This is a genomic window from Dermacoccus sp. 147Ba, assembly GCF_004151355.1.
GTDB lineage: Bacteria > Actinomycetota > Actinomycetes > Actinomycetales > Dermatophilaceae > Dermacoccus > Dermacoccus abyssi.
Genome location: NZ_SEHL01000002.1, coordinates 1 through 461373 on the forward strand (window position 1 = coordinate 1; position 461373 = coordinate 461373).

414 protein-coding genes, 9 tRNA genes, 3 pseudogenes and 7 riboswitches (1 of these 433 only partly in view) are annotated in these 461373 nt (G+C 68.4%); of the genes and pseudogenes, 235 read left to right on the forward strand and 191 right to left on the reverse strand.

Annotated elements, in window-relative coordinates; translation table 11 throughout:
- Nucleotides 1-248 precede the first annotated feature (248 nt).
- Nucleotides 249-818, reverse strand: a complete 570-nt coding sequence (locus EVU97_RS15090) for a hypothetical protein (protein WP_205744848.1) — start codon at nt 816-818, stop codon at nt 249-251.
- 399 nt (nt 819-1217) lie between these two features.
- On the opposite strand from EVU97_RS15090, the gene EVU97_RS15095 reads away from it, so the two are divergent.
- The 14 genes from EVU97_RS15095 (at nt 1218) to mnhG (ending at nt 15626) form a co-directional block, all read left to right on the forward strand.
- Nucleotides 1218-2135: a hypothetical protein gene (locus tag EVU97_RS15095; protein ID WP_205744849.1), complete on the forward strand. Its 918-nt coding sequence runs from the start codon at nt 1218-1220 to the stop codon at nt 2133-2135.
- Nucleotides 2128-3099, forward strand: a complete 972-nt coding sequence (locus tag EVU97_RS02360) for an HAD-IIA family hydrolase (RefSeq protein ID WP_240730102.1) — start codon at nt 2128-2130, stop codon at nt 3097-3099. Before EVU97_RS15095 ends, EVU97_RS02360 begins: the two co-directional genes overlap by 8 nt.
- On the forward strand, nt 3096-3317 hold the full coding sequence (locus EVU97_RS02365; RefSeq protein ID WP_047312662.1) for a hypothetical protein: 222 nt from the start codon (nt 3096-3098) through the stop codon (nt 3315-3317). Before EVU97_RS02360 ends, EVU97_RS02365 begins: the two co-directional genes overlap by 4 nt.
- Nucleotides 3314-4138: a TlyA family RNA methyltransferase gene (locus EVU97_RS02370; protein ID WP_047312663.1), complete on the forward strand. Its 825-nt coding sequence runs from the start codon at nt 3314-3316 to the stop codon at nt 4136-4138. Before EVU97_RS02365 ends, EVU97_RS02370 begins: the two co-directional genes overlap by 4 nt.
- Nucleotides 4135-5040 carry an NAD kinase gene (locus tag EVU97_RS02375; RefSeq protein WP_129663251.1) on the forward strand — a complete coding sequence of 302 codons (906 nt, stop codon included), beginning with the start codon at nt 4135-4137 and terminating at the stop codon, nt 5038-5040. The genes EVU97_RS02370 and EVU97_RS02375 overlap by 4 nt, the downstream gene beginning before the upstream one ends.
- Before the next feature lie 80 nt (nt 5041-5120).
- On the forward strand, nt 5121-6881 hold the full coding sequence (gene recN, locus EVU97_RS02380) for a DNA repair protein RecN (protein ID WP_129663253.1): 1761 nt from the start codon (nt 5121-5123) through the stop codon (nt 6879-6881).
- A gap of 19 nt (nt 6882-6900) precedes the next feature.
- A complete protein-coding gene (locus tag EVU97_RS02385; protein WP_129663821.1) occupies nt 6901-8538 on the forward strand; it encodes a CTP synthase in 1638 nt (545 codons plus the stop codon).
- Between the two features lie 76 nt (nt 8539-8614).
- Complete coding sequence (locus EVU97_RS02390; protein WP_118912543.1) at nt 8615-9280, forward strand: NUDIX hydrolase; 666 nt, start codon at nt 8615-8617, stop codon at nt 9278-9280.
- Between the two features lie 117 nt (nt 9281-9397).
- Nucleotides 9398-12268: a Na+/H+ antiporter subunit A gene (locus EVU97_RS02395; protein ID WP_129663255.1), complete on the forward strand. Its 2871-nt coding sequence runs from the start codon at nt 9398-9400 to the stop codon at nt 12266-12268.
- A complete protein-coding gene (locus EVU97_RS02400) occupies nt 12265-12702 on the forward strand; it encodes a Na(+)/H(+) antiporter subunit C (RefSeq protein WP_047312668.1) in 438 nt (145 codons plus the stop codon). The genes EVU97_RS02395 and EVU97_RS02400 overlap by 4 nt, the downstream gene beginning before the upstream one ends.
- The gene (locus EVU97_RS02405; protein WP_129663257.1) at nt 12699-14390 is read left to right on the forward strand and encodes a Na+/H+ antiporter subunit D; all 1692 of its coding nucleotides are present in this window, start codon (nt 12699-12701) and stop codon (nt 14388-14390) included. The genes EVU97_RS02400 and EVU97_RS02405 overlap by 4 nt, the downstream gene beginning before the upstream one ends.
- Complete coding sequence (locus EVU97_RS02410; RefSeq protein WP_129663259.1) at nt 14387-14974, forward strand: Na+/H+ antiporter subunit E; 588 nt, start codon at nt 14387-14389, stop codon at nt 14972-14974. The genes EVU97_RS02405 and EVU97_RS02410 overlap by 4 nt, the downstream gene beginning before the upstream one ends.
- Nucleotides 14971-15255: a monovalent cation/H+ antiporter complex subunit F gene (locus tag EVU97_RS02415; protein ID WP_047312671.1), complete on the forward strand. Its 285-nt coding sequence runs from the start codon at nt 14971-14973 to the stop codon at nt 15253-15255. Before EVU97_RS02410 ends, EVU97_RS02415 begins: the two co-directional genes overlap by 4 nt.
- On the forward strand, nt 15252-15626 hold the full coding sequence (mnhG, locus tag EVU97_RS02420) for a monovalent cation/H(+) antiporter subunit G (RefSeq protein ID WP_047312672.1): 375 nt from the start codon (nt 15252-15254) through the stop codon (nt 15624-15626). The genes EVU97_RS02415 and mnhG overlap by 4 nt, the downstream gene beginning before the upstream one ends.
- Here mnhG and EVU97_RS02425 read toward each other — a convergent pair.
- Entirely contained in the window at nt 15617-16609 is a 993-nt protein-coding gene (locus EVU97_RS02425) for an asparaginase (RefSeq protein ID WP_129663261.1), read from the reverse strand. The two genes, mnhG and EVU97_RS02425, sit on opposite strands and share 10 nt — an antisense overlap.
- A gap of 96 nt (nt 16610-16705) precedes the next feature.
- Here EVU97_RS02425 and EVU97_RS02430 point away from each other — a divergent pair, with 96 nt between their 5' ends.
- Entirely contained in the window at nt 16706-17107 is a 402-nt protein-coding gene (locus EVU97_RS02430; RefSeq protein ID WP_129663263.1) for a YchJ family protein, read from the forward strand.
- Here EVU97_RS02430 and EVU97_RS02435 read toward each other — a convergent pair.
- A complete protein-coding gene (locus EVU97_RS02435; RefSeq protein WP_129663265.1) occupies nt 17080-17889 on the reverse strand; it encodes a hypothetical protein in 810 nt (269 codons plus the stop codon). The two genes, EVU97_RS02430 and EVU97_RS02435, sit on opposite strands and share 28 nt — an antisense overlap.
- 301 nt (nt 17890-18190) lie before the next feature.
- Between EVU97_RS02435 and aspS the strand changes: the two genes are divergently transcribed.
- Together aspS and EVU97_RS02445 are read left to right on the forward strand one after the other, a co-directional pair.
- The gene (aspS, locus tag EVU97_RS02440) at nt 18191-20014 is read left to right on the forward strand and encodes an aspartate--tRNA ligase (protein WP_129663267.1); all 1824 of its coding nucleotides are present in this window, start codon (nt 18191-18193) and stop codon (nt 20012-20014) included.
- A 76-nt stretch (nt 20015-20090) separates the two neighbouring features.
- A complete protein-coding gene (locus EVU97_RS02445; RefSeq protein WP_129663269.1) occupies nt 20091-20690 on the forward strand; it encodes an HAD-IA family hydrolase in 600 nt (199 codons plus the stop codon).
- 60 nt (nt 20691-20750) lie between these two features.
- Here the strand turns inward: EVU97_RS02445 and EVU97_RS02450 are convergent, their stop codons facing one another.
- Together EVU97_RS02450 and EVU97_RS14900 are read right to left on the reverse strand one after the other, a co-directional pair.
- A complete protein-coding gene (locus EVU97_RS02450) occupies nt 20751-22928 on the reverse strand; it encodes an MMPL family transporter (protein WP_165357847.1) in 2178 nt (725 codons plus the stop codon).
- Nucleotides 22925-23497 carry a PH domain-containing protein gene (locus tag EVU97_RS14900; protein ID WP_165357848.1) on the reverse strand — a complete coding sequence of 191 codons (573 nt, stop codon included), beginning with the start codon at nt 23495-23497 and terminating at the stop codon, nt 22925-22927. Before EVU97_RS14900 ends, EVU97_RS02450 begins: the two co-directional genes overlap by 4 nt.
- Nucleotides 23498-23571: 74 nt before the next feature.
- On the opposite strand from EVU97_RS14900, the gene EVU97_RS02460 reads away from it, so the two are divergent.
- From EVU97_RS02460 to EVU97_RS02530, 15 genes are all read left to right on the forward strand, one after another.
- A complete protein-coding gene (locus EVU97_RS02460) occupies nt 23572-24933 on the forward strand; it encodes a replication-associated recombination protein A (RefSeq protein ID WP_047312679.1) in 1362 nt (453 codons plus the stop codon).
- A 254-nt stretch (nt 24934-25187) separates the two neighbouring features.
- Nucleotides 25188-26177: an ABC transporter permease gene (locus tag EVU97_RS02465; protein WP_047312680.1), complete on the forward strand. Its 990-nt coding sequence runs from the start codon at nt 25188-25190 to the stop codon at nt 26175-26177.
- Nucleotides 26178-26261: 84 nt separating this feature from the next.
- Nucleotides 26262-27977 (forward strand): ABC transporter substrate-binding protein, encoded by a 1716-nt coding sequence (locus EVU97_RS02470; RefSeq protein ID WP_225911158.1) that lies wholly within the window; start codon nt 26262-26264, stop codon nt 27975-27977.
- Nucleotides 27978-28102: 125 nt separating this feature from the next.
- Complete coding sequence (locus EVU97_RS02475) at nt 28103-29119, forward strand: ABC transporter permease (protein ID WP_047312682.1); 1017 nt, start codon at nt 28103-28105, stop codon at nt 29117-29119.
- An 11-nt stretch (nt 29120-29130) separates the two neighbouring features.
- Nucleotides 29131-30459 carry an ABC transporter ATP-binding protein gene (locus EVU97_RS02480; RefSeq protein ID WP_231579607.1) on the forward strand — a complete coding sequence of 443 codons (1329 nt, stop codon included), beginning with the start codon at nt 29131-29133 and terminating at the stop codon, nt 30457-30459.
- Nucleotides 30456-31502: an ABC transporter ATP-binding protein gene (locus EVU97_RS02485; RefSeq protein ID WP_047312683.1), complete on the forward strand. Its 1047-nt coding sequence runs from the start codon at nt 30456-30458 to the stop codon at nt 31500-31502. Before EVU97_RS02480 ends, EVU97_RS02485 begins: the two co-directional genes overlap by 4 nt.
- A gap of 153 nt (nt 31503-31655) precedes the next feature.
- Entirely contained in the window at nt 31656-32033 is a 378-nt protein-coding gene (locus EVU97_RS02490) for a DUF948 domain-containing protein (protein WP_047312684.1), read from the forward strand.
- A 106-nt stretch (nt 32034-32139) separates the two neighbouring features.
- Nucleotides 32140-34854, forward strand: a complete 2715-nt coding sequence (gene alaS, locus EVU97_RS02495; RefSeq protein WP_129663275.1) for an alanine--tRNA ligase — start codon at nt 32140-32142, stop codon at nt 34852-34854.
- Between the two features lie 16 nt (nt 34855-34870).
- A complete protein-coding gene (gene ruvX / locus EVU97_RS02500) occupies nt 34871-35383 on the forward strand; it encodes a Holliday junction resolvase RuvX (protein ID WP_047312686.1) in 513 nt (170 codons plus the stop codon).
- Nucleotides 35376-36644, forward strand: a complete 1269-nt coding sequence (mltG, locus tag EVU97_RS02505) for an endolytic transglycosylase MltG (RefSeq protein WP_129663277.1) — start codon at nt 35376-35378, stop codon at nt 36642-36644. The genes ruvX and mltG overlap by 8 nt, the downstream gene beginning before the upstream one ends.
- A complete protein-coding gene (locus tag EVU97_RS02510) occupies nt 36644-37483 on the forward strand; it encodes a shikimate dehydrogenase (protein WP_205744856.1) in 840 nt (279 codons plus the stop codon). Before mltG ends, EVU97_RS02510 begins: the two co-directional genes overlap by 1 nt.
- Before the next feature lie 8 nt (nt 37484-37491).
- Nucleotides 37492-38715 (forward strand): chorismate synthase, encoded by a 1224-nt coding sequence (gene aroC, locus EVU97_RS02515; RefSeq protein WP_129663281.1) that lies wholly within the window; start codon nt 37492-37494, stop codon nt 38713-38715.
- Entirely contained in the window at nt 38706-39353 is a 648-nt protein-coding gene (locus tag EVU97_RS02520) for a shikimate kinase (protein ID WP_129663283.1), read from the forward strand. Before aroC ends, EVU97_RS02520 begins: the two co-directional genes overlap by 10 nt.
- Nucleotides 39350-40414, forward strand: coding sequence for a 3-dehydroquinate synthase (aroB, locus tag EVU97_RS02525; RefSeq protein WP_129663285.1), 1065 nt, complete (start codon nt 39350-39352; stop codon nt 40412-40414). Before EVU97_RS02520 ends, aroB begins: the two co-directional genes overlap by 4 nt.
- Nucleotides 40415-40509: 95 nt before the next feature.
- On the forward strand, nt 40510-41265 hold the full coding sequence (locus EVU97_RS02530; protein WP_129663287.1) for a class I SAM-dependent methyltransferase: 756 nt from the start codon (nt 40510-40512) through the stop codon (nt 41263-41265).
- Between the two features lie 76 nt (nt 41266-41341).
- Here EVU97_RS02530 and EVU97_RS02535 read toward each other — a convergent pair whose 3' ends face one another.
- The gene (locus tag EVU97_RS02535) at nt 41342-42937 is read right to left on the reverse strand and encodes an FMN-binding glutamate synthase family protein (RefSeq protein ID WP_129663289.1); all 1596 of its coding nucleotides are present in this window, start codon (nt 42935-42937) and stop codon (nt 41342-41344) included.
- A 259-nt stretch (nt 42938-43196) separates the two neighbouring features.
- Here EVU97_RS02535 and efp point away from each other — a divergent pair, with 259 nt between their 5' ends.
- The 27 genes from efp to EVU97_RS02670 all read left to right on the forward strand — a co-directional run bounded on the left by efp (nt 43197) and on the right by EVU97_RS02670 (nt 70718).
- Complete coding sequence (efp, locus tag EVU97_RS02540) at nt 43197-43757, forward strand: elongation factor P (RefSeq protein ID WP_047312690.1); 561 nt, start codon at nt 43197-43199, stop codon at nt 43755-43757.
- A gap of 3 nt (nt 43758-43760) precedes the next feature.
- Nucleotides 43761-44177 (forward strand): transcription antitermination factor NusB, encoded by a 417-nt coding sequence (gene nusB / locus EVU97_RS02545; protein ID WP_047312691.1) that lies wholly within the window; start codon nt 43761-43763, stop codon nt 44175-44177.
- 241 nt (nt 44178-44418) lie between these two features.
- A complete protein-coding gene (gene pyrR, locus EVU97_RS02550) occupies nt 44419-45054 on the forward strand; it encodes a bifunctional pyr operon transcriptional regulator/uracil phosphoribosyltransferase PyrR (RefSeq protein WP_129663291.1) in 636 nt (211 codons plus the stop codon).
- Entirely contained in the window at nt 45051-45986 is a 936-nt protein-coding gene (locus tag EVU97_RS02555; protein ID WP_129663292.1) for an aspartate carbamoyltransferase catalytic subunit, read from the forward strand. The genes pyrR and EVU97_RS02555 overlap by 4 nt, the downstream gene beginning before the upstream one ends.
- Complete coding sequence (locus tag EVU97_RS02560; protein ID WP_129663294.1) at nt 45986-47290, forward strand: dihydroorotase; 1305 nt, start codon at nt 45986-45988, stop codon at nt 47288-47290. Before EVU97_RS02555 ends, EVU97_RS02560 begins: the two co-directional genes overlap by 1 nt.
- On the forward strand, nt 47287-48477 hold the full coding sequence (carA, locus tag EVU97_RS02565) for a glutamine-hydrolyzing carbamoyl-phosphate synthase small subunit (RefSeq protein ID WP_129663297.1): 1191 nt from the start codon (nt 47287-47289) through the stop codon (nt 48475-48477). The genes EVU97_RS02560 and carA overlap by 4 nt, the downstream gene beginning before the upstream one ends.
- A complete protein-coding gene (gene carB, locus EVU97_RS02570) occupies nt 48477-51782 on the forward strand; it encodes a carbamoyl-phosphate synthase large subunit (protein WP_129663299.1) in 3306 nt (1101 codons plus the stop codon). The genes carA and carB overlap by 1 nt, the downstream gene beginning before the upstream one ends.
- A 176-nt stretch (nt 51783-51958) precedes the next feature.
- The gene (locus EVU97_RS02575; RefSeq protein WP_240730103.1) at nt 51959-52672 is read left to right on the forward strand and encodes a hypothetical protein; all 714 of its coding nucleotides are present in this window, start codon (nt 51959-51961) and stop codon (nt 52670-52672) included.
- Complete coding sequence (locus EVU97_RS02580) at nt 52669-53658, forward strand: dihydroorotate dehydrogenase (protein WP_129663301.1); 990 nt, start codon at nt 52669-52671, stop codon at nt 53656-53658. The genes EVU97_RS02575 and EVU97_RS02580 overlap by 4 nt, the downstream gene beginning before the upstream one ends.
- Nucleotides 53659-53686: 28 nt before the next feature.
- Entirely contained in the window at nt 53687-54556 is an 870-nt protein-coding gene (pyrF, locus tag EVU97_RS02585) for an orotidine-5'-phosphate decarboxylase (protein WP_129663303.1), read from the forward strand.
- Nucleotides 54557-54664: 108 nt separating this feature from the next.
- Nucleotides 54665-55225, forward strand: a complete 561-nt coding sequence (gene gmk, locus EVU97_RS02590) for a guanylate kinase (RefSeq protein WP_129663305.1) — start codon at nt 54665-54667, stop codon at nt 55223-55225.
- A gap of 17 nt (nt 55226-55242) precedes the next feature.
- Entirely contained in the window at nt 55243-55506 is a 264-nt protein-coding gene (gene rpoZ, locus EVU97_RS02595) for a DNA-directed RNA polymerase subunit omega (protein ID WP_047312698.1), read from the forward strand.
- 10 nt (nt 55507-55516) lie between these two features.
- The gene (gene coaBC, locus EVU97_RS02600; RefSeq protein ID WP_129663307.1) at nt 55517-56791 is read left to right on the forward strand and encodes a bifunctional phosphopantothenoylcysteine decarboxylase/phosphopantothenate--cysteine ligase CoaBC; all 1275 of its coding nucleotides are present in this window, start codon (nt 55517-55519) and stop codon (nt 56789-56791) included.
- A 62-nt stretch (nt 56792-56853) separates the two neighbouring features.
- A complete protein-coding gene (metK, locus tag EVU97_RS02605; RefSeq protein ID WP_047312700.1) occupies nt 56854-58071 on the forward strand; it encodes a methionine adenosyltransferase in 1218 nt (405 codons plus the stop codon).
- A 116-nt stretch (nt 58072-58187) separates the two neighbouring features.
- Nucleotides 58188-60455: a primosome assembly protein PriA gene (locus tag EVU97_RS02610; protein ID WP_129663309.1), complete on the forward strand. Its 2268-nt coding sequence runs from the start codon at nt 58188-58190 to the stop codon at nt 60453-60455.
- 25 nt (nt 60456-60480) lie between these two features.
- On the forward strand, nt 60481-61215 hold the full coding sequence (locus tag EVU97_RS02615) for an HAD-IA family hydrolase (RefSeq protein ID WP_129663311.1): 735 nt from the start codon (nt 60481-60483) through the stop codon (nt 61213-61215).
- 79 nt (nt 61216-61294) lie between these two features.
- Nucleotides 61295-62233, forward strand: a complete 939-nt coding sequence (gene fmt, locus EVU97_RS02620; RefSeq protein WP_047312701.1) for a methionyl-tRNA formyltransferase — start codon at nt 61295-61297, stop codon at nt 62231-62233.
- Complete coding sequence (locus EVU97_RS02625) at nt 62226-63875, forward strand: RsmB/NOP family class I SAM-dependent RNA methyltransferase (protein ID WP_370448513.1); 1650 nt, start codon at nt 62226-62228, stop codon at nt 63873-63875. The genes fmt and EVU97_RS02625 overlap by 8 nt, the downstream gene beginning before the upstream one ends.
- Nucleotides 63876-63923: 48 nt before the next feature.
- Nucleotides 63924-64580, forward strand: a complete 657-nt coding sequence (gene rpe / locus EVU97_RS02630; protein WP_047312871.1) for a ribulose-phosphate 3-epimerase — start codon at nt 63924-63926, stop codon at nt 64578-64580.
- Nucleotides 64581-64637: 57 nt separating this feature from the next.
- Nucleotides 64638-64767: riboswitch (FMN riboswitch) on the forward strand.
- 138 nt (nt 64768-64905) lie between these two features.
- Nucleotides 64906-65973: a bifunctional diaminohydroxyphosphoribosylaminopyrimidine deaminase/5-amino-6-(5-phosphoribosylamino)uracil reductase RibD gene (gene ribD / locus EVU97_RS02635; RefSeq protein ID WP_129663313.1), complete on the forward strand. Its 1068-nt coding sequence runs from the start codon at nt 64906-64908 to the stop codon at nt 65971-65973.
- 5 nt (nt 65974-65978) lie between these two features.
- Entirely contained in the window at nt 65979-66611 is a 633-nt protein-coding gene (locus EVU97_RS02640) for a riboflavin synthase (protein WP_129663315.1), read from the forward strand.
- Nucleotides 66608-67300, forward strand: coding sequence for a nicotinamide riboside transporter PnuC (gene pnuC, locus EVU97_RS02645; RefSeq protein WP_129663317.1), 693 nt, complete (start codon nt 66608-66610; stop codon nt 67298-67300). Before EVU97_RS02640 ends, pnuC begins: the two co-directional genes overlap by 4 nt.
- Nucleotides 67300-68553 carry a 3,4-dihydroxy-2-butanone-4-phosphate synthase gene (gene ribB, locus EVU97_RS02650; protein ID WP_165357849.1) on the forward strand — a complete coding sequence of 418 codons (1254 nt, stop codon included), beginning with the start codon at nt 67300-67302 and terminating at the stop codon, nt 68551-68553. The genes pnuC and ribB overlap by 1 nt, the downstream gene beginning before the upstream one ends.
- The gene (gene ribH / locus EVU97_RS02655) at nt 68550-69026 is read left to right on the forward strand and encodes a 6,7-dimethyl-8-ribityllumazine synthase (protein WP_047312705.1); all 477 of its coding nucleotides are present in this window, start codon (nt 68550-68552) and stop codon (nt 69024-69026) included. Before ribB ends, ribH begins: the two co-directional genes overlap by 4 nt.
- Before the next feature lie 67 nt (nt 69027-69093).
- The gene (locus EVU97_RS02660) at nt 69094-69357 is read left to right on the forward strand and encodes a phosphoribosyl-ATP diphosphatase (protein ID WP_047312873.1); all 264 of its coding nucleotides are present in this window, start codon (nt 69094-69096) and stop codon (nt 69355-69357) included.
- A 14-nt stretch (nt 69358-69371) separates the two neighbouring features.
- Entirely contained in the window at nt 69372-70217 is an 846-nt protein-coding gene (hisG, locus tag EVU97_RS02665; protein ID WP_047312706.1) for an ATP phosphoribosyltransferase, read from the forward strand.
- Nucleotides 70218-70256: 39 nt separating this feature from the next.
- Nucleotides 70257-70718, forward strand: coding sequence for a PH domain-containing protein (locus tag EVU97_RS02670; protein WP_240730104.1), 462 nt, complete (start codon nt 70257-70259; stop codon nt 70716-70718).
- A gap of 34 nt (nt 70719-70752) precedes the next feature.
- Here EVU97_RS02670 and EVU97_RS02675 read toward each other — a convergent pair whose 3' ends face one another.
- A complete protein-coding gene (locus EVU97_RS02675) occupies nt 70753-71364 on the reverse strand; it encodes a hypothetical protein (protein ID WP_129663321.1) in 612 nt (203 codons plus the stop codon).
- Nucleotides 71365-71415: 51 nt separating this feature from the next.
- Here EVU97_RS02675 and hisF point away from each other — a divergent pair, with 51 nt between their 5' ends.
- Nucleotides 71416-72168, forward strand: coding sequence for an imidazole glycerol phosphate synthase subunit HisF (hisF, locus tag EVU97_RS02680; protein ID WP_129663323.1), 753 nt, complete (start codon nt 71416-71418; stop codon nt 72166-72168).
- A gap of 80 nt (nt 72169-72248) precedes the next feature.
- Here hisF and EVU97_RS02685 read toward each other — a convergent pair whose 3' ends face one another.
- Nucleotides 72249-72893 carry a TIGR03085 family metal-binding protein gene (locus tag EVU97_RS02685; RefSeq protein WP_129663327.1) on the reverse strand — a complete coding sequence of 215 codons (645 nt, stop codon included), beginning with the start codon at nt 72891-72893 and terminating at the stop codon, nt 72249-72251.
- 48 nt (nt 72894-72941) lie between these two features.
- On the opposite strand from EVU97_RS02685, the gene EVU97_RS02690 reads away from it, so the two are divergent.
- Together EVU97_RS02690 and EVU97_RS02695 are read left to right on the forward strand one after the other, a co-directional pair.
- Nucleotides 72942-74798: an ABC transporter ATP-binding protein gene (locus tag EVU97_RS02690; RefSeq protein WP_165357850.1), complete on the forward strand. Its 1857-nt coding sequence runs from the start codon at nt 72942-72944 to the stop codon at nt 74796-74798.
- Nucleotides 74795-76570: an ABC transporter ATP-binding protein gene (locus tag EVU97_RS02695; RefSeq protein WP_129663332.1), complete on the forward strand. Its 1776-nt coding sequence runs from the start codon at nt 74795-74797 to the stop codon at nt 76568-76570. Before EVU97_RS02690 ends, EVU97_RS02695 begins: the two co-directional genes overlap by 4 nt.
- A gap of 4 nt (nt 76571-76574) precedes the next feature.
- Here EVU97_RS02695 and EVU97_RS02700 read toward each other — a convergent pair whose 3' ends face one another.
- Complete coding sequence (locus EVU97_RS02700) at nt 76575-77186, reverse strand: CoA pyrophosphatase (RefSeq protein ID WP_129663334.1); 612 nt, start codon at nt 77184-77186, stop codon at nt 76575-76577.
- 405 nt (nt 77187-77591) lie between these two features.
- Here EVU97_RS02700 and EVU97_RS02705 point away from each other — a divergent pair, with 405 nt between their 5' ends.
- The 18 genes from EVU97_RS02705 (at nt 77592) to EVU97_RS02790 (ending at nt 96859) form a co-directional block, all read left to right on the forward strand.
- Nucleotides 77592-78491 (forward strand): HNH endonuclease signature motif containing protein, encoded by a 900-nt coding sequence (locus EVU97_RS02705; protein WP_129663336.1) that lies wholly within the window; start codon nt 77592-77594, stop codon nt 78489-78491.
- A 175-nt stretch (nt 78492-78666) separates the two neighbouring features.
- Entirely contained in the window at nt 78667-79131 is a 465-nt protein-coding gene (gene hisI, locus EVU97_RS02710; RefSeq protein WP_129663338.1) for a phosphoribosyl-AMP cyclohydrolase, read from the forward strand.
- Nucleotides 79128-80675 (forward strand): anthranilate synthase component I, encoded by a 1548-nt coding sequence (locus EVU97_RS02715; protein ID WP_129663340.1) that lies wholly within the window; start codon nt 79128-79130, stop codon nt 80673-80675. Before hisI ends, EVU97_RS02715 begins: the two co-directional genes overlap by 4 nt.
- On the forward strand, nt 80672-81247 hold the full coding sequence (locus EVU97_RS02720; RefSeq protein ID WP_047312716.1) for a Trp biosynthesis-associated membrane protein: 576 nt from the start codon (nt 80672-80674) through the stop codon (nt 81245-81247). Before EVU97_RS02715 ends, EVU97_RS02720 begins: the two co-directional genes overlap by 4 nt.
- Before the next feature lie 135 nt (nt 81248-81382).
- Complete coding sequence (locus EVU97_RS02725; protein ID WP_047312717.1) at nt 81383-81607, forward strand: HGxxPAAW family protein; 225 nt, start codon at nt 81383-81385, stop codon at nt 81605-81607.
- Nucleotides 81608-81662: 55 nt separating this feature from the next.
- Entirely contained in the window at nt 81663-82472 is an 810-nt protein-coding gene (gene trpC / locus EVU97_RS02730) for an indole-3-glycerol phosphate synthase TrpC (RefSeq protein WP_129663342.1), read from the forward strand.
- Nucleotides 82469-83740, forward strand: a complete 1272-nt coding sequence (gene trpB, locus EVU97_RS02735; RefSeq protein ID WP_047312719.1) for a tryptophan synthase subunit beta — start codon at nt 82469-82471, stop codon at nt 83738-83740. Before trpC ends, trpB begins: the two co-directional genes overlap by 4 nt.
- Nucleotides 83737-84528, forward strand: coding sequence for a tryptophan synthase subunit alpha (gene trpA, locus EVU97_RS02740; protein WP_129663344.1), 792 nt, complete (start codon nt 83737-83739; stop codon nt 84526-84528). The genes trpB and trpA overlap by 4 nt, the downstream gene beginning before the upstream one ends.
- A gap of 29 nt (nt 84529-84557) precedes the next feature.
- Complete coding sequence (locus tag EVU97_RS02745; RefSeq protein WP_231579609.1) at nt 84558-85004, forward strand: MauE/DoxX family redox-associated membrane protein; 447 nt, start codon at nt 84558-84560, stop codon at nt 85002-85004.
- Nucleotides 85005-85041: 37 nt separating this feature from the next.
- Entirely contained in the window at nt 85042-85800 is a 759-nt protein-coding gene (locus EVU97_RS02750; RefSeq protein ID WP_052947138.1) for a thioredoxin domain-containing protein, read from the forward strand.
- Nucleotides 85800-86753: a prolipoprotein diacylglyceryl transferase gene (gene lgt / locus EVU97_RS02755; protein WP_129663348.1), complete on the forward strand. Its 954-nt coding sequence runs from the start codon at nt 85800-85802 to the stop codon at nt 86751-86753. Before EVU97_RS02750 ends, lgt begins: the two co-directional genes overlap by 1 nt.
- 199 nt (nt 86754-86952) lie before the next feature.
- Nucleotides 86953-91497: a glutamate synthase large subunit gene (gltB, locus tag EVU97_RS02760; RefSeq protein ID WP_129663350.1), complete on the forward strand. Its 4545-nt coding sequence runs from the start codon at nt 86953-86955 to the stop codon at nt 91495-91497.
- Entirely contained in the window at nt 91490-92947 is a 1458-nt protein-coding gene (locus EVU97_RS02765; protein ID WP_129663352.1) for a glutamate synthase subunit beta, read from the forward strand. The genes gltB and EVU97_RS02765 overlap by 8 nt, the downstream gene beginning before the upstream one ends.
- Before the next feature lie 144 nt (nt 92948-93091).
- On the forward strand, nt 93092-94549 hold the full coding sequence (gene pyk, locus EVU97_RS02770) for a pyruvate kinase (protein ID WP_129663354.1): 1458 nt from the start codon (nt 93092-93094) through the stop codon (nt 94547-94549).
- Between the two features lie 135 nt (nt 94550-94684).
- Nucleotides 94685-94765, forward strand: a tRNA-Leu gene (locus EVU97_RS02775).
- 86 nt (nt 94766-94851) lie between these two features.
- On the forward strand, nt 94852-95364 hold the full coding sequence (locus EVU97_RS02780; protein ID WP_129663355.1) for a hypothetical protein: 513 nt from the start codon (nt 94852-94854) through the stop codon (nt 95362-95364).
- Nucleotides 95365-95395: 31 nt separating this feature from the next.
- Nucleotides 95396-96208, forward strand: a complete 813-nt coding sequence (locus EVU97_RS02785; protein WP_129663357.1) for a shikimate 5-dehydrogenase — start codon at nt 95396-95398, stop codon at nt 96206-96208.
- 48 nt (nt 96209-96256) lie between these two features.
- Nucleotides 96257-96859 (forward strand): ANTAR domain-containing response regulator, encoded by a 603-nt coding sequence (locus tag EVU97_RS02790; protein WP_370448514.1) that lies wholly within the window; start codon nt 96257-96259, stop codon nt 96857-96859.
- A gap of 13 nt (nt 96860-96872) precedes the next feature.
- Here EVU97_RS02790 and EVU97_RS02795 read toward each other — a convergent pair whose 3' ends face one another.
- A complete protein-coding gene (locus tag EVU97_RS02795; RefSeq protein WP_129663361.1) occupies nt 96873-97322 on the reverse strand; it encodes a PaaI family thioesterase in 450 nt (149 codons plus the stop codon).
- 47 nt (nt 97323-97369) lie between these two features.
- Here EVU97_RS02795 and polA point away from each other — a divergent pair, with 47 nt between their 5' ends.
- On the forward strand, nt 97370-100039 hold the full coding sequence (polA, locus tag EVU97_RS02800) for a DNA polymerase I (RefSeq protein WP_129663363.1): 2670 nt from the start codon (nt 97370-97372) through the stop codon (nt 100037-100039).
- 30 nt (nt 100040-100069) lie between these two features.
- On the opposite strand, the gene EVU97_RS02805 is transcribed toward polA, so the two are convergent.
- A complete protein-coding gene (locus EVU97_RS02805) occupies nt 100070-101044 on the reverse strand; it encodes an NDP-sugar synthase (protein WP_165357851.1) in 975 nt (324 codons plus the stop codon).
- Nucleotides 101041-102960 (reverse strand): acyltransferase, encoded by a 1920-nt coding sequence (locus EVU97_RS02810; protein WP_129663367.1) that lies wholly within the window; start codon nt 102958-102960, stop codon nt 101041-101043. The genes EVU97_RS02805 and EVU97_RS02810 overlap by 4 nt, the downstream gene beginning before the upstream one ends.
- A gap of 94 nt (nt 102961-103054) precedes the next feature.
- Here EVU97_RS02810 and EVU97_RS02815 point away from each other — a divergent pair, with 94 nt between their 5' ends.
- The 4 genes from EVU97_RS02815 to EVU97_RS02830 all read left to right on the forward strand — a co-directional run bounded on the left by EVU97_RS02815 (nt 103055) and on the right by EVU97_RS02830 (nt 108666).
- The gene (locus tag EVU97_RS02815; protein WP_129663369.1) at nt 103055-103639 is read left to right on the forward strand and encodes a hypothetical protein; all 585 of its coding nucleotides are present in this window, start codon (nt 103055-103057) and stop codon (nt 103637-103639) included.
- A 99-nt stretch (nt 103640-103738) separates the two neighbouring features.
- Complete coding sequence (locus EVU97_RS02820; protein ID WP_129663371.1) at nt 103739-105742, forward strand: acyltransferase family protein; 2004 nt, start codon at nt 103739-103741, stop codon at nt 105740-105742.
- Nucleotides 105739-107727, forward strand: a complete 1989-nt coding sequence (locus tag EVU97_RS02825; RefSeq protein ID WP_165357852.1) for an acyltransferase family protein — start codon at nt 105739-105741, stop codon at nt 107725-107727. The genes EVU97_RS02820 and EVU97_RS02825 overlap by 4 nt, the downstream gene beginning before the upstream one ends.
- A 93-nt stretch (nt 107728-107820) precedes the next feature.
- Entirely contained in the window at nt 107821-108666 is an 846-nt protein-coding gene (locus EVU97_RS02830; protein ID WP_129663375.1) for a class I SAM-dependent methyltransferase, read from the forward strand.
- Between the two features lie 55 nt (nt 108667-108721).
- Here the strand turns inward: EVU97_RS02830 and EVU97_RS02835 are convergent, their stop codons facing one another.
- Nucleotides 108722-110008 (reverse strand): lipopolysaccharide biosynthesis protein, encoded by a 1287-nt coding sequence (locus EVU97_RS02835; RefSeq protein ID WP_129663377.1) that lies wholly within the window; start codon nt 110006-110008, stop codon nt 108722-108724.
- 135 nt (nt 110009-110143) lie between these two features.
- Here EVU97_RS02835 and EVU97_RS02840 point away from each other — a divergent pair, with 135 nt between their 5' ends.
- The 5 genes from EVU97_RS02840 (at nt 110144) to EVU97_RS14905 (ending at nt 118465) form a co-directional block, all read left to right on the forward strand.
- On the forward strand, nt 110144-114430 hold the full coding sequence (locus EVU97_RS02840) for an alpha-(1->3)-arabinofuranosyltransferase family protein (RefSeq protein ID WP_129663379.1): 4287 nt from the start codon (nt 110144-110146) through the stop codon (nt 114428-114430).
- The gene (locus EVU97_RS02845; protein WP_129663381.1) at nt 114423-115310 is read left to right on the forward strand and encodes a glycosyltransferase family 2 protein; all 888 of its coding nucleotides are present in this window, start codon (nt 114423-114425) and stop codon (nt 115308-115310) included. The genes EVU97_RS02840 and EVU97_RS02845 overlap by 8 nt, the downstream gene beginning before the upstream one ends.
- Nucleotides 115307-116398, forward strand: coding sequence for a glycosyltransferase family 4 protein (locus EVU97_RS02850; protein ID WP_240730105.1), 1092 nt, complete (start codon nt 115307-115309; stop codon nt 116396-116398). The genes EVU97_RS02845 and EVU97_RS02850 overlap by 4 nt, the downstream gene beginning before the upstream one ends.
- 73 nt (nt 116399-116471) lie before the next feature.
- On the forward strand, nt 116472-118202 hold the full coding sequence (locus tag EVU97_RS02855; RefSeq protein ID WP_129663383.1) for a hypothetical protein: 1731 nt from the start codon (nt 116472-116474) through the stop codon (nt 118200-118202).
- A gap of 110 nt (nt 118203-118312) precedes the next feature.
- Complete coding sequence (locus EVU97_RS14905; RefSeq protein WP_165357853.1) at nt 118313-118465, forward strand: hypothetical protein; 153 nt, start codon at nt 118313-118315, stop codon at nt 118463-118465.
- Nucleotides 118466-118585: 120 nt separating this feature from the next.
- Here EVU97_RS14905 and EVU97_RS02860 read toward each other — a convergent pair whose 3' ends face one another.
- Nucleotides 118586-119833, reverse strand: a complete 1248-nt coding sequence (locus EVU97_RS02860) for a glycosyltransferase family 4 protein (RefSeq protein WP_240730106.1) — start codon at nt 119831-119833, stop codon at nt 118586-118588.
- Between the two features lie 121 nt (nt 119834-119954).
- Between EVU97_RS02860 and EVU97_RS02865 the strand changes: the two genes are divergently transcribed.
- Genes EVU97_RS02865 through EVU97_RS02875 form a run of 3 tightly spaced genes read left to right on the forward strand, consistent with a single transcriptional unit; the run spans nt 119955 to nt 125043 of the window.
- Entirely contained in the window at nt 119955-120776 is an 822-nt protein-coding gene (locus EVU97_RS02865; protein WP_129663385.1) for a class I SAM-dependent methyltransferase, read from the forward strand.
- On the forward strand, nt 120773-121489 hold the full coding sequence (locus tag EVU97_RS02870) for a class I SAM-dependent methyltransferase (protein WP_129663387.1): 717 nt from the start codon (nt 120773-120775) through the stop codon (nt 121487-121489). Before EVU97_RS02865 ends, EVU97_RS02870 begins: the two co-directional genes overlap by 4 nt.
- Nucleotides 121486-125043: an alpha-(1->3)-arabinofuranosyltransferase family protein gene (locus EVU97_RS02875; protein WP_165357854.1), complete on the forward strand. Its 3558-nt coding sequence runs from the start codon at nt 121486-121488 to the stop codon at nt 125041-125043. The genes EVU97_RS02870 and EVU97_RS02875 overlap by 4 nt, the downstream gene beginning before the upstream one ends.
- Here the strand turns inward: EVU97_RS02875 and EVU97_RS02880 are convergent.
- Nucleotides 124952-126031, reverse strand: a complete 1080-nt coding sequence (locus tag EVU97_RS02880) for an acyltransferase (protein ID WP_165357855.1) — start codon at nt 126029-126031, stop codon at nt 124952-124954. The two genes, EVU97_RS02875 and EVU97_RS02880, sit on opposite strands and share 92 nt — an antisense overlap.
- Nucleotides 126032-126104: 73 nt before the next feature.
- Between EVU97_RS02880 and EVU97_RS02885 the strand changes: the two genes are divergently transcribed.
- From EVU97_RS02885 to EVU97_RS02905, 5 genes are all read left to right on the forward strand, one after another.
- The gene (locus EVU97_RS02885; protein ID WP_205744850.1) at nt 126105-127208 is read left to right on the forward strand and encodes a GHMP kinase; all 1104 of its coding nucleotides are present in this window, start codon (nt 126105-126107) and stop codon (nt 127206-127208) included.
- A complete protein-coding gene (locus EVU97_RS02890; RefSeq protein ID WP_165357856.1) occupies nt 127208-127831 on the forward strand; it encodes an SIS domain-containing protein in 624 nt (207 codons plus the stop codon). Before EVU97_RS02885 ends, EVU97_RS02890 begins: the two co-directional genes overlap by 1 nt.
- Before the next feature lie 2 nt (nt 127832-127833).
- A complete protein-coding gene (locus EVU97_RS02895; RefSeq protein WP_165357857.1) occupies nt 127834-128412 on the forward strand; it encodes an HAD-IIIA family hydrolase in 579 nt (192 codons plus the stop codon).
- A gap of 70 nt (nt 128413-128482) precedes the next feature.
- A complete protein-coding gene (locus EVU97_RS02900; protein ID WP_129663397.1) occupies nt 128483-129538 on the forward strand; it encodes a DUF3068 domain-containing protein in 1056 nt (351 codons plus the stop codon).
- A gap of 2 nt (nt 129539-129540) precedes the next feature.
- Entirely contained in the window at nt 129541-130527 is a 987-nt protein-coding gene (locus EVU97_RS02905) for a UDP-glucuronic acid decarboxylase family protein (RefSeq protein WP_129663399.1), read from the forward strand.
- Between the two features lie 113 nt (nt 130528-130640).
- On the opposite strand, the gene EVU97_RS02910 is transcribed toward EVU97_RS02905, so the two are convergent.
- The gene (locus EVU97_RS02910) at nt 130641-131477 is read right to left on the reverse strand and encodes a class I SAM-dependent methyltransferase (protein WP_129663401.1); all 837 of its coding nucleotides are present in this window, start codon (nt 131475-131477) and stop codon (nt 130641-130643) included.
- A gap of 389 nt (nt 131478-131866) precedes the next feature.
- On the opposite strand from EVU97_RS02910, the gene rpsA reads away from it, so the two are divergent.
- Both rpsA and EVU97_RS02920 read left to right on the forward strand, forming a co-directional pair.
- A complete protein-coding gene (rpsA, locus tag EVU97_RS02915) occupies nt 131867-133366 on the forward strand; it encodes a 30S ribosomal protein S1 (RefSeq protein WP_047312744.1) in 1500 nt (499 codons plus the stop codon).
- Nucleotides 133367-133476: 110 nt separating this feature from the next.
- Nucleotides 133477-134220 (forward strand): cobalt-precorrin-6A reductase, encoded by a 744-nt coding sequence (locus tag EVU97_RS02920; protein ID WP_129663403.1) that lies wholly within the window; start codon nt 133477-133479, stop codon nt 134218-134220.
- Between the two features lie 19 nt (nt 134221-134239).
- On the opposite strand, the gene cbiB is transcribed toward EVU97_RS02920, so the two are convergent.
- The 7 genes from cbiB to EVU97_RS02955 are packed head-to-tail and all read right to left on the reverse strand — an operon-like array spanning nt 134240 to nt 142662.
- Complete coding sequence (cbiB, locus tag EVU97_RS02925; RefSeq protein ID WP_129663406.1) at nt 134240-135178, reverse strand: adenosylcobinamide-phosphate synthase CbiB; 939 nt, start codon at nt 135176-135178, stop codon at nt 134240-134242.
- Nucleotides 135175-135708 carry a bifunctional adenosylcobinamide kinase/adenosylcobinamide-phosphate guanylyltransferase gene (locus tag EVU97_RS02930; protein ID WP_129663837.1) on the reverse strand — a complete coding sequence of 178 codons (534 nt, stop codon included), beginning with the start codon at nt 135706-135708 and terminating at the stop codon, nt 135175-135177. Before EVU97_RS02930 ends, cbiB begins: the two co-directional genes overlap by 4 nt.
- Complete coding sequence (locus EVU97_RS02935; protein WP_240730107.1) at nt 135705-136469, reverse strand: adenosylcobinamide-GDP ribazoletransferase; 765 nt, start codon at nt 136467-136469, stop codon at nt 135705-135707. Before EVU97_RS02935 ends, EVU97_RS02930 begins: the two co-directional genes overlap by 4 nt.
- Nucleotides 136462-137451 carry a uroporphyrinogen-III C-methyltransferase gene (gene cobA / locus EVU97_RS02940; RefSeq protein ID WP_129663408.1) on the reverse strand — a complete coding sequence of 330 codons (990 nt, stop codon included), beginning with the start codon at nt 137449-137451 and terminating at the stop codon, nt 136462-136464. The genes EVU97_RS02935 and cobA overlap by 8 nt, the downstream gene beginning before the upstream one ends.
- The gene (locus EVU97_RS02945) at nt 137448-139910 is read right to left on the reverse strand and encodes a cobyrinate a,c-diamide synthase (protein WP_240730108.1); all 2463 of its coding nucleotides are present in this window, start codon (nt 139908-139910) and stop codon (nt 137448-137450) included. Before EVU97_RS02945 ends, cobA begins: the two co-directional genes overlap by 4 nt.
- Nucleotides 139911-139936: 26 nt before the next feature.
- Nucleotides 139937-140551 (reverse strand): cob(I)yrinic acid a,c-diamide adenosyltransferase, encoded by a 615-nt coding sequence (gene cobO / locus EVU97_RS02950; RefSeq protein ID WP_129663412.1) that lies wholly within the window; start codon nt 140549-140551, stop codon nt 139937-139939.
- Entirely contained in the window at nt 140551-142662 is a 2112-nt protein-coding gene (locus EVU97_RS02955) for a VWA domain-containing protein (protein WP_129663413.1), read from the reverse strand. Before EVU97_RS02955 ends, cobO begins: the two co-directional genes overlap by 1 nt.
- Before the next feature lie 55 nt (nt 142663-142717).
- Nucleotides 142718-142844: riboswitch (cobalamin riboswitch) on the reverse strand.
- A gap of 81 nt (nt 142845-142925) precedes the next feature.
- On the opposite strand from EVU97_RS02955, the gene cbiE reads away from it, so the two are divergent.
- Both cbiE and EVU97_RS02965 read left to right on the forward strand, forming a co-directional pair.
- Nucleotides 142926-144155 carry a precorrin-6y C5,15-methyltransferase (decarboxylating) subunit CbiE gene (cbiE, locus tag EVU97_RS02960; RefSeq protein ID WP_205744851.1) on the forward strand — a complete coding sequence of 410 codons (1230 nt, stop codon included), beginning with the start codon at nt 142926-142928 and terminating at the stop codon, nt 144153-144155.
- On the forward strand, nt 144152-144904 hold the full coding sequence (locus EVU97_RS02965) for a cobalt-precorrin-4/precorrin-4 C(11)-methyltransferase (RefSeq protein WP_129663417.1): 753 nt from the start codon (nt 144152-144154) through the stop codon (nt 144902-144904). The genes cbiE and EVU97_RS02965 overlap by 4 nt, the downstream gene beginning before the upstream one ends.
- A 25-nt stretch (nt 144905-144929) precedes the next feature.
- Here the strand turns inward: EVU97_RS02965 and cobJ are convergent, their stop codons facing one another.
- The 3 genes from cobJ to EVU97_RS02980 are packed head-to-tail and all read right to left on the reverse strand — an operon-like array spanning nt 144930 to nt 148227.
- Nucleotides 144930-146471, reverse strand: a complete 1542-nt coding sequence (gene cobJ, locus EVU97_RS02970; RefSeq protein WP_129663419.1) for a precorrin-3B C(17)-methyltransferase — start codon at nt 146469-146471, stop codon at nt 144930-144932.
- Entirely contained in the window at nt 146468-147130 is a 663-nt protein-coding gene (locus EVU97_RS02975) for a precorrin-8X methylmutase (protein ID WP_129663421.1), read from the reverse strand. The genes cobJ and EVU97_RS02975 overlap by 4 nt, the downstream gene beginning before the upstream one ends.
- Nucleotides 147127-148227: a cobalamin biosynthesis protein CobG gene (locus EVU97_RS02980; protein ID WP_240730109.1), complete on the reverse strand. Its 1101-nt coding sequence runs from the start codon at nt 148225-148227 to the stop codon at nt 147127-147129. Before EVU97_RS02980 ends, EVU97_RS02975 begins: the two co-directional genes overlap by 4 nt.
- Nucleotides 148228-148244: 17 nt before the next feature.
- A riboswitch (cobalamin riboswitch) is annotated at nt 148245-148363 on the forward strand.
- A gap of 56 nt (nt 148364-148419) precedes the next feature.
- Between EVU97_RS02980 and cobN the strand changes: the two genes are divergently transcribed.
- A complete protein-coding gene (gene cobN, locus EVU97_RS02985; RefSeq protein ID WP_129663425.1) occupies nt 148420-152073 on the forward strand; it encodes a cobaltochelatase subunit CobN in 3654 nt (1217 codons plus the stop codon).
- An 89-nt stretch (nt 152074-152162) separates the two neighbouring features.
- Complete coding sequence (gene bluB, locus EVU97_RS02990; RefSeq protein WP_129663427.1) at nt 152163-153821, forward strand: 5,6-dimethylbenzimidazole synthase; 1659 nt, start codon at nt 152163-152165, stop codon at nt 153819-153821.
- Nucleotides 153822-153827: 6 nt separating this feature from the next.
- On the opposite strand, the gene EVU97_RS02995 is transcribed toward bluB, so the two are convergent.
- On the reverse strand, nt 153828-154385 hold the full coding sequence (locus tag EVU97_RS02995) for a DUF664 domain-containing protein (protein ID WP_129663429.1): 558 nt from the start codon (nt 154383-154385) through the stop codon (nt 153828-153830).
- Between the two features lie 93 nt (nt 154386-154478).
- Between EVU97_RS02995 and EVU97_RS15185 the strand changes: the two are divergent.
- Nucleotides 154479-154652 (forward strand): annotated as a pseudogene (locus tag EVU97_RS15185) (HTH domain-containing protein); the annotation flags it as partial.
- A gap of 42 nt (nt 154653-154694) precedes the next feature.
- Nucleotides 154695-155525, forward strand: a complete 831-nt coding sequence (locus EVU97_RS03000) for a YafY family protein (protein WP_240730124.1) — start codon at nt 154695-154697, stop codon at nt 155523-155525.
- Here the strand turns inward: EVU97_RS03000 and cobF are convergent.
- Complete coding sequence (cobF, locus tag EVU97_RS03005; RefSeq protein ID WP_129663432.1) at nt 155480-156271, reverse strand: precorrin-6A synthase (deacetylating); 792 nt, start codon at nt 156269-156271, stop codon at nt 155480-155482. The two genes, EVU97_RS03000 and cobF, sit on opposite strands and share 46 nt — an antisense overlap.
- The gene (locus EVU97_RS03010) at nt 156268-157710 is read right to left on the reverse strand and encodes a cobyric acid synthase (RefSeq protein WP_129663434.1); all 1443 of its coding nucleotides are present in this window, start codon (nt 157708-157710) and stop codon (nt 156268-156270) included. The genes cobF and EVU97_RS03010 overlap by 4 nt, the downstream gene beginning before the upstream one ends.
- A 101-nt stretch (nt 157711-157811) precedes the next feature.
- On the opposite strand from EVU97_RS03010, the gene EVU97_RS03015 reads away from it, so the two are divergent.
- The 5 genes from EVU97_RS03015 to EVU97_RS03035 all read left to right on the forward strand — a co-directional run bounded on the left by EVU97_RS03015 (nt 157812) and on the right by EVU97_RS03035 (nt 164696).
- Nucleotides 157812-158987, forward strand: coding sequence for an aminotransferase class I/II-fold pyridoxal phosphate-dependent enzyme (locus EVU97_RS03015; RefSeq protein WP_129663436.1), 1176 nt, complete (start codon nt 157812-157814; stop codon nt 158985-158987).
- A 126-nt stretch (nt 158988-159113) separates the two neighbouring features.
- On the forward strand, nt 159114-161480 hold the full coding sequence (gene coaE, locus EVU97_RS03020) for a dephospho-CoA kinase (RefSeq protein WP_129663438.1): 2367 nt from the start codon (nt 159114-159116) through the stop codon (nt 161478-161480).
- A 16-nt stretch (nt 161481-161496) separates the two neighbouring features.
- Entirely contained in the window at nt 161497-162132 is a 636-nt protein-coding gene (coaE, locus tag EVU97_RS03025; RefSeq protein ID WP_129663440.1) for a dephospho-CoA kinase, read from the forward strand.
- Between the two features lie 95 nt (nt 162133-162227).
- Entirely contained in the window at nt 162228-164330 is a 2103-nt protein-coding gene (gene uvrB, locus EVU97_RS03030; protein ID WP_129663442.1) for an excinuclease ABC subunit UvrB, read from the forward strand.
- Between the two features lie 42 nt (nt 164331-164372).
- Nucleotides 164373-164696, forward strand: a complete 324-nt coding sequence (locus EVU97_RS03035; protein WP_165357858.1) for a DUF3817 domain-containing protein — start codon at nt 164373-164375, stop codon at nt 164694-164696.
- An 87-nt stretch (nt 164697-164783) separates the two neighbouring features.
- Here the strand turns inward: EVU97_RS03035 and EVU97_RS03040 are convergent, their stop codons facing one another.
- Both EVU97_RS03040 and EVU97_RS03045 read right to left on the reverse strand, forming a co-directional pair.
- Complete coding sequence (locus EVU97_RS03040) at nt 164784-165455, reverse strand: MBL fold metallo-hydrolase (protein WP_129663444.1); 672 nt, start codon at nt 165453-165455, stop codon at nt 164784-164786.
- Nucleotides 165452-167296: a glycoside hydrolase family 15 protein gene (locus tag EVU97_RS03045; protein ID WP_129663446.1), complete on the reverse strand. Its 1845-nt coding sequence runs from the start codon at nt 167294-167296 to the stop codon at nt 165452-165454. The genes EVU97_RS03040 and EVU97_RS03045 overlap by 4 nt, the downstream gene beginning before the upstream one ends.
- Nucleotides 167297-167430: 134 nt before the next feature.
- Here EVU97_RS03045 and uvrA point away from each other — a divergent pair, with 134 nt between their 5' ends.
- From uvrA to secG, 10 genes are all read left to right on the forward strand, one after another.
- Nucleotides 167431-170424, forward strand: a complete 2994-nt coding sequence (gene uvrA / locus EVU97_RS03050) for an excinuclease ABC subunit UvrA (RefSeq protein ID WP_370448520.1) — start codon at nt 167431-167433, stop codon at nt 170422-170424.
- Nucleotides 170421-170831: a Rieske (2Fe-2S) protein gene (locus EVU97_RS03055; RefSeq protein ID WP_047312769.1), complete on the forward strand. Its 411-nt coding sequence runs from the start codon at nt 170421-170423 to the stop codon at nt 170829-170831. Before uvrA ends, EVU97_RS03055 begins: the two co-directional genes overlap by 4 nt.
- A complete protein-coding gene (gene uvrC, locus EVU97_RS03060) occupies nt 170831-172834 on the forward strand; it encodes an excinuclease ABC subunit UvrC (RefSeq protein WP_129663448.1) in 2004 nt (667 codons plus the stop codon). The genes EVU97_RS03055 and uvrC overlap by 1 nt, the downstream gene beginning before the upstream one ends.
- A gap of 17 nt (nt 172835-172851) precedes the next feature.
- On the forward strand, nt 172852-173724 hold the full coding sequence (rapZ, locus tag EVU97_RS03065) for an RNase adapter RapZ (RefSeq protein WP_225910766.1): 873 nt from the start codon (nt 172852-172854) through the stop codon (nt 173722-173724).
- The gene (gene yvcK / locus EVU97_RS03070; protein ID WP_129663450.1) at nt 173721-174698 is read left to right on the forward strand and encodes a uridine diphosphate-N-acetylglucosamine-binding protein YvcK; all 978 of its coding nucleotides are present in this window, start codon (nt 173721-173723) and stop codon (nt 174696-174698) included. The genes rapZ and yvcK overlap by 4 nt, the downstream gene beginning before the upstream one ends.
- A 141-nt stretch (nt 174699-174839) precedes the next feature.
- Nucleotides 174840-175817: a DNA-binding protein WhiA gene (whiA, locus tag EVU97_RS03075; RefSeq protein WP_129663451.1), complete on the forward strand. Its 978-nt coding sequence runs from the start codon at nt 174840-174842 to the stop codon at nt 175815-175817.
- Between the two features lie 236 nt (nt 175818-176053).
- The gene (gene gap / locus EVU97_RS03080; protein ID WP_129663452.1) at nt 176054-177061 is read left to right on the forward strand and encodes a type I glyceraldehyde-3-phosphate dehydrogenase; all 1008 of its coding nucleotides are present in this window, start codon (nt 176054-176056) and stop codon (nt 177059-177061) included.
- 7 nt (nt 177062-177068) lie between these two features.
- Complete coding sequence (gene pgk, locus EVU97_RS03085) at nt 177069-178265, forward strand: phosphoglycerate kinase (RefSeq protein ID WP_129663453.1); 1197 nt, start codon at nt 177069-177071, stop codon at nt 178263-178265.
- A 102-nt stretch (nt 178266-178367) separates the two neighbouring features.
- Nucleotides 178368-179168 carry a triose-phosphate isomerase gene (gene tpiA, locus EVU97_RS03090; protein WP_129663454.1) on the forward strand — a complete coding sequence of 267 codons (801 nt, stop codon included), beginning with the start codon at nt 178368-178370 and terminating at the stop codon, nt 179166-179168.
- A gap of 149 nt (nt 179169-179317) precedes the next feature.
- Entirely contained in the window at nt 179318-179560 is a 243-nt protein-coding gene (gene secG / locus EVU97_RS03095; RefSeq protein WP_047312777.1) for a preprotein translocase subunit SecG, read from the forward strand.
- A 103-nt stretch (nt 179561-179663) separates the two neighbouring features.
- Here secG and pgl read toward each other — a convergent pair whose 3' ends face one another.
- Genes pgl through tkt form a run of 6 tightly spaced genes read right to left on the reverse strand, consistent with a single transcriptional unit; the run spans nt 179664 to nt 187781 of the window.
- A complete protein-coding gene (gene pgl / locus EVU97_RS03100) occupies nt 179664-180407 on the reverse strand; it encodes a 6-phosphogluconolactonase (protein WP_129663455.1) in 744 nt (247 codons plus the stop codon).
- Nucleotides 180400-181332 carry a glucose-6-phosphate dehydrogenase assembly protein OpcA gene (locus tag EVU97_RS03105; protein ID WP_129663457.1) on the reverse strand — a complete coding sequence of 311 codons (933 nt, stop codon included), beginning with the start codon at nt 181330-181332 and terminating at the stop codon, nt 180400-180402. The genes pgl and EVU97_RS03105 overlap by 8 nt, the downstream gene beginning before the upstream one ends.
- On the reverse strand, nt 181329-182876 hold the full coding sequence (gene zwf / locus EVU97_RS03110) for a glucose-6-phosphate dehydrogenase (RefSeq protein WP_129663459.1): 1548 nt from the start codon (nt 182874-182876) through the stop codon (nt 181329-181331). The genes EVU97_RS03105 and zwf overlap by 4 nt, the downstream gene beginning before the upstream one ends.
- Nucleotides 182873-184504 (reverse strand): glucose-6-phosphate isomerase, encoded by a 1632-nt coding sequence (locus tag EVU97_RS03115; RefSeq protein ID WP_129663461.1) that lies wholly within the window; start codon nt 184502-184504, stop codon nt 182873-182875. The genes zwf and EVU97_RS03115 overlap by 4 nt, the downstream gene beginning before the upstream one ends.
- Entirely contained in the window at nt 184501-185622 is a 1122-nt protein-coding gene (tal, locus tag EVU97_RS03120; RefSeq protein WP_129663463.1) for a transaldolase, read from the reverse strand. Before tal ends, EVU97_RS03115 begins: the two co-directional genes overlap by 4 nt.
- Nucleotides 185623-185630: 8 nt before the next feature.
- The gene (gene tkt, locus EVU97_RS03125; protein ID WP_129663465.1) at nt 185631-187781 is read right to left on the reverse strand and encodes a transketolase; all 2151 of its coding nucleotides are present in this window, start codon (nt 187779-187781) and stop codon (nt 185631-185633) included.
- Nucleotides 187782-187916: 135 nt separating this feature from the next.
- Here tkt and EVU97_RS03130 point away from each other — a divergent pair, with 135 nt between their 5' ends.
- Nucleotides 187917-188879 carry a heme o synthase gene (locus EVU97_RS03130; RefSeq protein ID WP_205744852.1) on the forward strand — a complete coding sequence of 321 codons (963 nt, stop codon included), beginning with the start codon at nt 187917-187919 and terminating at the stop codon, nt 188877-188879.
- A gap of 96 nt (nt 188880-188975) precedes the next feature.
- Here EVU97_RS03130 and EVU97_RS03135 read toward each other — a convergent pair whose 3' ends face one another.
- A complete protein-coding gene (locus tag EVU97_RS03135) occupies nt 188976-189920 on the reverse strand; it encodes a heme A synthase (RefSeq protein WP_240730110.1) in 945 nt (314 codons plus the stop codon).
- 60 nt (nt 189921-189980) lie between these two features.
- Between EVU97_RS03135 and EVU97_RS14910 the strand changes: the two genes are divergently transcribed.
- Together EVU97_RS14910 and EVU97_RS03140 are read left to right on the forward strand one after the other, a co-directional pair.
- Nucleotides 189981-190301, forward strand: coding sequence for a hypothetical protein (locus EVU97_RS14910; protein ID WP_165357860.1), 321 nt, complete (start codon nt 189981-189983; stop codon nt 190299-190301).
- 11 nt (nt 190302-190312) lie between these two features.
- Nucleotides 190313-191128: an FAD-dependent monooxygenase gene (locus tag EVU97_RS03140; RefSeq protein ID WP_165357861.1), complete on the forward strand. Its 816-nt coding sequence runs from the start codon at nt 190313-190315 to the stop codon at nt 191126-191128.
- Nucleotides 191129-191227: 99 nt separating this feature from the next.
- On the opposite strand, the gene EVU97_RS03145 is transcribed toward EVU97_RS03140, so the two are convergent.
- Both EVU97_RS03145 and EVU97_RS03150 read right to left on the reverse strand, forming a co-directional pair.
- Entirely contained in the window at nt 191228-191998 is a 771-nt protein-coding gene (locus tag EVU97_RS03145; protein ID WP_240730111.1) for an ABC transporter permease, read from the reverse strand.
- Nucleotides 191995-192747 (reverse strand): ABC transporter ATP-binding protein, encoded by a 753-nt coding sequence (locus EVU97_RS03150; protein ID WP_240730112.1) that lies wholly within the window; start codon nt 192745-192747, stop codon nt 191995-191997. Before EVU97_RS03150 ends, EVU97_RS03145 begins: the two co-directional genes overlap by 4 nt.
- Nucleotides 192748-192965: 218 nt before the next feature.
- Here EVU97_RS03150 and EVU97_RS03155 point away from each other — a divergent pair, with 218 nt between their 5' ends.
- Genes EVU97_RS03155 through EVU97_RS03190 form a run of 8 tightly spaced genes read left to right on the forward strand, consistent with a single transcriptional unit; the run spans nt 192966 to nt 199596 of the window.
- Nucleotides 192966-193652, forward strand: coding sequence for a metalloregulator ArsR/SmtB family transcription factor (locus EVU97_RS03155; RefSeq protein WP_240730113.1), 687 nt, complete (start codon nt 192966-192968; stop codon nt 193650-193652).
- Nucleotides 193649-195067, forward strand: a complete 1419-nt coding sequence (gene sufB / locus EVU97_RS03160) for a Fe-S cluster assembly protein SufB (RefSeq protein WP_118912418.1) — start codon at nt 193649-193651, stop codon at nt 195065-195067. The genes EVU97_RS03155 and sufB overlap by 4 nt, the downstream gene beginning before the upstream one ends.
- The gene (sufD, locus tag EVU97_RS03165) at nt 195067-196287 is read left to right on the forward strand and encodes a Fe-S cluster assembly protein SufD (protein WP_129663475.1); all 1221 of its coding nucleotides are present in this window, start codon (nt 195067-195069) and stop codon (nt 196285-196287) included. The genes sufB and sufD overlap by 1 nt, the downstream gene beginning before the upstream one ends.
- The gene (locus EVU97_RS03170; protein ID WP_129663477.1) at nt 196284-196613 is read left to right on the forward strand and encodes a non-heme iron oxygenase ferredoxin subunit; all 330 of its coding nucleotides are present in this window, start codon (nt 196284-196286) and stop codon (nt 196611-196613) included. Before sufD ends, EVU97_RS03170 begins: the two co-directional genes overlap by 4 nt.
- 38 nt (nt 196614-196651) lie before the next feature.
- Nucleotides 196652-197422, forward strand: a complete 771-nt coding sequence (gene sufC, locus EVU97_RS03175) for a Fe-S cluster assembly ATPase SufC (protein WP_047312788.1) — start codon at nt 196652-196654, stop codon at nt 197420-197422.
- Between the two features lie 2 nt (nt 197423-197424).
- Nucleotides 197425-198720, forward strand: coding sequence for a cysteine desulfurase (locus EVU97_RS03180; protein WP_129663479.1), 1296 nt, complete (start codon nt 197425-197427; stop codon nt 198718-198720).
- A 1-nt stretch (nt 198721) separates the two neighbouring features.
- Nucleotides 198722-199204, forward strand: a complete 483-nt coding sequence (sufU, locus tag EVU97_RS03185) for a Fe-S cluster assembly sulfur transfer protein SufU (RefSeq protein ID WP_047312790.1) — start codon at nt 198722-198724, stop codon at nt 199202-199204.
- Nucleotides 199201-199596 carry a metal-sulfur cluster assembly factor gene (locus tag EVU97_RS03190; RefSeq protein ID WP_225910765.1) on the forward strand — a complete coding sequence of 132 codons (396 nt, stop codon included), beginning with the start codon at nt 199201-199203 and terminating at the stop codon, nt 199594-199596. The genes sufU and EVU97_RS03190 overlap by 4 nt, the downstream gene beginning before the upstream one ends.
- A gap of 229 nt (nt 199597-199825) precedes the next feature.
- Here the strand turns inward: EVU97_RS03190 and EVU97_RS03195 are convergent, their stop codons facing one another.
- Both EVU97_RS03195 and EVU97_RS03200 read right to left on the reverse strand, forming a co-directional pair.
- Nucleotides 199826-200299, reverse strand: coding sequence for a C40 family peptidase (locus EVU97_RS03195; protein WP_052947149.1), 474 nt, complete (start codon nt 200297-200299; stop codon nt 199826-199828).
- Nucleotides 200300-200303: 4 nt separating this feature from the next.
- Nucleotides 200304-200491: riboswitch (cyclic di-AMP (ydaO/yuaA leader) on the reverse strand.
- A 113-nt stretch (nt 200492-200604) separates the two neighbouring features.
- Nucleotides 200605-201573 carry a neutral zinc metallopeptidase gene (locus tag EVU97_RS03200; RefSeq protein WP_129663481.1) on the reverse strand — a complete coding sequence of 323 codons (969 nt, stop codon included), beginning with the start codon at nt 201571-201573 and terminating at the stop codon, nt 200605-200607.
- Between the two features lie 164 nt (nt 201574-201737).
- On the opposite strand from EVU97_RS03200, the gene EVU97_RS03205 reads away from it, so the two are divergent.
- Together EVU97_RS03205 and EVU97_RS03210 are read left to right on the forward strand one after the other, a co-directional pair.
- A complete protein-coding gene (locus tag EVU97_RS03205) occupies nt 201738-203336 on the forward strand; it encodes an ABC-F family ATP-binding cassette domain-containing protein (RefSeq protein WP_047312792.1) in 1599 nt (532 codons plus the stop codon).
- A 51-nt stretch (nt 203337-203387) separates the two neighbouring features.
- Nucleotides 203388-205244 (forward strand): ABC transporter ATP-binding protein, encoded by a 1857-nt coding sequence (locus tag EVU97_RS03210; protein ID WP_129663847.1) that lies wholly within the window; start codon nt 203388-203390, stop codon nt 205242-205244.
- Nucleotides 205245-205393: 149 nt separating this feature from the next.
- On the opposite strand, the gene EVU97_RS03215 is transcribed toward EVU97_RS03210, so the two are convergent.
- From EVU97_RS03215 to EVU97_RS03230, 4 genes are all read right to left on the reverse strand, one after another.
- Complete coding sequence (locus EVU97_RS03215) at nt 205394-206164, reverse strand: SDR family oxidoreductase (RefSeq protein ID WP_129663483.1); 771 nt, start codon at nt 206162-206164, stop codon at nt 205394-205396.
- 12 nt (nt 206165-206176) lie between these two features.
- Nucleotides 206177-207025, reverse strand: coding sequence for an SURF1 family protein (locus tag EVU97_RS03220; protein WP_165357862.1), 849 nt, complete (start codon nt 207023-207025; stop codon nt 206177-206179).
- Nucleotides 207026-207098: 73 nt separating this feature from the next.
- A complete protein-coding gene (locus EVU97_RS03225; RefSeq protein WP_129663487.1) occupies nt 207099-207338 on the reverse strand; it encodes a hypothetical protein in 240 nt (79 codons plus the stop codon).
- The gene (locus tag EVU97_RS03230; protein WP_129663489.1) at nt 207310-207651 is read right to left on the reverse strand and encodes a DUF3099 domain-containing protein; all 342 of its coding nucleotides are present in this window, start codon (nt 207649-207651) and stop codon (nt 207310-207312) included. The genes EVU97_RS03225 and EVU97_RS03230 overlap by 29 nt, the downstream gene beginning before the upstream one ends.
- A 134-nt stretch (nt 207652-207785) precedes the next feature.
- On the opposite strand from EVU97_RS03230, the gene fabG reads away from it, so the two are divergent.
- The 3 genes from fabG to EVU97_RS03245 are packed head-to-tail and all read left to right on the forward strand — an operon-like array spanning nt 207786 to nt 211268.
- Nucleotides 207786-208496 carry a 3-oxoacyl-ACP reductase FabG gene (fabG, locus tag EVU97_RS03235; protein WP_129663491.1) on the forward strand — a complete coding sequence of 237 codons (711 nt, stop codon included), beginning with the start codon at nt 207786-207788 and terminating at the stop codon, nt 208494-208496.
- Nucleotides 208497-208552: 56 nt separating this feature from the next.
- Complete coding sequence (fabI, locus tag EVU97_RS03240) at nt 208553-209314, forward strand: enoyl-ACP reductase FabI (protein ID WP_129663493.1); 762 nt, start codon at nt 208553-208555, stop codon at nt 209312-209314.
- Between the two features lie 58 nt (nt 209315-209372).
- Nucleotides 209373-211268: a Mur ligase family protein gene (locus tag EVU97_RS03245; protein WP_240730114.1), complete on the forward strand. Its 1896-nt coding sequence runs from the start codon at nt 209373-209375 to the stop codon at nt 211266-211268.
- 84 nt (nt 211269-211352) lie between these two features.
- Here EVU97_RS03245 and cphA read toward each other — a convergent pair whose 3' ends face one another.
- Genes cphA through glgC form a run of 4 tightly spaced genes read right to left on the reverse strand, consistent with a single transcriptional unit; the run spans nt 211353 to nt 217654 of the window.
- Complete coding sequence (gene cphA, locus EVU97_RS03250) at nt 211353-214202, reverse strand: cyanophycin synthetase (RefSeq protein ID WP_129663495.1); 2850 nt, start codon at nt 214200-214202, stop codon at nt 211353-211355.
- Between the two features lie 30 nt (nt 214203-214232).
- Nucleotides 214233-215123: a cyanophycinase gene (locus EVU97_RS03255; RefSeq protein WP_047312799.1), complete on the reverse strand. Its 891-nt coding sequence runs from the start codon at nt 215121-215123 to the stop codon at nt 214233-214235.
- Between the two features lie 10 nt (nt 215124-215133).
- Nucleotides 215134-216369 (reverse strand): phosphoserine phosphatase SerB, encoded by a 1236-nt coding sequence (serB, locus tag EVU97_RS03260; RefSeq protein WP_047312800.1) that lies wholly within the window; start codon nt 216367-216369, stop codon nt 215134-215136.
- A gap of 31 nt (nt 216370-216400) precedes the next feature.
- Nucleotides 216401-217654, reverse strand: a complete 1254-nt coding sequence (glgC, locus tag EVU97_RS03265; RefSeq protein ID WP_129663499.1) for a glucose-1-phosphate adenylyltransferase — start codon at nt 217652-217654, stop codon at nt 216401-216403.
- 63 nt (nt 217655-217717) lie between these two features.
- Between glgC and glgA the strand changes: the two genes are divergently transcribed.
- Nucleotides 217718-218929, forward strand: a complete 1212-nt coding sequence (gene glgA / locus EVU97_RS03270; RefSeq protein WP_129663501.1) for a glycogen synthase — start codon at nt 217718-217720, stop codon at nt 218927-218929.
- 64 nt (nt 218930-218993) lie between these two features.
- On the opposite strand, the gene EVU97_RS03275 is transcribed toward glgA, so the two are convergent.
- The 3 genes from EVU97_RS03275 to EVU97_RS03285 are packed head-to-tail and all read right to left on the reverse strand — an operon-like array spanning nt 218994 to nt 221766.
- Nucleotides 218994-219755, reverse strand: coding sequence for a hypothetical protein (locus EVU97_RS03275; RefSeq protein ID WP_129663502.1), 762 nt, complete (start codon nt 219753-219755; stop codon nt 218994-218996).
- 25 nt (nt 219756-219780) lie between these two features.
- Nucleotides 219781-221067: an MFS transporter gene (locus EVU97_RS03280; RefSeq protein WP_205744853.1), complete on the reverse strand. Its 1287-nt coding sequence runs from the start codon at nt 221065-221067 to the stop codon at nt 219781-219783.
- Between the two features lie 57 nt (nt 221068-221124).
- Nucleotides 221125-221766: a GntR family transcriptional regulator gene (locus EVU97_RS03285; RefSeq protein WP_129663503.1), complete on the reverse strand. Its 642-nt coding sequence runs from the start codon at nt 221764-221766 to the stop codon at nt 221125-221127.
- 173 nt (nt 221767-221939) lie between these two features.
- On the opposite strand from EVU97_RS03285, the gene EVU97_RS03290 reads away from it, so the two are divergent.
- The 3 genes and pseudogenes from EVU97_RS03290 to EVU97_RS03300 all read left to right on the forward strand — a co-directional run.
- On the forward strand, nt 221940-222725 hold the full coding sequence (locus tag EVU97_RS03290; RefSeq protein ID WP_118912399.1) for an ABC transporter ATP-binding protein: 786 nt from the start codon (nt 221940-221942) through the stop codon (nt 222723-222725).
- 99 nt (nt 222726-222824) lie between these two features.
- Nucleotides 222825-223601 (forward strand): sulfite exporter TauE/SafE family protein, encoded by a 777-nt coding sequence (locus tag EVU97_RS03295; protein WP_129663504.1) that lies wholly within the window; start codon nt 222825-222827, stop codon nt 223599-223601.
- Nucleotides 223602-223624: 23 nt separating this feature from the next.
- Nucleotides 223625-224145 (forward strand): annotated as a pseudogene (locus EVU97_RS03300) (TrmH family RNA methyltransferase); the annotation flags it as partial.
- Between the two features lie 480 nt (nt 224146-224625).
- Here EVU97_RS03300 and EVU97_RS03315 read toward each other — a convergent pair.
- The 7 genes from EVU97_RS03315 to EVU97_RS03345 form a co-directional block, all read right to left on the reverse strand.
- Nucleotides 224626-225288, reverse strand: coding sequence for a CueP family metal-binding protein (locus EVU97_RS03315; protein ID WP_240730115.1), 663 nt, complete (start codon nt 225286-225288; stop codon nt 224626-224628).
- A 96-nt stretch (nt 225289-225384) separates the two neighbouring features.
- Complete coding sequence (locus EVU97_RS03320; protein WP_225910762.1) at nt 225385-225720, reverse strand: metal-sensitive transcriptional regulator; 336 nt, start codon at nt 225718-225720, stop codon at nt 225385-225387.
- Between the two features lie 11 nt (nt 225721-225731).
- Nucleotides 225732-227897 (reverse strand): heavy metal translocating P-type ATPase, encoded by a 2166-nt coding sequence (locus EVU97_RS03325; RefSeq protein WP_129663506.1) that lies wholly within the window; start codon nt 227895-227897, stop codon nt 225732-225734.
- Between the two features lie 90 nt (nt 227898-227987).
- Entirely contained in the window at nt 227988-228584 is a 597-nt protein-coding gene (locus tag EVU97_RS03330) for a YdhK family protein (RefSeq protein WP_047312809.1), read from the reverse strand.
- Nucleotides 228585-228732: 148 nt separating this feature from the next.
- Nucleotides 228733-229074 (reverse strand): hypothetical protein, encoded by a 342-nt coding sequence (locus EVU97_RS03335; protein WP_129663508.1) that lies wholly within the window; start codon nt 229072-229074, stop codon nt 228733-228735.
- 49 nt (nt 229075-229123) lie between these two features.
- Nucleotides 229124-231394 (reverse strand): cation-translocating P-type ATPase, encoded by a 2271-nt coding sequence (locus tag EVU97_RS03340; RefSeq protein WP_129663510.1) that lies wholly within the window; start codon nt 231392-231394, stop codon nt 229124-229126.
- A gap of 75 nt (nt 231395-231469) precedes the next feature.
- Nucleotides 231470-231679 (reverse strand): heavy-metal-associated domain-containing protein, encoded by a 210-nt coding sequence (locus tag EVU97_RS03345; protein WP_129663512.1) that lies wholly within the window; start codon nt 231677-231679, stop codon nt 231470-231472.
- A gap of 148 nt (nt 231680-231827) precedes the next feature.
- Between EVU97_RS03345 and EVU97_RS03350 the strand changes: the two genes are divergently transcribed.
- The 4 genes and pseudogenes from EVU97_RS03350 (at nt 231828) to EVU97_RS03365 (ending at nt 236158) form a co-directional block, all read left to right on the forward strand.
- Entirely contained in the window at nt 231828-232265 is a 438-nt protein-coding gene (locus tag EVU97_RS03350; protein ID WP_047312813.1) for a DUF6153 family protein, read from the forward strand.
- Between the two features lie 206 nt (nt 232266-232471).
- Complete coding sequence (locus tag EVU97_RS03355; protein WP_129663514.1) at nt 232472-233995, forward strand: multicopper oxidase family protein; 1524 nt, start codon at nt 232472-232474, stop codon at nt 233993-233995.
- Between the two features lie 211 nt (nt 233996-234206).
- A pseudogene (locus EVU97_RS03360) lies at nt 234207-234635 on the forward strand (TrmH family RNA methyltransferase); the annotation flags it as partial.
- A 476-nt stretch (nt 234636-235111) separates the two neighbouring features.
- Nucleotides 235112-236158, forward strand: a complete 1047-nt coding sequence (locus tag EVU97_RS03365) for an IS30 family transposase (RefSeq protein WP_225910816.1) — start codon at nt 235112-235114, stop codon at nt 236156-236158.
- A gap of 67 nt (nt 236159-236225) precedes the next feature.
- Here the strand turns inward: EVU97_RS03365 and EVU97_RS03370 are convergent, their stop codons facing one another.
- Genes EVU97_RS03370 through EVU97_RS03380 form a run of 3 tightly spaced genes read right to left on the reverse strand, consistent with a single transcriptional unit; the run spans nt 236226 to nt 237963 of the window.
- Entirely contained in the window at nt 236226-236765 is a 540-nt protein-coding gene (locus EVU97_RS03370) for a YbhB/YbcL family Raf kinase inhibitor-like protein (RefSeq protein WP_129663516.1), read from the reverse strand.
- A 32-nt stretch (nt 236766-236797) separates the two neighbouring features.
- The gene (locus EVU97_RS03375; protein ID WP_118912388.1) at nt 236798-237190 is read right to left on the reverse strand and encodes a DUF3037 domain-containing protein; all 393 of its coding nucleotides are present in this window, start codon (nt 237188-237190) and stop codon (nt 236798-236800) included.
- Nucleotides 237187-237963, reverse strand: coding sequence for a HipA family kinase (locus tag EVU97_RS03380; protein WP_129663518.1), 777 nt, complete (start codon nt 237961-237963; stop codon nt 237187-237189). The genes EVU97_RS03375 and EVU97_RS03380 overlap by 4 nt, the downstream gene beginning before the upstream one ends.
- A 34-nt stretch (nt 237964-237997) precedes the next feature.
- On the opposite strand from EVU97_RS03380, the gene EVU97_RS03385 reads away from it, so the two are divergent.
- The 4 genes from EVU97_RS03385 to EVU97_RS03400 all read left to right on the forward strand — a co-directional run bounded on the left by EVU97_RS03385 (nt 237998) and on the right by EVU97_RS03400 (nt 243418).
- Nucleotides 237998-238771: a 1-acyl-sn-glycerol-3-phosphate acyltransferase gene (locus tag EVU97_RS03385; protein ID WP_129663520.1), complete on the forward strand. Its 774-nt coding sequence runs from the start codon at nt 237998-238000 to the stop codon at nt 238769-238771.
- 77 nt (nt 238772-238848) lie between these two features.
- A complete protein-coding gene (locus EVU97_RS03390; protein ID WP_129663522.1) occupies nt 238849-240945 on the forward strand; it encodes an ATP-dependent DNA helicase RecQ in 2097 nt (698 codons plus the stop codon).
- A gap of 53 nt (nt 240946-240998) precedes the next feature.
- Entirely contained in the window at nt 240999-242045 is a 1047-nt protein-coding gene (locus EVU97_RS03395) for a glucose 1-dehydrogenase (protein ID WP_129663524.1), read from the forward strand.
- Nucleotides 242042-243418 carry a DNA polymerase IV gene (locus EVU97_RS03400; RefSeq protein WP_129663526.1) on the forward strand — a complete coding sequence of 459 codons (1377 nt, stop codon included), beginning with the start codon at nt 242042-242044 and terminating at the stop codon, nt 243416-243418. Before EVU97_RS03395 ends, EVU97_RS03400 begins: the two co-directional genes overlap by 4 nt.
- A gap of 43 nt (nt 243419-243461) precedes the next feature.
- Here EVU97_RS03400 and EVU97_RS03405 read toward each other — a convergent pair whose 3' ends face one another.
- Complete coding sequence (locus tag EVU97_RS03405) at nt 243462-243830, reverse strand: tetratricopeptide repeat protein (protein ID WP_129663528.1); 369 nt, start codon at nt 243828-243830, stop codon at nt 243462-243464.
- A 135-nt stretch (nt 243831-243965) separates the two neighbouring features.
- Here EVU97_RS03405 and EVU97_RS03410 point away from each other — a divergent pair, with 135 nt between their 5' ends.
- From EVU97_RS03410 to EVU97_RS03425, 4 genes are all read left to right on the forward strand, one after another.
- Nucleotides 243966-244418 carry an NfeD family protein gene (locus tag EVU97_RS03410; RefSeq protein WP_047312822.1) on the forward strand — a complete coding sequence of 151 codons (453 nt, stop codon included), beginning with the start codon at nt 243966-243968 and terminating at the stop codon, nt 244416-244418.
- A gap of 67 nt (nt 244419-244485) precedes the next feature.
- Nucleotides 244486-245739 (forward strand): SPFH domain-containing protein, encoded by a 1254-nt coding sequence (locus EVU97_RS03415; RefSeq protein WP_129663530.1) that lies wholly within the window; start codon nt 244486-244488, stop codon nt 245737-245739.
- Nucleotides 245740-245900: 161 nt separating this feature from the next.
- Nucleotides 245901-245985 (forward strand) — tRNA-Leu (locus tag EVU97_RS03420).
- A gap of 73 nt (nt 245986-246058) precedes the next feature.
- Complete coding sequence (locus tag EVU97_RS03425) at nt 246059-247381, forward strand: M20/M25/M40 family metallo-hydrolase (RefSeq protein WP_129663532.1); 1323 nt, start codon at nt 246059-246061, stop codon at nt 247379-247381.
- Nucleotides 247382-247413: 32 nt separating this feature from the next.
- On the opposite strand, the gene EVU97_RS03430 is transcribed toward EVU97_RS03425, so the two are convergent.
- On the reverse strand, nt 247414-247614 hold the full coding sequence (locus tag EVU97_RS03430) for a DUF5703 family protein (RefSeq protein WP_129663534.1): 201 nt from the start codon (nt 247612-247614) through the stop codon (nt 247414-247416).
- Between the two features lie 37 nt (nt 247615-247651).
- On the opposite strand from EVU97_RS03430, the gene EVU97_RS03435 reads away from it, so the two are divergent.
- Entirely contained in the window at nt 247652-247942 is a 291-nt protein-coding gene (locus tag EVU97_RS03435; RefSeq protein ID WP_118912380.1) for a primosomal protein, read from the forward strand.
- Nucleotides 247943-248034: 92 nt separating this feature from the next.
- On the opposite strand, the gene EVU97_RS03440 is transcribed toward EVU97_RS03435, so the two are convergent.
- Nucleotides 248035-249021 carry an aldo/keto reductase gene (locus tag EVU97_RS03440; RefSeq protein WP_165357864.1) on the reverse strand — a complete coding sequence of 329 codons (987 nt, stop codon included), beginning with the start codon at nt 249019-249021 and terminating at the stop codon, nt 248035-248037.
- Nucleotides 249018-250019, reverse strand: coding sequence for a magnesium and cobalt transport protein CorA (locus EVU97_RS03445; RefSeq protein WP_047312901.1), 1002 nt, complete (start codon nt 250017-250019; stop codon nt 249018-249020). The genes EVU97_RS03440 and EVU97_RS03445 overlap by 4 nt, the downstream gene beginning before the upstream one ends.
- 51 nt (nt 250020-250070) lie before the next feature.
- Here EVU97_RS03445 and EVU97_RS03450 point away from each other — a divergent pair, with 51 nt between their 5' ends.
- From EVU97_RS03450 to mshC, 4 genes are read left to right on the forward strand one after another with little or no spacing between them, the layout of a single operon-like run.
- Entirely contained in the window at nt 250071-250799 is a 729-nt protein-coding gene (locus EVU97_RS03450; protein WP_129663538.1) for an MSMEG_4193 family putative phosphomutase, read from the forward strand.
- A 9-nt stretch (nt 250800-250808) separates the two neighbouring features.
- Nucleotides 250809-251330 (forward strand): DUF3090 domain-containing protein, encoded by a 522-nt coding sequence (locus tag EVU97_RS03455; RefSeq protein ID WP_118912377.1) that lies wholly within the window; start codon nt 250809-250811, stop codon nt 251328-251330.
- Complete coding sequence (locus tag EVU97_RS03460; RefSeq protein WP_205744854.1) at nt 251327-252163, forward strand: SCO1664 family protein; 837 nt, start codon at nt 251327-251329, stop codon at nt 252161-252163. The genes EVU97_RS03455 and EVU97_RS03460 overlap by 4 nt, the downstream gene beginning before the upstream one ends.
- Before the next feature lie 19 nt (nt 252164-252182).
- A complete protein-coding gene (mshC, locus tag EVU97_RS03465; RefSeq protein ID WP_129663540.1) occupies nt 252183-253445 on the forward strand; it encodes a cysteine--1-D-myo-inosityl 2-amino-2-deoxy-alpha-D-glucopyranoside ligase in 1263 nt (420 codons plus the stop codon).
- Nucleotides 253446-253514: 69 nt separating this feature from the next.
- On the opposite strand, the gene EVU97_RS03470 is transcribed toward mshC, so the two are convergent.
- Entirely contained in the window at nt 253515-254393 is an 879-nt protein-coding gene (locus EVU97_RS03470) for a PAC2 family protein (RefSeq protein ID WP_225910760.1), read from the reverse strand.
- Between the two features lie 100 nt (nt 254394-254493).
- On the opposite strand from EVU97_RS03470, the gene metH reads away from it, so the two are divergent.
- Entirely contained in the window at nt 254494-258270 is a 3777-nt protein-coding gene (metH, locus tag EVU97_RS03475; protein WP_129663542.1) for a methionine synthase, read from the forward strand.
- A 2-nt stretch (nt 258271-258272) separates the two neighbouring features.
- The gene (locus tag EVU97_RS03480; RefSeq protein ID WP_370448517.1) at nt 258273-258992 is read left to right on the forward strand and encodes an HAD family hydrolase; all 720 of its coding nucleotides are present in this window, start codon (nt 258273-258275) and stop codon (nt 258990-258992) included.
- 171 nt (nt 258993-259163) lie between these two features.
- On the opposite strand, the gene thiC is transcribed toward EVU97_RS03480, so the two are convergent.
- From thiC to EVU97_RS03505, 5 genes are all read right to left on the reverse strand, one after another.
- Entirely contained in the window at nt 259164-261029 is a 1866-nt protein-coding gene (gene thiC, locus EVU97_RS03485; RefSeq protein ID WP_129663544.1) for a phosphomethylpyrimidine synthase ThiC, read from the reverse strand.
- Between the two features lie 89 nt (nt 261030-261118).
- Nucleotides 261119-261233, reverse strand: a riboswitch (TPP riboswitch).
- A 94-nt stretch (nt 261234-261327) separates the two neighbouring features.
- Nucleotides 261328-262038, reverse strand: coding sequence for a CE1759 family FMN reductase (locus tag EVU97_RS03490; RefSeq protein ID WP_129663546.1), 711 nt, complete (start codon nt 262036-262038; stop codon nt 261328-261330).
- Nucleotides 262039-262141: 103 nt separating this feature from the next.
- Complete coding sequence (locus tag EVU97_RS03495; protein WP_129663548.1) at nt 262142-263332, reverse strand: CE1758 family FMN-dependent luciferase-like monooxygenase; 1191 nt, start codon at nt 263330-263332, stop codon at nt 262142-262144.
- Between the two features lie 115 nt (nt 263333-263447).
- Complete coding sequence (locus EVU97_RS03500; RefSeq protein ID WP_129663550.1) at nt 263448-263912, reverse strand: hypothetical protein; 465 nt, start codon at nt 263910-263912, stop codon at nt 263448-263450.
- On the reverse strand, nt 263905-264750 hold the full coding sequence (locus tag EVU97_RS03505) for a PD-(D/E)XK nuclease family protein (RefSeq protein WP_129663552.1): 846 nt from the start codon (nt 264748-264750) through the stop codon (nt 263905-263907). The genes EVU97_RS03500 and EVU97_RS03505 overlap by 8 nt, the downstream gene beginning before the upstream one ends.
- 69 nt (nt 264751-264819) lie before the next feature.
- On the opposite strand from EVU97_RS03505, the gene EVU97_RS15100 reads away from it, so the two are divergent.
- From EVU97_RS15100 to arc, 3 genes are all read left to right on the forward strand, one after another.
- Nucleotides 264820-265983 (forward strand): site-2 protease family protein, encoded by a 1164-nt coding sequence (locus tag EVU97_RS15100; RefSeq protein ID WP_129663554.1) that lies wholly within the window; start codon nt 264820-264822, stop codon nt 265981-265983.
- 10 nt (nt 265984-265993) lie between these two features.
- Nucleotides 265994-267136 (forward strand): tRNA (adenine-N1)-methyltransferase, encoded by a 1143-nt coding sequence (locus EVU97_RS03515; protein ID WP_129663556.1) that lies wholly within the window; start codon nt 265994-265996, stop codon nt 267134-267136.
- A 158-nt stretch (nt 267137-267294) separates the two neighbouring features.
- Complete coding sequence (arc, locus tag EVU97_RS03520) at nt 267295-268899, forward strand: proteasome ATPase (protein WP_129663558.1); 1605 nt, start codon at nt 267295-267297, stop codon at nt 268897-268899.
- A 73-nt stretch (nt 268900-268972) separates the two neighbouring features.
- Here the strand turns inward: arc and EVU97_RS03525 are convergent, their stop codons facing one another.
- Nucleotides 268973-269344, reverse strand: a complete 372-nt coding sequence (locus EVU97_RS03525; protein WP_047312834.1) for a DUF3054 domain-containing protein — start codon at nt 269342-269344, stop codon at nt 268973-268975.
- Between the two features lie 141 nt (nt 269345-269485).
- Here EVU97_RS03525 and EVU97_RS03530 point away from each other — a divergent pair, with 141 nt between their 5' ends.
- The 12 genes from EVU97_RS03530 to EVU97_RS03585 all read left to right on the forward strand — a co-directional run bounded on the left by EVU97_RS03530 (nt 269486) and on the right by EVU97_RS03585 (nt 282967).
- Nucleotides 269486-271510 (forward strand): MFS transporter, encoded by a 2025-nt coding sequence (locus tag EVU97_RS03530; RefSeq protein WP_240730116.1) that lies wholly within the window; start codon nt 269486-269488, stop codon nt 271508-271510.
- A gap of 52 nt (nt 271511-271562) precedes the next feature.
- Nucleotides 271563-273080, forward strand: a complete 1518-nt coding sequence (gene dop, locus EVU97_RS03535; protein ID WP_129663562.1) for a depupylase/deamidase Dop — start codon at nt 271563-271565, stop codon at nt 273078-273080.
- 108 nt (nt 273081-273188) lie between these two features.
- On the forward strand, nt 273189-273386 hold the full coding sequence (locus EVU97_RS03540) for a ubiquitin-like protein Pup (RefSeq protein WP_129663564.1): 198 nt from the start codon (nt 273189-273191) through the stop codon (nt 273384-273386).
- Nucleotides 273387-273437: 51 nt separating this feature from the next.
- Nucleotides 273438-274811, forward strand: a complete 1374-nt coding sequence (gene pafA / locus EVU97_RS03545) for a Pup--protein ligase (RefSeq protein ID WP_118912368.1) — start codon at nt 273438-273440, stop codon at nt 274809-274811.
- Nucleotides 274812-274889: 78 nt separating this feature from the next.
- Nucleotides 274890-275936, forward strand: a complete 1047-nt coding sequence (locus EVU97_RS03550) for an FKBP-type peptidyl-prolyl cis-trans isomerase (protein ID WP_129663566.1) — start codon at nt 274890-274892, stop codon at nt 275934-275936.
- Between the two features lie 33 nt (nt 275937-275969).
- Nucleotides 275970-276389: an FKBP-type peptidyl-prolyl cis-trans isomerase gene (locus EVU97_RS03555; protein WP_047312839.1), complete on the forward strand. Its 420-nt coding sequence runs from the start codon at nt 275970-275972 to the stop codon at nt 276387-276389.
- Nucleotides 276390-276531: 142 nt separating this feature from the next.
- Nucleotides 276532-277569, forward strand: a complete 1038-nt coding sequence (locus EVU97_RS03560) for a YafY family protein (RefSeq protein ID WP_129663568.1) — start codon at nt 276532-276534, stop codon at nt 277567-277569.
- Nucleotides 277566-278576, forward strand: a complete 1011-nt coding sequence (locus EVU97_RS03565; RefSeq protein ID WP_225910759.1) for a YafY family protein — start codon at nt 277566-277568, stop codon at nt 278574-278576. Before EVU97_RS03560 ends, EVU97_RS03565 begins: the two co-directional genes overlap by 4 nt.
- Nucleotides 278573-278926, forward strand: a complete 354-nt coding sequence (locus EVU97_RS03570; protein ID WP_129663570.1) for a hypothetical protein — start codon at nt 278573-278575, stop codon at nt 278924-278926. Before EVU97_RS03565 ends, EVU97_RS03570 begins: the two co-directional genes overlap by 4 nt.
- Nucleotides 278927-278978: 52 nt before the next feature.
- The gene (tatA, locus tag EVU97_RS03575; protein ID WP_129663572.1) at nt 278979-279257 is read left to right on the forward strand and encodes a Sec-independent protein translocase subunit TatA; all 279 of its coding nucleotides are present in this window, start codon (nt 278979-278981) and stop codon (nt 279255-279257) included.
- Nucleotides 279258-279321: 64 nt separating this feature from the next.
- Nucleotides 279322-280104, forward strand: a complete 783-nt coding sequence (gene tatC, locus EVU97_RS03580) for a twin-arginine translocase subunit TatC (RefSeq protein ID WP_047312844.1) — start codon at nt 279322-279324, stop codon at nt 280102-280104.
- A 73-nt stretch (nt 280105-280177) separates the two neighbouring features.
- The gene (locus EVU97_RS03585; protein ID WP_129663574.1) at nt 280178-282967 is read left to right on the forward strand and encodes an RNA helicase; all 2790 of its coding nucleotides are present in this window, start codon (nt 280178-280180) and stop codon (nt 282965-282967) included.
- 21 nt (nt 282968-282988) lie between these two features.
- On the opposite strand, the gene EVU97_RS03590 is transcribed toward EVU97_RS03585, so the two are convergent.
- Nucleotides 282989-283915, reverse strand: a complete 927-nt coding sequence (locus EVU97_RS03590; RefSeq protein ID WP_047312911.1) for a 5'-3' exonuclease — start codon at nt 283913-283915, stop codon at nt 282989-282991.
- Between the two features lie 37 nt (nt 283916-283952).
- Nucleotides 283953-284450, reverse strand: coding sequence for a Cys-tRNA(Pro) deacylase (gene ybaK, locus EVU97_RS03595; protein WP_047312912.1), 498 nt, complete (start codon nt 284448-284450; stop codon nt 283953-283955).
- A 289-nt stretch (nt 284451-284739) separates the two neighbouring features.
- Here ybaK and lnt point away from each other — a divergent pair, with 289 nt between their 5' ends.
- Nucleotides 284740-286314 (forward strand): apolipoprotein N-acyltransferase, encoded by a 1575-nt coding sequence (lnt, locus tag EVU97_RS03600; protein ID WP_240730117.1) that lies wholly within the window; start codon nt 284740-284742, stop codon nt 286312-286314.
- A gap of 7 nt (nt 286315-286321) precedes the next feature.
- On the forward strand, nt 286322-286921 hold the full coding sequence (locus tag EVU97_RS03605) for an FxsA family protein (protein WP_240730118.1): 600 nt from the start codon (nt 286322-286324) through the stop codon (nt 286919-286921).
- 76 nt (nt 286922-286997) lie between these two features.
- On the opposite strand, the gene EVU97_RS03610 is transcribed toward EVU97_RS03605, so the two are convergent.
- From EVU97_RS03610 to EVU97_RS03645, 8 genes are all read right to left on the reverse strand, one after another.
- Nucleotides 286998-287354, reverse strand: coding sequence for an RNA polymerase-binding protein RbpA (locus tag EVU97_RS03610; RefSeq protein ID WP_047312847.1), 357 nt, complete (start codon nt 287352-287354; stop codon nt 286998-287000).
- Between the two features lie 140 nt (nt 287355-287494).
- Entirely contained in the window at nt 287495-288868 is a 1374-nt protein-coding gene (locus EVU97_RS03615; protein ID WP_129663576.1) for an MFS transporter, read from the reverse strand.
- A 122-nt stretch (nt 288869-288990) separates the two neighbouring features.
- Nucleotides 288991-289179 (reverse strand): antitoxin, encoded by a 189-nt coding sequence (locus tag EVU97_RS03620; RefSeq protein ID WP_118912359.1) that lies wholly within the window; start codon nt 289177-289179, stop codon nt 288991-288993.
- Nucleotides 289180-289189: 10 nt separating this feature from the next.
- A complete protein-coding gene (locus EVU97_RS03625) occupies nt 289190-289891 on the reverse strand; it encodes an HAD hydrolase-like protein (protein ID WP_129663578.1) in 702 nt (233 codons plus the stop codon).
- An 86-nt stretch (nt 289892-289977) separates the two neighbouring features.
- The gene (locus EVU97_RS03630) at nt 289978-290802 is read right to left on the reverse strand and encodes a DUF1206 domain-containing protein (RefSeq protein ID WP_129663580.1); all 825 of its coding nucleotides are present in this window, start codon (nt 290800-290802) and stop codon (nt 289978-289980) included.
- Nucleotides 290799-291341, reverse strand: a complete 543-nt coding sequence (locus EVU97_RS03635) for a YbaK/EbsC family protein (RefSeq protein WP_129663582.1) — start codon at nt 291339-291341, stop codon at nt 290799-290801. The genes EVU97_RS03630 and EVU97_RS03635 overlap by 4 nt, the downstream gene beginning before the upstream one ends.
- A 66-nt stretch (nt 291342-291407) precedes the next feature.
- Nucleotides 291408-292367: a pseudouridine synthase gene (locus EVU97_RS03640; RefSeq protein ID WP_129663584.1), complete on the reverse strand. Its 960-nt coding sequence runs from the start codon at nt 292365-292367 to the stop codon at nt 291408-291410.
- Between the two features lie 10 nt (nt 292368-292377).
- Nucleotides 292378-292839 (reverse strand): SRPBCC family protein, encoded by a 462-nt coding sequence (locus EVU97_RS03645; RefSeq protein ID WP_129663586.1) that lies wholly within the window; start codon nt 292837-292839, stop codon nt 292378-292380.
- A 68-nt stretch (nt 292840-292907) separates the two neighbouring features.
- Between EVU97_RS03645 and EVU97_RS03650 the strand changes: the two genes are divergently transcribed.
- Complete coding sequence (locus EVU97_RS03650) at nt 292908-293336, forward strand: PH domain-containing protein (protein ID WP_129663588.1); 429 nt, start codon at nt 292908-292910, stop codon at nt 293334-293336.
- Between the two features lie 16 nt (nt 293337-293352).
- Nucleotides 293353-294297, forward strand: a complete 945-nt coding sequence (locus EVU97_RS03655) for an aminoglycoside phosphotransferase family protein (protein ID WP_129663590.1) — start codon at nt 293353-293355, stop codon at nt 294295-294297.
- Here EVU97_RS03655 and EVU97_RS03660 read toward each other — a convergent pair.
- Nucleotides 294278-294685 (reverse strand): RidA family protein, encoded by a 408-nt coding sequence (locus EVU97_RS03660; protein ID WP_129663592.1) that lies wholly within the window; start codon nt 294683-294685, stop codon nt 294278-294280. The two genes, EVU97_RS03655 and EVU97_RS03660, sit on opposite strands and share 20 nt — an antisense overlap.
- 349 nt (nt 294686-295034) lie before the next feature.
- On the opposite strand from EVU97_RS03660, the gene EVU97_RS03665 reads away from it, so the two are divergent.
- From EVU97_RS03665 to EVU97_RS03700, 8 genes are all read left to right on the forward strand, one after another.
- Nucleotides 295035-295463: a PH domain-containing protein gene (locus tag EVU97_RS03665; protein ID WP_118912351.1), complete on the forward strand. Its 429-nt coding sequence runs from the start codon at nt 295035-295037 to the stop codon at nt 295461-295463.
- A gap of 148 nt (nt 295464-295611) precedes the next feature.
- A complete protein-coding gene (locus EVU97_RS03670) occupies nt 295612-296316 on the forward strand; it encodes a Pr6Pr family membrane protein (RefSeq protein WP_129663594.1) in 705 nt (234 codons plus the stop codon).
- Nucleotides 296317-296392: 76 nt separating this feature from the next.
- A complete protein-coding gene (locus EVU97_RS03675; protein ID WP_129663596.1) occupies nt 296393-296851 on the forward strand; it encodes a hypothetical protein in 459 nt (152 codons plus the stop codon).
- Nucleotides 296852-297112: 261 nt separating this feature from the next.
- Nucleotides 297113-297301, forward strand: a complete 189-nt coding sequence (locus EVU97_RS15105; RefSeq protein WP_205744855.1) for a hypothetical protein — start codon at nt 297113-297115, stop codon at nt 297299-297301.
- An 814-nt stretch (nt 297302-298115) separates the two neighbouring features.
- Entirely contained in the window at nt 298116-300278 is a 2163-nt protein-coding gene (locus tag EVU97_RS03685) for a site-specific DNA-methyltransferase (protein WP_129663598.1), read from the forward strand.
- Entirely contained in the window at nt 300278-302854 is a 2577-nt protein-coding gene (locus tag EVU97_RS03690) for a DEAD/DEAH box helicase (RefSeq protein ID WP_129663600.1), read from the forward strand. Before EVU97_RS03685 ends, EVU97_RS03690 begins: the two co-directional genes overlap by 1 nt.
- A 13-nt stretch (nt 302855-302867) precedes the next feature.
- Nucleotides 302868-303764, forward strand: coding sequence for a toll/interleukin-1 receptor domain-containing protein (locus EVU97_RS03695; RefSeq protein ID WP_129663602.1), 897 nt, complete (start codon nt 302868-302870; stop codon nt 303762-303764).
- A gap of 9 nt (nt 303765-303773) precedes the next feature.
- On the forward strand, nt 303774-305252 hold the full coding sequence (locus EVU97_RS03700) for a hypothetical protein (protein WP_129663604.1): 1479 nt from the start codon (nt 303774-303776) through the stop codon (nt 305250-305252).
- Here the strand turns inward: EVU97_RS03700 and EVU97_RS15425 are convergent.
- On the reverse strand, nt 305215-305748 hold the full coding sequence (locus tag EVU97_RS15425) for a DUF1643 domain-containing protein (protein WP_129663606.1): 534 nt from the start codon (nt 305746-305748) through the stop codon (nt 305215-305217). The two genes, EVU97_RS03700 and EVU97_RS15425, sit on opposite strands and share 38 nt — an antisense overlap.
- Before the next feature lie 103 nt (nt 305749-305851).
- On the opposite strand from EVU97_RS15425, the gene EVU97_RS03710 reads away from it, so the two are divergent.
- Nucleotides 305852-306040, forward strand: coding sequence for a hypothetical protein (locus EVU97_RS03710; protein WP_129663608.1), 189 nt, complete (start codon nt 305852-305854; stop codon nt 306038-306040).
- A gap of 17 nt (nt 306041-306057) precedes the next feature.
- On the opposite strand, the gene EVU97_RS14915 is transcribed toward EVU97_RS03710, so the two are convergent.
- A complete protein-coding gene (locus tag EVU97_RS14915; protein WP_165357865.1) occupies nt 306058-306219 on the reverse strand; it encodes a hypothetical protein in 162 nt (53 codons plus the stop codon).
- Between the two features lie 526 nt (nt 306220-306745).
- On the opposite strand from EVU97_RS14915, the gene EVU97_RS03715 reads away from it, so the two are divergent.
- From EVU97_RS03715 to EVU97_RS03755, 9 genes are all read left to right on the forward strand, one after another.
- Entirely contained in the window at nt 306746-307930 is a 1185-nt protein-coding gene (locus tag EVU97_RS03715; RefSeq protein ID WP_129663609.1) for a S1C family serine protease, read from the forward strand.
- A gap of 130 nt (nt 307931-308060) precedes the next feature.
- The gene (locus tag EVU97_RS03720) at nt 308061-309437 is read left to right on the forward strand and encodes a hemolysin family protein (protein WP_129663611.1); all 1377 of its coding nucleotides are present in this window, start codon (nt 308061-308063) and stop codon (nt 309435-309437) included.
- Entirely contained in the window at nt 309434-310480 is a 1047-nt protein-coding gene (locus EVU97_RS03725) for a hemolysin family protein (protein ID WP_129663613.1), read from the forward strand. The genes EVU97_RS03720 and EVU97_RS03725 overlap by 4 nt, the downstream gene beginning before the upstream one ends.
- A complete protein-coding gene (locus EVU97_RS03730; RefSeq protein ID WP_047311626.1) occupies nt 310477-310758 on the forward strand; it encodes an acylphosphatase in 282 nt (93 codons plus the stop codon). Before EVU97_RS03725 ends, EVU97_RS03730 begins: the two co-directional genes overlap by 4 nt.
- Before the next feature lie 11 nt (nt 310759-310769).
- Complete coding sequence (locus EVU97_RS03735; RefSeq protein WP_129663615.1) at nt 310770-311903, forward strand: methyltransferase domain-containing protein; 1134 nt, start codon at nt 310770-310772, stop codon at nt 311901-311903.
- A 123-nt stretch (nt 311904-312026) separates the two neighbouring features.
- Entirely contained in the window at nt 312027-313397 is a 1371-nt protein-coding gene (locus EVU97_RS03740) for a cation:dicarboxylate symporter family transporter (protein ID WP_129663618.1), read from the forward strand.
- A 170-nt stretch (nt 313398-313567) separates the two neighbouring features.
- Nucleotides 313568-315025: an amino acid permease gene (locus EVU97_RS03745; protein ID WP_118915104.1), complete on the forward strand. Its 1458-nt coding sequence runs from the start codon at nt 313568-313570 to the stop codon at nt 315023-315025.
- 164 nt (nt 315026-315189) lie between these two features.
- The gene (locus EVU97_RS03750) at nt 315190-315603 is read left to right on the forward strand and encodes a hypothetical protein (RefSeq protein ID WP_129663620.1); all 414 of its coding nucleotides are present in this window, start codon (nt 315190-315192) and stop codon (nt 315601-315603) included.
- 67 nt (nt 315604-315670) lie between these two features.
- Entirely contained in the window at nt 315671-317062 is a 1392-nt protein-coding gene (locus EVU97_RS03755; RefSeq protein ID WP_129663622.1) for a cystathionine beta-synthase, read from the forward strand.
- A 63-nt stretch (nt 317063-317125) separates the two neighbouring features.
- Here EVU97_RS03755 and fdhD read toward each other — a convergent pair whose 3' ends face one another.
- The gene (fdhD, locus tag EVU97_RS03760; RefSeq protein ID WP_129663865.1) at nt 317126-317899 is read right to left on the reverse strand and encodes a formate dehydrogenase accessory sulfurtransferase FdhD; all 774 of its coding nucleotides are present in this window, start codon (nt 317897-317899) and stop codon (nt 317126-317128) included.
- Between the two features lie 32 nt (nt 317900-317931).
- Here fdhD and EVU97_RS03765 point away from each other — a divergent pair, with 32 nt between their 5' ends.
- Together EVU97_RS03765 and EVU97_RS03770 are read left to right on the forward strand one after the other, a co-directional pair.
- Nucleotides 317932-318723, forward strand: coding sequence for a fructosamine kinase family protein (locus EVU97_RS03765; protein ID WP_129663624.1), 792 nt, complete (start codon nt 317932-317934; stop codon nt 318721-318723).
- Nucleotides 318724-318790: 67 nt separating this feature from the next.
- Nucleotides 318791-319792, forward strand: coding sequence for a M15 family metallopeptidase (locus tag EVU97_RS03770; protein ID WP_129663626.1), 1002 nt, complete (start codon nt 318791-318793; stop codon nt 319790-319792).
- A gap of 15 nt (nt 319793-319807) precedes the next feature.
- Here the strand turns inward: EVU97_RS03770 and EVU97_RS03775 are convergent, their stop codons facing one another.
- From EVU97_RS03775 to EVU97_RS03790, 4 genes are all read right to left on the reverse strand, one after another.
- Nucleotides 319808-320371 (reverse strand): nucleosidase, encoded by a 564-nt coding sequence (locus EVU97_RS03775; RefSeq protein ID WP_129663628.1) that lies wholly within the window; start codon nt 320369-320371, stop codon nt 319808-319810.
- Nucleotides 320368-320991, reverse strand: a complete 624-nt coding sequence (locus tag EVU97_RS03780) for an L-threonylcarbamoyladenylate synthase (RefSeq protein ID WP_047311617.1) — start codon at nt 320989-320991, stop codon at nt 320368-320370. The genes EVU97_RS03775 and EVU97_RS03780 overlap by 4 nt, the downstream gene beginning before the upstream one ends.
- A gap of 3 nt (nt 320992-320994) precedes the next feature.
- Nucleotides 320995-321471 (reverse strand): SRPBCC domain-containing protein, encoded by a 477-nt coding sequence (locus EVU97_RS03785; RefSeq protein WP_129663630.1) that lies wholly within the window; start codon nt 321469-321471, stop codon nt 320995-320997.
- Nucleotides 321472-321558: 87 nt separating this feature from the next.
- Nucleotides 321559-321987: an OsmC family protein gene (locus EVU97_RS03790; RefSeq protein WP_129663632.1), complete on the reverse strand. Its 429-nt coding sequence runs from the start codon at nt 321985-321987 to the stop codon at nt 321559-321561.
- Between the two features lie 28 nt (nt 321988-322015).
- Here EVU97_RS03790 and EVU97_RS03795 point away from each other — a divergent pair, with 28 nt between their 5' ends.
- The 4 genes from EVU97_RS03795 to EVU97_RS03810 are packed head-to-tail and all read left to right on the forward strand — an operon-like array spanning nt 322016 to nt 328402.
- On the forward strand, nt 322016-322651 hold the full coding sequence (locus tag EVU97_RS03795) for a histidine phosphatase family protein (RefSeq protein ID WP_047311614.1): 636 nt from the start codon (nt 322016-322018) through the stop codon (nt 322649-322651).
- Nucleotides 322652-322695: 44 nt separating this feature from the next.
- Nucleotides 322696-323886: an exonuclease SbcCD subunit D gene (locus EVU97_RS03800; RefSeq protein WP_129663634.1), complete on the forward strand. Its 1191-nt coding sequence runs from the start codon at nt 322696-322698 to the stop codon at nt 323884-323886.
- On the forward strand, nt 323883-327158 hold the full coding sequence (locus EVU97_RS03805) for an AAA family ATPase (protein WP_129663636.1): 3276 nt from the start codon (nt 323883-323885) through the stop codon (nt 327156-327158). The genes EVU97_RS03800 and EVU97_RS03805 overlap by 4 nt, the downstream gene beginning before the upstream one ends.
- Before the next feature lie 26 nt (nt 327159-327184).
- Nucleotides 327185-328402, forward strand: coding sequence for a pyridoxal phosphate-dependent aminotransferase (locus EVU97_RS03810; RefSeq protein WP_047311611.1), 1218 nt, complete (start codon nt 327185-327187; stop codon nt 328400-328402).
- A gap of 99 nt (nt 328403-328501) precedes the next feature.
- On the opposite strand, the gene gcvP is transcribed toward EVU97_RS03810, so the two are convergent.
- The 10 genes from gcvP to EVU97_RS03860 form a co-directional block, all read right to left on the reverse strand.
- Entirely contained in the window at nt 328502-331369 is a 2868-nt protein-coding gene (gene gcvP, locus EVU97_RS03815) for an aminomethyl-transferring glycine dehydrogenase (protein WP_129663638.1), read from the reverse strand.
- A gap of 90 nt (nt 331370-331459) precedes the next feature.
- Nucleotides 331460-331554: riboswitch (glycine riboswitch) on the reverse strand.
- Nucleotides 331555-331621: 67 nt separating this feature from the next.
- Nucleotides 331622-332203: a MerR family transcriptional regulator gene (locus EVU97_RS03820; protein WP_369798771.1), complete on the reverse strand. Its 582-nt coding sequence runs from the start codon at nt 332201-332203 to the stop codon at nt 331622-331624.
- 213 nt (nt 332204-332416) lie between these two features.
- Complete coding sequence (locus tag EVU97_RS03825) at nt 332417-332890, reverse strand: bifunctional nuclease family protein (protein WP_129663640.1); 474 nt, start codon at nt 332888-332890, stop codon at nt 332417-332419.
- 81 nt (nt 332891-332971) lie between these two features.
- Nucleotides 332972-333652, reverse strand: a complete 681-nt coding sequence (locus EVU97_RS03830) for a MerR family transcriptional regulator (protein ID WP_047311608.1) — start codon at nt 333650-333652, stop codon at nt 332972-332974.
- A gap of 14 nt (nt 333653-333666) precedes the next feature.
- Nucleotides 333667-334140: an FHA domain-containing protein gene (locus tag EVU97_RS03835; RefSeq protein WP_225910758.1), complete on the reverse strand. Its 474-nt coding sequence runs from the start codon at nt 334138-334140 to the stop codon at nt 333667-333669.
- Between the two features lie 132 nt (nt 334141-334272).
- On the reverse strand, nt 334273-334662 hold the full coding sequence (gene gcvH, locus EVU97_RS03840; protein ID WP_047311607.1) for a glycine cleavage system protein GcvH: 390 nt from the start codon (nt 334660-334662) through the stop codon (nt 334273-334275).
- 36 nt (nt 334663-334698) lie between these two features.
- On the reverse strand, nt 334699-335583 hold the full coding sequence (locus EVU97_RS03845; protein WP_129663642.1) for a DUF881 domain-containing protein: 885 nt from the start codon (nt 335581-335583) through the stop codon (nt 334699-334701).
- Nucleotides 335580-335912 (reverse strand): small basic family protein, encoded by a 333-nt coding sequence (locus EVU97_RS03850; protein ID WP_047311606.1) that lies wholly within the window; start codon nt 335910-335912, stop codon nt 335580-335582. Before EVU97_RS03850 ends, EVU97_RS03845 begins: the two co-directional genes overlap by 4 nt.
- Nucleotides 335913-335941: 29 nt before the next feature.
- Complete coding sequence (locus tag EVU97_RS03855) at nt 335942-336838, reverse strand: DUF881 domain-containing protein (protein WP_129663644.1); 897 nt, start codon at nt 336836-336838, stop codon at nt 335942-335944.
- Nucleotides 336838-337428 carry a CDP-alcohol phosphatidyltransferase family protein gene (locus EVU97_RS03860; protein WP_118913174.1) on the reverse strand — a complete coding sequence of 197 codons (591 nt, stop codon included), beginning with the start codon at nt 337426-337428 and terminating at the stop codon, nt 336838-336840. The genes EVU97_RS03855 and EVU97_RS03860 overlap by 1 nt, the downstream gene beginning before the upstream one ends.
- Before the next feature lie 63 nt (nt 337429-337491).
- Here EVU97_RS03860 and EVU97_RS03865 point away from each other — a divergent pair, with 63 nt between their 5' ends.
- Nucleotides 337492-338346, forward strand: a complete 855-nt coding sequence (locus EVU97_RS03865; protein ID WP_129663646.1) for a G1 family glutamic endopeptidase — start codon at nt 337492-337494, stop codon at nt 338344-338346.
- Nucleotides 338347-338356: 10 nt separating this feature from the next.
- On the opposite strand, the gene EVU97_RS03870 is transcribed toward EVU97_RS03865, so the two are convergent.
- A complete protein-coding gene (locus EVU97_RS03870; protein WP_129663648.1) occupies nt 338357-339811 on the reverse strand; it encodes a sialate:H+ symport family MFS transporter in 1455 nt (484 codons plus the stop codon).
- 117 nt (nt 339812-339928) lie between these two features.
- On the opposite strand from EVU97_RS03870, the gene EVU97_RS03875 reads away from it, so the two are divergent.
- Entirely contained in the window at nt 339929-340438 is a 510-nt protein-coding gene (locus tag EVU97_RS03875; RefSeq protein WP_129663650.1) for a DinB family protein, read from the forward strand.
- 260 nt (nt 340439-340698) lie between these two features.
- Nucleotides 340699-340935: a hypothetical protein gene (locus tag EVU97_RS15195; RefSeq protein WP_225910757.1), complete on the forward strand. Its 237-nt coding sequence runs from the start codon at nt 340699-340701 to the stop codon at nt 340933-340935.
- Between the two features lie 74 nt (nt 340936-341009).
- Here EVU97_RS15195 and EVU97_RS03885 read toward each other — a convergent pair.
- The 15 genes from EVU97_RS03885 to EVU97_RS03955 all read right to left on the reverse strand — a co-directional run bounded on the left by EVU97_RS03885 (nt 341010) and on the right by EVU97_RS03955 (nt 353454).
- A tRNA-Pro gene (locus tag EVU97_RS03885) sits at nt 341010-341083 on the reverse strand.
- 107 nt (nt 341084-341190) lie between these two features.
- Nucleotides 341191-342120, reverse strand: coding sequence for a DUF2207 domain-containing protein (locus EVU97_RS03890; RefSeq protein ID WP_129663652.1), 930 nt, complete (start codon nt 342118-342120; stop codon nt 341191-341193).
- A gap of 65 nt (nt 342121-342185) precedes the next feature.
- Nucleotides 342186-342401 carry a hypothetical protein gene (locus EVU97_RS03895; protein ID WP_129663654.1) on the reverse strand — a complete coding sequence of 72 codons (216 nt, stop codon included), beginning with the start codon at nt 342399-342401 and terminating at the stop codon, nt 342186-342188.
- A gap of 12 nt (nt 342402-342413) precedes the next feature.
- Nucleotides 342414-342623: a hypothetical protein gene (locus EVU97_RS03900; protein WP_129663656.1), complete on the reverse strand. Its 210-nt coding sequence runs from the start codon at nt 342621-342623 to the stop codon at nt 342414-342416.
- Nucleotides 342624-342880: 257 nt separating this feature from the next.
- On the reverse strand, nt 342881-344344 hold the full coding sequence (gene der / locus EVU97_RS03905) for a ribosome biogenesis GTPase Der (protein WP_047311586.1): 1464 nt from the start codon (nt 344342-344344) through the stop codon (nt 342881-342883).
- 127 nt (nt 344345-344471) lie between these two features.
- Nucleotides 344472-345023 (reverse strand): 1-acyl-sn-glycerol-3-phosphate acyltransferase, encoded by a 552-nt coding sequence (locus EVU97_RS03910; protein ID WP_240730119.1) that lies wholly within the window; start codon nt 345021-345023, stop codon nt 344472-344474.
- Nucleotides 345024-345159: 136 nt separating this feature from the next.
- Complete coding sequence (gene cmk / locus EVU97_RS03915; RefSeq protein WP_129663659.1) at nt 345160-345855, reverse strand: (d)CMP kinase; 696 nt, start codon at nt 345853-345855, stop codon at nt 345160-345162.
- Nucleotides 345856-345864: 9 nt separating this feature from the next.
- A complete protein-coding gene (locus tag EVU97_RS03920; RefSeq protein WP_129663661.1) occupies nt 345865-346992 on the reverse strand; it encodes a prephenate dehydrogenase in 1128 nt (375 codons plus the stop codon).
- Entirely contained in the window at nt 346989-347903 is a 915-nt protein-coding gene (locus EVU97_RS03925; protein WP_047311583.1) for a pseudouridine synthase, read from the reverse strand. The genes EVU97_RS03920 and EVU97_RS03925 overlap by 4 nt, the downstream gene beginning before the upstream one ends.
- A complete protein-coding gene (gene scpB, locus EVU97_RS03930) occupies nt 347900-348520 on the reverse strand; it encodes an SMC-Scp complex subunit ScpB (protein WP_129663869.1) in 621 nt (206 codons plus the stop codon). Before scpB ends, EVU97_RS03925 begins: the two co-directional genes overlap by 4 nt.
- A gap of 1 nt (nt 348521) precedes the next feature.
- The gene (locus EVU97_RS03935; protein ID WP_165357866.1) at nt 348522-349433 is read right to left on the reverse strand and encodes a ScpA family protein; all 912 of its coding nucleotides are present in this window, start codon (nt 349431-349433) and stop codon (nt 348522-348524) included.
- 11 nt (nt 349434-349444) lie between these two features.
- Nucleotides 349445-350308, reverse strand: a complete 864-nt coding sequence (locus tag EVU97_RS03940; RefSeq protein WP_240730120.1) for a ParA family protein — start codon at nt 350306-350308, stop codon at nt 349445-349447.
- A gap of 148 nt (nt 350309-350456) precedes the next feature.
- Nucleotides 350457-351386, reverse strand: coding sequence for a site-specific tyrosine recombinase XerD (gene xerD, locus EVU97_RS03945; protein ID WP_129663667.1), 930 nt, complete (start codon nt 351384-351386; stop codon nt 350457-350459).
- A 17-nt stretch (nt 351387-351403) separates the two neighbouring features.
- Nucleotides 351404-352750 (reverse strand): histidine--tRNA ligase, encoded by a 1347-nt coding sequence (hisS, locus tag EVU97_RS03950; protein WP_129663668.1) that lies wholly within the window; start codon nt 352748-352750, stop codon nt 351404-351406.
- Nucleotides 352747-353454: an MBL fold metallo-hydrolase gene (locus tag EVU97_RS03955; protein ID WP_047311577.1), complete on the reverse strand. Its 708-nt coding sequence runs from the start codon at nt 353452-353454 to the stop codon at nt 352747-352749. The genes hisS and EVU97_RS03955 overlap by 4 nt, the downstream gene beginning before the upstream one ends.
- A gap of 164 nt (nt 353455-353618) precedes the next feature.
- On the opposite strand from EVU97_RS03955, the gene EVU97_RS03960 reads away from it, so the two are divergent.
- From EVU97_RS03960 to EVU97_RS03970, 3 genes are all read left to right on the forward strand, one after another.
- Nucleotides 353619-355031 carry a DUF349 domain-containing protein gene (locus EVU97_RS03960; protein ID WP_225910756.1) on the forward strand — a complete coding sequence of 471 codons (1413 nt, stop codon included), beginning with the start codon at nt 353619-353621 and terminating at the stop codon, nt 355029-355031.
- Nucleotides 355032-355044: 13 nt separating this feature from the next.
- On the forward strand, nt 355045-356382 hold the full coding sequence (locus tag EVU97_RS03965) for a M18 family aminopeptidase (RefSeq protein WP_129663670.1): 1338 nt from the start codon (nt 355045-355047) through the stop codon (nt 356380-356382).
- Between the two features lie 139 nt (nt 356383-356521).
- A complete protein-coding gene (locus EVU97_RS03970) occupies nt 356522-357028 on the forward strand; it encodes a GNAT family N-acetyltransferase (protein ID WP_129663672.1) in 507 nt (168 codons plus the stop codon).
- 32 nt (nt 357029-357060) lie between these two features.
- Here the strand turns inward: EVU97_RS03970 and EVU97_RS03975 are convergent, their stop codons facing one another.
- The 9 genes from EVU97_RS03975 to EVU97_RS04015 all read right to left on the reverse strand — a co-directional run bounded on the left by EVU97_RS03975 (nt 357061) and on the right by EVU97_RS04015 (nt 366656).
- Complete coding sequence (locus EVU97_RS03975) at nt 357061-359409, reverse strand: bifunctional (p)ppGpp synthetase/guanosine-3',5'-bis(diphosphate) 3'-pyrophosphohydrolase (protein ID WP_129663674.1); 2349 nt, start codon at nt 359407-359409, stop codon at nt 357061-357063.
- A 26-nt stretch (nt 359410-359435) separates the two neighbouring features.
- On the reverse strand, nt 359436-359975 hold the full coding sequence (locus EVU97_RS03980) for an adenine phosphoribosyltransferase (protein WP_047311573.1): 540 nt from the start codon (nt 359973-359975) through the stop codon (nt 359436-359438).
- The gene (gene secF, locus EVU97_RS03985; protein WP_129663676.1) at nt 359975-361111 is read right to left on the reverse strand and encodes a protein translocase subunit SecF; all 1137 of its coding nucleotides are present in this window, start codon (nt 361109-361111) and stop codon (nt 359975-359977) included. The genes EVU97_RS03980 and secF overlap by 1 nt, the downstream gene beginning before the upstream one ends.
- Nucleotides 361111-362940, reverse strand: coding sequence for a protein translocase subunit SecD (secD, locus tag EVU97_RS03990; RefSeq protein WP_129663678.1), 1830 nt, complete (start codon nt 362938-362940; stop codon nt 361111-361113). Before secD ends, secF begins: the two co-directional genes overlap by 1 nt.
- On the reverse strand, nt 362937-363293 hold the full coding sequence (yajC, locus tag EVU97_RS03995) for a preprotein translocase subunit YajC (protein WP_129663680.1): 357 nt from the start codon (nt 363291-363293) through the stop codon (nt 362937-362939). Before yajC ends, secD begins: the two co-directional genes overlap by 4 nt.
- A gap of 75 nt (nt 363294-363368) precedes the next feature.
- Nucleotides 363369-364463: a Holliday junction branch migration DNA helicase RuvB gene (ruvB, locus tag EVU97_RS04000; RefSeq protein ID WP_225910755.1), complete on the reverse strand. Its 1095-nt coding sequence runs from the start codon at nt 364461-364463 to the stop codon at nt 363369-363371.
- Nucleotides 364460-365065, reverse strand: coding sequence for a Holliday junction branch migration protein RuvA (ruvA, locus tag EVU97_RS04005; RefSeq protein ID WP_129663682.1), 606 nt, complete (start codon nt 365063-365065; stop codon nt 364460-364462). Before ruvA ends, ruvB begins: the two co-directional genes overlap by 4 nt.
- The gene (ruvC, locus tag EVU97_RS04010; RefSeq protein ID WP_129663684.1) at nt 365062-365709 is read right to left on the reverse strand and encodes a crossover junction endodeoxyribonuclease RuvC; all 648 of its coding nucleotides are present in this window, start codon (nt 365707-365709) and stop codon (nt 365062-365064) included. The genes ruvA and ruvC overlap by 4 nt, the downstream gene beginning before the upstream one ends.
- Nucleotides 365710-365882: 173 nt before the next feature.
- Nucleotides 365883-366656 (reverse strand): YebC/PmpR family DNA-binding transcriptional regulator, encoded by a 774-nt coding sequence (locus EVU97_RS04015; protein WP_047311566.1) that lies wholly within the window; start codon nt 366654-366656, stop codon nt 365883-365885.
- Between the two features lie 207 nt (nt 366657-366863).
- On the opposite strand from EVU97_RS04015, the gene EVU97_RS04020 reads away from it, so the two are divergent.
- Nucleotides 366864-368801, forward strand: a complete 1938-nt coding sequence (locus tag EVU97_RS04020; RefSeq protein WP_129663686.1) for a potassium transporter Kup — start codon at nt 366864-366866, stop codon at nt 368799-368801.
- 217 nt (nt 368802-369018) lie between these two features.
- Here EVU97_RS04020 and EVU97_RS14920 read toward each other — a convergent pair whose 3' ends face one another.
- The 7 genes from EVU97_RS14920 to EVU97_RS04055 form a co-directional block, all read right to left on the reverse strand.
- Nucleotides 369019-369597 carry a hypothetical protein gene (locus tag EVU97_RS14920; protein ID WP_165357867.1) on the reverse strand — a complete coding sequence of 193 codons (579 nt, stop codon included), beginning with the start codon at nt 369595-369597 and terminating at the stop codon, nt 369019-369021.
- A gap of 2 nt (nt 369598-369599) precedes the next feature.
- Nucleotides 369600-370751 carry a glycosyltransferase family 4 protein gene (locus tag EVU97_RS04030; protein ID WP_129663688.1) on the reverse strand — a complete coding sequence of 384 codons (1152 nt, stop codon included), beginning with the start codon at nt 370749-370751 and terminating at the stop codon, nt 369600-369602.
- A 4-nt stretch (nt 370752-370755) separates the two neighbouring features.
- Nucleotides 370756-371712, reverse strand: a complete 957-nt coding sequence (locus EVU97_RS04035; protein ID WP_129663690.1) for a phosphatidylinositol mannoside acyltransferase — start codon at nt 371710-371712, stop codon at nt 370756-370758.
- Nucleotides 371712-372335, reverse strand: a complete 624-nt coding sequence (gene pgsA, locus EVU97_RS04040; protein WP_129663692.1) for a phosphatidylinositol phosphate synthase — start codon at nt 372333-372335, stop codon at nt 371712-371714. The genes EVU97_RS04035 and pgsA overlap by 1 nt, the downstream gene beginning before the upstream one ends.
- 110 nt (nt 372336-372445) lie before the next feature.
- The gene (locus EVU97_RS04045) at nt 372446-373015 is read right to left on the reverse strand and encodes an HIT domain-containing protein (protein ID WP_047311560.1); all 570 of its coding nucleotides are present in this window, start codon (nt 373013-373015) and stop codon (nt 372446-372448) included.
- Between the two features lie 32 nt (nt 373016-373047).
- Nucleotides 373048-373434 (reverse strand): hypothetical protein, encoded by a 387-nt coding sequence (locus EVU97_RS04050; protein WP_047311559.1) that lies wholly within the window; start codon nt 373432-373434, stop codon nt 373048-373050.
- Nucleotides 373431-373910 carry a GNAT family N-acetyltransferase gene (locus tag EVU97_RS04055; RefSeq protein ID WP_129663694.1) on the reverse strand — a complete coding sequence of 160 codons (480 nt, stop codon included), beginning with the start codon at nt 373908-373910 and terminating at the stop codon, nt 373431-373433. The genes EVU97_RS04050 and EVU97_RS04055 overlap by 4 nt, the downstream gene beginning before the upstream one ends.
- Before the next feature lie 113 nt (nt 373911-374023).
- A riboswitch (SAM riboswitch) is annotated at nt 374024-374139 on the forward strand.
- A 65-nt stretch (nt 374140-374204) separates the two neighbouring features.
- On the opposite strand from EVU97_RS04055, the gene EVU97_RS04060 reads away from it, so the two are divergent.
- Nucleotides 374205-375530 carry a bifunctional o-acetylhomoserine/o-acetylserine sulfhydrylase gene (locus EVU97_RS04060; RefSeq protein ID WP_129663696.1) on the forward strand — a complete coding sequence of 442 codons (1326 nt, stop codon included), beginning with the start codon at nt 374205-374207 and terminating at the stop codon, nt 375528-375530.
- 70 nt (nt 375531-375600) lie between these two features.
- Here EVU97_RS04060 and thrS read toward each other — a convergent pair whose 3' ends face one another.
- The 3 genes from thrS to argG all read right to left on the reverse strand — a co-directional run bounded on the left by thrS (nt 375601) and on the right by argG (nt 380294).
- A complete protein-coding gene (gene thrS / locus EVU97_RS04065; protein ID WP_129663698.1) occupies nt 375601-377616 on the reverse strand; it encodes a threonine--tRNA ligase in 2016 nt (671 codons plus the stop codon).
- Between the two features lie 100 nt (nt 377617-377716).
- A complete protein-coding gene (locus EVU97_RS04070) occupies nt 377717-378742 on the reverse strand; it encodes a serine/threonine-protein kinase (protein WP_052946975.1) in 1026 nt (341 codons plus the stop codon).
- A gap of 133 nt (nt 378743-378875) precedes the next feature.
- Nucleotides 378876-380294, reverse strand: a complete 1419-nt coding sequence (gene argG, locus EVU97_RS04075; RefSeq protein ID WP_129663699.1) for an argininosuccinate synthase — start codon at nt 380292-380294, stop codon at nt 378876-378878.
- Nucleotides 380295-380416: 122 nt separating this feature from the next.
- On the opposite strand from argG, the gene EVU97_RS04080 reads away from it, so the two are divergent.
- Together EVU97_RS04080 and EVU97_RS04085 are read left to right on the forward strand one after the other, a co-directional pair.
- Nucleotides 380417-381049 (forward strand): molybdenum cofactor guanylyltransferase, encoded by a 633-nt coding sequence (locus tag EVU97_RS04080; protein WP_129663702.1) that lies wholly within the window; start codon nt 380417-380419, stop codon nt 381047-381049.
- A 128-nt stretch (nt 381050-381177) separates the two neighbouring features.
- On the forward strand, nt 381178-381432 hold the full coding sequence (locus tag EVU97_RS04085; RefSeq protein ID WP_047311554.1) for a DUF6457 domain-containing protein: 255 nt from the start codon (nt 381178-381180) through the stop codon (nt 381430-381432).
- A gap of 18 nt (nt 381433-381450) precedes the next feature.
- On the opposite strand, the gene moaA is transcribed toward EVU97_RS04085, so the two are convergent.
- From moaA to EVU97_RS04150, 13 genes are all read right to left on the reverse strand, one after another.
- Nucleotides 381451-382449, reverse strand: coding sequence for a GTP 3',8-cyclase MoaA (gene moaA, locus EVU97_RS04090; RefSeq protein ID WP_129663704.1), 999 nt, complete (start codon nt 382447-382449; stop codon nt 381451-381453).
- On the reverse strand, nt 382446-382880 hold the full coding sequence (locus EVU97_RS04095; RefSeq protein WP_118913216.1) for a molybdenum cofactor biosynthesis protein MoaE: 435 nt from the start codon (nt 382878-382880) through the stop codon (nt 382446-382448). The genes moaA and EVU97_RS04095 overlap by 4 nt, the downstream gene beginning before the upstream one ends.
- 140 nt (nt 382881-383020) lie before the next feature.
- A tRNA-Val gene (locus tag EVU97_RS04100) sits at nt 383021-383097 on the reverse strand.
- Nucleotides 383098-383158: 61 nt separating this feature from the next.
- Nucleotides 383159-383605, reverse strand: a complete 447-nt coding sequence (locus EVU97_RS04105) for a TIGR02611 family protein (RefSeq protein ID WP_129663706.1) — start codon at nt 383603-383605, stop codon at nt 383159-383161.
- Between the two features lie 57 nt (nt 383606-383662).
- Nucleotides 383663-384505 (reverse strand): aminotransferase class IV, encoded by an 843-nt coding sequence (locus EVU97_RS04110; RefSeq protein WP_129663708.1) that lies wholly within the window; start codon nt 384503-384505, stop codon nt 383663-383665.
- Complete coding sequence (locus EVU97_RS04115; protein ID WP_129663873.1) at nt 384502-385632, reverse strand: chorismate-binding protein; 1131 nt, start codon at nt 385630-385632, stop codon at nt 384502-384504. The genes EVU97_RS04110 and EVU97_RS04115 overlap by 4 nt, the downstream gene beginning before the upstream one ends.
- A 61-nt stretch (nt 385633-385693) precedes the next feature.
- Nucleotides 385694-385768 (reverse strand) — tRNA-Val (locus tag EVU97_RS04120).
- 11 nt (nt 385769-385779) lie between these two features.
- A tRNA-Gly gene (locus EVU97_RS04125) sits at nt 385780-385855 on the reverse strand.
- A gap of 101 nt (nt 385856-385956) precedes the next feature.
- A complete protein-coding gene (locus EVU97_RS04130) occupies nt 385957-386343 on the reverse strand; it encodes a DUF5709 domain-containing protein (protein WP_129663710.1) in 387 nt (128 codons plus the stop codon).
- A 100-nt stretch (nt 386344-386443) separates the two neighbouring features.
- Nucleotides 386444-386518, reverse strand: a tRNA-Val gene (locus tag EVU97_RS04135).
- A gap of 1 nt (nt 386519) precedes the next feature.
- Nucleotides 386520-386590, reverse strand: a tRNA-Cys gene (locus tag EVU97_RS04140).
- A 38-nt stretch (nt 386591-386628) separates the two neighbouring features.
- A tRNA-Gly gene (locus EVU97_RS04145) sits at nt 386629-386701 on the reverse strand.
- A 156-nt stretch (nt 386702-386857) separates the two neighbouring features.
- A complete protein-coding gene (locus EVU97_RS04150; protein WP_118913221.1) occupies nt 386858-388012 on the reverse strand; it encodes a YihY/virulence factor BrkB family protein in 1155 nt (384 codons plus the stop codon).
- Nucleotides 388013-388121: 109 nt separating this feature from the next.
- On the opposite strand from EVU97_RS04150, the gene glgX reads away from it, so the two are divergent.
- Entirely contained in the window at nt 388122-390239 is a 2118-nt protein-coding gene (glgX, locus tag EVU97_RS04155; RefSeq protein ID WP_129663712.1) for a glycogen debranching protein GlgX, read from the forward strand.
- Between the two features lie 95 nt (nt 390240-390334).
- On the opposite strand, the gene EVU97_RS04160 is transcribed toward glgX, so the two are convergent.
- Both EVU97_RS04160 and EVU97_RS04165 read right to left on the reverse strand, forming a co-directional pair.
- Nucleotides 390335-391483 carry a PPK2 family polyphosphate kinase gene (locus EVU97_RS04160; RefSeq protein WP_129663714.1) on the reverse strand — a complete coding sequence of 383 codons (1149 nt, stop codon included), beginning with the start codon at nt 391481-391483 and terminating at the stop codon, nt 390335-390337.
- Nucleotides 391484-391623: 140 nt separating this feature from the next.
- Nucleotides 391624-392796: an alpha/beta hydrolase gene (locus EVU97_RS04165; protein WP_129663716.1), complete on the reverse strand. Its 1173-nt coding sequence runs from the start codon at nt 392794-392796 to the stop codon at nt 391624-391626.
- Nucleotides 392797-392833: 37 nt separating this feature from the next.
- Here EVU97_RS04165 and EVU97_RS04170 point away from each other — a divergent pair, with 37 nt between their 5' ends.
- Entirely contained in the window at nt 392834-393886 is a 1053-nt protein-coding gene (locus tag EVU97_RS04170; protein WP_129663718.1) for an ATP-dependent DNA ligase, read from the forward strand.
- 77 nt (nt 393887-393963) lie between these two features.
- Here EVU97_RS04170 and EVU97_RS04175 read toward each other — a convergent pair whose 3' ends face one another.
- Nucleotides 393964-394284, reverse strand: coding sequence for a hypothetical protein (locus tag EVU97_RS04175; RefSeq protein WP_129663720.1), 321 nt, complete (start codon nt 394282-394284; stop codon nt 393964-393966).
- 302 nt (nt 394285-394586) lie between these two features.
- On the opposite strand from EVU97_RS04175, the gene EVU97_RS04180 reads away from it, so the two are divergent.
- Complete coding sequence (locus EVU97_RS04180) at nt 394587-396431, forward strand: DUF4365 domain-containing protein (protein ID WP_129663722.1); 1845 nt, start codon at nt 394587-394589, stop codon at nt 396429-396431.
- Nucleotides 396432-396628: 197 nt separating this feature from the next.
- Here the strand turns inward: EVU97_RS04180 and ligD are convergent, their stop codons facing one another.
- Nucleotides 396629-397687: a non-homologous end-joining DNA ligase gene (gene ligD / locus EVU97_RS04185; protein ID WP_129663724.1), complete on the reverse strand. Its 1059-nt coding sequence runs from the start codon at nt 397685-397687 to the stop codon at nt 396629-396631.
- A 125-nt stretch (nt 397688-397812) separates the two neighbouring features.
- On the opposite strand from ligD, the gene msrB reads away from it, so the two are divergent.
- Entirely contained in the window at nt 397813-398235 is a 423-nt protein-coding gene (gene msrB, locus EVU97_RS04190; protein ID WP_047311545.1) for a peptide-methionine (R)-S-oxide reductase MsrB, read from the forward strand.
- A gap of 69 nt (nt 398236-398304) precedes the next feature.
- Here the strand turns inward: msrB and EVU97_RS04195 are convergent, their stop codons facing one another.
- The 3 genes from EVU97_RS04195 to EVU97_RS04205 all read right to left on the reverse strand — a co-directional run bounded on the left by EVU97_RS04195 (nt 398305) and on the right by EVU97_RS04205 (nt 402196).
- The gene (locus EVU97_RS04195; RefSeq protein WP_225910754.1) at nt 398305-399930 is read right to left on the reverse strand and encodes an AMP-binding protein; all 1626 of its coding nucleotides are present in this window, start codon (nt 399928-399930) and stop codon (nt 398305-398307) included.
- Between the two features lie 11 nt (nt 399931-399941).
- Entirely contained in the window at nt 399942-401516 is a 1575-nt protein-coding gene (locus EVU97_RS04200) for an acyl-CoA carboxylase subunit beta (RefSeq protein ID WP_240730121.1), read from the reverse strand.
- A gap of 113 nt (nt 401517-401629) precedes the next feature.
- A complete protein-coding gene (locus EVU97_RS04205) occupies nt 401630-402196 on the reverse strand; it encodes a TetR/AcrR family transcriptional regulator (RefSeq protein WP_129663726.1) in 567 nt (188 codons plus the stop codon).
- A gap of 74 nt (nt 402197-402270) precedes the next feature.
- Here EVU97_RS04205 and EVU97_RS04210 point away from each other — a divergent pair, with 74 nt between their 5' ends.
- From EVU97_RS04210 to betT, 3 genes are all read left to right on the forward strand, one after another.
- On the forward strand, nt 402271-403764 hold the full coding sequence (locus EVU97_RS04210) for an aldehyde dehydrogenase family protein (RefSeq protein ID WP_129663728.1): 1494 nt from the start codon (nt 402271-402273) through the stop codon (nt 403762-403764).
- Between the two features lie 156 nt (nt 403765-403920).
- Nucleotides 403921-405663 carry a choline dehydrogenase gene (gene betA, locus EVU97_RS04215; RefSeq protein ID WP_129663730.1) on the forward strand — a complete coding sequence of 581 codons (1743 nt, stop codon included), beginning with the start codon at nt 403921-403923 and terminating at the stop codon, nt 405661-405663.
- Nucleotides 405660-407696, forward strand: coding sequence for a choline BCCT transporter BetT (gene betT, locus EVU97_RS04220; protein ID WP_129663732.1), 2037 nt, complete (start codon nt 405660-405662; stop codon nt 407694-407696). The genes betA and betT overlap by 4 nt, the downstream gene beginning before the upstream one ends.
- An 83-nt stretch (nt 407697-407779) precedes the next feature.
- Here the strand turns inward: betT and hemQ are convergent, their stop codons facing one another.
- From hemQ to EVU97_RS04240, 4 genes are all read right to left on the reverse strand, one after another.
- Entirely contained in the window at nt 407780-408421 is a 642-nt protein-coding gene (hemQ, locus tag EVU97_RS04225; protein WP_129663879.1) for a hydrogen peroxide-dependent heme synthase, read from the reverse strand.
- 155 nt (nt 408422-408576) lie between these two features.
- On the reverse strand, nt 408577-410022 hold the full coding sequence (hemG, locus tag EVU97_RS04230; RefSeq protein WP_129663734.1) for a protoporphyrinogen oxidase: 1446 nt from the start codon (nt 410020-410022) through the stop codon (nt 408577-408579).
- 118 nt (nt 410023-410140) lie between these two features.
- Nucleotides 410141-410674 carry a DinB family protein gene (locus tag EVU97_RS04235; RefSeq protein WP_129663736.1) on the reverse strand — a complete coding sequence of 178 codons (534 nt, stop codon included), beginning with the start codon at nt 410672-410674 and terminating at the stop codon, nt 410141-410143.
- 54 nt (nt 410675-410728) lie between these two features.
- The gene (locus EVU97_RS04240) at nt 410729-412147 is read right to left on the reverse strand and encodes a PLP-dependent aminotransferase family protein (protein WP_165357868.1); all 1419 of its coding nucleotides are present in this window, start codon (nt 412145-412147) and stop codon (nt 410729-410731) included.
- Between the two features lie 61 nt (nt 412148-412208).
- Here EVU97_RS04240 and EVU97_RS04245 point away from each other — a divergent pair, with 61 nt between their 5' ends.
- Nucleotides 412209-412970, forward strand: a complete 762-nt coding sequence (locus EVU97_RS04245) for a YitT family protein (protein WP_370448519.1) — start codon at nt 412209-412211, stop codon at nt 412968-412970.
- A 25-nt stretch (nt 412971-412995) separates the two neighbouring features.
- Here EVU97_RS04245 and mptB read toward each other — a convergent pair whose 3' ends face one another.
- Nucleotides 412996-414429, reverse strand: a complete 1434-nt coding sequence (gene mptB, locus EVU97_RS04250) for a polyprenol phosphomannose-dependent alpha 1,6 mannosyltransferase MptB (RefSeq protein ID WP_129663740.1) — start codon at nt 414427-414429, stop codon at nt 412996-412998.
- A gap of 11 nt (nt 414430-414440) precedes the next feature.
- Entirely contained in the window at nt 414441-415571 is a 1131-nt protein-coding gene (gene hemE / locus EVU97_RS04255) for a uroporphyrinogen decarboxylase (protein ID WP_129663742.1), read from the reverse strand.
- On the opposite strand from hemE, the gene EVU97_RS04260 reads away from it, so the two are divergent.
- Nucleotides 415570-416118 carry a GNAT family N-acetyltransferase gene (locus EVU97_RS04260; RefSeq protein WP_129663744.1) on the forward strand — a complete coding sequence of 183 codons (549 nt, stop codon included), beginning with the start codon at nt 415570-415572 and terminating at the stop codon, nt 416116-416118. The two genes, hemE and EVU97_RS04260, sit on opposite strands and share 2 nt — an antisense overlap.
- A 4-nt stretch (nt 416119-416122) precedes the next feature.
- Here the strand turns inward: EVU97_RS04260 and EVU97_RS04265 are convergent, their stop codons facing one another.
- A complete protein-coding gene (locus tag EVU97_RS04265) occupies nt 416123-416974 on the reverse strand; it encodes a DMT family transporter (protein WP_165357869.1) in 852 nt (283 codons plus the stop codon).
- Nucleotides 416975-417041: 67 nt separating this feature from the next.
- Between EVU97_RS04265 and EVU97_RS04270 the strand changes: the two genes are divergently transcribed.
- The 6 genes from EVU97_RS04270 to EVU97_RS04295 all read left to right on the forward strand — a co-directional run bounded on the left by EVU97_RS04270 (nt 417042) and on the right by EVU97_RS04295 (nt 424999).
- The gene (locus EVU97_RS04270; protein WP_047311535.1) at nt 417042-417623 is read left to right on the forward strand and encodes a DUF3000 domain-containing protein; all 582 of its coding nucleotides are present in this window, start codon (nt 417042-417044) and stop codon (nt 417621-417623) included.
- On the forward strand, nt 417623-418942 hold the full coding sequence (locus EVU97_RS04275; protein WP_129663748.1) for an HRDC domain-containing protein: 1320 nt from the start codon (nt 417623-417625) through the stop codon (nt 418940-418942). The genes EVU97_RS04270 and EVU97_RS04275 overlap by 1 nt, the downstream gene beginning before the upstream one ends.
- Nucleotides 418943-419016: 74 nt before the next feature.
- Nucleotides 419017-420234, forward strand: coding sequence for a thiolase family protein (locus EVU97_RS04280; RefSeq protein WP_129663750.1), 1218 nt, complete (start codon nt 419017-419019; stop codon nt 420232-420234).
- Nucleotides 420234-422348 carry a 3-hydroxyacyl-CoA dehydrogenase NAD-binding domain-containing protein gene (locus EVU97_RS04285; RefSeq protein WP_129663752.1) on the forward strand — a complete coding sequence of 705 codons (2115 nt, stop codon included), beginning with the start codon at nt 420234-420236 and terminating at the stop codon, nt 422346-422348. Before EVU97_RS04280 ends, EVU97_RS04285 begins: the two co-directional genes overlap by 1 nt.
- A gap of 206 nt (nt 422349-422554) precedes the next feature.
- Nucleotides 422555-424099 carry a UDP-N-acetylglucosamine 1-carboxyvinyltransferase gene (locus tag EVU97_RS04290; protein WP_129663754.1) on the forward strand — a complete coding sequence of 515 codons (1545 nt, stop codon included), beginning with the start codon at nt 422555-422557 and terminating at the stop codon, nt 424097-424099.
- Between the two features lie 114 nt (nt 424100-424213).
- Nucleotides 424214-424999 carry a glycerophosphodiester phosphodiesterase family protein gene (locus EVU97_RS04295; protein ID WP_129663756.1) on the forward strand — a complete coding sequence of 262 codons (786 nt, stop codon included), beginning with the start codon at nt 424214-424216 and terminating at the stop codon, nt 424997-424999.
- A 137-nt stretch (nt 425000-425136) separates the two neighbouring features.
- Here EVU97_RS04295 and EVU97_RS04300 read toward each other — a convergent pair whose 3' ends face one another.
- From EVU97_RS04300 to EVU97_RS04315, 4 genes are all read right to left on the reverse strand, one after another.
- Nucleotides 425137-426147 carry an aminoglycoside phosphotransferase family protein gene (locus EVU97_RS04300; RefSeq protein ID WP_129663758.1) on the reverse strand — a complete coding sequence of 337 codons (1011 nt, stop codon included), beginning with the start codon at nt 426145-426147 and terminating at the stop codon, nt 425137-425139.
- Nucleotides 426148-428031: a 1-deoxy-D-xylulose-5-phosphate synthase gene (gene dxs / locus EVU97_RS04305; RefSeq protein WP_129663760.1), complete on the reverse strand. Its 1884-nt coding sequence runs from the start codon at nt 428029-428031 to the stop codon at nt 426148-426150.
- Between the two features lie 116 nt (nt 428032-428147).
- Complete coding sequence (locus EVU97_RS04310) at nt 428148-428525, reverse strand: hypothetical protein (protein WP_047311724.1); 378 nt, start codon at nt 428523-428525, stop codon at nt 428148-428150.
- Between the two features lie 34 nt (nt 428526-428559).
- Nucleotides 428560-429744 (reverse strand): benzoate/H(+) symporter BenE family transporter, encoded by a 1185-nt coding sequence (locus EVU97_RS04315; RefSeq protein ID WP_129663762.1) that lies wholly within the window; start codon nt 429742-429744, stop codon nt 428560-428562.
- A gap of 125 nt (nt 429745-429869) precedes the next feature.
- Here EVU97_RS04315 and EVU97_RS04320 point away from each other — a divergent pair, with 125 nt between their 5' ends.
- The 4 genes from EVU97_RS04320 (at nt 429870) to EVU97_RS04335 (ending at nt 433931) form a co-directional block, all read left to right on the forward strand.
- Complete coding sequence (locus EVU97_RS04320) at nt 429870-430538, forward strand: hypothetical protein (protein ID WP_129663764.1); 669 nt, start codon at nt 429870-429872, stop codon at nt 430536-430538.
- Between the two features lie 113 nt (nt 430539-430651).
- A complete protein-coding gene (locus EVU97_RS04325; RefSeq protein ID WP_129663766.1) occupies nt 430652-431359 on the forward strand; it encodes a B3/4 domain-containing protein in 708 nt (235 codons plus the stop codon).
- A 120-nt stretch (nt 431360-431479) separates the two neighbouring features.
- Nucleotides 431480-432982, forward strand: coding sequence for a long-chain fatty acid--CoA ligase (locus tag EVU97_RS04330; RefSeq protein WP_129663768.1), 1503 nt, complete (start codon nt 431480-431482; stop codon nt 432980-432982).
- Nucleotides 432975-433931 (forward strand): phosphotriesterase, encoded by a 957-nt coding sequence (locus tag EVU97_RS04335; protein WP_129663770.1) that lies wholly within the window; start codon nt 432975-432977, stop codon nt 433929-433931. Before EVU97_RS04330 ends, EVU97_RS04335 begins: the two co-directional genes overlap by 8 nt.
- 26 nt (nt 433932-433957) lie before the next feature.
- On the opposite strand, the gene EVU97_RS04340 is transcribed toward EVU97_RS04335, so the two are convergent.
- The 6 genes from EVU97_RS04340 to EVU97_RS04365 form a co-directional block, all read right to left on the reverse strand.
- Nucleotides 433958-434275 (reverse strand): hypothetical protein, encoded by a 318-nt coding sequence (locus tag EVU97_RS04340; protein ID WP_129663771.1) that lies wholly within the window; start codon nt 434273-434275, stop codon nt 433958-433960.
- A gap of 80 nt (nt 434276-434355) precedes the next feature.
- Nucleotides 434356-435882 carry a molybdopterin-dependent oxidoreductase gene (locus tag EVU97_RS04345; RefSeq protein WP_129663773.1) on the reverse strand — a complete coding sequence of 509 codons (1527 nt, stop codon included), beginning with the start codon at nt 435880-435882 and terminating at the stop codon, nt 434356-434358.
- Nucleotides 435879-436607, reverse strand: a complete 729-nt coding sequence (locus EVU97_RS04350) for an anti-sigma factor domain-containing protein (protein ID WP_129663775.1) — start codon at nt 436605-436607, stop codon at nt 435879-435881. Before EVU97_RS04350 ends, EVU97_RS04345 begins: the two co-directional genes overlap by 4 nt.
- The gene (sigK, locus tag EVU97_RS04355) at nt 436604-437146 is read right to left on the reverse strand and encodes an ECF RNA polymerase sigma factor SigK (RefSeq protein WP_129663777.1); all 543 of its coding nucleotides are present in this window, start codon (nt 437144-437146) and stop codon (nt 436604-436606) included. The genes EVU97_RS04350 and sigK overlap by 4 nt, the downstream gene beginning before the upstream one ends.
- A 271-nt stretch (nt 437147-437417) precedes the next feature.
- On the reverse strand, nt 437418-440228 hold the full coding sequence (acnA, locus tag EVU97_RS04360; protein WP_129663779.1) for an aconitate hydratase AcnA: 2811 nt from the start codon (nt 440226-440228) through the stop codon (nt 437418-437420).
- Nucleotides 440229-440448: 220 nt separating this feature from the next.
- Nucleotides 440449-441732 (reverse strand): class I SAM-dependent RNA methyltransferase, encoded by a 1284-nt coding sequence (locus EVU97_RS04365; RefSeq protein WP_129663781.1) that lies wholly within the window; start codon nt 441730-441732, stop codon nt 440449-440451.
- A 71-nt stretch (nt 441733-441803) separates the two neighbouring features.
- On the opposite strand from EVU97_RS04365, the gene EVU97_RS04370 reads away from it, so the two are divergent.
- Together EVU97_RS04370 and EVU97_RS04375 are read left to right on the forward strand one after the other, a co-directional pair.
- Nucleotides 441804-442493 (forward strand): TrkA family potassium uptake protein, encoded by a 690-nt coding sequence (locus EVU97_RS04370; RefSeq protein ID WP_240730123.1) that lies wholly within the window; start codon nt 441804-441806, stop codon nt 442491-442493.
- Nucleotides 442494-442503: 10 nt separating this feature from the next.
- Complete coding sequence (locus tag EVU97_RS04375) at nt 442504-443205, forward strand: TrkA family potassium uptake protein (RefSeq protein WP_047311519.1); 702 nt, start codon at nt 442504-442506, stop codon at nt 443203-443205.
- A gap of 28 nt (nt 443206-443233) precedes the next feature.
- Here EVU97_RS04375 and EVU97_RS04380 read toward each other — a convergent pair whose 3' ends face one another.
- The 8 genes from EVU97_RS04380 to EVU97_RS04415 form a co-directional block, all read right to left on the reverse strand.
- Nucleotides 443234-443959, reverse strand: coding sequence for a DUF3159 domain-containing protein (locus EVU97_RS04380; protein WP_129663783.1), 726 nt, complete (start codon nt 443957-443959; stop codon nt 443234-443236).
- Nucleotides 443956-444336 carry a hypothetical protein gene (locus EVU97_RS04385; RefSeq protein WP_047311517.1) on the reverse strand — a complete coding sequence of 127 codons (381 nt, stop codon included), beginning with the start codon at nt 444334-444336 and terminating at the stop codon, nt 443956-443958. The genes EVU97_RS04380 and EVU97_RS04385 overlap by 4 nt, the downstream gene beginning before the upstream one ends.
- Nucleotides 444336-445148, reverse strand: a complete 813-nt coding sequence (locus EVU97_RS04390; protein WP_047311516.1) for a DUF3710 domain-containing protein — start codon at nt 445146-445148, stop codon at nt 444336-444338. Before EVU97_RS04390 ends, EVU97_RS04385 begins: the two co-directional genes overlap by 1 nt.
- Before the next feature lie 2 nt (nt 445149-445150).
- A complete protein-coding gene (gene dut / locus EVU97_RS04395; protein WP_129663785.1) occupies nt 445151-445657 on the reverse strand; it encodes a dUTP diphosphatase in 507 nt (168 codons plus the stop codon).
- A 3-nt stretch (nt 445658-445660) separates the two neighbouring features.
- Nucleotides 445661-445957 carry a DUF4193 domain-containing protein gene (locus EVU97_RS04400; protein ID WP_129663787.1) on the reverse strand — a complete coding sequence of 99 codons (297 nt, stop codon included), beginning with the start codon at nt 445955-445957 and terminating at the stop codon, nt 445661-445663.
- Between the two features lie 98 nt (nt 445958-446055).
- Entirely contained in the window at nt 446056-446925 is an 870-nt protein-coding gene (locus EVU97_RS04405) for an inositol monophosphatase family protein (protein ID WP_129663789.1), read from the reverse strand.
- 40 nt (nt 446926-446965) lie between these two features.
- Nucleotides 446966-448075, reverse strand: a complete 1110-nt coding sequence (locus EVU97_RS04410) for a ferrochelatase (RefSeq protein ID WP_129663791.1) — start codon at nt 448073-448075, stop codon at nt 446966-446968.
- Complete coding sequence (locus EVU97_RS04415) at nt 448072-448710, reverse strand: trimeric intracellular cation channel family protein (protein ID WP_129663793.1); 639 nt, start codon at nt 448708-448710, stop codon at nt 448072-448074. The genes EVU97_RS04410 and EVU97_RS04415 overlap by 4 nt, the downstream gene beginning before the upstream one ends.
- Nucleotides 448711-448810: 100 nt before the next feature.
- Between EVU97_RS04415 and sepH the strand changes: the two genes are divergently transcribed.
- On the forward strand, nt 448811-450433 hold the full coding sequence (gene sepH, locus EVU97_RS04420; RefSeq protein WP_129663795.1) for a septation protein SepH: 1623 nt from the start codon (nt 448811-448813) through the stop codon (nt 450431-450433).
- 154 nt (nt 450434-450587) lie between these two features.
- Here the strand turns inward: sepH and EVU97_RS04425 are convergent, their stop codons facing one another.
- The 9 genes in view from EVU97_RS04425 to EVU97_RS04465 are tightly spaced (at most 47 nt apart) and all read right to left on the reverse strand, a layout consistent with a single transcriptional unit that may run on beyond the window.
- Nucleotides 450588-452399 (reverse strand): MFS transporter, encoded by a 1812-nt coding sequence (locus EVU97_RS04425; RefSeq protein WP_129663797.1) that lies wholly within the window; start codon nt 452397-452399, stop codon nt 450588-450590.
- Between the two features lie 8 nt (nt 452400-452407).
- Nucleotides 452408-453112: a thymidine kinase gene (locus EVU97_RS04430; RefSeq protein WP_129663799.1), complete on the reverse strand. Its 705-nt coding sequence runs from the start codon at nt 453110-453112 to the stop codon at nt 452408-452410.
- Nucleotides 453113-453123: 11 nt separating this feature from the next.
- Nucleotides 453124-454242 (reverse strand): alkaline phosphatase family protein, encoded by a 1119-nt coding sequence (locus tag EVU97_RS04435; RefSeq protein WP_129663801.1) that lies wholly within the window; start codon nt 454240-454242, stop codon nt 453124-453126.
- A gap of 13 nt (nt 454243-454255) precedes the next feature.
- Nucleotides 454256-454852 carry a DUF5998 family protein gene (locus EVU97_RS04440; protein WP_129663803.1) on the reverse strand — a complete coding sequence of 199 codons (597 nt, stop codon included), beginning with the start codon at nt 454850-454852 and terminating at the stop codon, nt 454256-454258.
- 44 nt (nt 454853-454896) lie between these two features.
- Entirely contained in the window at nt 454897-457572 is a 2676-nt protein-coding gene (locus tag EVU97_RS04445; protein WP_129663805.1) for a GNAT family N-acetyltransferase, read from the reverse strand.
- A gap of 8 nt (nt 457573-457580) precedes the next feature.
- Nucleotides 457581-458951, reverse strand: a complete 1371-nt coding sequence (locus EVU97_RS04450) for a hypothetical protein (protein WP_129663807.1) — start codon at nt 458949-458951, stop codon at nt 457581-457583.
- 47 nt (nt 458952-458998) lie between these two features.
- Entirely contained in the window at nt 458999-460123 is a 1125-nt protein-coding gene (locus EVU97_RS04455; RefSeq protein ID WP_129663809.1) for a glycerate kinase, read from the reverse strand.
- Nucleotides 460124-460139: 16 nt separating this feature from the next.
- Nucleotides 460140-460988, reverse strand: a complete 849-nt coding sequence (locus EVU97_RS04460; RefSeq protein ID WP_129663811.1) for a universal stress protein — start codon at nt 460986-460988, stop codon at nt 460140-460142.
- Nucleotides 460985-461373, reverse strand: the 3' portion of a protein-coding gene (locus EVU97_RS04465) for an APC family permease (protein ID WP_129663813.1). It continues 1300 nt past the right edge of the window; only the last 389 of its 1689 coding nucleotides appear in the window; its start codon lies beyond the right edge, outside the window; its stop codon occupies nt 460985-460987. Before EVU97_RS04465 ends, EVU97_RS04460 begins: the two co-directional genes overlap by 4 nt.

Consider the following 461373-nt stretch of genomic DNA (forward strand, 5'->3'; position numbering starts at 1 on the left):
GGGGTTCTCGAACGATCTGAACGTGTCACACGTGTGACGGCCTTGTAGCCCAACGGCTCGGCCCACACCGACAACGGTTCAGGTTCGAGAACCCCCTTTTCTCGCATACCCAAAAGTCTTTGCTTCGACGTGTTGGTACTCGGCTCCATAGCCTGCCGGGCCGCGGTTGTCGGAGGCCTGTGCGACGATGAAATCGTCGTACCAACCGAGAGGAAACCATGTCCGAAGAGCGCAACGACAACGCATCCTCAGAGGGCGCCGAGCGCCAGCGAAGCCAGCGTTGGTCCAGCGCTCGTTCGGATCGTCGTGACGCTCCGCGGCGCGACGGTTCTCGTGATCAGCGTCGGGGTGACGACACCTACCGTTCGGATCGCCGCGACGAATCGCGTGGTGAAGGTCAGCCACGCGGGGACGGCTTCCGTGAGTCGTCCCGTGGTGCCTCCCGAGGCGACGACCGCCGCGGGGGATATGGCGATCGTGGGGGCTACGGTCGCTTCGATGACCGTGGTCCCCGCGATGACGAGCGCCGCGGTGGTTTCGATCGACGTGAAGTCCGTGGCGGTGCGCGTCGCGGGGAGTCTCGGGAGGTTCGGGGTGGCTACCGCCGACAGGACTCGCGTGATGGTGAGCGTCGCTTCGAACGCCGCGATGGCGGTTTCTCGCGTGGGGCGCAGGGTGAGCGCGGAGGTTACGGCCGTCGCGAAGACCGTGAGTATCAGGGGCGTCGTGACGATCGGCCGCAGCGCGGAGGCTACGGCAACCGCGACGAGCCCAATGGTCGTGGCGGCTACGGTGGCCGTGATGATCGCGGCGGCCATGGCCGGCGCGATGAACGATCCGACCGGGGCGGCTATGGGCGTCGCGACGAGCGCTCTGAGCGCGGTGGCTTTCGCGGACGTGACGAGCGGGGCGGGGCCGGACGTGACGGAGAGCGCCGGGGCTTCGGAGACCGCGACGGCGCGCGCTCGGGTGGGCGCAGCGTTGGTTCCTCCGACCGCGGGCGTGGTTTCGATTCCCGCGACCGACGGGACGGCTTCGAGCGTGGGGGACGCGACGGCGGACGTGATCGCGGCCGCGGGTTCGAGCGTCGCGGCGGGTTCGACGGTCGCGGTGACCGCGGCGCCGGCTGGTCGGACGAGCAGAGCCAGATCCGCGGCCCGCGCAGCTGGGACGCGAAGGCGACCGGTGACGAGCGTCCCCGTCGTCGTCCCGAGCCGATGCTTCCGGAGGAGATCACGGGCTACGAGCTCGACAAGTCGGTGCGTCAGCAGTTGCGCACGCTGAGCAAGGACAACGCAGAAGGCGTGGCGCGTCACCTCGTGGCCGCAGCCGAACTGCTAGAGGAGAACCCGGAGAAGGCTCTGGACCACGCGCAGCACGCGGTGTCGCGTGCCGGCCGAGTTCCGGCGGCCCGCGAGGCCCTCGGTCTCGTGCTCTACCGCACGGGTGAGTACGCCGAGGCGTTGCGGGAGTTCCGCACGGCTCGCCGTCTGTCGGGTTCGGATCACCTGCTGCCGTACATGGTCGATTGTGAGCGCGGCCTCGGCCGCTACGAGCGTGCTCTCGAACTCGCCAACTCGACGGAGGCTCAGCGTCTGCCGGAGGCGGACAACATCGAACTGGCCATCGTCGTGTCGGGCGTCCGGCGCGACATGGGCCAGGCGCGTGCGGCGGTCGTGGGCCTGCGTCTTCCGGCGCTGCAGAAGGCCACGACCCAGCCGTGGGCAGCCCGTCTGTTCTACGCGTACGCCGATGCCCTCATGGACCTCGGCGAGTCGGACGAGGCGCGCGAGTGGTTCGTCAAGGCCGGCGAGGCCGACCGGGACGGTGAGACGGACGCGGGTGACCGCATCGACCAGATCGACGGCTTCGAGCTGACCGACCTCACGCCCGACGACGAGGACGAGCAGGACCCGCGCCTTGCCGAGATCGACCTGTCCGAGTACGGGGCGGTGCAGCCGCAGCGCCCGGAGGCCATATCTGCTGAGCCGACGACCGAGGCATACGCAGATGCTGCGGCCAACGAGCATGCGGTGAGCGACAACATCGTGGAGTCTGACGCCCCGGAGGCGGAGTCCTCCGGAGAGCGCAGCGTTCCTCGCGCGACGTTCGACGACGGCAGCTCTCGTGGCTGATGCGTTGATCGCTCGGTACGCGGCGATCGTCTGCGATCTCGACGGGGTCGTGTACGCCGGTCCCGAGCCGATCGAGCACGCTGTCGAGGCGTTGACGGCGGCATCAGACAACGGTGCCCACGTCGTCTATGCGACGAACAACGCGTCGCGTACCCCGGCCGAGGTCGCGGGGCACCTGCGTGAGTTCGGCCTCGTGGTTGACGACGCCGACGTCGTCAACTCCTCGGCAGCGGGTGCCTACCTCCTGGCGGGGTCGCTCACGGCGAAAGCTCGGGTGCTCGCCGTCGGGGGCGCCGGTGTGGGTGTCGCGCTCACCGAGGCGGGCTTGACGCCGGTGTCGCCCCAGGAGGCCCGGGACGGCACGCCGGTCGAGGCTGTGCTCCAGGGGTACGGCGCGGACGTGCGTGCGAGTGACCTCGCGGAGGCGGGTTTCGCCGTCGCCGGCGGGGCACGCTGGATGGCGACGAACACCGATCTCACCCTCCCCACCGACCGTGGAGTCGCGCCGGGCAACGGTTCGCTCGTGGGCGCGGTACGCAACGCCGTCGGCGTGGACCCGGAGGTGGCAGGCAAGCCGATGCCCACGATGTACGAGATGGCAGCGCGACGCAGCGGCATCGACGCGCACCAGGTACTGGCCATCGGCGACCGGCTTGAGACCGACATCGAGGGCGCCGTGCGTGCGGGTATGGATTCCGTGCTCGTCCTCACCGGCGTGCACGATCTTGCCGATGCGGCGGCTGCGGCCCCAGAGCGTCGGCCCACGTTCGTGGTCGAAGACCTGCGGTCCCTGGCGAAGCCCTACGACGAGGACCCTTCCGCCCCCGGCACCTCGCACGACGCCCTGACCTGGTCCCAGGCGCGCGCGCTGCTGCGCGCGACGTGGGCCGAGGTCGACGCCGGCGAGCTCGACGCGGACGGCGCCCGTCATCGGTTCACGGACCTCACGGTGCGCTCGGCATGACGGCCGTTCCTTCCCCGCGCGACCTCAATCGCGCAGGCGGTCCCGCGGGCGGTGGGGAAACGCAGCACGACGGGGCTGTCGATGCGGCGCTCGAGACGCTGTCGAAGTCCACCGAGGAGTTCGTCGACGGTGCGCGCGAGGACGCCGGCGGCGTCATCGAGGCCGCCGAGGCGGTGCACGAACAGTTGCAGCGTCGCCTGCAGGAGGCCGGATCGTGAGCGGCCAGACCCGGCTCGACGCGGCGCTCGTCGAGCGGGGTCTCGTGCGTTCGCGGGCCCAGGCCAAGGAGGCTCTCGCACGCGGCAGTGTCGCCGTCAACGGGCAGATCGAACGCAAGGCCTCCACCAAGGTCGCAGATGCGGACGTCGTCACGACGAGCGAGGAGCGTGACCCCTACGTCGGGCGCGCAGCGCGCAAGCTCCTTGCCGCGCTCGAGGCCTTCCCGGACTTCGCGGGCGCCGTTTCCGGTGCACGTGCCGTGGACGTCGGTGCCTCGACGGGTGGCTTCACCCAGGTGCTGCTCGAGCGTGGTGCGACGCATGTCGTGGCGCTCGACGTGGGCCACGGACAACTGGCCGAACCAGTCAAGAGCGACCCTCGCGTCACCGATCTCGAGGGCCTCAACATCCGCGACGTCGTCTCGCGCGACAAGGTGGACGGCTCTCCTTTCGATCTTGTCGTGAGTGACCTGTCCTTCATCTCGCTCACTTTGGCGCTACCGCACATGAACTTCCTCCTGGCGGAGGCCGGGCATCTCGTCGTGCTCGTCAAGCCGCAGTTCGAGGTCGGCCGCGAACGTCTGGGGCGCACCGGCGTCGTCACGTCGCGCGATCAGCGCCGTGAGAGTCTCGAACGCGTTCTCGCCACGGCCACCGGGCTTTCGCTCGTCGTCCATGGCATAGCGTGGAGCCCCATGGTGGGTACGCACGGCAACCACGAATACCTCGTGTGGTTGCGCCGTGAGAACCAAGGCAGCGGCCTCGACGACGAGACCCTGCGCGCCACCATCGACCAGCTCACCGGGAGGGACGACACATGAGCCGCCGCATCCTGCTCATCGGCCATTCGCGACGTCCTGAGGCCTTCGACGTGGCCGAGCGGCTCGTGTCCGCTCTCACCGAGCAGGGCATCACCGTCGTCGGATTCGCCGACGAATTGACGGCCTTTGGCATCCGAGAGCGTGACCACGTCGTCACGCTCGCCGAAGGTACGTTGCCGCAGGGATGCGAGTTGGCCGTCGTCCTCGGTGGCGACGGAACGATCCTTCGTGCAGCAGAGATCTGCCGTGACACCGGCATGCCGCTGCTCGGCATCAACCTCGGCCACGTCGGCTTTCTCGCAGAAGCCGAGATGGAGGACGTCGACCGCATCGCCGGCGGCATCATCGAACGCAGCTGGAGCGTGGAGGAGCGGGCGACGCTCGAGGTCGTCGCCTCGTCCGGCGGGAACGACCCCACCGAGCTGTACCGCGGCTGGGCTCTCAACGAAGCCAGTGTGGAGAAAGCCGAACGCGAGCGAATGCTCGAACTGACGGTCGAGATCGACGGCCGGCCGCTGTCGACATGGGGAGCGGACGGCGTCGTCATCGCGACCCCCACGGGCTCGACTGCCTATGCCTTCAGCGCCGGGGGGCCCGTTGTGTGGCCCGACACCGAGGCCATCCTGCTCGTGCCGATCTCCGCCCACGCGCTCTTCGCGCGCCCCCTCGTGCTCAGCCCGGCCGCTCGGCTCGCGGTCGAACTGGTGCCGGGGGCGCAGGGGAAGGCAGTGTTGTGGTGTGACGGGCGACGTTCGTTCGATCTGCCCGACGGTGCGCGGATCGACGTCGTGGCGAGTGCCAAGCCGGTACGCCTGGCGCGTCTCAGCTCCGCTCCGTTCACGGATCGTCTCGTGCGCAAGTTCGACCTCTCGGTCTCGGGGTGGCGCGGCTCGCGCGCCTGAGATCGTTCGCCAGGAGCGAAATCTCCAATCGAATGCGTGTTCGAACGACGATCGGTCGGTCGGCTCCCTAGAGTGGTCTCGTGCTCAAGGAGATCCGCATTCGCAACATGGGTGTCATCGCCGACGCCACGTTGGAGCTGAGCCCGGGCCTCAACGTCGTCACCGGTGAGACCGGCGCAGGCAAGACGATGGTCGTCTCCGGCCTGGGGTTGCTCCTCGGCGAGCGCGCCGACGCCGATCGTGTACGCACGGGGGAGAAGCGTGCCGTGGTCGAGGGCTTCCTCGACCTGCCTGACGACCACGCTGCCCTCGCGACGCTGCGCGACGAGTTCGAGTTCGACGGCGACGAGGAACTCATCCTCTCGCGCACGGTGGCTGCGGGAGGCCGGTCCAGAGCTCATGTCGCCGGGCGCAGCGTGCCGGCGTCGGTGTTGGCCCAGGTCGGCCACGACCTCGTTGCCGTGCACGGTCAGGCCGATCAGTGGCGTCTCAAGCGTCCCGAGGAACACCGTGAGGTGCTCGACTCGTTCGCGGGTGCCGAGTTGGCCGCTCTCGCCGAGCAGTACCGCGAAGGCTTCGTCCGGTTGAAGGCTCTTCGGGCCGAACGGCGTGAACTGACGCAGAAGGCTCAAGAGCGCGCGCAGCGTCTCACGATGCTCGAGGCCGGCATCGCACGGATCGACGAGCTCGAGCCCGTGGAGGGGGAAGACGTCGAACTCGCCGCGGAGAGCGAGCGGCTCACCCACGCCGAGGATCTCCTCGCGGCGGGCACGGGGGCCGCCGGCGCACTTGCCGGTGACGAGACGGACCCTGACCAGCCCAACGCTCTTGCGCTGCTCGCGCACGCACGAAGTGTGCTCGACTCGGCGGTGTCGCTGGACGCCTCACTGGGCGAGTACGTCACCCGGCTCAAGGAGATCCAGACGTTGACCGCCGACCTCGCGGCCGACGTCTCGGGGTACGCCTCCGGTATTGACATGGATCCGGCGCGGCTTGCCGACGTGCACCAGCGTCGCGCGGCCCTCACGGCCCTCATGAAGGCGTTCGGTCCCGAGCTCTCCGATGTCGTCGCCTGGCGCACGGCAGCGGGAGTCGAGGCCGAGGAGTTGGCAGGCTCCGACGACCGTGTCTCGGCCATCGACGCCGAGATCGCCTCGCTCACGCCGAAGGTGGCCGACCTCGCGCTTCGTCTGCACGATGCGCGCGTTGAGGCCGCTACCAAGCTCGGCCAAGATGTCACCGCCGAGCTTGCCCACCTTGCCATGGGCTCCGCGCGCCTCGAAGTCGCCGTCACGCTCAACGCGGCCGAAGCCGGCCTCGAGCTGGGGGACGGGCGCATCGTGAAGCCCACCGAACACGGCATCGACGACGTCGCGCTCCTGCTCGCGGCGAACAAGGGCATGGCTCCGAAGCCGGTGACGAAGGCTGCCTCCGGTGGTGAGCTCTCCCGCGTCATGCTCGCGCTCGAGGTCGTGAGCAGCACGGGCGAGGTGCCGACGTTCGTCTTCGACGAGGTCGATGCCGGTGTCGGCGGTGAGGCGGCGGTCGACATCGGCGCGCGTCTGGCCAAACTGTCCGAACAGGCACAGGTCATCGTCGTCACGCACCTCGCCCAGGTCGCGGCGTTCGCCGACAACCACCTCGTCGTGCACAAGTCGCACGACGGCGCCGTGACGGAAAGTGGTGTCACGAGCGTCACAGGTGAGGCCCGGCACGAAGAGCTGGCGCGAATGCTGGGCGGCGATGCCTCCAGCGCGGTTGCGGTGGAGCACGCGAAGCAACTCCTTGCCTCCTCCGACGCGATTCGTCGCGAGGCGATGTCGCCCGCCCCCGTTCGATGACGTAGGCTGGCATTCCGTGGTGGATCAGACGACGAAGCAGATTTTTGTCACCGGAGGCGTTGCCTCTTCCCTCGGAAAAGGCCTGACGGCATCGAGCCTCGGCCGACTCCTTCGCGCACGTGGCCTCAGCGTCACGATGCAGAAGCTCGACCCGTACCTCAACGTCGACCCGGGAACGATGAACCCGTTCCAGCACGGTGAGGTGTTCGTCACCGAAGACGGTGCGGAGACCGACCTCGACATCGGGCACTACGAGCGGTTCCTCGACGTCAACCTGCACGGTCGCGCCAATGTGACGACCGGCCAGGTGTACTCCGACGTCATCGCCAAGGAGCGTCGCGGCGAGTACCTCGGCGACACCGTGCAGGTGATCCCGCACATCACGAACGAGATCATGGACCGCATGCGCGCCGAGGCCAACGGCCCCGACGCTCCGGACATCATCATCACCGAGATCGGCGGCACCGTCGGCGACATCGAGTCGCTGCCGTTCCTCGAGGCCGCTCGCCAGGTCCGCCACGCCGTGGGCCGCGACAACGTCTTCTTCCTCCACGTCTCCCTCGTGCCCTACATCGGACCGAGCGGCGAGCTCAAGACGAAGCCCACGCAGCACTCCGTCGCGGCACTGCGTCAGGTCGGTATCCAGCCCGACGGCCTCGTGCTGCGCGCGGACCGCGAGATTCCCGAGGGCATCAAGCGCAAGATCTCCCTCATGTGCGACGTCGACTCCGAGGCAGTCGCCGCTGCCGTCGACGCGCCGAGCATCTACGACATCCCGAAGGTCGTGCACGCCGAGGGCCTCGACGCCTACGTCATCCGCCGTCTCGGCCTGCCGTTCCGTGATGTCGACTGGGCCCAGTGGGACACGCTGCTCGGCCACGTTCACTCGCCGGCCCACGAGGTGGAGCTCGCGCTCGTCGGCAAGTACATCGACCTGCCCGACGCCTACCTGTCGGTGACCGAGGCCATGCGTGCCGGTGGCTTCCACCACGACACCAAGGTGAAGATCCGCTGGGTCGCCTCCGACACCTGCCAGACCGAGGCCGGCGCGCAGAAGGCGCTCGGGGGAGTGGACGGCATCCTCGTCCCCGGCGGCTTCGGCGTGCGCGGCATCGAGGGCAAGCTCGGCGCTCTGCGCTGGGCACGTGAGAACAAGGTGCCCACCCTGGGCATCTGCCTCGGTTTGCAGTGCATGGTCATCGAGTACGCCCGCAACGTCGCCGGTATCGCGGACGCCTCGTCGTCGGAGTTCGACCCGAACACGAGCCACCCCGTCATCGCGACGATGGAGGAGCAGAAGTCCTACGTCCAGGGCGAGGGCGACCTCGGCGGCACGATGCGTCTCGGTGCCTACCCCGCGAAGCTCGCGGAGGGTTCTATCGTAGCGACGGCCTATGGCGCCACGGACGTCAGCGAGCGTCACCGTCACCGTTTCGAGGTCAACAACGACTACCGCGACGACATCGCGCAGGCGGGTCTCGTCTTCTCCGGCACCTCGCCCGAGGGCACCCTCGTCGAGTTCGTGGAGCTGCCGAAGGACGTCCACCCGTACTACGTGTCGACGCAGGCGCACCCCGAGTTCAAGTCGCGCCCGCACCGGGCGCACCCGCTTTTCGCCGGTCTCGTGGAGGCGGCGCTCGAGCGCAAGAAGGGCTGAGCCGCAAGCGAACCGGTCGGTGCCTGCCCCTGGACACATGGGGCGGGCACCGACCGTTCTGTGAGAAAATCCCCTCATGACGAGCGAGCACGGACGGATGACCCGCGACGACCTCGTCGACGAGTACGCCAAGGCGCCCGTCACGCATAGCGAGTGCGTCTACGAAGGCCGGGTCTGGAACGTCCTGTCCGAGGAGGCCGACCTCGGCGACGCCGGTCGCGTCACCCGCGACTTCGTCGACCACCCTGGCGCCGTCGCTGTTCTCGCCCTGCGTGGTGAAGCCGGCGCCGAAGAGGTGCTCGTCATTCAGCAGTACCGCCACCCGATCGGTGCCCGCGAGTGGGAGATTCCTGCGGGTCTGCTCGACGTCGACGGCGAACCTCCGCACGAAGCGGCACTGCGCGAACTCTACGAAGAGGCCGACCTGCGAGCCGGGCGCCTCGACCTGCTCATCGACTACGCCTCCTCGCCGGGCGGTCTGTCGGAGCAGTTGCGTATCTACCTCGCCCGGGACGTGAGCGAGGTCGCTGCCGACGACCGTTTCGAGCGCGAGGACGAAGAGCTCGACATGCCGACGGCCTGGGTGTCGCTCGACGATGTCGTCGCCGCGGCCATGGCGGGCCGCATCCACAATCCGACCCTCCTCATGGGAGCGTTCGCCGCGAATGTCGCACGCGCGAACGGGTGGAACGACCTGCGACCCGCCGACTCACCGTGGGAGGTCCACCCGAAGGTCTCCTGACGCCGCGGGTGCCTGAGTGCGGCCCGCATGGCCGCGGTTCCTCGCATCCCGACCCAAGAAGTCCCTTCCGCTCCACCCACCCGCCGGCCCTCCCGAACGTCGTCTCGAGGTTCTCGCGTGATCCTTCTCATCTCCGTTTATCTCCTGGCTGCGCTCGCCGCGCCGGCGATGGCGCGCGCCCTCGGGCGCAAGGTTTTCATGGCCCTTGCGATCGTGCCGCTCGCCACCTTCGTCTGGGCCGTGCTCAATGCGCCGGGCGCCGCCCCCGTCACCCAGACCGTCTCGTGGATTCCCTCACTCGGAACCGATCTGGCGTTCCGGATGGGTGCCCTGCAGTGGCTGCTGACCCTCGTTGTGGCCGGCGTGGGTGCCCTCGTCCTCTTCTACTGCGCCTCCTACTTCCATGACGACGACCGTGTCGGCTCGTTCGCGGCCACCTTCATCGCGTTCGCCGGTTCGATGCTCGGCCTCGTCCTGGCCGACGACCTGCTCATGGTCTACGTCTTCTGGGAGATGACGACGGTCTTCTCCTACCTGCTCATCGGTTACGACATGACCAAGCGCTCGGCGCGCCTGGCAGCCATGCAAGCGCTGATCGTCACGACGTTCGGCGGGCTCGCGATGCTCGTCGGCATGCTCATGCTCGGTCACCTCGCCGGCACGATGCGTATCTCCGAGATCCTCGCCGACCCGCCGGCTGCCAGCGGCCTGCTGACGGCGGCCGTGATGCTCGTGCTCGTCGGCGCTCTGAGCAAGTCGGCCATCGTGCCGTTCCACTTCTGGTTGCCCGGTGCCATGTCGGCCCCGACCCCGGTGAGTGCCTACCTGCACGCCGCCTCGATGGTGAAGGCGGGCGTCTACCTCGTGGCCCTGCTCGCCCCGACGTTCGCGGGTGTGCCCGGCTGGCGCGCCGGCATCCTCACCCTCGGTGTGCTCACCATGCTCGTCGGCGGCTGGCGTTCACTCGTGCAGTGCGACGTCAAGCTGATCCTCGCCTACGGCACCGTGAGCCAGTTGGGGTTCCTCCTCGTCGTCCTCAGTGTCGGCACCCGCGCGGCGGCTCTGGCCGGTGTGGCGTTGCTCCTGGCCCACGCGCTGTTCAAGTCCTGCTTGTTCCTCGTCGTCGGCATCATCGACCACAACGCTGGAAACCGTGACCTGCGCACCCTCTCGGGCCTCGGGCGCCGTTCGCCGGTGCTGTTCGCCGCGGCCGCGATCGCCGGCGCATCGATGGTCGGCTTCCCGCCCCTGCTGGGCTTCGTGGCCAAGGAGAGCGTTCTCACCGCCCTCGTCGACGTGACGGCCGGTGGCGACGGAACCGGCCTCGGACCGGTGGCGGCCTGGACCGTGCTCGCCGGAGTCGTCCTGGGCTCGATCATCACCACGGCCTACACGTTGCGATTCCTCTGGGGCGCTTTCGCCGACAAGCCTGGCGTCGAGGCCACGGACTTCAAGACTCCCAGCCCCGCTTTCCTCGCCTCACCCGTCGTCCTCGCCGTCCTCAGCCTCGGTGTCGCGTTCTTCGGCGGGCCGCTGACAAAGTCGCTCGAGGGGTACACCCACCAGTTCCCGCCGGGGGCCCACGAGGCGAAGCTGGCTCTCTGGCACGGGCTCGGCCTTCCGCTCGCACTGTCGGTCCTCGCCCTGGTCGGTGGTGCGCTCATGTTCGTCGCGCGCCGCCCCATCGCTCATGCGCAGGCGAAGGTCGCCCAGCCGTGGAGTGCGCAGCGCGCCTACCTCTCGCTCATGCACGGCGTCGACCGCCTCTCCGTCGAGGTCACCGGTTTCATGCAGCGTGGTTCGGTGAGCGCCTACCTCGCGGTGACGCTGGTCGTCCTTCTCGCGTTCCCCGGTGTCGCCATGCTCATGGCGTGGACGCCGGACGTCCAGGTCCACGTGTGGGACACGCCGGCCCAGGCGGCGGCCGGACTCGTCGTCGTCCTCGCGGCCATCATGACCGCCCGCGCGCGTCGGCGCCTTCGCGCTGCGCTGCTCGTCGGTGTGACGGGGTACGGCTGCGCCGTCCTCTTCGTCCTGCAGGGCGCACCCGACCTCGCCCTCACCCAAGTGCTCGTCGAGACGGCCAGCGTCATCGCCTTCGTGCTCGTCCTGCGCCGTCTGCCCACCTACTTCACCGATCGGCCGCTGTCGGCGCAGCGTTACGTGCGCGCCCTGCTCGGCCTCGCCGTCGGTGCCGCGGTCGCAGGCATCATGATCGTCGCGACGAACGCCCGCACCGCGCAGCCCGTCTCCGTCGGCTTCCCCGAGGCGAGCGTCGACTTCGGCGGCGGCAAGAACATCGTCAGCGTCACCCTCGTCGACATCCGTGCGTGGGACACGATGGGGGAGATCTCCGTGCTCGTGGCAGCGGCCACCGGTGTGGCGAGCCTGCTCTTCATCGGAACGCGCCGCTCAACGATTCGCCGCGTCGGGGACCTGCCCCAGCACCACGCGGCGGAACCGAAGACGAGCGGCTCGTGGCTCTCCGGGCCGAGCACACTCGCGCCGGAGAAGCGTTCCATCATCTTCGAGGTCGTCACGCGTCTCGTGTTCCCAGCCATGGTCATGGTCGGTGTGTACCTGCTGTTCGCAGGCCACAACTTCACCGGTGGCGGGTTCGCCGGCGGCATCGTCACGGGGCTCGCCCTCGTCGTGCGCTACCTCGCGGGCGGCCGGTACGAGCTCGACGAGGCTGCGCCGATCGACGCGGGCACACTCCTGGGCGTCGGTCTCGTCATCGCGGCGGGCTCGGGCCTCGCGCCGCTGGCGTTCGGCGGCGCTGTGCTGGAGAGCTACCAGTACGACGTCCACCTGCCGCTCCTCGGTGACCACCACCTCGTGACGTCGCTGTTCTTCGACATCGGTGTCTACCTCGTCGTCGTCGGGCTCATCCTCGATCTGCTGCGCACGTTCGGTTCGCGGATCGACCGTCAGATCATCTCCGAGGAACGCGACAACGACGCGGCGAACGCGGAGGTGGCTCGATGAGCGCGAACCTGACCCTCATCATCACGGCGGCGAGCCTCATCGGCGTCAGTGTCTACCTGCTGCTCGAGCGCAGCCTGACGCGCGTCCTCGTCGGGCTGCTCATGCTCGGCAACGGGGTGAACCTTCTGTTCATGGTCGCTGCGGGGCCCTCGGGGCATCCGCCGGTCGCCGGCAAGGTGTCGGCCGAGGACATGACCGACCCGCTTCCGCAGGCACTCGTCCTCACCGCCATCGTCATCGCTCTCGGTACGACGGCGTTCGCCCTGGCCATGGCCTACCGCAGTTGGCAGCTCAACGGGCACGACGACGTCCAGGACGACGTCGAGGACGCCGCGATCCGTCGTCGCGCCCTGCGTGACGAGGCCTCCGACAGCTACGACCTCACGACCGGTGGTCCGGACGACGACGACTCCGCACCCGAGGAGAAGGCATGAATTACGTCGTCCCCCTTCCCGTTCTGCTGCCGCTGTTCGGCTGCGGCGCCGCACTGATGTTCTCGCGTCGCCCCCGGGTACAGCGCGCCATTACGGTGAGCGTCCTCGTCGCCGTCGTGGCCATCGCCTCGATGCTCCTCGTCGCCGCCGACCGGCACGGACCGCAGGTCGCGTGGCTCGGTTCGTGGCCGCGGCCCCTCGGCCTGGCACTCGTGGCCGACCGCGTGTCGGCGCTCATGCTGCTCGTGTCGGCCATCGTCACCCTCGCGGTCCTCGTGTACTCGTTGGCCCAGGGCGGCGCGAGCGAGGACGACGAGAGCACTCCGGTCTCGATCTATCACCCGACGTTCATGGTGCTCGTCGCCGGCGTCTCGAACGCCTTCCTCGCGGGTGACCTGTTCAACCTGTTCGTCAGCTTCGAGATGCTGCTCTTCGCGAGCTATGTCCTGCTCACCCTCGGTGGTACCGAGAGCCGGATCCGGGCGGGCACGATCTACGTCGTCATCAACATGGTGTCGTCGGCGTTGTTCCTCATCGCCATCGCAGCGGTTTACGCCGCGACGGGGTCGCTCAACTTCGCGCAGCTCTCCGAGCGCCTCGGCGACCTGCCGGACGGCGTGGCCCTCACGTTGCAACTGCTGCTGCTCACGGTATTCGCCATCAAGGCCGCTGTGTTCCCGCTGTCGTTCTGGCTCCCGGACAGCTACCCGACGGCGCCCGCGCCGGTGACGGCCGTCTTCGCCGGCTTGCTGACGAAGGTGGGTGTCTACGCCATCCTGCGCACCCAGACACTGCTGTTCCCCGACAGCCCGCTGTCGAACCTGCTGCTGTGGACGGCGTTCGCCACGATGCTCGTCGGCATCCTCGGCGCGGTCGCGCAGTCGGACGTCAAGCGAATGCTCTCGTTCACGCTCGTCAGTCACATCGGCTACATGATCCTGGGCATCGCTCTCGGTTCGGCCGAGGGCCTCGCGGGGGCCACGTTCTACGTCGTGCACCACATCACGATCCAGACCGTGCTGTTCCTCGTCGTGGGGCTCATCGAATACCGCACGGGAACAACGAGCCTGCTGCGCCTCGGCGGCTTGGCGAAGACCGCGCCGTTCATCGCGATCCTCTTCTTCATTCCGGCGATGAACCTCGCGGGCATCCCGCCGCTGTCGGGCTACCTCGGCAAGATCGGACTCCTGCAGGCGGCCGTCGCAGACGGCTCGGCCACGGCCTACGTCCTCGTCGGCGGCGCCGTCGTGACGAGCCTTCTCACGCTCTACGCTATGGCGAAGGCGTGGGCGCTCGCCTTCTGGCGCAGTGAGGAACAGGCGCGCGAAATGTCCAAGGCGCTCAACGAGGCAGCGGCCGAACACGACGAGCCGTCCCTTCGACACATCACGAAGCGGGCCGTCGAGAAGAACGCCAGTGAGGCGGACCGGGTCATGCCGACGGACGTCGCGCTCGCTGCCGGCGCGACGGAGGAGGACGAAGAGGTGGACGACCTCTACGACAAACCGCTCCACGCCCGTGAAGGCGCGACTCCGCGCACGCTCATGTGGCCGACGACGGCGCTCGTCGCCTTCTCGATCGCGCTCACCGTCGTGGCTGGACCGCTTTTCGGCCTCACCGAACGTGCCTCTGTCGACATGAAGGCGCGTACGCCGTACGTCAACGCGGTGTTGGGAGACGACCGATGAGTGATCGACAGTCGCCGTCCGGGCGTCGTCGCCGAGTGCGCTCGGTCTGGCCCTCCATGGTGCCGCTGGCCGTCGTGTGGTGTCTGCTCTGGGGCGAGTTCAGCCTGTTCAACATCCTCGCGGGCGCGCTCGTAGGTGCCGTCGTCGTCATCGCTTTCCCGATGCCGCCATTGCACCTGCATCTGCGGCCGCGCCCCGTGGCTCTGGCCGTGCTCGTCGGAAAGTTCGTCGTCGACGTCGTCGTCTCGAGCGTGCGGGTCGCGTGGACGGCCCTTCGCCCCGGGGCGTCCTCGCTGACGAACGCCATCGTGCGGGTGGAACTCGCGACGCCGTCGGACTTCGTCCTCACGGTGGTCGCGCAGATGACCTCGCTCATCCCCGGAAGCATCGTCGTCGACGTCCACCGCGCGCGGCACACGCTCTACCTGCACGTCCTCGACGTGAACAGCGCCGAGGAAGCGGACGAGTTCCGTCAGCGGGTGCTCGAGCAGGAAGAGCGCGTGGTCGCGGCCATCGGTGGGTACGCCCACGACATCGACGAACGGAGCGACCGACCGGTCCGTGAGGGAGGAACCGAGCGATGAACGCCGTCTACCTGGTGTGCGTGGTCGTCCTCACGGCTGCAGCCGTGCTCACGCTCGCCCGCGTCACGATGGGCCCGACGATGCTCGACCGCAGCGTCGCGCTCGACGTGCTCATCTCGATCGTCATCTGTGGCCTCGCGGTTGAAGCCGCCTGGAACCAGCACCTGTTCACCCTGCCAACCCTCCTCGTGCTCGCGCTGCTCGGTTTCACCGGTTCGGTTTCCGTGGCGCGCTACATCCGAGGGTTCGACGACATCGAGGACGAGGAGGACGGAGCATGACCACGTTCTTCGACGTCGTTGCCGCCATCTGCATGATCACGGGCTCGCTGCTGGCGCTCGTGGCCGCGATCGGGCAGGTCCGGATGCCGGATCTGCTCAGCCGCACTCACCCCGCGACGAAGCCTCAGGTGCTGGGGCTCGGCCTCGTCCTGCTCGGCGTCGCGCTGCGGCTGCGTGAGCCGGAAGCTTTCGGGCTGCTCGCCCTCGTCATCATCTTCCAGCTCGTCACCTCACCGGTCGCGAGCCACATGATCGGGCGTGCCGCGGTGCGTACCGACAACCGCGGGGAAGAACGCCTCGTCGTGGACGAGCTGTCCGAGGACCGCCCGCAGGGGCGAGCCGACGAAGGGGACGTTCCGGATCAGCGGTAGCCGCCCTGCCGACGCACGGCCGCTTCGATCTGCTCACGGTCTGTGCCCGCGGCCAGTAGCACGCTGACGAGCAGGCGCGCCTTGAGTGCATCGAGATAGCCGCCCATGACGACGCCGCGCTGCTGGAGATCGACCTCCGCCCCGACGGCGCCGTACGTCTCGACGAGGGCCGGGCCGGAGTGCGTACGGCTCGTCATGATGACGGGCATGCGCTCGGCGATGGCGCCGACCGCCTCGGCCCACCACCCCGGAACGTGGCCCGCGCCGAAGCCGGCCAGGACGAGGGCATCGGCACCGTCAGCGACGGCCTCCAGCGTGCGGACCGACTGCCCGAAGCCGGTGACGAGGACGGGTACCTCGACGTCCATCGTCGTCACGTTCGACACGTCGGCGCCGAGCGCAGAGCGCGCGCCCGGCGGAGAGAAGAAGTGGACGTGCCCCTCGAGCACGCGACCGGCGGGGCCGGTGTTGGGGGAGCGGAAGGTAGAGATGGACGCGGTGTCCGATTTGGTGACGTGGCGCGCCGCGTGGATCTCGTCGGCGAAGACGACGAAGGCGCCCCTTTCGCGCGCCTCGGGGGAAGCTGCGACACGCACGGCCGCGAGGAGGTTCGCTGCGCCGTCGGCGCCGGCCATCGTCGGGTTTCGCATGGCGCCTGTGGCGACGAAGGGTCGCGGGTCGTCCCAGAGAAGATCAAGCAGGTAGGCCGACTCTTCGAGGGTGTCGGTTCCCTGAACGAGAACGAATCCGCCAGCATCGCTCGATCGGGCGCGCTCGAAAACCGTGAGCAGGTGAGTGTAGGTGAGTGAGCCGCTTTGTTCGCGAGCGACCTGCTCGGCCGTGACCTCGGCGTCCACCTGATCGAGGCCTGGAACGGCGGCGAGCAGGTCGTCTCCGCTCAGCGTCGGCCGTACCGAGTGACCGTCCGCGGAGGACATGCTGATCGTGCCGCCGAGAAAGTACATCGTCACCCGTGCCGTCATGGGCGTCAGGCTACCGGCCCGTGTCGCGGCCCATCGATGGGGCCGGGTCAGCCGGCCCGAACAACACGACCGGGCAGGACAACTAGGCTCGAACGCATGAATGCCGAGGAGCTATGCCCCTGCGGTGGCTTCGCCGCCGAGACCTCCTACGCGCGTTGCTGCGCACCCTTCGTCGACGACGGCGAGCCCGCCCCGACGTGCGAGCAGCTCATGCGATCGCGGTACACGGCGTTCGCCCGTCGGAATGCCGACCACCTGTGGCGGACATGGCACCCGCGTACCCGGCCGGAGCAGGTGGCCGACCTCGACGGCGTGACGTGGTTGGGTCTCGAGGTGCTGGGCACCGAAGCAGGAGGGCCTGACGACAGCGAAGGCACCGTCGACTTCGCCGCCCACTTCCGTACGGACGCGGGGGAGCGAGGCGCCGTTCGCGAACACTCAGGCTTCGCTCGCCGCGGCGGGCGCTGGTTCTACGTCGACGGCGACGAACTCGGCTGACTCGCGAGAGCGACAACTCGCTCCCGGCCGAGGTCGACGAACCCGACCCGCGTGAGGATCGGGGCGCTCGTCGTCACCCGCCCCTTGACGACGGCATGTGCATACCCGAGTTCGTGTGCGCGCCGAAGACGGGCGAGAAGGTTCGCGCGGTAGGCCCCGCGCCCGCGCGCCGCCTTCGTCGACGATCCTCCCCACAGGAGAACGAGGCGATCGTCGGGGTAGAACGTCATGCCGCCGGAGGCAGCCGGTCGGCCGTCGAGCACCGTGACGAAGACGCCGCCGCGCCCCTGGTCGTACTCCTCCTGGCACGCCCGAGCCCTCACGTCGGGGTCCTCGTCGTTCGGGGTCTCGTTCTCGAACGCCTCATCGCTCACGGCATCCCAGGCCTTCACGAGGTCGGGTGTGGTGACGGGCTCGGTGGACACGTCGTCCGGCACCGGTACGTCCGGCACGCCCTCGCTCAGATCGAGTGCGAGCACGGACAACGTCTCGGCCACATGCCCGCCCCGCTCGAGGAGCCTGGGCTCGAGTGAAGGGTTCGGGGTGGCGCTGCTCAGGCCGCAGAACCACACCGTGTCGCGGCTCCAGGACCGCGCCTGCGCCAACGCGGCGTCGATGACGTCGTCAGCGGGGGAGCGCGAGGTGAGGCGGTGGGCCTGGCAGTGCTGCTGCAGCCACATCGGGTACTTCACCAGGGTGAAGGCGTCGGTGCGAACCACCTCCGCGAAGTCGGGCTCCCACACGATGGCCGCAGCGGCCCGGCGCACTACGTCGACGTCCATGACGCCAGACTAGGCCGGGCGGAATCACGGGTGCGGCCATCGCCGCGCGTCACCTAGAATGAGAAGCGTTGTTCGTGGTGGCGTGACGACCCACCGGAGCCTCTTCGAAGACTCGGCGAACAGCACGCGCGTCCGGCGACACCGACGAGAGGCCGAAGTTCTTTCGGCGAAGGTGTGGTGGCACCGCGACCTGGCCCCCGCCCACACCTCCCGGGCTGCCCCCACGTGGGCGCACCCGGTCGCAGGTATCGCAAGCATCTTTCCGGGTGAACCCGTCGTGGACCGACCCGAAAGGAACATCATGCTTCGTACCCATGAAGCCGGAACCCTGCGCCAGTCGAACGTCGGTGACACCGTCACCCTCACCGGCTGGGTGGCCAAGCGACGCGACCACGGTGGCGTGGCCTTCGTCGACCTGCGTGACGCCTCGGGCGTCGTCCAGGTCGTCGCGCGCGACGAGGTGCTCACCGGCGCCGCGCACGGCCTGCGCTCCGAGTACTGCATCAAGGTGACCGGCAAGGTCACCGCGCGCGAGGCGAAGGACGTCAACCCGAACCTGCCGACCGGTGAGGTCGACGTCGTTGCCGACGAGATCGAGGTTCTCTCCGAGGCTGCTGCCTTGCCGTTCCAGATCGACGAGCGCATCACCGTCGGCGAAGAGGCCCGCCTCAAGTACCGCTACCTCGACCTGCGCCGTCAGGCTCCTGGCGACGCGCTCCGTCTGCGCTCGAAGGTGTCGCAGGCCGCGCGTTCCGTGCTCGGCGAGCGCGACTTCGTCGAGATCGAGACCCCGACGCTCACCCGTTCCACGCCCGAGGGCGCTCGCGACTTCCTCGTGCCCGCACGTCTCGCGCCGGGCAGCTGGTACGCCCTGCCGCAGAGCCCGCAGCTGTTCAAGCAGCTGCTCATGGTGGCCGGCATGGAGCGCTACTACCAGATCGCGCGTTGTTACCGCGACGAGGACTTCCGCGCCGACCGTCAGCCCGAGTTCACGCAGCTCGACATCGAGATGAGCTTCGTCGAGCAGGACGACGTCATCGAGCTCGGTGAGTCGATCGCCAAGGCGGTGTGGAAGACGATCGGTGTCGACCTGCCGACGCCGTTCCCGCGCATGACGTACGCCGACGCCATGGCGAAGTACGGCTCGGACAAGCCTGACCTGCGCTTCGCCAACGAGCTCACCGACTGCACCGAGTTCTTCTCCGACACGACGTTCCGTGTGTTCCAGGCAGAGTACGTCGGCGCCGTCGTCATGCCGGGCGGCGCGAGCCAGCCGCGTCGACAGCTCGACGCGTGGCAGGAATGGGCCAAGCAGCGCGGCGCCAAGGGTCTCGCGTACGTCCTCGTCGCCGAGGACGGTTCGCTCACCGGGCCCGTGGCGAAGAACCTCTCCGAGACCGAGACGTCCGGCTTGGCCGAGCACGTCGGCGCGAAGCCGGGCGACTGCATCTTCTTCGCCGCCGGCGCCACGAAGGCCTCGCGGGCTCTGCTCGGTGCGGCGCGCCTCGAGATCGGCAAGCGTTGCGAGCTCATCGACGAGAACGCGTGGAGCTTCCTGTGGGTCGTCGACGCACCGCTGTTCGAGCCGGCCGCTGACGCTGTCGCCTCGGGCGACGTGGCCGTCGGTGCGGGTAAGTGGACCGCCGTGCACCACGCCTTCACCATGCCGAAGGCCGAGTACCTCGACACGTTCGACACGAACCCGGGCGAGGCGCTCGCCTACGCCTACGACATGGTGTGCAACGGCAACGAGATCGGCGGCGGGTCGATCCGTATCCACCGCCGCGACATCCAGGAGCGCGTGTTCAAGGTCATGGGCCTGTCGCAGGAGGACGCACAGGAGAAGTTCGGCTTCCTCCTCGAGGCCTTCAGCTTCGGCGCCCCGCCGCACGGCGGTATCGCGTTCGGCTGGGACCGCATCGTGTCGCTGCTCGCGGGTGTCGACTCGATCCGTGAGGTCATCGCCTTCCCGAAGAGCGGTGGCGGTTACGACCCGTTGACGGCTGCGCCCGCCCCGATTACTGCGCAGCAGCGCAAGGAGGCCGGCATCGACGCGAAGCCCGAGCCGAAGAAGGAAGCAGCTTCCCCGGCTGCACCGGACGAGGTTTCGCCCACGCAGTCCTGATCGACGGCCGCTCGTGCCCCGTCATCCCCTGTGGGTGGCGGGGCACGCCCCTTTTCCGGGCGATAGTTTGGGTCGCATGACTTCATCCCCGCGAGCTGTCCTTCTCGACGCCGACGGCGTGCTGCAGCACCCGTCCCACGACTGGGAGGCCGCCCTGGCCGACGTCGGGGGAGCGGCCTTCCCCGCGGCCGTCTTCGAGCACGAGCGGCCCGCCATGCGCGGGGAGATGACGATGCGTGAGGCGCTCCTCGCCGCGGCGCAGGCGGTCGGCAGCGACATCGATGTCGACGACACCCTGACGCTGTGGGGACGCTTCGACCTCGACGAGGAGGCTCTGTCCGTGGTCGACGAGCTACGCGCGCTCGGGTACCGGTGCTACCTCACGACCAACCAGCAGGACGTCCGGGTTGCGGCAATGCGTGAACGCTACGCGAACCGCCTCGACGGCTACTTCTTCTCCTGCGAGGTGGGAGAAGCCAAACCGGCGGGGCAGTACTTCGTCCGCGTCCTCGAGACCCTCGGCCTGCAGCCGGGTGACTGCGTCTTCGTCGACGACTCACCGGCCAACGTCCGCTCCGCGTCCGGCGTGGGTCTGCGCTCGCACCTCGTGGACGCGAGTGACAACGTCGCGAGCCTTCGAGCTGCGCTGCGCAATGAAGGGCTCCTGCCCGACTGATTTTCGCCAACGCACCACCCGATGAGTCCGCATCGCGACTCATCTGGTGGTTTCCGTCGGTCAGTGAGTGAAGCCGAACCTGGCGTGCCAGCGCTTGAGGAACGCCGGCGCCCACCAGTTCCACCGGCCCATGAGCGTCATCGTCGCGGGGACGAGGATCATGCGCACGAGCGTCGCATCGAGCGCGATCGACAGCGCGAGTCCGACGCCGAGCTGCTTGACGACGATCATCTTGGCCGCGGCGAAGCCGAGCATGACGATGATCATGAGCAGAGCGGCGCTCGTCACGATCCGGCCGCATCGCTGGATGCCGACGGCCACGGCTCGCGCGTCGTCGTCGCCCTGTTCGTGCGCCTCGACGATGCGTGACAGGAGAAAGACCTCGTAGTCCATGGCGAGGCCGAACCCGAACGCCAAGAGAATGACGGGCACGGTGGATTCGACGGCGTCGTTGCTCGTGTAGCCGAGCAGGGTTTCGAAGTGCCCGTTCTGGAAGATCCACGTCATGGCGCCGAGGCTCGCTGCCAGTGACAGCGCGTTGAAGATCAACGCCTTGAGCGGGAGCACGAGCGAACCGGTCATGAGGAAGAGCAGGACGAGCGTCGCGAGTGCGACGACGAGTGCTACGAGAGGAGCGCGGGCGGTGATGGCCTTGCTGTAGTCGTCGAGTTTCGCCTGTTGACCCGTCACCCAGGTGTCGAACTCAGGGCGGTCTGAGCGCAGGGCATCGACGACTTGGCCGGTTCGCCCGTTGGACGGCGTCGCACCGGCGACGCGAACACCGACTGCGACATAGCCGTCGCCGAGATCGCGCGTCGGGTTGATCCCGCTCACGTGCTCAACCTTCGCAACGTCCCGTGTGGCCCAGGCGCTCGCGGTCGCGACGTCGGTCTTCGCGACGACGGTGACCGCGGGCTCGGCGAGTGCGGGAAAGTCCTGGCGCAGATCGGCGAGGAGCACCCGCTGCGTGTCCTCCTTGGGCAGCATGGCGCCGGTGGAACTGACCTGACGCAGGCCGGCGAGGGGAGTGGCGAGCAGCACGAGCACGGCCACGACAGCGGCGATGGAGACCCAGATGTGACGTTGCACCCCGTGGGCGAGCGAGGCGAAACGACCCGTGTCCGCGTCCGGCGCGACACGCTTGCGAGCGAGTCGGCGTGCCGCGAGGCGGGCGCATGCGGGGACGAGAGTGAGGGAAGCAAAGCACGCGACGACAACGACGGACAGGCCTGCGAGACCGACCGCCTTCGTCACCGAGGCCGGGAAGAGGAGCAGACCCGACACGGAGATGGCGACTGTCAGGCCACTGAACAGGACGGTACGTCCCGCTGTGGAGAGCGTGCGAGCCGTCGCGAGATCGAGCTCCGCGTCGCTCAGGTCCCGAGCCTCACGCTCGTCACCACCCACGCGTGACAGTTCCTCGCGGAATCGCCCGACGATGAGCAGGCCGTAGTCGATGGACAGGCCGAGGCCCAGGATCGTCACGATGTTGACGACGGTGGCGTCGAGTTCGGTGAACTGGGCGAATCCGAAGAGGGCGAGCAGACCGCCACCGATGGAGGAGATCGCACCCGCGAGAGGCAGGCCCGCTGCGATGAAGCCGCCGAAGACAATGACCATGACGACGAGGGTCAGCGGGAAGGCGATTCCCTCCCCGGTGCGCAGATCCTCCTGGACCTGGTCGGTGATGCGCTTGAGCACCTCGACCGAACCACCGGTGCGGACGGTGCCGGCATCGCCGACGACGGCCTTCGCGCGGCGAGTGACCTCGCTGGAGGCCCTCTCCTGATCGGCCTTGGCCAAACCCGGCTCGAGGTTCGCGACGAAAACGACCGATTGTGGGGCGGACTTCGAGGTGTACACCGCGGCCACTCGCGGATCCCGAGCCGCGGGGGTGAAGGCCGACTCGACGGACCTCGTGCGCGGGGCAGCGTCGATCTCCTTCTGCAGGGGCGGGCCGAGGGAGCGTTGCTCGGATCGGTCGAGACCGTCGATGCGCACGAGGACGCTGCCGCCGGCCCTGTCACCGGTGAGGAGCTTGTCGTTGCCGAAGTGGGACTCACCGGGGACGTACGGCTCCTTCTGCTGCAGTTGCCCGAAGAGTCCGCCCCCGCCGAAGGCTCCGCTCGTGCCGGCGAAAGCGAGCACGACGCCGACTAGCCACGCGAGTGCGATCCACTTCGCGCGACGGGCGACGAAGTGTCCGTAGCGCCCGCCCTGGGGGGTTCGGGTGGTCACGCAAGAATCCCGACGACGACGCAGACAACGGCAAGAACCATGAGTGCGGTCGGGAGCGGGAGGAAACGCACGGACTTGCCCGACGGGGTGCCGGTGGGGTTGTCGACGGTCTCTGCATTGAGGGCCTCGCGCAACGCACGTGACGATGTCGGCAATTCCACCAGGGATCCGGGTTCGGGGCGCCACGAGCCCGCGGCGCCGGAGGTCTGCATGTCACGGTCACTGCGTGCCTTCTGGGAGCCGATTGCCCAGACGGTCGTGCGGCCACCGTCGTTGTCGTGGATGACGAGGCTTCCCCGCGAATCCGTGTGGGAGATGCCCTCCCACGGAAGAGTGACCTCACGCACGACGTTGCTCACGATCACGGCGTCCGCGGTGAAGCGCAGGCTCGGACGCGCCATGACGCAGAACGAGAGCGCGGCGAACGCGGCGCCGAAGTACAGCATCGGGCGTCCGCTGTGGGAGAAGGCCCCGGCCACGGCAAGGAGCGCTCCGATGACGACCCCGATCCAGCCGATGTAGACGTTGAAGCGCTGCCTGGTCGCATTGACCCCGCTCGGTTGGGACATGGTGCATCTCCGCTCTCGTTCTGGCGGCCCAACTCTAGCGGGGTGCTGCCGGGTCCACCTGATTGACTGGGCGCATGAGCGATGACCTGTTCTCGAACCAACTCGACGGTGAACGTCGCGACGGTACGGCAGCCAGCGGGGCCATGGCGCCCTTGGCCGTTCGAATGCGTCCGCGGACGCTCGAGGAAGTGCGTGGGCAGGGTGACGTCCTCAAGCCCGGTTCGCCGCTCCGTCGACTCATCGAAGGTCAATCGGGGGCTGCCGGTCCGATGAGCGCGATCCTCTGGGGTCCTCCGGGAACAGGGAAAACGACGCTGGCGCACCTGGCCGCGGGCAGCGCCGACCGACGCTTCGTCGAGCTCTCCGCGATTACCGCCGGCGTGAAGGACGTGAGGCAGGCGATGGAGGAGGCTGGCCGTCACCTCGCGATGTACGGACGCTCGACCGTGCTGTTCCTCGACGAGATCCACCGCTTCTCCAAGGCACAGCAGGACGCGCTCCTGCCGGGAGTGGAGAACCGCACCGTCATCCTCGTCGCGGCCACGACGGAGAACCCCAGCTTTAGCGTCATCGCGCCCCTGTTGTCACGCTCCGTCCTCGTGACGCTCAAGTCGCTAGACGACGAGCAGGTTGCCGCCGTCATCGCCAGTGCCCTCGCCGACGAGCGGGGTTTCGCAGGCGCGTTCACGCTCGCGGACGACGCGCGCGACCATCTCGTGCGCATGGCCGGGGGTGACGCCCGGCGAGCTCTGACGGCACTCGAAGCTGCCGCCGGCGTCACCACGGACGCAGGGGGGAGCGAGATCTCGTTGGCCTCGGTGGAACAGGCCATGGCTGCGGCCGCTGTTCGTTACGACCGTGCCGGCGACCAGCACTACGACGTCTCGTCGGCCCTCATCAAGTCGATGCGCGGTTCGGACGTCGATGCCGCACTTCACTACCTCGCGCGCATGCTCGAGGCGGGGGAGGACCCGCGCTTCATCGCACGCCGCATCGTCATCGCGGCCAGTGAAGACATTGGCATGGCAGATCCGACGGCTTTGCAGACCGCAGTGGCCGCCATGCACGCCGTGGCGCAGATCGGCATGCCCGAGGCTCGGATCATCCTCGGCCAGGCCGTCGTCCACAACTGTCTCGCTCCGAAGTCGAACGCCGCCTACTCGGCGATCAACGCCGCCATCGCCGATGTCCGTGCCGGGCGCGGAGGCGCCGTGCCACCTCATCTGCGCGGTACCGGCTACGCCGGGGCGACGCAGCTCGGCCACGGGGCCGGATATCGATACACGCACGACGAACCGTCCGGTGTCGGGCCGCAACAGTTCCTACCGGACGATCTGGTGGCGGACGCGGACTACTACGCGCCGACGGCACGCGGCTGGGAGGAACGGCTGGGCGAGCGGTGGCGCTCGCTGCGCGCGACAATTCGCGGCCGTTGAGCGTGCAAGGCGATGCACCGCGCTGAGAAACGTTGCGAGAGTTTCCGCCCCTGGCCGTGTTTTGTTAACCCCTCGTCTCATGGGCTGAGAAAAGTAACGATCTGGTGACCGTGCCTCGATAAGGCTTGCATCACACCTTCGCTGAGGCATGATCTGTGGGTGCGCACAGCGGGACACCTTCCCGCAACAGGTTTTTCGCGCGCGGACCGAAGCGCCCCACAGGGCGTCGCTACCGAAAGGGCAGAGCCTTGACGATGGTCACCGGCGATCCGAACGTCGAGAACTTCTCTCCCGACGGCGCGGAGTCCGAGAGCCCCAAGAAGATCGAAGGACGTTCGCTTCGGCAGATCGCCCTCGGTCGCCTGAAGAAGGACAAGGGCACCCTCGCCGCCATGATGATCGCGGCTCTGTTCATCCTGTGCGCGATCGCCTCGCCGATCCTCGACAAGATGGGCGTCATCGACCCCTTCACGAACCACCGCGAGTTGATCGACTCCTCGGGTAACCCGAAGGTCGGCATCAGTGGAAGCCACCTGCTGGGGGTTGTTCCCGGTAGCGGCACAGATCTGCTCAGCCGCCTCATGCTGGGTGTGACGTTCTCCGTCATCGTCGGTCTGTGCGCCACGATCGTGGCGATCAGCATCGGTCTCGTGATCGGTCTCATCGCGGGCTTCTCCGGCGGCAAGGTCGACTTCCTGTGCAGCCGTTTGATCGACCTCGTCTTGTGTTTCCCGCAGACGCTCATGTTGCTCGCTCTTTCGGGAACACTGGTCGCGCGCCTCGAAGACATCGGAGTTCCGAAGGGCAATGTCGCGATGGGCCTTTACGTCATTCTCGTCCTGGGCCTGTTCGGATGGCCGACCTTCGCGCGAATCATCCGTGGTCAGGTCATGACCCTGCGCAACCGCGAGTTCGTCGAAGCCGCTCGAAGCCTCGGCGCCTCGAACAAGCGCCTGTACTTCACCGAGCTGCTGCCCAACCTGTGGGCCCCGCTGCTCGTGTACTCCACGCTGCTGTTCCCGGTCTTCGTCTCGGCCGAGGCGGCCCTCGGGTTCCTCGGGGTCGGCATCAAGGCGCCCACCCCGACGCTGGGAAACATCATCAACGACTCGGTTGCCTACGCGCAGACCAACGCTCTCTACTTCTTCGCCCCGACCCTGTCTGTTGCTCTGCTGGTGCTGAGCTTCAACCTTGTCGGTGACGGCCTCCGCGACGCCTTGGACCCCAAGGCCGACCGCCACTGACACGTGGCACCCCGTACTCCTGACCAGCAACGGTCAGGCCAGTTGGATCGCCTCGGCGGATCCTGCTTCATCAAGGAGATGACGATGAACAAGAAGTCGTATTCCATCCTCGCCGTGGCGGTGGCTGGTTCGATGGGCCTCGCTGCATGTGGCGGCGGCTCGAGTGACAACAAGTCCGGGGGTTCGGGCGCCGAGGGGTCGGGTGGCACGCTCTACTACCTGACAAAGCGCCCCGCGGAGCACCTCGACCCGCAGCGCATGTACATCGGTCGTGACCTGTCCAACCTGGGTCGCCTGACGTACCGCTCGCTCGTGCAGTTCCCGGTCACGGAGGACAAGGCCAAGGCCGACAAGCCCGTCGCCGACCTCGCCACCGACACGGGCAAGATGTCGGACGGCGGCAAGACGTGGAAGTTCACGATCAAGGACGGCGTCAAGTGGGAGGACGGCAAGGACATCACCTGCGCCGACTTCAAGTACGGCCTGAGCCGCACGTTCGCCACCGACGTCATCACGGGTGGCCCGAACTACGCGATCGGCTTCCTCGACATCCCGAAGAAGGGTGACGCCCCCGCGTACAACGGCCCCTACAAGAAGGAAGGCCAGGCGGAGTTCGACAAGGCCGTCACGTGTGAGGGCAAGACGATCACGTACAAGTTCAACAAGGCGTGGCCGGACTTCAACCTGGCCGTCGCGTCGCTGCGTGCGTTCGACCCGTACCGCAAGGACAAGGACAAGGGCGACAAGAGCAACTACGCCATCTTCTCCAACGGCCCGTACAAGCTGCAGGGCACCTGGAAGAAGGGCACGGGCGGTACGTTCGTGCGCAACGAGCACTACGACGCCAAGACGGACGGCGTCCGCAAGGCCCTCCCGGACAAGATCGAGTTCAAGGAAGGTCTGACGAACGAGATCATCAACCAGCGTCTGATCGCCGACGGTGGCAAGGACAAGTCCGCCATCACGGACCGCGCGATCCCGCCGTCGATGTACGGCCAGATCAAGGGTGACTCGCAGAAGCGCTCGGTCAACGTCGAGTCGCCGTACGTCGACTACCTCGTCCCGAACTTCAACAAGATGAAGAACCTGAAGGTCCGTCAGGCCCTCCTCGCGGCGACGAACCAGGACGCCTGGATCACCGCTGGCGGTGGCGACAAGGCCTACGCACCCTCGTACTCGATCATCAACCCCGCGCTGACCACCGCCTACGCCAAGAACCCGGCGTTCACGGACGTTCCGAAGGGCAACATCGAGAAGGCGAAGAAGCTCCTCGAGGGCGTTCCGGCGTCCGAGAAGAACATCAAGTTCACCTACTCCGGTGGTACGCCGACCGCCGACAAGCAGGCCGGCGCCATGAAGGACAACTGGGAGAAGGCCGGCTTCAAGGTCACGCTCAACGGTCTGACCGACACGTACTACGACGTCATCCAGAACCCGAAGGCCGACGGCGACGTGTTCTGGGGCGGCTGGGGTTCGGACTGGCCGTCGGCCAGCACCGTCATCCCGGCACTCTTCGACAGCCGCCTCAACCTGACCGAGAAGTCGAACGGCCAGGACTACGGCAACTACAAGTCGGACGAGGTCAACAAGATGATCGACGAGGCGGCCAAGAAGACGTCCGTCGACGAGGCCGGTGAGGTCTACAAGCAGATCGACAAGAAGCTCGGTGAGGACGTTGCCTACATCCCGCTCGAGATCCAGAAGTTCTACTACCTGCGTGGCTCGAAGGTGACGAACTACATCAACAACCCGGCGACCTCGATGTACCCCGACCTGGGTGCCATCGGCGTCTCCAAGTGATCGCCTGATCACCACCTGACCGGCGGGGCATCCACCGATGCCCCGCCGGTTCGCCGGTCGCAGACCGGCATTCGAACTCATCCTGTTCCCCGTTCGAGAGGACAGCCCGCGAGGGCCGGAAGCTCATGGTTGCCTACGTCATCCGCCGAATCTTCTCGGGTCTGATCATGCTCCTCATGGTCACGCTCGTGACGTTCGTGCTCTTCTTCGCCGCCGGCAAGGACCCGGCCCGTCAGACCTGCGGCAAGAACTGCACGCCGCAGCTCATCGAGCAGAACCGCAAGGCCCTCGGGTACGACAAGCCGGTTCTCGTTCAGTGGGGTGACTTCGTCAAGGGCACAGTCGCCGGGCGCGAGTTCCCCGACGACCCCGAACTGAAGGCGAAGGCGCCGGAGACGATCGCCGAGTGCGAGGCTCCTTGCCTCGGGTACTCCCCGTTGGCAAGTCAGAGCGTGACGGACGCGGTGAAGGAAGCGTTCCCCATCTCGTTCTCCATCGCCATCGTCGCGTTCACTTTGGTGATAGTCCTGGGGGTCGGACTCGGCATCGTCGCGGCTTTGACGAACGGGACGTTCGTCGACAAATCCGTCGTCGGTACCGCTCTGTTCTTCTACTCCTTCCCGACCTTCGCGATGGGGCTTCTGCTCTACCAGTTCGTCGCACTCAAGTGGGGCCTGGTCGAAGTGCCCGAGTACGTAACGATCGAAGAAGGCGGGCTCTTGGGCTGGTTCAAGGGTTTGCTGCTCCCGGCGCTCACCCTGGCGCTGTTCACGGCCGCCGGATATGTCCGTATGACGCGTGCCTATGTACTCGAGACCATGAGCGAGGACTACTTGCGTACGGCCAAGGCCAAGGGTCTGGCCAAGGGCAAGATCCTGTGGAAGCACACGATGCGTGCTGCCGTCACCCCGATCATGACGATGGCCGGTATCGACTTCGCCGTCCTGGTCGGCGGTGCACCGATCACGGAATCGGTCTTCAACTACGACGGTCTGGGCAAGCTGGTCGTCAACTCGACGCTCGTTCCGGACCTGCCCATGAACGTCGGTATTGTCGTCGTCCTGTCGGCGCTCGTCATCGTGATGAACATCGTCGTCGACGTGCTCTACGCGGTCGTGGACCCGCGCGTGAAGCTGGGATGAGGGAGAACCGCATGTTTGACAAGCTCAAGAAGAACTCCGGCGGTTCGACGCCCAACTCGAACGCCCGTCACCTCGGCAGTGACTCACGGAGCGTCACCGACAAGGTCGGGGACGCGGCCGAGGCCGCAGTGTCGAAGGCCGGGGACGCTGTCGCCACCGCCGCTGCCAAGGTGGGCGCCGGTGACGCCAAGCACGCACAGGAGCGCTTCACCGCTTCGGCTGAGAAGCCCGGTAAGAAGGTCGTCGACAAGTCCGGCCGTCCGCTGCTGTCGGTGCGCGACCTCAAGGTCCACTGGCCGACCGACGACGGTGTCGTCAAGTCGGTCGACGGTGTGAGCTTCGACCTCTACGAGGGCCAGACCCTTGGCATCGTCGGTGAGTCCGGTTCGGGCAAGTCGGTCACGAGTACGACAATCCTCGGTCTGAACCGCGGAACCAACGCGCAGATCAGTGGCCAGATCGACTTCGACGGTGACGACCTGCTCACCATCAAGGAAGACCGCCTTCGCGAACTGCGCGGCCAGAAGATGTCGATGATCTTCCAGGACCCGCTCTCGGCGCTGCACCCGTACTACACGGTCGGCGCGCAGATCATCGAGGCCTACAAGGTTCACCACCCGAAGGCCTCGAAGAAGGAAGCTCGCGAGCACACCATCGAGATGCTCGCCCGTGTCGGCATCCCGTCCCCGCAGAAGCGCGTCGACCAGTACCCGCACGAGTTCTCCGGCGGTATGCGTCAGCGCGCGATGACGGCCATGGCGCTCGTCAACGACCCCAAGCTGCTCATCGCGGACGAGCCCACCACGGCGCTCGACGTGACGGTCCAGGCGCAGATTCTGGACCTCATGCTGGACCTCCAGCAGGAGTTCAAGTCGGCGATCATCATCATCACGCACGACCTCGGCGTCGTTGCCGACGTCGCCGACGACCTGCTCGTCATGTACGCGGGCCGCCCGGTCGAGCGCGGAGATGTCTACGACACCTTCGCTAAGCCGCAGCACCCCTACACCGTTGGGCTGCTCAACTCGATGCCGCGCCTCGACGAGGCCCGCCGCGAGAAGCTCGACCCGATCCCCGGAAACCCGCCGTCGCTCATCAGCCTGCCCAAGGGATGCTCGTTCGCTCCCCGCTGCGCGTTCAGGCACCTGGTGCCGGGCAGCCGGTGCGACACCGAGATGCCGGATCTCTACACGTTCGGTGATCAGCAGGCCCGCTGCTTCCTCACCGAGGAGCAGAAGGCCGAGCACATGAAGCCGGCGCAGGCCCGCACCATGGACACCCCCGCCGCCGCTGGACCCGTCGAGGCCCACGGCTCCACCAAGCTGGGAGACGACGCATGACCACCCCCGCACAGGAGAACACCGTCGAGGGCGCCAAGCAGGTCGCCGTCGGTGAAGAGGTGCTGCGTGTCCGCGGCCTTCAGAAGCACTTCCCGCAGAAGAAAGCGGGCCTCATCCGTCGCCCCGACAACCCCGTCAAGGCTGTCGACGGCATCGACCTCGTCCTCCGCCGCGGCGAGACGGTCGGGCTGGTGGGGGAGTCGGGTTGTGGCAAGTCGACCGCCGGGCGCACGATGCTCAAGCTCCTCGAACCCACGGGCGGCACCATCGAGTTCGCCGGTGAGGACATCACCAACTTCAAGGGCGGCGACCTGCGTCGCATCCGTCGTGAGTTGCAGATGGTCTTCCAGGACCCGCACGGCTCACTCAACCCGCGTCACACGGTCGGCAAGATCATCGCGGCGCCGTTCGACATCCAGGGCGTCAAGCCCGAGGGGGGTGTGAAGAACGCGGTTCAGGAACTCATGGAGCGCGTCGGCCTCAACCCCGAGCACTACAACCGTTACCCGCACGAGTTCTCGGGTGGTCAGCGTCAGCGCATCGGTGTGGCCCGAGCCATCGCGCTCAAGCCGCAGGTCATCGTCTGTGACGAGCCGGTGTCGGCGCTAGACGTGTCGATCCAGGCTCAGGTCGTCAACCTGCTGGAGGAGATCCAGGAGAGCGACAAGATGGCGTACGTCTTCGTCGCACACGACCTGTCCGTCGTGCGTCACATCTCCGACCGCGTCATCGTCATGTACCTGGGCAAGGTGATGGAGGACGCGGATCGCGACACGCTCTACGAGCGGCCGCAGCACCCGTACACGCACGCGTTGCTCTCGGCTGTGCCGATTCCGGACCCGACGCTCAAGGGCAAGCGTGAGCGCATCCTGCTCAAGGGCGACCTGCCCAGCCCGCAGAACCCGCCGTCGGGTTGCGTGTTCCGCACGCGTTGCCCCAAGGCTCAGGACCTGTGCGCCCAGGTCGAGCCCGAGGCCACCGAGGTGGCGCCGGGCCACCGCGTCGCCTGCCACTTCCCGGAGGTTCGCACCGACGTCGTGTGACGTGGGGTCGATCGGTCAGTGCCGCGCGGCCACATCGGTGGCCGACTCAGCTCACTAGGTTTGCGCACTGTGCGCGTCCAGCCCTCCCGCTCCCGCGCGGGAGGGCTGTGACGTGTGCGGTCATAATGGGCGCGGAAGAAGGGGTGTGACGAGATGAGCGTTTCCGTGGGTGAGATCGCCGGTTTCATTGCGGCGGTGGCGTTCGCCGTACTCGTGTGGCGCCTCGGCGGCGTCATCAACAAGGCCGGCGCCGTTCTCGACGAGGCCAGCGCCGCTGTGCGGAAGGTGAGCGACGAGACCCTGCCGCTCATCACCGAGATGACGAACACCGTTTCCGCGACGAACGGCCAGATCGAACGACTCGACGCCATCACCGCCAACCTTGCGACCATGTCCAACAACCTCAACGCGCTGACCTCGCTCACCGTGGCAACCGTCGGTCGGCCGATGCTCAAGGTCGCTTCGGTGGGCTACGGCATCAAGCAGGCGATGAGCGGGAAGACCTCAGGGAGCGTGACGAGGCAGCGTTGACCCGCTGCGCCTCGCGACCCGCGCCGGTGGGGGCACTCGAACTCCCGTCGCGCATGGGATGATGGCGGACGCACACCCGTACGACACCTACCAGTGAGGGCGATTGATGGAAACCGCCGAGATCCGGCGCCGTTGGCTGCAGTTCTTCGAGAGCAAGGGCCACACGGTCGTGCCGAGCGCCCCGCTCATCCACGACGATCCGAACCTGTTGTTCGTCAACGCGGGCATGGTGCCCTTCAAGCCGTACTTCCTCGGCCAGCAGACGCCCACGTTCACGCGTGCCACGAGCGTCCAGAAGTGTGTTCGCACCGGTGACATCGAAGAGGTCGGCAAGACGAGCCGTCACGGCACGTTCTTCCAGATGAACGGCAACTTCAGTTTCGGCGACTACTTCAAGGAAGACGCCGTCAAGTTCGCCTGGGAACTGCTGACGACCGACCAGGGCGCCGGCGGCTACGGACTTGATGCCGACCGCCTGTGGCCGACGGTGTACGAGACCGACGACGAGGCCTTCGAGATCTGGAAGAACGTCGTGGGCGTCGACGAGAAGCGCATCACGCGTCGTGACGCCAACGACAACTACTGGAGCATGGGCGTGCCCGGGCCCGGTGGCCCCTGCTCGGAGATCTTCTTCGACCGCGGCGCCGAGTACGGCACCGAGGGCGGCCCGGCGGTCGACGAGGACCGCTACATGGAGATCTGGAACCTCGTCTTCATGCAGTACGAACTGTCGCAAGTGCGCAGCAAGGCTGACTTCGACGTCGCCGGGGAACTGCCGAAGCGCAACATCGACACGGGCATGGGTCTGGAGCGCATGGCGTCGCTGCTGCAGGGCGTCGACAACCTCTACGAGATTGACGAGGTCTACCCCGTCCTCGACATGGCGGCCGAGATGACCGGCAAGCGCTACGGCGCGCACTCGGGCCAGTCGTCGGCCAGCAGCCACCCCGACGACGTGCACCTGCGGGTGGTCGCCGACCACGTGCGCAGTTCGCTCATGCTCATCGGTGACGGCGTCACGCCCGGCAACGAAGGGCGCGGCTACGTGCTGCGCCGCATGCTGCGCCGCGCCGTGCGCGCGATGCGCCTGCTCGGCTACGCCGACCCGGCCCTGCCGCACCTGTTCCCGATCTCGATGGAGCGCATGTCGCAGTCGTACCCGGAACTGAAGACGGACTTCGCGCGCATCTCACAGATCGCCTACGCCGAGGAAGAGGCGTTCCGCCGCACGCTCGTACAGGGCACGACGATCCTCGACACCGCGGTGAACAAGGCCAAGCAGGCGACGTCGAGCGAAGGCTCCGGTGCTGCGCCGGTGCTGTCGGGGGAGAAGGCCTTCAGCCTCCACGACACGTACGGCTTCCCGATCGACCTCACGCTCGAGATGGCGGCCGAACAGGGCGTCAGCGTCGACGAGCAGGGCTTCCGTCGCCTCATGACCGAGCAGCGCGAGCGTGCCAAGGCCGATGCCAAGGCGAAGAAGACCGGTCACGGTGACGTCGCCGTGTGGACGCAGCTGCGCGAGCAGGGCGCCACGGAGTTCCTCGCCTACCACGGCCTCGAGGCCGAGGCGACCGTGCGCGGTCTCGTCTCCGGCGGTACGGCTGTCGAGGAGCTCGAGCCGGGCCAGAACGGTCAGATCGTGCTCGACCGCACGTCGTTCTACGCCGAGTCCGGTGGTCAGATCGCCGACGAGGGCATCATCGTCACACCCGGTGGCCGACTCAAGGTCATCGACGTGCAGCGCCCGGTCAAGGGCCTCATCGCGCACACCGTCGAGGTGCTCGACGGCCCCGTGCGCGTCGGCGAGGGTGTGCAGACGAAGGTCGACCCCGAGTGGCGAATCTCCGCGTGCCAGGCGCACTCGGGCACGCACGTCGTGCACGCTGCCCTGCGCGAGGTGCTCGGCCCGTCCGCGCTCCAGAGCGGCTCGTACAACAAGCCCGGCTACCTGCGTCTGGACTTCGCGTGGAACTCGGCGCTCTCGCCCGAGACCCGCAGCGAGATCGAAGAGGTGGCGAACCTCGCGGTGCGCCGCGACCTGCCGGTTTCCGCGCAGTACATGACGCTGCCCGAGGCCAAGAAGCGGGGCGCGCTGGCCCTCTTCGGCGAGACCTACGACGAGCAGGTGCGCGTCGTCGAGATCGGCGGCCCCTGGTCGCGTGAACTCTGCGGTGGTACGCACGTCGCGCACAGCTCGCAGGTGGGTGCACTGTCCCTCACGGGCGAGTCGTCGGTCGGTTCCGGAGTGCGGCGCCTCGAGGCCTTCGTCGGCATCGACGCCCTGCGTTACCTCGCCAAGGAGCGCGCCCTCGTCGCCGACCTCACGTCGATGACGAAGGCGCAGCCAGGTGAGCTCAAGGAGAAGATCTCCGAGATGCTCACCCGCATCAAGGACGCCGAGCGCGAGATCAGCCGCCTCAAGCAGCAGCAGATGGCCGCCGCGGCCGGTTCGCTCGTCGAGAACGCGAAGGACGTCTTCGGCGTCCGTTTCGTCTCGCATCACGACGAGTCGCTCGACGGTGACTCGGCTCGCACCCTCGCCATGGACCTGCGCTCGAAGCTCGGTGACTCGTCGCCGGCCGTCGTCGCCGTCGGTGGTGTGAGCAAGGGCCGTCCGGTCGTCGTCGTGGCGACGAACGCCCCTGCACGCGAGTGGCGCGTCAAGGCCGGTGACCTCGTCAAGGTCGCGGCCGGTGTCCTCGGCGGCGGTGGCGGCGGCAAGCCGGACCTCGCCCAGGGCGGTGGTCAGGATGCCTCCAAGCTCGGCGAGGCGCTCGCCGAGGTCGAGCACACCGTCGGCCGCACGGTCACGAACTGATACGGGCGGGGTGGCCATGAGAACCGGAGTGCGACTGGGCGTCGACGTCGGCACGGTACGTGTCGGCCTGGCGGCCAGTGACCCCTCCGGCATCATGGCCACCCCGATCCGCACGCTCGCTCGAGCGGAGTCGACGAACAAGGACGTCGTCGCCGTCGCGGAAGCGGCCGACGAGGCTCAGGCGCTCGAGGTCGTCGTCGGGCTGCCCCTCAACATGAAGGGCGAGGACACTGCGTCCACGGCGGCGGCCCGGGCGTGGGCCAACACGCTGAAGGGCCTTCGGCCGCAGCTTCGCGTGGTTCTCGTCGACGAACGTCTAACATCGGTGACCGCACACCGTGCCCTGCACGAGAGCGGGGTGGCGGGACGTAAGCACCGCACGCACGTCGACCAACAGGCGGCGGTGCTCATCCTGCAAGCTGCGCTCGACACCGAGCGCGGAACCGGCCGGCCCCCCGGGGCCGAGGTCGGTGGGCGCAAACCCCGCGCCCGGCGCACGACGAAAGAAGGTGGCTCGCACCATGGGTAGTTCGCCCCGAGATCGACTCTTCGGCCGCGCCGAGGACGAGGTCGACCCGAGCCAGGCCGTGCGTCGTGAGGGTGAGCGTGGAGCGCAGACTCGCGCCGCGTTGCCCAAGGCCCGCAAGAATCCGGCCATGACGCGTCGTGAGCGACGCGACCGCGACGAGGCACTGCGCGAAGCGGAGCGTCGTCGTGAGGCGGGGGAGACGTCGGTCGACTACAACCCGAACCGTCGCCGCGGCATGGTGCCGCTCGTTCTCGCCCTTGTCCTCGTCCTGGTCGGCGGAACGTTCGCCTGGCGGACTCTCGGCCTCGGCCTGCCCTCGTTCCAGAGCCAGGGTGGCGACTACGACGGCGCCGGTGAGGACGAGACCGTCGAGGTGAAGATCAACAAGGGCGACGCCGGCAGCACGATCGGTTCCTCCCTGGTCGAGGCCGGCGTCACGAAGTCGACGTCCGCGTTCGTCGAGGCCATGGCTGCCAACCCGAAGGTCAACCTCACCCCGGGTACCTACAAGCTGCGCAAGAAGCAGAGCGCCGAGTCCGCCTTGACGGCCCTGCAGGACCCGAAGAACCGCGTCGGCGGCGGCATCGTCATTCAGGAAGGTCTGTGGCAGAGCGAGATCTTCGCCAAGCTCTCCAAGGGCAGCGGTCGTCCGGTGAGTGAGTACGAGAAGGTCACCGCCAACCAGCTCGGCCTGCCCAAGTCGATGAACGGCAAGCTCGAGGGCTGGCTGTTCCCCTCGACCTACGACTTCGACAAGTCGATGACGGCCAAGGAGCAACTGCAGGCCATGGTGAAGAACACCAAGGACCAGCTCAACTCGCTCGACGTTCGCGCCGACCAGCTCCAGGAAGTGCTGACCAAGGCCAGCATCGTGCAGGCCGAGTCGCCGGCCGGCGCTGACGACGGCAAGGTCGCCCGCGTCATCGAGAACCGCCTCGACGAGGACATGCCCCTGCAGATGGACTCGAGCGTGCACTACATCATTCACAAGCGCGGCACGGTGACGACGAGTAACGAAGACCGTCAGAGCGACAGCCCGTACAACACGTACAAGCACAAGGGTCTGCCGCCGACGCCGTACAACAGCCCCGGTGCCGCGGCGATCAAGGCGGCAGCCAACCCGACGCCCGGCCCGTGGAAGTACTTCGTCACGGTCAACCAGGAGACGGGCGAGACGCTCTTCTCGGAGACCTACGACCAGCAGCTCGAGAACGAGAAGAAGTTCCGCGAGTGGTGCCAGAAGAACCCTGGTAAGTGCTGATGCCTCGGGCGCTCGTCATCGGTTCGCCGATCGGTCACTCGCGCTCGCCTGTCATCCACGAGGCGGGCTACCAGGCGGCCGGTCTCACCGACTGGTCGTACGACCGCGCCGAGGTGACGGCTGACGAGGTGCCCGAGTTCCTCGCCGGACTCGACGCCGATGTCCACGGCCTCTCGGTGACGATGCCGTGCAAGGAGGCCGCCCTGGCGGCCGCCGCGACGGCCACGCCGCTCGCCAGGGGCGTCGGCGCGGCGAACACGCTCGTGCGTACGGACGACGGCTGGCATGCCGACAACACGGACGTCGCCGGAGTCGTCGGTGCCCTGCGCGGTGCGGGGTGCGAGGGCACCCAGCACGCGGTCGTTCTCGGCTCGGGCGCCACGTCTCGCGCCGTCATCGCGGCTCTGGCCGAGCTCGGTGTCAGCGACGTGACGTTCGTCGTGCGGACCACGGCACGTCCCGAAACCCTGGCCCTCGCCGACAAGCTCGGGATCGACGCACAGGTCGTCCGCCAGGACGCGGACGAGGTGCCGGCCCTCGTCGGTCGCTGTCTGCTCGTCGTCTCCACGCTTCCGCAGGGCGGGGCCGACGTCGTCGCCGACCGCCTCGTCGACGCGCCTTCGCTGCGCATCGGGCCGGCGGCCGGGCCCTACGTGCTCGATGTCGTGTACGCCGACTGGACGACGCGCCTCGCGCAGGTCATGCAGGAGCGCGGTGCCACGGTCGTCAACGGACTCGACATGCTCGTCCATCAGGCCGCCGTACAGTTCGAACTCTTCACGGCAACGCCCGCCCCCATTGCGGACATGATGCAGGCGGCCTCCGACGCCGTGAAATGATGACCGGCATGCTTCGTTGGTTGACCGCAGGTGAGTCGCACGGCCCGTCCCTCATGGGCATCATCGAGGGCCTTCCGGCCGGTGTCGAGGTCACGAGCCAGAACATCGCCGACGCCCTTGCCCGCCGCCGCCTCGGCTACGGGCGCGGCGCGCGCATGAAGTTCGAGCAGGACGTCGTGACGTTCATCGGCGGCCTGCGCCACGGGGTGTCGCTGGGTTCTCCGCTCGCCCTGCAGATCGGCAACAGCGAATGGCCCAAGTGGGAGACCGTCATGGCTCCCGACCCCGTCGAGGCCGAGGCCTACGCGGCGTCCAACGATGTCAACGCCGAGAAGGAGATCGCCCGCAACCGGCCGCTCACGCGTCCGCGCCCCGGGCACGCGGACCTCGTCGGCATGCAGAAGTACGGCTTCGACGACGCCCGCCCAGTGCTCGAGCGCGCCTCGGCGCGTGAGACGGCGGCCCGCGTCGCCCTCGGCGAGATCGCAGCGCGTTTCCTCGAGCAGGCCTACGGCATTCGCCTCGTGAGCCACACCGTTGCGGTCGGCACGGCGGCCGTCAGCGATGACGCTGCGTTGCCCGGCCCCGATGACGTGGCCCGCCTCGACGCCGACCCGGTGCGCACCCTCGACGAGGACGGTTCCGCGGCGATGGTCGCGGAGATCGACTCGGCGAAGAAGTCGGGCGACACCCTCGGCGGCGTCGTCGAGGTCTGCGCGTACAACCTCCCGCCCGGCCTCGGTTCGCACGTTCACTGGGACCGCCGCCTCGACTCGCGTCTCGCGGGTGCCCTCATGGGCATCCAGGCCATCAAGGGAGTCGAGGTCGGTGACGGCTTCACCACCGCGCGCCGTCGTGGTTCCGAGGCCCACGACGAGATGGAGCGCACCGACGGCGTCATCCGCCGTCGCACGAACCGTGCCGGTGGCACCGAGGGTGGCATGTCCACCGGTGACGTGCTGCGGGTTCGTGCCGCGATGAAGCCCATCTCGACGGTGCCGCGCGCCCTGGCCACGGTCGATCTCGCCACCGGTGAGGCCGCAACGGCCATCCACCAGCGCTCCGACGTGTGCGCGGTGCCCGCTGCCGGCGTTGTGGCCGAGGCCATGGTCGCCCTCGTCCTGGCCGAGGCCTGCGTCGAGAAGTTCGGTGGCGACAGCGTCGCCGAGACGCGCCGCAACTACGAGAGCTACCTGGCGAACATCCCTGAGCTCCTCACGACGTGGGAGTGACGGACGTGACGCCGCCGCGCCGTCGACCGCGGGCTGTGCTCGTCGGGCCGATGGCGTCCGGCAAGACGTCCGTCGGTCGCAGTCTCGCCGCCCGGTGGGGCGTGGAACTGCGCGACAGCGATCACGTCATCGTCGAGCGCGCGGGACGACCCATCTCGGATATCTTCGCGTCCGACGGTGAGCAGGCCTTCCGTGACCTCGAGCGTGAGGTGATCCTCGGCGAACTCGAGTCGTTCGACGGAGTTCTGGCCCTCGGCGGCGGGGCGGTGCTCGACCCCTTGACACGAGAGGCGCTGGCCGATCACGTCGTCGTCTCCCTGACGGTGGACGAGCGAAACGCCGGATTCCGCATCCGCGGGGACACGTCGCGTCCCGTGTTGGCGGGCGGTGGTCTGGAGACCTGGCGCCGCATCTACGCCGAGCGCCGCCACCTGTATGCCGAAGTCGGTACCGTCGAGGTCGACACCTCACGTGGCACGACCGGCGCGTCCGCCACCCGCATCATCGAAGCCCTCATCGAGGCAGGGTACGAACGGGCCACATCGACCGGCGGAAAGCGGCCGCTGCCGTCGTCGGTGCCCGTTCGCGCCGCGCCGAGCGACGCCTCCGACCGCACCACGTCAGGGAGCCCCACATGAGCGTCATCTCCGTTGCCGGTCGTTACGACGTGACGATCGGACGCGGCGTCCTCGAGCGCGCCGCGGCTGCGGTGCCGGACACCGCCGCCCGCGTGCTCGTCATCGAACAGGCCGCCGTGGCCGCGGTGGCCGAGCGCGTCGCCGCTGATCTCACCGCGCGCGGGATCGAGGTGCTGCGTGAGGCCGTGCCCGACGGCGAGGCCGCAAAGACCGTCGAGGTCAGCGCGCACCTGTGGGGCGTCATGGCTCGGGCCGGATTCACGCGGACCGACGTGGTCGTCGGTGTCGGCGGGGGAGCGGTGACCGACCTCGCGGGCTGGGTGGCTGCGTCCTGGCTAAGGGGTGTCGGCGTCGTTCAGGTGCCGACGACGGTGCTCGCCATGGTCGACGCCGCGGTCGGCGGCAAGACCGGCATCAACATCGCGGAGGGCAAGAATCTCGTGGGCGCCTTCCACGAGCCGCTCGCCGTCGTCGCTGACCTCGAGACCGTCGAGACACTGCCGGCGCGCGACGTCGCCGCCGGCCTCGCGGAGGTCGTCAAGTGCGGGTTCATCCGCGACGAGCGCATCCTCGAGATCGTCGAGGCGTCTCCCGAAGCGGCACTCGACGTGCGTGGCGCGGCGCTGACCGAGCTCGTCGAGCGAGCAGTGCAGGTCAAGGCCGATGTCGTCGCATCCGACCTCAAGGAGTCGAGCCTGCGCGAGATCCTCAACTACGGCCACACGTTCGCCCACGCCATCGAGCAGCGCGAGAACTACACCTGGCGCCACGGCGACGCCGTCGCGGTGGGGTGCCTGTTCGCGGCCGAACTGGCTCGCGCTGCGGGCGTTCTCGATGACGCTTCGGTGGCGCGCCAGCGCGCCATTGTCACAGCACTGGGACTGCCGACCACGTACAGCGGGGGCGACTTCGACGAGATGCTCACCGTGATGGGGCGCGACAAGAAGACCCGAGGAAACCTGCTGCGCTTCGTCGTGCTGCACGCCATCGGCGACACGCATCGCCTCGAAGGGCCCAGCCGCGACGAGCTGCGCGCGGCCTACGACGCCGTCACCGCCTGAGCCCGCCGCGAGCCGACGCCGTGACGAGCGCTTGCACCTGGTCGAACGTCAGTGAGGGCTACCGCAGATCCTTTGCGACGCTCTGCGCCGGGCCCGTGCCCACACTGCTCGACCACGTCGCCCCGGCCATGGAGCGGCGTTCGGCGGTTCTGCTCGATGTCGGCTCCGGCACGGGAACGGTGGCTCGAGCCGCCGTTGGGCGCAGTTGGCTGGTTATCGCTCTCGATCCCGAAGCGGACATGGCGTCGATGACAGGCGACGCCATGGACGCTCCGGCCGAGGCGGCCCGGGTGGTGCGCGCGGCGTTGCCGAACCTGCCGTTAACCTCCGCCGGTGTCGACGCCGTCGTGGCGAACTTCGTCGTCAACCACGTCGCCGATCCACGCGCGGCGTTGGCAGAGGCTGCCCGGGTGTTACGGCCCGGCGGACGGCTGGCGGTGACGATCTGGACGCGCGCCGGCGCCGGATGGGCCGACCTCGTCGGCGCTGCCTTCGAGGCCGCCGACGCGACATCGCCGCCGTCTGCCCAGCTGCCCGAGCATCTCGACTTCGAGCGGAGCCCGGAAGGTCTGGCGGACATCACGCGCGCGGCCGGTCTGTCCGTCGTGGTGAAGGACCGGACGACGTGGCGGTGGCGCGTGAGCCCCGACGATCTGTGGGCCAGGATCTCGTCGGGCGTGGCGGCCGCCGGCGCACGCTACCTCGCTCAGAGGCCGGACGTGCGGCGTGCGGTGCAGGAGCACTTCGTCCGTCTCGCGGCGACTGAGGCACACGACGGGCTGCTGAACTTCGCCAGTGAGGCCGCACTCGTCGTCGCGACGAAGCCGTCCGCACCCCTGACGAGCACCTGACGGCCGACACGACGAAGGCCGGAGGCCCACCGAGCGGTGAGGGCCCCGGCCCTTGTCGGCGTTCGTGGGAGAGCCGTCAGCGCGTGGGCTGCTCCGTGGCAGCAGTCTCCCGGTTGTCCTCGTTCTCACCGCCGAGGTGCACGAAGTCGCCCTCGACCATGATGCGCTCGATCTCGGCTGCGAGGTCGAGCCCGAGGCGTCCGTAACCCTCCGGGTAGCCGAAGATCTCGTCGAGCGCTACGCCGCGGCGCACACCGTCCATGAGTTCGAGGTCCTCCGGGCCGATGAGGGCCGGATGTGCCACACCGATCGCGTCGCTGATCTTGAGCAGGTCCTTGCGCAGGGCCAGGACGTAGTTCGCCATGCGGTGCTTCTTCTGCTGCGGGTCGAGGCCGTGAGCGAGCCACTTGTTCTGCGTGGCCACACCGGTGGGGCATGTGTCCTCGTGGCACTTCTGCGTCTGCAGACACCCGATGGCGAGCATCGCTTCACGGGCCACGTTGATCATGTCGGCGCCCATGGCGAAGGCCTGCGTCGCCGTCAACGGGAGGCCGAGCTTGCCGGAGGCGATGAACACGATGTCATCGCTCAGCCCGGCCTCGTAGAAGGTCTTGTAGACGCGCGAGAACCCGACGGCCCAGGGGAGAGCGACGGAGTCGGAGAAGACGATGGGCGCGGCACCCGTGCCGCCTTCACCGCCGTCGATCGTGATGAAGTCGACCCCCCGGCGGGGACCGTCGGTGCTCGACATGAGGTCCGCGAGACGGTGCCAGAACGCCATCTCGCCGACAGCGGACTTGATGCCGACCGGCAGACCCGTCCTCGTCGCGATGCGCTCGACGAAGTCGAGCATCGAGTCCTCGTCGTGGAACGCGGTGTGACGGCTGGGGGAGACAACCGTCTTGCCCTCGACGACACCACGGATCTCCGCGATCTCCTTCGTCACCTTCGTTCCGGGCAGGACGCCACCGAGGCCGGGCTTGGCGCCTTGGGAGAGCTTGATCTCGATCGCCTTGACCGGCGCCGACTCGACGACGGCCACGAGACGCTCGAGGTCGAACTCGCCGTTCTCGTCACGGCACCCGAAGTAGCCGGTGCCGATCTGGAGAATGAGCTCGCCGCCCTGACGGTGATAGGTGGACAGGCCGCCCTCGCCCGTGTTGTGCATCGCGCCCGCAAGGTGCACGCCGGCGTTGATGGCCATGATGGCGTTGCCCGACAGCGAGCCGAAACTCATCGCCGAGACGTTGACGACGGAGCGGGGGCGGAACGCCTTGGCGCGCCCGCGGGCGCCGCCCAGGACCTTCGCGCAAGGGATGGCGTGATCCTCCGTCTCGGCCGCCATCGACCGCGGGAAGGTGCGGTGCTTGATGATCGGGTAACCCTGCAGCGTCTCCATGTCGTTGTCGGTGCCGAAGCCGACGTAGTTGTTGACGCCCTTTGCGGAGCGGTAGATCCAGGCGCGCTGATCGCGGCTGAACGGACGCTCCTCGTCGTTGCTCGCGACGATGTACTGGCGCAACTCCGGGCCGATCAACTCCAGGCCGTAGCGGGCGTGACCCAGGACGGGGAAGTTGCGCAGGAGCGAATGGTCCTTCTGCGTGAGGTCACGCGCGGCCACACCGGCCGTTGCGACGAAAGGGAGGGACGCGGCGATTCGAGACCACTTCATGGCCCCCATCTGAGCACACCGACGCGTGAAACGCATCACCCCGGCCGTGCCTGATCCGGGGTTGCGCGCGTACGCGATTCGGGCCGGTGCGCCGCGCCCCCTAGACTGACGGGGATGCCCGTGCGTCTCGTGCGGGTGACAACGACAGAATCAGCAACGACAAGCGCTGTTCGCCGCCTCCTGGTCGGCATCACAGCGACGACGTGACGTGGCAGACCGGGCCAGGCCCGTGCCGCGCGAGCAACGAAGGCGGAAATCCGTGGCGAGCACGAACGACCTCAAGAACGGCATGGTTCTCAAGATCGACAACGGGCTGTGGTCCGTCGTCGAGTTCCAGCACGTGAAGCCGGGCAAGGGCCCCGCCTTCGTCCGCACGAAGCTCAAGAACGTCCTCTCGGGCAAGATCGTCGACAAGACCTTCAACGCAGGCGTCAAGGTCGAGACCGCCAACGTCGACCGCTCCGACATGCAGTACCTGTACCAGGACGGCGGCGACTACGTCTTCATGGACACGAAGACGTACGACCAGATCAACATCCCCGCGGAGACCGTCGGTGACGCGGCGAACTTCCTCCTCGAGAACCAGGAAGCGATCGTCGCGACGAACGAGGGCACCGTCCTCTACGTCGAGCTGCCGGCCTCCGTCGTCCTCGAGATCACGCACACCGAGCCGGGCCTGCAGGGCGACCGCTCCACCGGTGGCACGAAGCCTGCAACGCTGGAGACCGGCGCCGAGATCCAGGTCCCGCTGTTCCTCGAGCAGGGCACCAAGGTCAAGGTCGACACGCGTGACGGTTCCTACCTGGGCCGCGTCAACTGATTCATGGGCGCTCGCACCAAGGCGCGCAAGCGCGCCCTCGACCTGCTCTTCGAAGCCGAACAGCGCGGCGTCAACGCCCGTGACCTGCTCGACGAGCGCGTCCTCGCCCCCGTGACCCCGGCGCCGCTGCCGGAGTACACCGCCGTGCTCGTGCGTGGTGTCGTCGACAACTGGCGATCCATCAACGAGGCGCTCGAGACCTACGCCAAGGGCTGGTCGCTCGAGCGCATGCCGGCTGTCGACCGCGCCCTGCTGCGCGTCTCGGCGTACGAGGTGCTCTACGTCGAGGACGTTCCGGACGGCGTCGCCGTCTCCGAGGCGAAGAACCTCGCCACCGAGCTGTCGACCGACAACTCGCCGCAGTTCATCGGCGGCCTGTTGACGAAGCTCTCCGAGGTCAAGTCCTCGCTCGTCGACTGACACTCGCCGACCGCAGTTCCGCCGAAGCGCCCGCACCCCATGGAGGGGTTGCGGGCGCTTCGACGTCCGATCAGCTCGCGACCTGCTGGAGGAGGCGAGCGCCGCTGCGTTCGAGCCTGCGGGCTGGGGTGTCGCTCGGGTCGGTCACGGGCGTCATCCTGCCAGAGGAAGGGCATGTAAACTCGGGCGCGGAATCATCCTTTAACGATCCGTCCCGCGAGGCGGCGAAGGAGGCCTGCGCATGACGCGCGACGACATGGGCGTACCCGGGAACGGGCACCCCGCCGACACCGAATCGGGCCGCGAGGCGGCCGGTTCACCGCCCGATGTGGGGAGGGTGGTGCTGTCGGCTCCCGAGATCGCGCGAGCTCTGCGCCGCATCTCCCACGAGATCCTCGAACGCAACAAGGGCGCCGACGATCTCGTCCTCCTCGGCATCCCGACGCGCGGAGCGCACCTCGCCCGCCGCCTCGGTGACGCCCTCAAGGCCGTCGAAGGCGTCGACATCCCCGTCGGCAGGCTCGACGTCACGATGTACCGCGACGATCTGCGCAAGAACCCGGCTCGCGTAGCCCACCACAGCGACATCCCCGCCAGTGGCATCGACGAGCGCACCGTCGTCCTCGTCGACGACGTGCTCTTCTCCGGACGCACGGTCCGCGCCGCTCTCGACGCCCTCGGCGATCTCGGCCGTCCGAAGGCCGTGCGCCTCGCCGTCCTCGTCGACCGCGGGCACCGCGAACTTCCGATCCGTGCCGACCACGTGGGCAAGAACCTGCCGACCGCCACGAGCGAGCACGTGCGGGTTTCCATCACCGAGATCGACGGCGCCGACGAGGTTCGCATCTCGGGTTCCGCCGCAAGGAGCGACGCATGAAGCACCTTCTCTCGGCAGCCGACCTGAGCCGTGACATGGCCGGGCAGATCCTCGAGACCGCAGGTGCGATGCACGACGTGCAGAACCGCGAGGTCAAGAAGCTGCCCGCCCTGCGCGGACGCACCGTCGTCAATCTCTTCTTCGAGGACTCGACCCGCACCCGCAGTTCCTTCGAGATCGCGGGCAAGTGGCTCTCGGCCGACGTCATCAACGTCAGCGCCAAAGGCTCGAGCGTGAGCAAGGGCGAGTCGCTGCGCGACACCGTGCTCACGGTCGCCGCCATGGGCGTCGACGGTCTCGTCATCCGCCACATGCGCTCCGGCGCTCCGCTGCAGGTGAGCCAGTGGGTCGACTGCATGGTGGTCAACGCCGGTGACGGTACCCACGAGCACCCCACACAAGCCTTGCTCGACGCCTACACGATGCAGGCGCAGCTCGGCACGCTCGAGGGCAAGCACGTCGTCATCGTCGGCGATCTGACGCACAGCCGCGTCGTGCGTTCGAACCTCATCCTGCTCAAGACGCTCGGCGCGCACGTCACGCTCGTCGCGCCGCCGACTCTCATGCCCAGCGGTATCGCCGCGTGGGCTGGGGCCGACGGATTCGAGACGAGCTACGACCTCGACGCCGTGCTCCCGCACGCCGACGCCGTCATGATGCTGCGCGTGCAGCGTGAGCGGATGTCGGGCGGTTACTTCCCGACGCCCCGCGAGTACACGGTCGGGTACGGACTCACGCGCGACCGCCTCGGCCTCCTGCCGGCGCACGCCGTCATCTGCCATCCGGGGCCCATGAACCGCGGCCTCGAGATCAGCCCCGACGCCGCCGACGAAGCGCGTTCCAAGGTGCTCGACCAGGTCAGCGCCGGTGTCGCCGTGCGCATGAGCGTTCTCTACCACCTGCTCGCCTCGAACGAAGGAGCCGGCGCCTGATGGCCAGCACGACCGACTACCTCATCACCGGCGCCGACGTCGTCGGCAGCGGGGCCGCCGACATCCTCGTGCGCGACGGGCGTATCGCCGAAATCGGTACGGGGCTCGATGTTCCGTCCGGCATCGAGCGCGTCGACGCCGACGGCCTCGTCGCTCTTCCCGGCCTCGTCGACCTGCACACGCACCTGCGGGAGCCGGGCCGTGAGGACGCCGAGACGATCCGCACCGGATCGGCCGCCGCCGCAGCCGGTGGCTTCACGGCCGTCTTCGCGATGGCCAACACGAACCCCGTCACCGACACCGCGGAGGCCGCCGAGCGGATCGCCGAACTGGGGGAGCGCGTCGGTCTCGTCGACGTCCACCCCGTCGGTGCCGTGACGAAGAGCCTCGCCGGTGAGGAGCTCGCCGAGCTCGGTCTCATGGCGCGCAGCCGCGCCCAGGTGCGCGTGTTCTCCGACGACGGCAAGTGCGTCCACGACGCCCGCCTCATGCGCCGCGCCCTCGAGTACGTCAAGGCGTTCGACGGCGTCGTCAGCCAGCACGCCCAGGATCCGTTGCTCGCCGACGGCTCCGCGTGCTGCCACGAGGGCGAGGTCTCCGGGCGCCTCGGGTTGCCCGGCTGGCCGGGTGTCGCCGAGGAAGTCATCGTCGCGCGCGACGTGATGCTGGCCCGTCACACGGGCAGCCGCGTGCACATCGCGCACGCCTCCACCGCGGGCACCGTCGAGGTGCTGCGCTGGGCCAAGTCGCTCGGCATCGACGTCACCGCGGAGGTCACGCCGCACCACCTCATGCTCGAGACCGACCTGCTCGCCGGGTACGACCCGGTGTTCAAGGTCAACCCGCCGCTGCGTCCCGCGGAGGACATCGAGGCCGTGCGCGAGGCGCTCGCCGACGGCACGATCGACGCCGTCGCCACCGACCACGCCCCGCACGCCCGCCACGACAAGGAGCACGCCTTCGCCGACGCCGCGTTCGGCATGCTCGGGCTCGAGCAGGCGCTCTCGGTGCTCCACACGACGATGGTCGAACCGGGCCGCATGACGTGGGCGCAGGTTGCCGAGGCCACCTCAGCGCGGCCGGCGCGCATCGCCCGCCTGACGTCGCAGGGCGGCGGCCTCGTGGCCGGTGCCCCCGCGAACATCACCCTCTTCGATCCCGCGGTGACGAACGTCGTCGACCGCGAGGAATCGAAGTCGCTTTCCCGCAACAACCCCTGGCACGGACGCACGCTCAAGGGCGCCGTCGCCGCGACGTTCCTGCGCGGACGCCGCACCTTCGCCAACGGAGAGGTTCACCAGTGAACACGAACGATCAGACCGGCGTTCTCGCCCGGCGTTCCGACGCCGTGCTCGTCCTCGAGGACGGGCGCGTCTTCCGCGGTCGCAGCTACGGCGCCGAGGGTACGACGTTCGGTGAGGCCGTCTTCTCCACCGGGATGTCCGGCTACCAGGAGACGCTGACCGACCCGAGCTATCACAAGCAGGTCGTCGTCATGACGGCGCCGCACGTCGGCAACACCGGCATGAACGACGAGGACGAGGAGTCGCGCCGCATCTGGGTGGCCGGTTACGTCGTGCGCGACCCCGCCATCCGCCCGTCGAACTGGCGCAGCGTGCGCACGCTCGAGGACGACCTCGTCGAGCAGGGCATCGTCGGGATCTGCGAGATCGACACGCGCGCCCTCACGCGTCACCTGCGCGAGCGCGGCGCCATGCGTGTTGGCGTCTTCTCCGGCGCGGACGCGGACAAGCTGGACTCCGAACTCCTCGCGGCCGTGAAGAACGCGCCGACGATGGAGGGCAGCGAGCTCGCCTCCGAGGTCGCGACGAAGGAGACCTACGTCGTCCCGGCCCAGGGCGAGAAGAAGTTCACCGTGGCCGCGGTCGACCTCGGCATCAAGTCGAACACCCCGCGCATGATGAGCGAGCGCGGCATCGAGGTGCACGTCATGCCGGCCACGGCGACGCTCGAGGAGGTGCAGGCGATCAACCCCGACGGTGTCTTCTTCTCGAACGGCCCGGGCGACCCGGCCACCGCGCCTCAGGTCGGCCTCCTGCGTGACGTACTCGGCGCCGGCATTCCGTACTTCGGCATCTGCTTCGGCAACCAGCTGCTCGGACGCGCCCTCGGCTTCGGCACGTACAAGCTGAAGTACGGCCACCGCGGCATCAACGTGCCCGTGCTCGACAAGGAGAGCGGCACCGTCGAGATCACCGCCCAGAACCACGGCTTCGCCGTCGACGCACCCATCGAGGGGCACACCAACGCCCCTGCGGACGCCGAGCACGGCACGAACTTCGGGCGCGTCGAGGTCTCGCACGTGTGCCTCAACGACGACGTCGTCGAGGGGCTTCGCTGCCTCGACATCCCCGCCTTCTCGGTGCAATACCACCCGGAGGCCGCAGCCGGGCCGCACGACGCGGCCTACCTGTTCGACCGCTTCGTCGCCATGATGAGCGACCACATCGACGCGAAGGTGAGCGCCTGATGCCCAAGAACACCGACATCAAGAGCGTCCTCGTCATCGGCTCCGGCCCGATCGTCATCGGCCAGGCCGCGGAGTTCGACTACTCGGGTACGCAGGCCTGCCGCGTGCTGCGAGAGGAGGGCCTTCGCGTCATCCTTGTCAACTCCAACCCGGCGACGATCATGACCGACCCGGAGACCGCAGACGTCACCTACGTCGAGCCGATCACGCCCGAGATCGTCGCCTCCATCATCGAGAAGGAGCGCCCGGACGCCGTCCTCGCCACCCTCGGTGGTCAGACGGCGCTCAACACGGCCATCGCCCTGCACAAGGACGGCGTGCTCGAGAAGTACGGCTGCCCGCTCATCGGCGCCAAAGTCGAAGCCATCGAGCTCGGCGAGGACCGCGAGAAGTTCAAGGGCGTCGTCGAGCGCTGTGGCGCCGAGTCGGCCCGTTCCTACATCTGCCACTCCATGGACGACGTGCTCGCCGGCGCCGAGGAGCTCGGCTACCCGGTCGTCGTGCGTCCCTCGTTCACCATGGGCGGCCTCGGCTCCGGCTTCGCTTACGACGAGACCGACCTGCGCCGCATGGCCGGCGCGGGCCTGCAGGCCAGCCCGACCACCGAGGTGCTCCTCGAGGAGTCGATCCTCGGGTGGAAGGAGTACGAGCTCGAGGTGATGAGGGACAACGTCGACAATGTCGTTGTTGTCTGTTCCATCGAGAACTTCGACCCCATGGGTGTTCACACCGGTGACTCCATCACCGTGGCCCCGTCGCTGACGCTCACCGACCGCGAGTATCAGCGCATGCGTGACGTCGGCATCGCCGTCATCCGCGAGGTCGGCGTCGACACCGGCGGCTGCAACATCCAGTTCGCCATCAACCCGGCCGACGGCCGCATGATCGTCATCGAGATGAACCCGCGCGTCTCGCGTTCGTCGGCGCTCGCGTCGAAGGCCACCGGCTTCCCGATCGCCAAGATCGCGGCGAAGATGGCCATCGGCTACACCCTCGACGAGGTGCCGAACGACATCACGGCCGAGACGCCGGCGAGCTTCGAGCCGACGCTCGACTACATCGTCGTCAAGGTGCCGCGCTTCGCGTTCGAGAAGTTCCCGGCCGCCGACCCGACCCTGACGACGACCATGAAGTCCGTCGGCGAGGCCATGGCGCTGGGCCGCAACTTCACCGAGGCGCTGCAGAAGGCGCTGCGTTCCATCGAGCGCAAGGAGGCGCAGTTCCACTGGCGCGCCGACGACCTGCCGACGCCCGAGATGGCGCGCGAGCTGCTCGAGCAGGCCAAGCGCCCGACCGACGGCCGCATCCTGCTCGTCCAGCAGGCGCTGCGTGGCGGCCTCAGCGTCGAAGAGGTGCACGAGGCCACGAAGATCGACCCGTGGTTCCTCGACCAGCTGCAGCTCATCAACGAGGTGGCCGAGGAGATCTCGCGCGCACCCCAGCTGACGCCGGAACTGCTGCGCCTGGCGAAGAAGCACGGCTTCTCCGACGCCCAGCTCGCACAGCTGACGGGCATGAAGGAGGACGTCGTGCGCGGCGTCCGCCACGCGCTCGGTGTGCGCCCGGTCTACAAGACGGTCGACACCTGTGCAGCCGAGTTCGCTGCGCAGACGCCGTACTACTACTCCTCCTACGACGAGGAGAGCGAGGTGCTGCCGCGCGAGAAGCCCGCCGTCATCATCCTCGGCTCGGGCCCCAACCGCATCGGTCAGGGCATCGAGTTCGACTACTCGTGCGTGCACGCCTCGTTCGCGCTGCGTGACGCCGGCTTCGACACCGTCATGGTCAACTGCAACCCCGAGACGGTCTCCACCGACTACGACACGAGCTCGCGCCTCTACTTCGAGCCGCTGACGCTCGAGGACGTGCTCGAGGTCGTCCACGCCGAGCGTGAGGCCGGTCCGCTCGCGGGCGTCATCGTCCAGCTCGGCGGCCAGACGCCGCTCGGCCTGGCGCGCGCCCTCAAGGCCGAGGGCGTGCCGATCGTCGGCACGTCTCCCGAGGCCATCGACCTGGCCGAGGACCGCGGAGCGTTCGGCCGCGTGCTCGCCGAGGCGAACCTGCCCGCGCCGCGCCACGGCATCGCCTACTCGGCCGACGAGGCCGTCGAGGTGGCCCGTGAGATCGGCTTCCCGGTGCTCGTGCGCCCGAGCTACGTGCTCGGTGGCCGCGGCATGGAGATCGTCTACGACGACGACACGCTGCGTGGGTACGTCACGCGTGCGACGACGGCGTCGCCCGAGCACCCCGTGCTCGTCGACCGCTTCCTCGACGAAGCCATCGAGATCGACGTCGACTGCCTCTACGACGGCAAGGAGATGTACCTCGGCGGCATCATGGAGCACGTCGAGGAGGCCGGCATCCACTCCGGTGACTCGGCCTGCGTCCTGCCGCCGGCAACGCTCGGCACCGAGGAGCTCGACCGCGTTCGCGCCTCGACGCTCGCTCTCGCCGAGGGCATCGGTGTGCGCGGCCTCATGAACGTGCAGTTCGCGCTCGCTCAGGACGTGCTCTACGTTCTCGAGGCCAACCCGCGCGCCAGCCGTACGGTGCCGTTCGTCGCCAAGGCAACGTCCGTGCCGCTCGCCAAGGCCGCCGCCCGCGTCATGCTCGGCTCCTCGATTGCCGACCTGCGCGCCGAAGGCATGCTGCCGCCCACCGGGGACGGTTCGCACCTGCCCCTCGACGCTCCGGTCTCGGTCAAGGAAGCCGTGCTGCCGTTCCAGCGCTTCCGCACCGCCGAGGGAGAGGTCGTCGACTCACTCCTCGGCCCGGAGATGCGCTCCACCGGTGAGGTCATGGGCATCGACGCCGACTTCGCCACCTCGTTCGCCAAGGCGATGCTCGGTTCGGGCCAGGGGCTGCCGCGCTCGGGCAACATCTTCGTTTCGTGCGCCAACCGCGACAAGCGCGCCATGTTGTTCCCCGTCAAGCGCCTCGTCGACCTCGGCTTCACGGTGCTCGCGACGAGCGGAACGTCGGACGTGCTGCGCCGCAACGGCATCGCCTCGACCACGGTGCGCAAGCACTCGCAGGGCCAGGGCGAGGACGGCGAGAAGACAATCGTTCAGCGCATCCTCGACGGCGAGGTCGGCATGATCGTCAACACGCCGTCCGGCCAGGATGCGCGCGCCGACGGTTACGCGATCCGCGCGGCGGGAACGTCGATGAACGCGCCCGTCATCACGACGGTTCAGGAGCTCGCCGCAGCCGTGCAGGCCATCGAGGCCGGCATGCAGGGCGAGTTCTCGGTGAAGTCGCTGCAGGAGCACGCGGCCGACCTCAACCTGTTCGCGGCGCGCTGAGGCCCGCCCTGAACGCACGCACGACACCGGACGCGCAGGCGTCGCCGTCGAACGCCGACGGCGTCGTCTCCGTCACGGGTGAGCTCATCGCGACGCGACGCGTCGGTGCCTTCGTCGCGCACACCTTCGTCGCGCCCGGCATCGCCGAGGCGGCGCGGCCGGGACAGCTCGTTTCGGTGGCGATCGGTGACGAGGCGTCGGCGATCATCACCCGACGCGCGCTGCCGCTGCGGGCCGTCACTCCCACGGGAACGTTCGGCGGCACCGTCGAGGTCGTCATCGACCCCGACGCCGACGAGGCCAGTGCCTGGCTCGCCGGGCGACGCCTCCACGACGAGGTGAGCATCCTCGGCCCGCTCGGGCGTGGCTTCCCGCTGCCGTCGCAGCCGGTGCGTGCGGTCGTCGCGGGCGTCGGTGCCAGCGCGGCGTCGCTCGTGTGGCTCATCACCGAACTGCGTCGAGCGGGGAGCCAGGTGCCGCGCGTCGTCATCGGCGGTCGCGACGACCGTCACCTGCTCGGTGTCATCGAAGCACGCCGTCTCGTGGGTGACGTCGTCACCGTGGTGCCGGAAGCGGGGGGCGTGACGTCGCTCGAATACCTCGTGCAGGTCGCGCTCGATGCCGCGCTCCGAGTAAGTGACGCACCGGTGGTGTACGCCGCCGGCGACGTGTCGGCTCTTGCGGCGATGACGGCGGCCTCCCAGGGTCGAGGGGCCGTGCTGCAGGGTGCGTTCGACATGCCCATGCCGTGCGGCACCGGCCTGTGCGGTGCGTGCATCGTGCCGGTCGCCGGGGCGTCCGGCGACGTTCGCAGTGTTCGATGCTGCAGCGAGGGCCCGGTGCTGCCCGGTGACCGCGTCGTCTGGCACGACCTGTTGGAGCAGCGATGAGTCCGCAGACGCCGAAGGGCGCTGAGCCGCAGACGAACACGCCTCCCGAAGACATCGACGTGTCGGTCACGCTCGGCAACCACCGCCTCGCCTCGCCGCTTCTCGCGGCGTCCGGCTGTGGCGGGTTCGGGCACGAACTCGTGCGCTGGGGTGGACTCGGCGGGTTCGGGGCCCTCGTCACGCCGACGCTGACGAGTGAAGCCCGGGAGAGCAGCGAACGCCGCGTCCTCGTCGAGACGCCCTCGGGGGTGGTGCACCCGCACGACGTGCCGAACATCGGCGCCAACGCCTTGAGCGCCACGCGGCTGCCGTGGGAGATCTGCGGCGAGACGCCGGTCGTCGCGTCGATCGCGGGGGACACGAGCGGCGACTTCGCCGAGGCTGCTGCGGCCGTGCGTCGTCGCACCGCAGCGCGCGGTCTGCTCGGTGTCGAGATGAACCTGTCCGTGCCGAACGAGGCGAACAGCGGGCGCCCCTTCGCGCGTGACGAGTACGCCGTGACGAAGGTCGTCGCCCGTGTGCGCGAACACCTCCCACGCAACCTGCTCCTCTTCGCCAAGCTCACGTTGGGCACGGATGTCGTCGAGTTGGCCCGCGCCGCACTGAAGTCGGGTGTCGACGTCATCGTCGTCGGTCACCCGCCGGCAGCGACGAGCATCGACCCGACGACGCTGAGACCCCGCACGCGCGGCGCGGCGACGATGGCCGGGCCGGCACTGCTGCCCATGACGCTCGGCGCCGTCTTCGAACTCAAGGCCGCGATGATCGCCGGCCGACTCCCGAGCGCGCCGATCGTGGCCGGGGGCGGCATCGCGCGGGCTGAGGACGTCGTCGCAGCCCTCGCAGCGGGAGCGAGCGCGGTGCAGATGGGAACCGCGCTCATCCGCGACCCACGCGCCGGCGTCACGACCCTCGACGCACTGCGCCGCCACTGCTCAGAGCTCTCCATGCCCCCGTCTGCCATGACCGCCGTCGCGCACCGCTGACGCCGACCGTTCGACCAGGAGAACCGCCATGACCACCACGTCACCCGAAGCCGGTTTCGGTGCTCGACTGAAGGCCGCGCACGAGCGCTTCGGCCCGGCCTGTGTCGGCATCGACCCCCACCGTGGCCTCGTCGAGGGGTGGGGGCTGCCCTACAGCTACGAGGGTGTCGAGCGGTTCGCGCTGACGTGCGTCGAGGCGTTCGGCGGACGCGTCGCCTCCGTCAAGCCGCAGTCAGCCTTCTTCGAGGTGTTCGGCTCGCGCGGTGTGGCACTGCTCGAGCGCGTGACGAAGGAACTGCGCGAAGCAGGCACGCTTGTCGTGCTCGACGTGAAGCGCGGCGACATCGGCACGACGATGACGGCCTACGGGGAGGCGTTTCTCGGCAAGGACGCGCCCGAGCCGGCCGACGCGGTCACGCTCAGCCCGTACCTCGGGTACGAGTCGCTGCGCCCGGCGCTCGACCTCGCGCGGGACACCGGACGCGGCGTGTTCGTGCTCGCGCTCACCTCGAACGCGGAGGGCGCAGGCGTCCAGCACGCGAGTACGCCCGGCGGCAGCGTCGCGGGCGACATCGTCGCTGCGGCAACCCGCGACAACGCCGAGGCTGCCGGCCGGGGGGAGTGGGGCCACGTCGGCTTCGTCATGGGCGCCACGATCGGCTCGGCGCTCGACGACCTCGGCCTGCGCGACGCGCTCGCTGCGTCGAACGCGCCGGTCCTCGCGCCGGGCTTCGGCGCGCAGGGCGGCACGGTCGAGACGATCAAGGAAGTCTTCGGCGCCTCCGTCGAGCGCGTCATCCCGACGACGTCGCGCGACGTGCTCAAGGCCGGCCCGGACGTCAGCTCGCTCATCGAGGCTGTGGAGCGCACGCGCGAGAGTGTGGCTCGCTTGGCGTGAGTCGCTCGGCCTGAACAGGGGCCGGGCGGCCAACTGTCGGCCTGTGAAAGGATGAGCGACACGCCCTCGCGGGCGTCTCGCACCAGTTCGCCGTGGAAGGAATCCTCGATGAGTGGACGCCTCGTCGTCCTGGCCGGCCCCACCGCGGTCGGCAAGGGCACCGTCGCCGCCTACATCCGCGAGCACTACCCGGAGGTGTGGCTCTCGGTCTCCGCGACGACGCGCCCGCCACGCCCGGGTGAGATCGACGGAGTCCACTACCGCTTCCTCAGCGACGAGGAGTTCACCCGGACGGCGCGCGAGGACGGCTTCCTCGAACACGCCATCGTCCACGGTCGTGCCTCGTACGGCACGCCGAAGGCCCCCGTCGAGGAGGCGATGGCCGAGGGCAAGCTGCCGCTGCTCGAGATCGACCTCCAGGGTGCGCGCCAGGTCAAGCAGAACGCGCCCGACGCGTTCTTCGTCTTCCTCGAGCCGCCGAGCTGGGACGAGCTGGTGCGCCGGCTCGTCGGGCGCGGCACCGAGACCGAGGAGGAGCGCGAGCGACGCCTCCAGACCGCGAAGGTCGAACTGGCCGCGAAATCCGAGTTCGACCACGTCATCGTCAACGACGACGTTCGGCGTGCGGCCGAAGAACTCGTATCATTGATGAGAACCCCCGAAAACTGACGACGAAACGAGTGATTGTGTCCGGCACCAAGGCCGAGCCCATCGGCATCACGAACCCGCCCATCGACGACCTCCTCGAGATCGCGGACAGCAAGTACGCGCTCGTGACGTACGCCTCGAAGCGCGCGCGTCAGATCAACGGCTACTACAGCCAGCTCGCTGACGGCCTGCTCGACAACGTCGGTCCGCTCGTCGAGGCCCAGCCCAACGACAAGCCGCTGTCCATCGCGCTGCGCGAGATGAACGAGGGTCTGCTCTCGATCGAGAAGCTCGAAGCCTGAGTCTCGCCAGATGCGCATCGTTCTCGGTGTGACGGGGGGCATCGCCGGCTACAAAGCGGCGTTGCTCCTTCGTCTTTTCACGGAGAGTGGGCACGACGTCACGGTCGTGCCCACTTCTGCTGCACTCGAATTCGTCGGCGCTCCCACGTGGGAGGCGCTCTCGGGCAAGCCGGTGCAGACGGGTGTCTTCGAGAACGTGCACGCGGTGCCGCACGTCAAGCTCGGCCAGAGCGCCGATCTCGTCGTCGTGGCACCGGCAACGGCAGACCTGCTCGCCAAGGCCGCGTGTGGCATGGCGAACGACCTGCTGACGAACACGCTGCTCACGGCGCGCTGCCCGGTCGTCATGGCTCCGGCCATGCACACCGAGATGTGGCTTCACCCGGCCACGCAGGACAACGTCGCCACGCTGCGTGAGCGCGGCGTGACGATCGTCGAGCCCGCGTCGGGTCGACTCACGGGCGCCGACACCGGCCCCGGCCGCCTGCCCGACCCCGACGTCATCTACGAAGCCGCTTTGGCTGCGGCCGCGAGCGGTACACGCCGTGACGGTGCCGAGAAGGTTCCTGTCGCCCGCGAACAGGGGCCCTTGGCCGGGCGCACCGTGCTGGTCACCGCCGGCGGCACGCGTGAGGCCATCGACCCCGTGCGCTACCTCGGTAACCGCAGCAGCGGGAAGATGGGCTTCGCCATCGCAGCAGCTGCCGCCGACCTGGGCGCCAAGGTCACCCTCGTCACGACGGTCACGCCGCCCGCTGACGTTGCGTCCCGCGTCGACGTCGTCATGGTCGAGAGTGCCCGGGCCATGCGCGAGAAGGTGCTCGAGGCCGAGCCCGACCTGCTCGTCATGGCGGCCGCCGTGGCCGATTTCCGCCCGAGTGAGGTGGCCACGTCGAAGATCAAGAAGACGCACGGCGCGGGCGACGACTCGGCGCCCGTCATCACACTCGTGCGCAACCCCGACATCCTCGCCGAAGCCGTCGCGCAGCGTGACGCGAAGGCCGACTCGGAGGCGCGTCGTCGCGTCATCGTCGGGTTCGCCGCCGAGACGGGCGACGCCGACGGCGACGTCCTGTTCCACGCCCGCGCCAAGCTCGCTCGCAAGGGGTGCGACGTTCTCGTGGCCAACGAGGTCGGCGACGGCGTCACGTTCGGTCAGGACGAGTCGACCGCCCACCTGCTGCGTGCCGACTCCGACGAGGTCGTCACCGTCGGGCCCGCCCCGAAGTCTCACATCGCGGCAGCGGTCGTCGACCTCGCCGCGTCTATCTTCACTACTCAGTAACATGCTGTGACGGGGTGGTTCGCGCCCCAGTCAGCAGCCGCTGCCCACGTCAGGAGTCCGCTTTGACCCGTCTGTTCACCTCCGAGTCCGTCACCGAAGGTCACCCCGACAAGATCTGTGACCAGATCAGTGACGCGATCCTCGACGACATGCTCAAGAAGGACCCGAAGTCGCGCGTCGCGGTCGAGACGATGGTGACGACGGGCCTCGTGCACGTGGCCGGCGAGGTGCGCACCGAGGGCTACACCGACATCGCGACGCTCGTGCGCAACGTCATCACCGAGGTCGGCTACGACTCCTCGCTCAAGGGCTTCGACGGGCACAGCTGCGGCATTTCCGTCTCGATCGGCCAGCAGTCGGTCGACATCGCGCAGGGCGTCGACCAGGCGCACGAGCACCGCGTCGACGGTGGTGTCGACCCCCTCGACCTGCAGGGCGCCGGCGACCAGGGGCTCATGTTCGGTTACGCCTGCGACGACACTCCCGAACTCATGCCGCTGCCGATCTTCCTCGCGCACCGCCTTTCCGAGCGCCTCACCCGCGTGCGCAAGGACGGCACGCTCGAGTACCTGCGCCCGGACGGCAAGACGCAGGTCACCATCGCCTACGACGGTGACAAGGCGGTCGGCCTCGAGACGGTCGTGCTCTCGACGCAGCACGACGAAGGCATCGACCTGGGCGGGCAGCTGGCGCCCGACATCGAACGTCACGTCATCGACCCGGTCATCGCCGAACTCGCGGCCAGCGGCGTCGCGCTCGACACCACGAACGTGCGCCAGCTCATCAACCCGACGGGCAAGTTCGTCATCGGCGGCCCCATGGGTGACGCCGGCCTCACCGGTCGCAAGATCATCGTCGACACCTACGGCGGCATGGCCCGCCACGGCGGCGGCGCCTTCTCCGGAAAGGACCCGTCGAAGGTCGACCGCTCGGCCGCCTACGCCATGCGCTGGGTGGCCAAGAACGTCGTCGCCGCAGGCCTCGCGAAGCGCTGCGAGGTGCAGGTCGCCTACGCCATCGGCAAGGCTCAGCCGGTCGGCCTCTACGTCGAGTGCTTCGGCACCGAGACCAAGCCGCTCGACGTCATCCAGAAGGCCATCGACACGACGTTCGACCTGCGCCCCGCCGCGCTCGTCGAGCAGCTCGACCTCCTGCGCCCGATCTACCAGCCCACCGCGGCCTACGGCCACTTCGGTCGCACCGAGGCACCCGGCCTGGAGAACGGGTTCACGTGGGAGCGCACCAACCGCGTCGAGGAACTGCAGCGCGCTGCCGGCTGATCACCGACCTCACAGAGCGAAGGGCGCCGCCTGTCCACACCGGACGGGGCGGCGCCCTTCGGCGTCCACGCGGGGACGTTCGACGGTTGTCGGAGGTGTGCCGTATACATGGGGCCATGAGCGAGCCGCACGCACCGACCAGCGAACAGCTGGCCCTGCTGCGTGAGGCCGCGCGTCCCCAACGCAAGGAGCCGGGAGACGCCAGCACGGACGTCGCCGACGCAGCGCCCGCGTCGTCCGGGTCGAAACCCGACCTGGTCGCCGTCGTCTGGCCCATGCTCGAAGTGCCTCACCTCGACCGCGAGTTCGAGTACACGGTGCCCGAGGAGATGTGTGACGACATCGCAGTCGGTGTCGCCGTCAAGGTGAGGTTCAAGGCGCAACAGATCACCGGCTACGTCGTGGCTCTGCGCGAGCAGGCCGAGTTCTCGGGCACCCTGCGGCCCATCCAACGCGTCATCTCGTCCCAAGTCGTGCTCACGCCGCACGTGTGGGAGCTGGCTCGCGCCGTGGCCGCTCGTGACGCGGGGAACGTCAGCGACGTCCTGCGCCTGGCCATCCCGCCCCGGCACGCCCGCGCCGAGGCGGCGCTCGACGCTCGGGACGAGAAGGCCGCGGCGTCAGAAAGGGCGGATGTCGACGCCGTCGGGGAGACCGCTGACGCATCGGACACGACGGCGGCGGACGGATCGCCGGGTGCGCCGAGCGACGATGAGCGGGCCGAGAGCGAGCCGACCGAGCCTGCCGGGGCAGCGGTCGACGAAGCATCGAGCGCCTGGCGCTTCTACGGCGGCGGGTTGTCGCTCCTCAAGCACATCGCCGACGGCGAAGGGCCACGTGCGTCGTGGAACGTGGCACCCGGGCTGTTCGGTGACGACGCCTGGCCGGCGGCAGTCGCAGAGCTCGCCGACGCGGCTCGACGTTCGAAGCGGGGGAGCCTCGTCGTCGTGCCGGACGCGCGCGACGTCGAGCGCGTGCTCGAGGCGTGCACCGCACTGCTCGGGCGAGACAAAGTCGTGCGCCTCAGTGCCGATCAAGGGCCGCAGGCGCGCTACACCTCGTTCCTCAAGACGGTGCGCGGTGAGGCCGACGTCGTTGTCGGCACGAGGGCCGCGATGTTCGCCCCAGTGAAGGACCTGGGGCTCGTCGTGTGGTGGGACGACACGGACTCGCTGCACGCCGAGCCCCACGCTCCCTACCCGCACGTGCGCGACGTCCTGCGCGAGCGAGCCCGCCTCAGTGGTGCGTCGCTCGTCTCAGCCGGACCCACGCGATCGGCGGCGGTCGAGGCCTGGGTGGAGAGCGGGGATCTCGTCGCCGTCGATGCCGTGGCTCGTACCGGGCCGGCCGTCGTCGTGACGGGGGATGACCGGGCGGTCGAACGTCACGGCCCGGCCGCCCGGGCACGCATTCCCGCCCAGGCCTGGCGCGGAGCCACGGACGCACTCGCACACGGCCCCGTCCTCGTTCAGGTGCCGCGGCGTGGCTACGTTCCGGCTCTCGCCTGTGCGCGCTGCCGCACGAAGGCCGCGTGCCCCGTTTGCCACGGGCCGCTGGGGTTGGCCGACGAAGGGGCCACGCCCGCGTGTCGCTGGTGCGGCCACGTCGCCCACGTCATCACCTGCCCGGAGTGCGGTGCGCACGACCTGAGGTCACTCGTCGTCGGTGCCGGTCGCACCGCGGAGGAACTGGGGCGTGCCTTCCCCGGCGTGCCGGTGCGCCGATCGGGTGCACCGGACGTTCTGGCCACGGTGCCCGACACCCCCGCGCTCGTCATCGCAACGCCCGGTGCAGAGCCGGTCGCCGAAAACGGCTACAGCGCAGCCATCCTGCTCGACGCGTGGGCACTGCTCGATCGCGCCGGGCTCGACTCGTCCGAGCGGGCGCTCACGCATTGGTCGACCGCCGCGGGCCTCGTGCGGGGCGCCGCTGACGGGGGAGCGGTCTACCTGTGCGGCGTGCCGCGCCACGTGCCGTTCCCGAGCGTGGAGGCGCTCGTGCGTGCGGCGCCGCGGTGGTTCGCCGAGCGCGAGCTGGCCGAACGCGCCGAGGTCGGTCTACCCCCGGTCGTCCGGATGGCCGCGCTCGAGGGGCCGAGACGTGCGGCGCAGGACGTGGCCGACGAGGTCTCGCGCCGCGCGAACGGCGACGGCGTGCCGCTCGACGTGCTCGGACCACTGCCGTTGGGACGACGCCACATGTTCGATCGCGCGACGGGCCGCTCGAACGACGACGACCCGAAGGTGCGCTACCTCGTGCGCTGGAACGACCCCGGTGCGCCCGAGCCCCCGAAGCTGCTGCGTGGCGTGCAGGCCGCCCGCTCGGCGGCACGCGAACCGGTCGTCACGCTGCGGCTCGACCCGATGCTCGACGGCCTGGCATGAGAACCATTCCGTTACGGTGGGCGCCATGACTTCGACGCCTGACCTGAGCAGACTCGACGACATCGACGGCCCCGATCTCGAGGAACTCGGGGGCTTCACGGACGACACGGCCCCCAACCCGGTCGACTTCGTCGTCTTCGACATCGGCAACGTGCTCATCCGCTGGGAGCCGTTGCTCGCCCTCGAACCCGTCGTCGGGCGCGAGCGCGCCGATGCCTTTCTCACCGAGGCCGCCATCGACTTCCACGGGCGCAACTTGCGCGCGGACGGGGGCACGCCGTGGTCCGAGATCGTCGCCGAACTCACCGAACACGACGCAGCCGTCGGAGAGGTGGGCCAGGCCTACGTCGACCACTACGCCGACGCCATCCGCGAGCCCATCGACGGCACCGTCGCCATCCTGCGAGAACTACACGAAGCGCAGGTGCCGCTGTTCGCCGTGACGAACTTCTCGGCCGAGCTCTTCCCGATCGCCCGAGAACTGCACGACTTCCTCGAGCTGTTCGAGGAGATCATCGTCTCCGGCGAGGAGGGCGTGACGAAGCCCGATCCGGAGATGTGGGAGATCCTCGAGGAGGTGACCCGTCACATCGGGGGCCTCGAGGACGCGGTGTTCATCGACGACTCGAGCGCCAACGTCATGAGCGCCGAGCAGGCGGGGCTCGACGCGTTGCTGTTCACCGACCCGGACACGCTGCGCGACGAACTGCTCCTGAGGGGTCTGCCGTTGGCGCCGATCGTGCGTGACTGTCGGCGCTAGCGCGCCCACTAGACTTGGCCGGACGTCGGCCGAGGCCGATACCCCGACCCCGCTCCACTCGACGAAGGGACGTGCTCCCATGCGCGTTGTGTTCGCCGGCACTCCCGAGGCCGCGGTTCCCTCGCTGAGCGCACTGCTCGACTCGGCCCACGACGTCGTGGGTGTCATCACCCGCCCCGACGCCCGCTCTGGGCGCGGTCGCAAGACGTCCGCTTCGCCGGTGCGTCGCGTCGCCGAGGACGCCGGCGTCGAGGTACTCACGCCGACCAAGCCGTCCGACCCCGAGTTCGTCGCACGTCTGCGCGAACTGGCACCCGATGCCTGCCCCGTCGTCGCCTATGGCGCGCTCATCCCACGTGACGTCCTCGACGTGCCTCGTCTGGGCTGGATCAATCTGCACTTCTCGCTCCTGCCCGCGTGGCGTGGCGCTGCGCCCGTGCAGCACGCCCTCATGGCCGGCGACGATGTCACGGGTGCCTCGACCTTCCTCCTCGAGGAGGGCCTCGACACCGGGCCAGTCTTCGGCACGATGACAGAGGCCGTCCGCGCCACGGACACGGCCGGCGACCTGCTGGGACGCCTCGCCGAGGGCGGAGCGTCGTTGCTCGTCAAGACCCTCGATGCCCTTGAAGCGGGAGAGGTCACGCCCGTCGCCCAGTCGGCCGACGGTGTCTCCCTCGCGCCGAAGATCCTCGTCGAGGACGTGCAGATCGACTGGAAGTCGCCCGCCTTCGCTGTCGACCGCCGCATTCGCGGCGCGTCCCCGGCGCCAGGGGCCTGGACGACGTTCCGGGCTGAGCGCCTCAAGGTGCTGCGCAGCACCCTCGCGGTGACCGACGAGGCGAACCCGCCCCTGGCGGCCGGTGCGCTGCGCGCGACGAAGAAGCAGGTTTTCGTGGGCGCCGTCGGAGGCACCCTGGAATTGCTCGAGGTGCAGCCTCAGGGCAAGAAGAGCATGGTCGCGGCCGATTGGGCACGCGGCGTACGAATCGACGAAGGAGAACGCCTCGGTGGCTGACGCGCGCGAAGGATCGGGTGGCTGGGGCCGCGGCTCGAACCCCCGACGGGACGACCGCGGTGACGGTCGCGGCTCTCGCGGTGGCCACGACGCCTCGCGTCGTGACGCCAAGGGCCGAGAGCGATCGGATGCCCGGCTGCGCAGTGCGGGCCACCGCAGCGCGGCCGCCCCGTCCGAGCGACGCCGCAGCGGCGACCCGGCGCGTACCGCGGCTCTTGCCGTTCTGCGCGCGGTAGACGACGGCGCGTACGCCAACCTCGAGATGCCCAAGGTGTTGCGTCGCCACGACCTCAGCGGTCGCGACGCGGCCTTCGCCACCGAACTGGCCCTCGGCACCATCCGGCGTCAGGGCCTCTACGACCGGGTCATCGAGGTCGGAGCAGGCCGCGCGCCAGCCGACATCGACCCGATCGTGCTCGACATCCTGCGCCTCGGAGTTCACCAACTGCTCTCGATGCGCGTGCCCACGCATGCGGCGACGTCCGAGACCGTCGCGCTCGCTCGTGAGCATGCGGGCGCCGGTGCGTCCGGCTTCGTCAACGCCGTTCTGCGCCGCGCTGGGGAACGTGACCGCGACACCTGGATCGCCGCCCTCACCCGTGGCGTCGAGGACGCCGACGACGTGCGCGCCATCGCGACGTCGCACCCGGCCTGGGTCGTCTCGGCCCTGCGTCAGGCACTGCGCGGTCACGAAGCGGCCGGCGGTGAAGGTCAGCCGAGCCTCGACGACGCGCTCGACGCGTTGCTCACCGCGGACAACGAGGCACCCCGCGTCGCGCTCGTGGCACGTCCGGGCCTCGCGGACGTCGACGAACTCGTCGAGGCCGGTGCCGAACTCAGCGATCTGTCGCCCATCGCGGCTACCCTGCCGTTCGGCGACCCGGCGAACATCCCGGCCGTCCGCGAGACGCGCGCTGCTGTGCAGGACGAAGGCTCTCAGTTGCTCGCCATCGCCCTGGCCGAAGCGCCCGTCGAGCCTGCGAAGCCGATCGAGGCCGACAACGAGATGGCCGAGGCCTCGGCCCGCCCCACGACCGGCGAGCAGTGGCTCGACATGTGCGCCGGCCCGGGTGGCAAGGCGGCGGTACTCGGTTCCATCGCGCACCTGCGCGGACACGTCCTGTTCTGCAACGAGTCGAGCGAGCACCGCACCGAGCTCGTTCGCCGCACGCTGCGCGCTCTGCTCGACGACGGCGCCGAGATCTACGTCGGCACCGGTGACGGCCGTGAGCTCGGCGCCGAGGAACCCGCGACGTACGACCGCGTCCTGCTCGACGCTCCCTGCACCGGCCTCGGTGCGATGCGTCGCCGACCCGAGTCGCGCTGGCGCCGGCGTCCCTTCGACGTCGCAGAGCTCGCCGCCCTGCAGGTGGAACTGCTCAACTCCGCGCTCGACGCCACGCGTCCGGGCGGCATCGTCGGCTACGCGACGTGCTCGCCGCACCCGGCCGAGACGCTCGCTGTCGTCGGTGAGGTGCTCGGTGCGCGCGACGACCTCGTGCAGGAGGACGCTTGGCCGTACTTCCTCGACGCCTACGACGAGCCGCTCGAGCGCATCGGCACCCTGCCGTCGGTCCAGCTGTGGCCGCACCTTCACGGCACCGACGCCATGTTCTTCGCCCTCCTGCGCAAGACGCGCTGACCACCGGAAAGGCCCGAGATGACCGACACCACCCGCGTCGAACCCACCATGCGCATCGCGCCGAGCATCCTCTCGGCCGACTTCGCCAACCTGCAGAGCGAACTCGACGCGATCAAGAATGCCGACTGGGCACACGTGGACGTCATGGACAACCACTTCGTGCCCAACCTGACACTCGGGCTTCCCGTCGTAGAGTCGCTGCTCAAGGTGGCACCCATGCCGCTCGATGCGCACCTCATGATCGACGACCCCGACCGCTGGGCCCCGCAGTACGCGGAAGCGGGCTGCAAGAGCGTCACCTTCCACGTCGAGGCCGCCGCCGACCCGAAGAAGATCGCGCGTGACATCCGCGCTGCCGGTGCCCGCGCGTCGATGGCCATCAAGCCCGGCACCCCGTGGGAGCCGTACGAGGAACTGCTGCCCGAACTCGACATGGTGCTCGTCATGACGGTCGAGCCCGGATTCGGTGGGCAGTCCTTCATGGCCGAGCAGATGCCGAAGGTGCGCGCTGTGCGCGAGAGCGTGAAGAAGCACGGCGGTGACATCTGGATCCAGGTGGACGGCGGCGTCTCCGCGAAGACGATCGAGCAGTGCGCCGAAGCCGGTGCGGACACGTTCGTCGCCGGTTCCGCCGTGTACGGCGCGGCCTCGGCGGCCGACGCCGTCGAGGATCTGCGACGTCTCGCAGCCGGCCACGCTCACTGACGTTCCGATCGTTGACACCCGGGGTCGCAGGCGCGCACCCCGGGTGTAGCATGAGCGGCGTGCTCCGGGGTAGGTGAAATTCCTAGCCGGCGGTTAAAGTCCGCGACCCGGCCCGCTTCGTCAGGGGTCGGTTGACTCGGTGAGATTCCGAGACCGACGGTTAAAGTCCGGATGGGAGGCAGCATGAGGGCGGTCGCGTGAGCGAGCGCCGGTGTTCGGCATCGCCCAAGATGCCGTGCACTGCTCGTCGTGTGACGAGCCTGCATTTCGTGCGATCTCGCACCACCCCGGTGAACGGTGACGTTCCGAACCGGAGGTGACAACGATGAAGCTCGACCGCTCAGGCGCCGTGCGTCGTGCCGTCGCGCTCGCGGCTCTTTCGCCGCTTCCGGACGCGAACCCGCGCGTCGGCTGCGTCATCGTCTCGACCGACGGCTCGGTGCTCGCCGAGGGCTACCACCGAGGCGCCGGAACGCCGCACGCCGAAGCGGCGGCCATCGCCCAGGCGAACGCCGATGGCGTGGACCTGCGTGGAGCCACCGCTTACGTCACCCTCGAACCCTGTGCCCACCAGGGCCGTACGCCGTCCTGCGCCCGCGCGCTCGTCGCAGCCGGTGTGGGCCGCGTGGTCTACGGCCAGAGCGACCCGAACGGCGCAGCCGCCGGGGGAGCAGGCGTCCTCTCGGACGCGGGCATCGCCGTCGACCAGGACGCCGAGCTTGCACGCCAGGGGGCCGCGCTCAACGAGGACTGGACGTTCTCCGTCACCCACGCTCGGCCCGTCGTCCGCTGGAAGTTCGCCGCCACCCTCGACGGCTTCAGCGCTGCCGCCGACGGCACCTCCCGATGGATCACCGGTTCCACGGCCCGCGCAGATGTCCACCGGCTCCGCGCGGAGCACGGCGCCGTCGTCGTCGGCACGGGAACGGCGCTCGCCGACGACCCGCAGCTCACCGTCCGCGACACCGACGGCACGAACCTCCCGACGCAGCCCCTGCGCGTCGTCGTCGGTGACCGCGACCTGCCCGCCGACGCTCGCGTCCTCGACGACGCCGCCGAGACCCTCCAGCTGCGCACCCACGACGTCGACGCCGTTCTCGAGGTGCTGCACGAGCGCGGCATCCACGCGGTGTGGCTCGAGGGCGGGCCGACGCTCGCCGCCGCCTTCCTCGCGGCCGAGCGCGTCGACGAGGTACTCGCCTACGTCGCCCCCGCGATGCTCGGCGCCGGCAGGCCCGCAGCGGCAGACTTCGGCGCCGCGTCCATGACCGACCTGCGGCGTTTCGACCTCGTCGACGTGACGAGCCTCGTCACGCCCGCTGATGCCACCACCCCAGCGCAGACCGACCTGCGCCTGACCCTGCGCCCGCTTGCGACGCGTGAGGAGAGCTGAACACCGTGTTCACCGGAATCGTCGAAGCCAAAGGCCGGGTTGCCTCGATCGAGCACACCGCCGACGCCGTCGTCCTGGCCGTCGAAGGGGCCGAGGTGCTCACGGACGCGCACCACGGCGACAGCATCGCGGTCAACGGCGTCTGCCTCACGGTGACGACGTTCGACACCCTCACCTTCACGCTCGACGTCATGAAGGAAACCCTCGACCGCACGAGCCTCGGTGCTCTGCAGCCCGGATCGCCGGTCAACCTGGAACGCGCCATGCGGGCGGACGCCCGGTTCGGCGGCCACGTCGTGCAGGGTCACGTCGATGGCACGACGCGCATCGTCGCCATCGAGCCGGGGGAGCGCTGGAGCGTCGTGCGCTTCGACCTGCCGGTCGAGCTCGCGCCCTACGTCGTGGAGAAGGGTTCGATCACGCTCAACGGCGTCTCGCTCACGGTGGCCTCACGCGAGGCCGACACCTTCACCGTCAGCCTCATTCCGACGACGCTCGACCTCACGACGTTCGGTGACGCGAGCGTCGGCGACGTCGTCAACGTCGAGGTCGATGTGCTTGCCAAGTACGTCGAGCACCTCGTCGGCCCGCGCCTTGCGGCCCTCGAGGAACGCCTGGCGAAGGCGGAGCGCGCATGAGCGTCTGGGAGCAGATCTACACGGCGCACCTCACGATCGGCGGCTCGCAGATCACGTGGCGCGAGATCATCGGCAACGGCTTCGGCATGGCCTCGGCGATCGGCGGCATGCGCCGCAAGGTGTGGGCATGGCCTGTCGGCATCGTCGGTAACGTGCTGCTCTTCACCGTGTTCGCGGGCCTCGTCTTCGGCATGGACGACCGGGCGCCGATGCTCGGGCAGGCCGGGCGTCAGATCTTCTTCATCGTTACCTCGCTCTACGGCTGGTACGTGTGGCGCGAGAGCAAGAACAAGGGCAGCACCGGCGAGGCCGTCATCCCGCACTGGGCGAGCGCGAAACAGCGTCTCGGCTACGTCATCGCCTGGGGCGCGGGCGTCGTCGTCATGCACTGGGTGTTCGAGATCATCGGTGCCGGGTGGCCCGCCCCTTGGTGGTACTTCTGGTGCGACGCCTGGATCTTCGTCGGCTCGCTACTCGCGACGTACGCCATGGCCCGGGGCTGGAACGACTTCTGGCTCATGTGGCTGGCGGTCGACCTCGTCGGCGTGCCTGAACTCATCTATTCCAAGTACTACCCGAGTGCTGCGCTCTATGCGCTGTACGCCCTGCTCGTCGCCTACGGCTTCACCCAGTGGCTGCGTGCCTCACGCAGCCGGGACGTGGCGGCCCGTGAGATGGAGGCATCGTGATGACCACCCCGAACGCATCCGAGGAGGCACTGCGGCTGTCGAGCGTCGAGGACGCCCTCGAGCAGCTGCGTGCCGGACGCCCCGTGCTCGTTGCCGACGACGAGAACCGCGAGAACGAGGCCGACATCGTCATGGCCGGCGAGACGATGACCGCCGAATGGATGGCGTGGGCGATCCGTCACAGCTCGGGGGTCATCTGCGCACCGATGCCGGACGACGTGGCCGACCGGCTCCTCCTTCCGCCGATGGTCTCGCGCAACGAAGACCCGAAGGGCACCGCGTACACGATCTCCGTTGATGCGAAGGGCGGCGTGCACACCGGCATCTCGGCCGCCGACCGCGCACTGACGCTGCGTCTGCTTGCCGACCCGACCACGCCTCCTGACGCACTGACGCGCCCCGGTCACGTCTTCCCGCTGCGCGCCCGACCGGGCGGCGTGCTCGAGCGTGACGGCCACACCGAGGCGTCGGTCGACCTGTGCCGCCTCGCGGGCCTCTCGCCGGTCGCGATGATCGTCGAACTCGTCCACGACGACGGCGCGATGATGCGCCTGCCGGGTGCCGTGGAGCTCGCCGAGGCCGAGGGGCTCGCCGTCATCACGATCGAGCAGCTCATCGAGTGGCGCCGGCGCCACGACCGCGTCGAGCACATCGCCTCCGCCAACCTGCCGACGGAGTACGGCACGTTCACGGCGTGGGGCTTCGAGGACCGCGAGAGCGGCGCTGAGCACCTGGCCCTCGTGAGCGAGCGCGAGCCGGGGGAGGTACCGCTCGTGCGCCTGCACTCCGAGTGCCTCACCGGTGACGCCCTCGGTTCGTTGCGCTGCGACTGCGGCCCGCAGCTGCGGGAAGCGCAGCGCCTCGTCTCGCGCGAGGGCGGCGTCGTGCTGTACCTGCGCGGCCAGGAGGGGCGCGGCGTCGGGCTGCTCAACAAGATGCGCGCGTACGGCCTGCAGGACGCGGGCTTCGACACCGTCGACGCTCAGGTCGAGCTCGGGCTGCCCATCGACGGACGCGAGTACGGTGCGGCGGCCGCCATGTTGCGCGCGCTCGGTCACACCCGCGTGCGGCTGCTGACGAACAACCCCGACAAGGCAGCGCAGCTCGCGCGCTTCGGCATCGAGGTCGTCGAGCGGGTTCCGCTCGTGGCCGGTATGGGCCCGGACAATGCGACGTACGTGCGCACCAAGATCGAACGTCTCGGTCACACCTTCGACCGTGGCGACGAACCTCAGGTAGGAGAAGCATCATGAGTGGACACGGTTCCCCCGATCTCAACGTCGACGGCTCGGGTCTGCGCGTCGCGATCGTCGCGGCCAGCTGGCACGACGTCGTGATGAACGGCCTCATCGACGGCGCTCGCCGCGGCCTGGCCGACGCCGGCGTCGCCGAGTCCGACGTCACGCTCGTGCGCGTGCCCGGCACCTTCGAACTGACAGCGGCCTGCGCGCGTCTTGCGCAGAAGTTCGACGTCCTCGTCGCGCTCGGCGTCGTCATCCGTGGCGGAACGCCGCACTTCGACTACGTCTGCAGCGCTGCCACGGACGGCCTCACCCAGATCGGCGTCACGACGGGCAAGGCCATCGGCTTCGGTGTGCTCACGTGCGACAACGACGAGCAGGCGCTCGACCGTGCAGGCCTGGAGAACTCCTCGGAGGACAAGGGCCACGAGGCCGCGACCGCGGCCGTCGCCACCGAGGTGACGCTGCGCGCGCTCGGTGCATGAACGTCGTCCGGCTTCCATGCCGGACGGCGCGCGGGCCGAGGGCGTGCGACCGGTAACCTTGCACCCTGTGAAGACGTTCGAAGAGCTGTGGGCCGAACTCAATGAGAAGGCGCAGACGCGCCCAGAGGGTTCCGGCACCGTCGCCGAACTCGACCGGGGCGTGCACTTCATCGGCAAGAAGATCGTCGAGGAGGCCGCCGAGGTGTGGATGGCCGCCGAGCACGAGGGCAACGCCGCCGCGGCCGAGGAGATCAGTCAACTCCTGTACCACCTGCAGGTGCTCATGATCGAGCGCGGTATCACGCTCGACGACGTCTACTCCCACCTCTGAGCCGGAAGGACACCATGCTGCGCGTCGCAGTCCCCAACAAGGGCGCCCTTTCCGAATCCGCCGCCTCGATGCTCAAGGAGGCCGGCTACCGCGGGCGCCGCGACTCCAAGGAACTCGTCGTCGTGGACGCCGACAACGAGGTCGAGTTCTTCTTCCTGCGCCCCAAGGACATCGCCGTCTACGTCGGCTCGGGAACCCTCGACCTGGGTATCACCGGGCGCGACCTCATGCTCGACTCCGGTTCGAAGGCCGTCGAGCACCTGCAGCTCGGCTTCGGGGCGTCCACGTTCCGCTACGCCGGGCGTCCGGGCGTCGCGTCGAGCGTTGCCGACCTCGAAGGTCGACGCATCGCGACGTCGTTCGCCGGCCTCGTCAGGGCCGACCTCGAGAAGAACGGTGTGAACGCTGAGGTCGTTCGCCTCGACGGTGCGGTCGAGACGGCTGTGACGCTCGGCGTCGCCGACGTCATCGCCGACGTCGTCGAGACCGGTACGACCCTGCGCAACGCCGGACTCGAGGTCTTCGGTGACCCGATCCTCACGAGCGAGGCCCTGCTCATCCGTCCCTCCGACCGCGAGCTGTCCGGTCAGGCTGCGACTCTCGTGCGCCGTCTCGAGGGCGTTCTCACCGCGCGCCACTACGTCATGATGGATTACGACATCGACGCCGCACTCGTCGAGGAGGCCGCCGCGCTGACGCCCGGCAGCGAGTCGCCCACCGTGTCGCCGCTTCACGACCCGAACCAGGTCGCCGTGCGCGTCATGGTGCACCGCCGTTCGCTCAACCGCGTCATGGACGAGTTGTACGACCTCGGAGCGCGCGCCATCCTCGTCACCGACATCGCCGCCTGCCGGCTCTGATCCACGCGTCGCGCCCGAGCACCCGAGAGGAGTCATCACATGGCCAAGAACGAGGACGCCTATCGTCCGTTCATTCCGCGTCGCGGCCGAGCGGTGGCCTTCGCAGCCGCCGTGGCGATGGTCGTGACCTTCGGTGTCGTCGCCTTCGTCGTCCTGCCCACCGGCGGGGCTACCGGTTGGACGATGCTCGACAAGTGGGCCGTGTTCTTCTTCGGCTGTTTCCTCGGCTGGGGTCTGAGCCGGTGGGGTCTCGTCAAGGCCGAGCCGTCGCCCGAGGGCATCACGGTGCGCAACCTGCTGACGAGGCGCTTCGTGCCGTGGGCCGAGATCGTCGGCGTCCAGTTCGGCGGCGGGCGCCCGTGGTGCCTGCTCGACCTGGCCGACACCGAGCAGCTCGCCGTCATGGCGATCCAGCGCGCGGACGGCCCGTCCGCCGAGGCGGAGGCCTCACGGCTGGCCGCTCTCGTCCACGTCAATCAGGGCGAGATCCCGAACGACTGAACGGTCACGTTCTGTTTGAGGCAGGTCGGCGGCCTCAGTGCGCAGCGGAGCGTTCTTCGTCCGTGAGGTCGCTCGCGTCGACGACGACGTCCGCCCGGGGCGGATGCGCGGTGAACCAGGACCGTTCCTGCGCCTCCCAGCTCACCCAGTACGGCGCGAACATCTCGCCGTCGCGACGCAGTGCACGGATGCGCCGCTGCTCGCGCGAGGCCTCCAGCCACGCCGAGCCCTCCGCGATGTTCTGTCCCACCCATCCGGCGCCGACGCCCTCGACGATGAGGGAGCGGGTGGCGTGGATGGGCTCACGCTCGCGCGGTGGCATACCGGCCCACTGCGTCGGCTTGTAGCTCGGAGAGCGGCCGGCGCGCCAGTGTTCGACGAGCTGGCGGGCACGCAACACGCCGCTGGGCAGGCTGTCCCAATCGCGGTAGAGGTCGTCGAGGTGAAGCACCTGGGCGCGAGGGTAGTGCTGAGCGAGGCGGTCCGAGAGCTGGGTCTTACCTGCCCCGGAGCGCCCGTCGAGGGTGAACAGCCAGCGCTCGTTCAGGGACGCGCGGGTGTCGAACCACGCGAGCACGGCGTCCGGTGACAACGTCGGCGCCGCGGCGAGACCGGGCGATCGGACGGCGATGGGCGGCGTGTTCACGGAGCAAACGTACCGGCCGGGCGCGCGGCCTGAGGGCTTAGGCTCGGTGCCATGACGGTTGCGGTACGTGTCATTCCCTGTCTCGACGTCGACGCAGGACGCGTCGTTAAGGGCGTCAACTTCGAGAATCTTCGTGACGCGGGCGACCCCGTCGAACTCGCGGCACGCTACGAGCGTCAGGGCGCTGACGAACTCACCTTCCTCGACGTCACCGCGAGCTCGGCGGACCGATCGACGACGTACGACCTCGTCGCGCGCACGGCCGAGCAGGTCTTCATTCCCCTCACCGTCGGGGGAGGCGTGCGCACTGTCGGCGACGTCGACCGTCTGTTGCGTTCGGGCGCGGACAAGGTGGGTATCAACACCGGTGCCATCGCCCGCCCCGAGGTCATCGCCGAGATCGCCGACCGCTTCGGCGCCCAGGTTCTCGTGCTGTCCGCGGACGTGCGGCGCATCGACGGGCGCTACGAGGTGACGACGCACGGTGGCCGCACGAGCTCCGGCCTGGAGGCCGTCGAGTGGTGTGCGCGCGCGGAGGAGTTGGGGGCAGGGGAGATCCTGCTCAACTCGATGGACGCCGACGGCACGAAGCGCGGATTCGACCTCGAACTCATCGAGGCAGTGCGCCGCGAGGTCACCGTGCCTCTCATCGCGAGTGGTGGCGCGGGCGCCGTCGAGCACTTCCCGGACGCGGTCGAAGCCGGCGCCGACGCCGTGCTCGCAGCCTCCGTCTTCCACTACGGCGAGATGACGATCGGCGACGTCAAGCAGGCCCTGGCAGCCACCGGTGCGCCGGTGCGCTGACCGCGCCACTCGATTTCGGGCCTCACCTTCAACTCGAAGGTGGGGCCCGAATTCGTTGAACTAGCAAGGAAGGACGCTGGTCAGATGCCCTTCGGCGCCGACGCGAAGCGGTTGATGTCGTCCGGCTCGCCCGCGAACTGAACGAAGCTCATGCGGCCCGCCAGGTGGAGGAGAACCTCGCTGGGCAGGCCCTCGATGACCACTTCACCGAGCGGCTCGTCGGGGCTGGTGAGGGCAACCGGCGTGCGTCCCGGGCAGAGGGCGGCAACGCGCATCCGCGAGTGGCGCAGCATCATCGTGCCGGCGGCCGGCAGGGCGGCGTAAAGCGAGTTCTGCAGGCGCTCACCGACGGTGCGCACCTGCGATTCGTCGGCGTAAGGCAGCTGCGCGCGCAGGATGTCCTCGTGGTGGATGAAGTACTCCTGCAGGTTCGCGCGCGCGTCGACCGCGGGGATGCGGAAGGGCGAGAACTCGTGCGGGCCTCGGCGCACCATGTCGACGAGGTCCTCGAAGGGACGCAGCGCGTAGCGCGCGCGGGTACGCTCGGCGAGGTCGCGTGCCTGGGGCAGAAGGATGCCGACGGCCTCCGGGCGACGCTCACGCATCGCGAGGTGGGCCAGGAGGTCCTTCACGGTCCAGCCGTCGCAGAGCGTCGGAGCGTCCGGTCCGATCCGTAGGGCGGTGTCGCAGAGAGCCTGTCGTTCGGCTTGGGCATAGTTCGGCATGGCGCAATGTTGTCACCCCCGCGACCGAGCGAGCAAAGGAACCCCCGCGTGAGTGCAGCCGACCTGGTCCCCGACGCGTCACCCGTTCGCGTCACCCTGGCAGGGTGCCGTGAGGAGTGGCGCTGGTTCGTCTTCTCCGTCCTCGGGGCGACCGGTTACGGCGTGCTCACCGTGCTCACCGCGTCCGTGATCGGCGGGCTCGTGGCGGACGTCGTCACGCCTGCCGTGCGCGAGGGCGAACTCACCGGCGCGATGGCCTGGCAGGTGGCCTGGCAACTCGGCGGCGTCGTGTTCCTCAACGTCATCGCCGTCATCGTGCGACGTATCGCCGCCGGCATCACGTACAACAACCTCATCGCCTCGACGCGGCGTCGGGTGACGCGCGCCTACCAGGACCTGCCGATGCGTTGGCACCAGGTACATCCCTCGGGACGTCTGCTCTCGCACGCGAACTCGGACGTCGAGACGATCTGGAACATCTTCCAGCCACTGCCCATGGCGCTCGGCGTCGCCATCATGCTGCTCTTCGGCTTCGTCTCGATCTTCCTCGTCGACGTCGTCCTGGGCTTCGTCGCGCTCGTCGTGTTCCCGCTGCTCATCGTCATCAACTACTGGTTCCAGATCGTCATGCGCCGTCGTGTCGAGGCATCGCAGGCGGCCCGCGCGCAGGTGAGCACCGTGGCCGACGAGAGCTTCGACGGCGCGCTCGTCGTCAAGGCGCTCGGTCGCGCCGACTCGGAGACCGCGCGCCTCACGCGCTCGGCCGAGGAACTGCGTGATGCCAACATCCGTCTCGGACGGACCGAGGGCATCTTCGACCCGATGACGAATGCGCTGCCGACGCTCGGGTCGCTCGCCGTCGTCGTGGTCGGTGCCGAACGTGTGGCCTCGGGCTCGATCACGGCCGCTGACGTCGTTCAGGTCGCCTACCTCTTCAGCCTGCTCGCATGGCCGGTGCGCGCCTTCGGTTGGATCCTGTTCAGCCTCCCGCAGGTGGCCATCGGGTGGAAGCGCGTCAAGCCGATCCTCGACGACGCAGCCGATCTGCCGCCGCGCCGCCGGGAGGCGTCCCTGCCCGAAGGGCCGTTGGAGCTGCGGGCGCACGGTGTCTCGTTCACGTACGAGGACGCCGACGCTCCCGCGCTCACCGGCGTCGACCTCGAGGTTCCCGCCGGCGGCTCGCTCGCCGTCGTCGGTGCGACGGGCTCGGGCAAGAGCACGCTCGCTCAGGTGCTCGTCGGGCTCACCCCGCCGACGGCCGGCGTCGTCGAGGTGGGTGGTCACGACATCGGTGGCGTGGCGAACCGTGAGGAGCGGGTGGCGCTCGCGACGCAGGACGCGTTCGTGTTCAACGAGTCGAGCGAGGAGAACGTGGCGCTGGGGCGCTCGGATCTCGGTCGCGGCGAGGTGGATCACGCACTCGACGTCGCGCACGCGGCGACGTTCGTCGAGGCCCTGCCGCACGGTCGGGACGAGGCGCTCGGTGAGCGTGGTTCGCGCCTGTCGGGCGGTCAGCGTCAGCGCATCGCGCTCGCACGAGTGATCGCCGGTAAGCCCGGTCTCGTCGTGCTCGACGACTCGACGAGCGCGATCGACCCCGCCGTCGAAGGCGACATCCTCACGTCGCTGCGTTCTGCGACCGAGGGCAGCACCACCGTCATCGTCGCGCACCGCCGCTCGAGCATCCTGCTCGCGGACCGCGTCGTGTACCTCGAGAACGGACGGGTGGCCGCCAGCGGCCGTCACGACGAACTCATGGCCGGCCACCCCGGGTACGCGGCGCTGCTCAGCGCGTACGAGGTGGAGGAAGCCGAGGGTGCTGCCCCTGATGCCGCGGACGTCAATGACGGTGACGGGGACGATGCCGACGCATCCCACGCCGAGGCTGAAGGGGGCCGGGCATGAGCGCCGGCGCAACCAAGGTGACGAGCGACCGCGGCACCCTGCGGCGCGGGCTCTCGCTCGCTCCGGAGATGACGAAGGGCTTCGGCTGGACGCTGTTGCTCGCGCTCGTGGCCACGTCGAGCCAGGTCATCGTGCCGTTGACGCTCCAGCGCGCCATCGACCACAGCATCCTCGCGCCGGGCGGGGTCGATCTCGGCGTCGTGCGGTGGACGTGTGCCCTCGCGGCCCTCGGCGTCGTCGTGGCGGGTGTCTGCTCCTACGTCATGAACGTCAGGCTCTTCCGCGCGTCCGAGCGGGGGTTGGCGACGTTGCGCCGCAAGGCGTTCGCCCACGTGCACGCCCTGTCGACGCTGACGCTCAACGCGTCCCGCCGCGGTTCGATGGTTTCGCGCGTGACGAGCGACGTCGACCAGATCTCGATGTTCGTCCAGCGCGGCGGCATGATGCTCATCGTCTCCATCGGGCAACTGCTCGTCGCGACGATCCTCATGCTCTGGTACTCGTGGCCGCTCGCCATCTTCGTGTGGATCTGCTTCCTGCCGCTGTTCTTCCTCCTGCGCTACTTCCAGCGGCTCGTCGGGCGCGCGTACGCCGTCGTCCGCGAGCGGGTGGCCGACATGCTGAGCACGATCTCGGAGTCCGTGGCCGGGGCAGCGACCGTCCGCCTGTTCGGTATTCAGCCGCGCACCCAGGAGCGCATGGACGATGCGATCGAGGCGCAGCGCAAGGCCGCCATCGGGGCGCAGATCCGTGCCGTGGGTGCGTTCGTGTCGGGCCAGGGCGTCTCCGGCGCCGCGCTCATCCTCGTCATCATCGCGGGTGCGTGGATGGGCGCCAACGGACACATGACGATCGGTGAGATCACCGCCTTCGTGTTCCTCACCAACCTCTTCACGCAGCCCGTTCAGACGGCCACCGAGGTCCTCAACGACCTGCAGAACGCTCTCGCCGGCTGGCGACGCGTCATCGAGTTGCTCGACACGCCCCTCGAGGTCGTGCCGCCGGCGCAACCGCAGACGTTGAACGCGGGCGCCAAGTCGGTGCAGCTCGACCACGTCGACTTCGCCTACTCGCCCGACGCCGACCTCGTGCTGCGCGACGTCGACGCGACGATCGCGCCGGGTACGAGTGTCGCCGTCGTCGGTGAGACCGGTTCGGGCAAGAGCACGCTCGCAAAACTGCTGACCCGCCTGGTCGACCCCACGTCGGGTGTCGTGCGCGTCGGTGGACTCGACTTGCGCGACGTCGATGATGCGTCGCTGCGCGAGGCCGTGGCGTACCTGCCGCAGGAGGGTTTCCTCTTCACCGGCACGATCGCCGACAACGTGCGCTTCGCGCGCCCGGACCTCGACGACGCGGGCGTCGAGCGCGCCTTCGTCGGGATCGGGTGCGAGGACTGGCTCGTCCGTCAGCCCGAGGGCGTGCGCACCGAGGTGGGCGCTCGCGGATCGCGGCTCAGCGCGGGGGAGCGGCAGATCGTCGCGCTCGCGCGCACGTATGTGACGGACCCGGACGTGCTCATCCTCGACGAGGCCACCTCAAGTGTCGACCCGTCGACCGATGTTGCCGTCGGCCAGGCACTCGACGAGCTGATGCGCGGCCGGACGAGCGTCATCATCGCGCACCGCCTCGCGACGGCCGAGAAGGCCGACGAGATCTGGGTCATGGACGCCGGACGACTCGTCCAGCGCGGCTCGCACGTTGAACTCGTCGGCGCTGACGGACCCTACCGGCGGCTGCACGAAGGCTGGGTGGCCTCCCACGCGGAGTAGCGCGCTACTTCCAGGCGAACTTGGGCTGCTCGAAGTGGGCCACGCGCGTGCTGCGGCCGTGGAGAACGACTTCCCGGAACTGATGGAGGATCGCCGCCGTCGGCGCGTGGATCCAGTAGTCCTCGAAGGGCCACTGGAACACCGGCTCGCCCAGCCCACGCTGCTCGACGAACCGCGGTTCCGCGTCCAGTTGGGGGAGCGTGATCTCGTGGAGCACCGCAACCTCGGCCGGATTGAGCACCACCTCGTCGAGCACATCGCCGGCCCAGACGACGAACGGGCGGATGAGATAGCCCGAGCGGGTCGCGAAGTCGTCGAGCCTGCCCAAGACTGCGTCGGCCGAAGCCGCGATGCCGAGTTCCTCGTGCAGTTCGCGGAGGGCAGCTTCCTGGGGCGTTTCGCCCGCGTCGATCCGGCCGCCCGGTAGCGCGAACTGACCGGCGTGGGCGCGGAGGCTGGGTGCTCGCTTCTCCATGAGAACAACCGGCTCGTCCGCCCTGTGGGCGATGACGACGCAAACCGCGGCCTCGCGCAGGGGGTTACCGGTGGCTTCACGAGGCTCGAAGTAGGAGAGCTGCTGCGCAATGTGCTGACGCGGGTCGTCGTCACGGGGCATGCGGGCGGCTCCTCTTCGGGTGACTCTGCTGGGTTCGGGCAGAACCCATCGTGGCGCATCGGGCGCTGGTTCGGGGCGCGCCATCGCCAGTGCGTCAGACACGCGCTTGGCCACTCCGGGAAACCGTTCACTCGTCCGCGGAACAGCGAGGCTCTGCGGCTAAAGGATGGGCGCTTGCGGGCGATGATCCTGTAGTCAGCGGCACGTGGGTCAGGGCATTGGGTGCGCACGGACCTGACATGATTCGAACAAGTGTGCGATAATAGAGCATGGATCTGAGGTCGGTGACCGGTCGAGCGCGCTTCGCGACGGCCACGGTCATCTCGGACGAACTCGACCACATCGTCGAACCGGAAGCCCTGGCCCGCGTCACTGACCTGGTGGGAGAAGTCCGGTGCGCGCCGCATGGGCGGCAGTGCCGCGCGGCGGGACGTGCGGAAGCTCCTGCGTGCCCTGGGGCTCGCTCGGGAGGCTGACGAAGTGCTGGCCGACCGCGAGAAGGGTGTGTGGTTCGAACCGCACCTCGACATCGACTCACTCACCGAGATGCGTGTCGTCCTCGACACGGGCGACGCGCTGGCGCTGCACGCCGTCATCGAGGACCGCGCCGAACACCTGCACGCCGGCTGGGGCGGAGGAGGGCTGCCGCCGTCGCGGGGTCGCTGTCGTGTCGATGCGCTGGTCGACCTGATGGTCGAGAACCGTTCGGTGCATGCTGCTTTCACGCTGCAAGTGCCGTTGGCCGCTGACTCGCCGCCCACTCAGTCCCTCCGGCGCGAGCAGTATTCCACCATGCGTTTCGTCAGAGCGCTGCGTTCCTCACCAGGGGAGAGCTCTGCCTTCGCTGACGTCGACGTGCCAGGAATGGGTGTCGTGACAGATGAGGCGCTCGCTCGGCTAGCCGCATCGATCGGAACGACGTTCGCGGTTCGCCTCACCCGCGATCTGGCTAACGGTCGCGTCGTGACAACCGGCACGCTGTCGCAGACGTACCGACCGCACGCCACAATGGCGGCCCTCGTCACCGATCGCGACGAGGTGTGCCGCTTCCCGTACTGCACGCGGCCCGGGACATCTGCAGACCTCGACCACGTCATCCCGTTCGCCGAGGGCGGCGCAACGAGCGGGTCGAACCTCCAGAGTCTGTGCCGTCATCACCACCGCGCCAAGACGTTCGGCGGATACGCGGTGAGCATGGATGCCGAAGCCACATGCGAGTGGGAGTCGCCCACCGGCCGCCGCTGGCTGACCCGCCCCGGCGGAGCCACGGTGCCGCTGGAACCGCGCGCGGGCCGCGTCGCCTGAGCGTCGCTGTGGCGCAGCTGACGCAGTTCGGTTCACCTGACGCGTTTTGCGCCTGCTCAGACTGCGTCACGTGAACTGAATCGCATCATCTGCCCGCGTCGGCGCGGCGCCCTCACGCCCGCCCGGTGCCGCCAAGCACAGACGGGTTCTCGCTCCGGCACGTGCGGTTGGCACAATGGCACCCATGACTTCGACGCCCCTGCCCACCGAGATCGCCAAGCGGCTCAAGCGCGACGACTCGGGTCTCGTGGCCGCCATCGTCCAGGATGAGGCGAGTGGCGAGGTGCTCATGCTGGGCTGGATGGACGACGAGGCGCTGCGGCGCACGCTGAACGACGGGCGCGTCACCTTCTGGTCGCGCAGCCGTGGTGAGTACTGGCGCAAGGGCGACACGTCGGGGCATGCGCAGTACGTGAAGTCCGTCGCGCTCGACTGCGACGGTGACGCACTCCTCGTCCGCGTGGAGCAGATCGGTGCCGCCTGCCACACCGGCGCGCGCACCTGCTTCTTCACCGATCTGGACGCCACCGTCGGAGCTCCGACACACGCCACTGGCCCCGCCGCGGGCGCGATGTCGGAGATCGACCAGCACGACCTCAAGCCGACCCACGAGCAGCACCCCACGGAGGATCCCGCATGACGACGACGCCCAGCCTGGCCGCCGACCTCACCTGGGGCGCCACGTGGCCGAGCGCCGACGTCTTCACTCACCTCGCAACGGAACGCCGCGTCATTCCCGTCGTCCGACGCCTGCTCGCCGACGCCGAAACCCCGATCGGCGTCTACCGCAAGCTCGCGCGCGACGAGCCCGGCACGTTCCTCCTCGAATCCGCCGAGCACGGCGGCGTGTGGTCACGCTACTCGTTCATCGGCGCCGCGAGCCGCGCCACGCTCACCGAGCGTGACGGCGAGGTCGTCTGGCTCGGCGATGTGCCTACCGGCCTTCCGACGAGCGGCCTCGCCGTCGACGCCCTGCGCGAGAGCCTCGAACTACTCCACACCGAACGCATCCCCGGCCTGCCGCCCCTGACGAGTGGCCTCGTGGGCGCCATCGGCTACGACGCCGTGCGCCGCTGGGAGAAAATCGGCGACGATGCCGAGGACGCGCTGGGCATCCCCGAGGTGACGATGCTGCTCGCCACCGACCTGGCCGTCATGGACCACCAGGACGGCTCGCTCCTGCTCATCGCCAACGCGGTCAACTTCGACGGCCTCGACACCGGCGTCGAGGGCGCCTACGCGGACGCCGTTGCGCGCCTCGACGCCATGCAGCAGCGCCTCGGCGGCTCGGCACCCTCCACGGTCGCCGTGCCGCACACGCCCGAGAAGGACGTGCGCAGCACGCACACGCGCGAGCAGTTCCACGACATGGTCGAGGCCTGCAAGGAGGACATCCGCGCCGGCGAGGCGTTCCAGATCGTCGTCTCCCAGCGCTTCAGCGTCGACACCGACGCCGACGCGCTCGACGTCTACCGCGCCCTGCGTGCGAGCAACCCCAGCCCATACATGTACCTGCTGCGCCTGCCCCTGCCCGACGGCGGCGTCTACGACGTCGTCGGCTCGTCGCCCGAGGCTCTCGTCAAGGTGACTGGCGAGCGGGTCATCACCCACCCCATCGCCGGCTCGCGCCCGCGCGGCAAGACGCCGGAACACGACCGGGAGCTGGGCGACGACCTGCTGAACGACCCGAAGGAACGCAGCGAGCACCTCATGCTCGTCGACCTCTCGCGCAACGACCTGCAACGCGTCTGCGGCGCCGGAACCGTGGAGACGGTCGAGTTCATGAACATCCGCAACTACAGCCACGTCATCCACCTCGAGTCCACCGTCGTCGGCACGAAGCGCGAGGACGCCAGCGCGTACGACGTGCTCGAGGCCACCTTCCCGGCCGGGACGCTCTCGGGTGCCCCGAAGCCGCGCGCCATGCAGATCATCGAGTCGCGCGAAGGCTCACGCCGCGGCGTGTACGGGGGAGTGATCGGCTACTTCGACTTCGCCGGTGACGCGGACGCGGCCATCGCCATCCGCACGGCGGTGCTCAAGGACGGCGTGGCCCACGTTCAGGCGGGAGCCGGCGTCGTGGCCGACTCGGTGCCCGAGAGCGAATACCAAGAGACGATCAACAAGGCGGCGGCCGCCCTGCGAGCAGTTGCGACCGCCACCGGGATGGAGCCCATCCGATGAGGGACATCTCCTCGAAGCGCAGCGTCATCCTCCTGTCGCTCATCGCGGGCGTCCTCGCGCTCATCGCCTCCGGACGCGCGTGGATCAACGGCACCCTCAACGACGGGGTCCTCTCGACGAACGCGGTCGACGTGACGGGCAACCAGGCGATCCCGGGGTACTTCGGAATCGCCCTCGTCGCGTGCGCGGGCCTGCTGGCCGCCGCGACCGCCGGTCGCATTGCGCGCTGGCCCGCCGGCGTCATCTCCTTGCTCGGTTCGATTGCCATGGTCGCTTTGACGCTGCGGACACTGCTCGACCCTGCCTCGGCCGTGAAGAGCCGCATGTCCTCCGTCACCGGCCACACCGGTGAAGCGGTGGCCCGCGGCGAATTCACCGTCTGGTTCTGGGTGGCCGTGTTCGCGGCGCTCCTCGCGCTGTTGTCCTCGGTGCTCGGCCTGCTCGGTCTGCGCCGCTGGCACGGTCTGTCGAGTCGTTACGAGGCGCCCGTCGACGGTGAGGCGCCCAAGCGCTCCGAGGAGAGCGACTGGGATCTCATGTCGCGCGGCGTCGACCCGACCGATCGCACCTGAGCGACACGCGCCACACCCCGGGCTCGCACGAGCCGTGTGAGCCTGACAGAATGACCTGGAACACCTCGCCGCGCCCGTCGGATCCGGTACGAATCGGAACGAATGTGCGCGCCCTCATCAAGGAGAAGCCTGACGATGTCCGGAGACAGCCCCTACCTCGACCACGGTCACAGCGTCGCCGCGTGGACGGGCGTCACCATCTGCCTGATCGCCTCGCTCATCATCGCGGCCGGCGTCTTTTTCGGTAACGACATGCTTGCCATCGTCGGTGGCATCGTCTTCATCGCCGGCGGCCTCGTCGGCTGGGCCATGGGCAAGGCGAACAAGGGCAAGAAGAAGGGCCAGGCGAGCCACGCCTGACCCGTCCCGTGGACAACCCGTGAGGCCGTGGGCCTCACGATGATTGGATAAGACAGTGACCACTGTTCTCGACTCGATCATCGCCGGGGTCCGCGAAGATCTCGCTGAGCGCGTCCGCGTCAGGTCCCTCGCCAGCGTCGAAGCCGACGCTCGTGCGCAGGCCCCGGCACGTGACGCGCTCGCGGCTTTTCGCGCCTCCAGCGAGCAAGGCCGCATCGGCGTCATCTCCGAGGTGAAGCGCTCCAGCCCGAGCAAGGGCGCGCTCGCCGAGATCCCGGACCCGGCGCACCTCGCGAACGCGTACGCCGACGGTGGCGCGACGGCCATCTCCGTTCTCACCGAGCAGCGGCGCTTCGGTGGGAGCCTCGCCGACCTCGACGCCGTTCGCGCGGCGGTCGACATCCCGGTTCTGCGCAAGGACTTCATGGTCGAGCCGTACCAGTTCTTCGAGGCCCGGGCGCACGGTGCCGACCTCGTCCTGCTCATCGTCGCCGCGCTCGACGACGCCCAGCTGCGCGACTTCCACGACATCACGCGCGAGCTCGGCATGACCGCCCTCGTCGAGGTCCACGACGCCGATGAGGCCGAGCGGGCTCTCGCGCTCGACGCGAAGCTCATCGGCGTCAACGCGCGCAACCTCAAGACGCTGGAGGTCCACCCCGAGGTCTTCGGCCCCATCGCGAAGACGCTGCCGTCGGACGTCGTCAAGGTCGCCGAATCCGGCATCTCCGGCCCGGACGACGCCCGTCGCTACGCCGAGGAGGGCGCCCAGGCGCTCCTCATCGGCGAGGCGCTCGTCAAGAACGGCACCCCGCGTGAGGGGCTGGCCGACATCATCCGCGCCTGCGAAGGAGCCCTGGCATGAGCGAGAAGCAGGTTCGCCCCTCCGGTGAAGGGCTGGTCCCGGCGGGCCTCGGCCGTTTCGGCGCCTACGGCGGCCGCTACGTTCCCGAAGCGCTCGTCGCGGCGCTCGAGGAACTCGACGAGCACCGCCTCGCCGCGATGGAGGACGAGGCGTTCACCGCCGAACTCGCCGAACTGCAGCGCAGCTACACGGGCCGTCCCAGCATCCTCACCGAGGTGCCGCGGTTCGCCGAGCACTGTGGCGGTGCGCGGATCTTCCTCAAGCGTGAGGACCTCAACCACACGGGCTCGCACAAGATCAACAACGTCCTCGGCCAGACGCTGCTCGCCAAGCGCATGGGCAAGACGCGCGTCATCGCCGAGACGGGGGCGGGCCAGCACGGCGTCGCGACGGCCACGGCCGCGGCTCTCATGGGGCTCGAGTGCGTCGTCTACATGGGCAAGGTCGACACGGAGCGCCAGGCGCTCAACGTCGCGCGCATGCAGTTGCTCGGCGCCAAGGTCGTGCCTGTCGAACACGGCAGTCAGACGCTCAAGGACGCCGTCAACGAGGCGTTCCGCGACTGGGTGGCGAACGTCGAGCACACCCACTACGTGCTCGGTACGGTGACGGGCCCGTACCCGTTCCCCGAGATGGTGCGTGACTTCCACAAGGTCATCGGCGAGGAAGCCCGTGAGCAGATCCTCGCGGAGACCGGACGCCTGCCCGACGCCATCTGCGCGTGCGTCGGCGGCGGCTCGAACGCCATGGGCATCTTCCACCGCTTCATCGGCGACGAGGACGTGCGCCTCATCGGCCTCGAGGGCGGCGGCGAGGGCGTCGAGACGGGCAAGCACGCCTCGCGTTTCACCGGCGAGGGGTCGCCCGGCGTGCTCCACGGCGCCTACACCTACGTCATCCAGGACGACGAGGGTCAGACCATCGAGACGCACTCGGTCTCGGCCGGTCTCGACTACCCGAGCGTCGGCCCGGAGCACAGCTACCTCAAGGATTCCGGCCGGGCGGAGTACCACCCCATCACCGACGCCGAGGCGATGGAGGCCTTCAAGCTCCTGTCGCAGACCGAGGGCATCCTCCCGGCCATCGAGTCGGCGCACGCCCTCGCCGGCGCGATGAAGGTCGGTCGCGAACTCGGCCCGGACGGGCTCGTGCTCGTCAGCCTGTCCGGGCGCGGTGACAAGGACGTCCACACCGCCGGACGCTGGTTCGGCCTCATCGACGAGGACGAGGTCGTCGTCGCGGGCGACGAAGAGGAGACGCAGGTATGACGAAGCTGGACGAGGTTCTCGCGGCGACGCGCAGCGAGGGCCGTGCGGCCCTCGTGGGGTACCTGCCCGCCGGATTCCCGTCGCGCGAGGGCTGCCTGCGGGCCGTGCGCACGATGGTCGAGGCGGGCTGCGACATCGTCGAGGTCGGCCTTCCCTACACCGACCCGCTCATGGACGGTCCGGTCATCCAGACGGCTGCCACGCAAGCGCTCGAGCAGGGCGTGCACGTGCCCGACGTCTTCGCCGCGGTGCGCGAGGTCTCGGACGCCGGGGGAGCGGCCGTCGTCATGACGTACTGGAACCCCGTGCTGCGTCACGGCGTGCGCGAGTTCGCCCAGGACCTCGCCGCCGCAGGCGGTAGCGGTCTCATCACGCCCGACCTCGTGCCCGACGAGGGCGCCGACTGGATCGAGGTCGCCGACGAACTCGGCCTGGCCAAGATCTTCCTCGTGGCGCCGAGTTCGACGCCCGCTCGCATCGCAGCGACGACGAACGTCACCTCCGGCTTCGTGTACGCCGCGTCCGTCATGGGTGTGACAGGTGCTCGCACGTCGGTGGGCGAGGCCGCCAAGGGCCTCGTCGAGAAGGTGCGCGCCACCACCGATCTGCCCGTGTGCGTCGGCCTCGGTGTCTCCAGCGGCGAGCAGGCCCGCGAGATCGGCCAGTACGCGGACGGCGTCATCGTCGGCTCGGCCCTCGTCAAGTGCCTGCTCGACGTCGACCTCGACGAAGGTCTCGAGCGACTTGCGGAGAAAACGCGCGAACTCGCGGCGGGCGTCCGCGGATGACGGACAGGGCGCATCTCGAGGGCACCCGCATGCCGTGGGTGTCGCTCGTGCTCCGCCTCGCACTGGCCGCGGTGTTCCTCTTCGCCGGTGTGCCGAAGCTGACGAACTTCCCCGCATCGCGCCGTTCGGTGCGCGCCTACGAACTGTTCTCCTACGACGTGTCGAACCTCATCGGCACGTTGTTGCCCATGGTCGAGGTCGCCCTCGGCGTGCTCCTGCTCGTGGGGCTCTTCACCCGCTTCTCGGCGCTTTGCGCAGCGCTTCTTCTCGTCGTGTTCATCGCCGGAATCGCCTCGGCGTGGGCCCGGGGGCTCTCCATCGACTGCGGCTGCTTCAGCGAAGGTGGAGCAGTCTCCGAGAACGCCACGAAGTATCCGCTCGAGATCGCCCGCGACCTCGTTTTCCTCGTCATGGCGGGGGCACTCAGCCTGCGCCCACGCAGCCGGTTTAGTGTGGATCAGGCCCTCTGGGGCTGAACGACACACTCAGGTCTTCTTCGAAAGGTTCGTGCGCATGCGTCCCGACGCTTCCGACAAGTTGGCCTCCGTCGGCCCCAGGAAGGGGCCGAGCAAGGCCGTCATCGCGTCGGTGGTGGGGCTCGTGGCCGTCCTCGCGATCGGCCTCGTCGCCTTCATGAGCCTTCGCAAGGACGAGACGCCCCAGGCGACAAGTGCCAAGTCGCTGCCACAGGGCGCCATGGCGGGCGGCAAGGGCATGCCGGTCTTCGCCGACAAGGCCAAGGACAGCGCGAAGACCGTGGACGTCTACCTCGACTTCCAGTGCCCGTTCTGCGGGAAGTTCGAAAAGGCGCAGGGGGAGAAGCTCACCGAACTGGCCAAGTCCGGTGACATCAAGCTGAACTACCACGTCAAGACGTTCCTCGACGAGAACATCCCGGGTGACAACTCGGCCCGCGCCGCCAACGCCGCGTTCTGCTCGGCCAACGCCGGCAAGTTCGCCGAGTTCACGCGCGAGACGTTCGAGAACCAGCCGGAGGAGGGCAAGGGCTACACGCAGGACGACCTGCTCGAGTTCGGCAAGAACGTGGGCATCAGCGACGGTGCCGAGTCCGCCTTCGCCTCCTGCGTGAAGAACAACACGTACGGCTCCTACGTCGAGCAGACCGAGGAGCAGACGAACAAGGACGGCGTGAACTCCACCCCTGTCGTCAAGATCAACGGCAAGGACGTCGAGAACGCCGACATGGCCGGAATGATGAACATCGAGGGTTCCACCCCGACGACGATCGACAAGGTTCTGGCGAAGTCCTGATGCTCGCAACGATCCCTTCGCCCACCGAGGGCGTCCTGTGGCTGGGGCCGATCCCGCTGCGCGGTTACGCCCTGTGCATCCTCGCGGGCGTCGTTGTGGCCACGATCATCGCCGGTCGTCGCCTCGAGACCCGCGGGTACGCGCGTGACGCCGCCGTAGGCGTCGTGCTGTGGATCGTTCCGTTCGGCATCGTCGGCGGCAGGCTGTATCACGTCATCACGACACCGCAGCCGTACTTCGGCGAGAACGGCAACCCCGTAGACGCACTCAAGGTGTGGCAGGGCGGCCTCGGTATTTGGGGCGCGGTCGCCCTCGGTGCTCTGGGCGCCTGGATCGGCGCACGCCGTGAGGGCGTGCCCTTCGCCGTTCTGGCCGATGCCATCGCCCCCGGCCTGCCGCTCGCCCAGGCCATCGGCCGCTTCGGCAATTACTTCAACAACGAGCTCTACGGCCGCCGCACCGACGTGCCGTGGGCCCTGGAGATCCACCAGTGGGACAGTGGAGCCGGCAAGGCCGTCGTCGACTCCACGGGTCAGCCGGTCGTGCTCGGCACGTTCCACCCGACGTTCCTCTACGAGGCGCTGTGGTGCCTGCTCATCGCGTTCGTCATCTGGCGTATCTCGGACAGCGGACGTCTGCGTCGCGGACAGGCCTTCGGCCTCTACGTCATGCTCTACCCGATGGGCCGCATCATCGTGGAGCTCATGCGAAGCGACTTCGCCAACCGCATCCTCGGGCTGCGGGTGAACGTGTGGGTCTCGATCCTCGTCTTCCTCCTGGGCCTGGGAATCTTCCTGGCGCGCAGGAAAGCCGATCCGGATGTCCGGCTGGCACGGGCTGGCGACGACAGCGACCGGGGCGCCGACGACGGCGTGTCCACTGCGTCGTCGGACACGTCCGAGACCGCCACCTCCGACGAGGCGACCTCCACGACGAAGGACTCCACGGACTGAGACGCCGTTCGCACGATGACGCCCTCATTTCATTCAGTGAGATGAGGGTGTCCGCTTTCTGAGCGAAAACGCCCTACAGGCGATAGTCTTCTCGGGCCCGCAGGCCAACGCCGTCCCGCGGTTTGTTCCGAACACTGCTCGACGCACGTGCCGTCTCACGACGATGCGTGCGTCCCGACGACGAACAGGACGGTGAGCCATGTCAGCGCATGCTTTCTCCGCCCAACCATCCGCCCAGGGGCTGTACGACCCCACCTTCGAGCACGACGCCTGCGGTGTCGCTCTCGTCGCGACGATGCGCGGCCACGGCGGCCACGACATCGTCGATGCGGCCCTTCTGGCCCTGACGAACCTCGATCACCGCGGCGCCACCGGCGCCGACCCGCTCGTCGGTGACGGCGCCGGCATCCTCACCCAGATTCCCGACGAGTTCCTGCGCGCCGTCGTCGACTTCGACCTGCCGGCCAAGGGCGAGTACGCCGTCGGTATCGCGTTCCTGCCGCAGGATGCGGACGGTCAGTGGGCCGTCGGCGAGAAGTTCGACGCCATCGCCGAAGAGGAGGGCCTCACGGTTCTCGGCTGGCGCGACGTTCCGGTCGACCCGAGCGTCGTCGGTGAGTCGGCCCGCGAGACGATGCCCGTCTTCCGCCAGGTCTTCCTCGCGGCTGCCGACGGGAGCGTCAGCGGCCTCGAACTCGATCGTCGTGCCTTCTGCGCCCGCAAGCGTGCCGAGCACGACCTCGACGTGTACTTCGCGTCCCTGTCGGCGCGCACCGTGGTCTACAAGGGCATGCTCACCACCGCGCAGCTGGAGCAGTTCTACCCGGACCTGTCCGACGAGCGTTTCGCGACGGCCCTCGCCCTCGTGCACAGCCGCTTCTCGACGAACACATTCCCGAGCTGGCCGCTGGCGCACCCGTTCCGCTTCATCGCGCACAACGGTGAGATCAACACCGTCCGCGGTAACCGCAACTGGATGAGCGCGCGTGAGTCGCAGCTCGAGAGCGACGTCCTGCCGGGCGACATCTCGCGTCTGCTGCCGATCTGCACGCCGGACGCCTCCGACTCGGCCACGTTCGACGAGACGCTCGAACTGCTCCACCTGTCGGGCCGCAGCCTGCCGCACGCCGTGCTCATGATGATCCCCGAGGCGTGGGAGAACCACGCCGAGATGGACGCCGCTCGCCGCGCGTTCTACGAGTACCACGCAGCGTTCATGGAGCCGTGGGACGGCCCTGCGTGCGTCACGTTCACCGACGGCAGCCTCATCGGTGCCGTTCTCGACCGCAACGGCCTTCGCCCCGGCCGCTACTCGGTGACCAAGGACGGCCTCGTCGTCCTCGCCTCCGAGGCCGGCGTGCTCGACCTGCCGCCCGAGGACGTCGTCGAACGCGGCCGCTTGCAGCCGGGCCGCATGTTCCTCATCGACACCGAGGCCGGGCGCATCGTTCCCGACGACGAGATCAAGTCCCAGCTCGCCGCGGAGCGCCCGTACCAGCAGTGGCTCGACGAGGGCATCGTCAAGCTGGAGAACCTGCCGGACCGCGAGCACGTCATGTACTCGCAGAGCTCGGTCGAGCGCCGCCAGCAGACGTTCGGCTACACGCACGAGGAACTCAAGATCCTCCTGTCGCCCATGGCTCAGACGGGCGCCGAGGCACTCGGCTCGATGGGCACCGACACGCCCGTGGCCGTGCTCAGCTCCCGGCCGCGGCTCCTGTTCGACTACTTCACGCAGCTCTTCGCGCAGGTCACCAACCCGCCGCTCGACGCCATCCGTGAGGAGCTCGTCACGAGCCTCGGCACGACGATGGGTCCGGAGTCGAACCTTCTCGGCGACGGTCCGGAGCACGCGCGTCAGGTCGAGCTGGGCTTCCCGGTCATCGACAACGACGAGCTCGCCAAGATCGTCCACATCAACGCCGACGGCGACCAGGAGGGCTTCGCGGCCTACGTCATCCGCGGCACCTACCGGGTCGACGGGGGAGCGAGCGCCCTCAAGGCACGCCTCCAGGGCATCTTCGCGGAGGTGAGCCAGGCGATTGCCGACGGCCACCGCTTCGTCGTGCTCTCGGACCGTGACAGCAACGCCGAGTTCGCCCCGATCCCGTCGCTCCTGCTCACGGCAGCCGTGCACCACCACCTCATCCGCGAGAAGACGCGCATGCAGGTCGGCCTCATCGTCGAGGCCGGCGACGTGCGCGAGGTCCACCACGTGGCCCTGCTCGTCGGCTACGGCGCGGCCCTCGTCAACCCCTACCTCGCGATGGAGTCCGTCGAGCAGCTCGCCCGTGACGGCGCGCTCGGTGACATCACGCCCGAGCAGGCCGTGAAGAACCTCATTAAGGCGCTCGGCAAGGGTCTGCTCAAGGTGATGTCGAAGATGGGCATCTCCACGGTGGCCTCCTACCGCGGTGCGCAGGTCTTCGAGGCGCTGGGCCTCAGCCAGGAACTCGTCGACGCGTACTTCACGGCCACGACCTCCCGCCTCGGCGGTGTCGGTCTCGACGTCGTCGCGGCCGAGGTCGCGGCGCGTCACGCGAAGGCGTACCCGAGCGACGGCCAGGGACCGAGCCACCGCACGCTCGAGGTCGGCGGCGAGTACAAGTGGCGTCGCGAGGGCGCACCGCACCTGTTCAACCCGACGACGGTGTTCCGCCTCCAGCACTCGACGCGCTCGCGCCGCTACGACATCTTCAAGCAGTACACACAGGCCGTCGACGACCAGTCGGCGGAGCTCATGACGCTCCGTGGCCTGTTCAAGTTCGCCTCCGACCGCCCGTCGATCTCGATCGACGAGGTCGAGCCGGTGAGCGAGATCGTCAAGCGCTTCTCGACGGGTGCCATGTCGTACGGCTCCATCTCGCGTGAGGCCCACGAGACGCTCGCCGTGGCGATGAACCGCCTCGGCGGCAAGTCGAACACCGGTGAGGGCGGTGAGGACGTCGAGCGCCTGCTCGACCCGACGCGCCGCAGCGCCATCAAGCAGGTGGCCTCCGGCCGCTTCGGCGTGACGTCGCTCTACCTCACCGAGGCCGACGACATCCAGATCAAGATGGCCCAGGGCGCCAAGCCCGGTGAGGGTGGTCAGCTGCCCGGCCCGAAGGTCTACCCGTGGGTGGCGCGCACGCGTCACGCGACGCCGGGCGTCGGCCTCATCTCGCCGCCGCCGCACCACGACATCTACTCGATCGAGGACCTGGCCCAGCTGATCCACGACCTCAAGAACGCCAACCCGAGCGCGCGCATCCACGTGAAGCTCGTCTCCGAGGTCGGCGTCGGCACGGTCGCCGCGGGTGTCTCCAAGGCCCACGCGGACGTCGTGCTCATCTCCGGTCACGACGGCGGTACGGGCGCTTCGCCGCTCACGTCGCTCAAGCACGCCGGTGGCCCGTGGGAGCTCGGCCTCGCCGAGGCCCAGCAGACGCTGCTGCTCAACGGCCTGCGCGACCGCATCGTCGTCCAGACGGACGGCCAGCTCAAGACCGGCCGTGACGTCGTCATCGCGGCCCTGCTCGGTGCCGAGGAGTTCGGTTTCGCCACGGCTCCGCTCGTCGTCTCCGGCTGCATCATGATGCGCGTGTGTCATCTCGACACCTGCCCCGTCGGCATCGCGACGCAGAACCCGGAGCTGCGCGAGCGCTACTCCGGCAAACCCGAGTTCGTCGAGACGTTCTTCGAGTACATCGCCGAAGAGGTGCGCGAATTGCTCGCCGAGCTCGGTTTCCGTTCGATCGCCGAGGCCGTGGGACACGTCGAGGCCCTCGACACCGACGAGGCCGTCGAGCACTGGAAGGCCAGCGGCATGGATCTGTCGCCGATCTTCGCCAAGGCGGAGATGCCCTTCGGTGGCGACCTGTACAACTCCCAGGGCCAGGACCACCACCTCGACGTTGCACTCGACAACGAGCTCATCGAAAAGGCCAAGGCCGCGATCGAGAACAAGGAAGCAGTCGCGTTCGAGACGAAGGTGTCCAACGTCAACCGCACCGTCGGTACGATGCTCGGCCACACGCTGACGAAGCGCTACCGCGACGAGCAACTGCCCGACAACCTCGTCGACATCACCCTGCGCGGTGCTGCGGGGCAGAGCTTCGGCGCCTTCGTGCCGAAGGGGCTCACGCTGCGCCTCGTCGGTGAGGGCAACGACTACGTCGGCAAGGGCCTGTCGGGTGGACGCATCATCGTGCGCCCCGACACCGGGACGGCCCTCGTCGCGGAGGAGAACGCCATCGCCGGCAACGTCATCGCCTACGGTGCGACGAGCGGCGAACTGTTCCTGCGCGGCAAGGTCGGCGAACGCTTCTGCGTGCGTAACTCCGGTGCCACCGCCGTTGTCGAAGGCGTCGGTGACCACGGGTGCGAGTACATGACGGGCGGTCGCGTCCTCATCCTCGGCCCGACGGGACGCAACTTCGCGGCCGGCATGTCCGGCGGCGAGGCCTACGTCCTCGACCTGCGCGAGGAACTCGTCAACGCCGAACTCGTCGACATCACCGGCCTGCGGGAGAGCGACGAGGAGATCGTCAAGGAACTGCTCACCCAGCACGCCGAGGAGACCGGTTCAGCCGTCGCCACGTCACTGCTCGAGGACTGGCCCGCCAGCCTCGTGCGCTTCTCGCTCGTCACGCCGCGTGAGTACCAGCGCGTGCTGAGCATCCGAAAGGACGCCGAAGGCATGGGCGTCGACCCCGACAGTGCCCAGGTGTGGGACCAGATCATGGAGGTGTCGTCTCGTGGCTGACCCCCGCGGATTCCTCAAGACCCGTGAGCGCGAGCTCCCGGCCCGTCGCCCCGTTCCCGTTCGTATCCGTGACTGGAAGGAGGTGTACGAGGAGCAGCAGCTCGGCACCCTGCAGCGTCAGGCCGGCCGATGCATGGACTGCGGCATCCCGTTCTGTCACTCGGGCTGCCCCCTCGGAAACCTCATTCCGGAGTGGAACGACCTCGCGTGGAAGGGGGAGTGGGAGGAGGCCATCGAGCGCCTTCACGCCACGAACAACTTCCCCGAGTTCACCGGGCGCCTGTGCCCGGCGCCGTGCGAGACGGCGTGCGTGCTCGGCATCAGCCAGCCCGCGGTGACGATCAAGCAGATCGAGAAGACCACCGTGGACGAGGCGTTCGAGCGTGGCCACGTCGCGCCGCAGGTGCCCACGCGCCTGACGGGTAAGACGGTCGCCGTCGTCGGCTCCGGCCCTGCCGGTCTCGCAGCGGCCCAGCAGCTCACGCGCGCCGGTCACACCGTGGCCGTCTACGAGCGTGACGACGCGCCCGGTGGCCTCATGCGCTACGGCATTCCCGAGTTCAAGATGGAGAAGGCCGTCCTCGACCGCCGCATCGACCAGATGAAGGCCGAGGGCACCCGGTTCCGCTGCAACAGCGAGATCGGCGTGACGATGACGGCGGAGTCGCTGCGTGCGCGCTACGACGCGGTCGTCCTCGCCATGGGCGCCACCGTGCGTCGCGACCTGCCGGTCGAGGGTCGCGAGTACAAGGGCACCTACCAGGCCATGGAGTACCTGCCCCAGGCCAACCGTGTCTCGCTCGGCGGCGAGGTGGAGGACCAGATCCTCGCCACCGGTAAGGACGTCGTCGTCATCGGTGGCGGTGACACCGGCGCCGACTGCATCGGCACCGCGCTGCGTCAGGGCGCGAAGTCGGTGACGAGCCTCGAGATCATGGCGCGTCCGGGTGAGGACCGCCCGACGAACCAGCCCTGGCCGACCTACCCGATGATCTTCCGTGTCGCCTCGGCGCACGAGGAGGGCGGCGAGCGTGTCTACTCGGCGTCGACGAAGGAGATCATGGGCGACGCCGACGGCAACGTCACGGGCCTCAAAATCGTCGAGGTGACGTTCGAGAACGGAAAGTTCAACGAGGTCGAGGGCAGCGAGCGGGTCATCCCTGCGCAGCTGGTACTCCTCGCCATGGGCTTCCTCGGCCCGCAGGGCGAAGGTCTGCTCGAGCAGCTCGGCGTCGAGAAGGACGAGCGCAGCAACGTCAGCCGTGACGCGAACTTCATGTCGAGCGTGCCCGGCGTGTTCGTTGCAGGTGACTGCGGCCGAGGTCAGTCGCTCATTGTGTGGGCCATCGCCGAGGGCCGTTCGGCGGCCCACGGCGTGGACACCTGGCTCATGGGCGACTCGACGCTCCCGGCGCCGATCGCGCCCACGGATCGTCCGCTGACGGTCTGATCGCAGCCTCGAAGGCCCTCGTTCGCAGCACGCGGACGGGGGCCTTCGGCGTCCCCGAGCAGGTACTCACCAGTAGGGCAATTCCGGGGTCTCAGCGCGCGATACCGCGTGATGTGTGCCTTCGACGGGGGCTAGGGTTGAGGCATGCGTCGCGCAAAGATCGTAGGAACTCTAGGTCCCGCATCCGAAACCCCCGAACGTATCCGTGAACTCGTCGAGGCCGGCCTCGACGTGGCCCGCTTCAACCTTTCGCACGGCTCGTACGACGAGCACCAGACGCGACTCGACAACGTCCGCGCTGCCGCCGAGGCAACCGGTCGCGCTGTCGGCGTCCTGGCCGACCTGCAGGGCCCGAAGATCCGCACGGCTCGTTTCTCGGGTGGCCCGGTCGAACTCGCCAAGGGCGACCGCTTCACCATCACGATCGAGGACGTCGACGGCAACGCCGAGCGCGTCGGTACGACGTACAAGGGCCTGCCGGGTGACGTGAAGGTCGGCGACGACCTGCTCGTCGACGACGGCAAGGTCGCCCTGCGTGCCGTCGAGGTGACCGACACCGACGTCATCACCGAGGTCGTCGTGCCAGGCACTGTGTCGAACAACAAGGGCATCAACCTGCCCGGCGTTGCAGTCAGCGTGCCGGCCCTGTCCGAGAAGGACGAGGCCGACCTGCGCTGGGCGCTCAAGGCCGGTGCGGACCTCATCGCCCTGTCGTTCGTTCGTGACGCCGCCGACATCGTGCGTTGCCACGAGATCATGGACGAGGAGGGCATTCGTCGTCCCGTCATCGCCAAGGTCGAGAAGCCGCAGGCCGTCGACAACCTCGAGGAGATCGTCGAGGCGTTCGACGGCATCATGGTGGCCCGCGGTGACCTCGGTGTGGAGCTCCCGCTCGAAGACGTCCCGCTCGTGCAGAAGCGGGCCGTCGAGCTCGCCCGGCGTGCGGCGAAACCCGTCATCGTCGCCACGCAGGTGCTCGAGTCGATGATCGAGAACCCGCGCCCGACGCGCGCCGAGGCCTCCGACTGCGCCAACGCGGTGCTCGACGGCGCCGACGCCGTCATGCTCTCCGGGGAGACCTCGGTCGGCGCGTGGCCGGTCGAGACGATCCGCACGATGGCGCGCATCATCGCCTCCACCGAGGATCACGGTCTCGACCGCGTTCCGGTGCTCGGCACGAAGCCGAACACCAAGGGCGGCGTCGTGACGAAGGCAGCCGTCGTCGTGGCCACCGAGCTCGACTGCAAGTACCTCATCAACTTCACGACCACCGGTGACTCCGCGCAGCGCATGTCGCGTCTGCGCCCGAGCACGCCGATCGTCGCGTTCACGCCCGACCCGGTCGTGCGCGCCCAGTTGGCGCTCGTGTGGGGCATCGAGACGATCTGCCGCCCGAAGGTGCGTCACACCGACGAGATGGCGCAGCAGGTCGACGAGATCTTCCTCGGCGACGGTCGCGTGTCCGAGGGCGACCTCGTCGTCATCGTGGCCGGCTCTCCGCCCGGAATCCCCGGCTCGACGAATGCGCTCCGCGTCCACAAGATGGGTGACGCGAAGAACCGGGTGGCTCCTGCGTACAACGCGGTGGGCACCGAGGCCTGATCGGCCGACCGGTCTCGAAACACCCCTGACAAGCCCACGTTTCCGTGCGCTGTCGGGGGTGTTTCGCGTCTGTGGCCATGGGCTGTCCCGATGACGGCGACGGGCCCGGCGTCGGCTAGCATGTCCGGGTCACGCGCCGACGTGGTGGAACGGCAGACACGGAGCACTCAAAATGCTTTGCCTTCGGGCGTGGGGGTTCGAATCCCCCCGTCGGCACACAGGAGGTCCGTCAGGAATGGCGGGCCCGCAAGGCCCTCGTCCGGCACCGGACGAGGGCCTTCGTCCTCTCACTGGAGAAATGAATGACCGAACTCGACTCGCACCTCGGTTTCCAGGACGTACCGCGCGAGTTGGAGGCGATCGCGTTCGCTCTCGGCTCCTCCGGGTGGACGGACTGCTCCCTCACGGCGAGCGACGGTTTCACGCTGACGGTTCGGGCGAGCTACGTCTCGGACGTGCTGGCCGACTTCCTCGATGCTGCCTGGACCCTGGCGACGGAGTCGTCGCGCGCTGCGAGCTTCGTTCTTCACCGCGAACCTGACGCGACGATCGTCGGATGCCTCGCTACCGAGAACCACATCCTGCTGTTGATCACCTCGAGCGACGACCGTCGTGCGTATCGCTTCACGTCGACGTCCGAGCGTTTGGCGCGGTTGATCTATGACGGCGTCGCAGCCGTCGATCGGGGCGCGTACCTCGACACCTGGTCGACGCATCCGTTCCCCGAAGAGCGCCTCAGCAACCTCGGTGAGCTCTTGGGCGCTCAGCAGGGTGTGTCGCCCAGTGGGCCGCGTACCCGTAGAGCGCCGGGGTGAAGCCCTCGCCGCGCCTCAGTAGGGTTGGGCCATGCTCTCGAAGGACACCCAGCTGTGCATCTCGATGTCGGGCAACCCGAGCAACATCGGCACGCGCTTCCACAACCGCCTCTACGACGAACTCGGGCTCGACTACGTCTACAAGGCGTTCTCGCCCACCGACCTCGAGCAGGCCGTGGCGGGCATCAGGGGGCTGCCGATCCGCGGCGCCGCGGTGAGCATGCCGTTCAAGGAGCAGGTCATTCCCATGCTCGACCGGCTCGACGAGTCGGCGAAGGCCATCGATTCGGTCAACACGATCGTCAATGACGACGGAGTCCTCACCGGGTACAACACCGACTACTCGGCCGTCGCCTCACTCCTGGCGAGCCACGGCGTGCCGACCGACCTGACGATCGCCGTGCGGGGGAGCGGCGGCATGGGCAAGGCCGTCGTCGCAGCCTGTCGGGACACGGGATTCACCCACGGAACCGTCGTCGCGCGCAACGTGGACACGGGCCGTGCCCTCGCCGAACAGTACGGCTGGGAGCACTCGCGCGAGGTGCCGGAGGGAACTCGCGTCCTCGTCAACGTCACGCCGCTCGGCATGGCCGGGGGCGAAGGGGAGGGCCAACTCAGCTTCACCGAAGCGGAGATCGACGCTGCGGACTGGATCGTGGACGTCGTCGCCAAGCCGAGCGAGACCCCACTCATCGCGGCGGCGCGTGAGCGCGGCAAGAGCGTCATCACCGGGGCCGAGGTCATCGCACTCCAAGCCGCCGAGCAGTTCGTCCTCTACACGGGCGTGCGTCCCACCGACGAGCAGATTCGCGCGGCGTCGGAGTTCTCCCGCTCCAAAGCATGATTGGCTGCGTGATCGAGTCGTGTTCGACGCGGGCTTAGGATGCTCCGGGTGACGACGAACAGCGCTGAACCGACGAACACCCTTCCCCGCGTCGTGGTGGCCGAGGACGAGGCCCTCATCCGCCTCGACCTCGTCGAGATGCTCGAGGCGGGCGGCTACGACGTCGTCGCGGCGGTTTCCGACGGCGAGGCAGCACTCGCCGCCGTTCGCGAGCATCGCCCCGACCTGGCCGTGTTCGACGTCAAGATGCCGGCCAAGGACGGCATCAGCGCCGCAGAGGAGATCGGCCGCGAGCACCTCGCGCCCGTCGTGCTGCTCACCGCGTTCAGCGACAAGCACCTCGTCGACCGTGCCGGCGACGCGGGCGTCATGGGCTACGTCGTCAAGCCGTTCACCTGGAACGACCTCGGCCCGGCGCTCACCGTCGCGCTGCGTCGCTGGAGAGACACCCGGTCGCTCAGCGACGAACTCGAGGAGATGAAGACGCGCTTCGAGGCGCGCAAGTCGCTCGACCGTGCCAAGGGGCTGCTCACGACGAAGCTCGGCCTCGACGAGCAGGCCGCCTTCCGGTGGATCCAGAAGACGGCCATGGATCGGCGCCTGTCGATGCAGCAGGTCTGCGACGGTGTCATCGCCGAGTTCGGCGACTGACTCTGCGCTCAGTTCACTGGTCGCGCAGCATGCACGTGATGCGTGCCGTGCAGGTGCGTCGCCCTTGGTCGTCGGTGATGACGACGTCGTAGGCCGCGAGCGTGCGACCGAGCGACAAGGCGGTCGCCGTCGCCGTCACGATGCCCGAACGCGCCGAGCGGTGGTGCGTGGCGTTGATGTCGAGGCCGACCGCGTAGCGGCCCGGGCCCGCGGCTATTGCCGCACCGATCGAACCCACGCTTTCGGCGATGACGACGTTCGCGCCGCCGTGGAGGAGACCGTAGGGCTGGGTGTTTCCCTCCACCGGCATCGTCGCGACGACGCGCTCGGCGCTGGCCTCGACGATCTCGATGCCCATGCGCTCGTCGAGCGTTCCCCTGCTCATCTCGCGCAGCATCGCGAGTTCCTCGTCGGTGGCGGGGCGGTTCTCCGCGGCGGAGGAGGGGCGGGAAGCGTCGGTCATGTCGGTCGCCTTTCGGGTTGTCAGTGTCGGGACATAGGCTGCCATGTGTGAAGCGCTTGTTGTTGCTGGACGGTCATTCCCTCGCCTACCGGGCGTTCTTCGCGCTGCCCGCGGAGAACTTCTCCACCTCCACGGGGCAGCACACGAACGCCGTGTACGGCTTCACCTCGATGCTCATCAACGTCCTGCGCGACACCGAACCCACCCACCTCGGTGTGGCCTTCGACGTGTCGCGTCAGACGTTCCGCACCGAGGAGTACGCCGAGTACAAGGCGGGGCGCGCCACGACGCCGAACGAGTTCAAGGGGCAGGTCAGCCTCGTCAAGGAGGTGCTCGACGCCATGGGCGTCGCGCACATCGAACTCGACGGCTACGAGGCCGACGACATCCTCGCCACCCTGACCACGCAGGCCGTCGATCAGGGCTTCGACGAGGTGCTCCTGTGCTCCGGTGACCGAGACGCCCTGCAGCTCGTGGGGGACAAGGTCACCGTCCTGTACCCGGTCAAGGGCGTCTCCGAGCTCACGCGCATGACGCCGGCCGCCGTCGAGGAGAAGTACGGCGTTCCGCCCGAGCGCTACAGCGACCTCGCGGCCCTCGTCGGTGAGAAGTCCGACAACCTGCCCGGCGTGCCCGGCGTCGGCCCGAAGACGGCCGCCAAGTGGCTCACGACCTACGGCGACCTCACCGGTCTCGTCGCCTCCATCGACCAGATCAAGGGCAAGGCCGGCGAGTCCGTGCGTGCTCATCTCGACGGTGTGCTGCGCAACCGCCGCCTCAACCAGCTGCTCACCGACGTCCCGCTCGAGCTCGGACCGGACGACCTCGTGCGAGCGGACTGGAACCGTGACGAGGTGCACCGCGTCTTCGACGGTCTCGAGTTCAAGGTGCTGCGCGACCGCCTCTTCGCCACGCTCGGTACGAGCGAGCCGGAGGCCGAGGGCAACGTCGACGTCGACGGCGAGGTCGTTGCCGAGGGCGGCGCCGAGAAGGCCCTGGCCTCACTCACCGGACGCACCGGCGTCCACGTCCTCGGCACCTGGGCTCGCGGCACCGGTGACGCTGCCGGCATCGGTCTCGCAGGTGACGACGGTCGCGCGCTCTACATCGACCTCACCGCGCTCACACCGGACGACGAGAAGGCCCTCGCCGCCTGGCTCGCCGACGAGTCCAAGCCGAAGGCGCTGCACGACGCCAAGGGCCCGATGCACGCCCTCGACGCGCGCGGCCTCACGCTGCGCGGCCTGACGAGCGACACCGCGATCGCCGCCTACATCGTGCGACCCGACCAGCGCTCGTACGGCTTCGACGACCTCCTGTTGCGCTACTGCCACATCGAGCTCCCGCAGGCGGGTGACGCTGCCACCGGTCAGGGCATGCTCGACCTCGGCGGCACCGACACGGCCGAGACCGACGACGTCATGGCACGCGCAGCGGCCGTCGCCAAGCTCGCCACGGCGCTCGACGAGGCCGTCGCCGAGGTCGGGGGCACCGAGCTCATGGCCGACCTCGAAATGCCCGTCGTCGACGTCCTCGCCGGCATGGAGAAGGCGGGTATCGCCGTCGACCTCGACAAGCTGCAGAACCTCGAGAGCGACTACGACGCTCTCGTCGTCCAGGCTCAGCACGACGCGTGGGACGCGATCGGCGGCGAGCAGGTCAACCTCGGTTCGCCCAAGCAGCTGCAGACAGTGCTCTTCGAGACGCTCGGTATGCCGAAGACGAAGAAGACGAAGACCGGCTACACGACGGACGCCGAGGCTCTCGCCGACCTCTACGAGAAGGAGCCGCACCCCTTCCTCGAAGCGCTCCTGCGCCACCGCGATTCGTCGAAGCTGCGCTCGACCGTGGCAGGTCTCATCAAGTCGGTCGCGGACGACGGCCGGATCCACACCACGTACCAGCAGACGATCGCGGCCACGGGGCGACTGAGCTCCACCGACCCGAACCTGCAGAACATCCCGATCCGCACCGAGTCGGGCCGGCGCATCCGCCGCGTGTTCGTCGTGGGTGAGGGCTACGAGTGCCTCATGTCGGCCGACTACTCGCAGATCGAGATGCGCGTCATGGCGCACCTGTCCGGCGACGAGGGCCTCATCCACGCGTTCAACGAGGGCGAAGACCTGCACCGCTTCGTCGGCTCCCGCGTTTTCGGCGTCGAGCCCGACGGCGTCACGCCCGAGATGCGCGCCAAGGTCAAGGCCATGTCGTACGGCCTGGCCTACGGCCTCTCGGCCTTCGGCCTGAGCAAGCAGCTACGCATCTCCACCGCCGAGGCCCAGCGCCTCATGGACGGCTACTTCGAGCGCTTCGGCGGGGTGCGTGACTACCTGCGTCATGTCGTCGACGACGCGCGCGCCGTCGGTTACACCGAGACGATGATGGGCCGCCGCCGTTACCTGCCCGACCTCGCGAGCGACAACCGTCAGCGCCGCGACATGGCCGAGCGCATGGCGCTCAACGCGCCCATCCAGGGCAGCGCGGCCGACATCATGAAGAAGGCGATGCTCGGCGTCGACGAGGCATTGCGCGACGGCGAGTACGCCTCGCGCGTCCTGCTCCAGGTGCACGACGAACTCATCCTCGAGATCGCCGAGGGTGAACGCGAGGCCGTCGAGAACCTCGTGCGTGAACAGATGGGATCGGCCGCCGATCTCGACGTTCCGCTCGACGTCAACGTCGGCACCGGCGCGAGCTGGCAGGACGCCGAGCACTGATATCGGGTCGCCCGGCTGAGTGAGACTCGTTCAGCGGCGCTCGTCGACCTCCAGTACGGCGTCGGCGAGTCGCAGCCCGGGGCTCACCCGAGCCCCGTCGCCCAGAACACAACCCTCGAGGTGCGTGCCGTCACCGATGACGCAGCCCGGCCCGAGCACGCTGTCGGTGAGCACCGCATCGGCGCCGATCTGGGCACCCGGCATGACGAGGCAGCGCTCGACGCGAGCCGTGGGGGCGACCTGGGCGCCGAGCAGAACACTCGTGGCGTTCGGGCGGTCGCTCGGGACGTGATCCCGGGCCCACGCCAGGTTTGCCGCGAGCAGCGCGGCGGGTGTTCCGATGTCGGCGAAGCGCGCGTCTTCGCGGTAGACCCGCACACCCTCGTCGAGCGCCACAGCTCGGGGGAACACGTCCCGCTCGAGCGAGACCACCTCGCCGGCCGGGATGAGATCGAGCAATGACGGGCTGACGACGTACGTGCCGGCGTTGACGAAACCGGCAGGTGCGCCGGCGGGCTTCTCTTCGAACCGGGTGATGCGGTCACCGTCGAGATGGAGCAGGCCGAAGGCACTCGCGTCATCGACCGGTCGCGCGTGGATCGTCGCCAGGGGTGCGCCGGCGTGGACATGCGCGCGCACGTGCGCGGCGAGGTCGTGGTCGCTCACGAGGTCGCCGTTGATGACGACGAGCGCGTCGTCCGGGTGAAGCGTGAGCCCGGCGCACGCGTGTTTCAGCGCGCCACCGGTGCCCCGCGGCTCGGGCTCACGGGTGTAGCGCAGGTGGAGCCCGACGCGCTCACCGTGGCCGAGCGCCGGCAGGAAGGCCTCGGCGTGGTGGGCGGTCGCCAACGTCACGGAGTCCACTCCCGCGGCGGCGAGGCGACGAAGCTGGTGAGCGATGACGGGCTCGTCACCGATCGGGAGAAGATGCTTCGGCGTGCGTGTCGTCAGCGGCAGCATCCGTGAGCCGTAGCCGCCCGCGAGGATGACGGCGTGAAGGCTCACTTCGCGGTGTCCTTGCGGATCTGCGGTGCGATCCACGACCACATGATGGGTCCGGAGACGGATGTGTAGTGCAGGGCGTCCTCGTAGAGCTCCTGGCCGTTGAGTTTGCCGTGGTACGTGCCGCCGGGGCACAGCCGGTCGAACTGCGACAGGAACTGCACCTTGTTCTGCGCAGCCCACTGCTTGGCGACCCCGTTGAGGTGACGCACCTTCGCGGTGTCGTTGAGGGACGGCGGATTCTGGCCGAACGTCGGCATCTCGTGGCAGGCGAGGTCGAGCAGCACCGGGCGCTTCACCCGGGATTCCTTGGCCTTGGCGAGCATCGAGTCGAGCGAGGAACGGATGAAGGCGTCATGCTCGGCGCTGCCCGCCTTCAGCCGTCGGCCGTCGACTTCGTAGTCGTCGAGCAGGTTCTGCGGCAGGAAGTACAGCATCGTGTCTGCCTCGAAGAGACCGAGGTGCCAGTTCTTCCAGAACGTGCGGCAGGCCGCGGGAATGGCGGCCGGTTTGCCGTTGAGGATCTGCTGACCGGGGAAGGTGGTGCAGCCGAAGCTCGTCGACTCCGAGACGTCGAGGTCGGTGAACCGCGTGGACGGGAAGTTCACCATGAGGCTGTGCGGAATCGAGTTACCCACGACGACGACACGCTGCGAGGCGCCCGGCTGGTACGACGGCACCGCATACGTGAGTTCGCCGCCTCCCGCGCCGGTCTCCTCGGTCGGGATACCGCTGGTGACCCTCGGGAGCGCAACCGTACCCACGGCGACGGCAGCACAGGCCGTCACCGCGACCAGGCGGGAGATCCTGGGCGAGCGGGGCACCAGACCGCGCAGTCCACCCGCCCGGATCGGCGCCTCGAGGTAGCGGTAGGTCAGCGTCGCGAAGACGATCGACAGCACGGCCTGCACGAGCGCGGCGGCAGCGGTGCTCATGCCCAGACGCTCAGGCGAGAGGAAGACGTGTACGGGCCAGTGCCACAGGTACAACGCGTAACTGATGAGGCCGATCTGCCGCAGCGGCTCGAACGAGAACGCCCGCTGAAAGGCGTTCGCGTGCGGTGACGCCGCGGCGAGGATCGCGGGCAGCGTCAGAAGACAGACGACGACGAGGCCGCCGCGGAAGACGAGCGGCGAATCCTCGGAGAGGGCGACGAACGCAACGAGCAGCGCCGCGAGGCTCGGCCAGGCGAGCTTCGAGATGGTCTCGACCCAGCGCGACGGGCGTTCGTGCCCCCATTGGCTCGGACCGACCCACGCGCCGATCGCAGCGCCGATGAGCAGTTCGAAGGCGCGGGTGTCGGTGCCGTAGTAGACGCGCGTCGGGTCGACGTCCGGCACGAAAAGGTAGGCCATCCAGGCAGCACTGGCGGCGGCAGCGACGGCGAAGACGAGCGCGAGCGTCCAGCGGCGGTGGACATACCGCGCGAGGAAGAGGAACAGCAGCGGGAAGAGGAGGTAGTACTGCTCCTCGATGGCCAGCGACCAGGCGTGGCGCAGCGGAGAGGGAACGCCGTTGGCGTCGAAGTAGGCCTCGTTGCTCGCGAGGAGGCGCCAGTTCTGGACGTAGAAGAGCGTCGCGAGAGTGTCGAGCGCCACCGAGCTGCGTCGTCCCGGGGGTGTCCAGAAAGCTGCCGCCGCCAGCACCGCGATGAGCACGGTGATGAGGCTGGGCAGCAGGCGTCGGGCGCGGGCAGTCCAGAAGCGGCGCAGGTCGATGCGGCCCGAACGGGCGTACTCGCGCACGAGCAGACTCGTGATGAGGTAACCCGACAGGACGAAGAAGAGGTCGACACCGAGCCAGCCGCCCTGAACCCCCGCCGGCCAGAGGTGAAAAACGAGAACGGCGAGGACGGCGACGCCACGAAGTCCGTCGAGCGCCGGGCGGTAACCCGACGAAGTGGGTGCGCGACGTGGCACGGGGTGGGCCTCTCGACGGGAACAGGACAACGGGCGCGAGTCTATTTGCCCAATGGCCGGGCCGCAGGCGGTTCCACTTCGCTAGCATGCGGGCATGTCGAACCAGTCAGACACTCGTACAGTGACGTCGCTGCGCCCCGGAACGAAGGTCGCGCTCATCGTCGCCACCGGATTCCTCGCGGTGGCCGCGTACTTCTTCCTCACGCCGACCAGCTTCATGGGCAAGGACGGCGGCCTCTTCCGTTGCGGTAGCCCGATGTCACCTAACACGAACGGTCTGGCCAAGGGCCAGTGCGGCATCATCGAGGACGTCGCACGCAACCAGAGCCTCCTCTTCCTCGCCCTCGCCATCATCACCGCCGCCCTCGGCTTCCTCCTCTTCGGCTCGGAGTCGGCAGCGCAGACGCGCGGCGCCCGCACCCGCCTCGAGGACGAGGCCGTGGAGGACGACGACGTCGACGACGCCGATCGCCGCCCGGGCCTCCTCGCCGGTCGCACGGAGCGCCAGAGCGAGCGCACCACGGAGCCGCGCCGTCGTTCCCGTTTGGGAGACGAGGACGACGCCCCTCGCAAGGTCCGCCGCACGCGCCTGGTCGACGACGAGGACGACGACGATGTGCGTCCGGCCCGCCGTCGCACGCGCTTCGACGACGACGAGCCCGACACGGTTCGCGACTGACTGCCGCTGACGGCAACGGGCTCACCCGCTCCGATTCGTCGGTGGGTGAGCCCGTCGCCGTGAGCGGACGCTCGCACGCGTTTGATCGGAGAGGAACTCATGGCCGCACGGCTCTTCGCCCACCGTCCTGGCCTGGACGGCATCCGCGGCTACGGCATGGTCGTCTTCATGCTGTGGCACGTGGGGGCACTCACGGTTCTGCCGGGGCTGTGGGTGTTCATGAACGTCTTCTTCATCCTCTCCGCCTTCCTCATCACGCGTCTGCTCCTCGCCGAGCGGCGTAGCTACGGCGACATCAGCGTTCGCGATTTCTACGTCCGACGGGTGCGGCGCCTCGGCCCGGCACTGCTCGTCATGCTCGGCGCGGTGACGCTCGATGGGCTGTTCTTGGCCCCCGATGAGGAGAAGGCGTACCTCAAGGGCGACATCCTCGCCACCCTCACCTACGTCATGAACTGGCGTCTCGTGGCCCGTGACGATCAGTACTTCGAGGCTTTCAGCCACCCGAGCATCACGCGGCACGCGTGGAGTCTGTCAGTCGAGGAGCAGTTCTATCTCGTCGTGCCGTGGCTCGTCGTGGCCGTACTGGCCCTGGGGCGTACGCGCCTGGCGAGGACCCTTCCGTTCGTGCTGCTCGCCGGACTCAGTGCCCTGTGGGCCACGCGGTTGGACCTCGTCGGGCTGGGTGGTCAGTCACACGCCTACTACGGCACGGACATCCGCGTTCAGGCCTTGGCGCTCGGCGTCGCGGCGGGCGTGTGGAGTGGGCACCGGTGGAGCGGCGGGGCGCTGCTCAAACCTCGCGACCCGCGTGATCCCCTCGACGGCGGCCGCCCGTGGATCGAGATCGTCGGGTGGCTCGGGCTGGCGACCACGCTCGTCGCGTTCGTCACGATCGAGCCGCTCGCACCGTGGATGTTCTCGCGCGGCGGGATGCTGCTGACCTCCATCGCGGCGACGGCGTGGATCATCGGCTGTGCGCAGAGGCGCGCCACACCCCTCGTTCGCGTGTTCTCCCTGCCACCCGCGGTCTACACGGGCAAGATCTCGTACGGCCTCTACCTGTACCACTGGCCGATCTTCATCTGGCTCTCGCGCTACCTCACCGGCGTCAACGTCTGGGTTCTCGCGGTGCTGACGCTCGCCCTGTCCTACGCGGCGGCCGCCGTGAGCTACCGCTTCCTCGAACAGCCGATCATGAAGCACGGACTCGGCGCGTTCGGTCGCCGTCGGACGGGGGCCGCAGGCTTCGCAGGGCTGGCCGCGGTCGTCGTCGGCGCGCTCTTCGTCTCGGGAGGTACGGCGCAGGCCACCGCACCCGTGCGCGACGAGAGCGTCCCGCAGAAGGTGGCGAACATCCCCCAGCTCGTCGAGGGGCAGCCGACGTTCACGGCGCCGAAGCCGCCGACGAAGGTCGCGCTGTTCGGTGACTCGGTGCCGTTCCACCTCGTCTCCCGTTTCCCCAGCGGCAACTTCCCGGGCCTTGAGGTCGTCAACCTCGGCACACCCGGTTGCGACATCGTCGACGCCCCTGTGCAGTGGACACCGACGGTGGCGCTCGGCGCCGACGCCGCGTGCCGGCAGAACAAGGCGACCTACGAGGAGAAGGTGCGTACCTCGGGCGCCGAGACGTTTGTCATCATGCCCAGTCTCCAGCTCGCGCTGCGCCACCAACTCAGAGGGCGCACGGTGTGGCTCGACGACCCGGCGTACGTTGCTGCCGTGCGCTCGAAGCTCTCCGAACTCACGACGAAAGCCGAGGCGGCCGGGGCTCGTTCGGTGCAGATCACCACCGTTCCGTGCCGACGGATGAGCGAACTCAACCTTCCGCCCCAGTACCGTACGGAGCTGAGCCGCTCCCCCGAACTCGTGGCCGAGGCCCAGAACCCCAAGCGCCTCAACGCCCTCATCAGTACCTGGGCGAAGGAGGAGAACGTGCCTGTCGTCGACCTCGCCTCCGCCGTGTGCGGTGACGGTTACCAGCCGACGCTGCACGGCAAGAAGGTCTACGAGGACGGCATTCACTTCTCGCCCGAGGCAACCCCGATGATATGGGGCTGGCTCGCCCCGCAGGTTCTGCGCAAGGCAGGTGGACGTCCGTGACGGGCAGCACGCGCGCACAGCGACGCAACGGCAAGGGCGTGCGCACGCCGTCGCGCTATGCGGCGCTCGACGGTTACCGCGGCCTGTTCGTCGTTCTCGTCATCGCCTACCACTTCGGCGTGACGGCGCTCGTCGGCGGCTGGGTCGGCATCAACCACTTCTTCGTCTTCTCCGGCTTCCTCATCACGCGTCTGCTCCTCAAGGAGCGCCAGAAGACGGGGCGCATCGACGTCCGCCGCTTCTACGTCCGCCGGGCCCGCCGCGTTCTCCCCGCGATGTTCGTGCTCGTCGCCGCGGTGCTCGTTCACACGGCCTTCTTCGCCGACGCGGAGCAGCGCAAGGAGTACGCCGGCGACGCTTTCGCGACGCTCGGGTTCTTCCTCAACTGGCGCCTCATCAGCCGTGGCGACGCCTACTTCGACCAGTTCGTCGACCCGTCGCCGCTGCGTCACGCGTGGACGCTCTCGGTCGAGGAACAGTTCTACGTCATCGTCCCGTTCCTCGTGCTCGCCCTCGTCGCCCTCGCCCGTCGCCGGGGCGCGAAGGCCGGCATCGCTCTCGCTCTTGCGGCGGTGAGCGCCTGCTGGACGGCGCAGCTCGGCTTCGAGACGCCGCAGGACCAGACGCGCCTCTACTACGGCACCGACACCCGCGTGCAGGCTCTGCTCGTCGGTGTCGCGCTGGGCTGTCTGCTTGGACTCGGCAACGACAAACGGGGCCCAGTGCTCCCTCCACGCGCCGTGACGCAGGCGCTCGGCGTCATCGGCTTCGGCGTCTCGGTCTCGGCGGTCTTCCTCCTCGACCCGAGCACCACGTGGGTCTACGACCGCGGTGGCATCCTGCTCTTCGCCGTCGGCGCCGCCCTCATGGGGTGGTCGAGCGTCGACCCGCGCAACCTGCTCATTAACCGCATCTTCGGGTGGGAGCCCCTGGCGTTCCTGGGCCGCATCTCGTACGGGCTCTACCTCTACCACTGGCCCATCAACCTGTGGGTCGACGTGCCGGGCCTCCCCGACATCGCCGAGGCCGTGCTCAAGGGTGCGCTCACGTTCGCCGCTGCGTACCTCAGCTTCCGCTACATCGAAGTGCCCGTCCTGCAGAACGGCGTCAAGGGTCTGCTGCCGAAATCCACTTCCGGCACGCGGCAGTTCGTCGCCGTCGGTTCGGCACTGGCCCTCGTCCTCGGTTCAGGCCTCATGTGGACGATGACCCGAGTCAGCGGCCCGCCGCAGTACGTGGCGAACGTTCCCGACCTCGTGCCGGGGCAGAAGGCCTACCCCATGACCTCGAGCCGGACCACGGTGGCCATGGTGGGCGACTCGGTGCCCCTCAAGCTCGTCGAGAACTACCCGTCGCTCAACTTCCCGGGGCTCCACCCCGTGGCCCTGGCTGTGCCGGGCTGCGACATGCTCGACATCCCGATCGTCGATTCCAAGAGCAAGATCGTGCCCAACCCGAAGGACTGTGCCTCCCTCAAGCGCGACCTGACGTCGAAGGTTCGCGGCTCGGGTGCGGAGGCCGCCGTCCTCATGCCCGGCGTGCACCTCGCCTCGCGGCACATGCTCGACGGCCGAAAGGTGTGGATCGACGACGCCGCCTACCGCGACCTCGCGAAGAAGCGTCTCACCGAGACCGTCGGGAAGATCCGCGCCGGGGGAGCGCAGCGTGTCTACGTGACGACGGTGCCGTGCCGTCAGGCCGATCTGTCCGTCCTCCCGCCCGAGGACGCCGCCGCGATGCGCGCCGACGGCCCTGCGCTCGCCGAGTCGCAGCGACCCGACCAGGTCAACGCCCTGATCCGGGAGTGGGCGTCCGAGGAGCACGTGCCGCTGCTCGACCTCGCGAGGACGGTGTGCAGCAATCCCTTCCAGCCCGAGGTGAGCGGTAAGCGGCTGTACACCGACAGCGTCCACTTCTCCGAGGAGGCCACACCGATGATCTGGAAGTGGCTGGCGCCCCAGGTTCTGGCGACTGCCCAGCGCTGAGGCGCATGAGGTGGCATTCTTGTGCCGCCCGAGTTCGCCGACACCGTCCGTGGTCCGCCGTGTGCGTTCGGGCCTCACCCACGTAAGGAACCCATGAAAACGTCTGCCTTCTTCGAAGCCCTTCCGGCGCTGTTCACCCCCGACGTCCAAAGTGGCGACCCGGTCGACGGCTCGTGGAAGGGCCTCGCGTCCCAGGTGGCCGGCTACACGGCGGTCAACGAACTCGCGGTGCTCAACGAGGCCGCGCGTCACCTGCCCGAGGGCGAGGCCTACCTCGAGGTCGGCACGTTCAAGGGCCGCTCGATCTGCGCTGCGGTGCGGGGCAACGCCGGCAAGAAGTTCGTCGTCATGGAGAACTTCATGGAGTTCGGCATGGCCGGCGAGATGGCGCGCAAGGAGCTCATGACGAACCTCGCCCAGCACGCGAGTGACGCCGACGTCGAACTGCTCGAGGGCGACTGCTTCAAGCTCATGGTCGAGCCAGGCGCGCTCGATCGGCCGGTCGGCGTCTACTTCTACGACGGCGAGCACACGCTGCTGTCGCACTACCTCGCCCTGGCTGTCGTCGAGCCGTTGCTCGCGGACGAGGCGCTCGTGCTCATCGACGACGCGTCGTGGCCGGTCGTGCAGAAGGCCCACAAGCTCTTCCTCCAGCGGCACAAGGGCTGGGAGATCGTCGAGACGTGGGACGCTGCGCACGCCGACGACCCGCGCTGGGCCAACGGCCTGCACGCCCTCACATTCCGCCGTGTGCCCGGTACAACCCGCAAACTCTCGGGCACGGACGAGGCCCTGCGCCGCTACCAGGTGACGGTGCAGGACCGCGTCAACGCCGTGATGTGGAAGGCCGTGGGCGTCGTGCCCGGCCCGATCACCGCGGTCGCGAAGGTGCTGCTCGGACGCTCGCGCAAGATCGGTGACGACGACAGCGCGAAGTGACCCACCGTTGCCTCGGGCCGAGCTGACCACGTGTGTCGGCTCGGCCCGATGCGTGTCACGTGCGGTCGGTGACGAGGAGGTCCTCCTCGGACTCGAGCTGCGTCACGGCGTGACGGCGGGTGCGCACCACGCCGACGAGGACGACGAGCGCCGCGCAGCCGGCGGCGAGGCCGATGATCTGCTCGGCGCTGTCGTGCCACCACAGCCACCCGACGACGAGCTCGACGGCAACGGCCAGCCAAGCCACCTTGCCGAGAGTCGTGTCGTCGTCGGCCATCTGGGAGAAGAGCCACAGCTGCGCCAGGGCCCACAGCGTGCCGAGCGCGATGCAGGCCAGGACGAGCGTTCCGAAACCGTCGAAGGCCGTGCCGCCGATGAGCCGCACGAGAGCGTCGGCGTCAATCGCGACAACCGCGGCCGCGATCGCGCCGATTCCGACGACGAGCGCCGCCGCCCGCCAGATCATCGACGACCCCTGACGCGACAGGCGCGGCACGACGAGCAGCGCGATGAACTGGGTGCCCCAGCACATCGCCCGCCCGAAGGTCGACGCGAGCCCGTAGCCGCCGGAGGTGTGTTCGTCGAGGAAGTGGCGCACGAGGAGCACGTCGACGTTCGTCAGGGCGGTGAAGGCCGCGAGCGTCGAGTTGGATCGCGCCATCTCGGCCAGGAGCGAGGGGGAGTGGCGCCGCGTGGTGGCGGCCAGATCGCGACAGGCCCACCAGCCGTACGCCGCGGTGAGCCAGGCCGCGATCGCCATGGCGACGAAGACCTGCGTGACGTTCGCATCGATCGCGAGGCACACGAACGCGCCGAGCAGACGGGTGGCCGCGGTGAGGACGTAGAGCGTCGACAGGCGCCCGAGGCGTTCGGCCCCCAGCAACATGCCCTGAAACGCTCCCGTGAGCGTCATCGGAAGGAGCATGAGCGACATCGCGACGGTCGCGGCCACACCGTCGAGGTGGAAGATATCGCCGATCGGTGCGGCGAGCAGGCACGTGAGCCCGGTGAGAGCGATGCCCGTCCCGGCCGCGGCGACGAGCCCGGACGTGCGTGCTTCCTCGTCCGCCCAGCGCCGCGCGATGATGACCTGGAAGGCGCCGGCCGGGATGACGAGCACGATGCCGAGCGTGATGAGCGCCGAGTAGGCGCCGAACCCCGCGGTACCGAGGGCGCGCGTCAGCACGAGAACGAAGACGTAGCTCAGGGCGTTGCCGACGCCCATGGCGACTCCGAGGAGGGCGCCCGAACCGATGCCCGCCGTGCGCTCGGTCCGGTTGCCAGGAGCCTCGGACGGTTCGTCGGCGGAGTCAGTGGAGACGTCGGTGCTTCCAGCGTTCAACGTCTCCACCTTCTCGGGTTGGTCCTCTCGGGGGTTACTTCCCAGTTATATTAGGCAGTCACCGCCGGGGCGCCGACGGGAAGCGCGCTCGGCGCGCGGTGCAGTGACGAAGTCGACGATCCGGAGGCCAACGACGTGAGACGCTTCGCCGCGCGGGTCAGCCCGTACGCGCTCACGACCGGCGGGCTCGTTCTCTTTCTCGCGATCATCGTCTTCGGCAACTCGCTCGGTCACTTCCACACCGACATCAAGCCAGAGGTCTACCTCGCGCCGTGGACGATGGTCGAGCGCTACCTCTCGTCGTGGACGAGCTCTCCCTACCTCGGGTCGGCCAACTTCAACGTCGGCCTCGTCCCCGTGCTGCTTCTGCTGTCGGCGCTGCGCGGGCTCGGTCTGTCACCGGAGTGGACCTTCAAGGTCTTCCACTTCGCTCTCTGGCTCGTCGCTGCATGGGGAGCGAACCGTCTCGTGCGGGCAGCCACCGTCCGCGCGACGAAGTGGGTCGGCCTGTTCGCGGGGGTCTTCTACCTCGCCAACCCCTACACGATCGCCGCCGGAAACACGCTCGCAATCGCCCTGCCGATGGCGTTGTTGCCCTGGATGCTCCTGGCCTACTTGAGGGGTCTGCAGCAGCCTCGCAGCTGGGTCTGGCCGGCCGCGTTCGGCCTTGCGTTCTTCGCGATGAGCGGCATGAACGTGGCCGTCGTGCCGCTGTACCAGCTGCTCGCGCTCGTGCCGATCGCCGCCGTCGCGCTGTGGCACCGCCGCGCTACGTGGCGTCAGGTGCTCGCCGTGACGGCCAAGTGCGGCCTCTTCGTCGTCGCCGTCTCGGTCTACTGGCTCGTGCCCGCCACCGCAGCGCTTGGCACAGGCGCGCAGATCGTCGACATGTCCGAGACGCTCACCGGTATTCACAAGGTGTCGTCCTTCACCGAGGTGCTGCGCGGCCTCGGTCTGTGGCCGCTCTACGGCCACAGTGACACGGGGCCGTGGGTGCCTCAGAACGCCACCTACATCACGAGCCCGGTCGTCATCGTCCTCACCGCGCTGTGGCCGACGCTTGCGCTCGTCTCCCTCGCCTTTGCGCGAACTGCTCTTCGCCGCACTCTCGTGTTGCTCGCCGCCCTGGCTGCCGTCGTCATGGTCGGGCTGTTCCCGGGTGAGGGACGCGCCCAGAGCCCCGTCGGGTGGGTGCTGGAGAAGGTGCTCGGCCTCGGCCCGCTCGCCGCGTTCCGCACGACGAACAAGATCGGAGCGCTTCTCGCGCTGGCCTTCGCGCTGGCGCTGGCTTTCGGCGCGGTGCAACTCGTGCGCCTCGTCCAACGACGCAGCGCGCTCGCCCCCGTGGCCGGTTCGTTGGCCACGGTTCTCGTGGCCGGTTGGATCCTGCCGGCCCTGTCCAACGGGCTCTACATCTCCGAGATGGACGTGCCGAACTACTGGCGCGAGGCGGCCAAGACGGCCGACGGGGGAGACCCGAACGCGCGTACTCTCATGCTTCCCGGCCAGACCAGGCCGACCTATCGCTGGACCGTTCAACGGCCGGACGACCTCACGAACTCGCTTCTCAAGCGCGAGGCCGTGCTGCCCGAGACGACGCCGAACGCGAGTGCACCCGGCGCCAACCTCCTCGCGGCCATGGACGACACGGTGCAGTCGGATCGCTCGAACGGCGACATCGCCTCGACGTTCGCGCGTTACCTCGGGGCCGACAACGTGCTCGTGCGTCACGACACCGTCTGGGAGAACGACGGCGGTGCGCGGCCAGCTGCCATGTCGCGCCTCATCGACGGCGACAGTGGTCTGTACGGCGTCGCGAACTTCGGCCGTCCCGGTCAGAACGTCCTGTCGCCCACGAACCAGCCCGAGAGCATGGACGAGGCCCTGCTCACGCCGGTGCAGCTCTACGGGGTCAAGGACTCCCGACGTGCGGTCCGGGCCCAGAGCCTCGCGGGTCAGATGATCGTCGCCGGCGACGGCTGGGCGTTCCCCCAGCTCGCCGCCGCCGGCCTGCTTCGCTCGAGCCCCACCGTGCGCTACGCGCAGGACCTCGACGAGACGAGCCTCAAAGCCGCGCTCAAGGACGGCGCACGACTCGCGCAAACCGACACGAACGCCCGTCGCAACACCATCCCTCAGCGCCTCACCGCCGGCCAGGGCTCGCTCCTTGCCGCGAACGAGGCACTGAAGAACAGCCGCACACTGGGCACCGATCCGAAGAACCAGACCGTCCTGGAACGTTCCGGGGCGCACGTCACCGCGAGCTCGGCCGGTGGAACGTTCTTCGACCTGCCCTTCGCCGCCGCCGAGAACGCTTTCGACGGTGACGATGCGACGTCGTGGCGGTTCGGTGACTTCCAGCGAGCCGCAGGCCAGAGCCTGAACGTGAAGCTCGACAAGCCCGCCCGCCTCGGTGACGTGTCGGTCGCTCAGGCCGATCTCGGTCCCGTCAAGATCGATCGCGCCACCCTCATCGCAGGCGGCAAGTCTGTCTCCGTGCGCGTGCCAGACACCGGCCGTGCCACGTTCCGCATGGGCGGCGTGAACGCCGAGTCCGTCCGCCTGCGGATCGACTCGACCCGCGGCGACGGCTACAACCTCGTCGGTGTTTCCGAAGTGGGGCTACCCGGGGCGAAGGCAGAGCGTGCGGCGCGCACGCCGTCGACTCTGAAGGACCTGTACGACAGCCTCGACGCCGAGGGCCGCACGGCCTTCGAGAAGGCACCGCTCGACATCCTCTTCCAGCGCGTGCAGAACTCGTCCTCCCCGAACGACGACTCCGAGACCTCGCTCAACCGCATCTTCACGATGCCCGACGCCCGTCGCTACGACGCCTCCGCCACGGTGCGCCTCGCGAAGGCCGACCAGGAGCGCTTCTACGACCGCAGCGCGGGCTACAGCGATGCCGTCACGGCGTCGTCGTCGGAGTTCTGGTTCGACCGCCCCGAATACCGTGCGTCCCAGGCCGCCGACGACAACGACAAGACGGCCTGGGTTCCCGGTGGCGCAAGCCCGCAGGGTGCCTGGTGGCAGATGCGCGGGCCCGAGCGCGAGATCAGCTCTGTCTCCGTCACCCAGGCCCCCGGTGAGGGCGGTGCATCACGCACCCAGTGGGCGACGCGGGCCACGGTCAGCGTCGACGGCCGCGTCGTCGGCTCCGGAGTTCTCAAGCCGAACGGCACGGCGTCGATCGACATCGCGGCGACGCGGGGCAAGGTCGTGCGGGTGCAGCTCGACGCCTCGAGCGGGCCGCGTAACGGCGCCCCGGCGAAGTTCACGTCGATCGATACGAAACAAGTGCTGCGCAAGGCTCCTCTCGGTGCGTTCGACGAGCCTGGTAAGAACCGGTGCTTCGCCGTCTCGACGATCAACGGTACGGCGCTGCCGATGCGTCTGTCGGGCGACCGTGTGGCCGGGCCCAAGGACGCCGGCACCCGCTGGACGGCGTGCAACCCGGTTGTCCTCAAGGCCCGCGAACAGCACCTCGAGCCGGTGCGCGACTTCGTCGTCGACTCGCTCGTGCTGCGCGACACCGTGTCGGAGAAGGCGGGGGCCGGCGTCTCGCCTGCCCCGGTCGACTTCGCCGTGACGAAGAACTCGCCGAGCGTGAAGTCCGTGCGCGTGGCGAAGAGCTCCACGCCGAAGGCCGTCGTGCTGGGTCAGAGCTATGACGAGCGCTGGAGCGCCACGCTGGGCGACAAGGATCTGGGACGCCCCGTCCTGCTCGACGGCTACTCCTCCGGGTGGGTTCTGCCGGCCGGCGCCGAGGGCACCGTCGAGATGCGCTTCACGCCTCAGCGTTACGCCAACTGGGCCATCCTCCTCTCGCTTGCGGCACTGTTGCTCGCGGCAGCGCTCGTGGTGCGTGCGTGGCTGACGGGTGCGCTTGTCGGTGGTCGAGACGAGAGCGCCGACGAGGACCTGCCGGCTCATCGCGCGCACCGGTCCGCGACACAGGAGCGGATGACCGGTGGCGGCGGGTCCCCGGGTCGCTCGGGTCGTCAGGTCCTGCTCCAAGCCGGCTTCGTCGCGGCCGCCGCGCTCGCTGTGGGGCTTCCGGGACTCGTGGCGGGTCTCGCCGTCGTGGCGGGCCTGCGCTGGGGACGCGTGACATCACGGGCACTCGTCGTCACCGGCTCTGCCCTGGTGTTCGTGGCGATTCTCCTGTTCCTCGTCCTCAGCCCCGACCTCGGCGAGGTGAGCGCGGATGCGATCTCGGCGAGCCTGTGGCCGCATCGCGTTGCCGGCGCCGGTTTCGTCGTCGCCATCGCAGGCCTCCTGCGCCGTGAAGGCCTGGCCGGGGGATCCCGCGGTGCCGCAACGGCCGAGCCGGCCGCTGACGCCACCGACTCCGCCGACCGCACCGAGGACGAGGGACGCACGCGCGACAGCGACAGCGACGGAGGATCCGAGGATGAGTGACAGCCACGTGAGCGCAGGGACGCCTGCCGGGCGCGATGTGGAGGGCGGTGTTGCGCGCGCGGTGAGCGTCATCGTGCCGACGCGCAACAACGAGCGCACGATCGAGGCGACGCTCGCGTCCGTCGTTGCGCAGACCGAGCCGAACGTGACGCTCATCGTCGTCGACAACGCGAGTAACGACGCGACGCCCGAGATCGCCCAGCGGTATGCCGACGTCTACCTCGAGGCAGGCCCCGAGCGTTCCGCCCAGCGCAACCGCGGCATTCAGGCTGCCGAGACGCCGTGGATCGTGTGGCTCGACAGCGACATGATCCTGCCGCCGCGTGCTCTCGAAGTCGCCCTCGACACCGCCGAGCAAACAGGCGCGGCCGGCGTCGCCCTGCCCGAGCGCACGATCGGCACGGGGTTCTGGACAGCCTGCCGGGCCCTCGAGCGTGAGTGCTACCTCGACCAGCCGTGGCTGCACAACCCACGCCTGCTGCGCCGTGAGTTCATGGTCGGCGACGGCGAGTTCCACCTCGCGATGTCCGGACCGGAGGACGCCGACCTTCGCATGAAAATGCGCCGTGCGGGACACCGCATCGAACTCGCTCCCATCGTCATCGACCACGACGAGGGTCACCTCACCCTGCGCGACGTCTTCGACAAACGGCGCTACTACGGCCGAAGCATCCCGGCCCTCGAAGCCGAGCACGACGGTGCCGTCAGCGACCAAGGGCGGGCGGTGCTCGGCGCGTACTGGAGCCACCGCGGCGACCTGGCCCGACGCCCCGTGCACGCCGCCGGCATGATCGCGATGCGTGCCATGGAGGCGGTCGGCTACGGCTACGGCGCCTGGAGCGCGCGCCGTGAGGCGGCCTCCGGAGGAAAGACGTCGTGACCCACGGTGACGCGTCGCGCCGGCGTGAGCTCCTGTGGCTCTCCCTGCCCGATCAGCGTCCCCGCCGTGAGCTCTACTGGATGTCGCGCATGCCCAACACCCACGTCACAGCGCTGGCCGCCGACGAGCCGGTGGGGGAGATGAGCTGGGTCCCGACGACCTACCGCCGCCCGGTGAAGCGCTTCATCGAGGCCGGCGCTTTCGCTTGGGCCGAGAACCTCGACGACGAACTCGCGCGCGTTCGCCCCGACTGGGCGGTCAGCCTCGAGCTGTGTTCGCTCGTCACCGGGCAACTTTCCAGGCGCCGCCGATCCGGAGGCTTCAGGCAGGCCGTCGTGACGTGGGAGAACATGCCGCGTCAGCCCCTGTACGCCCTGCCGCCGTACCGCCAGGCCGTCGAATCCGCACGCAGCGCCGACCTCGTGCTCTGCATGGTCGACGCCGCCCTCGATCACCTTGACCTCAACGGCTTCGACCTCGTGCGGGCGCGCGTCGTCAAGCCCGGTGTCGACACGGAACTGTTCTCCCCGGCAGCCGAACTCACCGACCGCCCGCGCGTTGTCTTCACTTCGCCGCTGGCGCCGAACAAGGGCATCGACACCGTGCTCGACGCGATGGCTCACGTGCGCCGACACCTGCCGGAGGCGCAGCTCGTCGTGGCCGGACGCGGCCCGTTGCTTCCGCTCGTCGAGGAAGCCGCCCGTCGCATGCCGGATTCGGTCGTCCTCGCGGGCTCGCTCGATGCGTCGGGGGTGGCCGATCTCCTGCGCTCGGCTCGGGTGTTCACGACGGCACCCCGCCCGACGTGGAAGTGGACCGAGCAACTCGGTCTCGCCTACCTCGAGGCGCAGGCGTGCGGCCTTCCCGTCGTCACGACCGCCTGCGGGACGAACGACGAGGCCGTGCGCCCACCGAACCTCGTCGTCGAGGACGACGCCGCAGCACTGGCCGACGGGCTCCTGCACTTTCTCGAGAACGACGCGGCAGCCCGCGAGACGGGCCGAGCCAACCGCGAGCGGATGGTCGCGGAGCACGACATCGTCACGCAGACCCGTCGCCTCGGCGAGGCTTTCGCCGAGTTCGAGTGAGGCCCGCGTGAGCGTCAGGGGCGAGGGGGAGCGGTCGAGCGCTGTCTCATGGCCCACACGGCATGCAGGCCTGTTGACGGCGACTGCCGTCGCGCTCGTCGTGCTGTCCCCGGCGCTGTGGCGTCCCGGCTTCCTGCTCCACTACGACATGGTGTTCGTGCCCGACCTCCCGCTTTCGGCGGGCACGCTCGGGATGGACGGCGGGGTTCCCCGCGCCGTGCCGAACGACACCGTCGTCGCACTGCTCGACCTCGTGCTGCCCGGCTGGATCACGCAACGGCTCGTCCTCGTCGGGGCGTTCTTCGCCATCGGCGCCGGTCTCGACCGCTGGCGACGCGGCGTCGTCACCACCGTTGTCGCAACCGTCGCCGCGACGTGGAGCCCGTGGATGGCCGAGCGTCTCGCCATCGGTCACTGGGGCTACCTCTGGGGGTACGCAGCGCTCGTGTGGGCCGTCGTCGGTGCACTCGAACTGCGCGCAGCGCGGAGCGACGGCGATGACACGCGCCATCACCGGGCCGTGACGAGCACCGCGGTGGGCCTGGGCATGAGCGCTCTGTCGGGCTCGACGGGCGCCGTGCTCGTCGCCATCGCGTTGGTCGTCATCCTCCTTGCGCCCGGCGCGGGTCGGCCCCGCGCGGGAAGCATCGCCGTCGGAGCAGCCGCGTGGCTCCTGCTCAACGCCGCGTGGTGGTTCCCTTTCCTCACGAGCTCGTCATCGTCCGCGGCCGACGCCACCGGCGTTCGGGCCTTTGCCGCCGGAGCCGACACGCCGCTGGGCGTTCTCGGGTCACTCCTCGGGGGCGGCGGAATCTGGCACGAGCCGTCGTGGTTCCCCGAGCGCCACGCCGTGGTCTTCGCTTTTCTCGCCGCTGCGCTCGTCGTCGTCGGCTTCGTGACGCTCCTGAGGCATCTGCCGGCGCTGCGCTGGGGGATCGGGGCGCTCGGAATCCTCGCGCTCGTCCTTTCGAGCCTCGGAAGCCTCGCCGTCACGGCGCCACTGCTTGTGTGGTTCGTCGAGACCGTTCCCGGCGGCGGGCTGCTGCGCGACGGACAGAAGTTCGTCGCGTTGCTCGTCGTGCCCGCAGCGCTCGGGTGGGGCGTGCTCGCGGCACGTGTCGTGTCACGCGCCCGAGGAACCGCGCTCGCCCCTGTCGCGCTCGTCACGGCCGCCGTGCTACCGGTCGTTCTTCTGCCGGGGCTTGCGTTCGCCCGCGGTGGCCAATGGATCTCGTCGAGCTATCCGAACGAGTACGGAGCCGTCGCGCAGCGGTTGTCTGCGTCGTCGGACGCGGCCGCCGTCCTGCCGTGGCGCCTGTACCGGCAGTACGGCTGGAACGGCGACATCACCGTGCTCGACCCGTGGCAGCGCCTGTCGTCCTCTCCGGTGCTCGTCAACGACGACCTGCCACTGCGTGACAGCACGGTACGAGGTGAGAGTGCGGCCGCCGACCGGGTGTCGAGGGCCCTCGCGAGCGGGGACGCGGCGCAGGTCAAGGCTGCGCTGAGCAGGGCCGGCGTGCGCTACGTCGTCGTCGAGAAGTCCCAACCCGGGGCCGACGACGACATTCGGACGCTCACCCCGATCGGCTCCGTCGTGCACTCGGGACGAGACCTGACGCTCTACGACATCGGCCGTCCCAGCGGCCACGACGGCCCGCAGAGCCTGGGGAACACGCCCTGGTGGGGCGCGACGGGCCTGGCTCTCGCGGGGGTCACCCTGGCTGCGGGTACGGCGTGGCTCGTGCGGCGCAGGCAGTTCGAACGCGGCGCGGAACGACACGCTTCGGGTACCAGTCAGTAGTTCGCCTGCGCAGAACGTCACATTCGGGCTACACTCGATGAAAATGCGTCGTACGGGCGACGCGTCTCACCCGCGAAGTGAGAGCTGGACACAGCGAAAGGCGGTTCACCATGAGCGCGTCCACGAACAAGGCGGCGTACAACGTCGGCGGTGCCATCGTCGGCATCCTTCTCGCCCTTCTGGCGATCTTCGGTCTCATCCAGACCCAGGGCAACCAGGAGCAGTCGCAGAAGTACCAGTCCAAGATCAGCTACGACGGCTGATCCGTTCGGCCGCACGGCCGAACATGCGCGAGGGCGAGGCATCGAAATGCCTCGCCCTCGCGCTGTTGTGTGTGGGCCGCACCGGCTGCCGTCGACGACCGGGGCACCGTGTGCCTGAGATCAGGAGACGCTGACGACGTGCGGCCGCTCGTCCAAAGCGAACGCGTCGCGCTCGACGAGGGCACGCAGGCGCTCGACGTGCAGGGGAGTGTCCGGCGGCTGGGGCGCACGCGTCGCGCGCCCCAGGACGTTCTCGAGCGTGTGGTGCAAGTTCCGGCCGGCGCTGCTCCAGCTGAACGAGCGGGCGTAGCGGCGCGCATTGCGTCCGAGTTCCTCCCGGACATCCGCTCGTTCGAGGAGGACGCGCACGTCGTCGATGAGTTCCTCGGTCGTCGAGGCCAGAGCGCCGGTGCTCGCGTGCTGGATGGACTCACTGGGGCCACCGGCCTGGATGAACGCCAGCGAGGGGGTGCCGTGCAGCCCGGCCTCCACGATCGTCAAGCCCCAGCCCTCCTTGTACGAGGGCATCATGACGAGCCACGACGAGGCGAGCAGCGTGTGCTTGGTCTTCTCGTCGACGAATCCGTGGAAACGGACGGCGTCCTCTACTCCGAGATCGCGGGCGTGCTGGGCGATGTTCTCCTGCCAGTACCCGGAACCGACGACGTTGAGCACGAGCCCGGGGAACTGGGGGCGCAGTCGTGCCACGGTGTCCACAGCGATCTCCACCTGCTTGTGCGGCACGAGGCGGCCCAGCACGGTGATGGACGGCTCGGACGTGCGAGGCACGTCCGCGTAGGAGTCGAGATCGCGCGGGTGGTCGTTGCCGCTGTAGACGAGGTCGATGCGTTCGGCGTCGACGCCGAGTTCCACGAGTTCGGCCCGCGTTGCCTTCGAGACGGTGACGTAGCGGCTCTTGCGGTAGACGAACGGCGCGGCCTTCGACTCGAGGAACCAGCCGAACCTCGCGAGGCGCTCACCGAAGATGCTCGACCACTGGTCGCGGTGCACGTGGTGGACGACGGCGACGACGGGGACGCGGGAGACGATGGGTGACCAGAACGGCACACCGTTCTGCACGTCGATGACGACGTCGTAATCGCGGGAGTGGCGCAGCAGGTGCCACAGCCCCGCCGCGTAGCAGGTGAAGCGGTTGCCGGCGCGCAGGACGCGGACGTCGCCGTGCATCGTGCGTCGGGCTGCGCCCGGGAAGCGGGCGGTGTGGATCGTCACCTCGTCCCCGAGAGCGCTCATCACCTCGCTCGTGCGCTCGACGAACACCTCGGAGCCGCCGGCTTCGGGGTTCTCGCGGTCGCGCCACGACAGGTACAGCACCCGCATCGGGGCACCTGCGCGCTCGCCGTTCATCCCTGCTCGTCTCCTCGTGCCATTCGTCCGCGACCGTTTCGGGTCGCCCGTTAGAGTAACCGGGAGCCGAACAGGAGGTGTCCCGATTCCCAGGTCTCGATGCGAGGCGTGCGGCCATGCCGTGCAGCCTTGGACGCTCGGCTCATCCGTGCTCGGGCGGTGCACTCACTGCGGGCACCTCGTGCGCTCCCTCCACGACGCGCCCGCGCGTCACCGTGAGCACGCTTACGGCGGTGACCCGACGCTCGACTCGGCGCGTCTCGCCCTGACCTACCGCACGCTCGTCGCGGACGGCGTACCCGAGTCGGTGTTCGAGATCGGCTTCGGCACCGGTGCTCTGCTGCGTCGCTTCCTCGACGGCGGAGCCAGTGTCGCGGGAGCCGATCCCGACCAGCTCGAACTCGCCGTCGATGACCGTGTGGCCCGCGAGGGATCGCTGCACGCCTGCGGCATCGAGGACGTCACGCCCGACGCTCTGCCCGCCGGCGCCGTCGACATGGCCTACGGCATCCACGTGCTCGAGCACGTCGTCGATCCAGCCCTGACGCTGCAGCGCACCCGCGACCTGTTGCGCCCCGGCGGCAGCGCGCACTTCCTCACGCCGGCCGGTGACTGGGCGGGTCTCGGCCTCGTCAAGGACGGCTGGTGGATGCTCGAGGATCCGACACACATCCGCTTCTTCACGGCGAAGTCTCTGAGCACGATGGCGCGGGACGCCGGCTTCGACTCGGTGGAGATCCGCCGCCCCGTCCTCGACTCGCTCGTCCACGGCGCCGCGAGCACGGTTCGCGCCGTGCGCCCGACCGATCGCCCGCGTGGCGTGCTCGCGCAACGCTCGACGATGGCGCTGGCCGCACTCGGTCTGCCCGGGACACTTGCAGCGCGCGCCGCTGTGCCGCGCCTGCGTCCCACGCTCCACCTCGTGGCCAGGGTTGCCTCATGAGCCGCGACCTTCGCCGCAGCGTTCACCTGTTCCGCGCCTTCCTCGTGGAACAGAGCGACCCGGCGCACTTCTACGGTGAGCTGGCTCGAGACTCCGTCGCAGGCATCGCCGAGCACCTCGACCTGGACGGGGCTCACGTCCTCGACGTCGGCGCCGGACCGGCGGAGTTCGCCGAGGCCTTCCGCGAGTTCGGTGCCACCTACGTTCCCCTCGATGCCGACCCCGACGTCGACTCGGTTCGCCACGGTGGCGTCGTCGGGGACGCGGGGCACCTGCCGTTCGCGGACGGCTCGTTCGACGTCGTCTTCAGCTCGAACCTGTGGGAACACGTGCGCACACCGGAGGCCGTCGCCGACGAGATGCTGCGCGTCGTCGCACCCGGCGGGTTGCTCTACATCGCATACACGAACTGGCTCAGCCCGTGGGGAGGCCACGAGACGTCGCCCTGGCACTGGCTCGGCGGAGAACGTGCCGCTCGGCGGTACGAGCGCAAGCACGGACACCGGCCGAAGAACCTCATCGACGACAGCCTGTTCCGGGTGAGCGTCCGGCAGGGACTCGACTGGGCCGAGGCCGCCCGTGAATCCCGCCGGGCCGATGTTCTCGCCCTGCGTCCGCGCTACTGGCCCGATTGGGCCCGCCCGATCCTGCGGGTGCCGGGCCTTCGGGAGATCGTGACGTGGAACCTGCTCGTCCTCGTGCGCAAGCGGTGAGCGACTCCGCCGTCACGCCCGCCCGGGGAGGACGCCTGCGCCGTTTCCTCGCCGACCCGCTGACGAGCGTCATCGCGGCACTCGGAGTGTTGCCGTGGTTGGTGCAGCCCGGCGTCATCCAACCGGACACGAAGATCGACCTCGTTGCCGCACCGGCCCGCTACCTCGCCCGCTCGCTCGACGCCTGGTCCGGGCATTCGGGGTTCGGCGAACTCCAGAACCAGGCGTACGGCTACCTGTTTCCCATGGGGGCGTTCTTCGCCCTCCCGGACGCGGTGAGCCTGCCCGGGTGGGCTGCGCAACGAGCCTGGTGGACGCTCATGCTCATCGTCGGTGCCTCCGGGGCCGCCCTCTTCGCGCGTCGCGTGCTGGGTGTCGGGACGGCGGCTGCGGCGCTCGCGGGAGTGCTGTACGCGCTGAGTCCGCGGGTACTCAGTCTGCTCGCTCAACTGTCCGTCGAGACGTGGCCCGGGATGGTGATGCCTTGGCTGCTGCTTGCCGTTCACGCCCGCCGTCGTCCGGGCGGACTCTCGTGGCGCCGCTACGTCGGTGTCGTCGGCATGCTGTCCGCCGCCCTCGGCGGGGTCAACGCGACGGCGTCGCTCGTCGCCGTGCTCGGCGCGTTCGTGTTCGCCCTGGTCGTCGGTGGGGAGCGGTTGCGTGAGGATCGGAGCGTCGGTCGTCGCGATCTCGTCGGCGGACTCGCCCTGGGCGCCTTTCTCGGCTGCACCTGGTGGCTCGGCCCGCTCGTCGTGCTCGGCCGCTACGCCTATCCGTTCCTCGATTACATCGAGACCTCTCGCATCACGACGGCCGTGACGTCCGTGCCGGGCATCCTGCGCGGCGCTTCGGACTGGGTGGCCTACATCATCGACGCCGAAGGCCACCCGGTCTGGCAGAGCGGCTGGGTCGTGGCGCAGGGCACCGCGTCGATCGTCGCGGGCTGCCTGCTCGCCGGGGTCGGCCTTGCAGGGTTGCTCACGGCACGCACCGGAGCGGGTACTCACCGACCGGTCGTGCCCCGAGGTCTCGGTGCCATGGTGCTCGTCGGTGTCTTCGGTATGGGGGTTGCCTACGTCGGCGCCGTGCACGGCCCGTTCGCGTCCACGGCGCGCGACCTCCTCGACGGTCCACTCGCCGCTGCACGCAACGTGCACAAGCTCGACCCTCTCGTGCGACTGCCGCTCGTCATGGGCATCGCCGTCGTGGCCGAGCGGCTGCTCGCGCGCCTGCGGGACCGGGGGGCCTCCGTCACCGACAGTGTCGGGGGAGCCGCGCTGCCGACGCCCGCGGTTCGTTGGGGCGCCACAGCCCTCGCGGTGGCCGTGCTCGCCTCGATGGCACCGTTCTGGCAGGGACGTCTCGGGCACGAACCCGGCGTCACGGCATGGCCGGCCTCGCTGCGCGCCGCGGCGAAGGACATCGACGCCGCGGCCGCGCGCGACGGCGGGTCGACGCTCGTCCTGCCGAGCGCGCGCGCCGCGACCTACGCGTGGGGCACGAGTTCCGACGAACCGCTCGTCGCATTCGCTCAGAGCCCGGTGGCTGTGCGTGCCTCCGCACCGCTCGTTCACCCCGGTGCCCAACGGCTCATGGACGCCGTCGATGCTCGTGTGGCGTCGGGCGACACGGCCGGCGTCGCGAAGGCCCTGCGGCGTGCTGGCGTTGCGCGGATCGTCGTGCGCCACGGCGTCACGCCGGCGCAGCAAACAACCTCGGCGGCCCGATACGTCACGGCCCTGCAGGGATCGCCGGACTTCACCGGCCACCGGGTTCACGGATCGGGGGAAACTCGCTTCGATGTGTTCGACATCGACGCGTCAACCTCGAGCGAGCGGGGCACAAAGGCCATCTCCGTCCTCGGTGGCCCCGAGTCGACTCTCTCGTTGGCCGCCGCGGGTGTCCTGCCCTCGTCGCCGCTCGTGACGGGACGCGGGGGTGGGTGGATCACCGACGACGTCCGCAAGCGCGTTTACAACAACGGTCGCCCGCCGGCGCTCGCCTTCGGGCCGACGTTGACGGCCGGCTCGACGAGAGACGCGCGTCTCGGCAGCAGAGACCTCGACTTCGAGGGGCGAACGGCTTCCCTCACGACGTTGGCTCTCGACGGCGTCACCGCGGTCGCGTCCGAAGGTGACGCCTCCGACCCGTTCGGCGACGTGTACCTCGGCCCGGGCGCAGGGCCCGCATCAGCACTCGATGCCTCGGACGCCACGGCATGGCTCACGCCCGCCCACGAAGCGACACCGCTCGTTCTGCGGTGGGCGCGCGGCACCTCCGGTGGCACCGTCACCGTGCACGGCACGAGTACCGGCAAGGCCACACTGCGCGGCTTCGAGGTCGTTGCGAATGGCCGCGCCGTCCAAGCTCGGGCGGCGGGCGAACGGGCCTGGAACGTCACCGTGCCGCGCGGCACGACACAACTCGAACTGCGCCCGAAGGCGTCGGCGCGCGACGCGTCATCGACCGTCGGCATCAGTTCGATCGATTCCGGAGGAGCAGGGTGGCGGGCCGTCCAGGCTCTGCCGGGGCAGGTCGACACGGAGCGCAACGGCGTCCTTCTCACACGTACCCAGCCCTTCGCCGAAGGCAGAGCTCTGCGCTCCGAAGATGACGGCCAGTGGACCCGTCGGCTCACCGTGGCACGTGCTGGAACCATGGGGGTCAACCTGACCTTGAGTGATGGCGGCCATCGCGACGCCGGGAATGTCCTCTCCGTGCGTCAGCGCGACGGCAGTTGGAAGGCCGCCTCGCTCAACGGTTCGTCGGGCTCATTAGCCCTGCCGAAGGGGAAGGTCGACCTCAAGCTTTCACCTGACGTCGAGAGTCTGCGCCTGACGCCCACCGGCGGCGACGCGCGCGCGGCGCTCGGGCTGAGGGACACCGGCGGCAGCAGCACGACTCCGCCCGCGACGACGCACGAGTCCTCCGTGGTGACTCTCGCCTCGACCCAGGGCGCGAACGCGGGATGGAGCTGCGTGGGCGAGGGGGCGAGCCCCGTGACCCTCGACGGCTGGCGTCAGGGGTGTGCGGTGTCGTCGACGCCCTCCGCTGCGCAGGCGCCCGAGCTCGCGTTCGCCCCTCAGATGTGGCACCGCGGTGCCCTCCTCGTCGGAGGTTTGGGTGTCCTGATTGCGGCCGTGCTCGCCGGCTGGCCGCGCCGCAACCGTCCCGCTCCTGAGAACACCGAACCGGACCCCGTTGCGATGACCACCGCGGCGGCAGGCCGTACCCGCCTCGGCGTTGCGGCCGGTTGTCTCGTCGTCGGAGCGCTCGCCGTGGCTCTCGCGGGTTGGTGGGCCGTGCCCGCTCTCCTTCTGGCCTTCGGTCTGCCCCGCAGGTGGCGGCCGACGACCGTCGTGGTCGCGCTCGCGTTGACAGGGCCGGTCATGGCGACCCTCGGCGTCGTCGACCGCGCGTCGTCCGGAGCGCTCGTCGGTCAGGTGCTCGGTGTGACAGCGCTCAGCGTGTTCGCCGCGGAGCTCCTCGGTGCCCCCAGCGGATGGCGGGCCGTTCGACGAAGCGGCGACTCGCGTCAGCAAGGAACCACGTGACGACGAGCGTCACCGTGAGGACGAGGACGAACGGGGCGTGGAAGATCCGCAGGCCCAGCGAGGCGAAGAGCGCCTGGAGCACGACGAGGTGCCAGAGGAAGACGCCGTAGCTCGTCTCGCCGGACGCGAGTGCGAGGCCGGTTGACGAGCGGCGCTGCACCTCGCGAGGCGCGTTCGTGGCCGCCACGAGCAAGGCGCCGGCGACAATCCCGTACAGAATCTCCTTGGCCGCCGCCGCGAGAACCGTCGGTGTCTCCAGCCCGATCGGCCCACCGAGCGGGGTGGCGGCCAACACGTAGGCCAGCACGGCGACGAGCACCGCGTGGCCTGCGGTGAGGCGCGACGCAATCCCTGGTCGCTGTTCGAGCATCCAAGCCCACCCGATGCCGACGCAGAACCACGCAGCGTGGCCGAGGGCGCTCGTGCCGAGCCACCCCCACGTCGGTGTGCCCTGCGAACTGGCGAACGCCTGGACGAGAACCCCGAAGGCCGCCAAGAGCACCAACACGACAGGGACGGTGCGCCCTGCAGCGCGACGAGGCAGGAGCCACGCGCCGATCACCGGAACGAGGACGTAGAAGGTCACCTCGGTCGTCAGGCTCCACGTCTGGGTGAACGCGCGGTAGCTTTCATGGGTGAAACCCTGCAGCAGGAACACGTGCGTGAGCACCTGACGAAGCGAGCCGACCGTGCCGTCGATGACGACGGCAGCGCCGAGAACGGCCACCAGGGCGAGCCAGTACGCGGGCATGATGCGCGCGACGCGGCGCCGGGCGTAGTCCGGGGGAGTCGCACGTCCGGCGCAGTAACCGCGGGTGAGCAGGTAGGCGGAGATCGCGAAGAACACGGCGACGCCGCTGTCGCCTCGCGCCAGCAGGCGCCCAGCACCGTCCACGTTCGCCGCGCCGGTCCAGAAGGCGACGTGGGAGAGCAGGACGAGCAGCGCCGCGACGGCCCGCAGTGGGCCGATGGCGGGAATGCGGCGCATGTCGATCTCCCTCGCACTTACCATCGGGTAACGTGCGGCGCGCACGCATCGGTCGAATGGAGGCTAGCCGCAGATGAAGGCTCATGAGGGGGCAACCCCCACAGGCGACGCCGCACCGGCCGGTCGTGACTGTCTCGATTACCGCAAACCCGTTCTGCGGGCGCGTGCTCCGCTGCGGGTGAGTTTCGCCGGCGGCGGCACGGACGTCGCGCCGTTCCCCCAGCGTGAGGGCGGCTGCGTCCTGTCGGGCACCATCAGCCAGTTCGCCTATTCGACGCTGCGCCCGCGCACCGACGGCCGGATCACTGTCCAGTCGCTCGACTTCGGGTATTCGATCGGATTCGGCGTCGACGACCCCGTGGAGTACAACGGTCAGCTCGACCTGCCCAAGGCCGCCATCGCGCGCATCCGGACGATTCCGGGCGCCCACGCCGTCACGGGCTTCGACCTGTTCCTCCACACCGCAGCGCCGCCCGGGTCGGGTCTCGGCAGCTCGAGCGCCGTCATGGTCTCCGTCATCGGTCTCGTCGCGCAGCACTGCGGCCTCGACCTCACCGAGTACGAGATCGCCGAACTCGCCTACCGCCTCGAGCGTGAGGACCTCGGCATCCCCGGTGGTTCGCAGGACCAGTACGCCGCAGCGTTCGGCGGCTTCAACTTCATCGAGTTCACCGGCGACCAGGTCGTCGTCAATCCGTTGCGCGTGCGCGAATCGACGGTGCACGAGCTCGAGCACAACATGCTGCTCGCCTTCACGGGTCAGACGCGCGTGAGCGACCACATCATCGAGGACCAGCGCAGCCGGTACGAGACGGGCAACGCGACCGCGCTCGAAGGCCTGCGGGCTCAGAAGGAGCTCGCGGCGCAGATGAAGATCGCGCTCGTGCGCGGTGAGGTCGACACGATCGGCCACCTCCTCGGCGAAGCGTGGCGTGAGAAGCAGAAGATGTCGGAGCGCATCACGACGCCGCTCATCGACGAGGCGATGAAGCGTGCCCTCGCGAGCGGTTCCCTCGGAGGCAAGGTCACCGGCGCCGGCGGAGGCGGCCACATGGTCTTCGTCTGCGAGTTCGAGCGTCGCCACCTCGTCGCCCAGGAACTCATCGACCTCGGCCTCACCGTCTCCGAGCCGATCTTCAGCCGCGACGGCGTCACGACCTGGAGAGGACAGAACTGATGGCTCACCCGATCGAGGACGTCGCGCCCGACGCCATTGGCGCCGCGACGACCGCGCAGCTCGACGCCGGCATCGACGCCTGGCTGCACCTCGCCGAGGCGCTGCGGGAGCCCGACCTCTCGGCCCAAGTGCGCGCCGCCGGCGAGGCCCTCGTCAGTTCGCTCGCCGCAGGCGGCAAGGTGCTCGTCGCCGGCAACGGAGGGTCTGCAGCGATCGCGTCCCACGTCGCGGCCGAGTTCATCGGCAAGTGCATCCACGACCGGGCGCCGCTTCCGGCGGTCAACCTGGCCGAAAGCCTGTCGTCGATCACTGCCATCGGCAACGACTACGGCTACGAGCACGTCTTCGACCGCGGTGTTCGCGCGCTCGCGCGCCCCGGTGACGTCTACCTCGCAATGTCGACGAGCGGTCGCAGCGCCAACATCGTGCAGTCCGTCGCGACGGCGCGGGAGATGGGCGTGACGACGATCGCGATGACCGGGCTCGGCGGTGAGCACCTGCGCGACGCCGTCGACCACCTCCTCGTCGTGCCGAGCGTGGAGACGCCCCGCATCCAGGAGGTCCACATGCTGTGGGCCCACGCCTGGTGCGAGGCCGTTGACGTCCTCAGCCAGCGCACCTGACCGTGACGCCGACGCGGGAGTGGCTCTGCGGCCTGGCCCACGAGCCGTTGCCTCGACCGACCACCGCGGGTGGCCTCGACGCCGTCCTGCTCGACCGTGACGGCACGCTCAACATCCTCAAGCCCGGCTATCGCACACTCGGCGACTTCGAGTTGCTCCCCGGCGCTGCCGAGTCCGTGGCACGGCTCAACGCCCTCGGGGTGCCGGTGGTCCTCGTGACGAACCAGCGCGGGATATCGACAGGCGCGCTCACCTGGGACGCCCTGGCAACCGTCCACGCGCACCTCGTCGAGCAGTTGGCAGCCGAGGGCGCTCACCTCGACGACATCCGCCTGTGCCCGCATGCCTCAGGGGAGTGCACCTGCCGTAAGCCGTCACCCGGCCTCATCGACGCCGTGGTGGCCGAGAACGGCTGGATCGGGCGGAAGCGAACCCTCTTCGTCGGCGATGCGGAGTCCGACGAAGAGGCTGCGAAAGCCGCCGGTGTCCACTTTCTCGGCGTGGCGAGTGACGTGGGTCTCATCGACGTGGTGGACTCTGTTCTGACGCTGTGGGAACGTCCGAGGTCATCTACTTCGTGAATCGGGTCACACGAGGGGCTCCGAAGGTGTTACCGTCGCGTAAGTTTTCTCGTTCCCCTAGGAGGATCCAGTGCGCAAGGCTGCTGTGATGATCGGATTCGGGGCGTTCTTCCTCACGATGGCGCTCCTCATGCGGTTCTACGCCTACCCCAAACTCGCGGTCGTTCCGCTCAACCAGAACACGCAGCAGACCGTGGCTGACGACAACGCGAAGTACTTCGACGCCGACAAGGTGAAGGCCGGCAGCGGCAAGATCCTCACCAAGGCAACCGTCGTGGCCGACAAGGCCGCGAGCGAGAAGGTTTCGAAGGAGCTCGGTCGCGACGTCGTCGTCATCGACCAGTGGCAGTCCACCGACAACTTCGACGACAAGGGCCAGATGAAGGCCCCGCCGATGAGTGCCACGACGCAGCGGGTCGCCATCGACCGCTCCACGGGCGAAGCCGTCAAGTGGGACGGTAACGAGCTCAACGGCAAGCCGGTCGACATCAAGGGCCAGACGATCAAGTTCCCCTTCCAGGTCGACAAGGACGCCAAGTACGAGTACTGGGACACGACGCTTGCCAAGGCCATCCCCGTGAAGTTCGCGGGCGAGGACAAGATCAACGGCATGAAGACGTACAAGTTCACGCAGTCGGTCCCGAAGACGACGTTCACCAAGATGGACGTCCCCGGCGAGATCTTCGGTCTCGAAAAGGGCAAGCAGACGGCCGACCGCACGTACGCCAACGAGCGCACCATCTGGGTCGACCCGGTGACCGGCGTCATGATGAAGCTTCAGGAGAAGCAGAAGCAGACGCTTGAGGTGGAGGGCCAGGAGCCCGTCAACGCGATGGACACGACCTCCACGATGACGCCGGAGACGGTGGCCAAGAACGTCGACGAGTACAAGTCGAAGGGCAGCCAGCTCAACATTCTGCGTAACTGGGCGCCGCTCGTGCTCGGCCTGCTGGGTCTGCTCGCGCTGGTCCTGGGTCTCATCGTGTCGATGCGTGCGCGCCGCTCGGTCGGTGCCCACGCCGAGGAGCGTCGCGACGACTACCGCGACGACTACCGTGACGGCAACGGGAACGACAACGCCAACATGGTGTTCGGTGACCGCCGCGACGACGGGGTTCAGTACTGACCATGCGCGTCGTCATCACCGGCGGGGCAGGGTTTCTCGGCTCACACCTGGGCGAGACCCTGCTCCGCCGGGGTCATTCAGTGGTGGCCGTCGACAACTTCGTCACCGGCCGCGCCACCAACGTCGCCCACCTCGTGGGTGATCGCTTCGCTCTTGTCGAGCACGACGTGACGGAACCGTTCGACATCGACGGCGACGTCGACGGCGTCCTGCACTTCGCCTCGCCCGCCTCTCCGGTCGACTATCTCAAGATGCCGATCGAGACGCTGCGCGTCGGGTCGATGGGTACGCAGAACGCGCTCGAGCTGGCTCAACGCAAGGGCGCGAGGCTCGTTCTCGCGTCGACGTCCGAGGTCTACGGTGACCCGCAGGTTCACCCGCAGCCCGAGACGTACTGGGGGCACGTCAACCCGGTGGGTCCGCGCGGCGTCTACGACGAGGCCAAGCGGTACGCCGAGGCTCTCGTTCTCGCTTACCGCGACAACCGTGGGGTCGATGCGTCGATCGTTCGCATCTTCAACACGTTCGGTCCGCGGATGCGCCCCAACGACGGTCGAGCCATCCCGAACTTCGTGCGTCAGGCGCTGGCCGGTGAACCGGTGACGGTGAGCGGCGACGGTAGCCAGACCCGTTCGATCTGCTACGTGGACGACCTCGTCGACGGCATCCTTGCGATGCTGCTCGAGACGCACGACCCGGGCCCGGTCAACATCGGCAACCCGCACGAGATCTCGATGCGTGACCTCGCGCAGTGGATCATCGACCTCACGGGTACCTCGTCCGAGATTCAGTACATCGCCCGCCCGACGGACGACCCGACGGTGCGCCGTCCGGACACGACGAAGGCGCAGGCGCTCCTCGGCTGGTCGCCGAAGGTGAGCGTCGAGACGGGCCTGGAGCGCACCATCGCCTGGTTCCGCGAGCACCCCGAGGCCGACGAAGGGCACGTCCTCACGGCGGGGGAGACCGAGCACATCCTCAACCGCTGAGAACACGAACGAGAGGGCCGATCACGTGAGCACGTGGTCGGCCCTCTCGTTATCCGTCGGCCTTGCGGACGTCTCCAGGGGCCTGTGGCCGCCCTTGTTCGAGGCGAGCATCTTCAGGTGCGGGGCTTTCGCCCGGTGAGGACGAGCGTGCCGGGCACGAGATTTCCTCGGAGGGGGCTCCAGCCGCCCCACGTCTGGTTGTTCGCCTCCTTCCACGGCAACTCGCGCAGCTGTTCGAGGACGAGCCCGGCGCCGAGCAGCTCCGCCACGCGGGCTTCGAGGGTGCGGTGGTGCTCGGCGTACAGCACTCGCTCGCCGCGCGCCTCGGCGTAGGGCGTCGTGTCGAAGTAGGAGTACGTGACCAGAAGGCCGCTCTCGTCGGGCACGTCGGGAAGCGTCCAGCGAAGAGGGTGCGTCGTGGAGAAGGCGACGAGGCCGCCGGGCTTCGTCACGCGGGCGAGTTCGCGCATGAGGGCAGCCGTGTCGGCGATGAACGGAACGGCGCCGAAGGCGGAGAACACGACGTCGAACGCGTTGTCGGCGAAGGGCAGGCACGACGCGTCACACTGCGCGAGAGCCGGCCCGGCGTGCTTCGGCACGGACGCCGATTGCCGGGCGTCATCGATGTGTGCGCCCTGGCGCAGCATGCCCAGGGACAGGTCGGTGGCGACGACCCGCGCTCCCTGGCCCGCGCACCAGCGCCCGGCCTGTGCTGCGCCCGAGCCGAACTCGAGCACGTCCCGCCCGTCGAGGGAGCCCTCCGGTCCCAGAATGCGCAGCTCCGCCTCGGTCCACCCCTCCGGACCCCAGACGAGCTCGGCGTCACCGAGGAAGGCGCCGTGCTCGGCCATGTACTCGTCGGCCTCGCCGTCCCACCAGGCGCGATTGGCCCGGGTGCTCTCTGGCCCCGATACGGTGAAGCGACCGGCGCGGTCGGGCGTCTCGTTCATGGCCCCGACGCTACGGGAGGGGGAGGCCGTCCGTCGTCGCGGCCCCGCGGAATGACGCGGCGACGAGCGTCCAGCGCGTTCCCAGGCCCGGTTTGGGTGACGGTGCGCCGTTCGATAGGATGAAGGCGCGTATCGCTGTGGTTTCGTGCCCGATCACTTCGGATCCGACCCGTTCTGCGCTCACAAGGCTGTCACAGGCCGAGGGGGCACGCAGTGGGAACGACCAGGTGACCGAAGGCGAGACGCTCGAGAATCACAACGCGCGGGTGCATTCTGCAGCCGTGCACCGTGAATTCGAGTGCGATACCTAGCTTGTCCTGTCCGCTCAGGGCGTGCGCCTCCCGGCTGTGCGTCCTCCCGAATTGCCCACCGAAAGTTACTTCTTACACATGACTTCCACTACGACCTCCCAGATCGCTGTCAACGACATCGGTTCGGAGGAAGAGCTGCTCGCCGCCATCGACGCGACGATCAAGCACTTCAACGACGGTGACATCGTCGAAGGTGTCATCGTCAAGGTTGACCGCGACGAGGTTCTCCTCGACATCGGTTACAAGACCGAGGGTGTCATCCCCTCGCGCGAGCTCTCGATCAAGCACGACGTCGACCCCGGTGAGGTCGTCAACGTCGGTGACGAGGTCGAAGCCCTCGTTCTCCAGAAGGAGGACAAGGAAGGCCGCCTCATCCTGTCCAAGAAGCGTGCGCAGTACGAGCGCGCCTGGGGCACGATCGAGAAGATCAAGGAAGACGACGGCGTCGTCACCGGTACGGTCATTGAGGTCGTCAAGGGTGGTCTCATCCTCGACATCGGCCTGCGCGGCTTCCTCCCGGCTTCGCTCGTGGAGATGCGTCGCGTCCGCGACCTCCAGCCGTACGTCGGCAAGGAGATCGAGGCCAAGATCATCGAGCTCGACAAGAACCGCAACAACGTCGTTCTGTCGCGTCGCGCGTGGCTCGAGCAGACCCAGTCCGAGGTCCGCACCACGTTCCTCAAGGAGCTGCAGAAGGGCCAGGTGCGCTCCGGCGTCGTCTCGTCCATCGTCAACTTCGGTGCGTTCGTCGACCTCGGTGGCGTCGACGGTCTCGTTCACGTCTCCGAGCTGTCCTGGAAGCACATTGACCACCCGTCCGAGGTCGTCGAGGTCGGTCAGGAAGTCACCGTCGAGGTTCTCGACGTCGACATGGACCGCGAGCGCGTCTCCCTCTCGCTCAAGGCGACGCAGGAAGACCCGTGGCAGCACTTCGCTCGCACGCACGCCATCGGCCAGGTCGTGCCGGGCAAGGTCACGAAGCTCGTTCCGTTCGGCGCGTTCGTTCGCGTCGAGGACGGCATCGAGGGCCTCGTCCACATCTCCGAGCTCGCTGAGCGTCACGTGGAGCTGCCGGAGCAGGTCGTTACGGTCGGTTCCGACATCTTCGTCAAGGTGATCGACATCGACCTCGAGCGTCGTCGCATCTCGCTGTCCCTCAAGCAGGCCAACGAGGACGGCGCCGCGGCTGCCGAGTTCGACCCGACGCTGTACGGCATGGCTGCCGAGTACGACGAGCAGGGTAACTACAAGTACCCCGAGGGCTTCGACCCGGAGACCAACGAGTGGCTCGAGGGCTACGAGGCTCAGCGCGAGAAGTGGGAGAAGCAGTACGCGGACGCCCACGCTCGCTGGGAGGCTCACCAGGCTCAGATCGAGCAGGCGCGCAAGGACGACGCCGAGGCTGCTGCCTCCGGCGAGACGGCCCCGACGTCCTACAGCTCCAGCGCTTCCTCCTCGTCCTCGACGTCTTCGTCGTCCTCCTCGTCCAGCTCGTCCTCGAGCTCGACGCCGGCCGAGGGCACGCTGGCTTCCGACGAGGCTCTCGCCGCTCTGCGCGAGAAGCTCACGGGCAACTGATCCCACCGGTGACGCGCAGTCGCGTCACCACGGATCATCCGAGAAGGCCCCGTTCGACCTCACGGTCGGGCGGGGCCTTCCGCATGCCCGTGGGGTCGTAGGGTTGCGGGGTGAACGAACCGAAGGTGCTCGTGCTCGGGGGCACGGCCGAAGCGCGCGACCTGGCGTCCTCGCTCACCGAGGCAGGTGTGGGCGTGCTCTCCTCGCTTGCGGGCCGGGTGTCACGGCCACGGTTGCCCGTGGGCCCGGTGCGGATCGGCGGTTTCGGCGGAGCTGACGGGCTGGCGGCCTTCCTGCGCGACGGCGGGTTCACCCACCTGGTCGTGGCCACACATCCGTTCGCAACACGGATGGCGGAGAACGCTCGCGAGGCTGCCGCTCCGGTCGCGGTGCCCGTTGTCAGGTTCGCCCGACCGGGGTGGGAGGGGCACCCTGATGCCGGAACGTGGACGTGGGCGGACGGCTACGCCGCCGCCCGCACCGCGGCAGAAGGCTTGGGCGAACGTCCGTTCCTCACGACGGGGCGTCAGACGCTCACTCACTTCGCGCCATGGGCGGATCGCGACGTCCTCGTGCGGGTCGTCGAACCGCTCGCAGCGCCCCCGCCCCGGTGGACGGTCGTGCTCGACCGTGGGCCGTACGACGTCGAGGGCGAACGCGCCCTCATGCGCGAGCACGGCATCGACGTCCTGTTGACCAAGGATTCTGGCGGCCGGTACACCGAGGCCAAGCTGACGGCCGCGCGGGAGCTGGGCGTTCGGGTCGTCGTCGTCAGGCGACCCCCATCACCGGCCGGAATGCGCGAACTCGACGACGCAGCAGCGGTCGTGCGGTGGGTGAACGACCAGGGCTAGCTTGCTCGTGCCCGAGGGTCTACCGGCGTCGAAGCCGTCCACCCATGGCGGTCGCGGTCACTGCGGCCCCGAGGACGACGAGGCCGACCTGTCGCGTCAGCGTTGCCGCGCGCCGGATATCACGGACGGACACGGGACGGCCGTCGCCCAGCTGACCGCGGTCTTCCACGCGGTCGCCATAGGTGGTGAGCCCCCCGAGCTGCACACCGAGGGCGTACCCCGCAGCCGCTTCCACGGGGCCGGCGTTGGGGCTGGGGTGCCGTGCGCCGTCGCGGGAGGCGCCGGTGAGCACGCGCCGCGCCGCACTCGTGCCGTCGGTCGCACCTACGACGGCAGCCGTTGCGAGCAAGCTGACCCGCGCCGGCGTCCAGTTGAGGACGTCGTCGAGGCGGGCGGCGGCCCAGCCGAAGTCCGCGTAGCGCTCGGACCGGTGTCCGACCATCGCGTCGAGGGTGTTGACGCAGCGGTGGAGCACGATCCCAGGAGCGCCCGCGAGAGCACCCCAGACGAGCGTGGCTGCCACGGCGTCGGACTGGTTCTCGGCGAGCGATTCGACGACGGCGCGGGCGACGTCGGGGGCCTCCAGCGCGCTCCTGTCCCGGCCCACGAGTGACCGGATCCGCTGGCGGGCGCCTTCGAGTTCGCCCTCGAAGAGCAACTCGTGCACCGCGAGTGCCTCGCGCTCGAGACTGCGGCCTCCGAGGGCGGCCCATGTGACCGCGGCGGTGACGAGCGTGCGCGAGGCGGGGCCGTGCGTCGCGAGCACCGCCAGCCCCACCCACGGGGCCGTCGTCACGACGACGAAGCAGGTGCCGCGCGTCCGGCTGGGTGCGTAGAGCTGCCGCTCACACGCCAGAGCCCACGTCCCGAAGCCCGCCACAGGGTGGCCACGCTGTGGGTCGCCGAGCAGGCGGTCGGCACCGTAACCGAGGAGAAGTCCGAGCGCGCGTGCGTTCATCGGTGTGCGTCCTTGATGACGAGGGGGCAGCCCGCGACCACGAGGACGACCTCGTCACAGGCAGTGGCGATGCGTTGGTTGAGCCGGCCGAGTTCGTCGGTGAACAGTCGGCCGGAGGCGTACGGAGAGACGAGGCCGAAGCCGACTTCGCTCGTCACGATGACGAGGTCGTCCTCGTAGTTCGCGATGGCGCCGACGAGAGACTCACTCGCGTCGCGGTACGCCGTCTGCCATCCGCGCCGCGGGTTCTCGTCGTTCCAGGCTTCGAGGGCGTCGAGCGTGCGCGAGAGCCAGTTGCCGACGTCATCGAGCAAGATCGGGCCGGTTGTCGCGGTGAGGGCTGCCGCAACGTCGAGGGTTTCGAGCGTCCGCCACGAAGCCGGCCGCCGCTCCTGGTGGAGCCGTACCCGCTCCTGCCAGTCGGCGTCGTCGCGGGGTGCGCCGGTGGCCACGTACGTTGCGTCGGCGAGGAGGCCCTCGGCGTAGGTCGACTTGCCCGAGCGAACGCCTCCCGTGACGAGGGTCTTCATCGCCACGCTCCGGAAGCGAGCACGACGAGGAGGGCCGCGGTGGCGAGTTCGACGGCGGCGCCGAACACGTCGCCGGTGATACCACCGAAGCTGCGACGACACACGAGGACCAGAGCGCACACCACGACGACGGCGACGGCGGCCGCGACGCACGCTCCGATCGGCTGCAGGCCGGACAGAGCCGCGACCCCAGCCAGAGCGAGGCCGACGAGCGCGACGACAAGCGCGGCGATCGTGGGGGAGACGGTGCGCGTCATGAGGGCGCCCATTCCTCCGGTTGTCGCGGGGGATGGGCCGGCTGCCAGGGCGGGACAGGCGGCCCGGCCGGCGCACCACGCGGCTGAGACGAGGAGGGGGTGATCGACGAGGGCCGCCACCCCGGCCGCTTCCAGACCCAGCACCACGACGAGGGCGACCGCGCCCATGGGGCCGATGTCGCCTCGCTTCATGACGGCGAGCGCCCGCTCGCGATTCCATCCGGCGCCGAGACCGTCGGCAGTGTCGGCGAGTCCGTCGAGGTGCATGCAGCGGGTGAGCAAAGCGGAGACAGCCACAGCGAGGAACCCGACGACGAGCGGACTGAGTTGCGCGAGATCGGCGGCCCACACCGTGAGGCCGACGCCCACCGCCACCGGGAGAGCCGCCACCGGTGCGAGCGTCATGGCGACGCGTGCTGTGGAACGGGAGGTGTCGACCTCCCCGACCGGAACGACGCTCAGGGTGCCCATGGCCAGTCGCAAACCCGCGAGGAGGCTAGCCATCAGCGCCTCCCAAAGCCGTGACAACATCGCCGATCACCGTGATGGCCGGCGGCTCGAGCCCGCCTCGCGCCACGGCGTCGGCAAGGTCGGCGAGCGGTGTGACGACGTGTCGTTGCGTCGGTGTCGCACCGTCGGCGATGCAGGCCGCCGGCGTGGTTGGTGCCAGGCCGTGGCGTTGGAGCTCGCCGGCGATCGCTCGCAGGTTGGCCACGCCCATGAGCACGACGATCGTCAGCCCGCCGGTGGCGAGTGAGCGCCAGTCGACGGTGCAGCGCGGGTCGCCGGGCGGCACGTGGCCGCTGACGACGCTGAAGCCCTGCGTGAGGCTGCGATGGGTGAGCGGGATGCCTGCGAGCGCCGGAACCGCGACCGCGGAGGTCACGCCGGGGACGAGCGTCACCGGGACGCCGGCGTCGGCGCAGGCGAGCCACTCCTCGCCGCCGCGGCCGAAGACGAAGTTGTCGCCGCCCTTGAGGCGGACGACGTGCTTGCCTTCGCGGGCGCGCTCGACGAGGAGGGCGTTGATCGTCTCCTGCGGCGTGAATTCCCCGCGCGGGATCTTGCCGACGTTGACGAGTTCGGCGTCCGGCCGCGCTTGCGCGAGTGAGGCCAAGGGCGCGAGCCGGTCGTAGACGACGACGTCGGCCTGCTTGACGGCCTCGAGCCCAGCCACGGTGAGCAGCCCGGGGTCGCCTGGGCCGCCTCCGACGAGGACCACCGCCCCCGTTGCCTTCCGCGCGGAACTGCCCGAACTTCGGGCGTCGGGCGCAACACCCTTCAGGTGCGCGGACGCGTCGACGACCAGGGCATACGCGAAGGGGTCCGGCTCCTCGACATGGGTGAGCTGGCCCCGCGCAGCCAGATCCTCCGTGACGGCGGACCGTTCCTGCGCGGGAACGTCGACCCGAAAGCCCCGTTCTGCGAGGTCGGCGACGACAACCCCGACGCGCTCGTCGGTGCGATGGACAAGAGCTTGCTTCATGACCTGGGCTCCCTCGGGTCCGCCTCGCCGGTTCGCTGGAGGACTCGCCCGAGGGCGGCGAGGAGGGCGTCCGTCGTCAGCGGGTCACGCACAGCGAGTCGGATCCATTCGGGCCCGAGGCCGGGAAAGGTCTCGCAACGCCGTGTGGCGAAGCCCTCCTCTCGCAGTCGTGCGTGGACGCCCGTTCCCACCTCGACCGTGACGAACGGTGCGCGGGACGGCAAGGGGTCCAGACCGAGCGCGCGTAGTCGGTCGACGAGGTGTTCGCGCCACTGCTCGGTCTCGACAGCCCACTCAGCCACCTGGCGCAGGGCGCTTGGTGAGGTCGTGAAGATCGCGGCCTCGGCCGCGAGCGTGTTGACCGACCAGTGCGGTTGGGCGTGAGAACACAGGGCGACGAGCTCGGTGTCGCCGACGAGGTAGCCGGCGCGCAGGCCGGCGATCGACCAGGTCTTCGTCAGCGAGCGGACGACAAGCAGGCCCTCGACGTCGTCGACGGGTCCGTTGACGAGCGAGGCGTGCTCGCCGGGCACGAGGTCCATGAACGCCTCGTCGACGACGAGGATCCGGCCCGGTCGGCGCAGGGCGAGAAGCTCGGCCCGGGAGTGAAGCGCACCCGTGGGGTTCGTCGGGTTCCCGACGACGACGAGGTCGGCGTCATCCGGAACGCTGTCGAGGCTCTCGCCGAGCCACGTTCGCACGATGTGAGGTCTCGGCCGATGGCCTGCGCGCTTCAGGGCGGCGTCGGGCTCGCTGAACTGGGGGTGAACCACGAGGGGCGTGTCGAACTCGAGACCGCGCGAGATGAGGGTGAAGGCCTCCGCCGCACCGTTCGTCAGCAGCACCTGATGCGGCGCGACCCCGTGACGCGCTGCGACGGCGTCCCGGGCGGCATCGGCACGGGGGTACGCCGCGAGGCCGGAGAGATTGGAGGCGAGGTGCCGCGTGAGGTCGGCGGGTGGCTGCGCGGCGCGGACGTTGACGGCGAAGTCGATCAGTGCCTCGTCCAGCTCGTCGTCGCCGTGGAAGAGCGTGGGGTTGCCGACCGGCGTTTCCCCGGAGAAGAAGCTTCGTCCGTGGGCGCCGGGCGCAGACGGAGCCTGCGGGCCGGCGTGAACGGCGTCCGCGAACGTGACGGCCCGCTCCGGCGCTCCGGCCCAGTGCGTGTGGAGGTAGGACGCGTGAACGGTGGGGTGCCCGGCGCCCGCGGGGTCGAGCGCGAATCCCTCGGCAGCACCGTCGAACTCCCAGGCGGGCTGCCCGCCCGTACGGGGCTCGGTGACGGTGCGGTGGAACTCGTGGCCGCGCACGGGCGGGTTGTCCGGGAAGGCTGGGTCGATCGCCTCGCGGTAGCCGAGGGTGAGGCGCGGGCTCATCGTCGCGCGCGCGTCGATGACGTCGGCGAAGCGGTGTCCGTCGACCTCGGCGAGGAGGTAGAGCATGCCCGCGCACTCAGCGACGGTCGGTACCCCCGCGCGGACAGCCGCGGCAACGTGATTGAGCAGCGATCGGTTCTTCGCGAGCGCCGCAGCGTGTACCTCCGGGAAGCCGCCGCCGAGGTAGAGGCCACGCGTGCCCTCGGGCAGAGCCTCGTCCGTCACGGGATCGAAGACGACGGGTTCGAGGCCCTGGGCGCGCAGCAGCTCGTCGGTCTCGGCGTAGCGGAATGTGAAGGCGCGGCCGCCGGCGACGGCCACCCTGGGTCGTTCGTCACCGGGCGCGAGCTGACGCGCGGGTGGCGTCCACGGTGTCGCCTCAAGCGGCGCCGCGGCGCGGGCCACCTCGAGCAGCGCATCGAGGTCAATGTGCTCTGCGGTGGCACGCGCGAGGTGGTCGAGCGTGGCGCGGGCGTCCGCGCTCTCCTCGGCGGGCACGAGTCCGAGATGGCGGGACGGAACGCTGACGCCTGCGTCGCGCGGCATGGAACCGAGCACACGGATGTCGGCCTCGGCGCAGGCCCGGCGCACTTCGTCGGCGTGCCGCGGCGACCCGGCCTTGTTGAGGATGACGCCCGCGACGTCGAGGCGCGGGTCGAACGAGCGCAGCCCGTGAACGACAGCCGCAACGCTCCGGCTCGCCGAGGAGATGTCGACGACGAGGACGACAGGCGACTGTGTGAGCCGAGCGACGTGAGCCGTCGAGGCGAAACCGTCCGTGCCGAGTCGACCGTCGAAAAGGCCCATGACACCTTCGATGACGGCAACGTCCGCAGGGTCCGGCTGGTGGGCCCCGGCGAGCAGAAGCGGCGCGATGCGTTCCTCACCCTGCATCCACGGATCGAGGTTGCGCCCGACGCGCCCCGTGGCGAGCGCGTGGTAGCCGGGGTCGATGAAGTCCGGGCCGACCTTGGCCGGCGCCACATTCAACCCGCGCGCGGCCAGCGCGGCCATGACACCGACGCTGACCGTCGTCTTGCCCTGCCCCGACGAGGGCGCAGCGAGGACGACGCGAGGGAGCACGTGTGAGTCGCGCGCCCCTGATCCACTCACCATTCGATGCCCCGCTGGCCCTTCTGGCCGGAATCGAACGGGTGCTTCACCTTCGTCATCTCCGTCACGAGATCGGCGACCTCGATGAGCGCGGGGTGCGGGTCACGTCCGGTGATGACGACGTGCTGGTGGCCGGGGCGCGAGGACAGGGTCTCGGCCACCTCGTGCGGGTCGATCCAACCCCACTTGATGGGGTAGGTGAATTCGTCGAGGACGTAGAAGCCGTGTGTATCGGCGGCCAGTCGTCGCTGGATCTCGCGCCACCCCTCGAGCGCATCGGCAGCGTGGTCCTCCTCGGAGCCGGCGCGGCGCGACCACGACCAGCCGGAGCCCATCTTGTGCCACTCGACCGGGCCACCCTGGCCCGTGCTCGTGTGGACTTCACCGAGCGCTTCGAGCGCGGCCTGCTCACCGATGCGCCACTTGGCGGACTTCACGAATTGGAAGACGCCGATCGACCAGCCCTGGTTCCAGGCGCGCAGCGCGAGCCCGAAGGCGGCCGTCGACTTGCCCTTGCCCGCGCCGTGGTGGACGACGACGAGGGGGCGGTTGCGGCGCTGACGGGTCGTGAGGCCGTCGTCCGGAGTGCTGGGGGTCTGTCCCTGGGGCATCAGGCTGCCTTCCCGTTCGAGGTGCGCGGCGTCGCCGCGGGAGCGATGGCGTCGATGAGGCCGGTGGCCGAGACCTGCTCGAGGGGTACGTGACGGGCCAGCATCCGCTGGGCGAGCTGCCCCGCGAGGCCGAGTCGGAAGCGTCCCGATTCGCAGTCGACGACGATCGTCTCGACGTCGAGGGAGTGCCACCTATCGGCCACGTCGAAGGCTCGCTCGAGGGCGCGCTCGCCGCTCGTCGCGCGGCCGTCGGTGACGAGCACGAGCAGGGGACGTCGGTTCGGGTCGCGCAGCCGCTCGATGCGCAGCACGTCCGCCGCTTCGAGCAGGCCCTCCGCGACAGGGGTGCGCCCGCCGTGCGGAACGTCGGCGAGCAGGGTCGCGGCTCGGTCGACGGAGGAGGTCGGCGGCAGGACGAGGCGGGCACCGTCGCCGGCGAACGTCACGAGGCCAACCTTGTCGCGACGCTCGTAGGCGTCGAGCAAGAGCGAGAGCACGGCGGTCTTGACCTCGCTCATCCGCTTGCGTGCGGCCATCGAGCCCGAGGCATCCACGCAGAAGAGGACGAGGTTGGATTCACGGCCCATGATCCGCGCATGGCGCAGGTCCGCCGGTTCGACGAGGAGCCCCGAGCCGGGCTCGGCCTTCCGTGCTACTTGCCGCACGGCCGCTTCGCGGACCGTCGCGAGGAGGTGGACCTTGCCCTCACGATCGGGGCGTACACCGACGACGCGGCCCGTCGTCGTTTCGGCGCGGCTGCGTCGTCCGGCCTCACCTCGACCGATGCTCGACAGTTCGAAGCGCTGTGGGCGGTAGGGGGCGCCGACCGATGCCGTCGCGACGGGTGCGGCCGCGTTCTGCGGTTCGTCCTGTGTATCGGCAGGGCTCTGATCCGCCTCTGTCTCGGCGTGCGTGTCGTGCGAGGACGTGGGTGACTGCTCGTCACGCGGGCTGTCGTCCTGGGCAGGCGGCGATTGAGGAGAATCGGCGCTTGGCCCGTCAGTCGCTTCGCTCCCGTCGGCGGCCTCGGAGTTGGACGGCTCCTCGTCGTCGGGCTCCTGCGGCTCGTCGCCGGGATCGTCGCCGCCCTCGGGCGGCGGGGGCGGTTCCTCGTCGAGCAGCCGATCGAGAAGGTCTTCGTCCAGGCCGGGCGGGTCGAAGGGGCCGCGGCGTCGGCGGTGTGCGAGCGCAAGGACGGCCGCTGCGCGGATGTCCTCACGCTCGACGGCGTCGGCGCCACGCCACGCGGCGTGCGCACTGGCCGTTCGCGCGATGACGATATCGGCACGCATCCCGTCGACGTCGAAGCCGGCACACACGCGGGCGATGGTGCGCAGCGCCCACGGGGAAAGGACAACCCCTCCGACACGCTCCTGGGCCGCGGCGATGCGCTCTCGCAGGCGAGCCTGATGGCCCGCGAATCGTTCGAGGAACGCATCGGGGTTCGCGTCGAAGGCGAGGCGACGCGTGACGACTTCGGCGCGGACCTCGGGGTCACGCGAGGCTGCGACGTCGACGGAGAGGCCGAAGCGGTCGAGCAGCTGGGGGCGGAGTTCGCCCTCCTCGGGGTTCATCGTGCCGACGAGGACGAAACGGGCTGCGTGCGTCACCGACATGCCGTCACGCTCGACGGTGTTGCTGCCCATCGCGGACGCGTCGAGCAGGAGGTCGACGAGGTGGTCGTGCAGGAGGTTGACCTCGTCGACGTAGAGCAACCCACGGTTGGCCTCGGCGAGCAGGCCGGGGCGGAACTCGGCGCTGCCGGCGCCCAAGGCCCGGGCCAGATCGAGCGAGCCACTGACTCGGTCGTCGCCGGCGCCGACGGGAAGTTCGACAAGACGGACCGGGCGACTCGTGGCGTCACCGTCGGCGTCGTGAGGGCCGTCGGGGCAGTTCGGCTCCGGGGTCCGCGGGTCGCAGCTGTAGCGGCATCCGGCGACGACGTCGATCCGGGGGAGCACGTCGACGAGCCCGCGCACGATGGTCGACTTGGCCGTGCCCTTCTCGCCGCGAACGAGCACACCACCGATGGCCGGTGAGATTGTCGTCAGCACGAGAGCCAGTTCGAGGTCGTCTGCGCCGACGACGGCCGTGAAGGGGTAACGGGACATCACGAATCCTCCTGGCAAGTGACCACGCTTGCCGTACGAGATGCCACGGCTCGTGCACGTGGCAGGTGATGACGACGTCCTGGCTCGCTTCGAAGGGAAGCTCACAGTGGCGGGACCGCTCCGGATTCTCACCGGTATTCCTCGTCATGCAACCGGGAGACATCATGGCAGACGCGCGCGCCGTGGTGGTGTCCGGGCCGATCCGAGGTTTCGCGTCCCTCAGGGCCGCCGTCGGTGCTCAGCGTTGTCGTAGGGTGTCGGCCATGATCGAGGTCGTGGGCATCGGGGACGACGGGTGGAGTGGTCTCTCTGAAGCCTCACGACACCTCGTGGAACGGGCTGACACCGTCATCGGAAGCCCACGTCAGCTCGACCTGCTGCCGTCGATGGGACAGCAGGAACGGCGACCCCTGCCGTCGCCGCTGCGCGACAACCTGCAGTCGCTTGTCGGCGAATCAGGCAGGCACACAGTTGTTCTCGCATCCGGAGACCCGTTTTTGTCGGGCATCGGAACGACGCTGATCAAGGCAGTTGGTCGGGAGGCGGTGCGTGTCCACCCGGCGCTCTCGTCGGAGGCGCTGGCCCGCGCTCGGATGGGGTGGTCGGCGGAGTCCGTCGACGTCGTCACCCTCGTCGGCCGCTCCACGGACCGTTTCCTTCCGTTCGTCACCCCTGGTGCCCGTCTCGTCCTGCTCTGTTCGGACGGTGACAGCCCCGCGGAGGTTGCACGCCTCGCCGTGGAGGCAGGCGCCGGAACTGCACAGCTCACCGCGTGGTGGCACCTCGGTGGCCAGAACGAGGGCTCGCACAGCACCACCTGCGCTGCGTGGGGTGACGAACGCACCCCTGACCTCGTCGTCGTGTGCCTCGAGGTCGGTGTTCTCGACGCCGAGCCACAAGCCCTCGGGCCCGCCCCCGGTCGTGCCGACGACGCTTTCGAGCACGACGGACTCATCACGAAGCGAGACGTGCGTGCCACCGCCCTCGCCCGGCTGCGCCCGTGGCCCGGTCAGGTCCTGTGGGACCTCGGCGCCGGCTCGGGGGCCGTGGGGATCGAGTGGTGCCTCGCTGCCCCGCGGGCCCGCACGGTCGCCATCGAGCGCGATCCCGACCGTGCCGATCGGGTGACGCAGAACGCCGCCCGCTTCGGCGTCTCCTCCCGCGTGGACGTCCACGTCACCAGCACGAGCGCCGCCGTGCGCGACGACGACCTGCCTCGACCGGATGCCGTCTTCCTCGGCGGTGGACTGGATCGTGACGTCCTGGACGCCGCGATTGCAGCGTTGCGGCCCGGTGGTCGTCTCGTCGCCCACGCCGTGACGAGAGAGAGCGAAGCGCTGCTTCACGAGGTACACCGCACGCACGGCGGCTCACTCACCCGCCTTGCCGTCGAACATCTCGAGCCTCTCGGGCGCTTCAACGGCTGGAAGCCTGCCCGTAGCGTCGTTCAGTGGTGCCTGACGCGGCCCCCCAGGTCGAAGGAGTCCGCATGACCGTCCACTTCATCGGTGCCGGTCCGGGAGCGGCCGATCTCCTCACGCTGCGCGCCGTGAACCTGCTCGAGCGCTCGTCGGTGTGCCTGTTCGCCGGCACCTACCTCGACGCGGCCGTGCTCGCTCACCTGCCCGCCGACGCCGAACGTATCGACACGCAACGTCTCGACCTCGACGACATCACGCGCCTCATGGCCGAGGCTCACGCCCGCGGAGCGGACGTCGCGCGGCTGTGCTCGGGCGACCCGTCGATCTACTCGGCTCTCGCCGAGCAGACCCGACGACTCGACGCTCTCGGGGTGCCGTGGGAGGTCTGCCCGGGCGTGCCCGCCTACGCGGCCACAGCCGCCGTCATCGGACGAGAGCTCACGGCCCCTGAGGTGACGCAGTCGCTCGTCCTCACCCGCGCCCAGCGCGATTCGACGAAGATGCCGCCGGGGGAGGAGCTTGCGAACTTCGCCCGCACGGGTGCGACCCTCGCGCTGCACCTGGCAATCCGTCACACGGACCGGTTGTGCGTCGAACTCGCGGAGCACTACGGCCCGGAATGCCCTGTTGTCGTCGGGTACCGCGTGAGTACGCCCGAGCAGCTCGTCCTGCGCGGAACGCTGACCTCGATGCCTGCCCTGGTGGCAGATGCCGCGCTGCGTCAGGCCGCTGTCATCCTCGTCGGCCCTGCCCTCGCGAACGACAACTTCGTCGAGTCGCACCTCTACAGCGCGTGTCGCGAGCGTCCGACCGGCGACTGACGCTCGGCGCCCATCAGGCGGTACCTCAGCTGACGAAGCGCGGCGTCCAGACGCGGCCGTCCTCGGTCATCCGCGTCGAACTCGCGCCGACGATGACGAGGCACCCCATGTCGATCGTCTCCGGATCCAACTCGCCGAGCGTCGTCGTGCGCAGTTCCTCGGCGTCGCGACCGACGTGGCGAGCCACGGCCACCACCCGGTCGTGGGGCAGCTCCTCGCGCAGGACGGTGAGCGCGTCGCCGAACTGGTGCGGCCGGCTCGCCGATCGGGGGTTGTAGAAGGCCATGGCCAGATCGGCTTGGGCGCAGGCTCGCAGTCGCGCGTCGATGACATCCCACGGCTTGAGGCGGTCCGACAGCGAGATGAGCGCGTGATCGGCACCGAGGGCCGCGCCCGCGAGGGCCGACGCGGCATGAGCTGCCGTGATGCCAGGAACGACGTGCACGGTGACGTGGCGCAGACCGGCGTCGGCGTTCGCGCGCGCCTCGAACACCGCTGACGCCATGCCGAACACGCCCGCGTCGCCACCCGAGACCACTGCGACGTCCTCGCCGTCGGCGGCAAGGCGCAGCGCGAGGGCCCCTCGGTCGACTTCGACGGTGTTGCCGCTCGCGTGACGCGTCAGCCCGGGGCGCTGCGGCACGCGCTCGACGTACGGCGCGTACCCGATGACGTGGGCGACTCGACCCAGGACCTCGGTCGCTTCGGGGCTCAGCCAGCGGTCGGGACCGGGCCCGAGGCCGACGACGTGAACCGTCCCTACCGCGCCCGACGGGCTGGTTGACGGAGCCGGTGCGGATCCCTCCGCGCGGCCGGCAGCGTCAGCCCGCCTGTCGAGGCCGGGAACGACGACGAGCGCCATGTACGGCACGGTCTCGGGATCGACGTCGGCGACCGGCAGCACCCGTTCGCCGTCGCGGCTGGCCCGCTCGACGTACACGGCACGCTCGAGCAGGTTCGCCTGACGCAGTGCCTCATGCACATTGGCGAACGTGCGCCCGAGCTTCATGATGACGGCGGCGTCGGTGTCGGCGAGGCGACGCGCGAGTTCCGGCACGGGCAAGGTGCCCGGCAGAACCGTGAGCACGTCCTCGTGACGGCACAACCCTGAACCGATGGCCGCCGTCGCGCCGGAGACGGACGTGACGCCGGGAACCCGATGCGTCTCGAACTCCTCGGCGAGCAGGTCGTGGACGTACATCGACGAGCCGTAGAAGAAGGGGTCACCCTCCGCGAGGAGGACGACGGTGCGTCCCGCGCGCAGGTGCGCACCAAGCCGGGCGGCGCAGTCCAGGTAGAAGTCCGCCAGAGCGCCGTGATATCCGCGCGGATGGGCAGCCTCCCCGGTCGTCACGGGGTAGACGAGTTCCTCCTCGACGGCGGGCACCGCACGTTCGGCGAGGAGTTCGGCAACGATGGAACGCGCGATGCTCGATCGCTTCGGGCCCCGGTGGTAGGCGACGACATCCGCCGACTCCACGAGGCGGGCCGCTTTGAGGGTGAGGAGGTCGGGATCACCCGGCCCGAGCCCCACGACGTGCAGAGCTGCTGGTGCCGGTGCGCTCATGCCAGTTCGTCCCGCGTCGCGAGAGCGTTGATCGTGGCAGCAGCCATGGCCGAGCCGCCCCGACGTCCGTGCACCGTGAGCCACGGCACCGGCCCGCCCTCGGGTGCGAAGGTGCTCAACGCGATCTTGGATTCGGCTGACCCGACGAAACCGACCGGCATGCCGATGATCGCCGCGGGGCGCGGGCCGCCGTCGGCGATGACCTCGAGGAGGTGGAACAGCGCCGTCGGAGCATTGCCGATCGCGACCACTGCGCCGTCGAGCCATGGCTCCCAGAGCGAGACAGCCGCCGCGGAGCGCGTCGTACGCCACTGGCGCGCGAGGTCGGGCACCGCCGGGTCACGCAAGGTGCAGCGCACCTCGTTGTCGGCCGGAAGGCGTCGGCGCGTCACGCCGTTCGCGAGCATGAACGAGTCGGTGAGAATGCTCGCGCCTGCGCTGAGGGCGTCATGGACGGCGTCGGCTACGTCGGGGCTTCCCTCGATCTCCCTGACGATGTCGACGTCTCCTGCCGCGTGGATGATGCGTACGGCCGCCGTGTGCAGCGATGCAGGCAGGGCCGACAGGTCAGCCTCGCGGCGGATCGTCGCGAACGACTCTCGGTAGATCGCCTGCCCGTCCCGTTCGTAAGGGTAGCGGCGGGTGGGGAGCCTCGTCATCGGTCACCTCGTGCGTCGGCCACGTCGTCGGCGCTGCGCGGCGCCACGACGAGGGTGTGGGTGGAAGTCGGTCGGCCGCAGGCTCGTTCGCAGCCCACGATGTGAAGGCGTCCGTCGGCCTCGGGGGCGGGGGTTGTGCGGGCGATTTCGACGGTGGGGGAGTCGGTGCGGCGGCAGAAGGGCGCGCCGATGCAGGCCGTCACGCGGCGTCGCGGATCCGTCGCGCAGTGGAATCCGGCCCCGATCAGTTCGTCGATCGCCTCGGGCGACGTGTCGGCGGGTAGGACGAGGCTCCGGTGCGGCGTCACGACGATCCGTGCCGACGAGCCGAGGGTCGCGACCAGTGCTGCGACGAGGGTGGGCGTGAGGAAGCCCAGCGGTACGCCGAGTTCCGTCAGCTCCACGACGTTCGCGCCGATCGGCCCCGATCCGGCAGCGCGCCGAGACACGGTCGGGGCACTGTCGAAGGTCTCGAAGCCGACGAACAACGGTGAGTCGGAAGGCAGGTCACGCACGTTCCACACGGCGTCCGAGTCACGGAGGGTGAGGAAGCGGTTCGCCACGCCGAGCAGAGCGCTCACGGCCTCGGCGGGGGAGCAGGGGCGCGACTGTCGCCCGGCGAGGAGGCGACCGGATGTGGGCGAGAACTGTTGGAACGCCACGTCGTACGGCGCGTCCAGCGAAGGGCCCGTCTCGTCGGAGAGTGCGAAGAGCCACCGTCCCGGAAGCGTGGCGAGGGCGTCGTCCCGCTGCAGTCGGTCATCGAGTTCGCTGACCAGCCAGTCTAGTTCGGGCGACGGGTCGGCAACAATGTTGCGAACGCGCTCGTGGGTGGCCGAGGGGAGCAACCCCAGTCGCTCCACCGTCCGGACGAAGGGCTCCGGCAGCGGCTCGGGCAAGCCGCGGAGTTGAAGGTTGCCGCGTGACGTCAGCTGGACGAAGGGTGCCCCGAACTCCTCGGCGAGAGCGGAGATGTCGACCAATTCCGTTGTGTCGGTGCGTCCCCCAGGAAGTCGCAGCCGGACGATGGCGCCGTCGTCGGCTGCGAACGGTCGCAGCACTCCGGGGCAGCGATCGTGAATCTGGCGGGACGGCACGGCGCCAAGCATAGGCGTAAGCCAGGTAGGGTCGGGGCTGGTCGTGAGCTGCGGAACCCGGTGTGAATCCGGGACGGTCCCGCCACTGTGAGCCCTCGTGCAAGTCAGGAACGCCGCCGCGACCGGCTCGCCGGGAACCCGGGAGAGTCCACGACGTCGACGTGAGCGCGGATACTCACGAAGGAGCGCCTGATGGCTCGTATTGCCCTGATCTCAACCTCCGACACGGACCTGCGCAGCGCGCGCTCCAGCGGTGCGGACTACGCCATCGCCAACCCGGCCCGGCCGCGCCCGATCGGCGAGGTCACCGACGGAGCTGACATCGTCGTCGTGCGCCTTCTCGGCGGACCACAGGACCTCTTCGACGGCTTCGACGCCCTCGCTGCGTCAGGTGTCCCGGTCGTCGTCCTCGGCGGCGAGCAGGAGCCGAATGCGGCGCTCATCGAGTGCTCGACCACCCCGCCCGGCGTTGCCCGCCAGGCCCACGACTACCTCGCTCAGGGTGGCGCGACGAACCTCGCGTCACTGCACGCCTTTCTCAGCGACACCCTTCTGCTCACCGGTGAGGGCTTCGACCCGCCGGTCACGACCCCGTCGTGGGGTGTCCTCGAGCGCCCGGAAGCTCCCACGCCTGAGGGGCCCCGGGTCGGAGTGCTCTTCTACCGAGCCCAGTACGTCGCGGACAACGTCGCCTACGTCCACGCCCTGGCCGACGCTCTCGATGCCGCGGGTGGTGTCGGCGAACCGGTTTTCGTGTCGTCGCTGCGCGACCCCGAAGCCGAGTTGCTCGAGCACCTGCGTCGCTACGACGCCCTCGTCACCACGGTGCTCGCCGCGGGCGGCACGCGTCCGGCAAGTGCCGGCGCCGGTGAGGACGACGAGAGTTGGGACGTTCAGGCGTTGGCCGCGCTCGACGTGCCGATCGTCCAGGGGCTGTGCCTCACCTGGGGGCGTGAGGACTGGCTCGACTCCGACGACGGCATGACGCCGCTCGACGTGGCGACCCAGGTCGCCGTGCCCGAGTTCGACGGGCGCATCATCTCGGTGCCGTTCTCGTTCAAGGAGTTCGACGAGGACGGTCTCGCCACCTACGTGGCCGACCCCGAACGTTGTGCACGTGTCGCCGGCATCGTGCTCGGCCACGCCCGCCTGCGTCGGCTCGCGCCGTCCGAGCGCCGCATCGCCGTCGTGCTGTCGGCGTACCCGACGAAGCACTCCCGCATCGGTAACGCCGTGGGCCTCGACACGCCTGTCTCGACCATTCGGTTGCTGCGCGCCATGCGTGACGCGGGCTACGACCTCGGCGAGCCCGGTGCCATTCCCGGGCTCGACGGTGTCGGCGGGGAGCACGGCGTCGCACCCGTCGACGACGAGCACCCGGACACCACAGCAGGCAACGCGCTCATCCACGCCCTCATCGCCGCTGGCGGGCAGGATCCGGACTGGCTGACGGATGCTCAGCTCGGCGACGCCCACGTCCGTATCCCTGCCGCGACCTACCGCCGTTGGTTCGACGCGCTACCGAGCGACCTCACCGACGCGATGCGCGAGCACTGGGGTGAAGCGCCCGGTGAACTCTTCGTCGACCGCCAGGAGAACCCCGACGGTGACATCGTCGCGGCGGCCATGCGCAGCGGCAACCTCGTCATCCTCGTCCAGCCGCCGCGCGGGTTCGGCGAGAACCCAATCGCCATCTACCACGACCCCGACCTTCCGCCCACCCACCACTACCTCGCCACGTACCGCTGGCTCGAGGAGGAGTTCGGCGCGCACGCCGTCGTCCACATGGGCAAGCACGGCAACCTCGAATGGATGCCGGGCAAGAGCCTCGGGATGTCGGCCTCCTGCGGCACGGACGCGGCCCTCGGCAGCCTGCCGCTCATCTACCCGTTCCTCGTCAACGATCCGGGTGAGGGCACCGAGGCCAAGCGCCGAGCGCACGCGACGATCGTCGATCACCTCGTGCCGCCGATGGCCCGCGCCGAGGGGTACGGCGACATCGCGCGCCTCGAGCAGCTGCTCGACGAGTACGGGAACGTCTCGGTCATGGACCCGGCGAAGGCGCCCGCGCTTCGCGGTGAGATCTGGACCCTCATTCGGGCAGCGGAGCTGCACCACGACCTCGGTCTCGACGAGCAGCCGGACGAGGACGACTTCGACGAGTTCGTCATGCACGTCGACGGGTGGCTGTGTGAGATCAAGGACGTCCAGATCCGTGACGGTCTGCACGTTCTCGGGCGCGCGCCGGAGGGCGACGAACTCGTCAACCTCGTCGTGGCGATGCTCCAGTCCCGCCAGCTGTTCGGCGGCGGTGGTGACGGTGTTCCCGGCTTGCGGACCTCCCTCGGACTCGAGGTGACGAGCACCGATCGCACCGCGACGGACGCCGCGCAGGAGCGGGCACACGCCCTCGTCAGTGCCTTGGCGCAGGCGGGATGGTCAGCCGACGCGGTGTCCTCCATCGTCGCGGAGCAACTCGACGGTCTGGCCGACGTCGACCGCTCGGGCGTCGAGGCCTCGCTGACGTTCGCTGCAACCCAGGTCGTGCCCCGCCTCGCCCAGACGCCTGACGAGCTGACGGCCGTCCTCCATGCCCTCGACGGTGGGTACACGCCGGCCGGCCCCAGCGGCTCGCCGCTGCGCGGCCTCGTCAACGTGTTGCCGACGGGCCGCAACTTCTACTCGGTCGACCCCAAGGCCATTCCGAGCCGTCTCGCGTACGAGACGGGCACGGCCATGGCCGACTCGCTGCTCGCGAAGTACCGCGACGAGCACGGCGAGTGGCCCGAGTCCGTGGGCTTGTCCGCGTGGGGCACCTCGGCGATGCGGACGAGCGGCGACGACATCGGCGAGATCCTCGCCCTGCTGGGCGTCACGCCGACCTGGGACGAGCAGTCCCGCCGCGTCGTCGGCCTCGAGCCGATCCCGCTCGACGACCTCGGCCGGCCCCGCATCGACGTCACGGTGCGCATCTCGGGCTTCTTCCGTGACGCGTTCCCGCACGTCATCGCGATGCTGGACGACGCCGTCCGCCTCGTCGTCGACCTCGACGAACCCGACGACATGAACTTCGTGCGCGCCCACGCCCGCGCCGACGTCGTGGCCCACGGCGACGAGCGCCGTGCTCGCACGCGCGTGTTCGGTTCGAAGCCGGGCTCCTACGGGGCCGGTCTGCTGCAGGTCATGGACTCGGGCAACTGGCGCAGCGACGCCGACCTCGCCGAGGTGTACACGACCTGGGGCGGCTACGCGTACGGCCGCGACCTCGACGGCGCTCCGGCCCGCGACGACATGGAGCGCAACTACCGCCGCATCAAGGTGGCGGCGAAGAACGTCGACAACCGCGAGTCGGACATCCTCGATTCGGACGACTACTTCCAGTACCACGGCGGCATGGTGGCCACGGTCAAGGCACTCACGGGCGAGGAGCCGGAGGCGTACGTCGGCGACTCGACGACGCCCGACGCCATCAGGACCCGCACGCTCACGGAGGAGACCTCGCGCATCTTCCGTGCGCGCGTCGTCAACCCGCGCTGGATCGCCGCGATGCGACGTCACGGATACAAGGGTGCCTTCGAACTGGCCGCCACCGTCGACTACCTCTTCGGCTTCGACGCGACGAGCCACGTCGTGCCCGACTGGATGTACGAGCAGATCGCCCAGTCTTACGTGCTCGACGAGCAGACGCAGGAGTTCATGCGCCACGCGAACCCGTGGGCGTTGCACGGCATCGTCGAGAAGCTCGGGGAGGCCGCCGACCGTGGCCTGTGGGAGAACCCGAACCCGGAGACGATGGCCGCGATGCAGCAGGTCTACCTCGACGTCGAAGGGGAGCTGGAGCAGTGACGCCGTCGGGCGCGCCCCAACGACCGCGACCGACGGTCGGGGACGCCTCCTCCGCACGGGAACGCCGGGAGGATCCGCGCGGCTGGGCCATGGGTGAGCAGGTCACCGAGGCGCTCGGGCGGGTCATCGCCGGGCGACGTGACATCCGGCGGTACCGGCCGGATGCGATCGAGCCCGAGTTGCTCGAGCGGGTGCTCGAGGCGGGTCACAGCGCGCCGTCGGTTGGCCACAGCCAGCCGTGGCGGTTCGTCGTCGTTCGTTCACCCGAGACGCGCGAGCGCGCGGCGCACCTCGCGGACACGGCGCGGCTGCGTCAGGCACGCGACCTGCTGCCGGAGCGCGCGGCACGCCTCCTCGACCTCAAGCTCGAGGGCCTGCGCGAAGCGCCCATCGGCATCGTCGTGGCCTGCGATCGGCGGACGCCGGCGAACGGAGTTCTCGGTCGGGCCACGTTCACCGAGACCGACGTCTGGTCGTGCGCGTGCGCCATTCAGAACATGTGGCTCACGGCGCGCTCGCTCGGTCTGGGGATGGGGTGGGTGACGCTCTTCGAGCCGTCCGACCTGGCCGGCCTCATCGGGGCGCCCGAGGGAGTCGAGACGCTGGGGTGGATGTGCCTGGGCTGGCCGGACGAGCGCCCGCCGGGGCCCGGCCTGCAGCGCGCGTCCTGGTCGACGAAGCTGCCGCTCGAGGACGTCGTGCTCGAGGAGCGGTGGCCCGAGGGCGACGGGGCGCCGGCGCAACCGCTGTCGCACCTGCGCGCGCCCGACGGCGACGCACTCGTCGAGGCAGGGGACGGTGCGGACACGCTCCTCGCACCGCCGGAGTCACTGGGCATCCTCGACCGGGCCCTCAACCGTGTCGTGGCGACGTCCGGTCCGCAGACCGCCGGAGGGCGCCTGATCCTGGCGGGTGCCGACCACCCCGTCGTCGAGCTCGGCGTCAGCGCCTACGAGCCGCACGTGACGGCCGACGTTCTCGGCCATGCCCTGGCCGACCCGAGCTCGCTCGGAGCAGCACACGCTCGTGCGGCAGGTCTTGCCGTGGACGTCGTGGACGCCGGCGTGAGTGAGCTCGTCACCGGGGCGATCGATGCCCGACCCGGTGGAAACCGAGGCAACCTTCGGGACGCCGACGCCCTCACCGACGACGATCTGGAGCGCTGCGTCACCGTCGGTGAGAACGTCGGGCGGCGGGCCGCCGCCGACGGACTGGTCGTCCTCGGCGAGGTGGGTGTCGGCAACACGACCGTGGCGGCCGCACTGACGTGCGCGCTGCTCGGCGTCGACGCCGACGACGTCGTCGGGCTCGGTTCGGGAGCCGATGCTGCGATGTCGAAGCGCAAGCTCGAGGTCGTCAGCGCCGCCTTGGAGCGTTCGAAAACCTTCGGCTCGGACGCCGACGCCGCCCGGCGAGCCCTGCGTTGTCTCGGAGGACCCGAGATCGCCGTTCTCACGGGAGTCTGCCTCGCAGCGGCGGACGCCGGCACGACGATCGTGCTCGACGGACTCGCGACCTCCGTGGCCGCGCTCGTCGCGTGCCGACTCGAGCCGGCGGTGCAGGGTTACCTCGTCGCTGGCCAGCGTAGCAGGGAGAAGGGGCACGCACTCGTCCTCACGGAACTCGGACTTGAGCCCTTGCTCGATCTGCGTCTGCGTGCCGGTGAAGGTGTCGGCGGAGTGCTCGCCGCCGGGATGCTCCTGCGCGGGCTCGAAGCGCGCCGCACGAGCGTCAGGACGACCGACTGAGGCGTGTCACGACCGCCAGGGCGTGATGTAGTCGTTCGCCGGCCAGCCCTCCACAGCTGCCAGCAGCTCACCGGCCGTTGCACCGTCCAACTCCTCACGGATGATGTCCGCGTGGCCCGCGTGCCGAGCGAACTCCTCGACGTGGTGGACGTAGAGGTAGCGCAGCTTCGCCGGGCGCGCCTCGTCCATCCCGAACCACGGCATGGGCCCCACGGGCAGTTCTGCTTCCACATCACCCTCTCGACACATCTGCGTGTACTCGGTGCGAACGTCGTCGAAGACACCGAGAAGCACGTCGAGCGTCTCTTCGGGGGTGGGCGTGAAGCTCGCGGCGAACGCCTCGAACGGCTGGTCGTGTTCGTGGTGTCCGGCGCCGGACAAGGACTGCTTCATGCAGTAGACGATGTGCTTGACGATGCCGCTGATGCTGAGCGCACTGCGCAGCGGCGTCCGCCGGGCCTGCTCGTCGTCGAGGCCGTACGCGCTCGCACGGATCGCGTCGAGTTGGACGTCGAGGTAGTTGCACAACGTGGTGCGTTCGTCGTCGATCTGGGGTAGGTACATGGCGGTTCCCTTTCGTCATTGGCTTGTGCCGTACACCCATCAGAGCGCAACTTCCGGACAGGTTCGGTCCGCTGTGTCGGGCAGGATGAGCACATGGCGGAAACGACACACCGCGTCCTGCGCCTGCTCGGCCTCCTGGAATCGCGCACGTCCTGGCAGGGGCCGGAACTCGCGGAACGCCTCGGGGTGACCGAGCGCACGGTACGACGCGACGTGGTGCGTCTTCGTGAGCTCGGGTACCCGGTCGAGGGCGAACGTGGACTTGACGGCGGATACCGCCTCGGGGCTGGTCGCGGTTTACCGCCGCTCGTGCTCGACGACGACGAGGCCGTGGCGATGGTCGCGTGTCTACGAATGGCGGCGCTTTCGGGCACCGATGAGATCGGTGAGGCGGCCCTTCGCGCGCTGACGAAACTGGATCAAGTCCTCCCTCCGAGGCTGCGCGCTGTCGCCTCGGCTCTGGACGATGCCACGCGCGCACTGCCACGAACGCGGCCCGCGGTAGATCTGCGCGTGCTGCAACAGTTGGCCACGGCACAGCGCGACCGGACGCTGGTGCGGTTCAGCTACCGCAAGGCCGACGGCGAGACGTCCTCGCGTGAAGTGGAACCTGGGCGACTCATCACCCAGGGAGAGCGCTGGTATCTCCAGGCGTATGACCGAGGGCGTCAGGATTGGCGCGTGTTCCGACTCGATCGGATGGACGAGCTTCGCGTGACGTCCTGGTCGTTCGAGCCGAGGAAGGTGCCGCCGCATGATCATCACCGTGATCTGGAGGAGAGATTCGAGTGCGTCCTGCGCTTCGAGATGGCCGTCGACGTTTCGCGGGTGGCTCGCAGGATCCCCGCGGCCTTCCGCGAAGGACTCGAGGCCACGGCCACAGGCTGCCGCTTTCGGGTGGGCGCGCTCAGTTGGAATGTTCTCGCGTGGGAGATGCTGGGCGTCGCCCGGGATCTCGAGAGTCCGGTTCGGGTTCCCGCGCAACCACACGCCGGGGCCTTCCGCTCGGCCTGTGACCGCATCAGCCGCCAGATGCAGACGCTGGTGGTGGCGGGGGATTCGTCGGCGCCGCCGGTTGCCGTGGACGTGAGGCGTCAGGCTTCGGCAGCCGAGGCCGACGACACGGCACCGAGGGCGTAGACGTCCATGATCCATCCGTGCTCGGCGCGCAGCCGCGCGCGCAGGTCGACGAGGTCGTCGATGACCTCGTCGAGCGGCCCGGAGCGCAACTCCTGTTGAGGTAGCCCGAGGTAGGCACCCCAGTGGAGGACGAGGTCGGGTGCCCGCTCCCGCAGGGCCGCACAGTGCAGCGAGCCGTCGAGCATGACGACGAACGCAGCGTCCGGGCTCCAGTCGGCTTCGAGTCGACGTCCGGTCGTGATGTGGATCGGCTTGCCGATCTCGTGCAGGACGATGCCGTGCTCGGCCGCGAGGGCCTGGAACGCCGATATGCCGGGTAGGACGTGGACGTCGAAGTCGCGGGTAGCGCGCATCCGCTCGACGACGCGGATCGTCGAGTCGTAGAACGCCGGGTCACCCCAGACGAGGAAGCCAACGCTCACCTCGGGATCGAGGGCGTCGATCGTTTCGCCCCACAGCTGCGCGCGCGCCTCGTGCCAGTCGTCGACGCCTCGGCGGTACTGGCCGCCGTCGCGCTGCGCGTCCGGCCCGCGCTCGGGGTCGGGCAGCGTGACGAAGCGGTAGCTGCCCGGCTCGAGGTGGCGCCGGCACAGCTCTTCACGGACGGCCACGAGTTGGGCCCTGTCCTCGCCCTTGCCCGCGACGAGGAAGACGTCGACCTCGCGCATCGCGGCGATCGCGCCGAGCGTGAGGTGATGGGGCGCGCCGGCACCGATGCCGATGACGTTGACTCTTCTGCCGGTCACGGTGCCTCCTGGGCGAGTTCGAGAAGGTGATCGAGGTCGAGCGACGCCTCACACGCGTCAGCGAGGGCGTCGATCATCGCGCTGCGTCGCGCGCGGAAGCCTGGCGCCGTGAGGTCGGGCGTCCACGCGGAGCCGACCGCCGCTGCGACCTCGGCGAGCCAGGCGCGTCGGAAGCCGTCGTTCTCGAAGGTGCCGTGCCAGATCGTGCCCCACACCGAGCCCGAGGCCGAGCCGCCGGGGAACGTCGGTTCCGCGTCGACGACGCCGTGATGGATCTCGTACCCGTCGACGTCGTGGCCCTTCCACCGTTCATTCGGGCGGGCGAGCACCTTCTCGTCGTGGAACGTCACGCGGCCGGCGAGCACGCTCAACCCCGTGACGATGCCTGCGGACGATTCGACGGCGTCCTCGATCGTCTCGACGAGCATTTCGTACCCACCGCAGATGCCGAGCACCGGCCGACCCGCTGCTGCACGCTCGGTGACGACGGCGTCGAGGCCCTGGCCACGCAGCCATGCCAGGTCGTCGACGGTGGCACGGCTGCCGGGCAGGACGAGGAGGTCGGCTTCTCGGCAGCGATCGAGGTCGGTCGTGATGTGGACGTCGATGCCCGGTTCGGCGGCCAGCGCGTCGACGTCCGTCGCGTTCGACGTGCGCGGAAACCGCACGACAGCAACCGAAAGGCGCTCGGACATCGCGTCGTCGTCGGGTCGCCAGCGGCCGATCGACAGGGCGTCCTCCGAGTCGAGCCAGACGTCCGTGAGCCAGGGGAGCACCCCCGCGCACGAGAGGCCGGTTCGTCGACGGATCTCGTCGAGGCCAGGCGTGAGCACTGACGCGTCACCGCGGAACTTGTTGATGACGAACGTGCGAAGGAGCGCACGGTCCTCGTCGTCGAGCAACGCCCAGGTGCCGTAAAGCGCTGCGAGCACGCCGCCCCGGTCGATGTCGCCCACGAGGGCCACAGGTAGGCCGAAGCGCCTGGCCAGACCCATGTTGACGTAGTCACCCGCCCGAAGATTGATCTCCGCCGGGGAGCCTGCACCCTCGGTGACGACGAGGTCGACGCTCGCCCGGAGTTCCTCGTACGCGGCGAAGGCTGCTTCGGCCAGGTGGGTGCGGCCCGTCGCGTACTCACCGGCCTCGAGCCGCCCGGCGGGCTTGCCGCGCACGACGACGAACGCCTGCCGGTCGCTGCCCGGCTTGAGGAGCACAGGGTTGTGCACCCCGCTCGCCTCGACACCGGCCGCCTCGCACTGCAGGTACTGAGCGCGCCCGATCTCCGCGCCGTCGGCGCACACCATCGAGTTGTTCGACATGTTCTGCGCCTTGAACGGCGCGACGCGGACCCCCTGGCGCGCCCACGCGCGGCACAGGCCCGTGACGACGAGCGACTTGCCTGCGTCCGAGGACGTACCGGTCACGAGAAGGCCACTCACGAGCGTCCACCCTAACGGTCACGACGGCGTCTTCGGGGGCATGATGGTGCCGCCCGCGCCTGATCGGTGCGGCTCGTTGCGCGATAAGGGGCTCTCGAACGATGGCACGTTTCATTTCCTCCCGATACCAGGGCGATTCGTTGACGCAGATGTCGGTCATCGCCGACCGCGCCCGCGAGTTCGACGACGTCATCAACTTCAGCCTCGGTGACCCCGACCTCACCACCAACGAGGGCGTCATCGACGCTGCCGCAGCCGACGCGAAGGCCGGGCACACGCACTACACCTCCAGCCTCGGCGACCCCGAACTGCGTGAGGCGATCGTCGAGATGTACCGCACCGATCACGCCCTCGAGCGCCCCGTCGACGACGTCATGGTGACGACGTCCGGTTGCCACGCGATGTGGCTCGTCATGGAGACGCTGCTCGACGACGGCGACGAGGTGCTCGTCATCGAGCCGTACTTCACGCCGTACCCGCACCAGGTCCGTCTCGCCCGCGGCGTGCCCGTCTTCGTGCCCACGCGCAAGGAGAACGGCTTCCAGGTGACCCGTGAGGATCTCGAGGCCGCCGTCACGCCGCGCACGCGGGCCCTCATCGTCAACACGCCCTGCAACCCGACGGGCGTCTCGTGGTCGCGCGCCGCGCTCGAGACCGTGGCCGAGGTGGCGAAGGAACACGACCTCGTCGTCATCGCCGATGACATCTACACGTCGTTCACGTACACCGAGCCCTTCGTGCCCTTTACCTCGCTGCCGGGCATGGGGGAGCGCACCATCACCGTGGGCTCCTTCAGCAAGGACTTCATGATGACGGGGTGGCGCGTCGGCTGGATCATGGCCCCGGCCGAGTTCGTCTCCACCGCGCGCGACGTCAACGAGAACAACGTCTTCACCGCGCCGTCGGTGAGCCAGCGTGCGGCTCTGCACGCCCTGGAGCGCCGTCACGAGTTGCAGCCCCCGGTCAAGGAGCTCTACCGCCGCCGTCTCGAGCGGGCGTACGAGCGCGTCCGGGCCCTTGCGAACATGGATGCCCTCGCGCCGGAGGGGGCGATCTATCTGTGGGCGGACATCCGCGCGACGGGCCTCACGTCCGTCGAGTGCGCCGCGCGCATCGTCGAGGAGGCGCACATCCTCACCATTCCGGGAACGGCTTTCGGTGAGTCCGGTGAGGGCTTCCTACGGCTCGCTGTGACGGTTGGGGAGCAGCGCATCGACGAGGCCTTCGACCGGCTCGCCCGGATGAGCATATTCACCGATTCCGCTGCCGGAGAGTGACGTACCGCCAGCGCTGAGACGGGGGATTGACTACCATGGCGGATCGTGCCGTCCGGGCACAGGTTCGCCGAGGCTCCGGGGTCGTTGGGAGTTCGGCGAATTTCGACCAACCCCTCTGAGACTCTCGTGAACTCGATCTCCACACGTGCCCACGACCGCCTCGGTCTGCGTACGTCGCCCATCATCTTTTTCGGCTCGGCCTTCCTCATCGTCCTGTTCAGCGCAGGGATGGGGCTGTTTCCAGGGCCGGTTCAGACGTTCTTCGGTTCCATCGCGCACTGGTTGCGCTACGACATCGGCTGGTTCTACACGGCCGGCGCCACGCTCCTCGTCGTCTTCTCCGTCGGGCTCGCCATGAGCCGCTACGGCCGCATCAAGATCGGTGCGGACGACGCCGAACCCGAGTACTCGGGGCTCGCGTGGTTCGGCATGATGTTCGCCGCCGGCGTCGGCGCCGTCCTCATGTTCTGGGGCATCGCCGAGCCGATGAACCACTACGCGAACCCGCCGATGGGCGACAAGGCGTTCACCGACGCCGCCGCCTGGCAGGCCATCAACATCGCCAACTTCCACTTCGGCATCCACATGTGGGCCGTGCTCATCGTGCCCGGCCTGTCGTTCGGCTACTTCACCTACAAGCGCAACCTGCCGCCACGTGTCTCCTCGGCGTTCCACCCGGTCCTGGGTGACCGCATCCACGGCCCGATCGGACGCACGATCGACATCATCTCGATCGTCGCCACCGTCTTCGGTCTTGCCGTGTCGACGGGTCTCGGTGCGCTGCAGATCAACTCCGGTATGAAGTACGTCTTCGGCGTGCCGATCTCCGGCATGGTGCAGGCTGCGATCCTCGCGGTGATCACCGCTGCAGCGCTGACGTCCGTGCTCGCGGGTATGGACAAGGGCGTCAAGCGCCTGTCGTACGCGAACATCATCCTCGCGATCGCGCTCATGCTCTTCATCCTCATGAACGCGGCGTCGACGTCCGACCTCATGCGCAGCATCATCGAGGCGTCCGGTCGCTACCTCAGTGCCCTGCCGGTGCTCAGCACCTTCAACGACAGCTTCGGTCACGGCCAGTGGTCGGGTGACTGGACCGTCTTCTACTGGGCCTGGACGGTGACCTGGGCGCCCTTCGTCGGCATGTTCGTCGCGAAGATCTCCCGCGGCCGGAGCATCCGTGCCTTCGTGGCCGCGTCCCTCGGCCTGCCGACCGCGTTTGTCGTCGTCTGGATGTCGATCTACGGCTTCTCGGCCATCACCTCCGATCGCGCGAGCGCGGACAAGCCGGGTACCGGTGGCGAGCTGACGAAGACGATCGTCGATGACGGCCGCGTGCAGGACGCCCTGTTCCAGTTCCTCAAGGACATGCCGCTCTACGGCGTCACGGCGACCCTGGCACTCATCGTCATCGTCGTCTTCTTCGTCACCTCGATCGACTCGGGTGCCCTCGTGCTCGACGCCATGGCGAACGGCCACGAGGACATGGGGACGCGCCGTCAGCGCGTGTTCTGGTCGTTGTCGGTCGGAGCCGTCTGTGCGGCGATCATCCTCACCGCCGGCGACAACGGCCTCAACGCGCTGCAGGAGGTCATCATCGTCATCGGCTTCCCGGTCATGATCCTGACGATCCTTCAGGCGTTCCTCCTGCTGCAGGCGCTGCGCGAGGACGCGGGCGCGGCGAAGCCGATCCGCACACGACAGTGGAAGAAGGTTCTCCCGCAGGAGGAGTACGAGCGCCGCGCGGCCGAGAACAGCGAGGACATGGACGAGTACGTCGTCCTGCCCGAGTTCGAGATCGGCACCGAGCCCGAGTACGAGACGCACACCCCGACGACGTCGCACACGCAGGCTCTCGCGGCCAGTCGCGCGGCCGTGTCGATCGGTCTCACGGGCGCCGTGGCCTCCGGAAAGTCCGTCGTCGCCGACGAGTTCGAGCGTCGTGGCGCAGTGGTCGTCGAGTTCGACGAGCTCATGCGCGAGGTGCTCACACCGGGTCACGAGACGCTCGAGGACCTGCGCGCGGTCTTCTCCGAGGAGATCGTCCACCCCGACGGCACGATCGACTGGGAAACGCTCGACGGCCTGACGACGGAGAGCCACTCCGCCCGTCGGCGCCTGTACGACGTGGTCGGGCCTGCCGTCCGCGAGGTGGCCGACGCTCGGGCCAAGGCGGTCGGCGAGGATTCCGTTCTCGTACTCGACCTCGCGCTGCTCACCGAGTCGACGCCGCGCGACTTCGACCAGGTCGTCGTCGTGTCGGCTCCGGTCGAGCTGCGCGTGGGGCGCCTCATGGAGGAGCGCGGTCTCACCCGCGAGCAGGCATGGGCGGAGATCGACGCCGACACCCAGCAGAGCGAGCGCGAGGACGCTGCGGACTTCGTCATGGAGAATGCAGGAACACGCGACGAACTGCGTGAGCTCGTCGACGCCCACTGGGACGAGCACGTGCAGCCGGTGCTCGACGAGACGAGCGCTCACGCGGGTAGCTGACGATCGAGGAGAGACGATGAGTGGCACCGAGCAGTACGCGTTCGAGCGAGGCCTGCGGGTCGGACTGACCGGCGGTATCGGCTCCGGAAAGTCCACCGTGGCGCGCACGTTCGCGCAGCTCGGTGCCCTCGTCGTCGATTCGGACGCGATCCAGCGCCTCGTCGTGGCGCCCGGCTCCGACGGCCTCCGCGCGATCGTCGAGGAGTTCGGGGAAGCGATGCTGACCGCCGGCGGTGAGTTGAACCGCCCTGCGATGGCGGAGCTCGTCTTCGCCGACGAGACGGCCCGGCGGCGACTCGAAGGCATCACGCACCCCCTCATTGCGCAGGAGACGGCGCGACAGATGGGCAAGGCCGCGTCGGGGCAGGTCGTGGTCCACGACATTCCGTTGCTCGTCGAGTTGGGGTACGCGGACAAGTACGACCTCGTCGTCATCGTCGATGCGCCGGAAGAGGTGCGCCTCGAGCGCCTCGTCGCCGACCGGGGCATGACGAAGGAAGCGGCGCTCTCACGCATCCGCTCACAGGCCACAACGGAGCAGCGCCGCGCCGTGGCCGACGTGTGGATCGACAACACGGGCACCCCCGAGGAGCTGCGCGAGCAGGCATCGGAGGTCTGGACGACGCACGTCGAGCCGTCGGTTCATCACTGACCCACGGATGGCGCCCCCAGCCGTGCGGGTGGCCTCGAGTGGCATCAGGACCCCGTGATTCCGGGGTTGTCGGTGCCCGGACGTAGGGTTTGACCATGCGTCCAGTGACTGACATCCAGCGCCGCGTTGCGCCGTTCAAGGTCGAGTCGGAGTATCAGCCCGCCGGCGACCAGCCGAAGGCCATCGCCGAGCTCTCCCAGCGCGTCAACGCGGGGGAGAAGGACATCGTCCTCCTGGGCGCCACCGGTACCGGTAAGTCCGCGACGACGGCCTGGCTCATCGAGCAGGTGCAACGCCCGACCCTCGTGCTCGCGCCGAACAAGACACTGGCCGCGCAGCTTGCCAACGAGTTCCGCGAGCTGCTGCCGCACAACGCCGTCGAGTACTTCGTCAGTTACTACGACTACTACCAGCCAGAGGCGTACGTACCGCAGACGGACACGTACATCGAGAAGGACTCCTCGATCAACGAGGAGGTCGAGCGACTGCGTCACTCGGCCACGAACTCGCTGCTCACCCGCCGTGACGTCGTCGTCGTCGCGTCGGTGTCGTGCATCTACGGTCTCGGTACCCCGCAGGAGTACGTCGACCGAATGGCCCGGCTGAAGGTCGGCCAGGAGATCAACCGTGACGAGTTGCTGCGCCGCTTCGTCACCATGCAGTACACGCGCAACGACATGGCCTTCACGCGCGGCACGTTCCGGGTGCGCGGCGACACGGTGGAGATCATCCCCGTGTACGAGGAACTGGCCATTCGCATCGAGTTCTTCGGCGACGAGATCGACCGGCTCTACACCCTCCACCCGTTGACGGGCGAGATCGTCAACGACGAGGAGGAGATGTACGTTTTCCCGGCCACGCACTACGTGGCCGGCCCCGAGCGCATGGAACGCGCCATCAAGGGCATCGAGGTCGAACTCGGTGACCAACTCCAGCGGTTCGAGACCGAGGGCAAGATGCTCGAGGCGCAGCGCCTGCGGATGCGCACGACGTACGACATCGAGATGATGCGTCAGGTCGGCTCGTGTGCGGGCATCGAGAACTACAGCCGCCACATGGACGGCCGTGAGTCGGGCTCGGCCCCGAACACACTGCTCGACTACTTCCCCGAGGACTTCCTGCTCGTCATCGACGAGTCGCACCAGACGGTGCCGCAGATCGGCGCGATGTACGAGGGCGACATGTCGCGCAAGCGCACCCTCGTCGACCACGGTTTCCGCCTGCCGAGCGCGATGGACAACCGTCCCCTCAAGTGGGAGGAGTTCCTCGAGCGCATCGGCCAGATCGTCTACCTGTCGGCCACGCCGGGCGACTACGAGATGGCCAAGAGCGACGGTTACGTCGAGCAGGTCATTCGCCCCACCGGCCTCGTCGACCCGGAGATCGTCCTCAAGCCGACGAAGGGCCAGATCGACGACCTGCTCGGCGAGATCCGCACGCGTACCGAGAAGAACGAACGCGTCCTCGTCACCACCCTGACGAAGAAGATGGCCGAGGACCTCACCGACTATCTCCTCGACAAGGGCGTTCGAGTTCGGTACCTGCACTCCGAGGTCGACACCCTGCGCCGCGTCGAACTCCTGCGCGAACTGCGCATGGGTGAGTACGACGTGCTCGTCGGCATCAACCTGCTCCGCGAGGGCCTCGACCTGCCCGAGGTCTCGCTCGTGTCGATCCTCGACGCCGACAAGGAGGGCTTCCTGCGTTCGGCGAGAAGCCTCATCCAGACCGTCGGCCGTGCCGCCCGAAACGTCTCGGGTCAGGTGCACATGTACGCCGACAAGATCACCCCGTCGATGCAGGAGGCGATCGACGAGACCACGCGTCGTCGCGAGAAGCAGGTCGCATACAACACCGAGCACGGGGTCGACCCGCAGCCGCTGCGCAAGAAGATCGCCGACATCACCGACATGCTGCAGCGTGAGGACGCCGACACGGACGCCCTGCTCGGTTCCGGCCGTTCGATGAGCCGCGGCAAGGGCCGCGGTGGCACAGGAGCCGCCACGGCCGACGCCGACGTCGCCACGGGCGGTCGCAAGGGCTCGAGCAGCGCCGACCTGGCGGGGCTCATCCAGGAACTCACGGCACAGATGCACGAGGCCGCAGCGGAGCTTCAGTTCGAACTCGCAGCTCGCCTGCGCGACGAGTTGCGTGACCTCAAGAAGGAGCTGCGCCAGATGACGGAGGGCCAGAAGTAGGCGCCCACGCTGCGCTCAGGGGGCATCGGTATTATTGAACGCATGACGATCACGCGTTTGTTCAAGGGTTTCGCGCTGGCCGAAGCCATCTCCTGGGGTCTGCTGCTCATCGGCATGTTCTTCAAGTGGATCCTGAAGACCACCGAGATGGGTGTGCAGATCGCCGGCCCCATCCACGGCGTCATGTTCATCGGCTACGTGCTGTGTGCGCTCAAGCTGTGGCAGGAGAAGAGCTGGCCGGGCAAGACGATCGGGCTCGCCCTCGTCAGCGCCGTCATCCCGTTCATGACGATCTGGTTCGAGAAGCGCGCCGAGCGTGCCGGCGAACTGGACACCCCGGCCGCCGGCCCGCGCGTCACGGCCTGACGCCCCCGCCGCCGACGAGACAGCGCCCGGTCCAGGCAGCCTTGAGCTGCCGGACCGGGCGCTTCGTCGTTCTCGCCGGTCGTCCGTTCACCAGCCTCGTTCGCGCCATTCGTCGAGGTGCGGACGTTCGGTGGCGAGGCTCGTGTCGTCACCGTGGCCGGGGTGGACGACGGCGTCGTCGAAACGGCCGAAGATCCGATCCCTGACAGAGGCGAACAGTTCGTCGAAGGACTGCTCGTCGCTGTGGTTCGTGGCACCCACGCCGCCGGGAAACAGGGTGTCTCCGGTCCAGACGTGCGGCGTCGAACCGTCCTCGGACGACCAGCTGAGGACGACGCTGCCCGGCGTGTGTCCGGGCACGTGGTGCGCCGTGAGCGTCTGTTCGCCGAGCGTGACGGTGTCCCCATCGGCGAGCGTGCGGCTCGGCTCGACGGGCAGTTCCGGTCCGTCGAGTTCGCCGGCCATCGTCTCGCGGGCCAGAAGTGCGATCTCCGGCAGGGCCCGGTGGTGATCCCAGTGCTTGTGTGTCGTCACGACGCCGACGAGGGCTTCGTCCTCGACCTGCGCCTCGGCGAGCAGCTCACGGATAGCCGCGGCGTCGTCGGCGGCGTCCACGAGCAACGCCTCACCGGTGGCGGCGTCCTTGAGCAGGTAGACGTTGTTGTGCATGTCCGAGACCGACAGCTTCCACATCGTGAGGCCGGGAAGGTCGAGGCGCGACGGCGCCTGGCCGGGCTGGACGTCTGAAACGTAGCTCATGCGATCTCCTCGTCGGGGTAGTCGTTCGAGGCGATACGCGCCTCGTGGAGGTCGTAGGCCGCACCAATGAGCGTGAGGTGGCTGAACGCCTGCGGGAAGTTGCCCACCTGGCGCATCTCCTCGGGGTCGTACTCCTCGGCGAGCAGGCCGACGTCGTTCGGCAGGTCGCACAGGCGGTCGAACAGCTCGCAGGCCTTGTCGAGCTCGCCGATCTTCGCGTAGGCCGAGACGAGCCAGAACGAGCACGCGAGGAACGGGTGCTCGTCGCCCGCGAGGCCGTCGACGCCGGACTGGGTGCGGTAGCGCAGGAGGAACCCGCCGCGCATGAGGTCGTTCTCGATGGCGCGCAGGGTGCCGATGACGCGGGGGTCGTCACCGGGCAGGAACCCGATGAGGGGGATGAGCAGCAGGGAGGCGTCTACCTCGTCGGTGTTGTAGTGCTGCGTGAAGGTGTTCTTGTCCGTGTTGAAGCCCTTCGCCAGCACCTCCTCACGCACGAGGTCGCGGATCTCGCGCCAGCGCTCGACGTCACCGGGCAGGTCGTGCTCCTCGACGGCCTGGATCGCGCGGTCGAAGGCCGCCCACACCATGACGCGCGAGTGCGTGAAGTGCTGCAGGGGCCCGCGGATCTCCCACAGGCCGTTGTCCGGCTCGTCCCAGTGATCCGCGAGCCGGTTGACGAGCGCAGCCTGGATCGCCCAACTCTGCTGGCTCTCCTGCCCGCCGAGGTCGCGAGCGGACTCGAAGGCGATCATGACCTCGCCGAGGACATCCGTCTGCTTCTGGTCGAAGGCGCCGTTGCCCACGCGGACCGGTCGGCTGTTCGCGTACCCGGGCAGGTGGTCGAGTTCGCGTTCGGCGAGTTCACGCCCGCCGTCGATCGTGTACATGATCTGCATGTCCTCGGGGTCACCGGCGAGGGCGCGCACGAGCCACTCACGCCACTTCAGCGTGGCCTCGATGTAGCCGGCACGGAGCAGGGACTCGAGGCCCAGCGAGGCGTCGCGCAGCCAGCAGTAGCGGTAGTCCCAGTTCCGTTCGCCGCCGATGTGCTCGGGAAGCGACGTCGTGGGAGCTGCGACGATGCCGCCGCGCCGGCTGTCGGTGAGCAGGTCGAGCACGAGCAGGCTGCGCTTGACGACCTCGGCGTGCGGGCCGTTGTACGTGCAGTGGCTCATCCAGTTCTCCCAGCGATCGAGGGAGGCTGCGATGCGACGGTCGGTGTCGAGGGGAACGGGGATCGGCTTGTAGCTGGGCACCCAGGTGACGCTGAAGTCGTAGCGTTCACCGGCCTTGACCTCGAAGTGGTCACGGTGACGGCCCTCATCACCGACGGGCAGTCGGTCGCCGCGGAAGATGAGCATGTCGGGTCCGGCGATCGCGACGAGCACCTCCTCGTCCTCGCTGTGGCCGGGGTGGTGGCTGACCCACGGCTTCACCTTGCCGTAGCCGAAGCGGACGATGAGCTCCTGCTCCATCGCCACGGTGCCCTCGAGACCCTCGACGCGGCGTAGCACGTCGGCGCGGCCGTCGCTCACGGGCATGAGGTCGGTGACGCGCACCTTGCCGGTCGGCGTCTCGTGGATGGTCTCGAGGACGAAGCTGTTGCCCCGGTAGCTGCGCGTGGTCGTTGCCTCGTCGGAAGGACCCAGCAGCCAACGGCCGTGGTCGGGGGTACCGAGAAGGGCGGTGAAGCAACTCGAGGAGTCGAACCGGGGGAGGCACAACCAGTCGACGGAGCCCCGGAGGCTGATGAGGGCCGCTGTCTCGGTGTCGCCGATGATCGCGTAGTCCTCGATCGGGGTGTGGTTTGCCTCGGAAAGGGTGGTGTCGGCAGGCATGAGGGCCAGCCTAGTCCGCGGTTGTCGGTGGTCGCACCTAGCATGGAGCCGTGCCGAATTCTCAGAACTCCCAGGCCGCCGAGCGACGTTCGAGCGCTTCCGCCGTCGCGCGTCGCGGCCACGATCACCTGCTCGTGCGTGGTGCACGTGAGCACAACCTCAAGAACGTCTCGATCGAGATCCCGCGTGACGCGCTCGTCGTCTTCACGGGCCTGTCCGGTTCGGGCAAGTCGTCGCTCGCGTTCGACACGATTTTCGCCGAGGGCCAGCGTCGCTACGTCGAGTCGCTGTCGGCGTACGCGCGTCAGTTCCTCGGGCAGATGGACAAGCCCGACGTCGACTTCATCGAAGGTCTGAGCCCGGCCGTCTCGATCGACCAGAAGAGCACGAACCGCAACCCGCGCTCCACCGTGGGCACCATCACGGAGGTCTACGACTACTTCCGTCTGCTCTTCGCGCGCGCCGGTCGTCCGCACTGCCCCGTCTGTGGCGAGCCAGTCGGCAGCCAGACCCCTCAGCAGATCGTCGACAGCATCCAGGAGTTGCCCGAGCGCACCCGCTACCAGGTGCTCGCCCCCGTGGTCCGGGCACGCAAGGGTGAGTACGTCGACCTGTTCGCCGAACTGCAGACGAAGGGCTTCTCGCGCGCCCGCGTCGACGGCGAGATCGTGTCGCTCAGCGAACCGCCGGTGCTCGAGAAGCAGAAGAAGCACACCATCGACGTCGTGGTCGACCGCCTCGTCGCGAAGGGCCCCGACGACACGAGCGGACGCCAGCGCCTCACCGACTCCGTCGAGACAGCTCTCGGCCTTGCCGACGGACTCGTCGTCGTCGAAAAGGTCGTGCGTGAGGGCGAGGAGGTCGAGGGGCCGCTTGAGCGCCGCTACTCGGAGAAGCTCGCGTGCCCCAACGACCACCCGCTGTCGATGGACGCCATCGAGCCTCGCTCGTTCTCCTTCAACAGCCCGTTCGGTGCCTGCCCCGAATGCACCGGCCTCGGTACGGAACTCCAGGTCGACCCCGACCTCGTCGTGCCCGACGAGGAGAAGACGCTGCGAGACGGGGCCATCCTCCCGTGGGCGCAGGGCTCGGGTGCGGCCGACTACTTCATCCGCGTGATGAAGGCGCTCGGCGACGAGCAGGGCTTCGACCTCGACACACCCTGGCGTGCCCTGCCCACCCGCGCCCGCACCATGCTGCTCGAGGGCAAGAACCACAAGGTTCACGTGCGCTACCGCAACCGCTACGGGCGTGAGCGCTCGTACTCGACGGGCTTCGAGGGCGTCATCCCGTTCGTCAAGCGTCGCCACTCCGAGACGGAGTCCGAGTGGAGTCGTGAGCGCTACGAGGGCTACATGCGCGAGGTCCCGTGCCCGGTGTGCAAGGGTGCCCGACTCAAGCCGGAGTCGCTCGCCGTCACCATCGGTGGCAAGTCGATCGCCGAGGTCTGTGCCCTGCCCATCTCGGAGTCCGCGTACTTCCTCGACGGGGTCGACTTCGACTCGCGTGAGCGTCAGATCGCTGAGCGCGTCATCAAGGAGATCGGCGCTCGCCTGGGCTTTCTGCTCGACGTCGGCCTCGACTACCTCTCGCTCGACCGTCCGGCCGGCACCCTCTCGGGTGGCGAGGCTCAGCGCATCCGCCTGGCCACGCAGATCGGTTCCGGCCTCGTGGGTGTGCTCTACGTGCTCGACGAGCCCTCCATCGGTCTCCACCAGCGCGACAACCACCGCCTCATCGAGACGCTGACCCGTCTGCGCGACCTCGGCAACACCCTCATCGTCGTCGAGCACGACGAGGACACCATCGAGACGGCCGACTGGATCGTCGACATCGGTCCCGGTGCCGGCGAGCACGGGGGTGAGGTCGTCTACTCCGGACCTGTCGAGGGCCTCGTCAAGGAGGAGCGCTCGATCACGGGTGGCTACCTCTCCGGCCGCCTGTCGATTCCCGTTCCCCCGACGCGTCGCGGACAGGACGGGCGGCAGGTCGTCGTCGAGGGGGCTCGCGAGCACACGCTGAAGAACGTCGACGTTGCCTTCCCGCTGGGCAACCTCGTTGTCGTCACCGGGGTCTCCGGCTCCGGAAAGTCGACGCTCGTCAACGACATCCTCTACACCTCGCTCGCCAACGAGCTCAACGGCGCCCGGCAGGTCGCGGGGCGTCACAAGCGCGTCACCGGCATGCAGCAACTCGACAAGGTTGTCCACGTCGATCAGAGCCCCATCGGGCGTACCCCGCGAAGCAACCCGGCCACGTACACGGGTGTGTTCGACAACATCCGCAAGCTCTTCGCCGAGACGCAGGAGGCGAAGGTGCGCGGTTACCAGCCGGGCCGTTTCTCCTTCAACGTCAAGGGCGGTCGCTGCGAGGCCTGCTCGGGTGACGGCACGCTCAAGATCGAGATGAACTTCCTGCCCGACGTGTACGTGCCCTGCGAGGTATGCCACGGTGCGCGCTACAACCGTGAGACGCTCGAGGTGCACTTCAAGGGCAAGACGATCGCCGAGGTCCTCGACATGCCGATCGAGGAGGCCGCCGACTTCTTCGAAGCGGTTCCGGCCATCGCGCGTCACATGCGCACCCTCGTCGACGTGGGGCTCGGCTACGTCCGCCTCGGTCAGCCCGCGCCGACGCTCTCGGGTGGTGAGGCCCAGCGCGTCAAGCTCGCGAGCGAGTTGCAGAAGCGATCCGCCGGACGCACCATCTACGTGCTCGACGAGCCGACCACGGGCCTGCACTTCGAGGACATCCGTAAGCTGCTCGACGTCATCCAGGGTCTGGCCGACAAGGGCAACACGGTCGTCGTCATCGAACACAACCTCGACGTCATCAAGTGCGCCGACTGGGTCATCGACATGGGTCCCGAGGGCGGCTTCCGCGGTGGCACGGTCGTTGCCGAGGGAACTCCTGAGCAGATCGCGCAGGTTGCCGAGAGCCACACCGGTCGCTTCCTCGCGCCGGTGCTCGAGAAGGCGGGCGTGACGCCGCAGATCGTGCCGCAGAAGGCGGTAGAGCCGATTGCGCGCGGTCCGCGGGCCGCCAAGAATGCGGCGGAGAAGAAGACCACCACCAAGAGGACGGCGAAGAAGGCGGCACCCGCCGCCGGGAAGGCGAAGAAGTCATGACGTCACTGAGCAACGAGATCTCCCGCCGCAGCGCGCTCACTGCCACGACGGCCGTCGTGGGCACGGGCCTTCTCGCAGCCTGCGGCGGTGGTGACGACGCTCCGGCGGCCAAGAAGGTCGACATCAGCGTTGATGCATCGAACGTTCCGGTCGGTGGCGGCTTCATCGACCGCACCAACAGCGTCGTCGTCACCCAGCCGACCAAGGGCTCCTACAAGGCGTTCTCGTCGGTCTGCCCCCACCAGGGTTGCCAGGTCGGCCAGGTCACCGAAGAAGCCATCGTCTGCACCTGCCACGGCAGCCGTTTCGACCCCAAGACGGGTGACGTCACCGCCGGCCCGGCGGAGAAGGGGCTTCCCGCCAAGCAGGTCGCCGTGCAGGGCGCGAAGCTGCACGTCACCGGCTGATGGCCGATCCCCGCACCTACCGCCCGAAGACGGGCGACATCCCCACGGACGCCGGCGTCTACCGCTTCCGCGACCGTGACGGACGTGTCATCTACGTCGGCAAGGCGAAGTCCCTGCGTTCGCGCCTCACGAGCTACTTTCAGGACCTGCGTCTGCTTCACCCGCGGACGCGCACGATGGTGACCACGGCAGCATCCGTCGAGTGGACGGTCGTGCGCAACGAGGTCGAGGCACTTCAGCTCGAGTACGCGTGGATCAAGGAGTACGACCCGCGCTTCAACGTGAAGTACCGCGACGACAAGTCGTACCCGTACCTCGCGGTGACGATGTCCGACGAGGTGCCGCGGGCGCAGGTCATGCGCGGACGCAAGAAGCCGGGCACCCGCTACTTCGGACCGTTCACCCACGCGTGGGCCATCCGCGACACCCTCGACCAGCTCATGCGCGTGTTTCCCATGCGCACGTGCAGCGCGGGCGTCTACCGCCGCGCCGAGGTCTCCGGACGCCCATGCCTGCTCGGCTACATCGACAAGTGCAGTGCTCCGTGTGTCGGCAACGTGACGCACGAGGAGCACCGCGCCATCGCCGAGGACTTCTGCGCGTTCATGGCGGGGGATTCGGCGCGGTTCACGCGCGACATCGAGCGTCGCATGAAGGCGGCGTCGGCCGAACTCGACTTCGAGCAGGCCGCGCGCTTGCGTGACGATCTCGGTGCCCTCGAGAAGGTGCTGCAGAAGTCGGCCATCGTCTTCGACGACGCCACGGACGCCGACGTCTTCGGTCTCGTCGAGGACGAGCTCGAGGCCGCAGTCCAGGTCTTCCACGTCCGAGGTGGGCGCATTCGAGGACAGCGCGGCTGGGTCACCGACAAGGCCAGCGAGGCGGGCGTCGGAACCCCGGAACTCATCGAGCGGATCCTGCTCGAGGTGTACGGAGAACGCGAGGGCAAGGACGACGTTCCCCGCGAAGTGCTCGTGCCCGTCCTACCGGGCGAACCCGACGACGTGCGTGACTGGCTGCGCCAGCGTCGCGGCGGCGTGGTCGACCTGCGCGTCCCGCAGCGTGGTGACAAGCGAAAACTCGCCGCCACCGTGACGAAGAACGCCGAGCAGGCCCTCGCCCGACACAAGGTCAGCCGGGCCGGCGATCTCACTGCTCGCTCGCAGGCCCTCGAGGAGTTGCAGGAGAACCTCGGACTGCCCGAGGCGCCGCTACGCATCGAGTGTTTCGACATCTCGCACGTGCAGGGCACGAACGTCGTGGGCTCGATGGTCGTCTTCGAGGACGGCCTGCCGCGCAAGTCCGAGTACCGCCGCTTCATCGTGGCCGGCACCGAGGATGCGGACGGCACCCTGCGCAACGACGACGTGGCCGCCATGCACGAGGTGCTCACGCGCCGCTTCGCCCGTCTGGCCCGTGAGACCGCGAACGGCGACGAAACCACCCCGGTCAGTGGCGAGGTGGACGCCGACGACAGGGCCGGTTCCCTCCGTGACGAGGACGGGCGTCTCAAGAAGTTCGCCTACCGTCCGCAGCTTCTCGTCGTCGACGGTGGACGCCCGCAGGTGGACGCTGCGGCGCGTGCTCTGGCCGAGGTCGGGTTCGCCGACATCCCGGTCGTCGGGCTCGCCAAACGCCTCGAGGAGGTGTGGCTCGCGGACGACGACTTCCCCGTCATCCTGCCGCGCACGAGCGAGGCGCTCTACCTGCTGCAGCGGGTGCGTGACGAGGCCCACCGCTTCGCCATCACGTTCCACCGGGAACGGCGCTCGAAAGCCATGACGGTCTCCGCCCTCGACGGGATCGCGGGCCTCGGGCCGGCCAAGCAGAAGGCGTTGCTCCAGCACTTCGGAACGGTCAAGGCCATCCGTGCGGCCGACGCCGAAGCGCTCCAGGAGGTCAAGGGTGTCGGCCCGGCCCTGGCCGAGTCCGTCGTCCGGGCGCTCTCGTCGAACGAGGGATCGCCAGCGGTTAACGTGATGACCGGAGAAGTACTGGAATGAGAGAACGAGAGGCCACGATGACCGACTCTGCGCACTCGGAGATGATGATCGTCACGGGTATGAGCGGGGCGGGTCGCACCACTGCGGCCAACGTTCTCGAGGACCAGGGCTGGTACGTCGTCGACAACCTGCCGCCGCAGTTACTCACGCAGCTGGCTGACCTCGTCGACAAGAGCGGCGAGTCCGACGTTCGCGTCGCCGCCGTCGTCGACGTGCGCAGCCGTGCCTTCTTCACCGACTTCCGCGCAGGCCTCGAGCAGCTGCGCGACAACGGCTGGCGTCCCTCCGTCGTCTTCGTCGACGCCACGGACGAATCGCTCGTGCGCCGTTTCGAATCCGTGCGTCGCCCTCACCCGCTGCAGGGGGAGGGGCGCATGCTCGACGGCATCACGCGCGAGCGTGAGCTGCTACGTGATCTTCGCTCGAACGCGGACATCCTCATCGACACGAGTGGCCTCAACGTCCACCAGCTCTCGGCCAAGGTGCAGGAGCTCGTCGGTGACAAGGGAGGCCCGGATCTTCGGATCGCCGTCATGAGTTTCGGCTTCAAGTACGGCATCCCGCTGGACGCCGACCTCGTTTTCGACATGCGCTTCCTGCCCAACCCTTTCTGGAATCCGGAGTTGCGTCCGTTCAGCGGTAAGGACGAGGTCGTGAGCGACTTCGTGCTCGGCCAGCCGGGTGCGAAGGAGTTCCTCGACGGCGTCCTGTCACTCCTCAAACCGATGACCGAGGGCTACCTGCGTGAGGGCCGCAGCTACGTGACGCTGGCCGTCGGGTGCACGGGGGGCAAGCACCGGAGCGTCGCCATGGCCGAGGCCCTTGCGAAGCAGCTTCGTTCCGAACGTCTCGGCACACTCGTGGTGCACCGCGACCTGGGGCGCGAGTGAAGAGGCCCGCTGTCGCGGCACTCGGGGGAGGGCACGGTCTCTTCGCCTCCCTCGAAGCCCTGCGGCTCGTCACCGACCAGATCACGGCCATCGTCACGGTCGCCGATGACGGGGGATCGTCGGGACGCCTCCGGGAGGAGTACGACATCCTTCCGCCTGGTGACCTGCGCATGGCCCTGGCGGCGTTGTGTGACAACTCCGAGTGGGGCATCGCCTGGCGTGACGCCCTGCAGCACCGGTTCCCCGGTGAGGGTCCGATGGGCGGCCACGCGCTCGGCAATCTCATCATCGCGGGTTTGTGGGATTCGCTCGGCGACCCGATCAAGGGTCTCGACATGGTGGGGCGCCTGCTGAGCGCGCGCGGTCGCGTCCTGCCGATGTCGATGCAACCGTTGCGCATCGACGCCACGGTGCGCGGCGCCGACCCCGAGAAGCCGGAGGAAGTGCAGGAGGTATCCGGTCAGGTCGCCGTCGCGCAGACGCCCGGGCAGGTGCTCAACCTGCGCCTGTTCCCGGACCCTCCTCAGCCGTGCAAGGAGGCCGTCGACGCCGTTCTCGACGCCGACTGGGTCATTCTCGGACCGGGCTCGTGGTTCACGTCCGTCATGCCACACCTTCTCGTGCCCGATCTGCTGGACGCCCTCGTCATGACCAAGGCGAAGCGCATGCTCGCCCTCAACGTGCAGATGGACACGGGCGAAACCGCTGGCTTCTCGGCAAGCGACCACTTGGAGGTGTTGCGCGCCCACGCGCCTGCACTGCATCTCGATGCGGTCCTCGCGGACCCCGGTGTCATCGGTGACGACGAGCGGGCCCTCCACGCACTCGAGACGTCCGCTGCCGCCCTCGGCGCGGAGGTCGTCTACAAGCACGTGGCCGACCCGGACACGGCCGGGGTGCACGACACGTTGCGCCTCGCCACGGCCTATCGAGACGTCATGGAGCGTTCCTCCCGTGGTCCGCGGCATCAATGAGTCAGGGGGCGTACGCACGCCTGCAGGTCACTATTTCGCACCAACAGCGTTTGGGTTCTCGCGTTGGAGCAGGCAAAATGAGAACCCCGCTTCACTGCAGCCAAGCCTTGGAGCGGTCGTTTCTGGAGAGGACATGGCGCCATGGCGATGACCGCAACGGTCAAGGACGAGCTCAGCCGGGTCGTCGTCACGACGAACGCGACGCGCAAGGCCGAGGTGGCTGCGATGCTGCGTTTCGCAGGGGGATTGCACCTCGTCGGCGGCCGCGTGAGCGTCGAGGCGGAGCTCGACACGGGGGTTGCCGCGCGACGCCTGCGCACCGCCATCACCGAGCTTTACGGCCACTCGAGCGAACTCGTCGTCATGCGCCCGGGTGGCATTCGTCGCTCCACGTCCTACGTCGTGCGTGTTCCGAAGGCCGAGCTCGCCGTTCAGGCGGGTCTCGTCGACGCCAAGGGACGTCCTGTACGCGGGCTTCCCCCGAAGATCGTCAACGGCACGGTCGACGACGCCGCCGCCGCGTGGCGCGGAGCCTTCATCGTTCACGGATCGCTCACCGAACCCGGACGTTCGTCGTCGATGGAGATCACGTGCCCCGGTTCCGAGGTGGCTCTCGCCCTCGTCGGAGCGGCCCGCCGCCTCGGCATCGCCGCGAAGGCACGTGAGGTGCGTGGGGTCGACCGCGTCGTCATCCGTGACGGGGAGGCCATCGGGGCCATGCTCACGCACATGGGCGCCACGGACGCGCGCCTCGTGTGGGAGGAGCGCCGTATGCGCCGAGAGGTGCGTGCCACCGCCAACCGCCTCGCGAACTTCGACGATGCCAACCTGCGCCGTTCGGCCCGCGCGGCCGTCGCGGCCGGTTCGCGCGTTGCTCGCGCCATGGAAATCCTCGGCGACGAGGTGCCCGGTCACCTGCGTCAGGCCGGTGAACTGCGCATCGAGCACAAGCAGGCCAGCCTCGAGGAGCTGGGCGCTCTCGCCGACCCGCCGATGACGAAGGACGCGGTTGCCGGGCGCATCCGTCGTCTGCTCGCCATGGCGGACAAGCGTGCGGCGGAACTCGGCATTCCTGGCACGGAGGCCAACCTCACGCCGGACATGCTCGAGGACGACTGACCCTCGCCACACTTCGCCGACGCCCACCGCACCCCCGCGGTGGGCGTCGATCTGTGCTCGACGAAGGCGCCACACAGGCCCACCGTGCGGCTCTGCGGGTCTCATGCACTGGCCGGTAACCTCCCACCGCTTCGCCACGCGTGGGGCCCCTTGTCATAGGGTGGACGTGTGAAAGACCGCGTGCCCGCCAGCGGGTACGCGAGCACTCGATTCCTAGGGAAGGGCAGGGTCCAAAAGTGACCGTCCGCGTTGGTATCAATGGCTTTGGCCGCATCGGCCGCAACTTCTTCCGCGCCGTCAAGGCGTCGGGCGCAGATGTCGAGATCGTGGCGGTGAACGACCTCACCGACAACAAGACGCTGGCCCACCTGCTCAAGTACGACTCGATCCTCGGCCGCTTCGACGGCGACGTCACCTTCGACGACACCTCCATCACGGTCGACGGCGCGAAGATCGCCGCCTTCGCCGAGAAGAACCCGGCCAAGCTCGACTGGGCCTCCGTCGGCGCCGACATCGTCGTCGAGTCCACCGGCTTCTTCACCGAGGCCGAGGCTGCCAAGGCCCACCTGGCCGGCGGGGCGAAGAAGGTCATCATCTCCGCCCCGGCGAAGAACGAGGACATCACCATCGTCATGGGCGTCAACGACGACCTGTACGACCCGGAGAAGCACACGATCATCTCCAACGCGTCGTGCACGACGAACTGCCTCGCCCCGATGGCCAAGGCCCTCAACGACGGCCTCGGCATCGAGAAGGGCCTCATGACGACGGTTCACGCCTACACGGGTGACCAGCGCCTTCACGACGCCCCGCACAAGGACGCACGCCGCGCCCGCGCCGCCGCCATCAACATCGTTCCCACGTCGACGGGTGCGGCCAAGGCCGTCTCTCTCGTCCTGCCGGAGCTCAAGGGCAAGCTCGACGGTTACGCGCTGCGCGTGCCTGTTCCCACGGGTTCGGCCACGGACCTGACGTTCACCGCCTCCCGCGAAACGACCGTCGAAGAGGTCAACGAGATCGTCAAGAAGGCCGCTTCCGAGGGCCCGCTCAAGGACGTCCTCAACTACTCCGAGGCCGACCTCGTCTCCACCGACATCGTCACCGACCCGGCGTCCTGCATCTTCGACTCCGGCCTGACGAAGGTCATCGGCAACCAGGTCAAGGTCGTTGGCTGGTACGACAACGAGTGGGGTTACTCCAACCGCCTCGTCGACCTCACCGCCCTCGTCGGCTCCAAGCTCTGAGGCGTCGATGAAATCGATCTCCGACCTCGGTGATCTGAGGGGCAAGAAGGTTCTGCTGCGCAGTGACCTCAACGTGCCGCTCGATGGTTCCAGGATCACGGACGACGGCCGTGTGCGCGCGTCCGTCCCCACGATCCAGGAGCTGACGAAGGCAGGCGCCCGCGTCGTTGTCGTGGCCCACCTCGGCCGTCCCAAGGGTGAGCCGGAGGCGAAGTACTCGCTCGAGCCGGTCGTCTCCCGTCTGTCGGAGTTGCTCGGTCAGGACGTGAAGTTCGCCTCCGACACCGTCGGCGACTCGGCCCGTGAGGTCGTGGAGTCCCTCGGTGACGGCGACGTCGCCCTGCTCGAGAACCTGCGCTTCAACGCGGGGGAGACGAGCAAGGACGACGCCGAGCGCCGCGAGTTCGCCCAGCAGCTGGCCGATCTCGCCGACGTCTTCGTCTCCGACGGCTTCGGTGTCGTGCACCGCAAGCAGGCGTCCGTGTACGACGTCGCCGAACTCCTGCCGTCGGCCATGGGTGGTCTCGTGCAGGCCGAGGTCGACGTGTTGCAGCGCCTCACGGACGAGCCGCAGCGTCCCTACGCCGTCGTGCTCGGCGGCGCCAAGGTCGCTGACAAGCTCGCCGTCATCGAGAACCTCATGAAGACCGCGGACCGTCTCCTCATCGGTGGCGGCATGGTCTTCACCTTCCTCAAGGCCGAAGGCCACGAGGTCGGCAAGAGCCTTCTCGACGACGAGCAGCTCGAGACCGTCAAGGGCTACATCGCCAAGGCCAAGGAGGCCGGCGTCGAGATCGTCCTGCCGGTCGATGTCGTCGTGGCGCCCGAGTTCGCTGCCGACAAGGGCAGCGAGGTCGTCGCGGTCGACGCCATCCCGGCCGACCAGATGGGTCTCGACATCGGTCCCGAGTCCGCGAAGCTCTACGCGTCGAAGCTCACCGACTGCAAGACGGTGTTCTGGAACGGCCCGATGGGCGCGTTCGAGAGGGAGCCGTTCGCCGCGGGCACGAAGGCCGTCGCCCAGGCGCTCGTCGAAGCCACCGAGAACGGTGCTCTCACCGTGGTCGGTGGCGGCGACTCGGCTGCCGCAGTGCGTCAGCTGGGTTTCGCCGACGAGCAGTTCGGTCACATCTCCACCGGCGGAGGCGCCAGCCTCGAGTACCTCGAGGGCAAGAACCTGCCCGGCATCGAGGTGCTCGGCTGAGGCCGACGTCCCGCACGTCACGAGCCCCGCTTCCGTCGTCCGGCGGGAGCGGGGCTCGTTCTCGTTCCACCACCTCGAACCTTCAAGGGAAAGGGGAGCCTCATGGCTTCGACCACCACCCGCACGCCGCTCATGGCGGGCAACTGGAAGATGAATCTCGACCACCTGCAGGGCACGCACCTCGTGCAGAAGCTCACGTGGACCCTCGAGGACAAGCGCCACGACTTCGCCGACGTGGAGGTGGCCGTGCTGCCGCCGTTCACCGACCTGCGTTCGGTGCAGACGCTCGTCGACGGCGACAAGCTGAAGCTCGTCTACGGCGCCCAGGACCTCTCGCAGCACGACGAGGGCGCCTACACCGGTGAGGTCTCAGGTGCCTTCCTCGCAAAGCTCGGCTGCACGTACGTGTGCGTCGGCCACAGCGAGCGTCGCGAGTACCACCACGAGACGGACGAGATCGTGCGCGCCAAGGTCGAGGCGGCCTATCGCCACGGCATGACGCCGATCTTGTGCGTTGGCGAGCCGCTCGAGGTCCGCAAGGCCGCTCAGCACGTCGAGCACACGGTCGCTCAGCTCGAGGCGGCCGTCGCCGGTCTCTCGCGGGAGCAGGCGGAGACCCTCGTCGTGGCGTACGAGCCCGTGTGGGCCATCGGTACGGGTGAGGTCGCCACGCCGGCGGACGCGCAGGAGGTCTGCGGCGCGCTGCGCGAGGCCCTCGCCCGCGTGTTCGACGGCGATGTCGCCGCGAAGGTCCGCGTTCTCTACGGCGGTTCGGTCAAGCCGGGCAACGTCGCGGAAATCATGGCCGGTGACGACGTCGACGGCGCCCTTGTCGGTGGTGCGTCGCTCGTCGTCGACGACTTCGCCGGCATTTGCCGTTACAAGGAGCACGCCGGGCAGTGATCCTGCGCGTCGCACGCCGGACCCACCGGCCACCGAGGTCGTGCCGCTCGGCGCGCGTCGGGGGCTGACATGGGCACGGTGTCCGACGCGATAGGCTTGGGCGAATTGTGCGGGCGTCAGCTCGCGTCGTCGTGAGGTGAGATTTCTACGTGGACATTCTGAAGATCGCTCTGCAGGTTCTGCTCGTGCTGAGCAGTCTGTTCCTGACCATGCTCATCCTCATGCACAAGGGCAGTGGCGGCGGACTCTCCGACATGTTCGGTGGTGGCTCCGGAGCCACGATGGGTGGCTCCTCGATGGCCGAACGCAACCTCAACCGCATCACGGTCGGCGCGGCTGGCCTCTGGTTCGCGGCCATCATCGGACTCGGTCTCGTCGAGCGGTTCAACTGACACCTCGTCGCGAGCCGAACACAGGCTTCGACATTGAAAGAGCCCCTCACCGGTAGCGGTGAGGGGCTCTTTCGTCGTTCCAGGGAAGGGCTTCGGGGTTCGCTCAGCCGGCGGCGGCCTCGTCGAGCCACCACACCGTGGCGACCTGCCCGTGGACTCCACAAGCCGGATGAGCCACCCGGTCGTCGGAGCCGGACGCTGCACGTACGGCATCCCGTTTGTCCTCGCCTGCGACCATGAGCCAGACCTCACGGGCGCTGTTCAAGGTGGGGAACGTCATCGTGATGCGCTCGGGCGGCGGCTTGGGGGAGTTCGTCACCGCGGCGACGCTCACGGCGTCGGCGCGCGTCTGCTCGTGACCGGGGAACAACGACGCGACGTGCGTGTCGGGCCCCATGCCGAGCATGACGACGTCGAACGCGGGAACCTCGCCCTGAACGAGAGCGTCACCGAACGCTTCGCTGAGTTCGGCGGCATAGGCAGAGGCACCCGCGGCAACGTCCCCGGCGGCTGCCCCGTCGGAGGCCGCCATGACGTGGATCCCGGCAGGGGCCACGGCGAGGTTGTCGAGAAGGGCATCGCGCGCCTGTGTGACGTTCCGCTCGCCGTCGCCCTCGGGCAGGAATCGCTCGTCACCCCACCACAGGTGGAGCGAGGCCCACGGCACCTCGTTCGGCGAGCGTCCGAGCGCTTCGAGAAACGCCGTGCCCATCGACCCGCCGGTGAGGACGACGTGCGCCACACCGCGCTTCTCGACGGCCTCGGTGACGACGGCGAGGAAGCGCTCGGCGACGGCGTCGGCGAGTGTCGCCTTGTCGGGGCGTACCCGACGCTCGACGTCACTCATCGTGTTCGTCGTCCGCGACGATCTTGGGCAGCCCTCGCACGAGTGCGTCCCGGTAGATCTCGTCCCTGTCGAGACGACGCAGTTCCTCCGCCAACGACGCGACGGCGTCGGGACGGGGCAGCGCCATCTGACGATCCGGCTGATCGGGCTGACGAAGGATCGCCTGCTCGCCGTCCCGGAGCAGCGAGATGACGCCGCTCTCGCGGTGGAGCTCGACGGCCACGAGGCCGAGCCCGGGTTCGGTCAGCTCGCGCTGCACCGGGCACCCCAACTCGACCGACAGCCAGCCACCGAGGAGGTCGGTGGACGCGGAGTCGGACGCGCCCTTGACGACGATGCGCTGCACCGGCTCGTACGGCGGCAGGTCGAGCGCGCCGGCGAGCAGCCCGCGCCAGCGCGTCGTGCGTGCCCACGCCATGTCGGTGTCACCGGCCGTGTAGTACATCGCCCGGCGCAGGATCTCGCCGCGCGGGTCGTCGGACAGGGAGACGTCCGTGATCCGACGCTGCGCCATCCGGCCGATCTGCGTCTCGCCGATGTTCTCGTCGGCCTGCATCGGCCACCACGCGACCACGGGGGAGTCCGGCAGGAGCAGCGGAGTGATCGCCGCCGCACCGTGCTCGGCCAACTCACCGCGCAGCCCGAGAACGATGATCTCGCTCGCGCCCGCATCCCCGCCGAGGCGGATCTGGGCGTTGAGGTCGTCGTCGCCGGCATCGGGTTCGTCGACGACGGCGATGATGCGGCTCGGGTGCAGACGCGTGGCCTCCGAGGCCACCCGCAGCGACTCGTCCACGTGCTCACGCGGGCTGACGACAACGAGGGTCATCACGCGACCCAACGTCATCGAACCGACCTCGTTGCGAAGCTGCACGAGCTTCTTCGAGATGTCGGCGCTCGAGGTCTTCTCCAGGTCGACGATCACGGCATTCTCCAGACTCGTCCGTCGCGGGCCATCATGTCGTCCGAGGTACGCGGACCCCACGTGCCCGACTCGTACTGCTCGGGCTGGCACTCCTGCTCGGCCCAGAACTGCTCGATCGGGTCGAGGATGCGCCAGGACAGCTCGACCTCCTCGTGCCGGGGGAAGAGCGGCGGATCGCCGAGAAGCACATCGAGGATGAGACGTTCGTAGGCCTCAGGGCTCGAATCGGTGAAGGCCGACCCGTAACCGAAGTCCATCGTCACGTCGCGCACCTCGAAGGAGTTCGAACCCGGGACCTTAGAGCCGAAGCGCATCGTCACGCCCTCGTCCGGCTGAACACGGATGACGACGGCGTTGCGGCCGAGCTCCTCGGTCTGGTTGGCGTCGAAGGGCGTCGCAGCGTTCTTGAACACCACGGCGATCTCCGTGACGCGCTTGCCGAGACGCTTGCCCGTACGCAGGTAGAACGGCACCCCGGCCCAGCGACGGGTGTTGATACCGAGCTTCACGGCCGCGTACGTCTCCGTCTGCGACTGCGGGTCGATGCCCTCCTCGGCGAGGAAGCCGGGCACCTTCTCCGCGCCCTGCCAACCCTCGGCGTACTGTCCACGAGCCGTCGCCGCGGCGAGGTCGCCCGGCAGCTTCACCGCGGCGAGCACCTTCTCCTTCTCCGCCCGCAGATCCTTCGCGTCGAAGGAGAGCGGCTGCTCCATCGCCGTGAGGGCGAGAAGCTGCAGGAGGTGGTTCTGGATGACGTCGCGTGCTGCGCCGATGCCGTCGTAGTACCCCGCGCGACCACCGATGCCGATATCCTCGGCCATGGTGATCTGCACGTGGTCGACGTGGTTGGCGTTCCAGATCGGCTCGAACATCTCGTTGGCGAAACGGAACGCCAGGATGTTCTGCACCGTCTCTTTGCCGAGGTAGTGATCGATGCGGAAGATCGAGTCGGCCGGGAAGACGCCCTCGACGATGTCGTTGAGTTCGCGTGCGCTCTCGAGGTCGTGCCCGAACGGCTTCTCGATGACGACGCGACGCCAGGCGTCACCCTTCGGCTCGGTCAGGCCGGCGGCTTCCAGCTGCTCGCACACCTGAGCGAACGAGCCCGGTGGGATCGACAGGTAGAAGGCCGCGTTGCCCTCGGTGCCGCGCGTCTCCTCGAGCTCCTTTAGCGTCGTCGCCAGAAGTTCGAACGCCTTGGGGTCGTCGAAGGTGCCGGGCACGAACCGAATGCCGTCGGCGAGGTTGGTCCAGACCTTCTCGTCGAACCCGGTGCGAGCACGCTCGCGCACGGCGTCCTTGACGATCTGCATGAAGTCCTGGTCCTCCCAGTCGCGTCGGGCGAACCCGACGAGCGAGAAGCCGGGCGGCAGCAGACCGCGGTGGAACAGGTCGTAGATCGCCGGCATGAGCTTCTTGCGCGCGAGGTCACCGGTGACGCCGAACAGTACGACGCTGGACGGTCCGGCGATGCGCGGAAGACGCTTGTCCAGGGGCGAACGCAGGGGGTTGTGGTCCTTGGTGATGTCGACCGGTGGCGTCACCGAGCGTCGCCTCCTGCAAGCTTGTCGAGGGCCGACGTGACCTGGGCCAAGCCGGCATCGTGCTCACGCAGGTGCAGGCGCAGGACCGGACGGTCGTGGTCGGCGAGGACGGCGGCGTCACCGCCGGCCTGAGCCGCGCAGAATTGGCCGAAGGTAAAGTCACGACCCGGCACGGCCAGATCTTCCTTCGCCTCGGTCGTGATCTGCAGGTAGACACCGATCGCGGGCCCACCCTTGTGGTACTGGCCGGTCGAGTGGAGGAAACGGGGCCCCCAGCCGAAGGTGACCGGACGCTCAAGCGTGCGCTCCAGCGGAGCACGGACGTCGGCGAGCGACGCATCGCGCAACCGGTCGAGGTAGGCCATGACCGCCAGGTAGCCCTGCGGACCGAGCTGGTCGACGAGGGCCCTCAGCGCGTCGTCGAGCGTCGAGGCGTCACCGAGGAAGTCGGGACCCTCGGCACGGACCTCGACGGAGCCGTCGGTGAAGGCCGGAGCCGCACTGGCGTCCATGCCCTTGTCGAGCAGGTCACGAGCGGCCGACTTCGCCGACTCGACATCCGGCTGGTCGAACGGGTTGATGCCGATCAGACGGCCGGCGACGGCGGTCGCGACCTCCCACAGGAGCATCTGAGCCCCGAGCGAACCGGAGACCGTCGAGACGGCTTCACCCTCGGGGGCACGCTCGTCGTCCTCGGCCGTGAGGAGGACGAGGTTCTCGTCAGGGGCGAGTTCGTCGGGCTCGGAGTCACCGACGACGACCGGGAGCAGACCCTTGCCGTCCTTACCGGTGGACTCGGCGATGAGCTGCTCGGCCCAGTCGCCGAAGCCCTTGATCTGCGTACCGGCATCGGCGAGCAGGATCTTGTCGCGCAGCGGCTGCGTGCCACCGAGCACCGCGCCGAGACGCAGGCCGGGGTTGGCCTCGTCGTCCGCAGCGAGCAGATCCGTGACCGACTCGGCCTCGTCGAGGAGCGCCTCGATATCGGCGCCGGCCAGGCCGGACGGCACGAGACCGAACGCCGTGAGCGCCGAGTAGCGTCCGCCGACGTTGGGGTCGGCGTTGACGACCGTGAAGCCGCCCTCGCGCGAACTCTTGTCGAGCGGGGAACCCGGGTCGGTGACGATGACGATGCGCTCACGTGGGTCGATACCGGCGTCCTCGAACGCCTTCTCGTAGGCGCGGCGCTGGCTGTCGGTCTCCACGGTCGAACCCGACTTGGAGGAGACGACGACGACCGTGTGCTCGAGGTCCTCCGCGAGGGCGTCGCGCACCATGTCGGGCTGCGAGGAGTCGAGCACGACGAGCGGAACGCCCGCCGTCGCGCAGATGACCTCCGGCGCGAGCGATGAACCGCCCATGCCGCACAGGACGACACGGTTGAGGCCGGCCTCGGCGAACTTCTCACGCAGAGCGGAGACCTCGCCGACGAGCGGGCGCGACGAACGCGCCAGCGTCACCCAGGACAGGCGCTTGGCGGATTCGGGCTCGGCCGCGGTGCCCCACAGCGTCGGGTCCTGGTCGAAGAGACGGCTTGCGAACTTCTCGGCAACGAGCGCCGGGACGGCAGTGTCGATCGCTGCCGTCCCGGCACCCACGGTGCCGAGGCTGACACCGGAGGAGGTCACTTGTTGTCGCCCGCCTTCTCCAGCTCGGAGCGGACGGAGCCGAGGAGCTCTTCCCAGGAGGCCTCGAACTTCTCGAGACCCTCGGTCTCGAGCTGCTCGACGACGTCGGCGTACGAGACGCCGACCTGCTCGAGGGCATCCATCGTGGCCTTGGCCTCGCCGTATGAGCCGCTCACGCGGTCACCCGCGATCTCGCCGTGGTCGGCGAGCGCGTCGAGCGTCTTCGGCGGCATGGTGTTGACCGTGTTCGGCGCAGCGAGCTCGACGACGTACAGCGTGTCAGACAGGTTCGGGTCCTTGACGCCCGTGGAGGCCCAGAGCGGACGCTGCACGTGGGCGCCGTCGTCCGCGAGGGTCTGCCAACGCGGCGTGCCGAAGACCTCTTCGAACGCCTGGTAGGCGAGGCGGGCGTTCGCGATGCCCGCCTTGCTCTTGAGCTCCTTCGCGGCGTCGGAGCCGATTGCGTCGAGGCGCTTGTCGAACTCGGTGTCGACGCGGCTGACGAAGAACGAGGCGACCGAACGGATGGTCGACAGGTCCTTGCCGTTCTCGCGGGCCTGCTCGAGGCCCGTGAGGAAGGCGTTCATGACGCCGCGGTAGCGGTCGAGCGAGAAGATCAGCGTGACGTTGACGCTGATGCCCTCGGCGAGCGTGGCGCTGATCGCGGGCAGGCCCTCGACCGTGGCCGGGATCTTGATCATGCAGTTGGGGCGGTCGATCGTCTCCCACAGCTGCTTGGCCATCTTGATCGTGCCGTCGGTGTCGCGCGCCATGCGCGGGTCGACCTCGATCGAGACGCGGCCGTCCTCGCCGTTCGTGGCGTCGTACACCGGGCGCAGGATGTCGCACGCGGAGATGACGTCCGCGGTGGTGATGGTGAAGACGGCCTCGTCGACGCCCTTGCCGGAGGCGGCGAGCTCGGCGACCTGCTCGTTGTAGGCCGAGCCGTTCGACAGCGCCGAGGCGAAGATCGTCGGGTTCGAGGTCACACCGACGACGTTCTTCGTCTCGACGAGCGTCTTGAGCTCGTCACCGGTGACCATCGGACGGTTGAGGTCGTCGAGCCAGATCGAGACGCCGACGTCGGAGAGGGCCTGGGTGTTCGTGTTCTGAGTCATGGAAGTACTCACTTTCCTTCGACTGCTGCGATGGAGGCTTCAGCGGCTTCGACAACCTTCTCGGGCGTGAAGCCGAACTCCTTGAAGAGGGTCTTGGCGTCGGCCGAGGCACCGTAGTGGTCGATACCGACGACACGACCGTGCGTGCCGACGATGTCGTACCAGCTCATCGGGTGCCCCGCCTCGACGGCGACGCGGGCCGTGACGTTCTTCGGCAGGACGCTCTCCTTGTAGGCGTCGTCCTGCTCGTCGAACCACTCACGGCACGGCATCGAGACCACACGGGTGGCAACACCCTTGGCCTCGAGTTCCTTCCGGGCCGCGACGGCGAGGCCGAGCTCGGAGCCGGTGGCCACGAGGATGACCTTGGGCTCGCCCTCGGAGTCGGCGAGGACGTAACCGCCCTTGGCTACGCCGTCGGCCGAGGCGTACTCGGAGCGGTCCAGCGTCGGCATCTCCTGACGGCTCAGGATGAGGCCGGTCGGGCGGTCGGTGGTCTCGAGAATCTTCTTCCACGCCTGCGCCGTCTCGTTCGCGTCGCCCGGACGGACGACGGCGAGGTTCGGGATGGCGCGCAGCGCGGTGAGGTGCTCGATCGGCTGGTGCGTCGGGCCGTCCTCGCCGACACCGACGGAGTCGTGCGTCCACACGAAGATCGACGGGAGCTGCTGGATGGCTGCGAGACGCACCGCGGGGCGCATGTAGTCGGAGAACACGAGGAACGTGCCGCCGTAGGCGCGCGTGAGGCCCTCGAGCTCGATGCCGTTGAGGATCATGCCCATGGCGTTCTCACGGATGCCGAAGTGCAGCGTGCGGCCGTAGGGGTTACCCGTCCACGTGTCCGTCGAGCGGTCCGAGGGGATGAACGACGGCTGGTTGTCCATCGTCGTGTTGTTCGATCCGGCGAGGTCGGCGCTTCCGCCCCACAGCTCGGGCACGACATCGGCGAGGGCATTGAGCACCTTGCCGGAGGCAGCGCGGGTGGCGATGCCCTTCTCGTCGGCGTCGAACACCGGCAGGGACTCGGCGAGGTTGTCCGGAAGCTTCTTCGCGACGACGCGCTCGAGCAGCGCTGCGGCGTCGGCGTTGGCCGACTTCCACGCGTCGAACTTCTCCTGCCAGGCGGCGTGCGCCCTCTGGCCACGCTCGACGGCCTTGCGGGTGTGCGCGATGACCTCGTCGTCGACCTGGAAGGTCTGTTCCGGGTCGAAGCCGAGCAGCTTCTTCGTCGCGGCGATCTCCTCGTCACCGAGGGCCGAACCGTGGGCCTTGCCGGAGTTCTGCTTCGTCGGAGCCGGGTAGGCGATGATCGTGCGCAGCACGACGATGGACGGCTTGTCCGTCACCTTCTTGCCGGCCTCGATCGCCTCGAAGAGGGCGTCGACGTCCTCGGTGTAGGGGCCGTTATTGGCCGAGCCACGCCAGTCGACGATGCGCACGTCCCAGCCGTAGGCCCCGTAGCGCTTCGCGACGTCCTCGGAGAAGGAGACGTTCGTGTCGTCCTCGATCGAGATGTAGTTCTCGTCGTAGATGAGGGTGAGGTTGCCGAGCTCCTGGTGGCCGGCAAGCGAACTGGCCTCGGAGGCGACGCCCTCCATGATGTCGCCGTCGGAGGCGATGACGTAGACGTGGTGGTCGAAGGGCGACTCGCCGGCCGGCGCCTTCGGGTCGTACAGGCCCCGCTGACGACGCTGTGCCATGGCCATACCGACGGCGGAGGACAGGCCGGAACCGAGCGGGCCGGTGGTGATGTCGACACCCTTGGTGTGGTGGACCTCCGGGTGACCCGGCGTCTTCGAGCCCCAGGTGCGAAGCGCCTTGAGGTCGTCGAGCTCGAGGCCGGAGCCCGAGAGGAAGAGCTGCGTGTACTGCGTCAGCGAGGAGTGGCCGCACGAGAGGACGAAACGGTCACGACCCATCCACTCGGTGTCGGACGGGTCGTAGGTCATGACGTTCTGGTAGAGCAGGTATGCGACGGGCGCGAGGCTCATGGCCGTACCCGGGTGGCCGTTGCCGACCTTCTGAACGGCCTCGGCTGCCAGCAGGCGCGCGGTGTCGACCGCTCGCTGGTCGACGTCGGACCAGCCGACCTTGTCGGCCTTGGGGGACGCGAGCGACTCGTCGCGCTGCCACGTGGTGGTGGGCTGTTCCGTCGTCACGGGGAATGCTCCTTAGCATCGGATTCGTTCTCGACCCCGACACTAGTCCTCTTCGAGGGGCGCAGTCACGCTGAGTAGACTGGCCCTAAGACGGGGTCTTGCCCGTCACCCCCGAGAGCATTCGTGAAGGACGTCGTGACAGCGCTCGAACCAGACACCGACACCTCGCGCCCTGATGGCGCCGCTGGTGGAAAGCGTCCCCGCAAGACGGTCATCGGTGACTACGTCTCGCTCACCAAGCCGCGCATCATCGAGCTTTTGCTCATCACGACCTTCCCGGTCATGTTTCTCGCGGAGCGCGGCATTCCGAACGCGTGGCTCATCATCGCCACCTTGATCGGTGGCACGCTTTCGGCGTCGTCGGCGAACGTGCTCAACTGCTACCTCGACCGTGACATCGACAAGCTCATGCACCGCACCGAGGGTCGCCCCCTCGTGACGGGTGCCATCTCGCCGCGCAACGCCTTGATCTTCGGCATCGTGCTCGGTGTGGCCGCAACGCTGTGGCTCGGTCTGCTCGTCAATTGGCTCAGCTCGCTGCTGTCTCTCGCGGCGATCGCCCTGTACGTGGGCTTCTACACGGTCCTGCTCAAGCGCCGCACGTCGCAGAACATCGTCTGGGGCGGTGTCGCCGGCTGCATGCCCGTCTTCATCGGCTGGGCCGCCGTGACGGACTCGCTGTCCTGGGCCGCCGTCGTCCTGTTCCTCGTCGTCTTCTTCTGGACGCCGCCGCACTACTGGCCGCTGTCGATGCGCTTCAAGGACGACTACGCCAACGCCGGCGTGCCGATGCTGCCGGTCGTCGCCGAGGACCTCGCCGTCGGCAAGCAGATCGTCGCCTACTCGTGGGTGACCGTCCTGACGTCGTTCGCCCTCATCCCGATCGCACCGATGGGTTGGATCTACACGGCCATCGCCGTCATCTCGGGTGGCGTCTTCCTCTTCGAGGCTCACATGCTGCTCAAGCGTGCCAAGGAGGGTGCGCCGTACTCGGTGCTCAAGCCGATGCGCCTGTTCCACTACTCGATCAGCTACCTCACGCTGCTGTTCATCGGTGTGGCCCTCGACCCGCTGTGGTACTTCGCGGTGACCGGCTGAGTCGCTGTCCGCTTCGGCGGACAACGACGAAACGCCCGCCCTGCTTCGTGCAGGGCGGGCGTTCGCGTTTGTGTTTGTGTTTGTGTTTGCGAAGCGTCAGATGCGCTCGCGCAGTGAGCACATCGCCCACGTCATGTAGGTGACGAGCAGTGCCGCGCCGAACATGTGGACGAGCACGATGACCCAGGGCAGCCCGGTGAAGTACTGGACGTATCCGATAGCGCCTTGCGCGAGCGTGACGACGAGGAGGCCCGTCCACATCTTCACGGACTGCTGCGATGCCTTGGTCACCTTCTGCGCGAGGAGAACGGCGATGACGAGGCCGACGAAGAGCATGACGGCGTCCGCGTGCAGCCAGGAGACCGAACGCGGGTCGAATCCAGTGCGGGCCGGCGCGACGGCGTCACCCGAGTGCGGGCCCGAACCCGTGACGATCGTGCCCAGCACGAGAACGACGAAGGCCACGGCCGTCGTCAGCCACGCGGTGATCTCGATGGGCCGCACGACGAGGAGGCGACGCTCGCCGTCGCCCTCGCGGCCGCGCCAGATGAGCCAGGCCGAAGCGGAGACGAGCAGCATCGAGATGAGGAAGTGCAGCGCCACGATGAAGGGGTTGAGCTCCATGTGCACCGTGATGCCACCGACGATCGCTTGCAGGGCGATGCCACCGAGCACACCCGCGACAGGGGCGCGCAGCCCCTTGCGCTGAGGCGCCCACTTGATGATGCCGATGAGGAGAGCGAGTGCGACCACCGAGACGAGACCGGTCAGCGTGCGGTTCCCGAACTCGATGTACTTGTGGTAGCTCTGCTCCTGGTGCTCGACGGGCGTGAACGAGCCGGGCACGCACTGCGGCCAGGTGGGGCAGCCCAACCCGGAGCCTGTGAGGCGGACGAGACCACCCGTGATGACGATGCCGATCTCGACCGCGAGGTTGAGCCAGAACAGACGGCGCAGCCACGGGTGAACCGGTGCCTTGTCGGCTCGGACACCCTCGCGAGGCTCGGCCGGAGGTGGGACGAAAGCGGGGGAGGTGGTCACCTCTCCAGGGTAGTAGGACGCCGTCACGCCCCCGCCACCGGTCGGACGCCAGTGCGTCATATGCGCAGCGGCAATGTGAACGAACGTTCAACGGTTGTCGCGGATAGCGACGCTATGGAACTGCGGGCGTCACCCGTACTTTCCGAACGTGCCCGACGGAAAGGATCGAAGTGTCCACTTCACCCGAAACCACCTCCGACGTCGTCGGCGCGCTACCTTGCCCGCGAGGGAGCGCTGCTCGCCGAGCGCACCTTATCGCCGGAAGAGCAGCAGATCGCTGTGCACCGCGGCGAACTGCAGAACATGCTGCTCGACACCGTTCTGGAGCGCCTCGGATCCGACGCGGTGCGCACCGGTCAGCGCGTCGATGGTTCGAGCTGAGCGACGGTGTCGTGAACGTCACAGTGACCGACCGCGACTCGGAACAGGCGGAGAAGGTCACAGCGCGCGTCCTCCTCGCCGCCGACGGTGTCCACACATCAGTGCGTCAGCAACTGCACCCCGACATGTCCTTCCACTGGGAGGGCACGCGCATGTTCCGCGGCACCGCAGTGCGGGAGCCATTCCTCGACGGCGCGACCATGACGCTCATCGACGGCGAGGAGGAGAAGCGTTTCCTCGCCTACCCGATCTCCCGCGACGTGGAGAACGAGGGTGAGGAACTCATCAACTGGGTGGCCATGGTGCCCGAGGCTGACTCCCGGACGATCTCGGGCGACGACACGAAGAACGAGCCGACCGACCCGAAGGACGTCGTCCCGACGTTCCGGGGCTGGGGATTCGACTGGCTCGACATCGAAGGTCTCGTCGCCGAGTCGACCGACGTGTTGCGCTACCCGATGACGGATCGTGAGCCGCTGCATTCGTGGGGCGAAGGCGGCGTGACGTTCATGGGCGACGCCGGCCACCCGATGCACCGCATCGGTGCGAACGGGGGCTCACAGGCCATTCTCGACGGCCAGGCGATCGCCGAGCACCTCACCGGCGTCGACCTCAGGGACGGTGCGGCCGTGGACACCGCGCTGCGGGCCTACGAGGACGAGCGACGCCCCGTCACCAACGACGTGGTGATGGCCAACCGCAAGCTCAACAAGACCGAGCGCAGCATCGCGAACAAGACCCAGGACGAGCTCAAGGAGTTCGCCGAGTCGGGGGAGTTCGAAGAGATGCAGACGAAGTACGCGAAGGGCGAGTTGGACGAGCTCTGAGGCTCGGGGGGCCGACCCACACGCGTCGGGCGCCTCACCCTTGTGGTGGGGGGCCAGACCCGTGTCCAGGCCAGAGAGGGCTCACCCTCACGGTGAGGTTCAGTCGCTCCAGCGGAAGGCCTTCGCGGCCACGAACGTCAGGAGGGCGCCCCAGACCACGAGGACGAGCATCGGCACCACGGTGTTTCCCTGGCTGGTCAACGCGCCGCGCAGACCGTCACCCAGCGCGCCCGTCGGCAGGTACTTCACGACAGCTGCCCAGGCGTCGGGGTAGCGCGAGGTGGGCATGAGCAGGCCGCCGCCGACGGCGAACAGCACCCACAGAAGGTTGGCGGCGACGAGAACGCCCTCGGCGCGAATCCGACCGGCCACCGTGAGGGCGAGGGCCACGAACACCCAGCACCCGAGAGCCAACAAGAGGACGGCCGGAAGAACACCGTCGATGCGCGGCTGCCAGCCCAGGGCGAAGCCGAGGCCACCGAGCACGATGGTCTGCACGAGAACAACACCGGCCACGGCGACAGCCTTGGCGATCATCAGACCGCGGCTGCCCAAGGGCGTCACGCCCAGCAGGCGCAGAACCCCGTAGCGACGATCGAAGCCCGTCGCGATCGCCTGGCCGGTGAATGCCGTAGAGACCACCGCGAGGGCCAGCACGCCGGGAACCGCGAGGTTGATGCGTCGTCCCGGCCCGAGGTCCGGCGTGGAGCTGAAGTGCAGCCCGAGCAACGCCATCGCCGGAAGCAGGACGGAGACCATGAGCTGCTCGCCGTGGGAGAGCAGCGTGCGCCCCTCGAAGAGTGCCTGTGCGCGAACCCGAGCCGGGGCGGGTGCGGCCGGATTCGCGTTTCGTTCCACGGCAGCGTTCACAGCGTTCCCCTCCCGGTGAGGTCGAAGTAGACGTCCTCGAGCGAACGGCCGTCCGTGACGTCCGCGAGGGAACCCTGCGCGACACACCGGCCCTCGTTCATGACGACGACGTGGGCGGCGAGGCGCTCCGCCTCCTCGAACGAGTGGGTCGTGACGACAACACTCGCGCCGCGCTCCCGCTCGGCTTCGACGAGATCCCAGACGTCGCGGCGAGCGTGCGGATCGAGGCCGGCACTCGGTTCGTCGAGGAAGAGCACCTCGGGTCGTCCGATCATGGCGGCCGCGAGAGCCACGCGCTGGCGCTGACCGCCCGAGAGGCGCCGCACGGAGGTGCGGTTGAACGTGGGGATGTCGAGCGCACCGGCGAGTTCGTCAATGTCACGGGGCTTGGCGTAGAACGACGCGAGATGGCGAAGGAGCGCGAGGGGCTTCGTCCCCATTGGCAGGCCGCCGTCCTGCAGCATGACGCCCACACGCGCACGGTGGGCGGCGTCCGCGTTCCACGGCTCGGCTCCCAACACGCGGATGGAGCCGGAGTCCGGTCGGCGAAGTCCCTCGGCCATCTCGACGACGCTCGTCTTGCCCGCGCCGTTGCGCCCGAGAAGCGCCGTGATGGCTCCGGCCGGCGCGTGCCACGACAGGTCGCACAATGCCTCCACACCGCCGTAAGCGTGCGACACACCGTCGACGACAACGGCGTGTTCGGCCGGTTCGGGTCGTTTCACTGCGGGCGACGGGGGATGAGGCACCGAAACAGCGTACTCGGGGGCCACACGGCCTCTCCCGGCGGTCGAAGTGAGGTGAACCTCAGTTTCGCGAGGGAATCGAATTACGCAACATGGGTGTTGTTAATTTCGATGGAAAGTCGACGTGGCCACGTCGACGAAGCGATCGAAGGAGGTGCGAGGCGATGACGCCGGAGCCTGTGAACCCAGGAGCCGCTGCGAGTCCTGCTGCACCCCAGAGAGTGCCGACGCGCGAACGCGTCCGGCTCGCCGTTTCCGAACACGGCCCTGTCACCGCCGCCGAACTCGGCGACCGCATGGGCCTCACTCCGGCCGCCATGCGCCGTCACCTCGACGCACTCGTCGCGGACGGTCTCATCGCCGAGCGGGAGGCCCCGTCGTCGGGAGCCAAGCGCCGCGGCCGGCCGGCACGCGCCTACGTCCTCACGGACGCCGGCCACGCCGCCATGACGGCCGGGTACGACACGCTCGCCAACCAGGTTCTCGGGCACCTCGTGCGCGTCGGGGGAGACGAGGCCGTCGAGGCTGTCGCTCGTGAGCGCGCCCGTGAGATCGCCCACTTGGTCAAGCCCCTCGTGGACGCCGCCGGTGACGACCCGAACGCCCGCGCCCGCGCCCTGGCAGGCGCGTTGAGCAGCCAGGGCTTCGCAGCGTCGACACGCCCGGTGGCGCAGGGCACGCCGCTCGCGGGCGTCCAGTTGTGCCAGGGTCACTGCCCGGTACAGCATGTGGCGGCCAACCACCCCCAGTTCTGCGAAGCGGAAGCCGAGGTGTTCTCCGAGGTTCTCGGCGTCCACGTCCAGCGGCTCGCGTCGCTCGCGCACGGCGACCACGTGTGCACCACGTTCATCCCCACCATCACCACCGACCGAAACAATGCCGCCCCACACGAGGAGGAGCAGCGATGAGCACGATCGAGGAGCTCAACCCAGGTCTCGCCGACCTCGGCCGCTACGAGTACGGATGGGCGGACTCCGACACCGCCGGCGCATCCGCCAAGCGCGGCCTGTCGCCGGATGTCGTCACCGACATCTCGGACCGCAAGAGCGAGCCGGAGTGGATGAAGAAGCTTCGACTGAAGTCGCTCAACCTCTTCGAGAAGAAGCCCATGCCGAACTGGGGCAGCGACCTCACGGGCATCGACTTCCAGAACATCAAGTACTTCGTGAAGTCCACGGAGAAGCAGGCCACCACGTGGGACGAGCTTCCCGAGGACATCAAGGCCACCTACGACAAGCTCGGCATCCCGGAGGCCGAGAAGCAGCGCCTCATCGCTGGTGTCGCCGCGCAGTACGAGTCGGAGGTCGTCTACCACCAGATCCGCGAGGACCTGGAGGAGAAGGGTGTCATCTTCGTCGACACCGACTCCGGTCTGCGTGAGCACGAGGACCTGTTCAAGGAGTACTTCGGCTCCGTCATCCCCGCCGGTGACAACAAGTTCGCCGCGCTCAACACGGCCGTGTGGTCGGGTGGCTCCTTCATCTACGTGCCGCCGGGCGTCCACGTCGACATCCCGCTGCAGGCCTACTTCCGTATCAACACGGAGAACATGGGCCAGTTCGAGCGCACGCTGATCATCGCCGACGAGGGCAGCTACGTTCACTACGTCGAGGGCTGCACCGCCCCCATCTACAAGACCGACTCCCTGCACTCGGCCGTCGTCGAGATCGTCGTCAAGAAGAACGCCCGCGTTCGCTACACGACGATCCAGAACTGGTCGAACAACGTCTACAACCTCGTGACGAAGCGCGCCACCTGCGAAGAGGGCGCCACGATGGAGTGGATCGACGGCAACATCGGCTCCAAGGTGACGATGAAGTACCCGGCCGTCTTCCTCATGGGCGAGCACGCCAAGGGCGAGACGCTGTCGATCGCGTTCGCGGGCGAGGGCCAGCACCAGGACGCCGGCGCCAAGATGGTCCACGCCGCGCCGAACACGAGCTCGACCATCGTGTCGAAGTCCGTGGCCCGTGGCGGCGGCCGTACCTCCTACCGCGGTCTCGTGCAGGTGCTCGAGGGCGCCGAGCACTCGAAGAGCTCTGTCGTCTGTGACGCCCTGCTCGTCGACCAGATCTCGCGTTCGGACACCTACCCCTACGTCGACGTCCGCGAGGACGACGTGCAGATGGGTCACGAGGCCACCGTCTCCAAGGTCTCCGAGGACCAACTGTTCTACCTGCGCAGCCGCGGCCTGAGCGAAGAGGAGGCCATGGCGATGATCGTGCGTGGCTTCGTCGAGCCCATCGCGCGTGAGCTGCCGATGGAGTACGCACTCGAACTCAACCGCCTCATCGAACTCCAGATGGAAGGAGCCGTCGGCTGATGACCGCCGTCACGCCAGAAATGGGCAAGGCAGACAAGGCCACTCTCGCGGGTGACCACAGCCACGGGGCCACGATCCCGGACCAGTCGCGCGCCGAGCGCCGCAAGTCCTTCGACCTGGGTGCCTTCGGTGTCCCGAGCGGCCGCGAGGAGGAGTGGCGTTTCACGCCCGTCGACCGCCTCTCGCCGCTGTTCGCCGAGAAGCAGACCGACCCCGAGGCCGTCACGGTCACCGTGACGGGCGAGGGCTTCGAGTCCGGCACGCTCGCCGAGGGTGAGGCTCCGCGCGGCACCGTACTCGTGCCGAGCGACCGCGGTTCGGTTCTCGCGTCGTCCCTGACGCCGAACGCCGACCACGTCGTCATCCCGGCCGAGGCCGAGCTCGCCACGCCGGTGCGCATCGCGGTCGACGGCAAGGGTGGCGACAAGCGGGCCAACGCTCACCTCGTCATCGAGGCCAAGCAGCACAGCAAGGCGCTCGTCATCCTCGAGCACACCGGCTCGGCCCAGGTCACGGCCAACGTCGAGATCGTCACCGGCGACGGCGCCGACCTCACAGTCGTCACCGAGCAGCGCTGGGAGGACGACGCTCTCCACCTCGCCGAGCACGACGCACTCGTCGGCCGTGACGCGCGCTACCGCCACATCGCGGTGACGCTCGGCGGCGGCATCGTGCGCATGAACTCGAACGTCCGCTACGCCGGGCCCGGGGGAGAGGCGACGCTCCTCGGCGTGTACTTCGCCGACTCCGGTCAGCACCTCGAGCACCGCTCGTTCATCGACCACAACGCGCCGAATTGCACCTCCCTCGTCACCTACAAGGGTGCGCTGCAGGGTGAGACGGCCCGCACCGTCTGGGTGGGCGACGTGCTCATCCGCGCCGAGGCCGAGGGCATCGAGACCTACGAGCTCAACCGCAACCTCGTGCTCACCGACGGGGCCCGTGCCGACTCCGTGCCGAACCTCGAGATCGAGACCGGCGAGATCGAGGGTGCGGGTCACGCCTCCTCGACCGGCCGCTTCGACGACGAGCAGCTGTTCTACCTGCAGGCTCGTGGCATCCCCGAGGACGAGGCACGTCGTCTCGTTGTGCGCGGCTTCTTCGCCGACATCGTGAACAAGATCGGTGTCGCCGAGGTCGTCGAGCCCCTCATGGAGGCCATCGACGAGGAACTCGCCGCCACGGCCAAGCTCGTGGAGAGCGCAGGAGCCGAGGCATGAGCGACGCGAACGTCGAGTGGGTCAAGCTGGCGCAGCTGAGCGACATCGGTACGCCGGGTGCGATCAAGGTCGACATCGACGACCTGCAGATCTGCATCGCGCGCGACTCCGCCGGTGACGTTCACGCGCTCGACGACACGTGCTCGCACGCCGCAGTCTCCCTCTCCGAGGGCGAGGTGGAGGACGACGGCATCGAGTGCTGGCTGCACGGCTCGAAGTTCGCCTACGCCACCGGCGAGCCGATGAGCCTGCCGGCCACGCAGCCGGTCAACGTCTATCCGACCAAGCTCGAGGGCGACAACATCCTCGTCGGCATCCCCGCCTGAGCACCCCCGAAACTTTCCTGACAGAAGGACGAACAAGCATGTCAACGCTGGAAATCCGCGATCTTCACGTGACCGTCGAGACGGAGAACGGCACGAAGGAGATCCTCAAGGGCGTCAACCTGACGATCAACTCGGGCGAGACGCACGCCATCATGGGCCCCAACGGCTCCGGCAAGTCGACGCTGGCCTACTCCATCGCCGGCCACCCCAAGTACACGGTCACGTCGGGCACCGTCACGCTGGACGGTGAGGACGTCCTCGCGATGGAGGTCGACGAGCGCGCCCGTGCGGGCCTCTTCCTCGCCATGCAGTACCCCGTCGAGGTTCCGGGCGTCACCGTCTCGAACTTCCTGCGCACGGCCAAGACGGCCATCGACGGCGAAGCACCGAAGGTGCGCACGTGGGTCAAGGATGTCAAGGGCGCCATGGGCAACCTCAAGATGGACCCGGCCTTCGCCGAGCGCAACGTCAACGAGGGCTTCTCCGGCGGCGAGAAGAAGCGCCACGAGATCCTGCAGATGGAGCTTCTCAAGCCGAAGATGGCGATCCTCGACGAGACCGACTCCGGCCTCGACGTCGACGCGCTGCGCATCGTCTCCGAGGGCGTCAACCGCGCCAAGGACGAGACGAACTGCGGCGTCCTGCTCATCACGCACTACACGCGCATCCTGCGCTACATCAAGCCCGACCACGTCCACGTGTTCGTCAACGGCAAGGTGGCCGAGGAGGGTGGCCCCGAGCTGGCCGACCGCCTCGAGGCCGAGGGCTACGACCGCTACGTCAACGCCGCTGCGGAGGCGAAGGCCTGATCATGGCTCACGCATCCTTCGACGCGGCGCGCGTGCGGGAGGACTTCCCGCTGCTCGCGCGCCGCGTCCGCGACGACAAGCCGCTGGTCTACCTCGACTCCGGTGCGACGTCGCAGAGCCCCGAGTCGGTCATCACCGCCGAGGGCGACTTCTACCGCACCGTGAACGCTGCGGTGCACCGAGGAGCCCACCAGCTCTCCGAGGAAGCCACCGACGCCTACGAAGGCGCGCGCGAGACCATCGCCCGTTTCATCGGTGGGCGAGCCGACGACATCGTGTTCACCAAGAACGCCACCGAGGCTCTCAACCTCGTTGCGTACGCCTTCAGCAATGCCGGCGCGCCCGGCGCGATGGACGGCGTCGATGAGGCGATCGCCTCGAAGTTTGCGCTGGGCCCCGGTGACGAGATCGTCGTCACGGCGATGGAGCACCACGCTAACCTCGTGCCGTGGCAGGAACTCGCACGTCGTACCGGCGCCACGTTCCGTTGGATCGAGATCACCGACGACGGTTTCGTCGACCTCGATTCGGCGCGTGAGGTCATCACCGAGCGGGCCAAGGTCGTCGCCTTCACCCACGTCTCCAACGTGCTGGGCACGATCAACCCCGTCAATGACCTCGCAACGATCGCTCGCGAGGCCGGGGCACTCGTCGTTCTCGACGCGTGCCAGTCGGTGCCGCACATGCCCGTCGACGTGGCACAGCTCGATGTCGACTTCCTCGCCTTCTCCGGCCACAAGATGCTCGGTCCCACCGGCATCGGTGTGCTGTGGGGCAAACACGAACTCCTCGAGGCGATGCCTCCGTTCCTCACCGGCGGATCGATGATCGAGATCGTGAAGCTCGAAGGCACGACGTTCGCGCCCCCGCCCCAGCGCTTCGAGGCGGGCACGCCGAACGCCGCCCAGGCCGTCGGTCTCGCCGCCGCGTGCGACTACCTCGAGGCGCTCGGCATGGACAACGTGCTGCGTCACGAGCAGGATCTGATCCAACTCACGCTCGACGGCCTCGACGAGCGTCCCTGGGTCAGCGTGCTCGGCCCCCAGGACGCAGGTGCCCGGCTCGGTGCGGTCGCGTTCGTCGTCGACGGGGTGCACCCGCACGACGTCGGGCAGATTCTCGACGACGCCGGTGTTGCCATTCGTACCGGTCACCACTGCGCGTGGCCGTTGCACCGACGTCTTCGCGCCGTGGCGAGCAGCCGTGTCAGTTTCAACGTCTACTCCACGGCCGACGACGTCGAGGCGTTCCTCACGGCGCTCGACCGGGTGCCGAACATCTTCGGTCTGGAGGTCTGAGATGGATCTGTACCAGGAGCTCATTCTCGAGCACTCCAAGCGCCCGCAGCACGCGGGCCTGCGCGAGCCGTTCGGCGCCGAGAGCCACCACGTCAACACCTCCTGCGGTGACGAGATCACCCTGCGTGTCGACGTCGAAGGCGAGGGCGACGACGCCGTCATCAAGGACGTCAGCTACGACTCGATCGGTTGCTCGATCTCCGTGGCGTCGGCGTCAATGCTTGCCGAGAACCTCATCGGGCTCACGCTGCGTGAAGCCCAGGAGGTCTTCGGTGCCACCCGCACGATGCTCACGAGCAAGGGCCAGGCTGCCGGTGACGAGGAAGTCATCGGCGACGCCATCGCCCTCGCCGGAGTCTCGAAGTACCCCGCGCGCGTCAAGTGCGCCCTGCTGTCGTGGTCCGCACTGCAGGACTCGCTCGGCAAACTCGGTCTCGACCTGACCGGGGGCGCCGCATCCACCACGGAGGAGACCAAGGCATGACCGACAACGAGATCACGGCCGACGTGACCGCCAACGAGGCCGAGGCGCCCGAGCGCGCCCAGGCGCAGGGAGTCAGCGACTCCGGCGTCGAGGTCGAGGAGGTCAAGGAGGCCCTGCGTGACGTCGTCGACCCCGAGCTCGGCATCAACGTCGTCGACCTGGGCCTCGTCTACGGCATCACCGTCGACGAGAGCAAGCACGCCGTCATCGACATGACGCTGACGTCTGCGGCCTGCCCGCTCACGGACGTCATCGAGGAGCAGGTCGCCACGTCCCTGCTCGACGTCGTCACGGGCCACACCCTCAACTGGGTGTGGATGCCGCCGTGGGGCCCGGACAAGATCACCGACGACGGTCGCGAGCAGCTTCGCGCGCTCGGCTTCAACGTCTGACAAGAGGTGGGCGAAAGCGGCTCCGGTCCTCCTGAGTCGCGTCGACCCTGACGACGAAGGCACTCACCACTGTGGTGAGGGCCTTCGTCGTGTCGTTATCTCGCGTGACGTCCGCGAGAAAACGCAACCCGTGTGGAAGCCGGTCGATTGCCCACAGTGGAGAGACGCGAAACGGCCCCTCGTCCCGGAGGACGAGGGGCCGTTTCGAAACGTCGCAGAGGCTCGCGGATCAGACGCGACCGAAGCGGTAGCTGGCACCGGCGCGCGAGAGCGACACGCGCGTACCCGGACGCATAGCGTGCCACACCATGCCGTTACCGGCGTAGATACCCGTGTGGTAGGCGTAACCACCAGAGGTGAGGAACGCCAGGTCGCCCGGACGGGCGTACGCGCGGGAAACGCGGTAGGAGGAGCGGTACTGCTGGTTGGCCGTACGCGGCAGGTAGCGGCCGACCTGGCGGTAGGACCAGCTCGTCAGACCCGAGCAGTCGAAGCGCCACGGGCCGGAAGCGCCGTACACGTAGGGCGCACCACGACGGCTCGAAGCCTTGGCCACGGCGCGGCGCGCGGACGCGGCCGTGACGGCGCTGGCGTTCGAGGCGCTGGCAACCGAGACGGCGCCGAGAGCGGAGGAGGCCAGAGCCGTGCCGACGGCAACCTTGGAGGTGTTGGCCATGAAGGAGCGGCGGGACATGTTCTTCATGTCGATTCATTTCCAGGAGCGCTTACGAGGCATGACCTGTCGGGTTCGAGATCCTAGATTCTCGGCCCACCGAAGTGAGCTTTACCCCAAGAACCACCGAAGTGGCCCGGATGCTGGGTGCACCGTTCCCGTCGCTCCGCATCATGCGAAGTGATACCTGGCCTTCGTGACGGGACTCAGCGACGAAGCAGGGCCGCACCGTTTCGGTGCGACCCTGCAAGGTTACAGACTGATCACGAGCGATACAAATCGAGCGTGCACCAAGTTGTCAGGTAACCCACATGTTCGTGAATCCGCCGCGATTCTCAGCCCAGATCCTGGGCGTTGAAGGTGTCACAGGAGTTCAACTGGCCGCTCTGGAAACCGGTCAGGAACCACTTCTGGCGCTGCTCGGACGAGCCATGCGTCCACGACTCCGGAGTCACCCGACCCTGGGCCTTCTGCTGGATGCGGTCGTCGCCCACAGCCGAGGCGGCCGACAGCGCCGACTTGATGTCGGCCTCGGTGACCGGCTGGAGCAGCGTGGTGCCGTTCTTGTCCTTGGCCTCCGTGGCGTGGTTGACCCAGATGCCCGCGTAGCAGTCGGCCTGCAGCTCGAGGCGGACCGATCCGGACTCGGGCCCCTTCGGGTCCTGCTGGGCGCGACCCAGGGCGCCGAGAAGGTCCTGGATGTGGTGGCCGTACTCGTGCGCGACGACGTACATCTGAGCGAGGTTGCCGCCGTCGGCGCCGTAGGTGCTCGACAGCTCCTGGAAGAAGCTCGTGTCGATGTAGACCTTCCGGTCGTTCGGGCAGTAGAACGGCCCCATCTGCGAGCTCGCGGTGCCGCAACCGGAGGACGTCTGGCCGCTGTAGAGCTTGGTGGGCGCGTACTCGTACTCGGTGCGACCGCCGGTGAAGTCCGGGAGCGCCTGGTCCCAGTAGGCCTGAACGGCATTGACCGTTCCGATCACGCGGCAGGTGTCGTCCTCGTTGGCGTCAGCACCCGTCTTGCAGGCCTGGATCTGCTGGGAGACCCGGTCGTTCGAGCCGGAGACGTCCTGCGTGTCCTGGCTGTACTGGTTGAGGCCGCTCGCGCCGCCGGGGTAGCTGCTCCCGCCACCGCTGCCGGTGATGTCGATGCCGAAGAACGCGAAGATGAGCATGAGGATGAGACCGCCGATACCGCCGACGGCCGTACCTCCGCCCATCCCGCCGCGGCCACCGCCGAAGCCTCCGGAACCACCGGATTCGACCTGCGACGTGTCCAGCTGCGCGTTGTCGTTGAACGTCAAGAGAACCTCCGTTGTGAAGGCGGACGGCGTCGTCCACCCCGATTCATCTCTCGTAGACTACTGGGGCTTCACGCGCCTCGCCGTATGTAACGCGAGCCGAGCGCTCCCGTCCGGCGTGTCGGAGCCGTACACCCCTTCACCGTTCTTTCGAGGAGCCCTGCCCTGTGATCACCGCCGAAGGCATCGAACTGCGCGCCGGCTCGCGCATCCTGCTCGAGAGCGCCACGTTCCGGGTGGCCGCCGGTGACCGTGTCGGACTCGTCGGGCGCAACGGTGCCGGTAAGACCACCCTGACGAAGGTGCTCGCCGGTGAGGGTCTGCCCGCTGCCGGCAAGGTGGTCAGCTCCGGGGCAGTGGGATACCTGCCGCAGGATCCCCGCACCGGTGACCTCGATGTCCTCGCGCGCGACCGTATCCTGTCGGCGCGCGGCCTCGACGCCATCGTCGCCGATCTGCGCAAGGCCGAGGCGTCGATGGCCAGCGACGATGACAACGTGCGCGAGCGCGCGATGCGTCGCTACAGCCGTCTCGATGCCGAGTTCGACGCCCAGGGCGGGTACGCCGCCGAGTCCGAGGCGTCGTCGATCGCCTCCAGTCTCGGGCTCGAGCAGCGCATCCTCGAGCAACCGCTGCGCACCCTGTCCGGTGGTCAGCGCCGACGCATCGAGTTGGCACGCATCCTCTTCTCGGGTGCTCAGACCCTGCTTCTCGACGAGCCGACCAACCACCTCGACGCCGACTCGATCATCTGGTTGCGCGACTACCTCAAGACCTACCGCGGCGGGCTCATCGTCATCAGCCACGACGTGGAACTGCTCGACGCCGTCGTGACGAAGGTCTTCCACCTCGACGCCAACCGCAGCGAGATCGACCAGTACAACGTCGGTTGGAAGGCCTATCTGCAGGCGCGCGAACTCGACGAGAAGCGCCGCAAGCGCGAGCGGTTGAACGCCGAGAAGAAGGCCGGGGTGCTGCTCGCCCAGGCCGACAAGATGCGTGCCAAGGCGACGAAGGCCGTCGCGGCCCAGAACATGGCCCGCCGCGCCGAGAAGATGCTCGCCGGCATCGAGGGCGAGCGCGTACAGGACAAGGTCGCCAAGCTGCGCTTCCCGAAGCCTGCGCCCTGTGGCAAGACACCGCTCATGGCCGAGGGGCTCTCGCGCTCGTACGGCTCGCTCGAGATCTTCACCGACGTCGATCTCGCCATCGATCGTGGCTCGAAGGTCGTCGTCCTCGGCCTCAACGGCGCGGGCAAGACGACGCTGCTGCGGATGCTCGCGGGCGTCGACGCCCCGGACACCGGGCGCATCCTGCCGGGCCACGGCCTCAAGATCGGCTACTACGCTCAGGAGCACGAGAACCTCGACGTCGACCGCAGCGTGCTGGACAACATGAAGTCCGCGGCGCCCGAGCTGGGCGAGACCGAGGTGCGCAAGGTGCTCGGTTCGTTCCTGTTCTCCGGTGACGACGTCGACAAGCCGGCCGGGGTGCTCTCCGGCGGGGAGAAGACCCGCCTTTCCCTGGCACTGCTCGTCGTCTCGAGCGCCAACGTGCTGCTGCTCGACGAACCGACGAACAACCTCGACCCGGCCAGCCGTGAGGAGATCCTCGGCGCACTCAACAACTACGAGGGTGCCGTCGTGCTCGTCAGCCACGACGACGGCGCCGTGGAGGCCCTCAACCCCGAACGCATCCTGCTCCTGCCGGACGGTGTCGAGGACCTGTGGGGTCCGGACTACGCCGACCTCGTCTCCCTCGCCTGATCGACGTGAGACCGTTCGCATGCTGAGGTCAGGAGCCGCGCCGTGTCGATGATGGGCCCGGGCTGGCAGATGATGCGCTCGATGTCGAAGGACGCCACGGTCAAGGACCAGCGCCTGGCTCCGGGCACGGTGCGTCGCGTCGGCGGATACGCCACGCGATACACCTCGACCATCGCGGTCTTCCTCGTTCTCGTCGTCGTCGACGCGGTGATGATCGTCGCGACGCCACTGCTGCTCAAGCACATCGTCGACGACGGTGTCGTGCCGCGCGATCGGCAGGTCGTCGTCATCCTCTCGCTCGCCGTGGCGGCCGTCGCAGTCCTCGGCGCGGGAGTGACCGTCGTGCAGCGATGGTTGTCCGCGCGCCTGGGCGAAGGACTCATCTTCGACCTGCGCGCCGACGTCTTCCGGCACGTGCTCGCCCAGCCCATCGCCTTCTTCACGCGCGCCCAGACGGGTGCGCTCGTCACGCGCATCAACAGTGACGTCGTGGGCGCTCAGCAGGCGTTCACGACGACGCTGTCGACGGTCGTGAGCAACGTCGTCAGCCTCGCCGTGCTCCTCGTCGCCATGACGTCCCTGTCGTGGCAGCTCACGGTGGCGGCGCTCGTGCTCGTGCCGCTGTTCCTCCTCCCGACGCGCCTGTTGGGCCGTCGTCTCGCCGGTCTGACCCGCGAACAGATGACTCTCAACGCCGAACTGGGCGCACGGATGACGGAGCGCTTCAACGTCGCCGGCGCCCTGCTCGTCAAGCTCTTCGGCCGGCGCAGCGACGAATCGGCGCAGTACGACGCCCGCGCCGCCCGCGTGCGCGACATCGGCGTGTCCATCGCGACGCAGCGCAGCATGTTCCTCGTCGCCCTCACGCTCATGGCGTCGCTCGCCACCGCACTCGTCTACGGCGTCGGCGGTCTGCTCGCTGTGGACGGCACCATGACGGTCGGCACGCTGCTCGCCATGGCCGCCCTGCTCGGACGGCTGTACGGCCCGCTCACCGCTCTGTCGAACGTGCGCGTCGACGTCATGGCGGCCATGGTCTCCTTCGAGCGGATCTTCGAGGTGCTCGACCTGCCTCCGCTCGTCCGTGAGGCGGATGACGCGGTCGCCCTCGGGCCGGGCCCGCTCGGCGTCCGCTTCGACGGTGTCTCGTTCGGTTACCCCAGCGCCGATGACGTGTCGCTCGCATCGCTCGAGACGACCTCGAGCGGTGATCGCGACGCCGGTGAGCTCGTGCTGCGCGACATCGACCTCGACGTCGCACCGGGCAGCGTCGTGGCGCTCGTGGGTCGCAGCGGTGCCGGAAAGACGACGCTCACCTCGCTCGTACCCCGGCTGTACGACCCGACGAAGGGGCGCGTCCTGGTCGGGGACCTCGACCTCACCGGGGTGAGCCTCGAGTCGGTCGCCCAGCGCATCGGCGTCGTGACTCAGGAAGCGCACATGTTCCACGACACCGTGCGGGCCAACCTCCTGTACGCACGCCCCGACGCCACCGACCGCGATCTCGAGCAAGCCCTTCGCGCGGCGCACGTCTGGGCCCTCGTCGAACGTCTGCCGCACGGTCTCGACACCGTCGTCGGCGATCGCGGACACCGGCTGTCCGGGGGAGAGAAGCAGCGGTTCGCCATCGCCCGGCTGCTGCTCAAGGCCCCCGACGTGGTCGTGCTCGACGAGGCGACGGCCCACCTCGACAGCGAGTCCGAGCGCGCGGTGCAGGCGGCGCTGGCGAACGCGCTCGTGGGGCGCACGGCGCTCGTCATCGCCCACCGCCTCTCCACCATTCGCCGCGCCGACAGCATCGTCGTGCTCGACGGCGGGCGCATCGTGCAGCAGGGAACGCACGCCGAACTGCTCGCCGCGGGCGGCCTGTACGCCGACCTGCACGCCACGCAGTTCAGCGACGACTGAACGCCGGTCGCCGACGCCCGGGCATCTTGCCGCGTACGCGTTCACCCGGTGGTGACGGGGCCGTCATGACCACCGCCCATGAGCAACGAGGGTTCGCGGCTCGCCAACGACCCGCCATGGGGGCGCCGGCCCCAGGCGGGGAAGCGCCGTCAGAGGGTGCGCAGAGATCCGCCGTCCACCGGTAGGGCGATGCCGGACAGGTACGACGCCGCCGGGCTGGTGACGAAGGCGGCGACGCGTCCGAACTCCTCCGGCGTGCCGTAGCGCCCCAGCGGGATACCGGCCTCGGCCTGCTTCTTCGACGCCTCCGCGTCGCCCGTTCCGGCGTCGAGCGAGCGCACCCGGTCGGTGTCGATACGCCCCGGGAGCAGGACGTTGACGCGGCCACCGCGCGGGCCGTATTCGTCAGCCAGCGTCTTCGCAGCCATGGCGAGGCCGGGACGCAGACCGTTGGAGATGGCGAGCCCCGGAATCGGCGACTTCACCGAGGACGACAGCACCATCGTCACGGCCATCTGAGCCTCCGGCTCGAAGGGTTCGTCCAGCACCGCGCGTGCCATGCGCAGACCGCCGAGGAACACGCTGTCGAAGGCTGCGCGCCACTGCTCCTCGGTCGTGTCACCGAGCTTGCCCGCGGGCGGTCCACCCACGGAGACGACGGCGCCGTCGAGGCGGCCGAAGCTCTCCTTGGCGACGGCGATGAGGCGAGCGGCGGTCTGCGGGTCGGCGAGGTCAGCCGCGACCGCGCGCACGTTCGCGCCGGTCGGGAGCTGCTCGGCCGCCGCGTCGATCCGCTCCTGATCGCGTGAGGCGATGACGAGGTCAGCGCCGTCCGCCGCGAGCACCTTCGCCGTCGCGAGGCCCAGGCCACCGGAGGCGCCGGTGACGATGTACGTCCGTCCGTTCAGTCCACAGTCCATGGCTTCATCCTGTCACTCGTCCTCTTCGTCCCAGATCCGCTGCTTGCGCTTCTTCTCGCGCTTCGGACGCGCGGCAGTCGCGCCCTCCTGTGCCTGCACCTCGTCGGCGGACGCGGGATTGGCCGTCTCGAGGCCGTCGAGGTACTCACGCCGGGCGCGCATCAGGACGAAGGCGTATCCGGCGACGATGCCTAGCCACCACTGGATGGCGTAGCTCAGATTGATGCCGGCCGCCATGCCCTGCGACGGCCGCTCCAGGGCCTGCGGTCGCGGGGGAGTTGTCCCGTCGGGCATCGACTCGGTGCGCATGCGGACGTAGCCGTCGACGAGTTGCTCACCCGTGGCCTTCTCGGCGTCGGCCGTCGAGATCGAGGAGAGCTGGCCTTCGACCGGCGGCCGGCCGAGGCTCTTCTCGCTCGGCCGCACCCAACCGGTCACCGTCACCTGGCCACGCGGCGACGCGGGAACAGAACTCGGCTTCGCCGCGCTCGAGCCGTTGGTCACCCACCCGCGGTCGACGAGCACCTTGATGCCGTCGACGGCGAAGACGTCCACGGTCTCGTAGCCGAAATCGCCGCCGGGGCCGGGCCTGTTGCGCACCATGCGGACATCACCGAGATAGGAGCCGGTTCCGCGAACCTGCTTCCACTCGTCATCCTTGGCGGGGGCCCGGCCATCCTCGAGAACGTCACCGAACGGGACGGGTCGGGCGTCGTAGTTCGTGTCGATCCGCTCCTGGATCGTCGACTTCTCCTGCCAGCGATTCCACTGCCAGCGCCCTGCGACGAGGCAGATCGTGGCCCACAGTGTCGCGACGAGCAACCACGTGAGCCAGCGTTTGGTGGAGAGCAGTCGAAGCACCCCACCAGCATAGTAGGGCTGTTCGCCGCCCTGACGCCGGGCATCAGGGACGAGCAGGTTCCCGCGAGGCGCCTCAGCCGTCGTGCGGATCCAGGGCGTCGGGCCGGACGCTGTCCCGGTAGAAGCCGCGCAGAGACAGGAAGTCGCGCAGCGTCACCTCGTGCTCGTCGCACGCGAGCCAGACCTTGCGTCGTTGCGCGTCGTGCAGCTTCGGGTTGTTCCACCGCAGAGCCCACGTCGCGTGGCGTCGGCACCCCTTCGCGCTGCAGATCAGCTCGGCGGGGTCATCGCGAAGAGCGGTCCGCAGATCCATGGATCTCCTTGGGAGGCACCGGAGGGGGAGTGACGGCACCCATGCGGTCGATGCGCCGCTTGCCCGTCGCGTTGGCGTACACGACGGCCGCGTAGGGCAGTACGGCAGCGAGAGCGAAGCACACGACACTGAGCGGGCGGCTGACCTGCCAGGTGGCGACGGCCGCGATGAAGCAGACCGTCCGGATGGCCATCGAGATGAGGTAGCCACGCATTCGGCGGTTCTGGTCGTCCTCGGCCGACTCGGGCAGGCTCGTCGCCGAGGGGCGGGGCTGTTCACCCTTGCCCGTCCGCGAGGAAGCTGCTCGTGCCATGGCTCCAGCTTACGACTCACCACGATTCGTCCCAATTGGAGTACCCGGGGGTAGTGGATACGTTGCTGAGCGAGGTTGATTCCGGCGCGCCCGCGCCCGACCACACGACATGCTGCGAACGAAGGACAGGGTGAATGGCGAGCCGCAACGTACTGGTGACCGGAGGCAACCGAGGTATCGGTCTGGCCATCGCCGAGAGGTTCCGTGACCAGGGGGACGCCGTCGTCATCCTTTCGCGCGCCGGTGAGGACGTCGCGGGCATGCCCGCGGTTGCGGGCGACGTCAGCGACTCCGACTCGGTGAAGAAGGCGTTCAAGGAGGCCGAGGAGAAGCTCGGCGGCCCCATGGACGTCGTCGTCGCGAACGCCGGAATCACCGACGACGGTTTGCTCATGCGCATGAGCGACGAGTCGTTCGACCGTGTCATCGACACCAACCTCGCCGGCGCGTTCCGCTGCGCCCGCGCCGCGACGACCGGCATGATCCGCCGCAAGGGCGGGCGCCTCATCTTCGTCTCGAGCGTCGTCGGACTCTACGGGTCTCCGGGCCAGGCCAACTATGCGGCGAGCAAGGCCGGTCTCGTCGGTCTCGCCCGCTCCGTTGCCCGCGAACTCGGGGGCCGTGGCATCACGGCCAACGTCGTCGCGCCCGGCTTCATCGAGACCGAAATGACGTCCTCGCTGCCGGAGGACCGGCAGAAGGCCTACAAGGACGCCATCCCCACCGGGCGCTTCGCCCGCCCCGAAGAGGTGGCAGCCGCCGTCACGTTCCTCGCCTCGCCGGAGGCCGCCTACATCAACGGTGCTGTCGTACCCGTCGACGGCGGCCTCGGCATGGGCCACTGACCACTGACCCAGCCCGCATCCTCCACTCCGCTCCGCCCCGCACGAAAGGCACCACCATGGGTCTGCTCGAAGGTAAGAAGCTCCTCGTCACCGGCGTCCTCATGGACTCCTCGATCGCCTTTCACGTGGCGCGCCTGGCCCAGGAGGAGGGCGCCGAGGTCGTTCTCACGAGCTTCGGCCGCACGATGAAGATCACGCAGACGATCAGCCGTCGGCTGCCCGAGCCCGTCGAGGTGGTCGAACTGGACGTGACGAACACCGAGCACCTCGAGACCCTCGCCGAGCGCCTCGAGCCGATCATCGGTTCGCTCGACGGCGTCGTGCACTCGATCGGCTTCGCACCGCAGGGCGCGTTCACCTTCATGGACGCCACGTGGGAGGACGTCTCGACGGCACTGCACGCCTCGGCGTATTCCCTCAAAGCCCTCGCGAAGGCTGCCGAGCCCCTCATGAAGGACGGCGGCGCCGTGGTCGGGCTGACGTTCGACGCGAAGTTCGCCTGGCCCGTCTACGACTGGATGGGCGTGGCCAAGGCTGCGTTCGAATCGACGAACCGCTACCTCGCACGTGACCTCGGCCCGCAGGGGATCCGCTGCAACCTCGTCGCCGCCGGCCCGATCCGCACCACGGCGGCCAAGTCGATCCCGGGCTTCGAGCAGTTCGAGGAGACCTGGAACAACCGTGCTCCGCTGGGTTGGGACGTCTCCGACGCGGTGCCCGCCGCGCGCGCATGCGCGGCATTGCTGTCCGACTGGTTCCCGGCGACGACGGGCGAGATCGTCCACGTCGACGGCGGCGTCCACGCGATGGGTCAGTAGGCGTCCAGCTCGTGTCGGGCGGATGCAGGTGAAGCACACCCGTTCTAGGGTGAACCTCATGACTGCAGACGGCACGCAGGCCGCAGGTGTCCGCCTGCTCGGCAACCGCGTTCTCGAGGGCCCGAACCTCTACTTCCCGCGCCCCGCGATCAAGACGACGATCGACGTCTCTGGGTGGCTGAGCAGTGAACCGGAACAGCTGAGCGAAGCGTTCGCCCTGCTTCGCGCGCGCCGCCCGCGACTCGGCGACGAGGGTTCTGCCGTCCGCGACCGCGCCGTCATGCGCCTCGTCGAGGTCGTCACGCGTCGTGTTGCCGCTGCGAGCGGCACGGGTCAGCTCGGTGTCCGGGTTCGCCACGGCGAGGAACCCTCGGAGTACGTCGTGGCCTTCCCGTGGAAGCACCTCGAACGCGGCCGCGCGTTGGGCCGCGCCGTGGCTGCGGCTCTCACGGATCTGCTCGACCCGGTGTCCTCCTCCGACGCCGTTCGACGTGCCGCCGACGCGGTTCTCGCCTCCGAACCGGGCCCCGCCGGAACCATGTCCAAGCCGAAGGTTCCGGTCATCTCGATCACCGGAACGAACGGCAAGACGACGACCACGCGCCTCGTCTCGCACATCTCGATGACCGCGGGGCGAAAGACGGCGTGGAGCTCCACCGACGGTGTGCTCGTCATGGGCGAACACGTCGAGAGGGGTGACTACTCGGGACCCTCGGGTGCTCGCACCGTGCTCGCCACCCCCGGCCTCGAGGTCGCCGTCCTCGAAACCGCGCGAGGCGGCTTGCTCAACCGCGGAATGGGTGTGCCGTACAACGACGTCAGCGTCGTGACGAACGTGTCGCCCGACCACCTCGGTACGGGCGGCATCGACACCGTCGACCAGCTCGCCGAGGTCAAGGCCATCATCACCAAGGTCACCCGACCGAGCGGTTGGTGCGTGCTCAACGGTGACGACCCCCGTGTCTGGGCGATGCGGGTCGGTACGCCCGCGCAGATCATCACCTTCACACTCGACCCGGAAGCGCCCTGCATCCGTGAGGCACGGGCCGCACACGGCAAGGCGTTCACCGTCATCGACAACGACATCGTGTGTATCGACGACTCGGGCGTGGACTCACTCGTCTCCCTCGACGACGTGCCCATGACGATGGCCGGGCTTTCCGCCCACAACATCGCGAACGCTCTCGCGGGGGCGGCCGGTGCCCTGGCGCTCGGACTTCCGCGCAGCGCCGTCGTCGAGGGGCTACGCACGTTCGCCCCGGACGCGAACCTCAACCCGGGCCGCATGAACGTCTACACCGTGCCCAAGCCGAGCAGCCCCGACGAGTCGATCACCGTCATCATCGACATGGCCCACAACGAGGGGGGCTTGGAGGCTCTCCTCGCCGTCGGTCGTGGTCTCGTCGCGCCCGGGGGGCGACTCCTGCTCGGCCTCGGAACCGGCGGGGACCGTAGCGACGAGATCCTCGCCAACCTCGGCGAGCTCGCGGGCCGTGGCGCAGATCTCGTCCACGTGGTGCACAAGGAGCACTACCTTCGCGGTCGCTCGATGGAGAACCTCGAAAGCCACTTCCGTGACGGTCTCGCGCGCGTCGGGGTGAGCCCGGAGGTGAGCCACCGCACCGAACTCGACGGCGTGCAGGGCCTCCTCGACGCGGCACACGGGGGCGACGTCGTGGCGGTCATGACCCACAGCCACCAGGCGGAGATCCACTCCTGGTTGACCGAGACGGGCGCGTCGATGGACGACGCGCGAACCATCGCCCGCAAGGCACGCACCGCTCGCGGTGTACCGAACGAGGAGATCGAGAGCACCGGCTTGCCCGACGACGTTCAGGGCCACATCGGTGACGCCGTCGCGTCATTGCGTCGGGTGACCGCCTCCGGCCACGCACCCGCAGCACTAGTCGACGCTCTCGACCTGCTCACCTCACTGCCGCACCGCGAGTCCTGACACGCTCGCCGATCCGGCCTCGTCCCGACGACCAGTTGGCCCCTTCCCACCGCAGCGGTAGGAAGGGGCCAACACGTTCGTTCCTCAGCCCTGAGTGTCGGCCGGGTTCGGCGTGACGGCCTCGGCCGCGGCGTCGTCCTCCTCGGCGCTGGCGAACCGCTCGTCCGGGCTGAAGTCGGGGTCGCCCGGCTGTTCCTCGTGGGTGTGCGCGCCCGGCGTCGCGAGGTGGGTGCGCTCCTCGACCGTGGCCATGACCCGGGCGTGCTTGTCGGCGCAGATGACGATGACGTCGTTGGGCCGCGCCCGATCGAGTGCCTTCGTCGTCGCCTCGAGCTCGTCGAGGACGGTGACGATCTTCGTCGCGCGGCCGCCGTCGGCAGCCACGGCTCGCGCACCCTCCTCGATGATCCTGGCCGCCTCGCCGACCTCGCGGCGGCGCAGGTTCTCGTCCTCACGGATGATGACGGTGTCGAACCACTTGGCCGCCAGTTCACCCATCTCACGGATGTCCTGGTCACGACGGTCGCCGGCAGCTCCGACGACGACGGTACGGCGCACCCTCTGGGCACGGTTCTTTCCCGCCACATATCGGTCGACGAACTCGCCGAGCAGGTCGAGCCCCGCCGGGTTGTGACAGTAATCGACGAACACCTCGGCGTGGTCGACCTCGATGCGGTTGAGGCGACCGGGGGAGAGGTAGTAGCTCGTCGTGAAGGTGCGCAGGCCCTGACGGATGTCGTGCAGCGGCACACCGGCGGCGAAGGCCGCTCCCGCCGCGGCGAGCGAGTTGGCGACGTTCATGCGTGCGGCGCCGTTGAACGTGCTCGGCAGCAGGTGGGTCCAGGCGAGCTGCATCGAACGGCGGCCCTGCTTGAGGACGATCATCTCGCCCTTCTCCGTCGGCTCGAGGACGACGGCGCGGTCACCGCGAACGCAGCGCTCGTCGATGAACTGCCTGACGCGGCTGTCCGGGGCGTCCATCGAGAACCACACGATGGTTCCACGGCACACGTGGCGCATACGGCGCACGTACGGGTCGTCGGCGTTGAGGACGGCGAAACCGTCACGCGGCACGGCCTCGACGACGACCTGCTTGACGTCCGCGAGGTCCTTGAGGGACTTCACACCGCGCATGCCGAGGTGGTCGTTCTGGATGTTCGTGACGATCGCGATGTCGTTGCGGTCGTAGCCCAGGCCCTCGCGCAGGATGCCGCCGCGGGCGACTTCGAGGATCGCGAAGTCGACTCGCGGGTTCTGCAGCACCATCTTGGCTGACTTGGGGCCTGACGCGTCACGGGTGATGAGCAGACGCTCGTCGACGATGATGCCGTCGGTCGAGGTCATGCCGACCTTCTTGCCGAGGCCCTTCATGACGTGCGCGAGCATGCGCGACGTCGTCGTCTTGCCGTTGGTACCCGTCACCGCGACGATCGGCACACGCGACGGCGTGCCGGGCGGGAAGAGCAGGTCGACGACCGGCTTGGCGATGAACTGCGGTTCCCCGACCGTCGGGTGGGTGTGCATGCGGAACCCGGGAGCGGCATTGACCTCGCAGATCGCGCCACCGGACTCACGCACCGGCACCGTGATGTCGGGGCAGATGAAGTCGATACCGGCGACGTCGAGTCCGATGAGGCGCGCGGCCTCCTCAGCGATCTCGACGTTGTCCGGGTGGGCATCCATGGTGCGGTCGATGGAGATACCACCGGTCGACATGTTGCCGGTGAGGGCAAGCTTCACCATGACGCCAGCCTCAGGCACGGCGTCCATCGCGTAGCCCTGTTCCTCGACGAGTTCGCGGGCGGCATCGTCGACCTTGATGCGCGTGAGCACCTTCTCGTGACCGTATCCACGACGCGGGTCAGCGTTCGTGATGTCGACGAGTTCGGCCACCGTGTGCTCACCGTCGCCCATGACGTGGGCGGGCACACGCTCGGCGATGGCCGCCATCCGGCCGTCGATGATGAGGCAGCGGTAGTCCTTGCCCGTGACGAAGGACTCGACCTGCAGCACGCCGCGGCGCGACTGGGCCAGAGCGATCGGGTAGGCCTCGCGGACGTCCTCCTCGTTCTGCAGGTTGAGGCAGACACCACGGCCGTGATTGCCGTCGAGCGGCTTGACGACGACCGGGAAGCCGATCTCCTTGGCCGCCTCGACGGTGCCCTCCATCGTGCGCACGACGTCGGACTTCGGCACCGGCAGACCGGCCGACCCGAGCAGCTTCACCGTGAGGTTCTTGTCGCCCGCGATGTCCACCGCGAGCGCGGGGGTGCGCGACGTCATCGTGGCGCGGATGCGCTGGGCGTGGACGCCCTGACCGAGTTGGACGAGCGAGGCGCCGTTGAGACGGGTCCACGGGATGTCGCGCGAGACGGCCTCTTCGATGATGGCCTGCGTCGACGGGCCGAAGGCCTTGCGCTGCACGAGGTTGTGGAACCGCTCGAGCTCTGCCTCGACGTCGAACTCGGGGTTGTTCTGCACGAGGTGATTGACGATGTTGACCGCCAGTTCACCGGCTGCGAGACCGACGCTCTCGTCGAGGAAGGCGAAGATGACGTTGTACCAGCCCTCGCGGTCCTCGACACCACGCGTCTTGCCTCGACGGACGTCGTGGCCGGCCTCCTGCTGCAGCTGCAGCGCGAGGTGCTCGGCCACGTGACCGAGCCAGGTGCCCTCGTGGAGGCGCTCGATGAAGCCACCCTCACGCCCGCGCGAACACGAGTGACGCTGCAGACCGGGGAAGAGCTCGACGAGAGCCTCGGTGAAACCGGGCAGCGCGTGCGTCGGGTAGTACTCGAGCACGCCCAGATCGAGCACGAGGTGAATCGCCGGCTCGTAGGACCACACGTTGGGGCCGCGGTAGACACGCGTGCTTCGGATGCGCAGGCTCGGCTCGATGGGCCCGGGAGCTTGCGGGATCTCGACGACGGTCATGGAGTTCTCCCTCGTGGAAGGCACAGCGTCTCAGTGACGCAGTGCGGCTGCCGCCGTGGCGGTGTCGTGCTGATCCTTCGCGGCCGTGACGGCCACGTCGGCGTTCTGCTCGACGAAATCCGTCAAGGTCGCTGTGGTCAGGTCGAACGTCGCTCCGTACGGGAGCGAGTGAACGACCGCTCCCGTGACGAGCAAGGGCGCGTCACGGCGGGCTTCATGGGCGTCGGTCTGCGCCCGTCGGGCATCGACGATGAAGACGGCACCGGATCCGACGATCGTCATCTCGTGCCCGTTCGTGATCTCGGCGGCCGTGTCCTCGTCGATGCCCATTCCGAGCAGGCTGGGAGAACCGGCGACGAGCGAGAGCAGTCGGCCGTAGCGCGAGCGCTGGTCGAAGTGCTGGTCGATGATGACGCCCGGCACGAGGCCGAGACCCTGCGTGAGCTGGCTGGAACGCTGGCGAGGGGTGACGCCTTCCTCGCCCATGGAGATCATGAACTGGCTCATGATCGAGGCGCCCGCACTCGTGCCGGCGATGACGGCGCCACGCTCGTAGGCGCGCAGCATGGCGTCGCCGAGCGGGGTGCCGACGATGAGCTGGCTCAGCTTGAGCTGGTTACCGCCCGAGATGAAGACACCCGTGGCGTTGTCGATGCGCTCGACGAGCTCCGGCGACGACGACTCGAGCCGCGTCTGCGGGTCGACGCTCGAGACCTCGGGGCACCCCAAGCGCGAGAACACGGTGGAGTACACCTCGATGACCTCGGACGCCAGCGACGATGCCGTCGGGATGACGACGATGTTCGACTTGCGGCCCCCGGCCAGACGCACGAAGCGGCGCAGGATGGTCACGCGGCCGATCTTGTCCTCGGCCCCACCGATGATGAGCAGGGATCGACGGGGCTCGCTGTTCTCAGGCATGGGGGCTATGTTAGGCGCCCGTTCCGCTCATCGCAGCAGAGTCCACGTCGAGATTGTCGGCCTCTTCGATGTCCTCGCGGCTGATACCGAGCAGGAACAGCACACTGTCCAGGTAGGGCACGTTCACGGCGGCATCGGCCTGAGCCCGCACAACGGGCTTGGCGTTGAACGCAACGCCGAGACCGGCGAGCGCGAGCATGTCGAGGTCGTTGGCTCCGTCACCGATCGCGACCGTGCGTTCCAGGGGGAGACCTTCGTTCTGCGCGAAGTGCGCGAGAGCGCGTGCCTTGCCCTCACGATCGACTACCTCGCCGAGCACCCGCCCGGTGAGCTTGCCGTCCGCCACCTCGAGTGTGTTGGCCTGGGCATACGTGATGCCGAGGTCGTCGGCCAGGGGGCGCACGACCTCGATGAAGCCACCCGAGACGACGCCGACGGTGAAACCGAGACGCTTGAGGGTGCGCACCAGCGTGCGCGCGCCGGGCGTCAGGCGAATCGCGGCGCGGACGTCATCGAGCACCTCGACCGGAAGCCCTTCGAGAGCGGCGACACGTGCGTGCAGGGACTCGGCGAAGTCGAGTTCGCCGCGCATGGCCCGCTCGGTCACCTCGGCGACCTCGGCCTCACGGCCTGCGTGGGCCGCGAGCATCTCGATGACCTCGTCCTGGATGAGTGTCGAGTCGACGTCCATGACGACGAGACGTCGCCCTCGCCGCGCCAAACCGGCAGCGGCGACACTCGCGTCACAGCCGCTCTCCGCCGAGACCTCGGCCACGCGGCGTCGCAACTCGACGACCTCGACACCGGACACATCGAGCTCGATGGCCGTCACGGGGGTACGGGCGAGACGACGCACCCGGTCGATGTTTCCGCCGTGGTGCACGACTTCGGCGGAGATCTCGGCCAGTGCCTCGGCCGGCACGGTGTCCGCCAGCAGCGTGACGACGGCGCGCCCGGGCAGGCGGTGCACGTCATCCGCCATGCCGGGCGTCAGCGTGAGCGAGAGGCCACGCAGTTCGGCGAGGCGGCGCATCTCGACCTCGAAGTCCTCCGGATGCTGGGAGGAGACGAGGAAGGACAGCGTGATGCTCCCGCCGAGCACGGCCTGCCCGACGTCGATGATCTCGACGCCGAACCGGGTCATCGCATCGGCCAGTTCGTGGAAGAGCCCCGGGAAGTCGGTGCCCTGGAACGTCAGGCCGATGAGGTCGGTACGCGGGTTGTCGTTCGTCACAACCCCATTCATAGCGTGAACCACTCTCGCGTGCATCCGCCGCTCACGACGTGATGACCGTGCCCTTGCCGACGACGACAATGCCCGACTCCGTGACGGTGAACCCGCGAGCGCGGTCCTGCTCGTGGTCGAGGCCGATGTGCGTGCCCTCGGGCAGGTGCACGCCCTTGTCGATGATGGCGCGTCGGATGATGCACGAGCGGCCCACGTCGACGCCGTCGAGGAGGATGGACGAATCCACGTCGCTGAACGAGTGAACGCGCACGTTCGGCGAGAGCACCGACCGACTCACCGTGGCGCCGGAGATGATGCACCCGGGGGAGATGAGCGAGTTCACGCCCGTACCCGTGCGTCCGTGCTCGCCGTGGACGAACTTCACCGGCGGGAGGCTCATGCCCGACGTCGTGTGGATGGGCCAGTCGTCGTTGTAGAGGTTGAAGATCGGGTGGACCGACACGAGGTCCATGTGCGCGTCGTAATAGGAGTCGATGGTGCCGACGTCGCGCCAGTAGCCGCGGTCACGGTCCTCTGCGCCGGGGATCGTGTTGTCCTTGAAGTCGTAGACGTAGGCCTCGCCCCGGTCGACGAAGGCGGGAACGATGTCGCCGCCCATGTCGTGCTTGCTGCCCTCGAGGTCCGCGTCGCGGGTGACGGCATCGATCAGTGCGTCCGCCGTGAAGACGTAGTTGCCCATCGAGGCGAGCACCTCGTCGCGGCTGTCCGGCAGGCCCTGGGGGTCGGTGGGCTTCTCGAGGAAGGCCCGGATGCGCGACGGGTCCTCGGGGTCGACGTCGATGACGCCGAACTGGTCGGCCAGGGAAATGGGCTGACGGATCGCGGCGACGCTCGCCTTGGCGCCGGAGGCGATGTGCGCCTCGACCATGTCGGCGAAGTCCATGCGATAGACGTGGTCGGCGCCCACGACGACGACGTAGTCGGGCTTCTCGTCGTAGATGAGGTTGAGGCTCTGGTAGATCGCGTCGGCTGAACCGAGGTACCAGTTCTTGCCCACGCGCTGCTGTGCCGGGACGGGCGTGACGTAGTTGCCGAGCAAGGAACTCATCCGCCACGTCGTCGTGATGTGGCGGTCGAGGCTGTGCGACTTGTACTGGGTCAGCACGACGATCTGGAGGTAGTCGCTGTTGACGAGGTTGCTCAACGCGAAGTCGATGAGTCGGTAGATTCCACCGAACGGCACGGCGGGCTTGGCCCGGTCCGCGGTCAGGGGCATGAGGCGTTTGCCCTCGCCGCCGGCGAGAACGATGGCTAGGACCTTGGGGCCTCCACGATTTGGCATGCGACTGACAATAGGCGGATCGTGTCTTTCATCACACCCCCGGAGGGACTACCGTCTTGTCCCGTGAGAGTCGACATCCTGACGAAGGAATACCCGCCCAACATCTACGGCGGCGCCGGGGTCCACGTCGCCGAACTCGTCAAGGCCTTGCGAGTGACAGGCACGCAGACCAAGGTGCGGGCGTTCGGCGAACCGGTGGGGGAGGCCGACACCGACGGATTTCCCGATCTGCCGCAGTTGGCCGAGGCCAACGGCGCGCTGAAGACACTCGGGGTGGACCTCACGATGGTGCCGGCCACCCAAGGTGCCGACATCGTCCACTCGCACACCTGGTACGCCAACTTCGCCGGGCACCTCACCTCGATGCTCCACGGCGTCCCGCACGTCGTGACGGCGCACAGCCTCGAGCCCATGCGCCCGTGGAAGGCGGAGCAACTCGGTGGCGGCTACGCACTCAGCTCGTTCATCGAGCGCACCGCCTACGAGGGTGCCGCCGCCGTCATCGCGGTCTCCGACGGCATGCGACGCGACGTGCTGCGCAGCTACCCCCAGCTCGACGAGAGCAAGGTCCACGTCGTCCACAACGGCATCGACGCAGACGCCTGGGCGCCGGATCACTCCGAGAAGGCGCTGGAGATCGTGTGCGGCCACGGCGTTGACACCGGCCGCCCGAGCATTGTGTTCGTCGGTCGCATCACCCGGCAGAAGGGCCTGCCGTTCCTCCTGCGCGCCATGCGTGACGTTCCCGCCGACGTGCAGCTCGTGCTGTGTGCCGGCGCCCCGGACACCCCCGAGATCCTCGCCGAGGTCGAGGGCCTCATCGACCAGCTGCGCGCCGAGCGCGACGGCGTCGTGTGGATTCCCGACATGCTGCCGCGCGAGGAGGTCGTCGCGCTGCTGTCGCAGGCCACGACGTTCGTCTGCCCGTCGGTGTACGAACCCCTCGGCATCGTGAACCTCGAGGCGATGGCGTGCGAAGCGGCCGTCGTCGCGACCGCGACGGGCGGAATCCCCGAGGTCGTCGTGGACGGCGAGACCGGTTGGCTCGTGTCGATCGAGCAGGTGAACGACGGAACGGGTACGCCCGTCGACCCCGATACGTTCGTCGCCGATCTGGCCCGCGCCCTCACCGAGGCGACCTCCGACGTCGAAGAGGCCCGCCGACGGGGTCGAGCCGGGCGTCAGCGCGCCGTCGAGCACTTCGGGTGGGACGCGATCGCCGAGCGCACCCAGCAGGTCTACGCGACGGTCCTCGAAGGCTCCCCTACGGCCTGATACGTCATTGCCGGAGACACTCCGCTCTGAGCACACCGCAACGCGCGATCAACGTTGCCCGTCCTCATCGAGGGCGGGCAGCGTCGTGTGCGAGGCCGATGGCAGCCGCCGTCGCGGCCTGTGCGAGAGCGAGTTCGGCCTCGTCGAGCAGGGAGCGCAGCGTGCGCTCGCGCGCTGCGACGCTACCCGCGTCGAGGCCGCCGCTCGTCGTCAGTGCCTCGTCGAGGGCGGCGACGACGAGGCCGGCCGTCGTGATGATGCGCATCGCCCGCGGGTGCAGGCCCGGTGGCAACGCCCAGCGCGCGCCGCCGAGGCGTTCGTCGACGCGCTCGCGGGCCGAGGAGCCGAGGAACGGTGCGATGTGCAGGGATTCGAGCACCCCGACGTGCGCCAGCAACGCCTCGCGGAAGCGTCGGTCGATATCGGCCAGTGCAAGTGCCTCGAGGCGGTGGATCGGCACCGGGTCGCTGTCGTGCGGTTCGAGCGTGAGCTTGAGGCCCTCGTCGCCGGCCGGCCCGTAATACTCCAGCCGCGGCACGAGCACCCCGCCGAGCGACGGCCCGAACAGGCATTCTCCGGCTTCGATCGCAGCCTGAGTCGCGGGTCCGCCGGGCGGCAGCAACCCGCCGTGGACCCCCGGGCGGGGCAGGTCAACGCAGACGATGCGTTCGCCGAGGTCACGCCACAGTTCGAGGCGCGGCAGGCCACCCTCGACGGCGTCGACGTCGGGCAGCGCGGCGCCGATCGCCTCGCTGAGCGGGCGATCGGCGGCGATGGCGTGCGTGGCCCACAGGGCCAGGCGCACGGAGGCAGGCAGTTCGTACACGATCGCCCAGCCTAGTGGCGACGGGTCAGTGCGCCAGAGCCGTCGGAAGGTGCTTGCGCGAGAACATCAGGACGACGCCGAGGCTCAGCGCGGCGAGCACGACGCCACCGACGAACATCACGGGGTAGCTCAGCCAGTGGCTGACGACGGCGAGCGCGGCGGGCACGAAGAAGCCGAGGTAGGTGATCGAATAGTAGACAGCCGTCAGTCCCGCGAGGTCCTCGGGACCGGCGATGCGCTGCACCTCCTGCAGGCCGGAGACGAGCAGCATGCCGTAGGCGAGACCGAGGACGGCGGCCGCGACGAGCGCGAGCCACGGGCTGACGAGGCGCGCTGCAAGTGCGGCGATGCCGAGGCCGGGCAGCGTCATCGTCAGGGCGATGATGATGGCGCGCGCGGAGCTGACGTCGTCGAAGCGCTTGCCGACCTGCTGGATGAACAGCCCACAGCCGAGCGCGACGAGGCACAGCAGGCCCGAGAAGGCGATGCCGAACGAGCCGGTGCGATCACCCATGACGGCGGGCAGCACGGCATAGGCGCATCCCGCGCAGCCGAACACCCACGGCGCCATCGGCAGGACGACGAACAGGAAGCGACGGTGGCCCGCAGCGGGCACGCGCAGGTCGTCGAGGAAGCGTCCCGGCATCTCTTGCGCGGCATGCGTCTCGGGGGCGCGCGTCAGGAGCACATAGCTCGCCGCCGTGATGACGAGGTGGACGAGGTAGCACAACTCCGCGGGCAGCGGCGCGAACTGCGCGAGCGCCGCTGCGGTGGCGGCGCCGAGCGCGAATCCGGCCGTCAGGCTGATGGAGGCGCGACGCGCGCCCGCGGCGGCGTCGGCCTCGGCGTCGAACGGGGGGCTCGACAGTTCTTTGATCCACGAGCCGCCGACAACCATGGCGAGCCCGAGCGCCAGGCCGGAGAAGATGCGGCCGACGAAGAGCACGGCCGGCGAGCCGGAGCCGACGGCGAGCAGCACCGACGCGATGATCGCGAGGATCGGCGCGGGCAGCATGAGCGGGCGACGGCCCCAGCGGTCCGAGGCGGGCCCGCCGAGCAGCAGCGCGGGCATGATGCCGAGGACGTACGCACCGAGCAGCAGGTCGACGGCGCCCGTCGAGAGCGCGTCGATGTCACGGTAGAGCCCGAGCAGCGGCGTGAACTGGTTGCCACCCCACGCGACGGTGAACATCGCCGCCCCGACCGGCAGCCAGGCGGCCCGCGCGCCCCCGGCGCCGGCGCGCTCGGGGCTGTCGACGCTCGTCGTGATGCGTTCGTGGCTGGCGGTGCGGGTCGGGGTGTCGAGTGACACGCGGGGGCCTTTCGTCGGGTGTGGGTGAGTGGTGCGAAACTCGTGTGGTCGGAGGGCTCAGGGGAGCAGTCCGTCGTAGGAGTAGTGCAGGTGCGCCGTCAGCTCCTGCTCGAAACCAGTCGCGTCTCCCGCGGCGACGAGGTCGACGAGACGGGCGTGGGCGGTGAGGACGTCGCGGCAGCGGCGGTCGTCCTTCCACAGGATGCGCGCGGCCATTCGGCGCTGACGTTCCCCGAGACGCTCGTAGAACTCGGTGAGGATGGCGTTGCCACCGGCGGCGACGAGGTGGGTGTGGAACACGCAGTCGGTCTCGGTGAAGTCGTCGTGGTCGCCGGTTTCGAGGCTCTGGCGCTGACGGCGCAGGATCTCGCCGAGATCGATGGCGACGTCGCGGTGCTCCTGCGCCTCGACGACGCTGCGCGCCGCACGCGACTCCACCGCGATGCGCGCCTCGACGACGTCACGCACCTCGCGCGGTTCAACGGCGCGCACGAGCGCGCCGCGCTTGGGGTACAGCGTCATCCACCCCTCGGCCTGCAGCCGGACGAACGCCTCGCGCACGGGGGTGCGGGAGACGTCGAGCAGCTCCGAGATCTCACCCTCGCTGATGAGGGCGCCGCCGGCGATCGAGCCGTCGAGGATGCAGCCCTTCACCTCGCGGTAGACCGCGTCGGCCGCGGAGATCTTCGGCTCGCTCATGCTCGCTCCTCGTTCAGGTGGTCGATGTGCTGCCCACGCTTGCAGGCGTTCGACGCAACATAGATACAAGTTGTAGCTTACACCCGTGTCGGCTGGGCGTCAGGCGCGTCCACGACGTCATCGGTGCCGTGTCGCGTGGCATTCGACCCCGTCGAGTCAGTAGGGTCACGGGTATGAGCGATGTGTTGTCCTTCTCCGGGGTCGGTGTCACGCGCGGCGCGCAGAAGCTGCTCGACGACATCAACTGGGACGTCGAGGAGGGCGAGCGTTGGGTCGTCGTCGGCCCCAACGGCGCCGGTAAGTCGACGCTACTGTCCATCGCGTCCGGGCGGATGCACCCGAGTGCCGGTGTGGCCGGCATCCTCGGCGAGGTGCTCGGCGCCGTGGACGTGTTCGAACTGCGTCCGCGTATCGGCCTGTCGGCCGCCACGATCGCCGACCGTATTCCGAACGCTGAGAAGGTTTCCGACGTCGTCGTCACGGCCAGCTACGGCATGGTCGGACGCTGGCGCGAGAAGTACGACGAGTTCGACCACGGCCGTGCTGCGGAACTGCTCGAGGAGATGGGTGTCTCGCACCTCGCCGAGCGTCGCTTCGGGACGTTGAGCGAAGGTGAACGCAAGCGCGTTCTCATCGCCCGCGCTCTCATGACCGACCCGGAGCTCATGCTCCTCGACGAACCCGCCGCAGGGCTCGACCTCGGCGCCCGTGAAGATCTCGTCGGTCGCCTCAGCACACTCGCCGAGGACCTCGACGCTCCGGCGCTCGTCCTCGTCACGCACCACGTCGAAGAAATCCCGCCGGGCTTCACCGACATCCTCATGCTGCGCGAGGGCCGTGTCGTGGCGGCCGGCCCGATCGAGTCGACCCTCACGGCGGAGAACCTGTCGGAGACCTTCGGCATGCCGCTCGAACTCGAGCAGCACGGCGAACGCTGGAGCGCCCGAGCCGCTCGCTGATTTCTTGGTGCGAAGGCCGCACGCCTTCGTCCGTGTGCGGCACCCACGGCCCCACCGTGCCCACGCGCCCCTCCTCGTGGCCGTGAGAAGGATGTCGACATGGGTCTGTGGGAAGCGCTCGCCATCATCGCGGCGGGTATGGCTGCTGGCATGATCAACGCGGTTGTCGGTTCCGGCACCCTCGTCACCTTCCCTACTCTTCTCGCCCTCGGGTACCCGGCCGTCACGGCCAATATGAGCAACACGATCGGACTCGTGGCCGGCGGCATCACGAGCACTCTGGGTTACCGCGAGGAACTGCGCGGCAAGGCCGCCCGCCTCAAGCGGATCGTTCCGTTCTCCTTCTTCGGTGCCGTGGTCGGCGCGCTGCTCCTGCTCGTGCTTCCCGAGTCGGCCTTCGACGCGATCGTCCCGGTGCTCATCGCGCTGGGCGTGCTCCTCGTGCTCGCCGGACCGTGGCTCAACAAGAAGGCCGCGAAAGCACACGAGGACGCCGACCCCACGCGTCCGCTCGCGGGGCCCCGCCTCGTCGCGCTGGCCGTCGGAATCTTCGTGGCCGGTATGTACGGCGGCTACTTCGGCGCGGCCCAAGGCATCATCCTCATGGGCCTCATGAGCGTTCTCCTGCCTGATCCGCTGCAGGAGATCAACGGCATCAAGAACGTTCTCGGCACGGTGGTCAACGGCGTCGCAGCCCTGACGTTCATCGTCGTCGCGACCGACCAGATCGACTGGGCCGTGGCGGCCTTCGTCGGCATCGGCGCTCTCGTCGGCGGCTTCGTGGGAGCGCGCGTCGGGCGCAAGCTCAACCCGTGGGTCCTGCGCGTCCTCATCACCTTCATCGGCATCATCGCGATCGTCAACATCCTGCGCTGATCCCGCCCGCGTACCCTTGTGCGGTGCCGATCGAGATCACGAGCCCCGACGACGAACGCGTCGCCGACTACTTCCGCCTCACCGACGTCGCGCTGCGCAAGAAGCTCGAGACCGAGCGTGGCCTCTACATCGCCGAGAGCGAGAAGGTCATCCGCCGGGCACTTTCCCGGGGTGACGTTCCCCGCAGCTTCCTCATGGGCGAGCGCTGGCTCACCGACCTGGCAGACGTCGTCGCCGACGCCGAGGCCCAAGGCGTTCCGGTCTACGTGGGGGAGGCCGACGTCATCGAGTCGATGACCGGCTTCCACCTCCACCGCGGTGCGCTTGCGTCGATGAATCGTCCGGCCCTCGCCGACCCCGCGGAGTTGCTCCGTGGGGCCCGCCGCGTCGTGGTGCTCGAGGACATCGTCGATCACACGAAGGTCGGTGCTCTAATTCGTAATGCCGCCGCGCGACTGGCGTCGAAGCGTTCCTCGTGACTCCACGTTGCGACGACCCGTTGTGCCGACGAGCAATCCGAGCCTCGATGGGGACCGTCTTCCAGTTCTTGCGGCCTCGTCTCCTCGAGCCGGCCTCGCTGGCGAGCTCGGTGCGGAGCTGGCTGACCGATTGCCAGTCAACCGCCATGACCAGTTCGCCTCGGCTGCCGCATTTGCTGAGGGTGACGACCCAGCGCGGTGGGCGCGCCGGGCGAGCAGCCTGTTCGACCTGATCAAGAATCCAGGCCGGGTACTGGCGGAGCTCGGCAAGGCTCAGCACCGACAAGTCTGAGCTTGAGGACATGGCCAGAGAAAATCCCCCAAGTGCGCATCGTGGAGAGGCGTGGGGGATGAAGTGCTCTCAAGTTAGCACAGGCTGGTCCTGGTCGACGCGGCATCAGCCCGATGTGCTCGCGCCTTCCGACGACCCTGAAGCTAGCTCTCTGGTGGAGCCTCAGGTCGGCAAGACTCTCGGGGAAGACCGAGGATTGGACCGTCCAGACGCCTGATCTGTCGACGAGGCCGAGGAGCACGAGGTCCGGACCTCAAGTCAGCTGGAGGGCGGTTAGGCAGGTGGGGTCGTCGAGGCGGGTCGAAATGTCCTGCTTCGCGGTGCGGTCTTCGGTGCTGACCGTGAGCGTCGCGTGAATGCCGCGGGGCAGCCAGAGTCCGATGAATCCGTTGTCGTAAGTCGTGAGTGTTGCGTCGAGGATGGTCTTGCCGGATGCCGCGTTGACCACTGTGACGTCGACGTCAGTGTTGGCGAGCTCGCCGAGGCAGGTAGTGAGGCTGTGGAAGTAGCACTCGTGGGTCTGCTCGGTATATGGGGCGACTGAGACGTAGAAGTCTTCCTTTGGCATCGGCAGCGTGGTTTGGTTGTTCTGATTGTCGGTGAGGACGAGTTCGTCGGTTTTGATCGAGGCCATGAGTTCGGTTGAGCGGTCTGTGACCGGCATCGTGTCAAGGCGCTTGATGATTTCCCGGGCGTCCAGGCCATCGAGGCCGTGCTCGGTCAGCAGGGACTGATCGGATCCTGCGGAAGAAGAGGGACCGGGGTCAGCACCGGCGCAGCCGCTGAGTAGGAGGACGGCGCTGGCTGCCATCGCGGTTATGGTCGCGCCGAGTCCCTGCCGGCTTCTGGGAGGCCGGTTCGGTGCGGAAAGTGAAGGGAACATGTCGAGCTCTTCTCTCGGGTAGATCGTGTTCATGACGTCAGGCCCGATCTCCGCCTTCGCGATCGCGCCCAGGGGCCGAGGGCAAGGCGAAGCGCAGCTCACTACTGCGCGAGGCTGAATCCGATGGCGTCAGGAGCGGACGAGCCGGTTGATAGCATCGGTGGCTTCTTGGATCTTGGCGATGGCCGCGTCCTCATCACCTTGTTTTGCGGCGTCGAGCACGCAGTGCTTGAGGTGGTCATCGAGCAGGCCGGTCGCCACCCCCTGAAGGGCCCGGGTGAGGGCAGAGACCTGGGTGAGGATGTCGATGCAGTACTTCTCGTCGTCGATCATCTTCGTAATGCCGCGGGCCTGGCCCTCGATGCGCTTCATGCGGTTGCGGTAGCGGTCCTTGTCGCTGATGTAACCGTGCTGGTGGGCCCCGGTGTCGGTGCCGGTCTCATCGGTTGCAGTGTCGTTGGTCATGGGCGTGGCCTTCACTTCTGGCGCTCCAGGACAGAGCGGGTGCTGGCTTCGGGGGTGAGGTCAATGCGGCGCAGCAGCTGGGCGTTGAGCGCGACGACGACGGTGGAGATCGACATCAGTATCGCGCCGACCGACATCGGCAAGACAAAGCCGATAGGTGCGAGCACGCCGGCCGCGATCGGTACAGAGAACAGGTTGTACCCGGCAGCCCACCACAGATTCTGCTTCATTTTACGGTATGCGGCACGGGAGAGCTGGATAACTGAGAGCACGCTGCGCGGGTCGGAGCTGGCGAGGATGACGCCCGCCGAGGCGATGGCGACGTCGGTGCCCGCGCCGATGGCGATGCCGACGTCGGCCTGCGCCAGCGCCGGGGCGTCGTTGACGCCGTCGCCGACCATGGCGACTTTCTTGCCTTCGTCCTGAAGCGCGGCGACCTTTGCGGACTTGTCTTCGGGGCGGACGCCGGCAAAGACACGGTCGATGCCGAGTTCGCGGCCCACCTCGTTCGCCACGGCCTCGGCATCGCCGGTGATCATGACGACCTCAACGCCGAGCTCATGGAGGGCGTCGACGGCGTCGCGGGACTCGGGCCGGACCTCGTCGGCGAGCTTGAGGCCGCCGATCACTTGGCCGTCGCGGAGGACGTGCAGGATGATCGCGCCCTCGGCCCGCCACGCGTCGGCCGCGTCGATCTCGTCCTGCCCGGTCTCCTCAAGCAGACGAGGTCCGCCGACGCGGATCTCCTGGCCGGCCACAGTCGCGGTGACGCCGACCGCCGGGGAGGAGGTGAATCCACTGGCCGCCTCGATAGCGAGGCTCTTCTCCTTGGCGGCAGCGACGATGGCCTGGGCGAGCGGGTGCTCGCTGTCGGCCTCGGCCGCGGCGGCCAGGGCGAGGACCTGGTCGGCATCCAGCGCACCGGTCGGCTCGACGCCGGTGACGGTGGGCTCGCCCTTGGTCAGAGTGCCGGTCTTGTCGAAGAGCACCGCGTCGACCTGACGCATCGACTCCAGGGAGAGGCGGTCCTTGACCAGGACGCCGCCACGGGCGGCGCGCTCGGTGGCGATGGACACGACCAGCGGGATCGCCAGACCCAGCGCGTGGGGGCACGCGATGACGAGCACGGTGATGGTGCGAATGACCGCGTCGTCGGGCAGCCCGAACAGCGTCCAAACGACTGCGGTGATCAGGGCCGCACCGAGGGCGAACCAGAACAGCAGGGCGGCAGCGCGGTCGGCAATGCGCTGGGCGCGGGAGGAGGAGCCCTGCGCCTCGGCCACGAGCCGGTTGATGCCGGCCAGGGCGGTGTCGTCGCCGGTGGCGCTGATCTCCACGCGCAGGCCGGAGTCGGTGGCCACGGTGCCAGCAGTGACGTTCTCGCCTTCGCCGCGGGCGACGGGGCGTGATTCGCCGGTGATCATGGACTCGTCCATATCGGCGCGGCCGTCGACGATGGTGCCGTCGGCGGGGACGCTGCCGCCGGGGCGGACGATGACGAGGTCACCGACGCGGAGGTCGGCGGGGTCGACCTTGACCACGTCGTCGCCCTCGACGCGCTCGGCCTCGTCAGGCAGCAGCGCGGCCAGGGAGTCCAGCGCCGAGGTCGTCTGGGCCAGGGAACGCATCTCGATCCAGTGGCCTAGCAGCATGATGACGATCAGCAGCGCCAGCTCCCACCAGAACTCGAGCTCGTGGTGGACGAGCCCGAGAGTGGCGGCCCAGGAGGCGAGGAACGCTACGGTGATGCCGAGCGCGATGAGCAGCATCATCCCCGGCTGGCGGCTCTTCAGCTCGCTGATCGCACCGGTGAGGAACGGGGTGCCGCCCCAGGCGTACATGACGGTGCCGAGGACTGCGGCGACCCAGCCCGCCCAACCGGGCACCGAGTAGCCCAGGAGCATGGCAAACATCGGGGAGAACGCGACCACCGGGACGGCGATGACGAGGTTGATCCAGAACAGTCGACGGAACTGGCCCACGTGGTCACCGTGGCCGGCATGACCGCCGTGGCCGCCGTGCGCTGCGTGGTCGTCGTGCTGGCCGTGGCCCTCGTGCTCGCCGTGGCCCTCGTGCTCGCCGTGGCCCTCGTGCTCGCCGTGCGCGCCGTCCCCGTGGCCGAGCTCGGTGGTCGCGACGGCGTCGTGGTGATGTTGGTGCGCGTTCGGGTCCGTCATTGCTCTTCGCTTCCCCTCGTTCTTCCCCGGTCTTTCCTTCGATCGGGTCGTGTCTCGCCGCGGACCTTGAATGGGCCCGGGGCGACCGGCTCAGGAGGCCGGCTTGATCTCGCTCTCGACGACCCACTTGTGGTTGGTCATCGTCATGCCGTCGGACTCGTAGTCGACCATGTAGACGGTCTCGTCGGTGGAGGAGGCGATGGTCGCCTTCGCGCCCTTCATGCCCTCCATGTGCTCGGCCTCCAGGGTGACTTCGGTGCCGTCGGCGATTCGCTGGTCGCCGGCGTCCTCGATCTCCTCCTGCACGACCCACTTGTGATCCTTGACCGGATCCCCGCCGGTGGTGGGCGTGAAGTTCACCGCGTAGGTATACGTGTCAAAAGCGCCGGCGATGGTGGCCGGTGCGCCGTCCATTCCCTCCATGTGGTCGGCGGTGAGCGTCACCTCGGTGCCGACCGGGTACTTCGGCGACGCAGCCTTCTCGATGCCCTCGGGGGCGGGGCCGCCGTCCATCGGATGCTCCATCCCGCCGCTGTCAGAACTGCCGCCACTGCTCCCGTGGCCCTCGTGCTGACTGGTCGACGAGGGGGTCGCTTGGTCCTGATCCCCTCCGGTGCTGCAGCCGGAGAGCACGAGTGCTCCGCCGAGCACTCCCGCGGCGACGGTGGTCATGAGGCGCTTACGCATAAAATCTCCTATTCATTCTGGCCCGATCAACATTATACCCCTCTGGGGTATGGGTCAAATGTCGATCGGTGGGCGTGGAATCGCTCAGCTATGCTTTAGTCGCCCCGGGGCGGCAGCAGTGATGCTGCAGCCCCGGGGCGTCGAAGGATCAGGCCATGTTGGCGGCGTACTTGGCTGGGTCGGAGTCGAAGGTCGGTCCGCAGCCTGGGCAGCAGAGCCAGTAGCGTTGCCCGTCGAAGTCGCGGAAGAGGTCCTTTTCTTCGGCGTCCTGTTTGTTGACCGGATTGCCGACCATGACGGGGCAGGTGGTCACGTCGTCGCTTCCTTCGACGAGGAGGTTTTCGCGATGGCCGGAATCGGCGGCGTGGTTCTCTGCGCCGGTCGTGCCGCAGCAGCTGGAACCGTCGCTGACAGGTTCCTCGGCTGCGGATGTCTCGGTTGCAGGGGAGGTGCTGCAGCAGCTGCTGAATGCCTGGTCTTCGTTGCTCATTCTCGGTGAATGCCTTTCGTGTATTCGGATGATGGTCGATTCTGCGGCGTCACTGCCTGGCAACGCTGCGGAACCCGCGCAGGCGGAGGCTGTTGCCGACGACGAAGACGGACGAGAACGCCATCGCCGCGCCTGCGAGCATGGGGTTGAGCATGCCCAGCGCCGCGACCGGAATGGCCGCGACGTTGTAGGCAAACGCCCAGAACAGGTTGGTCTTGATCGTGCCGAGGGTCTTGCGGGAGAGTCGGATCGCGTCGACCGCGGCCCGCAGGTCCCCGCGCACGAGGGTGATGTCGGAGGCTTCGATGGCGACGTCAGTGCCGGTGCCCATCGCCAGGCCCAGGTCGGCCTGGGCCAGCGCCGGGGCGTCGTTGACGCCGTCGCCGACCATCGCGACGACCTTGCCCTCGTCCTGGAGTCCGGTGACGACGTCGACCTTGTCCTTGGGCAGGACCTCGGCGATGACCTTCTCGATGCCGACCTCGGCGGCGATCCGGCGAGCCACGGCCTCGTTGTCGCCAGTGAGCAAGACCGGGGTGAGGCCCATGTCCTTCAGGCCCTGGATCGCCTCGGGGCTGGTGGCCTTGACGGCGTCGGCGACAACGAAAATCCCGCGGGCCTGTCCGTCCCAGCCGACGGCGACGACGGTCTTGCCCTCGTCCTCGGCTGCGGCCTTAGTAGCAGCGACGTCGCCGGAGAGGTGCTGGGACCAGTCGGCCAGCAGGGACTCCCGGCCGACGAGCACGCCGCGGCCGTCGACGACGCCCTGGACGCCCTTGCCCTCGATGTTGGCGAAGTCCTCCGGGGAGGGCAGCTGGCCGATCTCCCCGACCGCGCCCTTGGCGATGGCCTGGGCGATCGGGTGCTCGGAGGCGTTCTCCAAAGCGCCGGCCAGGCGAAGCAGCTCGGTGCGGTCAGTGCCCGGCTCGGTGATTGCGTCGACCAGGGTCATCTTGCCGGTGGTGACGGTGCCGGTCTTGTCGAGGACGACGGTGTCGACCTTGCGTGTGGATTCGAGGACTTCGGGGCCCTTGATGAGGACGCCCATCTGCGCGCCGCGGCCTGTCCCGACCAGCAGTGCTGTCGGGGTGGCCAGGCCGAGGGCGCAGGGGCAGGCGATGACGAGGACCGCGACCGCTGCGGTAAAGGCGGCGGAGACGCCGGGTCCGAAGATCAGCCACGCGCCGAGCGTGCCGAGGGCGATGACGATGACGATCGGCACGAAGATGCCCGAGATCCGGTCGGCCAGGCGCTGGACGGCGGCCTTGCCGGACTGGGCGTCCTCCACCAGTTTGGCCATCTGCGCCAGCTGGGTGTCCGAACCGACCCGTGTCGCCCGGACAACAAGACGCCCGCCAGCGTTGACCGTGGCCCCAGTCACCGCGTCGCCTGCGACGACCTCGACGGGAACGGACTCGCCGGTGAGCATGGAGGCGTCCACGGCCGAGGTGCCGGAGACGACGGTACCGTCGGTGGCGATCTTCTCGCCGGGACGGACGGCGAACTCGTCGCCGACGGCCAACTCTCCGGTCGGGATCTTGGTCTCGACGCCGTCACGCAGGACGGCGACCTCTTTCGCCCCGAGGTCGAGCAGGGCGCGCAGCGCGGCACCGGCCTGTCGCTTGGAGCGCTTCTCGAAGTAGCGTCCGGCGAGGATGAACATCGTCACACCCGCGGCAGCCTCGAGGTAGATGTTGCCCGCGCCGTCAGACGGCGCGATGGTGAACTCGAAGGGATGCGTCATCCCCGGCATGCCGGCATGGCCGAGGAACAATGCATAGAGCGACCACAGGAACGCCGCGCTCGTGCCCATCGAGACGAGCGTGTCCATCGTGGCTGTGCCGTGCTTGAGGTTGGTCCATGCGGCCTTGTGGAACGGCCAGCCCGCCCAGACGATTACCGGCGCGGCCAGAGCCAGCGAGGCCCACTGCCAGTAGGTGAACTGCAGGACCGGAATCATGGCCATCGCGATTACCGGCACGGTGAGCACGATCGACCCGATCAGCCTCTGCTTGAGCGAGGTCAGTTCGGGGTCATCGGCTGGGTCCTGATCGTTGCCTTCGGAGTCCGTCGTCGCGGCTTCGGGCCGGGGCAATGCCGCGGTGTAGCCGGTCTTCTCGACCTCGGCGACCAGAAGAGCCGGGTCATAGCCGGCGGGCACGGTGACCTTGGCCTTTTCGGTGGCGTAGTTGACGCTCGCGGTGACGCCGTCAAGCTTGTTCAGCTTGCGCTCGATCCTGTTCGCGCAGGAGGCGCAGGTCATCCCTCCGACTTCCAGCTCGATGCCCGAGTCCGCGCTCAGTGGCGCTGGTGCGCTCATGCTGTTTCCTTCTCTCTGCTCTGCCGCGGCCGTGCAGTGCAGTGCAGTGGGCCGCGAGGCTGGCCGGGGCCTTCATCAGGCGCGCACGGCCGAATAGCCGGCCTCTTCGACGGCGGCCAGGACCTGTGCGTCGTCGATCTCGCCGGAGGTGGTGATCACGAGCCTTCCCGTCTGGGCGCTGACCTCGATGGCGGTGACACCGGCGATCTCGCCGACCTCCTCGCGGACTGACGCCTCGCAGTGCCCGCAGGTCATGCCCGTCACTTGGTACTCGCTTGCAGTCATCGGATAGCCTCCTCTACTTGGATACCCCCGGTGGGTACTCTTTTGAGAACCTTATACCCGCACAGGGTATTCCCGCAAGGTCGGCCGGGATCGCTTCTGAACGGACCCGTCGTTTCGAAGTGATACGCCACCGGGGTATGCTGTGGCTGTGAAGTGCGCGACTCCTGAACCCTGCCGCGGCCGGCAATGGCTGCAGCTGGTCGTTCTTACGGTGCTGCTGATCACGGGTCTTCTCGGCATGCACGCGCTGGTCGGCGGCCCGGCAGCGGCGACGGCCTCGATGGCGTCGCCGGCTCACGCATCCCCGTCCTCGCCCGGCATGACGGGCATGTCGCCTACCGCCTCCATGTCGGCCGCGGCCGGAGCGCAGGGCCTGGTGCACGGCTCCGGCGGCTGCGCAGACGCCATGAACAGCGGCGACTCTACCTGTGTCTCCGCGCCCACGGCCGAGAGTATTCCGGCCCTTCCCGTTCCGTCCGTCGCGGATGTCCTCACGCCCGTCTCTGCGCCCCTGCCGACGCCGCTATCGGAGACGCCTCGCAGGTTTGCGCTGACGCATCTGGAACTGTCGATCTACCGAACGTGAGCAGACGGGAGCGCCGATGCTGCGCTCCTCAGTCAGCCACCTCGGCGGGTCCACTACCCTGCCGTGCCTGCCACGACACCGTGTCCCACAACGATGGCCCCCCTTCTGGGCTCATGCTGACCTGCGCCTCCGACCATCCGTGATCGTCGAGCGCGCAAGCGCGATGCCGTGGCTCCGCTCACTACCGACACACAAGGACATCACCCATGCATTCCACCCTGAACCGTCGACAGTTCCTGTCCGTCGGCGCACTGACCCTCACCGCCGCCGGCCTCGCCGGATGCAGCACCACTGCCACCAAAACAACCTCATTCGTGAGACCCAGCAGCACCGCGGTCACCGCCGCGGAGGCGAAGCGCCGCAGCACCGGTGCTGTCGTGCACCGCGCGCTGACCGCCGAGCCGGTCACCCTCGACCTCGGCGGGAAGACCGCGAAGACCTGGGCCTACCGGGGAGCCTCGGCGACCCAGCCGCTGCGCGGCAACGTCGGCGACACCCTGAAGGTCGCCTTCACCAACGATCTCCCTGATCCAACCAGCGTCCACTGGCACGGGCTGGCGCTGCGCAACGACATGGACGGCGTGCCGAGTCTCACCCAGGATGCCGTGAAGCCCGGCGGGTCGTTTGATTACGAGTTCACACTGCCCGAATCAGGCACATTCTGGTTCCATCCCCACGTCGGCACGCAGCAAGACCGTGGTCTGTACGCGCCGCTGATCATCGATGACCCGAACGAGAAGGGCGACTACGACAAGGAATGGGTCATCGTCGTCGACGACTGGCTCGACGGCATCACCGCAACACCGGACGAGGTGATGAAGGAGCTCGGCCAGGGAATGATGGACCACGATAGTGGGGGACACGGTGACATGGACATGGGCCCGATGCGAATGGGCAACACCCTCATGGGCGCGACCTCGCCTCTGCTCGGCGGCGACGCAGGCGACGTCTACTACCCCCTCTACTTGATCAACGGCAAGCCCGCCAACGACCCGCAAACCTTTGCCGCCAAGCCTGGAGAGCGGATCAGGCTGAGGATCATCAATGCTGGCGGCGACACCGCCTTCCGCTTCGGCGTCACCGAGCACGAGATGACGATCACGCACTCCGACGGATTCCCCGTCAAACCCCTCAAGGCAGAGAGCCTCGTTCTTGGAATGGGGGAGCGCTACGACGCAGTCGTCACTGCCGGCGACGGCGCATTCGCAGTCATCGCCGAAGCCCTTGGGAAGCAGAACCAGGCCCTTGCTATTCTGCGCACTGGGTCGGGAAGCGCGCCCGCGATGGACGTGAAGCTGCCCCAGCAGAAGACCCCCGCCACCGCGGACAGCCTCAAAGCAACCAGTTCAGTCGCTCTGCCGAACCGCGCTGTCGACCGCACCCTCTCACTTGAGCTGACCGGTGGCATGGAGAAGTATGACTGGGCGATCAATGGCAAGCGCATGAACATGGACAAGCCGATGCGCGACGCCCTCGGTATCGTCGAAGGGGAGCGGGTCGCCCTCGAGTTCAAGAACTCGACTAAGATGTGGCACCCGATGCATCTGCACGGACACACCTACCAGCATTCCGGGGGAGGGCCGCGCAAGGACACCTCGATCGTTGTTCCCGGCACAACGTTGCGGGTCGAGTTCGATGCCGACAATCCCGGACGGTGGCTCTCGCACTGCCACAACGTCTACCACGGGGAAGCCGGTATGATGACGACGATCGCCTACCAGGTGAACTGAAGCATCGGGGCCGCGCGCCTTACCGGCGCGGCGCAGGTCATCGCTGCTCCTCCCGGCCTGGGCAGAGAAGATCTCCGAAGTGCGCTTCGAGGTTGGTTCGGGAGCGAGCAGCCTGCGACGATAGTGGTATGCAAGGTGAACAAGTCGTCAAAATTCGCACGTCATATCGGTCCCTCCGAATAGCGAGCCCTCCTCCGTCGGCAGAGCGCGTATTTTAGAACACCCGACCAATGTCGGTGCCATCTTCCGTTCCGCTGCGGCACTCGGCGTCGATGCCGTGCTAGTGACGCCCCGGTGCGCCGACCCGCTCTACCGGCGCTCGATCCGCGTCTCAATGGGCACGGTGTTCCAGGTGCCGTGGACCCGCATCGAACCGTGGCCGGGCGGCATGGACGCGTTGCGCGAGCAGGGTTGGGCCTTCGCCGCGATGGCTCTCGGCGACGACTCGGTAACGCTCGACGAGTTGGCGGCCCGCGCGCCGGAGCGGCTGGCCCTCGTCATGGGTACGGAGGGCGACGGCCTCGGCAAACGAACGGTGGCCGGCTGCGACCTCACGGTGCGGATTCCCATGGCCGGCGGCGTCGACTCGCTCAACGTCGCCGCGGCGTCCGCCGTCGCCATGTACACGTTGCGCGCCTGACGTCGAACCCGCGCCGCACCACGGCCCCCCGGCCCAGCACTTCACTGGACAGCATCGACGACGCCCCACTCGAGCTTGGCGGGTTCTAGCAGTCCTCGCAACACCCAGACTTTGTGGGAGTTGCGAGGACTGTGTCGGTTGACGGGGTGAAGGCAGCGTTCTTGGCTGCGATGGATGCCCATGATGGGAACGTGTCGGCTGCTGCTCGCGCGGTCGGTGCGAATCGGAACTCGGCGTACGCGTGGGCGCGCCAAGCGGGCCTTCGCGGGCGTGGGAAAACCGGGGCCGGTCCGCACCCGCGCCGTGGTGAGTACGACTTGTTACGTGCTCGTGGAGTCTCGCGCCGGGAGGCTGCCGCCCTGGTCGGCGTGCATGCGCGCACAGCTCATGACTGGGATCGGGGGATTCGTCAGATCGGTCATAGCCGCCTGCACTCCGATGGGCGCCTGGTCGACTATCGCACTGGTACGACGACGATGGTCGGCATGGACACCTTGACGCCGACGTTGGCGGCGTTATCACGGCCCCTACACCCGCGATACGTGACGCTCGAAGAGCGGGAGAAGATCGCGGACATGCGCCGGGAGGGAGCATCATTGCGCACGATCGGGCGCGCACTGGGACGGCCTGCGTCCACGATCAAACGTGAGATCGACACCTACACCGATGAGGCGGGCCGCTATCGCCCGTATGCCGCGCACCGGGCGTGGACGCAGTCGCGGGCCCGTGCGAAGGAAGCGAAACTCGCCCAGCCGGGCCGGCTGCGTGACTACGTGATCGCGAAGTTGGGTGTGAAGTGGTCGCCCGAGCAGATCCACAATGTCTTGATCAAGGAATTTCCTGACGATGAGGACATGCGGGTGAGCACCGAGACGATCTACCAAGCGATCTACGTGCAAGCCCGCGGCGGATTGAAGCGTGAAGTCACAGCGGCGTTGCGCACGGGCCGCGCCCGCCGCCGCCCGCACCGCAGCCCGGATCAGCGCGCGAGCCGGTTCGTTGATCCGATGGTCATGATCAGCGACCGGCCACCCGAGGTCGCTGATCGTGCGGTGCCCGGGCATTGGGAGGGCGACTTGATCATCGGAAAGGATGGCGCGTCAGCGATCGCGACACTGGTGGAGCGTCACACCCGGTATGTGATGCTCGCTCATTTACCTGGTGGCGCGCATGACGCGTTGACCGTCAGGGACGCGCTCATCGCGACGATCGGTGGGTTGCCACAGCATTTGCGGGCGTCGTTGACGTGGGATCAGGGCGCGGAGATGGCGTTGCACAAGCAGTTCAGCATCGCGACCGGCACCAACGTGTACTTCTGTGACCCGCATTCACCGTGGCAACGCGGCAGCAACGAGAACACGAACGGATTGCTGCGTCAGTACTTCCCAAAGGGCACTGACCTGAGCGTGCACGGGCCCGCCGAACTGGAACTCGTCGCTGCCGAGCTCAACGGGCGCCCACGCAAAACGCTCAACTGGGACAACCCAGCCGAGCGCCTGCGTGATCTACTTCAAACCACGTGATCAATCAGGTGTTGCGAGGACCACGAGAATCAGCCCAAGCTCGAGTGGGGCGTCGTTGTGAGCCGGATCAGTGACCGTAGGTGGCCGTGATCGTTGCGCGCGCCGCGGTCTGGAAGACCGCGTTGAAGCTGAGGACCGCGGGGGTGACGCTGTCGTCGATGGCGAGCGGGTCGCCCTCGATGGCGTGCACCGCGAAGATGTAGCGGTGGGGACGATCGCCCTCGGGCGGAGCGGCGCCGGCGTAGCCGCGCGAACCCGTGTCGTTCGTCAGCTGGAAAGCACCTTCGGGCAGGTTCGTGCCGTCACCGGCGCCTTCGGGCAGTTCAGTGACGTCGGCGGGGATACCGGCCACGGCCCAGTGCCAGAAGCCGGACGGTGTGGGGGCGTCGGGGTCGAAGCACGTGACGACGTAGGAGGTCGTCGACTCCGGAGCGCCGCTCCAGCTCAGCTGAGGGGAGCGGTTGCCACCGGTGAAGCCCCAGTCGTCGAAGACGTGCGCGTCGGCGAGCGTGTCGCCGTCGGCGAAGTTCTCGCTCGTCACGGTGAACGACGGAACCTCGGGCAGGAGGGAGTAGGGGTCGGGTGCGACGGGTCGTTCGAGAGTCATGTTTCGACCCTATGCCGCGACCTCGGGCGTTGTCAGCCGCCCGACGGGGTGACGAGGCGCGACACAAGCCGATCGAGGGTGAGTGCCGGATCGTCGGTGACGCCGCCGTGCAGGGGGCCGGGCTGAAGGATCGTCGAACGAGGGGCGGTGATCCATCCGAAACGCTGCCCCAACTTCGGCATCGCCGGTCGGCCGGCGCAGGCCTCGCCACGCACAGCGGCACACATACCCTCGAGCGCGGCTTCGACATCAGCCGGGTCGAGGTGCGGTGCGAAAGCTTCGAGGCGCTGCGGCGCGAGATCGAAGCGGGCGTCGAGGAAATCGGCCATCTGCGCATAGACGACGACGCCGACGTTGAGGAACTCCTCGCGCTCGATCGACGGCACGAGACGCAGGAGGACGTACTGGTAGCCAATGCCGCTCATCGCGCACCCTCCGCGTGGGCGGGCGACCAGGCCTGCGGTGAGGCCAGCCGCGCGAGAAGGTTCTCGACGTAGGCCCCGCGGACGTCGGTCGGCGTCGGCATGGCATCGGTGGCTTCGAGCCACTCGTCCGGTACGAGGCCGAGGATGCGCTCGAGGAGCTGTGCATCGACCTGGGCGCTGAGCCGTTCGTGCGTCGCGGCGGCTTCGGTGGCCACGCCCCACATGATGTGCGAGGTGGCCTCGAAGCGTTGCGCGGCGAACCGCTCCGGGTTGGAGCCCTTCGACGGCCACGAGTAGTGGAAGTAGAGCGCTGCGCCGTGATCGATGCACCACGTGTTGCCGTGCCAGCGCACGAGATTCGGGTTGTGCGGCGTGCGGTCGATGTTCGCCGTGAACGCATCGAGCCAGAGGATGGTGGCGGCTTCGTCGGCGGGCGGCGGCTGCGAACCGTCGTAGGCGAACGCGCCGGGCAGCAGGTCCACCCCGAGGTTGAGCCCGAGGCTTGCCGTGAGCAGGTCCTGTACCTCCTCGTCCGCCTCGTACTTCGCGATGGGTTCGGGGAGCTCGACGAGCTTCAGCGCAGGAACCCGCAGGCCGAGGGTTCGTGCGAGTTCACCGACGACCACCTCGGCGACGAGAACCTTGAGCCCCTGACCGGCTCCGCGCAACTTGACGACCCACGTGCCGTCGTCACTTCCCTCGACGACGCCGGGCAGCGAACCGCCCTCCTTGAGGGGGACGACGTACCGCGTCGCGGTGATGGTCTCGAGCACCGCAACAGGGTAGCCGGGCCACTAGGCTGACTGCATGGAACCGGTCTACACCTCCGTCATCGGCCTGGCCCGCACTCTCTTCGCCGGCCAGGGCCTGAAGTTCACCCTCCTCGGCGAGGACAACGTGCCGCGCACCGGCGGCGCCGTCGTCATGATGAACCACCTGTCGTACATGGACTTCACATACGCCGGCTTCCCCGCGCGCAAGCACAAGCGCCTCATCCGCTTCATGGCGAAGAAGGAGGTCTTCGACAACAAGATCTCCGGTCCGCTCATGCGCGCCATGAAGCACATCGCCGTCGAGCGCGGCAACGGAGCGGCGAGCTACCGTGCAGCGGTCGACGCTCTCAAGGCGGGAGAGATCGTCGGCATCTTCCCCGAGGAGACGATCTCGCGCTCCTTCGAACTGAAGTCCTTCAAGTCCGGTGGCGTCCGCATGGCCAAGGAGGCCGGCGTTCCGATCCTTCCCATGATCATCTGGGGCTCTCAGCGCGTGTGGACCAAGGGCAAGCCCAAGCGCATGGGCCGCACGAACACGCCCATCACGGTCGCCGTCGGTGAGCCGATGCACTACGACGAGGCGCTCAGCCCCGAGGAGAACACCGAGCGTGTCAAGGGCGTCATGAAGACCATGCTCGACGAGATCCGCGCCGCCTACCCGAAGCTCAGCGGCAGCGACCTCGAGTTCCTACCGGCCTCCATGGGCGGAACCGCCCCGACGCTCGAGGAGGCCGAGGCCGAGGACGCCCGCGTCGCCGCCGAGCGTCGCCGCAAGTTCGTCGAGAAGCAGCGCGAGAAGCGCGACTGATCTCGGGCAGGTGCCGAGCGAGGCGCTGGCAGCCCCGGATTTCCGGGGTTGTCAGCGCCTCGCCCTAGGGTGAGGACATGTCGATCGACCACGTCGCCACTCGCGTCCTCGAAGCGCTCGCCGGCCCAGGTGCCACCCTCCGCGACGATCAGCGCACCGCCGTCGAAGCGCTGTCCCGTCCGGGTGCCCGCGTCGTCGTCGTGCAGGCCACAGGCTGGGGCAAGTCCGCCGTCTACTGGGTCGCCACGGCAGCCTCCCGCGAACGAGGTGACGGTCCCACCCTCGTCGTCTCGCCGCTGCTCAGCCTCATGCGCGACCAGGTCGCCGCCGCCTCCCGTGCGGGCCTGCGCGCCGCGGCCATCCACTCGGGCAACCTCGACTCGTGGAGCGAGATCGAGGCAGCCGTGGCCGCCGACGAACTCGACGTTCTCCTCGTCTCACCCGAACGCCTCGCGAACCCGACCTTCGGCAAGCGCGTCATGAGCGGCCTCGCCGGGCGCCTCGGTCTCCTCGTCATCGACGAAGCCCACGCAGTCTCCGACTGGGGCCACGACTTCCGGCCCGACTACCGCCGCGTCGCCGACGTCCTGCGCGAACTGAACCCCCGCACGCCCGTGCTCGCCACCACGGCCACCGCCAACGAGCGCGTCACCGAGGACCTGGCCGCCCAGCTTGGGGAGTCGTCCCTCGTGCTGCGCGGTCCGCTCGCCCGATCGTCCCTCCACCCCGCGGTGCTCCCGGAGATGACGGCGCTCCAGCGCTACGCGTGGGTCGTCGATCACCTCGCGTCACTGCCGGGCAGCGGCATCGTCTACACCCTCACCGTCGCGGACGCCGAGCGCCTGACGGCCGCCATCAAGGCGGCCCACGGCGATTCCCTTCCCGTCGAGGCCTACACAGGTCAGCTGGAAGCCGGTCAACGCGAGCACCTCGAGGACGCTCTGCGGCGCAACGAGGTCAAGGCCCTCGTGGCCACGTCGGCCCTCGGGATGGGCTATGACAAGCCCGACCTCGGCTTCGTCGTCCACCTCGGCGCACCGGCGTCGCCGGTCTCCTACTACCAGCACATCGGGCGAGCCGGGCGAGCCATCGAGCACGCCGTCGTCGCGCTGTTGCCAGCGGCCGGTGACGAACACATCTGGGATTACTTCGCCACGGCCACCATCCCGCGCAAGGACCAGGTCGAGTCCCTCCTCACCGCACTGCGTGCCTCCGACGGGCCGATGAGCGTTCCGGCCCTCGACGCCGAAACAGGCATTCGCCGTACCCGCGTCGAACTGCTGCTCAAACAACTCGCTGTCGACGGTGTGGTCGAGCGCAGGGCCGACGGATGGAGCGCCACCGGCGCCCCGTGGACGTTCGACGAGCAGCACTACAAGGGCGTCATCGCCACCCGTGAACGCGAGGCCGACATCATGCGCAGCTACATCGCAGGCCGCGAATGCCTCATGAAGCTGCTGCGCACGGCCCTCGACGACCCGCAGGCCGAGAACTGCGGCCGCTGCTCCGTCTGCCTCGGACATCTGCCCGAACCGCTGAGCGCCGACGTCGACGCCGCCACGGTCGAGCGCATCGCCGCCGTGCTGCGCGCGGAGACCATCACGCTCGAACCGCGCAAGATGTGGCCAGGCGGTCCCTTCGGGGCGCGCGGGCGCATCCCGGCGGAGCTGGGAGCAGATCCGGGGCGGGTCATCATTCACGCCGACGCTGCCGAGTGGGAGGACGAACGCCGCGAGGATGCCCGCGCCGGTGGAAGCGAGCCACCCTCGCAGGCGCTCCGAGACTCGGCGGTGCGTGTCCTCGCGGCCTGGGCGTCCACCTGGCGCCGCCGCCCGAGCTGCGTCATCGCGCTTCCCACACGCACCGCATCGGCCGCCGTCGCCACGGCGCGCGTCGAGGGCCTCGCCGAGCACCTGGGCGAGGTAGGCAAGCTGCCCGTGGCGACGTGGAACGGCGTCCCGCCGGACACCCAGGGTCTCTCCGGAGCACAGGTCGCTGCGGCGTGGCGCGACGCCTTGGCCACGACGGGTTTCCCCGACGTGGCCGGCGCGAGCGTTCTCCTCGTCGTCGACACGACAAACACGATGTGGGAGCCCACCGTCGCCGCGGCGAGCCTGCGCGAAGCCGATGCCGATGTCGTCCTTCCGCTAGTCATCCACCGCGCGGTCGGCTGACGTGGCGTGCGTCGAATCGCCGGTCGCCCGGCCTCGGTTCTAAGGTGACGTTCATGCGTGCACTCACCGTCGTACCCCTGAAGGCCGACTCCCTCGCCGTCACCGACATGCCCGACCCGAGCCGTGGTGACGACGAGCTCCTCGTCGAGGGCCTCGCGCTCGGCGTGTGCGGCACCGATCACGAAATCTCCGAAGGCGCCTACGGCTGGGCCCCCGACGGTGCCGAGCGCCTCATCCTCGGCCACGAGTCCCTCGGACGCGTCCTCGAGGCTCCCCAGGGCAGCGAGTTCGCACCGGGTGACCTCGTCGTCGGCATCGTGCGTATGCCCGACCCCCAGCCCTGCGTCGCGTGCGCCCACGACGAGTGGGACATGTGCCGCAACGGCGAGTACACCGAGCACGGCATCAAGCAGATCCACGGCTTCGGTTCGAGGCGCTGGAGCATTCCCGCCGAACACGCCGTGAAGCTCGCACCCAACCTCGAGAAGGTCGGTGTCCTTCTCGAACCGACCACCGTGGTCGCCAAGGCGTGGGAGCAGGTCGAGCGCATCGGCTCGCGCGCCTACTTCGACCCCAAGAGGGTTCTCGTCACCGGCGCCGGCCCCATCGGTCTCCTCGGCGCCCTCATCGGCGTTCAGAAGGGCCTCGAGGTCTACGTCCTCGACCGCGCCACCGAGGGCATCAAACCCGAACTCGTCGAAGCGCTCGGCGCGCACTACGTCACGGGCGATGCCGTCGAGCAGATGACCACCATCGCCCCCGACGTCGTCATCGAAGCCACCGGTGCCGTGCCCGTCATCTCGGCCGTGCTGGCCAACAACGTGCCCTACGGCATCGTCTGCCTCACCGGAATCTCGGCTCCGCACGAGTCCGAGGTCGACCTCGGGTTCATCAACCGTGACCTCGTGCTCGACAACGGCGTCGTCGTCGGCTCCGTCAACGCCAACCGCCGCCACTACGAAGAGGCCGCCGCAGTGCTCGACCGTGCGGACAACGCGTGGCTCGAGCGTCTGATCACGCGCCGGGTGCCGCTGGAGGACTTCGCGCAGGCCTTCGAGCGTCAGGACGGCGACGTCAAGGTGGTTCTCGACCTCACGTGAGAAGCGACCCCAGCATTCTGCACGTCGACCTCGACGCCTTCTTCGCGTCGGTCGAACAGCGGGACAAGCCCAGTCTGCGTGGGCGACCTGTCGTCGTCGGGGGCACGGGGATGCGTGGGGTCGTCTCGACGGCGTCGTACGAGGCCCGGGTCTACGGTGCCCGCAGTGCGATGAGCACGGCGGAAGCTCGGGCGATCTGCCCCGCCGGAACGGCGTTCCTCTCGCCGCGCTTCGAGGCATACCGCAAGTCGTCCCTCGTCGTCATGGATCTGCTGCGTGAGCTGTCGCCGCTCGTGGAGCAGGTCTCCATCGACGAGGCGTACGTCGATCTGCGGGGCGCCGACCTGGAGGATCTGGAGGTCGACACCGTCCGGAAGCGACTCGAGCGCCTCGACGCCGACATCCGGGAGGCAACCGGCGGCCTCACGGCCAGTGCCGGTGCGGCCACCTCGAAGATGCTCGCGAAGATCGGCTCGGACCTCGACAAACCGAACGGCATCACGATCGTCGCGCCGGGGGAGGAGGAGAGCGTCCTCGAACCGATGAGTGTGCGGGCGATCAGCGGCGTGGGGCCGGCCACGGCGGCCCGGCTGCGGACGTTCGGGGTCGAGACGGTCGGCGACCTGCGGCGCATGACCGACACCGACCTCGTCAGCGTGTTCGGCGAACGGCACGGGCGCTCCCTCTTCTCGCTGGCGCGGGCCCGGGACGACCGCGAGCTCACGCTCTCGCGCGAGGCCAAGAGCATCTCGAACGAGGAAACCTTCGAACGTGACGTGCACGAGCGTCACGTCCTGCACCGCGAGATCGAGCGCATCGCCGAATCGGTCGGGGCGCGCGCCGAGAAGGCCGGTGTCTTCGGCCGAACCGTCCACCTCAAGGTGAGGCTTCCCGACTTCACGGCCCTGACGCGCAGCTTCACGACCACCTCACCGACACGGGACGCCGACGTCATCGCGCGAACCGCCACACGCTTGCTCGACGGGCTCGATCTGCCTCAGGGTGTGCGCCTGCTCGGCGTCGGTCTCAGCGGGTTCGTAGCGCACGCCCAGACGGGACTGTTCGATCTCGAGACCTCGGCCGACGACGAGACCGAGTACCCGGAGGTCTTCGCACCGTCACCGCAGGACGAACCCGCCCCCGGCAGTGACGCCATCGATCTCTCGACACGCTTCAGCCCGTCGCCAGAGCGCCGCTGGCGTACCGGAATGGACGTCCACCACCCCGATCACGGCAACGGCTGGGTCTGGGGCTCCGGGCGCTCGCGCGTCACGGTTCGCTTCGAGGGGCCGACCACCCCGCCGGGACCGGTGCACACCTTCGCCGTGGACGACGAGGCCCTCTCACCAGCAGAAGCGCCGAGCTGGACGTAGATCACGTCTCAGCTGGGCGCTTCGCCGGTTGTTCTTCGGACTGTCAGTCGGCAGTCACGCCCAGGGCCGCCGCCAAAGCGGCCGGAGCCTTCGCCTCCTCCGCGCGCCCCTGCCGCTGCAGCGTTCGCGCGAGAAGCATGGCGGCGTAGCCGTTCGTCGGCTGATCGCTCATGACGGCACGAGCGGTGCTCTCGGCGAGATCCAGCCGGGCCGAGTGGTAGTAGGCGCGGGCGAGCAGTTCACGCACGTCACCGAGCCCGTGGCGGTGGTCGACCGGCTGGCCCAGGATCCATTCGAGCCGCTCGGCGGCATCGACGTAACGGCGGCGTTCGAAGTCACGCAGGGCACCCTTGTACTCGACGCGGGCGTCGGTGCGCACGGGGGTTAAGTCGCTCCACGGGTAATTCGTCATCGAAGGCCTCCTGACCGATCGGTCGATGTTCTGAGATGTAAGACAATCGTTAGGGTTTCGCATTCCCGACCCCAGTCGGACCACGTACGGTGGGCCGCAAGCGCATTGACGGCCAACCCTTGGGAGCGGAACACGATGAACGGCAGTGCATGGCTGATGTGGCTCGGCGTCGCGCTCGCGATGGCGGCCGTGGAGGCCGTCACGGTGGACTTCGTGTTCATCATGCTCGCGATCGGCGCTCTCGCCGGCGCCCTGGCCTCCTTCCTCGGCGCAGGGTTCGTCCTCAGCGCGGTCGTCGCGGTCGCTGTCGCAGTGGGCCTCCTGTTCACGCTGCGCCCGGCCCTGCGCAAGCGTCTGCGCCCCAAGCGTGACAACAGGGACATCGGTCCGACGTCCGTCGTCGGCCTCACCGGCTACGTCGTCGAGCCCGTGTCCGACACGGCCGGCCTGGTCAAGGTCCACGGTGACCTGTGGACCGCGCGTACCGACGTTCGCACGACGCTGCCGCTGGGCTCGTCCGTTCAGGTCGTCGAACTGCAGGGCGCCACCCTGCTCGTCGACCCGGCCAGCCCCGGCGCCCACTACTGATCGCGCGCCACCACAGTCCGAAGCACACACACTGCCGGGCACCCGAACCGGCGGGGGAGGGAACACCATGTCACCAGGACTCATCGCCGTCCTGCTGCTCGTCCTGTTCGTCGTCGTCGTCCTCATGCGGACGGTGCGCATCGTGCCGCAGCAGACGGCGCAGATCATCGAGCGCCTCGGTTCGTACAACCGCACCCTGACCGACGGTCTGCACATCCTCGTGCCGTTCATCGACCGCGTCCGCGCGAACATCGACCTGCGCGAGCAGGTCGTCACCTTCCCGCCGCAGCCGGTCATCACGAGCGACAACCTCGTCGTGAGCATCGACACCGTCATCTACTACTCGGTGACCGACCCGAAGTCGGCCGTGTACGAGATTGAGAACTTCATTCAGGGCATCGAGCAGCTCACGGTCACGACGCTGCGTAACGTCATCGGTTCGCTCGACCTCGAGCAGACGCTGACCTCGCGCGACCAGATCAACGGCCAGCTGCGCGGCGTGCTCGACGAGGCGACCGGGCGCTGGGGCATCCGCGTCAACCGCGTGGAGCTCAAGGCCATCGACCCGCCGGCTTCGGTGCAGGACTCCATGGAGAAGCAGATGCGCGCCGAGCGTGACCGCCGCGCCGCCATCCTCAACGCCGAGGGTTTCAAGCAGTCGCAGATCCTCACGGCCGAGGGTGAGAAGCAGTCCTCGATCCTCAAGGCCGAGGGCGAGGCCCAGGCGGCCATCCTCAAGGCACAGGGTGAGGCCCGCGCCATCCAGCAGGTGTTCGACGCCATCCACCGGGGCAAGCCGACGCAGCGTCTCCTCGCTTACCAGTACCTGCAGACACTGCCGCAGCTCGCTCAGGGCGACTCGAACAAGATGTGGGTCATCCCTTCCGAGGTCACGGACGCTCTGCGCGGCATCTCGAGCGCCCTCGGCGGCGACGCCGGTCGCCCGGGAGACAACGACGACGAGGAATGGGTCGACCCCGGCACGAACGACACCAACGCGTTCGCCGACACCACCCTCGAGGACCCGGAGGTCGCTCTGGCGAACGCCCGCGGTGAGGCCAACCAGGCCACGACCGAGGCAGAGCGCAACACGCAGACGGCCGCTCGCCCCGTGCGAGCTGCTGCTCCGTCAGCCGCCGAAGATGCCCCGAGCGAAGTCGAGCGCCCGCAGATCGCGCCCTCGCCGCACGTGGCTGCTCCCACGTTCGACGAGGCTGCTGGCTCGCCGGAGCCGGCACCGCAGGAGGTGCGCGAGGAGCGTCCCGTGCGCGCGCCGCTGCAAGGTGTGAACCGCGACGAGCAGGGGAATCCCAACGCCTGACGTATGACGTTTCGACGTCGTCGGCACGCGAACGGCCCGCCGACATCACCGTGTCGGCGGGCCGTGGCGCACCCCCAGGATCTCGATGTGCATTCGCCGGAATCGCCTGGTAGTGTTTTCCCTCGTTGGAAGGACGCGGAAGCGGCCGGAAAACACCACCTGTCCGGGTGGCGGAATGGCAGACGCGCTAGCTTGAGGTGCTAGTGTCCTTTATCGGACGTGGGGGTTCAAGTCCCCCCTCGGACACACCGCGAAGCGGCTCGATGAGAGATCATCGGGCCGCTTTTTCGTGCCCGGAAACGGGTGGCAGAGTAGGAGCATGACTTCTGCAGCCGCCGAAAGCGACGTCCTTCGTATCTGCCGTGACCTCATTCGCATCGACACGAGCAACTACGGCCCCGGGGTCGAGGGGCCGGGGGAGCGCGAGGCGGCCGAGTACGTCGTCGGTCAGCTGCAGGAGGTCGGCCTCGAGCCCGAGTTGTTCGAGAGCGAGAAGGGCCGCGCTAACGTCGTCGTCCGCATCCCCGGTGAGGACTCCGAGCGCGGGGCTCTCGTCGTCCACGGGCACCTCGACGTCGTTCCGGCGGAAGCGGCCGACTGGACCCACGACCCCTTCGCGGCAGACCTGGCCGACGGGTGCGTCTGGGGTCGCGGCGCCATCGACATGAAGGACATGGACGCCATGATCCTCGCGACGGTGCGTGACTTCGCCCGCCGCGGCGTCAAGCCGTCGCGTGACCTCGTCGTCGCCTTCTTCGCCGACGAGGAAGCCGGGGGAGTGCTCGGCTCACACTGGGCCGTCGACAACCGCCCCGAGCTGTTCGACGGCGCCACCGAAGCTATCAGCGAGGTGGGCGGCTACTCCGTCACCGTGCCGGCAGCCTCCGGTGGTGACCAGCGGGCCTACCTGCTCCAGACCGCGGAAAAGGGCATCCGGTGGCTGCGCCTCACCGCCCACGGACGCGCCGGACACGGCAGCGTGCCGAACGATGAGAACGCCATCGTTCGACTCGCGCAGGCCATCACGCGCATCGACGCCCACGTGTGGCCGCGCCAGTACATCGCGAGTGTGCGCGCCCTCCTCGACGGTCTGTCGACCACCACGGGCATCACGTACGCCGACGACGACAACACCGCCCTGCTGTCCACGATCGGCGGGGCTCGCGGCTTCGTCGAAGGCACCCTGGCGAACACGTCGAACGTGACGATGCTTGCGGCGGGGTACAAGCAGAACGTCATTCCTCAGACGGCATCGGTCAACGTCGACTGTCGCTTCCTGCCCGGCCACGAGGACGAGCTCATGGCGGTCATCGAGGAACTCGCCGGCGAGCACGTGACGGTCGAGACGTTGCATCGGGACATCGCGCTCGACGCACCGTTCGAGACGGACCTCGTCGATCGGATGAAGTCGGCTCTGCGCGCCGAGGACCCGGGATGTGAGGTGCTGCCCTACTGCCTCTCGGGCGGCACGGACAACAAGGCGCTCAAGGAACTCGGCATCACCGGCTACGGGTTCGCACCCCTGCGTCTGCCGGCCAACCTCGACTTCGCCCCGATGTTCCACGGCATCGACGAGCGCGTGCCGGTCGAGAGCCTGGAATTCGGTCAGCGCGTCCTGGCGCGCTTCCTCACCGACTGCTGAGCGGCTCGCGGCTCCGCCCGACACGACAGGAGTCAGAGCAGGCCGCCGGGGGACTCGCGGCGCATGCGAATGATGCGCCGGCGCAGCCAGACCCGACGCGTTCCGCCGAGGTAGAGGCGCGTGCGCGCGAGTTCCCAGTGCCCGTACTCCGCCTCATCGGTGAGGGCCTGTCGGATGTCTCCGCGGCTGGTGCCGCGCTCGAAGGTGAGCGTGCGGTATTCGTACTCGGGCATCTGCACATTCTGCCGCGTTCGCGGTAGCGTTTTCCACATGACCGCAGACCCGCGCGCAGCTCTGGAAACACTCACGAGCGCCTTCGAACGTCACCTCGAAGCATGTTCCGGACGACGGGGAGAGAACGACCCCGCGGTCGTCGCCGCCTACCAGGCGTTGGCCGATGCCTTCGAGGACTACGACGACGCCCTCATGGACGCCTTCAACGAAGTCACACCGCTCGAGGTGTACTCGGAGGAGGACTTCGACGAGGAAGACGACGAAGATGACGACGACGAGTACGACGAGGAAGACCTCGACGACGAAGACGAGGACGACGAGCACTGAGCGGCGCGCGTCATAGTGCAATGACGCTCCGAACATGAGCAAGGCCCGCCGGCAACGGCGGGCCTTCCTCATGTCTAGTGTTGCGAGGCGACTCAGCGGGTGCGCGAGACCTCGTCGAGGACGGCAAGGATCTCGTCGGGGACGACGAGTTGGCCCGCACGCAGGAGCACGCGCATCTGCGCTGGTGTTCGCGCACCGACCATGAGGGCGTCGAGTCCCTCCTGCCGCAACTGCCAGGCGAGGGCCAGTTCGCTCGGGTGCACGCCCAGCCCCTCGGCGGCGGTGGCGAGCGACTCGACGACGGAACGCGCCGAGGCACCGAAGTGACGGGGCTGGAGCGGGACGACACCGGCGGCCCTGCGCGAGTCCGCCGGGGTTCCGTGGCGGTACTTGCCGGTCAAGGCCCCTCCCGCGAGAGCGCTTCCGCCGAGCACACCGTGGCCCCGAGTCCGAGCTGCGTCGACCACGTCGGTGTCCGCAGAACGCTCGAGCAGGCTGTACTCGGTGGCGTGCGCCGCGAGACGGATGCGCCGCGTGGCCAGTTCGTGGCTGAGATCGACTGCGCGCCAGGCCGGTACATCACCGACACCGACGTAGGTGGCGCGCCCTGAGGTCAACGCCCACTCCATCGTCTCGGCCACCTCGGCGCTCGGCGTCACGCCGTCGAAGCCGTCGACCAGCCACAGGTCGAGGTGCTCAGTGCCGAGGCGGGCCAGCGACGCGTCGAGGCCCGCCATGAGCGCCCGACGCGACGTGTCGCCGCTACTACCGGGCACCGGCACACTGTGCGAGCCGCGCCCGGAACGTCCGATGAGAAACACTTCGTCACGCGCATGGCGGCCGCCGACGATCTCACCGAGAAGTTCCTCGGCCACGCCGCCGTCCGTGTCACCGACCTCGAGGGTGAAGCCACCGGCGTCACGGTAGGTGTCGACGACCTCGGCGCCCCGTTCGGCGTCGACGCTGCCGCCCCACCCGGAGACACCGAGGACGACACGACTCACCCGGGCGCCGCTCGCGCCGAGGGTCGCGACGTCCACGTGCGGTCGGTCGTCGTGCAGGTGCGTCAGTGAGCTCACAGCCATCCTGTTCTCTTGAAGGTGCGCCACAGGAGCACACACGCGGTGACGAGGACGGCGAGCACGACGTAGTAGCCGTAGTAGAACTCGCTGCCGCCGACATTCACCGATGCTTCCAGCTCCGGCATCGAGTGGAAGTTCATGCCGTAGATGCCCGCCAACATCGTCGGGACGGACGCGATCGCGACCCAGGCCGAGATCTTGCGCATGTCGTCGTTCTGGCGAACCGAGACCTGCGCGAGGTGGGCCGACAGGACATCCGACAGGAGCCGGTCGTAGGTCTCGATGTGCTCGTGGACGATGAGGAGGTGATCTTGGATGTCACGGAAGAAGGGCGAGAACTCGTCGGGCACGAAGCGTGCCGCGAGCAACCGCCGAGCGGGCTCGATGAGGGGCTGCACGGCCCAGCGCGCTTCGAGCAGTTCGCGCTTGAGCGCGTAGATCTCACCGACGTCCGTCGTCAGGCCGGGGGTGAACACGCGGTGCTCGATGGCGACGACGTCGTCACTCAACTCCTCGTCGATGGTGCGGTAGCGGTCGACCACCGCGTCCATGACGCTGTAGAGCACAGCCATCGGCCCCTTCTCGAGCATCGTGGGGTCGTGTTCGAGCGCAGATCGCACCTGCTCGAGGGGCGCGGGTTCACCCCGTCGCACCGTGACGACGAAGTGGGGGCCGACGAACGCCATGAGTTCACCGGTTTCGACGTCGGAACTCTCGTCGATGTAGCGCAGGGTGCGCATGACGACGAACGCCATGTGGCCGTAGATCTCGAACTTGGGTCGTTGGCCGCCCTTGAGGGCATCCTCGACAGCGAGGGGGTGCAGCTCGAGTTCACGGGCGAAGTGTTCGAACTCGTCGGCCGTCGGATCCTTGAGGCCGATCCACAGGAAGCTGGACTCGTCGTCCCCTCGGGCCTGGAGTTCAGCGAGTTCGTCGCTGATGTCACCGCAGGGCAGGCGTTCGCCCCGGCGGTAGACGGCCTGGTCGATGATCACGGGCTCATTGTCCTCGACCATCCGGCCCGGCGCTGTCATTAGGCTGGCGGCGTGGCGACCCTCATCCTGCTCCGACACGGACGTACGACGGCCAACGCTTCAGGTGTTCTGGCCGGCTGGACGCCCGAAACCCACCTCGACGACACCGGCCGAACGCAAGCCTCCGCCATCGCCGAGTCGATCTCCGCGGCAACGACTCCCGTACGCCTCGTGACGTCGCCGCTCGTGCGCTGTCGCGAGACGGCAGCCCCGCTCGCGGAGCGCACCGGCTTGGTGCCCGAGGAACACGACGGCATCGGCGAGTGCCACTACGGAGCGTGGACGGGGCGCCCACTCGTCGAGTTGGCGAAGGAACCGCTGTGGAAGGACGTCCAGGAGGCCCCCTCCGGCGTCACCTTTCCGCCCAGCGACGCGTTCGAGCACGAGTCGATGCGCGACATGCAGCGTAGGGCCGTCGAGACCGTCCGTGGGATCGACACCGGGGTCGAGCAGTCCCACGGCGCGAGTGCCACGTGGGTTGCCGTGAGCCACGGCGACGTCATCAAGGCGGTGCTCGCCGACGCTCTGGGCACACCGCTCGACGACTTCCAGCGGATCGTCGCCTCGCCCTCCTCGGTCAGCATCGTGCGCTACACGTCGTCGCGGCCGTTCGTCCTCCTCATGAACCACACCCACGGCGGGCTGCGTGACGTGCTCACCCACCAGGCGACGAGCGGCTCGGACGCCACCGTCGGCGGATCGAGGGGCGTCACGGACACCGCGTCTGGACAGCGCAATTAGGCTGGAGCCATGCCAGTGCTCGAGTTCGTTCATCCTCAGCGCTTCGTCGCCGGTACGGTCGGCGAGCCGGGGGCCCGTGAGTTCTACCTTCAGGTGCGCGACCCGCGCCGCGTCGAGGGCGTCGCCATCGAGAAGCAGCAGGTGGAACTCCTCGCCGAGCGTGTTGCCGAACTGCTCGACGAGGTGGGAGCCGACCGGGACGTTCCTGCTGCGCCGCAGGACAACGACCCCCTCGAGCTGCCTGTCGACCCGATCTTCCGGGTCGGCAGTATGAGCGCCGCGTGGAATCCGACGACGCAGTTGCTGAGCATCGAGTGCCACGACCTCGAGCACGAGGTGGGCGCCAGTGACGAGACCGACGGCGAGCAGACGACTCTGCGCGTCGTCATGACCCCCAGCGTGGCGCGAGAGTTCTCCCGCCGCTCGATCGCCCTCGTCGCGCAGGGCCGACGTCCGTGCCCGCTGTGCAACGAGCCGCTCGATCCCAGCGGTCATGTCTGCCCTCGAGCCAACGGGTACCGCCGCCGTTGAGCGAACCCAAGGAATCGGGAGGTTCGCTCCCTGAGCACGCTCGGTGGACGCTCGAAGGCCGTCTCGTCGAGGCGTCCAACGTCGTCCTGCGCATGGCCGACGTGAGTTCACTCGCCGAGGTGCCGGACGACCCGAGCGAGCTCCCGGACCACGCGGCCCGCGCCGTGTTCAAGCCCGTGGCGGGCGAGCGTCCGCTGGCCGACTTCCCCCGAGGCACCCTCGCGCACCGGGAGGTTGCGGCGTCCCTCGTGTGCGCCGCGCTCGGCTGGGATCACGTTCCCGAGACCCGGTGGTTCGAAGACGACCTGGGCGAAGGCTCACTGCAGCGCTGGGTGGGTCCCCTCGTCCCGACGGAGCAGGCACACGTCGCGCTGCTCGACGAGGAGGAGTTCGTCTCCCAGCAGGGGTCGGTCCACCCGATCGCCGCGTTCGAGGGTGAGGAGGGACCACTCGTCCTCGTCCACACCGACACGCCCGCCCTGCGGCGAATCGCCGTGTTCGACGTCGTGACGAACAACGCAGACCGCAAGGGCTCCCACCTCATCGAGACACCCGAGGCACTGTTCGCCATCGACAACGGCCTCACCTTCCACACCGACGACAAGCTGCGCACCGTCCTGTGGGGCTTCGCCGGTGACCCACTGGAGGAGCCGATCGAGACGGCGCTTCGGCGCCTCGTCTCGGCGCGAGGGGAACTCACACAGGGGTTGGCCCCGCTCCTCACACCGGCCGAGATCGAGGCGCTGCACGCGCGCACCGACGCACTGCTCGAAGCCGGCACCTTCCCGGACCCACCCGAGGAGCGCTACGGCCTGCCCTGGCCGCCGCTGTGAGCGCGTTAGGCTGGGCGGCGTGAAATCGTGGTCCGCGCCCTCCCTGCCCGCCGTCTCGACCACCGCAGGAGCGGACACGCCGTTCGCCCTCTTCGACACGGCCGCCGGGAAACCCCTTCCGATCGAGCCCGCCGAAGCAGCCGGCATGTACGTCTGCGGCATCACTCCGTACGACGCGACGCACCTCGGTCACGCGGCCACCTACGTCACCTTCGACCTGGCCCACCGCGTCATGCGGGACATGGGCATGAAGGTCACCTACGTCCAGAACGTCACGGATGTCGACGACCCACTGCTCGAACGTGCCACCCGTGACGGTGTCGACTGGCGCGACCTCGCCACGAGCGAGATCGAGCTCTTCCACGGCGACATGGAAGCCCTTGCCGTTCTGCCGCCGCAGCACTACATCGGCGTCGTCGAGTCCATGGGCTCACACGCCGCCAATGTGACGAAGCTCGTCGAGTCCGGCGCGGCCTACGCCTCGCCGGTGCCCGAGGGTGAGGACGTCGCCGACGGCGCGGCGGACATCTACCTCGACCTCGCGCAGCAGCCCACGTTCGGCGACCTGTCGCACTGGAGTCGCGAGGAGATGCTCGACGTCTACGCCGACCGTGGCGGTGACCCCGAGCGCCCTGGTAAACGCGACGCGCTCGACCCGCTCCTGTGGCGCGCCGAGCGCGCGGGGGAGCCCGCCTGGAACGGCGGTTCGGTCATCGGACGCGGTCGCCCCGGATGGCACATCGAGTGCACCTCGATCGCGCTCGAGCACCTCGGTTCCGGTTTCACTCTGCAGGGCGGCGGCACCGACCTCGTCTTCCCGCACCACGAGATGAGCGCGGTCCAGGCCGTCGCGCTCACCGGCCAGGTGCCCTTCGCCCGTCACTATGCCCACCAGGGCATGGTCGGGTACGAGGGCGAGAAGATGAGCAAGAGCAAGGGCAACCTCGTCAAGGTCTCCGTGTTGCGCCGTGAGGGCGTCGACCCGATGGCCATTCGTCTCGTCATGCTCGCGCAGCACTACCGCAGCGACTGGGAGTACACCGACGCCATGCTCGAGGCGGCCAAGGAGCGACTGGCACGCTGGCGTGCCGCCACGTCCAACGATCGTGGGGACGCCGAGGCCGTCGTCGCGGATCTGCGCCGGGCCCTGCGCAACGACCTCGACACCGCATCGGCGCTCGCCGCCGTGGACGCTTGGTGTGAGACCGCGGAGAACGAGGCCATCGGTTCCGGTGGCCAGGTCCGCGAAGCGGTCGAGGCCCTGCTCGGCGTCCGCCTCTGAGTCACACTCCGACTCTCGCGAGGATCGGCCCGTCCCCACGTGGGGGCGGGCCGGTCCTTGTTCGTGCGCTCAGAGCTGGTCGTCGTCGCGGCGGCGCAGGAACTGCTCGAACTCCTGCGCGATGGCGTCTCCCGACGCCTCGGGCAGTTCGGTGACGTCGACGGTGTTCTCGAGCGTGTCGACGTAGGACGCCATCTCACCGTCCTCCGCCACGAGGTCGCTCACACCCCGTTCCCACGCGCGCGCCTGCTCCTCGAGATCGGCCAGGGGGAGCGGCGTCTCGAGAAGGCGTTCCAGCGCGCTGACGACGGTCAGGGAGACCTTCGGCTGGGGCCCACCGAGCGCGTATCGAGGAACGGTCACCCACATCGAGAGCGTCTCGTACGCAGTGCGACCGAGGGCATCGACGAGCACCCCGACGATGCCCGTCGGTCCGATGTAGGTGGGTGTCCGTGCGTCGTGGGCCGCCCGGGTCACCGGCTGAGGGGACGTGAAGGCGACGGGGAACGGACGCGTGTGGGCCACTTCGCCGTCGAGCACGCCGCACAGGACCACGCGACGGGGGTTCACGTCGTCGAGCATCGTGAGCAGTTCGTCGAGGAACGCCTTCCAGCGGAACGACGGTTCGATGCCCTTGACGAGCAGCACATCGCCCACCCCGGCCATCACCGCGTGGTGGACCTCGGTCGTGCGCCAGATGATGCGACGCTCGCCGTCGACGACGTCGACGCGCGGCTGGTTGACCTGGAAGTCGTAGTAGTCCTGAGGATCGATGTCGGCCCACAGCCGAGCCTTCGTCTGGGTGACGAGGTGGTCGACGGCGTCCAGGGCCGCACCGGACACGTCGTTCCACCCCTGGAACGCGACGATGACGGTGGGCGCGGTCTCGGTGACGAGTTCGAAGTGACGACGCACTGCGGGCACCCCTTCGGGTCGAAAGATCGGCAAGCGTTCCAGTATGCGGCCACGAGGCTGCGCGCACCAAGGCCGGTACCTCGCTCCCGCTTAGCATGTGGCGTTCAGACCATCTTCGGTGAAGGGACGTCACGTGAGCAGCCGCTCCAAGACAACGACCGACCAGGACGAGTTCGTCACGACCAGCACGGATCGCACGGACGAACTCAGGCGCCTCCTGAGCGATCGCCTCCTCATCATGGACGGCGCCATGGGAACGATGATCCAGCGCGCCGGGCTCACCGAAGCCGACTACCGCGGCGAGCGTTTCGCCGACTACCCGAGCGACCTGCGGGGCAACAACGACCTGCTCTCGCTCACCGCGCCCGACGTCATCGAGGGAATCCACCGCGAGTACCTCGAAGCCGGCGCCGACATCGTCGAGACGAACACCTTCAACGCCCAGCGCATCTCGCTCGCCGACTACGACATGAGCGACCTCGCGTACGAGCTCAACGTCGCCTCGGCGAAACTCGCGCGCAACGCCGCCGATGCCGTCGCCACCGACGAGCGTCCCCGCTTCGTGGCCGGCGCCATCGGCCCGACGAACCGCACCGCGTCCATCTCGCCGGACGTCAACGACCCGGGCAAGCGCAACATCTCCTTCGACGAGCTCGTCTCGGCCTATCTCGAGCAGGCCGAAGGCCTGGCCGACGGCGGCGTCGACATCATGCTCGTCGAGACGATCTTCGACACCCTCAACGCCAAGGCGGCTCTGTTCGCACTCGACGTCCTGTTCGAGCAGCGCGGCCGCCGTTGGCCCATCGTCATCTCGGGCACGATCACCGACGCCTCGGGACGTACGCTGTCGGGCCAGACGAGCGAGGCGTTCTGGAACTCGGTGCGCCACAGCAAGCCGCTGGCCGTCGGCCTCAACTGTGCACTCGGCGCGGACGAGATGCGACCGTACGTCGCCGAGATCTCCCGCATCGCAGACTGTTTCGTTTCCTGCTACCCGAACGCGGGGCTGCCGAACGCCTTCGGTGAGTACGACGAGACGCCCGACGCGATGGCGGGGGTCGTCACGACGTTCGCCACCGACCGACTCGTCAACATCGTCGGTGGATGCTGCGGCACGACCCCGGACCACATCGCGGCCATCGCGGAAATGATCGAGAAGCTGCCGCCACGTCCGGTGCCCGAGATCGGTTCCGCTCTAAGGCTTTCCGGCCTCGAGCCCTTCACCGTCGACGACGACTCGCTCTTCGTCAACGTCGGTGAGCGCACGAACATCACCGGTTCGGCTCGCTTCCGCAAGCTCATCAAGGACGGCGATTACCCCACCGCCTTGTCTGTGGCTCGTCAGCAGGTCGAGAACGGCGCTCAGATCATCGACATCAACATGGACGAGGGGATGATCGACGGCATCGAGGCGATGGACCGCTTCTGCAAGCTCATCGCGTCCGAACCCGACATCAGCCGCGTTCCGGTCATGGTCGACTCCTCGAAGTGGGACGTCATCGAAGCCGGACTCAAGTGCATCCAGGGCAAGTCGATCGTCAACTCCATCTCGATGAAGGAGGGCGTCGAGCCGTTCGTCGAGCAGGCGCGGCTCGTCAAGCGCTACGGCGCTGCGGCCGTCGTCATGGCCTTCGACGAGGACGGCCAGGCCGACACTCTCGAGCGGCGCAAGGACATCTGCCGACGCGCCTACGACATCCTCACCGGCCCCGAGGTGGGCCTGCCGGCCGAGGACATCATCTTCGACCCCAACATCTTCGCCATCGGTACGGGTATCGAGGAGCACGCCAACTACGGCGTGGACTTCATCGAGGCCACCCGCTGGATCAAGGAGAACCTGCCGGGTGCCCTTGTCTCCGGCGGCGTCTCCAACGTGTCGTTCAGCTTCCGCGGCAACAACCCCGTGCGCGAGGCCATCCACGCGGTCTTCCTCTTCCACGCCGTCGCCGCGGGGATGGACATGGGCATCGTCAACGCGGGCGCCCTCGTCGTGTACGACGAGATCGACCCCGAACTGCGCGACCTCGTCGAGGACGTCGTGCTCAACCGTCGACCCGACGCCACGGAGCGCCTCCTCGAGGCCGCCGAGCGCTTCAACACCGGCGAAGCCGTCGCCGAGACGAAGTCCGAGAGGTGGCGCGAGGAGCCGGTGCGCGACCGCATCACGCACGCCCTCGTCAAGGGCATCGACGACTTCATCGAGGACGACACCGAGGAAATGCGCGCGGAGCTCGAGGCCGAGGGAAAGCGCCCGCTCGAGGTGATCGAGGGCCCGCTCATGGATGGCATGGGCGTCGTCGGCGACCTCTTCGGTGCCGGCAAGATGTTCCTGCCCCAGGTCGTGAAGTCGGCCCGGGTCATGAAGAAGGCCGTCGCGTACCTCATCCCCTTCATCGAGGCGGAGAAGGTGAAGAGCGGCACGACGGGCAAGCAGACGAACGGCACGGTCGTGCTCGCGACGGTCAAGGGCGACGTCCACGACATCGGCAAGAACATCGTCGGCGTGGTGTTGCAGTGCAACAACTACGAGGTCATCGACCTCGGCGTCATGGTGGCCGGGCAGAAGATCCTCGACGCTGCCCGTGAGCACGAGGCCGACATCATCGGCCTGTCGGGCCTCATCACGCCCTCGCTCGAGGAGATGGTGAACGTCGCGGGGGAGATGCAGCGGCAGGGCTTCGACCTGCCCCTGCTCGTCGGGGGCGCCACGACGTCGCGCGCACACACCGCCGTCAAGATCGATCAGCGCTACGACCAGCCCGTCGTGTGGGTCAAGGACGCCTCGCGCTCCGTACCGGTCGTTGCCGCGCTCCTGTCGAAGGGCGCCCGTCGCGAGGCGCTCCTCGCGGACGTGACGGCCGACTACGACTCTCTGCGTGCGCGCCACGCGGCCAAGCGTGACGACCGCCCGCTGCTCAGTCTCGATGCGGCTCGGGAGAACCGCCCGATGCTCGACCTCGGTGCTGTGCCCGCAGCGCCGGCACTCGCCGCGGACGGGGCGCCGGTGACACGCACGTTCACCGACTACCCCGTGAGCGAGCTGCGCGAGTACATCGACTGGCAGCCCTTCTTCGCCGCGTGGGAGATGAAGGGTCGCTTCCCGGACATTCTGAGCAACCCCGCCCAGGGTGAGGCAGCACGCAAGCTCTACGACGATGCGCAGGAGATGCTCGACCGCGTCGAGGCCGAGGGCTGGCTCCACCCGGCCGCCGTCATCGGCTTCTGGCCCGCCGCGGGCGACGGCGACGACACCGTCCTGTTCACCGACGCCGAGCGTTCCGACGAGCGTGCTCGTCTGCATCACCTGCGCCAGCAGGGTCAGCACCGCGAGGGCGTGCCGAACCGTTCCCTGGCCGACTTCGTCGCGCCGCAGGGCTCCGGCGTGGACGACTGGGTCGGCGCCTTCGCCGTGACCGCCGGTACCGAGCTTCCGGCTCGGATCGCCGCGTTCAAGGAGGAACTCGACGACTACTCCGCGATCCTGCTCGAGGCCCTGGCCGACCGATTGGCCGAGGCGCTCGCCGAGCGCATGCACGAGCGCGTTCGCACCGAGTTCTGGGGTCACGAGGCAGGGGAGAACCTCTCCAACGAGGACCTCATCGCCGAGCGCTACACCGGCATTCGCCCCGCGCCGGGCTACCCGGCGTGCCCCGAGCACACGGAGAAGGACACCCTCTTCGAGTTGCTCGATGTCACGCGTGAGATCGGTGTCGAACTCACCGAGTCGCGTGCGATGTGGCCGGGAGCGTCGGTGTCCGGGTGGTACTTCGCCCACCCCGAATCGCGCTACTTCGTCGTCGGACGGATCGGGCGCGATCAGGTGGATGACTACGCTGGGCGAAAGGGCTGGTCGGTGAAGGACGCGGAGCGTCATCTCGCCCCCAACCTCAGCTACGACCCGGAAGACTGACCGTGGACCCGACGCCCCACCTCACGCGCCTCGAGCAGCGTGTCACGCACGCCCCGACGAGGCCTCACGGCGTGCTGTGGGACATGGACGGAACACTCATCGACACCGAGCCGTACTGGATGGAGGCCGAGAACGACCTCATCGAGTCGCACGGCGGCACGTGGAGCGACGCCCAGGCGTTCCAACTGGTCGGCAACGCGCTCATCGTCTCGGGGCGCATCATCAAGGAACAGACCGGCATTCCCCTCACGCCGGAGGAGATTGTCGACGCCCTGCTCGAACGTGTCGTCGTCAAGCTGCGTGAGCACGTGCCGTGGCGACCGGGGGCTCGCGAGCTCCTGCTCGCGGCGCGCGACGCGGGTCTACCGTGCGCCCTCGTCACGATGTCGTACGAGTCGTTCGCCCGGGTTCTCGTCGATTCCCTGCCTGCGGGGACGTTCGAAGTCGTCGTCACCGGCGACATGGTCGAACACGGCAAGCCGCACCCGGAGCCGTACCTGCGGGCCGCACACAACCTCGCGCTCGCGCCCGAGCAGTGCGTCGCGATCGAGGATTCGGCGACGGGCGTGCGCTCGGCCGTCGCGGCCGGCGTCCCCACGCTCGCCGTGCCGCATCTCGTCGAGATTCCGCAGCTCGACGGCCTCGTCGTCGTCCCCGACCTCGCCGCCGTCAGCCTCGACGACCTGCCGCGTCTGGCAGAGCGGGCTCGGGCGACGCGCTGACGCTCGAGCCGGCCCGGCAGGCCGTGGCACAGACGAATGTGACCGGAAATCGCAGATGGGTACGCCGTTCGCGCATGTGGACGTAGATCGCAGATGGGGTGGGCACGGACGGAGACAAGAGTCGGTGAGGGGCGGAGTCGCGTTGCTCCACCCCTCACCGTTGCGAACCCGTCAGTCCTGGGGCGTCGGGGTCGCCAGGGCGTGGGCGGTGTCGGGTTCGACGTAGACGCTGCGCCCGAGCTCGACGAACGTCTTCGCCATCTGCTGCATGCCCTCACGGGCCTCGCTCTCGCTGACGACGCGCCGCTGGGCGCCGGCGTCACCGAAGCGGTCGCGCACGTCCTGGCTGATGCGCATCGAGCAGAACTTCGGCCCGCACATCGAACAGAAGTGTGCCGTCTTCGCCGCCTCGGCAGGCAGCGATTCGTCATGGAACTCGCGCGCGGTGTCGGGGTCGAGCGACAGGTTGAACTGGTCGTTCCAACGGAACTCGAAGCGCGCCTTGCTCAACGCGTCGTCCCACGCTCGCGCGCCGGGGTGGCGCTTCGCGACGTCGGCGGCGTGCGCCGCGAGCTTGTACGTGATGACGCCGGTCTTGACGTCATCACGGTTCGGCAGCCCGAGGTGCTCCTTCGGCGTGACGTAGCACAGCATCGCGGTGCCACCCATCGCGATCGTCGTCGCGCCGATGGCGGAAGTGATGTGGTCGTAGCCGGGTGCGACGTCGGTGACGAGCGGGCCGAGCGTGTAGAACGGCGCGCCGTCACACCACTCCTGCTGCAGGCGCACGTTCTCCTCGACGAGGTCGAGCGGCACGTGCCCGGGGCCCTCCACCATGACCTGGACGTCGAACTGCCATGCCCGCTTCGTCAGCTCGGCGAGGGTGCGCAGCTCGGAAAGCTGCGCCTCGTCGTTGGCGTCGGCAGTGCAGCCAGGGCGCAGGCCGTCACCGAGGGAGAAGGCGACGTCGTAGCGGGCGAAGATCTCGCACAGCTCGTCGAAGTGGGTGTAGAGGAAGTTCTCCTCGTGGTGTGCGAGACACCAGCCGGCCATGATCGAGCCGCCGCGGCTGACGATGCCCGTGATGCGCTCGGCCGTCATCGGCACATAGCGCAGCAGTACGCCGGCGTGGATCGTCATGTAGTCGACGCCCTGCTCGCACTGCTCGATGACGGTGTCGCGAAAGATCTCCCACGTCAGCTTGTCGGCCTCACCGTTGACCTTCTCGAGGGCCTGGTAGATCGGCACAGTGCCGATCGGGACGGGGGAGTTGCGGATGATCCACTCACGCGTCGTGTGGATGTCGTCACCGGTCGACAGGTCCATGACGGTGTCGGCGCCCCACGTCGTCGCCCACGTCAGCTTGTCGACCTCCTCGGCGATCGACGACGTCACGGCCGAGTTGCCTATGTTCGCGTTCACCTTGACGAGGAAGCGGCGCCCGATGATCATCGGCTCGCTCTCCGGGTGATTGACGTTGGCCGGGATGATCGCGCGCCCGGCGGCGACCTCGTTGCGCACCAGTTCGACGGCGCAGTTCTCGCGGGCGGCGACGAATCGCATCTCGGGGGTGATCAATCCCCTGCGGGCGTAGTGCATCTGGGTGACGACGGCACCGCCCTTGGAGCGCAGCGGTGCGCGACGTTCGCCGCGCCACTCGCGGCTCGCCTCACCGCGTCGGACGGCCGAGCGGCCGTCGTCGAGCAGGGTGCGTTCCCGACCGGCGTAGGTCTCGACGTCGTCGCGCTCGGCGATCCACTCGGCGCGCAGCGGCGGCAGCCCGACCTCGGGGTCACTGCCCGGGCCGGAGGTGTCGTACAGCTCGACGGGAGCGTTGGCCGCGCCGGTGCCGGGGGAGTTGTCGAGGATGACCTCGGTGTAGGGCACGCGCAGGCCGTCCGCGTCGCGGTACTGCTTCCGGCGAGCGTCCGATCCGTCAGCGGGGGTGGTTGCGCGCGTCTGAACGGGGGCCGACGTCGGCGACGTGGCTGCTCGGTCGGTGGTGGCCGCGAGCTCGCGGGAGTTGAACGTCGTCATGATGGTGCCTCCTTCGGATCGGGCGAAGGCACGGCAAGACCCCACGCAACAGATGTCGACGAACGTCGGCACCGAACGGAGGATGAGCGACCACGAGGTCTCCTTGGCTGCCTGCGCCGGCATGATCCGGGTCAGGTCGGGTAGCGGTCGGAGCAGTATCAGCTCCCTCTCAGCCCTGTTCTCAGGACTCCCACGAAGGACGCTTCCGACTATGGCACATCCCGGCAGACGAACGTGACGAAGGGGTCCGTCAGGTTCATGACGAACCTGACGGACCCCTTCCGGTCACGAGTCGTGCTCAGCCGCGCAACATCTCTTCCATCGTCGGCACCGCGACGAACGGATCGCGCGCCCGATTGCGCGTATCGGCAAGCGTACGAAACGATTTCGACGATGTTCTCGGCGCTTCTTCAACCTTGGACGAGCGCGCCTCAGAACTGCCGTTCACCGCCACGTCCGCTCCGCCGAGCCCGCGCTCTAGCTGCTGCGTCAACTCATCGGCAGCCTCGCTCGCACGCGCTTCCAGGCCTCGCCCGGCCCAGTCGTCGGGCGAGGCGTAGACGGCCGTCGGCATGACGAGCGCCTTCATGTACGCGAACAGCGGTCGCAGGGCCGTGTCCGTCACAAGCGAGTGTCGGGTGGAACCGCCCGTCGCGCCGACGATGACGGGCACGCCGCTCAGCACGCCGTCTGCAGTCGCGTCCCAGAACGACTTGAACAAGCCCGTGAAGCTCGCCTTGTACGTCGGCGTCACCGCGACCACGGCGTCGGCCGCGCCCAGCACCTCGTACGCGTCCGCGAGCGCCGGGGGAGCGAACCGCGTCAACGACGCCGTCGTGATGTCGTGCGCCAGCGCCCGCAGGTCGATCCGCTGAACGACGACCTCGCCGCCCTGCTCCCGCGCACTCTCGACAACCGCGTCGCACAGCAGCTGGGCGAGACGATGCGTCGACGATTCCTCACTCAGCCCGCCGCTGATCACGGCGAGGCGTGCCGTCCAGTTCGTCATCGTGTTCTCCTTCGTCTCGTTGCTCTGAGTCTGGGCCGAACGTCGCCGCCGGCGTCGCCCGCCGGGCCCGGTTAGCCGAGTTGTCGGCGAACCGGGCTGATGCTCAACGGTCTTCGGCGCGCGTTCCCGTCACATCGTCGACCTTCGGAGCGCGCGGCGCGCCTGTCTCGACGCTGCCCATCTGACCGGCGTCAGCCGAGGGCGTGTCGGTCGCCTGGGCAGCGCGCGCAGCCAGCAGGCTGGCATGCGTCGGGGCGTCAGGTACGCCGGCGGCGCGTCGGACGTCCATCTCGGCGCGCAGCTGCGGCACGACCTTCGTGCCGAGCAGCTCGATCTGGTGCATGACCTCGGCGTGCGGCAACCCGGCGTGGTCGACGAGGAACAGCTGGCGCTGGTAGTCGCCGACGTACTCGCGGAAGCCGAGCGTGCGCTCGATGACCTCGTCGGGGGTACCCACCGTCAGCGGCGTCTGCGTCGTGAAGTCCTCGAGGGAGGCGGCGCCGCCGTAGACCGGGGCGTTGTTGAAGTACGGACGGTAGGTCTCCATCGCCTTCGACTTCGAGTCAGCCATGAACACCTGACCACCTAGACCGACGATGGCGTCCTCCGCGCGACCGTGACCGTAGTGCTCGAAGCGCTCACGGTAGAAGCGCACCATCTGAGCCGCATGCTCCGGCGGCCAGAAGATGTGGTTGTGGAAGAAGCCGTCACCGTAGTAGGCGGCCTGCTCGGCGATCTCGGGGCTGCGGATCGAACCGTGCCAGACGAACGGCGCGACGCCGTCCATCGGACGCGGGGTCGAGGTGAAGCCCTGCAGCGGCGTGCGGAACTTGCCCTCCCACGTCACGTTCTCCTCGCTCCACAGCTTGCGCAGCAGGGCGTAGTTCTCGATGGCCAGCGGGATGCCCTCACGGATGTCCTTGCCGAACCAGGGGTAGACCGGTCCGGTGTTGCCGCGTCCGAGCATGAGGTCGACGCGCCCGTCGGCGAGGTGCTGCGCGTAGGCGTAGTCCTCGGCGATGTGCACCGGGTCCGTCGTCGTGATGAGCGTCGTCGCGGTCGACAGGATGATGTTCTTCGTCACCGCGGCGAGGTTGCCCATGAGGACGGGCGGGCTGGCGGGGGCCACGAAGGGCGGGTTGTGGTGCTGACCGGTGGCGAAGACGTCGAGACCGACCTCGTCGGCGACCTTGGCCATCTCGACGGTGTTCTTAATGCGCCGGTGCTCGCTGACCGTGTGACCCGTCGTCGGGTCCGTCGTGACGTCACCGACCGTGAAGATTCCGAACTGCATGACCCCTCGGGGAAGTAGTTGAAATTGAAACTACCTGTTGAACCGTAACCCTCGGCCGGGTATTCCACGAGGTTTTGTGAAGGGGATCACGAGCACGGCGAAGGAGTCGCGCGGCTCAAGCACTGACCTCGAACTGCGTGCCGCGCCCGGTCATCTTCGGCCCGAACCACCGGGGGTCAGCGAGGAAGCGGCCACCGAACTGGGGGTGGACCTGCGGCCAGAACACGTCGAGCCGGCCGTCGCGCGAATCGGGCGCCACGAGGTGGGTACACGCGAACTGCTCGGGTGCCGTGACGGAGACGAGCCAGACCGCGCCGCCGTTGTGCGTCAGCGTGTCCACGTCGAGACCGGAAACGATCTCGCCCGGGACGCCGTGGGCTGCCGCCACCTCGACGAGGGCGCGGTGGCGCCATCCGAGCGCGTCGTCGTAGCCATCGGCCGCGAGCGCCGCGCGCAACACCTCGTTGAGGTTGACGTCCACGTCGGCTTGGGTGAGGACGTGATGGAGTGCTTCGACACCACAACCGACGGTGCGCCAGGCCTCCCAGTCCGCACCTTGAACCTGATCAGGTTCAGTCACCGTCGACATCCCCCAGGTCGGCAGTCGAGTGCGGGTCGAGGGCGAGCACGCCGGCATTGTCGGGAAGCGGCGGGGGAGTGCCGCCCCAGGCGGGACACAGCGCCTTGTGGTCGCACCAGCCGCAGAGGAACGACTTGCGTGGACGCCAGTCACCCGTCTGCGCGGCGCGCTCGATGGCTTGCCACAGAGCCGTGATTTTGCGCTCGAGAGCCCGCAGGTCGTCCTCGTCGGGCTGGTAGCGCACGAATTGGCTGTTGCCGAGGTAGACGAGCTGGAGCATGAGCGGCATGACGCCTCGAGTTCGCCAGATGACGAGCGCGTAGAACTTCATCTGGAACAGGGCCTTGCCCTCGAAGAGCTCCGACGGTGAGCGCCCCGTCTTGTAGTCGACGACGCGGATTTGCCCGCCGGGTGCTACGTCGAGCCGGTCGATGTACCCACGCAGGGTGAGGCCGTCGAGGTCGGCTTCGACGTAGCGCTCGCGTTCGGCGGGTTCGAGGTGCTGCGGGTTCTCCAGGTCGAACCACTTCTCGACGAGCTTCTCGGCGTCGCGCAACCACGTCGCGAGGTCGTGGGGCGTGCCGCCCGCGAGTTTGGCGAGTTCGGGTTCTTCGGCGAGCATGTCCTCCCACGCGTGCGGGACGAGGGAGAGCGCGTGCTCGAGTGTTCGCTGCGGCGCCTCGACGTCGAAGATGCGCTCGAGCACCGAATGGACGAGCGTGCCGCGCGCCGCGGCCGGGCTCGGCGGCTCGGGTAGCTTGTCGATGACGCGGAAGCGGTAGAGCAGCGGGCACTGCATGAAATCGGACGCTCGTGAGGGGGACAGCGCGGCGACCATTCGGCGAGCCTATCGCGCGTAACTCACACCGCCCGAGCGACGCCGAGCCACGCCGCTTAGGCTTTCCTCATGCCGTCGACGTCCCCGGGTCTCAAGATCGCCACGCTCCGCGGCGTGCCCGTCTACATCGGCCGATCCTGGCCGATCATCGCCCTCGTCATCGTCGCGCTCTTCGGCCCGCAGGTCGCCCGACTGCACCCCGAATGGGGAGCCGGCGCCTACCTGCTCGCGGCCGCGTACGCCGTGCTCCTGCTCGTCAGCGTGCTCGCGCACGAGGCTGCTCACGCCGTCGTCGGCCAGGCCTGTGGTTACCGCGTCAACCGCATCGTCGCCGACCTGTGGGGCGGCCACACGGCCTACGACTCACCCGACGCGACACCCGGGCACTCGGCGCTCGTCGCCGTCGTCGGGCCCCTGACGAACCTCGTCCTCGCCGGCGCCGGATGGTTCGCCCTCACCCAGTCGAGCGGTGACGGCGCGGGCCATCTGCTGCTGCTCGCGTTCACCTTCAGCAACGGCTTCGTCGGGTTGTTCAACCTCCTGCCCGGGCTGCCTCTCGACGGCGGGTTCATCGTCGACGCCCTCGTGTGGAAGGTCACCGGTAGCCGGGCCAAGGGCATGAAGGCCGCGGGCTGGTGCGGCCGAATCGTCGCTGTCGCCGTCGTGCTCTGGGCCCTCGTGCCGGTGCTTCGCGGCGAGGGCTCGACGTGGAACCTCATGTGGTTCGCGCTCATCGCCATGTTCCTGTGGCGAGGTGCCAGCACCGCCGTCACCGTGGGCACGAACCGGGAATTCCTCTCCGGCATCCGAGTGGCCCAGGTGATGCGCCCCGCAGTGTCAGCCGCCGCCGACACGCCCGTCTCGGCGCTCCCCAAGGGGCCGGACCCCGTCGTCCTGCTCGGAGCTTCCAACGAACCCGTCGCCGTCGTCCCGCCCGGCGCTCACGTGCGGGTTCCGCTGGAACAGCGTGACCGGGTGCCGGCCAGTGCGATCGCCGAAGCCATCGTTTCCGGCGCCACCGCCATCGTCGCCGACACCCAGGCTGACATCACCGCCGTCCTGCCGGGTTTCGAGGGCGACACGACGCCGCAGCTCGTCGTCGTCACGCAGCCCGCGCCGGCCGCCGCGCCGCCGCACGGCGAGCAGGTCATCGGCGTCGTCCTGCTCAGCGATCTCGAGCGCGCCCTGCAGGCGCACGCGGGAGCGCAAGGCCGCGACCTGCGTACCACCTAAACTTCTCGGCATGACCGACGCCGATCGCCCGTCCGACCTTCCCGCCGCACCCACGGGAGCCGAGTACCGCCGCGGCCCCTTCCGCGAGGGTGAGCGCATCCAGCTCACCGACCCCAAGGGCCGCATGCACACGATCACGCTGACGCCGGGCAAGCAGTTCCACACCCACCGCGGCTTCGTGCGCCACGACGACCTCATCGGCTCGCCCGACGGCGTCACCATCACGAACACCGCCGGCGTCGAGTACCTCGCCCTGCGTCCTCTGCTGTCCGACTACGTCATGTCGATGCCGCGCGGCGCCGCCGTCGTCTACCCCAAGGACGCCGGCCAGATCGTCACCATGGCCGATGTCTTCCCCGGCGCTCGCGTGGTCGAGGCCGGTGTCGGTTCGGGCGCCCTGTCGATGTCGCTGCTACGTTCGGTCGGCGAGCACGGCCGTGTCTACTCGTTCGAGCGTCGTGAGGACTTCGCCGCCATCGCCGCCGGCAACGCGCGCGAGTTCTTCGGCACCGACCACCCGGCGTGGAGCATCACGATCGGTGACCTCGTCGACATGCTCCCGCAGACCGTGGAGGCCGGCACGATCGACCGCGTCGTGCTCGACATGCTCGCGCCGTGGGAGTGCCTCGAGGTGGCCTACGACGCGCTCGCCCCCGGCGGCGTCCTCATCTGTTACGTGGCCACGGCGACCCAGTTGTCGCGCGTCGCGGAGGCCACCCGCGAGCACGGTGGCTTCACCGAACCGCAGGCATGGGAGAGCCTCGTGCGCGGCTGGCACCTCGAAGGTCTCGCGGTGCGCCCCGAACACCGTATGCACGCCCACACCGGCTTCCTCATCTCCACGCGCCGTCTCGCGGACGGCGTCGAGGCCCCGCTGCGCAAGCGTCGCCCGGCCAAGGGCGCCTACGGCGGGGGCTCTGCCGGAGGCGGCGCCACGGACAACGGCAACCCGCCGCAGACGCCGGACGACGCGTGGACCCCGGACGCCGTCGGCGAGCGCCCCGTCTCCGACAAGAAGATGCGCAAGCTCGTGCGCTCCTTCGAGAACACCCCGACCGCGCAGGCGCTCGCAGCCGAGTCGGGCGCGTCCATCGACGACGAGCCGCGTGACGAGGCCGACGCGACGGACGGCGTCGTCACCGACCAGGACTGACGCGTCCCCGCCGAGGTTCGTCGGCTGACCTCAGCGAAACCCCCGGATGCCGCACGTCGGCGCCGGGGGTTCGCTCTACCCGGCGAGCCCTGCTCGATAGGGTGGGCGAAAAGGCGCGCTCGACGCGCCACCCCGGCTTCGAAGGAGGACGAGCGGCGATGAGCGTCCCGCAGTTCGACCCGAGCGACACGTCAAAGCCCACCGACGCCGACGTGCGTCAGTTGCGCTCCAACCTGTCGACCATCTCTGCGCAGAACGAGCGCCTCGTGCGCACGCTCAAGGACGCCCGCGAGCAGATCTCCTCGATGAAGAGCGAGATCGACCGGCTCGCGCAGCCGCCGAACAACTACGCGACGGTCATCGCCGCCCACGGGGACGGCAGCGCCGACATCTTCTACATGGGCCGCAAGATGCTCGTCTCGTACTCGCCGACCCTCAAGGCCGAGGACCTTCGCCCCGGCCAGGAAGTCATGGTCAACGAGGCCATGAACATCGTGAAGGTGCTCGGATTCGAGAAGGCCGGCGAGATCGTCACGCTCAAGGAGACGCTCGAGGACGGGCGTCTACTCATCGCCACGTCGAACGACGAGGAGCGCGTCGTGCGCACCGCCGGCCCGCTGGCCGAGCTCACGGTGCGCCCCGGCGATGCCCTTCTGTTCGAACCGAAGAGCGGTTTCGTGCTCGAACGCGTGACGAAGGCCGAGGTGGCCGACCTCGCACTCGAAGAGGTGCCGGACATCGACTACACCGACATCGGTGGCCTCGCGGGACAGATCGAGACGATCCGCGACTCCGTCGAGCTGCCGTTCCTGCACTCCGACCTCTACACCGAACACCACCTGCGCCCGCCCAAGGGCGTCCTGCTCTACGGCCCGCCCGGATGCGGCAAGACGCTCATCGCGAAGGCCGTGGCCGCGTCCCTGGCCAAGCAGGTGGCGCAGCGCCAGGGCACGAGCGACCAGGCGAGCTACTTCCTCAACATCAAGGGCCCGGAGCTGCTCAACAAGTACGTCGGTGAGACCGAGCGTCACATCCGCGTGCTGTTCCAGCGCGCCCGCGAGGTGGCGAGCTCGGGTACTCCGGTCGTCGTCTTCTTCGACGAGATGGAGTCGCTGTTCCGCATCCGCGGCGCAGGCGTGAGTTCCGACGTCGAGACGACGATCGTGCCGCAGTTGCTCGCGGAGATCGACGGTGTGGAGAGCTTGGAGAACGTCATCGTCATCGGTGCGAGCAACCGTGAGGACATGATCGACCCGGCCATCCTACGCCCGGGCCGTCTCGACGTGAAGATCCGCATCGAGCGTCCCGACGCCGATGCGGGCCGCGACATCTTCGGCAAGTACCTCACGGCCGCGTTGCCGTTCCACGAGAGCGAACTCGCCAAGCACGACGGTGACGCGGGCGCGACGGCCGAGGCGCTCATCGACGCCGCGGTGGGGGAGTTGTACGCCCGCGACGACGCCCACGCCTATCTCGAGGCCACGTACGCCGACGGCAGCCGCGAGACGCTCTACTTCGCGGACTTCGCCAGCGGCGCGATGATCCAAAACATCGTCGACCGCGCGAAGAAGTTCGCCATCAAGGCGCTCATCACGAACGGCGAGCGCGGCATCACGCGCGAGTTCGTCCTCGCCGCGTGCCATGACGAGTTCCGAGAGAACGAGGACCTGCCGGGCACGAGCAACCCCGACGACTGGGCGCGCATCTCCGGCCGTCGCGGCGAGCGGATCGTCGACATCCGCACCCTCGCCGACAAGAACTGACCGGCGCCTTCCCGGAACGCAGTGAACCTCCCCGACCGTCCGTGGTCGGGGAGGTTCACTGTTGTCGAGCGGCTCAGGCGTGGGCGCGGCGACGCTCGAGGAAAGCGACGGGGGCACGCCAGCCGAGCATGAAGAACCCGTTGAAGACGAGCGAGACGATGACGAACGAGATCGCGGTGCCCTGGTCGCTGAGCTGACGCAGCAGCATGCCGACGACGATCGTCGAGAGCCACACGACGACGCCGCCCGTCAGGGCCTTGCCCGCGAGCAACGAACGTCGGGCGACGAGCACGATGGCCCACCCCACGCAGGCGCCCACGAGGAAGGGCCATGCTGTCGTCAGTACGCCCTCGAGCGCACCCGTTTCGCCGTGGTTACGTCGGCCGGTGGCCGAGAAGACGAGAACGATGACGAGGTCGAGAACCGGAGCGAGGGCGGCAGGCATGGCCTCACGCTATCGCGACCGCTCGTGCCGCCTTCGGCCTGTCCGAGCGTGAGCTGAGCCTCGTTCCGTCCCGCCGAGATGACACGGGCTCCCCACCCTTTTATATTGATTATCAATACGCCACCACCGATGAGGAGCCCTGTGACCGCCCGCCACGCCGCAACGGCGAGATCCACCCGCCAAAGTCTCGTCGTCGCCGTGTTGTGTGTGGCCGGCACGGTCGTGGCGCTCCAGCAGACGCTCGTCGTACCGCTCATCCCGGAGTGGCCGACGTTGCTCGACACGAGCGCGGAGAACGCGGCCTGGCTCGTCACCGCAACGCTGCTCGCAGGAGCCGTGGCAACGCCGATCCTCGCGCGCCTGGCCGACATGGTCGGCAAGCGGCGCATCATGCTCGTCTCGCTCGGGTTCGTCATCGCCGGATCGCTTCTCGGCGCCCTGGGTGACGGTCTCGCCGCCCTCATCACAGCTCGCGCCCTCCAGGGTGTGGGCGCCGCGATGATTCCCATCGGCATCAGCATCCTACGCGACGAACTGCCCCGCGAACGCGTCGGGGGAGCGGTCGCCACGATGAGCGCCACCCTCGGCATCGGCTCCGCCATCGGTCTGCCGCTGGCCGGCGTCCTCGTCGAGCACTTCAGCTGGCACATGGTTTTCTGGGTCTCCGGTGCGTCGGCCGCCCTCATGTTCCTCGGCGTCGTGCTCGTCGTGCCCGAATCCAAGGTGAAGTCATCGGGCTCGTTCGACCTCGTCGGTGCGCTGCTCCTGTCGGCTGCGTTGCTGTGCCTCCTCGTGCCCATCACGAAGGGCGGACACTGGGGATGGACGAGCGAGAAGGTGATCCTCGGGCTCGCCGCAAGCGTCGCCATCCTCGCGGCGTGGGCGCCCTTGGAGCTGCGTCACCGCTCACCGATGGTCGACCTTCGCACCTCGGCCCGACGCCCCGTACTCCTGACCAACGCGGCGTCCCTGCTCATCGGCTTCGCCATGTACGCCAACATGATGACGACGACGCAGCAGTTGCAGATGCCGGAAGCCACCGGTTACGGCTTCGGCCTCTCACTCATCGCCGCGGGCATCGCGATGCTGCCGGGCGGTCTCGCCATGGTCTTCCTGTCGCCCGTGAGCGCCGGCATCACGAAGCGCTTCGGGGCCCGGACGACGCTCATCGTCGGTGCCACGACGCTGGCGCTCGCCTACGGCATGCGCGTGTTCCTCACCGGCTCCGTGTGGCAGGTCGTGCTCGGTGCGACGCTGTGCAGCGCCGCCACCGCCATCGCCTATGCGGCGATGCCGACGCTCATCATGCGCTCGGTGCCGATCACCGAGACGGCCGCCGCGAACGGTCTCAACACGCTGCTGCGCTCGATCGGCACCTCGACGTCGTCGGCCGCCGTTGCCGCGGTGCTCACGAGCATGTCGTTCTCGCTGGCCGGCCACGAGGTGCCGAAACTCGACGGCTTCAAGACGGTCTTCGTCATGGCTGCACTCGCCTCGCTGGCGTCGGCGCTCGTGGCCGGCTTCGTGCCCAAGGCAGCTGTTGCGCCGCGGGCCGTGCCCGCGCGCGAGGAGGGGGCCGGGAGCGCTGAGGCGCCCACGCGCGCCACGAGCAGCGATGTCCGTGCGGGCGACAACCGCGACGTCGTCGCCTCCGGCGTGCTCACCGACCTGGGCGGGTGTCCCCTGCGTCGCGGCGTCGTCACAGCCCTCGCCCCCGACGGCGCCCACCTCGACTGGGGCCGCGTCGACGAGGACGGCCGCTACCGACTCGCCCTCCCGGGGGCCGGTCACTACGTCCTCGTGGCGTCGGCCGACGGGTGGGCCACGCGCTCGCAGTTCGTCGACGTCACGGGACCGGAGCTGCCGCAGTTCACGCTGTCGCGGCCACTGCTGCTCACGGGCACCGTCGTCTCCAGCGGCGGGCCGACCGCCGACCTGCCCGTGACGCTGCTCAAGCACTCGGGCGAGTATCAGGCGGCCACGCGCACTGACGCCGAAGGCCGTTTCGAGATGTCGCTGCCGCCGAGCGGTCGCTACGTCGTCACCGCGCTCTGCGAGGAGCGAGGGGAGTCGGCGGCGCGTGGCCTCACCGTCCTGACACAGCCTCAGGACATCGAACTCGAGCTCGCGAGCAGCCACCGTCTGCACGTCAACGCGACTGCGTGACGTTTCGCGCCGGCCCCCGCCGCGAGATGGGGCCGGCACTAGGGTTGATCCCATGACCGTTCAGCGCATCATGGGCATCGAAACCGAGTACGGCGTCCTGCGTCCGGGGGACACGCGCACGACGCCGATGGTGCTGTCCGGGCAGGTCGTGCGTGCCTACGCCGACGCCGTCGGGCTCAACGCCGCGCAGAGCCGCTGGGACTACAGCGACGAGTCGCCGCTGCGCGACCAGCGCGGCTACGACATCGCCCGCGAGGTGGCGCACGAGAGCCAGCTGACCGACGAGGCCGACCCCAGCTTCGCCAACGTCGTGCTCGCCAACGGCGCCCGGCTCTACGTCGACCACGCGCACCCCGAGTACAGCTCGCCGGAGGTCTCGAACCCGCGTGACGCCGTGCGCTACGACCGAGCGGGCGAACTCGTCATGCGTCGCGCGGCCGAACTCCTCGCGGAGCACCCGGACGGCGCAACGCAGCTCTACAAGAACAACGTCGACGGCCAAGGCGCCTCGTACGGCACCCACGAGAACTACCTCCTGCGCCGCGAGGTGCCGTGGGCGCGCGTCGTCGCCGGCATGACGCCGTTCTTCATTGCCCGGCAGGTGATCACCGGAAGCGGTCGTGTCGGTATCGGCCAGGAGTCGGAGCGTGCCGGTTTCCAGTTGACGCAGCGCGCCGACTACTTCGAGACCGAGGTCGCCCTCGAGACCACGCTGCGCCGCCCGATCGTCAACTCGCGCGACGAACCGCACGCCGACCACACGAAGTACCGGCGCCTGCACGTCATCGTCGGCGACGCCAACCACGCCGACGTCGCGAACCTGCTCAAGATGGGCATGACGAGCCTCGTCATCGGCGCCCTCGAGGACGAGGCGCTGCCGGGCGTCATCGTCAAACAGCCGGTGGCGACCCTGCGCGCCGTCAGCCACGACGTGTCGCTCGCGCAGGAGTACGAACTCGTCGACGGGCGCACGGTCACGGCCCTCGACCTGCTCGAGATGTACCGCGACGCAACCCACGCATGGTGGACCCGCCGCGGCAACGACCCGATCGCCGACGCCACGAGCGAGGTCTTCGAGCACTGGACGCGCGTGCACGACGCCCTGCGCGCCGACCCGATGACGCTCACGAAGGATCTCGACTGGGTCGCCAAGAGGAGCGTCATGGAGGGCTTCATCGCGCGCCACGGCACAGGCTGGGACGATCCGCGCCTGCGCGCTCTCGACATCCAGTGGTCCGACGTTCGCGCCGACAAGGGCGTGTTCCACACCCTCGAACGCGGCGGGCGTTTCACCCGCCTGTTCTCCGACGACGAACTCGCCCAGGCCGTCGTCGAACCGCCCCGCGACACGCGAGCGTGGTTGCGCGGCAAGAGCATCGAGGCCTTTGGTGACGACGTGGCGTCGGCGTCCTGGGACGCGATGGTCTACCGCACCGCGCAGCCGTCGAGCTACACCCGCGTCACGATGCCCGAGCCCTTCGCCGGTGACGCGGGCTCGACCGACGGTTGGTTCGACGGGGGCGTCGCCGAGCTGCTCGAGCGGGTCGGCGACGACAAGGTGGTGCGCTGAGGGTTACCCCTGCCCGCGCCCCTGCGGCGAACTAGGGTGGTGGCGAAGCGACCACAGGCGCGCCACGGCCACACGGCGTGAGCGCGGCCGGCGACGAAGGAGTACACGATGAGCGACCAGCAGCAGTTCGGCAAGCGCGGCGGCAGCGGCGACGACTTCGACGGCGCCGACGAGGCCGGTCAGGCCCAGGTGACACGGGAGTCGAACACGAGCGACATCGACTCGATGCTCGACGAGATCGACGGCGTCCTCGAGTCGAACGCGAGCGAGTTCGTCTCCGGCTTCGTCCAGAAGGGCGGCGAGTGACGGCTCGCTGAGCCCCCTCACCTCCACCTCGCACGCACCCCGGGAGCACCCATGGAACGCCGCATCTACGGCCTCGAGACCGAGTTCGGGGTCACCGCGACCACGAACGGCCAGCGTCGGCTCACCCCTGACGAAGTGAGCCGCGCCCTGTTCCGCAAGGTCGTGGCCTGGGGGCGTTCGAGCAACGTCTTCCTCGACAACGGCTCACGCCTCTACCTCGATGTCGGTGCCCACCCCGAGTACGCGACGGCCGAGTGCGACACGCTGCTCGACCTCGTCGCCCACGACCGCGCGGGTGAGCGCATCCTCGACGACATGACGAGTGAGGCGCAGGAGCGCCTCGCCGAGGACGGCGTCGAGGGCTCGATCTACGTCTTCAAGAACAACACCGACTCCGCGGGCAACTCCTACGGCTGCCACGAGAACCTCCTGCTCGAGCGCAGCACCGACATGAACCGCATCTCGGAGGTGCTCGTCGCGTTCCTCGTCTCGCGCCAGCTCATCACCGGCGCGGGCAAGCTCCTGCAGCGCGACGGACGCACCGTCTTCAACCTCACCCAACGCGCCGAACACATCTGGGACGGCTTCTCGAGCGCCACGACCCGATCACGGCCCATCATCAACAGCCGCGACGAACCGCACGCCGACTCGGCACGCTTCCGCCGCCTCCACGTCATCGTCGGCGACTCGACGATGAGCGAGACGACGACGCTGCTCAAGGTCGGCGCCGCGCACCTCGTCCTGCGCCTCATCGAGGCAGGGGAGTCGTTCCCGCGCATGCACCTGGCCAACCAGGTCAAGGCCATCCGTGACGTCTCGGCCGACCCGACCGGCCAGGCCGTCATCGACCTCCAAGGCGGCACCTCGATGACGGCGCTCGCGATGCAGCGGCTGTTCCTCGAACGCTCCAAGGCGTTCGTCGAGCGCGAAGGCGACCCTGACCCGTCCGTCGAGCTCGTGCTCGACCTGTGGGAGCGCGCTCTCGACGCCGTTGAGAGCCAGGACTTCTCGAGCGTAGAGACCGAGATCGAGTGGGTCATCAAGCGTCGGCTGCTCACCGACTACGCCACGCGCCACGGCCTCGAACTCGACGACCCGCGCATGGCACAACTCGACCTCACCTTCCACGACATCCGTCGGGGCCGCGGCCTGTTCGGCATGCTCGAGAAGGCCGGGCGCGCGCGTCGCCTCGTCGATGACGAGCGCATCGCCGCCGCCGTGACGACGCCGCCCCAGACGACGCGCGCCAAGCTGCGCGGCGACTTCGTGCGCGAGGCCCGTGCGGCCGGGCGCGACTTCACCGTCGACTGGGTGCACCTCAAGCTCAACGACCAGGCCGGGCGCACCATCATGTGCAAGGACCCGTTCCTCGCCGAGGACGCCCGCGTCGAGCGCCTCATCGACAGCCTCTCCACGCCTCTGTGACGGCCCACGCACAGGTCGTCGCGAGGTCCACGCGTTATCGTGGGCCGGACTCACTTCCCACTGCTAGGACTTTTCTGCGTGTCTTCCCCCAAGCGTCTGTTCGCCCTCGCCGTCCTCCCGGTCGTCTTCCTCGCAGGTTGCGGCGACGACTCGTCCAAGGCTTCCTCGTCGGGTTCGGGCTCCGGTAGCTCGTCGGCATCGTCGTCGCCCTCGTCCTCCTCGTCGTCCGGCCTCGCCTCGCCCGCGACGAAGGGCAACGTCTCCGACGTCAAGGTCGACACGAAGAACGCCAAGAAGCCCACCGTCTCCATTGCGAAGGACAAGCTGCCCTTCGGCACGAAGTCCGCGACGACCAAGGTGCTCTCCGAGGGCAAGGGCAAGGCCATCGGAGACAAGGACTTCGTCAAGGCCGACTTCGTCATGGTCAACGGCACCACCGGCAAGACGCTCGGTTCGACGTTCGGGGAGACGGTGCCGAGCTTCAACATGGCCGACAACAACAACCTCCCGGGCCTCCTCACCCAGCTGAAGGGGAAGAAGGAAGGCTCGAAGGTCGTCATCTCCCTGCCGTCCGGGCAGGCGTTCGGCAAGGCCGGTAACCAGAACCTCGGCATCGGTTCCAACGACAACCTCGTGCTCTACATGGACATCAAGGGTGTCGACACGCCCCTGACCGAGGCCAAGGGCACGAGCAAGCCCGCAGAATCCGGGATGCCGACCGTCAAGGTTCCCGCCGGTGCGGGCAAGCAGGCGGCCATCACGATGCCGAAGGGCGCCAAGGCACCCACGTCACTCAAGACCTCGACGCTTGTCGAAGGTGAGGGTGACACCGTCAAGTCGGGCGACTCCATCGCGGTCACCTACACGGGCCAGATCTGGGGCAAGAACACCGTCTTCGACGCCACGGCCAAGCACCCCGACGCGCCCAACCCGTCGGTCTTCGTCATCGGCAAGAAGCAGGTCATCACGGGCTGGGACAAGGCCCTGGTCGGCAAGAAGGTCGGCAGCCGAGTGCTCGTGGTCGTGCCGCCGGCCGACGGCTACGGCGCTCAGGGCAACCCGCAGGCGGGCATCCAGCCCACCGACACCCTCGTCTTCGTCGTCGACATCCTCGCGGCCAACTGACGCATCATCACGAACGGACTCAAGGAGATTCACATGGGCTTCGACCCGAACACCGAAAAGCCGGAGATCGACTTCCCGGGTGACAACCCGCCGAGCGAGCTCGTCCTCGAGGACATCTGGGAGGGCGACGGCGCCACCGCAGAGCCCGGCAACATCATCAAGGCGCACTACGTCGGCGTCTCGTGGTCCACGGGCGAGGAGTTCGACGCCTCGTGGAACCGCGGTGAGCCGCTCGAGTTCCAGGTCGGCGTCGGCCAGGTCATCCAGGGCTGGGACCAGGGCCTGCTCGGCATGAAGGTCGGCGGTCGCCGCAAGATCACGATCCCGCCGCACCTCGGTTACGGCGAGCGCGGCGCGGGCGCCGCGATCAAGCCCAACGAGACGCTCATCTTCGTCGTCGACCTCGTCTCGACGAACAAGCCGGGCGCCGGTCGCTCGTTCGGCATTCGCTGAGCGAAGCACTCATGACGAGGCCCCGTTTCCGCCACGCGCGGAAACGGGGCCTCGTCGCACATGTGTGCGAAAGAACGAGTATCCTCACTCGGTGTGACGCGCCTGCAGCCGTCACGAGACCTCGGCAGAAAGGTGGCACGCGGTGGCCTCACGCTCGACGCCCGAAGCCAAGACCGAACGCCTGCTCAACCTCGTCATCGCGTTGCTCTACACGCGCCGCGCGCTGACGAAATCGGCCATCCGGCAGGCGGTGCGTCAGTACGCCGACGCGCCCAACGACGAGGCCTTCGACCGCATGTTCGAGCGCGACAAGGACGAGTTGCGCGATCTCGGCATCCCGCTGCGCACCGAGCACATCGACACGTTCTTCGAGGACGAGACGGGCTACCGCATCGATCGGCGCGAGTACGAACTGCCCGACCTGCACTTCGACGCCGACGAGCTCGCCGTCCTCGGTCTCGCCTCACGCGCGTGGCAGCAGGCGAGCCTCGCCGGCCCCGCCGCGGCGGCCCTGCGCAAGCTCGAAGCGCTCGACATCGAGCACGACGCCGCTTCCGTGGTCGGGCTGGAGCCGCGCATCCGCACGGCCGAGCCCGCCTTCGAGGCCGTCAAGGACGCCGTCATGGAGCGGTGCGCCATCACCTTCGACTACCGCAAGGGTGGGGGAGAGTCGACGCGCCGCTCGCTGCAGCCCTGGACCGTCACCAACCGCAGGGGCCACTGGTACGTCACGGGTTTCGACACCGACCGTGACGCACCCCGCGTCTTCCGGCTCTCCCGGATCGACGGCGCCGTGCGCAAGGTCGGCAAGCCCGGTAGCTACGAGGTGCCCGCCGATCACGACGCGCACTCGATGATCGCCGGCACCGAGCGCGTGGCCGACTGGGCGCCCGCCGTGCTGCGGGTGCGCATCGAACGCGGTCACTCGCTCGTGCGTCGCGCCCGCACCGTCGGCGTCGTCGACGACGAGTGGCAGCTCGTCGACATCGAGTACGCCGACCTCGGTGTGCTGGCCGACGAGGTGGCTTCCTTCGGCGCTGACGTGCTCGTCGAGCAGCCACTCGAGCTGCGCGACGCCGTGATCCGCCGCCTGACGGGCGCGCTGCAGGCGATGACGAGCGACGCGACGTCGAGCGAGGCAACATTCGCCGCTGCGGATCACCAGGAGGAGCGGGTATGAGCGAGTCCACCACCCCCATGCCGATCTCCGGCGAGGCCGCAACCACCCGTCTCGCGCGCCTGCTGACCATGGTGCCGTGGCTCATGGGCCGTCAGGGCATCGACATCGAGCAGGCGGCACGCACCCTCGGCGTGAGCCGCAAGCAGATCGAGGCCGACCTCGCCCTCCTCTTCGTGTGCGGCACACCGGGCCACATGCCCGACGACCTCATCGAGGCCGAATGGGAGGAGGGCTACGTCTACGTGCGCAACGCCGACACGATCGCCAAACCGCTGCGCTTCACGCGCGACGAGGCACTCGCTCTCACCGTCGGTCTGCGCACGTTGCTCGATGTTCCCGGCCTCACCGAACGCGACGCCGTGGACCGTGCACTCGCCAAACTCGTCGAGGCGACGGGGGAGAGCGGCGATCCGAGCAACCGGGTGCGCGTCAGCCTCGAACGCGACGGCGACGAGGTGCTGCGCCTGCTGCGCGAGGCGCTCGACGCCTCCCGACGCGTGCACCTGCGCTACGTCGTACCGTCCCGTGACGAGATGACCGAGCGCGACGTCGACCCGATGCGGCTGCTCAACACCGAGGGTCATTGGTACCTCGAGGGCTGGTGCCACCGCGCGCAGGACGTGCGCATGTTCCGTCTCGACCGGGTGGAGTCGGTCCAGGTGCTCGACGCTGCCGCAACGGTGCCCACCGACGCCGCCACGACGGACCTCTCGCGTGGATTCTTCGCCCCCAACGACTCCGACCCGAGCGCTCGCATCAGGCTCGCGCCCGAAGCGGCCTGGGTGGCCGACTACTACCCGTGCCACGACGTCGAGCGCTCCGGCGAGTATCTCGACGTCACGCTGTACGTGGGTGACGGCCGATGGCTGCGCCGCCTGCTGCTGCAGCTCGGCGGTGCCGCCCGCGTGCTGCGTCCCGCCTCGCTCACGGACGACGTCGCCGACGAGGCTCGCCGCGCGCTCGAGGCCTACGGTGTCGACCCGTCCCAGACGGCGCGGGCGCTGTGACGTGGTGGTCGTGGATCATCTTCTGGGTGATCTTCTGGGCCGTGGCCTTCGCCTACCTCGCGAGACGCGTGTGGAAGGTGTGGCCCCACGCACGTGACTTCGGTCGCACCGTGAGTGACGCGCTGGATCGCACCCAAACCGCCCGCGACGAGGCGGACAAGGCTCGCGCCGCGGTGGCCACACGGGGGAGCGGTGAGCTCGTGGTTCGTTCCGGGGCCGACGAATTGGCGTGGGACAAGCCCGCCTCCCATTGGCGCGACCAACTGCGCAGAGCCCGTGAGCGGCACAAGGACGAGCGCCTCGACGACCACACGCAGGTGTGGGCCAGTTGGCGTCGTCCTCTAGACTGACCATCAGACCGGGTGGCCCCGCGCCGCTGTGGCACTCTTCGTAAGGACGCTCATGTTTCGCTCTCTCTTCGACAACCCCGTGATCCTGCTCGTACTCATCGTGCTGATCGTCGTGCTGCTCGGCTGGAAGCGTCTGCCCGACATGGCACGGAGCCTCGGCCGTAGCTCCCGCATCCTCAAGAGCGAGATCGACGAGATGAAGACCGAGAAGCAGTCGAAGGCCTCCTCGGAGACCGTCGAGGGCGAGGCCACGCGTCGCGACGCCGCAGCTCCGCGCGACAACGCTCCGCACGACGGCGCCACCCGCGCCGACGAGCGCCGCGACTACTGAGCACGGGCACCGCACGCACATCGTGGCTCGATTCGGTCGACGCAAAGACAATCCCGAAGCGCGGATGTCCCTCGGGGGGCACCTGCGTGAGTTTCGCAACCGCGCGATCGTCTCCGTCATCGCGATCCTCGTCGGCTGCGTGGTCGGTTGGATCGTCTACCAGGACGTCTACGACTTCCTGAAGCAGCCGATCACCGACATCGCCGCTCTTCACCCCGGTTCGAACATCGACGTCAACTTCAACGGCGTCACGGCCCCCTTCAACCTCAAGTTGAAGGTGTCGATGTGGATCGGCTTCATCGTGGCCAGCCCCGTCTGGCTCTGGCAGATCTGGGCGTTCCTCGTGCCCGGCCTCACGAAGAAGGAAAAGCGCCTGGGGCGCATCTTCATCGGTGCCGCCCTCGTCCTGTTCGCCGGCGGTGTCTACATGGGCACTCAGACGTTCACGAACGCGGTCGAGTTGCTGCTGGGAGCCACACCGGACAACGCCTCGAACCTGCCCAGCGCGACCGAGTACTTCTCGTTCGTCACGCGCTTCATTCTCGCGTTCGGGCTGTCGTTCATGCTGCCGATCCTCCTCATGGCACTCAACGTGCTCGGCATCCTCTCGGGCCGCATGATGCTCAAGGGTTGGCGCTTCGCCATCATCGTCATCGCCACCTTTGCGGCCATCATGACGCCCACCCCGGACGTCTGGACGATGTTCCTGCTGTCGGCACCGCTGCTCGTCCTCTTCTACGGCTCTGCCGGACTCGCCCTCGTCCTCGACAAGATTCGAGGCCGACGGGAGGCGAAGTCCCGTCCGGAGTGGATGGAGATCAGCGACGACAAGGCCTCCGCACTCTGATCGGGCGCGGCACGAACACTCGACACAGGCGGGCTACCGAGCGGTGGCCCGCCTGTGTCATAGCCTGGTGACCATGTCGTCTCCCGCCGAGAAGTTCGCCCAGGCCGCGTCACGCCGGAAGTTCGACTCGAGTCACCTCGGCCACTTCATCGAGCAGCTGCCCTACCCGCTGGACGAGTTCCAGCGAGCGGCTGCACAGTCGGTCCAGGAGGGGCACAGCGTCCTCGTCGCGGCCCCCACGGGTGCGGGCAAGAGCGTCGTCGGAGAGTTCGCCTGCTACCTCGCCGTCCACACCGGGCGCAAGGCGTTCTACACGACGCCGATCAAGGCCCTGAGCAACCAGAAGTACGCCGACCTCGTCGAACAGCACGGCGAGAAGAACGTCGGCCTGCTCACCGGTGACACCTCGCACAACGGTGAGGCACCCATCGTCGTCATGACGACCGAGGTGCTGCGCAACATGCTGTACGCCGGCTCCTCGACGCTCGCCGGTCTCGGCTTCGTCGTCATGGACGAGGTGCACTACCTCGCCGACCGTTTCCGCGGCGCCGTCTGGGAGGAAGTGCTCATTCACCTGCCCGAGTCGGTGCAGGTCGTCGCCCTGTCGGCCACGGTGAGCAACGCCGAGGAGTTCGGCGACTGGATGCAGCAGGTGCGCGGCGACACCGACGTCGTCATCACCGAGCACCGGCCGGTGCCGCTCTACCAACACATGATGGTCGGGCACTCGATGTACGACCTGCTCGTCCAGGACGACGAGAAGCGCCTCAAGGTGAACCCGCGGCTCCTGGAACGCATCAGTCTCATCACACGCGGACCGCGCGGTGGACGCCGCTTCGACGCGGGGGCTCCGTCCGGTCGCCGCGGGCGCGGTCGGCGTCCGGCACCGCAGAGCAAGCCGGGGGAGTCATTCCGCCCCGCGCACCGCGCCGACGTCATCGACTCCCTCGATCGCGCCGGGTTGCTCCCGGCCATCACGTTCATCTTCAGCCGCAACGGCTGCGAGGCGGCCGTCGCCCAACTCCTCGGGTACGGCACGCAGCTCGTCTCACCCGAGGAGGGGGAGTCGATCCGCGCGTACGTCGCCGAGCGCGTCGCGAACATCCCGACGCAGGATCTCGCCGTCATCGGCTACCACGACTTCGTCGAGGGCCTCACACGCGGCTTCGCAGCCCATCACGCCGGCATGCTGCCGACGTTCCGCGAGATCGTCGAGGAGCTGTTCGTCACGGGTCGGATCAAGGCCGTCTTCGCGACGGAGACGCTGGCCCTCGGCATCAACATGCCGGCGCGCAGCGTCGTGCTCGAACGCCTCGTCAAGTACAACGGCGAGTCGCACGTCGACATCACGCCGGCCGAGTTCACGCAGCTCACCGGACGTGCGGGCCGTCGCGGCATCGACGTGGAGGGCCACGCCGTCGTGCTCTACAACCGCGGTGTCGAAGCAGAGGCCGTAGCCGGGCTCGCGTCACGGCGCACCTACCCGCTGCGCTCCAGTTTCCGCCCGACGTTCAACATGGCCGTCAACCTCGTCCACACCGTCGGGCGCGAACGTGCCCGCGAAGTGCTGGAGTCGTCGTTCGCGCAGTTCCAGGCGGACCGCAGCGTCGTGGGACTGTCGCGCAAGCTGCGTCAGAACGAGGAGGGCCTCGAGGGCTACGCGGAGGCCATGCAGTGCCACCTCGGTGACTTCACCGAGTACGCGGGCATGCGCCGGCGTATCAGCGAGCTGGAGAAGAACGCCGCGAAGAAGCGCGCTGCCGCCGTTCGGGCGGCAGCTGATCGGTCCCTCGGCGAACTCGCCCCCGGCGACGTCGTGCGCATCCCGAGCGGCCGGCGTGAGGGCCTCGCCATCGTCGTCAAGGCCAACCGTGGCGGTAAACGCGAGGGCCCGTCACCGAGCGTCATCACGGCCGACGGACAGCTGCGCCAGGTGACGTCGAGCGACATCGACGCTCCGCTCGACCCGCTCACGCGACTGCAGATCCCCAAGGGCTTCACGACGCGCTCGCCCAAGTCGCGCCGCGACCTCGCCGCAACGCTGCGGGCCAAGGTGCCACACGACCCGCCGAAGCCGATCCGTCGCACGAGCATCGAGCCCGACCGTGCGATCACGGCCGAGATCGAGGAGTTGCAGCGCCGCCTGCGGGCGCACCCGTGCCACACGTGCGAGTACCGCGAGGACCACGCGCGCTGGGCCGAGCGCTGGTGGAAACTGCGCCGCGAGACCGACACGCTCGTCTCCAAGATCAACAACCGCACGCACACCGTCGCCAAGCAGTTCGACCGCATCTGCGACGTGCTCGTCGAGTTCGACTACCTCGAGCCGAACGACACCAAGCACGGCGGGCTCGCGCTCACCGAGCGCGGAACGTCGCTCATGCGCCTGTACTCGGACAAGGATCTGCTCACGGCCGAGTGCCTGCGCGCCGGCATCTGGGAGAAGCTCGACGCCCCCTCGTTGGCTGCCGCCGTCTCGGCGCTCGTGCACGAGTCGCGGCGCGACGTCGTGGGGGAGGCGCCACGCATGCCCAACCGGGACGTGGCGGACGCACTCGAGGAGACGCACAACCTGTGGTCGGTCATCGACGACGCGCTCGTGCAGCACCGCCTCACCGAAATGGCGGCTCCGGACGCGGGCCTCGCGTGGGCGGTTCACCGCTGGACGGCGGGCCAGGGGCTCGAGGCCGTTCTGCGCGACGAGGAACTCACCGCGGGTGACTTCGTGCGACGCTGCCGTCAGCTCGTCGACCTGCTCGATCAGATCGCGGGTGCCACCCACCACGAGGGCTTGACGAAGACGGCCAAGGCTGCCATCGCCGGCATTCAACGCGGCGTCGTGGCGGCCGACCGTCTCGACTGAACCCGTCAGGTGGAGCGTGCGTCAGCGCGTGAGCGCGGCGGAGAGTCGCTCCGCGCTGCCACCGAGGTCGTAGCGGGCTGCGAAGTCGGCGAACCTGTCAGGCTGTGCAACGCCGTCGGGCAGGGCCGTGACGAGGTCGCCGGGCACCTCGACGTCCAGCGCCACATCGACGACCTTCGGCGCCACATCGAGATAGTCATGAGCGGCTTCCAGCCGCGTTCGGCGCGCTCCCTTGATGCGGGGATCGCCGTTCGCCACGGCCCCACGGATCGCGGCGAGCGTGCCGAACTCGGCGAGCAGCCCGGCCGCGGTCTTCTCGCCGATGCCCGCGACACCAGGCAGTCCGTCACTCGTGTCGCCGCGCATGACGGCAAGATCGGCGTACGCGCGCCCGCCTGGCACGCCGTACTTCGTCATGAGGAAGCTCTCGTCGACGAGGTCGGGGGCACGCACGCCGCCCTTGGCCGTGTAGAGCACGCGAACGCTCATGGCGTCGTCGACGAGTTGGAAGAGGTCACGATCGCCGGTGACCACGTCGACCGGGCCCTGGCCGGTGAAGCGGTGTGTCAGCGTGCCGATGACGTCGTCCGCCTCGTAGCCGTCGACGCCGAGGCGGGTGATGCCGACGAGCTCGAGCATCTCGCGGATGAGCGGCACCTGCGGCGTGAGTTTCTCCGGTGACTCCTCGGAGCCGTCGGTGCCCTCGAGCACGCGGTGCGACTTGTACGACGGGATGGCCTCGACGCGGAACGCGGGGCGCCAGTCGTTGTCCCAACACGCCACGAGGTCGGTGGGCTCGTAGGTGCTGACGAGCGTCGCGATCATGTCGGTGAAGCCGCGCAGCGCGTTGTTGGGGGTGCCGTCCGGTGCCTCCCGCTCGGGCACACCGTAGAAGGCCCGGAAGTACAGGCTCGCGGAATCCAGCAGCATGAGTCGACGCGGCGTCATGAGCGTCATCGTGCCACAGCGCTCGAAGCGTCGAGCCTCAGCGCGCGATCGGGGCGAAGCGTCCGTGAACGTTCTCAACGAGGTCGGCCGGCGCCAACCCGATGTCGAATCCGCGCCGCCCACCCGAGACGTACACCGTCGCCAGGGCTTCCGCGCTCGCGTCGACAACCGTGGCGAGGGCGGTGCGCGTGCCGACGGGGGAGACGCCTCCGAGCACGTACCCGGTGAGACGTTCCACGTCACGCGGTTCGGCGAGGCGACACTTCTTGGCGCCGAGCCCTGCGGCCACGGCCTTGAGGTCGGCCGTCGTCGAGACCGGGACGACGGCGACGCCGAAGGATCCCGAATCCAGCGACACGACAAGGGTTTTGAACACGTGGCTGGGGTCGAGACCGAGAGCTTGCGCGGCTTCGTCACCGTAGGAGGTCACCGACGGATCGTGCTCGTACGGCAGCCCTTCGTACGAGACACCTGCCGCGTCGAGCGCGCGCGTCGCGGGGGTGGTCGGGCCGGTGTTCACGTTTCGAGACGCCATGATCACTGTCTATAGCGCAGTTCGAAGTCGCCCCGAAAGACGACACGCCGCACCTCTCGGGAGTTTCTGCGGCAGGGCCGAAACGCCGACCCAAGGGGCCCGAATCCGATCCTGACGATCACGTTGAAGGCCCGCCCGTGCGTGGCTATCTTTGCTTGAAGCACGTGACGCGATCGCGTGCGACTACGGACGGGTCTCACACCTAGTAGAAAACTTCCGGCTCCGGCTGGTCGGCCCCAACGGTGTGAGCCCGTCCGTCACACTTTCCCCGCTGACTTATGCTTGTGCGGTGCTCCCTCGTCGCTTCCTTCGCCTGGCCGCCGCAATGGTGGCCGGCCTCGCGCTGTGGCTCGCATTTCCCGATCACGGGCTGTGGTGGACGGTCCCGATCGCCCTGGCACTCTTCGCCGTCAGCGTCCTGCACGTCCGTGCCCGCTGGGGAGCTCTGCTCGGTTTCGTCTTCGGCATGGCGTTCTTCGCGCCGGTGCTCTCGTGGTCGGGTGTGTACGTCGGCACGTTCCCGTGGATGGCGCTCGCCGTCCTGCAGTCGTTGTACTTCGCCGGCATGGGCGCGCTCATCGCGCCCTTTCAGCGTCGACGCCTCGCGCCTGTGCTGGGCGCGGCAGCGTGGGTGACACAGGAGTGGTTGCGCGGCACCACGCCGTTCGGCGGCTTCCCCTGGGCCCGCCTCGCCTTCTCGCAGGCCGACGCCCCGTGGGCGCCCCTCGTCGCGTGGGTGAGCTCACCAGGCCTGACGTTCGTGCTCGCCCTCGCCGGTGGCGCACTCGCCGGGCTGGGCGTGTGGGCGTTCACCTCATGGCGGGGCGTCTCCTCCCGCGAGACGACACAGGCCGATGCGGGTAGCCGCTTTTCCAGCGCTTCCGCCGTCGGCGCAGTGGCTGTCGCCGCCGTGGCCCTTCTCGCGGGCTCCGTCATCACACCCCCGACGGAGGGGCGCACCATCGACATCGCCGGCATCCAGGGCAACGTGCCGACCGCGGGTCTCGACTTCAACGCTCAGCGCCGCGCCGTGCTCGACAACCACGTGCGAGCCAGCGAGAAGCTCGCCGACGCCGTCGCGGCCGGCGCCACACCCAAACCTGACATCGTCGTGTGGCCCGAGAACGCCTCCGACATCGACCCCAAGCGCAACGCCGACACCCGTGACGAGATCGCGGGCGCGCTGCGCCGACTGGACGCGCCGCTCGTCGTCGGAGCGGTCCTGTCCGAGCCGATGCCGAAGGTCTCGAACGCCTCGATGCTCTACCTTCCGGGCAAGGGCCTGAGCGACACCTACGTCAAACAGCACCCGGTGCCGTTCGGCGAGTACATCCCGTACCGCTCGTTCTTCCGCACGTTCTCCAAGCAGGTCGATCTCGTGCGCGCGGACTTCACCCAGGGACAGAAGGTCGGGGTGTTCTCCGTGCCCACGAAGTCCGGCGCAGTGAAGGCGGCACCGATCATCTGCTTCGAGGTGGCCTACGACGACCTCCTGCGCAAGCCGGCGAACCGTGGCGCGCAGCTCTTCCTCGTTCAGACGAACAACGCGACGTTCGGCTACACCGCCGAGTCGACGCAGCAACTCGCCATCTCGCGCCTGCGCGCGCTCGAGTACGGCCGCTCGATCGCGCACGTCTCCACCGTCGGTGTGAGCGCGCTCATCACCCCGGACGGCGTGACGCACGAACGCACGTCGCTGTTCACCCAGGCGGTGCTGACGGGGGAGTTGCCGCTGCGCTCGCAAGCCACGCTCGCTCAGCGTCTCGGCCGCGCGCCCGAGATCGTGGCGACGGCGGCCTGCGTCATCGCGTTCGCGCTGAATCTGCGCCGCGGGCGGAAATCTTCGCGCGCCGTCGTTCGTTGAACCTGATGTGACTACCTACTCGAGTCGTCCTCGCCGCAAGGGCTGGGCGCGTTGGCTGATGCTGGCGCTGCTCGTCGTCCCCGTCATCGAGGTGTTCATCATCATCAAGATGGGGCAGACGATCGGCGGATGGCCGACGTTCGGCCTCCTCGTCCTGTGGTCCGCGCTGGGTGCGTGGATCGTCAAGCGTGAGTCGGGTCGTGCCTTCGGGGCGCTGCGCCAGGCGTTCGGTTCCGGACGGATGCCTGCGCGAGAACTCTCGGACGCTGCCCTCATCCTCGTCGGCGGCACGCTGCTGCTCGCACCGGGTTTCTTCACCGACTTCCTCGGCCTGTTCTTCCTCCTGCCGTTCACGCGTCCGTTCACGCGCAAGCTGCTCGAGAAGGTCGTGGCCGCCAAGCTCCTCGGCTCGGTCCAGGTGGCGAGCTTCGGCCCCGGCGGCTTCTCTGCCACCCGCGGGTTCGGCGGGCCGGATCCGCTGAGCCGGCCGTACCCGACCTCGGACAGCTTCGGCGGTTACGGGTCGACTTCCTCGACGCACACCTCGTCGCGTCGGCGGACTCGATCTGCGTCCGACGACGTCGTCGAGGGCGAGATCATCGACTGACGCGCTCACGCGCCACACACGAAGGCCGGTCACCCTCTCGGGGTGACCGGCCTTCGTGGTGGACGAGCGCGGCTCGTCAGGACTTCTTCTTGCGCGGCTTCTCGCCACGCGACTCGCGCAGGAGCGTCAGACGCTCGTCGAGCAGTTCCTCCAGCTCGGGAACGGAACGACGCTCGAGGAGCATGTCCCAGTGCGTACGGGCCGGCTTGACGGGCTTGCGCTCCGGCTCGGGGCCGTCGATGAGCTTGGCCTCGAGGCCGCAACGGCACTCCCAGAGCGCCGGCACGTCGGCCTCGACGGAGAAGGGCAGTTCGACGACGTGCCCCTGCTCGCAACGGTAGCTGACCATCTGACGCTCGCTGAAGGCGATGCCCTCGTCCGTCTCGAGAGAGAGGGTGCTGAGGTTGGTACCTCGCAGAGAACGTTCGGCCATGGATGTCTCCCAACTTCACACGTACAGCGCGTCTGTTTGGTGAGAGCGCTCACCGCGCTGCTTCACGCAGAACAACGCCATAGACGTGACAAATGTTCCATCTGTCATCGTATGGCCTCAAGCGGCCCGCGACCAAAGCGTCAGCCCTGGCCAGCGCGCGCCATGCCGCGCTCGACGTCGACGCGGGAGAGCAGGTAGGCGCCGAGAGCGAAGAACATGACGAGCGCGACGATCGACAGACGGTAGGAACCGGTGAGCTGGTGGACGAGGCCGAACGTCAGGGTGCCGAACCAACTCGTGCCGCGTTCCATGGCCTGGTAGAGGCTGAAGTACTCCGACTCTCGCCCGAGCGGTACGAGCTTGCTGTAGACCGAACGGCTGAGCGCCTGCGAACCACCGAGCACGATGCCGATGCCGACGCCGAGGCACAGCCACAGCGCGAACTGCTTCTCGGGCAGGAAGAACGCGACGGCGATGACGAGGGTCCACAGGCCGAGCGAGAGCAGGATGGCCTTCTTGGCGCCCATCACGGCCGCGAGGCGGCCGAACAACAGGGCGCCGAGGAACGCCACGAACTGCACGAGCAGGATCGTCACGATGAGCTGGCTGTCGCCGAAGCCGAGCTCCTCCTTGCCGTACAGGCTGGCCGAGACGATGACCGTCTGGATGCCGTCGTTGAAGAAGAGGTAGGCGAGGAGGAAGACGAGAGTGTCGGGGTAGTGCTTGAGTTCACGGAACGTGCTCGTGAGCTGACGCAGGCTGCCGCGCACGGTTCCGGCGTCACTCGCCGCCGCGGGGCGTTCGGGGTGGCGCACGTCCTTGAGCCCGAGCACGGGGATGAGCGTGAAGATCGCCCACCACAGGCCCGCGCTGAGGAGGCTCACGCGGACGGCTTCGCCCGTGCTGAGGCCGATCTTGTCGTGCAGCGTGACAACGGCCAGGTTGGCCGCGAGGAGCAAGCCACCGCCCAGGTAGCCCAGAGCCCAACCGCGCGAACTGACACGGTCACGTTCCGACTCGTCGCTGATCCGCACGAGCAGGCCGTCGTAGACGACGAGGGAGGCACCGAGGCACTGGTTGGCGATGATGAGGAGCACCACGCCGAGCTGCCAGTTCGTACCGGTGACGAAGAACATCGCCGACGCCGCGGCTGCGCCCACCCAGGCGAACGCACCGAGCAGGCGCGAGGGGCGCTGTACCCGGTCGGCGATGGCGCCGACGAGAAGCAGGAGGACGGCGCTCAGGATCGTCGAGACGGTGATCGTGTACGGCGCGAGCGAGCCGGGGGAGACCGGGATGCCGAGCACCGAGAGATTCGCGTGACATGCGACGTCCGTGGGCTGATCAGGGCAGGCCGCCGCTTTGGCGACGGACGTGAGATAGGGCGAGAACAGCACCGTCGACGTCGTCGTGACGAAGGCCGAGTTGGCCCAGTCGTACCAGTACCAGCTGCGTTGGCGACGGGCGCGCGTGGCGGCGTCGGGCGCGAGAGGCGAGGCGGCTGCGGTGTTCACGGGTGAAGCGTGTCACATCCGCGGCTCGTGCGGACGTGACTGTCCCCAACCCGCATTGACGGTGGGGAAAGCGACCGCCCCGGGGCACCGTTCGGCGTCTCGGGGCGGAGCGTGTCAGCTGCTCAGCGCTGCTTGTCGATGAAGCGGTCAGCGGCGCCGGTGGCCTTGTCGATCTTGGCCGTGTGCTTGCGGCCCGTCTTGGAGTCGACGAACGAACCGGCGCGCTGCGTCGCCTGACGCACCTTCTCCGGGTTCTGTCGCACGTACTTGCGGCCCTGGGCGATCGCCTGGGTCAGGAGGTTGATCTTCATGGCCTGAATCCTAATCGAGGGGTCTCGACGCGCCCGGGAGCAGAAGGGCCGCAAGGTCGTCGGCCGAATCGACGACGGCGGCGGCGCCCGCGTCACGCAGTTCGTCGGGTGCGGCGTAACCCCACGAGACGCCGATCGTCGCGATGCCGTGCTTCGCGGCGCCCTCGACGTCGTGCAGGCGGTCACCGACCATGACGACGTCCGCATCCGGTTCGCGCTGCAGGTGGGCCAGGGCTCGAGCGATGACGCCGGCCTTGGTGTCGCGGGGGTTCGTCACGTCGGCGCCGAAGACGCCCTCGAGGCCGCCTGCAAGGTGCGGCGCGAGGCCGAAGTGCTCGACGATTCGTCGCGCCGTCGCCTGTGGTTTCGAGGTGGCCACGGCCACGGTCGTCCCGGCGTCCGCGAGCCCGGCGAGCACGTCACGGATGCCGGGGTAGAGCTCGTTGTCGAACAGCCGGCCTGCCTCGTAGTCGCTGCGGTAGGTGGTGACGACCTCGTCCACGCGTTCGGGTGGCAGACCGATTCCTTCGAGCGAGACGCGAAACGGCGGCCCGACGAAGGAGTTGAGGACGTCGTCGCTCGGCACCTCGAGGCCGTGGTGCGTCAGGGCGGTCCGCATCGAGGAGGTGATGCCCGGCGCCGAGTCGGACAGTGTGCCGTCCAGGTCGAACAGCACGAGGCTCACTCGGGTTCCGGGGCTCCAGCGCGTCATGCGCCCATCCTCACAAACAGGCTCCGTGCACGACGAAACGGCCGCCTCACCCGAGGATGCGACGGCCGTTTCGTGCGAGCAGAGGGTCAGACGCGCGCGTACTTCGACCGTGCCGCCGAGTACACGGCGAAGGCCACGAACCCGATGCCGATGACGGCCACCATGACGGAGCCGAGCGGCTTGTCGAGCAGCGACTTCAGCGCCGTGTCGAGGCCGCCCGTGTCCTTCGGGTCGTGCGTGATGGCGCCGTTGACGAAGAACACGCCCGTGAGGACGAGGGCCAGGCCCTTGAGCGAGTACCCGATGACGCCCGACCACTCGGCCCACTTGCCCGGGTTCTTCTGCAGGTCCTCGAAGAACTTCTTCTTGACGCCCTTGACGACGTGGTAGATGCCGACTGCGACGATCACCGCGCCGGCCAGGCCCACGAGGATGACTCCGGCGGTGTTCTCCATGAGCTTGCCGGTCATCGAGGCGTTCTGCTGCTTGCTCGAACTGCTCTGGCCGCGCGCGAGCGTCATGATGCACATGCCCGAGAGCACGGCGTACGTGCCCGCTTTGGCCGCGGCCTTGAGGCGCGTCTTCGCCTCGTGGAAGGAGAGGCACGCCTCGCCGATCTGCCAGAACGCGAGCGCCGCCCAGCCGAACGCGCCGATGCCGAGCAGGACCTTGCCCCAGGTGTTCTCGGTCAACATCCCCAGCGCGCCGCCCTGGTCCGCGGAGCCACCTCCGCCCGTGGCCAGACGGACGGCGACGATGCCGATGAGCAGATGCATGACGGCGTTGGCCGCGTAGCCGATACGTGCCGCGCGCTCCACCCACGGGTGGTTGGCGGCGTCGTTAATCGCCTCCTGCGCGTCATCGGCGATGTCGGGCTTCCTCTCGCCCACGCGCTGAGCTGAAGTGTTCACGACGTCTCCTCGGTCATGGCCAGGGTGAGCACCTCGGCCTGGGGCAGCCCGGCGAGCTCCGCAGCGTCCACGATGATCTTGGCGCCGCGCACGCCGCCGCCGACGAGCACCTCGCCGCGTTCGACGACCCGCTCGTCGATGAGGAGCTTCCAGTCACTCGGCAGGCCGACGGGCGTGATGCCGCCGCGCACCATGCCGCTTTCGACCTCCGTCTCGCTTTGGTCGGCGAACGAGATCTTGCGCGCCCCGAGGTGGCGACGCACGACGCCGTTGATGTCGGCCTTGTCGGTGGCCAACACGAGGACGGCGGCCGTCGTCTTCGTCTCCCCGCGCCGGCCCGTCACGACGACACAGTTGGCGCTCGCGGCAGGGTCGACGTCGTAGGCGTCACAGAACGCAGCGGTGTCGGCCAGGTGCGGGTCGATGATCGCGACGCGCGCGCTCGGCACCGTGTTCACCGCGTCGGCAACGGGTTTCGCTACGTCGTCGAGGCGCTCGGCGATGGGCGCCCACGAGAGGTTTCCTTCGAGTGATGGCATGTGCGGATGCTACGACGGATGCGGCCTCCTGGGGTCGAGGTCAGCTGCGGCGCGCACGCATGCGCGTCAGGTCGCGTCCCCAAGGGTGAGTTCTCGGCGCGAGGTGAACACGCGAGTGCGCCCGTCGAGGGGATCGACGAACTCGAGGCGTCGCGCCAACAGCTGCAGGGGAGTGGAGTAGTCGTCGATGTCGACGGCGACCTCGCGTGGATAGAGCGGGTCGCCGCAGATCGGTACGCCGAGTCCGCTCATGTGGACGCGCAGTTGGTGGGTCCGACCGGTGCTCGGCTCGAGCCGGTAAAGGCCGACCTGGCGAGCGCGAGCGTCGTCATCGTCGCCCGCCGTGACAACGCGCCGCTCCTCGAGGTGGACGTCGGTGACGGCGTTGATCGCTGCGCCCTCCACCTCGTACGCCTGCGCGGTGCCGTGGTCCTTGCGGATGTGCGATTCCACGCGACGCGGAAGTTCCAGGTCGTCACGCAGGGGAGCGAGCGCCTCGTACGTCTTCACCGGGACGCGGGCTTCGAACATGCGCTGGTAGGGAGCTCGCCAACGCTGTTCGGTGGTGAGGACGAGTACCCCCGCCGTCAGCCGGTCGAGGCGGTGGGCCGGCCCGAGTTCAGGCAGGCCGAGCATCTCGCGCGCCTTGACGACGACCGATTGCGTGACGTGGCGACCACGGGGGATCGAGGCCATGAAGTGCGGCTTGTCGACCACGACGATCCGCTCGTCGACATGCAGGACGTCGAGCTCGAACGGAAGCTCCGGCTCGGGCCGCAGGTCACGGTGGAAGTGCACGAACGTGTGGGGACGGTAGATCTCGTCACCGTTCCAGGGGCGTCCGTCGTCGTCGACGAAACGCCCGTCGGTAAGCATCGCGTCGACGTCGACCTCTGCGGGCAGCTTGTGGCGCAGGAAGTCACGCATCGATGCCCACGGCATCGGGTTCGCGGGGTCGCGATCCGGCGTGCGCACCCACGCGGCCCGCAGCCCGTGACGCATGGGCAGCGGGGAGTGCGTTGGCATGTCGGGTGACTCAGCTCCGCTCTGCGGCAGCGGCGAGTGCGGCCAGGCCCTTGTCGAAGTCCTTCTCCACCCTCTTGTTCATGCGGAACACCGTGAAGAAGATCTTCTGCCCGACGCTCTGCGGACCGGTCATCGTCCAGCTGACGTCCGTGCCGCCGCCGGCGCTCGGACGAAGGTCGAAGACGGTCGTGTTGTCCGACGAGAACGGCTCGGTGAACGTCAGCGCGACGGTGATGCGCTCCGGCGTCGACTCGGTGATCTTCATGTGCCCGGAGCCGGCCTTCTTGTTGCCCTTCCAGGCGTAGCGGCTGCCGACCCCGTGCTCGGGGCCCTCGTATGTACGGGTCATGGTGTCGTCGAGTCCCTCCCACGGCGACCACTGCGGCCAGTTGCGGAAGTCGTCGATGAGAGCGTGGATCTGCGACGGTGCGGCGCTCGTGTGACGCGCGCGGCTCACCTTGAATTCACCCATGCGCACAGGGTAAGCGGATGCGGAGCAGAACCCGCCACGGCGCAGTCCGCCGGACTACCGTGTCGAGCATGGCTCTCATCAACGCACTCACCGGCAACGCCTCGCTCATGAAGGAGGAGAAGGCGCGCGAGCAGTACGGGCCGTGGCTGCTCGAGAACGAGCGCCTCGAGGGCGCTTTCGAACTCGTTCTCGACTCGTTCTGCCTGACGAATCTGCGCCTCATCGCCCTCGACCGGGAGGGGCCGGTCAACCCGAAGGTCGACGCCCGTTCCATCCCGCTCGCGTCGATCGTCGACGTGACTGCTCGGACGGCAGGCATCGGCATCGACGACTCGGATCTCACGGTCACCTACATCACGTCGCCCCGGCTGCGAGCACACACGGTGGAGTACAGCACCATGACCTTCACCTTCAACAAGAGCTTCGACATTGCGGGGCTGTACCGCCACCTCATGACGATCGCGCAGCGCAACTACGCGTCGCTCAACGACGCCTGACGCCTACGCTGGGCCGATGCCCGCACGAGCCGATCTCATTCCTGACGCCTTCCGCGCTCGCGTCGCGGGACGCCCGGCCGACGCCGACGGGGGAATCGACGGCGACACGTGGCTCGCGTCACTGCCGCGTCTGCTCGACGAGTGCCTGTCGACGTGGAAGGCACAGCCCGAGGGCCCCACCGCGTTCGGTGAGTGTGCACTCGTCGTCCCGGTCAGGGTCGGCAAGGAGCGCGCGTCGTTGAAGGTGACGTGGCCCTACGCGGAGGCTCGTCACGAGCACCTCGCACTGCGCGCGTGGCGCGGTACGGGCGCCGTCCGCATGAGAGCGGCCGATCCCGCGCGGTGGGCCTTGCTTCTCGAGCGCTGCGAGCCTGCCGTGCGCCTTCACGAGATGTCGGCTCTCGACGCCTGCGAGACGATCGGACTCATCCACGCCCGGCTCACCCACCCGGCATTGCCACAGCTCGACACAGCGAGCGCGTGGTGCGCCCGCATCCGGGAGCGCCTCGAGTCGTCACCGCCGCCGATGCCGCGGCGGTTCGTGCAGCAGGGCATCGCTCTCGCCCGCGACCTGCCGCAGGCTGATCGAATCGACGCCACCCTCGTGCACTCCGACCTCCACGACGACAACGTCATGCAGACCCGGCGGGCGGGCACGGTGGACGGGTTCGTCGCCATCGACCCCAAACCCCTCGCGGGAGAGCCGGCGCTCGCCGTCGCACCGCTGCTGTGGAACCGCTGGGACGAAGCTGCCGGGGCGTACAACCTGCGCAACCACCTGCGTTTTCGCGTCGACTACGCCTGCGACCCCATGGGCGTCGCACCCGAACGTGCGCGCGCCTGGAGCATCCTGCGGCTCCTCGACAACGCGTGGTGGGATGCCCACGCAGCGCTTCGGCCCGGAGCTGCGGCTCCTGACCTGACGAAGGCCGTGTCGATCATCAAGGCGATGCAGGGCTGACGGCGTTCTCCACCTCCGCGGTCGGTACATGGGCCACGGCTTCAGTCTCGGGAAGGCTGTACCAGTGCAGAGCGGGAACGGGCACGACGCACCGGGCCGGACGATGGTCGCCGAGCCACGCGCGGTACACGGCGTCAACGCGTGGCCACAGTTCGACGTCGGTGACGTAGACGCGCACCTGCGCCAAGGCGTCGCGTGGTGCACCTGCCGCCGCGGGCACCCGGTCGAGGTTGGTGAAGACAAGTTCGGCTTGCCCCTCAAGGTCCAGGTCAGTGCGCGGGGTGCCTGCCTCGTCGAGGGGGAGTTGACCCGACAGGAAGAGCAGGTCGCCGACGCGGGCGGCATGGGAGTAGTGCCCCTTCGGCGTCGGCAGATCGACGCCGCTCATCCGCCGAGCACCTCCACCATCCGGGCGGCGGACTTGTGACCCGAACCGAAGAGGGACGTCGTAGGGGCCGACGTTCTGACCGGGTCCGCCGAACCACGTCATCGTGTCCGCAACGCATCCCTTCGCGGCGAAGAGGCGCGCACGGGCGTCATCGAGACGGCCGCTCGAGCCGGCGACCGTGAGCACACCCACGCCATTGGGCACGTGCGGCCGAATCCGAAAGCCGGTGCCGTCCGAGAAGGGTTCACGCGTCGGTCGGTGGCCCATGGTTCGACGGTAACCGAGGGCACCGCCCGGACTTTCCTGATTTTGTCATCACGACCCGGCTCGCTTCTCTACCTTCGTGCCTATGGGAATCTTCCAAGGCCTCGCAGGCAACATGCAGCAGATGGACCCGCAGCAAGCACAGGCGGAGTACGCGCCGTGGCTGTTGCCGGGTGAGCAGATCCACAACGCGTTCAGGATGCTGCGTGACGGTTTCTGCATCACGAATCTCCGCATCATCACGCTCGACCACCAGGGTGCGACGGGCAAGAAGACGCGAGTGAAGTCGATCGCCCTCAACACGATCGTCGACGTGACCGCGGAGACCGCCGGCGGCGGGATGGACGACTCGGAGATCACGATCACCTTCGTCACGACACCGAGGCTTCGTTCCCACAACCTTGCCTACGACTCCTACCGGTTCGAGTTCCCCAAGAACTTCGACCTCCCCGGGCTGTACCGCTACCTCATGGGAGTGGCACAGGAGAACGTCCGCTTCATCAACCAGGACTGAGCCGGCCTCCGCGGCACGTCGTCGCGGGAAGAAGGTTCGCCATCAAGTCGGGACCGGAGTGCGGAAGTGACTGCGGCGCCGGGCAACTGAGGATTAGTGTCGGGGTTCCTGTCGTCACGCCCGTGCGGCGGGGGAGAGGTAGCAGCACATGAGCTCGGCTCGACGCGTGTGGGGGTTCGTGGCTGCACTGGCCTGGTTCGGAGTGGCACTCGACGTGACGTTGTCCGCAACCGACAACTACTCGCACGCGGAAATCGCAGCACACGCGTACGGGAACAACCCGACGGGCGCGGCCGGCGCGCTGCCGCGCGTGATCGACACCTTGAGCTACTTCACGGCGTGGTCGAACGTCGTCGTGGCGCTCGCGTTCACCCTCCTCGCGTTGCAGGCAAGGCGAGCCGCCGCGACGTCGGGGGAGAGGCCGACCGGGGACCGCTTCTCGCGCCTGGCTCGCGTGCTTCTGCTCGACGCGCTCGTGATGATCACCGTGACGGCGATCGTCTACCAGGTCGTTCTCGCGCCGGACGCGAACCCGACGGGCGTCGCTGTCGTCACGAACTTGGTCGAGCATCAGGCGGTTCCGGTGCTGTCGGTACTCGCGTGGCTCGTCGTCGGGCCCCGGCGCGCCTTCGATCGCCGGACGTTCAGCCTGTTCCTCGTCGTGCCGGTCGTGTGGGTGGTCTACATGCTCGTTCGCGGCGCGTTCATCGACGCGTACCCCTATCCCTTCGTCAACGTGTCGACGAACGGATACGCCTCGGTGGCGGTGGCGTTGTGTGCGATTCTGGCGTTCGGCCTCGCTCTGGCAGCGCTCTACACCGGGCTGGACAAGGTGCTCAGCCGGCGGCGCTGACCGTCGACAACTATCTCGATCGTCTATGCAATTTTAGGGGAGTCACGCCGCCCGGGTCGGGGCGTAGGTTGACTCCATGAGCACTCAGGACATCGACAAGGAAACGCTGAAGGCGGATCTCGTCAAGCACCTCAAGGAACAGGCGGACGCGAACAGCGAAGCCGTCGCGTTGGAGAGCCACGAGGCGCAGGCCACGGGGACCGACGAGGTCGACGTCGACGATATCTCGCACGAGGACGAAGCCGGCGACCTGCACGCGATGTACCAGGAGACCGACGACCGCCAGCAGGAGCTGATCACGACGGCCGAGAACCTCGACGTGTCCGCAAAGGAGACTGTCGAGCCAGGCGCCGTGGTGAGCTTCGGCGACGAGGTCTACCTGGTGGGCGTCGCCGTGAGCGAATTCGAATCACAAGGCCGTAGCTTCTCGGGCATCTCGACGGACGCACCGATCTACAACGGCATCAGCGGCAAGCGCGCAGGCGACACGTTCGATCTGAACGACGCGACGCAGACGATCACGTCGGTGCAGTAGCGCCACACAGAAAGGGGCTGACGAAGCAGGTGCGTGAGCACGCGTCGTCAGCCCCTTTCGACGCTCCAGTCAGTTGCCGATAATCTACATTATGTAAAGTAGAGTCAATCAGCCACTCCTCGCGAGACGCTGCGTGTGCCCCTCTCGCTCCAGTTGAGACCTCTCGCACCAGATCGGACACTGCTATAGCAAGCGCCATTTAGTCGCAGTTGATCCGATACACATGGTCAACTGTCCAACGCGAGAAGACCTGGAGGCTCCGTGAGTCGAGCGCTGCACTCCTTGCCGAGCAACGTCACGGAAACCGTGCGCGTGCTGGCGCGCCTCGATGGTCGGTTGCTCAATGTCGAGGCCAGCCGGTCGCTCACGGCAGAGCCCTTCGAGAATGCCCTCCCCATCCGCGAGTTCTTCGCCTGGCCGGGCAAGCGCAACTACGAGGGACTGTGGTGATCCTCCACGATGAAGCGGCACACCGGGTTCGAGAGCCTGCTGGAGCGGCAGTACCTACTGAGCGCAGACCATGACCCCGATGTCGTGGGCGTCTCCTCCCAGCCGCTGGCGATCCTGTGGCCCAAGGGCACGCAGGATGCAGAGGGCCGACGACTCCGCGATCACGTCCCCGACTTCTTCGTCCGGCTGAGCAACGGCGACGGACGGCTTGTGGACGTGCGTCACTCGGACAAAGCCGAGGCCCACCGGTTCGCGTTGACGGAAGCTCGGCGCTCCCGGCCAGAGTCGCGACCTCAACCTCTTCCCCCGGAAGCCCCGAGGTGGCCCGCCCCGTTCTGGGTGCCTACTGCGAGGCGATGGCGGAAGCCGGGACCCCTGTGGTCAAGGCTGAGGCTCTCCTGCCGGGCATTCGGGCAGCCCTTCGAGCGGGCTACTCCCCACGCTCGGTCCTCATCGGCCTGGGCATGTGGGACTCCGAGGGCTTTCTCAGTCCCCGGCAGATCGAGGAATGGGTCCAGAAGGCCGCGAGACACGGGCCAGAGCCCTCGCACCCGATGAGCGTCGCTGTGACCTGCTGACCGAGGGCCGGGAGCGCTACACGCGCTTCCTCGGACGCAAGGCCGTAGCCACCCCGTCCAAGGCCGACGTGCGTCGCCAGCGGTCGCTCGCGGCAATCGGGTTGTTCACGGAGGGAGCGAGGTGAGTGAACGGAACGCCGCCCCTCGGCCACGCCTGCCGGCTTCTGTCGGTGCCGCTGCCTACGATGACAAAGAGCGAGTTCGAGCACTCGCATACCTTGAAGGAGACGTAGCGGGTGTCGCGACTGACTGAACTACTGAGGCAGGCACGGAAGGCCGACAAGCAACTCGGTGACGACCTGGAGAAGGAGTTCGCAGCGCTGATGAAGCGGCGGACGTTCGGCCTGGTCTTTGAGCAGCACCAGCCCGAGGCCGTGGAGTTGCCCGGGCGCGAGGTGCGTCGGGGCGACAAGGTGCGGGTGCTCCCGCCCCGAGGTGAGGTCAAGCAGGGCGACCAGCGGCTCTGGCGGGTGGAGCGGATCGAGCGCGTCGACGGGGGTCGAGTCGCGCACCTGCTGCAACTCGATGCCGAGGAGCCAGAGACCCAGGTCGCCATCACAGACGACCTGGTGGTGGTCGCGGAGTTCAACGACCGCATCTACCCGGGTCTCGTGGAGACGGGGCGAGTGGAGCGCGGTGGGGACAGGCCCTTCCACACCGTCATCAACGCGGAGAACTACCACGCTCTGGAGATGCTCACCTACACCCATCGGGGCAAGGTCGATGCCATCTACATCGACCCGCCGTACAACACGGGTGCGAAGGACTGGAAGTACAACAACAACTACGTGGCATCAGATGACGACTACCGGCACAGCAAGTGGCTGGCGTTCATGCAGCGACGGCTGGAGGTGGCTCGGGAACTACTGAACCCAGAGGACTCCGTTCTCATCGTCACGATTGACGAGAAGGAGTATCTGAGGCTCGGGATGTTGCTGGAGCAGACCTTCCCAGAGGCGCAGACCCAGATGATCTCCACAGTCATCAACCCGAAGGGCACCGGTCGAACCGCGGGTTTTCGGCGCGTGGATGAATACATCTTCATCGTCCGGTTTGGTTCTCAGACAATCACCCCAAGCACGGACGTGAACCTGGGAAGCAAGCCTTCGGATCATTCCCCCAAGGAAGATGATGGAGCCCGCGTCGGTCTGGATTGGCAAACGTTTCGGCGTCGAGACCTTGCTTCTGCACGGGGCACCAAGAAGGGCGGGCCTAATCAGTTCTACCCCATCTACGTCAACGAGAAGACTGGGCGGATCGAAGAGATCGGGACACCGCTTCCACACCACGTCGACAGAAGTGCGGCCCCGCAAAGGCCGGGGTGTGTCGCCGTTTTCCCGATCAGGGACGACGGTATGGAGATGAACTGGGGTGCAATCGGCTCGACCTTCCGCGCCCGATTGGAGGCCGGACACGCCCGCGCCGGGGCTGCCCAGCCAGACAAGCCACAACGGTATGTGATCCAATATCTGAAGACGGGCGTTATCAAGGACATCGAAGCGGGTCGAGCCGTCGTAGAAGGGTTCGCGCAGGACGGGTCAGTGATCGCTTACTACGAAGACGCTGCGGCGAAGGTTCCTCCGACCCAGTGGAACGTGCGCTCTCACAGTGCCGAACACGGGGGGACCGGAGTCTTGAAGGCTCTCCTTCCTGGGAGGACCTTTCCCTTCCCCAAGTCCCTGTTTGCAGTCGAGGATGTGCTGCGCCTGGTCGTCGGCCACAAGAAAGAGGCCATCGTCCTCGACTTCTTCGCAGGTTCGGGCACCACCGCGCACGCCGTGATGCGGCTGAACGAGCAAGATGGCGGCGCGCGCCAGTGCATCTCGGTCACGAACAACGAGGTCAGCGCTGAAGAGCAGCGTGGCCTGCGAGTGCAGGGTCTACGTCCTAGTGATCCCGACTGGGAAGCGCTCGGCATCTGCGACTACATCACCAAACCGCGCCTGACTGCCGCGATCACCGGGCAGACGCCGGACGGGGAGCCGATCATGGGTGAATACAAGTTCACGCACGAGTTTCCGATGCGTGACGGGCTTGAGGAGAACGTCGCCTTCTTGACGTTGACCTACGAAGCCCCGTTATCTGTCCGTCACAACCGCGCCTTTGAGCGGATCGCTCCGATGCTGTGGATGAGAGCAGGGTCGCAGGGTCGGATCATCACTGATCTGGGTGAGGACGGCTGGGACGTGGCCGAGACGTACGGGGTGCTGGAGAACCTGGATCAGGCTGGAGACTTCGTGGTCCGGGTGGCTGAGGAGGAGTTGGTGAGCACGGCGTTCATCATCACGGACGACGACTCGGCGTTCCAGATGGTGTGCCGCGACTTGCCCAGTGCGGTGCTTCCGGTGCGGCTGTACGAGTCGTACTTGCAGAACTTCATGCTGAGGGGTGGTCGCTGATGCGCTTCACGTTGAAGGACTACCAGGGCGAGGCTGTCCGGGACGTGCTGCGGAACTTGGACCAGGCTCGGGACATGTACCACCGCTTCGGGTCGCTGTCACAGTTCTCTTTGACGGCGACGACCGGCGCGGGCAAGACCGTGATGGCTGCTGCGGTGATCGAGGCGCTCTTCTTTGGCAACGACGAGTTCGACTTTGAGGCCGACGCTGGAGCGGTCGTGCTGTGGTTCTCCGATGACCCATCGCTGAACGAACAGAGCCGGGCGCGGTTGCAGGAGGCAGCGAGCGAGTTGGACTCGCGACTGCGGGTCATCGAGGCGACGTTCTCCGAGCCCTCGTTGCGTCCGGGTCACGTGTACTTCCTGAACACGCAGAAGTTGTCGAAGAACTCGCGCCTGGTGCGAGGCGAGCCGACCCCACTGCCCGGGCAGGAGCGGCTGTTCCAGCCGCGTCCGGATGAGATGCAGTCCTCGATCTACGACGTGATCACCAACACGGTCGAGAACAAGGACCTCACGCTGTACTTCGTGCTGGACGAAGCCCACCGTGGGATGGGGACGACGAGTAAGGACCGCTCCACCATCGTGCAGCGGCTGATCAACGGCCACGGCGCGGTGCCGCCCATGCCGGTGGTGTTCGGCATCTCGGCCACGGTGGAGCGGTTCGAGTCCGCGATGAAGGACGCGAAGGGTCGGACTGCGCTGCCTTCGGTGGAGGTGGACTCCGCTCTGGTGCAGGCGTCGGGGCTGTTGAAGGACGACATCGTTCTGAGCATCCCGACCGAGCAGGGGGTCTTCGACACGGTGCTCCTGCGTCGGGCAGTGGAGAAGGTCCGGGCCTCGACGGCGGCGTGGCTGGCGTATGCCGATGAGCAGGAGGAGGCCGATCCGGTCATCCCGCTGCTGGTGGTGCAGGTGGGTGACAAGCCCACCCACGAGACGCTCGTGCGGACGCTGGACACGATCTACGACGCCTGGCCCGAACTCGGCCCCGACGCCGTGGCCAACGTCTTCGGTGAGCACCAGGACCTGCTGGTCGGCCAGCAGGGTGTGCCCTACATCGAGCCGCAGCAGGTGCAGGACGCAAAGCACGTGCGGGTGCTGCTGGCGAAGTCTGCGATCTCCACGGGCTGGGACTGCCCGCGCGCTGAGGTGCTGGTCTCGATGCGTCCTGCGAAGGACCGGACCCACATCACCCAGTTGCTGGGGCGGATGATCCGCACCCCGCTGGCACGACGTATCCCGGGCAATGAGTTGCTGAACTCGGTGGACTGCCTGCTGCCGTTCTTTGACCGCAAGACCGCCACGGGCGTGGCCGAGATGCTGATGAAGGGAGCGACCTCCAAGGACGAGGAGGACAGCGACACCGGAGGTGGCGAGGGTCGCCGCGTGCTGTTCGACCCGGTGGACCTGCACCCCAACCCGAAGGTGCCTGCGGAGGTCTGGGAGACCTTCGCCGCCCTTCCCTCGGTGACGATCCCCAAGAAGGGCGTCAAGCCGATCCGCAGGCTCACCGCGCTGGCCACGGCGCTGTCCAAGGACAGCCTGGTCGAGGAGGCGGTGGAGAAGGCCCACAAGCACCTCCACGCTGTGCTGGACGGTCGGGCGGTGCAGCACAAGGAGAAGGTCGCTCAGGCCCGGCAGGACGTGCTCACGATGAGCGGTGAGGAGGCCCGGGGCCGGATCGGCGGCGGGTTCTCCTACAAGTCGTTCCAGGAGTCGGCGGACCCGCGTGCCATCGAGGACTCCTACCGGGCCGCTGCGCGCGTCCTGAGCCCCGCCCTGTGCTCGTCCTACGTCGACCACCTGGTCGGCCCGGACGGTGATGATGACGACCTCCTGGAGGCCAACATCACTGTCGCTTCGCTCGGGCGGGTGGCTGAGATCGCAGAGGCTGTGGAGTCCGAGGCCGACGATCTCGCGCGGACCTGGCTCAACCAGACCCGTGTGGCCCGCAAGGGTCTTTCGGACGAGCGGCAGGCGGAGTACGACCGACTGGAGGGCATGTCCACCCAACCTGAACGCATCTCCCTGACCGTGCCCAAGGCAGCCCAGGCCGAGACGATGGTGCGTGATAAGGACGGGACCGAGAGCCCGTTGGAGACCCGCCTCATGCACCTCATGGCGGCTGAGGACGGCTCCTACCCGATCACCCTCAACGAGTGGGAGCGCAAGGTCCTGGATTCCGAGGCCAAGCAGCCCGGCTTCAAGGGCTGGTACCGCAACCCCGCCCGTGCCACCAAGGAGTCGCTCGCCATCGCCTACCGCGAGGACTCTGGCACCTGGAAGGCAGTCCGTCCCGACTTCATCTTCTTCGGCACCGACCACACCGGCCAGGTCGTCGCGGACCTCGTGGACCCCCACGGCCATCACCTCTCCGACGCCCTGCCCAAACTGCGCGGCCTGGCGGCGTTCGCGGAGAAGTACCACGGCGAGTTCCGCAGGATCGAGTCCGTGGCCGAGACCGCAGGAACCATGCGCGTCCTCGACCTGACCAAGCACCACGTCCGGCAGGCCATCCGGGACGCCAAGACGGCCAAGGGGCTCTACGAGTCCGGCGTGGCGAGCGACTACTGAGAGGAGTGGGCACGTGACTTCCGCCTTCATCAGTTACTCCCACCAGGACCAAGAGTTGGTTCGGTCGGTGGCAGAGCATCTTCAAGCCGATGGGTTCCACGTCTGGTTGGACGAGTGGGACCTGAAGGTCGGGGACTCTCTGATCGAGCGCATCTCGGAGGCCATCGACCAGGTGGATTTCGTGGTGGCGTTCATCTCCAACGCGAGCCGAGACAGCCAGTGGTGCCGAAAGGAGGTCTCGCTGGCCATGACGGGCGAACTCGCGGCGAAGGGCGTCAAGGTGCTCCCCGTGCGCATTGAGGGGGCTCAGATGCCACCGACGTTGGTGGACAAGTTCTTCCTCGATGCAACCGGGCTCGATGCTATGGGGATCAAGGAGAGACTGGCCCGGGACATGGCGGCGCACATCTCCCCGTCCCGCATCATCCCGACGCGCCGGACAAAGCCCCAGCCCGCCGTCCCCTCGAAGGCTGAGGACGGCCCCATCCGGATCGTGGGCATCGACGCGCAGGGGATCACTGCACCACGTAACGACGGCACTCCTGGCTCAGCGCTCTACAGGGTGCCGGTGCTGCTCTCGCGCCGCACGGACAGCACGTGGGGCCAACTCATGGTTCAGAACTGGGACCGCCCGCCTCAGTTCTCGACCATGCACCGACCCGGGATCGGCTCAGTCTCCGGCAACGCCTTCGTCTTGAATGGGACGACGCTCGAAGAGGTGGAGAGGTACCACCTCGACACTCTCCAACTAGCCGTAGAAGAGACGAACAAGCAGTACGACGAGATCATGCGCCGCCATAAGGCACGGGCCGATGCCGAGGCAGAGGCTAGGCGCAAGCATGAGATGAGCGTGGCTTCAGCGCTCGACAGGCTGGCGACCCGGTTCGATTCCTCATCATCGGACTCGTAGGACGCAGAGATGGAGACTGACTTCGCCCCGATTGGAGAGGCACGACTGCGCCAGATTCTGGACGCAGTTGTGGCCGAGGGGGACGCGGCTGAGTATCTCGGGCTGGAGGCCAAGAGCGACATCGACCCGAGCAAGAAGGGCTCCGGGGTAGCCAAGATCGCCAAGTTCATCCTCGGCGTGGCCAATCGAATGCCCGCTGTGGCGGCAGGTTACTTCAAGGGCTACGGGGTCATGGTCGTTGGAGCAGAGAAGGGTCAGGCTCCGGGCATCCCGAAGGGCGTCGAAGCGCACGAACTGGCGGACAGGCTGAAGCCCTACCTCGGACCCAATGGGCCGCGCTGGGACTTGGCTCGGCTCCCGACCTCGGATACGCACGAAGTGCTCTTCGTGTTGGTGGAGCCACCATCGGACGGCCAGCCGCTCTTCCCCTGCCATAAGGACTTCCAGCCCGCCGAAAAGGCGGACGCAAAGTTCGCACTCGCTAACGGCGACATCTATGTCCGGGACAAGTCTCGGACCCGCAAGGCGTTGGCCAGCGAGGTACAGGCCCTCCTGAGGCGAGGCGCTCCCCTCACACCGGAGGTGGCCATCGACTTCGACGTGCTGGGACGCGCACTCCTGGTGGTCGATACAGACTCGGGTCTGCGGGACATCATTGCTGCGAAATCGGAGCGCACGAGGCAGAAGGCCGAAGAGGAGAAGCGAGAGGCGGAGGAGAGCGCCAGGAAGAAGGCCGAGGAGGCGCGTAAGAAGTGGGCGGCTGAAAGACCAGTGGGGGACCCGACGCGCTTCCTGAGCGAGTCGGCGGTGGAGTCGATCATGAAGACCATGACTTCGCTGGCCCCCCAATGGCGGATGCCGGGCAGTCTGTTCGGCTCGCCGGAGCCCGAAGTTTCTCGTGACACCGAGGAGATCATCAAGGAGCGGGAAGAGCGCTGGTGGAATCGCTGGCCTGAGTGCCGGGAGAACCTCTGTTCTGCGACTGCCGAGCGTATTAGGTTCGCCGTCGAGAACCGGGCCGCCAGTTACCTATCCAAGCCCCAAATGGTTGTAACGATCGACGGGGCTCGTGCCATCGAGCCCCAGGACGCGGACGACCTGAAGGCCCACAAGGTGCTCCCGTTCGTGGACAAGCCAGGACCACCCACCGGCCCGTACGGGATGGCCCTGCCCGACTTATTGGACTATCAAGCGTTCCGGCCTTCGATTGCGAACCCCGAGGTCGACTGGACCAACAATGCGGACGGCTCGGTGATGGTCGTGCTGACGCCTTCTGCCCTGCGTCCCTCCACGCTCTGGACTAGTGGCGACGACGAACTCGTCCTGGTTGTTCTGGACCCGGCATCGACGGAGTTGACAGCAACTTGGTCGTTGACCGCAGAGGGGATCGGGAAGCGCTTCGACGGTCAGTTCACGATCCCCATTCAGAGGGTCGATGATGCGGTGGAACTCATGCGTGCCTACGTCGCAAGCACTCGCCGTTATTAGTTAGTTCCCCTGGGTCGGCAAGAGCGTGGTGCTCACGGGACACGAGGGTCTTGCGCAACGCCTCTGGAAAGGGCGTTCCCCCGAACGCCCTCCAGGTGTGCCGCTGCCACCGGGACGGGTGGCGCGGAGCGCCGCCAACCCACCAAGTCGGAACGGAGCGCTCCTCGATCTGCTCGTCCAGCCAGCGAACCTGTTCCCGGTGATGGACCCGAGCCTCACCGCTGGGCTCCTGGGTGCCGTACGCCAGCAGCACCCCGTCGCAGTCATCGAGGCAAGAGACAAGAACGGAGCGGGCGTCCAACCAGCCGTCTGGGGTCCTTCCGAGATCAGCGATGCCGCCACTGCGGTAGGTCGGAAGCGCGAAGAGGTTGGCGAGGACGGCTTGCTCGAAGCCAAGGATCGTCGCTGCCTGCTGGACGCGGGCCAGAGTGCGTTGACCGCTGGTCCGGGCGGGCGGATTGCTCCCCACCACCAGCAGTGTCCCGCGCTCAGCCATCAGGTCAGCCTAGCCGTGCTGCTCGCCGTTCCTGGATCGGACACCTGTGTGCCTACGCTCAATAGCGCCTCAGCCACGCAAGCCCACCTCAGGAGGGATTGTCATGACCCAACAGCACCCCAACGACTCCCTCCAGGCCGATCTGGAGGCGCTTGCCGAGGTCTTCGAGGCCGAGGACCGAGAAGACCGCCGCGCCGAGGCTCAGCGCCGTCGTGACAGCCTTCCCGAGCCCAAGCGGGACATCCGGACGTTCCCCGGCTTCGCGGACGGTGGGGCGACTCCTCGCGCCTGAGCGCCTGCTCTTGGCCGCTACCTTTGCGCGACCCACGCCTCCTCCAGCAGCACGCTTGCAACGGCGTACTCAGCGCGGTCACGGTCGAGATCGGGCACGAGTTGGGTGAGGTCGTTTTTGGCGCGCTCGGCTGCCTCGAAGACGGCGGAGATCAGGGTCTGCTGATTGGTCGCTCTCATGCGCCTGGAATGTAGCCAGGTGGACCGACATTCGACAGGAGTTCGTAGTCGGTCGGGCTGGTGCTCGGCGTACTGTGGGTGCTGGACTAGCAGTAGCGGCCCGTCACGTGGGGGTTGGATGCGCTACGGAAGTCTCATCTAGAGTGCGAGGCAACCAATCCGACTTGCGCAGTCATTCTGAGATAACCCCTAGTTACGTGTCTCATGTCAACTGCGGAAGGTCACTCCCCACCTGCACCGCCACACCCACACATGAGCGTGAGGCGCGCGTCAGAACGCGCGCCTCACGCTCATGCTGTTGAGCTCGGGCCGTCAGCATTCGGCGTCAAAACCGAGCAACCCGGGCGCTAGCTGTCACGGGTGGGCGCCCCTCACGACCGATTCCCACGGTGGTGAGGGGCGCTCACGTGTTCTATTGCGCATGCGGGCGCGAACATAGCTGAGGCACAGGAACGAGCCAGGTACGCCATGGCTACCCCCGGTTGTCTGGTCACCATCACCCCAGGCACGTTCCGAGGAGCACCCCATGCGCACCACCACGATCGTCGGCATCACCGTACTCACCACGGCAGCGCTTGCCGCCCCGGCCGCCGTCGTGGCGCACGACAACCTCGGTGATCTCCTGCCGGTGACGCGCATCGCGGGCTCGTCGGGAACGAGCTTCCTTCCCGACAGCTCCAGCGCTGGCAACGGCTGGAACGGCGACGACGGAGCGTCCGGTACGAGCGCCAGCTCGACGAGCGGCACGTCCACGACCGCTACCGAGGCCCAGCAGCGAGGCGTCGTCATGATCGACACCGTGACGACGAACGGCGAAGGCGCCGGCAGCGGCATGGTGCTGCGCTCTGACGGCACCGTCCTGACGAACTACCACGTCGTCGAGGGCTCCACCCAGATCCGCGTCACGGTGCCCGGCGGGCAGAAGTACACAGCCGAGGTGGTCGGACATGACGCGTCACACGACATCGCCGTGCTCAAGCTCAAGGGCGCAAGCAACCTGGCCACCGTGCGCCTCGACACCGACGGCGTGAAGGTCTCCGAGAAGGTACTGGCCGTCGGCCAGGGCGGTGGCGAGGGCGTGCTGTACGCCGCGAGCGGACTCGTCACCGCCACCGACCGCTCGATCACGGCGAGCGATTCGACGGCGCTCGACTCCTCCGAGGAACTGACCGGTCTCATCCAGACGAGCGCGCCCATCGTGGGTGGCTACTCGGGTGGCCCGCTCTTCGACGCGGACGGCGAAGTCATTGGCATCGACACCGCCGCAGCCTCCAGCAACTCCCTCACCGCCTACGGCAACGCGGACGCGCGCAGCGCGGAGGGCTACGCGATTCCGATCACCCAGGCGAAGTCGCTGGCCGACACCATCCTGGCCGGAACGAAGACATCGACGAACCACATCGGTCACCGTGCCGCTCTGGGTATCGCCGTCGTGCCGAGCGGCTCGAGCCGCGGCGGGATGACGCCCTACGGCGGGTCGAGCGGGGTCACGGTGCAGAACGTCCAGAGTGGGTCGGCCACGGCATCCACGGGCCTGGCGGCCGGCGACGTCATCACCGCCTTGGACGGCACAACCATCTCCGACACGGGTGATCTGGCCGATGTCATGGACGGCCACTACCCCGGCGACTCCATGAAGGTGACGTGGACCGACACCTCCGGCGTGACCCGCACGGCAACCGTCACGTTGCAGAAGGCGACGACGAACTGAGGGCCCGGGAGAAGCGGGCGGGCCGTTTCGACGGTGACCGCGCGCTCAGCAGCGAGGCATGGGAACCCCCGTCGATCCAGTACCGTTGTGCCATCGACCGTTCCCCCACCGTGAGGCATTCTCGATCATCATGGGCCCAGCCCTTTCCCTTCTCGCCGGCATCGTGATCGTTCTGGTCATCACCGCGTTCACCGGCTGGTTCGTCGCCCAGGAATTCGCGTTCATGGCCGTCGACCGTTCCCGCACCGCAGCACGAGCCAAGGGCGGCGACGACAGAGCCGCCAAGACGCTCCAGGTGACCCGCAGCACCTCGTTCATGTTGAGCGGCGCTCAGCTCGGCATCACCGTCACCGGTCTGGTCGTCGGTTACGTCGCCGAACCACTCATCGGTGGCGCGATCCGCGACATGGGCTCTGCAGCCGGCATATCGAAGGCGTTCGCCGCCGTCGTCGGTGCCGTCGTCGCGCTCCTGCTGTCGACCATCATCCAGATGGTGCTCGGCGAGTTGTTCCCCAAGAACTACGCCATCGCACGCCCGGAGCAGGTCTCCGACCGCCTCGCCGGTTCGACGCTCGCGTACCTGCGCGTCTTCAAGCCGCTCATCTGGCTCTTCGATCGTGCCTCCGAGGCTCTGCTCAAGCTCCTGCGCATCGAGCCCGTGCACGACGTCGAGCACTCGGCGACCCTGCGCGACCTCAAGCACATCGTCGGCGAGTCCCGCGGCTCCGAGCTGCCCGAGGAACTGTCCGACATGATCGACCGCGCCCTCGAGTTCCCCCAGCGCCCCGCCGGTCACGCAATGATCCCGCGTGCCCGCGTCGACGTCGTCCAGGCCGACACCCCCGTCCGCGAGATCCGACAGCTCATGGAGGGCGGCCACACGCGCTACCCCGTGCTCGACAACGACGACGTCGTCGGAGTCGTCGAACTCCTCGACGTGCTCACGCTCCCGTCGGACGACGAGCGCGAGGTCAGCGAGATCATGCGACCCGCGTTCCTCATCTCATCGTTCACCGTGCTCCCCGAGGCGCTCGCGGCCATGCGAGCCGAGCGCCGCACCCTCGCCATCGTCGTCGACGAGTTCGGTGGCTTCGCCGGCGTGCTGTCGACCGAGGACCTCGCCGAGGAAATCGTCGGCGAGATCGAGGACGAGCACGACCCCGACGACCTCACGGCCATCGTCGAGGACGAGACCGGTGACGACGACGCGTGGATCTGCCCCGGCGGCACGCCCACCGACGAGGTCGAGCGTTCGCTCGACATCCTCATGCCGCCCGGCGACTTCGAAACCGTCGGCGGCGTGGCCATGGCCTACAACGGCGGCTTCGTCGAGGACGGCGTCACCGTCGAGGTTCCGCTGCCCGTTGACCCGGGCGAGTACGCCTCCGACGACGCGCCGCCTGAGCGTTTCCTCGTCATCCAGGTCATCGACACCGAGAACCGCGTGCCGCACACGGTGCGCCTCACCCTCGATGCACGCCACGAGACGGAAGGTGACGCCGCATGAGCACCCCCGCCCTCATCCTCATCAGCGTCGCGATCGTGGCGCTCAGCGCCTTCTTCGTGGCCGTCGAGTTCTCGCTCATCGCAGCGAAGCGCCACCGCTTCGAAGAACTCGCCGCCACCTCCCGCAGCGCCCGCGCCGCTCTTCGCAGTTCGGGTGACCTGACGCTGTTGCTCGCCGGCTCCCAGCTCGGCATCACCCTGTGCACCCTGGCACTCGGTGCCCTGTCGAAGCCGGCCGTGCACCACGCACTGACGCCGCTCCTCGCTGACCTCGGCCTGCCCAGCACTGTGGCCGACGTCCTCGCGTTCGTGCTTGCCCTGTTCATCGTGACGTTCATCCACCTCGTCGTCGGCGAAATGATGCCGAAGTCATGGGCCATTGCTCACCCGGAGCGTTCCGCGATGCTGCTCGCGCTGCCCATGCGCGGCTTCATGCTCTTCACGCGTCCGCTGCTCGTCGTCCTCAACGGCGCCGCCAACTGGCTTCTGCGCCGCATGGGCGTCGAGCCGGCCGACGAGGTCGCCGCGGCCCAGGACCCGGAGGGCCTGGAGCAACTGGTCGAGCACTCGACGGAGACCGGCACGCTCGACCCGGTCTCGAGCAGCCACATCCGGGGTGCTCTGTCGCTGCGGGAGATGACGCTTTCCGATCTCGTACGACCCGACCACGCCATTACCGCGGTCTCGAAGGACGCCACCGCGGCGGACGTCTGGCACACCGCCCAGAAGGCGGGACACCTGCGTGTCCTCATCGGTTCGAACGGTCATTACGAAGGTGCGGTTCACGTCCGAGACACCGTCTCGCGCGAACCGTCGGCACCGATCGCCGACCTCGTCCACCCCACGGCAACGTTCGACGAGAGCACGCCGGTGACGAAGGCGATGCATGCAATGCGCGAAGGCCGCCAGCACCTCGCCCAAGTCACCCGCGAAGGCTCCTTCGTGGGCGTCGTCACGCTCTCCGACACCTTGCGCGGTCTGTTCCCCGCGGAGGTGGGCACCCGCGCTGAGCCTGCGACCAGCGACGTACCGTTGGACGCATGAACGCCTCCCCTCGCGCTGTCGACCTCACGATCACCGGCCACGTCCAAGGCGTCTCGTTCCGCGCCTACACGGCCGACCGAGCCCGCGAACTGGGCCTCGTCGGCTGGGTGGAGAACCTCGACGACGGCTCGGTGCACGTGCGTGCCCAAGGTGATCCCGACGCCGTCGAGAGCCTCGTCGACTGGTGCCACGACGGTCCGTCCGCCGCACGTGTCGACGACGTCGAGGTGCGCGATGTGGCGCCCGAGTCCGTCGACGACTTCTCCGTGCGGCGCTGATCGCCCCCTCGATGGAGTGCGTCTACTTCGACCGGCATCGCTGCCGCTCGTGCACCCTGCTCGAAACTCCCTACGCGGAGCAGCTTCGCAATAAGCAGGCTCGGGTCGCCGAGACGCTGGCCACGCGGGTCGCCGACGGTGTCTGGCGACCCGCGCGGGCATCGGCCGAGACGCGGTTCCGATCCAAGGCGAAGCTCGCCGTCGGCGGCACCCTGCAAGCGCCGACACTCGGCATCACGGACGCAGATGGAACCGGGGTCGACCTGCGTGAGTGCGGTATTCAGGACGAAGCCATCTGGGACGTCGTGCCCGATCTTGCAGGCTTCGTCACGTATGCCGGGCTGCGCCCCTACGACGTCACACGTCGCGAGGGTGCCCTCAAGTTCGTTCTCGTCACCGCGAACACCGACGGCGAACTCATGGTGCGCTTCGTCCTGCGTAGCGAGGACGACGTACCGCGTCTACGCGAGGCGTTGCCCGCTCTCCTCGAGCGCCTCCCCCAGGTGCGCGCCGTCTCGGCGAACATCCATCCCGAGCACAAGGCCGTGGTCGAGGGCGACCTCGAGATCCCACTGACGCCGGAGCAGACCCTGCGTCTGCCGGTGGGCGACGTCACGCTGCACCTGCGTCATCGCAGCTTCCTCCAGACGAACACCGACGTCGCCGGCGACCTGTACCGACAGGCCGCCGCCTGGGCCGACGCGGTGCACGCGCGCAACGTCCTCGACCTGTACTGCGGGGTCGGCGGGTTCGCACTCCACCTCGCCGGCGAGCACCGGAGGGTGCACGGCGTCGAGATCGAACCCACCGCGGTGGAGAGCGCGCGCCTGGCTGCGTCGGAGCGAAGCACCGCAGGGGATGTCACGTTCGAGGTCGGTGATGCGAGCGTGCTCGACGTGCCTGCGGAAGACTCCGCCGACCTCGTCGTCGTCAACCCACCGCGACGGGGTATCGGCGAGCACCTGGCTCGTACGCTCGACGGCAGCGGCGCGCACACCGTCATCTATTCGAGCTGCAACCCGACGACGCTCGCGGCCGATCTGGAACACCTCGCCTCCTTCGATGTCACCGCCGCGCGCCTGTTCGACATGTTCCCGCACACCCACCACGCCGAGGTGGCCGTGCTCCTGCGCCGTCGCCTCTGAATGCGGTCGACCGCATAACCATTCGGATACAAAGCTCCTGCGCCCCGAACCGCTGCGCCGATTCAGGGATCGCCAAGAATAGATTGAGGGGTCTTTCACCCACGTCACACCTGGGAGCCCTGAGTGCCCGAGAACTTGCCCGCTGACGCCCGCGACGCGTCAGCACCCTCCGCGCCTTCGACCTCGACGCCGAAGAAGGATCGCAGCCACTGGCTGTACATCGCCGTCATCATCGCCGTGATCGGCGGCATCATCTTTGGTCTCGTCGCTCCCGACGCGGCCAAGGAGTGGAAGCCTGTCGGCGAGATGTTCGTCGATCTCATCAAGATGATGATTTCGCCGGTCATCTTCTGCACCATCGTCCTGGGTATCGGCTCGGTGCGGAAGGCTGCCACCGTCGGTAAGGCCGGCGGTCTGGCCCTCGCGTACTTCCTCACGATGTCGACCTTCGCACTGGCCATCGGCCTCGTCGTCGGCAACATCATCCAGCCGGGACACGGGCTCAAGATCACCCCCGGTTCGGCTGACAAGTACGTCGAAAAGGCGTCGGAGTCCGACCACGGCCTCCTCGGGTTCATCGCCGACATCATCCCAACAACTCTGTTCTCCCCTCTCACCGGCGACAGCGTCCTGCAGACCCTGTTCGTCGCCCTGCTCGTCGGCTTCGCCATCCAGAAGATGGGCGCCGACGCCGAGCCGGTGCTGCGCGGTATCACCTACCTGCAGAAGATCGTCTTCCGCGTGCTGACGATGGTTCTGTGGCTCGCCCCGATCGGTGCATTCGGCGCCATGGCTGCGGTCGTCGGAGAATCCGGAGCCAAGGCCGTCGGTGAAATGCTCAAGCTGATGTTCGGGTTCTACGTCACCTGTGCTCTCTTCATCTTCGTCATCCTCGGCGCACTGCTGTGGCTCGTCGCTCGCGTCAACATCTTCAAGCTGCTCAAGTACCTCGCCCGCGAGTTCCTCCTCATTGTCGCGACGTCGTCGTCCGAGTCGGCCCTGCCGAACCTCATGGCGAAGATGGAGCACGCCGGCGTCGACCGCTCCACGGTGGGCATCGTCGTACCGACCGGCTACTCGTTCAACCTCGACGGCACGGCCATCTACCTCACGATGGCGTCACTCTTCATTGCCGACGCCATGAACATGCCGATGTCGATGGGTGAGCAGATCGGTCTGCTCCTGTTCATGATCGTGGCGTCCAAGGGGGCCGCAGGTGTTACCGGTGCGGGCCTCGCGACCCTTGCCGGCGGCCTGCACGCGCACAAGCCCGAACTCGTTGACGGCGTCGGCGTCATCGTCGGTATCGACCGCTTCATGTCCGAGGCTCGCGCGCTGACGAACTTCGCGGGCAACTCCGTCGCCACGGTTCTCGTCGGCACGTGGACCAAGTCCATCGACCGCGAGCGCCTCAACATCGTCCTGGACGGCAAGGAGCCGTTCGACTACTCGACGATGGAGGATCACGGCAGCGAGGCTTCAGCGCGTCACTGATCGGTTCTCCCCGGTTTCGATGCGATCCCGTCACCCGCGAAGGGTGGCGGGATCGCATCGTTATGGAACCTATATGCGCACCGCGGGTGTCGACGACGTGGGCCACGCCACACCGCCCGTAGGGTCGCGGGATACCCCTACTCCCCCGACGACGTCCGAAAGGCGGCCACGTGTCGAGCCCAGTCGCACCACAGAACGAGGAGGTGGCGGGCGAACAGCTCTCCCGCGGCCTCAGCAATCGCCACATCCAACTGATCGCCATCGGCGGAACGATCGGCACCGGCCTCTTCATGGGCTCCGGCCGCACGATCAGTGCCGCCGGCCCGTCGGTCATCCTCGTCTACGGGATCATCGGCTTCTTCCTGTACTTCGTCCTGCGCGCCATGGGCGAACTGTTGCTGAGCAACCTCGAGTACAAGTCGTTCGCGGACTTCGCCGGTGACATCCTCGGCCCGTGGGCCGCGTACTTCACGGGGTGGACGTACTGGTTCTGCTGGATCGCCACCGCGATCGCCGATGTCGTCGCCATCGCAAGTTACGTCGCGTTCTGGTGGCCTGATCTCCCCCTGTGGATTCCCGGCCTGGCGCTTATCTTCCTTCTCCTGGCGCTGAACCTGCCCTCGGTGAAGTCCTTCGGTGAGCTCGAGTTCTGGTTCGCCCTCATCAAGATCGTCGCCATCGTGGCGCTCATCATCATCGGCCTGTACATGGTGTTCACCGGCTTCTCCTCCGGCGGTTCCAAGGCCGCGTTCTCGAACCTGTGGGACCACGGCGGCTTCTTCCCCAAGGGCTTCATGGGCTTCGCGGCCGGCTTCCAGATCGCCGTGTTCGCGTTCGTCGGTGTCGAGCTCGTCGGCACGGCAGCCGCCGAGACGAAGGACCCGCACCGCAACCTCCCCCGCGCGGTGAACTCGGTGCCGATCCGCATGCTGCTGTTCTACATCGGCGCCCTCTTCGTGCTGATGTCGGTTCGTCCCTGGACGGAGTTCAAGGCGGGCGAGTCGCCCTTCGTCAAGATGTTCGCGCTCGCCGGTCTCGCGGCAGCCGCGGGTGTCGTGAACTTCGTCGTCCTCACCTCGGCGGCGTCCTCGGCCAACTCGGGCATCTACTCGACGTCGCGCATGATCTACGGCCTCAGCCGTCAGGGGGACGCACCCCGGGCGTTCTCGAGCCTGTCACGCAACAAGGTTCCGGTCGCGGCGCTCCTGTTCAGCTGTGTGTTCCTGCTCATCGGCATTCCGCTGCTCTACGCCGGTGGCGGTGTTGCCGAGGCCTTCGACATGATCACCACCGTGTCGGCGATCTGCTTCATGTTCGTCTGGACGATCATCCTGCTCAGCTACATCACCTACCGCCGCCGTCGTCCTCACCTGCACAAGGAGAGCACCTTCAAGATGCCCGGCGGCATCGGCATGTGTGTGGCCACGATGGTGTTCTTCGTCTTCGTCCTGTGGACCCTGACGACGCAGGAGAGCACCCTCACGGCGCTGCTGTGGACGCCCCTGTGGTTCGTCCTCATCGGGATCGGTTACCTCTTCGTGCGCAACACGCCGGAACACCGCGTCCTGCGTGGCCAACACGCCGACAAGGTCGTGGCCGAGAAGCGGGCAGCAGCAGCACACCGCTGACCCCTTGCTCCGTTCGACGACGGCCGTCCGCTCACTTCGGTGGCGGGCGGCCGTCGCCCTGTCGGGGGCGCTGAATCGCTGCCCTTCGTACACAGGTGTGACGGCCGTTCGGGGCTGTGGACGGCCCCCGGCACGCTCGGTGCGTTTTGGCGCACGCTGAAGGCATGACGATCAATCCAGCCCACGCCCCCATCACCTCCCGATCGACGCTCACGGCGTTCTGGCGGAACGTGCTCGGTGCCAGCCGGCCACAGGGGCGCAGCCTCTGGCTCGCCTTCCACGACGAGAACGGCCGCGTCCACAAGGCACTCACCCAGATCGACGGCCTCGCCCTACGTCCCGACGCGGACGCCGTCGCCAACCTCGCGCTCGTCGTCAGTTCGATCGCTGAGGAGTCGCCGGACATCACCGGAGCGCTCGTCCTGCTCGAACGCGGCGGAACGAGCGGAGCCTCCCCGTTCGAGGAATCGTGGGCGGACGCCCTCACCGCTGCCCTGGAGGGGTACCTGCGGTGGCCGGTCATGGTAGCGGCACCCGACAAGCTGGCGGAGGTGCCGCTCTGGACGAGCGCGGCGTGATTCCTGCTTCCCTGTGATCCTGTCGGCACGCACGCCAGGCGTGTCCACGGCGTGAAACGATGGCCTCATGAAATTCGCAGAGAACGTCGCCGACCTTGTGGGCAACACCCCGCTCGTCAAGCTCGGCCCGGTAGCACGTGAGGCGGGCGTCGAATGCACCGTCCTCGCGAAGGTCGAGTACTTCAACCCCGGAGGCTCGGTCAAGGACCGCATCGCCCTCAAGATGATCGAGGCCGCAGAGGCCTCGGGCGAGCTCAAGCCCGGTGGCACCATCGTCGAGCCGACGTCCGGCAACACCGGTGTCGGCCTCGCGCTCGTCGCTCAGCGCAAGGGCTACCGCTGCATCTTCGTCTGCCCCGACAAGGTGGCCAAGGACAAGATGGACGTTCTGCGTGCGTACGGCGCCGAGGTGGTCGTGACGCCCACGTCGGTGGCTCCCGATCACCCGGATTCGTACTACTCGGTCTCCGACCGCATCGTCGAGGAGACGCCGGGCGCGTGGAAGCCGAACCAGTTCTTCAACGAGTTCGGCCCGCAGTCGCACTACGAGAGCACGGGCCCGGAGATCTGGCGTGACACCGAGGGCAAGGTGACGCACTTCGTCGCCGGCGCGGGTACCGGCGGCACGATCACCGGCACGGGTCGCTACCTCAAGGAGATCAGCGCCGACCGTCCGGAGAGCGAAGGTGGGCGCGTCCGCATCATCGGTGCCGACCCCGAGGGATCGATTTACTCGGGCGGCAGCGGACGCCCGTACCTCGTCGAAGGTGTCGGCGAGGACATGTGGCCGGGCGCGTACGACCCGTCGGTTCCCGACGACGTCATCGCCATCAACGACCAGGACGCCTTCACGATGACGCGAGCTCTCGCCGAGAAGGAAGGTCTTCTCGTCGGTGGCTCGAGCGGCATGGCCGTCGTCGGTGCTCTGCGTGTGGCGAAGGACCTGCCGGCCGACGCCGTCGTCGTCGTCCTGCTGCCCGACTCGGGCCGCGGTTACATGTCGAAGATCTTCAGCGACGAGTGGATGAACTCGTACGGCTTCGTCACCGGCGGCGACGATAAGACCGTGGGCGAGGTGCTGCGCCAGAAGTCGGGCGACCTCCCCGACCTTGTGCACACGCACCCCACCGAGACGATCCGCGACGCGATCGACATCATGCGCGAGTACGGCGTGAGCCAGCTGCCCGTCGTGGCTGCCGAGCCGCCGCTCATGCTCGGCGAGGTCCGCGGCGCCGTCAGCGAGCGCACGCTCATGGATCTGCTCTTCGCCGGTAAGGCGCAGTTGGCCGACTCCGTCGCCGATCACCTCAGCGAAGGTCTGCCCCTCGTGGGCCGGGGCGAACCGCTCTCGGCCGCCCGTGAGGCACTGCAGGAGGAGGACGCTCTCCTAGTCGTCGAAGGTGGCCGTCCCGTCGGCGTCCTGACGCGCTTCGACCTGCTCGAGGCCCTCGCCAAGTAGGTCCCTGCGATGTGACGAAGGCCCCGCAGTCGACGCTGCGGGGCCTTCATCATGTCGGGCGCTTCAGGCGCGCACGCGATCGGCACCGGCGTACACGTTGAAGTGGTCGCGGCGCATCATGCCGACGAGCACGAGCCCGTACTCCTCGCAGAGATCAACGGCCATCGACGACGGCGCCGACACCGCGACGATGCCGCTCACGCCCGCGGCAACGGCCTTCTGCACGATCTCGAAGGACACACGTCCCGACACGACGAGCAGACGGTCGCGCGCAGGGAGAAGCCCGTCCATAAGGGCTCGGCCGAGCACCTTGTCGACGGCGTTATGACGGCCGACGTCCTCGCGCACGACGTCGATCCGCCCGTCGTAGGTGGCGAGCCCGGCGGCGTGGAGACCTCCCGTGCGTTCGAACGCCCTTTGCTGTTCGCGGAGGGTGTCGGGCAGGTCGCGTGCGACGTCGACGTCGAGCACCTGAGCCGAGCGCGGCCCGACGGCGCCGAGCGTCAATTGGTCGGCACTACAGACGCCGCAGGCCGCGCCGGTGACGAAGGATCGGGGGCGCGGTGGTGTCGTGTGCGGCGCGAGCGCGATCTCGATGACATCGACGTCGTTCTTCCAGCACCCGCGCAGCTGCGTGACGTCGGCCGGAGCTTCGACGCCGGATTCGACGAGAAGCCAGCCGGCGGCAAGTTCCGTGTCGTGCCCCGGGGTTCGCATGAGCACGGCGAGTGTCGTGTCACCGAGGTGGAGTTCGAGGGGCGCCTCGACGACGAGGTCGTCGGCGCGTCCGGTCATGCCACCGGCGTTGACGCGGTGGACGCGGCGACGGGCTGTCATCTGCGACACCCGGGAAGCGTACAGTCGCGAACATGGCTGACGCGAGAACCCATGTGAAGGAACGCACTTCGGCGCCTGAGGGCTTTTTCGAAACGGAGGCCGCCGGGTTGCGGTGGCTCGGTGAGGCAACGGCGAGTGGCGGAGCGGACGTCGTCGAGGTGCTCCACGTCGATTCGCGCTCGCTCACCTTGGCTCATGTCGAGTCGGCCTCCCCAAACGCCGAAGCGGCTCACGCCTTCGGCAAGGCGCTTGCCGCGACGCACGCCGCCGGAGCCCCCGGCTTCGGCGCCCTTCCGCCGGGCGCGGGTCACTACTATTTCGGTCCGCTCGATCAGCCGATCTCGCTACCCGCGGACGTGTACGACGACTTCGGCACCTTCTACTCACGTGCCCGCCTGCACCCCCTGGCGGAGCGCGTCGACCTTCCCGGGCGGGACACTCGCCTCCTCGACGATCTCTGCAGGGCACTGGAGAACGGCGCAGCCGAGTTCGGCCGTTCCGCCGTCACGCCGGCACGGGTGCACGGCGACCTGTGGAGCGGCAACGTCATGTGGTCACCGAACGGCGTGGTACTCATCGACCCGGCAGCGTGCGGCCACCACCCGTTGGCGGACCTCGCGATGCTCATGATGTTCGGCGCTCCGCACGTCGAGGAGATTGTCGCGGGCTACGAGGCGGCGCGGCCGCTGCGCAGCGGTTGGCGTCAGGAGATCCCCCTGCACCAGCTCTTCGGCTACCTCGTGCACCTTGATCTCTTCGGTGGCGCCTACCTCTCCCCCACGACTGATGCGCTACGGGCAAGTGCCGAACTCTGCGGCGTCTGAGACGGAACCGATGTGACTGCGCTCACGTCGTAGTGCTGGCATATCAACCACGGGGCAGGGGAACAGCATGTGCGAGCACGACGCCTTCACTCACACGCCAGGATCGGGCCACGGCACGACGCGACGAACGTTACTCACTGGCGCACTCGCCGCGCCGCTCGTGGCGGGTGTCTCCGCCGGATCGGCCACGGCAACCACCACGGTGACGCGCTGGGTGAAGCCGCCGTACACCGACGCCTACCCGGCGATGCAGGTCAAGAACGCCGTGGGCCGTCTCGGTGAGGCGGTGCCGGTCACCGGCTACTTCGTCAACACGACGTGGTTCAAGATCACCACCGGCAAAATGGCGGGTACGTACGTCTCCGGTTCGGGGCTGACCACGACGAACCCGGCCACCCAGACCTTCGCCTACCCCTCACCCGACCCGTTCTCGCTCCCCCCGGTTGGCTCCCGCCTCACGCGTTACGTCATCAGCCGCGACTTCTATGTCAGCACCCGCGCGTCCGCGTCCTTCTCCGCCGCGCGCAGAACATCGATCGCGCCCCGCACGAAGGTCACCGGCAAGCTCGTCTCGAGCGACTGGGTGAGGCTGGACGACGGCCGCTACATCACGACCGCGCTGCTCGCCACCACACCGGTCGTCCGTGCCTTCAACGGCCGCGTGCCGAGCGGAAGGCTCCGCGCGTTGCCCGCCTACCTACGAGCACCGTCGGCCGCCGCATCGTCCCTCGAGCGCGTTGCGGCCATGCAGTTCATCCGGATGGACACGGCGTTCGCGAAGGTCTTCGGCTACCACATCACCGTCGAAGAGGGCTACCGCTCGCTGTACTGGCAGAAGCACTGGTACGCCCAGTACGGCGCGCCTCGCGCTGCCTATCCGGGTACGTCGAACCACGGCATGGGGCTGGCCGTCGACATCCGAAGCGGTGCCGGATCGCCCTTCACCTTCGGTACATCTGCTGACAAGTGGCTGACCGCGAACGGCGCAGGTTTCGGCTTCGACCGCTCGTGGTGGCTCGACCAGGGCCGCCCGAACGCCGAGTTCTGGCACTACAACTTCATCGGCTGACAGAGACGGCGAGCCTCAGGCGAGGTTCGCCGTCCACCACTGCGCGAGGTCGCGGGCCGAGGTGTCGACGGCCGTCGCCCAGTCGAGCGCCGACTCGTCGGCGTCGTCGGAGACGTGCTTGACCACGCGCACCGGCACCCCAAAGGTCTGGCACGCCATGACGACCGCGTACCCCTCCATGTCGACGAGCGACGCGCGCTCGGCGAGCACGTCACGCACCGCAGGGTCGCTGACGAACAGGTCACCGGTGGCCAGGACGAGCTTGGGGTCGCCGAAACCCGTCGTCAGTCGCTCACGTGGGTCGTAGCCGAGCGCACGGATGGCGTCTGCACTCATGTCGTGATTCAGCACGACGCCCGGCTCGAAGGCGCCGCGAAGACCGGGCCGGAGCGCCCCGCAGCTGCCGAGGTTGACCACGGTGAGCCCCTCGCGACCGGCTTCCCCGCGCTCCGCGAGAGCACGCGTCGTGGCGATCGCCGCCGCCGTCTTCCCGAGCCCGGTGATGACGACCTCGACATCGTCGGGCAGATAGCGCGTCTCGCTGCGGGCAGCGGCAATGACGAGGAAACGCTCGCTCATGCCTCGAAGCGCTCCGTGTCACCGGAACCCACACGAACGACCTCCGGGTAACCCTCGGTGAAGTCGACCACCGTCGTCGGACGAGGCTCCACCGACTCCGCGTCGATGACGATGTCGACGAGGTGATCGAGTTCCTCCTTCACCGCCCAGCCGTACGTGAACGGCTCTTCCTGATCGGGCAGGATGAGCGACGTCGACAGCAACGGCTCCCCCAACGCCTCGACGATGGCACGCGCCACCGGGTGAGTGTCGAGACGCACGCCGACGGTCTTCTTCTTGGGGTGGACAAGCTTGCGCGGCACCTCGCCCGTCGCCGGCAGGATGAACGTGTACGGCCCGGGCGTTGCCGCCTTCACCGCGCGGAACGCTGCGTTGCTCAACTGCACGAGCTGCCCCATCTCCGCGAAGTCACGGCACACGAGAGTGAAGTCGTGCTTCGCGTCGAGCTTGCGGATCCGAATTATCCGCTCCTTCGCTTCGGCATTGCCGAGCGTGGCACCGAGCGCGTAACCCGACGACGTCGGGTAGGCGATGAGCGCGCCGTCACGCAACGCGTCCACGACCTGCGCGATGAGACGCGGCTGCGGGTTCTCGGGGTGGATGTCGAGGAAAGTTGCCATGCCTCACGCTACGCCGCGCTGCTGCTCCCCGTCGATGCGTGGATCCTGGTCGAAACCCCGCCGTCGGGTGTGCAGAACGTACGCCGCCATGATCAGGGGCCACTGCTCGTACGCCGCGCGGAACGCCGCGTTCGCCTCGCGCCATCCGTCGTGCTCGAAGTGCACCCGACTCCCCCAGTCGTTCTCCGAGAAGCGCACGGACACGTGGCTCGGCGCATCCTGTTCGCCCTGCCACCAGCACCACCACGTGACCTGCTCGCCGGGTTGGAGCACCTCGATTCGTCCCCACACGTCCACCCCGCCATCGGACGACGTCCACGTGACATCGGCGCCTGCGACACCGCCCAGTGAGGCGCTTTCGAACGCCAGGGGGTCACGGCTGAACTCACGCGGCCACCATCGGGAGAACTCGTCGACGAAGAGAGCAAAGGCGAGCGACTGCGTCACCGGGACGTCGTACGTCAGCCGGATGGGATCCACGAAACGTCGCCCCCTTCTCACTCAACGGTCGCTCCATCTGACCACAGCGGCTCCGTGTGTCGGGGGTTTGGGCGCACCCGTTCGTCGTCAGGATTCGACGTGCATCCGAACCTCGGTCGGAAGGAGCACCGTACGGCTCACGGTGCACAGGCGTTCGTGCGAGAGCTCCACCGTCTCCGGGTACACCTTGCGAGCAGCGTCGCCCGCTTCACCCTCCGGGAAGCGCACGGTGAAGGTGACGTCGATCGGGCCCATGTGGTTGCCTTGCTCGTCACGCAGCTTGTCGCCCTCGGCGACGACGTCGAACTGCTCGGGCTCGCTGCGGCGCGAGGTGAAGATGTCGACGTCGATCGCGCTGCACCCGGCGATGGCCGTGAGCAGGAGCTCGACGGGCGTGAACTGCTCGTCCTCGCCCGAACCGAAGTCGAGCGTGCCGCCGCGCGCGTTCGTCGCGGTGAAGCGACCGGCGCTCGTACGGGTGAGGGAAACACTGCGGTGGGCATCGGTAGAAGTCATGGGGCCATGGTGCCACTAGGCTCTTCGGGTGCCCCTCGTCACCGCTCCTCAAGGTCCCCCGCCCGGCAAGGGCCAGCTCGTCCTCGTCCGTCACGGCGAAACCGAATGGTCGCGCGACGGGCGTCACACCGGCACCACCGACCTCCCACTGCTTCCGGCCGGCGAAGCCGTTGCACGCGCGGCGGGGCAGGCGCTCGCCGGTCGTCACTTCGTCGCCGAGTTCGTCTCACCGCTGACCCGGGCGCTGCGCACCGCCGAACTCATCGGCCTGAAGAACCTCGAGATCGACGAGGACCTGCGCGAGTGGGATTACGGCGGCTACGAAGGCAAGTCCACGCCGCAGATCCGTGACGAGGTCGGCTACGACTGGGAGATCTTCAGCCACGGCGTCGTGCCGGGTGAGACCCCGGGTGAGACGGTCGAGGACGTCGCGGCCCGCGCCTCGCACGTCCTGAACCGCGTCATGCCGTTGCTGGAGAGGGGCGATGTCATCCTCGTGGCCCACGGCCACCTCCTGCGCATCCTCGCAGCCGTCTACCTTCGGCAGGAGCCCCGCTTCGCCGCCCAGCTCATGCTCGACGCCGGCGCGGTATGCGCCCTCGATCACCACCACGACGTGCCCGGGATCCTCAGCTGGAACACGACGCACCTGCCGTCGGCATGACCTGCGGGATCGGGTTGTCGGTGGTCGCTCCTAGGGTGTGAGCCATGCGCATCCTCCACACCTCCGACTGGCATCTCGGCCGGTCCTTCCACGGTGAAGGCCTCGGCGATGCGCACGCGCGCTACCTCGACCACCTCGTCGAACTGACCCGCGCGGAGAAGGTCGACGCCGTCGTCGTTTCCGGTGACATCTACGACCGGGCACTGCCGAACCCGCGCACCGTCGAACTGCTCGACGACGCCCTCGTGCGACTGCTCGACACCGGGAGCCGCGTCGTCGTGACCTCCGGCAACCACGACTCGGCCACGCGCCTCGGGTTCGGATCCCGCGTCATGGAGCACTCCGGGCTCCACATCCGCGCCGCCTACGAAGGCATCGCGCGCCCCATCGCGATACCGCGGTTGGGCAGCCAGGACACGGCAGGACATGTTGTGGCGCTTCCCTACCTCGAGCCGTCCGTTGCGGCGGGGAGGTTCGACACAGAGTCGACGCACCGGGCCGTGCTCACCGAGGCGGTGACGCGCGGTCGCACCGCGCTACCTGACGACGGGCTGCCGGTCGTCGGCATGGCACACGCCTTCTTCGCAGGCGCCACGACGAGTGAGTCCGAACGCGACATCTGCGTCGGCGGTCTCGGCGTCGCGCCCCGCTCCGTCGTCGACGCCTTCGACTACGCGGCACTCGGGCACCTCCACGGCGCGCAAACCCTCAGCGAGTCGGTGCGCTACAGCGGCAGTCCGGTCGCCATGTCGTTCAGCGAAGCGGCCCACACCAAGGGCACGTGGCTCGTCGACGTCGCCCGCGGCAGGGTCTCCGCCGAGTTCATCGAGGCACCGATCCACCGTTCGCTCGCCATCCTGCGCGGCGAACTCGACAACCTGCTCGCCGATCCCAAGCTCGAACACGCCGAATCGGCCTGGTGCCAGGTCACGCTCACCGACGAGATCCGGCCTGCGGCGGCCATGGAGCGCGTGCGAGCGCGTTTCCCCCACACCCTGCGCCTGATCTTCGACACGCCTCGCACCGAGGCCCAGCCGATCACCTACGCCGAGCGACTCAAGGGCCGTGACGACGTGGAGCTGTGCTGCGACTTCCTCGCCCACGTACGTGGCGGGCGCGGCCCCAACGCCACCGAGCGCACCGCTATCGGCAAGGCCGTCAGCGCGGCTCTGCGACGCGGTGACGAACCGATGGCAGACGACGGCTCGATGTTCTCCCTCGAGGATCTGCGATGAGACTTCACACCCTGCGCCTGGAGGCGTTCGGGCCCTTCCCTGACCGTGTGGACGTCGACTTCGATGAACTCGACCAGGGCATCCTGCTCGTCAACGGCCCCACCGGCTCGGGCAAGAGCTCGCTCCTCGATGCCGTCGCGTTCGCGCTGTTCGGCGACGTTCCGGGCAGTCGACGCAGCCTGCGCAACGCTCTGCGGAGCCACCACGCCGCGCCAGAGACGGCGCCCTGGGTCGAACTCGAGTTCAGCGTCGGCCCCGAGCGCTGGCGCGTACGCCGGGCACCCGCGTGGGACGCACCGAAGCGCCGCGGTTCGGGAACCACCACGCGCCCCGCATCGGTGAGGCTCGAGCAGTGGCGGGAGGGCCAATGGCACCTTGTCTCGTCCCGTATCGACGAGGCGGCCGACATGGTCACCGACACGCTGGGCATGGGTCTCGAGCAGTTCGCCCAGGTCGTCCTGCTCCCCCAGGGCGAGTTCGCCCAGTTCCTGCGCGCCAAGCCCGAAGACCGCCGGGCCCTGCTCGAGCGGCTCTTCGACGTCGCCCGCTTCGACGCCGTGGAGCGATGGTTCGCTGAGACGAAGAACGAACGCCTCCGTGCGAGTGAGGCCTCGCTCGAACACATCCGGGGTCACATGACGGTCGTCACCGACACGCTCACGCGTCTTGACGACGACGAGTTGCCACCGGCCGTCTGGTCCGACGAGAACGTTGCCGACCTTCCCGAGGTGTTGCGGACCCTCCTCGCCGCCCTGCGCGGGCGCCGTGACGACGCGGGCACGCGGGCGGCCGAGGCCGCGGCCGCAGCCAATCAGGCCGAACGCGCCGTCGAACGCGCCGGCGCGTTGCTGGCCCTGCGTGAGGCCCACGAGCGGGCGCGCACCGACCTCGACTCCTGGCCCGCCGAAACCGTCACCCAGATGAAGAATGACGCGGACGCCGCCGATCACGTGGCGGGCGTGCTTCGCCTCGCGCAACGCAGTGGACGCGCCGACAAACAACTCGAGCAGGCACGTGCCCGGCGCATCGAGACCGCCGGAGCACTCGCGGAGATCACCGGGCTCGAGGCGCCTGGCGAACGTCACGATGCCGACGCCGTTCTCCCGGCCGAGGCGCTGAAGGCTCGGTCACAAGCGCTTCAGGCGCTGCAGTTGCACCTGCCGCGAGCCCTGCGCGCCCTCGACGACGTCGCCGCCGCTCGGCGCCATGCGTCAGCGGCCGAGCAGAAGGCCGTCGCCACGAGGGAGACGGTGGGGACGGCGAAGGAGGAGGGCGAACGTGCCGACGAAGCTGTCGTCGTCGCGGAGGAGACGCTCAGCTCGCTGCCTGACGTGCGAGGCGCCCTCAACGCCGTTCACGCTGCGCGTCGGATTCTTCAGGAAGTCCCTGCACACAGCAGGGCCGTGACCACAGCAACCGAAGCGCGCGACGCAGCAGTGGCCACCTTCACCGAACGTGAGCACGACGCGGTGGCCCTGCGTCTGGCGCGGCTGGCCGGTATCTCCGCCGAGATCGCCACCGATCTCACGCCCGGCAACCCGTGCCCCGTGTGTGGCTCGTGCGAACACCCGAACCCTGCGACTGCGTCACCGCAGGCACCCGGCCCGCAGGCGATCGAGGCGGCGGAACGGGCTGCCCGGGATGCTGACGAGAAGCGTCGCCGTGCCGAAGCCACACTCGCCGGCGCCGAGCAGGCCTGGGCGAGCCACCTCGCGCACCTGCAAGCCCGCCTCGACGACGTCGTGGCCGCTGTGCCGGACGGGGAGACATCCCCTGCGGGGAGCGATGACCCAGCCGAAGCCCTCGTTGCCGCCGACCTCGTCGATGACGACAGCGCGCTGCGTCAGACCGAGCGCGACCTGAACGATCGGGCCCAGCGTCGGGAAGAAGCGGCCGCGACGCTGGAGAAGGCCCGATCGGCGCAGACGCGAGCCCACCGAGGCATAGCAACCGCGGAGAAGGACGCTGCCGCCGCCGTTGCACGCCGCGATGGCGCGAAAGAAGCACTGGCGGCTGCCCTCCAGCACCTCGCGGAAGCCGAGTCGTCCACCCTGCAGTTCGTTTCGGACTACACCGACTCCAACAACTCCCCCGTGCTGCGCGGCACCACGCTGCCCGAAGGTGCCACCGACGGCACGAGCGTGGTTGCCACGGCCACCGGCGACGATGACGCTGCGCAGAACCTCGCGGACGAGGAGCACGAGGAGGCCGTGCGCACCCGCGTCCAGCAGCTCGCTCGGTCGGTCGACGACGCGCGTCGACAGCTGACTGCGATCGACCGCGCGCGTGACGCCTTCGCCCGCGCGGACGCGACCTTCCGTACCGCAGCCACGCAGAGCGAGAGCGCCCACGCCGAACTGTCCGACGAACTCGTCGCCAAGGGTTACGACGACGTCGAGGCGGCCTCCGCCGTCGCCCTCGACGAGGACGAGCTGACGAGTCTGCGCGCCACGTGGCAACACGCCATCGAGGTCCGCGCTGCCGCGGGCGCCACCTTGGCCGACGACACCGTGGTGTCTGCGGCGCACTCCCCCGCTCCCGATCCCGCGCGGCTGCGGCGGAGGGCCGACATCTACGCACGCCGCGCGAACGAATCCTCCACCGAGGCGTCCCGATGGGCGCGGGCCTACGAGATCCTCGACTCGATGCGTGACCGCATCGCCGACGCCGTGCGCGAGCACCTCCCTGTCGCTCAGGCAGCCCGGGAGATGAGCGACCTCGCGAGCACGTTCTCCGGTATCGGCGAGAACACTCACCGCATGAGGCTCACGAGCTACGTGCTCGCCGCCCATCTCGAGACCGTCACGGCGATGGCGAACGAGCGCCTGCACCACATGACCGACGGGCGCTACCAGCTGAAGTACACCGACGAGCGGGCCAAGGGCACCGCCCGCAGCGGACTCGGTCTGGTCGTTGTCGATGCCTGGACCGGCCGCAGCCGCGACACCGCCACGCTCTCCGGCGGCGAGGCCTTCATGGCCTCCCTCGCCCTCGCGCTCGGGCTCGGTGACGCCGTGCGTGCCGACTCCGGCGGCATGGAACTGCACACCCTCTTCGTCGACGAAGGGTTCGGCTCGCTCGACCAGGACACGCTCGAGCAGGTGATGGAGGTACTGGACGGGCTGCGCGAAGGTGGGCGTCTCGTCGGCGTCGTCAGCCACGTCACCGAACTGCGCGCCCGAATCCCCTCTCAGATCGAAGTTCGCAAGACCTCCGAGGGTTCCACGGTTCACCCGATCGTGTCCGGATTCGCCGTGTCAGGCGCGGTCTGAGCGCCGCCCTGTGAAACGCTGGGCGCATGCGTGCGATCCGTCAGTCCAAGAAGCTTCAGAACGTGCGTTACGACGTGCGCGGCCCGATCCTCGAAGAGGCCCAGCGCCTCGAGGCCGAGGGCCACAAGATCCTCAAGCTGAACATCGGCAACACCGCCCCGTTCGGCTTCGAGGCACCTGAGGCAATCCTGGCCGACATGAAGCACCACCTGCACCACGCGCAGGGCTACAGCGACAGCCGCGGCATCTACTCGGCGCGCACCGCCGTCGCGCAGTACTACCAGAGCCGCGGCCTGCGCGAGACGCTCGTCGATGACGTCTTCATCGGCAACGGCGTCTCGGAGCTCATCAGCATGGTGCTGCAGGCCTTCGTCGACGACGGTAACGAGATCCTCGTTCCTGCCCCCGACTATCCCCTGTGGACGGGTGCCGTGACGCTCACCGGCGGCAAGGCCGTGCACTACCTGTGCGACGAGGAGAACGGGTGGAACCCGGACCTTGCGGACATCGAGAGCAAGATCACCGAGAACACGCACGCCATCGTCATCATCAACCCGAACAACCCCACGGGCGCCGTGTACTCCGAGGACGTCGTCAAGGGCCTCGTCGACATCGCACGCCGCCACAACCTCGTCGTCATGGCCGACGAGATCTACGAGAAGATCCTCTTCGAGGACGCGGTGCACCACCACGCCGCCACCTACGCAGGTGACGACGTGCTGTGCCTGACCTTCAGCGGCCTGTCCAAGGCCTACCGGGTGTGCGGTTACCGTGCCGGCTGGGTCATGATCTCCGGCCCAAAGCACCTCGCGGCCGATTTCCTCGAGGGGCTCACCCTCCTCGCCAACATGCGCATGTGCGCCAACGTCCCTGCCCAGCACGCCATCCAGACTGCCCTCGGCGGCTACCAGTCGATTCAGGAGCTCATCGGTCCGGAAGGTCGCTTCTACGAGCAGTCGATGCTGGCGTGGCGCATGCTCAACGACATCCCGGGTGTCAGCTGCGTCAAACCGATGGGCTCGCTCTACACGTTCCCGAAGCTCGACCCAGAGGTCTACCCCATCGAGAACGACCAGGACTTCGTCATCGACCTGTTGCGCGCGAAGAAGATCCTCGTGACGCACGGAACCGGGTTCAACTGGGTCAAGCCAGACCACTTCCGGCTCGTCACGCTGCCCGACGTCGACATGCTCGAAGAGGCCATCGGACGTATCGGGGACTTCCTTGAGGACTACCGCTCCTGATGCCCCGGTGCCGGTCGAACCTCGGCCCCGGAGCATGAACGAAGCCCCATCGCCTTCTCGGCAATGGGGCTTCGTTCGTTCTCCGTCACACGGTGAGGATCAGTCCTCGAACGCCTCGGGCGGCGGGCACGAGCACACGAGGTTACGGTCACCGTACGCACCGTCGATACGACGAACCGGCGCCCAGTACTTAGCGCGCGGGTCGGTGCTGCCCGGGTAGACGGCCTCGCGACGTTCGTAGGGGTGGTCCCATTCGCTCGTCAGGGACAGCGCGGTGTGCGGTGCGTGACGCAGGGCCGAGTCCTCGGCCGCGACCTTGCCGTCGATGACGTCCTGGATCTCGGCGCGGATGGCGAGCATCGCCTCGACGAAGCGGTCGAGTTCCTCGAGCGACTCCGACTCCGTCGGCTCGACCATGAGTGTGCCCGCGACGGGGAAGCTCATCGTCGGGGCGTGGAAGCCGTAGTCGATGAGGCGCTTCGCGACGTCGTCGACCGTGACGCCGGATTCCTTCGTCAGGGCGCGCAGGTCGAGAATGCACTCGTGCGCGACGAGACCGTCGGTGCCCGCGTAGAGCACCGGGTAGGCCTCACGCAGACGTGCGGCGACGTAGTTGGCGTTGACGACGGCGAACTGCGTCGCGCGCGTCAGACCCGCGCCACCCATGAGGCGAACGTATGCCCACGAGATCGGCAGGATGCTCGCCGAACCGAACGGCGCCGCTGAGATCGGACCGACGCCCGTCGCCGGGCCAGCCTCCGCGAACAGCGGGTGGTTCGGCAGGTGCGGAGCGAGGTGCTCGCGCACCGCGACCGGGCCGACGCCGGGGCCACCGCCCCCGTGCGGGATGCAGAACGTCTTGTGCAGGTTGAGGTGCGAGACGTCGCCACCGAACTGCCCCGGCTGGGCGAGGCCGACCATCGCGTTGAGGTTGGCGCCGTCGACGTAGACCTGGCCGCCCGCCTCGTGCACGAGCGAGCAGATCTCGCTGATCGTGTCCTCGAAGACCCCGTGCGTCGAGGGGTAGGTCACCATGATCGCGGCGAGGTTCTCGCCGTGCTCCTTGAGCTCGCCCTTGAAGTCCTCGAGGTCGACCTCACCCGAGGCCGCCGTCTTGACGACGACCACCTTGAGGCCGGCCATGACGGCGGACGCCGCGTTGGTGCCGTGCGCCGAGGCGGGGATGAGGCAGATGTTGCGGTGCCCCTCGCCGTTGGCCTGGTGGTAGGCGTGGATGGCGAGAAGGCCGGCGAGCTCACCCTGGGAGCCGGCGTTCGGCTGCAGCGAGATGTCGTCGTAGCCGGTGATGTCGCACAGCCACTGCTCGAGGTCGGTGATGAGCTCGCGGATGCCCTCGTTCTGGTTGGCCGGAGCGAACGGGTGGAGGTTTGCGAACTCGGGCCACGTGATGGATTCCATCTCCGTCGTGGCGTTGAGCTTCATCGTGCACGAGCCGAGCGGAATCATGCCGCGGTCGAGCGCGTAGTCGCGATCGGCCAGACGACGCAGGTAACGCAGCATGGCCGTCTCGCTGTGGTGGCTGTTGAAGACGGGGTGGGTGAGGTACTCGTCCTCACGCACGAGCGCCTTCGGCAGAGCCGACGCCTCGCCCGCCTCGCGGGTGCGGAAGCCCCACGCGGCGCCGAGAGCGTCGATCTCGCCCTGCGTCGTCGTCTCGTCGAGGCTGATCAGGACGGTGTCCTCGTCGGCCTTCCAGACGTTGACGTCGTGCTCGAGCGCGGAGTCGACGAGCGCCTGCGCGCGTCCCTCGCTGCGGACGGCGAGCGTGTCGAAGAAGGTGTCGTGGACGACCTCCAGGCCGGCCTTCGGCAGCGCAGCGGCGACGAGACGCGCCTTCGCGTGAACGTCCTCGGCGATCTTCGCGAGCCCCTGCGGGCCGTGATAGACGGCGTACATCGACGCCATGACGGCGAGCAGCACCTGCGCGGTGCAGATGTTCGACGTCGCCTTCTCACGGCGGATGTGCTGCTCACGCGTCTGCAACGCGAGGCGGTAGGCCTGGTGGCCGTCGGCGTCGAGCGAGACACCGACGAGGCGCCCCGGCATGTTGCGCTCGAGACCGGCGCGCACCGACATGTAACCGGCGTGCGGGCCGCCGAAGCCCATCGGAACACCGAAACGCTGCGAGGTACCCACTGCGACGTCCGCACCCCACGAGCCGGGCGACGCGATGAGCGTCAGGGCGAGCAGGTCAGCGGCAGCCGTGACGAGCGCACCGTGCTCGTGGGCGGCCTCGGTGAGCGCCTTCCAGTCGACGATCTGACCGTCGGCGCTCGGGTACTGCACGATGACACCGAAGACGGACTTGCCACCCGCAGCTTCGACGAGCGCGTCCGCGTCCTTGACGTCGCGCAGGTCGGCGACGACGACCTCGATGCCGAGCGGCGTGGCACGCGTCTGCGTCACGGCGATGCTCTGCGGCATGACCTGCTCGTCGACGACGAGCACGGCGTCCTTGGCCGACTTGCTCGCACGGCGCATGAGCGTCATGGCCTCGGCGACGGCGGTGGCCTCGTCGAGCAGCGACGAACCGGCCGTCGTGAGACCCGTGAGGTCGGTGACGACGGTCTGGAAGTTGAGCAGCGCCTCGAGGCGACCCTGGGAGATCTCCGGCTGGTAGGGCGTGTAGGCCGTGTACCAGGCCGGGTTCTCGAGAATGTTGCGGCGAATGACGCCCGGCGTGTGCGTGCCGTAGTAGCCGAGGCCGATCATCGACGTCAGGACGCGGTTGCGGGAAGCCTTCTCACGCAACTCGGCGAGCACCTCGGCCTCTGAACCGGCGGCCTCGAGGGCGAGCGGCTCCTTCTGGGCGATGGCCTGAGGAACGGCGCGGGCCACGAGGTCGGCGACGTCGCTCGCGCCGATCGTGGAGAGCATGTGCTCGAGGTCGGAGTCGCCCGGGCCGATGTGGCGGGCGACGAAGGGGGCGAACGAATCGCTTGTCATGGGTGACTCCCTGACGCGTGTCGGTGGGCGACGGCCGACGGTCTGGTCGGCTGCTCCCCCTCTGTCACGCACGACGGCGCTTCAGAGTTGCTTCACCCGATGGTCCACTTCGCCTGAGAGGTTGCGGGGAGGCTTGCCCCTTCGGCGCCCCGGCTCGCGGCCGGAGTCTCTCCCACCGGATTCGACAGCGAGCACAACAGTACCCGACACCGCCGTTGCGGTGTCGGGTACGAGAAGGCTGGTGGAAGCGGTTCAGCCGGCGCGCTTCGCGGCGCGGCGCTTGCGCAGTTCGTCGCCCGGGTGCACGGCGATCTCGGTGGCGTCGGGACGCTCACCGGGGAGTTCGGCAAGGGTGCCTTCGACCTCGGCCCAGACGCTTCCGAGTGCGATACCGAACACGCCCTGGCCGCCGCGCAGAAGGTCGATGACCTGGTCGTCGCTCGTGCACTCGTAGACCGACGCCCCGTCGGACATGAGCGTGATGCCCGCGAGCTCCTTGACGCCGTGGTCGCGCAGTGCTGCCACCGCGACGCGGATCTGCTGGAGCGAGACACCGGCGTCGAGCAGGCGCTTGATGACCTTGAGGACGAGGACGTCGCGGAAGGAGTACAGGCGCTGGTGGCCGGAACCGCTGACGTTGCGCACCGACGGTTCGAGCAGGCCGGTGCGGGCCCAGTAGTCGAGCTGGCGGTATGTCACACCGGCAGCGCGGCAGGCAGCCGGGCCGCGGTAGCCGAGCATCGCGTCGTCGATCTCGACCTCGCGCGTGACATCGGCGTCGATCGGCGCGGGAGCCTCGGAGTGAGACTCGGGCGCTTTGCCGGTGGAAACCACGGCGACCTCCTGGAAGAAACAAGGCGTGAGCACGTTGACCCGCGCCCTCTTGACTCCTCAAAGGTAGAGCCGATTCAGGGTCCGATCAATGACAGCGCGCACGACACGCCGAATAAATTTCCCGAAATTGCGCGGATCACGACTCGATCACAAACACTAAAGGTTCACTTAACGCTTAGTTCTATCGAATCATTCGGGGGGTCAACCAACACTTCACTCTTCGGGTTCTTCGAAGTCCTCTGCGCTGACGTGGTCAAGGAATTCGCGGAACTTCTCGACCTCTTCCTCCTGCTCGTCGGCGACCTGAACGCCCACTTCGTCCACGATGGCGTCCGCGACGAGGATGTCCACAGAAGCGCGCATCGCGAGAGCGACGGCGTCGCTGGCGCGGGAATCGACGCGCCCACCGTCGTCGAACACGAGGCTCGCCTCGTAGACGTCGTCGCGTAGCGCCGTGATCTCGACACGTTCCAGCGAACGGCCCGCCGCGCCCGCAACGTCGAGGACGAGATCGTGCGTGAGGGGCCGCGGGGAATCAACACCTTCGGCGAACAACGCGATCATCGAGGCCTCGGGCGAGCCGATCCAGATGGGTACGTGCGTCACTCCACCTTCGATACGCAGAAGGAGGACGGGGCTGGTCGTCGGCAACTCGACTCGGATGCCGGAAACTTCGGCGCGCTTCACATGTCCACGCTACCGCGCAGCCGCGACCGGGAGCGACCTGCGGAACACCTCGGGTGCCACCGACCGGCGACACCTGCAACGTCAGTGACGCAGGCCGGCCTTCACGAGGGCCACGTGCAACGCGAGGCAGCGCTGAGCGATGACGGCGCGCTGCGACTCGTCACGCAGTGGAACCTGCTCGACAAGACCGATCTCGCGGTCTGCCGCCAGGCGGAAAGGACGCAGATGACGGCCCTGAACACCGAACTCGGCGAGTGCGGCCGCAGCCGTCGCCACGGCGAGAGCCTCACCGTCGAAGTGCCCGTCCGCGCCGGGGCGCACGAGACCGAACGTTTCGAGCTCGGCGATGAGGGCGTCCGTGCCGCCGGCCCCACGAGCAAGTTCTTCGCGGGTGAGCGAGAGTGTCTCGTTCGCATCCGCGGCGAGCGTCTCGACATCAGGCACGTCGGGGTCGGCCGTCGGCGTCGGAACGCTGGGAACGGCGCTGACGAAGTCGGCGTCCTGCGGGGTGAGGCCACGGTCGTAGGCGTCGAGCGCCTCACGGATGACCTTAAGGGGCCAGAAGCGATCGCGCTGGGCCCGCAGGACGAAGCGCAGACGCTCGACGTCCTCGTCGCTGTAGCGGCGATACCCGGAGTCGGAGCGTTTCGGGGAGACCAGACCTTGGGCGTCGAGGAAACGAACCTTCGAGACCGACAGGTCGGGGAACTCCTCGCGCAGGGTCTTGAGAACCGCGCTGATCGTCAGGCCGTGCTGTGCCATGGAGCGGAAGCGCCTCAGCTCTGCTCGGGTGCGGAGTGTGCGGCGGCGTAGTACGTGAGTCGGTACTTGCCGATCATCACCTCGGCGCCGGTGACTAGCGGCAGATTGTCGACGAGCTTGCGGTCGACGTAGGTGCCGTTGAGCGATCCGATGTCCTGCACGCTGTAGCCGTTGCCGGAGCGAACGAAGATGGCGTGACGGCGCGAGACCGTGATGTCGTCGAGGAAGATGTCGCTCTTCGGGTGACGCCCAGCGCTGACCTCGTCTGCGTCGAGCAGGAATCGCGCACCGGAGTTGGGTCCGCTCAGCGCGATGAGCAGCGCGGTGTTCGGGCGCAGCGCCTCGACCATCGCCTGGTCGGCCGGCGAGAGCACACGGGGTGCCTCGTGCGACAGCTCACGCGGCTCCCAACCAGCTTCGCCGGGCACGCCGATCGTCGTGGCATCACCGGAATAGCCGTTGTACTCGTCAGCCATGGTGTACCCCATCCCCTGCGCCTTGCGGCGCCGTGTCGTGAGCGGCTCGTCCGCACGGGGCGAGCCGTTCGATGTGGTGGTCAGACTACCGTCACCCGACGGAACCGAGGAACCGCCGGGTGACGAGAAGACTTACAGGACGTGTCAGTCGAGCGAGCCGGTGTAGGCGTCGGCGTCCATGAGGCCGTCGATCGCAGAGGCATCGCTGGGGCGGATCTCGAACATCCAGCCGGAGCCGTACGGGTCGGAGTTGACCGTGCCGGGCTCGGCGTCGAGCGTGTCGTTGACGGCGACGACCTCACCGTCGAGCGGCGAGTACAGGTCGCTGACGGACTTCGTCGACTCGACCTCGCCGCAGGATTCGCCCGCCGTGACGGAGTCACCGACGGACGGGAGGCTGACGTACACGACGTCGCCGAGGGCGTCCTGGGCGTACGCCGTGATGCCGACGCGAACGACGCCCTCGCCCTTGTCTGCGACCCACTCGTGGTCTTCGGTGTAACGAAGGTCGGCCGGGTACTGCAACTCGCTCATGGTTCTCCTCGAGTCGGTCGGTGAGCAGGCGTCTGGTCAGTCTCTTCGGTGCAGCGAGGTGATCTGCATCGAGGTTTCCTCGGAGACCTTAACGCGAGCGCCTGCTTGTGTCAGCGTATCGGTCACACCGCCCGGAATGGCCATCGCGGTGCTCATGGTGTGCGGATCGCCGATGGCGCTGATCGTGAACTTCTCCGGCAGGCTTCGGCCTTCGACGCTCGGGCGGCCGTCCACGTCGGTGAACCAGGACGACGCGACGATGCGGTTGCCACCGACATCGATGGACTCGGCGCCGGCGTCGCGTAGCTCCTGGACGGCGTCGAGGATGTTGGCCGCTGTGACGTCGCCGCCGGCGGAATCGACCTCGATGATGATGCCGGGGCCCTTGACCTGCACCGTTCCGTTGAGGATGGCGAGTTGGTCGAGACGCTTCTGCGCGTCGGCCACGGCTGCCCGGTCTCCGCCGCGAGCGAGCTGTTCCTTGCTCGTCGTGAGGTCGTCGAGTTCCTTCTCCAGGCGCGCGGACTGGTCGTTGACGTTGCCCAGGAGCGCCACGAGGTCGGCCTGCGAGAGGTTGTCGAGGCCGGACTTCTCGTTCTGCTGCACCTGCGTCATGACAGCGAAGCCGAGGCCCAGGGCGAGCACCGCCGCCGTCAGACCGCCCGCGAGGGAACGCGGACCTCCGAAGGCGTAGCGTCGCCAGGGTTGGGCGGGAGCCTCGTGCCCGTCATCGGGCGTCGCGTCGGACTGCTCAGCCGAGGTCGCGATCGACGGGGAGGTCTCGGCGCCTTCCTCAGGAACGTGCTTCTCCCCCGGCAACGCCGCGTCCTTGGCCGGCTCCGACGACGCCTCAGCGGGGTCGATTTCGGTCGGTGCGTCGAGGTCTGGCGCCTCGGGCGTCTTCTTCTGCTTCTTGCTCATGCCTTGAACACGTGTCGGCGGATCGAAGCGACGTTGGTGAAGATGCGCAGGCCGAGCACGACTACGACGCCGGTGGACAGCTGGTTACCGACACCCAGTTGGTCGCCGAGGAACACGATGAACGCGGCGACGACGACGTTCGAAAGGAACGAGACGACGAAAACCTTGTCGTCGAACAATCCGTCGAGGGCTGCACGGATACCGCCGAACAGCGCATCGAGCGCGGCGATGACGGCGATCGGCAGGTACGGCTGCATCCACAACGGAACGTCGGGGTGCAGCCACAGGCCGAGCACGAGGCCGATCACGAGGCCGATGGCAGGAATCACGTCAGCTCCTAACGAGGGGAAGGGCGAAGTCAGCGCACCGGCTGAGCGTGGGCGATACGGATGGTTCCTTGCGCAGGCACCGTGACGTTGCCACGGGAGGTGGAGATGGTGAAATCCGACTTCCGCAGCGACGTGAGGTAGTCCCCCGAGAACCCGCTCTCGAACTTGTTCTGCATGTCGCTCGGACCGATCGCGGTGACGGTGTACGGCGTCGCGAGCGGACGGTAGTTGACGAGGATGGCCGAGCCGGCGAAGCGCACCGCGCTGAGTGATGTGATGCGCTGACCGTTGACGCTGACGGCGGTCGCCCCCGAGGACCACAGACCGTTGATGACGTGCTGCAGATCGCTCGAGGTGAGGGCGTTCTCGTCCTCACCGGTGCGCGGATCGCTGTCGGCTGCATCGGCCTCGGCGTCCTCGGGGTTCTCGATGACGACGGTGAGCCCGGGCCCGCTGACGGCGGCCGCTCCAGCGGTGCGCTCACCGGCCGTGAGGTCGGCGCTCAGGTTCGAGCGCTCCTGGCGGGTCAACGCTGACGAACGGTTCGAGTCCAGTTCCGTGCGTAGTGCCTCCACCTCGGCGGCGGAGTCGTCGTTCGCCTTCTGTTTCGCCTCGACCTGTTCCACGAGTTGCGCGTGACGATCGGCCTGCACCGAATCCGGCACTCGCAGGGCATGGGCCGCCGCGCCGAGAAGGAAGCCGAGGGCGATGACCGTCACGACGAGCAGCGGCGAACGGCCCGGACGACGAACCAGCCCCTCACCCGTTGCCTCGCGCTTGCGGGCCACGTCTTCGTAGAGGGGGTCGATCGGCCGCTTCATGGCGTCGAAGATGAGCGCCATGCTCGCGGCCGGGTCCTGGAGACGTACCTCGCGCGTCGTTCCCGGCGAGCGCGGCTTGCGTCGGATGAGTCGGTGCGGTGCCATCACACCGCCCGCGCGCGAACGACCTTCAGCATCTCGCGCACCTGGACGGCGTACAGCAGGCCGGCGAGCCAGTACAGGCACACGCCCCACAGGACGAAGGCCCAGGCGGTCGGGCGCGCCAGGTCACCGGCAGCGCCCTCGATCTCGGCGAGCAGGAGAAGGGGGAAGGCGTACAGAAGGTTGAAGGTGGCCGCCTTGCCGATGAAGTGCACCGGCGGCAGCGGCAGGTTGTGCCGGCGGACGGTGGGCGCCATCGTGAGGATGAAGACTTCGCGCAGAACCAGGGCGAGCACCACCCACATCGGCAGGATTCCACGCATCGCGAGGCAGACGATCGTCGCGACGATGTAGAGCCGGTCAGCCATCGGGTCGAGGATGGCTCCGAGACGCGACTGCATGTCGAACTTGCGGGCGATCTTGCCATCGAGGTAATCGGTGAACCCCGCCACCATGAGGACGACGAGGGCCGTCTTGTCCCACTCCGAAAGGATCAGCCAGACGAACGCCGGAACACCGACGAGCCGCAGGAAGGACAGCACGTTCGGCACCGTCCAGATGCGGCTCGAAAGCTCCGGTTCAGCGGTCGTCACAGGCCAAGACTAGGCGATGGCCCCGCGCGGCGCGCACCGACCGTCGAGCCCGCGGCCCCTAGCATGGAGCCGTACTGCACCGACCCCGAGGAGCTCATGTCCGCCGCACGCAACACCCTGTTCACCGCGCTCGCCTGCCTGAGCGTGTCCGCCGCCTCCCTGACGGCGCCGGCGTCCGCGCAATCACCCGCTGAGGCCTCTGCCCCCGCGAGCGCCGCGACGACGACCGCCACCGGCCTGCGCGCCGCGTCGAACGCCCTGTACGAGAACTGGGCCGGCTACCAGGTTGCGGCGAAGAACCCGACGCAGGCCCGGGGTTCGTGGACGGTACCGAAGGCGTCGTGGCCCGGACGTGACGGCTACTCGAACATGTGGGTGGGCCTCGGCGGCGGAAACCGTGCGCAGGGCCAGCTCATCCAGGCCGGAACGGAGCACGACTCGAAGTGTGTCGCCCTCCGGGCGGGCAAGTGCTCGAAGTGGAAGAACGACTACTACCTGTGGGTCGAGACGTTCCCTCAGCGCTCGCAGGAACGCATCACGAATCTGCCCGTCTCTCCCGGTGACCCTGTCCGGGTCGCGGTGCGCTGGTCGGCGCGGGACAGCCGTGCCTACTTCACGCTGTGCAACGAGCGCCTCCAGCGCTGTGTCGTGACTTCCCGCGCCACGAGCGCGCCGAAGGGCGTTGCCGAGTTCGTGCTCGAACGCCCGAGCCGCGCCGACGGACGCCCGCTCGCCCTCGCGAACACGGGCACGGTCTCGCTCCGTCAGCTCAGCGTCACCGACGCCTCGGGCACGCGGGTGCCGAAGAAGATGGCCAACACGCGCATCTCGATGTTCAACGGCAACCTGCTCGCATCGCCGGGCGCGTGGTCGGCGAGCGGCAACGGCTTCCCGGTGACGTTCAAGCGCGCGGCCTGACGCTGCCGGTTCAGCCCGCCTGGGGTTCGATCCGGCGGATGGTGTCGTCGCCGTCGTCCGCGCGGACCGCCGAGGGCTTGAGCAGCTGCTGGAGCCGCAGCGGGAACTTCATGGCGACGAGCAGGATGACGATTCCCGTGAACGACGCGGAGAGCACGATGATCGCTCGACCGAGTGACATCGTCTCCGCGAGCGCGGCTCCGACGACGGGCGACACGGCTCCACCGAGCGCGCCGACGTTGTAGGTGAAGCCGAGCGCGGCGGCGCGCTTCTCGATGGAGAACCAGCTCACCATCCACTTGGGCACGAGGCCGCCGACGCCGGCGCCGAAGCACTGCTGGACGAACAGCAGGAGCCCAATGAGGAGCGCGTGGTCCGAGGTCAGCGTGAAGATCGGCCACAGCAAGGGTAGGGAAATGAGCAGGCTGCCCCAGTAGGCACGGGTGGTGCCGAAACGGTCTCCGGTGAAGCCGGCCAGGATCGCGCCGAAAGCCGTACCGAATCCGCTCCAGAAGAGGATGTCGCTGACTTCTCCGGGCGAGAGACCGAGGTCGGTCTTGAGGTAGGTCGGCAGAAGGGCCGTGACGGGCCAGGCGAAGAAGAACACGGTGAAGACCACGACCGTCACGGCAACGGCCGTGGGCCAGCGCTGAGGCTCGAACTGTACGAGGAACCAGACGAACACTGCCGTGATCAAGACGGACATCGGGGTGATGATCGCTGCGCCGTGGACGTAACCGCCGAAGATGGCGAGGAGAATCGCGAACGTCGCCAGGGTGAGGAGGACGTTGAGAATGCGGTGCGGGCCGCGGTACAGCGTCGTGAACATGTCGGGCGTTGCGTCCACCCGACCGGAGTCCTTCGCCCGACGGAAGTCCTCCGGTTCGGGCAGACCACGGCGCAGCCAGAGGGCGAGCACGATCGGCACGAGACCGATGGCGAACAGCGCTCGCCAGCCCCACGCGGGCACGACGAAGCGGTAGACCTGAGCGACCAGCACTCCACCGATGGAGAAGCCGCTGATGAGGAAGGCGCTGGCCTTGTTACGCAGGTGCTGCGGCCACGACTCGATGACGTAGGTGGCGCTCGCGGAATACTCCCCCGCCATGCCGAAGCCAATGAGAAGGCGTGCGGCGAACATCATGACGTAGCCGGTGGAGACGGCACACAACAGTGAACCGAGGGAGAACGTGACGATGGCGAGCACCATGGCGTCACGGCGTCCGAGGGTGTCGGCGATGGCGCCGAGCACGAGACCTCCGAACCAGCGGGAGACGAACGCCGCGCTGATGAGGGTGGCGGCCTGGACGCCGTTGAGGTCGAACTCGTCGGCCACCTCGGTGAGGACGAGCGTGATGATGACGAAGTCGAAACCGTCGAGCAGGTACCCGAGCCACGCGGCCCAGAAGGACTTCCACTGCGTCGGGCTGACCTCGCGATACCAGGGCACGATGGCAGCGTTCATGTGTGCCTCCTCATCCGGTTGTGCTGCTCACGGTTCTCCGGCACCTTATAGAGATTCGATGCGTCGCAGGCTGAATTCGCTCTGGGCACGGTGCCGGCCGAGCGTTAGGGTCGAAGCATGAACGGCATCGAGGTACTCAAGGATCTGGCGGGACGAGCCGCGGAGGTGGCGGGTTCCCTGCGGGACGTTCCGGCCGAGCGACTCAACGCTCACCCGGGGCACGACAACTCGATCGCGTGGCTGTTGTGGCATGCAGCTCGAGAGATCGACGTGCAGGTCGCGCAGCTCTCGGGCGAACAACAGGAGTGGACGCGAGGGGGCTGGGCGGAGAAGCTCGGCGTGGACCGCGGTGCGGACGCGATGGGCTACGGCGATTCCTCCGAGCAGGCGCGCGCCCTCGTGGTGAACGACGCGAACGCCCTCGTCGATCACCTCGAGGCCGTGACGGCTGCGCACGTGGCCTACCTCGACACCCTGACGGACGCGGACCTCGACGATGTCGTCGACGAGAACTGGGATCCGCCGGTCACCCGCGGCGCCCGCCTGGTGAGCGTCAGCGAGGATGCGCTGCAGCACGTCGGCCAGGCGAGCTACCTTGCAGGCATGAAGGATTCCGCCTTCGAGTGAGTCGCGTTCCGACGCGACGCCCGGTCGTCAGCGCACGTATCGTCGAAACATGACCATCAGCAGCCAGGACATCGACGACTTCTTCGGTCGCTATGCGGCGGCGCTCACGAATTTCGACGCCGGGGCCGCGGCGGACCTGTGGGCGACACCCGGCACGATCGTGGACGACCGGGTTCTCCGGCGTCCTCGACTCACGGGACGCGATGGTGTCAGGGCTCGAGCAGTCCTAGCCGGTCTACAAGCAGCTCGGTCTCGCGTCGGTGGCGTACGAGATCGTCGATCAGCGCCACTTCAGTGACCGTCTCGTCCTCGTCGCCGTCCGCTGGACGTTCTTCGACGCGAACGGGGACGCCCTCACGGACAGCAGCCCCTCCTACCTCCTGCGTCGCGAGGATTCCGGTCTGCGGGCGACCGTATGCATCCAGACCGACGACGTGGAGAAGCTGCAGGCACTCGCCGAAAGCCGCGGGGTGGATCTCGCGTCCCGCAGCGAGTGACTCTCACCGCGTCCGGCGAAACGAGCACGAAAAAGCGGGAGGGATCGCACGATGCGATCCCTCCCGCTGGCCTGTCGGGCTGACAGGATTTGAACCTGCGACCCCTTGACCCCCAGTCAAGTGCGCTACCAAACTGCGCCACAGCCCGTTGCGCCCGAGAGCGCAAGCCCCGAAGGGCGAAATGAACCTTACCCCACGGTGGCGGGCGCCTCACAATCGGGTGACGCGCGCCCCACTCGCAGGGGTCAGCGAGGCTCAGAAGTCGAAGATGTCCCCCGCGATGTCGCCGATGGCGTCACCGACGGAACCGAAGATGTCGCCGAGGCCGCCGGCCATGTCGCCGAGGTCGAACAGGCCCGCACCGTCGCCGAGAAGATCAGCCAGTCCGCCGATGGCCTCGATGCCGAGATACGCAATGTCGTCACCGAAGAACAGCCAGAAGAACGGGTCGGATGCCAGGCCGCCCATGATGTTGCCGTAGCCCTCGAGTTGGGCCGCCTTGGCGACGTCGCCGATCACCGACGCCCAGCGCTCGGTCAACCCGAAGATCATGGCGTACGGCAGGTAGCGGCTGAACAACCCTGCTGCCTCTTCGTACTTGATCTGACTGGCCTCCGCCGTCGCGATGTACTTGCGGAAACCGAGCGTCTGGATGCGAACGGCCGTGCCGTCGGCCGTACGCGGCGAGCGGCCGGCGAGGCCGAAGAAACCCTTGCTGCGCGGGTCACGCTCGTACCAGCCGCGCTCCATCGTCTCGCGGTACAGCGAGTCCGTGATGTGCCGCAGCGGCCCCCGCAGCTGGCGCTTCATCTGCTCCAGCCCGACGTATTTCACGCCGGGCGGGAAAAGCGCGTTGAGGAAGTCGGCCTCCACCTGCGTGATGATGTCGTCGCGCGGGAACTCGTTCTGCACGAACAACCACGAGTCGTCCTGCTTGTCGATGCGGAACCACCCGCGAAGGGACAGATCGATCATCATGGCCCCGATGTCACGCGGGTCCACCTTGCCGTCCACCACGGTGCCCGCGAGAGCCGCGCTGACGCCCTTGGGCGGCGAGAACTGCACGGCGGCCTCACCGGCCCACTCCTTGCGCCCCTTGACGCGGCGGACCTCCCCCGTGCCGGCAGCCGGCGTGAGACCGGGCGTGACGCCGACGTACTCGTAATCGTGGTTCCAACCGAACATCGATGACCTTTCGTTCGCGGGGCGCTCACAGCCTAGCCACCGCGCTCAGCCTCTGGCAGACCGGCTCAGCGATCTCCGGGGAACTTCGCGCCGTAGTTTCGCGCCACGGCGAGTACATACAGATCGTCGAGCGAGAAACCGCCCGATGACGCAGCAGCCATGCCGACCAGCATCGGGTTGCGGTGCATCTCGGCGAGCATCTGCCCAGCCGCGGACGTCGGACGTCCCGTCTGGGCGGTGTCGAGTTCCTTGGACCACGCACCGACGAGTTCGAACGCCACCGCGTAGGCGAGCTAGCCGCCCACGAAGCCCTCGCTCTGATCGTTCGCGAGCTGCTTGCTTTCGACCTTCGCGAGGTAGTGCTTGAACGACGCCGCCTCCCGCTTGAGACGCTCGCCGTCGGAGCTCAGCCACGACCCCCGGCGCCCCAGCATCCCGCGGGACGCCGGATTGCGGGTTGCGACGCCGTGGGCCACCATCTCGTCGCCCAGCGCCGTCGCCACCTCCTCGACATGCCCCCTGGAGGCGGTGCTTGAGCGACGACAGAGACACGTCCTGACGCGGCACGGCGTCACCGGGCGTCTGCGACAGGCCGGGCCGGAAGAGAGCATCCATGAGGCCGTCTGGTTGGCGTCCTGCGACGGTTGGTCCTTGTGCGAGCGGCTGAACATGGTGACCCCTTTTGAGTGTGTGCTGGCTCACCATAGGCGACGGCCGCCGTCTCGAACAGAGACGGCGGCCGGTCGTGGCCACAGCTGGATCAGCGCTGCTTGCGCTTCTCGCGCACGCGCACCGAGATCTCGATGGGCGTGCCGTCGAAACCGAACTCCTCGCGCAGGCGACGCTCGATGAAGCGGCGGTAGCCGGCCTCGATGAAGCCGCTCGCGAAGATGACGAAGCGCGGCGGACGCGTCGAGGCCTGCGTCGCGAACAGGATGCGCGGCTGCTTACCACCACGCACGGGGTGCGGGTGGGCTGCCACGACCTCGCCGAGGAACGCGTTGAGACGGCCCGTCGGGATGCGCTGGTCCCACGAGTCGAGAGCTACCTCGAGCGCCGGGACGAGACGGTCCGTGTGACGCCCCGTGGCGGCGGAGATGTTGACGCGCGGCGCCCACGGCACCTGCACGAGCTCGCGCTCGATCTCCTTCTCCAGGTAGTAGCGGCGCTCCTCGTCGAGCAGATCCCACTTGTTGTACGCGACGACGAGGGCGCGGCCTGCGTCGATGACCTGCTGGACGACACGCACGTCCTGCTCGGCGATGCTCTGCTCCGCGTCGATGAGGACGACGGCGACCTCCGCCTTCTCCAGCGCCGTCTGCGTGCGCAGGGACGCGTAGAAGTCGGCGCCGCGGGTCTGGTGAACGCGTCGGCGGATACCGGCGGTGTCGACGAAGCGCCACGTCTTGTCACCGAGTTCGATGTATTCGTCGACCGGGTCGCGCGTCGTACCCGCAACGTTGTCGACGACGACGCGCTCGGAGCCGGCGAGCTTGTTGAGCAGCGACGACTTGCCGACGTTCGGGCGCCCGAGCAGCGCGACGCGACGGGGGCCGCCGCGCGGGTAGGCGCCGGCCACGGCCGACTTGTCCGGAAGCTCGTTGATGATGGCGTCGAGGGCGTCACCCGTGCCGCGCCCGTGAAGGGCCGAGACCGGGTAGGGCTCGCCGAGTCCGAGCGACCACAGCATCGCGGCGTCCGCCTCGGTGCGGTTGTCGTCGACCTTGTTGGCCACGAGCACGACAGGCTTCTTCGAGCGGCGCAGCAGCTTGACGACGGCCTCGTCGGTGTCGGTGGCACCGACGGTGGCGTCGACGACGAACATCACGGCGTCGGCGAGTTCGACAGCCACCTCGGCCTGCTCGGCGACACGCAGGTGAATGCCCGTGGCGTCGACCTCCCATCCGCCGGTGTCGACGAGCGTGAAGCGGCGCCCGACCCACTCGGCGTCATAGGCCACACGGTCACGCGTCACACCCGGAACGTCCTCGACGACGGCCTCACGGCGGCCGAGGATGCGGTTGACGAGAGTCGACTTGCCGACGTTGGGGCGTCCGACGACGGCAACAACAGGGCGCAGGTCCGCCTCACTGAAGCCCTCGTCGTCACCGCCCTCGCCGCTGAGGAGGGCGCGGTCCTCGTCGCTGAGGTCGAAGTCCTCGAGCCCGACCCGGAGGGCCTGCTCGACGGACTCGTCGCCTGGGAAGTTCTGCTCGTCGCTCACGCGTCATACCTTCGAATGTCGGAAAGTTCTGCGCGGTTCGCTCGTCGATCGGAGTCTGATCCGTGTCGCGCCGCGCCATGACGCCGAACGGGCGTCAGACACCATTCTCGCGCACTTGGGCGAAAAGTCAGATTCGGGCAGCGCGCACGTGCTCCGCGAGGCGCACACGCAGCGCCTCGGTGGCCACGGCAACACGCTCGCGACCGGTGACGGCAGCGACGTCGGGCACGCCTGCGAGGTCGAACGGTTCGCCGAACGTCACCGACAGGCGTGAACGCACGCGCGGCAACGCACCCTTCGAGCGACCCGCCGTTCCCGACAAGGCAACCGGAACGACGACCGCCTTCGTTCCCAGCGCAAGGAACGCGGCTCCCTGCTGGGCGCTCGCCACCTCGCCACTGCCGCGCGTTCCTTCGGGGAACACGCCGACGACCCCGCCTGCGCGCAGGACCTCCCGTGCGCTGGTGAGCGCCTCACGGTCGGCGCTGCGCTGCGTGATCGGGATCTGCCCGACGCCGCGCAGGAGCCAACCGACCGGCCCGACGAAGTACGCCCGCTTGACGAGGAAGTGCACCGGTCGCGGGGACGTGATGAACCCCAGCGGCCCGTCGATGAAGCCGACGTGGTTCGCGACGAGAATGACCGGCCCACGCGAAGGCACGTGCGCTTGACCCGTCACCCGTGCGCGGTACAGGAGCCGCAGCAGCCCGACGCCCAGACGTTGGCCTACTCGTACGCCTCGATCAGCGTCCACGGGACGCGGCAGCCGAGAGGCCAGCCGCTCGTCCAGGTGTTGCGCAGCGCTGCGCAGACGCTCAGGCGGTTGCACGCTCGACGAGGGTCAGCACAGCTTCGACGGACTGCTGGAACGTCAGTTCGCTCGTGTCGAGTGTGACGACACCGTCAGCGGCGGTCATGAACTGGGAAACGGTCGAGTCGGCCTTGTCGCGGTCGACGATCTGGGCGCGCGTCGCGGCGAGCATCGACTCGTCGGCACCACCGTGAACCTCCTTGGAGCGACGAGCCAGGCGGGCCTCCTCGCTCGCCACCATGAGGATTCGCACCTCCGCGTCCGGCGCGACGACCGTGGTGATGTCGCGGCCCTCGGCCACCACTCCCCCTTGGTCGGCGGCGATCTGCGCCATGAGCTCGCGCTGACGCTGCTGCAGCTTGGGGCGCACCGCGAGGTTCGTCGCGACCTTGGAGACCACCTCGGCGATGCGCGTGGTGCGGATGTCGGAATCGATGGGGTTTCCGCCCATGGAGATGCTGGGAGCCTTCGGATCGGTACCCATCTCGAGTGGCATCGCGGCGACGGCGTCGGCGACGGCCTCGGTGTCGTCGAGGTCGATGCCCGCGTCGAGGCAGTACCACGTGAGGGCCCGGTACATGGCGCCCGTGTCGAGATAACCGATGCCCAGGTGCGCTGCGACCTTCTTGCTCACGCTCGACTTGCCGGAGCCCGAGGGCCCATCGATGGCGACCCGGAAACCGCTGCTCGTACTCGTCATGCGGGGATTCTAGTGCGTCTCGAGCACATGAACCGACCAGCCCTTGGCCGCCAGGGCCTCGCGCAGCACCTCGGCCCGGACCGGCAGCACGTCGATCTCCAGCAGACCTGCGGCGACCGAGGCGTCGTGCTCGAGGCGCAGGTCCTCGACGCTGACGCCGCTCTCCCCGACGACGACGAAGAGTCGCCCGAGAGCGCCAGGCTCGTCAGGGACGACGACGGCAACGGTCGCGTAGGTCGTCGGCGGCGTGCCGTGCTTGCCGGGAATGCGCGCCTGCCCGTCCTGGCCCGCCGCGATCGTGCCTGCGATCACAGCGCGGGGGCCCGGCCCGAGGCCGTCACCCGCCGCAGGCGAGTTTGGCTGCTCGACGGCACGCAATGCATCGCGCACTGCGGTGAGTTCCTCGATGAAGCGGTCCACGACGGGGCGCACGGCGCGCGCGTTACCCGCGAGGATCTGCGTCCAAAGGAGCGGGTCGCTCGCGGCGATGCGTGTGACGTCACGGACGCCCTGGCCGCTCAGCCCGACAGCGGGTTCCGACAGCTCGCGCAGTTGCGCCGCGACGAGGCTGGCGGCCAGCTGCGGCACGTGTGAGACGGCCGCGACGGCGGTGTCGTGCTCCTCGGGCGCCATCGTCACTACGCGCGCGCCGACGGACTCCGCGAGCGAGATGACATCACGCACCCGCTCCGCCTCGGCACCGTCGGGGCACACGACCCAGGTGCGGCCCTCGAAGAGGTCGCTGCGCGCGGCGACGGCGCCGCTTCGCTCACGTCCCGCCATCGGGTGCCCAGGAACGTAACGGGCAGCGGCGTCGGCGCCGGCGAGCTCTCGCACCGCGACGACGACGGCGTTCTTCACGCTCGCGACGTCGGTGACCGTGGCTTCCGGCCAGCGTTCGAGTTCGGCCGTAATGACATCGGCCGTGACGTCCGGTGGGGCCGCGACCACGACGACATCGGGCGCTGCATCGTCATCCGACGCGAGACGACCGCCGCCCATGTCGGCGGCCAGAGCCGCGGAAACCGGCGAGGTGTCGGTCAGCGTGACGTCGACACCCCGCACCCGCAGCGCGAGCGCGATCGACGTACCGAGCAGCCCGGCGCCGACGACGCGTACACGCTGCGGAACGCTCACAGCCCGGCGGTCTTGTACAGCGCCGCGACCTCGCGCTTGTTGAGCGGGCGCATCTTGCCCGGGCGAAGGTCGCCGACCTTGACGGGGCCGACCTGCGGGCGGGCGAGCGCGATGACCGGGTGGCCGACGGCCTCGAGCATGCGGCGCACGATGTGGTTGCGGCCCTCGTGAATGACGACCTCGACGAGCGCCATACCCGGCTGGCTGTCGACGACCTTGAACGAGTCGACCTTGACCGGCCCGTCCTCCAGTTCGATGCCTTCACGCAGGCGCTTGCCCAGGTCGCGCGGCACCGGACCCTGGATCGTGGCGAGGTAGACCTTCTCCACGCCGTAGCGCGGGTGCTGCAGACGATTGGCGAGATCGCCGTCGTTCGTCAGCAGGAGAAGGCCCTCGGTGTCCTGGTCGAGGCGTCCGACGTGGAAGAGGCGCTCGGTGCGTCCTTCGAGGTACTCCCCCACGGACGGGCGACCCATGTCGTCCTCCATCGTGGAAACGACGCCGGTGGGCTTGTTGAACGCGATGTAGACGAGCGTGTCGTCGAGCTGGATGCGCGCACCGTCGACGTGGATGACCGAGGTCTCGGGGTCGACACGCGTGCCGAGCTCGCTCACGATCTGACCGTCGACCTCGACGCGCCCTTCGGCGATGAGGTTCTCGCAGTGACGGCGCGAGCCGACGCCGGCCTGCGCGAGCACCTTCTGCAGGCGCGTTCCCTCGTCGACGTGCACGTCGCGCTGCGCAGCCTTCTTGGGCTGACGCTCGCGCGGCGGAGCGACCGGCTGGCCGTCCTTCGTCGTGCCGATGCCGAGCACGTCGGCCTCGTAGCGGCTGACCTTGCCGCCGGAGCCGCGGTTGACGCGGGTGCTGCGCTTGTCGCGCGCACCGGGGCGGGGCTTCTTGTTGTTCATCCGTGTCCTTGTTCCACTAGTTCGTCGATGATCGCAGCGTCCGGCAGGTAGGGCGCCAGCGGCGGGAGCTCGTCGAGCGAGCCGATGCCGAGACGCTGCAGGAAGTACGGGGTGGTGCCGTAGAGCGTGGCGCCGCCCTCGGCGTCGGAGCCGACCTCGGTGATGAGGCCGCGCGTGACGAGCGTGCGCGTGACGCCGTCGACGTTGACACCGCGGATCGCGCCCACGCGCGAACGCGAGATCGGCTGGCGATACGCGATGACGGCGAGGGTCTCCAGGGCAGCCTGTGTGAGCTTCGCCTGCTGGTTGCCGAGAAGGAACTTCTCGACGGCGTCGGCGTAGACCGGGCGGGAGTACATCCTCCACGAGCCGTCGACCTCACGCAGGGTGAAGCCGCGCTGCTGGGCGCGGTACTCGACCTCCAGGCCTTCGAGGTTGGCGCGGATCTCGCTCTCGCCCACACCGAACGCGGACGCGAGATCGGGCACCGAGACGGGCTCGTCGACGACCATGAGAACGGCTTCCAACGTCGAGCGCAGGCCGCCCGGAAGGTGGTGCACGACAAGGGGTTCGTCACCGTCGCGCGGTGCCGCCCGGTCGGGCTGCTCCTGCGGCATCTCAGTCATCTCCACCTCCGTTCACTCCTTCATTGTCCCAGGGCTCACCGTCGAACTCGTCCGAGACGACGATGCGCGCGTCGGGGTCCGCGCTCCAGCGCACGCTGAGCGGCTCGAGATGGGCCTCCTGCTCGAACGTCACGGCGGATTCCTTGAACAGTTCGAGCACCGCGAGGAAGCGCGCCACGACGACGAGCGTGTTGTCCGCGTCGGCGACGAGCTGCGCGAACGTCAGCTGCTCACTGCGTCGCAGTTTCGACGTGACGATCGTGGCCTGCTCGCGCACGCTCACCTGCACGGCGTGGAGGTGATCCACCGCCACAGTCGGCGGCACCTTCGGCGTCAGTGCCCGCGCCGCGACGACGGCGAGTTGCTCCGGCGTCGCCGTCATGACGAGTTCGGGCAGGAGCCCCGCGAAGCGCTCCTCGAGTCCGGCCTGGCGCGCGACGAGGCGGCCGTGGGTCTGCATCCGCTCGTCGAGGAACGTCGCCATGTCCTTGAACGCCCGGTACTGCAGCAGCCGGGCGAAGAGCAGATCGCGGGCCTCGATGAGTTCGAAGTCGTCCTCGTCGGCGGTGAGGCTCGGCACGAGCCGCGCGGCCTTGATCTCGAGCAGGGTCGCTGCGACGAGGAGGAACTCGCTCGCCTCGGACAGATCCCACTCGTCGCTCGCGGCGCGCGCACGACGAATGTGCGCGATGAACTCGTCGGTGACCTGCGAGAGCGAGATCTCCGTGACGTCGAGACGGTGCTTTGAGATGAGGCCGAGCAGGAGGTCGAACGGGCCGTCGAACACCTCACCGAGGTGGACGTGGAACGGCGTCGTCGCGGCCCGCCTCGTGAGAACTCCGCCGGGTGTCTCCTGCGTCTCCTGCGCCTCAGGTGCCGACGCGGTCGGCGCCTCGTCGCTCACCGGCGTCTCGGTCAGGGTGCGCCGCCGCGCGAGATGAGCTCACGCGCCAGCTGACGGTAGGACTCGGCCGCACCGTGGTTCGAGGCGTACTGCGTGATCGGCTCCGCGGCGAGCGTCGCGTCGGGGAACTTCACGGTGCGCGAGATGACGGTGTGGAAGACCTTGTCACCGAAGTGGTCGACGACCGAGCGCACGACGTCGCGGCTGTGGAGCGTGCGTCCGTCGTACATCGTGGCCAGGATGCCGTCGATCTCGAGGCGCGGGTTGAGGCGGTCCTGAACCTTCTCGATCGTCTCCACGAGCAGGGCCACACCGCGCATGGCGAAGAACTCGGCCTCGAGCGGAATGACGACGCCGTGCGACGCCGTGAGCGCGTTGACCGTGAGCAGGCCGAGCGACGGCTGGCAGTCGATGAGGATGACGTCGTACTCGTCCTCGACGCCCCGCAGCACGCGAGCGAGAACCATCTCGCGGGCCACCTCGCCGACGAGCTGGACCTCGGCGGCCGACAGGTCGATGTTGGCGGGCAGAACGTCGAGGCCCGCCATCCGGGTGTGCTGGATGACGTCGTGAATGTCGTGGTCCTTCTCGACGAGAAGGTTGTAGATCGTCACATCGAGATCGTGCGAGCGCACGCCGAGGCCGACCGACAGCGCACCCTGCGGGTCGAAGTCGACGAGCAGCACCTTGCGGCCGTACTCGGACAGAGCCGCGCCGAGGTTGATGGTCGAGGTCGTCTTGCCCACGCCACCCTTCTGGTTACACATCGAGATGATGCGCGCCGGGCCGTGCGAGTCGAGCATCGGAGGCGTCGGGAAGCCGGGCAGGGGTCGCCCGGTCGGTCCCCACTGCCCCGTCGCGTCGATTCCGGGCAAACGGTCAAGTTGACCTTGAGGATTCGCCGCCTTGGGCGTGCCGTCGGACGTCACTCGCAAGCCTCCAGTGATAGTTGAACGTTTGGCATCTCGCCAATCCCCTCAAGACTAGCGCGCGGCCTCGCGCCATGCCCAAACGAGCGGCGGATCAGCGGGCTCGCGGGTGCGCCGCGGCGAAGGTCTCGCGCAGCTGTTGCACCGAGACCATGGTGTAGATCTGCGTTGTCGTGACCGACGCATGCCCGAGCAGTTCCTGCACGACCCGGACGTCGGCGCCGCCCTCGAGCAGATGCGTGGCGAACGAGTGACGCAGGGTGTGCGGCGATATCTCCCCCGTGAGCCCGGCGGTCTCGGCGCTGCGACGAATGACATCGAACACGCTCTGGCGCGTGAGCCGCGAACCGCGCTGGTTGAGGAACACGGCCGGCGTTCCCTTGCCCTTCTGGGCGAAGCTCGGCCGCTCGCGGGTGAGGTACGCGGTGAGGGCATCAGCCGCGTACGAGCCGAGCGGGACGATGCGTTCCTTGCTGCCCTTTCCGAACAGGCGCACCGACTTCGTCGTGAGGTCCACGTCGTCGACGTCGAGGCCGACGAGTTCGCTGACGCGCGCGCCCACACCGTAGAGAACTTCAAGCAGGGCACGATCACGCAGACCGCCGGGGTGGCCCTCTCCCCCCGTGGCCTCAAGAAGCCGCTCGACGTCGCTGACGGGAATGGCCTTCGGCAGCTTGCGCGCCGGCGTGGGTGGTGCGACGTCGGCCGCCGCGTCGTCGCTGCCCGTCTCCAGCGACGTGAAGGTGTGGAAGCCGCGCACGGCCACGAGGGTGCGGGCAGCCGAACTCGCAGCCAGCGGCTTGTGCTCCGCATCCCCCTCACGCAGGTGACGAAGGAAGGCCTCGACGTGCTTCTCCTCGATGCCCTCGGGCGAGTTCACACCGTCGGCGGCGAGGAAGGCGAGGTAACGGGCGACGTCCCGGCGATACGCGGCCAGTGTGTTCGCCGAGACGCCCCGCTCGACCTGGAGGTGGTGCAGCCACGCCGTCGCGGCGTCACGCAGCGCGGCGGGCGCCTCGTTCATGTCGCCTCGTTCGTTCCTCAGCCGGGCAGGTGCAGCGTCGGCTGCGCGTCCTCGGCCGGGAGCGTCCACGTGTGGCGATCGGCGTCGCTCTGGTCGCCGGAGCGCAGATCCTTCACCTGATCGGCGTTGGGAACGCCGTCGCTCTCGCCGCCGAGGAACCACACGAAGGGGATGCCGCGACGGTCGGCGAACTGGATCTGTTTGCCGAACTTGGCTGCCTTCGGCGAGACGAGCGTCGGGATGCCACGAGCGCGCAGTGCGGCCGCCACGCGCATGCTCTCGTCACGCGATGCCTCGTCCGTCACGGCGACGAGCACCGCGGTGGGCGTCGGGCGCGTGGCGGCGAGGCCCCGCTCACCGATGAGCTTCGCGAGCAGGCGTGAAACACCGATCGAGAGGCCCACACCCGGGTAGGTCTTCTTGCCGTCGCTGGCGAGCGCGTCGTAGCGGCCACCGGAGCAGATCGAGCCGTACGCCTCGTCACCGACGAGCTGCGTTTCGTAGACCGTGCCGGTGTAGTAGTCGAGACCGCGCGCGATCTTGAGTTCCGCGACGAGCAGACCGGGCGCGTGCTCGGCCGCGGTGTCGATGACGGCCTTGAGCTGCGCCAGCCCCTCGTCGAGAATCTCGTGCTCGACGCCGAGAGCGCGCACCTTCTCGACGAAGCTGGAGTCGCTCGTCGAGATCGCGGCGAGGGCGAGCACCTTGTCGGCGTTCTCGTCGCTGACGCCTTCGGCGACGAGCAGTTCCTTGACCTTCGCCGGTCCGATCTTGTCGAGCTTGTCGACGATGCGCAGCGTGCCGGTGATGTCGTCGATGCCGAGGCCGCGGTAGAAGCCCTCGGGGATCTTGCGGTTGTTCACCTGGATGCGGAAGTCACCGATGGGCAGGCGCTTGAACACGTCGGCGATGACGAGCGGGAGCTCGACCTCGTAGTGGAAGGGCAACTCCCCCGCGTCGACGATGTCGATGTCGGCCTGAACGAACTCGCGGTAGCGCCCCGCCTGCGGGCGCTCGCCGCGCCAGACCGGCTGGATCTGGTAGCGGCGGAACGGGAACGTCAGCTTGCCGGAGTTCTCGAGCACGTACCGGGCGAAGGGCACCGTGAGGTCGAAGTGCAGGCCGAGTCCGGCCTCCTTCGCGTCGCTCTCGTCGGCAGCCAGGCGGGAGACGGCGTAGATCTCCTTGTCCGCATCACCGCCCTTGCCGACCAGACGCTCGACGGGCTCCACGGCCCGCGTGTTGATCGGCTCGAAGCCGTGGAGCTCGAAGACCTCAGCGATGACGTCGAGCACCATCTGCTCGGCGTAACGCTGTGCGGGAAGCCATTCGAGGAAGCCGGAGATCGGCGTGACCTTGCTCATGAGGTGAGTCCTTGGAGATACGGGTTGGTGGCGCGCTCACGCGCGATCGTGGTAGCCGGGCCGTGCCCGGGAAGAACGAGGGAGGAATCGGGCAGCGGAAGCACCTTGTCGCGCAGGCTGCGCTGCATGGCTTCGGCGCTGCCGCCGATGAGGTCGGTGCGGCCGATCGAGCCGGCGAACAGGACGTCACCGGTGACGACGGTGCTCGTCACCGACGCCGCCGTGGCGTCGTCGAGCCCCTGGGGAACGTCGTCGATCGTGAACATGACCGAACCCTCCGTGTGCCCCGGCGCATGGGTGACGCCGAACGTCAGGCCGGCGAGCTCAAGCGGGGCGCCCTCGTGGATCGAGACGACCTTCTCGGGCTCCTGCCACGTGGCGGCCTTGCCGAACGACTGCTCGAGCATGCCGCGAAGCTGCGGGCCGAGCTGGGCGTACGGATCGACGAGGCGGTAGCGGTCGTCCTCGTGGATGTGCGCCGCGATCGTGCCGCCGCACACCGGCGTCACGGAGAAGGTGTGGTCGAGATGGCCGTGCGTGAGCAGTACCGCGGTCGGCTTGAGGTCGAGTTCGGCGAGCACGTGCTCGAGCTGGTCGGTGACGCCGATGCCCGGGTCGACGACCACACACTCGGAGCCGCGCTCACGCGCGACGACGTAGCAGTTCGTGCCCATCGCGGCAGCAGGGAAGGAAACGGTCAGCACCCGCCCAAGCCTACTGGCCGCGGCCACTCGGCTTTCGCGCGTACCTCAGTACCGTGAAGTGTGTTGCCCGTCCGGGCGTGACATTGGCCGCATCCCACCTAGACTGATCGGGTTGCTGCCGGGGTGACGCATGACCGATTCCCCGGCTACGTCGAGAAAAAGGCATGAACGTGTCCGAGGACTCCACCACTCCCACCCCGACGCCCGGTTCCATCAAGCCGAGCGCAATGCCGAAGCCCACCGCGGTTCCGGCCGCCGCCGAAGCGTCCGGGACGCCCGCTGCCGCTCCTGCAGCGCCCATCGCCCCCGTTGCCGAGTCCACGTCCAACGCGGCCTCGTTCGGCCGTGTCGGCGAGGACGGCACGGTCTACGTCAAGACCCCGGACGGTGAGAAGGCTGTCGGTTCCTACCCCGGCAAGAGTGAGGACGAGGCGCTCGCCTACTTCGCGCGCAAGTACGACGAACTGCACGCCAGCGCAGCCCTGCTCCTGCAGCGCGTCACGCAGACTGACGTTTCGGCCCACGACGCCACCGAGTCGCTGAAGAACCTGCGCAAGCAGGTCGGCGAGGCGAACGTCGTCGGTGACCTGCCGGCGCTCGACGGCCTCGTCGAGGACATCTCGACGGCGCTGCGCGTCAAGGCGCAGGTCGAGGGCGAGCAGCGTGCCGCCGCGAAGGCCGAGGCGCTCGAGCAGCGTGAGGCTCTCGTCGCCGAGGCCGAGCAGATCGCCGCGCAGGACCCGGAGAAGGTGCAGTGGAAGAAGTCCACCACCCGCATGCGTGAGCTCCTCGACGAGTGGAAGGCCCACCAGAAGGGCGGCGCGCGCCTCGACCGTGACGTCGAGTCGACGCTCTGGCAGCGCTTCTCCGCGGCCCGCAACGGCTTCGACAAGACGCGCCGCGCGCACTTCAGCAAGCTCGACGAACAGCACGGTGCGGCGAAGAAGGAGAAGGAGCGCCTCGTCGCCGAAGCCGAGAAGCTCCAGAACTCCACCGACTGGGGTTCGACGGCGTCCGCGTTCAAGCGCCTCATGGGTGATTGGCGTGCCGCCGGCCGCGCGTCGCGCGCCGACGACGACGCGCTGTGGCAGCGCTTCAAGGCCGCGCAGGACGCGTTCTTCGCGGCCAAGGACGAGGTCGTCGCCGAGGAGAACAAGGAGTTCGAGGCGAACGCCAAGGTCAAGGAGGAGCTGCTGGCCGAGGGTCAGAAGATCCTGCCGGTCAAGGAACTCGGCGCCGCCAAGGCGCAGCTGCGCGCGCTCCAGGAGAAGTGGGACGCCGCGGGCAAGGTGCCGCGCAAGGACATGGACCGGCTCGAGAAGGGCATGCGCCGCATCGAGAACGCCGTGCGTGACGCCGAGCAGGCGCAGTGGAAGAAGTCCGACCCCGAGGTGAGCGCCCGCGCCAACTCGATGGTCGCGCAGTTGGAGTCGGCCATCGCCGACCTGCAGGCCGACGTCGACGCCGCCGAGGCGTCGGGCAACTCCAACAAGGCCAACAAGCTGCGTCAGGAGCTGAACGCGAAGCAGTCCTGGCTCGACCAGGTGCGTTCCACCGCCAGCGAGCTCGACGGCTGAGAGGTGTGATCTGATGTTCGGATCCGGTCGGTTCACGACGGATTCGGCCGCCGAAGGGCTGGTCGCTTACCTGAGCACCAGCCCTTCGCCGTTCCACGCGGTCGAGTCCACGGTACGTCTGCTCGAGGAGGCGGGCTTCGTCCGTCTCGACGAGGTCGACGTGTGGCCCACGGCGCCAGGGCGCTACGTCACGACGCGGGGCGGTTCGCTCGTCGCGTGGTCGAGCGAGCAGGTGGGTGAAGGCGCCTTCACGAAGGCTTCGGCGGAGGGGGTGCCCGGCTTCCGCATCGTCGGTGCGCACACCGACTCCCCCAACCTGCGCATCAAGCCGCGCCCCGATCACGAGCGCGCCGGATGGCAGATGCTCGGTGTCGAGCCCTACGGCGGCCTACTGCTCAACTCGTGGCTCGATCGCGACCTCGGCCTTTCGGGGCGCGTCTCCGTTCGCCAGGTCGACGGTTCGGTCGGCACGCGCCTGTTCCAGTGCGACGAGCCGCTGCTGCGCGTCTCCCAGCTCGCCATCCACCTCGACCGTTCCACGAACGACGGGCTGACGCTCAACAAGCAGGCCCACATGGAGCCGCACTGGGCGCTCTCGCAGGTGCCGACGTTCGCCGAGTGGCTCGCCGACCAGGTCGGCGTCGAGCCCCTCGACGTCCTCGCGTGGGACGCGATGACGCACGACACGCAGGCTCCGGCCCGCACGGGGCTGCACCACGAGTTCGTCGCCGGCGCCCGTATGGACAACCTTGCCACGAGCTTCGCAGCGACGATGGCGCTCCTCGACGCGGTGGAGAACCCGGCGGACGAGCCCGTCATCCCCCTCATCGTGCTGTTCGACCACGAAGAAATCGGCTCGATGTCGGAGCGGGGCGCGTTCTCGGCGTACCTGCCCACCGTTCTCGAGCGCATCGTCTCGTCGCTCGGCGGGTCACGCGACGCCCTGCACCGTTCCCTCGCGCGCACCGTCATCGCCTCGGGCGACATGGCGCACGCCACGCACCCCAACTACGCAGACCGTCACGAGCCGGCGCACCACATCGCGATGAACGGCGGCCCGGTGCTCAAGGTGAACACGAACCTGCGCTACGCGACGGACGCCGTCGGGGCGGCGCACTTCGCCGCCGCGTGCCGTCAGGCGGGCGTGCCCATGCAGGAGTTCGTCGTGCGCTCGGACCTGCCGTGCGGCTCGACGGTCGGCCCGATGACGGCGGCCCTCTCCGGTGCGACGACGGTCGATTTCGGCGCCCCCACGCTCTCGATGCACTCCATCCGTGAACTCGTCGGTGCGGCCGACCAGGCGATGTACGCGGCCGCGCTCGCGGCCTTCCTCGCCCCACGAGGTGCGTGAGACGCGGGCTGCTGCTCGACTGACGAGGAAAGTGCAGGTTGTGCGTGATATTTCACGAACAACCTGCACTTTGTTCATCAGTCATTGAGCGGGCGTAATTCGGTTGCGTCGAATTGGCGCACCGGCATCAACTGGGACGATGTTTGAGCACCTCGCACTTCGTCCGCTCCAGGTCAGCGACGCAGCCGACATGTCCGAGGTGCTGTCGGATCCCGAGCTCTATCGGTTCACGGGCGGTCATCCCCCAACGACGGGCGAACTGGAACGCCGCTACGCGGTTCAAACCCGAGGTGGCTCCCCCGCCGGCCTCGAGATCTGGATCAACGAACTCGTCTTCGCCCGGACTGACAGCGGCGAGCGGCCAGTGGGCTTCGTTCAGGCCACCATCCCTGTCGACACCGGGCCCACAGAGATCGCCTGGGTGATCGGAGTCCCCTGGCAGGGAAACGGTTACGGCCACCGCGCAGCCTCGCTCCTCATGGAGCAGCTTCGAGAACGAGGCATCACCGACGTGATCGCTCACATCCATCCCGACCACACGGCGTCACAGCGGATCGCGCAGCGGCTTGCGATGGAGCCGACCGACATCACGATCGACGGCGAGACCCTGTGGAAGGGCACGACTCCCGAACCAACGCGAGGTTGACTGAAGCTCTCTGCGCGCCCAGGTCGAACGGGTCAGTTCTTCTGTGTCGCTACCCCGGTCTCGTCGGCACTGTCGCCCGGCTCCCCCGGCTGGTCCTTGGCCTTCGCTCCCGTGCCCGTCAGTCGGTAGACGTCGAAGACGCCGCTGACGCGCCGGACGGCACGCATGACGTGGTCGAGGTGGCTCGCATCGCCCATCTCGAACGTGAACTTGCTGACGGCGACGCGGTTGCTCGCCGTCGTGAGGGCCGCCGACAGGATGTTGACGTGCTGGTCGCTCAGGGCGCGTGTGATGTCCGAGAGCAGACCGTTGCGGTCGAGCGCCTCCACCTGCAACTGGACGAGGAAGACGCTCGCCTGTCCCGGCGCCCAGGCCACCTTGATGAGGCGCTCCGGTTGACGCTTGAGGTCGTCGATGTTCGTGCAGTCGCTGCGGTGTACCGACACGCCGCGACCCGTCGTCACGAAGCCGACGATGTCGTCGCCCGGCACAGGCATGCAGCAGCGCGCGAGCTTCACCCACACGTCGTCAGTGCCGACGACGGTGACACCCGGGTCGGCCTTCATCCGCGGACGGCCGGTGCGCGGCGTCGCCGCCTCCGCCATGTCCTCGGTGGTCGCCTCTTCCCCACCGAGCGCCGAGACGAGCGAGCGCACGACCGCCTCGGTGGAGATGTGCCCGTCACCGATCGCGGCGTAGAGCGCGTCGATGTCGGCGTGGTTGAGGCGCGTGGCGACGTCCGTCAGGCTGTCGTGCGACATGAGCCGCTGCAGCGGCAGACCCTGCTTGCGCAGCGTCTTCGCGAGGGCGTCCTTGCCCTTCTCGATGGCCTCCTCGCGGCGCTCCTTGCTGAACCACTGCTTGATCTTGCTCTTGGCTCGCGGCGACTTGACGAAGCCGAGCCAGTCGCGGCTCGGACCCGCGCCATCTGCCTTGGACGTGAGCACCTCGACGACGTCACCCGTGGCGAGGGTCGTCTCCAGCGTGGCGAGTCGTCCGTTCACCCGGGCACCGATGCAGTGGTGCCCCACCTCGGTGTGCACGGCGTACGCGAAGTCGACGGGCGTCGAACCCGCCGGCAGCGCGATGATGCCGCCCTTGGGTGTGAAGACGTACAGCTCGCGGCTGCCGACCTCGAAGCGCAGCGACTCGAGGAACTCCCCCGGATCCTCCGTGTCGCGCTGCCACTCGAGCAGCTGTCGCAGCCAGGCCATGTCGTTCGTGCCGGCAGCGGGCGACGCAGCCGGGCCGGCGTTCTCGACGCCACGCTTCGCGTCGTCCTTGTACTTCCAGTGCGCGGCGACACCGTACTCCGCGCGACGGTGCATGTCGTACGTACGGATCTGGATCTCCACCGGCTTGCCGCCGGGGCCCACGACCGTCGTGTGCAACGACTGGTACATGTTGAACTTCGGCATCGCGATGTAGTCCTTGAACCGCCCCTGAATGGGCGTCCATCGCGTGTGCAGGGTGCCGAGCACTGCGTAACAGTCACGTACCGACTCGACGAGCACGCGCACGGCGACGAGGTCGTAGATGTCCTCGAAGTCGCGCCCCCGCACGATCATCTTCTGGTACACGGAGTAGTAGTGCTTCGGGCGTCCGGTGACCTCACCCTTGATGCGCGCCGCGCGCAGATCGCTCGCGACCTGCTCCTTCACGGTGCGCAGGTAGGACTCGCGAGCCGGCGAACGATCGGCCACGAGACGCACGATCTCGTCGTAGATCTGCGGGTACAGCGTCGAGAACGACAGATCCTCGAGCTCCCACTTGATCGTGTTCATCCCGAGGCGGTGAGCCAGCGGAGCGTAGATCTCGAGCGTCTCGGTGGCTTTGCGCTGGGCCGAGGCTTGCGAGACGTAACGCCACGTGCGCGCGTTGTGCAGACGGTCGGCGAGCTTGATGACGAGCACCCGGATGTCCTGCGCCATCGCGACGACCATCTTGCGCACCGTTTCGGCCTGCGCAGCGTCGCCGTAGGTGACCTTGTCGAGCTTCGTCACGCCGTCGACGAGGCGGGCGATCTCGGGGCCGAAATCCTTCGTCAGCTGGTCGAGGGAGTAGTCCGTGTCCTCGACGGTGTCGTGCAGCAGCGCGGCGGCCAGCGTCGGCGGCGTCATGCCGAGTTCGGCAAGGATCGTCGCGACGGCGAGCGGGTGCGTGATGTACGGGTCGCCGCTCTTGCGCACCTGGTGACGGTGGCAGCGCTCCGCGACCTCGTACGCCCGCACGATCAGCGCGGTGTCGGCCTTGGGGTGGGTCTCGCGAACGGTGCGAAGCAGCGGTTCCAGAACGCGGTTGTTGCTCGGGCGCGGACCGCCGAAGCGCACCAGCCTCTGGCGCACTCGCGACGACGAACTCGAACCGGACTGCTCAACCATGGGCCGATAGTAGTGGCAAACGCCACTCAGCCGACGACGAGGCCCGTGTGAACGGGCCAACGCTCCAGGCGTGCTCGGCCGTCGAGGAAGGCCAGTTCGACCAGGACGTCGAACCCGACGACGCTTCCGCCGACCTTTTCGACGAGCTCGCACGACGCCACAGCCGTGCCACCGGTGGCGAGGACGTCGTCGATGACGAGCACTCGCGCGCCCGGCTTCACGGCGTCGGTGTGCATCTCGATGGTCGCCGAGCCGTACTCGAGGTCGTACGACTGCGCGACGACCTCACCGGGCAGCTTGCCCTTCTTGCGAATCGGGACGAATCCGACGCCCATGCGCTGGGCCAGCGGTGCCCCGATGACGAACCCACGCGCCTCGACGCCCGCGACGACGTCGACGCCGCCCTCGTGACGCTCCGCGAGGAGATCGAGCACCGAACCGAAAGCCGCGGCGTTCGCGAACAGCGGCGTGATGTCCTTGAACACCACGCCCGGCGTCGGGAAGTCAGCGACGTCCCGAGTGTGCCGAGCGACGAGGCCGGCCACCCGCTGCTGGTAGTCCGTCATCACTCGTCTCGCTGAGCAGCCGGGTGTGCACCACGACGACGCATCGTCGCCGAAGCGCCGCTCGCTGCACCGGAGGCAGCCCGGCTCGTCAGCACACCCGAGGAGTCGGCGCCGTGGCCGGCGTCCTCGTCACTGTCACCCGCGGCCCGCTTCTGGTAGGCCTTGGCGCGACGCGCCAGCTCCTGCACGCCCTTCTCACGGCGACGCAGGTCGGTGAGCGCCGGCGTCGCGATGAAGATCGAGGAGAACGTACCGACGGCCACACCGATGAACAGGGCGACCGCGATGTCGAGCAGCGTGCTCGGGCCGATGAAGAAGACACCGACGACGAGGATCGCCGCGATCGGCAGGAGGGCCACGACCGAGGTGTTGATCGAACGCACGAGCATCTGGTTGACGGCGTAGTTCGCGGCCTGGTCGAAGCTGCGGCGTCCCGTCGCGAAGGCCTCGGACGCGTTCTCGCGCACCTTGTCGAAGACGACGACGGTGTCGTAGATCGAGTAACCGAGGATCGTGAGGAAGCCGATCATCGTCGCCGGCGTCACCTCGAGACCCGTAAGGGCGTAGATACCGACGGTGAAGAACAGGTCGTGGATGAGGGCGATGAGCGCAGCAGCCGCCATCTTCCACGTGCGGAAGTACAGCGCGAGCACGACCGACACGAAGGCGAGGAAGACGAACAGGGCGACGATGGCCTTGTTCGTCACGCTTTCACCCCAGGAAGGGCCGATGAACGAGGTCTCGGCGCTCGTGGCCGGAACGTCGAACTCCTTGGCCAGGGCGTTCTTGACGGCCTCCGTGGTGGCCGGGGTGCCGTCGCCGAGCTTCTCGGCCTGCACGCGGACCGTGCCCTCACCGAGCTTCGAAACACGCAGGTTCGATTCGGTCTTCGTCACCGCCGTGACGGCGTCGGCAGCACGCGTGTCGTAGCTGGCCGTGTTCGAGATACCGGGAACGCGGATCTCGGAGCCACCGGTGAACTCGAGGCCGAAGTTGAGGCCACGACCGAACAGACCGGCTGCGGCGAGGACGAGCAGCACGGCGGTCAGGGCGTACCAGCGCTTGCGCTTGCCGATGAAGTCGAACTGACGACGACCCGTGTAGAGGTCGTTTCCGAACGTTGCGAAGCTGGCCATCAGGCGGTGCCCTCCTGAGCTGCGCGGCGACGGTCGGCCAGCGTCACGCGGCCGCGACCCGCGTACGTGGCGGTGCGCGCACCGAGACGCTCCGGGTCGAGACCCGAGGCCGGGTGGCCGTTACCGAAGAACTTCGTACGGGCGAGAAGTGCCACTACGGGGTGGGTGAACAGCATGACGACCAGGAGGTCGATGAGCGTCGTGAGGCCGAGCGTGAACGCGAAGGCCTTGACCGTGCTCTCCGACAGGACATACAGCACGGCGGCCGCGAGGAAGTTCACCGCGTCCGAGATGATGATCGTGCGCTTGGCCCGGGCCCAACCGGTGTCGACCGCGGCTCGTAGTGGCCGTCCCGAGCGCACTTCGTCTCTCACGCGTTCGAAGTACACGATGAACGAGTCGGCGGTGATACCGATCGCGACGATGAGGCCCGTGACACCCGCCATGGACAGACGGAAGTTGTTGACCGAACCCAGCAGCGTCACGGCGAGGTAGGTCATGGCCGCTGCGACGAGCAGGGACGCGACCGTCACGAGGCCGAGCGCACGGTACTGGAAGAGCGAGTACAGGACGACGAGGCCGAGACCGATGGCGCCGGCGATGATGCCCTTCGTCAGCTGGTCGGAGCCGAGCTCCGGGCTCAGCTGATCGGACGTGAGTTCCTTGAACGACATCGGCAGCGCACCGAACTTGAGGGAGTCAGCGAGCAGCTTGCCGCTCTCGGCTGTGAACCCACCCGTGATCTGGGCCTGGCCCGACGTGAGCGGCTCACGGACGTTCGGGGCCGAGATCGACTGACCGTCGACCGTGATGGCGAAGCGGTTGCGCGGCTCCTGAAGGAGCGCCACTCGGCGCGTCACGTTGGCGAAGGCCGTCTTACCCTCACCGTTGAGCTTGAGGTCGACGGCGATCTCACCCGTCTGGTTGCCCTGCTGGTTCGTGGCCATACCGCTGCTCGCGTCCGTGAGATCGGCGCCCTTGACCTCGACCGGTCCGAGCAGCAGCTTCTCGTTGCCCTCCTTCGAACAGACGACAACCGGCTTGTTCGCAGGGATGCTCGCCGCGACCTCCTGGTAGGAGGGCGTGCAGGCATAGACCTGGAGCAGCTGGTTGTACGTCATGTTCGACGAGGCGATGCCGGCCTTGACCCACGCGGCGTCGACCTTCTGCTCGCCCCACGCGGTGTCGCTGGCGTTCTCCGGGCCGACCTGCTTGTAGGCCGAGGGCAGTACGTCCTTCGACGAGCTGGAACTCGACGGTGCAGGCGACGACGATCCACCCGAGGAGCTCGCCGACGGGGAGGTCGATGCCGAACCCGAGGGCGTCGCCTGGTTCGCGCCGGAGCTCTTGATGACCTCGGGCAGGCGGTAGGGCGACTGTCCCTGCTTCGAGCCCTGGGCCGTCGCGACGACGGCGCGGAAGTCGAGCTGCGAAGAGCGCGACAGGGAGTCGAGCACCTGACGGCTCGGGTTGCCCGGAATCGACACGACGATGTTGCGCGCACCGAGCGTCGTCACCTCGGCCTCGGCGGTGCCGGACGCGTCGACGCGGTTACGGATGATGTCGACGGCCTGCTTGACCTGCGACTCGTTGACGGACGAACCGCCGGTGACGACAGGTTCGAGGACGACCTCACGGCCACCCTCGAGGTCGAGACCGAGCTTCGGCAGCCAGCTGTCCGTTGCCGCGATTCCGCCGATGAGAGCCAGGAACACGATGAGGAGGCCGGCGAGGCTCTTCTTCGGGCTGGACGGCGGAGTCTTCTTCGCCTTCGCGCGGTTCGGGCGGTTCGAGTCGATGTTGTGCGGCGCGCCGGTCGGCGTGCTCATCGTGCGTCGCCCTCGGCGCCTGCGGCGTCGTCGCGTCGGTTCTCGTCCTGAACCCGACCGGAGACCGGGTCGACATTGGCCGGCAGCAGCGCGCGGCGGTCGAAGCGGATCACCGTGCCGGGCGCCACCTCGACCTCACCCGTGGCGTCGTCGAGGCGACGCAGCGTGCCGTACATTCCACTCGTCGTGCAGACCTCGTCGCCCACGCTCAGCGCAGCCTGCGCCCTCTGGGTCGCCTGGGCTCGCTTGCGCTGGCTGAAGAACATCAGCGCAATGAGGAGGAAGGGCAGGAGCAGCAGGAGCATCGAGAAGCCGGAGCCTCCCGACTGCGATGCGGCAACCATGTTCGGCATGAAGGTCCTCACGTAGTTCTCGGGTCTGCCGGGGTCCGCATCCACGTCAGGTGCCGGACCACTGGCCGCACCACCCTACCCGGTGAAGCGCCCGTCCCCACCCTCGGCCGGGTCGAACAGCGCGCCGCCCAGGGACGATTCCGGTGGGGTGAGCCCGAGGTGGCTCCACGCGAGCGGCGCCGCAGCGCGCCCTCGCGGCGTGCGGATCATGTAGCCCTCGCGCACGAGGTACGGCTCAGCCACGGTCTCGACGGTGTCGGGCTCCTCACCGACGGCGACGGCGAGTGTCGACAGGCCCACAGGCCCACCACCGAACCGGCGGCACAGGGCCTCGAGCACGGCACGGTCGAGCCTGTCGAGGCCGCTCGCGTCGACATCGAAGAGGTCGAGCGCGGCTCGGGCCGACCCCAGGTCGACGACCTGACGGCCGTGCACCTGCGCGTAGTCACGGACGCGGCGCAGGAGTCGGTTCGCGATGCGCGGGGTACCGCGCGAGCGACCGGCGATCTCCTCGATGCCCTCGCGTGTCGCGGGCACGCCGAGCAGGTCGGCGTTGCGCGCGAGGATGGCAGCAAGATCGCTCGCCTTGTAGTAGTCGAGGTGGCCGGTGAAGCCGAAGCGGTCACGCAGCGGCGCGGGCAGCAGCCCCGCACGCGTGGTGGCGCCGACGACGGTGAACGGCGGCAGTTCGAGCGGGATGGCCGTTGCGCCCGGCCCCTTGCCGACGATGACGTCGACGCGGAAGTCCTCCATCGCGAGGTACAGCATCTCCTCCGCCGGGCGCGCCATGCGGTGGATCTCGTCGAGGAAGAGCACCTCGCCCTCGGTGAGAGAGCTGAGGATGGCCGCCAGGTCACCCGCGTGCTGGATGGCGGGTCCGCTCGTGATGCGGATAGGGGCCTCGAGCTCGCTCGCCACGATCATGGCGAGCGTCGTCTTGCCGAGCCCGGGAGGGCCGGAGAGCAGGACGTGGTCCGGCGGCGCACCGCGTCGGCGCGCGGCCTCGAGCACGAGACCGAGCTGATCACGCACCCGCTCCTGACCGGGGAAGTCGGCCAGCTTCTTCGGCCTCAGGGCCGCTTCGAGCTGCTGCTCGTCCTCAGAACCGTGCGGGTCGACGAGGCGCGGCGAGATGTCGGCGCTGTGGTCCTCGAAGTGTGCCGGACTCATCGGCCGAGCTCCCGTAGGGCCAGGCGCAACAGGACGGGCGTCGTGGCGCCGTCGGCCTCGGGCAGCTTGGCGACCTTGGCCACGGCGTCATCGGCCTGCTTGGCGCTCCAGCCGAGCCCCACGAGCGCCTCTGCCACCTGCGAGTCACCCGGTGTCGTCGCGGCAGGTACCTCGGGCGTGGCCTCTGTTTCGCCCGTACCGACGGGCACGACCTTGTCGCGCAGTTCGAGGACGATGCGCTCGGCGCCCTTCTTGCCGATGCCGGGCACCTTCGTCAAGGCGGTGACGTTGCCTGTCGCGATGGCCGACGACAGCTGCGCCGGGTCGTGAACGGCCAGCATCGCCAGGGCGAGGCGCGGCCCGACACCACTGACGGTCTGCACCTGCTCGAACAGGGCGCGTTCGTCGTCACCGGCGAAGCCGAAGAGGGTGAGCGAGTCCTCACGCACCACCAGCGACGTCGCCAGGCGCATCGACTCCCCCGGGCGCGCCGAGGCGGCCGTCGCAGGCGTGGTGTGGACGAGCAGCCCGACTCCCCCGACCTCGAGGACCACGGTGTCGAGCGTCGCTGCTGCGACGGCGCCGGTGAGGCTGGAGATCATGGACGGGCTCCTCGGGTGGGGGCGTCGCGGGAGGCGGACGAGCGCAGCGGCTCACGATACTGCTTGGCCGCCGAACGGGATCGACGCGCCGCAGCAGCTTCTGCGGCACGGTACTGGGCCGCCGCCGGGGCGAACGGACGCTCGCCGTCGGTGTTGGCCCGACGGGCGGCACCCGCACCACGCCAGTGGTGACAGATGGCAAGAGCCAGAGCGTCGGCGGCGTCAGCGGGCTTGGGGGCGCTCTCGAGACCGAGGATGCGCGTCACCATGGCCGTCACCTGAGCCTTGTCGGCCCGCCCGTTGCCCGTGACAGCTGCCTTCACCTCGGACGGCGTGTGCAGACCGAGCGGCAACCCGCGCGACGCAGCAGCGAGCATCGGAACGGCGGAGGCCTGGGCGGTGCCCATGATGGTCGAGACGTCGTTTCGGGCGAACATGCGCTCGACGGCGACGGCGTCCGGCCTGGTGCGTTCGAAGACGGCCTCGAGTTCCACCTGCAACTCGTGAAGACGCTCGTGCAGTGGGGTGTCCGCACCGGTGCGGATCACGCCGACCGTGACGATCTGCAGGCGACCGCCGGGAGCGCCCTGAACCACTCCGACGCCGCAGCGCGTCAGACCGGGGTCAACGGCGAGCACACGCATGCGCAACGCTCCTTCCGCTGACGGGACCGCCCCGGCACCTGACCAACAAGATGACAAGACGATGAGTCGATGCGAACACCTGTTCGCACCCGATCACTCTACCGTCGCACACGCCGAAGGCGACCCGACCCGCCGAGGGTCGAGCCGCCTTCCGCTGGTGACGTGCTTGCCGATCAGTCCTCGGCGTCGAGTTCGGCGAGAACCTCGTCCGAGACCTGACCGTTGGCGAAGACGTTCTGCACGTCGTCGCTGTCCTCGAGTGCCTCGATGACACGGAACATCTTCTTCGCGCCGTCCTTGTCGAGGGGAACCTCCATCGACGGCATCCACGAGGCCTCGGCGGAGTCGTAGTCGATACCGGCCGACTGGAGCGCCTCACGCACACCCACGAAGTCGCCCGCTTCGGAGACGATCTCGAAGGACTCACCGAGGTCGTTGACCTCCTCGGCACCGGCCTCGAGGACGATCTCGAGGACGCCGTCCTCCGTCGCGTCGTCCTTGTCTCCCTGGTCCTTGGGCACGATGACGACGCCCTTGCGGTTGAACAGGTAGGCGACCGAACCGGAGTCGGCCATCGAGCCGCCGTTCTTCTGCAGAGCGGTGCGAACCTCGGCGACGGCGCGGTTCTTGTTGTCCGTCAGGCACTCGATGAGCACGGCGACGCCGCCAGGGGCATAACCCTCGTACATGAGGGCCTGGTACTCGGCTCCACCGGCCTCTGCGCCCGAACCGCGCTTGACGGCCCGGTCGATGTTGTCGTTAGGGACCGACGACTTCTTCGCCTTCTGGATGGCGTCGTACAGCGTCGGGTTACCGGCCGGGTCGCCACCACCGGAACGGGCCGCAACCTCGATGTTCTTGATGAGCTTGGCGAACAGCTTGCCGCGCTTGGCGTCGATCGCAGCCTTCTTGTGCTTCGTCGTCGCCCATTTGGAGTGGCCGCTCATGTCTCCCTCTCGCTGGTCCGTCGTGCCGTTCCTCTGGGGTTCTGTCGCGGTGCTCCTTCGCCGAAGGCCCGCGGGGCGGCTCACGACGACACGCGCGCCCACCCGTCAGATCTGTCGGCAGTCTAACGGGGTGCGCTCCTCGCCTCACATCTGCTCAGGTGAACCACAGTTGCCGCGACACGGCACTGCAGGTTCATACTTTCGGACGTGACATCTTCGAACGGGTCCGCGTCGGTCACTGCGGAAACTGACGAGCGGGCCGGCGGGCACCGGAAGAAGGGTGCCGGCGCGCTCGTGCTCGGCGCGCTCGGTGTCGTCTTCGGCGACATCGGCACGAGCCCCCTGTACTCCGTGCAGAGCGTGTTCAACGCCAGCCACAACGCCGTCATCGCCAACGAGGCAGACATCTACGGAACGATCTCCTGGATGTTCTGGTCGCTCACCATCATCGTGACGATCAAGTACGTGCTCTTCGTGCTCCGCGCCGACAACGACGGCGAGGGCGGCATCATGGCGCTCGCGGCGCTCGTGCGCCAGGGAGTGCCCAAGGGCGGCAAGCGCTGGAGCGTCGTCATGCTTCTCGGCGTCATCGGAGCATCGCTGTTCTTCGGCGACAGCGTGATCACCCCCGCCATCTCCGTCATGTCGGCCGTCGAAGGCCTCGAAGTCGTGCGGCCCGGACTCAACCGGTACGTCGTACCGATCGGCGCCGTCATCATCACGATCCTGTTCCTCGTGCAGCGCAAGGGCACCGAGGTCGTCGGCAAGTTCTTCGGCCCCATCATGATCCTGTGGTTCGTCACCATCGCCGCCCTCGGCATCGGCCAGATCGTGCGCGACCCGCACATCCTCAAGGCGTTCCTGCCGAACTACGCCACGCTGTTCGTCGTCGAGCATCCCTTCATCGCGTTCATCGCCGCGGGCTCGATCGTCCTGTGCGTCACCGGCGCCGAGGCCCTCTACGCCGACATGGGTCACTTCGGGCGCGCCCCCATCACCCGAGCCTGGTTCCTCCTCGTGTTCCCCTCGCTCGTCCTCAACTACATGGGCCAGGGCTCGCTCATCCTCACCAACCCGGACAAGATCGCGAACCCGTTCTTCCTCCTCGCCCCCGAATGGGCGAAGCTACCGCTCGTCATCCTCGCGACCATGGCCACCGTCATCGCCTCCCAGGCCGTCATCTCCGGCGCGTTCTCCGTGGCACGACAGGCCGAACGAACCGGTTACCTGCCCCGCATGACCGTGCGTCACACCGGCCAGGAGGAAGAGGGCCAGATCTACATCCCCGGGGTCAACTGGGTGCTCTTCATCGGCGTCATGCTTCTGCTCTTCGCCTTCCGCAGTTCGGAGAAACTCGCCGTCGCCTACGGCCTCGCCGTCACCGGCACATTCCTCATGACGACGACGCTGTTCCTCGTCTACGCCCACAGCACGCTCAAGTGGCGCACCTGGCGCATCGTCACCCTCGGCGTCGCGCTCTACCTCTTCGAAGGCATCTTCTTCCTCGCCAACGTCGCCAAACTGCTGCACGGCGGTTGGCTACCCGTCGTCATCGCACTCGGCATCGGCATGTCCATGCTCACCTGGCAGAAGGGGCGCGCCATCGTCGCCACCCGCCGCCAGAGCATCGAAGGTCCCCTCGCCACCTTCGTCGAAACAGCCCGCAGCGGCGACCTGCGCGAAGTGCCCGGCACCGCCGTGTTCCTCCACCCCGACAAGGACACGACGCCCCTCGCCCTGCGCGAGAACGCCAACTTCAACCACGTCATCCACGAGAACGTCTTCATCGTCAGCACCCTCAGCGCCAACGTGCCCCACGTCGCCCCCCAAGACACCGTCATCCTCGACCAACTCGGCAACGACTACGACCGCATCACCCACCTCACCCTCAAGTACGGCTTCCAGGACGACCAAGACGTCCCCGCCGCACTGCGCATCGCCAAGGAACAAGGCGTCGACATCGACCCCGACACCGCCTACTACTTCGTCTCCGAAATCGGCCTCCTCGACACCGGCCGCCCCGGCATGAACAAACTGCGCAAACTGCTCTTCATCGCCATGACCCACAACGCCGCCGTCCCCGCCGACTACTTCCGCCTCCCCAAGGAGCGGACGGTGATGATGGGAGCGCAGATCCTTTTGTAGGGCGCTCGCGCCCTACAAAAGGATCTGCCTGTCTTTTCCCTTGCGCTGTCGCACCGAGCGCCGGTCCGAGCTTGCGAGGACCGACGCTCGGTGCGACAGCGCTTCGGGGGCGTCCGCTTCCAGCCGGGTTCGGTTCTTGAAGAGCGTTGTGGCTTGGGTGCTTGCCTGGCTTTTCAGGCGGCGATTTCTGGGTTGGGTTTTCGAGGAGCGAGAGTGCTCAGCGCCAGGCGGATGTCGTCGTCAGGCCCTCGACGTGGTCGTCGAACTCCACCGGGCGCGGCAAGTGGGTGCGACCCGCCAAGTGCAACGCCCGCACCACCGGCTTCGCACGCACCCGACGGACATCCGTCACCGCCTCGTTGTGGAACCGGTGCGCCAACTCCACCCGCTCACACGCGTCAGCCAACCGGCGCCGCACCTGCGTGCCCGCCGCCGACGCCGGAGCCCAGTCCTCGACCACCGCGCCGAGGGCCGCCGTCAGCTCCCCCTCGATGAGCGCCCGTTCCTCGGGCACGCCCACCTCCTGCACCTCCGCGGTGATCTGAGCGCCTTCAGACGCCTCGAGCGACGCACTCGCCGCCGACGCCAGGAGAAACGCACTCGCAGCATCGAGGTCGGCGCCGTTCGCCAGTTCCAAGGCCACCTCCGCGCGCCGCACCAACTGGGCGTCGAGCGCCGCGAGCGACCCCTCGACCCGTGCGTGCAAACGGTCGAGCCGGGCAGCCGTGTAGCTCAGGTACCACGCGACGGCGAGCGCTCCCGCGAGGAGCAACGCAACAACGGTCCACTCCTGCACGACTACAACCTCCTCGCGATGCGCAACGTCCGCTCACTCACCTCGTGCGAGCTCGCCACCGTCTCGTAGGCCGTGAGGATGTGGCGTGCGACGGTGCTCCAGTCGTAGATTCGGGCGCGCTCCGCGCCCCGACGCGCCAGGTCTGCGCGGCGGTGGGGGTCGTCGAGCAACGCCGTCACACGGCGTGCGAGGTCGCCCTCGTCGCCCGTGCGGAACAGGACGCCGCAGCGCCCACCGTCCAACACGCGCGCGAACGCCTCGAGGTCGCTGGCCACAACCGGCACCCCGGCACTCAATGCCTCCACGAGGATGATGCCGAAACTCTCACCGCCGGTGTTCGGCGCGACGTAGAGGTCGACCGAGCGGAACAGCGACGCCTTCTCCGCGTCGGAGATCATGCCGAGCAACTCGATGCGCTCACGCATCTGCTCGGGAACGGCCTTGATCACCTCGTCGCGCTCCCCCGGCCCGGCGACGAGCGGCCGCACACCCGGGTAGCTGCGGGCGATCTGCGGCAGAGCGCGCACGAGGACGTCGAGACCCTTGCGCGGTTCGTTCATCCGCCCGAGGAACGCGATCGTCGGGCGCTCGTCCGTGCCGCGCCACGCAGGGTTCTGGGGTGCCTGCGCAAATTGGTCGACGTACACACCGTTCGGGACGACGACCGCGTCACCACCGAGGTGACGCGCCACCGTCTCACGCGCTGCCTGCGACACCGCGATGCGGCCCGTGATCTTCTCCAGGCCAGGACGAAGCAGCGGGTGCGCGGCGTGCAGCGCGCGAGAACGCACGTTGGAGGTGTGGAACGTCGCCACGACGGGTCCGTCATACGCCCACAGGGCGAGCATCGACACGCTGGGGCTGACCGGCTCGTGCGCGTGCAGGACGTCGAACTGACCGCGCTCCAACCAGCGGTTGACGCGGGCAGCCGTCAGTGGGCCGAAGGCGAGGCGCGCCACGGAGCCGTTGTAGCGAATCGGCACGGCACGCCCGGCGCTGACGAAGTAGTCGGGCATGTGCGTCTCGTCGTCCGCGGGCGCGAGGACGCTCACGTCGTGGCCGGCGCCGATGAGGTACTCGGCGAGGTCGCGCACGTGCAGCTGCACGCCGCCGGGCACGTCGAACGAGTACGGGCTGACGAGACCGACGCGCATCGTGTCAGTTCCCTCGCGGCGCGCGGTTGCCGAGGTCGTCGACGAAGACGCGCTGCATCATGTGCCAGTCCTCGGTGCGCTCGACGATCGCCGTCGACAACGCATCGACGCACTGCTGCGTGGCCGCGAGGACGTCGGCGCGCATGTCCGGCGACGAACCGGCATCGACAGGGTCGTGGAAGCGGATCTCGATGCCTCGCATCGCGCGACCCCTCGGAGGGTCGTAGGTGATCGTGACGGGGTACAGGCGAGCACCCGTGCGCCGGGCCAGAATCGCGGGCCCGGCGGCGACCCGCGCGTCGTGTCCGGCGAGCTTCACGGTGACGCCACGCTGCGTGAGGTCACGGTCCGACAGCAGCGGCGCAAAGGCGCCCGGCACCCGCAGCGCCGCCTCGACCTGACCCATGACGTCGACGCCCTGCGTCAACGGGATGATCGTCATGCCGAGGCCCTCACGGAACTCGAGGAACGCGCGGAAGAGCTCGTCGGGTTCGAGACGTTCGGCAACGGTCGTGACGTGCGCGAGCTCGGTGGCGGACCATGCGCCGGCGAGATCCCAGTTACCGAGGTGGCCGAGGTAGAGGACGATCGACTCCCCCGCCGCAAGGTCCGCCCGCACCTGGTCGATGGCACCGGTGGTGCGCACGAGCGAGCGCAGATCGTCTTGCGAGAGCGACTGGAGGCGGAACGCGTCGCACCAGTAACGGAAGTAGGAGCGCAGGCCCTCACGGGTGAGGTCGTCCAGGGCTGCGGCGTCGAGTTCCGGGCGGACCCGGGCGTAGTTCGAGCGCATCCGCTCGACGTCCTTGCCGCCGCGACGGTGAAGGACGTCCGCGATCTTCTCGAAGAGCGCGTACGCAGCCGGCTCGGGCAGGGCGCGCACGGCACGCCATCCGGCCTTGAAGGCGAGAACGGTGGCGGCGTCCTGCGCTCGCTTGCGGTAGGGAGCGGGCCGAGCCATCAGTTCGCGAGAGCCTTGCCGAGCGCCTGGCGACGCACCATGAGCATGCGCTGCAGCACGGTGATGAACGAGGCCACCGCGAGCAGGGCGAGCACGATCGTCAGGACGATGTACGGCAGGTCGAACAGGCCCGTGAGGCCGGTGGTGACGAGAACCGCGACGAGACGGTCGGCGCGTTCCGCGATGCCGACGTTCGCCTCCATACCGAGACCCTCGGCGCGAGCCTTGGCGTACGAGACGACGGAACCGAGCACGAGACAGGCGAGCGCGAGGCATGCCATGAGGAAGTTGTCGCCCTGGCCGGCGAAGTAGAGCACGAGGCCACCGAAGATGGCGGCGTCACCGACGCGGTCGAGCGTGGAGTCGAGGTAGGCGCCCCACACCGACGAGCGACCCGACAGGCGGGCCATGTTGCCGTCGAGCATGTCGGAGAAGACGAAGGCCGTGATGAACAGCGTGCCGACGAGGAACTCGCCGCGCGGGTAGAACCACAGCGCGCCGAACGAGACACCGAGCGTGCCGACGATCGTGACGACGTCAGGGCTGATGCCGAGGCGCAGGAGCAGCTGCGCCAGGGGGCGGAAGATCGCGGAGAAGAAGGCGCGCGCGTACTTGTTCAGCATGGTGACTCAACTGTAGCGGTTCGATACGTCGAGCCGAGGTGCGCGCCGCGCCGGACGAGTCACATCTCACCCCGCGTTCACGAGCCGCACGCCCCGCGAGGTCGAGGCCGTCAGTCGGTTGGCCAGGACGCCGCGATGCGCTGACGGCTGTCCTCGAGAAGCACCGGGAGAGCCTTCGTCTGGCCGACGATCGGCATGAAGTTCATGTCGCCACCCCAGCGGGGCACGATGTGCTGATGCAGGTGCGCAGCCACGCCGGCGCCCGCGACATCGCCCTGGTTCATGCCGAGGTTGAATCCGGCCGGGTTCGACGCCGCCTTGAGCGCGCGAATGCCCTGCTTCGTCAGCTTCGTGAACTCCTCGGTCTCCGCGTCCGTGAGGTCGATGTAGTGCGGCACGTGACGGTAGGGGCACACGAGCAGGTGGCCCGGGTTGTACGGGAAGAGGTTCATCACGACGAAGCAGTGCTCACCGCGGTGCACGATGAGGCCCTCGGCGTCGTCCTTGCCCGGCGCCGCGCAGAACGGACAGCCGTCGCCGGCGTCCCTCGAGGGGCGGTCGGCCTCGATGTAGGCCATGCGGTGAGGCGTCCACAGTCGGCCGAACCCGTCGGGCTCCCCCGCGAAGTCGTGCTCGGACTCGGCGTGCTCGGGAGTGAAGTCCTCGTTCTGCGTGACCATGCGCCCCATCCTAGGGAAACCCGCGCGCCGGGTCAGACCGGAGCGATCTCGGCGAGTTTCTCCACGAGCCGCTCGTCGCTCGCAGCGCCCGCGTGGGCCAGGCCGCCCACGCGCTCTGCCACTTTCTGTGCGACGGCTGCGGCATCGCCTTCACCCACGACGGCGACGGCGCTCGCGAGTCCGCCGAGGCCGCTTGCGGCGTCCTCGAGGTCGAGCCAGTCGTCGTCGGTGAGTTCCGCTGTCACACCCGCCCACACGACGCCCGCGGCCATGACGCCACGTTCGGCCAGCGATCCGACGCTCTCGCGCGGCAGCGAGCCGTCCTCACCGAGGTAGAGCACGACGGCGTTCGCCGCCGGCTTCGACGGGCAGGCGATGCAGCGCTCGCGCTGGTCGAGGGCCCAGATGATGTCGCTCATCGCTGCTCCTTCGTGGCCGCGAACGGTGCGTCGCGGTGCATGTGTCGCTCCTCCGGGGCACCGAGTCCGAGACGCTCGTACAACGGGCGCGCCTTCGGACGCGTGTTGAGCAGCATCCGCTCGACGCCGCGCGCGTCCGCCCAGGCGTCGACGGTGCGGAGCATGCGTTCGCCGAGTCCCGCGCCACGCTCGTCGGGCACGACGAAGACGAACGCGACGTACAACCACGGCTTGGCGCCGCGCGCGAGCGTCGGCATCCGGTGGACGAGGGCGCACTGCACGATGCCGACGACGGTGCCGTCGGAACGGGTGGCGATCCACGTGGGTACCTCGTCGAAGGCCGAGAGGAAGTCGTCCGCGTACTCGGTCACGAAACCGGCCCGATTCAGGTGCCCCTCCTCGAGGTCCGAGCGCAACCGAAGCGCTGCACAGGCGAAGGCGTCGTCACGCCTGGCCCGGGCGATGGTGATCGTCATGGCGCCAGTCAACCACGGCTTGACCCTTCGGCAAACGCCCCGCGCCGCACGGCAAACCACGATGTGAGACACGAGTCCCGCCCCTCGATACCGCCCGGGATATCCTCGGACCAGGTCACGAGCGCCAGCGTCAAACCCCGGTTTGCTGGCCGGCAACCCTCCCACCGCGGCGGGGTGCTCCGGGTGACGACCTGGCCCGGCGTCGGATACGCCCGGGCAAGCGCGGAAGCAGAGCTTCCGGCGCACCCCGCGTGCGAGGTTCGCGCACGGGTAGCGACCTTTCGAGGAGTTGTCATGAGCGCTCAGGACTGGGCTTTCGAGACCAAGCAGATCCACGCCGGCCAGGTGCCGGACGGGGACACCGGATCGCGCGCGCTGCCGATCTACCAGACGACCTCGTTCGTCTTCGACTCCGCCGAGACGGCGGCCAACCGCTTCGGCCTGTCCGACCTCGGCCCCATCTACACCCGCATCGGCAACCCGACGTCGCAGGCCGTCGAGGAGCGCATCGCGGCGCTCGAGGGTGGCGTCGGCGCCCTGCTGCTGGCCTCCGGCCAGGCCGCGACGACGTTCGCCATCCTCAACGTCGCGCAGGCAGGCGACCACGTCGTCGCGTCGCCCGCTCTCTACGGCGGTACGTACAACCTGCTCAAGTACACGCTCAAGCGTCTCGGTGTGGAGACCACCTTCGTCGAGGACATCGGTGACCTCGACGCGTGGAAGAACGCCATCCGACCGAACACCAAGCTCCTCTTCGGTGAGACGCTGAGCAACCCCGACCAGAAGGTCCTCGACGTCGCGGGTGTTGCCGCTGTCGCCCACGACGCCGGCCTGCCGCTGTTCGTCGACAACACCGTCGCGACGCCGTACCTGCTGCGCCCGATCGAGCACGGCGCGGACGTCGTCATCCACTCGGCGACGAAGTACCTCGGCGGCCACGGCACGTCGATCGCCGGCGTGCTCGTGGACGCCGGAACGTTCGACTACGCCAAGGAGCCGGAGAAGTTCCCGCAGTTCAACGAGCCGAGCGAGAGCTACCACGGCCTCGTTTTCGCCCGCGATCTCGGCGTCGGTTCGGCGCTCGGCGCGAACCTCGCATTCATTCTCAAGGCGCGCGTCGAACTGCTGCGCGACCTCGGCTCCGCCGTGTCGCCGTTCAACGCCTTCCTCATCGCGCAGGGCCTCGAGACGCTGTCGCTGCGCGTCGAGCGTCACGTGGAGAACGCGGAGAAGGTCGTCGCTTACCTGAGCGAGCACGCGCAGGTCGAAAAGGTCTTCTACGCCTCGAAGGACGACAGCCCGTACAAGGAGCTGGCCGACCGCTACCTGCCCACCGGTTCCGGTGCAGTGTTCTCCTTCGAGATCGCCGGCGGCATCGACGCGGGCAAGGCGTTCGTCGACGCCCTCGAGCTGCACTCGCACGTGGCCAACATCGGTGACGTCCGCTCGCTCGCCATCCACCCGGCGACGACGACGCACAGCCAGGGCAGTGACGACGACCGCCGCGGCGCCGGCGTCACGCCCGGCCTCGTGCGCCTGTCGGTCGGCATCGAGAACGCGAACGACATCATCGCCGACCTCGACAAGGGCTTCGCAGCCGCGAAGGCTGCCTCCGCCTGATCGCCCGCACCGCGGAGACTACGACGAAGCCGCCACCCCAAATCGGGGCGGCGGCTTCGTCGTATGTGGATCAGGCCTCGGCAGGTGCCTCGGCCGCCGTGGGCGACGTGTTGTTGCGCGAGGCGATGTACGCGGCGATCTCGGCCACGGCCTCGTCGACCGGCACGCCGTTCTTCTGCGAGCCGTCGCGGTAACGGAAGCTCACGGCTCCGTTGTCGCGGTCCTCCTCGCCGGCGATGAGGATGAACGGCGCTTTCGACTTCGAGGCGTTGCGGATCTTCTTCGGGAAGCGGTCGTCGCTCGTGTCGATCTCGACGCGTACGCCGGCCCGACGCAGCTTCTCGCCCACCTCGCCGAGGTAGTCGTAGTACTCCTCCGCGACCGGAACCCCGAGCACCTGAACCGGTGCGAGCCACGCCGGGAACTGCCCCGCGTAATGCTCGACGAGCACACCAAGGAAGCGCTCGATCGAACCGAACTTCGCCGAGTGGATCATGACCGGCTGCTGACGCGTGCCGTCCTGAGCCTGGAACTCGAGGCCGAAGCGCTCGGGCATGTTGAAGTCGTACTGGATCGTCGACATCTGCCACGTACGGCCGATGGCGTCACGTGCCTGCACGGAGATCTTCGGGCCGTAGAAGGCTGCGCCGCCCGGGTCGGGCACGAGCTCGAGGCCCGAGGCGTTCGCGACGTCGGCGAGCACCTGCGTCGCGACCTCCCACTGCTCGTCGGTGCCGATGAACTTGTCCTTCTTGTCGCCGGCCTCGTCACGCGTCGACAGCTCGAGGTAGAAGTCGTTCAGCCCGAAGTCACGCAGCAGCCCGAGGATGAAGTCGAGCAGGTGCTTGATCTCGCCCGGCGCCTGCTCCGGCGTCACGTAGGAGTGGGAGTCGTCCTGGGTGATCATGCGCACGCGCGTGAGGCCCGAGAGAACGCCGGACTTCTCGTCGCGGTAGACCGTGCCGAACTCGAAGAAGCGCAGCGGCAGCTCACGGTAGGAGCGTCCGCGCGAACGGAAGATCTCGTTGTGCATCGGGCAGTTCATCGCCTTGAGGCGGTACTTCTGCCCGTCGAGGTCCAGCGGCGGGAACATGCCGTCGGCGTAGTAGGGCAGGTGACCCGAGGTGTAGAAGAGGTCTTCCTTCGACACGTGCGGCGTGCCGACGTAGCTGAAGCCCTCTTCGATGTGGCGACGGCGGACGTAGTCCTCCATCTCCCGCTTGATGATGCCGCCCTTCGGGTGGAACACGGGCAGGCCGGGGCCGATGTTTTCGGGGAAGCTGAACAGGTCCATCTCCGCGCCGAGCTTGCGGTGGTCACGCTTCTCGGCCTCGGCGAGGCGCTCGAGGTAGGCCTTGAGCTCGTCCTTCGTGGGCCACGCGGTGCCGTAGACGCGCTGCAGCTGCGGGTTCTTCTCGCTGCCGCGCCAGTAGGCCGCAGCCGAACGCATCAGCTTGAAGGCGTTGCCGAGCACCTTCGTCGACGGCACATGCGGGCCGCGGCACAGGTCGCCCCAGGCGACGCTGCCGTCACGACGGACGTTGTCGTAGATCGTCAGTTCACCGCCGCCGACCTCGGCCTCGGCGCCCTCGGCGGCATCGGCCGCGTTGCCCTTGAGGCCGATGAGCTCGCACTTGTACGGCTCGTCCTTGAGCTCCTCGAGGCCCTCGGCGTCGGTGATGACGCGACGACGGAAGGTCTGGCCCTCGTTGACGATCTTGAGCATCGCCTTCTCGAGCTTCTTGAGGTCGTCGGGGGTGAACGCCTCGGCGACGTCGAAGTCGTAGTAGAACCCGTCGGTGATGGGCGGACCGATGCCGAGCTTGGCGTCGGGGTTGGCCTGCTGCACGGCCTGGGCGAGCACGTGTGCGGCAGAGTGACGCAGCACGGCGAGGCCCTCGGGCTCCTGTGCCGTGACGGGCTCGACGACGGCGCCGGCCGGCACCTCGCGGTGCAGATCCCACAGGTCGCCGTCGACCCGCATGACGAGGACGGCCTTGTCGTCGCCGAACAGGTCCGTGCCCGTCGTCCCGACCTCCACCTCGCGCTGGTCACCGGCGACGGTCAGGGTGATCTGTTCGGACACGGGAGGTCTCCTTGGAAGTCGGGATGGGGGCGCACCTGCGCCGACCCGATGCAAGGTTACCGGCTCCCCGAAGTGCCGGGCGAGCCGGTTTGCCGCGCGATCAGAGGCTGTTGACGATGACGGCGGCGAGGCCGCTCGCCACGAGGACCAGGACGACGAGGACCGCGACGAGGAACGTCGACATGCCACCGCCGCTCGGCGCGGGACGCGGCGCCGGTCTGGCGCTGGCGACACGTGCAGGGGACGCCTGATGCGCGCGCGGCGGGGCACTGGGTCGCGACGGCGCCGGTGCGGGGCGTCCGGAGCCGCCGGCCGCAGCACGACGGCGTTCCTTCTTGATAGCGGCGATCCACTCGCCCGCCGACGGCGGACGCTCGGCAGGGTCCTTGCGCAGCGCCCACCGAATAGCGGCGTCCACGCGCGGCGTCACCCCGTCGACGCGTCCGACGAGCGACGGGGCCTTCGCGTGGCGGTGGGCCTGGCGCAGCTCCTCCAGTTCCCGCCCAGCGAAGGGCGGTTCACCCGTGAGCGCGTAGTAGAGGACGCAGCCGAGGGCGTAGACGTCCACCGCGGGCCCGTCCTCGGATGATGCGGTGAAGCGCTCGGGCGCCATGTAGGCCCACGACCCGAGAATCTGCGAGCCGGCCGCCACCTTGTGCCGGTCGACGACGGCGATGCCGAAGTCGGCGAGGTAGACGAATCCCTTGCGGTCGACGAGGAGGTTGGCGGGCTTCACATCGCGGTGGACGACGCCCGCGGCGTGCGCGTCGTCGAGGGCCGAGGCAGCCTGCTCGACGATCTCGATGGCCGTACCGAGCGATGCCGGCCCGAACTGCCGCACGACGCCCGAGAGGGAGTGCCCGTCGACGTAACGCATGTCGAGGTAGGCCTGGTCGTCGATCTCGCCGTAGTTGTGGATCGGCACGATGTGCGGTGAGTTCATACGCCCCACGAGGTCGGCCTCGCGGCGGAAGAGCTTGAGGTAGTCGGCCTCGTCGGCCTCCTGGTCGGCAATCACCTTGAGCGCGACGACACGGTCGTAGCGCGTGTCGCGGGCCCGCCAGACACGCCCCATGCCGCCCTGCCCGATGACGTCGAGCAGTTCGTACGGTCCTAGGTGTTGCACGCGGACACCTCCCCTTTCTCGCGGCGAGGCCAACCTTACGGTCTCGTCCTGCTTCGCCTCGCGTGTACGCGCCAAACGCCGGGTCACCCCCTACTTGCGGGTGACCCGGCGTTCGCTTCGACTCGTTCGCGGGTCAGTCGGTTCCGAACTCCATCGCCGCTTCGTCGAGGGCGATCGCCTCGGCGTGCGCATTGGGGTTGGACGCGATCTGCTTCGCGCCGCCCGGCTCGAGCTGGCCGACGAGGTCGGTCTGCGCGCGGCCCAGGCCGCCCGAGGCGGCGTAGAACTCGAGCTTCTCGCGGGTGTCGGCGATGTCGAGGTTGCGCATCGTGAGCTGACCGATGCGGTCGACGGGACCGAACGCCGCGTTCTCGGTGCGCTCCATCGACAGCTTCTCCGGGTGGTAGCTGAAGTTCTCGCCGACGGTGTTGACGATGGAGTAGTCCTCACCGCGACGCAGGCGCAGCGTCACCTCACCGGTGACGGCGGTGGCGACCCAGCGCAGCAGACCCTCGCGGATCATGAGCGACTGCGGGTCGAACCAACGGCCTTCGTAGAGCAGGCGGCCGAGGCGACGACCGTCGTTGTGGTACGCAGCGATGGTGTCCTCGTTGTGCACGGCGTTGAGCAGTCGCTCGAAGGCCGTGAAGATGAGCGCCATGCCGGGGGCTTCGTAGATGCCGCGCGACTTGGCCTCGATGATGCGGTTCTCGATCTGGTCGCTCATACCGAGGCCATGACGACCACCGACGGCGTTGGCTTCCTGGAACAGCGCGACGACGTCGCCGCCGAAGTCGTCGCCGTTGATGGCGACGGGCAGGCCGCGTTCGAAGCGAACGGTGACGTCCTCGGTCTCGATCTCGACGGACGGATCCCAGTGGGCCACACCCATGATCGGCGAGACGATCTCCATCGACTCGTCGAGGTGCTCGAGGGTCTTGGCCTCATGCGTGGCGCCGAGGATGTTGGCGTCCGTGGAGTAGGCCTTCTCGGCCGAGTCGCGGTAGGGCAGACCGTGCTCGGTGAGCCACTCGGACATCTCCTGACGGCCACCGAGCTCGGTGACGAAGTCGGCGTCCAGCCACGGCTTGTAGATGCGCAGCCCCGGGTTCGCGAGCAGACCGTAGCGGTAGAAACGCTCGATGTCGTTGCCCTTGAAGGTGGAGCCGTCACCCCAGATGGAGACGCCGTCCTCCTGCATGGCGCGCACGAGGAGCGTGCCCGTCACGGCGCGGCCCAGCGGCGTCGTGTTGAAGTAGGTGCGACCGCCCGAGCGGATGTGGAAGGCACCGCACGCGATGGCGGCAAGACCCTCCTCGACGAGGGCCTTCTTGCAGTCGACGAGACGCGACAGCTCGGCACCGTACTGCCCGGCGCGGCCGGGGATGCCCTCGATGTCGTCCTCGTCGTACTGGCCGAGGTCGGCCGTGTAGGTGCAGGGAACGGCGCCCTTGTCGCGCATCCACGCCACAGCGACGGACGTGTCGAGGCCACCGGAGAACGCGATGCCGACGCGCTCGCCGGTCGGCAGTGAAGTCAGAACCTTGGACATGCCGCCGACTCTATCGGCCCAATGACTAGTTATGCAAAACAATCGCATACCTACTCATTCGCGCGTTCATGGGCGCGTTCCAGACTATCGGGGGCGCCGGCGCTTGCGGGCATGATGGGGGCATGGATACCGCTGCGGGACAGGCCGGAACGAGCTTCGACGCGGTCGTCCTCGTCGGCGGCCGCGGTTCGCGTCTCGGCGGCGTCGACAAGGCCGCTCTCGACCTCGGAGGGCACCCACTCGTCGACGCCTCGCTGAACGCTGCTCGGGGCGCGCGGACGCTCGTCGTCGTCGGTCGAACCTCGGCGCCACTCCCCTCACGCGCGGTCCTCACCCAGGAGGAACCGGCCGGATCGGGCCCCGCCGCCGGGTTCGCCCGAGGCCTGACATCGATTACCGACCCGGCCTCCTGGACACTGCTCCTGGGCTGCGACGTGCCGGGGGCTGGCGACGCGGTGCGTCGCCTGCTCGACGCCCGCGCAGCTGGTGGCGACGCTGATGGCGTCGCTGATGTTGACGGGTTCGTCCTCACCGACGCCGACGGGCGCGCGCAGTGGATGCTCGGGCTATACCGGACGGCCGCGGTGCGCGCCGCCGTCAACGCATCCGCCGCGACGAACCTCTCGATGCGTGCGCTGTTCGCCGGGCTCGATCTCGTCCTCGTACGTCCGGCAGGCCCGGAGTGGCACGACATCGACACGTGGGCCGACCACGCCGCGTGGACCGAACGCCTCGACCCGCAGCGGCCGGCCTGACTCCCGTCCCGATGTCGCGGCGGTCGCTTGGGCCGACTCTCCTGCGCTTGGGCCGACTCGGCCTCGGCCCAACCGCGTCGAAGTCTGCCCACCGGGATGACGACAGTGCGCTGACATCATGGTGACCCATGAGCACCCACCCCGAGCAGTGGACCCGCTGGGTCGAGAAGGCCTGCACCGCGCTGGACCTCGACCCGGCAGATATCGACATCGATCTCGTCCACGAGCTGTCGAAGAACGTCTCGCACGAGGTGACGCGGCCACTGGCGCCGGTCTCGAGCTACCTCCTCGGCATCGCCGTCGGGCGACGCCTCGAGCGGGGCGAGCCCGTGGACGCCGCGGCTCAGCGCGAAATCGCGGACCGGGTTCCGCTCACCGACTGACGTCGTGCGCTGATCGACTCAGCCGCCGATGGCACTCATCGGGCGTGGCGGCTGCAGGAAGCCTGGCTCGTTGATGCCGTGTCCGGGCAGCTTGCTTGCGAGGCACTCGTGGATCTTCGCGGTGATGTCGTCGTCGCTCGCGCCGGAGCGCAGGATGTCGCGCAGGTTCGTCTCCGTGCGCGAGAACAGGCACGAGCGCAGCTGGCCGTCGGAGGTGAGGCGCAGGCGGTCGCACGCCCCGCAGAACGGCATGGTGACGCTCGCGACGACGCCGACGCGGGCGGGTCCGCCGTCGACCTCGAACAGTTCGGCCGGTGCGGCACCGCGGCCAGGCACCTCCGTGAGCGTGTGGTGCGCGCGCAGGGCATCGAGGATCTCGGCGCCCGTGATCATCTCGGTCCGCGACCAGATGTGCCCGCCGTCGAGCGGCATCTGCTCGATGAAGCGCAGTTCGTAGCCTTCACGGATCGCCCACTCGAGCAGGTCGTTCGCTTCGTCGTCGTTCTCACCGCGCAGCAGCACGGTGTTGACCTTGATCGGCTCGAAACCGGTAGCGCGGGCGGCGTCGAGACCGGCCATGACGTCGTCGAAGCGGCCCCGACGGGTCATCGTCTTGAAGCGCTCCGGGTCGAGGGTGTCGAGGCTGACGTTGAGCCGCGCAAGTCCCGCTTCCCGAAGCGGTTCCGCGAGACGGGCAAGGCCGATGCCGTTCGTCGTCATCGAGATCTCGGGGTGCCCCTCCGGCCCCTCGAGTGCCGCGAGACCTTCGACGATGGCGACGATGTCGGGGCGCAGAAGCGGCTCTCCCCCGGTGAGCCGGATCTCGGCGATGCCGGCCTCCACCGCAACGCGCGCGATGGTGAGCATCTCCTCGAGGGTGAGCAGCGTCGGTTTCGGTGCGAGCGGCACACCGTCCGCCGGCATGCAGTAGGTGCAGCGCAGGTTGCACTTGTCCGTGAGCGAGATGCGCAGGTCGCGGTGGACGCGCCCGAAGGAATCGACCAGCCCGTGGGTCATGTCAGGCCCGACCAGACGTCGTCGCCGTCGGTGTTGTGCTGGTGCTTCCAGATCGGCAGGGAGCGCTTCACCTCTTCGACGAGTTCGTTGCACAACGCGAACGCCAGGGCCCGGTGCGGTGACGACACCGCTGCGACGATCGCGATGTCCCCGACGCCGAGGCGTCCGACCCGGTGCGTGACGGCGATGCGGGCGACACCGTCAGGGTCGAGCCGCGCGGCTACGTCGGACGCGATGTGCGCCATCGTCTCGCTGGCGCTGGGGTGGGCCGAGTAGTCGAGGTGCGTGACCTCACCGTCGATCTGCGGGTCGTGGTTGCGGACCGCTCCGACGAAGCTCGCGGTGGCTCCCTGACGGGCGTCCTCGACGGCGTCGAGGTGGGCCTGCAGATCGAGCGGCGCGTCGACGACGTCGGCGATGAGGACCGGCATCAGCGCCCGCCGCCAAAGATGCTCGAACGGTGACAACGCATTGCATCAGGCTATCCCAGCCAGTTCAACGCCCGGTGGCCCACACCTGGGTAAGCGATGGGTACCAAAAACGCGGAACCCGAAGGATTCCGCGTTATCTATGGTGGATGTAAAGGGACTCGAACCCCTGACCTCTCGCGTGTGAAGCGAACGCTCTAACCAACTGAGCTATACATCCGTGTGGTGCGCGGGAAACATTAGTCGAACTCCTGCCCGACACCAAACCGGCCACGGGCCGCTCAGCCCAGGCCGGGCACCTTCGCGAGGAGGTCCTTGGCGAAGTCGGGGAACCAGCCCGGCACGCCGGAGACGGCGAACATCGCCCAGAAGATGGCCAGCACGAGCGCGAACGTCAGAAGACCTGCGATGGCCTTGGCCCATAAGCCCTTCTTCTCGAGCCAGTCCCACCAGGCCTCGACGGTGCCGCGCACCCACTTGAGCAGGTTCTGGGCCCACTCGAACTCACTCGCCCAGATACCCAGCCCGATGAAGATGATGACCCAGCCGGGCCCCGGGAACGGCAGCAGGATGATGCCGATGAGGACGACGATGAGACCGAAGATGGCCACCGCCATCCGGTAGATCTGCGCGCTTCGCGGGTTGGCGCGGATGCGTCGTCGCCACTCCCAGCGATCGCGATCGCCTCCGTCGACGGGCGTCGCCCCGTGTGCCTGCTCCTCGTGCATGGCAAGGAAGCCTACGAGGCGCAGCGCCTTCGTGCACCTTGACGGGTGAACAGCGTGTCAGGAGAGGAGCTCGTCCTGACGCTCGGAGAACACCTCGGCAAGTCGTGCGGTGACGCGGCCCGGCGTGCCCTCCTCGCCCAACTGCCGTTCGTTGATGGCGTGAATCCCCTGCACGTTTCGCGTCGAGGACGTGAGGAACGCCTCATCGCATTCCGTGAGGACATCGAAGCTCAGCGGCTCTTCGACGATCTCGATGCCGGCCTCACGGCCCCAGCGGATGACGAGGTCACGGGTGATGCCTGCGAGGGGGCCGTCCTCGAGCGGCGGCGTGACGACGCGCTCCCCCAGTACGACGAAAATGTTGGAGCCCGTGCCCTCACACAGGTTCCCGAGGGTGTTCGCGAAGATCGCCTCGCTGCCACCGTTCTGCTTCGCGGCGGCCAGTGCGACGACGTTCTCGGCGTACGAGGTCGTCTTGAGTCCGGCGACCGCCGAGTTCTCGTTGCGCGTCCAACGCACGGTCGCGATCTTGGTCGTCGGCGCCGGGCGCGGTACGGCGGAAGCGGTGACGATGTGGGTCGGCGGGGCGTCGCCGCGGTCGGAACCGAGCGGCCCGACGCCGCCCGTCACCGTGTAGCGCAGACGCCCGAAATCGATCTGGTCACCTTCGAGCACGGCGGCGATGCCGTCGTCGACCTTGGCTCGGTCGAGCTTGGGCAGCCCCAGGCCGGCGAGCGAGCGGTCCATGCGGTCGTGGTGCATCTCCAGCGCGAAGACACGGCCATTCTCCACCTTGGCGGTCTCGAAGACGCCGTCCCCGACCGTCACGCCGTGATCGATCGGCGAGATGGCGGCACCGTCGTCGACGCGTCGACCTTCGACCCAGATTCGGACGCTCATGCATTCCTCCTAGTGTGTCGGCCATCAGCGATGCCCAACAGTCGACGTGCCTTAAGTTCGGTCTCGTGCCACTCGGTGCCGGGGTCGGAATCCCAGGTGATTCCCGCACCCGCACCGAACGACACACCACCAGAGACTATCGGCCCGGAGGCCGATTCGTTTCGGTGTATTTCGCGACCGTTCTCGCGCCAAAACGTCCGGATTCCGACGGCGAGTTCAGCCTGCCCGGTTGTGCCGTCAACCCACCCGATCGCGCCGCAGTAGGGGCCGCGCGGGGCGGTCTCCAGTTCGGCGATGACGTCCAGCGCACTGCTCTTCGGAGCGCCCGAGACCGACCCTGGCGGGAAGGTGGCGTCGAAGACCTCGGGCCAGCGGACACCGTCGCGCATCTGCCCACGCACGGTCGACACGAGATGAACGAGCCCCGGGTGGTGCTGGGCCTCGAGCAGACCGTCGACGCTGACCGTTCCCGGCCGACAGACGCGCTGCAGATCGTTGCGCACGAGGTCGGTGATCATGATGTTCTCCGTGGCGTCCTTCGCGAGCATGCGCTCGAGCGTCGAGGCGGTGCCCTTGATCGGTGCCGACGTCAGCGCGCTCCCCTCACGCGCCAGGAAGAGCTCGGGCGAGGCGCTTGCGATGTCGACGTGCCCCTCGACGTCGATGCGGCACGCGTAGGGCGCCGGATTGTCGACGAGGAGGTCTGCGAAGAGGCGATCGAGATCGTCGCGTTCGGCACCGTCTGCGCCGTCCCGCTCGAGAACACGGCAGAGATTGACCTGGTAAACGCGGCCCCGTGCGATGTCGTCCCGGATCGCAGCGACGCCGCGTTCGTAGGCCCCGCGGTCGAGGCTCGTGCTCCAGGCGCCTTGCGCCACCGTCGATGCCTGGTGATCGGGCTCATCGCTTCCCAGTCGCGCCTCGAGAGCCCCTGCCCACGCGCGATCTTCGTGGTGGACGACGTGACGCAACCGCGCCGCCGTGACCCGGCCCTCGAAGGTGACGACCAGCGCGTGGAACGCCGGCTCGTCGAGCACGGCGAGGTCGTCGTGGACGGACTCCACACCCCACGCACTCACCGCGCGGAACAGGGCGCGTTCGCCGTGCGCCTGCTCGATACCGTCCATCACGCCGCAAGGCTAGAACATACGAAAACACCCCCGGCGCTCGGCCGGGGGTGTTTCGTGGTGGTGGGCGATACTGGGTTTGAACCAGTGACCTCTTCCGTGTCAAGGAAGCGCGCTACCGCTGCGCCAATCGCCCGAGAACGGGATTGGAGCGGACAACCGGGCTCGAACCGGCGACCTCAACCTTGGCAAGGTTGCGCTCTACCAACTGAGCTATGTCCGCCTGTTTCCTCGACCTCATGGTCTCGGCAACGACGAGAACGTTACCCGGTTCATCGATCGTTCACCAAATCGCGGGTGTGCGCAGCGCTCAGGCGGCTTCGCTCACTCCTCGACGACGTGGATCGCCGACTCCTCGGCGCTCTCGTCACCGCCGGCGTAACCCTCGTCGGACGCAACGAGGTCCTTCTCCTCGTCCTCTCGTTCGCCCTCGTCCGGGGCGACGAGACGACCGGCCTCGCGTGCGTCCACCTCCTCCGAGACACCGTCGGGGTTGCCGTACGCGGAGTCGGGGTCGACGTCCGGCGTTTCCTCGGCCAGGCGCTCGTCGAGGGTCTCGGTGCCGCCGTGGTCGGCCCAGCGGGGCTCCTTCTCAGGGGCCGTGATGCCGGCGTCGAGGGCCTCTTCGTACTCGCGGCCGCTCATGTCGTCCGCCGCCGAAGCCTGGTCGGCGAATTCGCTCAGGGTGCCTTCGTCTTCGTGGTTAGTCATGGGGCCATCATGACAGGCGGCTCCGGCGGATCGACGTGGGAGCCGGACCGAAACGCGAACGATCCCCGCAGCGGAAGGGCTGCGGGGATCGTCATCGAACTGGTGGGCGATACTGGGTTTGAACCAGTGACCTCTTCCGTGTCAAGGAAGCGCGCTACCGCTGCGCCAATCGCCCGAGGTGGAGACGGGATTTGAACCCGTGTAGACGGCTTTGCAGGCCGTTGCCTCGCCTCTCGGCCACTCCACCACGCGAGTAAAATCTCGCACGTGTCCAAGAAGACACAGAGCGGACAACCGGGCTCGAACCGGCGACCTCAACCTTGGCAAGGTTGCGCTCTACCAACTGAGCTATGTCCGCCTGAAGCTTCGCGCAGTGCGCGTCGCAACGAGGTGAAACTCTAACCCATCCCTGTCGCGGGCGCCAACTTGTCGCAGGCGCAGGGGGCCTCGGCCCAGGGCAGGCACCGCCGCGGGCACGAGATCGCCTCGTCCACCGCCCGCACTCACCGGCAGCTCAGGCCGAGCGACGCTCCGCGTCGTCCTGCGTTTCAGTGCCTGCGGCCTCGTCATGGGCACCGTCGGCCGCCGTGAGCCGCGCGGGGGTTCGCTCCCCCTCGGGACGCACGTGGCTCGCGCCGAGGGAGTCGAGGTCCTCCTGGTCGTACGGGCGATCACTCGTCTCGAGGACGCGGGAGCGGACCTTGGCCACCTGCTCCTCGATGAGGCCCTTCGTGCGCGCACGCACGCCCTTGGGCGCCGAGGCAACCGGCCACAGGCGCGCGACGGCCGAGTTGAGGGCCGCGCCGATGAGCACCGAGATCGCGAGGAAGTACAACCAGATGAGCACGATGATCGTCGCGGCGAGGGGCCCGTAGATCGAGATGCCGCCCACCGAAGCCGACAGCCAGTTACGCAGGAAGACCGAGATGACGACCCACGCGACGAGCGTGAAGGCGGCTCCGGGCAGGTCGCGCACCCACGGCGTCCGGATCGGCGTGGCGATGTAGTAGAGCGTGGCGAAGGCCACGATCGTCAGGCCGCCGACCACCGGCCAGTACAACGACAGAAGGAACAGGAAGCCCGGCGGCAGGAGGCGTCCGAGCAGGTCCGGGCCGAGCACGATGAGCGGCAACACGACACCCATGACGAGCAGCGCGCAGAAATAGAGGGCGACCGAGAGCATGCGCGTCCGCACGATGCCGCGCTCCCCACCCTGGCCGTACATGATCGAGACGGTGTCGATGATGACGTTCACCATGCGCGAACCGGACCACAGCGAGATGAGGAACCCGATCGAGACGACATCGGGGCGGCCGCCGTCGAGGGCGTCCTGCAGGGTCGGCATGAGAACGTTCTGCAGGGCCTCGCCCGACAGCACGCTCGCCATCGAGGCCTCGATGGAGCCGGTGATCTCGTCGACCGTTCGGCCGCCGAGCGCCTGACCGACGTAACCCATGACGCCGAGCAGCCCGTAGACGAGGGGCGGGAACGACAACAGGGCGAAGAATCCGGCCTCCGAGGCGAGACCCGTCACGCGGTAGCGCATGCACTGGCGCACCGTGACGAGCACGAGGCGGATGAGTGCGTAGAGGCCCGGCACACGGCGGGCCCAGGTGCGAGCGAACGTGCGGAATCGGGAGGGCTCCTCCACGACCGGTTGCTCACTCACGCCGCAAAATTAGCGACCCAACGGCCCGAATTCGTGCTGCCACGCCCGAGCGTCCACCCGAAAGTACTCGAATCGAGGGTTGTCCCCTGCTCGTGGTTAGGTAAAGCCCATGGATATCTGGCCGGGCAAGCCCTACCCCCTCGGTGCCACGTTCGACGGCACCGGCGTCAACTTCGCGATCTTCTCCGAGGTCGCGGAGAAAATGTACCTCTGCCTCATCGACGAAGATCTCAAGGAGCAGCGCATCGAACTGACGGAGGTCGACGGCCACGTCTGGCACGCCTACCTGCCCGGCGTCCAGCCCGGTCAGCGTTACGGCTATCGCGTCGAGGGCCCCTACTCCCCCGAGGACGGTCAGCGCTGCAACGTCAACAAGCTGCTGCTCGATCCCTACGCCAAGGCCATCGACGGCCAGATCGACGGCGACGAGTCGCTGTTCAGCTACTACTTCCTCTCGCCGGAGAAGCGCAACGACGAGGACTCGCTCGGCCACACGATGTTGAGCGTCGTCATCAACCCGTACTTCGACTGGGGTCACGACCACCCGCCGCAGCACGAGTACCACGAGAGCGTCATCTACGAAGCCCACGTCAAGGGCCTGACGATGACGCACCCGGACGTGCCCGAGGAGATTCGTGGCACGTACGCCGCCGTCGGTCACCCCGCGATCGTGGGCCATCTCGTCGACCTCGGCATCACGGCCATCGAGCTCATGCCCGTGCACCAGTTCGTGCAGGACACGACGCTGGTGGAGAAGGGCCTGACGAACTACTGGGGCTACAACACGATCGGCTTCCTGGCGCCGCACAACTCCTACTCGGCGTCGGGGTCGCGCGGCCAGCAGGTCACCGAGTTCAAGGCGATGGTCAAGGCCCTGCACGAGGCCGGCATCGAGGTCATCCTCGACGTCGTGTACAACCACACCGCGGAGGGCAACGAGAACGGACCGACGCTCGGATTCCGCGGTCTCGACAACGAGGCGTACTACCGCCTCGTCGACGACAACAAGGCGCACTACTTCGACACCACCGGCACGGGTAACTCGCTGCTCATGCGCAGCCCGCACGTGCTGCAGCTCATCATGGACTCGCTGCGCTACTGGGTGAACGAGATGCACGTCGACGGCTTCCGCTTCGACCTCGCCGCCACCCTTGCGCGTCAGTTCCACGAGGTCGACCGCCTGAGCGCTTTCTTCGACATCATCCAGCAGGACCCGGTGATCAGCCAGGTCAAGCTCATTGCCGAGCCGTGGGACGTCGGTGACGGCGGCTACCAGGTCGGCAACTTCCCGCCCCTGTGGACGGAGTGGAACGGCAAGTACCGCGACACCGTGCGCGACTACTGGCGCGGCGAACCGGGTTCACTCGGCGAGTTCGCCTCACGCCTCACGGGTTCGAGCGACCTGTACGCCCACTCGGGTCGCCGCCCGATCGCGTCGATCAACTTCGTCACGGCGCACGACGGCTTCACGATGCGCGACCTCGTGTCGTACAACGAGAAGCACAACGACGCCAACGGTGAGGACAACAACGACGGCGAGAGCCACAACCGGTCCTGGAACTGCGGCGTCGAAGGCGAGACAGACGACGAAGGCGTGCTCGCGCTGCGCGAGCGTCAGATCCGCAACCACCTCACGACGCTGCTCCTGTCGCAGGGTGTGCCGATGGTGCTGCACGGGGACGAGCTCGGCCGCACCCAGGACGGCAACAACAACACCTACTGCCAGGACAACGAACTCTCCTGGATCGACTGGGATCTCGACGAGCGCCGCAGCTCACTGCTCGAGTTCACCAAGCAGCTCATCGCGCTGCGACGTGAGCACCCCTCGTTCCAGCGTCGTCGCTTCTTCGCCGGTGAGGCGCAGCACGGCGGACGCAGCGAGTGGGGCGACATCGTGTGGTTCCGCGCGAGCGGCGAGGAAATGCAGGACGAGGATTGGACCTCCGGTGCCGGCACCCTCATGGTCTACCTCAACGGCGACGCCATCCACACGAACGACGCCAAGGGTCAGCCGGTCGTCGACGACCACTTCCTCATGTTCTTCAACCCCGGACACGAGGAAGCGGAGTTCACCATTCCCGACGTCGTGCGCGAGGCGGACTGGAGCTTCGCCATCACGAGCTCGCAGGACGACGAACAGGAGAACAGCGAGTGGAACGAGGGCGAGCAGGTGAAGCTGCCGGCGCGCACCGTCGCCGTGCTGCAGGCACCGCGCGATGCCGAGTGAGCGTTCGCTCCTTGAGCTGAACGCGACGAAGGCCGTCACCGTCCACTTCGGACGGCGACGGCCTTCGTCGTTTCGGCGCTGACCGGTGTCCGCTCTCACAGCTGCGCGAGCGCGGCCTTCTGCTCCTCGACGTCGAACGTCGCTTCGGGCCACGTGAGGTCGAGCGAGCGCAGGTGCTCGAGGAGCAACTGCTGCACGGCCAGGCGCGCGTACCACTTGTTGTTCGCCGGAACGACGAACCAGGGCGCGATGTCCGTCGACGTGCGCTCGAGCACTGCCTGGTAGGCATCCTGGTACTCGGGCCAGTAGGCGCGTTCCTTGAGGTCGCCCGGGTTGAACTTGTAGAACTTCTCCGGGTTGTCGAGTCGCTCGGCCAGCCGCGCCTTCTGCTCGTCGGCGTCGATGTGGAGCATCACCTTGATGATCGTCGTGTTCTTGGCGACGGTCGACTCCTCGAAGGCGTTGATCTGTCCGTAGCGACGCATCCAGACCGGGCGCGAAACGAGGTCGTGGACACGCACGATGAGCACGTCCTCGTACTGGCTGCGGTCGAAGACGCCGATGTAGCCGGGCTTCGGCAGAGCGTTGCGGATGCGCCAGAGGAACGGGTGAGCCTGCTCCTCCTTCGTCGGTGCCTTGAACGACGTGAGCTCAACGCCCTGCGGGTCGATGCTGCCGATGACGTGGCGCATGATGCCGCCCTTGCCCGAGGTGTCCATGCCCTGAACGACGAGGAGGACGCTCCGACCGTCGGGGTGACGCTCACTGGCGTAGAGACGCTCTTGCAGGTCGGCGAGTTCCTCGCCGGTCTTGCGCATGAGCTTCTCGGCCTTCTTCTGGTCGCCGTCGAACGCGGGGGTGCTGCTCGCGTCGAGGTCGGCCAGGGAGAAGCCGGGCGTCACCTTGAGCGCCGAGGTGAAGTCGCTCAGCTGCGCCGTGTGCTTCTTCTTCGACTTCTTCGACTTCTTCGTCGACTTGTCCTTGCCGACCTTCTTCGCGGCCTTGACTGCCTCGTCCTTCTTGGCCTTCTTCGCGGCTTCGGTGGCGGGCTTCGACGAGGCCTTCTTGGCGCTGCCCTTCTTCTTGGCAGGAGCCTTTTCGGCCTTCGCCTTGGCCTTCGCGGCCTTCTCCGATGCCTGCTCGGCGACCTTCTTCGTGTCGCTCGAGGTCAGTTCGTCGTCACGCTTCTTCGACTTCGTGTCGGCGTCGGCCTTGGCGGACGCGTTGTCCTTGTTCTTGCCCATGCTTGTCATCATCACAGAACGCGACGTGTCTCGCTATGGTTCGGCGCTCAACCGGCGTCATCTTCGTGCGGTGATTCGCCGACTCTCGTTCGCGCGCAGAAGGCCTCGGCGTCCGTTGAGGTGGGCAGAGCCCCGGCTCGTCAGGCGAGGTAGTCGCGAACGACCGTCTCCCAGCGCTCCGGGTCGGTGTTCCACTCGCGCACGTGTCGCGCGACCTCCCAACGTTCCCAGCGCACGAGATCCGGGCGCGCCGCAGCGACGGCCGCGCTCGGCCCGTACGGCACGAACTCGTCGTCGACGGAGTGGATGACGAGCATCGGCTTGACGAGTTCGTCGGCGCGCTCGACCCAGTTCGTCAGCTTGATGTCGACGGCCTCGCTCACCCCGATGGTGTGCCGGCTCGTGCGGCTTCCGAGGAGGAACCCGGACAGCGTCGCGAGGCTGGGGTGCACGCGATTGGCACGCGCGTGGTGGAGCATGACATCAGCCCAGTCGAGCACCGGACCGTCGAGCACGACCTTGTGCACGAACGGTGCGAATTCGGAGCGTGCGAGGAACTGCATCGTAATGGCGCCACCCATGGACCACCCGAGCAGATCGACGCTCGTGGCGCCGTGCGCGAGGGCGTACTGAACGGCGGTCTCGACGTCCTTCCACTCGGTGAGTCCGAGGCCGTAACGCCCGTCGAGGCTCGGCGGGCCCTCGAAGTCGTTGCGGTAGCTCGTGACAACGCAGGTGATACCGAGGTCGTGAAGCACCGGTACGGCACGCAGGGTTTCGCCGCGACGCGCGCCACGCCCGTGGACGAGAACGGCCCAGCGCTGACCGTCCCCGGCGTGTGTCACCCATGCGGGCGCGGGCCCGTACTCGGTTTCGAGGACGACGTCTTCGGTCTCGATGCCGTAGGCGTCCTGGGGTGACCCGTCGACGTACCAGCCGCTCCACCGGGCGCGCCCGGGTGCGAGGTCGCCGCGGGTGACCGAGTCGACGCGACGGATGATGTCGCCGTGCTCGGTCTCGCCGAGCACCTCGCCGATTCGGGCGTGACCGCGTTCGTTGTCCCAGAAGAGCCCATAGCGGCCCGGGGCGCGGGACTCGACGGTCGGGGCGAAGACCGCGGAGGTGACACGTCCGTCGCGGCCATGTCTGACGGTGAGCACCATTGCGTCATCCGGACGTTCGCGCTCCGGCGTGACGAGTTTGCGCGCGAAGAACGCGGCAACGGCCACGGACGCGAGCGAGGTCGTGGCAGCGAGGGAGCCACCGACGATCGCGCCGATGGCCAGGGAACGGCGAGCAGATGGACGTTGCACGTTCCCATCCTTTCACCGGCGCGCGAGAATGGTCGGCATGGATCTGCCTCTCGATCTCCCCGTCGCGCCGATGCTGGCCAAGGCGGCGACGCGCGTGCCCACCGACGCCGGCTACACGTACGAGCCCAAGTGGGACGGATTCCGTTGCATCGTGGCGCGGGACGGCGACGAGGTCGAGTTGCAGTCACGCGGCACGAAGTCGCTCACGCGCTACTTCCCCGAGGTGGTGGAGCACCTGCTCGGGGTTCTGCCGGAGCGGATCGTTCTCGACGCGGAGATCGTCGTGACGAGCGGCGAGCCGGGCGCGCAGCGCCTCAACTGGGACGCGCTCGGTCAGCGGATTCACCCTGCGGCCTCGCGCATCGAGAAGCTGTCCACCGAGACGCCCGCGCAGGTGATCGCTTTCGACCTGCTCGCACTGGGCGACGAGGATCTCACTGCCCTGCCCTACACCGAGCGCCGCGCACGGCTCGAGGCGGTGTTCGCCGACTTGCCGGACTCGGATTCGCTGTTCCTCACCCGCACGACCGACGACCCTGCCGAGGCGCAGCGTTGGTTCGAGGAGTTCGAGGGCGCCGGGCTCGACGGCGTCGTTGCCAAGCTCGACGACGGCGCCTACGAGCAGAACAAGCGCACCATGATCAAGGTCAAGCACAAGCGCACCGCGGAGGCCGTGCTCGTCGGGTATCGGGTGCACAAGAGCGGTTCGGGTGTCGGCTCGCTCTTGTTGGGTCTCTACGCCGACGACGGAAGGCTCTACAACGTCGGCGGTATCAGTGCGTTCACCGGGAAGCGGCGCCAGGAACTCGTCGAGGAGTTGGAGCCGTTCGTCGTGCGCGACGAGGAGGGTGGCGCGGTGACCGGTGAGACGGACCGTTCACGCTTCAGTGCGTCGAAGGACGTCTCCTTCGTCAGGGTGCGCCCTGAACGGGTCGTGGAGGTGGCGTTCGACCAGTTGGAGGGCCACCGCTTCCGTCACGCGGTGACGTTCCTGCGGTGGCGCCCGGACCGGGAGCCGGAGTCGTGCACCATGGACCAGGTCGATCGAGCACCGGCCTACGACTTGGGGCGGGTGCTGCGCTCCTCCTGACGCGCGGCCGTCACTGTGTGGCGGAGCCGACGCGGGGCGCTCAGTGAATCGTTTTTCGCCCGAATGAAGCGGGGGCGTCAGACGCTGATCGCGACGTCCTCGTCGACGACGGGCGCGGGCGCCTTCTTGCCGAAGCGCTGCTGCGCGGCCTGCTTGCTGATGCCGAGGCTCGACCCGATCTGCGACCACGAGTCACCCTTGGCGCGTCGCTCGGCGACGACCCACTTGATGGTGTCGCTCATGAGGTTGTTGAGCATCGCGAGGCCCTCGAGCTCGTCCTTGGTGAACAGGTGCGTCTGCACACGGAAGCCTTCCATGATGCGAGCGGCCGCCTCCTCGACGGACTTCTCCGAGATGCCGCGCAGTTCCTGCGGCAACGGCTTGCTGATCTTTGGCATTCCATGATCGTAGGAGCGGCCTCGCACCCATGTCAATCTGACTTGACTGAACTCACGCGCCGCCGGCTCCCCTGATGGGCTAGGACCCAGAGCCGGGATCGCGCTGCGCCGGTAGGCAGACCCATGAAAGGAGAGGGCATCGCCGAGCCAATGCGTGCAGGCCTAGCGTCGTCAAGCTCCTGGACCCTTGGGCGGCACGCCCCGCTCGAGGTCCCATATGAAAAAGCCCTAACGAGCAAGCGCGACCGCCGCTTGACTGGTATGATTTTCAATCATTTGCACAGGACCTTTGGGGCATCAACATGGCGACCAAGACCGAATCCCAGAGAATTGGCGCCGTGGCGTTCTCGATCGCTGAAGCGTTCTTTGAACGCGCCGGGTGGAATGTTATCAATGTCGACGGCACCAAGGACTACGGGACCGACGCGATCGTCGAGATTTTCGTGGGCGGAAAACTCGAGCCCCTCATGTTTAACGCTCAGATAAAAGGAACAACCGACACAGCAAGCAAACGTTCCGTTCCAATTAGAATTGAGACGCTTAATGATTGGACGGAGAGGTCCAGAACCCATTCGCCCACACTCATAGTGCTAGTGGACATTGAGACCTCCAAGCTCTACGGCAGGTGGGCAGACCACCACGACACGTACCCCAATTACCCGGCAGCCTCGAGCACGATGTCGTTCGACGAGAGTGACGAGCTTAACGACGTTAGCGGCATTCTGGGCCACGTCAAGACGTGGCTATCTGTGCGGAGGCGCGAGAACCTGCCCCCAACCGTCTCTGCGAATTTCGACCCATCCTGTCCTGCGCGGCGGGAGTCCGATCTTCTTCGCGCCCTTTTCGGTGAGAATGGCGGGCCGGCCACTCCCGTCCCGAAGGGTGGGAATTTCCACATCCTTGTCAGCGAAAAGGATGTGCGCCTGGAAGCCCCGGGCGGGCTGGCGTCGATAACTTTGCACAATTACGAGATATCGCCGGAAACAACGCTTCTCGACATGTCACTGTCCATTGCATTGCTCCTGCTGGCTCTGGGGCGACCAGCCGAGGCGTATCAACTGGCACGCGAATCTGCGAACGCCCCCATTCTATGGTCCCCCGATATTCGTGGCGGGCTCGCGGACATTTACGATGCAAACTCGGACATTTCGCGCCTCTGTGAACTAATTTGCCTAGACACTGAAGAATCGAATCTCTTCGTGGACGCGCTTATCGCTCTCTCGGCGGTGCGCCTTTTTACGTCGGGCGTCCTCTCTGGTGAAATATCGCCCAATCACACGTATGAGGGGGCATTGCTTCTAGCGCGACTGGTTGACCTGCACACGTTAGCCCAGGAGACTCATAATGATGAATTAAGATTCATGGTGGATTGGGCCTTCGGTTGCGCGCCACATCTCATCCAAGACGCCGTAACGCATCTTGACGCGGCCGCTTCAGTCCGCCCGGAGATGTTAAAGGAAAAATTTTTTTACGAAAAACGCGCCCTAGCGGCGGATATCACTGGGCGTGTCCTTGAGCTTGTCGAAACTTACGAGCGGTGGCTAGAGAACTGCCCAGATTCATTTGACGAGGTCAGGGGACGATATCTGGACTCGCTCCTCCAGTCGGGGCAGTTTGAAACAGCGGTTACCGAGTACCAGCGCATATTTCCTGAAGACGCCTCACCCGCAAGTGAGGACGAGGCACTGGGCTTACTAGTTCGATTGGCCTGCTGCCAAATAGTTGAGGTCTTAGAGGTCACAGCCCAGCACAGAGAGGGCGCCGCCAACGATGATCCAGCGACAGTTGAGGTGACTGCAGAGCGGGCGGAAAGGCACTTGAAGGAACGAGATGCGTTGTCCCTGCCCCACTGGATAGCACTTAAGCCTGAGCCCGAGCCAATCTTTGTTTTTTTATATTTGCGCAATAGCGCGCCGCTATGGGCGCACTTTTGCATGGAGGTCGCCGCGCGCTATGGAGTTGATTCTGATGCGCAAGACCAGACATCTAAAACTCTTGTCGACCTAGCAGTGATCCTAGGAATCAGCAAGAACCCGCAGGAATTCATGAGAACGATCGTGAGAGAGGCTAGCTCTACAATCCGGAAAAAAATCTCAGAACGCGTAGACGCCCTCCTCACAAGCCTGTCGCGACCGACTCAAAAATGATGGCCTATTATCGACCGTCCCAGCAAATTCCAAGGTAAATTTTGCCAGTCAATTCATTAACTGTCGACGTAGACGATCTGGAATATTCTGCTCTATTCGTTTCCCGTATGGTCGCCCTCGGTGCTGTCTGCAGTAGCGAGCCCTCACGCAACCCACCGATGGCGTTGGTCTTTTCGCGTCGCTCCTCCGTTTGGTTCTCACACCGCGGGCTTTCGACCGCTCGCCTTCCTCGCGCGGCTCGGCTGCACGCGCGGAGGCTCACCGGGCATCTTCGGGTAGTCGGGTGGGAACGGCATCTCGGGCAGGCCACGCTCGACGTCGGCGTCCCACAGCGCGATGGCAGCCGCCACATCGCCGACGTGATCGTTCATCGAGGCGCCGCCGGTGGGCGCCCACGCATCCCCGCGTTCGGCGACGATCTCCGGCACGGTTCGGACCGTGAAGTCGCTCGGCCTCACGTCGCGAAGCTCGGACCACATCACCGGCATCGACACCGGCGCCCCGGCGAGCGGGCGCGGCGAGTAGGCGGCGGCGATCGTGCGGTCGCGGTTGGCCTGGTTGAAATCGACGAACACCTTCTCGCCGCGCAACTCCTTCCACCACTCGGTCGTCACGAGGTCAGGCAAACGCCGTTCTAGCTCCCGTGCTATTCCGATGACGCCGTGGCGAACGTCGAGGAACTCGTGCGTCGGCGCGATGCGCGAGTAGACGTGGACACCGCGGTTGCCGGACGTCTTGACGAACGGAGTGAACCCGAGCGACTCCATGAGTTCCTTGAGCGCGAACGCCGCTTCGACGGCGTCCGTGAAGTCACGACCCGGCTGCGGGTCGAGGTCGATGCGCAACTCGTCCGGGTTGTCGTTGTCCTCGGCCTTCACCGGCCACGGGTGGAACGTCACCGTGTTCATCTGCGCACACCACGCGAGCATCGCCGGTTCGTCGAGCACGAGTTGCTCGTGCGCCCGCGCGCTGGGGTAGGTGCACATCACCGAACGCGCGTAGGCGGGTGCGCCCTTCGGCGGGTTCTTCGAGAAGAACGGCTTCTCCCCGAGGCCCTTCGGGTAGCGCTCCAATGCGATGGGCCGGTCACCGCTCCATCGCAGGAACTGCTCCGCGACGGCGAGCAGGTACTCGACGACGTCGAGCTTCGTCACCCCGTCGTCGGGATAGACGAGGCGATCGGGACTCGAGACCTTGACCTTGCGGACCTCGTCGTCCGGTCCGGGAACCTCGAGGACGACGGCTGCAGCGCTCATGTTCGCCACCCTAAGCCGATGATGAGCGGTCGCCGCGTCACCGATGCCGCGTTTCCCAGGCAACATCGGGAAGGTCTGGGCAGCGCCCGACGTTGAACTTTGCACCCCACCCGCGAAGGAGCGACATGAGCGACCTGCCCCGCACCATGAACGACACCACCGACGAGCAGTGGCGCGAGAAGCTGACGCCCGAGGAGTACGCCGTCCTGCGCCAGGGAGGCACCGAGCGTCCGTTCGTGGGTGAGTACACCGACACCGAGACGGCGGGCACGTATCGCTGCCGTGCCTGTGGCGCAACGCTGTTCACCAGCAAGGAGAAGTTCCACAGCCACTGCGGATGGCCGTCCTTCTACGCGCCCGAGGACGCCGAGAACGTCACGCTCCTCGAGGACCGCAGCATGGGGATGGTGCGTACCGAAGTGCGGTGCGCGAACTGCGACAGCCACCTCGGCCACGTCTTCCGCGGCGAGGGCTACCCGACGCCGACCGACGAGCGCTTCTGCATCAACTCGATCAGCATGACGCTGGAGCCCGCCGACGAGAACTGAACAACCACGACACATCGGGCCCCTCCACGTGCACAGTGGAAGGGCCCGATCTGTGTGGGCGAGCATGGTTCAGCCTTGTGCGCCCAACTCGTTCTTGCGGATCTTGCCGGTCGGCGTCATGGGCATCGCCTCGATGACGCGGATCTCGGGAACCTTGTAGGCAGCCAAGCGCTCAGCAGCGAACTCACGCAGCCGGTCGGCATCGACCGCCTCGGTGACCGTGACGAACGCGACCGGGCGCTCCCCCGTCTCGTCGTCGGGCTTTGCAACGACGGCGCACGCTACGACGGCAGGATGAGCCGCCACCGCCATCTCGACCTCGGCCGGGAACACGCTCATCCCCTTGACCTTGATCATCTCCTTGTCGCGTCCGAGATAGTGCACGAAGCCCTCGTCGTCGATACGTCCGTTGTCGCCGGTGTGGAGCCATCCGTCGACAAGCTGACGTCGGGTGGCTCCCTCGTTGCGCCAGTAGCCACTCGTGACCGACGGGCTGCGGACGATGATCTCGCCCGTCTCGCCCACGGGCACCGGTGTCTGCGTGCCGAATTCGACGACGGCGATGTCGGTTCCCGGCACGGGCAGGCCGCAGAAAACGGGCTCGGCACGCAGGTCCATGTCGTCTGCGTGCAGCCCGTAGGGGCTCGTGTCCATCGTGTGCGTCTCCGTCATGCCGTAGGCGGCCTCACGAAGCACACCGCCGTCCGGGACGGCAGCCGTCCATGAGGCACGCACCTCAGGAGTCATCTTGCGAACGAACGAGACGGCCTGCGGATCGGTGAGCGACGACAGATCGCGCGAGCCGATGTCGTCGCGCGCCATGAGTTCGAGATAGTTCTCGACCGTGCCGACCATGACCTGGACGTGGTGCTCTTCAATGGCATCGAGCACGGCGTCGGCGTTCCACCGCGACAAGAGAACGCTCGTACCGCCGAGGACGACAGGGAGCAGGATGCCGAGATCCTCCCCGGCGATCCAGAAGATCGGCAGGTAGCACAACGCCGTGAAGTCACCGTGGGCATCGAGGCCGTTCGCCTGTGCGGTGCTCGCCGCTGTGTAGACCATGTCCCCCTGCGAGTGACAACAACCCTTCGGCAGACCCGTCGTGCCACCGGTGTAGTTGAGCGCCGCGAGGGCATTCCACTCCCCTGCGTCTTCATCCACGCGCGGCCCATCGGTCATCCGGGACGAGCCATCGTCGACCACCACGACCTCGCACTCGTGCTCCACCTGCGCCGCACCGTCACGCGCCGGCTTCTCGGTGACCGACGACGTCACGATGATCCGTGCCTCGCTGTCGCGCAGCTCGTGGGCCACCTCGTGGGCGCTGAACATCGGGTTCACCGGCACGTGCACCGCGCCGAGACGCAACACCGCGAGGAACGTGACAACGAATTCGTGTCGGTTGCCCAGGTGCACTGCAACTCGGTCACCCTTCGTCACGCCGTGCTCCCGAAGCCACCCGGCGACACGACGATGGGCGTCGTCGAGTTCGCGGTACGTCATCGTCGTCGGGCCGTCGACGAGGGCGACCCGATCCGGTCGCTCCCCCGCCCAGTGCTCAACGTGTGCGGGCAAGGTCACCCGACCGATCGGGTAGTCGACCTCGTCGCTCCACCCCGACCCGCGGTGGCGTGACTGCCGCGCCCTGACGTCGTCAAGGTAGGCCTCCAGTGTCATCGTGTTCTTCCCCATGTTGTGCTCCTTCACCAGGTGTCGATGTGCGGCCGTGTCGAGCGCTCGCCCGGGAATCCGCCGATGAGCTGAAGAATGCGCTCACGGGTCTCGGCGGGGTGGATGATCTCGTCGATCTCGTCGAGGCGTGCCGCGTTGAGCGCCTTGCCCTGCTCGTACTGCTGCGCGACGAGTTCCTCGAACCGCTCCTCACGAGCCGCAGGGTCTTCGATGGCGCCCAGTTCCTTGGCGAAGCCGAGCCGCACCGCTCCTTCGAGTCCCATGGCTCCGATCTCCGCCGTCGGCCAGGCGAGTGTGGCGGACGTTCGTCGGAAGCCCCCGCACGCCATCGCCATCGCCCCGAGGCCGTAGCCCTTGCGGGTGATGACGACGATCGTCGGCACCGTGAGGCGCGCACCTGCGACGAACATCCGGCTCACGTGCCGTACCGTTCCCTCGCGCTCGGCGTCGGGGCCAACCATGAATCCCGGTGTGTCGCAGAGGGAGACAAGCGGGATGCCGTAGCCCTCGCACAACTGCATGAAGCGCGCGAACTTATCGCCGGCCGCCGCGTCGATAGCCCCGCCGAGCACACCGCAGTCGTTGGCCATGACGCCACAGGTGCGTCCGCCGATCTGGACGAGCGCGGTGACAGCATTCGGCGCGAATTCGGGCCGCAATTCGAGGATGAAGCCGTCGTCGGCGAGCGTCTCGATGGCCGTGCGGATGTCGTAGACGAGCTTGCGGCGCTGGGGCACGAGCGTCGTCAGCACGTGTTGGTCGGGCGCCTCGCCCGTGCCAGGGAGTCCGGAGAGCAACCAGAGGTAGTCGCGCGCCGCTTCGACGGCCTGCGCGTCATCGTCGACAACGAGATCGACGACCCCGTTCGGGGCCTGGACGCTCATCGGCCCGACCTCGTCTGCCGCGACGCGGCCCAGTCCGCCACCCTCGATCATCGCGGGGCCCGCCATACCGATCGAGCTGTCGGCCGTCGCGATGATGATGTCGCACGTGCCCGCCATGGCCGCGTTGCCGGCAAAGCAGCGGCCGGTGACGACGGCGACCGTCGGGACGAGGCCGTTGAGCGCACCGAGCGCCGCGAAGGTGCCGAGGTCGAGGCCCGTGGCGCTGACGAGCATCGCGTCGACGTCACCGGGACGCCCGCCGCCGCCCTCGGCGAAGAGCACGACCGGCAGTCGGCGCTCGCGCGCGACCTCGAGTGCGCGGTCGGTCTTCTTGTGGTTGAAGTAGCCCTGCGTTCCGGCGAGAACGGTGTAGTCGTACCCGAGCACTACGCAGGTCAGCTCACCGCCGTCGACCGGTACCCGCGCCACACCCGTCACCATGCCGTCGGCGGGCGTCGACGCCTTGAGGTCGTCGAGGTCGCGGCGTGAGCGTTGGGCGGCGATGGTCGCCGAGCCGTACTCGTGGAACGTTCCGGCGCCCACGAAATCTCGAATGTTCTCGCGCACCGAGCGGTGGCCGGTGGCGGCGCGCTTGGCCATGGCCCCGGGGCGAGCCCCATCGGCGATCCGGGCGCGGTGCTCGTCGAGTTCAGCGGCGAGCGGGTTCTCCTCGGGCCCACCGTCCCCTTCCACGTGTGTCACGTCACACACGCTAAAGGCTGAGCCATCCCCTGCACGTCGATCGCGAACAGCCGATTTTGTAGACGTTCGGCGTCACATACGACGCGCAACGTCTACAGAATCAGACATCGTCGTCAGGCGTAGGCGGCGCACAGGGACGCCGCTCCGGCGCGCCCCTCGTCGATCGCTTTCTCGTACGGCTCGCGCAGCATGAGCGCCATGGTTCCCGCGTACGTCACCATGAGGGCAGACGCCAACGCTTCGGCTCGTTCGCCCGCAATGGGGGTGGCCGTCTCGAGCAGCCTGTCACGCAACAGCGCCGTCTCGAGGTCGAGGATCTCCCGCAGTTCCGGCGCCGGGTCGGGGAACGCCGCAGCCGTACCGGTGAAAGCGCACCAGCGCTCCGTCATCCGCTCGGATTGGTAGGTGCGCAACGCGTTCCACAGCGCGAGCACGCGCCCTGCGTCGTCCGGGGCTGCGGCGATCTCGTCGTCCCAGACCTGCTTCCACACCTCGTACCGACGATGCAGAGCCGCCGCGATGAGGCCTTCCTTGTTCCCGAAGTGCGAGTAGAGGCTGGGCGGCGACGCCCCCGCGGCCTTGAGGATCGTGTCGACGGGCGTGGCGAAGGCACCCTCGACGAACAGCAGCGCGTCGGCAGCGTCGAGCAGGCGCTCGCGAACGGGTTTGCGGGGTTCCATGGCGCCAGAATATAACGTGCGTTATCGTTGGTCTAGAACGAGCGTTCATCACGACGATCAGTGAAGGAGTGACCGTGCCCAGCATTTACATCGATGGCGCGTGGGTCGAGGCCGCATCCGGCGAGACCCGTGAGATCACCTGCCCCGCCGACGGATACCACGTCATCACGGTGAGCGAAGGCGCCGAGGCGGACGCGCAGAAGGCCATCGCGGCCGCCCGCCGCACGTTCGACGACGGCGCCTGGTCCGCGACGCCCGCCAAGGAGCGCGGCGCGATTCTCGACAAGCTCGCCGACCTGCTCGAGCGCGACAAGGACAAGGTCGCCCGCGTCGAGTCGCAGGACACCGGCAAGCGCTTCGTCGAGTCCCAGTACGACATGGACGACATCATCGGCGTCTTCCGTCACTTCGCCGCTCTGGCCGACAAGGAGGCCGGCCGCGTCGTCGACACCGGCATGCCCAACGTCGCGAGCCGCGTCGTCACCGAACCGGTCGGCGTCTGCTCGCTCATCACGCCGTGGAACTACCCCCTGCTGCAGACGGCCTGGAAGATCGCCCCGGCCATCGCTGCCGGCAACACCTTCGTCCTCAAGCCCGCCGAGCTGACGCCGCAGAGCTCGATGTGGCTCATGGACGCCCTCGCCGAGGCGGGCCTGCCCGCCGGCGTCGCGAACCTCGTCACCGGGCCCGGCGCCACGGTCGGATCCGAGATGACGACGAACGAGGACGTCGACCTCGTCAGCTTCACCGGCGGCCTCGTCACCGGCCGCGCGATCATGGCAGCGGCCGCACCGACCGTCAAGAAGATCGCCCTCGAACTCGGTGGCAAGAACCCCAACGTCCTGTTTGCCGACGCCGACATCCCGGCCGCCATCGACAATGCCCTGACGGCAGTCTTCCTCGACTCCGGCCAGGTCTGCTCGGCCGGAACGCGCCTCGTCGTCGAGGAGTCCATCCACGACGAGGTGGTCACCGAACTCGTGCGCCGCGCCGAACTCATCCGCCTCGGCGGCCCGTTCGACGACAACGCCGAGACCGGGCCGCTCATCAGCGAAGCCCACCTCGAGAAGGTCGCCACCTACGTCAAGGAAGCCATCGAGGACGGCGCGAAGCTGCTCACCGGCGGCAAGCGCGGCGAGGGCGAGCTCGCGAAGGGCTCCTACTACCTGCCGACGATCCTCGACGGTTGCGACAGCTCGATGCGCTGCGTCCACGACGAGTCCTTCGGCCCCGTGCTCACCGTCGAGACGTTCTCCGGCGACGACGCCAAGGCCGCCGAGGACGCCGCCGTCGCCATCGCGAACGACACGATCTACGGCCTGGCCGGCGCAGTCTGGACGGAGAACGCCGGGCGTGCCGAGCGCATGGCGCGCCGCCTGCGTCACGGAACCGTGTGGATCAACGACTACCACCCCTACGTGCCGCAGGCCGAGTGGGGCGGCATGAAGCAGAGCGGTATCGGCCGCGAGCTCGGCGAGCACGGACTCGGCGAGTACCTCGAGACCAAGCACATCTGGCACAACATCGACCCCGCACCGGCCGACTGGTTCAGCGGCCGCGAGGGCTGACCTGCCGCGCCCGCCTCGGGCCGAGCAGCACACATATCGCTCCCGGTGAGGTTCGCCCCGGCGAACCAACCATCCGCTTTCAGGTCCTCGAACGAACTCTGTGGGGCAGGGTTCGTTCGAGGACGACCATGTGAGAACACAAGGAGATTCATCTCGATGAAGAAGCGTTACGACTACGTCATCGTCGGTGGCGGCTCGGCCGGCTCCGCGCTGGCCAACCGCCTCTCGGCCGACTCGAACACGAGCGTTCTCGTGCTCGAGGCCGGGCGCGCCGACTTCAAGATCGACCCGCTCATCCACATGCCCGCCGCGCTCATGTTCCCCAGCGGCAACCCGCTCTACGACTGGCGTTACGAGAGCGACCCGGAGCCCTTCATGGGTGGTCGGCGCGTCGCGCACACCCGCGGCAAGGTGCTCGGTGGCTCCAGCTCGATCAATGGCATGATCTTCCAGCGCGGCAACCGAGGCGACTACGACAAGTGGGCCACGTTCGCCGGCATGGAGGACTGGGACTACGCCCACTGCCTGCCCTATTTCAAGCGCATGGAGACGACGCTCGCGGGCGCCGACGCCTGGCGCGGCGGTTCCGGTCCCCTCACGCTCGAGCGCGGCCCGGCTACCTCTCCCCTGTTCCAGGCCTTCTTCGAGGCCACCCAGCAGGCCGGCTACGCCCCGACGGATGACGTCAACGGCTACCGCCAGGAGGGCTTCGCACCCTTCGACCACACGACGAAGAACGGCTCGCGCATGAGCGCGTCCCGCTCCTACCTGTGGCCGGTCAAGAACCGCAAGAATCTCGACATCGCGACGCTCGCCTTCGTCACGAACTTGCGCTGGGACGGCAACCGCGTCACGGGCGTCGACTTCGTGCGCGGCGGTCGCCGCAAGCACTCCGTCGAAGCCGGCGAGGTCATCCTGTGTGGTGGCGCGTTCAACACGCCGCAGCTGCTGCAGCTCTCGGGCGTCGGCAACCCCGAGGTCCTCGCGGCCGCGGGCGTCGAGACCCGCGTCGACCTGCCGGGCGTCGGCGAGAACCTCCAGGACCACCTCGAGGTCTACCTCCAGCACGAGTCGGTGCAGCCGGTTTCCATCCAGCCCTGGCTCAAGAAGTGGAAGGCGCCCTACATCGGCGCGCAGTGGCTCTTCGCCAACACCGGTGTCGGCGCCTCGAACCACTTCGAGGCGGGCGGCTTCATCCGTACGAACGAAGAGGTTCAGTACCCGAACCTCATGTTCCACTTCCTGCCGGTCGCAGTGCGTTACGACGGCACGGGCGGCGGTCACGAGCACGGCTACCAGGTGCACATCGGCCCGATGAACTCCGACGTGCGCGGCCACGTACACATCACGAGCAACGACCCGAAGAAGCACCCGAGCATCCTGTTCAACTACCTGTCGACCGAGCGCGACCGCCGCGAGTGGGTCGAGGTCGTGCGCGCCGCGCGCCACATCCTCAGCCAGCCCGCGTTCTCGCCGTTCGACGGTGGCGAGATCTCCCCCGGAAGCGCCGTCCAGACGGACGAGGAGATCATCGACTGGATCGCGAAGGACGCCGAGACGGCCCTGCACCCCTCGTGCTCGGCCAAGATGGGCACCGACGAGATGTCCGTCGTCGACCCGAACTCGATGCGCGTGCACGGCACCGAGGGCCTGCGCGTCGCCGACGCGTCGGTCTTCCCGAGCATCACGAACGGCAACATCTACGCGCCGGTCATGATGGTGGCCGAGCGTGCCGCCGACCTCATCGCCGGCAACACGATGCTCGCGCCGGAGAACCCGCCCACCTACCGCGCCAAGGCCGGTATGCCGCTCTACCCCGAGGGCGACCCGCGCAACGACGCCTGGGACGCCAAGAGCGAGATCCCGAGCGCTGCCGCCATCGTGGGAGAGCCGCGATGAGCTCGGTGACGCCCGCCCCCGACACCGAGGTCGAAACACCCGGCGAAGCCCGGATCAAGCCTGTCGTCCTGTGGACCACGGCCGTGTTCATCGCGGTCGTGGCCGGGTGGGCCCTCATCGACCCGAAGGGCGCCGAGAGCCAGCTCGGTACCGTCGTCGAGTGGATGGGTGGCTGGTTCGGCTGGTTCTACATCGCCCTGGCGACGATCGTCCTGTTCTTCGTCGTGTACCTGGCACTGCGCTTCGGCCGCATCCGTCTGGGGCACGACCACGACCGTCCCGAGTACTCAACGTTCGCCTGGGCGAGCATGCTGTTCGCCGCCGGCATCGGCACGGACCTCATGTTCTTCGCCGTCGCCGAACCTGCGTCGCAGTACCTCGCACCGCCGCAGGGCAAGGGCGAAACGCTGGACGCCGCGCGTGAGGGCACGGTGTGGACCCTGTTCCACTACGGCATCACCGGCTGGGGCATGTACACGCTCATGGGTATCGCCCTCGGCTACTTCGCCCACCGCAAGGGGCTGCCGCTCGCGGTGCGTTCGGCGCTCTACCCGCTGTTCGGCAAGCGCATCAACGGCGGCATCGGCAACGCGGTCGACATCGCCACCGTGCTCGGCACGATCTTCGGTGTGGCGACCAGCCTCGGCATCGGCGTCGTCATGCTCAACGTCGGTCTCGACCTGCTGTTCGGCATCGACCAGGGCGTGCCCGCTCAGATCGGTCTCGTCGTCGTCGCCGTCGTCACCGCGACGATCTCCGCGACGTCGGGCATCGACAAGGGCATCCGCATCCTCAGCCAGCTCAACGTCCTCCTCGCGCTGTTCCTCGCGGGTTGGGTGCTCGTCTTCGGCGACACCCGCTTCCTCCTGCGCGCGGCGACGATGAACGTCGGTGACTTCGTCAACCTCTTCCCGGGCATGACGCTCGACACGATGGCGTACGACTACCCGGGCGAGTGGATGAACCTGTGGACCCTGTTCTTCTGGGCCTGGTGGATCGCCTGGGCAAGCTTCGTCGGCATGTTCCTGGCCCGCATCTCGAAGGGCCGCACGATCGGCCAGTTCGTCGTGGGCACGCTGACGATCCCGTTCCTTTACATCGTCATGTGGGTGACGATGTTCGGTAACACCGCGATCAAGCGGATCATGGACGGTGACAAGGCCTTCGGCGACGCCGCGGTCAACACGCCGGAATCCGGTTTCTACCAGCTGCTCCAGCAGTTCCCGGCGGCAACGTTCATCATCGGTCTGGCCACGTTCGTCGGCCTGCTGTTCTACGTGACGTCCGCCGACTCCGGCGCCCTCGTTATGGCGAACCTCAGCTCCGACCTGCCGGACGCCGAGACCGACGCCAAGCCGTGGGTGCGTGTCCTGTGGGCCGCCGCGACCGCCGTGCTGACCATCGCGATGCTCATCGTCGGCGGTATCACCGCGCTGCAGTACGCGACGATCGTCATGGGTCTGCCGTTCGCTTTCGTCATGATCCTCGTGATGATCGGTATCCACCGTGCGCTGACCGGCGAACAGCGGCACGCCAGCGCGATGCTGGACTCGCTGCGCTCGGGCACGATCGGTGCGCCGCCGACCGCGAACGGCTCGTGGAAGAACCGCCTCGCGCGTCAGTTCGGCAGTGTGTCTGCGAAGGCCACGGAGGAACGCATGGACGAGGTCGTCGTCCCGGCTCTCGAGGAGGTCGTCGCCGAACTGCGTGAGCGAGGCGTCAACGCCGAGCTCGAGCACCTGGCGCAGCCGACCAAGCAGCTACGCCGTTCGGTGACCCTCACCGTGCACGCGGCCGACCCGCGCGCCGAGGACTTCCACTACACGAGCCAGATCCGCAGCATCAAGGTCGCGTCCTACGGCGCGCGCATGATCGAGGCGGACGACATCTCGTGCCAGCTCGAGGTCGTTGTCCCCGGCGGTGGCGCGTACGACGTGCTCACCTACTCCAAGGAAGAGATCGCGCACGACGTGCTCGACCACTACACGTGGTGGCTGAACACGAACGCCACGGTCGCCCAGGAAACCGAGTGACCATCGGCTGACGCACTAAGGCGGCGGGTACCGGATCTGATCCGGTACCCGCCGCCTTTGTCGTGCTGAACAGGCTCGGCGGGTCAGCGCATGCGCGCGACGAACTCGCTCATCGTGATCTGCGGGCCGGAGAAGAACGGCGTCTCCTCGCGCACGTGGCGACGAGCCTCCGTGTACCGCATCTCGCGCATGAGGTCGAGGATGCGGTACATCTCGTCTGCCTCGAAGGCGAGGATCCACTCGTAGTCACCCATGCCGAACGAGGCGATCGTGTTGGCGCGCACGTCCGGGTACTCACGGGCGGCCATGCCGTGGTCGTGAAGCATCTTCTTGCGGTCCTCGTCGGGCAGCAGGTACCAGTCGTAGCTGCGCACGAACGGGTAGACGCAGATGTACTTGCGCGGCGTCTCCTCGGCCATGAACGCCGGAATGTGGCCGCGGTTGAACTCGGCCACGCGGTGCATCGCGACGTTCGACCAGTACGGCTCGAGGTGACGGCCGAGGTCGGTGGCGAGAAAGCCCGAGTAGGCCTTCTGCAGCTCGTCGATCGACTCGCCGTGCCACCAGATCATGAGGTCGGCCTCGGCGCGGAAGCCGGAGAGGTTGTACGTGCCGCGCACGGTCACGCCCTTGCCCGCGAGCGAGTCGAGGTACTCGTCTGCCTCACGCGCCATGGCCTCACGGTCGCCGTCGACCTTGTCGACGATGGTGAAGACCGACCACATCGCGTAGATGCGGGAAGCGTTGATGCGGTCGACCGTGACGTGCTTCGGCTCGGGGCGCGAACTCGTCTTCTCGGGGTTCTGCGGGTTCTCCGGCTGCGGGGTGGTCACCGTGATTCTCCTTCGGGTGCGTGCTTGTTCGGAACAGGTTCGGGGGCTCAGGCGAGCGCGTCTTGAGCGGCGAGGTCGTCGAGGACGCGGTCGGCGGCGGCGCGCGCCGTGGCGACACAGGCGGGGATGCCGACGCCGTCGAGGGCCGCCCCGGCGACGTCGAGGGCGGGCAGCCGCGTGAGGTCGTCACGGATGCGTCGGACACGCTCGACGTGGCCGAGGGCGTACTGCGGCAGACCGTTCGCCCAGCGCTGGACGTGGGCGTCGAGCGGGGCGGGAAGGTCGAGACCGGTCGCCTCGCCTAGGTCGTCCAAGCCGAGGGCAAGGAGTTCGTCGTCGGCATGATCGAGGACGGCCTCGTCGCGATGGCGCCCCATCGACACGCGTACGTAGGCCACGTCCGGCGCGGCCTCGGCGAGCCACGGCCACTTGACGCTGGAGAAGGTCGAGGCCTTGATCGTGCGTCCGTCCACCGGAGGGACGAGGAAGCCCGTTCCCTCGGGAAGGCTCGCGTGGACGGAGGCCGGGAAGGCGTAGGTGACGATCGCCATCGTGGCGTACTCGATGCCGCCGAGCGCGTCCGAGGCTTCGGGCGCGATGGCCGCGAGCAGGCGGGCGGCTGCGGGCGCCGCCGTCGTGACGATGACGCCGTCGGCCTCGTGCGGTTCGGGCAGACCGTCCCGTTCGACTTCGAGGTGCCACGTGCCGCGATGGCCGAGCGAGCGGCGCAGCTCGGTGACGCGCGCACCGGTGACGACGTCCACGCCGCGATCGGCGAGACCGGCGCGAAGCGCTTCGGGCAGCGATCCCATGCCGTCAGTGGGCGCCCCGAACACCTGCCGTGTGTCGTTCGACGAGACCGCCGACGAAGCGGCCCGGGCGGCCTCGGTCAGGCGCCGGCCGTCGCGCAGGGCCTTGAAGAGCGGAGGCACACAGGCACGGGCCGAGAGCTCGCGGGCGTTGCCTGCATAGACCCCGCCGAGCAGTGGCTCGACCATGCGGTCGACGACGGCGGCGCCGAGGGCCTGCTCGACAGCGTCACCGACGCTGATGTCGGCCAGGTCATCTGCGTTGTCACCAGCTTCGGAACGGGGCACCGAGATTTCGACCGGACGCTCGTCGGCGGCACGAGCCACCTCGTCGTCGGAGAGCAGCCCGCGGGCCGACTCGGGGTCTGACGGAATGCCCATGAGTGTGCCTGCAGGCAGCGCCTCGAGCGAGCCGCGGGACCACAGGAGGGCCGGGAAACGTTGGGGGTGAACGGCCTCGACGCCGAGCTCGGCGAGCAGGTCGACCACCTCGGGGCGGCGCCAGAGGGCCGACTCGGCACCGACATCGACGCGGTGCCCGGCGATCTCCTCCTGGCGCAATTTGCCGCCCACGCGCTCGTCGGCTTCGAAGACGGTGATCTTCCACGAGGGCGCCGTCGTCGCGAGATGCCACGCGGCGACGAGACCGCTCACTCCACCACCGACGATCGCGACCGACTTCATGCTCCCAGTTTCCCACTCTCAGCGCGGGTGGGGGTCGCCGGGGCGGCGCGTTGGGGGCAAGTCGTGACGTTGGTCCCGACTCGGGCGGCAGCGACCCACCAGGGAGCGACGGGTGCGGCTACTCCCCCGTACTTCCGTCGACGGCCTGACGCAGGAGGTCGGCGTGACCGTTGTGCCGCGCGTACTCCTCGATCATGTGCACGAGGATCCACCGGAGGCTCACTGTTCCTTCGTCCTCCCGAGGGTTGACGGCGAGAGCGTCCAGACCGGCGTCGTGGGCGAGGGCTGCGTCGACGATACGGTCACTGACCGCGACGGCGTCGTCGAACCACGCCCACAGCTGTGCCTGGGAGTGATCGGCCGCGTGCTCCCACGCCCAGTCCACACCGGCTCCGTGGGAGTGCGCGAGCCAATCGGGGCGCTCGATGCCGCCCGCGAAGGTGAGGTTGAACCAACCTGCCTCCACCATCGTGAGGTGCAGCATCAGCCCGGCGAGCGTCATGTCCGTCGGGGGCAGGGCCCGACGCAACTGCTCGTCGTCGAGGCCGGAGCACTTCCACCGCAGCGTGTCGCGGTGGTGCTCGAGCATCCCGCGCAGCGTGGCGACCTCGTCGCCCTGCACCGGCGCCCAGCGCCTTTCGTCAGCCGACATCGCTGAACCACCTGTCATCTCGGGCGCTCCGCTCTCCTCGTCAACGACGTCACCCTATGTGCGGGAGGCGAGCGAGGCGTTGACCTCACCGAGAACGTCTGCGGCGCGCCGCAGATCGTCCTCAGCCAGCGTGAACGGAGTCCGAAGTCGCCCTTCGAGGCCACGTCCGTCGAGGGAGAACGCACTGCCCGGCGTGAGGGTGAGACCACGCAATGCCGCCCGTCGCACGATCTCGCTCGACTGCGCGCCCGGCAGCCTCCACCACAGCGACAGGCCGCCGTCGGGAAGGTCACAACTCCACCCCGGGCAGGCCCGGGCTATGGCGTCGCGCAGGAGAATTCGTCGACCGGCCAGCTCTGCGCGACGCTCGTCGTCGAGGCCGGATTGATCACGCAGCAGGCCGGCGAGAACGATCTGTTCGAGCACCGGCGCTCCGAGATCGAGCGTCACGCGCGCCGACGCGATGGCACCGATGTAGCGGCGCGGCGCGCGCACCCATCCGAGGCGCAGTCCGCCCCAGTACGTCTTGCTCGCCGACCCGACCGTGATGCACTCGGGAGCAAACGCCGCCATGGGGCGAACGCGCGGCGCCGTGTCGAGCCACAGGTCGGCCAGGGTTTCGTCGACGATGCCGACGATGCCGTGCTTCGCCCACAGACGCGCGAGGTCATGGCGGTCTTCCTCCCCCATGAACCGGCCCGTCGGGTTGTGAAAGTCCGGGATGACGAGCATCGCCTTCGGCGCCCGGCGCGCGAAGGTTTCGGCCGTGGCCCGCACATCGAGACGACGCTCGTCGTCCGATTCGACGGCGGGCACGAACCGCGCGCCACGGCTTCGCAGCGACGCAAGCGAGTTCGGGTAGCCCGACGGCTCGACGGCCACGGCGTCACCCGGCGAAACCAACGCCAACGCCGTAGCGGCCACACCGGCGAGAGCGCCCGTCGTCACGAGGATCTGATCGGGCGTCGTCGGCACGCCCCGCGCGATGTAGCGCTCAGCGAGAGCACCACGAAGGTCGGGCACGCCGTCGCGGAAGTACCCGCCTTCGTGGGTGTAGGCCGCCAGGTGCCGCGAGGCCTCCGCGAACCGTTCGGCGAGGCCGCCCACTGCGGCTGGAGCCGTGTTGGTGAGGTTGATTCCTCCCTGCGGATCGAACCCGCCGAGCACGCCGCTCACGGGTTCGCCACCGCCCGAGACGGGGCCACCGGGGATGCGCACGCGCGTTCCGGAGCCGCGGCGGGCTTCGGCGAAGCCACGCTCGCGCAGCAGTGCGTACGCGTGAGTGACCGTCGTGCGCGACAGGCCGAACGCCACGGCAGCATCACGCTCGCTCGGCAGGCGGGTGTCATGCGTCAGCCTGCCGTCGGCCACGAGACGTTCGATGCGGTCGCTCAACCAGACGTACGCCGGACCTCGCTCGGGCGGTGGGCCGACGAGGCGCGCGAGGGCATTCGCCCCGATCCTGCGTTCCATGGGGCCACTGTGTCCGAATTGGCTATTCAAGACAAGGCCACTTCTGCTGCACTCTGGTTTCATGAGCACCATGTCGACGGTCCAACCTCAGCCCGACGCGGCCGCGCGTCCTTCGTGTGGATCGCGCCAGCTGGCCAATCTGACGCCGATGGGTCAACTGCGTGCCGGCAAGCTCGGTCGTCGGCTGCCGCAACTCTTCATCGGCCTGACGCTCTTCGGTGCCGCGATGGGTCTGTTCGTGCGAGCGAACGTCGGCCTCGAGCCCTGGGGCGTCTTCCACCAGGGCGCCAGCCTGCACACCGGCTGGTCGATGGGCACGGTCACGATCGTCGTGTCGTTCATCGTGCTGCTGCTGTGGATCCCCATGCGTCAGTGGCCCGGGCTCGGCACCGTGGCGAACGCGGTGTGGCTCGGTTTCGTGCTCGATGCGACGATGGCGCTCGTCTCCGAGCCGAACTCCATCGTGGCTCGCTCGGCGCTCTTCACCGTCGGCCTGCTCGTCAACGCCATCGGCGGCGCGATGTACATCGGAAGCCAACTCGGCCCCGGCCCCCGCGACGGTCTCATGACGGGCCTGCACCGCATCACGGGCCTCAGCGTCCGCCTCGTGCGCACGAGCATCGAGGTCGTCGTCCTCACTTCGGGCTGGCTGCTCGGCGGTGGCGTGGGCGTCGGAACGGTGCTCTATGCGCTGTTGATCGGCCCGCTCGTGCAGTTCTTCCTCCCGTGGTTCACGGTCGAGTTGGACGGGCACGGAGCCGAAGAGGCCAAGGCGTCCGTTGCCGCAGGGGAAGAGAACGCCACCGACTCCGACGGCGACTGACCCAAGCAGGATCAGCTGAACGGCGTCAGGCGTCGGCGACGGGTCGCGAGTCGCCGGCCCTGACGGCACGCACGATCGTCAGGCCGAGGACGACGAGACCGGCCGCGAGGAGAGATCCGCCGGCCATCTCCGAATCGAGGGGCGCGAGGAACGCGAGCGCCGCTCCGAGGAAGATGGCCCTGCGGGTGCGACGACGCTCGAGCAGCAACAGCGCTGCGGCCGGCACCACGGCGAGTGCGTACCAGGACTGCACGACCGGTGCGAGGAGCACCACCGCAGCGAACACCCCGATGCACGTTGCGAGTCCCGACGTGGGGTCACCCGTGGGCCTCGTGAGGGCCAGGACGATGACCAAGGCGACGGCGAGCGCCATGCCGAGCGCACGCACGACGGGCACGGCGTACATCTCGAGGCCGCTGCCGGTCTGTGCGAGCAGCCATTCGAGCACGACGCCGACGGCGGTGGGCGCCGACGCCGGGGTGACGACGACGCCCGGCACGCTGAGCACCTTGACCCATCCGAGCCCGAGCCCGTAGGGAATGCCGCTTGCGGCGACGGTGGCGGCGGCGATGAGACCACCGGCCGCGAGCCTGACGAATCGTCCGGGTAGCCGCACTGCCCCGGGCAAGGAGACGAGAACGACGGGAACGACCGCGACCACGGCCGTGAACTTCACCGCAACGGCAAGACCGACGAGCACGACGCCGAGCACCCACCGACGTTCGGCGGCGAACACGAGCGCCGCGGCCACGAGGCCCATGACGAGGGCGTCGTTGTGCAGCCCGCCGACGGCGTGGACGAGGACGAAAGGTGACGCGATCGCGAGCGCCGTCGCCCTCGCCGGGTCGATGCCGAGGTGGCGGGCGAGGCGCGGAACGGCCCACGCAGTGAGGCCGAGCCCGATCAGGGCGGGCACCCGCTGGAGCAACAGCAGGAGCGTGGGGTCGCCGAACACCTCGCGCGTCAGAGCACCCCAGATGATGGGGATCGGCCCGTACGGCGTGGGGGTGTAGCGCCAGATCGGGTCGACCATCGAGGTGAGTAGTTCGGGCATCTCGCCCGGGGAGATCGTGTACGGGTCACGCCCGGACGCCGCGACGGCGCCCTGGGCCATGTAGCTCCACCCGTCGTGGGAGAACAGCGGAGGCGCGATGAGCAGGGGCGCCATCCAGCGCATCGTCACGGCCCGTACGTGACGGACGCGTTCGTCGGCCGATCCTTCCGCCGGGGTCCGCACGAGGCTCACCCATGCGTGCGTGAGCAAGGCGACGCCGATCAGCGTGACGACGAGGGCGAGGAAGCGTCCTGGCGCGTTCGTGCCCAACCACTGCAGCGGGGCGACGAGGAAGCGCACCGGGCTCGGAGGCAGCTCGTTGAGGACGAGCCCCGCGAGGAGCAGGAGCACCGAGCCGCACACACCCCGGCTGACGAGGGTGCCGGGCAACGTCGGAGCACGCATGTGCCGGAGCGTCAGCGAGCGGAGATCTCGTGAACGCGGGCGACGACGCGCGTGATGACGTCGGGGTCGGTGCTCGGCAGGACGCCGTGGCCGAGGTTGAAGATGTGGCCCTTCGCGCGACGGCCCGCGGCGACGATCTCGTCAACCTTGGCCTCGAGGGGCTCCCAGGGAGCGAAGAGGAGCGCGGGGTCGAGATTGCCCTGGAGAGCGTACTGACCGCCGGTGCGTTCGCGGGCGGCGTCGAGGTCGACGCGGAAGTCGACACCGACGACGTCGGCGCCCGCCTCGCCCATGGCGGAGAGCAGTTCACCGGTACCGACGCCGAAGTGGATCTTCGGCACGTCGAGCCCCTCGACAGCGGCGAGCGCCTGACGTGAGTGCGGCTGGACGAAGCGCAGGTAGTCGGCAAGCGGGAGGTTGCCGACCCACGAGTCGAACAGCTGGACGGCACTGGCGCCGGCTTCGGCCTGCACGCGCAGGAACGCACCCGAGATCTGGGCGAGACGAGCGCACAGGTCGTTCCAGAGCTCCGGGTCGCCGTACATGAGCGCCTTGGTGTTCTCGTGGTTCTTCGAGGGCCCGCCCTCGACGAGGTACGAGGCGAGCGTGAAGGGTGCACCCGCGAAACCGATGAGCGGCGTGCCGCCGAGTTCGGCGGTGAGCAGCTTGACCGATTCGGTGATGTCCGGGACGGCGTCGGGCGTCAGCTCGGGCAGGCGGTCGAGGTCGGCGCGCGTGCGGATCGGCTGCGCGACGACCGGGCCCACGCCCGCGACGATGTCGAGGTCGACGCCGACAGCTGCGAGCGGCACGACGATGTCACTGAAGAAGATGGCGGCGTCGACGTCGTGACGACGCACGGGCTGCATCGTGATCTCGGTGACGAGGTCGGGTCGGCGACACGACTCGAGCATCCCGACTCCCTCGCGCACCTTGCGGTACTCGGGCAGCGAACGGCCGGCCTGGCGCATGAACCACACGGGCGTGTAGGGCACTTCTTCGCCGCGGGCAGCCTTGACGAGGACGGAGTTGCGCGGGTCGACATTCGTTTCGCTCACGCTCGAAATCCTCTCATGCGCACCTGGCTTCGGCAGCGGCGAACCACCCGGAGGACCCTGGTCGATCTGACAGGGTAAAGCCATGGCCTCCCCCGCCGAAACCCTGCACACCGAACGCCTCGTCCTTCGCCGCTTCGCACCCGATGACGACGCCGACTTCGAGTTCGCTCTCGAGCTCCATGCGAACCCCGATCTGGCCCGGTTCATCCCGTCGGCCGTTCTCACCACCCGCGAGGACGCGGCCGCGTGGTTGCGCCGGATCGACGGCAACACCTCCCCGGGACGCGGCTGGTGGTGCGTCGAGGCCGAGGGCGCGCCCGTCGCGGCCATCCTGCTCAAACCGATCCCTTTCTCCGCCGGGTACACGAACGCGGCGACGGAGGATGTCGAGATCGGGTGGCGCGCCACGAGCACAGCCACCGGTCACGGCTACGTCACGGAAGCGGCCCGCGCCGTTCTCGACGCGGCGCTGGCCGGTGGCCTCGACCGGGTTGTCGCCGTCACCGACCCGGCCAACGTCGCCTCACGACGGGTGACCGAGCGTCTCGGCATGACGCACCTCGGACGCACCGAGCGCTACTACGACGCGTCGCTCGAACTGTTCGTCGCGCGCAGCGACCGGTCGGCCTGAGCCGTCAGATCGACACGAGGCACACGCCCACGACGGTGAGTGCCACACCCGCCAGCTGAACCCCGCGCAGACGCTCGCCGAGGAAACCGCGGGCGAGCAGCAGCGTCGCGACCGGGTAGAGCGAGCCGAGCACGGCGACGATCGAGACCTGCCCCTGGGCCGAAGCCGCGGCGAACAGCAGGTTCGCGACGAGGTCGCCGATGCCGAGCAGCGGCAGCGCAAGAATGAGACGAGGCGTCAGGGGTTCGCTGGCCACGTTCCGTGAACGCAGGACGAGGAACGTGGGGATAAGCAGCGACAGGCTGCCGCACCGCATGGCGAGCATGGAGCCGGACAGGTCGTGCCGCGCCCCTCCGTCCATGAAGTACAGGGACAGCCCGAACGCGACGGCGGCGATCGCGGCGAGCGTGACCGGCCTGCGGCCCACCTCACCCGACAGTTCGGGTCCACTTGCGAGCACCGCACCCACGAGGGCGACGACAAGGCCCACCCCGACGATCGTCGTCCACGCGTCGCCACGGAGGAGACCGAGCGTGACGGGCACGATGGCACCGAGGGCCGTGATGGGCGAGACGACGCCCATCGTCCCGGTCGACAGCGCCGCGTACAGGCACAGCAATCCCACGGCGCCACTGAGCCCCGCCGCGATGCCCCAGAGCGCCCATGCCGTGACGGGCGATTCCCCGTGCGAGCCCCACAAACTCACGGACAGGAAGAACACGAACGCCGCAGCGAGGCCACCGAGCTGAGACAGGGTGACGACCTTGACCGGGTGCATCCGCTTCGTCAGAACGCCTCCGGCGAAGTCTGCGCTTCCCCAGACGGCGGAGGAGAGAAGGGCCAGGAACGTCACCACATGCGCAGGGTAGGACGCGCGGCGTGCCTCCCGTGAATTCGCCCCTTTCCGGCCTAATCTTCTGGCCATGGGGATGCAGACATTGAAGCGCGACGACGCCGAGCACTTCGCCGACGTGGTCGATGCCGTCAAGGCCGCGCGGGTGCGTCCCGAACTCTCCCTCACCGAGGTGCCCCCGCCGCGCCGTATTGCTCCCCACGCCGTCGCTTTCTCCGCCGAGGTCGTCGACCCGCGTGACGACGACGCCGTTCTCGGCACCGGACGTTTCGTCCTTCTGCACGACCCCGCGGGCCCCGAGGCCTGGCACGGCACCTGGCGCGTCGTGACGTTCGCTCGCGCCGAACTCGAATCCGAGATGGCCACAGACCCGGCGCTCGGCGCTGTCGGCTGGTCCTGGCTCGTCGAGTCCCTCAAGGACGCCGGCGCCACGTACACCGCGGAAGCCGGCACCGTCACCCGCGTCGTCAACGAGAGCTTCGCCGGCCTCGCCGAGCGTCCCTCGAGTGTCGAGCTCGAAGTGCGTGCGTCGTGGACCCCGGATGGCAACGACATCGCCGCCCACCTGCAGGGTTGGGCCACGCTCATGTGCACGGTCGCCGGCCTGCCGCCGCTGCCCGAAGGGGTGTCCGCCCTGCCGGGGCGCTTCTGATGACGTCCGACTCCCCCGCCGGCGACAACGCGTCGCTCGAGGACGCGCAGCCGACCGACGACAAGCCGAGCTATCCCCTGCTCGCCGAACCGGCTGACGGCGTTCCCGAGATCGTGACGACGGCCGCGCGTCTCAAGGAGTGCTGCGCCGCCATCCGCGCCGGCTCCGGGCCCGTCGCCATCGACGCCGAACGCGCGTCGGGCTTCCGCTACGGAAACGACGCCTACCTCGTCCAGCTGCGGCGCAAGGGTTCGGGCACCTGGCTCATCGACCCGGTGCCGTGCAGCGATCTCAGCAGCCTGAATGCCGCCATCGGCAAGGCCGAGTGGGTTCTTCACGCCGCAACGCAGGATCTCGCCTGCCTCAAGGCCCTCGGTCTTTGCCCGAAGGCGCTGTTCGACACCGAACTCGGCAGCCGCCTCGCCGGCCTCGCCCGCGTCGGGCTCGCCGCCGTCACGGAGCACTACGTCGGCGTCACGCTCGCCAAGGAGCACTCGGCCGTTGACTGGTCGACGCGTCCGCTGCCCCACGACTGGCTCGTCTACGCCGCCCTCGACGTCGAGCGCCTCGTCGAGGTGCGTGACGCCCTGGCCGCCGACCTCGAAGCCCAGGGCAAGGGCGAATGGGCCCGTCAGGAGTTCGAGGCGCTGCTCGACTTCGAGGGCCCGACGCCGAAGAAGGACCCGTGGCGACGCACGTCCGGTCTGCACGCGCTGCGCGATCCGCGCCAGGTCGCCCGGGTGCGTTCGCTGTGGCAGACGCGCGAGGACATCGCCCAGCGCCGCGACACGACGCCGGGTCGCGTGCTGCCCGACGCGCTCATCATCGATCTGGCCCGCCGCAACCCCAACGACGTCGCCGGTCTCGTCGGCCCGCCCGCCATCCGCCCACGCGTCGGTGACGGCTCGGCCCGACGCCGCCGTCCGCGCCCCGCGCACCGTGGACTCGCGCGCTACGGCGAGCGGTGGCTCAACGCGCTCAAGAACGCCGACTCCCTGCCGCAGCGCGAGCTGCCGCCCCTGACGATGCGTACGAACGCTCCCCCGCCGATCCGGGCGTGGGCCGATCGCAACCCGGCTGCCGCCGGTCGTCTCGACGACGTCCGCTACGGCCTCCAGCAGTTCAGCGAGAAGCGCAACGTGCCCGTCGAGAACCTGCTGACGCCCGATCTCCTGCGTCGCACCATCTGGTCGCCGCCGGCCGATCAGAGCGAAGCCGGATGGCGTGAAGCCCTCGCCGCCGGGGGCGCACGCCCCTGGCAGTGCGACATCGTCGCGCCGCTTCTCGCCGAGGCCGCGCTCGATCACCCGACGAATTGATCGACCCGCGTACTCACGGGTAACCGAACGGGTTAGCCTGGCCTAGTCAGCTTTGTCTAACTTCGGGAGGCAACGTGCCCCGCACGCTCCATGAGGTCGTCTTCGTCGACGGTGTTCGTACGCCGTTCGGCAAGGCCGGTGAGAAGGGCATGTACGCCCAGACCCGCGCCGACGACCTGGTCATCAAATGCATCCGTGAACTCATGCGTCGTCAGCCGAACCTCCCGCCCGAGAGCGTCGACGAGGTGGCCATCGCCGCCACGACGCAGATCGGTGACCAGGGCCTGACGATCGGCCGTATGGCCGCTCTCCTGTCGGGTCTGCCCAAGTCAGTTCCCGGTTACGCCATCGACCGCATGTGCGCCGGCGCCATGACGGCCGTGACGACGACCGCGTCCGGCATCGCGTTCGGCGCCTACGACATCGCCATCGCCGGCGGCGTCGAGCACATGGGTCACCACCCCATGGGTGAGGGCACCGACCCGAACCCGCGCATCGTCGCCGAGAAGCTCGTCGACCCGAGTGCCCTCGTCATGGGCAAGACGGCCGAGAACCTGCACGACCGTTTCCCGGCCATCACCAAGGAGCGCTGCGACGCGTTCGCCGTCGGCTCGCAGAACAAGCTCGCCAAGGCCTACGCCGAGGGCAAGATTCAGCAGGACCTCGTGCCCGTCGCCACGCGTCACGCCGAGAAGGGCTGGGGCCTGGCCACCACCGACGAGCCGCCGCGTCCGGGCACCACGGTCGAGGACCTCGCCGGTCTCAAGACGCCGTTCCGCGCCCACGGCAACGTGACCGCCGGTAACGCCGCCGGTCTCAACGACGGCGCCACGGCCTGCATCCTCGCCTCCGAGGAGAAGGCCAAGGAACTCGGCCTACCCGTCGGCATGCGCCTCGTCGGCTACTCCTTCGTCGGCGTCGACCCCGAGGTCATGGGTATCGGCCCGGTCCCGGCCACGGAGAAGGCTCTCAAGCAGGCCGGTCTCACGATCGACGACATCGACCTGTTCGAGCTCAACGAGGCCTTCGCCGTCCAGGTGCTCGCCTTCCTCGACCACTTCGGCATCGACGCCGAGGACGAGCGCGTCAACGCCTACGGCGGAGCGATCGCCACGGGTCACCCGCTGGCCAGCTCCGGCGTGCGCCTCATGACGCAGCTGTCGCGCCAGTTCGCCGAGAAGCCCGAAGCCCGCTACGGCCTGACGGCCATGTGCATCGGCATCGGCATGGGTGGCGCTGTCATCTGGGAGAACCCGAACCACCCCGACTACGGCAAGGAGAAGGTGGCCTGATGAACGACGCATCGAAGAACCAGGCTCACGACGAGGTCGTCACACACGCCCACGCGCAGGACATCCAGCTCCCGCGTCACGACGGCACAACGTCCGGCACCTTCGTCCTCATCACGCTCGACAACGGCTTCGACCACACGAAGCCGAACAGCTTCGGCCCGCTCGGCCTCGCCGAGCTCGAGGCTCAGCTGGACACGGCCGCCGAGCGTGCGGCCAAGGGCGAGATCGTCGGTCTCGGTGTCACCGGGAAGCCGTTCATCATGGCTGTCGGCGCCGACCTGACGGGCATCCCCGCGATCACGAGCCGCGAGCAGGCCGTCGAGATCGCCGAGCAGGGCCACCGCGTCTTCTCGAAGATCGCCGACCTCGACATCCCGACGTTCGCGTTCGTCAACGGCGCGTCCATGGGTGGCGGCGTCGAGATCGGGCTCTACTGCGACTACCGCACGATGTCCGCGGACGTTCCGGCTTACTCGCTGCCGGAGTGCTTCCTCGGTCTCGTGCCCGGCTGGGGCGGCACGTACCTGCTGCCGAACCTCATCGGTGTCGAGAACGCGCTGCAGCTCATCATCAGCAACCCGCTGTCGAACAACAAGATGGCCACGGGTGCTCAGGCGTTCAAGCTGGGCGTCGCCGACGAGCTCCTCGCGCCTGTCACGTTCCTCGAGGACTCGCTGCGCTTCGCGTCCGACGTCATCTCGGGCGAGAAGAAGGTCGAGCGCCCTGAGGTCGACAAGGACGAGTCGACGTGGAAGGCCGCGTGCGAGAAGGCCCGCGCCTTCACCATGCAGAAGACGGGCGGCGCTGCCCCCGCTCCGCTGCGTGCGATCGACCTCGTCGAGGCTGCCCGCACTAATACGCGCGAGCAGGGCTTCGAGGGCGAGAACGAGGCCCTCGGCGACCTCATCATGAGCGACGAACTGCGCGCCGGTCTGTACGCGTTCGACCTCGTCCAAAAGCGCGCCAAGCGCCCCGCCGGTGCGCCGGACAAGGCGCTCGCACGCAAGGTGACGAAGGTGGGCGTCGTCGGTGCCGGTCTCATGGCCAGCCAGCTCGCGCTGCTGTTCATCCGCCGCCTCGACGTGCCGGTCATCATGACCGACCTCGACCAGGCGCGCGTCGACAAGGGCGTGGAGTACGTGCACGCCGAGATCGACAAGCTCCTCGAGAAGAAGCGCGTCTCCCCCGACAAGGCCAACCGCCTCAAGGGTCTCGTCACGGGTTCGACGAGCAAGGACGGCTTCGCCGATGCCGACTTCGTCATCGAGGCCGTCTTCGAGGAGATGGGCGTCAAGAAGAAGGTGTGGTCCGAGGTCGAGGCCATCGTCACGCCCGAGTGCGTCCTCGCGACGAACACCTCGTCGCTGTCGGTGACGGAGATGGCGGAGGACCTCGCGCACCCCGAGCGCGTCGTGGGCTTCCACTTCTTCAACCCGGTCGCCGTCATGCCGCTGCTGGAGATCATCCGCGGTGACAAGACGGACGACGCGACGCTCGCCACGGCGTTCGCCACGGGCAAGCAGCTCAAGAAGACCTGCATCCTCGTGAAGAACTCGCCGTCGTTCGTCGTCAACCGCCTCCTCGGCCGCTTCATGGGCGAGGCGGGCAGGATCGCGGACGAGGGCACGCCGGTCGAGACCGTCGAGAAGGCGTTCGCCGGCATCACGCCGATGCCGCCGTTCATGCTCATGTCGCTCGTCGGCCCGGCGATCGCGCTGCACAACAGCGAGACGCTTCACGGTGCGTTCCCGGATCGCTTCTACGTCTCGCCGAACCTGGCGAAGGTCGTCGAGGCGAAGATTCCGGGCTTCTACGGCAAGGACGGCAAGCTCAACGAGGAGGTCTTCGCTCAGTTCGAGAAGACCGGCTCCACCGAGCTCACCGCCGAACAGGTGCGTGACCGCGCCCTCGAGGCCCTCGCCGACGAGACGCGTCGCATGCTCGACGAGGAGGTCGTCGCGGCTCCGATGGACATCGACCTCGCGATGATCACCGGTGCGGGCTTCCCGTTCTGGAACGGCGGCGTGACGCCGCTGCTCGACCGCCTCGGCATTTCCGAGAAGGTCACCGGACAGCGTTTCCTGCCGAAGGGCGCTGCCAGCGTCGCCGGCTGATCCCGCTTCGCGCAACAGAACGCGCGGGGAGAGCACTGATGTTCTCCCCGCGCTTTCTGTGTGTCCTCGAGCGCGCGCGACTCGCCGTTCCAAGACGGACGGTTGATCGCGAGGAGTGAACAGGTATCGTCGAGAAATACGCCACGTGGTGAAGGCCACGCGGTGGGCGATTCTTTATCTCATACATGAGATATAGCATGGAGAGCATGGTTCAACAGCAGCTTGTACGGATCGGTGGCACCATCCGTGAAGTCCGGCTCGAACGCGGTCTGACGCAGAGCGCCCTCGCAGCGCAGGTCGGCACCTCGCAGAGCGCGGTCGCCCGCATCGAGCAGGGCGGCCAGAACCTCAGCATGGAAATGCTGACCAAGATCAGCAGAGCACTCGATTCGGAGATCATCACCGTGGCCAGTAGCAACCTCCCCCTGAACATGCGCATCGAGGGCGGCAAGCAGCTCTCCGGTTCGATCGACGTCCGCACGAGCAAGAACGCTGCGGTCGCCTGCCTGTGTGCCGCCATGCTCAACAAGGGACGCACCACGCTGCGCAACCTCGCTCGCATCGAAGAGGTCAACCGGATCACCGAGGTGCTCAACTCCATCGGTGTGAAGACGCGCTGGCTGCCGGACTCGAGCGACCTCGAGATCACGCCGCCGGAGAAGATCGACCTGTCGACGATCGACGAGGTCGCCGCGCGCCGCACCCGCACGATTCTCATGTTCCTCGGCCCGCTCATGCACGAGTTCGACACGTTCGAACTGCCGAACGCCGGCGGCTGTGACCTCGGTGCGCGCACCGTCGAGCCTCACCTGCACGCGCTGCGCGCGTTCGGCATGTCCGTCGAGGCGTCGAACGGCTACTACCACGTGTCCGTCGACAACTCGGTGCGCCCGACGAAGCCGATCGTCCTCATCGAGCGTGGCGACACCGTCACCGAGAACGCGCTGTTCGCCGCCGCTCGCTACGAGGGCAAGACGATCATCCGCAACGCCTCGAGCAACTACATGGTGCAGGACCTGTGCTTCTTCCTGCGCGAGCTCGGTGTCTCCATCGAGGGCGTCGGCACGACGACCCTCGAGATCCAGGGCGTCGGCGAGATCAACAGGGACATCGAGTACTTCCCGAGCGAAGACCCGATCGAGGCCATGTCGCTCGTCGCCGCGGCGATCGTGACGAAGTCGGAGATCACGATCAAGCGCGTGCCGATCGAGTTCATGGAGATCGAGCTCGCCATCCTCGAGGAGATGGGCTTCCGCTACGAGATCACCGAGGAGTACACGTCCGCCAACGGCGAGACGCGCCTCGTCAACCTCACGACGAAGCCGGGCCCGCTCAAGGCGCCGACGGACAAGATCCACCCGCTGCCCTTCCCCGGCCTCAACATCGACAACTTACCGTTCTTCGCCGTCATTGCGGCGTGCGCCGAGGGCCAGACGCTCATCCACGACTGGGTGTACGAGAACCGCGCGATCTACCTCAACGAGCTGACGAAGATCGGCGCGACGGTGCACCTCATGGACCCGCACCGCGTCATGATCGAAGGTCCCGCCAAGTGGCGTGCGGCCGAGGTGATGTGCCCGCCTGCGCTTCGCCCGGGCGTCGTCATCCTGCTGGGCATGCTCGCGTGCCCCGGCACGTCGATCCTGCGCAACATCTATGTCATCAACCGTGGCTACGAGGAGCTCGACGAGCGCCTCAACGCGCTCGGCGCCGACATCACGAGCTTCCGCGACGACGAGTTCAGCAACTGAACCTGGCGCGCTGAGTCGCCTCGACGACGAGCCAGCCCCGTCACCACTCGGTGACGGGGCGGGCTCGTCTCATGTGGCAGCTCTCGCCTGTCGGCGATGGCATAGCCTCTCGTCATGGCCCTGCACGCATTCCCCGAAGCACTCGCCCACCGAGGTTTCTCGGGCGGCGACGGTCACACCCTCGAGAACTCGATGTCCGCGTTCGACGCGGCCGTGAGGCTCGGGTATCGCTGGGTGGAGACCGACGTGCACGCCACCGCCGACGGGGTGCTGCTCGCGTTCCACGACGAGACGCTCGACCGGACGACGGACGCCCGCGGCGTCATCGCGCAGCTCCCGTGGACTGTGGTCTCGAAGGCTCGCATCAACGGCGTCGAGCCGATCCCCCGCCTCGACGATCTGTTCACGCGTCACCCGCAGCTGTGCGTCAACATCGACGTCAAGGCTGCCGGGGCGATCGAGCCACTCATCGCGTGCATCGAGCAGCACGGAGCGCACGATCGGGTGCGGGTGGCGTCGTTCTCGGAGAAGCGCCGGCGGGCGGTGCTCTCGGGCCTCAGCCGACCCGTACGCAGTTCGCCCGGGCAGGAACTCATGACGGCGCTGTGGGTGAGCGCCCACGTTCCCGTTGTGGGCCGGATGCTGTTCAAGCGGCTCGCGAAGGGCATCGACGCCCTACAGATCCCCGAGCGCCACGGACGGGTGCGCGTGCTCGACCGGGCGCTGCTCAACGCCGCGCTCGCGGCCGGCGTCGAGGTGCACGTGTGGACCGTCAACGAGCGCTTCGACATGGAGCGGCTGCTCGACTTCGGCGTCGACGGCCTCGTCACCGACCGAGCCGACACCCTCAAGGACGTCCTCGTCGCGCGGGGTGACTGGCCCGACGTACCCGCCAACTGAGCGGGGTCCAGGGCCGTCGCGCAGGAGGGGAAGGATTCTTCCCTTCTTGCGTATAAGGGCCCGGCTTGGGCACAAGAAGGGAAGATTTCGCACTCTCTTGCGTCTCCATGGCCCGCGGTATCCCTCCGGCCGGGGCGTCAGGCCTGGCGCTGCCCCTCGAGGATCTCGTCTACCTCGCGGATGAGTGCGGCACCCGTGCGGCCCCACGAACGCAACTCGGCGTCGCTCGCTCGCGTCAGCGCCCGGCGCCAGCTGAGCACGCGGCTCATGCGACCCAGGAGCAGGGCGTCGTCGACGGCGCGGTGCAGGACGCTCGAACCGAGCGCATCGCCCCACCCGCTGGAGTACGCCCGCAGCAATCGCGCCCGCGCCGCGGCGGCAGCGGCGTCGTCGAGGCCCTCGGTCGTGGCGCGCAGCGGCTCGTACAACGACAGCAAGGGATGACCGACGTACGCGTGCATCCACTCCGTGATGCGGGCCTTCGTCAGACCCGCCGTGGTGCCGTCGGCGAGAACCGTGCCGGAACGCAGGTCGTCGTGCTGAACCGTGAGCGGCAGGCCGAGTTCTTCGAGGCGGCGCGCCGTGGACGACAGCGCCGACCAGTGGTTCGGCGACAACCCGAGCCGCCGCCACTGCTTGACGATGTCGCCGGGTGTCAGCTTGAGGACGCCGTCGCGCACCATGTCGTCGGCGACGGCAGCCGAGGCCCGCTGGATTCCGGCGTAGCGGCGCAGCACCCCCGACATGAGGCTGAGGCGTGACTCCTCGGTCTCCACCTCACGCAGGCTGCCACTCTCGGCGGGCGTGAGGAACCAGCGACGCTCTCGGTCGGCGGCCCAGATCGACGGCACGGCGTCGGGCACAACGGTGGCCAGGTGCCCCATGAGCACCGACTCCGAGGTCGTCTCCGGAAGGCCCGCCACCATGCGCACGCGCCCGTGATCGGTGTCGGCCACGAGGCGCGTGAACCACGGCGTCAGTGTCGGCTGCTTCGGCGTCGTCGCGTCACGCGTGACACCGCGACGCTCGAGCACCTCGTCCATCCAGCGGCTCGCGTCCCACATCCAGTCCTTGCTCGCCCACACCTCGGTGGCGGGGCCGGGGACGAGTGCGCCGGGAAGTGGCGGAAGGTCGTCGTACCGTGCCACTCAGGCGACGTCCTTGCCGTTTGCCAGGCGGGGGCGTAGGTCGGCGGTGATGGCGTCCGCCGTCAGGCCGATCTCGGTGAGCACCTCACCGCGCGAGGCGTGCAGGAGGAACTCCTTCGGGATGCCGTACGTGTCGACGCCCGCAGCGACGCCGGCCTCACGGAAGGCGCGCGCACACGCGGAACCGACACCGGCCTCGACGAGGTTGTCCTCCACGACGACGACGTGCTTCGCGCGAGCAGCCAACTCGACGAGCTCCGGGGCGACCGGGAAAACCCACCGCGGGTCGACAACCTGAACGGCGAGTCCGTCCGACTCCAGGGTCTGCGCCACGTCGAGCGCGACACCGACCATCGAACCGACACCCACGACGAGCACGTCCGGGTTCTCGGCGTCCTTCATGACGTCGAGGCGCCCGATGCGACGCTCGGCGACGAGGGGCTCACCGACGTCACCCTTCGGGAAGCGGATGACGCTCGGCGCATCGTCGATCTCGACGGCGTCGCGCAATTGCTCGCGCACCTGGGCGCCGTCACGCGGCGCGGCGAGGTGCAGGCCGGGCACGATCGAGCAGATCGACATGTCCCACATGCCGTTGTGCGAGGCGCCGTCGGAACCGGTGACACCCGCGCGGTCGAGCACGAACGTCACACCCTGCTTGTGCAGCGCGGCGTCCATGAGGAGCTGGTCGAACGCGCGGTTGAGGAACGTGGCGTACACGGCGACGACCGGGTGCAGACCGCCGTAGGAGAGCCCGGAGGCCATCGTCACGGCGTGCTGCTCGGCGATGCCGACGTCGAAGACGCGCTCGGGGTACTTCTTCGCGAAGTCGTCGAGGCCGACGGGAATGAGCATGGCCGCGGTGATCGCGACGACGTCGTCACGCTCGCCGCCGAGCGCCACCATCTCGTCACTGAACTCGTCGGTCCAGATGCGCCCGGAGACCTCGAACGGCAGCCCTGTCTCGGGGTTGAACTTGCCGATGCCGTGCCACTGGTCGGCTTCGTCGGAGTAGGCGGGCTTGTAGCCGCGCCCCTTCTGCGTGATGACGTGCACGAGCGTGGGGCGGCCGTAGTCGCGCGCCCGACGAAGGGCCGTCTCGACGGCCTGCTCGTCGTGGCCGTCGATGGGGCCGAGGTACTTGATGCCGAGGCTCTCGAAGACGCCCGTGTCGGGGTAGACCATGTCCTTGAGGCCGCGCTTCACACCGTGCAGCGCCTCGTACATCTTGTTACCGACCTTGGGCGTGCTCTGCAGGCGGCTCTTGCCCCAGTCGAGCACCTGGTCGTAGGTGTGCATCGTGCGCATCATCGCGAGGTGCTGCGCCATGCCGCCGATCGTCGGCGCGTACGAGCGCTCGTTGTCGTTGAGCACGATGACGAGCGGCAGGTCGGGGTCGGCCGAGATGTTGTTGAGCGCCTCCCAGGCCATGCCGCCGGTGAGTGCGCCGTCGCCGATGACGGCGACCGTGTGCCGGTCGACCTCGCCGCGCAGACGGCGCGCCTTGGCGATGCCCTCGGCCCACGACAGCGAGGTGGAGGCGTGCGAGTTCTCGACGACGTCGTGCTCGGACTCCTCACGGCTCGGATAGCCCGAGAGGCCGCCCGACTTCTTGAGCTTGCTGAAGTCGTGACGCCCGGTGAGCAGCTTGTGCACGTAGCTCTGGTGACCGGTGTCGAAGACGAACGTGTCATGCGGCGAGTCGAAGACGCGGTGCATGGCGATGGTCAGCTCGACGACGCCGAGGTTGGGGCCGAGGTGGCCCCCCGTCTTGGAGACGGAATCGACGAGGAACTGCCGGATCTCGGCCGCGAGGTCATCGAGCTTGTCGACCGGGATGCGCTTGAGATCGTCCGGCCCCGAGATGGTTTCCAGCAGGGTCACGTCTGAATCAGCCTTTCGAGAGTGCAGTCTCTTGAGTCTAGGTCGTTCGCCTGCAAGGTTCCATGCGAGCACACCCCCATGACGTTCGGACGTTACCGAAGAGTCACTTCCTCCCTTCACAACCGCGGCACGAACGTCTTGCCGCGCATCGCCTCATGGACGAGACGCACGGCGTGCGCCGTGGCGCGCAGCCGCAGCCCCTCGGCCGACAGGTGCTCCATCACCTGCGGAACGGCGCGCGGGGGCAGCTCGTCGGCCAGGTCGACCCGAATACGTCGGTACGACTCGCGCATCGCGTTCAGCTGCGCGTCGACGTGCCACGTGGCCACCCAGGCGAGCGCCACCGGATGCCGACGCCACGCGTCGTAGGCGCGGAAGTCGGCCGGGCACTGGTCGAGGAGCCACTGCGTGGCAGCCTGCTCCCACCCCGGCGCTCCTGGCGGCGGCACTCCCCTCGGCCACCCCGGAGGGCCGCCCTGCACGACATCGGACATGGCGTCAGCGTACGCCATTTTTCGAACATACGTTCTAACTGTTCGGAGTGGCCCGACGCCGCGCCACCGCACCCACCCCGAGCACGAGCAGGCCGGCGCTCACACTCCAGAAGGCAGAGCCGACGCCACCCAGCGTCACGCCCGAACCGGCGACGACGAGCGTCACCGCGGCCGCCTCGCGCGTCGCGACGGGCTCGAGTGCCGACGTAGCAGCTGCGGCGAAGGTGCCGAACAGCGCCACCGCAGCAACCGCCGCGAGCAACCCCTGCGGCGCCACGAGGGCCACTGCGACGACGGCGGCCGACGCCGGCGCCAACGCGACGTAGACGACGCCGCACGCGACAACCGCGATCCACCGACGATCCCGATCGGGATGCGCTTCGGGGCCCGCCGCGAGCGCCGCGGAGATGGCGGCCAGGTTGATGGCGTGAGCGCAGGCGACCGAACCGGCAACGCCCGCCGCGCCCGTGTAGAGCAGCGGTTTGCGCAGGCCGAGGCGGTACCCGAACGACGCGAGCACTGCGACGCCCGGCAGGTTCTGGCTCGTCATCGTCACGAGGAAGAGCGGCAGCGCGATGGCGACCATCGCCGTCGCGTCGAGGTGGGGCGCGACGAACTCGAGGTGGGGCGCGAGCGTCGTCACCCCCGTTCGCGAGAAGGCTCCGTCGACGCCCATGACGATGAGCGCCGCGGCGAGCGCGGCCAGCACCGCCCACCGCCGCGCGAACGCCGTCGTGACGAGCCAGGCGAGCAGGACACAGCCGATCTGCCACGGAGCACGGGGCAGGTCGATGAACGGCTTCGCGCAGATCGTGAGGAGGATGCCCGCGAGCATGGCGCTGGCGAGAGCAGCGGGGATGCGTTCGACAAGCTTCTCGAGCCACGGCACCGCACCGCACAGGGCGAGCAGCACGCCACAGACGGCGAATGCTCCGACAGCTCCGGCGAACCCGCCGGCGGTAGCGCCGGTCGTCGCGAGGAGCGCCGCGCCCGGAGTCGACCACGCCATCGTCACGGGCATCCGCGTGCGCAGGCTGAACACGATGCAGCCGAGCCCCATCGTCAGACACAGGACGAGCAGGCCACTCGCCGCCTGCGCCTGCGTCGCACCGACGGCCCGCAGGCCCGCGAGGACGACGGCGAACGAGCTCGTGAAGCCGACGACGGCGCACACGAGACCGGCCGTCACGGCCTGCAGATCGTCGTGCCCCATCGTCATCGGCTCAGCGTACGAGCGCTTCACGCCGATGGCTCGCGCCTGTCCACGGATGCGGTGCCGACGGCGATTCGCACCCGATTCTCCGAAGTCGCCACGCGGCAACTTACGCATCGGCAACTTGAGACGTGGACCACATAGTCAACCGAAGGAAGAATATATTCTCCGCACGCCGCACCACGTCCGTCGCCGTTGCCGCAGCAGCTCTCGCAGGCGCGACGACCCTCACGGCCACCGGCGCTCAGGCTGCCGAATCGCAGCCGAAGGACACCGTCTGGAACCTCGGCTACGACGTCGCCGCCACGACGAACGTCAAGAAGATGAACCAGAGCTCGTCGACGACCGGTTTCAGCTTCTCCACCGTTCACGTCGAGAAGGGCACGCTGAGCTCCGACCTCATGCTCAAGGACCTCAAGACGCCGGTGAAGCTCGGCGGCCTCCAGATCGGTTACGCCACGATTGCGGTCGAGCCGGTCGGCAAGGCGACGGGCACGATCGACGCCACGACGCACAAGGTGACGCAGACGCAGAAGGCGTACCTGCACATCAAGGATCTCTCCCCCGCCGGTCACGGCCTCATCAACCTCGTGGGCAAGAACTGCAAGACGTCGGCGCCGGTCGAGATCCCGGTGAGTGGCACGATGAAGGGCGGCTTCGACCCCATCGCCCTGAGCGGCAACTTCACTATTCCCAGCTTCACCGGCTGCGGAACCGGCGGAACGCTCAACAAGCTCGTGACGAAGCAGGTCAGCGGACCGGGCAACACCATCACGTTGAAGCTCACGCCGCGCGCCTGACTCGCGCAGCTCTTGACGTGGGGCGGACCGTCATTGCCGACGGTTCGCCCCACGTCTGTGTCCGCGCTCGCGTGTCCGCGCTCGCCCCGAGCCGCAGCGTGCACAATGGCCGCATGGGTACCTATGACGCATGGCTCGAGCAGGCCTCCATCGACGACGCCGTCCGCGATCTTCGTCCGGACTACCGGGCAGTGCTCGTCGTCGCCGAGGGGTTGAGCGGCGGCGAGTCGAACGAGGCGAGCGAAACGCTGCTGTTCGCCGCTGAGGAACACGTGCGCCCGCTCCTGGAGCACACGAAGGTCGAGGAACTCCCCCACATCGCCGCATGGCGCGAGGCGTTCCGCGCCTTCGGCGCCAAGCCCCAACGCACCCGCAACTCCGCGGAGGCGCTCATGCGTCGAGCTGACGCCCTTCCGCGCATCAACGCGCTGGCCGACGCCTACAACGCCGTCTCCGTCCGCTTCCAGACGCCGCTCGGCGGCGAGAACCTGGCCGCTTACGACGGGCCCCTGCGCCTCGTACGCGCGACCGGGGACGAGGAGTTCGGCACGCTCGCCTCGGGCGCCGAGACGGTCGAACACCCCGAGCCCGGCGAGGTCGTCTGGCGCGACGGCGCCGGCGTCACCTGCCGCCGGTGGAACTGGCGCCAGTGCTACCGCACGCGTCTGACGGAGGAGACGACCGACGCCGTCTTCATCTGCGATGTCCTCGACGTCGAACCGGGCGACGGCGAGCAGCGAGCCCAGGACGTTCTCGGCGCTCTCACCGAGGCCCTCGAGGCCGTCAGCCCTGGCGTGAAGCTCACCTCACGCATTCTGTGATCCAGCGGGCTCCCGTCGTCCGATCTCGGACGAGAAAGCGCCGCGACGCCCGCGCCCCACATGCCGCACCGCAATGGGTAGCGTGACTCGCATCACACGAAACCCGTAGCGAGGTGCTTCATGCCCAACGTCGCCGTGCCCATCTGGACGCACGCCGCCCGCAACCCCGACCACCCGGCCGTCCGCAGCCTCGACAAGAGCTGGTCCTACGAGGAGCTGCGCTCCCACGTCGCCGCGTGGGCTGGCGCGCTGCGTGAGGCGGGCATCGAACGCGGTGACCGCATCGTGCTCATCGCGCCGTCGGTGCCCGAGTTCGCTGCCGTCTACCACGGCGCCCAGGCTGCGGGCATCGTCGTCGTGACGCTCAACGTCATGTCGACGCCCGCCGAGATCGGTTACGTGCTGGGCGATTCCGGAGCCCGACTCGTCATCGCGTGGCACGCAGCGACGACGGCCGCCGAGCGCGCGGGCGCCGAGGCAGACGTCGACGTGTGGAGCCTGGAACCCCACGCCCCGGTCACCTGCGAGACGCCGCTGTCCGAGCCCGTGGAGCGCGACGCGTCCGAGACCGCTGTGCTCCTCTACACCTCGGGCACGACGGGTAAGCCCAAGGGCGTGCAGCTCACCGTTTCGAACCTGCTCGAGACGGCCGAGATCTTCATTCGCCAGCTCGAACTAGAGCCGACGGACGCGTTCGGCACCGGCCTGCCGCTGTTCCACGTCTTCGGTCAGTGCATCTGCATGAACACGATCCTCGTCGGCGGTGCGAGTCTCTCCCTGCTCAGCCCGTTCGAACCGCAGGCCATGGTCCGCATGATCCGCGACCACGAACTGACGATCGTCGCGGGCGTTCCGACGATGTGGAACTACCTCCTGCACGTCGCCGGCGACTTCGGCCCCGCTGACTTCGCCAATCTCCGCCTGGCTGCCTCCGGCGGCGCGAGCCTGCCGGTGGAGGTCATCCGCGCGTTCGAGACCCGCTTCGGCTGCACGATCCTCGAGGGGTACGGCCTCACGGAGACCACAGGCGCGGCGACGTACCACTCCCCCTTCATCGAGCAGCGCGTCGGCACGACGGGTATCGCTCTGCCAGGTGGCGCGGTCGAGGTGCGCGGCGCTGACGGGCAGCCCGTCGCCCTGGACGAGGTCGGCGAGGTCTTCATCACCGGCCCCATGGTGATGAAGGGGTACTGGAACCGCCCCGAGGCCACCGAGGCAGACCTCGTCGACGGGTGGTTCCGCACCGGAGACCTCGGCGCGCTCGACGCCGACGGGTATCTGCGCATCGTCGATCGCGCGAAGGACCTCATCATTCGTGGCGGCTACAACGTCTACCCCCGCGAGGTCGAGGAGGTGCTCTACGAGCACCCGGACGTCGTCGAGACGGCCGTCGTCGGCATCCCCGACGACACATACGGCGAGGAGGTCGGGGCCGTCGTCGTGCTGCGACCTGACGCGTCCCCCGACCCGGAGGCGTTGCGCGCGTGGCTCAAGGAACGGCTTTCCGCGTACAAGGTGCCGCACCTGTACCGGTTCGCGGACGAACTGCCCAAGGGCGCGACGGGAAAGATCCTCAAGCGCGCCATCGAGTGGACCCACGACGAGGAGAAGAACGATGACTGACGTCCAGACCGTCAAGGGGGTCGTCGACTCCGGCGACCTCGGTGCGACGCTCGTCCACGAGCACGTCTTCGTGCTCGGCGAGGAGTACCGCGTCAACTACAGCGAGTGGGACGAGGACGCCCGCGTCGCCGATGCGTCCCGCCAGTTGCAGGAGCTCAAAGAGCTCGGCATCGACACGATCCTCGACCCGACCGTGCTCGGGCTCGGGCGCTACATCCCGCGCATCCAGAAGGTGGCCGAGGGAACCGACCTCAACATCGTCGTCGCGACGGGCGTCTACACCTACGACGACGTGCCGTTCCAGTTCCACTACACGGGCCCGGAGACCCTCTTCGGCGGTCCGGAGCCGATGACCGAACTGTTCCTCAAGGACCTGCGCGAGGGCATCGCCGACACGGGCGTGCGCGCTGCGTTCCTCAAGTGCGCCATCGAGGAGAAGGGCCTGACGCCCGGTGTCGAGCGCGTCATGCGGGCGGTCGGCGCGGCGAGTGCCGAGACGTCGGCTCCGGTCACCGTGCACACCCACGCGGGCAGCGAATCCGGACTCGTGGCGCAGCGTGTGCTCGCCGAGGAGGGCGTCGACCTCGGTCGCGTCGTCATCGGCCACAGCGGCGACTCGACCGACCTCGATTACCTGTGCAAGCTCGCCGACGCCGGAAGCTACCTCGGCATGGACCGCTTCGGCATCGACGTTCTCCTGCCGTTCGAGCAGCGCGTCGACACGATCGTCGAGCTGTGCCGTCGCGGTTACGCCGAGAAGGTCGTCATCGCCCACGACGCGTCGTGCCTCATCGACTGGTTCCCCGAGGGACTCATCCCCCAGGCCCAACCGAACTGGAACTTCCGGCACATCAGCGAGGACGTGCTCCCTGCGCTGCGCGAGCGCGGCGTGAGCGACGCGGACATCCACACGATCCTGGTGGACAATCCGCGTCGCTACTTCGAGTAAGTTGGCCGTCGTTCGGCGGGCGAAGGTCAGTTCGCCGAGGACGTCATGGGGTCGGAGCTCTTCATGTCCTTCTTCATGTCGTCGGACGTCATCGAGTCGCTCTTCATGGAGTCCTTGGACATGTCGCTTTTCATGTCCTTCGACTTCATGTCGCTGGACTTCATGTCGGAGCTCTTCGTCCCGTCGGAGGTCATCGACTCGCCGGACTTCTTCATGTCGCTCTTCATCTCGGTGCTCGTCGGCATGTTCGACGACGAGTTGCCAGAGCCCTGGCCGTCGTTGTTGCAGGCGGCAACGCCGAACACGGCGCAGGCGGACAGGGTGATGGAGGCAAGGCGCTTCATGATGGTTCCTTCTCTCTCGCAAACGGTGTGCATGAGGCATTCGGCGCCCTCACCCGAATGGATGGGAGACGGGGCGTGGTCTACCTCACACCGACCGAGACGGTGTGCCATCCCGAGGCGCCGTCGGGCGTCACCTCGGCTTCCTGCGATGTCTGCACCTTGCCGTCGGCGTACCGGCAACGGGCCTTGATCGTGTGCTGCCCCTTGGGCGCGTCCCAGGACAGCCACCACTGCCGCCAGTAGTCGATACCGACATTCGGGCCGAGCTTGGCCGTCTGCCATTCGCCGTCGTCGATCTGCACCTCGACCCCGACGATGCCCTGGTGCTGGGCCCACGCGACACCGCCGATCGCCACGCGTCCGGCGTCAATGGTGCGGCCGGCGCGGGGTGTGTCGATGCGCGTCGAGGGCTTGATCGGACCCTTCTCGCTCCAGCCGCGGTCGGTCCAGTACGCGCGGTGCTCGGCGTAGGTGGTGACCGTCAGCTTCGTCACCCACTTCGTCGCCCCGACGTAGCCGTAGAGGCCCGGCGTCACGAGACGCGCGGGGAAACCGTGCTCGCGCGGCAGCGGCTCGCCGTTCATCCCGACGGCCAGGAGAGCCTGACGGTTCTTGTCCTGGAAGGCCTCGATCGGCGTCGAACAGGTCCACCCGTCATCGGAGACGGAAAGCACTTGGTCGGCGCCGCTGCGCGGACGCGCCTTGGCGAGCAGGTCGCGCACCGGGACACCGAGCCAGCGGGCGCCGCCCGCGTACTCGCCGCCCACCTCGTTGCTCACGCAGGTGAGGGTGACGTCGGCCTCGACGAGCGGCATGGCGAGGATGTCGTCGTAGGTGAACTCGAGTTCCTCCTCGACGTCGCCGTCGATGACGAGTCGCCACCCGCCCGCGTCGACGTTGGGCACGACGAGCGCGGTGTCGATGCGATAGAAGTTCGAATTCGGGGTGACGAGCGGCGTCACTCCCCTCACGGTGCGCTCCAGCCCGGCCGGCATGGCGGGCAGCGAGTGGCTCGGGCGCGGCAGGGCGCGCACCATCTGCGTCACCTGCGAGCCGATCTTCTGTCCCATGCCCGCGGCCACGGCTCCGAGCCCGGCAAGGGCTCCCGCGCTCAGCATCGTCCGGCGCGTCACGTCACCGGAGGCCACGCCAGGCGCGATGTTCGACGAACCGGACGCCGACGACATCACCGCCACGAAGCTTCCTACCCCGACGAAGGCCGTCGCGAGCGACGGGATGACGGCGAAGACTCCCCCGCCCGGCCGGGCCCACGCGGCAAGGCCGGCGAGCGCGACGAGGACACCGAGCAGCGCAACGCCGCGCACGAGCCGCGTCCGAGCGAGCAGCCCCGCGAGCGCCCCGAGCAGGCCGGTGACGAGCGCCACGGAGGCGAGCAGGACGGGCTTGTCAGCGGTGCCGAAGGTCGACACGGCGAAGTTCTTCAGCCAGGTCGGAGCCGCATCGACAACGGCCGAACCGACCGCGAACGGCGGCGAATAGCTCGGCCCCGTGATCGCCGCGACGAGGTGCCCTGCCCCCGCGCCGGCGATCGTCGAAGCCAGGCCGATGAACGCTGCTTGCCCCTTGCCGAGGTGCGCGGCCGTCACAGCTGCACCGAACCCAGCACCTTCGAGGTCGGCTGGGCCGAACCGCCGGCCGGTTCCATCGACACGGCGACCTCGCGGGCGGCGCCGGCGTCACCGTGCAACGGCATGGCGATGAGCCCGTCCTTCTCCGGCTCGGGCAGCAGGCCACCCGAGACCAACTTCCCGGAGGAGTCCTTGACCCACATCTGGTACGCCATGCCGTCCGGGGCGCGCCCCATCGTCGTCGACGTGACGACGGCCTTGTCCATACCCATCGAACGGGTGACGGTGATCTTGTGCTCGCCCATGTCGATGACCGACTCACGGGCGTCGTCGGCGTGCATGACCTCCGCGACTGGTGCCGGCATGGAGCCGGCGTCGTCGCTCGCGATCCGTACCCCGGCCACCGCGATGACGATGGCTGCGGCGGCAGCACCGAGCCACAGAATTGCTCGCCGGGCCGCGCGTGGCGTCTGGGAACGCTCCGCGGCGACGGGCACGACGGGTGGCAGCGGACGGGTGCGAGCCACCTGAGCGAGGAGCTCGCTGCGCACGTGAGCAGGCGGTGTCATCTCGGGAGCGGGCAGCGTTGCCGCGGCTTCCTGGAGGGAGCGCACCTCGTCGCGCGCCTCGGGGTGATCGCGCAGGTAGGCCTCAACCGCCTCACGCTCCTCGGGCGTCACGGCGTCCACCGCGTACGCACCGATGAGTCCGTAGGCGTCGCCCGGTCGAACGTTGCGCTTCATCGTTCACCTCCCATGGTGTCGCGCAGGCGGATGAGTCCGTCGCGGATGCGTGTCTTCGCCGTTCCGAGCGGCAGGTCGAGCAGGGCGGCCACCTCGGTGTGGGTGTGTCCGCCGAAGTAGGCCAGTTCGAGCGCCTCGCGCTGAACCGGGGTGAGCGTCGCCATCGCGCGCCGGACGCGCTCGGCCTCGAGGCTGCTGTCGACGGCTTCGCTCGTCGTGTCGAACGCGACCTCGCGTTGTTCGACGGCGTACCGCCCTTCCCGGGCGCTCGCGGTCTCGGCGTGGCGCACTCGGTCGACGGCCCGCCGGTGCGCGATCGTCATCATCCAGGACATGGCGGACGCCTGCTTCGCGTCGTAGCGAGCCGAATGGCGCCAGATGTCGAGGTAGGTCTCCTGGAGAACCTCCTCGGACTGCGCCGGGTCGCGCAGCACGCGCACGATGAGACCGAAGACGCGGGCGCTCGTGTCGTCGTACAGCTGCGCGAACGCAGCGTCATCACCTCGCGCGCAGCGTTGGACGAGTTCCTCAGCGCGCATCGGAGCACCTGACCGATCCGGTGCAGGAGCGAGCGACGCGGCACGGGCCGCACGGGCGGACGACGTGAACCGCACTCACTCCCCCTGCTGACGTTGGTTGTTCCTCATGACCGGCGTTCGGAGCCCAGCTGCGATCGGATGGGTCGGACCGCGCACATTCTTCCGAAGCGCCGTCCCGGTCGGCCTTCACCCGAGAAAGTCGACAACGCCGTCGGCCCGGCTCCCTGAAGGGAACCGGGCCGACGGTGTTCAGCTACCTGCTGTTACCGCGTCACGCACTCTTGACGATGTTGCGCAGCACGTACTGCAGGATGCCGTCGTTGCGGTAGTAGTCGGCTTCGCCGGGGGTGTCGATGCGGACGACCGCGTCGAACTCCACCGTCTCGCCGCCGTCCTTCGTGGCGACAACCTTGACCGTCTTCGGCGTCGTGCCCTCGTTGAGGGCCTCGATGCCGGTGATCTCGAAGGTCTCCGTGCCGTCCAGACCCAGGTCGTCAGCCGTCTTACCGGCCGGGAACTGCATCGGCAGGATGCCCATGCCGATGAGGTTGGAACGGTGGATGCGCTCGAACGACTCGGCGATGACAGCCTTGACGCCCAGCAGACGCGTACCCTTCGCAGCCCAGTCACGCGACGAGCCCGAACCGTACTCCTTGCCGGCGAGCACGACGAGCGGCGTACCGGCCTCGGCGTAGTTCATCGCGGCGTCGTAGATCGTGTTCTGCTCACCGTTGTTCGTGAAGTCGCGCGTGAAGCCACCCTCGACGCCGTCGAGGAGCTGGTTCTTCAGGCGGATGTTCGCGAACGTACCGCGCACCATGACCTCGTGGTTACCGCGGCGCGAACCGTAGGAGTTGAAGTCCTTGCGGTCGACGCCGTGCTCGGCGAGGTACTTGCCCGCGGGGCTGTCGGCCTTGATGTTGCCGGCCGGGGAGATGTGGTCGGTGGTGACCGAGTCGCCCAGCTTGGCGAGCACACGGGCGCCCTTGATGTCGGTGACCGGGGTCAGCTCCATCTTCATGCCCTCGAAGTACGGGGGCTTGCGGACGTACGTGGACTGGTCGTCCCAGTCGAACGTGCCACCGGCCGGGGTCTCGAGACCCTGCCAGCGCTCGTCACCGGCGAAAACGTCCTTGTACTGCTCGAGGAACATGTCGCGGTTGATCGAGGACGCGATCGTCGAGTCGACGTCCTGCGCGCTCGGCCAGATGTCCTTGAGGAAGACGTCGTTGCCGTCCTTGTCCTGACCCAGGGCTTCGTTCTCGAAGTCGAAGTCCATCGTGCCGGCCAGCGCGTAGGCGATGACGAGCGGCGGGGAGGCCAGGTAGTTCATCTTCACGTCGGGGTTGATGCGACCCTCGAAGTTGCGGTTACCCGACAGGACGGAGACGACGGCGAGGTCGTTCTCGTTGACCGCAGCGGAGACATCCTCCGGCAGCGGGCCGGAGTTACCGATGCAGGTGGTGCAGCCGTAACCGACGAGGTGGTAGCCGAGAGCCTTGAGCGCCGGCCACAGGCCCGCCTTCTCGTAGTACTCGGTGACGACCTTCGAGCCCGGAGCCATCGACGTCTTGACCCACGGCTTGACCTTGAGGCCCTTGTCGGCGGCGTTCTTCGCGAGAAGACCGGCCGCGAGCATGACCGACGGGTTCGAGGTGTTGGTGCAGCTCGTGATCGAGGCGATGGCGACATCACCGTGGTCGATCTCGAAACTGCCACCGTCACGGTTGACCGTGGTCGGCTTGGAGGGGCGCTCGCTCTTGCCTGAGATCGGCGAGTTCGTCGGGGCCGAACGCGGGTCGGAGACCTGGTCGGCACTCGTGTTCACCGAGTCGGACGCAGGGAAGGTGCCCTCGAGCTCCTCGTCGACCGAGCTGTCCTCGATGCTGTTGCCGTTGACGACGTAGTTGTCGAGATCGGCGACGAACTGCTGCTTGGCCTCGGACAGCAGGATGCGGTCCTGCGGGCGCTTCGGGCCGGCGATCGACGGGACGACCGTCGACAGATCCAGCTCGAGCTCCTCGGAGAAGCGCAGCTCGACGCTCGGGTCGAGCCACATGCCCTGCTCCTTGGCGTACGCCTCGGCGAGGGCGACCTGCTCGTCGCTGCGGCCCGTGAGGCGCAGGTAGTCGAGCGTGACGTCGTCGATCGGGAAGATCGCACAGGTGGAGCCGAACTCGGGGCTCATGTTGCCGATCGTGGCGCGGTTCGCGAGCGGGATGGAGGCGACGCCCTCACCGTGGAACTCGACGAACTTGCCGACGACACCGTGCTCGCGCAGCATCTGCGTGATCGTGAGGACGACGTCCGTGGCGGTGACGCCCGAGGGGATCTCACCGGTGATCTTGAAGCCGACGACGCGCGGGATGAGCATCGAGACGGACTGGCCGAGCATCGCGGCCTCGGCCTCGATACCGCCGACGCCCCAACCGAGGACGCCGAGGCCGTTCTCCATCGTGGTGTGGCTGTCGGTACCGATGCAGGTGTCGGGGTAGGCCACGCCCTCGCGCTCCATGACGACGCGCGCCAGGTGCTCGATGTTGACCTGGTGGACGATGCCGGTGCCCGGGGGGACGACCTTGAAGTCGTCGAAGGCGCCCTGGCCCCAGCGCAGGAACTGGTAACGCTCGTTGTTGCGCTCGTACTCGAGCTCGACGTTCTTCTCGAACGCGTCGTTCGTGCCGAAGGCGTCGATCTGGACCGAGTGGTCGATGACGAGCTCGGCCGGCGAGAGCGGGTTGACCTTGTTCGTGTCGCCGCCGAGTTCACCGGCGGCCTCACGCATCGTGGCGAGGTCGACGACACAGGGAACACCGGTGAAGTCCTGCATGATCACGCGCGCGGGCGTGAACTGGATCTCGGTGTCCGGGTCGGCCTTCTCGTTCCAGCCACCGAGAGCGGAGATCTGCTCCTTGGTGACGTTCGCGCCGTCTTCGGTGCGCAGCAGGTTCTCGAGGAGAACCTTGAGGCTGTACGGCAGGGTCTCGTGGCCCTCGACCGTGTTGATGCGGTAGATCTCGTAGCTGTTCGAGCCAACCTCAAGGGTGCCCTTTGCTCCGAAGCTGTCCGTGCTCTGACTCACGCCGACTCCTTCGTCTGTTGCCTGGGAGCGCGCCCCTCGGGCCCGCGTCCCGTGTCATTTATCTTGACGTCAAGATAACTTAATCACACGCCGGGAACGCCCCTCAGCAAAGGCAAACCTAACTTTGCCACCTGCCCTCGCCGAGGCCGTTCTCCTGCCTTGATCGTAGGTCGCCGAGCCCGTCATGTCGCCCCAGTGGGCGAGCCCGATGTCGACGATCTCAGGATGCGTTCGCCTCACCGCGGGGTCGCAGCACCGCGACGCACTCGACGTGCTGCGTCATGGGGAACGCGTCGAAGCCGCGCAAAGCATCGACCTGGTAGCCGCGTTCGGCGAAGTAGCCGAGGTCACGCGCGAGCGCGGCCGGGTCGCACGCGACGTAGGTGACGACGCGGGGCGCGAGGTCGGCGATCGTCGCCACGACGTCGCGGCCCGCACCTGCACGGGGCGGGTCGAGGACGACGACGTCGGCGCCGGTTCCGAGGTTGGCCTTCGCCACGTCGGACGCAAGGAGGTCGACGTGGCGGGCTCCGCCCATGTTCGTGCGGGCGTACTCGATCGCCTCGGCGTCCGCCTCGACGCCGAGCACCGAACCGCTCGGGCCCACGAGGTCGGCGAGGGCGCGCGTGAACAGGCCGACGCCGCAGTACAGGTCGACGGCCCGCTCCCCCTCCTGCGGGTCGGTGGCGTCGAGGACGACGTCGAGGAACGTGGAGGCAGCCGCCGGGTGTACCTGCCAGAACCCACGGGCGCTGACGTCGAACTCGGCGCTGCCGTGGGCGGTGTCGACGATCTCGCGTACCGCGGGGGTCTTCTCGCCCTTGGGCTGCGGCAGCTCGATACCGACGATGTCGCCGACGGAGGGGCGCACGAGGTCGAGGCCCGCGATCGAGGCGTCGAAGCGGTCACGCAGCGCCGCGGTAAAACCCTCGTCCGAGACGACGCAGTCGTCGATCTCGACGAGGCGGTGTGAGCGGTGTTCGCGCAGGCCCGCAACACCGCCGTCGACGGCGAGTTCGAGGCGGGTGCGCCAGCGCAGCCCGTCGGGGTGGCCGGGCAGTTCCTCGACGGTGAAGTCGGGGGCCACCTCGTCGAGGTCGATCTTGGCGATGCGCTGCAGCTGATCACGCACCACCTGCGTCTTGAGCGCGCGCTGCGCGGGCAGTGCGACGTGCTGCCAGTCGCAGCCGCCACACATGCCGGGGCCGGAGAACGGGCACGGCGCGGGGACGCGATCGGGCGAGTCGTCGAGCACCTCGACGGCGTCGGCGCGCAGGAACTTCGACTCGCTCGTGCCCTCGGTGATGCGGGCGACGACGCGTTCGCCGGGCAGCGTGTGCCGGACGAAGACGACGCGGCCCTCATGGCGGGCGACGCAGTGTCCGCCGTGCGCGACGCCCTCGACGGCCAGTTCCAGCCGCTCGCCCTCCATCGGACGGCCCTTGCGGGCCTTGCGACGGTTCATTCCAGAGCGGCGACCGGGTGCAGAACGTGACGTTGCCATGTCGTTCACCCTCCCCCGGATGCCCCGGAACACGCAACGCAGCAGGCCCTCACCTTCGATAGGGTCGCCTCGTGCACTACGTCATCATGGGCTGCGGCCGCGTCGGTTCCTCCCTCGCGCGCACGCTCGAGGACACCGGCCACAGCGTCGCCATCGTCGACCGCGACGAATCCGCCTTCCGCCGCCTGCCGAGCTCGTTCCTCGGACGCCGCATCGTCGGTGTCGGTTTCGACCGAGAGACGCTCGTCGCCGCCGGCATCGAAGAGGCGTTCGCCTTCGCCGCCGTCTCCAGTGGTGACAACTCGAACATCCTCTCGGCCCGCGTGGCACGCGAGACGTACGGCGTCGAGCGCGTCGTCGCCCGCATCTACGACCCGGGCCGCGCCGAGATCTACCAGCGCCTCGGCATCCCCACGGTCGCCACCGTTCGCTGGACCGCCGACCAGGTGTTGCGGCGCATCGTGCCGCAGGAGAGCACCGCGGTGCACCACGATCAGTCGGGCACCCTCGCCATCCTCGAGATCCCCGTCCACCCCGCGTGGATCGGGCACGCCTACGACGAACTCGAGCAGGTCACCGCCTCGCGCGTCGCGTACGTCTCGCGCCTGAGCACCGGCATCCTGCCCCGCGCTGGCCTCGTCCACCAGGAGGGCGACATCGTGCACTTCGTCGTCGAATCGGCCCGCCGGGAGCAGGTCGAGGCGTTGCTCTCGCAGGGCCCTCACACCGACCTCACGAACCCGCTCGCGCGCGAGCACTGAGAGGCACGTCATGCGCATCGTCGTCGTCGGGGCCGGAAGCGTCGGCCGATCCATCACCCGCGAACTGCTGAGCAACGAACACAGCCTGCTCGTCATCGACAAGTACGCCCGCGAGGAGCGCGTCAAGGCCATCCCGGACGCCACGTGGCTCCTCGCTGACGCGTGCGAGGTGGCCACGCTCGAGGAGGCACAGCTCGAGCACGCCGACGTCGTCGTCTGCGCCACGGGTGACGACAAGGTCAACCTCGTCGTCTCCCTGCTCGCGAAGACGGAGTTCGGCGTGCCGCGTACCGTGGCCCGCGTCAACAACCCGCGCAACGAGTGGATGTTCGACGAGGGCTGGGGCGTCGACGTCGCCGTCTCCACCCCGCGCCTCATGACGGCGCTCGTCGAGGAGGCCGTCAGCGTCGGCGACCTCGTGCGCCTCTTCGAGTTCCAGCAGGGCAAGGCCACGATGGTGGAGCTCACGCTCCCCCTCGACTCCCCCTACTGCGGCAGCAGCGTCGCCGACCTCGCCCTGCCGCCCGAGTGCGTGCTCGTCGGCATCATCCGCGACCAACTGCCGATGGCGCCGGTGCCCGAGGAGAGCCTCCAGGCACTCGACGAACTGCTCTTCCTCGCCACGCGTGACGCCGAGCGCACCCTCGCGGCGAAGCTCACGGGCCGCCGTCGCGACGAGGTGCAGACGGTCCTGAGCGACCGCAACTTCTGAGGTCGCTCCGAACTGCGGGCGAGGCGCGTCAGGCGCCGTGCTCGCGCGCCTCGTGCTCGAGACGTTCGTGGCCTTCGCGGTCGTCGTGCAGGAGCGCGTCGTGGGTGTCCAGCGGGGTCTCACCGCGCAGGAGCAACAGCGCCATGAGGGCGAGGGCGGCGAGGTACAGCGGCCAACCGAGCGCGATCTTCGCGACGCCGAGCATCGTCACCTGGTCGGCCAGGTACAGCGGCAGCATGACGGCCAGGCGCACGGCGAACAGGGCCGCGAACACCCACGTCAGGCGCGTGCACACCTTCACCATGGCGCGGCTACGCTGCCACGCCGTGGGGTCGTCCTTAAGGTTCGGGTCGCCGCCCGCCACGATGAAACCGACGAGCGGCCAGCGCACGACGATCGACGCAATGCTGATGGCGAGCATGACGCCCGCCTGGATGAGACCGGGCAGGAAGACGTCGGACGCATTGCCGGAACGCTTCGCGAGAAACGCAGCGAAGGCCGTGGCGAACGCCGCAGCGACGACAAACTTCACCGTCTGACGCTGCACGAGGCGCAGCACGAGCGCGACGACGAGCACGACCGCCGCGGCAATGAGCGCTTGGTTGAGGTTCTTCGTCGCGGTCCACACCGCGACGAACGCGACCGTCGGCAATGCCGCCTCGAGCGATCCGCGCCACCCGCCGACCGCGACGGCGAGGCGCTCGCGGATGACGCCCTCGACCGTGTTCGCCGGGGGCTGGTGGTTCTCGGTCACTGGGATTCCTCGTTCTCGAGCAGGAGCTCGTAGGCGGGGTTGAAGATCGTGGGCCGGTTCTTCACGGTCGTCAGGAGCCCTTCGACGGCGAGCGCGGCGCCGACGTGAATACCGACGACCTCACGGCGTCCGAGCATGACGAGCGACGCGGGCTGGACCGAGGTGTCGAACGGGTCGAGATCGACAACGAGGTCGGGCACACTCTCGGAGCGCGGCCTGACGGTGACCTCGCTGACGCGCCCTTCGATCCTCACCCGGCGTCGAGCAGGCGCGAGGGCGTAGCGGGAGGCCTCTCGTGCTCGCTGGGCCGCGGCCTCTTCCTCCCCCGACGGGCCGGGGAGGAAACGGGCGCGCAGCTTCGCGAGCATCTGCTCCATCAGCGCGTCTCGGTAATCTCCGGGCCACGCTCCAGCGGGCTGACGGCGGGATCGCTCTCACCGGCGGACTGCTCCTGCTCGCGCACCTGGGCGAGCAGCTCCGGCGGCAGGGTGAGTTCGAGCAGTTCGCGCGGCGCGCGTGCCTCACCGCCGCGTCGCACGACGACGGTGCGCACGAACTCCATGGCGCGCTCCGCGGCGTCGTCGTCGAGGGCCGCGTGGCCCGACAGCACGGCGCGCAGGAACCAGCGCGGGCCGTCGACGCCGATGAAGCGTGCCGGCGAGAAGGTGGTGCGGCCGTCGGGGCCCTGGCTGGGCATGCGCACGTGCAGCTCGGTGCCGAGGTCGCCGTCGACCTCGTCGGCCGTGCCGCCACCGGCGAGGATCGACTCGGCGATCTCGCGGCGGATGCCGTACCAGATGCCGCTCGTCTTGGGCGCGGCGAAAACCTGCAGCTGAACCGCAGAGGCACCACCCTCACCGATGACGGCGGTCATGCCGGTGAGCACCTGCGTGCTCTCGTCGACGTCGAGGCGAAGCTCGACGTCCTCACCGGGCGCGAGCAGCAGCGCACCGAAGTCGATGCGATCGCCCTCGGGGGCGTCGTCGACGTCGAACGGGCCGTTGGAGAGGTCGACGTCCTCACGCGGGCGCAGGCGCGAACGGCGGCGGCGCTCCTCGGGGGTGAGCTCCTCGGACGTCACGTCCGCCGACTCGGTGGCCGTCTCGTCGGTGTCCTCGCTGAGGTCGACCTTCTCGTCGCCCTCGACCTGCGAGGCTGCGTCGTCCTTCTTACGTCGGAACATGGCCATGATCAGTCAGTCTCCTTCTCGGCGCGAGCCTGCGTGGCCGCGAATCCGCCGGTCGAACCGTGCCCACCGGCGCCACGCGACGAGTCGTCGAGGTCGTCGACGACGACGAACGTCGCCTTCTCCACCCGCTGCACGACGAGTTGCGCGATGCGGTCTCCCCTGGAGACGGTGAAAGACTCGCGGCTGTCGGTGTTGACGAGGTTGACCTGGATCTCGCCTCGGTAGCCGGCGTCGACGACACCGGGCGCGTTGACGATGGTGATGCCGTGGCGAGCGGCCAACCCCGATCGGGGGTGGATGAAGCCGGCGTATCCCTCAGGAATCGCGACGGCGATACCCGTGGGAACGAGCGCGCGGTGACCGGGCGCGAGCGTCAGGCCGACGCGTGCCCGCAGATCCGCACCGGCGTCACCCGCGTGGGCGTACGTCGGCAACTCCAGCCCCGGATCGAGGCGTCGGATGGGGACGGTGAGATGTCCGTCGTCGTCGCTGCTCGGTGCGTTGTCCATGCCTCAGGCGCAGTCGCGGCAGACCGGAAGGCCGCCGTCCTCTTCAGCGAGCTGGCTGCGGTGGTGAACGAGGAAGCACCTGCTGCAGGTGAACTCGTCCTCCTGGCGCGGCAGGACGCGCACGGAGAGCTCCTCACCCGACAGATCGGCGCCGGGAAGCTCGAAGCCTTCGGCGTGCTCGGTCTCGTCGACGTCGACGCTGCTCGAGGACTTGTCGACCCGACGGGACTTCAGTTCCTCGATCGAGTCTTCGCTGACGTCGTCTTCGTTCTTGCGCGGGGCATCGTAGTCAGTTGCCATCAGTACTCTTTCTTCGATGAGTGTGCGGCGTCGCGCTTGTGGCGCTCACCGCTGATCCCCCGCTGCAACGCGCGGATGACCCGATTTGTGCCCGCATACTAGCGCGCCTCGGGAAAAAGGCAATCCGTGAGGTCGGCAAAGATGCCGGGAGCCGTCGCGATCGCCATCGCCTTGCCCATCTCGCCGCCCGGTGCGCCCCCGATCGAAGCGCCTGCTTCGGTGGCGATGACCTGCCCCGCGGCCTGGTCCCACGCATTGATTCCGGACTCGTAGTAACCGTCGAGCCGGCCCGACGCGACGAAGCAGAGGTCAAGTGCCGCGGACCCGCCGCGTCGGATGTCGCGCACCTTCGGCAGCAGCTGCGCCACGGCAGCGCCCTGCTCTTCACGCTTGGCCGCTTCGTACCCGAAACCGGTGCCGACGAGCGCGAGCTCGAGACGCTCGCAGTCGCTGACGGCGAGGGGCTCGCGTCGCCCGTCGGCCGTGACGAGGTGGGCGCCCTGGCCGTGGGCCGCGGCGTAGGTCTCCCCCAGCAACGGTGCGCTGACGGCGCCCGCAACGGGCAGCCAGGCGCCCTCACGCGTCGTATCGCCGATGCACACGGCCACCGACACCGCGAAGAATGGGTGACCGTAGAGGTAGTTGACGGTGCCGTCGATGGGGTCGACGACCCACGTCAGGCCCGAGGTGCCCTCGCTCGCGCCGCCCTCCTCACCGAGGATCGCGTCGTCGGGACGCTCGGCGTCGATGCGCTCGCGCAGCAACTGCTCGCTGCGCTGGTCCATGACGGTGACGACGTCGACCTCGCTCGACTTCGTCGCTTCGACCCCGAGGGAACGCGGGCGTTCCGTCACGACGAGGCGCGCGGCGTCGTCAGCCATGGCCGTGGCGAGATCGCGCAGACGAGTGAGCTCCTCGGCGTTCAGCCACTCGGGCAGGGCGAGCGGTGCGTCGGTGTCGCGTTCCATCGGGTTCTCCTTCGCGCAGGTGCGCTTTGAGGGTACGGCCTCAGTCGCGACCGCAGAGAGCGGGCTTGGCGGCGCGCAGGTTGGGGCAGCAGCCCGGGGCGCAGATCGACGGCATGGCCTCGCCCGGCCACGCGGGGCGCTCGGGCGACTCGTCACGGGCCTCGGCCGCGCGCTCCTCGACGAGGTCGACGAGGCCGTGCACGAACTCGTCGTCCGTGCCCACGGTCGGCACGCGGCGCATGACGAGCCCGAGGCGTTCGGCGGTTTCGGCGGCCTCGGTATCGAGGTCGTAGACGACCTCCACGTGGTCGGAGACGAAGCCGATCGGCGCGACGACGACGTGCGTCACGCCGCGCTCGGCGAGGTGCTCGAGGTGGTCGTTGATGTCGGGCTCGAGCCACGGCTGCGACGGCGGGCCGGAACGCGAGCAGTAGACGAGCGCGCCCTCGAGGTCACGCGAGAGCGTTGCGTTCGCCTCCGAGAGGATGGCGGCGCCCAGCTCGTCGTGCTGCTGCCAGTAGAGGTTGCCGTCACCGTCGCCGGGGCCGGAGGTGTCGTCCATGCCGAGCGGAATCGAGTGCGTGACGAAGACGACCTGCACCTGCTCGTCGGGCACCCCGGCGAACTCACGCAGGGCGTCGGTGACGAGGCGGACGTTTGCCCGTGCGAAGGACGGGTGGGTGGCGAACTGGCGGATCTTGTCGATCTCGAAGCCCGTGAGGCCCTCGTCCTCGAGGGTGTTGACCGCGGCCGCGAGGTCCTCGCGGTACTGACGGCACGAGCTGTAGGAGGCGTACGCGCTCGTCGTCACGGTGACGATGCGGCGCATGCCCTCGCCGTGGGCGTCGCGCAGGGTGTCGGTGAGGAAGGGCTCGCTGTTGCGGTTGCCCCACAGGATCGGCGTCGTGATGTCACGACGGTCGAGTTCGGCGCGCAGCGCGGCGATGAGGGCCCGGTTCTGGTCGTTGATCGGGCTGCGCCCGCCGAGCTCCTCGTAGTGGTGGGCCACCTCGGCGAGACGCTCGTCGGGGATGCCGCGCCCGGCCGTCACGCGGCGCAGGAACGGCATGATCTCGTCGGGCTTCTCGGGTCCGCCGAACGACGCGAGCAGGACGGCGTCGTACGGTTCGAGCGGGTTGGCGTCGGTCATGACCGGTCTCCAGTTCGAAGGGGCTGAGGGGCATTGAGGTCGAGCACCACGGCGATCATGCGCAGGGCGAAGGCGACGAAGACGCAGCCCCAGAGCACGGGCACCGTGTAGTACGGCGTCTCGTGCGCGATGACGACGAGCGAACTGCCGAGCAGGGCCGGCACGACATAGAGCTCGCGGCGCAGCACCTCGGGCACCTGCCCGACGATGACGTCGCGCATGAGGCCGCCACCGATGGCGGTGAGGACGCCGACGAAGATCGCCGTCGTCGCACCGGCGCCGTAGGCGAGGGCCTTGATCGAGCCTGCGACGCAGAACAGCGCGAGGCCGGCGGCGTCGAGGAGGCGCACGAGTCGAGCGATACGGCTCATCTCGGGGTGGAGCGTGAACGCACACAGGCCCGCGAGGACGCAGACGCCCATGAGGCGCCAGTCGTTGACGCCGACGGGCGGCGTCTGACCGATGAGCAGATCGCGCAGCACACCGCCGCCGAGTCCGGCCATTCCGGAGAGGATGACGACGCCGAGGATGTCGAGCCTCTTGCGAACGGCGACGAGCCCACCGGAGAGCGCGAAGACGAACACGCCGATGAGGTCGAGGAGGAGCTGCAGAGAGCCGCTTTGCGTGAGCACCATGGCAGCGACACGTTACCGCGGGCGGCGCGCCGTCCCTGCATCAGGCGGGCGATAATGGCACAGTAGCGGCTACACAACTGGTAACGGATGGAGTTGCGTCGTGCAGGAATTGCGTTTGATCGGGGTCTCGGAGGACGGCAGCGGCCTCCTTCTCGCCGACGACGACGGGGGTCGCTTCACCCTTCCCATCACCGACGAACTGCGCACCACGATCCGACGTGACCGCCGCGAGCCGGCGTCCGCCGACGGCCAGGCGAAGGCCGAGAACCCGCTGCGTCCGCGCGACGTGCAGGGCCTCATCCGCGGCGGGGTGCCGCTCGAGGAGATCGCCGAGCGTGCCGGGTGGACGCTCGAGAAGGTGCAGCGCTACGAAGGCCCGATCCGCGCCGAGCGCGACTACGTCTCCGGTCTGGCGCAGGGTGTTCTGCTGTACGGGCGCGGTGAGACGACGACGCTGCGTGAGCGCGCCGACCGTCGTCTCGCCGAGCGCGGCGTCGAGGCCGAGCGCGTCGTGTGGGACAGCTGGAAGAACGACGACGCCCACTGGACCGTCACCGTGCGCTTCCCCGCCGGTGGTCGCCAGCGTGAGGCCACGTGGCTGTTCGACCCGGTGAACCGCGCACTGCGCACCGTCGACGACGAGGCCCGTTGGCTCGGTGGCGACGAGATCGCCGCCGCTGACGAGGAGGCTCCTGAGCGTCAGAAGGCCGTCGCACGCAAGAAGGCCAGCGGTTCCGCTCGCGCCGCACGCCCTGCGTCCGTCTACGACGTCGAGGCCGAGGGCGGTCTCGAAGATGCACAGGCTCCTCACCTCGGTGCGACGCTCGGCTCAAGCGACGACGCCGGCAAGCCTGCCGACCTGACCGCGTCGATGCGTGCGCGCCAGGCGAGCCGCAGCCGGTCGAAGGGTTCGGGTCGCTCGAACGCGTCGCGCCCGACGGCGCTGCCGAACGTCACGAGCGGCTCCCCCGACGTCACGCGCGTCGAGCGTCTCGACCTCGGCACGACGCCTCCCCCGGCGCCGAGCCACCCGCGTCCGGAGGAACTGCACGCTCGTTCCGACAGCGACGCCGACAAGGCGAACACGAACGCGAACGCTGAGAAGAACGACGACACCTCGCGCCGTGCGACGGCCGGTGTGACGGCGCTGCCGACGCGCAAGACGGCCGATGCGCCGACCGCTGACGAGCCCGACGTCGATGTCCACGCTGCCGACGAATCCGACGATGTGGCGGCCGAGAAGTCGACGTCAACGGGTTCGCGTCGCCGCAAGAGCCGCCGTTCCCGCGCCAACCTCGAGCAGGCGTCCGTGCGCGCGGCGTTGCACGACGACGACGCCGAGCAGGACGAGTCGCTCTTCGGCGAGCTGCCCGGCTTCCACGACGGTGGCGACGTTCACCAGCTGCACGACGTCGAGGACGACGCGTTCGACGAGGCCAATCTCGACGAAGCCGACGACGTTGCCGAGGCCGACGTCGAGGACGCAGTCGACGACGGCGCTGAGACGAAGGCCGCAGGCTCCGCCGCCGATGACGAGGTCGTTCAGGAGGAGTCGCTCTTCGACGAGGTCGACGAACCCGCTGAGGCTTCGGCTCCCGCGAAGAAGAGCACCCAGAAGCGCACCTCGGTGCCCGAGCGTGCGAGCCAGTCGCGCAAGAGCAGCCGCCCGAGCGTTCCGAGCTGGGACGACATCATGTTCGGTGGCCGCGGCCCCAAGAAGTGACTTTCAGGGCTGAGCCTCTGCGCCAGACCTGACGGACAGGAGAACGCCCGACCTCGCGCCACGTGCGCTGAGGTCGGGCGTTCGGCGTTCGCGTGGAGGTTTACCGAGCGGTGTCTGTCGGCGTGAAGGTTCGGTAGCTCGTCGTTGCGAGGCGTCAGCGGTCGCGGCGATCCCAGCCGTCGTGGCCATCCCACTGCGGCCGGTAGGACGACGATCGGCGCTCCTGCTCGGGCATGCGGCGCGTGCGATCGTCGCGCGGCTCCCCGGTGTTTCGGGAATCCGACGTCGGCACCGGAAGCGTCCGGCGGTTCTCCTGCCACGCGTCGTACGTGTCATATCCGTCGCGGGATCTGCCGCCGAACTCGTCGTACCGGTCGTCGTCCTGGTCGTACCGATCATCGTCGCGATAGCGCTCGCCTCGCGGGCTTTCTGCCGGCTCGTCGCGGCGCCAGCGCCGCGTGCGCGGAGTTGTCGGCAGGTCGTCGGGGGCTCGGGTGAAGGCGTCGTCCGAGGTCTCCGTCACGGTGTCGGCGAAGGCGCCACCGCGTCGGGCGCCACGACCGTCATCGTCCTCGCTGGTACCGCGACGGCGCGGCCACGTCGGCCCGCGTCCGGCGTTCCACAGCATGACGAGCACGGCCCACCCGACGAGGAGGACGGCGGCGGAGTAGAGGCCGATCGTCGCGTCGGTCGGCACGACGCAGGCGTAGATGCCACCGATGACCCAGGCGAGCTGGAGCACCGTCTCGGAGCGCGCGAAGGCGCTCGTGCGCACAGCCTCGGCGAGGTGATCCTGAATGAGCGAGTCGACGGCGAGCTTGCCCAACTGTTGTCCGAGACCGGCCACGAGGCCGACGACGATGGCCGTCACGAGGGTGAAGTGCACCGCGCAGACCACCATGGCCACCGCGTCGGCAAGCAGCGACCCGATCACGACGGTGCGAGGCGCGAAGTTCTTGACGAGCGAACCGAGCACTGTACCGAGCGCATTACCCAGCGCGGCCGCGCCGACGACGAGCGCCAGTAGTGTCGTGGCGCGATCCTCCCAGCCAGGTAGCGGATGGGTCTTCATGAGGAAGGCCATGAACATCGTGAGGAAGCCGCTGATCCAGCGCAGACCGACGTTGGCGCGCAGCGCAGAGACGATGACGCTCGGCAGGCGCACCTGGGCGCGTCCGGAGCGCAGTGAGTCGGTGCGTTCGGAATCGATGTCAGGCGGCAACAGAATGGCGAGCACCGTGCCGACGACGAAGAGCAGGAACGCGGCACGGAAGGCCCACGTCGCGCCGAACAGGGCCGCGGCTCCACCGGCGAGCGGACCGCCGATCGTCGCTCCCGCCACGCCGGCGAGGCTCATGCGGCTGTTGGCCTTGACGAGCGTCATGCCGTACGGAAGCAGCCGTGGCGTGGCCGATGATCGAGTGACGAGGTAGGCCTTGCTCGAGACGAGGATGGCCAGGGCCGTAGGGAACTGCCAGGTGGAGCCCTTCTCGATGGCGTCGGCGAGCACCCAGCAGAGGAAGCCGCGCAGCGCGAGCGTGCCGCCCATGGCCCAGCGGCGCCCGTGCCGGTAGCGGTCGAGCAGCGGGCCGATGAGCGGCGCCACGATGGCGAAGGGCAGCATCGTGAGCACGAGGAACAGCGCGACGTGGTCCTTCGCCTCGCCGGGCTGCGCGGAGACGAACAGTGTGCCGGCGAGCCCGACCATGACGGCGGCATCGCCGGCGTTGGAGAGGGCGTGCACCTCGATGAGGCGCCCGAGGCCACTCTCCCCCGCGCCCTGGGCGTTGCTCGCCCGGCGGGCGGCGCGCAGCGTCGTCTTCGTGGCACCCGCGCTCAGGCGGTAGGCGCCGCGTGCTGCACGCCCGCCCATGACTCCGGCACTGCGCAGGCGTTCGGCGCGTCCACGGTGGGGCGCTGCCCCGACGCGCTCGCGCCGATCCTCTCGCTCGTGCCGTTCGTTCATCGCTCGCCTCAGCCGGCCGCGCCGCGGGAATGATCGGTGAAGGTCGAGGGCGGCACGGGGCACACGTCGAGGTCGAAGGGCATCTGCTCGGCGCCGATGGCGCGGGCGGCGTGCGACGTCATCCGACGCATGAAGTGACGACGGCACAGCACCTCGTACTCCACGAGCGGCGTCTCCGTCTGGTCGCCGGTGTCACCGACGACGACCTGCTCGCCTTCGACCACCATCGTGCCGTCGACGACGCGGGCGTTGTGGGTGGCGCGCTTGCCGCACCAGCACAGGGCCTCGACCTGGAGCAGCTGGGTGCGGTCGGCGAGTTCGAACAGGCGCCGCGAGCCGGGGAACAGCTGCGTCTTGAAGTCCGCAGTGATGCCGAAGGCGAAGACGTCGACGTCGAGTTCGTCGACGACGCGCGCGAGTTGGTCGATCTGCTCGGGCAGGTAGAACTGCACCTCGTCGGCGATGACGTAGTCGAGGCCCCCGAGCGTCACGCCCGCGGAGACGGCGAGATCCCACAGGTCGACGTCGTCGCTCACCTCGATGGCCTCGTGACGCAGGCCGAGGCGCGAGGAGATGACGGCCTCACCGGCGCGGTCGTGCTGGGTCAGCACGATGCCGCGCTGCCCGCGGGCCGCGTGGTTGTGGTCCATCTGCAGCGCGAGGGTGGACTTACCGCAGTCCATCGTGCCGGTGAAGAAAACGAGCTCAGCCACGGGCAGTCACCTTAGCGCGGCGGAAGGTGGAGGAAGGGCACGTCGAGTTCCTGCGGCGTCATGGCGCCGTGCTGGCCGATGAGGGCGAGCACCTGATGGCTCATGACGCGCGAGTCGACGTAGCCACGGGCCGCGCGCATCGAGACGACGACGTCGCCGAAGCGTCCCGCCGTGCCGGCGTCGAGAGCGCCGACCCAGCCGAGGTCGCTCAGTTCCTCGCGGGTGAGCACGTGGCCGTCGCTGCCGACCTCCTTGCGCCAGGCGGCGAGGACGTCGTCACGCGCGCCGGGCTCGACGTAGAGGTGCAGCGCGCGCATCTCGCCGCCAACGGTGCGCACGCCGTCGCGCAGGTAGGGGGTTTTGGCGATGTCGACGCGGGCGTCGAGCGGCACGTCGACCATGCCGTGGTCGGCCGTCAGCGTGAGGGACGTGCCGACCGGACGCTGGGAGGCGAGGCGCTCGAAACCGCGGTCGAACGCTTCGAGCTCGGCGGCCCACTGCGGCGAATCGATGCCGTGCACGTGGCCGGCCTTGTCGATCTCGCCCCAGTAGAGGTAGACGAGACGATGGCCACGCCGGACGGCGGCGAGCGCTGCGTCGATGCGGTCCTCGAGCGCCTCGGCGCCGTAGAACACCGCGCCGCGCAGGGCGGCATTCGTCAGGCCGGAGCCTTCGAAGTAGTCCGGTCCGATCATCGCCGGGCGCAGGTCGGCCTGGTCGGCGCGTTCGAAGACGGTGGCGTTCGGCTGCCAGACGCGCGGCTCGGGGCCGCGCTGCCACGTCAGCTCGTTGAAGAGCATGCCGGTGGCCGGGTCGACGACCTGGTAGCCGGCGAGCCCGTGCGCACCCGGCGGCAAGCCCGTGCCGAACGTGCCCATGGAGGTGGCGGTTGTCGTCGGGAAGCCTGCCGCGAGCGTCTGGACGTGGTCGAGGTGCTCGTGGAGAAACGGCGCGTATGCGCTGCGCTTGCGTAGGAGCCGCGCGCCGAGACCGTCGGCGAGCACGACGATGCCTGCCTTCGCCTGCGGCAGCTTGCGCCCCTCCCCCTCGAACGCGGCCGGAGCGAGCGTGCGCGCGACCGACGGCAGAACGGACGCAAGGCCTTCGGTGTCGTACCGGGGTGCCTTCATGAATCCGTCCCGGTCAGCGTCGGCCGACGACGGCCGACAGGGCGTTGGCGAAGCTCATGGCCTGGCTGAGGCTGCCTTCACCCTCGGCGTCAGCGGAGATACGCAGGCTGATGTCATCGCCGGTGATCGTGCCGTCGTAGCCGTGGTCGGCGTCGCACTGCGGGTCGCCGCACGTGGCGGGCAGCAGATCGACGCGGCTCACGGTCCCCCATCCAACGGTGAGCGTCACCTCGCGCCCGAGCGTGCCCGGGCGGTAGGTCTCGGCGTCGGCGACGACGTGCGTCAGCGTCACGCCGCGCACGAACGACAGCGCCACGGCCTCCGACGTCGCGGTGACGGCCGAGTGACCCGAGCCGTGCCCGTGGGTGCGCGGGTCGGCGTGATCGTCGGCGTGCGCGATGACGAGCTTGTGCGGGGTGAGCGCGAGAACCGTGATGTGGCGGTGGAATTCGTCCTGGTCGAACGTCGTCTCGAGGTGCACGAGGTGGTGACGCACCTCGTCACCGGCGAGCGCCGTGGTGACGACGTCGCCGACGAGAGCCGGGAAGTAACCGGCCTTCTCGATGTCGCGGACGAGGTCGGCGGGCAGGGTGGCAGACATGCGTGCCATCATCCCACCTTCGTCGCCCCCGGCGCGTGTCGGACGCCCGAACCTCACGTCATGGCCCGGCGCCCGGAATCCTGGCGCAGCGAGTGCGGCGCCAGCGTGATGCGGGCGCCCAGAACGTCGAGGCCGGTGGGGTTGGTGCTCACCGGGTTGAGTTCGAGGTGGGCGATCTCGGGGTTCTCGTCGGCGAGGATCGCGACGCGCGAGACGAGATCTTCGATGGCGGCGCGATCGGCGGCGGTGCCGTGGCTGCCGTCGAGCAGCGGCCACGCCTTGATGGAGCTGACGAGGTCGGAGACGTCGCTCGTTGTGAGCGGAGGGATGCGGTAGCCGACATCGTCGAGCAGGTCGGTGGGCGGGCCGCTGACGGAGAACGTGACGACGGGGCCGAAGAGCGGGTCCTCCGAGCTCGTCACGACGCAGCCGATGCCCGGCGTCGCCATCGACTGGACGACGAACTGGTCGGCCCCGAACTGGGTGAGGCGTTCCTCGAGCGCTTCGAAGGCCTCGACGACGGCGAGCGGCGAGCGCAGGTCGGCGCGCAGGGAGCTCGCCACCTGGTGGCGCACCTCCGGCGCGATCGACTTCACGACGACGGGGAAGCCGAGCTTCTCGGCCGCGGCGACGGCTTCCTTCGAGGTACGGACCGGAATCGACTGCCAGACCGAGATGCCGGCGAGGCCGAGGAACTCGGCCACCTCGTCACCGGTGAGGTCGCGGCCTTCGGGCTGCTCGCCCATGACGCGGCGCACCATGGCGCGCACGCCCTTTCGGTCAATGCCCTCGGGCGCGAGAGGTTCACCGCGGTCGCGCTGGAGCCAGCCTGCGTAGTTCGTCACGGCGGCCAGGGCGCGGATGCCGTCCTCGGGCATGGGGTACGACGGCGTGACGACGCGCTCGCCGTCGGGGCTCGTGGCGGTGAGTGCTTCCGACGCACCGTGGATGCCGAGGAAGGTGGTGATGCACGGCTTGTCGTAGCAGGCGCTCACCTCCGCGACGGCGCGCGCCACTTCGGTGCCGCCGGAGATGAGCGGCGGGATGAACGAGGCGATGACGGTGTCGACCGATTCGTCCTCGAAGGCTGCGACGAGGGCGTCGCGGAAGCTCTCGACGTCGGCGTCGGGCGCGAGGGCGACAGGGCCCCGCGTCACCTCGAGCTTCCAGCTCAGTGCGGCGTCACCGCAGAGCGCGCCGAGGGCGTCGGAGTTCGTCACAACGGCGACGCGGCGCCCCTTGGGCAGCGGCTGGTTGATGACGAGCTGGGCGACGTCGAACAGCTGGTGGACGTTGCCGACGCGGATGACGCCGCTCTGGCGCAGCATCTCGCGGAACGCGGCCGGGCTCGTGCGGGTCTCGCGGACGCGGTGGCCCGGGGGCACACCGAACGCCGAGACCTCGGGCTTGACGACGATGACGGGCTTGCGCAGCGCGAGCTGACGGGCGATGCGCGTGAACTTGCGCGGGTTACCGACCGACTCGAGGTAGAGGCCGACGGCGTGAGTTTCGTCGTCGTCGATCCAGTACTGCATGAGGTCGTTGCCGGAGACGTCGATGCGGTTGCCCGCGGACGCGAAGTCCGAAAGACCGAGGCCACGACGCCCGGCGCTGGCGAGAACCGCGATGCCGAGCGCGCCGCTCTGGGCGAAGAGGCCGAGGTGACCGGCGGGCGGCATCTCGTAGGCGATGGAGGCGTTGAGGCGCGTGTCGGCGCGGGTGTTGATGAGGCCGAAGCTGCTCGGGCCGACGACGCGCATGCCCTGGCTGCGCGCGAGGCTGAGCAGTTCGGCCTGACGCTCGGCGCCCTCGGCGGAGCCGGTCTCGGCGAACCCGGAGGAGACGACGAGCAGCGCCTTGACGCCGGCCGGGCCGCACTCGCGCACGACGTCGAGCACCTGCGCGGCAGGCACGGCGATGATCGCAAGATCGACGCGGCCCTCGATGTCGCCGAGGCTGCGCACGGTGCGGTAGCCGTCGATCTCCTCGACGCTGGGGTGGACGACGTCGACGCGACCGGTGAACCCACCCTCACACAGGTTGGCGAGCACGCGCCCACCGACCGACGGGCCCTTGCTCGAGACGCCGATGACGGCGACGGACGACGGGTTGAGCAGGGCGCGCACCGACTGCGATTCGCTGCGCTGTTCGCGCGCGAGGCGCACGGCCTGCGACTTCTCGTTCGGCTCGATCTCGAACCGCACGGAGATGACGCCGTCGTCGAAGTTGCGCTTGACGTCGTAACCGGCCTCGGTGAAGACCTGGATCATCTTGCGGTTCTGCGGCAGGACGTCGGCCACGAACTCGGCGACGCCGTTCTCGGCGCCGATGGCGGCGAGGTGTTCGAGCATGACGGAGCCGACGCCGCGGCCCTGGAAACTGTCGGCGATGTTGAACGCGACCTCCGCCGAGGGAGCATCCGGCCCACCGAGGCGGTCGTAGCGGCCGATACCGATGATGTCGTCACCGACGAGACCGACGAGGGCGACGCGCTCGACGTGGTCGACGTGGGTGAAGCGCGTGACGTCACGGTCACTCAGGCGCTTGATGGGGGCGAAGAAGCGCAGGTAGATGGACTCTTCGCTCTGGGCCGCGTGAAAGCGGTGAAGGCGTTCCGCGTCGTCAGGGCCGATGGGGCGCACGTGCGCCACGGAGCCGTCACGCAGGACGACGTCGGCCTCCCACTCGCGCGGGTAATCGGCTGGCGCGGACTCCACCTCATCGCTCATGACTTCATTCAACCACCGTGGCCTGCGACGGACGTGTGAGTCCAGCGGCCTCCTCGATCGCTCGATCGCCACAGCTCGCCGTCGGTACGTGAGAGGGCGAGGAACTCCTGGCCGAGGGTGCGCACATCATCCATGCCACCGGTGGGCGCGTCGTCGCCACCGCTCGGTTCGCTCCAGCTGCGGCCGCCGTCGGAGGAGACGCGCAGCGGGTTGTCGTCGGAGGTGCGCGTTGTGGCGTCGGCGGCGGTGCGCGGGCCGCCGGAAGCCGCGACGATGTGTTCGCCGTCGGACGTGGCCAGCGAGATGCCGCCCTGGGTGGGCAGCGACAGGTTGCCGGTGCCGAGGAGTTGCCAGGTGCCGCCGCCGTCGGTGCTCGTGACGGTGGTGAAGCTCGTCGTCTTGGCGGAGACGGCTTCATCGCAGACGGCGACAAGACGGTTGGTGCCGTTGCCCGCGATGGCGCTGAACGGCTTTCCGCTGCAGGCCGATCCGGGGTTGAGGGGTGCGAGGCTGTCGCCGGCCAGACGCCAGGCACCGGGGGCGTCCCCGCTGCCGGGTTCGTTGCCGGCGAGGACGATGAGGCTGTCACCACCGACGACGAGGTCCGCGGCGTCGATCTGGCTCGTGGGCGTCGCGGCGGCGATCGTCTGGGCCAACCGCGGGGTGTCTCCGCCGCCGAGGCGGGAAATCTCCAGACGCCCCGAGCAGGTGCCCTGGATGCAGCCCGACGCCGTGAGCGCGAGGGTTTGTTTGTCGTGGACGACGACGTCGAGGACGGTGCTGCCGGGGTGGTCGACGTGGGTGAAGGTGCGTCCGCCGTCGCGCGTGACCCACAAGTCGCCGCCGTAGACGTAGCCCGTGCTCGGCGAGGTGAAGAGCACTTCGCTCAGGGCACCGGCGGGCTGGACGCGCGGCTGCGTGGCCCCGGTTGCCGCAGACGTGTCGGCGGAGCTGAACGTGTGCATCTGCGTCCACGTCTTGCCGTCGTCGGTGGAGCGCACGAGGGCGGGGCACGGCGTGCCGGAGCAGTCGCCTTCCCCGAGGCCGAAGAGGGTGTCGTCACCTGCGTTGGTCACCGACCAGAGGACGAACTTCTCATCGACCGCCGAGATGGTCTGCTCGCCTTCGACGTCCGCGGCGCCACCGGGCGCCGGGGGCTGAGCCTGTTGGGCATCGGCGACGGTCTCCCCCTGGGCGACGCCGGTGGGCGCGAAGGGGTCGCGCACGATGGTCCACGCGCCGATGAGGCAGAGCCCGATGGCGCCGAAGGCTGCCAGCTGGGCGATCCACGAACGTTGCGGTGCGAGACGGCGCAGCCAGCCGGGCACGCGGCGCTCACGCGCGGGGGTGCGCGGGGCCTGCTCGCTCGGCGGTGTCACGGGGAAAGGGTATCGAGCCGCGCGTCGTCACCGACGACGCCGCGCCTCTACCGAATTCGCTCGACGGCCGACGCCGCTGCCTGTTCGAGGTCGGCTCCGGTGTTGGCGAGCGCCTCGTCGAGGTCGGTGTAGCCGGTGTGGATCGGCTCGACGGCGACGATCGTGTCGTCGATGAGGGCGCGCCCCTCCGGGCGGACCTCTCCCCCGAGCATGACGACGGGCACGCCGTGACGGCGGGCGATTTCGGCGACGCCCCAGGGCGTCTTGCCGAAGCGGGTCTGCCCGTCGATGCGGCCTTCGCCGGTGAGCACGAGGTCAGCGTCTCGCACGGCCTCCTCAAGCCCCACGGCCTCGGCGACGACATCAAGACCCGGCCGGAGCGTCGCACCCGTGAGAGCGAGGAACGCAGCGCCGAGTCCCCCGGCAGCGCCCGCCCCGGGCAGGTCGCGGACCTCACGGCCCGTCGCCGTCTCGAGAACGTCGGCCCATCCTGCGAGCACCTTCTCGATGACGGGCACCCGCGCGGGCGTCACGCCCTTCTGCGGCCCGAAGACGGCGGTGGCGCCGTCGGGCCCGAGCAGCGGGTTCGTCACGTCACTGGCCAGGATCACCTCGACACCCGCAAGCCGCGGGTCGAGCTCCGACAGGTCGAGCGAGGCCACGTTGTTCATGCCCTCGGGCGTCGGAGTGACCGGCCTGCGGTTGGAGTCGAGCAATCGCCCACCGAGAGCGGAGATCATGCCCGCGCCACCGTCGTTCGTTGCCGATCCTCCGAGACCGATGACGACCCGGCGCGGGTCGAGATCGAGCGCGGCCGAGACGAGGTGCCCGACACCAGAACTGCAGGAGCGGTAAGGATCGCGCAGTTCCACCTCGATGTGATGCAGCCCGGCCCCCTGCGCAACGTCAACGACGGCGAGGCGTTCCGAAGCGACCCACCCGAGCTCAGCTGTGCGAGGACGTCCGAGCGCGTCCGTGATGTCCACGGCGATCAGCTGACCGTTCAGCGCCGCCATGAGGGTTTCGGTTGTGCCCTCTCCCCCGTCGGCCACCGGCAAATCGACGACGTCCGCCGACGGAAGGACGCCGCGCACTCCCCGAGCCAGCGCTGCGGCGGCGTCGACCGCCGAGAGCGCTTCCTTGTAGGAATCGGGGGCACAGACAACCTTCATGGGGCTGACCTCGTTCTCATTCGCCTCGCGGGGCGACGATCATCGGGATGGGCAGGTGGGCGAGCATCCGGCTCGCCACTGTACCGATGAAGGTCTGTTTGCCCTGCGCCAGGCGGGACGAACCGATGATGAGCGCGCTGTCGGGCTTCCACTCGATGTTCGCGATGGCCTCCTTGAGGTTCTTGCCCTGACCGACGTGAGACGTCACTTCGTCCACGTCGACCTCCTCGGCGGCACGCTCGAGCGCCGCCCGCACGCTTTCGACGCGTTCGTCCGGGACGTCGACGTCCGTGCCGAGCTCGAGCAACGAGACCAGGCGCAGCGGAAGGCTGACGCGCTCGACGCCGCGGATGGCTTCCTCGAGAATCCGGCCGGCGCCGGCGCGGGGCCCGACCGCAGCGACGAGTTCGGTCAATTCAGCGGGAGCGTCCTTGCGGTAGCCGCGCGGAGCCATCGCGACCGGCACCGGCGAGGCGTGCAGGAGCGCGGTGACGATGGCGTTCGTCGTCAGCGCCCGGGTGCCGGTGCCCGCGCCGATGACGATGAGGTCGGCGCCGATCTCCTTCGCGACGTCGAGCACGCCCTCGGCCACGGATCCGCTGCGCCGGACGTGGAGGACGACGTCGTCGAGGCCGGTCAGCGCGTCGAGGTGCTTCTGCACGCGCTCACTGGCCTGGCGCACGACCTCCTGGGTGAAGCTGACATCGCCGAACGTGTGGGCGCCGAACGTCTCCTCGCGCACGACGTAGACGACGGCGAGCTCAGCCCGGAAGGTGCGGGCGAGCGTCGCCCCGAGGGCGAGGGCGTCCTTGGAGCGGGCGTCGCCGCCCCACGCGACGAGGTATCGGACGGTCGAGTCGCTCATCGCGTTTCACCTTCGCCTGTTGTCGGGGTCGGCCCCGTCGGTACGCCGCTGAGCCCGCCGTCGGTGACGAGGTCGCCTTCCTGCGTGATCGTCACATCGCCACCGATGACGCCGTACTGGGTGCCCTCGGCGCGCCAGCGCTGAAGGTCTTCGAACGAGCCGGTGCGCAGCGTCCGCCCCCGGAAGAACGCCGCATCCCGCGACCACTGCAGGGCCATGAGCGCGAAGCCACCCAGGAGCGAAACGACACCGACGACGACCACGGCGCCGAACCCCCAGATGGTCACGTTCTTGCCGTTGTCGTCGAGCAGGTAGTCGGGTTCGGCGTACGACTTCACGGCGTAGGCGAACATGAGGAAGAGGAACGCTCCGCCGAGGCACGGAA

Bases quoted from the DNA above. Each gene is read 5' to 3' on its own strand.
- EVU97_RS15090 (WP_205744848.1), bottom strand. From the start codon at position 818: ATGGCCGCCGCGATCATCACGGCCACCGTAGCCGCCACGACCATTGGG.
- EVU97_RS15095 (WP_205744849.1), top strand. From the start codon at position 1,218: ATGCTTCCGGAGGAGATCACGGGCTACGAGCTCGACAAGTCGGTGCGT.
- EVU97_RS02365 (WP_047312662.1), top strand. From the start codon at position 3,096: ATGACGGCCGTTCCTTCCCCGCGCGACCTCAATCGCGCAGGCGGTCCC.
- EVU97_RS02375 (WP_129663251.1), top strand. From the start codon at position 4,135: ATGAGCCGCCGCATCCTGCTCATCGGCCATTCGCGACGTCCTGAGGCC.
- EVU97_RS02390 (WP_118912543.1), top strand. From the start codon at position 8,615: ATGACGAGCGAGCACGGACGGATGACCCGCGACGACCTCGTCGACGAG.
- EVU97_RS02400 (WP_047312668.1), top strand. From the start codon at position 12,265: ATGAGCGCGAACCTGACCCTCATCATCACGGCGGCGAGCCTCATCGGC.
- EVU97_RS02405 (WP_129663257.1), top strand. From the start codon at position 12,699: ATGAATTACGTCGTCCCCCTTCCCGTTCTGCTGCCGCTGTTCGGCTGC.
- EVU97_RS02410 (WP_129663259.1), top strand. From the start codon at position 14,387: ATGAGTGATCGACAGTCGCCGTCCGGGCGTCGTCGCCGAGTGCGCTCG.
- EVU97_RS02415 (WP_047312671.1), top strand. From the start codon at position 14,971: ATGAACGCCGTCTACCTGGTGTGCGTGGTCGTCCTCACGGCTGCAGCC.
- mnhG (WP_047312672.1), top strand. From the start codon at position 15,252: ATGACCACGTTCTTCGACGTCGTTGCCGCCATCTGCATGATCACGGGC.
- EVU97_RS02425 (WP_129663261.1), bottom strand. From the start codon at position 16,609: ATGACGGCACGGGTGACGATGTACTTTCTCGGCGGCACGATCAGCATG.
- EVU97_RS02430 (WP_129663263.1), top strand. From the start codon at position 16,706: ATGAATGCCGAGGAGCTATGCCCCTGCGGTGGCTTCGCCGCCGAGACC.
- EVU97_RS02435 (WP_129663265.1), bottom strand. From the start codon at position 17,889: ATGGACGTCGACGTAGTGCGCCGGGCCGCTGCGGCCATCGTGTGGGAG.
- aspS (WP_129663267.1), top strand. From the start codon at position 18,191: ATGCTTCGTACCCATGAAGCCGGAACCCTGCGCCAGTCGAACGTCGGT.
- EVU97_RS02445 (WP_129663269.1), top strand. From the start codon at position 20,091: ATGACTTCATCCCCGCGAGCTGTCCTTCTCGACGCCGACGGCGTGCTG.
- EVU97_RS14900 (WP_165357848.1), bottom strand. From the start codon at position 23,497: ATGTCCCAACCGAGCGGGGTCAATGCGACCAGGCAGCGCTTCAACGTC.
- EVU97_RS02460 (WP_047312679.1), top strand. From the start codon at position 23,572: ATGAGCGATGACCTGTTCTCGAACCAACTCGACGGTGAACGTCGCGAC.
- EVU97_RS02465 (WP_047312680.1), top strand. From the start codon at position 25,188: ATGGTCACCGGCGATCCGAACGTCGAGAACTTCTCTCCCGACGGCGCG.
- EVU97_RS02470 (WP_225911158.1), top strand. From the start codon at position 26,262: ATGAACAAGAAGTCGTATTCCATCCTCGCCGTGGCGGTGGCTGGTTCG.
- EVU97_RS02475 (WP_047312682.1), top strand. From the start codon at position 28,103: ATGGTTGCCTACGTCATCCGCCGAATCTTCTCGGGTCTGATCATGCTC.
- EVU97_RS02480 (WP_231579607.1), top strand. From the start codon at position 29,131: ATGTTTGACAAGCTCAAGAAGAACTCCGGCGGTTCGACGCCCAACTCG.
- EVU97_RS02485 (WP_047312683.1), top strand. From the start codon at position 30,456: ATGACCACCCCCGCACAGGAGAACACCGTCGAGGGCGCCAAGCAGGTC.
- EVU97_RS02490 (WP_047312684.1), top strand. From the start codon at position 31,656: ATGAGCGTTTCCGTGGGTGAGATCGCCGGTTTCATTGCGGCGGTGGCG.
- alaS (WP_129663275.1), top strand. From the start codon at position 32,140: ATGGAAACCGCCGAGATCCGGCGCCGTTGGCTGCAGTTCTTCGAGAGC.
- ruvX (WP_047312686.1), top strand. From the start codon at position 34,871: ATGAGAACCGGAGTGCGACTGGGCGTCGACGTCGGCACGGTACGTGTC.
- mltG (WP_129663277.1), top strand. From the start codon at position 35,376: ATGGGTAGTTCGCCCCGAGATCGACTCTTCGGCCGCGCCGAGGACGAG.
- EVU97_RS02510 (WP_205744856.1), top strand. From the start codon at position 36,644: ATGCCTCGGGCGCTCGTCATCGGTTCGCCGATCGGTCACTCGCGCTCG.
- aroC (WP_129663281.1), top strand. From the start codon at position 37,492: ATGCTTCGTTGGTTGACCGCAGGTGAGTCGCACGGCCCGTCCCTCATG.
- aroB (WP_129663285.1), top strand. From the start codon at position 39,350: ATGAGCGTCATCTCCGTTGCCGGTCGTTACGACGTGACGATCGGACGC.
- EVU97_RS02535 (WP_129663289.1), bottom strand. From the start codon at position 42,937: ATGAAGTGGTCTCGAATCGCCGCGTCCCTCCCTTTCGTCGCAACGGCC.
- nusB (WP_047312691.1), top strand. From the start codon at position 43,761: ATGGGCGCTCGCACCAAGGCGCGCAAGCGCGCCCTCGACCTGCTCTTC.
- pyrR (WP_129663291.1), top strand. From the start codon at position 44,419: ATGACGCGCGACGACATGGGCGTACCCGGGAACGGGCACCCCGCCGAC.
- EVU97_RS02555 (WP_129663292.1), top strand. From the start codon at position 45,051: ATGAAGCACCTTCTCTCGGCAGCCGACCTGAGCCGTGACATGGCCGGG.
- EVU97_RS02560 (WP_129663294.1), top strand. From the start codon at position 45,986: ATGGCCAGCACGACCGACTACCTCATCACCGGCGCCGACGTCGTCGGC.
- carB (WP_129663299.1), top strand. From the start codon at position 48,477: ATGCCCAAGAACACCGACATCAAGAGCGTCCTCGTCATCGGCTCCGGC.
- EVU97_RS02580 (WP_129663301.1), top strand. From the start codon at position 52,669: ATGAGTCCGCAGACGCCGAAGGGCGCTGAGCCGCAGACGAACACGCCT.
- pyrF (WP_129663303.1), top strand. From the start codon at position 53,687: ATGACCACCACGTCACCCGAAGCCGGTTTCGGTGCTCGACTGAAGGCC.
- gmk (WP_129663305.1), top strand. From the start codon at position 54,665: ATGAGTGGACGCCTCGTCGTCCTGGCCGGCCCCACCGCGGTCGGCAAG.
- coaBC (WP_129663307.1), top strand. From the start codon at position 55,517: ATGCGCATCGTTCTCGGTGTGACGGGGGGCATCGCCGGCTACAAAGCG.
- EVU97_RS02610 (WP_129663309.1), top strand. From the start codon at position 58,188: ATGAGCGAGCCGCACGCACCGACCAGCGAACAGCTGGCCCTGCTGCGT.
- EVU97_RS02615 (WP_129663311.1), top strand. From the start codon at position 60,481: ATGACTTCGACGCCTGACCTGAGCAGACTCGACGACATCGACGGCCCC.
- fmt (WP_047312701.1), top strand. From the start codon at position 61,295: ATGCGCGTTGTGTTCGCCGGCACTCCCGAGGCCGCGGTTCCCTCGCTG.
- rpe (WP_047312871.1), top strand. From the start codon at position 63,924: ATGCGCATCGCGCCGAGCATCCTCTCGGCCGACTTCGCCAACCTGCAG.
- ribD (WP_129663313.1), top strand. From the start codon at position 64,906: ATGAAGCTCGACCGCTCAGGCGCCGTGCGTCGTGCCGTCGCGCTCGCG.
- pnuC (WP_129663317.1), top strand. From the start codon at position 66,608: ATGAGCGTCTGGGAGCAGATCTACACGGCGCACCTCACGATCGGCGGC.
- ribB (WP_165357849.1), top strand. From the start codon at position 67,300: ATGACCACCCCGAACGCATCCGAGGAGGCACTGCGGCTGTCGAGCGTC.
- ribH (WP_047312705.1), top strand. From the start codon at position 68,550: ATGAGTGGACACGGTTCCCCCGATCTCAACGTCGACGGCTCGGGTCTG.
- hisG (WP_047312706.1), top strand. From the start codon at position 69,372: ATGCTGCGCGTCGCAGTCCCCAACAAGGGCGCCCTTTCCGAATCCGCC.
- EVU97_RS02670 (WP_240730104.1), top strand. From the start codon at position 70,257: ATGGCCAAGAACGAGGACGCCTATCGTCCGTTCATTCCGCGTCGCGGC.
- hisF (WP_129663323.1), top strand. From the start codon at position 71,416: ATGACGGTTGCGGTACGTGTCATTCCCTGTCTCGACGTCGACGCAGGA.
- EVU97_RS02685 (WP_129663327.1), bottom strand. From the start codon at position 72,893: ATGCCGAACTATGCCCAAGCCGAACGACAGGCTCTCTGCGACACCGCC.
- EVU97_RS02695 (WP_129663332.1), top strand. From the start codon at position 74,795: ATGAGCGCCGGCGCAACCAAGGTGACGAGCGACCGCGGCACCCTGCGG.
- EVU97_RS02700 (WP_129663334.1), bottom strand. From the start codon at position 77,186: ATGCCCCGTGACGACGACCCGCGTCAGCACATTGCGCAGCAGCTCTCC.
- EVU97_RS02705 (WP_129663336.1), top strand. From the start codon at position 77,592: ATGGGCGGCAGTGCCGCGCGGCGGGACGTGCGGAAGCTCCTGCGTGCC.
- hisI (WP_129663338.1), top strand. From the start codon at position 78,667: ATGGCACCCATGACTTCGACGCCCCTGCCCACCGAGATCGCCAAGCGG.
- EVU97_RS02715 (WP_129663340.1), top strand. From the start codon at position 79,128: ATGACGACGACGCCCAGCCTGGCCGCCGACCTCACCTGGGGCGCCACG.
- EVU97_RS02720 (WP_047312716.1), top strand. From the start codon at position 80,672: ATGAGGGACATCTCCTCGAAGCGCAGCGTCATCCTCCTGTCGCTCATC.
- EVU97_RS02725 (WP_047312717.1), top strand. From the start codon at position 81,383: ATGTCCGGAGACAGCCCCTACCTCGACCACGGTCACAGCGTCGCCGCG.
- trpB (WP_047312719.1), top strand. From the start codon at position 82,469: ATGAGCGAGAAGCAGGTTCGCCCCTCCGGTGAAGGGCTGGTCCCGGCG.
- trpA (WP_129663344.1), top strand. From the start codon at position 83,737: ATGACGAAGCTGGACGAGGTTCTCGCGGCGACGCGCAGCGAGGGCCGT.
- EVU97_RS02745 (WP_231579609.1), top strand. From the start codon at position 84,558: ATGCCGTGGGTGTCGCTCGTGCTCCGCCTCGCACTGGCCGCGGTGTTC.
- EVU97_RS02750 (WP_052947138.1), top strand. From the start codon at position 85,042: ATGCGTCCCGACGCTTCCGACAAGTTGGCCTCCGTCGGCCCCAGGAAG.
- lgt (WP_129663348.1), top strand. From the start codon at position 85,800: ATGCTCGCAACGATCCCTTCGCCCACCGAGGGCGTCCTGTGGCTGGGG.
- gltB (WP_129663350.1), top strand. From the start codon at position 86,953: ATGTCAGCGCATGCTTTCTCCGCCCAACCATCCGCCCAGGGGCTGTAC.
- pyk (WP_129663354.1), top strand. From the start codon at position 93,092: ATGCGTCGCGCAAAGATCGTAGGAACTCTAGGTCCCGCATCCGAAACC.
- EVU97_RS02780 (WP_129663355.1), top strand. From the start codon at position 94,852: ATGACCGAACTCGACTCGCACCTCGGTTTCCAGGACGTACCGCGCGAG.
- EVU97_RS02785 (WP_129663357.1), top strand. From the start codon at position 95,396: ATGCTCTCGAAGGACACCCAGCTGTGCATCTCGATGTCGGGCAACCCG.
- EVU97_RS02795 (WP_129663361.1), bottom strand. From the start codon at position 97,322: ATGACCGACGCTTCCCGCCCCTCCTCCGCCGCGGAGAACCGCCCCGCC.
- EVU97_RS02815 (WP_129663369.1), top strand. From the start codon at position 103,055: ATGTCGAACCAGTCAGACACTCGTACAGTGACGTCGCTGCGCCCCGGA.
- EVU97_RS02820 (WP_129663371.1), top strand. From the start codon at position 103,739: ATGGCCGCACGGCTCTTCGCCCACCGTCCTGGCCTGGACGGCATCCGC.
- EVU97_RS02830 (WP_129663375.1), top strand. From the start codon at position 107,821: ATGAAAACGTCTGCCTTCTTCGAAGCCCTTCCGGCGCTGTTCACCCCC.
- EVU97_RS02845 (WP_129663381.1), top strand. From the start codon at position 114,423: ATGAGTGACAGCCACGTGAGCGCAGGGACGCCTGCCGGGCGCGATGTG.
- EVU97_RS14905 (WP_165357853.1), top strand. From the start codon at position 118,313: ATGAGCGCGTCCACGAACAAGGCGGCGTACAACGTCGGCGGTGCCATC.
- EVU97_RS02860 (WP_240730106.1), bottom strand. From the start codon at position 119,833: ATGAACGGCGAGCGCGCAGGTGCCCCGATGCGGGTGCTGTACCTGTCG.
- EVU97_RS02870 (WP_129663387.1), top strand. From the start codon at position 120,773: ATGAGCCGCGACCTTCGCCGCAGCGTTCACCTGTTCCGCGCCTTCCTC.
- EVU97_RS02880 (WP_165357855.1), bottom strand. From the start codon at position 126,031: ATGCGCCGCATTCCCGCCATCGGCCCACTGCGGGCCGTCGCGGCGCTG.
- EVU97_RS02885 (WP_205744850.1), top strand. From the start codon at position 126,105: ATGAAGGCTCATGAGGGGGCAACCCCCACAGGCGACGCCGCACCGGCC.
- EVU97_RS02890 (WP_165357856.1), top strand. From the start codon at position 127,208: ATGGCTCACCCGATCGAGGACGTCGCGCCCGACGCCATTGGCGCCGCG.
- EVU97_RS02905 (WP_129663399.1), top strand. From the start codon at position 129,541: ATGCGCGTCGTCATCACCGGCGGGGCAGGGTTTCTCGGCTCACACCTG.
- EVU97_RS02910 (WP_129663401.1), bottom strand. From the start codon at position 131,477: ATGAACGAGACGCCCGACCGCGCCGGTCGCTTCACCGTATCGGGGCCA.
- rpsA (WP_047312744.1), top strand. From the start codon at position 131,867: ATGACTTCCACTACGACCTCCCAGATCGCTGTCAACGACATCGGTTCG.
- cbiB (WP_129663406.1), bottom strand. From the start codon at position 135,178: ATGAACGCACGCGCGCTCGGACTTCTCCTCGGTTACGGTGCCGACCGC.
- EVU97_RS02930 (WP_129663837.1), bottom strand. From the start codon at position 135,708: ATGAAGACCCTCGTCACGGGAGGCGTTCGCTCGGGCAAGTCGACCTAC.
- EVU97_RS02935 (WP_240730107.1), bottom strand. From the start codon at position 136,469: ATGGCTAGCCTCCTCGCGGGTTTGCGACTGGCCATGGGCACCCTGAGC.
- cobA (WP_129663408.1), bottom strand. From the start codon at position 137,451: ATGAAGCAAGCTCTTGTCCATCGCACCGACGAGCGCGTCGGGGTTGTC.
- cobO (WP_129663412.1), bottom strand. From the start codon at position 140,551: ATGCCCCAGGGACAGACCCCCAGCACTCCGGACGACGGCCTCACGACC.
- EVU97_RS02955 (WP_129663413.1), bottom strand. From the start codon at position 142,662: ATGTCCCGTTACCCCTTCACGGCCGTCGTCGGCGCAGACGACCTCGAA.
- cbiE (WP_205744851.1), top strand. From the start codon at position 142,926: ATGATCGAGGTCGTGGGCATCGGGGACGACGGGTGGAGTGGTCTCTCT.
- EVU97_RS02965 (WP_129663417.1), top strand. From the start codon at position 144,152: ATGACCGTCCACTTCATCGGTGCCGGTCCGGGAGCGGCCGATCTCCTC.
- cobJ (WP_129663419.1), bottom strand. From the start codon at position 146,471: ATGAGCGCACCGGCACCAGCAGCTCTGCACGTCGTGGGGCTCGGGCCG.
- EVU97_RS02975 (WP_129663421.1), bottom strand. From the start codon at position 147,130: ATGACGAGGCTCCCCACCCGCCGCTACCCTTACGAACGGGACGGGCAG.
- cobN (WP_129663425.1), top strand. From the start codon at position 148,420: ATGGCTCGTATTGCCCTGATCTCAACCTCCGACACGGACCTGCGCAGC.
- bluB (WP_129663427.1), top strand. From the start codon at position 152,163: ATGGGTGAGCAGGTCACCGAGGCGCTCGGGCGGGTCATCGCCGGGCGA.
- EVU97_RS02995 (WP_129663429.1), bottom strand. From the start codon at position 154,385: ATGTACCTACCCCAGATCGACGACGAACGCACCACGTTGTGCAACTAC.
- EVU97_RS03015 (WP_129663436.1), top strand. From the start codon at position 157,812: ATGGCACGTTTCATTTCCTCCCGATACCAGGGCGATTCGTTGACGCAG.
- coaE (WP_129663440.1), top strand. From the start codon at position 161,497: ATGAGTGGCACCGAGCAGTACGCGTTCGAGCGAGGCCTGCGGGTCGGA.
- uvrB (WP_129663442.1), top strand. From the start codon at position 162,228: ATGCGTCCAGTGACTGACATCCAGCGCCGCGTTGCGCCGTTCAAGGTC.
- EVU97_RS03035 (WP_165357858.1), top strand. From the start codon at position 164,373: ATGACGATCACGCGTTTGTTCAAGGGTTTCGCGCTGGCCGAAGCCATC.
- EVU97_RS03040 (WP_129663444.1), bottom strand. From the start codon at position 165,455: ATGAGCTACGTTTCAGACGTCCAGCCCGGCCAGGCGCCGTCGCGCCTC.
- EVU97_RS03045 (WP_129663446.1), bottom strand. From the start codon at position 167,296: ATGCCTGCCGACACCACCCTTTCCGAGGCAAACCACACCCCGATCGAG.
- EVU97_RS03055 (WP_047312769.1), top strand. From the start codon at position 170,421: ATGACGTCACTGAGCAACGAGATCTCCCGCCGCAGCGCGCTCACTGCC.
- uvrC (WP_129663448.1), top strand. From the start codon at position 170,831: ATGGCCGATCCCCGCACCTACCGCCCGAAGACGGGCGACATCCCCACG.
- rapZ (WP_225910766.1), top strand. From the start codon at position 172,852: ATGACCGACTCTGCGCACTCGGAGATGATGATCGTCACGGGTATGAGC.
- whiA (WP_129663451.1), top strand. From the start codon at position 174,840: ATGGCGATGACCGCAACGGTCAAGGACGAGCTCAGCCGGGTCGTCGTC.
- pgk (WP_129663453.1), top strand. From the start codon at position 177,069: ATGAAATCGATCTCCGACCTCGGTGATCTGAGGGGCAAGAAGGTTCTG.
- tpiA (WP_129663454.1), top strand. From the start codon at position 178,368: ATGGCTTCGACCACCACCCGCACGCCGCTCATGGCGGGCAACTGGAAG.
- pgl (WP_129663455.1), bottom strand. From the start codon at position 180,407: ATGAGTGACGTCGAGCGTCGGGTACGCCCCGACAAGGCGACACTCGCC.
- tal (WP_129663463.1), bottom strand. From the start codon at position 185,622: ATGACTCAGAACACGAACACCCAGGCCCTCTCCGACGTCGGCGTCTCG.
- EVU97_RS14910 (WP_165357860.1), top strand. From the start codon at position 189,981: ATGCGCAGCGGCAATGTGAACGAACGTTCAACGGTTGTCGCGGATAGC.
- sufB (WP_118912418.1), top strand. From the start codon at position 193,649: ATGAGCACGATCGAGGAGCTCAACCCAGGTCTCGCCGACCTCGGCCGC.
- sufD (WP_129663475.1), top strand. From the start codon at position 195,067: ATGACCGCCGTCACGCCAGAAATGGGCAAGGCAGACAAGGCCACTCTC.
- EVU97_RS03170 (WP_129663477.1), top strand. From the start codon at position 196,284: ATGAGCGACGCGAACGTCGAGTGGGTCAAGCTGGCGCAGCTGAGCGAC.
- sufC (WP_047312788.1), top strand. From the start codon at position 196,652: ATGTCAACGCTGGAAATCCGCGATCTTCACGTGACCGTCGAGACGGAG.
- EVU97_RS03180 (WP_129663479.1), top strand. From the start codon at position 197,425: ATGGCTCACGCATCCTTCGACGCGGCGCGCGTGCGGGAGGACTTCCCG.
- sufU (WP_047312790.1), top strand. From the start codon at position 198,722: ATGGATCTGTACCAGGAGCTCATTCTCGAGCACTCCAAGCGCCCGCAG.
- EVU97_RS03190 (WP_225910765.1), top strand. From the start codon at position 199,201: ATGACCGACAACGAGATCACGGCCGACGTGACCGCCAACGAGGCCGAG.
- EVU97_RS03195 (WP_052947149.1), bottom strand. From the start codon at position 200,299: ATGAAGAACATGTCCCGCCGCTCCTTCATGGCCAACACCTCCAAGGTT.
- EVU97_RS03210 (WP_129663847.1), top strand. From the start codon at position 203,388: ATGGGCCCGGGCTGGCAGATGATGCGCTCGATGTCGAAGGACGCCACG.
- EVU97_RS03215 (WP_129663483.1), bottom strand. From the start codon at position 206,164: ATGGACTGTGGACTGAACGGACGGACGTACATCGTCACCGGCGCCTCC.
- EVU97_RS03225 (WP_129663487.1), bottom strand. From the start codon at position 207,338: ATGGATCTGCGGACCGCTCTTCGCGATGACCCCGCCGAGCTGATCTGC.
- EVU97_RS03230 (WP_129663489.1), bottom strand. From the start codon at position 207,651: ATGGCACGAGCAGCTTCCTCGCGGACGGGCAAGGGTGAACAGCCCCGC.
- fabG (WP_129663491.1), top strand. From the start codon at position 207,786: ATGGCGAGCCGCAACGTACTGGTGACCGGAGGCAACCGAGGTATCGGT.
- fabI (WP_129663493.1), top strand. From the start codon at position 208,553: ATGGGTCTGCTCGAAGGTAAGAAGCTCCTCGTCACCGGCGTCCTCATG.
- EVU97_RS03245 (WP_240730114.1), top strand. From the start codon at position 209,373: ATGACTGCAGACGGCACGCAGGCCGCAGGTGTCCGCCTGCTCGGCAAC.
- cphA (WP_129663495.1), bottom strand. From the start codon at position 214,202: ATGACCGTCGTCGAGATCCCGCAAGCTCCCGGGCCCATCGAGCCGAGC.
- EVU97_RS03255 (WP_047312799.1), bottom strand. From the start codon at position 215,123: ATGCCTGAGAACAGCGAGCCCCGTCGATCCCTGCTCATCATCGGTGGG.
- serB (WP_047312800.1), bottom strand. From the start codon at position 216,369: ATGAATGGGGTTGTGACGAACGACAACCCGCGTACCGACCTCATCGGC.
- glgC (WP_129663499.1), bottom strand. From the start codon at position 217,654: ATGCCAAATCGTGGAGGCCCCAAGGTCCTAGCCATCGTTCTCGCCGGC.
- EVU97_RS03285 (WP_129663503.1), bottom strand. From the start codon at position 221,766: ATGAGCGAGCCGAAGATCTCCGCGGCCGACGCGGTCTACCGCGAGGTG.
- EVU97_RS03290 (WP_118912399.1), top strand. From the start codon at position 221,940: ATGAGCGATGTGTTGTCCTTCTCCGGGGTCGGTGTCACGCGCGGCGCG.
- EVU97_RS03295 (WP_129663504.1), top strand. From the start codon at position 222,825: ATGGGTCTGTGGGAAGCGCTCGCCATCATCGCGGCGGGTATGGCTGCT.
- EVU97_RS03315 (WP_240730115.1), bottom strand. From the start codon at position 225,288: ATGAACACGATCTACCCGAGAGAAGAGCTCGACATGTTCCCTTCACTT.
- EVU97_RS03320 (WP_225910762.1), bottom strand. From the start codon at position 225,720: ATGACCAACGACACTGCAACCGATGAGACCGGCACCGACACCGGGGCC.
- EVU97_RS03325 (WP_129663506.1), bottom strand. From the start codon at position 227,897: ATGACGGACCCGAACGCGCACCAACATCACCACGACGCCGTCGCGACC.
- EVU97_RS03330 (WP_047312809.1), bottom strand. From the start codon at position 228,584: ATGCGTAAGCGCCTCATGACCACCGTCGCCGCGGGAGTGCTCGGCGGA.
- EVU97_RS03335 (WP_129663508.1), bottom strand. From the start codon at position 229,074: ATGAGCAACGAAGACCAGGCATTCAGCAGCTGCTGCAGCACCTCCCCT.
- EVU97_RS03340 (WP_129663510.1), bottom strand. From the start codon at position 231,394: ATGAGCGCACCAGCGCCACTGAGCGCGGACTCGGGCATCGAGCTGGAA.
- EVU97_RS03345 (WP_129663512.1), bottom strand. From the start codon at position 231,679: ATGACTGCAAGCGAGTACCAAGTGACGGGCATGACCTGCGGGCACTGC.
- EVU97_RS03355 (WP_129663514.1), top strand. From the start codon at position 232,472: ATGCATTCCACCCTGAACCGTCGACAGTTCCTGTCCGTCGGCGCACTG.
- EVU97_RS03365 (WP_225910816.1), top strand. From the start codon at position 235,112: ATGGTCGGCATGGACACCTTGACGCCGACGTTGGCGGCGTTATCACGG.
- EVU97_RS03370 (WP_129663516.1), bottom strand. From the start codon at position 236,765: ATGACTCTCGAACGACCCGTCGCACCCGACCCCTACTCCCTCCTGCCC.
- EVU97_RS03375 (WP_118912388.1), bottom strand. From the start codon at position 237,190: ATGAGCGGCATTGGCTACCAGTACGTCCTCCTGCGTCTCGTGCCGTCG.
- EVU97_RS03385 (WP_129663520.1), top strand. From the start codon at position 237,998: ATGGAACCGGTCTACACCTCCGTCATCGGCCTGGCCCGCACTCTCTTC.
- EVU97_RS03390 (WP_129663522.1), top strand. From the start codon at position 238,849: ATGTCGATCGACCACGTCGCCACTCGCGTCCTCGAAGCGCTCGCCGGC.
- EVU97_RS03395 (WP_129663524.1), top strand. From the start codon at position 240,999: ATGCGTGCACTCACCGTCGTACCCCTGAAGGCCGACTCCCTCGCCGTC.
- EVU97_RS03405 (WP_129663528.1), bottom strand. From the start codon at position 243,830: ATGACGAATTACCCGTGGAGCGACTTAACCCCCGTGCGCACCGACGCC.
- EVU97_RS03410 (WP_047312822.1), top strand. From the start codon at position 243,966: ATGAACGGCAGTGCATGGCTGATGTGGCTCGGCGTCGCGCTCGCGATG.
- EVU97_RS03415 (WP_129663530.1), top strand. From the start codon at position 244,486: ATGTCACCAGGACTCATCGCCGTCCTGCTGCTCGTCCTGTTCGTCGTC.
- EVU97_RS03425 (WP_129663532.1), top strand. From the start codon at position 246,059: ATGACTTCTGCAGCCGCCGAAAGCGACGTCCTTCGTATCTGCCGTGAC.
- EVU97_RS03430 (WP_129663534.1), bottom strand. From the start codon at position 247,614: ATGCCCGAGTACGAATACCGCACGCTCACCTTCGAGCGCGGCACCAGC.
- EVU97_RS03435 (WP_118912380.1), top strand. From the start codon at position 247,652: ATGACCGCAGACCCGCGCGCAGCTCTGGAAACACTCACGAGCGCCTTC.
- EVU97_RS03455 (WP_118912377.1), top strand. From the start codon at position 250,809: ATGCCAGTGCTCGAGTTCGTTCATCCTCAGCGCTTCGTCGCCGGTACG.
- thiC (WP_129663544.1), bottom strand. From the start codon at position 261,029: ATGACGACGTTCAACTCCCGCGAGCTCGCGGCCACCACCGACCGAGCA.
- EVU97_RS03490 (WP_129663546.1), bottom strand. From the start codon at position 262,038: ATGACGAACTGGACGGCACGCCTCGCCGTGATCAGCGGCGGGCTGAGT.
- EVU97_RS03495 (WP_129663548.1), bottom strand. From the start codon at position 263,332: ATGCAGTTCGGAATCTTCACGGTCGGTGACGTCACGACGGACCCGACG.
- EVU97_RS03505 (WP_129663552.1), bottom strand. From the start codon at position 264,750: ATGGTCGCCGCGCTGTCCCCCTCACGAGCGTCCGATTTCATGCAGTGC.
- EVU97_RS15100 (WP_129663554.1), top strand. From the start codon at position 264,820: ATGCCGTCGACGTCCCCGGGTCTCAAGATCGCCACGCTCCGCGGCGTG.
- EVU97_RS03515 (WP_129663556.1), top strand. From the start codon at position 265,994: ATGACCGACGCCGATCGCCCGTCCGACCTTCCCGCCGCACCCACGGGA.
- arc (WP_129663558.1), top strand. From the start codon at position 267,295: ATGAGCGTCCCGCAGTTCGACCCGAGCGACACGTCAAAGCCCACCGAC.
- EVU97_RS03525 (WP_047312834.1), bottom strand. From the start codon at position 269,344: ATGCCTGCCGCCCTCGCTCCGGTTCTCGACCTCGTCATCGTTCTCGTC.
- dop (WP_129663562.1), top strand. From the start codon at position 271,563: ATGACCGTTCAGCGCATCATGGGCATCGAAACCGAGTACGGCGTCCTG.
- EVU97_RS03540 (WP_129663564.1), top strand. From the start codon at position 273,189: ATGAGCGACCAGCAGCAGTTCGGCAAGCGCGGCGGCAGCGGCGACGAC.
- pafA (WP_118912368.1), top strand. From the start codon at position 273,438: ATGGAACGCCGCATCTACGGCCTCGAGACCGAGTTCGGGGTCACCGCG.
- EVU97_RS03555 (WP_047312839.1), top strand. From the start codon at position 275,970: ATGGGCTTCGACCCGAACACCGAAAAGCCGGAGATCGACTTCCCGGGT.
- EVU97_RS03565 (WP_225910759.1), top strand. From the start codon at position 277,566: ATGAGCGAGTCCACCACCCCCATGCCGATCTCCGGCGAGGCCGCAACC.
- tatA (WP_129663572.1), top strand. From the start codon at position 278,979: ATGTTTCGCTCTCTCTTCGACAACCCCGTGATCCTGCTCGTACTCATC.
- tatC (WP_047312844.1), top strand. From the start codon at position 279,322: ATGTCCCTCGGGGGGCACCTGCGTGAGTTTCGCAACCGCGCGATCGTC.
- EVU97_RS03585 (WP_129663574.1), top strand. From the start codon at position 280,178: ATGTCGTCTCCCGCCGAGAAGTTCGCCCAGGCCGCGTCACGCCGGAAG.
- EVU97_RS03590 (WP_047312911.1), bottom strand. From the start codon at position 283,915: ATGACGCCGCGTCGACTCATGCTGCTGGATTCCGCGAGCCTGTACTTC.
- ybaK (WP_047312912.1), bottom strand. From the start codon at position 284,450: ATGGCGTCTCGAAACGTGAACACCGGCCCGACCACCCCCGCGACGCGC.
- EVU97_RS03610 (WP_047312847.1), bottom strand. From the start codon at position 287,354: ATGGCCGAACGTTCTCTGCGAGGTACCAACCTCAGCACCCTCTCTCTC.
- EVU97_RS03620 (WP_118912359.1), bottom strand. From the start codon at position 289,179: ATGAAGATCAACCTCCTGACCCAGGCGATCGCCCAGGGCCGCAAGTAC.
- EVU97_RS03625 (WP_129663578.1), bottom strand. From the start codon at position 289,891: ATGACGCGCTGGAGCCCCGGAACCCGAGTGAGCCTCGTGCTGTTCGAC.
- EVU97_RS03635 (WP_129663582.1), bottom strand. From the start codon at position 291,341: ATGCCATCACTCGAAGGAAACCTCTCGTGGGCGCCCATCGCCGAGCGC.
- EVU97_RS03640 (WP_129663584.1), bottom strand. From the start codon at position 292,367: ATGCCAACGCACTCCCCGCTGCCCATGCGTCACGGGCTGCGGGCCGCG.
- EVU97_RS03645 (WP_129663586.1), bottom strand. From the start codon at position 292,839: ATGGGTGAATTCAAGGTGAGCCGCGCGCGTCACACGAGCGCCGCACCG.
- EVU97_RS03650 (WP_129663588.1), top strand. From the start codon at position 292,908: ATGGCTCTCATCAACGCACTCACCGGCAACGCCTCGCTCATGAAGGAG.
- EVU97_RS03655 (WP_129663590.1), top strand. From the start codon at position 293,353: ATGCCCGCACGAGCCGATCTCATTCCTGACGCCTTCCGCGCTCGCGTC.
- EVU97_RS03660 (WP_129663592.1), bottom strand. From the start codon at position 294,685: ATGAGCGGCGTCGATCTGCCGACGCCGAAGGGGCACTACTCCCATGCC.
- EVU97_RS03665 (WP_118912351.1), top strand. From the start codon at position 295,035: ATGGGAATCTTCCAAGGCCTCGCAGGCAACATGCAGCAGATGGACCCG.
- EVU97_RS03670 (WP_129663594.1), top strand. From the start codon at position 295,612: ATGAGCTCGGCTCGACGCGTGTGGGGGTTCGTGGCTGCACTGGCCTGG.
- EVU97_RS03675 (WP_129663596.1), top strand. From the start codon at position 296,393: ATGAGCACTCAGGACATCGACAAGGAAACGCTGAAGGCGGATCTCGTC.
- EVU97_RS03690 (WP_129663600.1), top strand. From the start codon at position 300,278: ATGCGCTTCACGTTGAAGGACTACCAGGGCGAGGCTGTCCGGGACGTG.
- EVU97_RS03700 (WP_129663604.1), top strand. From the start codon at position 303,774: ATGGAGACTGACTTCGCCCCGATTGGAGAGGCACGACTGCGCCAGATT.
- EVU97_RS15425 (WP_129663606.1), bottom strand. From the start codon at position 305,748: ATGGCTGAGCGCGGGACACTGCTGGTGGTGGGGAGCAATCCGCCCGCC.
- EVU97_RS03710 (WP_129663608.1), top strand. From the start codon at position 305,852: ATGACCCAACAGCACCCCAACGACTCCCTCCAGGCCGATCTGGAGGCG.
- EVU97_RS14915 (WP_165357865.1), bottom strand. From the start codon at position 306,219: ATGAGAGCGACCAATCAGCAGACCCTGATCTCCGCCGTCTTCGAGGCA.
- EVU97_RS03715 (WP_129663609.1), top strand. From the start codon at position 306,746: ATGCGCACCACCACGATCGTCGGCATCACCGTACTCACCACGGCAGCG.
- EVU97_RS03720 (WP_129663611.1), top strand. From the start codon at position 308,061: ATGGGCCCAGCCCTTTCCCTTCTCGCCGGCATCGTGATCGTTCTGGTC.
- EVU97_RS03725 (WP_129663613.1), top strand. From the start codon at position 309,434: ATGAGCACCCCCGCCCTCATCCTCATCAGCGTCGCGATCGTGGCGCTC.
- EVU97_RS03730 (WP_047311626.1), top strand. From the start codon at position 310,477: ATGAACGCCTCCCCTCGCGCTGTCGACCTCACGATCACCGGCCACGTC.
- EVU97_RS03735 (WP_129663615.1), top strand. From the start codon at position 310,770: ATGGAGTGCGTCTACTTCGACCGGCATCGCTGCCGCTCGTGCACCCTG.
- EVU97_RS03750 (WP_129663620.1), top strand. From the start codon at position 315,190: ATGACGATCAATCCAGCCCACGCCCCCATCACCTCCCGATCGACGCTC.
- EVU97_RS03755 (WP_129663622.1), top strand. From the start codon at position 315,671: ATGAAATTCGCAGAGAACGTCGCCGACCTTGTGGGCAACACCCCGCTC.
- fdhD (WP_129663865.1), bottom strand. From the start codon at position 317,899: ATGACAGCCCGTCGCCGCGTCCACCGCGTCAACGCCGGTGGCATGACC.
- EVU97_RS03765 (WP_129663624.1), top strand. From the start codon at position 317,932: ATGGCTGACGCGAGAACCCATGTGAAGGAACGCACTTCGGCGCCTGAG.
- EVU97_RS03770 (WP_129663626.1), top strand. From the start codon at position 318,791: ATGTGCGAGCACGACGCCTTCACTCACACGCCAGGATCGGGCCACGGC.
- EVU97_RS03775 (WP_129663628.1), bottom strand. From the start codon at position 320,371: ATGAGCGAGCGTTTCCTCGTCATTGCCGCTGCCCGCAGCGAGACGCGC.
- EVU97_RS03780 (WP_047311617.1), bottom strand. From the start codon at position 320,991: ATGGCAACTTTCCTCGACATCCACCCCGAGAACCCGCAGCCGCGTCTC.
- EVU97_RS03790 (WP_129663632.1), bottom strand. From the start codon at position 321,987: ATGACTTCTACCGATGCCCACCGCAGTGTTTCCCTCACCCGTACGAGC.
- EVU97_RS03800 (WP_129663634.1), top strand. From the start codon at position 322,696: ATGCGCATCCTCCACACCTCCGACTGGCATCTCGGCCGGTCCTTCCAC.
- EVU97_RS03805 (WP_129663636.1), top strand. From the start codon at position 323,883: ATGAGACTTCACACCCTGCGCCTGGAGGCGTTCGGGCCCTTCCCTGAC.
- EVU97_RS03810 (WP_047311611.1), top strand. From the start codon at position 327,185: ATGCGTGCGATCCGTCAGTCCAAGAAGCTTCAGAACGTGCGTTACGAC.
- gcvP (WP_129663638.1), bottom strand. From the start codon at position 331,369: ATGACAAGCGATTCGTTCGCCCCCTTCGTCGCCCGCCACATCGGCCCG.
- EVU97_RS03830 (WP_047311608.1), bottom strand. From the start codon at position 333,652: ATGGCACAGCACGGCCTGACGATCAGCGCGGTTCTCAAGACCCTGCGC.
- EVU97_RS03835 (WP_225910758.1), bottom strand. From the start codon at position 334,140: ATGGGGTACACCATGGCTGACGAGTACAACGGCTATTCCGGTGATGCC.
- gcvH (WP_047311607.1), bottom strand. From the start codon at position 334,662: ATGAGCGAGTTGCAGTACCCGGCCGACCTTCGTTACACCGAAGACCAC.
- EVU97_RS03845 (WP_129663642.1), bottom strand. From the start codon at position 335,583: ATGAGCAAGAAGCAGAAGAAGACGCCCGAGGCGCCAGACCTCGACGCA.
- EVU97_RS03855 (WP_129663644.1), bottom strand. From the start codon at position 336,838: ATGGCACCGCACCGACTCATCCGACGCAAGCCGCGCTCGCCGGGAACG.
- EVU97_RS03865 (WP_129663646.1), top strand. From the start codon at position 337,492: ATGGAGCCGTACTGCACCGACCCCGAGGAGCTCATGTCCGCCGCACGC.
- EVU97_RS03870 (WP_129663648.1), bottom strand. From the start codon at position 339,811: ATGAACGCTGCCATCGTGCCCTGGTATCGCGAGGTCAGCCCGACGCAG.
- EVU97_RS03875 (WP_129663650.1), top strand. From the start codon at position 339,929: ATGAACGGCATCGAGGTACTCAAGGATCTGGCGGGACGAGCCGCGGAG.
- EVU97_RS03890 (WP_129663652.1), bottom strand. From the start codon at position 342,120: ATGTTCGGTTGGAACCACGATTACGAGTACGTCGGCGTCACGCCCGGT.
- cmk (WP_129663659.1), bottom strand. From the start codon at position 345,855: ATGACGAGTACGAGCAGCGGTTTCCGGGTCGCCATCGATGGGCCCTCG.
- EVU97_RS03925 (WP_047311583.1), bottom strand. From the start codon at position 347,903: ATGAACAACAAGAAGCCCCGCCCCGGTGCGCGCGACAAGCGCAGCACC.
- scpB (WP_129663869.1), bottom strand. From the start codon at position 348,520: ATGCCGCAGGAGCAGCCCGACCGGGCGGCACCGCGCGACGGTGACGAA.
- xerD (WP_129663667.1), bottom strand. From the start codon at position 351,386: ATGAACGAGGCGCCCGCCGCGCTGCGTGACGCCGCGACGGCGTGGCTG.
- hisS (WP_129663668.1), bottom strand. From the start codon at position 352,750: ATGAGCAAGGTCACGCCGATCTCCGGCTTCCTCGAATGGCTTCCCGCA.
- EVU97_RS03960 (WP_225910756.1), top strand. From the start codon at position 353,619: ATGAACGTGTCCGAGGACTCCACCACTCCCACCCCGACGCCCGGTTCC.
- EVU97_RS03965 (WP_129663670.1), top strand. From the start codon at position 355,045: ATGTTCGGATCCGGTCGGTTCACGACGGATTCGGCCGCCGAAGGGCTG.
- EVU97_RS03970 (WP_129663672.1), top strand. From the start codon at position 356,522: ATGTTTGAGCACCTCGCACTTCGTCCGCTCCAGGTCAGCGACGCAGCC.
- EVU97_RS03975 (WP_129663674.1), bottom strand. From the start codon at position 359,409: ATGGTTGAGCAGTCCGGTTCGAGTTCGTCGTCGCGAGTGCGCCAGAGG.
- EVU97_RS03980 (WP_047311573.1), bottom strand. From the start codon at position 359,975: ATGACGGACTACCAGCAGCGGGTGGCCGGCCTCGTCGCTCGGCACACT.
- secF (WP_129663676.1), bottom strand. From the start codon at position 361,111: ATGGCCAGCTTCGCAACGTTCGGAAACGACCTCTACACGGGTCGTCGT.
- secD (WP_129663678.1), bottom strand. From the start codon at position 362,940: ATGAGCACGCCGACCGGCGCGCCGCACAACATCGACTCGAACCGCCCG.
- yajC (WP_129663680.1), bottom strand. From the start codon at position 363,293: ATGCCGAACATGGTTGCCGCATCGCAGTCGGGAGGCTCCGGCTTCTCG.
- ruvB (WP_225910755.1), bottom strand. From the start codon at position 364,463: ATGAGTCCGGCACACTTCGAGGACCACAGCGCCGACATCTCGCCGCGC.
- ruvA (WP_129663682.1), bottom strand. From the start codon at position 365,065: ATGATCTCCAGCCTCACCGGCGCCGTCGCAGCAGCGACGCTCGACACC.
- ruvC (WP_129663684.1), bottom strand. From the start codon at position 365,709: ATGCGTGTGCTCGCCGTTGACCCCGGTCTGACGCGCTGCGGCGTCGGA.
- EVU97_RS04015 (WP_047311566.1), bottom strand. From the start codon at position 366,656: ATGAGCGGCCACTCCAAATGGGCGACGACGAAGCACAAGAAGGCTGCG.
- EVU97_RS04030 (WP_129663688.1), bottom strand. From the start codon at position 370,751: ATGCGCGTCGGTCTCGTCAGCCCGTACTCGTTCGACGTGCCCGGCGGC.
- EVU97_RS04035 (WP_129663690.1), bottom strand. From the start codon at position 371,712: ATGGCTCGGCCCGCTCCCTACCGCAAGCGAGCGCAGGACGCCGCCACC.
- pgsA (WP_129663692.1), bottom strand. From the start codon at position 372,335: ATGCTGAACAAGTACGCGCGCGCCTTCTTCTCCGCGATCTTCCGCCCC.
- EVU97_RS04045 (WP_047311560.1), bottom strand. From the start codon at position 373,015: ATGGTCACGCAGAACGAGGACTTCACTCCCGAGCACGCCGAGTCCGAG.
- EVU97_RS04050 (WP_047311559.1), bottom strand. From the start codon at position 373,434: ATGAGCGACATCATCTGGGCCCTCGACCAGCGCGAGCGCTGCATCGCC.
- EVU97_RS04055 (WP_129663694.1), bottom strand. From the start codon at position 373,910: ATGACGATCACCATCGCCCGGGCCAGGCGTGACGACGCCTTCGCCTGT.
- EVU97_RS04060 (WP_129663696.1), top strand. From the start codon at position 374,205: ATGAGCGCTCAGGACTGGGCTTTCGAGACCAAGCAGATCCACGCCGGC.
- argG (WP_129663699.1), bottom strand. From the start codon at position 380,294: ATGTCCAAGGTTCTGACTTCACTGCCGACCGGCGAGCGCGTCGGCATC.
- EVU97_RS04080 (WP_129663702.1), top strand. From the start codon at position 380,417: ATGGATACCGCTGCGGGACAGGCCGGAACGAGCTTCGACGCGGTCGTC.
- EVU97_RS04085 (WP_047311554.1), top strand. From the start codon at position 381,178: ATGAGCACCCACCCCGAGCAGTGGACCCGCTGGGTCGAGAAGGCCTGC.
- moaA (WP_129663704.1), bottom strand. From the start codon at position 382,449: ATGACCCACGGGCTGGTCGATTCCTTCGGGCGCGTCCACCGCGACCTG.
- EVU97_RS04095 (WP_118913216.1), bottom strand. From the start codon at position 382,880: ATGCCGGTCCTCATCGCCGACGTCGTCGACGCGCCGCTCGATCTGCAG.
- EVU97_RS04105 (WP_129663706.1), bottom strand. From the start codon at position 383,605: ATGCACGAGGAGCAGGCACACGGGGCGACGCCCGTCGACGGAGGCGAT.
- EVU97_RS04110 (WP_129663708.1), bottom strand. From the start codon at position 384,505: ATGAGCGTCCGAATCTGGGTCGAAGGTCGACGCGTCGACGACGGTGCC.
- EVU97_RS04115 (WP_129663873.1), bottom strand. From the start codon at position 385,632: ATGGACGGTATCGAGCAGGCGCACGGCGAACGCGCCCTGTTCCGCGCG.
- EVU97_RS04130 (WP_129663710.1), bottom strand. From the start codon at position 386,343: ATGACTAACCACGAAGACGAAGGCACCCTGAGCGAATTCGCCGACCAG.
- glgX (WP_129663712.1), top strand. From the start codon at position 388,122: ATGGATATCTGGCCGGGCAAGCCCTACCCCCTCGGTGCCACGTTCGAC.
- EVU97_RS04160 (WP_129663714.1), bottom strand. From the start codon at position 391,483: ATGGGCAAGAACAAGGACAACGCGTCCGCCAAGGCCGACGCCGACACG.
- EVU97_RS04170 (WP_129663718.1), top strand. From the start codon at position 392,834: ATGGATCTGCCTCTCGATCTCCCCGTCGCGCCGATGCTGGCCAAGGCG.
- EVU97_RS04175 (WP_129663720.1), bottom strand. From the start codon at position 394,284: ATGCCAAAGATCAGCAAGCCGTTGCCGCAGGAACTGCGCGGCATCTCG.
- EVU97_RS04180 (WP_129663722.1), top strand. From the start codon at position 394,587: ATGGCGACCAAGACCGAATCCCAGAGAATTGGCGCCGTGGCGTTCTCG.
- ligD (WP_129663724.1), bottom strand. From the start codon at position 397,687: ATGAGCGCTGCAGCCGTCGTCCTCGAGGTTCCCGGACCGGACGACGAG.
- msrB (WP_047311545.1), top strand. From the start codon at position 397,813: ATGAGCGACCTGCCCCGCACCATGAACGACACCACCGACGAGCAGTGG.
- EVU97_RS04195 (WP_225910754.1), bottom strand. From the start codon at position 399,930: ATGGGGAAGAACACGATGACACTGGAGGCCTACCTTGACGACGTCAGG.
- EVU97_RS04205 (WP_129663726.1), bottom strand. From the start codon at position 402,196: ATGGAACCCCGCAAACCCGTTCGCGAGCGCCTGCTCGACGCTGCCGAC.
- betA (WP_129663730.1), top strand. From the start codon at position 403,921: ATGAAGAAGCGTTACGACTACGTCATCGTCGGTGGCGGCTCGGCCGGC.
- betT (WP_129663732.1), top strand. From the start codon at position 405,660: ATGAGCTCGGTGACGCCCGCCCCCGACACCGAGGTCGAAACACCCGGC.
- hemQ (WP_129663879.1), bottom strand. From the start codon at position 408,421: ATGTGGTCGGTCTTCACCATCGTCGACAAGGTCGACGGCGACCGTGAG.
- hemG (WP_129663734.1), bottom strand. From the start codon at position 410,022: ATGAAGTCGGTCGCGATCGTCGGTGGTGGAGTGAGCGGTCTCGTCGCC.
- EVU97_RS04235 (WP_129663736.1), bottom strand. From the start codon at position 410,674: ATGTCGGCTGACGAAAGGCGCTGGGCGCCGGTGCAGGGCGACGAGGTC.
- EVU97_RS04240 (WP_165357868.1), bottom strand. From the start codon at position 412,147: ATGGAACGCAGGATCGGGGCGAATGCCCTCGCGCGCCTCGTCGGCCCA.
- EVU97_RS04245 (WP_370448519.1), top strand. From the start codon at position 412,209: ATGAGCACCATGTCGACGGTCCAACCTCAGCCCGACGCGGCCGCGCGT.
- mptB (WP_129663740.1), bottom strand. From the start codon at position 414,429: ATGCGTGCTCCGACGTTGCCCGGCACCCTCGTCAGCCGGGGTGTGTGC.
- EVU97_RS04260 (WP_129663744.1), top strand. From the start codon at position 415,570: ATGGCCTCCCCCGCCGAAACCCTGCACACCGAACGCCTCGTCCTTCGC.
- hemE (WP_129663742.1), bottom strand. From the start codon at position 415,571: ATGGCTTTACCCTGTCAGATCGACCAGGGTCCTCCGGGTGGTTCGCCG.
- EVU97_RS04270 (WP_047311535.1), top strand. From the start codon at position 417,042: ATGGGGATGCAGACATTGAAGCGCGACGACGCCGAGCACTTCGCCGAC.
- EVU97_RS04275 (WP_129663748.1), top strand. From the start codon at position 417,623: ATGACGTCCGACTCCCCCGCCGGCGACAACGCGTCGCTCGAGGACGCG.
- EVU97_RS04285 (WP_129663752.1), top strand. From the start codon at position 420,234: ATGAACGACGCATCGAAGAACCAGGCTCACGACGAGGTCGTCACACAC.
- EVU97_RS04290 (WP_129663754.1), top strand. From the start codon at position 422,555: ATGGTTCAACAGCAGCTTGTACGGATCGGTGGCACCATCCGTGAAGTC.
- EVU97_RS04295 (WP_129663756.1), top strand. From the start codon at position 424,214: ATGGCCCTGCACGCATTCCCCGAAGCACTCGCCCACCGAGGTTTCTCG.
- EVU97_RS04310 (WP_047311724.1), bottom strand. From the start codon at position 428,525: ATGTCCGATGTCGTGCAGGGCGGCCCTCCGGGGTGGCCGAGGGGAGTG.
- EVU97_RS04315 (WP_129663762.1), bottom strand. From the start codon at position 429,744: ATGACGATGGGGCACGACGATCTGCAGGCCGTGACGGCCGGTCTCGTG.
- EVU97_RS04325 (WP_129663766.1), top strand. From the start codon at position 430,652: ATGGGTACCTATGACGCATGGCTCGAGCAGGCCTCCATCGACGACGCC.
- EVU97_RS04330 (WP_129663768.1), top strand. From the start codon at position 431,480: ATGCCCAACGTCGCCGTGCCCATCTGGACGCACGCCGCCCGCAACCCC.
- EVU97_RS04335 (WP_129663770.1), top strand. From the start codon at position 432,975: ATGACTGACGTCCAGACCGTCAAGGGGGTCGTCGACTCCGGCGACCTC.
- EVU97_RS04340 (WP_129663771.1), bottom strand. From the start codon at position 434,275: ATGAAGCGCCTTGCCTCCATCACCCTGTCCGCCTGCGCCGTGTTCGGC.
- EVU97_RS04350 (WP_129663775.1), bottom strand. From the start codon at position 436,607: ATGAAGCGCAACGTTCGACCGGGCGACGCCTACGGACTCATCGGTGCG.
- sigK (WP_129663777.1), bottom strand. From the start codon at position 437,146: ATGCGCGCTGAGGAACTCGTCCAACGCTGCGCGCGAGGTGATGACGCT.
- EVU97_RS04365 (WP_129663781.1), bottom strand. From the start codon at position 441,732: ATGGCAACGTCACGTTCTGCACCCGGTCGCCGCTCTGGAATGAACCGT.
- EVU97_RS04375 (WP_047311519.1), top strand. From the start codon at position 442,504: ATGCGCATCGTCGTCGTCGGGGCCGGAAGCGTCGGCCGATCCATCACC.
- EVU97_RS04385 (WP_047311517.1), bottom strand. From the start codon at position 444,336: ATGGAGCAGATGCTCGCGAAGCTGCGCGCCCGTTTCCTCCCCGGCCCG.
- EVU97_RS04390 (WP_047311516.1), bottom strand. From the start codon at position 445,148: ATGGCCATGTTCCGACGTAAGAAGGACGACGCAGCCTCGCAGGTCGAG.
- dut (WP_129663785.1), bottom strand. From the start codon at position 445,657: ATGGACAACGCACCGAGCAGCGACGACGACGGACATCTCACCGTCCCC.
- EVU97_RS04400 (WP_129663787.1), bottom strand. From the start codon at position 445,957: ATGGCAACTGACTACGATGCCCCGCGCAAGAACGAAGACGACGTCAGC.
- EVU97_RS04405 (WP_129663789.1), bottom strand. From the start codon at position 446,925: ATGGAACGCGACACCGACGCACCGCTCGCCCTGCCCGAGTGGCTGAAC.
- EVU97_RS04410 (WP_129663791.1), bottom strand. From the start codon at position 448,075: ATGACCGACGCCAACCCGCTCGAACCGTACGACGCCGTCCTGCTCGCG.
- EVU97_RS04415 (WP_129663793.1), bottom strand. From the start codon at position 448,710: ATGGTGCTCACGCAAAGCGGCTCTCTGCAGCTCCTCCTCGACCTCATC.
- EVU97_RS04425 (WP_129663797.1), bottom strand. From the start codon at position 452,399: ATGAACGAACGGCACGAGCGAGAGGATCGGCGCGAGCGCGTCGGGGCA.
- EVU97_RS04435 (WP_129663801.1), bottom strand. From the start codon at position 454,242: ATGAAGGCACCCCGGTACGACACCGAAGGCCTTGCGTCCGTTCTGCCG.
- EVU97_RS04440 (WP_129663803.1), bottom strand. From the start codon at position 454,852: ATGGCACGCATGTCTGCCACCCTGCCCGCCGACCTCGTCCGCGACATC.
- EVU97_RS04445 (WP_129663805.1), bottom strand. From the start codon at position 457,572: ATGAGCGATGAGGTGGAGTCCGCGCCAGCCGATTACCCGCGCGAGTGG.
- EVU97_RS04455 (WP_129663809.1), bottom strand. From the start codon at position 460,123: ATGAAGGTTGTCTGTGCCCCCGATTCCTACAAGGAAGCGCTCTCGGCG.
- EVU97_RS04460 (WP_129663811.1), bottom strand. From the start codon at position 460,988: ATGAGCGACTCGACCGTCCGATACCTCGTCGCGTGGGGCGGCGACGCC.